This is a genomic window from Dyadobacter koreensis, from assembly GCF_900108855.1.
Lineage (GTDB): Bacteria > Bacteroidota > Bacteroidia > Cytophagales > Spirosomataceae > Dyadobacter > Dyadobacter koreensis.
In genome coordinates this window covers 346,029-807,401 of the sequence record NZ_FNXY01000003.1, presented here as the reverse complement: position 1 = coordinate 807,401, position 461,373 = coordinate 346,029, and the positions used below count along the sequence as shown (strand labels likewise).

The 461,373-nt window shown below is 41.1% G+C and carries 365 protein-coding genes, 1 pseudogene and 1 riboswitch (2 of these 367 running past the window's edge); of the genes and pseudogenes, 199 read left to right on the top strand and 167 right to left on the bottom strand.

The window, feature by feature from the left end; translation table 11 throughout:
* Window positions 1-204: the end of a response regulator gene (locus tag BMY70_RS12015; protein ID WP_090335398.1), read on the top strand. 444 nt of this gene lie to the left of the window's left edge; only the last 204 of its 648 coding nucleotides appear in the window; its start codon lies beyond the left edge, outside the window; it ends in the stop codon at window positions 202-204.
* Window positions 205-207: 3 nt separating this feature from the next.
* Here the strand turns inward: BMY70_RS12015 and BMY70_RS12010 are convergent, their stop codons facing one another.
* Window positions 208-3,372: a sensor histidine kinase gene (locus BMY70_RS12010; RefSeq protein WP_143072088.1), complete on the bottom strand. Its 3,165-nt coding sequence runs from the start codon at window positions 3,370-3,372 to the stop codon at window positions 208-210.
* Between the two features lie 288 nt (window positions 3,373-3,660).
* Here BMY70_RS12010 and BMY70_RS12005 point away from each other — a divergent pair, with 288 nt between their 5' ends.
* The 3 genes from BMY70_RS12005 (at window position 3,661) to BMY70_RS11995 (ending at window position 6,602) form a co-directional block, all read left to right on the top strand.
* On the top strand, window positions 3,661-4,191 hold the full coding sequence (locus BMY70_RS12005; protein ID WP_090335396.1) for an RNA methyltransferase: 531 nt from the start codon (window positions 3,661-3,663) through the stop codon (window positions 4,189-4,191).
* A gap of 150 nt (window positions 4,192-4,341) precedes the next feature.
* Window positions 4,342-4,761 carry a hypothetical protein gene (locus BMY70_RS12000; protein ID WP_090335395.1) on the top strand — a complete coding sequence of 140 codons (420 nt, stop codon included), beginning with the start codon at window positions 4,342-4,344 and terminating at the stop codon, window positions 4,759-4,761.
* Between the two features lie 146 nt (window positions 4,762-4,907).
* The gene (locus BMY70_RS11995; RefSeq protein WP_090335394.1) at window positions 4,908-6,602 is read left to right on the top strand and encodes a lamin tail domain-containing protein; all 1,695 of its coding nucleotides are present in this window, start codon (window positions 4,908-4,910) and stop codon (window positions 6,600-6,602) included.
* Window positions 6,603-6,612: 10 nt separating this feature from the next.
* Here the strand turns inward: BMY70_RS11995 and pgeF are convergent, their stop codons facing one another.
* Complete coding sequence (gene pgeF, locus BMY70_RS11990; RefSeq protein WP_229209578.1) at window positions 6,613-7,386, bottom strand: peptidoglycan editing factor PgeF; 774 nt, start codon at window positions 7,384-7,386, stop codon at window positions 6,613-6,615.
* A 99-nt stretch (window positions 7,387-7,485) separates the two neighbouring features.
* The gene (locus BMY70_RS11985; protein ID WP_090335393.1) at window positions 7,486-8,001 is read right to left on the bottom strand and encodes a DinB family protein; all 516 of its coding nucleotides are present in this window, start codon (window positions 7,999-8,001) and stop codon (window positions 7,486-7,488) included.
* Between the two features lie 170 nt (window positions 8,002-8,171).
* On the opposite strand from BMY70_RS11985, the gene BMY70_RS31290 reads away from it, so the two are divergent.
* Entirely contained in the window at window positions 8,172-8,909 is a 738-nt protein-coding gene (locus tag BMY70_RS31290; RefSeq protein ID WP_229209577.1) for a hypothetical protein, read from the top strand.
* Complete coding sequence (locus tag BMY70_RS31285; RefSeq protein WP_229209576.1) at window positions 8,893-9,399, top strand: hypothetical protein; 507 nt, start codon at window positions 8,893-8,895, stop codon at window positions 9,397-9,399. The genes BMY70_RS31290 and BMY70_RS31285 overlap by 17 nt, the downstream gene beginning before the upstream one ends.
* Before the next feature lie 35 nt (window positions 9,400-9,434).
* Here the strand turns inward: BMY70_RS31285 and BMY70_RS11975 are convergent, their stop codons facing one another.
* A complete protein-coding gene (locus BMY70_RS11975) occupies window positions 9,435-9,623 on the bottom strand; it encodes a hypothetical protein (protein ID WP_090335392.1) in 189 nt (62 codons plus the stop codon).
* Window positions 9,624-9,850: 227 nt separating this feature from the next.
* Here BMY70_RS11975 and BMY70_RS11970 point away from each other — a divergent pair, with 227 nt between their 5' ends.
* Window positions 9,851-11,320, top strand: coding sequence for a gluconokinase (locus BMY70_RS11970; protein WP_090335391.1), 1,470 nt, complete (start codon window positions 9,851-9,853; stop codon window positions 11,318-11,320).
* A 277-nt stretch (window positions 11,321-11,597) separates the two neighbouring features.
* Here the strand turns inward: BMY70_RS11970 and BMY70_RS11965 are convergent, their stop codons facing one another.
* The 3 genes from BMY70_RS11965 to BMY70_RS11955 all read right to left on the bottom strand — a co-directional run bounded on the left by BMY70_RS11965 (window position 11,598) and on the right by BMY70_RS11955 (window position 15,282).
* On the bottom strand, window positions 11,598-12,311 hold the full coding sequence (locus tag BMY70_RS11965) for a DUF4198 domain-containing protein (RefSeq protein WP_090335390.1): 714 nt from the start codon (window positions 12,309-12,311) through the stop codon (window positions 11,598-11,600).
* Window positions 12,312-12,372: 61 nt separating this feature from the next.
* Window positions 12,373-12,798, bottom strand: coding sequence for a DoxX family protein (locus BMY70_RS11960; RefSeq protein WP_090335389.1), 426 nt, complete (start codon window positions 12,796-12,798; stop codon window positions 12,373-12,375).
* A 105-nt stretch (window positions 12,799-12,903) separates the two neighbouring features.
* Window positions 12,904-15,282 carry a TonB-dependent receptor gene (locus BMY70_RS11955; protein ID WP_090335388.1) on the bottom strand — a complete coding sequence of 793 codons (2,379 nt, stop codon included), beginning with the start codon at window positions 15,280-15,282 and terminating at the stop codon, window positions 12,904-12,906.
* Between the two features lie 337 nt (window positions 15,283-15,619).
* Between BMY70_RS11955 and BMY70_RS11950 the strand changes: the two genes are divergently transcribed.
* The gene (locus BMY70_RS11950; protein WP_143072087.1) at window positions 15,620-16,198 is read left to right on the top strand and encodes a hypothetical protein; all 579 of its coding nucleotides are present in this window, start codon (window positions 15,620-15,622) and stop codon (window positions 16,196-16,198) included.
* A gap of 70 nt (window positions 16,199-16,268) precedes the next feature.
* On the opposite strand, the gene BMY70_RS11945 is transcribed toward BMY70_RS11950, so the two are convergent.
* From BMY70_RS11945 to BMY70_RS11930, 4 genes are all read right to left on the bottom strand, one after another.
* A complete protein-coding gene (locus BMY70_RS11945) occupies window positions 16,269-16,676 on the bottom strand; it encodes a c-type cytochrome (protein ID WP_090335386.1) in 408 nt (135 codons plus the stop codon).
* A gap of 67 nt (window positions 16,677-16,743) precedes the next feature.
* Entirely contained in the window at window positions 16,744-17,925 is a 1,182-nt protein-coding gene (locus BMY70_RS11940; protein WP_090335385.1) for a PQQ-dependent sugar dehydrogenase, read from the bottom strand.
* A gap of 146 nt (window positions 17,926-18,071) precedes the next feature.
* Window positions 18,072-19,067, bottom strand: a complete 996-nt coding sequence (locus BMY70_RS11935; protein WP_090335384.1) for an aldo/keto reductase — start codon at window positions 19,065-19,067, stop codon at window positions 18,072-18,074.
* A 166-nt stretch (window positions 19,068-19,233) separates the two neighbouring features.
* Window positions 19,234-21,519 carry a GH92 family glycosyl hydrolase gene (locus BMY70_RS11930; RefSeq protein ID WP_090335383.1) on the bottom strand — a complete coding sequence of 762 codons (2,286 nt, stop codon included), beginning with the start codon at window positions 21,517-21,519 and terminating at the stop codon, window positions 19,234-19,236.
* A gap of 366 nt (window positions 21,520-21,885) precedes the next feature.
* On the opposite strand from BMY70_RS11930, the gene hslU reads away from it, so the two are divergent.
* Window positions 21,886-23,283 carry an ATP-dependent protease ATPase subunit HslU gene (gene hslU, locus BMY70_RS11925; RefSeq protein ID WP_090335382.1) on the top strand — a complete coding sequence of 466 codons (1,398 nt, stop codon included), beginning with the start codon at window positions 21,886-21,888 and terminating at the stop codon, window positions 23,281-23,283.
* 76 nt (window positions 23,284-23,359) lie between these two features.
* On the opposite strand, the gene BMY70_RS11920 is transcribed toward hslU, so the two are convergent.
* The 4 genes from BMY70_RS11920 to fmt form a co-directional block, all read right to left on the bottom strand.
* Window positions 23,360-24,466 (bottom strand): alpha/beta hydrolase, encoded by a 1,107-nt coding sequence (locus BMY70_RS11920; RefSeq protein ID WP_090335381.1) that lies wholly within the window; start codon window positions 24,464-24,466, stop codon window positions 23,360-23,362.
* 234 nt (window positions 24,467-24,700) lie between these two features.
* Complete coding sequence (locus BMY70_RS11915; protein WP_090335380.1) at window positions 24,701-25,210, bottom strand: dihydrofolate reductase; 510 nt, start codon at window positions 25,208-25,210, stop codon at window positions 24,701-24,703.
* A gap of 3 nt (window positions 25,211-25,213) precedes the next feature.
* Complete coding sequence (locus BMY70_RS11910) at window positions 25,214-25,615, bottom strand: hypothetical protein (protein WP_090335379.1); 402 nt, start codon at window positions 25,613-25,615, stop codon at window positions 25,214-25,216.
* Between the two features lie 484 nt (window positions 25,616-26,099).
* Window positions 26,100-27,020 (bottom strand): methionyl-tRNA formyltransferase, encoded by a 921-nt coding sequence (gene fmt / locus BMY70_RS11900; RefSeq protein WP_229209575.1) that lies wholly within the window; start codon window positions 27,018-27,020, stop codon window positions 26,100-26,102.
* 236 nt (window positions 27,021-27,256) lie between these two features.
* Here fmt and greA point away from each other — a divergent pair, with 236 nt between their 5' ends.
* From greA to BMY70_RS11875, 5 genes are all read left to right on the top strand, one after another.
* Window positions 27,257-27,739 carry a transcription elongation factor GreA gene (gene greA, locus BMY70_RS11895; RefSeq protein ID WP_090335377.1) on the top strand — a complete coding sequence of 161 codons (483 nt, stop codon included), beginning with the start codon at window positions 27,257-27,259 and terminating at the stop codon, window positions 27,737-27,739.
* A 133-nt stretch (window positions 27,740-27,872) separates the two neighbouring features.
* Window positions 27,873-28,196, top strand: coding sequence for a hypothetical protein (locus BMY70_RS11890; protein ID WP_090335376.1), 324 nt, complete (start codon window positions 27,873-27,875; stop codon window positions 28,194-28,196).
* Window positions 28,197-28,244: 48 nt separating this feature from the next.
* Window positions 28,245-29,315 carry a M42 family metallopeptidase gene (locus BMY70_RS11885; RefSeq protein ID WP_090335375.1) on the top strand — a complete coding sequence of 357 codons (1,071 nt, stop codon included), beginning with the start codon at window positions 28,245-28,247 and terminating at the stop codon, window positions 29,313-29,315.
* Between the two features lie 57 nt (window positions 29,316-29,372).
* Window positions 29,373-30,425 (top strand): PA0069 family radical SAM protein, encoded by a 1,053-nt coding sequence (locus BMY70_RS11880; RefSeq protein WP_090335517.1) that lies wholly within the window; start codon window positions 29,373-29,375, stop codon window positions 30,423-30,425.
* A 40-nt stretch (window positions 30,426-30,465) separates the two neighbouring features.
* Window positions 30,466-31,731 carry an exo-beta-N-acetylmuramidase NamZ family protein gene (locus BMY70_RS11875; RefSeq protein ID WP_090335374.1) on the top strand — a complete coding sequence of 422 codons (1,266 nt, stop codon included), beginning with the start codon at window positions 30,466-30,468 and terminating at the stop codon, window positions 31,729-31,731.
* A 256-nt stretch (window positions 31,732-31,987) separates the two neighbouring features.
* Here the strand turns inward: BMY70_RS11875 and BMY70_RS11870 are convergent, their stop codons facing one another.
* Together BMY70_RS11870 and BMY70_RS11860 are read right to left on the bottom strand one after the other, a co-directional pair.
* Window positions 31,988-32,488 (bottom strand): hypothetical protein, encoded by a 501-nt coding sequence (locus BMY70_RS11870; RefSeq protein WP_090335373.1) that lies wholly within the window; start codon window positions 32,486-32,488, stop codon window positions 31,988-31,990.
* 636 nt (window positions 32,489-33,124) lie between these two features.
* Window positions 33,125-33,469, bottom strand: coding sequence for a hypothetical protein (locus BMY70_RS11860; RefSeq protein ID WP_143072086.1), 345 nt, complete (start codon window positions 33,467-33,469; stop codon window positions 33,125-33,127).
* 232 nt (window positions 33,470-33,701) lie between these two features.
* Between BMY70_RS11860 and BMY70_RS11855 the strand changes: the two genes are divergently transcribed.
* The 4 genes from BMY70_RS11855 (at window position 33,702) to BMY70_RS11840 (ending at window position 38,467) form a co-directional block, all read left to right on the top strand.
* A complete protein-coding gene (locus BMY70_RS11855; RefSeq protein ID WP_090335370.1) occupies window positions 33,702-35,855 on the top strand; it encodes a TonB-dependent receptor in 2,154 nt (717 codons plus the stop codon).
* 39 nt (window positions 35,856-35,894) lie between these two features.
* A complete protein-coding gene (locus BMY70_RS11850; RefSeq protein ID WP_090335369.1) occupies window positions 35,895-36,548 on the top strand; it encodes a hypothetical protein in 654 nt (217 codons plus the stop codon).
* 83 nt (window positions 36,549-36,631) lie between these two features.
* Complete coding sequence (locus BMY70_RS11845; RefSeq protein WP_229209573.1) at window positions 36,632-37,699, top strand: sensor histidine kinase; 1,068 nt, start codon at window positions 36,632-36,634, stop codon at window positions 37,697-37,699.
* A 12-nt stretch (window positions 37,700-37,711) separates the two neighbouring features.
* Window positions 37,712-38,467: a LytR/AlgR family response regulator transcription factor gene (locus tag BMY70_RS11840; protein WP_090335368.1), complete on the top strand. Its 756-nt coding sequence runs from the start codon at window positions 37,712-37,714 to the stop codon at window positions 38,465-38,467.
* 99 nt (window positions 38,468-38,566) lie between these two features.
* Here BMY70_RS11840 and BMY70_RS11835 read toward each other — a convergent pair whose 3' ends face one another.
* Together BMY70_RS11835 and BMY70_RS11830 are read right to left on the bottom strand one after the other, a co-directional pair.
* Window positions 38,567-38,941 carry a VOC family protein gene (locus BMY70_RS11835; protein ID WP_090335367.1) on the bottom strand — a complete coding sequence of 125 codons (375 nt, stop codon included), beginning with the start codon at window positions 38,939-38,941 and terminating at the stop codon, window positions 38,567-38,569.
* Between the two features lie 155 nt (window positions 38,942-39,096).
* Window positions 39,097-39,912 carry an AraC family transcriptional regulator gene (locus BMY70_RS11830; protein WP_090335366.1) on the bottom strand — a complete coding sequence of 272 codons (816 nt, stop codon included), beginning with the start codon at window positions 39,910-39,912 and terminating at the stop codon, window positions 39,097-39,099.
* A gap of 202 nt (window positions 39,913-40,114) precedes the next feature.
* On the opposite strand from BMY70_RS11830, the gene acnA reads away from it, so the two are divergent.
* From acnA to BMY70_RS11790, 8 genes are all read left to right on the top strand, one after another.
* Window positions 40,115-42,868 (top strand): aconitate hydratase AcnA, encoded by a 2,754-nt coding sequence (gene acnA / locus BMY70_RS11825; protein ID WP_090335365.1) that lies wholly within the window; start codon window positions 40,115-40,117, stop codon window positions 42,866-42,868.
* A gap of 185 nt (window positions 42,869-43,053) precedes the next feature.
* Window positions 43,054-43,728, top strand: coding sequence for a ribose-5-phosphate isomerase RpiA (gene rpiA, locus BMY70_RS11820; RefSeq protein WP_090335364.1), 675 nt, complete (start codon window positions 43,054-43,056; stop codon window positions 43,726-43,728).
* A gap of 186 nt (window positions 43,729-43,914) precedes the next feature.
* The gene (locus BMY70_RS11815; protein WP_229209572.1) at window positions 43,915-44,499 is read left to right on the top strand and encodes an RNA polymerase sigma-70 factor; all 585 of its coding nucleotides are present in this window, start codon (window positions 43,915-43,917) and stop codon (window positions 44,497-44,499) included.
* Between the two features lie 69 nt (window positions 44,500-44,568).
* Complete coding sequence (locus BMY70_RS11810; RefSeq protein WP_090335362.1) at window positions 44,569-45,588, top strand: FecR family protein; 1,020 nt, start codon at window positions 44,569-44,571, stop codon at window positions 45,586-45,588.
* A 185-nt stretch (window positions 45,589-45,773) separates the two neighbouring features.
* Entirely contained in the window at window positions 45,774-49,373 is a 3,600-nt protein-coding gene (locus BMY70_RS11805; protein WP_090335361.1) for a TonB-dependent receptor, read from the top strand.
* Between the two features lie 24 nt (window positions 49,374-49,397).
* Entirely contained in the window at window positions 49,398-51,125 is a 1,728-nt protein-coding gene (locus BMY70_RS11800; RefSeq protein ID WP_090335360.1) for a RagB/SusD family nutrient uptake outer membrane protein, read from the top strand.
* A 118-nt stretch (window positions 51,126-51,243) separates the two neighbouring features.
* Window positions 51,244-52,455 (top strand): metallophosphoesterase family protein, encoded by a 1,212-nt coding sequence (locus BMY70_RS11795; RefSeq protein WP_090335359.1) that lies wholly within the window; start codon window positions 51,244-51,246, stop codon window positions 52,453-52,455.
* Window positions 52,456-52,477: 22 nt separating this feature from the next.
* On the top strand, window positions 52,478-53,284 hold the full coding sequence (locus BMY70_RS11790) for an endonuclease/exonuclease/phosphatase family protein (RefSeq protein WP_090335358.1): 807 nt from the start codon (window positions 52,478-52,480) through the stop codon (window positions 53,282-53,284).
* Window positions 53,285-53,355: 71 nt separating this feature from the next.
* On the opposite strand, the gene BMY70_RS11785 is transcribed toward BMY70_RS11790, so the two are convergent.
* From BMY70_RS11785 to BMY70_RS11765, 5 genes are all read right to left on the bottom strand, one after another.
* A complete protein-coding gene (locus BMY70_RS11785; RefSeq protein ID WP_090335357.1) occupies window positions 53,356-55,308 on the bottom strand; it encodes a M56 family metallopeptidase in 1,953 nt (650 codons plus the stop codon).
* Between the two features lie 12 nt (window positions 55,309-55,320).
* Complete coding sequence (locus BMY70_RS11780; protein WP_090335356.1) at window positions 55,321-55,689, bottom strand: BlaI/MecI/CopY family transcriptional regulator; 369 nt, start codon at window positions 55,687-55,689, stop codon at window positions 55,321-55,323.
* Window positions 55,690-55,790: 101 nt separating this feature from the next.
* Window positions 55,791-56,669, bottom strand: a complete 879-nt coding sequence (locus BMY70_RS11775) for a response regulator (protein ID WP_090335355.1) — start codon at window positions 56,667-56,669, stop codon at window positions 55,791-55,793.
* A 390-nt stretch (window positions 56,670-57,059) separates the two neighbouring features.
* On the bottom strand, window positions 57,060-58,364 hold the full coding sequence (gene eat / locus BMY70_RS11770; RefSeq protein WP_090335354.1) for an ethanolamine permease: 1,305 nt from the start codon (window positions 58,362-58,364) through the stop codon (window positions 57,060-57,062).
* Between the two features lie 78 nt (window positions 58,365-58,442).
* Window positions 58,443-59,228, bottom strand: a complete 786-nt coding sequence (locus BMY70_RS11765) for a PI-PLC domain-containing protein (protein WP_090335353.1) — start codon at window positions 59,226-59,228, stop codon at window positions 58,443-58,445.
* 271 nt (window positions 59,229-59,499) lie between these two features.
* Between BMY70_RS11765 and BMY70_RS11760 the strand changes: the two genes are divergently transcribed.
* A complete protein-coding gene (locus BMY70_RS11760) occupies window positions 59,500-61,197 on the top strand; it encodes an amino acid permease (protein WP_090335352.1) in 1,698 nt (565 codons plus the stop codon).
* 73 nt (window positions 61,198-61,270) lie between these two features.
* On the opposite strand, the gene BMY70_RS11755 is transcribed toward BMY70_RS11760, so the two are convergent.
* Together BMY70_RS11755 and BMY70_RS11750 are read right to left on the bottom strand one after the other, a co-directional pair.
* On the bottom strand, window positions 61,271-61,711 hold the full coding sequence (locus BMY70_RS11755; RefSeq protein ID WP_090335351.1) for a hypothetical protein: 441 nt from the start codon (window positions 61,709-61,711) through the stop codon (window positions 61,271-61,273).
* Window positions 61,712-61,720: 9 nt separating this feature from the next.
* Window positions 61,721-62,149 (bottom strand): hypothetical protein, encoded by a 429-nt coding sequence (locus tag BMY70_RS11750; protein ID WP_090335350.1) that lies wholly within the window; start codon window positions 62,147-62,149, stop codon window positions 61,721-61,723.
* 252 nt (window positions 62,150-62,401) lie between these two features.
* On the opposite strand from BMY70_RS11750, the gene BMY70_RS11745 reads away from it, so the two are divergent.
* Window positions 62,402-63,808 carry a DUF1800 domain-containing protein gene (locus BMY70_RS11745; RefSeq protein WP_090335515.1) on the top strand — a complete coding sequence of 469 codons (1,407 nt, stop codon included), beginning with the start codon at window positions 62,402-62,404 and terminating at the stop codon, window positions 63,806-63,808.
* Window positions 63,809-63,833: 25 nt separating this feature from the next.
* Entirely contained in the window at window positions 63,834-65,048 is a 1,215-nt protein-coding gene (locus BMY70_RS11740) for a DUF1501 domain-containing protein (protein ID WP_090335349.1), read from the top strand.
* Between the two features lie 104 nt (window positions 65,049-65,152).
* Here the strand turns inward: BMY70_RS11740 and BMY70_RS11735 are convergent, their stop codons facing one another.
* Together BMY70_RS11735 and hxpB are read right to left on the bottom strand one after the other, a co-directional pair.
* The gene (locus BMY70_RS11735; RefSeq protein WP_177197007.1) at window positions 65,153-66,493 is read right to left on the bottom strand and encodes a sensor histidine kinase; all 1,341 of its coding nucleotides are present in this window, start codon (window positions 66,491-66,493) and stop codon (window positions 65,153-65,155) included.
* A 79-nt stretch (window positions 66,494-66,572) separates the two neighbouring features.
* The gene (gene hxpB / locus BMY70_RS11730) at window positions 66,573-67,223 is read right to left on the bottom strand and encodes a hexitol phosphatase HxpB (protein WP_090335348.1); all 651 of its coding nucleotides are present in this window, start codon (window positions 67,221-67,223) and stop codon (window positions 66,573-66,575) included.
* A 108-nt stretch (window positions 67,224-67,331) separates the two neighbouring features.
* Window positions 67,332-67,424: riboswitch (TPP riboswitch) on the top strand.
* Window positions 67,425-67,502: 78 nt separating this feature from the next.
* On the opposite strand from hxpB, the gene thiM reads away from it, so the two are divergent.
* From thiM to BMY70_RS11705, 5 genes are all read left to right on the top strand, one after another.
* Window positions 67,503-68,294: a hydroxyethylthiazole kinase gene (gene thiM, locus BMY70_RS11725; protein ID WP_090335347.1), complete on the top strand. Its 792-nt coding sequence runs from the start codon at window positions 67,503-67,505 to the stop codon at window positions 68,292-68,294.
* A 19-nt stretch (window positions 68,295-68,313) separates the two neighbouring features.
* Complete coding sequence (thiE, locus tag BMY70_RS11720; protein WP_177197006.1) at window positions 68,314-68,928, top strand: thiamine phosphate synthase; 615 nt, start codon at window positions 68,314-68,316, stop codon at window positions 68,926-68,928.
* Window positions 68,925-69,749 (top strand): bifunctional hydroxymethylpyrimidine kinase/phosphomethylpyrimidine kinase, encoded by an 825-nt coding sequence (thiD, locus tag BMY70_RS11715; RefSeq protein ID WP_090335345.1) that lies wholly within the window; start codon window positions 68,925-68,927, stop codon window positions 69,747-69,749. The genes thiE and thiD overlap by 4 nt, the downstream gene beginning before the upstream one ends.
* Window positions 69,750-69,773: 24 nt before the next feature.
* Complete coding sequence (gene tenA / locus BMY70_RS11710; protein ID WP_090335344.1) at window positions 69,774-70,424, top strand: thiaminase II; 651 nt, start codon at window positions 69,774-69,776, stop codon at window positions 70,422-70,424.
* A gap of 126 nt (window positions 70,425-70,550) precedes the next feature.
* On the top strand, window positions 70,551-71,051 hold the full coding sequence (locus tag BMY70_RS11705) for a pyridoxamine 5'-phosphate oxidase family protein (protein WP_090335343.1): 501 nt from the start codon (window positions 70,551-70,553) through the stop codon (window positions 71,049-71,051).
* A 149-nt stretch (window positions 71,052-71,200) separates the two neighbouring features.
* Here the strand turns inward: BMY70_RS11705 and BMY70_RS11700 are convergent, their stop codons facing one another.
* The gene (locus BMY70_RS11700; RefSeq protein ID WP_090335342.1) at window positions 71,201-71,740 is read right to left on the bottom strand and encodes a YciE/YciF ferroxidase family protein; all 540 of its coding nucleotides are present in this window, start codon (window positions 71,738-71,740) and stop codon (window positions 71,201-71,203) included.
* Window positions 71,741-72,032: 292 nt separating this feature from the next.
* Between BMY70_RS11700 and BMY70_RS11695 the strand changes: the two genes are divergently transcribed.
* Window positions 72,033-72,950: an LEA type 2 family protein gene (locus BMY70_RS11695; protein WP_090335341.1), complete on the top strand. Its 918-nt coding sequence runs from the start codon at window positions 72,033-72,035 to the stop codon at window positions 72,948-72,950.
* A gap of 80 nt (window positions 72,951-73,030) precedes the next feature.
* On the opposite strand, the gene BMY70_RS11690 is transcribed toward BMY70_RS11695, so the two are convergent.
* Together BMY70_RS11690 and BMY70_RS11685 are read right to left on the bottom strand one after the other, a co-directional pair.
* Window positions 73,031-74,980, bottom strand: a complete 1,950-nt coding sequence (locus BMY70_RS11690; RefSeq protein ID WP_090335340.1) for a glycoside hydrolase family 127 protein — start codon at window positions 74,978-74,980, stop codon at window positions 73,031-73,033.
* Window positions 74,981-75,139: 159 nt separating this feature from the next.
* A complete protein-coding gene (locus BMY70_RS11685) occupies window positions 75,140-76,504 on the bottom strand; it encodes a sigma-54-dependent transcriptional regulator (RefSeq protein ID WP_090335339.1) in 1,365 nt (454 codons plus the stop codon).
* Window positions 76,505-76,996: 492 nt separating this feature from the next.
* Here BMY70_RS11685 and BMY70_RS11680 point away from each other — a divergent pair, with 492 nt between their 5' ends.
* The gene (locus BMY70_RS11680) at window positions 76,997-78,247 is read left to right on the top strand and encodes an efflux RND transporter periplasmic adaptor subunit (RefSeq protein WP_090335513.1); all 1,251 of its coding nucleotides are present in this window, start codon (window positions 76,997-76,999) and stop codon (window positions 78,245-78,247) included.
* 35 nt (window positions 78,248-78,282) lie between these two features.
* On the opposite strand, the gene BMY70_RS31675 is transcribed toward BMY70_RS11680, so the two are convergent.
* Window positions 78,283-78,552 carry a four helix bundle protein gene (locus tag BMY70_RS31675; protein WP_218148619.1) on the bottom strand — a complete coding sequence of 90 codons (270 nt, stop codon included), beginning with the start codon at window positions 78,550-78,552 and terminating at the stop codon, window positions 78,283-78,285.
* A 123-nt stretch (window positions 78,553-78,675) separates the two neighbouring features.
* Between BMY70_RS31675 and BMY70_RS11670 the strand changes: the two genes are divergently transcribed.
* The 10 genes from BMY70_RS11670 to BMY70_RS11625 all read left to right on the top strand — a co-directional run bounded on the left by BMY70_RS11670 (window position 78,676) and on the right by BMY70_RS11625 (window position 96,972).
* Window positions 78,676-79,353: an ABC transporter ATP-binding protein gene (locus tag BMY70_RS11670; protein ID WP_090335338.1), complete on the top strand. Its 678-nt coding sequence runs from the start codon at window positions 78,676-78,678 to the stop codon at window positions 79,351-79,353.
* A gap of 167 nt (window positions 79,354-79,520) precedes the next feature.
* Window positions 79,521-81,881, top strand: a complete 2,361-nt coding sequence (locus BMY70_RS11665) for an ABC transporter permease (protein WP_090335337.1) — start codon at window positions 79,521-79,523, stop codon at window positions 81,879-81,881.
* A 132-nt stretch (window positions 81,882-82,013) separates the two neighbouring features.
* Window positions 82,014-84,422 (top strand): ABC transporter permease, encoded by a 2,409-nt coding sequence (locus BMY70_RS11660; RefSeq protein ID WP_090335336.1) that lies wholly within the window; start codon window positions 82,014-82,016, stop codon window positions 84,420-84,422.
* Between the two features lie 192 nt (window positions 84,423-84,614).
* Complete coding sequence (locus BMY70_RS11655; RefSeq protein WP_090335335.1) at window positions 84,615-86,999, top strand: ABC transporter permease; 2,385 nt, start codon at window positions 84,615-84,617, stop codon at window positions 86,997-86,999.
* 309 nt (window positions 87,000-87,308) lie between these two features.
* Window positions 87,309-89,690 (top strand): ABC transporter permease, encoded by a 2,382-nt coding sequence (locus BMY70_RS11650; protein ID WP_090335334.1) that lies wholly within the window; start codon window positions 87,309-87,311, stop codon window positions 89,688-89,690.
* 12 nt (window positions 89,691-89,702) lie between these two features.
* On the top strand, window positions 89,703-90,296 hold the full coding sequence (locus tag BMY70_RS11645; RefSeq protein ID WP_090335333.1) for a hypothetical protein: 594 nt from the start codon (window positions 89,703-89,705) through the stop codon (window positions 90,294-90,296).
* 12 nt (window positions 90,297-90,308) lie between these two features.
* Entirely contained in the window at window positions 90,309-92,723 is a 2,415-nt protein-coding gene (locus BMY70_RS11640) for an ABC transporter permease (protein ID WP_090335332.1), read from the top strand.
* 14 nt (window positions 92,724-92,737) lie between these two features.
* A complete protein-coding gene (locus BMY70_RS11635; protein ID WP_177197005.1) occupies window positions 92,738-95,110 on the top strand; it encodes an ABC transporter permease in 2,373 nt (790 codons plus the stop codon).
* A gap of 23 nt (window positions 95,111-95,133) precedes the next feature.
* The gene (locus BMY70_RS11630; protein ID WP_090335330.1) at window positions 95,134-95,427 is read left to right on the top strand and encodes a hypothetical protein; all 294 of its coding nucleotides are present in this window, start codon (window positions 95,134-95,136) and stop codon (window positions 95,425-95,427) included.
* A gap of 336 nt (window positions 95,428-95,763) precedes the next feature.
* On the top strand, window positions 95,764-96,972 hold the full coding sequence (locus tag BMY70_RS11625; RefSeq protein WP_090335512.1) for a YncE family protein: 1,209 nt from the start codon (window positions 95,764-95,766) through the stop codon (window positions 96,970-96,972).
* 61 nt (window positions 96,973-97,033) lie between these two features.
* On the opposite strand, the gene BMY70_RS11620 is transcribed toward BMY70_RS11625, so the two are convergent.
* Entirely contained in the window at window positions 97,034-97,963 is a 930-nt protein-coding gene (locus tag BMY70_RS11620; RefSeq protein WP_090335329.1) for a serine hydrolase, read from the bottom strand.
* Window positions 97,964-98,219: 256 nt separating this feature from the next.
* Here BMY70_RS11620 and BMY70_RS11615 point away from each other — a divergent pair, with 256 nt between their 5' ends.
* The 13 genes from BMY70_RS11615 to BMY70_RS11555 all read left to right on the top strand — a co-directional run bounded on the left by BMY70_RS11615 (window position 98,220) and on the right by BMY70_RS11555 (window position 119,955).
* A complete protein-coding gene (locus tag BMY70_RS11615) occupies window positions 98,220-98,789 on the top strand; it encodes an RNA polymerase sigma factor (RefSeq protein WP_090335328.1) in 570 nt (189 codons plus the stop codon).
* Window positions 98,790-100,187: 1,398 nt separating this feature from the next.
* Window positions 100,188-102,653, top strand: coding sequence for a T9SS type A sorting domain-containing protein (locus tag BMY70_RS11610; RefSeq protein ID WP_090335327.1), 2,466 nt, complete (start codon window positions 100,188-100,190; stop codon window positions 102,651-102,653).
* A gap of 215 nt (window positions 102,654-102,868) precedes the next feature.
* On the top strand, window positions 102,869-104,275 hold the full coding sequence (locus BMY70_RS11605; protein WP_310590637.1) for a GH1 family beta-glucosidase: 1,407 nt from the start codon (window positions 102,869-102,871) through the stop codon (window positions 104,273-104,275).
* Window positions 104,276-104,363: 88 nt separating this feature from the next.
* On the top strand, window positions 104,364-104,579 hold the full coding sequence (locus BMY70_RS11600; RefSeq protein WP_090335326.1) for a hypothetical protein: 216 nt from the start codon (window positions 104,364-104,366) through the stop codon (window positions 104,577-104,579).
* A 24-nt stretch (window positions 104,580-104,603) separates the two neighbouring features.
* The gene (locus BMY70_RS11595; RefSeq protein WP_090335325.1) at window positions 104,604-104,963 is read left to right on the top strand and encodes a hypothetical protein; all 360 of its coding nucleotides are present in this window, start codon (window positions 104,604-104,606) and stop codon (window positions 104,961-104,963) included.
* A 223-nt stretch (window positions 104,964-105,186) separates the two neighbouring features.
* Window positions 105,187-106,224: a DUF4097 family beta strand repeat-containing protein gene (locus BMY70_RS11590; protein WP_090335324.1), complete on the top strand. Its 1,038-nt coding sequence runs from the start codon at window positions 105,187-105,189 to the stop codon at window positions 106,222-106,224.
* 208 nt (window positions 106,225-106,432) lie between these two features.
* Window positions 106,433-108,841 carry an ABC transporter permease gene (locus BMY70_RS11585; protein WP_090335323.1) on the top strand — a complete coding sequence of 803 codons (2,409 nt, stop codon included), beginning with the start codon at window positions 106,433-106,435 and terminating at the stop codon, window positions 108,839-108,841.
* 115 nt (window positions 108,842-108,956) lie between these two features.
* Window positions 108,957-111,410: an ABC transporter permease gene (locus tag BMY70_RS11580; protein WP_090335322.1), complete on the top strand. Its 2,454-nt coding sequence runs from the start codon at window positions 108,957-108,959 to the stop codon at window positions 111,408-111,410.
* Window positions 111,411-111,444: 34 nt separating this feature from the next.
* Complete coding sequence (locus BMY70_RS11575) at window positions 111,445-113,871, top strand: ABC transporter permease (RefSeq protein WP_090335321.1); 2,427 nt, start codon at window positions 111,445-111,447, stop codon at window positions 113,869-113,871.
* A 7-nt stretch (window positions 113,872-113,878) separates the two neighbouring features.
* A complete protein-coding gene (locus BMY70_RS11570) occupies window positions 113,879-114,550 on the top strand; it encodes a hypothetical protein (protein ID WP_090335320.1) in 672 nt (223 codons plus the stop codon).
* Window positions 114,551-114,584: 34 nt separating this feature from the next.
* The gene (locus tag BMY70_RS11565; RefSeq protein WP_090335319.1) at window positions 114,585-116,978 is read left to right on the top strand and encodes an ABC transporter permease; all 2,394 of its coding nucleotides are present in this window, start codon (window positions 114,585-114,587) and stop codon (window positions 116,976-116,978) included.
* 60 nt (window positions 116,979-117,038) lie between these two features.
* Window positions 117,039-119,414, top strand: coding sequence for an ABC transporter permease (locus BMY70_RS11560; RefSeq protein WP_090335318.1), 2,376 nt, complete (start codon window positions 117,039-117,041; stop codon window positions 119,412-119,414).
* A gap of 124 nt (window positions 119,415-119,538) precedes the next feature.
* Complete coding sequence (locus tag BMY70_RS11555; RefSeq protein WP_090335317.1) at window positions 119,539-119,955, top strand: pyridoxamine 5'-phosphate oxidase family protein; 417 nt, start codon at window positions 119,539-119,541, stop codon at window positions 119,953-119,955.
* A gap of 469 nt (window positions 119,956-120,424) precedes the next feature.
* On the opposite strand, the gene BMY70_RS11550 is transcribed toward BMY70_RS11555, so the two are convergent.
* Complete coding sequence (locus BMY70_RS11550; RefSeq protein WP_090335316.1) at window positions 120,425-121,705, bottom strand: RagB/SusD family nutrient uptake outer membrane protein; 1,281 nt, start codon at window positions 121,703-121,705, stop codon at window positions 120,425-120,427.
* A gap of 21 nt (window positions 121,706-121,726) precedes the next feature.
* Complete coding sequence (locus BMY70_RS11545; protein ID WP_090335315.1) at window positions 121,727-124,900, bottom strand: SusC/RagA family TonB-linked outer membrane protein; 3,174 nt, start codon at window positions 124,898-124,900, stop codon at window positions 121,727-121,729.
* Between the two features lie 210 nt (window positions 124,901-125,110).
* Here BMY70_RS11545 and BMY70_RS11540 point away from each other — a divergent pair, with 210 nt between their 5' ends.
* Window positions 125,111-125,878 (top strand): DeoR/GlpR family DNA-binding transcription regulator, encoded by a 768-nt coding sequence (locus BMY70_RS11540; protein WP_218148618.1) that lies wholly within the window; start codon window positions 125,111-125,113, stop codon window positions 125,876-125,878.
* Between the two features lie 309 nt (window positions 125,879-126,187).
* On the opposite strand, the gene BMY70_RS11535 is transcribed toward BMY70_RS11540, so the two are convergent.
* Window positions 126,188-128,299, bottom strand: a complete 2,112-nt coding sequence (locus BMY70_RS11535; RefSeq protein ID WP_090335314.1) for an outer membrane protein assembly factor BamB family protein — start codon at window positions 128,297-128,299, stop codon at window positions 126,188-126,190.
* Window positions 128,300-128,555: 256 nt separating this feature from the next.
* Between BMY70_RS11535 and BMY70_RS11530 the strand changes: the two genes are divergently transcribed.
* The 8 genes from BMY70_RS11530 (at window position 128,556) to BMY70_RS31530 (ending at window position 136,522) form a co-directional block, all read left to right on the top strand.
* Window positions 128,556-129,977: an alkaline phosphatase gene (locus tag BMY70_RS11530; RefSeq protein WP_090335313.1), complete on the top strand. Its 1,422-nt coding sequence runs from the start codon at window positions 128,556-128,558 to the stop codon at window positions 129,975-129,977.
* 215 nt (window positions 129,978-130,192) lie between these two features.
* Complete coding sequence (locus tag BMY70_RS11525; protein ID WP_090335312.1) at window positions 130,193-130,855, top strand: ABC transporter ATP-binding protein; 663 nt, start codon at window positions 130,193-130,195, stop codon at window positions 130,853-130,855.
* Between the two features lie 36 nt (window positions 130,856-130,891).
* Window positions 130,892-132,202, top strand: a complete 1,311-nt coding sequence (locus tag BMY70_RS11520) for a TolC family protein (protein ID WP_090335311.1) — start codon at window positions 130,892-130,894, stop codon at window positions 132,200-132,202.
* 198 nt (window positions 132,203-132,400) lie between these two features.
* Window positions 132,401-133,063: a hypothetical protein gene (locus BMY70_RS11515; protein ID WP_090335310.1), complete on the top strand. Its 663-nt coding sequence runs from the start codon at window positions 132,401-132,403 to the stop codon at window positions 133,061-133,063.
* A gap of 9 nt (window positions 133,064-133,072) precedes the next feature.
* Window positions 133,073-133,765 (top strand): outer membrane beta-barrel protein, encoded by a 693-nt coding sequence (locus BMY70_RS11510; protein WP_090335309.1) that lies wholly within the window; start codon window positions 133,073-133,075, stop codon window positions 133,763-133,765.
* Between the two features lie 93 nt (window positions 133,766-133,858).
* Window positions 133,859-134,554: a GDSL-type esterase/lipase family protein gene (locus BMY70_RS11505; protein ID WP_090335509.1), complete on the top strand. Its 696-nt coding sequence runs from the start codon at window positions 133,859-133,861 to the stop codon at window positions 134,552-134,554.
* A gap of 146 nt (window positions 134,555-134,700) precedes the next feature.
* Window positions 134,701-136,044, top strand: a complete 1,344-nt coding sequence (locus BMY70_RS11500) for an FGGY-family carbohydrate kinase (RefSeq protein WP_090335308.1) — start codon at window positions 134,701-134,703, stop codon at window positions 136,042-136,044.
* A gap of 310 nt (window positions 136,045-136,354) precedes the next feature.
* Window positions 136,355-136,522 carry a hypothetical protein gene (locus BMY70_RS31530; protein ID WP_310590636.1) on the top strand — a complete coding sequence of 56 codons (168 nt, stop codon included), beginning with the start codon at window positions 136,355-136,357 and terminating at the stop codon, window positions 136,520-136,522.
* A 155-nt stretch (window positions 136,523-136,677) separates the two neighbouring features.
* Here the strand turns inward: BMY70_RS31530 and recG are convergent, their stop codons facing one another.
* Entirely contained in the window at window positions 136,678-138,798 is a 2,121-nt protein-coding gene (recG, locus tag BMY70_RS11490; protein WP_090335307.1) for an ATP-dependent DNA helicase RecG, read from the bottom strand.
* Between the two features lie 100 nt (window positions 138,799-138,898).
* Between recG and BMY70_RS11485 the strand changes: the two genes are divergently transcribed.
* Window positions 138,899-139,411 (top strand): DUF2911 domain-containing protein, encoded by a 513-nt coding sequence (locus BMY70_RS11485; protein ID WP_090335306.1) that lies wholly within the window; start codon window positions 138,899-138,901, stop codon window positions 139,409-139,411.
* 73 nt (window positions 139,412-139,484) lie between these two features.
* Here BMY70_RS11485 and BMY70_RS11480 read toward each other — a convergent pair whose 3' ends face one another.
* From BMY70_RS11480 to BMY70_RS11455, 6 genes are all read right to left on the bottom strand, one after another.
* Window positions 139,485-139,781 (bottom strand): winged helix-turn-helix domain-containing protein, encoded by a 297-nt coding sequence (locus tag BMY70_RS11480; RefSeq protein ID WP_090335305.1) that lies wholly within the window; start codon window positions 139,779-139,781, stop codon window positions 139,485-139,487.
* A gap of 31 nt (window positions 139,782-139,812) precedes the next feature.
* Complete coding sequence (locus tag BMY70_RS11475; RefSeq protein ID WP_090335304.1) at window positions 139,813-140,937, bottom strand: hypothetical protein; 1,125 nt, start codon at window positions 140,935-140,937, stop codon at window positions 139,813-139,815.
* Between the two features lie 28 nt (window positions 140,938-140,965).
* Window positions 140,966-141,343 (bottom strand): diacylglycerol kinase family protein, encoded by a 378-nt coding sequence (locus BMY70_RS11470; RefSeq protein WP_090335303.1) that lies wholly within the window; start codon window positions 141,341-141,343, stop codon window positions 140,966-140,968.
* Complete coding sequence (locus BMY70_RS11465; protein ID WP_090335302.1) at window positions 141,318-142,004, bottom strand: DUF1361 domain-containing protein; 687 nt, start codon at window positions 142,002-142,004, stop codon at window positions 141,318-141,320. Before BMY70_RS11465 ends, BMY70_RS11470 begins: the two co-directional genes overlap by 26 nt.
* A 180-nt stretch (window positions 142,005-142,184) precedes the next feature.
* Window positions 142,185-143,087 carry an SMP-30/gluconolactonase/LRE family protein gene (locus tag BMY70_RS11460; RefSeq protein ID WP_090335508.1) on the bottom strand — a complete coding sequence of 301 codons (903 nt, stop codon included), beginning with the start codon at window positions 143,085-143,087 and terminating at the stop codon, window positions 142,185-142,187.
* 43 nt (window positions 143,088-143,130) lie between these two features.
* On the bottom strand, window positions 143,131-143,781 hold the full coding sequence (locus BMY70_RS11455; protein ID WP_090335301.1) for a thioredoxin family protein: 651 nt from the start codon (window positions 143,779-143,781) through the stop codon (window positions 143,131-143,133).
* Window positions 143,782-144,118: 337 nt separating this feature from the next.
* On the opposite strand from BMY70_RS11455, the gene rplU reads away from it, so the two are divergent.
* From rplU to BMY70_RS11425, 6 genes are all read left to right on the top strand, one after another.
* A complete protein-coding gene (gene rplU / locus BMY70_RS11450) occupies window positions 144,119-144,430 on the top strand; it encodes a 50S ribosomal protein L21 (protein ID WP_090335300.1) in 312 nt (103 codons plus the stop codon).
* A gap of 85 nt (window positions 144,431-144,515) precedes the next feature.
* Window positions 144,516-144,800 carry a 50S ribosomal protein L27 gene (gene rpmA / locus BMY70_RS11445; protein ID WP_090335299.1) on the top strand — a complete coding sequence of 95 codons (285 nt, stop codon included), beginning with the start codon at window positions 144,516-144,518 and terminating at the stop codon, window positions 144,798-144,800.
* A 159-nt stretch (window positions 144,801-144,959) separates the two neighbouring features.
* Window positions 144,960-145,556: a NifU family protein gene (locus tag BMY70_RS11440; protein WP_177197004.1), complete on the top strand. Its 597-nt coding sequence runs from the start codon at window positions 144,960-144,962 to the stop codon at window positions 145,554-145,556.
* 208 nt (window positions 145,557-145,764) lie between these two features.
* Entirely contained in the window at window positions 145,765-146,841 is a 1,077-nt protein-coding gene (locus BMY70_RS11435) for a hypothetical protein (protein ID WP_090335297.1), read from the top strand.
* Window positions 146,826-147,878, top strand: coding sequence for a ferredoxin--NADP reductase (locus tag BMY70_RS11430; protein ID WP_090335296.1), 1,053 nt, complete (start codon window positions 146,826-146,828; stop codon window positions 147,876-147,878). Before BMY70_RS11435 ends, BMY70_RS11430 begins: the two co-directional genes overlap by 16 nt.
* Before the next feature lie 468 nt (window positions 147,879-148,346).
* Entirely contained in the window at window positions 148,347-149,414 is a 1,068-nt protein-coding gene (locus tag BMY70_RS11425) for a substrate-binding domain-containing protein (protein WP_090335295.1), read from the top strand.
* Window positions 149,415-149,482: 68 nt separating this feature from the next.
* On the opposite strand, the gene BMY70_RS11420 is transcribed toward BMY70_RS11425, so the two are convergent.
* From BMY70_RS11420 to rbfA, 3 genes are all read right to left on the bottom strand, one after another.
* A complete protein-coding gene (locus tag BMY70_RS11420) occupies window positions 149,483-152,104 on the bottom strand; it encodes a M1 family aminopeptidase (protein ID WP_229209571.1) in 2,622 nt (873 codons plus the stop codon).
* Between the two features lie 62 nt (window positions 152,105-152,166).
* Window positions 152,167-153,393, bottom strand: coding sequence for an ABC transporter permease (locus tag BMY70_RS11415; protein WP_090335294.1), 1,227 nt, complete (start codon window positions 153,391-153,393; stop codon window positions 152,167-152,169).
* 18 nt (window positions 153,394-153,411) lie between these two features.
* Window positions 153,412-153,795 carry a 30S ribosome-binding factor RbfA gene (gene rbfA / locus BMY70_RS11410; protein ID WP_090335293.1) on the bottom strand — a complete coding sequence of 128 codons (384 nt, stop codon included), beginning with the start codon at window positions 153,793-153,795 and terminating at the stop codon, window positions 153,412-153,414.
* Between the two features lie 188 nt (window positions 153,796-153,983).
* Here rbfA and BMY70_RS11405 point away from each other — a divergent pair, with 188 nt between their 5' ends.
* On the top strand, window positions 153,984-155,393 hold the full coding sequence (locus BMY70_RS11405) for a hypothetical protein (protein WP_090335292.1): 1,410 nt from the start codon (window positions 153,984-153,986) through the stop codon (window positions 155,391-155,393).
* A gap of 69 nt (window positions 155,394-155,462) precedes the next feature.
* On the opposite strand, the gene rpiB is transcribed toward BMY70_RS11405, so the two are convergent.
* The gene (gene rpiB, locus BMY70_RS11400) at window positions 155,463-155,894 is read right to left on the bottom strand and encodes a ribose 5-phosphate isomerase B (protein ID WP_090335506.1); all 432 of its coding nucleotides are present in this window, start codon (window positions 155,892-155,894) and stop codon (window positions 155,463-155,465) included.
* Between the two features lie 127 nt (window positions 155,895-156,021).
* Here rpiB and BMY70_RS11395 point away from each other — a divergent pair, with 127 nt between their 5' ends.
* The 4 genes from BMY70_RS11395 to BMY70_RS11380 all read left to right on the top strand — a co-directional run bounded on the left by BMY70_RS11395 (window position 156,022) and on the right by BMY70_RS11380 (window position 158,537).
* The gene (locus tag BMY70_RS11395) at window positions 156,022-156,792 is read left to right on the top strand and encodes an LOG family protein (RefSeq protein WP_090335291.1); all 771 of its coding nucleotides are present in this window, start codon (window positions 156,022-156,024) and stop codon (window positions 156,790-156,792) included.
* Window positions 156,792-157,355 carry a Crp/Fnr family transcriptional regulator gene (locus BMY70_RS11390; RefSeq protein ID WP_090335290.1) on the top strand — a complete coding sequence of 188 codons (564 nt, stop codon included), beginning with the start codon at window positions 156,792-156,794 and terminating at the stop codon, window positions 157,353-157,355. Before BMY70_RS11395 ends, BMY70_RS11390 begins: the two co-directional genes overlap by 1 nt.
* A 151-nt stretch (window positions 157,356-157,506) precedes the next feature.
* Window positions 157,507-157,791 carry a hypothetical protein gene (locus BMY70_RS11385; protein WP_143072085.1) on the top strand — a complete coding sequence of 95 codons (285 nt, stop codon included), beginning with the start codon at window positions 157,507-157,509 and terminating at the stop codon, window positions 157,789-157,791.
* 26 nt (window positions 157,792-157,817) lie between these two features.
* The gene (locus tag BMY70_RS11380; RefSeq protein ID WP_090335288.1) at window positions 157,818-158,537 is read left to right on the top strand and encodes a sterol desaturase family protein; all 720 of its coding nucleotides are present in this window, start codon (window positions 157,818-157,820) and stop codon (window positions 158,535-158,537) included.
* 416 nt (window positions 158,538-158,953) lie between these two features.
* Here the strand turns inward: BMY70_RS11380 and BMY70_RS11370 are convergent, their stop codons facing one another.
* Genes BMY70_RS11370 through BMY70_RS11360 form a run of 3 tightly spaced genes read right to left on the bottom strand, consistent with a single transcriptional unit; the run spans window position 158,954 to window position 160,571 of the window.
* Window positions 158,954-159,928: a helix-hairpin-helix domain-containing protein gene (locus BMY70_RS11370; protein ID WP_090335286.1), complete on the bottom strand. Its 975-nt coding sequence runs from the start codon at window positions 159,926-159,928 to the stop codon at window positions 158,954-158,956.
* A 51-nt stretch (window positions 159,929-159,979) separates the two neighbouring features.
* Window positions 159,980-160,381 carry a type II toxin-antitoxin system VapC family toxin gene (vapC, locus tag BMY70_RS31670; RefSeq protein ID WP_090335285.1) on the bottom strand — a complete coding sequence of 134 codons (402 nt, stop codon included), beginning with the start codon at window positions 160,379-160,381 and terminating at the stop codon, window positions 159,980-159,982.
* On the bottom strand, window positions 160,365-160,571 hold the full coding sequence (locus tag BMY70_RS11360; RefSeq protein WP_090335284.1) for a type II toxin-antitoxin system VapB family antitoxin: 207 nt from the start codon (window positions 160,569-160,571) through the stop codon (window positions 160,365-160,367). The genes vapC and BMY70_RS11360 overlap by 17 nt, the downstream gene beginning before the upstream one ends.
* 154 nt (window positions 160,572-160,725) lie before the next feature.
* Here BMY70_RS11360 and BMY70_RS11355 point away from each other — a divergent pair, with 154 nt between their 5' ends.
* The gene (locus BMY70_RS11355) at window positions 160,726-162,210 is read left to right on the top strand and encodes a glycine--tRNA ligase (protein ID WP_090335283.1); all 1,485 of its coding nucleotides are present in this window, start codon (window positions 160,726-160,728) and stop codon (window positions 162,208-162,210) included.
* Window positions 162,211-162,288: 78 nt separating this feature from the next.
* Here the strand turns inward: BMY70_RS11355 and BMY70_RS11350 are convergent, their stop codons facing one another.
* Window positions 162,289-162,480, bottom strand: coding sequence for a cold-shock protein (locus tag BMY70_RS11350; protein WP_090335282.1), 192 nt, complete (start codon window positions 162,478-162,480; stop codon window positions 162,289-162,291).
* A gap of 191 nt (window positions 162,481-162,671) precedes the next feature.
* Between BMY70_RS11350 and guaA the strand changes: the two genes are divergently transcribed.
* Complete coding sequence (gene guaA / locus BMY70_RS11345) at window positions 162,672-164,201, top strand: glutamine-hydrolyzing GMP synthase (protein ID WP_090335281.1); 1,530 nt, start codon at window positions 162,672-162,674, stop codon at window positions 164,199-164,201.
* A gap of 85 nt (window positions 164,202-164,286) precedes the next feature.
* Here guaA and BMY70_RS11340 read toward each other — a convergent pair whose 3' ends face one another.
* Entirely contained in the window at window positions 164,287-164,451 is a 165-nt protein-coding gene (locus tag BMY70_RS11340) for a DUF1328 family protein (RefSeq protein WP_026628251.1), read from the bottom strand.
* Between the two features lie 319 nt (window positions 164,452-164,770).
* Here BMY70_RS11340 and BMY70_RS11335 point away from each other — a divergent pair, with 319 nt between their 5' ends.
* Entirely contained in the window at window positions 164,771-166,627 is a 1,857-nt protein-coding gene (locus BMY70_RS11335) for a M1 family metallopeptidase (protein WP_090335280.1), read from the top strand.
* Between the two features lie 78 nt (window positions 166,628-166,705).
* On the opposite strand, the gene BMY70_RS11330 is transcribed toward BMY70_RS11335, so the two are convergent.
* The 4 genes from BMY70_RS11330 to BMY70_RS11315 all read right to left on the bottom strand — a co-directional run bounded on the left by BMY70_RS11330 (window position 166,706) and on the right by BMY70_RS11315 (window position 171,633).
* On the bottom strand, window positions 166,706-169,279 hold the full coding sequence (locus tag BMY70_RS11330; RefSeq protein ID WP_090335279.1) for a DUF5686 and carboxypeptidase regulatory-like domain-containing protein: 2,574 nt from the start codon (window positions 169,277-169,279) through the stop codon (window positions 166,706-166,708).
* A 49-nt stretch (window positions 169,280-169,328) separates the two neighbouring features.
* Window positions 169,329-170,150 carry an ion transporter gene (locus tag BMY70_RS11325; protein ID WP_229209570.1) on the bottom strand — a complete coding sequence of 274 codons (822 nt, stop codon included), beginning with the start codon at window positions 170,148-170,150 and terminating at the stop codon, window positions 169,329-169,331.
* Between the two features lie 103 nt (window positions 170,151-170,253).
* Entirely contained in the window at window positions 170,254-170,958 is a 705-nt protein-coding gene (locus BMY70_RS11320; RefSeq protein WP_090335277.1) for a DsbA family oxidoreductase, read from the bottom strand.
* Window positions 170,959-171,000: 42 nt separating this feature from the next.
* Window positions 171,001-171,633: an NAD(P)H-dependent oxidoreductase gene (locus BMY70_RS11315; protein WP_090335276.1), complete on the bottom strand. Its 633-nt coding sequence runs from the start codon at window positions 171,631-171,633 to the stop codon at window positions 171,001-171,003.
* 97 nt (window positions 171,634-171,730) lie between these two features.
* Between BMY70_RS11315 and BMY70_RS11310 the strand changes: the two genes are divergently transcribed.
* A complete protein-coding gene (locus BMY70_RS11310) occupies window positions 171,731-172,147 on the top strand; it encodes a winged helix-turn-helix transcriptional regulator (protein ID WP_090335275.1) in 417 nt (138 codons plus the stop codon).
* A gap of 79 nt (window positions 172,148-172,226) precedes the next feature.
* Here BMY70_RS11310 and fbaA read toward each other — a convergent pair whose 3' ends face one another.
* Window positions 172,227-173,306, bottom strand: a complete 1,080-nt coding sequence (gene fbaA, locus BMY70_RS11305; protein ID WP_090335274.1) for a class II fructose-bisphosphate aldolase — start codon at window positions 173,304-173,306, stop codon at window positions 172,227-172,229.
* Between the two features lie 246 nt (window positions 173,307-173,552).
* On the opposite strand from fbaA, the gene BMY70_RS11300 reads away from it, so the two are divergent.
* The 7 genes from BMY70_RS11300 to BMY70_RS11270 all read left to right on the top strand — a co-directional run bounded on the left by BMY70_RS11300 (window position 173,553) and on the right by BMY70_RS11270 (window position 182,476).
* Complete coding sequence (locus tag BMY70_RS11300) at window positions 173,553-173,792, top strand: hypothetical protein (RefSeq protein WP_090335273.1); 240 nt, start codon at window positions 173,553-173,555, stop codon at window positions 173,790-173,792.
* Entirely contained in the window at window positions 173,789-175,009 is a 1,221-nt protein-coding gene (locus BMY70_RS11295; protein WP_090335272.1) for a hemolysin family protein, read from the top strand. Before BMY70_RS11300 ends, BMY70_RS11295 begins: the two co-directional genes overlap by 4 nt.
* A gap of 65 nt (window positions 175,010-175,074) precedes the next feature.
* Window positions 175,075-175,953: a class A beta-lactamase, subclass A2 gene (bla, locus tag BMY70_RS11290; RefSeq protein WP_374754704.1), complete on the top strand. Its 879-nt coding sequence runs from the start codon at window positions 175,075-175,077 to the stop codon at window positions 175,951-175,953.
* Between the two features lie 44 nt (window positions 175,954-175,997).
* Window positions 175,998-176,618, top strand: a complete 621-nt coding sequence (locus BMY70_RS11285) for an ABC transporter ATP-binding protein (protein ID WP_090335270.1) — start codon at window positions 175,998-176,000, stop codon at window positions 176,616-176,618.
* Window positions 176,619-176,638: 20 nt separating this feature from the next.
* Complete coding sequence (locus BMY70_RS11280) at window positions 176,639-180,094, top strand: DUF7948 domain-containing protein (protein ID WP_090335269.1); 3,456 nt, start codon at window positions 176,639-176,641, stop codon at window positions 180,092-180,094.
* 85 nt (window positions 180,095-180,179) lie between these two features.
* Entirely contained in the window at window positions 180,180-180,629 is a 450-nt protein-coding gene (locus BMY70_RS11275) for a DUF4920 domain-containing protein (RefSeq protein WP_090335268.1), read from the top strand.
* Window positions 180,630-180,706: 77 nt separating this feature from the next.
* On the top strand, window positions 180,707-182,476 hold the full coding sequence (locus BMY70_RS11270) for an SGNH/GDSL hydrolase family protein (RefSeq protein ID WP_090335505.1): 1,770 nt from the start codon (window positions 180,707-180,709) through the stop codon (window positions 182,474-182,476).
* A 16-nt stretch (window positions 182,477-182,492) separates the two neighbouring features.
* Here the strand turns inward: BMY70_RS11270 and BMY70_RS11265 are convergent, their stop codons facing one another.
* The 3 genes from BMY70_RS11265 to argS form a co-directional block, all read right to left on the bottom strand.
* On the bottom strand, window positions 182,493-183,386 hold the full coding sequence (locus tag BMY70_RS11265) for a 1,4-dihydroxy-2-naphthoate polyprenyltransferase (RefSeq protein WP_090335267.1): 894 nt from the start codon (window positions 183,384-183,386) through the stop codon (window positions 182,493-182,495).
* Between the two features lie 69 nt (window positions 183,387-183,455).
* Window positions 183,456-184,040 (bottom strand): glutathione peroxidase, encoded by a 585-nt coding sequence (locus BMY70_RS11260; RefSeq protein WP_090335266.1) that lies wholly within the window; start codon window positions 184,038-184,040, stop codon window positions 183,456-183,458.
* A gap of 102 nt (window positions 184,041-184,142) precedes the next feature.
* Complete coding sequence (gene argS, locus BMY70_RS11255; RefSeq protein WP_090335265.1) at window positions 184,143-185,921, bottom strand: arginine--tRNA ligase; 1,779 nt, start codon at window positions 185,919-185,921, stop codon at window positions 184,143-184,145.
* Between the two features lie 165 nt (window positions 185,922-186,086).
* Here argS and BMY70_RS11250 point away from each other — a divergent pair, with 165 nt between their 5' ends.
* Window positions 186,087-187,643 (top strand): hypothetical protein, encoded by a 1,557-nt coding sequence (locus tag BMY70_RS11250; RefSeq protein WP_229209569.1) that lies wholly within the window; start codon window positions 186,087-186,089, stop codon window positions 187,641-187,643.
* An 18-nt stretch (window positions 187,644-187,661) separates the two neighbouring features.
* Here the strand turns inward: BMY70_RS11250 and pyrR are convergent, their stop codons facing one another.
* Window positions 187,662-188,201 (bottom strand): bifunctional pyr operon transcriptional regulator/uracil phosphoribosyltransferase PyrR, encoded by a 540-nt coding sequence (gene pyrR, locus BMY70_RS11245; protein ID WP_090335264.1) that lies wholly within the window; start codon window positions 188,199-188,201, stop codon window positions 187,662-187,664.
* Between the two features lie 257 nt (window positions 188,202-188,458).
* Between pyrR and pth the strand changes: the two genes are divergently transcribed.
* Complete coding sequence (gene pth, locus BMY70_RS11240) at window positions 188,459-189,019, top strand: aminoacyl-tRNA hydrolase (protein ID WP_090335263.1); 561 nt, start codon at window positions 188,459-188,461, stop codon at window positions 189,017-189,019.
* A gap of 648 nt (window positions 189,020-189,667) precedes the next feature.
* Here the strand turns inward: pth and BMY70_RS11235 are convergent.
* A complete protein-coding gene (locus BMY70_RS11235) occupies window positions 189,668-191,074 on the bottom strand; it encodes an OmpA family protein (protein WP_090335262.1) in 1,407 nt (468 codons plus the stop codon).
* Between the two features lie 73 nt (window positions 191,075-191,147).
* On the opposite strand from BMY70_RS11235, the gene BMY70_RS11230 reads away from it, so the two are divergent.
* On the top strand, window positions 191,148-192,038 hold the full coding sequence (locus BMY70_RS11230; protein ID WP_090335261.1) for a DMT family transporter: 891 nt from the start codon (window positions 191,148-191,150) through the stop codon (window positions 192,036-192,038).
* A gap of 53 nt (window positions 192,039-192,091) precedes the next feature.
* On the opposite strand, the gene BMY70_RS11225 is transcribed toward BMY70_RS11230, so the two are convergent.
* From BMY70_RS11225 to BMY70_RS11200, 6 genes are all read right to left on the bottom strand, one after another.
* A complete protein-coding gene (locus tag BMY70_RS11225) occupies window positions 192,092-192,880 on the bottom strand; it encodes a PhzF family protein (RefSeq protein WP_090335260.1) in 789 nt (262 codons plus the stop codon).
* Window positions 192,881-193,122: 242 nt separating this feature from the next.
* Entirely contained in the window at window positions 193,123-194,673 is a 1,551-nt protein-coding gene (gene treA, locus BMY70_RS11220) for an alpha,alpha-trehalase TreA (protein ID WP_090335259.1), read from the bottom strand.
* A 117-nt stretch (window positions 194,674-194,790) separates the two neighbouring features.
* Entirely contained in the window at window positions 194,791-195,615 is an 825-nt protein-coding gene (locus tag BMY70_RS11215; protein WP_229209568.1) for a M20/M25/M40 family metallo-hydrolase, read from the bottom strand.
* A 291-nt stretch (window positions 195,616-195,906) separates the two neighbouring features.
* Window positions 195,907-198,876 (bottom strand): serine hydrolase domain-containing protein, encoded by a 2,970-nt coding sequence (locus BMY70_RS11210; RefSeq protein ID WP_090335257.1) that lies wholly within the window; start codon window positions 198,874-198,876, stop codon window positions 195,907-195,909.
* Between the two features lie 108 nt (window positions 198,877-198,984).
* On the bottom strand, window positions 198,985-200,205 hold the full coding sequence (chrA, locus tag BMY70_RS11205; protein ID WP_090335503.1) for a chromate efflux transporter: 1,221 nt from the start codon (window positions 200,203-200,205) through the stop codon (window positions 198,985-198,987).
* A gap of 39 nt (window positions 200,206-200,244) precedes the next feature.
* Window positions 200,245-201,201 carry an isopenicillin N synthase family dioxygenase gene (locus BMY70_RS11200; RefSeq protein WP_090335256.1) on the bottom strand — a complete coding sequence of 319 codons (957 nt, stop codon included), beginning with the start codon at window positions 201,199-201,201 and terminating at the stop codon, window positions 200,245-200,247.
* 277 nt (window positions 201,202-201,478) lie between these two features.
* Between BMY70_RS11200 and BMY70_RS11195 the strand changes: the two genes are divergently transcribed.
* The 3 genes from BMY70_RS11195 (at window position 201,479) to BMY70_RS31665 (ending at window position 204,379) form a co-directional block, all read left to right on the top strand.
* Window positions 201,479-202,906: an MBOAT family O-acyltransferase gene (locus BMY70_RS11195; protein WP_090335255.1), complete on the top strand. Its 1,428-nt coding sequence runs from the start codon at window positions 201,479-201,481 to the stop codon at window positions 202,904-202,906.
* A 12-nt stretch (window positions 202,907-202,918) separates the two neighbouring features.
* A complete protein-coding gene (locus tag BMY70_RS11190; RefSeq protein WP_143072084.1) occupies window positions 202,919-203,977 on the top strand; it encodes a hypothetical protein in 1,059 nt (352 codons plus the stop codon).
* Between the two features lie 231 nt (window positions 203,978-204,208).
* Complete coding sequence (locus BMY70_RS31665; RefSeq protein WP_090335502.1) at window positions 204,209-204,379, top strand: GxxExxY protein; 171 nt, start codon at window positions 204,209-204,211, stop codon at window positions 204,377-204,379.
* 173 nt (window positions 204,380-204,552) lie between these two features.
* Here the strand turns inward: BMY70_RS31665 and BMY70_RS11180 are convergent, their stop codons facing one another.
* Window positions 204,553-205,416 (bottom strand): sugar phosphate isomerase/epimerase family protein, encoded by an 864-nt coding sequence (locus BMY70_RS11180; RefSeq protein WP_090335253.1) that lies wholly within the window; start codon window positions 205,414-205,416, stop codon window positions 204,553-204,555.
* 515 nt (window positions 205,417-205,931) lie between these two features.
* On the opposite strand from BMY70_RS11180, the gene BMY70_RS11175 reads away from it, so the two are divergent.
* The 3 genes from BMY70_RS11175 to BMY70_RS11165 all read left to right on the top strand — a co-directional run bounded on the left by BMY70_RS11175 (window position 205,932) and on the right by BMY70_RS11165 (window position 212,523).
* Window positions 205,932-209,186 (top strand): SusC/RagA family TonB-linked outer membrane protein, encoded by a 3,255-nt coding sequence (locus BMY70_RS11175; RefSeq protein WP_090335252.1) that lies wholly within the window; start codon window positions 205,932-205,934, stop codon window positions 209,184-209,186.
* An 87-nt stretch (window positions 209,187-209,273) separates the two neighbouring features.
* On the top strand, window positions 209,274-210,953 hold the full coding sequence (locus BMY70_RS11170; protein WP_090335251.1) for a RagB/SusD family nutrient uptake outer membrane protein: 1,680 nt from the start codon (window positions 209,274-209,276) through the stop codon (window positions 210,951-210,953).
* 112 nt (window positions 210,954-211,065) lie between these two features.
* The gene (locus BMY70_RS11165; RefSeq protein WP_090335501.1) at window positions 211,066-212,523 is read left to right on the top strand and encodes an amidohydrolase; all 1,458 of its coding nucleotides are present in this window, start codon (window positions 211,066-211,068) and stop codon (window positions 212,521-212,523) included.
* Window positions 212,524-212,659: 136 nt separating this feature from the next.
* Here the strand turns inward: BMY70_RS11165 and BMY70_RS11160 are convergent, their stop codons facing one another.
* Together BMY70_RS11160 and BMY70_RS11155 are read right to left on the bottom strand one after the other, a co-directional pair.
* Entirely contained in the window at window positions 212,660-214,036 is a 1,377-nt protein-coding gene (locus tag BMY70_RS11160; RefSeq protein WP_090335250.1) for a M16 family metallopeptidase, read from the bottom strand.
* A 38-nt stretch (window positions 214,037-214,074) separates the two neighbouring features.
* A complete protein-coding gene (locus BMY70_RS11155; RefSeq protein WP_090335249.1) occupies window positions 214,075-215,397 on the bottom strand; it encodes a M16 family metallopeptidase in 1,323 nt (440 codons plus the stop codon).
* A gap of 278 nt (window positions 215,398-215,675) precedes the next feature.
* On the opposite strand from BMY70_RS11155, the gene BMY70_RS11150 reads away from it, so the two are divergent.
* Complete coding sequence (locus tag BMY70_RS11150; RefSeq protein WP_143072083.1) at window positions 215,676-217,295, top strand: PorT family protein; 1,620 nt, start codon at window positions 215,676-215,678, stop codon at window positions 217,293-217,295.
* Window positions 217,296-217,353: 58 nt separating this feature from the next.
* On the opposite strand, the gene BMY70_RS11145 is transcribed toward BMY70_RS11150, so the two are convergent.
* Window positions 217,354-219,045, bottom strand: coding sequence for a VRR-NUC domain-containing protein (locus tag BMY70_RS11145; RefSeq protein WP_229209567.1), 1,692 nt, complete (start codon window positions 219,043-219,045; stop codon window positions 217,354-217,356).
* 300 nt (window positions 219,046-219,345) lie between these two features.
* On the opposite strand from BMY70_RS11145, the gene BMY70_RS11140 reads away from it, so the two are divergent.
* Window positions 219,346-220,536, top strand: a complete 1,191-nt coding sequence (locus tag BMY70_RS11140) for a phosphoglycerate kinase (protein WP_090335247.1) — start codon at window positions 219,346-219,348, stop codon at window positions 220,534-220,536.
* A 338-nt stretch (window positions 220,537-220,874) separates the two neighbouring features.
* On the opposite strand, the gene BMY70_RS11135 is transcribed toward BMY70_RS11140, so the two are convergent.
* The 3 genes from BMY70_RS11135 to BMY70_RS11125 form a co-directional block, all read right to left on the bottom strand.
* Window positions 220,875-223,322 (bottom strand): TonB-dependent receptor, encoded by a 2,448-nt coding sequence (locus BMY70_RS11135; protein WP_090335246.1) that lies wholly within the window; start codon window positions 223,320-223,322, stop codon window positions 220,875-220,877.
* 358 nt (window positions 223,323-223,680) lie between these two features.
* Entirely contained in the window at window positions 223,681-223,965 is a 285-nt protein-coding gene (locus BMY70_RS11130) for a helix-turn-helix domain-containing protein (RefSeq protein WP_090335245.1), read from the bottom strand.
* A gap of 151 nt (window positions 223,966-224,116) precedes the next feature.
* Window positions 224,117-225,967, bottom strand: coding sequence for a MutS-related protein (locus tag BMY70_RS11125; RefSeq protein ID WP_090335244.1), 1,851 nt, complete (start codon window positions 225,965-225,967; stop codon window positions 224,117-224,119).
* A 582-nt stretch (window positions 225,968-226,549) separates the two neighbouring features.
* Between BMY70_RS11125 and BMY70_RS11120 the strand changes: the two genes are divergently transcribed.
* The 6 genes from BMY70_RS11120 to BMY70_RS11095 all read left to right on the top strand — a co-directional run bounded on the left by BMY70_RS11120 (window position 226,550) and on the right by BMY70_RS11095 (window position 232,505).
* A complete protein-coding gene (locus BMY70_RS11120; RefSeq protein ID WP_090335243.1) occupies window positions 226,550-226,768 on the top strand; it encodes a hypothetical protein in 219 nt (72 codons plus the stop codon).
* A 90-nt stretch (window positions 226,769-226,858) separates the two neighbouring features.
* Window positions 226,859-227,077, top strand: a complete 219-nt coding sequence (locus BMY70_RS11115) for a hypothetical protein (protein WP_090335242.1) — start codon at window positions 226,859-226,861, stop codon at window positions 227,075-227,077.
* Between the two features lie 93 nt (window positions 227,078-227,170).
* On the top strand, window positions 227,171-228,367 hold the full coding sequence (locus BMY70_RS11110) for an HlyD family secretion protein (RefSeq protein WP_090335241.1): 1,197 nt from the start codon (window positions 227,171-227,173) through the stop codon (window positions 228,365-228,367).
* 6 nt (window positions 228,368-228,373) lie between these two features.
* A complete protein-coding gene (locus BMY70_RS11105) occupies window positions 228,374-230,635 on the top strand; it encodes a peptidase domain-containing ABC transporter (RefSeq protein ID WP_090335240.1) in 2,262 nt (753 codons plus the stop codon).
* A 146-nt stretch (window positions 230,636-230,781) separates the two neighbouring features.
* Window positions 230,782-232,245: a nicotinate phosphoribosyltransferase gene (locus tag BMY70_RS11100; protein WP_090335239.1), complete on the top strand. Its 1,464-nt coding sequence runs from the start codon at window positions 230,782-230,784 to the stop codon at window positions 232,243-232,245.
* A 17-nt stretch (window positions 232,246-232,262) separates the two neighbouring features.
* Window positions 232,263-232,505, top strand: a complete 243-nt coding sequence (locus tag BMY70_RS11095) for a DUF3820 family protein (protein WP_090335238.1) — start codon at window positions 232,263-232,265, stop codon at window positions 232,503-232,505.
* Between the two features lie 158 nt (window positions 232,506-232,663).
* On the opposite strand, the gene BMY70_RS11090 is transcribed toward BMY70_RS11095, so the two are convergent.
* The 6 genes from BMY70_RS11090 to BMY70_RS11060 all read right to left on the bottom strand — a co-directional run bounded on the left by BMY70_RS11090 (window position 232,664) and on the right by BMY70_RS11060 (window position 242,007).
* Window positions 232,664-235,474 carry a M16 family metallopeptidase gene (locus tag BMY70_RS11090; RefSeq protein ID WP_090335237.1) on the bottom strand — a complete coding sequence of 937 codons (2,811 nt, stop codon included), beginning with the start codon at window positions 235,472-235,474 and terminating at the stop codon, window positions 232,664-232,666.
* 180 nt (window positions 235,475-235,654) lie between these two features.
* Window positions 235,655-236,506: a sugar phosphate isomerase/epimerase family protein gene (locus BMY70_RS11085; protein ID WP_090335236.1), complete on the bottom strand. Its 852-nt coding sequence runs from the start codon at window positions 236,504-236,506 to the stop codon at window positions 235,655-235,657.
* 54 nt (window positions 236,507-236,560) lie between these two features.
* Window positions 236,561-237,280, bottom strand: a complete 720-nt coding sequence (locus tag BMY70_RS11080) for a lipocalin family protein (RefSeq protein ID WP_177197003.1) — start codon at window positions 237,278-237,280, stop codon at window positions 236,561-236,563.
* Window positions 237,281-237,447: 167 nt separating this feature from the next.
* Entirely contained in the window at window positions 237,448-238,263 is an 816-nt protein-coding gene (gene lgt / locus BMY70_RS11075) for a prolipoprotein diacylglyceryl transferase (RefSeq protein ID WP_090335234.1), read from the bottom strand.
* 187 nt (window positions 238,264-238,450) lie between these two features.
* Window positions 238,451-238,954, bottom strand: coding sequence for an RNA polymerase sigma factor (locus BMY70_RS11065; protein WP_090335232.1), 504 nt, complete (start codon window positions 238,952-238,954; stop codon window positions 238,451-238,453).
* Window positions 238,955-239,043: 89 nt separating this feature from the next.
* Window positions 239,044-242,007, bottom strand: a complete 2,964-nt coding sequence (locus BMY70_RS11060; protein WP_090335231.1) for a DNA polymerase III subunit alpha — start codon at window positions 242,005-242,007, stop codon at window positions 239,044-239,046.
* A 57-nt stretch (window positions 242,008-242,064) separates the two neighbouring features.
* Between BMY70_RS11060 and BMY70_RS31280 the strand changes: the two are divergent.
* Window positions 242,065-242,289: pseudogene (locus tag BMY70_RS31280) on the top strand (type II toxin-antitoxin system RelE/ParE family toxin).
* Window positions 242,290-242,404: 115 nt separating this feature from the next.
* Here BMY70_RS31280 and dinB read toward each other — a convergent pair.
* Window positions 242,405-243,637, bottom strand: a complete 1,233-nt coding sequence (gene dinB / locus BMY70_RS11050; RefSeq protein WP_090335230.1) for a DNA polymerase IV — start codon at window positions 243,635-243,637, stop codon at window positions 242,405-242,407.
* 135 nt (window positions 243,638-243,772) lie between these two features.
* Here dinB and BMY70_RS11045 point away from each other — a divergent pair, with 135 nt between their 5' ends.
* Complete coding sequence (locus BMY70_RS11045; RefSeq protein ID WP_090335229.1) at window positions 243,773-244,534, top strand: LexA family transcriptional regulator; 762 nt, start codon at window positions 243,773-243,775, stop codon at window positions 244,532-244,534.
* Window positions 244,535-244,618: 84 nt separating this feature from the next.
* Here BMY70_RS11045 and BMY70_RS11040 read toward each other — a convergent pair whose 3' ends face one another.
* Window positions 244,619-246,400, bottom strand: coding sequence for an ABC transporter ATP-binding protein (locus BMY70_RS11040; RefSeq protein ID WP_090335228.1), 1,782 nt, complete (start codon window positions 246,398-246,400; stop codon window positions 244,619-244,621).
* A 44-nt stretch (window positions 246,401-246,444) separates the two neighbouring features.
* On the bottom strand, window positions 246,445-246,627 hold the full coding sequence (locus tag BMY70_RS11035) for a hypothetical protein (protein WP_090335227.1): 183 nt from the start codon (window positions 246,625-246,627) through the stop codon (window positions 246,445-246,447).
* A gap of 135 nt (window positions 246,628-246,762) precedes the next feature.
* On the opposite strand from BMY70_RS11035, the gene nusB reads away from it, so the two are divergent.
* From nusB to coaE, 6 genes are all read left to right on the top strand, one after another.
* A complete protein-coding gene (nusB, locus tag BMY70_RS11030; RefSeq protein WP_090335226.1) occupies window positions 246,763-247,929 on the top strand; it encodes a transcription antitermination factor NusB in 1,167 nt (388 codons plus the stop codon).
* 114 nt (window positions 247,930-248,043) lie between these two features.
* On the top strand, window positions 248,044-248,346 hold the full coding sequence (locus BMY70_RS11025; protein ID WP_090335225.1) for a YtxH domain-containing protein: 303 nt from the start codon (window positions 248,044-248,046) through the stop codon (window positions 248,344-248,346).
* 14 nt (window positions 248,347-248,360) lie between these two features.
* Window positions 248,361-248,804, top strand: coding sequence for a DUF1573 domain-containing protein (locus BMY70_RS11020; protein WP_090335224.1), 444 nt, complete (start codon window positions 248,361-248,363; stop codon window positions 248,802-248,804).
* A 63-nt stretch (window positions 248,805-248,867) separates the two neighbouring features.
* Entirely contained in the window at window positions 248,868-249,167 is a 300-nt protein-coding gene (gene yajC / locus BMY70_RS11015) for a preprotein translocase subunit YajC (protein WP_090335223.1), read from the top strand.
* Window positions 249,168-249,329: 162 nt separating this feature from the next.
* A complete protein-coding gene (locus tag BMY70_RS11010; RefSeq protein ID WP_229209566.1) occupies window positions 249,330-250,022 on the top strand; it encodes a hypothetical protein in 693 nt (230 codons plus the stop codon).
* A 31-nt stretch (window positions 250,023-250,053) separates the two neighbouring features.
* Window positions 250,054-250,650, top strand: coding sequence for a dephospho-CoA kinase (gene coaE, locus BMY70_RS11005; protein WP_090335222.1), 597 nt, complete (start codon window positions 250,054-250,056; stop codon window positions 250,648-250,650).
* A gap of 1 nt (window position 250,651) precedes the next feature.
* Here the strand turns inward: coaE and BMY70_RS11000 are convergent, their stop codons facing one another.
* The 4 genes from BMY70_RS11000 to BMY70_RS30865 are packed head-to-tail and all read right to left on the bottom strand — an operon-like array spanning window position 250,652 to window position 253,593.
* Window positions 250,652-252,418, bottom strand: coding sequence for a DNA polymerase III subunit gamma/tau (locus BMY70_RS11000; protein WP_090335221.1), 1,767 nt, complete (start codon window positions 252,416-252,418; stop codon window positions 250,652-250,654).
* A 35-nt stretch (window positions 252,419-252,453) separates the two neighbouring features.
* The gene (locus BMY70_RS10995) at window positions 252,454-253,308 is read right to left on the bottom strand and encodes a glycoside hydrolase family 16 protein (RefSeq protein ID WP_090335220.1); all 855 of its coding nucleotides are present in this window, start codon (window positions 253,306-253,308) and stop codon (window positions 252,454-252,456) included.
* Window positions 253,309-253,310: 2 nt separating this feature from the next.
* On the bottom strand, window positions 253,311-253,451 hold the full coding sequence (locus BMY70_RS30870) for a hypothetical protein (protein ID WP_177197002.1): 141 nt from the start codon (window positions 253,449-253,451) through the stop codon (window positions 253,311-253,313).
* A gap of 1 nt (window position 253,452) precedes the next feature.
* Window positions 253,453-253,593, bottom strand: a complete 141-nt coding sequence (locus BMY70_RS30865) for a hypothetical protein (protein ID WP_177197001.1) — start codon at window positions 253,591-253,593, stop codon at window positions 253,453-253,455.
* 137 nt (window positions 253,594-253,730) lie between these two features.
* On the opposite strand from BMY70_RS30865, the gene BMY70_RS31465 reads away from it, so the two are divergent.
* The 11 genes from BMY70_RS31465 to BMY70_RS10945 all read left to right on the top strand — a co-directional run bounded on the left by BMY70_RS31465 (window position 253,731) and on the right by BMY70_RS10945 (window position 269,939).
* The gene (locus BMY70_RS31465) at window positions 253,731-253,865 is read left to right on the top strand and encodes a hypothetical protein (RefSeq protein ID WP_262485742.1); all 135 of its coding nucleotides are present in this window, start codon (window positions 253,731-253,733) and stop codon (window positions 253,863-253,865) included.
* 217 nt (window positions 253,866-254,082) lie between these two features.
* A complete protein-coding gene (locus tag BMY70_RS10990; RefSeq protein WP_090335219.1) occupies window positions 254,083-255,084 on the top strand; it encodes a GSCFA domain-containing protein in 1,002 nt (333 codons plus the stop codon).
* Window positions 255,085-255,208: 124 nt separating this feature from the next.
* Window positions 255,209-256,318 (top strand): Mrp/NBP35 family ATP-binding protein, encoded by a 1,110-nt coding sequence (locus tag BMY70_RS10985; RefSeq protein WP_090335218.1) that lies wholly within the window; start codon window positions 255,209-255,211, stop codon window positions 256,316-256,318.
* A 64-nt stretch (window positions 256,319-256,382) separates the two neighbouring features.
* Entirely contained in the window at window positions 256,383-256,640 is a 258-nt protein-coding gene (locus BMY70_RS10980) for a NifU family protein (RefSeq protein WP_090335217.1), read from the top strand.
* Between the two features lie 152 nt (window positions 256,641-256,792).
* The gene (locus tag BMY70_RS10975) at window positions 256,793-258,535 is read left to right on the top strand and encodes a D-alanine--D-alanine ligase family protein (protein WP_090335216.1); all 1,743 of its coding nucleotides are present in this window, start codon (window positions 256,793-256,795) and stop codon (window positions 258,533-258,535) included.
* A gap of 159 nt (window positions 258,536-258,694) precedes the next feature.
* On the top strand, window positions 258,695-261,385 hold the full coding sequence (locus BMY70_RS10970) for an MGH1-like glycoside hydrolase domain-containing protein (protein ID WP_090335215.1): 2,691 nt from the start codon (window positions 258,695-258,697) through the stop codon (window positions 261,383-261,385).
* 152 nt (window positions 261,386-261,537) lie between these two features.
* Window positions 261,538-263,301, top strand: a complete 1,764-nt coding sequence (locus tag BMY70_RS10965; RefSeq protein ID WP_090335214.1) for a phospho-sugar mutase — start codon at window positions 261,538-261,540, stop codon at window positions 263,299-263,301.
* Window positions 263,302-263,522: 221 nt separating this feature from the next.
* Entirely contained in the window at window positions 263,523-266,624 is a 3,102-nt protein-coding gene (locus tag BMY70_RS10960) for a SusC/RagA family TonB-linked outer membrane protein (protein ID WP_090335213.1), read from the top strand.
* 38 nt (window positions 266,625-266,662) lie between these two features.
* Window positions 266,663-268,099, top strand: coding sequence for a SusD/RagB family nutrient-binding outer membrane lipoprotein (locus tag BMY70_RS10955; protein ID WP_090335212.1), 1,437 nt, complete (start codon window positions 266,663-266,665; stop codon window positions 268,097-268,099).
* A 33-nt stretch (window positions 268,100-268,132) separates the two neighbouring features.
* Window positions 268,133-268,615 carry a hypothetical protein gene (locus tag BMY70_RS10950; protein WP_090335211.1) on the top strand — a complete coding sequence of 161 codons (483 nt, stop codon included), beginning with the start codon at window positions 268,133-268,135 and terminating at the stop codon, window positions 268,613-268,615.
* A 187-nt stretch (window positions 268,616-268,802) separates the two neighbouring features.
* Window positions 268,803-269,939, top strand: a complete 1,137-nt coding sequence (locus BMY70_RS10945; protein WP_090335210.1) for a carboxypeptidase-like regulatory domain-containing protein — start codon at window positions 268,803-268,805, stop codon at window positions 269,937-269,939.
* On the opposite strand, the gene BMY70_RS10940 is transcribed toward BMY70_RS10945, so the two are convergent.
* The 6 genes from BMY70_RS10940 to BMY70_RS10915 form a co-directional block, all read right to left on the bottom strand.
* Window positions 269,934-271,466, bottom strand: a complete 1,533-nt coding sequence (locus BMY70_RS10940; RefSeq protein ID WP_177197000.1) for an FG-GAP repeat domain-containing protein — start codon at window positions 271,464-271,466, stop codon at window positions 269,934-269,936. The genes BMY70_RS10945 and BMY70_RS10940 overlap by 6 nt on opposite strands.
* A gap of 75 nt (window positions 271,467-271,541) precedes the next feature.
* Window positions 271,542-273,320: a RagB/SusD family nutrient uptake outer membrane protein gene (locus BMY70_RS10935; protein WP_090335208.1), complete on the bottom strand. Its 1,779-nt coding sequence runs from the start codon at window positions 273,318-273,320 to the stop codon at window positions 271,542-271,544.
* 26 nt (window positions 273,321-273,346) lie between these two features.
* Entirely contained in the window at window positions 273,347-276,916 is a 3,570-nt protein-coding gene (locus BMY70_RS10930; RefSeq protein WP_090335207.1) for a TonB-dependent receptor, read from the bottom strand.
* A 215-nt stretch (window positions 276,917-277,131) separates the two neighbouring features.
* Complete coding sequence (locus BMY70_RS10925) at window positions 277,132-278,238, bottom strand: FecR family protein (protein ID WP_090335206.1); 1,107 nt, start codon at window positions 278,236-278,238, stop codon at window positions 277,132-277,134.
* A gap of 94 nt (window positions 278,239-278,332) precedes the next feature.
* Window positions 278,333-278,926 carry an RNA polymerase sigma factor gene (locus tag BMY70_RS10920; protein WP_090335205.1) on the bottom strand — a complete coding sequence of 198 codons (594 nt, stop codon included), beginning with the start codon at window positions 278,924-278,926 and terminating at the stop codon, window positions 278,333-278,335.
* Between the two features lie 220 nt (window positions 278,927-279,146).
* Entirely contained in the window at window positions 279,147-280,673 is a 1,527-nt protein-coding gene (locus BMY70_RS10915) for an FG-GAP repeat domain-containing protein (RefSeq protein ID WP_090335204.1), read from the bottom strand.
* A gap of 226 nt (window positions 280,674-280,899) precedes the next feature.
* Here BMY70_RS10915 and BMY70_RS10910 point away from each other — a divergent pair, with 226 nt between their 5' ends.
* The 3 genes from BMY70_RS10910 to BMY70_RS10900 all read left to right on the top strand — a co-directional run bounded on the left by BMY70_RS10910 (window position 280,900) and on the right by BMY70_RS10900 (window position 289,645).
* A complete protein-coding gene (locus tag BMY70_RS10910) occupies window positions 280,900-284,157 on the top strand; it encodes a SusC/RagA family TonB-linked outer membrane protein (RefSeq protein ID WP_090335203.1) in 3,258 nt (1,085 codons plus the stop codon).
* 67 nt (window positions 284,158-284,224) lie between these two features.
* Window positions 284,225-285,967: a RagB/SusD family nutrient uptake outer membrane protein gene (locus BMY70_RS10905; protein ID WP_090335202.1), complete on the top strand. Its 1,743-nt coding sequence runs from the start codon at window positions 284,225-284,227 to the stop codon at window positions 285,965-285,967.
* Window positions 285,968-286,060: 93 nt separating this feature from the next.
* Window positions 286,061-289,645, top strand: a complete 3,585-nt coding sequence (locus tag BMY70_RS10900; protein ID WP_090335201.1) for a VCBS repeat-containing protein — start codon at window positions 286,061-286,063, stop codon at window positions 289,643-289,645.
* Window positions 289,646-289,718: 73 nt separating this feature from the next.
* Here the strand turns inward: BMY70_RS10900 and BMY70_RS10895 are convergent, their stop codons facing one another.
* A complete protein-coding gene (locus tag BMY70_RS10895; protein WP_090335200.1) occupies window positions 289,719-290,948 on the bottom strand; it encodes a PepSY-associated TM helix domain-containing protein in 1,230 nt (409 codons plus the stop codon).
* A gap of 31 nt (window positions 290,949-290,979) precedes the next feature.
* Window positions 290,980-293,457 (bottom strand): TonB-dependent receptor, encoded by a 2,478-nt coding sequence (locus BMY70_RS10890; protein WP_090335199.1) that lies wholly within the window; start codon window positions 293,455-293,457, stop codon window positions 290,980-290,982.
* Window positions 293,458-294,106: 649 nt separating this feature from the next.
* Here BMY70_RS10890 and BMY70_RS10885 point away from each other — a divergent pair.
* The gene (locus BMY70_RS10885; RefSeq protein ID WP_090335198.1) at window positions 294,107-294,472 is read left to right on the top strand and encodes a T9SS type A sorting domain-containing protein; all 366 of its coding nucleotides are present in this window, start codon (window positions 294,107-294,109) and stop codon (window positions 294,470-294,472) included.
* Between the two features lie 262 nt (window positions 294,473-294,734).
* Here the strand turns inward: BMY70_RS10885 and BMY70_RS10880 are convergent, their stop codons facing one another.
* From BMY70_RS10880 to BMY70_RS10870, 3 genes are all read right to left on the bottom strand, one after another.
* Window positions 294,735-295,565, bottom strand: a complete 831-nt coding sequence (locus BMY70_RS10880) for a hypothetical protein (RefSeq protein ID WP_218148617.1) — start codon at window positions 295,563-295,565, stop codon at window positions 294,735-294,737.
* Between the two features lie 361 nt (window positions 295,566-295,926).
* The gene (locus BMY70_RS10875) at window positions 295,927-296,964 is read right to left on the bottom strand and encodes a Gfo/Idh/MocA family oxidoreductase (RefSeq protein WP_090335197.1); all 1,038 of its coding nucleotides are present in this window, start codon (window positions 296,962-296,964) and stop codon (window positions 295,927-295,929) included.
* A 306-nt stretch (window positions 296,965-297,270) separates the two neighbouring features.
* Window positions 297,271-297,654, bottom strand: a complete 384-nt coding sequence (locus BMY70_RS10870) for a LytR/AlgR family response regulator transcription factor (RefSeq protein ID WP_090335196.1) — start codon at window positions 297,652-297,654, stop codon at window positions 297,271-297,273.
* Between the two features lie 157 nt (window positions 297,655-297,811).
* Here BMY70_RS10870 and BMY70_RS10865 point away from each other — a divergent pair, with 157 nt between their 5' ends.
* Together BMY70_RS10865 and BMY70_RS10860 are read left to right on the top strand one after the other, a co-directional pair.
* Entirely contained in the window at window positions 297,812-298,474 is a 663-nt protein-coding gene (locus BMY70_RS10865) for a response regulator transcription factor (RefSeq protein ID WP_090335195.1), read from the top strand.
* A gap of 35 nt (window positions 298,475-298,509) precedes the next feature.
* Window positions 298,510-300,342 carry a sensor histidine kinase gene (locus BMY70_RS10860; protein ID WP_090335194.1) on the top strand — a complete coding sequence of 611 codons (1,833 nt, stop codon included), beginning with the start codon at window positions 298,510-298,512 and terminating at the stop codon, window positions 300,340-300,342.
* A 5-nt stretch (window positions 300,343-300,347) separates the two neighbouring features.
* Here BMY70_RS10860 and BMY70_RS10855 read toward each other — a convergent pair whose 3' ends face one another.
* Window positions 300,348-301,301, bottom strand: a complete 954-nt coding sequence (locus tag BMY70_RS10855) for a sugar phosphate isomerase/epimerase family protein (protein ID WP_090335193.1) — start codon at window positions 301,299-301,301, stop codon at window positions 300,348-300,350.
* Window positions 301,302-301,561: 260 nt separating this feature from the next.
* Here BMY70_RS10855 and tsaE point away from each other — a divergent pair, with 260 nt between their 5' ends.
* The 12 genes from tsaE (at window position 301,562) to ppk1 (ending at window position 323,836) form a co-directional block, all read left to right on the top strand.
* Window positions 301,562-302,002 carry a tRNA (adenosine(37)-N6)-threonylcarbamoyltransferase complex ATPase subunit type 1 TsaE gene (gene tsaE, locus BMY70_RS10850; protein ID WP_090335192.1) on the top strand — a complete coding sequence of 147 codons (441 nt, stop codon included), beginning with the start codon at window positions 301,562-301,564 and terminating at the stop codon, window positions 302,000-302,002.
* A 59-nt stretch (window positions 302,003-302,061) separates the two neighbouring features.
* Window positions 302,062-303,288, top strand: coding sequence for an alanine dehydrogenase (locus BMY70_RS10845; protein WP_090335191.1), 1,227 nt, complete (start codon window positions 302,062-302,064; stop codon window positions 303,286-303,288).
* Window positions 303,289-303,442: 154 nt separating this feature from the next.
* Entirely contained in the window at window positions 303,443-303,850 is a 408-nt protein-coding gene (locus BMY70_RS10840) for a hypothetical protein (protein WP_090335190.1), read from the top strand.
* A gap of 325 nt (window positions 303,851-304,175) precedes the next feature.
* A complete protein-coding gene (locus BMY70_RS10835; protein WP_090335189.1) occupies window positions 304,176-307,271 on the top strand; it encodes a SusC/RagA family TonB-linked outer membrane protein in 3,096 nt (1,031 codons plus the stop codon).
* A gap of 8 nt (window positions 307,272-307,279) precedes the next feature.
* Window positions 307,280-308,884: a SusD/RagB family nutrient-binding outer membrane lipoprotein gene (locus tag BMY70_RS10830; protein ID WP_177196999.1), complete on the top strand. Its 1,605-nt coding sequence runs from the start codon at window positions 307,280-307,282 to the stop codon at window positions 308,882-308,884.
* A 132-nt stretch (window positions 308,885-309,016) separates the two neighbouring features.
* Window positions 309,017-312,352 carry a VCBS repeat-containing protein gene (locus BMY70_RS10825; protein ID WP_090335187.1) on the top strand — a complete coding sequence of 1,112 codons (3,336 nt, stop codon included), beginning with the start codon at window positions 309,017-309,019 and terminating at the stop codon, window positions 312,350-312,352.
* Window positions 312,352-313,674, top strand: coding sequence for a vanadium-dependent haloperoxidase (locus BMY70_RS10820; protein WP_090335186.1), 1,323 nt, complete (start codon window positions 312,352-312,354; stop codon window positions 313,672-313,674). Before BMY70_RS10825 ends, BMY70_RS10820 begins: the two co-directional genes overlap by 1 nt.
* 174 nt (window positions 313,675-313,848) lie before the next feature.
* Window positions 313,849-314,598, top strand: a complete 750-nt coding sequence (locus tag BMY70_RS10815; RefSeq protein ID WP_090335185.1) for an outer membrane beta-barrel protein — start codon at window positions 313,849-313,851, stop codon at window positions 314,596-314,598.
* A gap of 196 nt (window positions 314,599-314,794) precedes the next feature.
* A complete protein-coding gene (locus BMY70_RS10810) occupies window positions 314,795-315,673 on the top strand; it encodes a ThuA domain-containing protein (RefSeq protein WP_090335497.1) in 879 nt (292 codons plus the stop codon).
* A gap of 73 nt (window positions 315,674-315,746) precedes the next feature.
* Window positions 315,747-318,917: a PVC-type heme-binding CxxCH protein gene (locus BMY70_RS10805; protein WP_090335184.1), complete on the top strand. Its 3,171-nt coding sequence runs from the start codon at window positions 315,747-315,749 to the stop codon at window positions 318,915-318,917.
* 478 nt (window positions 318,918-319,395) lie between these two features.
* Window positions 319,396-321,351, top strand: coding sequence for a DNA topoisomerase (ATP-hydrolyzing) subunit B (gene gyrB / locus BMY70_RS10800; protein WP_090335183.1), 1,956 nt, complete (start codon window positions 319,396-319,398; stop codon window positions 321,349-321,351).
* A 172-nt stretch (window positions 321,352-321,523) separates the two neighbouring features.
* A complete protein-coding gene (gene ppk1, locus BMY70_RS10795) occupies window positions 321,524-323,836 on the top strand; it encodes a polyphosphate kinase 1 (protein ID WP_090335182.1) in 2,313 nt (770 codons plus the stop codon).
* A gap of 59 nt (window positions 323,837-323,895) precedes the next feature.
* Here ppk1 and BMY70_RS10790 read toward each other — a convergent pair whose 3' ends face one another.
* The 5 genes from BMY70_RS10790 to queG form a co-directional block, all read right to left on the bottom strand.
* Entirely contained in the window at window positions 323,896-326,364 is a 2,469-nt protein-coding gene (locus BMY70_RS10790) for a bifunctional UDP-N-acetylmuramoyl-tripeptide:D-alanyl-D-alanine ligase/alanine racemase (RefSeq protein ID WP_090335181.1), read from the bottom strand.
* Window positions 326,365-326,469: 105 nt separating this feature from the next.
* Entirely contained in the window at window positions 326,470-327,549 is a 1,080-nt protein-coding gene (gene corA / locus BMY70_RS10785) for a magnesium/cobalt transporter CorA (protein ID WP_090335180.1), read from the bottom strand.
* Between the two features lie 58 nt (window positions 327,550-327,607).
* Complete coding sequence (locus tag BMY70_RS10780; RefSeq protein WP_090335179.1) at window positions 327,608-328,462, bottom strand: universal stress protein; 855 nt, start codon at window positions 328,460-328,462, stop codon at window positions 327,608-327,610.
* A gap of 118 nt (window positions 328,463-328,580) precedes the next feature.
* Window positions 328,581-328,994 (bottom strand): DUF1761 domain-containing protein, encoded by a 414-nt coding sequence (locus BMY70_RS10775; protein WP_090335178.1) that lies wholly within the window; start codon window positions 328,992-328,994, stop codon window positions 328,581-328,583.
* Between the two features lie 74 nt (window positions 328,995-329,068).
* Entirely contained in the window at window positions 329,069-330,016 is a 948-nt protein-coding gene (queG, locus tag BMY70_RS10770) for a tRNA epoxyqueuosine(34) reductase QueG (protein ID WP_090335177.1), read from the bottom strand.
* Window positions 330,017-330,127: 111 nt separating this feature from the next.
* Here queG and BMY70_RS10765 point away from each other — a divergent pair, with 111 nt between their 5' ends.
* From BMY70_RS10765 to BMY70_RS10755, 3 genes are all read left to right on the top strand, one after another.
* Entirely contained in the window at window positions 330,128-330,745 is a 618-nt protein-coding gene (locus BMY70_RS10765) for a nucleotide exchange factor GrpE (RefSeq protein WP_090335176.1), read from the top strand.
* A 99-nt stretch (window positions 330,746-330,844) separates the two neighbouring features.
* Window positions 330,845-332,014: a molecular chaperone DnaJ gene (gene dnaJ, locus BMY70_RS10760; RefSeq protein ID WP_090335175.1), complete on the top strand. Its 1,170-nt coding sequence runs from the start codon at window positions 330,845-330,847 to the stop codon at window positions 332,012-332,014.
* A 139-nt stretch (window positions 332,015-332,153) separates the two neighbouring features.
* A complete protein-coding gene (locus BMY70_RS10755; protein WP_090335174.1) occupies window positions 332,154-333,347 on the top strand; it encodes an endonuclease/exonuclease/phosphatase family protein in 1,194 nt (397 codons plus the stop codon).
* A gap of 40 nt (window positions 333,348-333,387) precedes the next feature.
* Here BMY70_RS10755 and BMY70_RS10750 read toward each other — a convergent pair whose 3' ends face one another.
* The 6 genes from BMY70_RS10750 to BMY70_RS10725 all read right to left on the bottom strand — a co-directional run bounded on the left by BMY70_RS10750 (window position 333,388) and on the right by BMY70_RS10725 (window position 340,892).
* Window positions 333,388-333,822 carry a hypothetical protein gene (locus tag BMY70_RS10750; RefSeq protein ID WP_090335173.1) on the bottom strand — a complete coding sequence of 145 codons (435 nt, stop codon included), beginning with the start codon at window positions 333,820-333,822 and terminating at the stop codon, window positions 333,388-333,390.
* Between the two features lie 151 nt (window positions 333,823-333,973).
* Window positions 333,974-334,567, bottom strand: a complete 594-nt coding sequence (locus BMY70_RS10745; RefSeq protein WP_090335172.1) for a Crp/Fnr family transcriptional regulator — start codon at window positions 334,565-334,567, stop codon at window positions 333,974-333,976.
* 163 nt (window positions 334,568-334,730) lie between these two features.
* A complete protein-coding gene (locus BMY70_RS10740) occupies window positions 334,731-337,709 on the bottom strand; it encodes a glycosyltransferase family 117 protein (protein WP_090335171.1) in 2,979 nt (992 codons plus the stop codon).
* Window positions 337,710-337,953: 244 nt separating this feature from the next.
* Window positions 337,954-339,282 carry an ABC transporter permease gene (locus tag BMY70_RS10735; RefSeq protein WP_090335170.1) on the bottom strand — a complete coding sequence of 443 codons (1,329 nt, stop codon included), beginning with the start codon at window positions 339,280-339,282 and terminating at the stop codon, window positions 337,954-337,956.
* Window positions 339,283-339,328: 46 nt separating this feature from the next.
* Window positions 339,329-340,243, bottom strand: coding sequence for an ABC transporter ATP-binding protein (locus BMY70_RS10730; RefSeq protein WP_090335169.1), 915 nt, complete (start codon window positions 340,241-340,243; stop codon window positions 339,329-339,331).
* Window positions 340,244-340,454: 211 nt separating this feature from the next.
* A complete protein-coding gene (locus BMY70_RS10725) occupies window positions 340,455-340,892 on the bottom strand; it encodes a hypothetical protein (protein WP_090335168.1) in 438 nt (145 codons plus the stop codon).
* 204 nt (window positions 340,893-341,096) lie between these two features.
* Here BMY70_RS10725 and BMY70_RS10720 point away from each other — a divergent pair, with 204 nt between their 5' ends.
* The 3 genes from BMY70_RS10720 (at window position 341,097) to BMY70_RS10710 (ending at window position 343,705) form a co-directional block, all read left to right on the top strand.
* On the top strand, window positions 341,097-342,494 hold the full coding sequence (locus BMY70_RS10720) for a dicarboxylate/amino acid:cation symporter (RefSeq protein WP_090335167.1): 1,398 nt from the start codon (window positions 341,097-341,099) through the stop codon (window positions 342,492-342,494).
* Between the two features lie 33 nt (window positions 342,495-342,527).
* Window positions 342,528-342,881, top strand: coding sequence for an ArsC family reductase (locus BMY70_RS10715; RefSeq protein WP_090335166.1), 354 nt, complete (start codon window positions 342,528-342,530; stop codon window positions 342,879-342,881).
* A 143-nt stretch (window positions 342,882-343,024) separates the two neighbouring features.
* A complete protein-coding gene (locus tag BMY70_RS10710) occupies window positions 343,025-343,705 on the top strand; it encodes a response regulator transcription factor (protein ID WP_090335165.1) in 681 nt (226 codons plus the stop codon).
* Between the two features lie 57 nt (window positions 343,706-343,762).
* Here BMY70_RS10710 and BMY70_RS10705 read toward each other — a convergent pair whose 3' ends face one another.
* Together BMY70_RS10705 and BMY70_RS10700 are read right to left on the bottom strand one after the other, a co-directional pair.
* Entirely contained in the window at window positions 343,763-344,401 is a 639-nt protein-coding gene (locus BMY70_RS10705; RefSeq protein ID WP_090335164.1) for a hypothetical protein, read from the bottom strand.
* A 34-nt stretch (window positions 344,402-344,435) separates the two neighbouring features.
* Window positions 344,436-345,656: a THUMP-like domain-containing protein gene (locus BMY70_RS10700; RefSeq protein ID WP_090335163.1), complete on the bottom strand. Its 1,221-nt coding sequence runs from the start codon at window positions 345,654-345,656 to the stop codon at window positions 344,436-344,438.
* A 248-nt stretch (window positions 345,657-345,904) separates the two neighbouring features.
* Between BMY70_RS10700 and acs the strand changes: the two genes are divergently transcribed.
* Window positions 345,905-347,794: an acetate--CoA ligase gene (acs, locus tag BMY70_RS10695; RefSeq protein WP_090335162.1), complete on the top strand. Its 1,890-nt coding sequence runs from the start codon at window positions 345,905-345,907 to the stop codon at window positions 347,792-347,794.
* A 42-nt stretch (window positions 347,795-347,836) separates the two neighbouring features.
* On the opposite strand, the gene BMY70_RS10690 is transcribed toward acs, so the two are convergent.
* The 7 genes from BMY70_RS10690 to BMY70_RS10660 form a co-directional block, all read right to left on the bottom strand.
* Complete coding sequence (locus BMY70_RS10690; RefSeq protein WP_090335161.1) at window positions 347,837-347,974, bottom strand: FeoB-associated Cys-rich membrane protein; 138 nt, start codon at window positions 347,972-347,974, stop codon at window positions 347,837-347,839.
* Window positions 347,975-347,991: 17 nt separating this feature from the next.
* Window positions 347,992-348,528, bottom strand: coding sequence for a YfiT family bacillithiol transferase (locus BMY70_RS10685; RefSeq protein WP_090335496.1), 537 nt, complete (start codon window positions 348,526-348,528; stop codon window positions 347,992-347,994).
* Window positions 348,529-348,590: 62 nt separating this feature from the next.
* Window positions 348,591-349,382 (bottom strand): inositol monophosphatase family protein, encoded by a 792-nt coding sequence (locus BMY70_RS10680; RefSeq protein ID WP_090335160.1) that lies wholly within the window; start codon window positions 349,380-349,382, stop codon window positions 348,591-348,593.
* A gap of 7 nt (window positions 349,383-349,389) precedes the next feature.
* Window positions 349,390-350,601, bottom strand: coding sequence for an Lnb N-terminal periplasmic domain-containing protein (locus BMY70_RS10675; RefSeq protein ID WP_090335495.1), 1,212 nt, complete (start codon window positions 350,599-350,601; stop codon window positions 349,390-349,392).
* A gap of 40 nt (window positions 350,602-350,641) precedes the next feature.
* Window positions 350,642-351,349 (bottom strand): 16S rRNA (cytidine(1402)-2'-O)-methyltransferase, encoded by a 708-nt coding sequence (gene rsmI, locus BMY70_RS10670; protein ID WP_090335159.1) that lies wholly within the window; start codon window positions 351,347-351,349, stop codon window positions 350,642-350,644.
* Window positions 351,350-351,421: 72 nt separating this feature from the next.
* Window positions 351,422-351,664 (bottom strand): 4a-hydroxytetrahydrobiopterin dehydratase, encoded by a 243-nt coding sequence (locus tag BMY70_RS10665; protein WP_090335158.1) that lies wholly within the window; start codon window positions 351,662-351,664, stop codon window positions 351,422-351,424.
* A gap of 27 nt (window positions 351,665-351,691) precedes the next feature.
* Entirely contained in the window at window positions 351,692-352,123 is a 432-nt protein-coding gene (locus tag BMY70_RS10660; RefSeq protein ID WP_143072082.1) for a hypothetical protein, read from the bottom strand.
* A gap of 169 nt (window positions 352,124-352,292) precedes the next feature.
* On the opposite strand from BMY70_RS10660, the gene BMY70_RS10655 reads away from it, so the two are divergent.
* Genes BMY70_RS10655 through BMY70_RS10645 form a run of 3 tightly spaced genes read left to right on the top strand, consistent with a single transcriptional unit; the run spans window position 352,293 to window position 354,211 of the window.
* Entirely contained in the window at window positions 352,293-352,721 is a 429-nt protein-coding gene (locus BMY70_RS10655) for an OsmC family protein (RefSeq protein WP_090335156.1), read from the top strand.
* Window positions 352,722-352,766: 45 nt separating this feature from the next.
* Window positions 352,767-353,588, top strand: coding sequence for a thymidylate synthase (locus tag BMY70_RS10650; protein WP_090335155.1), 822 nt, complete (start codon window positions 352,767-352,769; stop codon window positions 353,586-353,588).
* 11 nt (window positions 353,589-353,599) lie between these two features.
* Entirely contained in the window at window positions 353,600-354,211 is a 612-nt protein-coding gene (locus BMY70_RS10645; protein ID WP_090335154.1) for a trimeric intracellular cation channel family protein, read from the top strand.
* 73 nt (window positions 354,212-354,284) lie between these two features.
* Here the strand turns inward: BMY70_RS10645 and BMY70_RS10640 are convergent, their stop codons facing one another.
* Window positions 354,285-355,181, bottom strand: coding sequence for a DUF2911 domain-containing protein (locus BMY70_RS10640; RefSeq protein ID WP_090335153.1), 897 nt, complete (start codon window positions 355,179-355,181; stop codon window positions 354,285-354,287).
* Between the two features lie 75 nt (window positions 355,182-355,256).
* Here BMY70_RS10640 and BMY70_RS10635 point away from each other — a divergent pair, with 75 nt between their 5' ends.
* On the top strand, window positions 355,257-355,802 hold the full coding sequence (locus tag BMY70_RS10635) for an NUDIX hydrolase (protein ID WP_090335152.1): 546 nt from the start codon (window positions 355,257-355,259) through the stop codon (window positions 355,800-355,802).
* Between the two features lie 69 nt (window positions 355,803-355,871).
* Here BMY70_RS10635 and BMY70_RS10630 read toward each other — a convergent pair whose 3' ends face one another.
* The 5 genes from BMY70_RS10630 to BMY70_RS10610 form a co-directional block, all read right to left on the bottom strand.
* Window positions 355,872-357,539, bottom strand: coding sequence for a S8 family peptidase (locus BMY70_RS10630; RefSeq protein ID WP_090335494.1), 1,668 nt, complete (start codon window positions 357,537-357,539; stop codon window positions 355,872-355,874).
* A 75-nt stretch (window positions 357,540-357,614) separates the two neighbouring features.
* Entirely contained in the window at window positions 357,615-359,204 is a 1,590-nt protein-coding gene (locus BMY70_RS10625) for an FMN-binding glutamate synthase family protein (protein WP_090335493.1), read from the bottom strand.
* 78 nt (window positions 359,205-359,282) lie between these two features.
* On the bottom strand, window positions 359,283-360,527 hold the full coding sequence (locus tag BMY70_RS10620; RefSeq protein WP_090335151.1) for a 3-phosphoshikimate 1-carboxyvinyltransferase: 1,245 nt from the start codon (window positions 360,525-360,527) through the stop codon (window positions 359,283-359,285).
* A gap of 57 nt (window positions 360,528-360,584) precedes the next feature.
* Entirely contained in the window at window positions 360,585-361,199 is a 615-nt protein-coding gene (locus BMY70_RS10615; protein ID WP_090335492.1) for a hypothetical protein, read from the bottom strand.
* Between the two features lie 87 nt (window positions 361,200-361,286).
* A complete protein-coding gene (locus BMY70_RS10610) occupies window positions 361,287-361,913 on the bottom strand; it encodes a DUF502 domain-containing protein (RefSeq protein ID WP_090335491.1) in 627 nt (208 codons plus the stop codon).
* Between the two features lie 270 nt (window positions 361,914-362,183).
* Between BMY70_RS10610 and BMY70_RS10605 the strand changes: the two genes are divergently transcribed.
* From BMY70_RS10605 to BMY70_RS10555, 11 genes are all read left to right on the top strand, one after another.
* Window positions 362,184-363,266 carry an Ldh family oxidoreductase gene (locus tag BMY70_RS10605; RefSeq protein ID WP_090335150.1) on the top strand — a complete coding sequence of 361 codons (1,083 nt, stop codon included), beginning with the start codon at window positions 362,184-362,186 and terminating at the stop codon, window positions 363,264-363,266.
* 74 nt (window positions 363,267-363,340) lie between these two features.
* Window positions 363,341-364,378 carry an endolytic transglycosylase MltG gene (mltG, locus tag BMY70_RS10600; RefSeq protein WP_090335149.1) on the top strand — a complete coding sequence of 346 codons (1,038 nt, stop codon included), beginning with the start codon at window positions 363,341-363,343 and terminating at the stop codon, window positions 364,376-364,378.
* 32 nt (window positions 364,379-364,410) lie between these two features.
* Entirely contained in the window at window positions 364,411-364,827 is a 417-nt protein-coding gene (locus tag BMY70_RS10595; RefSeq protein WP_090335148.1) for an acyl-CoA thioesterase, read from the top strand.
* Between the two features lie 10 nt (window positions 364,828-364,837).
* Complete coding sequence (locus tag BMY70_RS10590) at window positions 364,838-365,761, top strand: YihY/virulence factor BrkB family protein (RefSeq protein ID WP_090335147.1); 924 nt, start codon at window positions 364,838-364,840, stop codon at window positions 365,759-365,761.
* A gap of 124 nt (window positions 365,762-365,885) precedes the next feature.
* Complete coding sequence (locus BMY70_RS10585; protein WP_090335146.1) at window positions 365,886-366,890, top strand: glycosyltransferase; 1,005 nt, start codon at window positions 365,886-365,888, stop codon at window positions 366,888-366,890.
* 20 nt (window positions 366,891-366,910) lie between these two features.
* On the top strand, window positions 366,911-367,537 hold the full coding sequence (locus tag BMY70_RS10580; RefSeq protein ID WP_090335145.1) for an L-threonylcarbamoyladenylate synthase: 627 nt from the start codon (window positions 366,911-366,913) through the stop codon (window positions 367,535-367,537).
* 100 nt (window positions 367,538-367,637) lie between these two features.
* Entirely contained in the window at window positions 367,638-368,297 is a 660-nt protein-coding gene (locus tag BMY70_RS10575; RefSeq protein WP_229209564.1) for a WbqC family protein, read from the top strand.
* A 69-nt stretch (window positions 368,298-368,366) separates the two neighbouring features.
* Window positions 368,367-370,910, top strand: a complete 2,544-nt coding sequence (locus BMY70_RS10570) for an ATP-dependent Clp protease ATP-binding subunit (protein WP_090335143.1) — start codon at window positions 368,367-368,369, stop codon at window positions 370,908-370,910.
* A 302-nt stretch (window positions 370,911-371,212) separates the two neighbouring features.
* A complete protein-coding gene (locus tag BMY70_RS10565; RefSeq protein WP_090335142.1) occupies window positions 371,213-372,448 on the top strand; it encodes an OmpA family protein in 1,236 nt (411 codons plus the stop codon).
* Window positions 372,449-372,606: 158 nt separating this feature from the next.
* Window positions 372,607-374,286 (top strand): carboxylesterase family protein, encoded by a 1,680-nt coding sequence (locus BMY70_RS10560; RefSeq protein WP_090335141.1) that lies wholly within the window; start codon window positions 372,607-372,609, stop codon window positions 374,284-374,286.
* Window positions 374,287-374,318: 32 nt separating this feature from the next.
* Window positions 374,319-375,209 (top strand): sugar phosphate isomerase/epimerase family protein, encoded by an 891-nt coding sequence (locus BMY70_RS10555; RefSeq protein ID WP_090335140.1) that lies wholly within the window; start codon window positions 374,319-374,321, stop codon window positions 375,207-375,209.
* Window positions 375,210-375,293: 84 nt separating this feature from the next.
* Here BMY70_RS10555 and atpH read toward each other — a convergent pair whose 3' ends face one another.
* From atpH to BMY70_RS10525, 5 genes are all read right to left on the bottom strand, one after another.
* Window positions 375,294-375,830, bottom strand: coding sequence for an ATP synthase F1 subunit delta (gene atpH / locus BMY70_RS10550; RefSeq protein ID WP_090335139.1), 537 nt, complete (start codon window positions 375,828-375,830; stop codon window positions 375,294-375,296).
* 51 nt (window positions 375,831-375,881) lie between these two features.
* Complete coding sequence (gene atpF / locus BMY70_RS10545) at window positions 375,882-376,376, bottom strand: F0F1 ATP synthase subunit B (RefSeq protein ID WP_229209563.1); 495 nt, start codon at window positions 376,374-376,376, stop codon at window positions 375,882-375,884.
* Between the two features lie 191 nt (window positions 376,377-376,567).
* Complete coding sequence (gene atpE / locus BMY70_RS10540) at window positions 376,568-376,831, bottom strand: ATP synthase F0 subunit C (RefSeq protein ID WP_090335138.1); 264 nt, start codon at window positions 376,829-376,831, stop codon at window positions 376,568-376,570.
* 47 nt (window positions 376,832-376,878) lie between these two features.
* A complete protein-coding gene (gene atpB / locus BMY70_RS10535) occupies window positions 376,879-377,973 on the bottom strand; it encodes a F0F1 ATP synthase subunit A (RefSeq protein ID WP_090335137.1) in 1,095 nt (364 codons plus the stop codon).
* Between the two features lie 442 nt (window positions 377,974-378,415).
* Window positions 378,416-378,736, bottom strand: a complete 321-nt coding sequence (locus tag BMY70_RS10525; RefSeq protein WP_229209562.1) for an AtpZ/AtpI family protein — start codon at window positions 378,734-378,736, stop codon at window positions 378,416-378,418.
* An 81-nt stretch (window positions 378,737-378,817) separates the two neighbouring features.
* Here BMY70_RS10525 and porW point away from each other — a divergent pair, with 81 nt between their 5' ends.
* The 5 genes from porW to uvrC all read left to right on the top strand — a co-directional run bounded on the left by porW (window position 378,818) and on the right by uvrC (window position 388,813).
* Window positions 378,818-381,022 (top strand): type IX secretion system periplasmic lipoprotein PorW/SprE, encoded by a 2,205-nt coding sequence (gene porW, locus BMY70_RS10520; RefSeq protein ID WP_229209561.1) that lies wholly within the window; start codon window positions 378,818-378,820, stop codon window positions 381,020-381,022.
* Between the two features lie 73 nt (window positions 381,023-381,095).
* Window positions 381,096-383,393 (top strand): penicillin-binding protein 1A, encoded by a 2,298-nt coding sequence (locus BMY70_RS10515; protein ID WP_090335135.1) that lies wholly within the window; start codon window positions 381,096-381,098, stop codon window positions 383,391-383,393.
* 27 nt (window positions 383,394-383,420) lie between these two features.
* Window positions 383,421-385,697: a penicillin-binding protein 1A gene (locus BMY70_RS10510; RefSeq protein ID WP_090335134.1), complete on the top strand. Its 2,277-nt coding sequence runs from the start codon at window positions 383,421-383,423 to the stop codon at window positions 385,695-385,697.
* A 111-nt stretch (window positions 385,698-385,808) separates the two neighbouring features.
* A complete protein-coding gene (locus BMY70_RS10505; protein ID WP_090335133.1) occupies window positions 385,809-386,945 on the top strand; it encodes a glycerate kinase in 1,137 nt (378 codons plus the stop codon).
* A gap of 53 nt (window positions 386,946-386,998) precedes the next feature.
* The gene (gene uvrC, locus BMY70_RS10500; protein WP_090335132.1) at window positions 386,999-388,813 is read left to right on the top strand and encodes an excinuclease ABC subunit UvrC; all 1,815 of its coding nucleotides are present in this window, start codon (window positions 386,999-387,001) and stop codon (window positions 388,811-388,813) included.
* A 63-nt stretch (window positions 388,814-388,876) separates the two neighbouring features.
* Here the strand turns inward: uvrC and BMY70_RS10495 are convergent, their stop codons facing one another.
* Window positions 388,877-390,115: a BaiN/RdsA family NAD(P)/FAD-dependent oxidoreductase gene (locus tag BMY70_RS10495; protein ID WP_177196998.1), complete on the bottom strand. Its 1,239-nt coding sequence runs from the start codon at window positions 390,113-390,115 to the stop codon at window positions 388,877-388,879.
* A 126-nt stretch (window positions 390,116-390,241) separates the two neighbouring features.
* Here BMY70_RS10495 and BMY70_RS10490 point away from each other — a divergent pair, with 126 nt between their 5' ends.
* The 6 genes from BMY70_RS10490 to BMY70_RS10465 all read left to right on the top strand — a co-directional run bounded on the left by BMY70_RS10490 (window position 390,242) and on the right by BMY70_RS10465 (window position 395,707).
* Window positions 390,242-391,294: a saccharopine dehydrogenase C-terminal domain-containing protein gene (locus BMY70_RS10490; protein ID WP_090335131.1), complete on the top strand. Its 1,053-nt coding sequence runs from the start codon at window positions 390,242-390,244 to the stop codon at window positions 391,292-391,294.
* A 21-nt stretch (window positions 391,295-391,315) separates the two neighbouring features.
* Window positions 391,316-392,854 carry an L-piperidine-6-carboxylate dehydrogenase gene (amaB, locus tag BMY70_RS10485; protein ID WP_090335130.1) on the top strand — a complete coding sequence of 513 codons (1,539 nt, stop codon included), beginning with the start codon at window positions 391,316-391,318 and terminating at the stop codon, window positions 392,852-392,854.
* A gap of 66 nt (window positions 392,855-392,920) precedes the next feature.
* On the top strand, window positions 392,921-393,187 hold the full coding sequence (locus BMY70_RS10480; protein WP_090335129.1) for a PqqD family protein: 267 nt from the start codon (window positions 392,921-392,923) through the stop codon (window positions 393,185-393,187).
* 5 nt (window positions 393,188-393,192) lie between these two features.
* A complete protein-coding gene (locus tag BMY70_RS10475) occupies window positions 393,193-393,633 on the top strand; it encodes a lasso peptide biosynthesis B2 protein (RefSeq protein ID WP_090335128.1) in 441 nt (146 codons plus the stop codon).
* Window positions 393,634-393,651: 18 nt separating this feature from the next.
* On the top strand, window positions 393,652-394,581 hold the full coding sequence (locus tag BMY70_RS10470; RefSeq protein WP_090335127.1) for a serine kinase: 930 nt from the start codon (window positions 393,652-393,654) through the stop codon (window positions 394,579-394,581).
* The gene (locus BMY70_RS10465) at window positions 394,571-395,707 is read left to right on the top strand and encodes a nucleotidyltransferase family protein (protein ID WP_090335126.1); all 1,137 of its coding nucleotides are present in this window, start codon (window positions 394,571-394,573) and stop codon (window positions 395,705-395,707) included. The genes BMY70_RS10470 and BMY70_RS10465 overlap by 11 nt, the downstream gene beginning before the upstream one ends.
* On the opposite strand, the gene BMY70_RS10460 is transcribed toward BMY70_RS10465, so the two are convergent.
* The 3 genes from BMY70_RS10460 to rsfS form a co-directional block, all read right to left on the bottom strand.
* Entirely contained in the window at window positions 395,704-396,645 is a 942-nt protein-coding gene (locus tag BMY70_RS10460) for an aldose 1-epimerase (RefSeq protein ID WP_090335125.1), read from the bottom strand. The genes BMY70_RS10465 and BMY70_RS10460 overlap by 4 nt on opposite strands.
* 110 nt (window positions 396,646-396,755) lie before the next feature.
* On the bottom strand, window positions 396,756-398,810 hold the full coding sequence (gene ftsH / locus BMY70_RS10455; RefSeq protein WP_090335124.1) for an ATP-dependent zinc metalloprotease FtsH: 2,055 nt from the start codon (window positions 398,808-398,810) through the stop codon (window positions 396,756-396,758).
* A gap of 72 nt (window positions 398,811-398,882) precedes the next feature.
* A complete protein-coding gene (gene rsfS / locus BMY70_RS10450) occupies window positions 398,883-399,266 on the bottom strand; it encodes a ribosome silencing factor (protein ID WP_090335123.1) in 384 nt (127 codons plus the stop codon).
* 47 nt (window positions 399,267-399,313) lie between these two features.
* Between rsfS and BMY70_RS10445 the strand changes: the two genes are divergently transcribed.
* Entirely contained in the window at window positions 399,314-400,081 is a 768-nt protein-coding gene (locus BMY70_RS10445) for a biotin--[acetyl-CoA-carboxylase] ligase (RefSeq protein ID WP_090335122.1), read from the top strand.
* Here BMY70_RS10445 and BMY70_RS10440 read toward each other — a convergent pair.
* Both BMY70_RS10440 and BMY70_RS10435 read right to left on the bottom strand, forming a co-directional pair.
* On the bottom strand, window positions 400,078-400,425 hold the full coding sequence (locus tag BMY70_RS10440; protein ID WP_090335121.1) for a transmembrane 220 family protein: 348 nt from the start codon (window positions 400,423-400,425) through the stop codon (window positions 400,078-400,080). The genes BMY70_RS10445 and BMY70_RS10440 overlap by 4 nt on opposite strands.
* An 81-nt stretch (window positions 400,426-400,506) precedes the next feature.
* The gene (locus BMY70_RS10435) at window positions 400,507-401,208 is read right to left on the bottom strand and encodes a tetratricopeptide repeat protein (protein ID WP_090335120.1); all 702 of its coding nucleotides are present in this window, start codon (window positions 401,206-401,208) and stop codon (window positions 400,507-400,509) included.
* A gap of 281 nt (window positions 401,209-401,489) precedes the next feature.
* On the opposite strand from BMY70_RS10435, the gene fsa reads away from it, so the two are divergent.
* Window positions 401,490-402,146 (top strand): fructose-6-phosphate aldolase, encoded by a 657-nt coding sequence (fsa, locus tag BMY70_RS10430; RefSeq protein ID WP_090335119.1) that lies wholly within the window; start codon window positions 401,490-401,492, stop codon window positions 402,144-402,146.
* An 84-nt stretch (window positions 402,147-402,230) separates the two neighbouring features.
* Window positions 402,231-402,908, top strand: a complete 678-nt coding sequence (locus BMY70_RS10425) for a cell division ATP-binding protein FtsE (RefSeq protein ID WP_090335118.1) — start codon at window positions 402,231-402,233, stop codon at window positions 402,906-402,908.
* Window positions 402,909-402,987: 79 nt separating this feature from the next.
* Here BMY70_RS10425 and porX read toward each other — a convergent pair whose 3' ends face one another.
* Entirely contained in the window at window positions 402,988-404,553 is a 1,566-nt protein-coding gene (porX, locus tag BMY70_RS10420) for a T9SS response regulator signal transducer PorX (RefSeq protein WP_090335117.1), read from the bottom strand.
* A gap of 160 nt (window positions 404,554-404,713) precedes the next feature.
* Window positions 404,714-405,454 carry a 3-deoxy-manno-octulosonate cytidylyltransferase gene (gene kdsB / locus BMY70_RS10415; RefSeq protein ID WP_090335116.1) on the bottom strand — a complete coding sequence of 247 codons (741 nt, stop codon included), beginning with the start codon at window positions 405,452-405,454 and terminating at the stop codon, window positions 404,714-404,716.
* Between the two features lie 57 nt (window positions 405,455-405,511).
* Here kdsB and BMY70_RS10410 point away from each other — a divergent pair, with 57 nt between their 5' ends.
* From BMY70_RS10410 to BMY70_RS10395, 4 genes are all read left to right on the top strand, one after another.
* On the top strand, window positions 405,512-406,303 hold the full coding sequence (locus BMY70_RS10410) for a DUF4905 domain-containing protein (RefSeq protein WP_177196997.1): 792 nt from the start codon (window positions 405,512-405,514) through the stop codon (window positions 406,301-406,303).
* Window positions 406,304-407,281, top strand: coding sequence for a septal ring lytic transglycosylase RlpA family protein (locus tag BMY70_RS10405; protein WP_090335114.1), 978 nt, complete (start codon window positions 406,304-406,306; stop codon window positions 407,279-407,281).
* Between the two features lie 85 nt (window positions 407,282-407,366).
* On the top strand, window positions 407,367-407,579 hold the full coding sequence (locus BMY70_RS10400; RefSeq protein ID WP_090335113.1) for a hypothetical protein: 213 nt from the start codon (window positions 407,367-407,369) through the stop codon (window positions 407,577-407,579).
* Window positions 407,566-408,384, top strand: coding sequence for a TIGR02757 family protein (locus BMY70_RS10395; RefSeq protein ID WP_090335112.1), 819 nt, complete (start codon window positions 407,566-407,568; stop codon window positions 408,382-408,384). Before BMY70_RS10400 ends, BMY70_RS10395 begins: the two co-directional genes overlap by 14 nt.
* A 126-nt stretch (window positions 408,385-408,510) precedes the next feature.
* On the opposite strand, the gene BMY70_RS10390 is transcribed toward BMY70_RS10395, so the two are convergent.
* The 4 genes from BMY70_RS10390 to BMY70_RS10375 all read right to left on the bottom strand — a co-directional run bounded on the left by BMY70_RS10390 (window position 408,511) and on the right by BMY70_RS10375 (window position 415,622).
* A complete protein-coding gene (locus tag BMY70_RS10390; protein ID WP_090335111.1) occupies window positions 408,511-411,924 on the bottom strand; it encodes a ThuA domain-containing protein in 3,414 nt (1,137 codons plus the stop codon).
* Window positions 411,925-412,092: 168 nt separating this feature from the next.
* The gene (locus tag BMY70_RS10385; protein WP_090335110.1) at window positions 412,093-413,145 is read right to left on the bottom strand and encodes a sugar phosphate isomerase/epimerase family protein; all 1,053 of its coding nucleotides are present in this window, start codon (window positions 413,143-413,145) and stop codon (window positions 412,093-412,095) included.
* 88 nt (window positions 413,146-413,233) lie between these two features.
* Window positions 413,234-414,379: a Gfo/Idh/MocA family protein gene (locus tag BMY70_RS10380; protein ID WP_090335109.1), complete on the bottom strand. Its 1,146-nt coding sequence runs from the start codon at window positions 414,377-414,379 to the stop codon at window positions 413,234-413,236.
* Between the two features lie 112 nt (window positions 414,380-414,491).
* Window positions 414,492-415,622, bottom strand: a complete 1,131-nt coding sequence (locus BMY70_RS10375) for a Gfo/Idh/MocA family protein (RefSeq protein ID WP_090335108.1) — start codon at window positions 415,620-415,622, stop codon at window positions 414,492-414,494.
* A 242-nt stretch (window positions 415,623-415,864) separates the two neighbouring features.
* On the opposite strand from BMY70_RS10375, the gene BMY70_RS10370 reads away from it, so the two are divergent.
* Entirely contained in the window at window positions 415,865-417,118 is a 1,254-nt protein-coding gene (locus BMY70_RS10370; protein WP_090335107.1) for an MFS transporter, read from the top strand.
* Between the two features lie 106 nt (window positions 417,119-417,224).
* On the opposite strand, the gene BMY70_RS10365 is transcribed toward BMY70_RS10370, so the two are convergent.
* Together BMY70_RS10365 and BMY70_RS10360 are read right to left on the bottom strand one after the other, a co-directional pair.
* Window positions 417,225-419,633 carry an endonuclease MutS2 gene (locus BMY70_RS10365; protein WP_090335486.1) on the bottom strand — a complete coding sequence of 803 codons (2,409 nt, stop codon included), beginning with the start codon at window positions 419,631-419,633 and terminating at the stop codon, window positions 417,225-417,227.
* A 57-nt stretch (window positions 419,634-419,690) separates the two neighbouring features.
* Entirely contained in the window at window positions 419,691-420,212 is a 522-nt protein-coding gene (locus tag BMY70_RS10360) for a DUF7935 family protein (RefSeq protein WP_090335106.1), read from the bottom strand.
* Window positions 420,213-420,413: 201 nt separating this feature from the next.
* On the opposite strand from BMY70_RS10360, the gene BMY70_RS10355 reads away from it, so the two are divergent.
* Window positions 420,414-420,764 (top strand): HesB/IscA family protein, encoded by a 351-nt coding sequence (locus BMY70_RS10355; protein ID WP_310590635.1) that lies wholly within the window; start codon window positions 420,414-420,416, stop codon window positions 420,762-420,764.
* 25 nt (window positions 420,765-420,789) lie between these two features.
* On the opposite strand, the gene BMY70_RS10350 is transcribed toward BMY70_RS10355, so the two are convergent.
* Complete coding sequence (locus BMY70_RS10350; protein WP_090335104.1) at window positions 420,790-421,362, bottom strand: NUMOD4 domain-containing protein; 573 nt, start codon at window positions 421,360-421,362, stop codon at window positions 420,790-420,792.
* 143 nt (window positions 421,363-421,505) lie between these two features.
* Between BMY70_RS10350 and BMY70_RS10345 the strand changes: the two genes are divergently transcribed.
* Window positions 421,506-421,865 carry a CoA-binding protein gene (locus BMY70_RS10345; protein WP_090335103.1) on the top strand — a complete coding sequence of 120 codons (360 nt, stop codon included), beginning with the start codon at window positions 421,506-421,508 and terminating at the stop codon, window positions 421,863-421,865.
* Window positions 421,866-421,989: 124 nt separating this feature from the next.
* On the opposite strand, the gene BMY70_RS10340 is transcribed toward BMY70_RS10345, so the two are convergent.
* The 7 genes from BMY70_RS10340 to BMY70_RS10310 all read right to left on the bottom strand — a co-directional run bounded on the left by BMY70_RS10340 (window position 421,990) and on the right by BMY70_RS10310 (window position 427,671).
* Entirely contained in the window at window positions 421,990-422,991 is a 1,002-nt protein-coding gene (locus BMY70_RS10340; protein ID WP_090335102.1) for a 3-oxoacyl-ACP synthase III family protein, read from the bottom strand.
* Between the two features lie 150 nt (window positions 422,992-423,141).
* Complete coding sequence (pssA, locus tag BMY70_RS10335; RefSeq protein ID WP_090335101.1) at window positions 423,142-423,846, bottom strand: CDP-diacylglycerol--serine O-phosphatidyltransferase; 705 nt, start codon at window positions 423,844-423,846, stop codon at window positions 423,142-423,144.
* A gap of 72 nt (window positions 423,847-423,918) precedes the next feature.
* A complete protein-coding gene (locus tag BMY70_RS10330; RefSeq protein ID WP_090335100.1) occupies window positions 423,919-424,557 on the bottom strand; it encodes an MBL fold metallo-hydrolase in 639 nt (212 codons plus the stop codon).
* A 76-nt stretch (window positions 424,558-424,633) separates the two neighbouring features.
* The gene (locus BMY70_RS10325; protein WP_090335099.1) at window positions 424,634-425,332 is read right to left on the bottom strand and encodes a hypothetical protein; all 699 of its coding nucleotides are present in this window, start codon (window positions 425,330-425,332) and stop codon (window positions 424,634-424,636) included.
* Window positions 425,333-425,357: 25 nt separating this feature from the next.
* Window positions 425,358-426,053, bottom strand: coding sequence for a hypothetical protein (locus BMY70_RS10320; protein WP_090335098.1), 696 nt, complete (start codon window positions 426,051-426,053; stop codon window positions 425,358-425,360).
* Between the two features lie 53 nt (window positions 426,054-426,106).
* Complete coding sequence (locus BMY70_RS10315; RefSeq protein WP_090335097.1) at window positions 426,107-426,823, bottom strand: hypothetical protein; 717 nt, start codon at window positions 426,821-426,823, stop codon at window positions 426,107-426,109.
* A gap of 143 nt (window positions 426,824-426,966) precedes the next feature.
* Window positions 426,967-427,671 carry an SAM-dependent methyltransferase gene (locus BMY70_RS10310; protein WP_090335096.1) on the bottom strand — a complete coding sequence of 235 codons (705 nt, stop codon included), beginning with the start codon at window positions 427,669-427,671 and terminating at the stop codon, window positions 426,967-426,969.
* Window positions 427,672-428,019: 348 nt separating this feature from the next.
* On the opposite strand from BMY70_RS10310, the gene BMY70_RS10305 reads away from it, so the two are divergent.
* Window positions 428,020-428,448, top strand: a complete 429-nt coding sequence (locus BMY70_RS10305; protein ID WP_090335095.1) for a hypothetical protein — start codon at window positions 428,020-428,022, stop codon at window positions 428,446-428,448.
* 146 nt (window positions 428,449-428,594) lie between these two features.
* Here the strand turns inward: BMY70_RS10305 and BMY70_RS10300 are convergent, their stop codons facing one another.
* Window positions 428,595-429,365, bottom strand: a complete 771-nt coding sequence (locus BMY70_RS10300) for an alpha/beta fold hydrolase (protein ID WP_090335094.1) — start codon at window positions 429,363-429,365, stop codon at window positions 428,595-428,597.
* 376 nt (window positions 429,366-429,741) lie between these two features.
* Between BMY70_RS10300 and BMY70_RS10295 the strand changes: the two genes are divergently transcribed.
* Together BMY70_RS10295 and BMY70_RS10290 are read left to right on the top strand one after the other, a co-directional pair.
* Window positions 429,742-433,047, top strand: a complete 3,306-nt coding sequence (locus BMY70_RS10295) for a TonB-dependent receptor (RefSeq protein WP_090335093.1) — start codon at window positions 429,742-429,744, stop codon at window positions 433,045-433,047.
* A 417-nt stretch (window positions 433,048-433,464) separates the two neighbouring features.
* Window positions 433,465-436,815: a TonB-dependent receptor gene (locus tag BMY70_RS10290; protein ID WP_090335092.1), complete on the top strand. Its 3,351-nt coding sequence runs from the start codon at window positions 433,465-433,467 to the stop codon at window positions 436,813-436,815.
* Window positions 436,816-436,896: 81 nt separating this feature from the next.
* On the opposite strand, the gene BMY70_RS10285 is transcribed toward BMY70_RS10290, so the two are convergent.
* Together BMY70_RS10285 and BMY70_RS10280 are read right to left on the bottom strand one after the other, a co-directional pair.
* Window positions 436,897-437,796: a glycerophosphodiester phosphodiesterase family protein gene (locus tag BMY70_RS10285; protein WP_090335091.1), complete on the bottom strand. Its 900-nt coding sequence runs from the start codon at window positions 437,794-437,796 to the stop codon at window positions 436,897-436,899.
* 29 nt (window positions 437,797-437,825) lie between these two features.
* Complete coding sequence (locus BMY70_RS10280) at window positions 437,826-438,734, bottom strand: patatin-like phospholipase family protein (RefSeq protein WP_090335090.1); 909 nt, start codon at window positions 438,732-438,734, stop codon at window positions 437,826-437,828.
* Window positions 438,735-439,055: 321 nt separating this feature from the next.
* Here BMY70_RS10280 and BMY70_RS10275 point away from each other — a divergent pair, with 321 nt between their 5' ends.
* On the top strand, window positions 439,056-440,030 hold the full coding sequence (locus BMY70_RS10275) for a polyprenyl synthetase family protein (protein WP_090335089.1): 975 nt from the start codon (window positions 439,056-439,058) through the stop codon (window positions 440,028-440,030).
* A 6-nt stretch (window positions 440,031-440,036) separates the two neighbouring features.
* Here the strand turns inward: BMY70_RS10275 and BMY70_RS10270 are convergent, their stop codons facing one another.
* Window positions 440,037-441,644, bottom strand: coding sequence for a hypothetical protein (locus tag BMY70_RS10270; protein WP_090335088.1), 1,608 nt, complete (start codon window positions 441,642-441,644; stop codon window positions 440,037-440,039).
* 254 nt (window positions 441,645-441,898) lie between these two features.
* On the opposite strand from BMY70_RS10270, the gene BMY70_RS10265 reads away from it, so the two are divergent.
* Window positions 441,899-443,278, top strand: coding sequence for a leucine-rich repeat domain-containing protein (locus BMY70_RS10265; RefSeq protein ID WP_090335087.1), 1,380 nt, complete (start codon window positions 441,899-441,901; stop codon window positions 443,276-443,278).
* Between the two features lie 44 nt (window positions 443,279-443,322).
* Here the strand turns inward: BMY70_RS10265 and BMY70_RS10260 are convergent, their stop codons facing one another.
* Window positions 443,323-445,497, bottom strand: coding sequence for a DUF5916 domain-containing protein (locus tag BMY70_RS10260; protein WP_229209560.1), 2,175 nt, complete (start codon window positions 445,495-445,497; stop codon window positions 443,323-443,325).
* Window positions 445,498-445,534: 37 nt separating this feature from the next.
* A complete protein-coding gene (locus tag BMY70_RS10255; protein WP_090335085.1) occupies window positions 445,535-445,852 on the bottom strand; it encodes a DUF3817 domain-containing protein in 318 nt (105 codons plus the stop codon).
* A gap of 247 nt (window positions 445,853-446,099) precedes the next feature.
* On the opposite strand from BMY70_RS10255, the gene BMY70_RS10250 reads away from it, so the two are divergent.
* Window positions 446,100-448,697 (top strand): TonB-dependent receptor, encoded by a 2,598-nt coding sequence (locus tag BMY70_RS10250; RefSeq protein ID WP_090335084.1) that lies wholly within the window; start codon window positions 446,100-446,102, stop codon window positions 448,695-448,697.
* A 3-nt stretch (window positions 448,698-448,700) separates the two neighbouring features.
* The gene (locus BMY70_RS10245; protein ID WP_090335083.1) at window positions 448,701-449,117 is read left to right on the top strand and encodes a hypothetical protein; all 417 of its coding nucleotides are present in this window, start codon (window positions 448,701-448,703) and stop codon (window positions 449,115-449,117) included.
* Window positions 449,118-449,181: 64 nt separating this feature from the next.
* On the opposite strand, the gene ccsA (BMY70_RS10240) is transcribed toward BMY70_RS10245, so the two are convergent.
* The 5 genes from ccsA (BMY70_RS10240) to BMY70_RS10220 all read right to left on the bottom strand — a co-directional run bounded on the left by ccsA (BMY70_RS10240) (window position 449,182) and on the right by BMY70_RS10220 (window position 453,927).
* A complete protein-coding gene (gene ccsA / locus BMY70_RS10240) occupies window positions 449,182-451,776 on the bottom strand; it encodes a cytochrome c biogenesis protein CcsA (RefSeq protein WP_090335082.1) in 2,595 nt (864 codons plus the stop codon).
* Entirely contained in the window at window positions 451,773-452,207 is a 435-nt protein-coding gene (locus BMY70_RS10235; protein WP_090335081.1) for a cytochrome c maturation protein CcmE domain-containing protein, read from the bottom strand. The genes ccsA (BMY70_RS10240) and BMY70_RS10235 overlap by 4 nt, the downstream gene beginning before the upstream one ends.
* A 5-nt stretch (window positions 452,208-452,212) precedes the next feature.
* Window positions 452,213-452,434 (bottom strand): CcmD family protein, encoded by a 222-nt coding sequence (locus BMY70_RS10230; RefSeq protein ID WP_090335080.1) that lies wholly within the window; start codon window positions 452,432-452,434, stop codon window positions 452,213-452,215.
* Between the two features lie 35 nt (window positions 452,435-452,469).
* On the bottom strand, window positions 452,470-453,168 hold the full coding sequence (gene ccsA / locus BMY70_RS10225; protein WP_090335079.1) for a cytochrome c biogenesis protein CcsA: 699 nt from the start codon (window positions 453,166-453,168) through the stop codon (window positions 452,470-452,472).
* 96 nt (window positions 453,169-453,264) lie between these two features.
* On the bottom strand, window positions 453,265-453,927 hold the full coding sequence (locus BMY70_RS10220) for a heme exporter protein CcmB (RefSeq protein WP_090335078.1): 663 nt from the start codon (window positions 453,925-453,927) through the stop codon (window positions 453,265-453,267).
* Window positions 453,928-454,174: 247 nt separating this feature from the next.
* Here BMY70_RS10220 and BMY70_RS10215 point away from each other — a divergent pair, with 247 nt between their 5' ends.
* Both BMY70_RS10215 and feoB read left to right on the top strand, forming a co-directional pair.
* Window positions 454,175-454,402: a FeoA family protein gene (locus BMY70_RS10215; RefSeq protein ID WP_090335077.1), complete on the top strand. Its 228-nt coding sequence runs from the start codon at window positions 454,175-454,177 to the stop codon at window positions 454,400-454,402.
* Between the two features lie 29 nt (window positions 454,403-454,431).
* The gene (gene feoB / locus BMY70_RS10210; protein WP_090335076.1) at window positions 454,432-456,564 is read left to right on the top strand and encodes a ferrous iron transport protein B; all 2,133 of its coding nucleotides are present in this window, start codon (window positions 454,432-454,434) and stop codon (window positions 456,562-456,564) included.
* A gap of 171 nt (window positions 456,565-456,735) precedes the next feature.
* Here the strand turns inward: feoB and BMY70_RS10205 are convergent, their stop codons facing one another.
* A complete protein-coding gene (locus tag BMY70_RS10205; protein ID WP_090335075.1) occupies window positions 456,736-458,217 on the bottom strand; it encodes an NAD(P)H-hydrate dehydratase in 1,482 nt (493 codons plus the stop codon).
* Between the two features lie 245 nt (window positions 458,218-458,462).
* Between BMY70_RS10205 and rplS the strand changes: the two genes are divergently transcribed.
* Window positions 458,463-458,828, top strand: coding sequence for a 50S ribosomal protein L19 (gene rplS / locus BMY70_RS10200; RefSeq protein WP_090335074.1), 366 nt, complete (start codon window positions 458,463-458,465; stop codon window positions 458,826-458,828).
* A gap of 167 nt (window positions 458,829-458,995) precedes the next feature.
* Window positions 458,996-459,775 (top strand): diaminopimelate epimerase, encoded by a 780-nt coding sequence (gene dapF, locus BMY70_RS10195; protein WP_090335073.1) that lies wholly within the window; start codon window positions 458,996-458,998, stop codon window positions 459,773-459,775.
* A 198-nt stretch (window positions 459,776-459,973) separates the two neighbouring features.
* On the opposite strand, the gene BMY70_RS10190 is transcribed toward dapF, so the two are convergent.
* Together BMY70_RS10190 and BMY70_RS10185 are read right to left on the bottom strand one after the other, a co-directional pair.
* Window positions 459,974-460,279: a rhodanese-like domain-containing protein gene (locus BMY70_RS10190; RefSeq protein WP_090335072.1), complete on the bottom strand. Its 306-nt coding sequence runs from the start codon at window positions 460,277-460,279 to the stop codon at window positions 459,974-459,976.
* 19 nt (window positions 460,280-460,298) lie between these two features.
* A protein-coding gene (locus tag BMY70_RS10185; protein WP_090335071.1) for a DEAD/DEAH box helicase crosses the window boundary here: on the bottom strand, window positions 460,299-461,373 show its 3' portion. Its footprint extends 68 nt past the window's final position; the window shows 1,075 of its 1,143 coding nt (coding positions 69-1,143); its start codon lies off the right edge, out of view — the gene reads right to left on this strand; it ends in the stop codon at window positions 460,299-460,301.

Sequence of the window (461,373 nt, the reverse complement as noted above, 5' to 3'; positions counted from 1 at the left end):
GAGGATCTTTCCAAAAGAGAGCTTGAAGTAATGTATCTTCTTGCCCAGGGGAAATGGACAAAGGAGATAGCGACAATCCTGGATTTGAAAGAGACAACAATTAGCACTTACAAGTCGCGGATTTTTGAGAAAATGGAGGTAAGTAACGTCATTGAAATGTTCAGGAAGCTGGAATTATATAAAACGGAGGAGATGGAAAATTAGAAGTTAATTTTCTTCCGGAAAAATGATATGGACATGAGTTCCGTCAAACTTCTCGACAAAAATTCTTAATCTCAGCATCATAGAAATTTCCTTAACAATTGTTAATCCTAGTCCACCGTAGGATTTAAATAACAGTTTTGATTTTTCGAAAGAGTCCAGTTTGGATTGATTGTTTAGCCATTGCATAATATCGTCAGGCATTCCGGGCCCGGAGTCGGAAATGATCAGGTGTTTGCTGTTCCCCTGAATTTCTGCATGCATTCTTATAAAACCACCGTGGCAAACTTTATTTGCGTTATCCACCAGATTATGGACAATAATACCTAGTAGCTGTGGATTAGTGTTTACTGTTATGCTGCTGTCTATTTCGTTCGAAAATTTGTTTGCATGTTCGCTCAAAACACCTTTAAATATTTCCAGATTCTCTCCGAGTGATTGTTTCAGATTTGTCTCTTCAAATAAAATGCTGCTTCCATATACCTGTGTTTTTACATATCCAATCAGGTTTTCCAGTAAATTGTGCATATGATCGGCAGTGAATTCGATCGTTTTTCCCAGCTCTGATACCGATTCAAATCGCTCGTTTTTGACCATGAGATCAATTCTTCCTGCCGATTTTGATACAAATTTTAAAGGCGTTTTAATATCATGTGACATGGAAGCAATGAGCCGGGTCTGGATATGCATTTGCCTTTGGAGCTCTTGTTCGGACTTCTCCAGAGCTCCAAGCGTATGCTCTAATTTCCTTGTGCGTCTTGCAATTTTTAGTTCCAGCAGGCGATTTTCTTTACGAATGATGCGGAGTCTTATTTTTAAAAACAAATAAATTCCCAGTACGGCCAGCAGCAGGCAAATAAATTGAAACCACAACGTCTCATACCAGGATGGAGGAACAATGATTGTGATTTTTCTTATCGTATAATTTTCAGCTCCAAATCCATTTATTTTTTTCACGAAAAGCGTGTAGTTTCCAACGCTCAGGTCTCCGACTGAAATGGTTGCCTTGTCACCATCCAGATCTATCCAATCTGCATCTCTGGGACTTTTGGTTGTATTTTTTAGCATGGCATAAGAAATGGCGAGATTAGAAAGATCTCCAAAATATGCCGTTGCAAGATGGATTTTTATCTGCTGAGGATCGACCGGAAGGTTTATAGTATCTGTTGAGATTGATGCATTGGCCCCGCGAAGTTGATAACGATCAAAAAGGATTTTTTTCGTAGGTAACTCCTGACCTGTCTCCTCAGGAATAAACCAAACCAAGCCATCAAGCGATGGGAGCGAGACATATTTATTTGCCAGTCTTATCGCGCAGGGCTGACATCCGCCATTAAATTCATTCGTGTAGAATCCTTGCTCCTTGGTGTAACGCAGGTAAAAAACGTCAGGAACTTTCCCCGGTTTTGATAACCTGGCGTAGTCAAGCAGATCTTTTCTCGATGCCTTGAACAGGCCTTTATTTGTGGTGATCCAGAAGAAATTATTGTTGTCGGCAAAAATGCAGTGGGCACCAGCGAGGTATTTATTTTTATCCAGTGGAAACTTGGTCAGGCTGCTGTCTGAGTATAAAAATAATCCGTCCTCATACGTTGAAATCCAGATGTGTTTTTTGCCATTGGTTTGATCGATATATAAACTCCTGACATAAAGTTTGGCGGTACCATCAATGATTTTAGTTTCCTTCGTAAACAAATCAAGCAGGAAGACACCATGATCCGTTCCGACAGCCAACGTCTTGGAATCTTTTTCCAGAATAAAAGTAATCCTTTTCAAATTTTCTTTCACGAACAACCGAGGTTCCGGATTTGGGTCTGACAGGTTGATTTTAAAAAGTCCCGATTCACGGGTACCGATCCAGATCGTACCATCTTCTCCTTCATATATGTGATTGATTTCTGCTCCGACCTTCCATAACCCGATCAGTTTGTTTTCTTTGATACGATAGCAATAAATATTGCCCTGAGATTTACGCCAGACATTTCCTCGTTTATCAGTGAGAATACCGTATCCATCAGCGGAATTTTTTTCATTGTGAATGACTGAAGCTTCTTTATTTATTGCGTCTAACCCAGAAGGATTCTTACTTAAAATGAAACCCCTTGGAGTCAATACGCTACCAGAGTCATAAGCCGTTTGTCCATAAAAAACATTGTCGAGATTACTACCAGTCGTTCTTAGCGTGACAAAATCTTTGCGCTTTAAAACGAATAACCCCTTCGTTACACTACCTAAAAAGAATCTTTGATTTTGGCTGTCAAAATGAACGGACGAAATGTTTTTTTCTTCAAAGTCGAAGTTTTCAAGAACTAACGAGGTATGTAACTGATTTTCAGATGCTTCGTTTATTTGATATAAGTTTTTATTAAAATAAAGGAAAACCTGATTGGAAATATTATTCCAGTAAATCTGAGGCAGTTTTTTTTTGACATTGTAGGTTTTGTCTTTCAGAATATCGCCACGCAATGACAACTTTGCCAATCCTGAACTTGTTATTTTGGTAATGCTTCCTTCACCGGAAAAGCGATAAAGTTTCTTTTCAATCGTAAAGAAGTCCCAATATAGTAAACCCTCTAACGGTAATTCGTATGTTCTTTTCCAATTTGAATAGTATTCAATTTTATGGTGATAGCATATATAAAAGTTGCCGCTCCCAGAACTCACGGGAATAATATAATTTTGAGGATCAGCCCATTCCCTTAAATAGTTGGGGGCTCCGTTAGCCAAAATCGAAGTTTTTTTAGGATTTCGCATAAAGGGAATCCGAAGAATACTGCTGTTAAAATAGTGAGAATCTAAAACAGCTTTCCCGGATTCTATTCTTATAAATTCATAATTTTCAGCAACGGCATAAAATCTCTTTTTATCTCCTGATCCGGAAATATCAGGCTGAAGCATCGAAAACCGATTGTTCGAAATCGTTAAATTGGATTTGTCAAAAAGGTAGAAGGTACGTCCGTCAAACCTCACCAATCCAGTTTCAGTGACGATCCATATAAAACCTTCCGCATCGGCGCTTATGTTTTTCACCGTATTCTGAGGCAACCCGTTATCTTCCGTAAAATGAGAAATAGAAAAGCTGTGGTCATTTTCCAGTTGCGGCTGTCCGAAAGTGAGGGAAACAGACATCAATAGAAAGCTGACAATACTAACGGGTATTAATTTTTTCACGGTGTAGGGCTAAGCATATAATTGTTAGGTATCTTAACCCTAGACGTAGGATAGTTTAACAGGTAACGGAGGAATTTAAAAAAATTCTATTTCGATAATTCAAATTCTACTCTAAATGTAGTAAAAATTTTATAAATCAAATCTAAGTAATTCTAATTTCTGCCAATGATAGGGTTATCTAGCCTCCATGTCGTGCTTTGAACAGAATCTGAATCGAAAAATTGTTGGAAATCTTTTCCCAAATCATCGTACGTTTGTTCGAAACCAATTCTAAAAGACAAAAAGTCAATGCGCAAACTTCTTATTGAGGAAATGAACCGGTTGTCGATAGACGAATTTAAGGAATCGGATAAATTTCCATTCGTTATTGTTCTGGATAATATTAGAAGCCTCAACAACGTCGGATCATTTTTCAGAACGGCAGACGCATTCCGTGCAAGAAAACTGATCTTATGCGGATATACGCAACAGCCACCACATCGCGAAATCACCAAAAGTGCCCTTGGCGCGGAAAATTCTGTCATTTGGGAAAAGGAAGAAAGTACGTTGTCGGCCGTTGAAAAACTTAGAAGTGAAGGTTACAGAATTTTATCAGTTGAGCAGGCCGAAGGAAGTACGTTGCTCCAAAATTTTGAGCCTGCGAAGAATGTTCCTTATGCTTTTGTTTTTGGTAACGAAGTAGAGGGCGTAGCGGATGAGGTAATCGCTGCATCGGATGGTTGTGTTGAGATTCCTCAGTTCGGCACAAAACATTCGTTTAACGTGTCGGTTTCGGCCGGAATCGTATTGTGGGAGTTTGTAAGTAAAAATTTAACATAAAAATAACACAATTTATTTGTTCTTGTGAAATTAATAGACGGTATTTGCAGGTTGAAAGATAAGAACATATTTTAATCAATAAAGGGCTGAAATCAAGAAAATTAGCTGCTTAATTCTTCTTATCTTAATTATTTAAATAATTTTCATCTTATGAAATCCGCAACAAAAAAACTTAGTTCTGAAATCGCAGAAACACTGGTTGTAAAACTTGACTCTGTATCGGCTGATTCAAAAAAAATAAAAAAATCGATTGAAAAAGCGGCAGCCAAACTGGCAAAAAAAGTTTCTAAATTCGTAAAGGATGAGGAAAAAAGAAAAATAAAAGAGGCTAAGAGCGCGGAGAAAAAAGCAAAAGCACCCAAGAAGGAATCAAAAAAAGAGAAGAAACAAGCTGAAAAAAATGATAAACTAGCTTCGCTTGTGGCCTCGGCAGCATCTAAGCCAGCAGCGACTCCTCCTGTAAAAACAGCGGCTCCAAAATCTGCTCCTGCAAAAACGACATCTAAGCCAGCAGCCGCAGCGCCAAAGGCAATTGTTGAAACTCCTGCTACGACGGAAGAAAGCAAATAAAATAATCAAGGCTTTACCAGTTAAAATATTAATTCAACTCTGATCGGGTTGAATTTTTTTGTTTTTTAAGCCACCAAAAGGCAAATCCAGCTAGTTACCAAAATCGATTTCTTCCGTACTATCTCAGATTATTTTGGATAGAACCTATGGTGATTAATTTCTTCAAGGTGTTTCTGATTTTTGTACTGATTTTGCATAAATCATTATGTCTTGGGCAGAATTATAATGATATAATTATCAGTGAAATTATGGCGGACCCTACTCCCGGGATTGCCTTGCCTGATGTAGAGTATATAGAACTCTACAACCGGTCTGATAAGCCGGTACAACTTAAAAATTGGATACTTGTTGTCGGAACCAGGATTTCGACATTTCCTGATTCAATCATCTTGCCAGGCATGTTCATTATTGTTTGTAGTCAGGCAAGTTATAACAGCATGAAAAATTACGGCAAGGTTGTTGGCATCAACGCTCTCTCGCTGCCCAATGAAGCGGCCATAATTTCACTTTTCAGTCCATCAAAAAAAATAATTTTTTCTATCAGTTATAACCTGAAATTGTGGGTTTCTGATAAAAATAGCGGCGGTTATTCCATTGAAATGTCAGATTTGAAAAATCCTTGCATCGAGAACGATAACTGGAAGACTTCGGAAGATTCAAGTGGCGGAACTCCGGGAAAGGAGAATAGTGTGAAAGAAAATAAGCGTGATAATTCACCACCTGAAATAGAACGGATCGACGTTATTTCTCCAACGGAATTACGAATTATAGCTGCTGAAAAACTTGATAGCGTGAATGCTGTTTCGGGAGCCCTGATTGAAGTGGAGGGCAGAGTTATTCTGAACAAAAAGCTGGAACTGCCGACTTTCCGTAATCTTGTTCTAAAGCTGAGTTCGCCTCTGGTCTCTGGAAAAAATTATGCAGTGTCACTAAGAAATCTGGCAGACTGTTCCGGTAATATTTTGCGAAAAATTGATTTTAATATCGAACTTCCAATCAAGGCGGATTCTGGCGATATTGTCTTGAATGAAATACTATTCAATCCACCAGCTAACGGAGTTGATTTTGTTGAAATTTATAATAATTCGGGCAGATTTGTTAGTTTGAATAACTGGTCTATCGGCAATACGAAAAATGGTCTACCCGATATTTTCAGAATCATCACCACGGAGAATGTCATTCTGGCTCCCTACAATTATCTGGCACTGAGTACAGATGTCCGTCAAACTAAGGATAGTTATCCAACGGACAAGGTTAGAAATTTTTTACAAGTTGACGCTCTGCCATCTTTTGCAAATGCCTCCGGAAGCGTGATTCTAAGGAATGATTCCAATACAATTTTTGATCGTTTTGACTATTCGGAAACCATGCATGATCCGTTGATCAGCAATCCCAAGGGCGTTTCACTGGAAAAGGAGAATTTTCTCATATCCTCGCAAATTCCCCAAAACTGGCATTCGGCTGCCTCGGCAACTGGAAATGCGACACCCGGCTATGCAAATTCTCAAATTGAACAGAAAACTGACGAACCTATTTTCACTGTTGAGCCGGAAGCTTTTGTAGCAAATAATAATGGACTTGACGATTTTGCAAAAATTAAGTATCAATTGCAGGTTACAGGTACATATGTAACCATCAGGATTTATGATATTGCTGGCAGGCTAATAAAAAATCTAATTAGAAACCAGCTTATTGGCACATATGGCGAAATCAGTTGGGATGGTACAAATGAAAATGGTATCACCGTGGATACTGGATATTATCTGATTTTAATCGATACGTTTGATGCAAATGGGCAAACAAATCAGTTTAAACTAAAAGTTGTCGCGGTTAAAAAATAAATTTAAGATTTTAGGTGGTTAAGCCGATCGTTGCCAGCAAACGACCTGTTAACCCGTTTTCTTTTCGATAAGAAAAATAATCTTCATTATGAATAACAGTAGAATAGGGGGAAACCTCGATATTATCGGGCTTCAAACCTGCCAAAATAAGCTGGTCACGGTTTGCTGATTTCAGATCTACGAAAAATTTATTCTTTTGATCATCCCATCGTTTGTATACGGATTGAAAATTATCCGCTACATCTTCGCCGACCTCAAATGAACATTCATCGATACATGTTCCAACAAAAGCCAGACAATCGGCCGGATATGTACCATATTCATTTTTTAATCTTTCAGTTGTTTTTAAAACAATTTGCTGAACCGTTCCACGCCATCCCGCATGAATAGCGGCAACGACTTTTTTTACAGGATCATAAATTAAAATGGGTGTACAGTCCGCAATCGTCACAGATAATTGGATATCCGGAATGTTCGTGATTAAAGCATCATATCCCTCAAATCTTCCGGGCTCTGTAACGGACAGAATTTCCGCTTCATGTACCTGATGTGACTTAGCGACCTGAGACAACTTTATACCAAGCGATTCAAAAAAACGCTTGTTATTTTCAGCAACGTGTTCAGGATTATCTTTCGTTGAGCCACCAAGATTCAGGGAATGATAAGGTGAAACGCTGACTCCACCATGGCGTGTGCTCTCTCCTGAAATTAAATTGGGGATGCCGGCAAAAATATCAGGGACACGATACATTGGCTTTTTATCTGAATTTGGCTGATCCTTCACGCTGAAAATTTTAGAAACGATGCTGACTTATGGTGTCAAAAATAAAACAACTCCACCATGATTGAACACGGTGGAGTTGTTTTTATTGTTCTAAAATAGTTAGAATAACATTTCCTGTGGCGGTTTTACACCTTTCATACGGATGTAAACAGTTGTCTGCCCACGGTGATGTGTCTGATGCTCAAATGCTTTTTCAAACGCACTGCCTGTTGTGATATCTTTCCCAAATACTTTTACTGCTTTCGATAAATCTGCATCACTCGCTGATTTCAGAGAATTAATTACAAAATCATAACTTTCCAGAGTAGCTTTGGTGATCGCCGCTTTTGACTGATCGGCCATTTTTTCAACTGATGCCGAAGATGGACTTGCTTTACCGGTTGCCGCAGCGGCGAAGGCGTAATTTGCATCGGCCAAATGGCCCATTTGCTGGGCAAATGAACGGATTTCCGGATTTGGTTTGTAGGCATAACCGTCTTCTGGCATCACATCCAGATAAGCTTTGGTATAGATTTTTGCTCTTTCCCAGTCTGCAGCCATTTTAGCAGTAGTAACCTGAGCGAACAGCGCATGTGTTGTCAGCAACATCATTGCGGAAAGTAATAATTTTCTCATCTTGGACCTGTTTAATGGTGGTTGTGAGTTGAAAATTACAATTTACTATCACCGATTTCAAACTTATGATTACTTATTTATCAATCGGGACCGAAACTTTGAAACCGTCATATCTATAAGGAGTTGACAGGTCAGGATTTAACAGGTATTTAAAAAGAATTTAAGCATACATGAAGGAATCAGCAGAAGAGCGCGCGAAAAAATATTTAGAATTAGGGCATACCGAAGCCGAGAATCACGCGAAAACACAACTCGAACTTTATGAAAAACATGTTCAGGACAAGTCGTCAGTAACCCGGGTAATCTCTGAATTCTTTAAAAGAAATTTAATCGGTTTTGCCTGGCATTATTTGAAAAGCCGTTTTGGGAAAAGGCATCCATACCAGGCTTACCCAAGAAATGGCGACAGCGGTATTTATCCTTTGCAGTCATCGGTTCCCAGCCGTGAAGAAATTTCGATCGCGTTACTTTCCGATTGGGCGAGTGATACAGAGGAATCGGATCAGGTTGCCCATTTGACAGCCCGATATGCGCCTGACTACACGATCCATATGGGTGATATTTATTTTGTAGGAACTCCGAAAGAAGTTGAAGAGAATTTTACAGCACCATACTCGTCCTGGTATTACGGCGCTTCGGGAAGTCTTGCTTTGTCCGGGAATCATGAAATGTACTCAAATGGCAATGCTTATTTTCAACATTTGCTGCCGGCGATGTATGCTCAAGTTGGGGAAACACGAAAAACACAACAGGCAGGTTTTTTCTGTCTGGAAAATGAATATTGGCGAATTATTGGGGTAGATACTGGTTATACCTCGGTAACTCGCCCACTGCTGGAAATTATTTCGCCGCCAGACTGTCATCTCCGGAAAGAACAGCGGGACTGGCTACGTGGCAAAAATTGGTGATCCTACGGATAAAAGAGGACTGGTTTTTATTAGCCACCATCCCTATATTTCTGCTTTTCGGGAAGAATATACGAAACCCGGCGAGCAGATTCGTGAAATACTGGGCGAATCAAACCGGCCGGTAATCTGGTTTTGGGGACATGATCACCGATTGGTTGTTTACAATAAAGCTGTGAACGGAAAAGGGCCGGAAGCATATGGTCGCTGTCTTGGGCACGGCGGTTTGCCGGTAGAATTACAAATGCCTGACAGCGCAGCCGATCTTGAAAAAATTCATCTTTACGACAGGAGAGTCCGTAAGGAGCTTTCAGGTCACCTTTTGGGATATAACGGTTTCGTGATGCTCAAATTGAGCGGTGGAAAATTAGTTGCCGAATACCGGGATCTGGAAGATAGCTGTGTCTTGGAGGAGGAATGGGTCATCAATACGCAAAACGGCCAACTCGATTGGAACATTAAACATGTCCTGCCCGAATTGGCCGTTCGATAATGGTATGTTTTCAGATTACACCAACGTAAAAAATGTCAATGACCGTCTGCTGAATGATCTTTGTAAAATGCAGCAAATGTTACTACCAGACCGATAAGTCCAAGGATAAATACGAAAAGATCCCCAAATACCGCAAGGATAATTACCAAAAATATAAATATGGCGATAGAAACTCCAACGGATGCTCCTTCTGGTTTGCTATGTACGTGTACGTCGTCAGTCATGGTTCAATGGAAATTTTGATAGTATTTTTTTACTGATGCGAAAATAATAAAAAATAACGAATGGTAGTAAGGATTGGGTCAAGAAGCTCCTGATTTTTCAGGATTTATCATTATTGCTCTCAGTTTGAAAAGAGTAACATCAACATTGACGCGAATATTTTATAGTGTGGAATGACATAATATGATACATTTGTCAGATAATAAATTTCAATTCATGCCCCTTCGAAATGTCTTTTATAATCGGTTGTGATATAGGTACTACGAACGTTAAAACTACTGCTTTTGACTCGGATTCAGCAGGAATTCTTACATCTCACAGTGAAGGATATGAAATGCTTCATCCCAATCCGGACTGGAGCGAGCAGGATCCTGATGAGATTTACGAAGCAGTTTGCCGCTCTATTCAAAAAGTCTGTGAAAGCTGTAACGCGCAGGGGAAACCAGTTGGTATCTGTTTCAGTTCGGCAATGCACAGCATTTTATGCATTGATAAAAAAGGCAAAAATCTGTCTAATCTGATCATATGGGCTGATAACCGGAGTGCTGACATAGCCGAAAAGCTGAAAGCATCTGCCGATGGGAAAAAGATGTATCAGAATAATGGTACGCCGATCCACGCAATGACGCCGTCCTGCAAACTGATCTGGCTGAAAAAAAATCAGAAAGATATTTTTGACAGGACTGATAAATTCATTGGTATAAAAGAATATATCGTTTTCAAATTAACGGGTAAGTTTGTCGTGGATTATTCCATTGCTTCTGCAACAGGATTGTTCAATATCGCTGAGAAAAAATGGGATGAATGGACGCTGAAGAAAATCGGTCTTGATGAAACAAAACTTTCTACGGCGGTTTCTCCGTATCACATAGAAAAACTTCCCAAAGAAAATGACTTCAAAGTACCGGCCGGAACACCTCTGATTATGGGCGCAAGTGATGGCTGTCTTGCAAATTTAGGAAGTGGGGCAATTTTAAAGGGAACAATGGCTATCACCATTGGAACCAGCGGTGCAGCACGGATTTGTTCTGATGTACCATACCTGGATGAAGACATGCGTACATTCTGCTACATTCTTGATGAAGATACCTATGTTTTGGGAGGCCCTTCTAATAACGGAGCAGTCGTATTTGAATGGATGAAAAATAATTTTTTCCCAGAAAGTGACTACAACGAAATATTCGAGGCCGCTTCAAAGATTGAGGCTGGTTCAGATGGGCTTTTGTTTTTTCCTTATCTGTTAGGAGAAAGAGCGCCGTTGTGGAATTCAGCGGTTCGCGGAGGATTTTTAGGATTGGACATCCAGCATTCCAAGTCACATTTTGCCAGGGCAGTTATGGAGGGTATACATCTGAATCTTTATAGCATTGGAAAAATCCTGCTTGAAACGCAAAAGGTGAAAAGAATTTTTGCTAACGGAGGTTTTGCACAAAGTCAGGTTTGGGTACAAATGCTGGCAGATATTTTCGGAACTCCGGTTGCGCTGAATGAAACAGTGGATACAGGTACGGTAGGCGCGGCTATGATGGGGCTGAAGGCTCTGGGTTTTGCGAAGGAATTGTCGGATCTTGATTTTTTTACTCCGGTGAGTACCATTTTTGAACCGAGCAAAGAAGTCCATAAACAGTATGAAGAGGTATATAAAAAGTTTTATACCTCTGTTCAGGGCGTTTTAATTCAGGCTGGAATTGACAAGTAACTTTGGCTGACAGGCTTTTAGCTTTCGGTCAATAGGTTGGATAAGATTCGTTGATTACTTTTTTATGTTATAAAAGATTTAAAAAGCGCAAGAAATCTGGCAGGACTGAAAATCAAGAAAAAAAGATCTTACGTAACAAGTATTATTTTCTGAAAAAACACAAATGTGCTCAATAGAACGAAGTTTGATACGGGATTCGAAATTGGGTGAAAAGGTTAAGCGGCCCTTTTTTTAGAAAAATCCGGGCCGCTTATTCATTGATGAAGTTGCTAACTTATTATTTTACGTCTATTAGAAGAGTCGCACAGCGCCATACCGAAGTATAATTTTTCCCATTGTGCTCGCCTTCCTCTTTTTCGCTTTTTGAAGCTTCGATGCTGTATTTCCCTTCCCAGATTGGCGTGAATTCAGCCACTCCCTGTGCGTTGGTACTGATTTCTTTATTCCAGCCACTTGGCGAATGTACAGCTACGCTTAATTTGTCAGATGGTTTTTCTTTGAAAAAACCGATCAACTGGAAAGGCTTATTAACCTTGATCGTTTTACTGACATCGGAATAAAGGCTGATATCATTTGTATTTAATGCCGGATCATTGCCTGCCAGAGATTTTCCAACAGAAACAATTGCACTTGCGTTGAACTGGTATTTTGTTTTTCCACCTAACTCCTCTGCTGTATGACTAACTGTCAAGGTATATACGCCATCTTTTTCTGGTGTAAACTCAGACGTGAAATGGTCTGCCGCAGCTGTTGTCGGAAGTTTTACCTTTTGTTTGTCCGGACCTGTTAACCACAATGCGAATTCCGGTACATCGGAATACCAGTCAGCAATTTTCTCCGGTTTATCGTTAGGTTCGGAGTAAACTATTTTGATCGCTTGTTTTTGTCCGGCTCTACCAACAGTACTTGTTTCGATCCATAATGCATGAGCGGATAGCTGGCTTGTATGAAGAAAAAATGCGATAACGATTAAGAGGATATTACGTTTCATTGTTTTGGAAAATGCGGTGCGCCGCTATTTTAATATGAAAAAAAATAAACAGAAAACCAGGTTAAAACTTTTGTCTGGATGAAATGACTGCATCAAGACTGAATTTGCCCGGACCAACTAAAAGCAAAACGATGTATACTAACAAGTAAGAAAATCCGCCATAGCCTTTACCAAAAACGTCTCCGTCATGCGCCATGAAAGTGATCACGATAGCTGTGACGATCAGTGGCACTGTTGCGGCACGGGTGAAAAGGCCAAGTATTAATAATGCGGAACAGATCATTTCAGCAAAAATCGCCAGAATGAGGGATGTCGCAGGACCTAGTCCCATAAAATCCATAAAGCTATCCTGCTTTTCACCGAAGGAAATATACTTTGCGTAGCCATGGGGAATCATTAAAATACCGAAACCAAGGCGAAGGACAAGCATTGAAATATCGAAAGAGCTTTTTTTGTAGGAAACGTCAAATAGTGATAAAAAACGCATAGCAGTGGGTTTGATCAAAAAATTAAAGTGGGTAGTTAAATAGGAGCTTATGCTGGGAATTATTTCAGGACCGCACCGTCCGTCGACGATACGATCCTGAATTGTTTAAAATTTATAGGCAAGACTTAACCGATAATTTCTTGGTGCTTCGGTCTGCCAGTTATAAGCATTAAGATAGGTGTAATAGCCGCCGCTGTACAGATATTTATCCAGAATGTTAAATACGTTGAGCGTAAGTTTGATTTTGTCTTTTTCCCAGAAGACACCGCCATCCAGCTTGAAATAATCCGGCAGATTTGTTTCGGTGTTTGTCGAACTCCAGTTAGACATGGCTCTGTCTACCAGATAGGTAAAACCTCCGGAAATTCCTGTTCCTTGTAACGCACCTTTCTGCACTTTGTAGCTAAGCCAGCTATTCACGGTATGTTTAGCGAAGCCAGGAATTACGTCGCCTGTTTTATAATCAGTCACGCCTTCGGTCACTTTTGTTATTTCTGAGTCGGTGTAGGCATAATTTGCGGTAAGATTTAAACCTCTGACAATTGTGCCTCTTAAATCGAATTCAATCCCCTGCGCTCTTTTCTGACCTAAAACGATACTTAATCCTGAATTTACGGGAGCATTCGGATCGGAAGTCAATTCGTTATTTTTCAAAATTCGGTAGAAAGAAACGGTGGTGTTCCACGCACCATCTGCCCATTCTTTCTTGATACCGAATTCTGTATTATTCCCTGTTATCGGTTTCACACTTCCTCTTGATAATTTTCCTGATTGGGGAAGAAAAGCCTGATCGTAAAGCGCATAAACAGAAGTTAGCTTATCAATTGAAACACTAAGCCCAATTCGCGGTGTAAAGTGTTTTGCCGTTTCCGGTGAGCCGCCCCATGCCGATTGACTTACATAGGTGTAACGCCCTGCCAAAGTCAGCCGAACTCTGTTATCCATAAAAGCCAGCTCGTCCTGAAGATAGATTCCGGTGTATTTTTGATCCATTGATCCGCCAGCCAACACGGCTCTTGCTTCAAGACTGGTCGTGCGGTCGAACGAAGGAAAGCCGTTGACAGGTTTTCCATAATAAGGAGAGGCAGGATTAAACGCGGCACCTGTGGAATCCAGCGCATGAGACTGCCCCCAGTCTGCGATGTAATCTTTTGATCCAATATCAAGTCCTCCCAAAATGCGGTGTGTTATAGCTCCTGTTGTTATTTTACCATTTACAAAAGCTTGAGCCAAAGTCATTTCGCTTTGTGCATCCCAGATACCTACCGAACGGATCATGGTTCCGTCAGGGTTAACGGTAGACGGCCACATGCTCGAACCTCTTTGCTGATAGTTTAAGTATGCAGCCTGTACAGTTACCTTCCAGTCGTCATTTAATTGATGCTGTAAATTCAAAAACAAACTTTGATCCTTTATTTTAGTTGGTTCCAGTCCCGGAGGCATAGTCGTAAAGTCTCTCGGTAACGTCGCATAACCTTTTGGAGAGAAAATATAATACGAACCTACGTCAGTCATTTTTGCATATTGCATGGTATACTCGGCTGTCAGTTTTGTTTTATCATCGATCTGATAGGAGATAACCGGAGCAACGCTGTAACGATCATTGTACTCATAAGGACGATGCGAATTTTTGTTCTGACCGGCCAGGTTTAAACGGTACAAAAGTTTGCCGCTCTTGTTCAGCTTTCCATCCAGGTCCAGCGTTGTGCGGAATAAACCATAACTTCCCATTGTAAAAGCAGCTTCTCCCTTTGTTTCTCCGGTTGGCTTTTTAGTTACCACATTGTAAAGACCACTCGGATCTCCGTTTGCGAGCATAAATCCTGCCGGGCCTTTCACAAATTCGATGTGATCTACAAAGCTCATATCTTCCGTTAGCGGTCCCCAATAAGAGCTAACGACGTTAAAACCGTTTCTGAATGCCTGAATTTGTGAGCCTCGCATGGTAATATTAGCATACAAATCTCCCCAGTGTTCCAATCTGGCAGCACCGCTGACATTACGGATCAAGCCATCACTCATACTGATAACCTGTTGATCAGACAGTATTTTTGAGGTTACAACCTGAATATTTTGTGGTGTTTCCTGAATCGGTGTCATCAGGCGAAGGCTGGAAGAAACCTCGTTAGTTTTGTACTGACTTGCGTCTTTAATAACGACTTCCGACAATTGATTTGCTGTTTCAGACAGTGTGAAATCAACCGTGGTTGTTTGTCCTTCAATTACTTCAACTTCTTTCTGTAAAGTCTCAAGTCCAACATAGCTAGCCAGAACGGTATATTTTCCCGACTTCACTTTGTTGATCGAAAAGTTTCCGTCCTCGCTGGAAACCGAGCCGATTTTCAGGCCTTTGATTCCAATCGAAACGTGTTGTGCCGGTTTACCATCCGATGATATAATTCGCCCTTTAATACTTCCGGTTTGTGCAAAAGAAATGCTCAACGCTGAAAGCATAAAACACACGATGAAATAAATTCTCTTCATTTTTTATTTAGTTAACTAATTTAATTGTAAAAATTTTTATTCAAATAATTCATTGTTAGGGGTTTATAATTATAATAGGTGTGTCCGGGACGTTTTATAAATCCAGATCAAAAACCTGCCGCGGGAAAGTCGTTAGCAATCGAACGGTGATTTCCATTAACTGTAAATGAATGAGCATGTTGTTATTTAGACTGAATGTAAGTAGTCGCAAAAGTAGAAACGGTTTCTGTAAGGCGCAAGTATTTATTTAGAATGTTTAAAAATAATTAAAGAATGATTTGATTTGCAGAAAAAATTGGCTGATTTTGTACACCTATATATCGGGATAACTAACGTCATGACTTGCAGGAAAATCAGTGAAAAAAATGGTAAGAAATACTTCGGGAAAAATTCTTTCGCAGTTTTCTTGATTATATTTTTGCTCAATCAGGTGGGATATGCCCAGGTTTTTGATTTAAATAATGTTGTTTTATTTAAAACGGGCACTTCTTCCAAAGGTCTTATATGGGGACAGAGTACGAGCACAGAATGTGAAGAACTATTTGGGAAGCCAACATCAAAAGAAAGCTTTTATTCGGAAATGGACGAGGACACTTTGCAACTATATAAATACGGGAAAAATGAACTGTATTTTGATAAAGGCGTTCTTCGGATTTTTGATCTGGTTGACGCTCTGATGAGCATCGGAGATTCGAAAGGGAATACTTTCAAGATAGGAGATATATTGAAAATAAAGAATGGAGTTAAAACTTTCGCTGGTTTCAGAATTAATGACAAGCCTGGAAATAGTCGAAATCTGAATTATCAGGGATCTATTTTTCTTAATTTAAAACGTAAAAATATTGTCATGGATTCAGGAATTGAATTTCTTTTTGATACAAAAAATACGCTTTTCAGCATTGCTTTGTTAGACTAGATAAAATTATAAACAGCAAAAGTCCAGACAAACGTCCAGACTTTTGCTGTTATCAGATTTTAAAAATTCGTTATTTTTCTTTAATCGCTTCAACCATTTTTTCGGTAACTATTTTCTTTTCTGATGAATTGCCCCACGAGTTTGAAATGTAATTCATGACGTCTGCAATTTCATCATTGTCAAGACCCGGCGAAGGCATTTGATTGTCGAATGCAACGCCGTTAACTATAATTTTTCCCTGCAAACCAAACTTGATTGCGTGAATTGCCTTTTCCGGCGTCTTAGTCAGATAGTCGGCTTTTGCAAGCGGTGGGAAAACTTCCGGAACGCCCTCACCAGCACCCATGTGGCAGGTGATACAGTTTTCCGCGTAAATTCCTTTACCTCTGGCAATGCTTTTTTCCAGCTCATCGTCCTGCCGGGGAAAAACAGCTGAGCAAAAAATAGCTCCGGATAGGAGCATTATTATTGATTTCATCGTGAATAATTGCCTTAATGATTGTCAAAAGGCTTTATCCATTTTTGATAAAGCCTTTTGAATTTTGTTATGCTTTTGGACTAATGCGAACGATCTTGCCTGAGTTTTCAAGAACTACATAAATATTTCCATCCGGCCCCTGGCGAACATCGCGAACACGACCGAGTTTTTCGAAGATAATTTCCCGGCTTAAAACTTTGTTTCCTTTTACTTTCAGGTGTTGCAGATAAGCAAATTTTAATGATCCAACGATCAGATCACCGTTCCAATCCTTAAATTTCGGGTTTGTCACGAAAGTCATTCCGCAGGGCGCTATGGATGGACGCCAGTAAATTACCGGTTGTTCCAAGCCTGCGCGGGCAGTATCTTTCGAGATAATGCTGTTGTCATAATCGATACCAAATGTGATCAGTGGCCAGCCATAATTTTTCCCTTTTTCAACGATATTTAATTCATCGCCGCCTTGCGGACCGTGTTCATGTTCCCAGATAACGCCCGTTGTCGGGTGAATTACCATTCCTTGCGGATTGCGATGTCCATAAGACCAGATTTCAGGTCTTGCACCTTCTGTTTTCACAAACGGATTGTCCGTCGGAATTTTTCCATCTTCATGCAGCCGAACTACTTTTCCCTGATCCTTGCTCAGATTTTGAGAGTTTTCTTTCTGGCCGCGTTCTCCAAGAGAGAGGAATACGTATCCTTTTTTATCAAAAACAATACGGCCGCCAAAGTGGACATTGGCCTTGACATTAGGTATTGCCTTGAATAATGGCTGAATATCTGTCAAAGCGTGGTCTTTCAGTTTTGCACGGAAGAGTGCCGTGTTCGCACCGTTGTCATCTCCTTCTTCACCTGCCTGTTTTGGCGAAGAATAACTGATATAGATCCAGCCGTTTTTTGCATAATCAGGATGAAGTGCAACGTCAAGCAAACCGCCTTGTCCTTTGTAATATACTTCCGGTACGCCCGAAATTGGTGTTGGATCCAGAACGCCATTTTTAACCAAACGTAATTTACCGCCGCGCTCGGTTACTAAAAGCTCACCGCCTGGCAAAAATGCAGTCGCCCAGGGCATAGTCAGACCAGAGGCAACGGTATCTACTTTCAGATCAGATTCTGCAAGGCCGGCTTTTTTCTCATCGGCGGCTTTTGGAAAATTATAACCTGTAAGACCTAACGAAGCAAGTAATAGCATACTTCCTAACGCCAGCGGGACATTCTTTTTTAATGATAAAAATTTCTTTTTCATAAGTTCAGGATGAGAGACAATTTTTGGGATGGATAATGATCAAAGATAAGCATATCGGGTTTGTTTTGACGCAAAAAACGGAAGCAGGATAGTTATTAAAATCTTCCGGCTTCCGTTTTCTACTTTCTCAGTATCAAAACTGGCTTTTATTTAATAAGTTCTAGTGCGTCCAGTTCGGTTGAAATAAATTTCAATTCCTCTTTGGTTAAGTCAATATCCATTGCTTTCGCATTTTGTACAGCCTGTTCTGCATCACGTGCACCGACAAGTGCGATCGTTATCCCAGGCTGTTCAACAGTCCATCTGATCACTAACTGACCTAACGTTGCATGTTTTTCATCAGCAATAGGCTTAATTTTATCAAGAAATTCGTTGACGCGTTTCAGGTTTTCATCCTTGTAGAAATAGATATCAGCACGGTGATCGTCTGTGCCAAATTTGTATCCGGGCTTCATTTTGCCGGTTAACAAACCACGTTCCAACGGGCTATAGGCTAAAATAGATTTGTCGTGTTCAAGGCAGTAAGGAACAACTTCCTTTTCGATATCGCGCTTCACCATACTATAAGGAACCTGATCGGAAACCAGATCAATATGGTTGGAAGCTTCGCGCATCAGATTGGCGTCATAATTACAAACGCCCGCATGACGCACTTTTCCTTGTTTAATCAGCTGAGAAACCGCTTCCATCGTTTCTTCAACCGGCGTTGTTTTATCGTGCCAATGAATTTGATAAAGATCAATATAGTCTGTTCCAAGTCGTTTCAGACTATCTTCACATTCTTTGATAACGCTATCCTTTGCAGCATATTTATAAATGTCAATAGCATTTCCGTTGTTGTCTTTACTGTGCATAGCCAGGTCTCCTTTTGCAAGGTCCCAGCGCATTCCGTATTTTGTCAGGATCTGTACTTTGTCGCGGGGAATGTTTTTAATCGCTTCGCCAACAATTTCCTCACTTAAACCTTGTCCGTAAACCGGAGCAGTATCAATCGAAGTTACGCCGACATCGTAAGAAGAGCGAATTGCTTTCACCGCTTCACTGCGTTCTGTACCGCCCCACATCCATCCGCCAGCTGCCCAGGCGCCAAAGGTTACTACTGAAATTTCAAGATCAGAATGTCCAAGTTTTCGATAAAGCATAAAAATTAGGTTTTTGTTTAATATCGTTCTAAAACAACTATTCCACAGTTAGGGTAACACAGAGAACCACAGAGCTAGAAAGAGGTACACAGAGTTTTATTTAAACAATCTCTGTGTACCTCTTCATTTTTTCTGTGGTTCACTGTGTCACCTACCTAACCTAAAACTATTTAGTTAGTGAGAACGGCACAACCTCCGGTTTAACACCCCAAGCTTTTGAAGGCTTGTCTGTCATGTTGAATTGAAGCGTTCCGCCGTTCTGGATATCCTTATGTTCAAGATAAACATTCTGATATGCCTTTCCATTCATTGTCGCTCCGTCCACGTACATATTTGCAGCGCTTGTTTTTGGCGATTCGATTGTAAATTTCTTTCCGTCTTCCAACGTAATTGTAGCTTTCTTAAAAAGCGGAGAGCCAATAACATACTGTGTCGTTCCAGGAGTCACAGGATAGAAACCCAAAGAAGAGAAAACATACCAGGCAGAGGTTTGTCCGTTATCTTCATCGCCGCAGTATCCGTCCGGTGTTGGCTGATATAATTTTTTCATTACCTGACGCAACCAATATTGAGCTTTTGAAGGTGCTCCGGCGTAGTTATACAGATAAATCATATGCTGAATCGGCTGGTTTCCGTGTGCATAATTACCCATATTCATAATCTGCATTTCCCGGATTTCGTGGATTGGGAAACCATAATAGCTGTCGTCAAAGATTGGAGGCATTGTGAAAACAGAATCCAGTTTCTGGACAAAAGCTTCTCTGCCGCCCATCAGACCTACCAGACCTTTCACATCCTGAAACACAGACCATGTATAGTGAATGCTGTTTCCTTCTGTAAAGGCGTCACCCCATTTGAATGGATTGAAAGGTGCCTGGAACTTTCCATCTTCATTTTTTCCACGCATCCATTTTGTCTGCGGATCAAATAGATTACGGTAATTCTGGCTTCTTTTAAGATAAAGATCAATTTCAGTCTGTGGTTTTTTCAATTCTTTGGCCAATTGAGAAATACAAAAATCAGCATAAGCATATTCCAAGGTCCGGGCCGCATTTTCATTAATTTTTACATCATAAGGAACATAACCTAACTTGTTGTAGTAATCATGTCCGAAACGCCCAACAGAGCTTACAGGGCCTGCATTCTCTGTATTTTTAATAATAGCTGCATATAGTTTTTCAATATCATAACCGCGTATACCTTTTACGTAAGAATCCGTGATCAAAGAAGCAGAATTGGAACCGATCATACAGTCGCGGTGACCCGGACTTGCCCATTCCGGTAAAAATCCGCTTTCGTCATAAGCATTTGCTAAACCTTCCATAATATGGGCGTTCAGCGTCGGGTACATCAAAGTAAAGTATGGGAAAACGGCCCGGAACGTATCCCAGAACCCATTATCCGTGAACATATAACCCGGACGAACTTCGCCATTATATGGACTGTAATGTACTACTTTGCCCTTTGCGTCATATTCATAGAACTTTCTTGGAAACAACAGTACGCGGTAAAGACAAGAATAGAATGTGCGGATCTCGTCGATATTATCACCCTCAACGGTGATTCTTGAAAGTTCCTCGTTCCAGATTTTACGACCTTTTTCCTGCGTTTCATCGAACGTGTCTTTTCCAAGTTCGTTAGTAAGGTTCCTTTCAGCCTGCTCGTAGCTTATAAAAGAAGAAGCTACTTTTAATCCGATTTTCTCTCCTGTTTTTGTTTCAAAACGGACCACGGCACCTACGTGATTTGCTTTAATTTCAAGCGTATCTTTTGTGATCTTATACTTGCTCCATGCAGATGAAAACTTGAAAGCTTTGTCAAAAACCAGAACGAAATAATTCTTGAAATTGGCAGGGACACCGCCGCTGTTTTTGGTAGTATAACCAATGATTTTACGTTCCGAAGGAATCACTTTTACATAGGAACCTCTGTCGAAAGCATCCAGCAATACGTAAGAACTGTCTGATTTGGGAAACGTAAAACGAAACTGGGCAGCACGTTCGGTCGGTGCAATTTCAGTAGTCACATCATAGTCAGCCAGATATACTTTGTAATAATTTGGCTTGACAACTTCTGCTTTGTGAGAAAACCAGCTCGCACGGGCGTTTTCTTCAATTTTCAAACTTGTCATCGGCATGATTGAAAATTGACCGTAATCATTGATCCAGGGACTTGGCTGGTGGGTTTGTTTGAAACCTCGGATTTTTTCGGCGTCATACATATAGCTCCATCCGTCTCCCATTTTTCCGGTCTGCGGCATCCAGAAATTCATCCCCCAGGGCAATGCAATGGCAGGGTAGGTGTTTCCGGATGATAAACTGAATTTGGATTGAGTTCCCATCAGTGGATTGACAAAATCAACCAGATTGGTTGTCGTTGGCACCGTTTGGGCAAACACGTGGGCATGTGTCAAAAGGGTAAAAAAGGCGATACAGGAGATAATTTTTTTCATGTCAAGGGATAATCCTTTTTGAGTTTATGGTAGCAGGGAAACAAGTTAATATAAATCGAGGCTAAATCCTTTTAGTGTTCCTTAAAGGATGAATTCACGGGACTATTCCATTGCAGGCTGCTTTTTTCGGACGGCAATTTACTAAAAAGATTTACTCGCGCTTATCGTCAGGAATTATTTCCTGTTGGTATCATTTTTTTAACCTTGGGATGGAAGGACAGATAATTCAAAAAAGATTTTTATAAGCATAGATTTAAACAAGATTGTTTAAGCTTATATCGAATATTTTAGCAAGAAAATGCTTTTTCCTTCGTTCCAAGCAGATATTTCGAAATTTTTAGTTTAAAGTACCTTGATAATTCCATTATGACCGAACACTTAAATCGCCTTACTCCACGACAAATTGTCTTTGAATTGGATCAGTATATAATCGGACAAAATGACGCAAAACGTAATGTTGCCATCGCTTTGCGGAACAGATGGAGGCGGATGAATAGTCCCGAGGATATTCAAAAAGAAATTATTCCCAACAATATCCTGATGATCGGGGCGACCGGTGTTGGTAAAACTGAAATTGCCCGCCGTCTGGCAAAAATCGCAGATGCACCTTTTGTAAAAGTTGAAGCTTCAAAGTTTACAGAGGTTGGTTATGTCGGTCGTGACGTTGAAAGTATGGTACGCGACCTAGTAGAACAAGCCGTTGGTATGGTGCGTACCCAAAAGAAAGAAGAAGTAAAAATCAAGGCTGAACAAGCTGTTGAAGATATTATTCTGGATGCCCTTATTCCTCCGATTCATGGAAGCAGCGCGGTGAAACCTCGTCCTGAAAATGGTGAATCCAATGGAGCGATTCCGGAGGATGACAACGAGTTGAACCAGCGTACACGTGAACGTTTCCGTGAAAAAATCAGAAACGGCGATCTGGATGATCGTAAAATTGAAATTGAAGTTCAGCAAAACCAGTCTCCAAGTGTTGGTATGATCGGCGGTGCCATGGACGATATTTCGATGATGAATATTCAGGAAATGATCGGCAACATGGTTCCCCGTCGTGGTAAAAAACGGAAGGTAACCGTTGCCGAGGCCAAAAAACTTCTGCTGGATGAGGAAGCAGGAAAGCTGATCGATATGGATGAGGTAAAACTGGAAGCCATTCAGAAAGCAGAAAATCTTGGTATTATTTTCATCGATGAGATTGATAAAGTGGCTTCAAGCCGTTCTGGCGGAAGCGGACCTGATGTAAGTCGTGAAGGTGTACAGCGTGATTTGCTTCCGATTGTGGAAGGAAGTGCCGTGAACACAAAACATGGCGTGATCAATACAGATCATATTCTGTTTATCGCTGCCGGAGCATTTCACGTCGCGAAGCCGTCTGATTTGATACCTGAGTTACAAGGACGTTTTCCAATTCGCGTGGAGCTGAATAGTTTGACGGAAAGTGATTTTTATCAAATTCTTAAAACGCCTAAGAACGCACTGACAAAACAATATGAAGCGATGATGGAAGCGGAAGGCGTCGAACTTCAATTTGAAGACGGGGCACTTCGTGAAATGGCGCGTATTGCTTTCGAAGTAAACAGTGAAGTCGAAAATATTGGTGCGCGCCGTTTGCAAACCGTTATGAGCCTGTTGCTGAATGACTTTATGTTTGATATTCCGGACGTAATCGGACCGGATTCTAACATTGTTGTTACCGCGGATCTGGTTAACGAAAAGTTAGCACATTTGATTAAAAACAGAGATTTAAGCCAGTTCATTCTTTAAAATCCTGTTTTAAGAAAAATCCCTAACCCAATGGTTTACGTCAGGTTAGGGATTTTTTGTTTGGAACAGAAGATGGTTATTCTCCTGAGTATAACCATTTTAAAGCTTTTGAAAATTCTTTTCCCCAACATTCTTCGGTATGTTTACCGGTTGGATTCAGGGAAGCTTTTATTTTAACACGGCTGTATCCAAATCCTTGATTTTTTAAGGTTTCCTGCAATTTTTCAATATTAGGAATCATTTCAGAACCTTCCTGTCCGCCACCATATAAGTAAATGCGTGTTTCGAAGGGTTCAAAAAAGTGGATTGCGTCGAAATATATTTTACGTGAGATCCATAAGGAGGGCGAAAAAATCATCAAACGGCCAAAAATATTCGGGTACATAAGTGCAGCATACATACTTAGCAAACCGCCAACCGAACTGCCGCCCATTCCTGTATTCAAACGATCCGGAAGCGTACGGTAAGTTGTATCAATATGCTTCTTAAGCGTTTCAGTAACGAATTTCAGAAACAGATTACCCAGGCCCTTTCCCAGATTAGGATTGTCATAAGGAGAAAATTCCTGAACGCGTTCATCGCCGCCATGGTCTATTGCGACGATTATAACATTGGCCTTATCTTCACCCGCCAAAGCGGCCAGACTTCGGTCAATTTCCCAACTTCCGTAGTGAGAACGGTCACCGAAAAGATTTTGTGCATCGGTCATGTACAAAACCGGATAGCGACGATCAGGTTGCGCGTAATAATCATGCGGCAAAAGCACGTAAACCTTACGCTCTTTTTTCAGCTGCGGGATTTCGAACGTCTCTGATAATATCTCGACGATCGGCATTAAGTCCAGCTTAGTGGACTTATCAAGCTGCCAACGCGTCACAAAATCGTTGATATTTCCTGCATTTTGATTAATATACCGGTTGCCATAAGGTCGTCCATAACGATCAAGTTCTACCTGATCCCAGCCACCTCTTGTATATTTGTATTCAAGTGGAAAAGGAAACCCGAAGTCTGTTGGGAATTGGAAACTGTAACGTCCGGGACCGACCTTCGTCATTTGGTAATGAGGAAGGTCCGGCAACCATTTGCAAAAATTTCCAGTAATAAATATGGGACGATTGTCTGAGTCGGATGTTGTTAACGTTATTGTAAGCGTTTCTTGTAACGTATCTAATTCTTTTAACATTCTTTGCGTAACACGGGGTCGATATGAGGGCGTAAATTTACGACAAAATTGTAACGAGTGGTAACAGAATGAATAGTTTAGCATACATTCTCTATCATTTCTTGACCAAGTTATACTGAATGATAAAATCATGACACTGGCGCATGAATTAATTCAGCTGTAATTCCAGACAATTGGGAATTTGTCTATCTGAAGCTTGGGATTTATGATCAGATACCCGGCTCTATATCAGAATTATACTATGCTGTCAGCTGATTTCCTGCTCAAATCTACGAAATCAAAAGAGAATAGGTGTTTTTCGTCAGCTTCATGATGCGCTCGCTCGGTTTCGTGCCACAATCCAGGATTTTCTATCTGAAAAAAGGTATCGCCTTCGACCCGGGTATGAACTTCTGTGATGTAAATTTTGTCGCAGTTCGCCTGGACCTGACGGTAGATATCACCGCCTCCGATAATAAAAGCCTCTGCTGTTTCAATTTTTTCTGCCTCCTCAATTGCTTCTTGCAAAGAGTGGGTGACAATTGTGCCTTCAAAAGAAAAATCTTTGTCCCGGGTGATGATGATGGATTGCCTCCCCGGAAGCGGTTTTCCAATGGATTCAAAAGTTTTTCTTCCCATGATCATCGGATGGCCCAGGGTGAGTTTTTTGAAACGTTTTAAATCATCTGGTAAACGCCAGATTAATTGGTTATCTAAACCTATAACACCGTTTTCTGAAACGGCAACGATGATTGAAAGAAGCATTTGTTAATTTTTATTATTATGATCAGACGAGCTACCAATTCTTTCGGTGCTCTGCACCTTTGGACTTGTTTTGCAATTGATTTTTCTACAATTATGTCGGTGCTCTGCACCTTGGATTTGTTTTTTTGCAATTGATTTTTCTACAATCATTTCGGTGCTCTGCACCTTTGGACTTGTTTTTGCAATGGATTTTTCTACAATTCTTTCGGTGCTCTGCACCTTTGGATTTGTTTTGCAATTGATTTTTCTACAATTATGTCGGTGCTCTGCACCCTGGATTTGTTTTTTTGCAATTGATTTTTGTACAATCATTTCGGTGCTCTGCACCTTTGGATTTGTTTTTTTGCAATTGATTTTTCTACAATTCTTTCGGTGCTCTGCACCTTTGGATTTGTTTTTTTGCAATTGATTTTTCTACAATTCTTTCGGTGCTCTGCACCTTGGATTTGTTTTTTTGCAATTGATTTTTCTACAATCATTTCGCTGCTCTGCACCTTTGGACTTGTTTTTTGCAATTGATTTTTCTACAATTCTTTCGGTGCTCTGCACCTTTGGATTTGTTTTTTTGCAATTGATTTTTCTACAATTCTTTCGGTGCTCTGCACCTTGGATTTGTTTTTTTGCAATTGATTTTTCTACAATCATTTCGGTGCTCTGCACCTTTGGATTTGTTTTTTGCAATGGATCTTCTACAATTATGTCGGTGCCATGTACCTTGGGTATTGTCGCTATTGAATTTTTGTTTCAAACAGCCGGGTATACTGCTTTTTTAGAACCAACAGTGCAGCGCACCAGAACATTTGTAGAAAAACCAGCTAATCGAATGATTATTAAGGTGCAGCGCACCGTAATATTGTCCGCCTAACTAATATCCAACCCAAACCAATATTTACAATTTCGCCCCTCTCAAAAAATCCCCGATTGCCATTTTCTTTTTCCCCTCCAATTGCAAAACTTCAACAGCAAGCCAAAAATCGCCCGTCCGGAATTGTAAGAGCGTCTTGTTGTCGGTTCTGAATTCTCCTGGTTCTCCGGCACTGGAATCCTCGGTCATACTTGTTTTGAATATTTTGCAGGAAAGTCCGTTCAATGTGGTCCAGGCGGCTGGATATGGCGAAAGACCTCTTACGAAATTATGAATTTTTTCTGCCGGTTTAGTCCAGTCGATCTCACAGGTTTCACGGAAAATTTTTGGCGCAAGCTTAATTTCTTTCGACTCATCCTGAGACTCCTGTGGATAGTTACCTTCCTCAATTGCCCGGACGGTTTTTAAAACCAGCTTTCCGCCGATTTCCATCAATCGCTCATAAACCGAACCGGCATCATCATCAGGCGAGATAGGATCTCTTTCCTGAAAAATAATTTTTCCGGTATCAATTTCTTTTTCAATAAAGAAAGTCGTGACACCCGATTCTGTTTCCCCGTTGATCACCGCCCAGTTGATCGGCGCCGCGCCTCTGTATTGCGGCAAAAGAGAACCATGCAGATTGAAAGTGCCATACTTCGGCATATTCCACACAATTTCAGGCAGCATTCTAAATGCAACCACTACTTGCAAATCTGCATTTAAAGCCTTTAATTGGGCAATAAACTCAGGGTTTTTGAGTTTTTCTGGTTGAAGAACAGGAATTCCCTGTTCTTCTGCGTATATTTTTACGGGGGAAGACATTTGCTTTTGGCCACGGCCGGCAGGTTTATCTGGCACGGTAATTACAGCAATTACATTAGAATTGCTCTCTACCAGACTTCTTAAACTTGGAACAGCAAATTCTGGTGTTCCCATGAAAATGATTCTTAATTTTTCAGGCATGGATTGTATCTGCTTTTGACTATTTGGCTTGTTACCATTTACAAATATTGCTATTTTTGTCGTTCATATTAAAAACAATGGAAAAGATAAAAAGATATCGCTGTCGAAAATCTGAGGTTTTCTAGTCTTCTACTACGGGTTGAAACGAACTCTTGTAGAACGGTCTTGGAACCGTTCTTTTTTTTTTGCCCAGGCACCAATTTTAAACATTGAAAATATTTAAACATAATCAAGAAATGGCTAAAATTTCATACTATACCGAGGAAGGATTAAACAAACTGAAGCAAGAATTAAACGACATGAAAACCAAGGGCCGTACTGCTATTGCTGCCCAGATTGCAGAGGCTCGGGACAAAGGCGATCTAAGTGAAAATGCTGAATATGACGCAGCGAAAGATGCGCAGGGAATGCATGAAATGAAGATTGCGAAGTTGGAGGAAATTATGTCGAATGCTCGTGTTATTGATGAATCGTCGATCGACAATTCGCAGGTTGCGATCCTTTCGAAAGTGAAGATTAAAAACCGTAAAAACGGGATGGAGGTAACGTATACGCTGGTTTCAGAAGAAGAAGCGGATTTAAAAGCAGGAAAAATCTCCATCGGATCTCCAATTGGAAAGGGACTTTTGGGTAAAAAACTGGGAGAAACCGCGGAGATAAAAGTGCCGGCAGGTTTGATGGAATTTGAGGTTTTGGATATCAGCAGATTTAGTGAATAGGATAAAACAGATCGAGGCTGTTTGTTGAAATTACAGATAAGACCGAATAAAAAAATGTTGAATTGCTATATGATTTTTCATAGCGCAATTCAACATTTTTTGTTTAAACTTGGGTTTTACTAAGAAAACTGCGATGAAATTCAAGGGATATTTATTCACATTTTCATTCCTATGGGTGGAGGGAATTGCAATTTTTCCTTTTGTATTTTCAAAAAATAAAAAGCCAGGAAAAGTTCTGATATACCATGAGGTGATCCATCTGCGGCAACAGCTTGAACTTGGTTTGATTCCATTTTACATCTGGTATTTCATCGAATACCTGATCCGGCTGGTTCAGTACCGGAAACATCATCAAGCCTATTTAAATATATCTTTTGAGCGCGAAGCTTATGCAAATGAGCGCGATTTTGAATATCTTGAGAACCGAAAATTCTGGGGATTTCTAAAATATTTATAAAAGAAAAATTCCAGTTACCGAGTGATTACACAATTCAAATAAAATAGTATGACCGAAGAAAGTAAATCGTTTTTATACAAGTATTTAAACAATGCTTCCCCAACAGGATTTGAAGTGACCGGACAACAGATCTGGCTGGATTATATCAAACCTTATATCGATGAACAAATAATTGATGTCTATGGAACGGCAGTGGGTGTCATTGGCGGCGGGCAGGAGTACAAGGTAGTTATTGAAGCACATTCGGATGAGATTTCCTGGTTTGTAAATTATATTTCTGACGACGGATATATTCATGTTCGCCGCAACGGGGGTTCTGACGCAGCGATTGCGCCTTCAATGCGTGTCAACTTGCATACGGCAAAAGGTATAGTAAAAGGTGTTTTTGGCTGGCCCGCAATCCACGTACGTGATACAGCGAAGGATCAGGTTCCAAAAGTGCACGAACTTTTCATCGATGTAGGCGCTGCCAAAAAGGACGAAGTATTGGAAATGGGAATTCATGTTGGCACGGTTGTAACCTTTGTAGACGGTCTGGATGAATTAAACGAAAAATTCTACGTTGGTCGTGCGCTGGACAACCGTATGGGTGGTTTTATGATCGCGGAAGTTGCCCGGATGCTTCGTGAAAATAATGTAAATCTGCCATTTACGCTTTATATCGTGAACGCGGTTCAGGAGGAAATAGGCCTGCGCGGTGCGGAAATGATTTCCCGCAGATTAAAACCTGATCTGGCAATTTGTACGGATGTAACGCATGATACGCAGTCACCTATGTACAACAAAAAAGAACAGGGTGATTTGAAATGCGGAAACGGACCGGTGATCTGTTACGGGCCAGCCGTTCAGAATAATGTGCGTGATTTGTTGATCAATGTTGCCGAGGAAAAGGGTATTCCTTTCCAGCGCCAGGCCGTGAGCCGCTCAACAGGAACGGATACCGATGCCTTTGCTTATTCTACCGAAGGGATTGCATCGGCACTGATTTCTCTTCCTTTAAAATATATGCATACAACGGTTGAAATGGTACATAAAGATGATGTTCAAAACGTGATCCAGCTTATGTATGACGTGCTTCTTTCTCTAAAAGGAAATGAGGATTTCAGGTATATAAAGTAAAAAAATATTGAGTTGTGCATGGAAAAATCTATTCCATGCACAAAAACACTTCATCATATGGACAACAGGGCGAGGGGCAGAGGCGCGGGGATCAACACCGATAATAAATTTCGGAAACAGGAAATTGAATATACTTCGGAAGATTGGATGCAATGGGAAGAGCCTGCAACAAATCCAAAAACACTGTTTATTGAAGAAATTTCAAAGTCAATTCTGAGCAAATCGGATAGTCCTGATCTGCGGCATTTTAATTCAATAAATCCTTACCGGGGTTGCGAGCATGGTTGCATTTACTGCTATGCGCGGAACTCCCACGAGTATTGGGGGTTTTCAGCCGGTCTTGACTTTGAAACAAAGATTGTTGTAAAGAAAAACGCGCCGCAGCTTTTAGAAAAACTTTTAAACTCAAGAAGCTGGGAACCGCAAACTATTTTCTTTTCCGGAAATACGGATTGTTATCAACCTGCAGAGAAAATATACCAGCTTACCAGACAAATGTTGGAAATCTGCTTAAAATATCGGAATCCGGTGAGCATTTTGACAAAAAATGCCCTCATTCTTCGGGATCTTGATATTCTTGAAAAGCTGGCAAAGTTAAATCTTGTTCATGGCGCTGTTTCGATTACCTCGCTGAATGAAGATTTGCGGGGAAAATTAGAACCAAGAACTGTCACAGGAAAACGTCGTCTGCAAGTCATAAAGGCACTTCATGAGGTTGGTGTAGAAATGGGTGTGATGACGGCACCAATTATTCCCGGTTTAAATGATCACGAAATCCCATCAATTATTCAGGGAGCGGCCGAAGCCGGAGCGGTGTGGGCTGGTTATACTGTCGTCAGGCTGAATGGTTCAATCGGAGAGATATTTAATGAGTGGGTGAACCATCACTTTCCCGACAAAGCATCGAAAGTTTTGAATCAGATCAAAGAGTGCCACGGCGGGCAGGTTAATGATTCCCGTTATGGACTTCGCATGAGCGGTGAAGGAAAGTATGCCGAGCATATCCGGCAATTACATGCGCTCGCCTGCCGCAAATATTTTGGTGAGAAAGAGCGAACTGAATTGAATACGTCACTTTTTATAAAAGGTGGACAAATGAAATTGTTCTAAAAATGTTATTTGTCACATCAAATTTCTAAACCCGTTATCTATGAAAAAAAATATTCTGGCTTTAAGTTTTTTTGCCTGTGTCGGCATCATTACCAGCAGTTGTGCCAGTTCGTCAGGAGGTAAAAGTCCTTTTTTGGCGACTGCTGATTCACTTGAAAATAATAGTCAACCAGTGGCCAAAACCATCATAACCGGCGCTGATCAGACTTCCGAATATCTTAAATATTTGAGAGGAAAACGGGTTGCTATGGTCGTAAACCAAACCTCAATTATTGGCAAAACACCGAGTGTTGACAGCCTGCTTGCCTTAGGTATCAACATCGTAAAAATATTTGGTCCTGAACATGGATTCCGTGGAAACGCAAGCAATGGTGCAAAAGTCAGTGATGAAAAAGATCCTAAAACAGGGATTTCGGTGATTTCACTTTATGGAAAATTAAAGAAGCCCAGTAAAGAACACTTAGCGGATGTTGATCTGGTAATATTTGATATTCAGGATGTTGGCTGTCGTTTTTACACCTATATCAATACACTGGATCACGTGATGGAATCGTGTGCTGAAAATAATAAAGAATTAATGATACTTGACCGTCCAAACCCAAATGGTTATGTTGTCGACGGACCGATCCTCGAAAATCATCTTTATTCCGGAATTGGTATGCATAAAATTCCGATCACGCACGGGATGACGATGGGAGAATTTGCACAGATGTTGAATGGTGAAAAATGGCTTCCGGGACAGTTACAATGTAAATTAAAAATCATTAAAGTAGCTAACTACACCCATGATACGCCTTACGATCTTCCTGTTTTTCCATCGCCGAATCTGAATAGTCAGCAGTCTATTGTGCTCTACCCAAGTATATGTCCGTTCGAAGGAACGATTGTGAGCCAGGGTAGAGGGACTTACATGCCTTTTACAGTTTTGGGCGCACCTCTTTTAAAAGGGAAATATGAGTTCTCTTTTACGCCAAAAAGTATTCCGGGGATGAGCGAAACACCCTTGCATCAGAATCAGGAATGTTATGGAGTTGACCTTCGTAAATATGATGTTGCATCTTTGCGGAAGAGCAAACAAATTAATTTGAAATTGCTTATTGAGATGTACAAAGCATACCCTGATAAAGCGAAATTTTTCGATATGTCACAAAGCAAACAAATGGGGAATTTTGATAAACTGGCAGGGACAGAAAATTTGAAAAAGCAAATCATTTCAGGTGTTTCCGAAGAAGAAATAAGAAAAAGTTGGGAACCTGGTTTGACAGATTATAAAAACATGCGCAAAAAATATCTCCTATATCAATAGAAAATATTAGCATTGTATATAACAAAACAACCCTGAGGCATCGTCTCAGGGTTGTTTAATTTTTACTCAACGAGATTAGATATTGTAAAATATATCTATCGGAAGGAATTAAAGTCTTCCGGTTTCATATACGAAAAGAGCGGATCAAATAGATTGATCCGCTCTAAAAAATTCTTAAAAGTTCTGAGAATTAAAACATACGACTGCCTGCCAATCGAGCAAATCTGAAAAGCGGATGTTCCAAAGTTTCAAACAATCAGAATTTTGCAACAAGCACCTTTGGGTCACAGCCCACTGCTGCATTGTTGACAAAGCCAACACTTACATTTGTTATTTTTGTAGATTTTCCTGGTGGTAAATCTTTTTTAATCGTGATTGTTTTAGTCGTCAGTGCCTCCTGAGTATCGGAAAGGTACTTGAATTCAACATCAACACTTTTTGCGGCACGCTTTGTCTTATTTTCAATTTCCAGATTGTGAATTGCAATTCCGCCTACCAAGTGCCATTCATTTTCGATTATCTTGAAGTCTTCCTGAAATTTAGGTTTCTGTATGACCTGAGCGAGTTTTGCAGAATCTTTTTCGTCTAACACGGTGGTGACCGAACCAACCTGTTTCTCTTTCTTCAGGAAATCAAGCTGATTGTAGTAATACAAGATGTAGATAAATGCCAGTACAGGAACAATGGCACTAATCCATTTAAGCCATTCAATTGCTACTTTCTTTAATTTGGAATTTTTACGTTTTCTTGACGGCATTTGTTTGAAATTACGTTGAGAACTGCAAATAAAAGCATCGTTCATAGTAAGAATACTATAAATCGTGAAATTTTACGAAAATTTTTGCAGAATTATTCTCATTCAGCAAGGAAGCCGTTGGTAACCTTGAAAACGAAGTATGTGATACGCTTCTCCGGACTGCTTCCGGAAAAGTTGACAGAAGCAAGTTTTTTAAGTTGTTTTGAAATTAGTTAACCCTACCACCATACATATTCCATGATATTATACAGTATTATAAGCAAAACTAACAATCCAAATAACGAAACAAAAAATCTACTTTTTCCATCGAACACAGATTGATTTTCCTGTGAATCCTTCATGTTTAAAAAATATTGTAGAGGTTATTCTAGAAAGTTAGATTAAATGTATTCTCGTATTTTAATTAAATCAGCGGGTGTATACTATGATCCAGGAATGTGTGTGCCGATGTTCACTAATGGTGACACAAGATTAGGTTTTTCTGCCGGGGGTTACAAACCGTTAACTAAATTAATTCGAGAAAGTGTAGTCGTCTTACAGTTTTGATAAAAACTACTTCAAAGTATTTTTGTAGTAAAAATTTTAATCTGAATAGCGATCAATAATGAGCAGGCATTATTAAAACTAATCCCTGCTTTACGGTTTCGGATTTTTTTTCGTGGTATCCGGATATATGACTCCCCCTGACGTTATGGTCCTTTTTCTTTTTCTTGTATAACTTGTGGTTGAGTCAATGCCAGGTCTGCCGGTGCTGCTTCTGCTGCCGTCAACTGACCCGTTCGTATTAGCATTGCCATTATCATTCAAAATCGGGGCGTTTTCTTTAATTACGGGATCTTTCTGTAAATCCACACGTTTTGACGTGTCCATGACCGTGGTTCTTTTCGAGGTTCTTCTTCGATATGAATCATTACTCTGTGCAAAGGTGAAGAAGGGGAGGGCTAAAAGCGTGGCGGTTAAAAACAATCTGGACTTTTTCATAATTGGTTTCGTTTGAAGTGTTTGACAAGATGAAGTTTTTATTGATAACAAACACTAAAAATATTATTCCATGAGAAGCTTGGTTGATTGCCGGTTTCTTGCCATAAATACAGAAACAGTTCAGCAACTAAATTATCAACTTGATCCACAAATTTTTAGACTTCGGTCAATCGTAATTTTTCTATGTCTGAGCAATCTTCAATTTTGACTATCTCTTAACCAGACGGTCACTATGAAAGCACTATTTATCTCCTTATCTCTACTTTTTACATGTAGTTCTATTTTTGGCCAGACTGTAATAACCGGCAAAATTTCAGATCAAAAAGGCGTAGGAATTTCAGGTGCAAATGTTTTTATCAAAGGTACTTACGATGGAGTTTCGTCAGACGAAAATGGAAATTTCAGATTTGAAACTACCGAAACGGGCAATCAGACAGTGACTTTCCAGGCCTTGGGTTTTAAAGTTCAGGAAAAAGAAACTATCTGTTCGGGTCAGCCCATGACATTTCAAATTACTTTGTCGGAAAGTATCCAGGTGCTTACCGCTGTAACTATCACTGCCGGAGCGATGGAGGCGAGCGACGTGAAAAAAGCTGTTGTTTTGAAACCTGTGGATATTGTGACAACTTCGGGAGCTATGGGTGATATCACAGCTGCTTTGCTGACACTTCCCGGCACTTCCACGGTTGGCAATGATGGCCGCTTATTCGTCAGGGGCGGAGACGCTTCCGAAACTTCGATTTTTATTGATGGATTGCAAGTTGGAAACGCCTATGGTAGCACAGCCACGAATGTGCCTACGAGAAATCGTTTTAGTCCTAATTTGTTCAAAGGCTCTTTTTTCAGTACCGGCGGTTATTCCGCAGAATATGGGCAGGCTCTTTCTTCCGCGCTTGCGTTGAATACGCTGGATATGCCGCTAAGAAATCAGGGTGATCTGAGCATTATGTCGCTGGGAGGCGGGTATACACAAACGCTGGTCGGGAAGAGAAATGCGCTGACAGCTTCGGGGAATTATTATAATCTAGCACCTTATCAGTCGCTGATCAGTCAAAAATTTGACTGGGAAAAAAGTCCGGTAAGCTGGGACACGGAGGTTTCGTTGAAACAAAAATGGGGAAAAGCCGGATTTATCAAGGCATACGCGCATACGGAAGGATCTTTGATGGCAATCTGGCAAGCAGTTCCTGGTGAGGCTGGCAGAGGAAACCGCGTGCAGATCAACAATCGCTATTCCTATGGAAATCTTTCGTTTCGTCAGGTTGAAAAGAATGACTGGTCCTTTTATGGAGGATTAGCCTATTCGCACAATCGGGACGCGGTTAACTTAAATTACGAACCGATTCGCCAGATTAATCAGGTTGGACATGCAAAGCTGGTTGCCGTAAAAGATTTTAGCTCCCAGCTTTCTTTAAAAAACGGAGTAGAATGGTACCTGAAAGCATATTCAGAAGAGTTGGTTGACGATAAACTGAGACGAAATATTTTTGATAATCAATTAATTTATTTTGTAGAAGCCGATTATTATTTCAGCAATAAACTGATTTTTAGAGGTGGACTTCGAAACGGGTATAGTACCATTGCAAAACAATACTGGCTTGATCCCCGCGCATCTCTTGCATATAAAATAAATGACCAGGGACAATTTTCAATTGCTGCCGGCAGATTCCATCAGTTGCCGGATGAGAAGTTAAGAGTTTTGCAAAACAATCTGAAAAATGCCGAAGCCAGTCACTATATCTTTAACTACTTCATTGTCAGTAATAACAGGACTTTACGTGCTGAGGCTTTTTATAAAACTTACGAAAATCTCGCAACATATAGCGGCACAGATCGAGCTCCCGTTAACATCTCACAGGAAGGTTCCGGTTACGCAAGGGGGGCAGATGTTTTTTACCGTGATAAAAAAACTTTCAGAAATACGGACTTCTGGGTTACGTATAGTTTTATCAATAGTAAGCGAAAATATTCTACTTATAAAACGAAAGTACAGCCTTCCTTCGCACCTGAACACAATGGATCGGTCGTGGTGAAACATTTTATAAGCAGCCTAAAATCGCAGCTCGGCACTTCCTGGTCGTGGAATAGCGGTTACACTTTCAATGATCCTAATCTTTCCGGAGAAATGCAAAGTAAAACAAAGGCGTATAGCGATCTCAGTTTCAGTTGGAGTTACTTGCCAAGGCCCAACATGATCTTACACATCGCATGTTCAAATATTCTTGGAAGAAACAACGTGTTCGGTTATACATACGCCAGTCAGCCGGATGAAACAGGAGCATTTTCCAGGATTCCCGAGGGGCAGGGAGCTACAAGAATGCTTTTCGCAGGTTTATTTATCACACTTTCAAAAGACAAAAACGCAAACCAGCTAAATAATCTCTGAAGTCTAATACGAATTGTAACAATCTTACTATCTGAAACTATGAAAAAGTCACTGTTAACAATCACTCTTATTTTTGCTGTGATGGTATCCATTTTCGCGCAGGAAAATCCTTATCATAAAGTAATGATAACCGAAATTAGCAAGTTAGATCAGGCCGATTCGCTTAAAAAATTTCAACAATCTGCCAATGCGTTTTCGCGGATAAGTCAGTTAAATCCAAAGGAATGGCAGCCCTATTACTATGGTGCCCTGGCCTATATTTACCAGGGACTTGACGGTTCTTTGTCACTTGCAAAAAAGGATGAAGCGCTGGCAAAAGCAGCAGAATTAATTAAAAAAGCGGATGCAATTTCGCCAGATAATTCTGAGATCATTACTTTGGAAGGCTTTAAAGTGATGGCAGAAGTAAGCGCAGATCCTGCAAGCAGAGGACAAAGTTTGTCGGGCACGGTGATGAGTAATTTTGGAAAGGCTTTAAAAATAGATCCTGAAAATCCGAGAGCGGCGGTATTAATGGCTCAGATGGAATTTGGTATGGCGAAATTTTTCAACTCTGGTACAGAAAAAGCTTGCGATCTCGTCAAAAAAAGTCAGGTCTCATTTGCTGGTCAAAATCAGAACGCGTTGAAGGCATCGTTGATGCCTTCTTGGGGCAAATTTTTAGCGGATAAATTATCAAAAGTTTGTCAGTAACTGATTATTGATGGACCGGCAAGGCAAAGCAAAAATTGGAATTGCTATTCAAAATCGCATTCTTTGAGAAACTGACGAAACGTATGCCACCTTCTATAAAAGGCTCAAAAAAATTCTGGAATTTTTCTCCCTCTTTTTTTGGAGTTAATTTGATTATAGCTGTCGCCATAACGTTCTCATTCTGTCCGTCCTGCCCGTTTAGTATCGACGGTTGGATACGCTCGATTGATAATTTTGCCACTTCATTCCTCGTTTCATGTGTCCTGAGTTATGGCGGTTTTCTGTTTGAATATCATTTTGACCGGAAAATGCCCTGGATCAAATATCCTGTTCAACGGTTGATATTAGAAAGTTCGGGATACCTGTTGTACGTAATTATTACCAGCCTGATCCTCTCTTTTTTTATCAGATCTTTTTATCGGGGTTCGGTAGATTTTCAAAATATTAACTGGGACGGACTAATATCAGACACAATTCTGCCATTGAAAATCTCAGTCGGAATTTCCTTTGTTCTCATTAGTCGGTCCTTTTTATTGGAATGGAGAAAATCGGCAATTGAAGCCGAGCAATTGAAAACGGAGCAGTATGCCCGGCAATATCAAACTTTAAAGGATCAGCTGAATCCGCATTTTCTTTTTAATTCTCTGAATGTGTTAAGCAATCTGGTTTACGATAATCCCGACACGGCAGCTCAATTTATTCGCCAGCTTTCCAAAATTTACCGTTATGTTCTGGAGGTGCAGCAAGAAAAACTTGTCAGGCTTTCCAGTGAGCTGGAATTTGCAGAAAACTATCTTTCGCTTCAAAAAATACGTTTTGAAGAAGGGTTGATCTATCAAATCCATACCGTTCAGCCAACTGATCTTTACCTGCCGCCGCTTTCGCTTCAAATGCTTTTGGAAAATGCGATTAAACACAACGTAGCGTCCAAAGCAAATCCTCTGATCATTGAAATATCGATCGAAGAAAATCGAATAGTTGTTAAAAATAATTTGCAGTTGAAAAGTAGTTTATCCGAAGAGTCAACTGGAATCGGCCTGTCTAATATTCGAAAAAGATATGAATTGTTAAGCAGCGAACCAATTGAAATAGAAGAATCGCTTTCGTCATTTATCGTGAGATTGCCTTTATTGAATGGTCAAAAACTGTAAAACTTTTTTTAAATGACAACAATACTGATCGTAGAAGATGAAAATCCGGCGGCAAAGAGGCTCATAAAACTGGTAAAAGAAATTTTACCAGACTGCGAAATTTTTGGAAATCTGGATACAATTACCTCTGCCGTTGAATGGCTTAGTAATAACGCTCAGCCCGATTTGATTTTTCTGGACATTCAGCTTGCGGACGGGATAAGTTTTGAGATTTTTGAGCACGTAAAAGTTGAATCACCTATCATCTTCTGTACCGCTTTCGATCAATATGCGATTAAGGCGTTTAAATTGAACAGTATCGACTACTTGCTAAAACCAGTTGATCCGGAAGAGTTGAAAAACGCGATAAAAAAATTTCAGTCGGGAAGAAAGGCGCCTGAAATAACACTTGATCAAATAAAAGTTTTGCTTCAACCCATTCAGAAGGTATACAAAAATCGCTTTCTGGTAAAAGTTGGCGAACGAATTCAAACCATTGCTATCGAAGAAATTGGATATTTTTACAGTGAAGATAAAGTCACTTTTTTAATGACAAGACATGGCAAAAAGTTTATCATAGACTACACGCTTGACGAAGTTGAAGCGATGCTGAACCCGGACGGTTTTTTCAGACTGAACAGAAAATACATCAGTTCGGTTGATGCTATCAGGGAAGTTTTTACTTATTCCAACAGCCGGTTGAAAATCCAGCTTGACCAATGTCTGGATAATGATATTCTGATAAGCCGTGAAAAAATGCAGCCTTTCAAGACCTGGTTAGGACAATGATTTTTATCAGATTTGAAAGAAATGTTTGCAAAAGCAGCTTTCTGATAATGAAACCTCAGAAAAGCTGCCTTGGTCTGCCGTAAGGTGAAGTTCCGAATTTTACTGCGGCGAATACTTCACAATATCAATCCCAATTCCGTTTGGATCTTCAATGGCAAAATGCCGGTCGCCCCAGGGCTCATCGCGAATGTCGATTTTAATTTCAATTCCTTTTTTCTTTATCTCAGCATAAATTTTGTCAACTTCATCCACTTCGATCGTGAGATACATACCTTGTCCCTGAAATGGTTTATGAAAAAATTTCTGCTGCGATGGATGATTTGGAAGCAAAAAGCTAATTTCTGATTCTCGGTTGGGCGTGTGCAAAAGCAGATAAAATTCGTTTTCAAACGTTATCCCAAAGTTCAAAATTTCCGTATAAAAAGCTCTGCTTTCATCCAATTTTTCTGTGATAATACCTGCGTTTAATTTCATCTTGCTACGATTTACAGTGACGGAATTTGGTTGGGTATACGCTACCGTAAATAAACAATTGCATATACCAATGATGAGTAAATGTTTCATTTGCTTGATTTAATGAAACAAATTTTGCATTTTAAAAAAATGCAAAATTGTAAAAAACGGACAAATTATTTCCGAAATGCCTGACCTGGTGTAATGCCGTAAAATGTTTTGAAATCTTTGATGAAATGAGCCTGATCAAAATACCCCATATCCAGAAATAATTTTTCCTGGCGCATTAATTGTGCGGATGGCCGGATGTTTAAAAGGCTTTGAAAACGTATAATTTTGCTGAAAGTTTTGGCAGAATCGCCAATGTAAAACTCGAAAAGCCGGCGAAGTTGACGTGGACTCAGGCCGGTATCAAGATCTTTTTCAATAATTAGAGCCCCTGAACTTTTCATTATAAGATCGATTGCTTGAAAAAGCCTTTTGTCTGCTATCAATTCGTTTTTGTTCAGAATTTTGAGAAAATGCTGGTCCAGACGAGATTTAATATCCAGCGAGTCATCGCCTGGATGAAAATTTTCCCTGATGAAGAGAGAAGTGTCTGGTACAACGCTATCCAGATTTTCAAAACGATCACTTAATTCTGACGCTTTAACTTTAAATAATTGCGGAAATGCGGCAGGTAAAAAGCGTATTCCGAAATAGCTGAACGAATTACCGAGTGGAAATTCGGTGAATTTTTTTGAGAATCCCATCACAAAATTCTCTTGTGGATTGTTGAGTTCAAAGACAATATCAATGCAGCCATCTGCAACAACTGTGTAGTTAAATGGCTCAACAAGCGGCTGATTACTTTTTAATTGCCAATAGCAATAAATAAAATTTTGCAATCCGGCTGCCGGCAAAAATTCCAGATACGCGACGTTTTCAGCCGAATTTTTTAGGGACGGCTGCAAAGGTTTGTAAAGATTTCTAATGTTGGCATCAGGTTTCATAACTACAATTTATGCAAAAATTAAAGGATCACAATTCCTTTTCAATCGTTAAACCCTAGTTTTAACCTTTTTATCGTGTAAATATACATTGACCTTTGAAACGGCTTTTTGTATTTTGCAATGCTGGTAACCGGACCAGAAAACCACAATGGTATAGTTATTGAGTCAATATCTGTTTTGCATTAAATAAACTTTTTTCACCATGCGTCAGGATTATCTGGATATAAAAAGATCACTCAACTTAAAAGACAAGTGCCTCAATTTTTATAGTTTGAGGGCTTTGGAGCAAAAAGGAACGAATATCTCCGCCTTGCCTTTTTGCATACGCGTTTTGCTTGAAAATGTGCTGAGAAATTTTGACGGCAATGTTATTACAAAAAATCATGTAGAAACCTTGATGAACTGGCAGCCTGAGCCAGACGACAAGGAAGTGCCTTTTATGCCTGCCAGAGTTTTGATGCAGGATTTTACCGGCGTTCCTGCGATTGTAGATATTGCATCGTTGCGGGCAGAGATGGAACGACAGGGAAAGGATTCTTCAAGAATTAATCCGTTGATTCCTGTTGATCTGGTCATCGACCACTCCGTTCAAGTCGATTTTTTCGGAAATAAGGAGGCTTATGAAAAAAACGTCGAAAAAGAATATGAGCGAAACAGCGAACGCTACCGGTTTTTAAAATGGGCGCAAAAAGCTTTTGATAATTTTTCGGTAGTGCCTCCGGGAATGGGTATATGCCATCAGGTAAATCTTGAATACCTGTCGAAATGTGTGGTTGAAAGAGATGGACTGGCTTTCCCGGATTCACTCGTAGGCACCGATTCGCATACGCCAATGGTCAATGGTCTTGGAATTGTTGCTTATGGAGTGGGAGGTATTGAGGCTGAAGCTGCGATGCTTGGTCAGCCACAATTTTTTGCGGTTCCCGAAGTGATCGGGTTAAAATTATCCGGAAAACTTCCCGTCGGGACGACAGCCACGGATATGGTTTTGACTATTACCGAATTGCTTAGAAGGACAAAAGTAGTTGGGAAATTTGTTGAGGTTTTTGGAGACGGACTTGCTTCGTTATCCGTTCCTGATCGGGCCACTATCGGCAATATGTCGCCTGAATTTGGCTGTACAATCACATTTTTTCCAATCGATGAAAAAACGATTCAGTATCTTGAAAAAAGCAATCGCCCACGGGAAGTGATTGAACTTACTGAATTATATGCAAAAGAAAATTTGCTGTGGCGGGAAAATGAAGATGCTATAAAATACAGCGATATTGTCGAACTTGATCTGAATTCCATAGTACCGACGATCTCGGGACCAAGCAGGCCGCAGGATAAAATCCTGTTATCTGATGCAAAGGATGTTGTTACGGATATTCTGGAAAAGAAATATTCAAGGAAATATATCCAGTTTGTTGACCGTCCATTAAGTACTTGGGCCGATGAAGGCGGAAATGTTGAACCTGCTCAGGTAGTTGAGAATAATCAGGCAGAAATGCGTACGGCCGAGGTAAATTACAATGGAGAAAAATTTTTGCTGAGCGACGGTCATGTGGTTGTTGCAGCCATAACAAGCTGCACAAATACGTCTAATCCGGATGTAATGATCGGCGCAGGTTTGCTGGCTAAGAAGGCATTGGCGAGAGGATTGAATGTAAAACCCTGGGTGAAAACCAGTTTGGCGCCAGGATCAAAGGTGGTGACCGATTATCTTTTGGAATCCGGATTGCTGGACAGTCTGGAAAAGATGAAATTTAATGTGGTTGGCTATGGCTGTACTTCATGTATCGGTAATTCCGGACCACTGCCAGATCCGATATCCAATGCCGTTGTCGACAACGACCTGATCGTGGCTGCCGCGCTTTCAGGCAACCGAAATTTTGAAGCACGGATTCATCCACAGATCAAAATGAACTTTCTAATGTCGCCCTTGCTCGTAATTGCCTATGCAATAACAGGCAGAATGGATATTGATATGGATGAAGAACCTTTGGGATTGGACGAAAGTGGAGAGCCCGTATATTTAAAAGATGTATGGCCATCTCAGGAAGAAATTGCGGAGGTTGTAGACCATGTTGTCAAAAAGGAATTTTATCAAAAAAGTTACAGCGAAATTTTTGATGGAAACGACCTTTGGAAAAAATTATCGGTGCCTTTGGATAAAGCATATCGCTGGGATCCCGAGTCGACTTATGTAAAGGAAGCTCCGTTTTTTGTAAATATTTCTGCGGAACCTGAAATTATCCAGCCTATCTCCGACGCACGGGTTTTACTTATGCTGGGAGATTCCGTAACAACAGATCATATTTCTCCGGCAGGTTCGTTTAGCAAAATTTCGCCTGCCGGAAAATATCTGCTAAGTCGTGGTATCCCGTATGAAGAGTTTAATTCGTATGGATCCAGAAGAGGAAATGACGAGGTGATGGTACGCGGAACATTTGCCAATGTGAGAATCAAAAACAGGCTGGCTTCGAAAGAAGGAGGATTCACTACTTTTTTTCCAACGGGTGAAGAAATGACGATTTACGATGCTTCGCTGGGATATACATCGAATGCAACGCAGCTGATCGTTATCGCCGGAAAAGAATACGGTAGTGGTTCTTCGCGGGACTGGGCCGCAAAAGGTACTTATTTGCTCGGCATAAAAGCCGTAATAGCAGAAAGTTTCGAACGCATTCACAGGAGTAATTTAGTCGGAATGGGCGTTGTGCCGCTCCAATTTTTCGATGGTGAAAATGCGCAGAGCATAGGTCTCGATGGAACTGAAATATTTACAATCAAAGGGTTCAATGACTCAATTAAACCAAACCAGCAACTGGTAGTTTCTGCGTCGCACGCCGATGGTTCCTTTAAAACATTCAGCGTACGATGCAGGCTGGAAAGTAAAATGGAGATAGATTATTATCGCCACGGAGGCATTCTTCAATATATGCTGAGACAGTTCATAAAAAGTGAAGCATAAAAATTAAGCTTATCAATGCGTATATAGTTAGCAGTTAATATTTTTCGGGAAAAAGTACCCGGGAGTAACTTTCCTGATGTTAGCTTTATATCATTGAGAAGATGGAATTATTATTCTTTATAATAGTTTCATCTTCATTTTTTAATTTCCCATCTTTACGAGCCTCATTTTACGTAAAATTGAAGATGAAAGATTTAGATAACGAAAAAAAACTGGCAGCAAAAGAGGCTGTTAAATATCTGAAGGATAATCAGGTTGTTGGCCTGGGATCAGGTTCGTCGGCGACACACGCCATATTGGAAATTGGAGAATTGGTGAAGAATGGTTTGAAAATTACAGGCGTTTCAACATCTTCCAAATCAGAAGAACTGGCTAAATCGCTGGGAATTCCAACGGTTGATATTTCTTCTGTCAGTTCGATTGATGTAACCATCGACGGAGCTGACGAATTTACTTCGGATCTGAATCTTATAAAAGGAGGCGGAGCTGCGCTGCTCAAAGAGAAGGTTGTGGCTTCGCTTACAAAAGAGGAAATCATCATTGCAGATTCTTCAAAAAAAGTTGAGCTTCTGGGAAAATTCACAATTCCGGTAGAAGTGATCAGGTATGCTTCAAAATATGTAATGAGCCAGATTATTTTGCTTGGTGGCAAAGGAGAAATCCGGCTAACTGAAGGTGAACCCCTTTTGACGGAGGAAGGAAATTATATCATCGACGCTGATTTTGGACTTATTCCCGATCCGGCCTATCTGGCGACAAGACTTAGTGAAATTGCCGGTGTTGTCGAACATGGCCTATTTATAAAACTGGCGGCCAGGGTAATTATGGGGAATAATGATTCCACGATCACTTTTTCGTAAACCTGTGTTTTGGATCTCACAACGCCGATTTACGGTATTTTTATTTTTAAAATATGTATTAAATTAATGTTAAGAAAGTAAAAAAAAGAGAAAAATTACTTAATCTGAAAACTGATGGTCAGCAATAATATTGACCGAACTTTGCGAAAAAAGTGTAGTATATCAAAGGACTCAGGAATTCAGGTTATGAAAACAGTACATTTTTCCTACTCCGACGAACAAATTCTTAGGCTTATTCAGGAAAATAACGACGAGTCAGCTTTTACTATGCTGTATGATCGTTATTTCCGGATGTTATTTAACTATACATACAGCAAAGTAAACGACCAATTTGCGGCTCAGGAGATTGTTCAGGAATTGTTTGTCAGTATCTGGCAGCACAATAACAGGAATACGGTTAATTCTTGCCGCTCTTATTTGTTTTCTGCAGTTAAAAATCTGATCATTTCTTATTATAGAAAGGAATATACCCGAAAGTTTCATTACGACCGTTGGGAAGTGCAAAGTGAAGGTTCTGTAAATCTGACCGATCAGGATATCCTGACCTCAGATCTGCAAAAACGTTATGAGCAAGGGCTGCACCTGCTGCCTCCAAAGTGTAAGGAGGTTTTTATTTTAAGCAGAAAAGGAAATACCAACAAAGAAATTGCGTTGCAATTATCAATTTCCGAAAAAACAGTGGAGCACCATATCACAAAGGCGCTCAGGGTTTTAAAAGAATATTTAAAGGAGCATTTTGCTTACGCGCTCATTCTGATCAATTTTTTATAATATTTTTTTAACCCGACTAAGGGTTGCCTCCTCGGCGCGCGACTTAGGAATTGTAACATTCACTAAGACATGACGCCGGATAATATCTCACCCCAACTTCTTGACAAATATCTTAATAACCAGTGTACTGACGAGGAGCGCCAGCGGGTAGAAAACTGGTTCGCTTCCCTGCGCGGGAAATCGGATTTCCTGGACTCTCTGCCGGAACATGAACAAGCTCAATTACAAAACGAAACATTTTCTAATATTCAGAATCGGTTGAATCTGGGTAATGAGCGGGAAGTGAGGAAATTCCCGTTGGGCTGGATTTCCTGGCTCGCAGCGTCTGTCTTGTTGGTTGTGGGGATTTATTTAACTTATAATTTAAATGGCAAAAAGGAAGTCTCGATTGCAAGACAAATTGAGCGGAAAGGGGCTGAGAATATTGTTGAATATACAAACCAAGAGCCCCGGGTCATCAGACATCAGCTTCCTGACGGCAGTCTGGTTTGGATGCACACAAAATCAGTTATTCGGTATCCCAGAGAATTTGATCAGGATAGAAGGCTCGTGACGTTTAGCGGGGAAGGTTTTTTTGATATCACAAAAGATAAATCCCGTCCTTTTTCTATTCAGAGTGGTGAGATGGTTATCAAGGTCCTGGGCACAAGTTTCAATGTAAAAGCGCCATCCGAACAGAAAGTTTTTCAGATTTCAGTAGTAACAGGCAAAGTAGAAGTGTCAGCGCCTGATAAGGAACAAAAGCAGCAATTGGTAGTATTAAAGCCGAAGCAGGAAGCATTTTTCGAAACAGCTAGCAAACGTCTTGTTTTTGCGGCAATTACACCACAAACAAAAAAGGAAATTTACGAACCAATTACTGTCGTCTTTGATCAAACACCTTTGAATGAGGTTATTGAGCAATTGGAAAAACGTTTTGATGTAAAGATAAGGTTGGCCAACAAGGGGATATCTTCATGCCGGGTCAGTGGAGATTTTGAAAAACAACCTTTGCCAGGCATCATGGAAATGCTTTGTACCACCCTTGAAGCAAATTACACCATGTCCGGGAAAACAATATTGATCCAAGGCCTGCCGTGCAACGAGTGATAAATAAATTGTTAATCCTAACACAAATTTATGAAAGACAACTACCTGATCCCGCCGTGAAAAAATAAAACCGGGAGTGTACCACCACCCCCGGAGCAAGCATATGGCCTATGTTGAATCGTACCACCGAGACAAAAGGCTCATGTATCCAAACAGTGCTTAAACTATCAAGACAAATCAAAATTATGCAAAATTCAGTACGTAACAAGCCCATTAACTGGCAAAAAATAATGCGCATCGGATTGCTACAATGGATATTGGCCGTTTTACTCGCAAGCATTAGTTATGCGGGAGAGCTTTCGGCGCAGTCGGTATTAAGTAAAGACGTTACGCTCCGGATCACTAATGTCAGGCTGAACGAGGCGCTGGAACAGATCCAGGAGAAGACAAATACCAAATTTGTGTATAGCAGCCGTATTTCCCTCCGGGAATTTGTAACCATTGATGTGAAAAATCAAAAGCTTTCCAAGGTCCTGGATCAGCTTCTTATGCCTCGCGGGATCAATTATAAAGTGATTAATGAACAAATTGTCCTGGCGAGAGAGCGGTCGCAAAGGGAAGAAACAGTGATCGAATCTCTTGAAAACAAGTTGCAGGTTTATATGACCAACCGGGAAATTCGCATCAGAGGAACGGTGAAAGCTGCGGCTGATAATGGAACTCTGCCTGGAGTAAGTGTCATTGTAAAAGGTGGAGCCAGCGGTACTACGACTGATAATGATGGTGGTTTTGAACTGACTGTCCCGACAACGGAAAGTGTTTTGGTATTCAGTTTTGTCGGGTACGTATCTCAGGAAGTAACCGTCGGTAGCAGATCTGTCGTGGATGTCACCCTTGCACCAGATACCAAGGCGCTCAATGAGCTTGTTGTAGTGGGTTATGGTGTACAGAAAAAAGTCAACCTGACGGGAGCGGTAAGCCAGATTCAGGCGAAAGATCTTGAAAACAGGCCTTTGAATAACATGTCTCAGATTCTCCAGGGGATGATTCCTAATTTAAACATTACCTTTTCTACCGGCCGGCCGGGTCAGGGAGGAAATTTGAACGTGCGTGGAGAGACATCAATTAACGGAGGTGGGCCACTGGTCTTGATCGATGGTATTCCGGGTGATATTAACCGCATAAATCCAGGTGATGTGGAATCTGTGTCGGTTTTGAAAGATGCCGCGGCGTCTGCAATTTATGGCGCCCGCGGCGCTTTCGGAGTAATTCTTGTTACCACAAAAACGGCGAAAAGCGGTAAGACAAGTATTTCTTACAGTAACAATTTCGGCTGGTCTACGCCAACGGTAAGCACGGATTTTCTTACCAATGGTTACGACTATACAATGCTGAATGATGAAGCTTTTAAGAGAGCGACCGGGAATACCTATACCCGTTATTCGGACGAAGATTATAAAGAGCTGGAAGCCCGTCGATATGATAAAACCGAAAATCCGGCGCGCCCGTGGACAGTGGTGAAGAATGTGAACGGAAAAGATATTTATAATTATTACGGAAGCTACAATTGGTGGGATACCATGTTCACAATGACGGAACCTTCTCAACAGCACAATCTGAACCTATCAGGTGGAACCGAAAAAATCAATTACTTTCTTTCAGGATCTGCTTTCTCAAAAGACGGGATTATGAAGATCAACACGGATAAATTCAACTCATACACCTTACGTACGAAAGTTAACGCGCAGCTGACTCCGTGGCTAAAGGTGAGTAACAATACTCAGTATTTTGATTCAAAATATAAATATCCGGGTATTGAAGGCGGCGCTAATGAAAACTTTGTTGGTGTTACCGTTCATGCGCTCCCTATTTATGCACCAAGAAATCCGGATGGTACTGCTACCTATAACACGCTAAAAAATAACTATTCGATCGGAGATGGACTGTTTGCAAATCTTTTGAAAGGCGTTGCAGGCGGTGAAAAGAAAGCGCACGAACTGACAACGATCAATTCCCTGACCATTGATTTTTCAAAGAGCTGGAATCTGGTAGCGAATCATTCCTATTCCTTTTATATCGCCGATGATTGGTACCGTTCCGCGGTTGCGCAATATTCTATTCAGCCAGGTATATTGACGACTGTTCCAAATTATAACACGGATCAGCTAAAAAAAACCTTTTGGTTTGATCCGACCAATGTGGTTAACGTATTTTCTTCGTTTAATCACAGTTTGGGAAAACATTATTTTGGAGCGACTGCCGGTTTAAATTATGAAACCAAGAAACATCAGCGGCTTTTTGGAGCGCGAAAAAATCTGCTTTCCGAAAGTCTGAATGACCTGGATCTTGGAACAGGCGAACAGCTTGCAACGGGCGATTCTTACCAGTATGAACTGTTCGGGGCATTCTTTCGTATGAATTACGATTACCTCGGAAAATATCTTCTGGAAGTAAATGGCCGGTATGACGGCACCTCCCGGTTTGGCGCGGGTAGACGGTATGGTTTCTTTCCCTCCATTTCAGCAGGATGGCGCGTCAGTGAAGAGAAATTTTTCGAGCCAATCCGCGATGTTGTGAACAATTTGAAAATTCGCGCTTCTTACGGAACGCTGGGAAATCAGTTGCCATCCAACAACAATTCTGCCAGTTTTTATCCATACATATCGATTATGCCAACCGCTCAGTCGAGTTGGATCAATAATGGACAAAAACTTTCCTACGTGAATAGTCCAAATCCGATTTCGCCGAATCTGACCTGGGAGAAAGCAACAACCTCGAACATTGGTCTGGATATCGATTTGTTAAAAAATAGGCTGAACGTAGCATTTGATGGTTATATCCGTAAAACCACCGATATGCTGATTCCTGGAAAAGTTTTTCCGGCAGTTTATGGAGCACCGGTTCCCACACAAAATGCCGGTGATTTGCAAACCAGAGGTTTTGAGCTATCCATAGCCTGGCATGACCAGGTCAAACTTGCCGGAAAAGTGTTGGCATATAACGCATCTTTCATTGTTTCAGATACCAAGTCGAAGATCACCAAGTATGATAACCCAAACAAGATTTTGTCCAGTTATTATGAAGGGCAGACGATTGGTGACATGTGGGGGTATTCTCTTGATGGCTATTTTAAAACAAATGAAGAAGCGCAGGCCTATACAGTCGATCAGTCTTTGGTCAACAAACAGCGCCTGAGCGCACCGGGAGACTGGAGTAAATTACAGGCGGGTGATATCAAATTTATAGATTCTGATGGCAATGGTAAAATCGATCAGGGAGCTAATACGCTTTCGGATCACGGAGATTTGAAAATCATTGGTAACAACAAAGCCCGCTACCGTTACGGACTGAATTTGGGAGCTTCCTGGAATGGCTTCGATTTGTCGACACTGACACAGGGAATTCTTCGCAGAAACTGGTATCCGGGAAATAATGCGGATAAATTCTGGGGACCTTATTCCCGTCCTTATTATTCTTTCATTCCGAAAGATTTTCAAAAAGATGTCTGGACACCAGAAAATCCTAACGCCTATTTTCCTGTGCTCAGAGGATATACCGCGCTCAACGGCGGTGGGGATTTAAATGCTCCTAACGATAAATACGTGCAAAATGTGGGTTATCTGCGCCTGAAAAATGTGGTGATCGGTTATACGTTTCCGGAAACTTTGACAAGAAAAGTAAAAATTCCGAAAGCCAGGATTTATGTGAGCGGAGAGAATTTGCTGACCTACACACCGCTCAGATCAAAATACATTGACCCTGAACAATTTGACGGGGACGCAACCAATGGCCGAACCTATCCGCTGTCCAAAACTTTTTCGGTTGGTCTGAATCTCAATTTCTAACTCAGGAATTAACAATATATAGTTATGAAAAAAATATTAGCAATCATTGCCGTAACCTTCGGCCTGGTTTCCTGCGACCTCGATCAGTTACCTTTGGACGCGATTTCTCCGGAAACATTTTTTAATACAGAAAATGACCTTCTGCTTTATACAAATTCTTTTTACAATGCTTTGCCATCGGCTGAGGACATCTACAACGAAGATGTAGACAATGTTGTAAAAAATAGCCTTCGTGATGAATTGCAGGGTACCCGCGTAGTGCCGACAAGCGGCGGAGGATGGAGTTGGTCTACTTTACGGAATATTAACTATTTTTTGGCCAATTCTGGAAAATGCCCAGACCCGAAAGCGGTGGCGAAATACAACGGCCTTGCCCGTTTCTTCCGCGCATATTTTTATTTTGGTATGGTAAAGCGCTTTGGCGATGTTCCCTGGTATTCACAGCCTATTGAAGAAAAAGATGGTGAATCACTAACGAAAGCCCGGGATACACGTGCGATGGTTATGGATTCTGTAATGGCTGATCTGGATTATGCGATTGCCAATCTTGACGGAACACGACAGGTGAGCACGATCACAAAATGGACGGCGCTTGCCTTGAAATCGCGGATCGGGTTATATGAAGGAACATTCCGTAAATATCACCCTGAATTTAAACTTTCAGGTTCCGATAAATTTCTGGATGCTGCCATTTCTGCTTCGGAAGACTTAATGAAAAACAGTGGCTATACCATTTACAAAGCCACGCCTTCAACGGCCTACCTCAAATTTTTCTCTTCGGATAATGCGATTGCTGACGAGGTAATACTAGCAAGAGATTTCAGCGACGAGTTGCAGGTTTACCACAATCTGAATTACTACACCATGACGGCTTCCTACGGAAAGCCCGGTTTGGAAAAGAAACTTGTCAATAGTTATCTGATGGCTGACGGCTCACGATTTACAGATATTAAAGGGTATGAAACGATGCAGTTTTTCGACGAAGTTCAAAACCGTGACCCACGTTTATCTCAAACCATCCGCACTCCGGGTTATACCCGGATTGGCGAAACCGCGCAGCTCGTTCCTGAGTTTGGCGCGACGGTTACCGGTTATCAGCTGATCAAATTTGTTTCCGCATCCAAATGGGATACTTTCAATAAGGACATCACAGATATGCCGATTTTTCGCTACGCCGAAGTTTTGCTGAACTATGCCGAAGCGAAAGCAGAAAGAGGAATTTTAACGCAGGATGATCTGGATAAATCCATCAAATTAATTCGAGATAGGGTAGGTATGCCAAGTATTAATCTGATTGAGGCCAATAGAAATCCGGATCCTTATCAGGCCCAGCAATATTCACAGTTGAATGGCAGCAATGCCGGTGTGATACTGGAAATTCGGCGGGAAAGGCGGGTGGAACTTGTAATGGAAAATTTCTTCCGCTGGGACGATATCATTCGGTGGAAAGAAGGTCAGCTTTTGACTAAAACATACAAAGGAATGTACTTTCCGGGTGCGGGGAGTTATGACCTGGACAGAAACGGAAAGGTCGATCTGATTATTTATGAGGGAGAAAAACCGGCTGCGACAGGTGCGCAAATCCTCAAACTGGGAAGCGAGATTTTATTGGAAAATGGAAACAAAGGAGGAAGTATCGTGGTAAATGGACATATTAACAAAAAGTTTAATGAGGCCAGGGATTATTTGTATCCAATCCCGACGCAGGAGCTTTTATTAAATCCGAAATTAGTCCAGAATCCCAGCTGGTAATGCCGCCAAAGGAATACCTGAATTTGCCACAGGTTTAATTCAGGTATTCCTGGTAAAGATTTTCGATGTTGCGCACTTTTACTTTATAAAAAACCTGCTATTCCTAAACCTAAATATAATGCTTTCAGACAGACGATCATTTCTGGAAAAAATGTCTCAGATCGGGGCGCTTAGTTTAGTGCCGGGCACTTCGGCTCTGGCGGCAAATCCAGAAGAAAAAAATCATTTTATCGCCGGTCCTTATCTTCAGAATATGGAATCTGACGAGGTCACGATCATGTGGATTACCAGTAAGAATTGTTTCAGTTGGGTGGAATATGGAGAAGGGAATTATGCAATCAACAAAGCCTTTGCTTACAACAATGGCTTAATTGAAGCGAACAACCGCATCCACAAAATCACACTTCCTAATCTGAAACCGGGATTGAACCATAAATACAAAATTGTTTCCACAGAAATAATTGGTTTTAAAGGTTCAAAAGTTGAATTTGGAGAAACAATTTCCAGCGCAATGCTGAGTTTTAAAACACCGGCTGCAAATGAAGAGGAGGTGAAATTCGTTGTATTTAACGATATTCACGACCGGCCGCAGATTATTCCGCAGCTGCTTTATCGTCATGGTTATACAGGAAATATTCGCGACTATGATTTTGTGGTTTTTAACGGCGACTGTTTTGACTGGGTAACCGAGGAGCAGCAATTGATCGATCACCTGATCAAACCGACCACCGATATTTTCTCGAACGAGTTTCCTTTTATTCTTACGCAGGGGAACCATGAATGTCGTGGAGGTTTTTCGCGCCATATCCCGGAGTATTTTGCCTATCCAGAAAACAAATTTTACTATGCTTTCACCCGGGGCCCGGTCAGATTTGTAATATTGGATTCGGGAGAAGACAAAACGGACGATAGTGTGGAGTATGGTGGACTTGCAGCTTTTGACCGCTACCGGGAAAATCAGGCTAAATGGCTTGAAAAAGAGGTGGCAAGTGAAGAATTTAAAAAGGCTGATTTCCGGATAGTACTTATCCATATTTCGCCATACCATTCCGGCGACTGGCATGGAACGCTGCATTGTCAGAAAGTTTTTGGTCCGATCCTGAATAAAGCGAAAATTGACATTCAAATTTCGGGGCACACACACCGTTATATGACTCACGATGCTGATGCGACGCATAATTATCCAATCGTGATTGGTGGCGGGCCTATCGAAGGAAACCGGACGTTAATTAAGGTTCGTGTAACAAAAAAAGAGCTGAATCTTAAAATGATACGTGACGATGGCGAAGTCGTAGGTAAATTTCAAATAGCGAAAAAAGCAAAAAATTAAGGAAGGAGATAAATCGGAGATCATGAAATTAATTATTCAAGTTGTATTTTTTTGTTGCAGTCTGGCTGCTTTTGCGAAACAAAGTGAATCGGAGGCATCTTTTAGTAGAAAAGCTAAAACCCTTAAAGTGATGACCTATAACATCCATCATTGTAATCCTCCTTCTGCGGGAGACAAAATTGATGTGGCTGCAATCGCCAAAGTGATCAATAACGAAAAACCTGATCTGGTGGCGCTACAGGAAGTGGATGTCAACACCGAACGCTCGGGGAAAGGATTGGACCAGGCGAAGGAGCTGGCAAGACTTACCGGAATGAACTACTTTTTTTCCAAAGCGATTGATCACCAGGGTGGAGATTATGGCGTGGCCGTGCTTTCTAGATTTTCAATTTTGGATTCAGTAAGATTTATTTTACCAATTGATCCGGTGGTTAAAGGGGAAACGAGAACAATTGCTGCAATTACCGTGGAAATTTCAAAAGGGAAAAAGATTGTTTTTGCCAGCACGCATCTGGATTTGAAAGAGCAGAACCGCCTGACGCAGGCAGAACTTATTGTTAAACATTTTGAAAAATCGAATCTGCCGATGATTCTCGGAGGTGATTTCAACGCACTGCCAGACAGCAAAGTAATTCAGTATCTCGACAAAAGTTTTACCCGAAGTTGTCAGGAATGTGCATTTACAATCCCTGTGGATGTGCCAGACCGAACCATTGATTTTGTTATGTATAAATCCGATGGGAGCTTTGAAAGTTTGTCAACACGGGTTATCGATGAAAAATATGCCTCTGATCACCTTCCGGTCGTAACGGAATTGAAAGTGAAATAAGAATTGATAAAGTAGAAAAACGGCTGCCGGAATCTCTGGCCGCCGTTTTCTAATATCCTGGCCTGGTAAATCTAAAACATCGGTCTTTCAAAAACCTGCTCTGCCGGTCGCGTTTCGATCCACCAGACTTTGTCAGCTTGTTTGTCATAATATTTTGCAAGATCCCCCTTAAACAAAGCCACTGTCCGGATATCTTGTTTATCGGGTTTCATATTGCTCCCCATACCATTTGCCTGGCGAAAACCGTCCAGAAAGTAAGCTTCATTTTCAAGCTTCGACAAGTCGAAATCATTGATACTTTTCCATTCAATATTATTGCTACTTAATAACGTTTTCGCTGGTGGAGCCATGCTGTACGGATATGTGAAATAGTAATGCCGGATTTTCTCGGCAGAAAACGGTGAATGATATTTGCTTTCGCCTTCGGTGCGAATATTTTTTACCTGAACAGGAATTTTGCTGAACACCTCATTGATATTTTCAAAACCAACTTTTTTGCCGTCCAAATAAAATTCCATTTGCGAAACATACCCGATCATCTCCTTTTTCTGGTCAAAATAAGCGTCTCCGAATTCTGTAATTATTTTTTCGGGTATCAGATAAGGATAATGGTTCCTGAAACCTGCGATGAGATTGTAATCGTGTCTGATATCGGAAAGCTGGGCAGAAATCTCACTGAATACCTCAGATCCGTTGGCCCCTTCCGTGAGGTTCGACATCTTCAAATTATAAGATTTTACTGTGATATTTGTTCCACGTTTTCCGGTGAAGGTTACTGCATAAAAGTAGTTCAGAAAATCCTGTTCAAATGAAACATTGGTTGAGCTCTGATACAATTCCTTGAATATTTCATCTCCGGACGACAGTCGATACATGGTAAAGTCTTGATTTTCAGGATTCAGCGTGTCCTCGTAAAAATAAAATCCTGCGTTGTCAGTTTTCAGCGTCGTTATATATTTTTCACTTAAACCTTTTCTGCCCGGAATTTTTGTGTAAAGATCAATCGGGTAGTTTGCAATTGCTTCTCCGGTTTCTCCATCCAGCATAAGTCCGGCAATCCTCTTATTTTTACCTTTTGTATTATATGTAAATACTGATTCTTTTATTCCGGTAAGTTGTTTGACGGCTTCCAACGAGGCAATTTCCTTTCTGAAAGTAAAAAGCACAAACAGGAGCACCGGTATCACAAAAAGAAATCTTATCAAATGGATTTTTGCCGTTTTCGCTTTATTCATCATCATAATTCGCTGTTTAAGAGAGGAGAAATTGAACTGATTTGCGATCCTGAATTCAGGAACTCCGGACACTTTCAACAGCAAATACTGATATTGCTTCGGGTCAACGCCGTTTTTTAGCACAGTACGGTCTGCAATATATTCCAGATTTTGCCTGACAGAATAGCGGATCAGCCAGGCAAAGGGATTGTACCAATTCAGAGCACAGAGAATCTCAAACCAGATATTGTCTATGCTATGTCTTTCCTTAACATGAATATATTCGTGAAGAATAATTTTTCTCAGATCTTCCTCGCTGTGCAGATCCGGATTGATAAAAACGGAATTACCGAAAGAAAATGGCAGCGCGTCGTTTTTGATTTTGTAAATGTTAACACCTTCCTCGGTGGATAATAATTCAGCCTTGTTTTTGATTTTCAAATAGGCTGCGAAATGTAAAATCAATCGGATAAGCATTACGAGTACGCCGGCAAGCACGGTCATCAAGACTAAATTGGTAAGCGAAAACCTGCTATCCGCGTTGCCCATTTTAACGGGCAGTATATTTTGTAACCCCGAAGCATTTACCACCGGAATCGAAGAAACCAGTTGAGGCGGCATAAAGTCCCGTTTTTGAATCGTTGTGGTGATATCAATACAAGGCAGAAAAAACGATAACATCGAATAGATCAGCAAATACCATCGATTCCAGTTATAAAAGGTGTAAGGGCGGAGTATAAAATAATAGAACAGTGCGACCGCCGAAAGGCTGACAGATAATTTGAGCAGGTAATCAATCCAGGGAGACATCGCTTTTTCAGATTATTGGTTGTCGTTTTTATTTTCGATCAAGTCAATTATTTCCTTCAATTCGCTGGCCGAAATCTTATTTTTTGATACAAAGAAACTAACTAGTTCCTTGTAAGAATTTTCAAAATAATCCTTCACGACATTTCCCATAAATTTCTGTTTGTAAGCTTCTTCAGAGATAGCGGGAGAGTAGATATAGAAACTTCCTATCAGGCGGCTATTCACAAAACCTTTCTTTTCCAGATTCTTAATCGTTGATGCCAATGTGGTGTAGGGCGGTGTGTCACCTTCGAAAGCGGCCATGAAAGATTTAACATTACCTTCACCGGTTTTCCATATTGCCAGCATCGCTTCCTCCTCTTGCTGCGTTAGTTTCTCCATTGTTACGAATTTTTCGTAAGTCTACGAAAAATTCGTAACTAATAATCTATTCTGCTGAAAATTTTTATTTTAGTAATGCGCCGGCCGTTAGTTCTTTCGAATTACATCGATTTGGGCACTGAAATCATGCTGCACCAAAAATGACAAAGTTTTTTAAAATAGGACATAGATTCATTAATATCCTGCGATTTGGTCAAATAAGCGTTGGCATTATGTTCGTAACATGCTTTAATATCTTCTGTCTGATCAGAAGTACTAAAAATAATAATTGGTATAGCGGGTAGACTATGAAACAGAAAAAAATACCGGATAGAATCAAGGAGCCCAAGGCCTTCCTGTCGTGTGGGCAGATATATATCAAAAATTATCAGCTCTGGCGGTTTTGGCAAATTGAACCATTCTTCCGTTAAGAAGTTCAAGGTATCCAGTCTGTTACATGTTCTGATTATATTCAGATCATGCAAATAACTTTTAAAGCCATGATTCATTGTTTTCCATTTTTCATCATCGCACTCGACAACCAAGATACTTTTATCTTTAAAATTGTCGGGGATCAAAACGTCATCGTGCCCAGAAAAACTATTTAAAAAGCAGACATTAATCGCTTCGGCAATTTTTTTATATTCGGCATGAGACAAAGGTTTTGTAATAAAAGCACTTACTCCCTCTTCATAAGCCCCGCGGATCACCTGCTCGTCATTAGATGTTGAGACCATGACGACGGGAATGTTATGTGTTTTGGGGTTAGCCTTCAAGTTGGAGACGGCTTCGATGCCACCCATGCGCTGCATGTTAAGGTCAATTAAAATCAGCGAAGGATTCAGTTTCTCTTCCTGTTTTTCCACCATATCCAGTAATGTCTTTCCATCTCTGATTTCAATAATACTGACGCCGGGAATTACACTTTCAAGTGCCTGTCTTAACAGAAGAAGATCGTCTTCATCGTCATCCACAAGATATATTGTTTTCTTAGTTCCCATACTAGTGTCAGGTTAGGTAATGTGTCGAGGATAATTTGCATAGCCGAATCCGGAAATTCATACCTCTATAATACACATTGTAGTTCGCATACTAAGAGTTGCAACCTGCATTTTTCAGAAAACTTATTAAAGTGATTAGCTATCAAAAGATGAAATTTTTTGATAACTATCAGACACCGAAACGCCGATCTGCATCAGCTTATTTTAGAGGAAGATGGGAGGTTGTTATTAGACTAATGGTCTAATTTAGAAGGTATTATATTATTTAACTAAACTTGTCTTGAATTTAATTTTAATTTGGTTTGTCAGGCAAATTTTATTCTCGGCAAGGCCCTGCCGTGGACTGTAAGCGTTGATTGCGGTTAAAAAATATGTTTATCATGGAAACAATTAATTGAGACTTTTATGTTTTCCTTTCAAAAAAAAGACACCGGTTATCAGGAATAACCCGGCGAAAAACCAAAAGCTTAAAACAAGATTGTACCAGACAATGGCAACCAAGCAAACTATTGATAAGACTAAGGCAATTACCGGAAAATAAGGATATGCCGGAACGATGAAGGGGCGTTCGAGAAGTGGTTCTTTTTTACGTAAAACAAAAAGCGCAGCCATGCTGATAATGTACATTACAACCGCTCCAAGCGCTGCCAGAATAATCACCTGATCCGTTGTTCCAAGGCTTAAAGCGACGCAACCAATAAATCCGCCGGTAAGCAATGCCCAGTGTGGTGTCTGAAAGCGGGAATTTACCTGCCCGAGAAATGAAGGAAGATAACCGCTTCTTGCCAGGGCGAAAATCTGGCGTGAATATCCGATGATCGTACCGTGAAAAGAGGCGATAAGGCCGAAAAGACCAAGGCTCGCAAAAAGTTGTGTCCAGCTGTTATCTCGTCCTAAAACGATACCCAATGCAGCAGGAAGCGGATAATCGATGGTGCTCAATACTTTCCAGTGCGCAATTCCTCCCGTAAAAATCATTACTGCCAGCGCAAGAATAACCAGCGTCAGAATTCCGAGAATATACCCTCTGGAAATAGTACGTTTTGGATCCTCCACTTCTTCCGCAACCATTGCAACTCCCTCAATAGCCAGATAAAACCAAATCGCAAAAGGCAGCGCAGCAAATACTCCCGACCATCCGAACGGCATCGGGTCGGTGACGAAAGTATCATAAGAAAAACTCGGCGCAATAATCCCGACGTAAAGCAATAATTCCCCGACTGCAAGCAACGTGACAACCAGTGAAAATGTTGCAGACTCCTTAATTCCCAGCATGTTAATGCCGATAAAAATAACGTAACACGCAAATGCGGTTTGCAAAACCGTAACAGACGGGTAAAGAAAATGAGTATAACTTCCTAGGGCAAAGGCGATGGCAGGAGGCGCTATGAGAAACTCAACGAGAGTTGCATAACCTGCTATCAACCCGCCCCACCAACCAAATGCGCGGTGTGCATAGGCGAACGGACCTCCTGCCTGCGGAATGGATGTGGTTAATTCTGTAAAACTGAAAATAAAGGTGACATACATAACCGTCACGAGAAGCGTGGCAATCAAAAAACCTATGGTACCGGATACTCCCCAGCCATAGTTCCAACCAAAATATTCACCGGAAATCACCAGTCCAACTGCAATTGCCCAAAGGTGAACGGGCTTCAAAACTTTTTTAAGGGCAACAACCTGGTCTGTCGACATGCAAGAATGAGTTAGGTAGAATTTTGAATAGTACGGGCAAAATCTTTAATCAGTCTATTTGCGGCAGGATTTTATTTATCAGCGTGGTGCGGTTCGCAGATAATCTCCCATTTGAATTACTTTTCCGGTGTCCAGATAATCGACCTGAAGGGCCATCATCGTTTTCCAGGTATTGATATTGTCAGGAGCGTCCCTGAAACGGATTTTTTTCCCAAGTTCATGCGCTTTCTGAATAACTTTCGAAATTGATTTTTTGTCATTTTTAGGCAAAGGACCTTCACCGTTCCAGCCGGTATACTTTTGTAAAGACTGTCCGATAAGTGCTACACGTTCCAGTTGTTCAGGCGTATAATTAATATCCGGGCTTCCTTCAAATTTGATATAATCGGGATATTTGTCGAATAGTTCAGGCGCAGGGATTTGACCTGTGATCACGATTTTCACAGTACAATCCGGCTCTGTCAGATTCTTGAATTTTTCAAGTTCCTTGACCAACAAAGGCATGGTTTCGGAAGCCGGTGTGATCAGATCAAAAACCAATTGCAGATATACGTCATTCTGGACGTAAATCATACCGTTGTTTTTTTCAAGCTGTTGCGAAATGGGCTGAAGATATAATTTTGCCAGTGTTCGGTCTGCGTTTGCATCTACTTCGTGATTAACGGCATACAGTGTTCCGTTTTTTAAAAAAACATCTGTTTCAATAGAGCCGAACTGCTGATCGTAAGCTTCTATAAAAGGCCTTAACTGCCTGCTGTCGTTATGTGAATGTGCCTGCGCTGTGGAATATGAGTCAACAGTTTGCGCCAGCGTGCTATGAATAAAAATGGAAAATACGATGGGCGATATCAGAGCACATTTCATAACGGTTACATCATCAGGGCTAGAAAGTAGTGAGCGTAAATATAAAGGTAAATTGTGATTAAGAGAACAGGAAAATGCCCCAAATTAAAGCATTAATGAAGAATTGGAATGAAATAGGCGTATTTTGATTGAAGGAAATGTAAAAACAAGGAATTATCCCTGGAAATAGGATGATTAAATCAACAAATTTTGGGTATATAACATGATGATATGGGAATATCCTTATTTTCGCTCTCACGAACTAAAAAACTCGCCATAATCTCAATACCGAATGAAAAGAAACGCTTCACTATTTCGTAAAAAAACAGTTGATCAGATCCTGATAGATGCACATGCGAATGAAAGTGGTGGTTTAGCCAAAATATTGGGCGTGCGCGACTTGGTTTCATTGGGAATTGCCGCAATTGTCGGAGCCGGAATTTTCAGTACAATTGGTTTGGCAAGTTTTAATGGCGGCCCCGCGGTATCACTTTTGTTTGTTTTTACGGCTATTGCCTGCGTTTTTACGGCACTTTCTTATGCGCAGTTTGCCAGCACTGTCCCGGTTTCCGGCAGTGCTTATACTTATGCCTACGTAGCTTTCGGTGAATTATTTGCCTGGATTATTGGCTGGGCATTAATTCTCGAATATGCAGTCTCCAATATGGTAGTCGCCATTTCCTGGTCGAAATATTTCGTTAGTATGCTGGAAGGTTTTGGCATTGTTATTCCCGGATATCTGACTATCGATCCCGGCTCAGCTGCTGATGCGTTCGCAAAACTTCAGACCAGTGGTATCGCCTCTTTAAGTGCTGCGGAAAAACTGGCGGCGCATGCCTACGAAATTGCTCCTGTTATAGGCGGTTTTCATTTGATTCTGGATCTTCCGGCCGGGCTGATCACTGCCCTGGTAACAAGTCTGGTATATATCGGGATCCGGGAATCGAGAACAGCGAGTAATATAATGGTGATCCTGAAAATTAGCGTCGTTTTACTCGTAATTTTTGCCGGTGCATTTTACGTTAAACCGGAAAACTGGACACCGTTTGCTCCCAATGGCGTAAAAGGTGTTTTGAGCGGTGTGGCAGCAGTTTTCTTTGCCTTTATCGGCTTCGACTCGATTTCAACGACGGCAGAAGAATGCAAAGATCCGCAGCGCGATATGCCGAAAGCGATGATCTATTGCCTGATGATCTGTACTGTTTTATACGTTTTAATTACATTGGTTTTGACCGGAATGGTCAATTACAAGGAATTGAACGTCAGTGATCCGTTAGCGTTTGTTTTTCAAAATATTGGCCTGGATTTCATGGCCGGGCTTATTTCGGTAAGTTCTGTTATCGCGATCACAAGTGCACTGCTGGTATATCAGCTTGGCCAGCCGAGAATCTGGATGACGATGAGCCGGGATGGTTTATTGTGGAAAAAGTTTTCAAAAATTCACCCGAAATATCATACGCCTTCCTTTGCAACCATTGTTACGGGTCTGGTTGTCGGGATTCCTGCTTTGTTTTTTAAAATGGATTTCTTCGTCGATCTGACCAGTGTCGGCACCTTTTTTGCCTTTATTCTGGTATGCGGCGGGGTATTATACCTTGATCATTCAGGAATATCAGAAAGATCCAAGTTCAAGGTGCCTTACGTAAACGGTAAATTTTTAGTTGGGTTCGGACTTTTGGTTGCCATTTCAGGCCTCGCTTTTTACGGACAAGGTATCATTGACGAATGGAAAGCATTGACAATTGCCGGAATTTTCGAACATAAACTTCTGACAGTCATATTCTGGATTTCCTGGGTTGTATTGTCTGTCATGAGCTTTAAGTACAATTTCTCGATTCTGCCGGTGGCGGGTATTCTTACAAATTTATACCTGATGACCGAACTTGGTGCTTCCAATTGGTTCATATTTGTTATCTGGCTGGCGATCGGGCTTGTGATTTATTTTAGTTATGGATACAGAAAAAGCAAGCTTGCCGGACATGAGGATTGATTAGATCAGGAATAAAACTGAAAATATAATACAAGGCGTTTTCAGTGTTTAAACATTGGCAGCGCCTTTTATTTTACAATTGATCTATTTGAATAGAAACCCTGTAATCTTCAATTTTCGGAGGATTTCCAACGTTGGGATTCGGCTTTACGTCCAGAAGTTTTATATGATATCTCGCACCTCCCAGATTTATCTCAGACTCAGATGGGATCGCTTTTATGCTGTCTTTTAAGGTTAGACAACCAAAACAAAGTTTTAAATCTTCCTTCTTTTTTGAATTTCTTAAATCAATTTCCAGATTGACATTAACCAGGCCACCCCAGATACAATTGACATCTTCCGGGCACCGCCCATCTTCTACTTTCGATAAGGTTAGAAATGTCTGCGACTTCTTATCCAAAAGATTCGGCTGTTGATAAAAAAGAATTTCATTTCCTTCTTTCAATAATATTCTATCCGTTTTACAGGAAGTGATTAGGGAAATAAGGAAAAAGAACAGCACTGATTTGGACATGATTTTCGGTTAATTTTTTTTGATTTCCAGCGATATGTTGTATTCAGCTTTGACTGACTGCATATCTTTCTTCGGAAAAGGACTTACTGATTTTAAAATAAATTGATATTTGTTTCCCGCAAATTCTTCATTAATAGTGTCAGCCACGAAGTTAGAACAGTCGCCAAGACACATTTTGACATGTTTTGTTATTCTTCCTTCCGTTGTGACTCCGTCCAGCGTCAAGTCCACACGCGCGTTTCCTGCAACAAAACATTGAATGCCCTCCGGACAGCGATTGTCGGTCACGTCGAAAAAAGTAAGCGTTGCCCTTGGAATGTCGTTGATTGCGACGGACTCTTTGTAACGAAGAATCCCATCTTCTTTTTTGTCAACAGAAGACTTTTGGCAGGACAGCAACATTGCACCAGCAAAAAGTAGAAAGTAGATTCTCTTCATGGTATTCCGGGTTTTGATATAAGACTCTTAAATGATAATGATGGTTGTAAACTCTGTCCTGATTCTCGTTTCATCCTCAAACAAAGCTCATTAAAACGCTATTTTTTATCTGAATATTATAAAATAAAAAATAGAAACCCTTGTTATTGAAAAAGTTATTTTCTCAGCTTTCAGAATCCGGGTGTAAAGAGTGACATCGTTTCGTTAAACCTTTAGGTGATCGTTCAGTCCAACAGAAAAAAGTATGCTGCTATGAAAGATGCATTGATAAACAGAGACTTACTTCATCTATATCGACGGGCGCGTTTCGGGGGTATACCTGAAAAAGAAATCTCCGTCAGAAGAGCGATAGCGGGGCTTTTTAGAGAAAGTGATTCTTACATGCCAATACAATTGGCACGCGCGCAGCCGGATATATCAATCATGGGAGATAGTGCGATGCCGGCTAATATTGAAGAGGTGAAAAAAGATCGTATGAAGAGAAACCGCGAAGAAATTCGTGAGTTGAATGCTGCCTGGATGGCTAAAATGGCAGCCGGGGAAAATGCATTTCGTGAGCGAATGGCTCTTTTTTGGCACGGACATTTTGCTTGTCGTGTCCAGAATTCAGCCTTTGTCGAAAGTTATCTGAATACGATCAGGAAAAATGCTTTGGGAAGTTTTGGAGATTTGTTGATGGCAGTTTCCAAAGAACCAGCGATGCTTCAATTTCTTAATAATCAGCAAAACAGGAAAAATAAACCGAATGAGAATTTCGCAAGGGAGGTCATGGAATTGTTCACGCTGGGACGAGGACATTATTCCGAAAGCGATATTAAAGAAGGTGCCAGGGCTTTTACCGGGTGGGGATTTGATAGTAAGGGAAATTTCCAATTCAGAGAAAAACTGCATGATGATAAGGAAAAGAGCTTTTTGGGCAAAAAAGGTAATTTTCGAGGGGAGGATGTCATAAAGATTTTGCTTGAACAAAGGCAAACAGCCAGATTTATCACCGCTAAACTTCATAAGGAATTCGTCAGTGAAAATTTGGATGAAAAGCGTATCAGTTCACTGGCCGATGATTTTTACAAATCGGGTTATGATGTCAGTAAGCTCATGCACACGATTTTCAGTGCTGGCTGGTTTTACGAGAACACTTCGGGAAATATGCTGATCAAGTCACCGGTTGAGTTGGTTATTGGTATACAACGGACTTTGGGTGGAGCGGAATTTATTGACAAAGAACCCTTTTTGTATATTCAAAAAGTGCTGGGACAGGTATTGTTTTATCCTCCCAATGTTGCTGGTTGGCCAGGTGGGCGAAACTGGGTCGATAGCTCCGGTTTACTATTCAGAATGCAATTGCCAGATCTGATGGCCGGTGTTGCAGTGCATAAGATCAAAGCCAAGGATAGTGGCGATGTAAACGATCAGAATGTAAAACGGAAAGGTGAAAATGCGCGGATCAATGTGGATTGGGCAAAATGGGCGAATCGGTTTGATAAAATTCAGGATGAGAAGTTACCCGTTATTTTATCTCAGCTGCTCCTCGCTGTCCAACCAAAACCTTCTGTTATGGCCTTAATCATTGATAAAAACAAAGATATTTCTGACCGGACCAATCATATAAAACGACTGACGCTGGCCATCATGGGCTTACCAGAATATCAGATCAGTTGATTTTCATACCAAAAAATTGCCAACAATGAAAAGACGTGATTTTCTTAAAACATCGGTTTTCGCATCGGCCGGGACCATGTTGGTGCCGCATTTTTTAAAGGCACATCAATCGGGAATTGCAAAGGAAGCAAATGGGAAAGTACTCGTAGTCATCCAGTTGTCAGGCGGAAATGATGGCCTGAATACCGTAGTTCCTTATCGAAATGATATTTATTACCGGGAACGTCCGGCATTAGCGATCAAGAAAGAAAAGATTTTGACACTGAACGATGAAATTGGATTAAATCCTGCGCTGGAATCTTTACGCCGGTTATATGATGATGGAAGAGTCAGTATTTTAAATAATGTAGGATACCCAAATCCCGACCGTTCGCATTTTCGGTCGATGGATATCTGGCAAACTGCCAGCAGTGCGGATGAATATTTAACGACCGGATGGCTCGGACGTTATCTTGATTCGAGTTGCGCAGGCTGCGAGATCAAACCGCATCATATGCTGGAAATTGATGATACGCTAAGTCTCGCTATGAAAGGAAAAAGGGCTAACGGACTGTTGATGCTGGACCCTCAAAAACTTTACAGACAAACTCGAAACGGTATGGCCTGGAACCTCGCCAAAACTTTCGCGCATGATGAAGAAGAGCATGACCCTGTCAGTTATCTATATAAAACGCTGGCGGATACCGAGTCGAGCGCCGATTATTTATTTGAAAAAGGTAACGTAAAAGGTCGGCAGATTGAATATCCAAATTCCGAGCTCGGTAAAGGTCTGAAAACCATAGCCGAGCTGATCATTTCCGGCGTTGATACACAAGTGTATTACGTGTCACTTTCAGGGTTTGATACGCATGTGGGACAAAGAAATCAGCAGGACAGGTTGTTAAAACAATATGCCGAGGCCGTAAGTGTTTTCGTTGAAGATTTAAAAAAACATGGGCAGCTTGACAGAACTATGGTGATGACTTTCAGTGAGTTTGGAAGGCGTGTGAAACAAAACGGCAGTAACGGAACCGATCATGGAACTGCGAACAATGTTTTTTTAATCGGAGGAGCGCAAAGAAATTCGGTGATCTACAACGAGGCACCCAATCTTATGGACCTTGATGGCGGTGATATTAAATATTCACTCGATTTTCGAGACTTATACTCCTCGCTGTTAAAAGACTGGCTGGGAGCAGATGATAAAGTTATTTTGGGAAAATCGTTCGCAGGTTTGAAAGATCTGGTGCAGATAAGTTAAGGCGGCTGAATTAAAATGTCTGCCAGTTATTATAAAAACAAAAACCTATCAAAAATTTTTTTGTCCCTCTTTAATTCTCCGCGGGTCTCTGTGTTACCTGAATCTTAAATAACCAAAGAGAAAACGGTCCCTTTACCAACATCGGAACGAACATTCAGCTGTCCGCCATGTTGCTGGAGAATTTGACGGGAAAGGCTTAATCCGATTCCGGAACCTGTTTTTTTGGTTGTATAGAAAGGAATGAAAATATTATCAAGTGCTTCCGGCTCGATACCGTCTCCGTTGTCTTCAACCTCGATAATCGTAAGGCTGTCAGTAACGTAAGCATTAATAGAAATCATTCGATTGGTCTGAACGGAAAAAGATTCCGAAGCATTTTTGATCAGATTGATAAGTACCTGCTGAATCTGGCTGCTGTCTGCTTTGACCGATAAAGTTTCGGGCTTGACGTTTACCTGCCACAAAACTCCAACAGCCGTCAGGTCGGTTTGCATGAGCTGGATTACTTCATGCAGCAATTCCTTCACGTTCAGGCTGGCGAAATTTGGTTTGGGCAAGGTTGTGAAGTCGCGGTATGCGTTAACAAACTGCATCATGCCCTTGCTTCGTTTTTCCAACGTTTGCAGTGCTTCCTTCAGGTCCCCGACAGCCTCCTGGTTGGTGGTACTTTTTTCAATATCCTCATTGACAATCAGCCGCATCGTTCCTACAAGCGACACGATCGGCGTCATCGAATTCATGATCTCATGACGCAAAACCCGCGTAAGATTTTGCCAGGATTCCACTTCCTGCTGTTGTAGTTCGGTCTGGATATTCTGTAAAACCACAATTCGCACCCATTTTCCATGCATTTGAATTGCGGCACCTTGCAAGGCAAGCGGCTGGTCTGAAGGTGTGCGATATAATTCGCGGACCCCTGAATTGAGATCAGCCAGCAATTCGTATAATCGCGGATGTTTATCTTCCAGTTCACTCAAATTATGAAGCCGGTAAATCCCCAACATTCTCAGAGCCGCGCTATTTACAATATTTACCTGCCCCGAACCATCGAATGTGATCAGTCCGGTCCCTATGTGCTGAACGATCGTATTCAGATATTGCAGACTGGCCTCTTTTTCCGCCCGGGCTTGTCTGAAAGCCTGTAGAACCTCGTTGAATTGCTGGTTAAGTTCACGAAAAGTTGGTCCCATTGTATTGTCCGCACGAAAGTTGATCGTAAAATCAGAATACCGTACGGATTCCAGAAAATAAATCAGCTTCCGGTTGACCTTGGTGACGTAATTATATAAAGATGCAGCCTGTACAAATACAATTATTGAGCCAAGAATACAAATCAGACCAACATTTGTATGATAGTTTGCAAGCCAGAACAGACCAATTATTGTCAGGATAATAACAGTTATCCTGACGGCGATCATGATGCTGAAATGGCGTAAACCGGTCATTTTTTGGAAGGTTTGGAAAAGGTTGATTGGGAGGAAATCATTTAGAAGATTTCCTCAAAAGCTAATATCGTATTTATTCTTAAACGCCAACAGCCAGAATATCAAATTCTTCGAGCGATCTGAGTTTATAATGTGCCAGATCAAATTTCGGATCATCATAAACTTCCGGATTCGGAACGCATATCGTGATCATTTTAGCAGCATGCGCGGCACGTAGTCCGGTGAAAGAATCTTCAAAAGCAATGCATTCGTGTACAGGGATTCCAAGCTTGGCAGCAGTTGAAATATAAACAGCCGGATGAGGTTTCGTGTGCTCTTCAAGTTCGCCGGAATGCCAGGTTTGGAAATAATCGATAATTTCAAGTCTTTTTAATACGGCTTCAATCAGCTCCATATGGGAAGCGGAAGCAACTGCAAGTTTAATATTTTCCGCATAAAGATTTTTTACCAGAGCAATCGCTCCGGGCATCGGTTTGGCGTGAGCGATGATATTTCTCGTGGCGATTGTTAATATATCATGTTCAAGTTCGTCACGCTCCGGCGTATTCCAGGGCTGGATTCGGTAACAGAACTCTAGAAACAATTTTATTGATAGGCCTGTGGTTTGGAGTTTTAGATCATGGGTCAGTTTGAAGTTTACTTTTTGCATCACTTCGGTGGCTGCTTCGGTCCAGATCGGTTCTGAATCAATAAGCAATCCATCCATGTCAAATATTGCCGCTTTAATCATTTTTGGAAAAAAGAAATTTTAAAATGTGAGTCAGTAAGAGCGAAGAAAGCAGTTAATAAAATACTTTCTGTTTTTAATAATCATCAAAACTACTACATTCGCAGTTAAGAATGGCTTTAGGGGTGTCCCAATTTGGACTGAGAAATACCCTTTGAACCTGAAACAGTTAATACTGTCGTAGGAAAAAGCGTTGATACAGAATTCTTCTTTCTGTTATCTCTTTTCGGGAACCGCTGCCTGGCGCCAATTCGGTTTGTTTTTTTCCAAATCCCGGCTAAGATGAATTTTAAAATAGCTTCAAATCTTACAGAACTGAGAGCGAAATCGCCTCTTGTGCAAAATATCACAAATTTTGTTGTGATGAATTATACAGCCAACGCACTTCTGGCAATAGGTGCGTCACCGGTTATGGCCCATGCTGCAGAGGAAGTTGAAGACATGGTATCGATTGCCGGAGCGTTGGTTGTGAACATTGGAACACTTTCTCCACAATGGGTGGAAGGAATGAAAAAGGCGATGCTTGCTGCCAGAAAATTGAATAAGCCGATTGTACTGGATCCGGTTGGCGCAGGGGCGACGCCTTATAGAAATTCTGTATTATCAGAACTGCTAACTTCGGCACCGCCAACGCTGATCCGTGGGAATGGCTCAGAAATTCTTGCTTTGGCGGGTGCGAATGTCCAGACGAAAGGGGTCGATAGTACGACAAATTCAACAGACAGTTTACAGGCTGCAAAATTATTAAGCGAGCAATTTGGATGTGTGGTCAGTGTATCCGGCGCGACGGACGTTATCGTCAGCGGTGATAAAGTAGCTTATGTTCAAAATGGCGTTTCTTTGATGACAAGGGTGACGGGAATGGGGTGTTCGGCTTCTGCAATTGCCGGTGCCTTCTGTGCCATTCAGCCGGATGTTTTTCAGGCAGCCGTCTCCGCCGCAGTGACAATGGGAGTTTGTGGCGAAAAAGCATTTGAAAAAGCGCAGTCGCCCGGATCTTTTCAGATTGCATTTTTAGATGCGCTGGCTGAAATTACGGCGGAGGAATTGGAGCTTTTGGCGGTTGTTAAGTGATTGAATTAAAAAAATAAAAATGCAACTATACCTCGTTACGGATGAGTCTGCCTGCCTTGGAAGAGATATGTTCTGGGTTGTTGAAGAGGCTGTAAAAGGCGGCGTCACCATGGTTCAGCTTCGTGAAAAATTTTTAGAGACCAGAGCATTTATTGAAAGAGCCAAACGTATGAAAGATTTACTGGCTCCGTATAATGTCCCGCTGATCATTAATGACCGTGTAGATGTAGTGCTTGCCTGCGATGCCGAAGGTGTCCATGTTGGGCAAAGCGATATACCATATTCTATGCTTAAAGACTTACTGCCTGATGAAAAAATTATCGGTCTTTCAGCAGAAAACAGAAAACATATTTTGGAGGCAGAGACGATGGATTTGACTTATCTCGCTGTCAGTCCTTTGTTTGCAACTCATTCAAAAACAGATCATTCGGAACCCTGGGGGATGGAAGGTTTGAAGTGGGTGAGAGAGCATAGTAAACATCCGCTCGTCGTCATCGGAGGCCTTAATGCAGAAAACACGAAAGACGCAGTGAAAAACGGCGCAGATGGAATTGCAGTAATTTCTGCCATTTGCAGTGCAGAATCACCATATGAGGCGGCGAAATATTTAAAGGCTTTAATTATAAATCAATGAACAGATATCCAACCGTATTGACCATCGCCGGATCTGACAGTGGTGGCGGGGCAGGGATTCAGGCGGATTTAAAAACGATCGCCGCTCTGGGTGCCTTCGGTACGTCGGCGATTACCGCGCTTACTGCTCAGAATACGCAGGGAGTTCGAGGCATTCACGCCGTTCCTCCGTCTTTTTTGAAAAGTCAGTTAGAGGCAGTTTTTGAAGATATTAAGGTTGATGCTGTAAAAATCGGTATGATCAATACGATTGAAGCGGCATATGTCATCGCAGAAATTATTGACCGGTTTCAGCCTGGATTTGTCGTTTTTGATCCCGTTATGGTATCAACAAGTGGGGCCAAGCTAATTCAGGATGAAACTATTGAAGTGCTTTGGGAAGAATTATTTCCGCGCGCCACTTTGATCACGCCGAATCTGGACGAAGCTCAGATTTTGGTTGACCGTGAGATCACAAATGTAAATGAGATGGTTGCGGCGGCGTCCGAAATGATCAGCCGGGGCTGTCAGGGTGTTTTATTGAAGGGAGGTCATCTGGTAGCGCCAAAACTCTTTGACGTGTTTTCCGAAAAAGACAGCCAGCCTGAAATTTTTGAAAGTGATTATATCGAGAGCAGGAATGTCCATGGAACCGGATGCACGCTTTCCTCAGCAATCGCGACGTACGCTGCACTTGGAAATTCATTACCTGAGTCAATTCGATTGGCAAAAAAATATGTAGCAGAGGCGATCGGGGCTGGAAAAAATGTTCAAACGGGATCTGGCTCGGGACCTCTTAATCATTCCTTTTCTCCACAGGTTATGAAAATCATAGCATTGTGATCAAATACATTTTTTAACAAATTCATGAAATTTACAGACCATCTTTGGAACGCTGCTTTACCAGTTTACGATAATATTCTGGCTCATCCATTTAATCAGGAGATGCAGAATGGAACATTGCCGATAGAAAAATTCAAGTTTTACATTTACCAGGATTCACTATATCTTGCTGATTTTGCGAAGGCCTTAGCAACCGCGGGAACCAGAGCCAATAGCAGTCAGCAATTGCTGGATTTCCTGTTATTTGCCCAAAACGCGATAATTGTGGAACGCGTGCTGCACGAAAGTTATTTTCAGGAATATGCTATTGATTTCGAAAGTGGAAAAGCACCAGGTTGTTTTGCCTACACGAATTATCTGTTGACGGCAAGTGCTTTCGAATCATTTGAGGTTGCTGTGGCCGCGCTGCTGCCTTGTTTCTGGATTTATAAAAAAGTTGGCGATCATATTTATGCAAATCAAACGACGCCAAATCCTTATCAAAACTGGATTGACGCTTATGCAGGTGAAGAATTTGCGGTCTCCGTAAACAAAGCACTTGACATTTGTAATACACTGGCGGAGCAGGCTTCCGAGATAACCAGACAGAAAATGACCGAAGCTTACCTGACGGCCTCAAAATTGGAATATATATTTTGGGACAGTGCGTATCGCCTTGAAACCTGGCCGGTATAGTTTCAACCCAGGCCAAACGCATTTGTTTTAAAATATGTCAGAAACAAAGCCTGAGCCTCGTTTGGAACGGTTATTTTAATCCGGTCTGTTAATTACTATTCATAACAGACTAAAATTGAAATAATCATGGAAAAGGATCTTGAAAGTAAAGAAGCGATACAAAAACTGAAATCACTTGTTGAAGATATTCGTTTTTGCATGTATACCACCTGCGAAAATGGTAAAATTGAATCCCGGCCCATGACAACGCTGGACGTTGACAGTGAAGGAAATGCTTGGTTTTTTACAAGCCGTCAAACAGAAATAGGAAGTGAGACGGAAAACGGAGAATCTGTGACGCTGATTTATTCCCATCCTGGTGATAATACCTATCTGAGCGTTTCCGGGACGGCATCGATTGTGCACGATGAGGCAAAAAAAGAAGAATTATGGAGTCCGCTTTCAAAAGCCTGGTTTCCGGAAGGCAAAGATGATCCGAATCTGGTTGTCCTGAAAGTTACCACAGAAGAGGCGGCATATTGGGACAGTCCCTCGTCAAAAATGGTTGTCTTCTTTTCAATGGTTAAGGCAGCTGTCACTGGTCATCAGAGTGATCCCGGAGATCACGGAAAATTAGATCTGGCGTAATATCTCATCTATGTTTTAAGCGATCAAAAAGCCGGCTAAATATTCATTACGCGAATATTTAGCCGGCTTTTTGATATCTATTCAATCGGATTGAACAAAAAAACGCCAGCCGTAAGATTTACGACCGGCGGTTTTTTTCAAAAATTAAATTATTCCTGACCTGCCTCCTCATTTACATAAGATTCCGCAAGGTCTGTTAATTTGTGATCTGTCTCACCTTCCTCGTCAAGTGTAGTCTGAAGAATTGCGGCGACGTCTTCGTGGCCAAGTGTCCTGGCGATATTTCTCAACGTTCCGTACGAAGCGATTTCATAATGCTCAACCTTTTGTGCCGCCATAATCAGTCCGCAATCACGCACCATTGTTCCTTTATCCGTACTTTTTGTGATCTCATCACTCTCTTCCAGTAATCCTTCCATCGCTGCGCATTTTTTCGCCTGTGCTTTTTCTCCGATCAACCCAAAGATTTCTTCCAAACGAGCGGCATGCTCCTCTGTTTCGGTAGTATGCGCCTCAAATGCAGCTTTCAATTCTTCTGATGTAGCGGCTTTTGCCATTTTCGGCAATGCTTTTGCTAAGTGCTTTTCTGCCCAATAAATATCCTTTAACCCGTCCACAAAAAGCTCTGTCAGTTTTTCCTGATCGGCTTCATTGATTGTTTTTGTGGTTTTACTTTTTGCAGTTTTCATAAGCTTAATTGTTTAATAATTAGTTTATTGTAAGTAGTTGAAGTGTTCGATTGTACGGGTTAATATTATAAACATTCATACCAGATGGGCGGAAATTCAATGGAGCTGGTTTTGAAATTTTAATGAAGACATATATCCCCAATTTCATATTTATTTGACCGCAAAGCGCGACAATTTTTAAAAGATCTCGGTTTTATTCGCAGATTTGGTGTTTGGGTCAAGCATGGATTGACATCTTTTTGGAGGGAATAATTTTTGCCCTGCCCGAACCAAAACAACTAGAAAGTTCCTAATGACCAGACGTTCAAAGACACCAACAGGATTATTGATTTTCATCGCGATACTTATTTTGGGAGGACTTGGTTTCTACTTTTATAAATCAAAAAGTGAAAATCCTGTTTCCGGCCTGAATCCCCGGATAGAATTCGCTATTTCGAAAATTAGTCATATCACGGATAATAAAATGGATTTATCACTTAAATTGTTGGTTCATAATCCATTACCAGTTGGAATAACAGCGAAAAATTTCAGGTATACAGTCGATCTGGACGGAGTCAGGATTATCGAGAGTGATTATGCCGATCGTCTGCAAATAAAGTCAGACGACAGCACCGTTGTCGATCTACCAACTCAGATTAATATAAAAAATCTGGCTGATGTTAGCGAGCACAAGGGAAAAGAAGGAACTGATAGCGCAGATTATCATTTGACAGCGGTGCTGAATCTTGAGAAACCATTTCTCGGTAAGGACACGCTGCATTTTGAATTTGACAAAAGACTTCCGTTGATTCGTTTGCCGAAAGTCGAAATGGAGGAATTTGATATGGAGAAATTCAGGTTGACAAAATCGGAACTTTTGATCCGTATGAAACTTATCAATCCAAATGCTTTTTCTGTTGAATTCCAGAATCCATCCTATGTTTTTGACTTGGGAAGCCAGGAAAATCTTGCAGAAGGATCTGTAAAAGGCGTCACAAAGGTGAGAGCAAAAAGTACTGAGATTTATGAGATACCTGTTGAGGTGGATATGGGAAAGACTTTAAAAACAGCGGGGCAGCTTGTTTTTAAAGGAAAAAGTCTTCCATTTAAGATGCGGTTTAAATGCAGAGTTGTTTCAGAAAACGAAATGATGCAAAACAGTGAAATGGATTTAATTATGGAAGGTGAATTAAAAGATCTTGAAAAACTAAAGGAGAACCTAGAGAAATAAAAAGAAAAATCCACAGAGTCTCAAAACCCTGTGGACATAAAATTCTCAAATATTCAAAATTCTATCATCGACTAATTCTGTCATTTATTCTCAAACCAAATCGTCATCTCATTGGCTCCCCGATTTGCCCACGCATAATAAGGAATCAGCGTTGCCGATTTGTCTCCGGTAGATTTCAAAACTGTTAATCCGCCCAGAAAATCTTTTTGATATTCAGCGTTAAAAGTTTGGTCGTTGGTTATTGCAATAGAAAGCGCTTTTCCATTATTGTCGCTACCTTCGGCGCAGTACAAAACAGGGCCACGTTCGATTGCGACTTTGCCGTTGTTATTTTTAATGTTCTGATTAGCTAATACTTTTCTAACCGGCATTTCCAAAGCAACAGTCACAACATCGCCCGATTTCCAGGTACGTGACAATTTCAAATACCCATTTTCAATCGTCGCAGGTATATTTTTGCCATTGACTGTGACCTTAACGGCTTTGGTTTCTTTGTTTTGATAAGTGTACAGATCGCCCGGAATTGCCTGCGCATTTGCCCAGCCCGGAATTCTTATCGAGAGCGGAAACGCGGAAGTTTTGGAAGGAGTTACTGTAATTTTTACATTTCCATCCCACGGATAATTCGTTTTCTGATTAATTTTTACCGATGCCTGATCAAGCTTTAGCTCCGATTCGCTATCCATGAAAAGATTTACAAACAGCTCATTAGCCTTTGTTGCATAAACATATCCGGGAAGTGAAGGTAAAAATCTTGTGACATTAGTTGGGCAGCAGGCGCAGCCAAACCATTCGTGACGGGTAGCGCCGGTTCCTCTTCCAAAATCGTTAATCCCGTTGGAAGCCATCGGATTTACATAGAAAAACTGATTTCCGGAAACGGACATTCCACCCAGAAACCCATTGTAAAGAACACGTTCGAAAACATCCATATACTTGGATTCGCCTGTGTAAAGGAACATTTTATGGTTCCAGATCAGATTGGCGATTGCTGCGCAGGTTTCCGCATAGGCATTATCATTTGGCAAAACATAAGCCGCGTCGAATGCTTCGCCATCTTCTCTTGCGCCAACACCACCGGTTATGTATTGTTTTCTGGTTGTAGCGTCATCCCAAATCTTGTGAACAGCGTTGCTATACGCAGGATTATCTTCAATAGTAAGCATATCAGTGATCGCGGCGTATAGATATTGTGCACGAACAGCATGACCAACTGCCTCAGTTTGCTTCACCACTGGTTTTTGGTCCTGAAAATAAGACGGACCGAGGCGGTGTTCATCTAAAAATAGTGGCCGCTTATCTGATCTTCCCCGCATATCCACAAAGAAATGGGCAAGGTCAAGATATTCTTTTTTATTTGTTGTGCGGTACAATTTAATAAGCGCAATTTCGATTTCTTCATGACCCGGAACGACGATCATCTGTCCTGGTTTCGGTCCGATGGTTTTTACCAGATGATCTGCATTTTTCGTTGCTACATCTAATAACGATTTTTTTCCTGTTGCCAGATAATGGGCAACAGCAGCTTCATAAAGATGCCCCACATTGTAGAGCTCATGGCTGCCATTTTCGAAAGAATAACGTGTAGGACCTGCAATCCAGTCGTAGGATCCGGTCGTGTCTTTGTTAATTGTCCGGATGGTATATAAATATCCATCGGGTTCCTGAGCAGCGGCAAAAAGTGTAATTAAGCTGTCGAGATACTTATCCAGTTTTGGATCGTAGTGATTTTGCAACGAATACGAAGCACCTTCCACAACCTTGAAGACATCAGAATCATCAAATCTTGTACCTTGAAAAACACCTTTTTTCAAACCTCCGGCCACTGCGAAGTTGTCGATTCGCCCTGTTTCTTCGCATTGATGAAAGACATGCGGAAGCATTACATTCCTTCCTGTTTCGAGTCTTTCATGCCAGAATCCCTGACTAAGTTTGACGTTTTTTAACAGTACCGATTGGATTGATTTATTTTGTGCAATACTAATTTGCGTTATCAATAGAAGAAGAATCAGCTGGCAATACTTTATCATTAGATATGGATTGAAATGAGAAGTTCTGGTATCATAACGAAAAAGGGCCAAAAAAATATGCCAGGGAGGCTTTCTCCCATCAGCGATCGGCTTTCAGATCCTCGTGTTTCATATTCCCATTTTCCTTAAAATGTATCATTGCCGTTTAATTCTCGGCGATTACAATCCGTATTTTTCCATTCTTCTATACAAAGCGGCACGGCTTAAACCCAATTCTCGTGCGGCGTCGGTAATGTTGCCGTTGAACCGCTTCAGTGCCTGAACGATCATATTTTTTTCCATATCTTCCAGATCAAAACCTGTTGCCGTGGTGGGCTGTCCGCCTGAATTTTTCAAAAACAGATCGTCGGGCTGCAAGGTTTTTTCCTGTGATAAAATTACTGCTCTTTCGATCGCATGCTGCAATTCACGGATATTTCCCGGCCAGTTATACTGCTGCATTTTTTTAATTAATGCACTGCTGATATCATTCACGGGGCGATTGTATTTTTTTCTAAATTGTTTCAGGTAAAATTCGGCTAGCGGCGCGATATCTTCCGGACGGTCGCGAAGTGGAGGCAGATCCAGTTCAATTGTATTGATCCGGTAAAATAAATCCTGGCGGAAAGTCTTATCGCTTACCATCGTTTCGATATTCATATTCGTAGCGCAGATCAATCGAACATCCAAAGGAATTGACTTATTCGAACCGACGCGTGTTACTTTTCTTTCCTGCAAAACCGTCAACAATTTTGCCTGAAGCGACAGCGTCAGGTTACCAATTTCATCCAAAAATATAGTTCCTCCCTTGGCCTCTTCAAAACGACCGGCGCGGTCTTCTTTGGCGTCGGTAAATGCTCCTTTTACATGTCCGAAAAGTTCGCTTTCGAAAAGCGAATCGCTTAATGCACCTAAATCTACGACCACGAAAGGCTTCTCCGAACGCTGAGAATGTTGGTGTAGATAACGGGCTAATTGTGTTTTTCCGGTGCCATTTTCGCCCAGAATCAAAACGTTGGCATCCGTCGCTGCAACGCGTTCGGAAGTTTTCAATACATGCTGCATAGCATCGCTTTGCCCGATTATGGCATCCGAGGAAGATTTTTCTTTTTTCGTATCCGTTTTTTCTTCTGTCGCAGAAGCCAGTTTTTCCCCTTTTTTCTCTTTTAAAACATCTTCGATCGTTGCAACCAATTTATCATTTTCCCATGGTTTCAAAACAAAATCAGTAGCGCCGGATTTAATTGCACGAATGGCCATTTCAATATCACCATAAGCGGTGATCATGATGACTTTAATATTCGGATTGATATCAAGAATCCTGTCAAGCCAGTGAAACCCTTCGCGGCCACTATTGACGTCCCGTGTGAAATTCATGTCCAGAAGAATCAGGTCATACGTTCCGTTGGTTACCAGAAAAGGAAGTTTTTGCGGATTTTTTTCAATATCAACAAGTTTAGCGTGGCGTTTTAAGAGCAGTTTTGCGGCACTAAGCACGTCGACATCATCGTCTATGATCAGTATTTTGGCTTCTGAGAGGAGCATATAAGTAGGCTTGGCTAAATAAGTATGGCTAATGGTTTTGTTGCAGGACCGCAATGATAATTAAATCATTAAGCAATATTGCCTATTTTTTGTGTAAATTTTAAGTTACGAAGACAGGAATTATAATCTTTCCCGTCGATATTCGACAACGCAAATTATATTTTTGCGGTTAGTCTTCAAATTTTTGAAACGTGTCGAGGTCAGCGCTTTTTTATAAATTTTATAAAATGCTTTATCGTAACTCCCCGGAAGAGCTTTTTTCGCTTGTCCGAAGCCGAACAAAAGTGTCCGATAACGAACAGGTAAGGCAATGCTTCAAGTTTTAATTTTATTGAATATCAATTAGTTGTGTGGTTTCCCTGCTGCTGGCACAAGGATTGGATGTAAAATAGGAAACTAGAAAATTAAGATAAAAAATAGCCTGACAATATAATGGAAGTTAAAACACCAGTTTCCGGAAGCAACGGATCTAATTTCACAGGAGGTTCGACAATGGACAGACAGAAACCAAAGAAATTCTGGAACAGTCGCCGAATTGGCATTATTGCAGGCAGCCTGTTGCTGGTGAGTTTTTTGGTATATCAATTTTTCTTCGCCGATACAAGAAGTAAACTGAATGTCCAGCAGGACAAGCTTACAATTTCAACTGTAAAACAAGGCGAATTTGATGAGTTCATCGTGGTTACCGGTGTTGTTCAACCACTGAAAACCATCCAGCTTGATGCGATCGAGGGTGGTTATGTAACACAGAAACTAATCGAAGGCGGTAACATGGTGAAACAAGGGGACGTCCTTCTCAGGCTTGAAAACCAGAGTTTGAAATTGAGTTTTCTTCAATCTGAAACCGAAGCGAGCCGATTGGTAAATGATCTGCAAAATACACGTCAACGTCTTCGTGTTGAACGTTTTACTTTGCAGAAAAGTTTGAGCGAACTGGATTTTCAAATCGATCAGGCGAAAGATGCACATGACCGTAATATCAAATTGTACAAAGATAAAGTAATCCCTGATGCCGATTTTTTGAAAACAAAAAGGGAATTGGAACGTCTGACGAAACAGCGCGAAATTGAAATTGAATCGCAGAAATATCAGGAGGAAAATGCCAAAATGCAGATCACACAATTGGAAGGAACGCTTTCAAACACCAAGAAAAATGTGGATCTGTGGAGACAAACACTTGATAATCTCGTTGTAAAAGCGCCGGTTTCAGGTATGCTTTCGTCTATGAATGTGGAAGTGGGATCGAACATCAATCAGGGGCAGAATATTGGACAAATTGATGATCTAAACGGTTTTAAAATGCGCGTCAGCGTCGATGAACATTATATTTCCAGGATATTTGCAGGTTTGCAGGGAAGTATGGATTTCAATGGGAAAGCGTATAATCTTAAAATTATCAAAATATATCCTGAGGTATTGAGCGGTAGATTTGAAGTGGATATGGAGTTTGAAAAAGGCGGCGCTCCTGAGTTAATCAAACGTGGACAATCTGCTCCGATCAGACTGCAGCTGGGGCAACCTTCGAAAGCGACTTTATTGCCTGTCGGTGGATTCTTCTCTGAAACTGGTGGAAACTGGGTATATGTGTTAGGCTCAGACGGCAAACGTGCAGCAAAACGTAAAATCACATTAGGACGCAAAAACCCTGAGTATTTTGAAGTACTGGAAGGTTTGCAGCCAGGTGAAAAAGTAATCACAAGTTCGTATGAGAACTTTGGGGATAATGAAGTACTTGAATTTTAATCTAGCTGTTAGCTTTTGATTAAGGTGCTTATAAACTAAAATATCAAGAAGGTCTTTTGAAAGCATAAGTTGATAGTCCAGTTCTGAGGCCGATCCGCTTGCAACAGCGCGAAAGTGAGCGAGTTATTTATTAGATAATTTTCCGCAGCCTTCTGAGATATTGGATTAATTAAAACAGAGCAACGCCGGATTTGACTTGTCAGACCATATTTTTCTTCCTTTGAGGAAGTTTTAGTAAACTGATATATCGCCAATTTAAATAAATGACTCTTTAACCAGACAAGTAGATCTTTATAATCTTTCATCGCCTTAGAAACAGATATATGTAATTAAGAACAAAGACATAATAAACAGTAACAAGCCAACACGTAAGAAATACCCATAACCAAGCTAAAAGCCTAACAGCTAACAGCCAACAGCCAAGAAATATGATCAAAATTGACAACTTACAGAAAATCTTTTCTACCGAGGAAGTAGAAACCACCGCCCTGAATGGGATTGATCTGGAAATCAAAGACGGTGAATTTGTTGCTATCATGGGACCGTCCGGTTGCGGGAAGTCAACACTTTTGAACATTCTCGGCTTGCTGGATAATCCTAGTGACGGTTCGTATGAATTCTACGGCACAGAGGTTGGTAAAATGTCTGAACGCCAACGCGCTCAGATCCGTAAAGGAAATATCGGTTTTGTATTTCAGAGCTTCAATCTAATCGACGAACTAACGGTTTATGAAAACGTCGAGCTTCCGTTGTTATATCTTAAAACACCTCCGGCTGAACGGAAGGAAAAAGTGGAGGCAGCATTGACCCGCATGAATATGATGCACCGCCGCAATCACTTTCCGCAGCAGCTTTCCGGGGGGCAGCAACAACGTACAGCCATTGCACGTGCGGTTGTAGCCACGCCGAAAACAATACTTGCAGATGAGCCGACTGGTAACCTTGACTCCAAAAATGGGGAAGAAGTGATGGCCTTACTCAGCCAGTTGAACGCAGCGGGAACAACGATCATCATGGTTACTCACTCCCCGTACGATGCAGGTTTTGCTCACCGAATTGTCAATTTATTTGATGGTAAGGTGGTTACGGAAAAAATACATGTTTAAATAATCACCGGATATTTCCGGGAGTCTCCGATGTTTTTTTGCGTTTAGTATTTCAAAATCCTTTTTGAAATACTAAACCTCTTTTCAACTATTAGCCAGACAGGGTCACATAGAGGAAAATCAAACTCTGCTGTAAGCATCCATGTCAACTCATAAAATCTTGAACAATGTTCAGACATAACCTTCTTGTCATATACCGGAATTTCAAACGGTTCAAAAGTGTTTTTTTTATCAATTTAACAGGACTTTCCGCCGGACTGGCCTGTTCGTTGCTGATATACCTTTGGGTCAATGATGAATTAAATATTGACAAATTCCACGAAAAAGACAGTCAGCTTTTTCAGGTTATGGAAAATCGCGTACAGGCCCAGGGTATTCTGACTGCGCAGTCGACGTCGGGATCTTTGGCTGAAACGCTGAAAAGCGACATACCTGAGGTTGAATATGCTATATCGTCGAAGCAATTTGTGGCGACTTTATCGGAAGGAACCAACGATTTTAGAAGTAAGGGACGGTATGCGGGAAAGGATATTTTTAATATGTATTCCTATGGTCTCGAACAGGGCGACGCAGACCAGGTTTTAAGTGATAAAAATTCCATTGTCATTTCTGAAAAGCTGGCTCAGAATCTTTTTCATACCACGCAAAATGTTATTGGGAAATCTGTTGGTTTTGAGCATGAAAAGCAATTTACCGTTTCGGGCGTATTTAAAGGTACTCCTAAGAATTCTTCCGAACAATTCGATTTTGTTGTTTCTTATGAACTGTATCAGGATAAATATCCGAACAGCGTCCATTGGGGAAATTCTGGTCCTGATACTTTTGTGTTGTTAAAAAGCGGGACCGATGTTAGCCAGTTCAATAAAAAAATTGCCAATCTGGTTAAAATCAAAACCAATGGCGAAGGCACACACCGAACGCTGTTTGTGCGTCCTTTTTCGAGCGGATATCTGCATGGAAAATATGAAAACGGCTTACCCGCTGGTGGCAGAATAGAATATGTCCGGTTATTTTCAATTATTGCAGTGTTCATTTTAGTGATCGCTTGCATCAATTTTATGAATTTATCCACTGCCAAAGCTTCTGGCAGAATTAAGGAGGTTGGTATCAAAAAAGCGATCGGCGCATACAGGGAAACCCTGATTTATCAATACCTGGGCGAATCCATGCTGATGACTTTCCTTTCTCTGTTTCTGTCTGTTTTAATCGTTTTATTGTTTTTACCTCAATTTAATGAAATAACCGGCAAGGTTCTGATACTTCAATATGATCCTACACTTATTTTCACGCTTCTTGGAGTGGTGATTTTTACGGGCTTACTGTCAGGTAGTTACCCTGCATTATATCTTTCCGGTTTTAATCCGATCTCTGTTTTAAAAGGTAAATTAAATGTTTCGGTGGGTGAGGTTTGGGCAAGAAAAGGTCTCGTTGTCTTTCAATTTACGATCTCTATAATTCTGATCGTTTCGGTAGTGGTTGTATACAAACAGGTTGAATTTGTCCAATCTGAAAATCTTGGATATGATAAAGACAACATTGTCTATTTTGCCAGAGAGGGGAAAATGGGAGACGATTCGAAGATGGAAACGTTTCTATCTGAACTAAGAAATGAACCGGGAATTGTAAATGCATCCAGTATCGGTCATGATATGACGGGGCATAATTCCGGCACTTTTGGAATCTGGTGGGAAGGTAAATCGGAAGATGACAAAACGGAGTTTGAACATGTCGGCGTAAATTATGAAATGATGCAGACTCTGGGAATACAACTGAAAGAAGGTCGTATGTTTTCAAAAGATTTCAGCGCTGACAGTTCCAAGATTATATTTAACGAGGCTGCTGTAAAATTCATGGGATTAAAAGATCCTGTTGGGAAAACGGTCAAACTTTGGGGGGGCGACATGCAGATTATTGGCGTTGCCAAAGACTTCCATTTTGAATCGCTTCATGAAAATGTAAAACCTCTGTTTTTCCGTTTGGCGCAAGATGATACTTATATTATCATGGTAAAAATAGCAGCCGGAAAAGAGAAACCTGTTCTTGCTTCAATGGAGCATCTTTACAAAAAATATAATCCCGGGTTTTCCCTTGATTACAAATTCCTGGATTTGGAATATCAGGCGCAATATGCCGCCGAGCAAAGAGTAGCCTCCCTTTCAAAATATTTTGCAGGTTTGGCAATTCTGATATCATGCCTTGGTTTATTCGGATTGGCAGCCTTTACCGCAGAACGTCGGCTAAAAGAAATTGGGATAAGGAAGGTATTGGGTTCCAGTGTTTTAAGTATTGTTTATCTTTTATCGGGCGATTTAACCAAACTTGTTTTCGCCGCTATTTTAATCGCCTTACCTGTAAGTTATTTTATCACAGATTATTGGCTCGACAGTTTCGCGTTGCATATTCATCTGCAAATCTGGTATTTCTTCGGAGCCGGTTTTGCTGCAATCGTAATTGCATGGCTGACGGTGGGAATGCAGGCAGTGAAGGCAGCAAATATTAATCCGCTGGAATGTTTGAAGAGTGAATAGATGTAGCTTCTGGCTATTAGCTGTAAGCTTTTGGCAATTAGCATAAAAACTATAAAAACCTTTTATTCTTATTTTTTGCGACAAGCTTGTTACCACTTACGCCTAATCGCTAAAAGCATAACTCTTGCAACCATGATTAAAAACTACCTGAAAATCGCATGGAGAAACCTTTGGAAACATAAGGGTTATTCTCTGCTAAATATTCTCGGCCTGGCTACGGGGATAACGGCTTGTATCATCATTATGCTTTTTGTTTTTTATGAAAAAAGCTTCGATGGTATTCATAGCAAAAATATTTACAGGTTGGATGAAGTTCAGAAATTCGAAGGCATGGTTGCGCCGCAAAAAGTCGCTTTGTCCATGTATCCCATGGGGCCAACACTAAAAAAAGATTATCCTGAAATTTTAAATTTTGCCCGGATCAGCACGCTCGGCAAAGTCAAGGTGTGGTATAACGACAAGCGACTTATTTTAAATTCCGGTTATTATGTTGACTCTACCTTTTTGCAAATGTTTGATTTTCAATTGTTGAAAGGAGATAAAAATCTGGTATTGCAAAAACCTAACAGCGTTGTTTTAACAGAAGAAAATGCAGTAAAGATCTTTGGGAACGAAGACGCGATTGGTAAAGATATTACCGTTTATGGAGGCGATACAATCACATTTGTGGTCACAGGTATTCTGGCCAACGTCCCCAAAACTTCACATTTGCAGTTTGATGGATTATTTTCATTAAGCACTTTTGCTAAACCTGACCTAATGAACAATTGGGGTGGGAACTGGATGGTGACCTATCTGGAATTATCAAAAAATGCTGACGTCGCTTCTTTGGAAAAGCGCTTCCCCGACTTTTTGAAAAGAAACATGAAGGAAGGCGGATGGAAGTTCTATGAATTATTCCTGCAACCGCTTAATGAAGTTCATTCCAATTCAACAAGCATCACGCATGATTACCAGAATTATCAGAAATTTGATAAGAATTATACCTATGTTTTCTCAATCATCGCGCTAATCGTACTGCTTATCGCCTGTATCAATTTTATGAATCTTTCGACGGCACGTTCGGCAGGGAGGGCGAAAGAAATTGGTATCAGAAAAGCTAGCGGATCCGGGCGTTTTCAATTGGGAATGCAATTTCTTGGTGAGTCGGTGATGCTGAGTTTTTTTGCATTGCTGATAGCCCTTCCATTTGTCTTTCTATTACTTCCTTACGTGAATGAATTGAGTCAAAGGAAACTGGAATTCTCTATTTTTACTCAGCCGGCCTTACTGCTTTCGTTAGTTTGCGGAGCGATCGTTGTCGGCCTTATTTCCGGTTTATATCCTGCTGCTTATCTTTCTTCCTTCAACGCAGCGACAGTTTTAAAAGGCACAATTCAAACGGCTGGTAAGAAAATGTCGTTCCGGAATATATTGGTTGTAGGACAATTTGCAGGAGCTATATTTCTTATGATAGCAACAGTTCTTACAGTTCGTCAGCTTAACTTTATGCAGAAAGCGAACATAGGTTTTGACCGGGATCAGGTGATTACCATTCCGTTGGGTATGGAAGGAAATAAAAATTATCAGGCCTTGAAAGATGCATTGCTATCGAAATCAAACATCGTTGGCGTTACAGCTTCCCGACAAAAATTAGGCAATAACATGCACCAGACAGGAGTGAAATTCCATGGTGAAGGTCCGGTTCGGGAGATGGCTTCGTCACAGGTTGTTGTCGACCGTGACTATCTGACTTTGTATAAAATCCCATTGGTCGCTGGCCGTAACTTTTCTAAAGAAGGTGACTCGGACAATGGGAAAGCATACATAGTAAATGAGACATTGGCCAAAGAATTGTTGAAAGAAACGCCTGGAAAATCGCTTGATTTTCTTATCGGCAAAAACTTCGGTTTTGGAGGAATGGATTCTGCTGGTGTTTTGATTGGTGTTGCAAAGGATTTTAATTTTAATTCACTCCATCATAAAATAGAAACGCTTTGTATTTTCAATAATAAAGATTGGGGATTTGGCGAAATGTCTATAAAAGTGAATAGTAGCAAAGTCAAAGAAGCGATTGCCGATATCCAGTCTACCTGGAAGGAAATTGCTCCGAACGATGATTTCGAATACGAATTCCTGGATGAACATTTTGAAGAATTATACCGCGCCGATAATACCGTAAGTGAAATCGTGGGAATCCTGGCAGGCCTTGCCATTTTCATTTCCTGTTTAGGCTTGTTCGGCCTTGCATCATTCTCTGTCGAACAAAGAGTTAAAGAAATCGGTGTCAGAAAAGTATTGGGTGCAAGTGTTTCTCAGATTGTCAATTTACTGTCGATGGATTTCGTGAAATTGGTGCTTGTTGCCTTCATTATCGCCGTGCCGCTTGCTTGGTTTGCGATGAATAAATGGCTTGAAGATTATGCATACCGGATCGATATTCCCGTATGGGTTTTTGGTATGACGGGCGTTCTGGCCGTCGCTATAGCACTGATCACAGTAAGTTTCCAGTCGATAAAAGCAGCTTTGAAAAACCCGGTAAAGTCGCTGCGCAGCGAATAGTTGGCATTTTTGCTAGCTGTTAGGGGTTAACGGTTAGCTTTTCAGTTTTGGATGGTGCGGGGGTTTTGCGTTTTTTGAGTTTGGTATCATCAGTTTCTGAAACAGGAACAATCCCCGCCAACCGTTACCTCGCTATCAAAAGACTTGCACGGACCTGACCGCTAAAATCTAACTGCTAACAGCTATTTCTCCATGTTAAAAAACTACCTAAAGATCGCGCTTCGAAACCTTACGCGGAACAAGGCTTTCTCGGTCATTAACATCGCCGGGTTATCGCTCGGCCTGACCTGCTGCATGCTGATCGTTCTGTATACAAAGGACGAAATTAGTTTTGACCGCTTTCAAAAAAATAAAGACCAGCTTTACAGAATCCAGGCGACGCTTTCGGACGAAAATGAGACAAGGACTATTGGCAGTACCAACGCCATTCATGGCCCGGCTTTCAAAGAGGAAATTCCTGAAATCGAAGAAGTGGTTCGTACGCAGAGCAGCTCTTTTGTCAGTAAAAAAGGGAGTGATTTCTTGAATGAAAATATTCTGTTTGCTGATCCGAATTTCTTTACCGTGTTTTCTCTGCCGATGATATCAGGTGATCCTGAAACGGTATTGTCTGATGTTCAGTCTATTGTCATTTCGGAAAATGTCGCGAAGAAATATTTCAAGACCACCGATGCAGTTGGAAAGATATTGAACCTGAAAATTGATAAAGAGTTTGAGCCGTTCATCGTTTCAGGTGTGGCGAAAAATTGTCCGCAAAATTCATCCGTTCAATTTGAATCGGTAATCTCCTTCAAGTTTCAGGAGTCAAGAGGATGGACGGATAAGGAATGGCTTGGGTTTTATATGAACACTTTCGTTTTATTAAATCCAAAATCGAATCCGGCAACCGTTATTCCAAAAATGAACCAGGTTTTCAAAACCAAATCAGCGGAGGAAATAAGCAAGATTAAGCATTTTAAACAAAGAATTAGCTTCGGTCTGCAGCCATTTTTGAGTATCCATCTTGACAAAGAATCAGGTGATTTGAGAAACGGTCTTGATCACGGAAGCAGTCCGATTTATTCCTATGTACTTTCGGGAATTGCAATTTTTATTCTTCTGATTGCCTGCATCAACTTCGTGAATCTAACCGTCGCCAGATCGTTGAAACGTTCCAGGGAAATCGGTATTAGAAAAGTTGTCGGAAGCCAGCGCAAGCAATTGATTTTCCAATTTTTAGGGGAATCTTTTTTGCTGTCACTTATCGCTTTTTCGTTTGCCATTTTATTAACTCAGTTCGTTTTGCCAACTTTTAATGATTTGGCAAACAAACAATTGGCTATTTCATATTTGCTGGATCTAAAACTTGTGTCGGGTTATTTCGGGCTTTTCCTGCTGACCGGTCTGATCGCGGGATTTTATCCGGCACTCGTACTTTCAGGTTTCAGCCCTATACACACTTTATATAATCGATCGAAGCTGACTCAGAAGAATTATCTAACGAGAGGTCTGGTCATTTTTCAGTTTACATTGTCCGTTTGTCTGGTCATCGGAACGCTCGTTATTTATTCACAATTCGAATATTTGACGAATAAAGATTTGGGTTATAATGATAGAAACCTGATGAGTTTTAGTGTGGGGAGAGGAGAGAACAGAAAGGAGATTTTAGAAGCTGTGAAGCACGAACTGTACGGTACGCCCGGTATCAACACAGTCGCAGCGTTTAATGGAAATTACAACGGAACCGGAGCCAAAATTGATAAAGGCGAAATCGGTTTTGGCTACATCGGTGTTGATGATGAATTTTTAAACGTTCTGGAAATTCCAGTTTTAAAAGGACGAAATTTTTCGAAAAGCTATGGTTCTGATCCTGTCCAATCGGTGATTGTGAATGAGTCTTTTGTAAAAGAAGCCGGTTGGAAAGACCCGATCGGGAAGAGTATCAATTTTGAATGGAAAAATCGAACCTGCAAAGTGATCGGTGTTATCCGGGATTATCACTTTGCTTCTTTAAAAGAACAAATAAAACCACTTCTTCTGACACAAGATCCGAACTATGGTCTGGGTACTGTTTATGTTAAAATTAACGAAACTGATATTCCTGAAACAATAAAGAAAGTCGAAAAGATATTCAGAAAATACGTTCCTCTCGCGCCGTTTGAGTATAAATTTGAAGATGCGGCAAATTTGAAACGATACGAAACTGAGGCCAAGTGGAAGGAAATGATCACACTTGCTGCTATTTTATCGATTTTTGTTTCTTGCATCGGCTTGTTTGGTTTGGCAACTTTTAATGCAGAAACGCGCGTAAAAGAAATTGGCATCCGAAAAGTTTTGGGAGCTTCCGTTGCAAGTATAACAGCTTTACTGTCTCTGGATTTTGTTAAACTGATCCTGGTCGCAATCGTGTTTGCCCTGCCAATTTCATATTATGCCGTAAAAAGCTGGCTGCAGAATTTCCCCTATCGGATCGATATGTCGTGGTGGTATTTTGCCTTATCGGCGCTTCTTGCAATCGCAATAGCTATTCTGACTGTTGGATTTCAGAGTATAAAAACGGCGATGATGGATCCGGTGAAGAGTTTGAAGTCTGAGTAATCTTCTTAATAAGATAAAGATTTTAACTTCTTTTAGAATAGGTTCTTTTGAGAAAACAGCTAAGCAGTATGGATTTAGTTAGTGTCATATTTGAAGGGGTTGAAATATTTTTTTAGTACGCTAATGAACAAGGTGTCCGATTTCGGACACCTTGTTTGTTTTTTAAATAGTATAAGTGTCTTATTTTCAGTATTTTATAGTGAATATAAGCTAATGGTATAATAATTTAATATTAAATATTTGGACAAATCCCGGTTTTAAAAAATCGTGACACCAAGTTAACCGTTAACCCTTTGAAAAGCTCTGATCATGTTTAAAAATTACATCAAAATTGCTTTTCGTTCACTTTGGAAAAACCGGCTGTTTACCGGGATTAATCTTCTTGGCCTCTCGCTCGGATTGGCAAGTGCGGTTGTACTGATTTTATTTATTCAAAGAGGATTGACTTTCGATATATTTCATCAGCAGAGCGATCAGATTTATTTTGTCCAGACGGAAGACAAGGAAAGCCGTTATAACCAGACTGTTTATCCAGTTTTAGAGCAATTATTAAAAACTTATCCTGAGATTGAGAAAGGAACCCACGTTCAGGGATGGGGAAATGCATGGATTCACCACAACGGAAAGGATATTCAGGGAAGTACGAAATACGTTGACAGTACCTTTTTTGATATTTTTTCTTTTAAACTGAAATATGGAAACGCTGCAAATGCCTTAAAAAACAGACAATCGATTCTCATAAACAGCGATATAGCCCTTGCTTTATTTGGTGACGAAAATCCGGTGGGACAAATTGTTACGGTAAATGATACTTTGAACTTTACAGTGACAGGAGTACTGGATAATTTGCCTGCCAATTCTTCGATCCAGTTTGAGGTGCTGATGCCCATTACAAATCTGGAATCTGATAAAAATTTTCGGGAAAACGCTGACTGGTATAACACCTTTGCAACTGTTTATCTAAAACTTGACAAGGGCACAGATGTCAATAAACTTGAAGCTCAATTTCCGGGATTTGTTAAAACTCATTTCGCAGAGGGTGCAAAGGAGCGCAAAATTCGTATCGCTCCGATAAGGGATTTTATCCATTACCAGAATCCGTTTTTCAAGAATATGATTTACGGTGCAATGACTATTGCAGGATTCATTCTGTTGATTATCAGTATTAATCTTGTCAACTTAAACACAGCAATTGCTTTCACCCGTGCAAAGGAAATTGCCGTCAGAAAAGTTACCGGTTCAAACTTACGACAGATCTTAATCCAATTCTGGATTGAATCAGGGATTGTTCTTGTGGCAGCGCTGGCCATGTCAGTATTCTTTGCAATAGTTTATCTTATACCTCAGTTCAACGAATTTCGTCAGGGCCGCATGCAGCTGATGCTAAATTGGGAGCAGGACAAAATTACTATTCTTACGCTGTTGCTGATCATTGGAATTATTGCATTTATAGCTGGTACTTATCCGGCGACGTACCTGAACAAACTAGACATCAGAGATACAATCAAAGGGAAATTAACGAGGAAAACAGAATCGAGAAGCTGGACGAGGGAAAGCCTCATTGTAATCCAATTTGCGCTCACGATCATTTTGATTTTGGGTGCTATCAGTGTGCGCATGCAGATCAGTTATATGCGGGATGCTCACCTGGGATTTGATAAAGATAATATCGTTGTTGTCCAGTCAGATTTGCAATATAAAGATGAGAATGCGGCAGTGGGAGAGTTTACTGGTATTCTTGACGATTTAAAGCAAGACCCTCATGTTAAAAGTTTAGCTACCTCAGGTGTGGTCCCTACAAAATACTGGAATAACTATAATGTCTACTTTTCTGAATCTGAGCCTGATAAAGAAATCAGGTTTCGGCAGGCTGGAACCAGTTCGTCATACACCAAAACGTACAACATTAAAATGCTGGAGGGTCGGGATTTTTCCGAGGAACTTGACAAAAATGGAGATAATAATCCCGTCGTGATTAATGAGTCAGCCATGAAGGCACTTGGCTGGAAAACAGCGGTCGGGAAACGTCTCCGCCCGAAAAGCAATCAAAAAGTATACACGATTGTAGGCGTGATGAAGGATTTTAATTATCAGGAATTGAAGGAAAAGATCGAACCGCTTATACATTGGTATGAAGGAAAAACAGCATTGAACAGTTATCTGACAATTAAATTTGATAATAGTAAAAATGCAGCTTCGGTGCTGGCGGCTTTGGAATCAAAAATGCGGAAAATCCCGGCTAAAAAACCTTTCAGGTTTTTTTATTTATCCGAAGAATTAAGCAGGCAGTATAACGATCTGGACGGGATATGGAAAATGGTAAATTTCGTAACAATTCTTTCCATTGTTATTGCACTCGCGGGCATTTTCGGACTTATAACGCTGGCTGCAAACCAACGTTTTAAAGAGGTCGGGATTCGTAAAGTCCTTGGTGCAAGCGTAAGTGGGATCGCCTTGCTGTTGTCCCGTGATTTTATTATTCTCGTGCTGATCGCGATTATAGTCGGGATTCCGCTTGCTTACCGTTTTATCAAAGGTTTTCTTCAAAGTTACCAGTATCATGTGGATCTGGAATGGTACGTTTTTGCGCTGGTTGGTGCTTTTGCACTGTTGCTCACCATACTTACGGTCGGTTTCCAAAGTATCAGAGCGGCGATGATGGATCCGGTAAAATCTCTAAAATCTGAATAAATAATTAAGTCCATGAAAAAATATATAATTCTCCTTCTGGCTGTCGGAAATTCCGTTGCATTCGGACAATCAAAAACAATTCAAAAATGCATTACAAATGACGGAAAGGCACTTTCTATTCACGTTAGCGGAAATGTCGACGGAGAAGACTTCGATTTTGATCACACATTCGATCTTTCTTCGCTGGATAAAATAGCGAGGCTGGTTTTTAAAGATAACATGCTGGACTCAATTGATCGATCAGTCTCAGAAATGCCGGAACAACCAACAATTCCCAAAGCTGCCAGGGCTCCCAAAGCGGCTAGACCTGTAAGAGCACCGAAACCTGCCGCAGTGCCGGAAGCTCAGGTTTTATCAGACGGTTCGGACGAGGAGAATATGGTTGATCAATATGAAAACCGTCGCCCGGCAGAGATACAATCTTTTTCGAAAGAGGTCAAATATAATTCCGAATGCGGCGAATTATTTATGCGGTATAAATATGAGAAAGATGGTGAAGAATATGAATATGAGCGCACCATCAATGCCAAAAATAAGACTGAGAGTGAGCGCATGCACATCATTGAAGAGACAGAAAAAGAGCTGGGTTTGACAATAATCCAATAAGCGCGTCTAACCATGATCAATAATTACTTTAAAATCGCTTTCAGGAATCTCTGGAAAAGCAAAGGATACGCTTCCATCAATATTGTTGGGTTAGCTGTGGCTTTTTGTATCAGTACATTTCTTTTCCTGACTGCTTATTTTCAACTTTCCTTCGACGATTTTCACAAGGATGGCGACCGGATTTTTCAGACCTATATTTTTGCCAATAAGCCTGAAAAAGAAGAAAGAGGCGGCTCTATGCCGATGCCGTTAACCCCCGCGCTGAAAGCAGAATATCCGGAAGTGGAGGCGGCGGCCCGTTTGATGAACGGAAGCAGTCTGGTTGAGTACAATGGGAAATATTTTGACAAACAGGTCATGTTTACGGATCCTGATTTTCTTAAAATATTTACGTTTCCTTTATTAAAAGGTAATTCAGAAGCTGCGCTTAACGAACTGAGCAATATCGTGATCAGTCAAAATATGGCGAAGGCTGTTTTCGGAAATGAAGATCCGATGGGGAAACAGATTCAGCTGGGTTCCGGCGGAGGGAAGCAGTATATTGTAAGCGGTGTTGTCCAAGATTTTCCGGGCAATTCGACAATCCAATATGACGCTTTTATTCGTATAGAAAATAATGAGGGTTACCAACGAGGCAAGGATCAGTGGGATGCAATGTCTCACCAGGTTTATTTGAAATTGAAACCCAATGCAGATCAGGTTTCTTTTGAAAAAAGATTGAAATCGTTCTCCGCCAAATACTTTGCAGATAATATCACGACACTAAAAAAACAAGGTGCAAAACCGGATGAACGCGGTGATATTTTTGCGATCCGACTTCAGAAGCTTAAAAATTTCCATTTTAACAAAGACATTTCCGGAGGAGCATCTTCTTCAATACTGATATATGCACTGATGGGTATAGCCAGTTTCATTTTACTTATTGCCTGCATCAATTTCATCAATTTAAGTGTTGCCCGTTCTTTCACAAGAGCCCGGGAAGTTGGTGTGCGTAAGTCACTCGGTGCGCTGAAAAAACAACTTTTTGTTCAAATCTGGGGTGAGACTTCGATGATTTGTTTTGTTGGTTTTATCGTCGGACTTTTACTTGCTTATTCACTCTTACCACAGTTTAATGCCACGTTCAGATCGAAGTTGACGTTGGAGTACGTTTTCCAGCCGGATACTATGGCATTGATCATCGGCCTCTTTTTACTCGTAACATTCATTGCCGGCGGCTATCCGGCCTGGCAGATGTCCAAGTTTAATGCAGTCGAAGTTTTGAAAGGAAAAATTACGCTTAAACGCCCTGGGATTCTTCGTAATTCTTTAATCGTAACACAGTTTACCTTATCAAGTCTTTTGATTTGCTGTACCATTATCGCTTTGCAACAAGTTGATTTCTTACGGAATCAACCCGTTGGCTTTGATAAGGAACAGGTTATCAGTATTCCCGTTGGTAATAAAGTTGATGGTCAGCAGGTTTTACGACGTATGCGAAACACACTGGATAGCGATCCGTCGATCCTTGAAATTTCCGGGAGCGCGGTTAATCTGGGTGTTGGAAAAGATCACAGCACATCCCGAAGTGTCATTGGGTTTACATTTAAAGACAAAGAGATATCATCCGACTGGGTTTCCGTCGACTATGGATTTGTAAAAACGTTGGGGATTAAATTACTTGATGGCCGAGAATTTGATCCGGCCTATCCGACAGATTCTCTGGACCGCGTGATCATTACCGAAACCATGGCCAAAATGATTGGTGAAAAAGATCCGGTAGGTAAGTATTTTCAGACTGATACCGCAGGTGTCAAATACCAGATTATCGGCCTTGTTCCAGATTTTCACATCTATTCTTTAAAAGCAGATCAAAAACCGATCACTTTGCATCTTTCTCATTCGGAGCCGATTAATTATATTTTTGTCCGAGTAAGTCCGCAAAGTCTGGTTGGGTCAATGGATAAGTTGCAGGCTGTTTGGAAAGAAGTTGCTCCGCAGGCGGATTTCATAGCTACATATATGGACGAAAATACCGACGCCTGGTATAAAGAAGAAGACAGACTCTCACAGGTCTTCAGCCTTGCGTCGGGTGTTGCTATACTATTGTCGTGTCTCGGATTGTTCGCCGTTGCGCTGATGGTAATTGAACAACGGACAAAGGAAATTGGTGTGCGTAAGGTTCTGGGTGCCAGTATCCGAAGTATCGTGTACACCTTGTCAGAAGATTTTGTCAAAATGGTGATTTTATCAATAATTATTGCCACTCCCTTAGCCTGGTTTCTCATGCAGAAATGGCTTGATAATTACACCTACCGGATCGAAATAAGCGGATGGATTTTCATTCTCGTTGGCTGTTTCGCTGTCCTTATTGCTTTGGCAACCGTGAGCTTTCAATCCATAAGAGCGGCGCTGATGAATCCGGTAAAATCTTTAAAATCAGAGTAATTCAGATATGCCAGATGTTTAAAAACTATATCAAAATCGCATTAAGGAATCTTTGGAAACGTAAAGATTATTCATTCATTAATATTGTCGGGCTCGCCATTGGTATGGCCGTATCAATGCTGATATTAATGTTTGTTGTCCACGAATATAGTTTTGACAAGTTTCACAAGAACGGGGACAGAATCTACCGGATTCTTGCCAAAATGAATATGGACGGTCGGCAAATGCAAACGATTAATTTCAATGCAAAACTGGCACCTTTGTTAAAAGAGGCTACTCCGCAGGTAGAAGATTTTGTCAGGGTAAGAACTGCATATAATAAGGTCACGATCAAAGATCCTGAAAAGCCGGCCAACCTGTTTTTTGAACAGAATTTTATTTTTGCGGATGACGCATTTTTTAAGGTTTTTTCCTTCCGTTTCAAATCGCAAAATGGAACCAGTTTTTTGACGAAACCTTATACGATGGTAATTTCCGAGCGGGCCGCTGTCAAATATTTTGGTGACATAAATCCGATTGGAAAAACTTTGCTTTATGAAGGTAAGCACCTGTTTGAGATCACCGGCGTAGCAGAAAATCCGCCGTCAAACTCCACGATAAATTTTGATTTCGTCGCTTCGATTAACACAATTCCTCAAATGGGTGAAAATCAAAGATCCATGTGGGAACAGGCAGGAGCTTTTAATACATTTCTTTTGCTGGACTCTGAAAAATCAGTTCCGCTTGTTGAAAAAAATATTGTCACCGCCGGAAATAAAACAGGAGCTTTTGACAAACAGTCGGTTTACTCTCTCGAAAAATTCTCGAAAATCCATCTCGAAAATGATTTTACAAATGCCGGAAATGTAAAGTTGATCAATATTTTTGCCGGTATCGCTGCTTTGATATTGTGTCTTGCCCTTTTCAATTATATGAACCTGACTACGGCTCGTTCGACACTCCGGGCGAAAGAAGTGGGTGTTAGGAAAGTAGCTGGTGCAGGGAAAAGCAGTTTGGTTAAGCAGTTTTATACCGAATCCATTCTTGTTTGTTGTCTCGCTTTTCTGCTTTCATTTGTTTTAACAGAATTGATGCGTCAGCCGTTTTATGATTTATTAAACCTGAAAATTGATGCATCGTTCCTCATCTCTCTTCCTTTTTTAGGAACACTGGCAGTCGTGCTTCTGCTTTGTGCGTTTATTTCCGGGAGCTATCCAGCATTAGTCTTGTCAGGTTTTGCGCCCACAGAGGTCTTAAAAGGAAGGTTTACAAGTCAGCAAAGAGGTAGCTCTCTTCGAAAATTCTTTATGGTTTTCCAATTTTCAGTTTCGATCGCACTGATCGTATGCAGCTTTATTGTTCAAAAGCAATTAAGCTTCATGCAAAATAAAAAACTGGGGTTTAACAAAGATCAGATTCTTGGGATTACAGTTAGCGGATCGATCGGTAAAAACTATTTTTCTTTAAAGAATGAAATTGAATCTTTGACAGGCGTTGAAGAAGTGGCTATTTCTAATACCGGCCTGTTCAAGGGATACAATATGTTTTTTGAGAAAAACGCTGACACGCAAAAAGACATTAGTGTTGTTTATTCAGAAGTTGACCCAAACTTTATCAAGACTTTTGGCCTGGCCTGGAAGACGAAACCGGAAGGTGTTTCATGGAAAAACGGAGAAGCGGTTTTGTTAAATGAGGTGGCAGTGAAAGAGCTTGGATTAAAAGGGAATCCAATCGGACAAAAAGTTTTTAACAGAAAAATTGCCGGTATTTTGAAAGATTTTCATTTCACAAATGTGCAGGAGGAAGTGAAAGCGACCGGGCTTTTTATAATAAGTGATACCACGAATTTGTTGGCCGCACCCCAATCGTCTGCTGTTCTTTTTGCCAAAATGGATGCGAAATCTAATGTCAGAGATAAAATCGAGTCTATCGAAAATATTTATAAAAAGTACGCCGCCGACAAACCTTTTGAATACTTTTTTCTGGATGACGCATTTAATGAAACATTCAAAACTGAGATAAGGATGTCCAGGATGTTTACGGTATTCACCTCATTCGCCATTTTTATCGCCTGCATGGGTTTGTTCGGATTGGTGACATTTACCGCGGAGACAAGAACAAAAGAGATCGGTATAAGGAAAGTTTTGGGGGCGAGCGTCGCCGGCGTGGTATCCCTAATTTCCAAAGACTTCTTCAAACTCGTCTTTATTTCGATCCTGATTGCTACGCCTGTCGCCTGGTATGCGATGGATAACTGGTTACAGGACTTTGCATACAGGATTGATATCGAATGGTGGATTTTTGCCGCAGCCGGAATTATAATCTTGCTGATAACTTTCCTGACTGTCAGTTTTCAATCTGTCAGGGCGGCACTTGTGAATCCTGTAAAATCACTTAAAGCAGACTAAAAACAATTTAAACATCCAATTATATGAGTCATATAGCTATACCGATCCCAACTATTCCAGGAAGACATGAGATCGAAATTGAGGTAACGGTTAATGGTTTAAAAGAGCAGCTTCATTATCGTGTAGAGCTGTTTTATTGGGACAATTGTTCTAATCCAGCCGGTCACCGTGCTGATTGCATAAGCGAAATGCTGGCTCACCAGGATCCTGACTGGGCTGTATACTACATCGGTGCTCCAAACGACGAATATGTTCCTATCACCTTTGTAAAAAAAGAAAGCAGGCGATTTTTGCAGCATAGCAGGGCAATGGCCTGAAGGGAATTGTAAGAAGGGTGTCATTTTTTGTCAGGAAGTGGTCAGGAGTTGCTTGTCGTAAGCAGACATTCCTGATCACTTTTTATTTGCAGATACTAGTTACAGCTTCTTATGCAAGCTGTAAAGTTTTGCCGTATCTCCAAATTTTTCTGGATGGCAGTGACTGCCCCAGGCAAAAAAATGAAAATCTCTGACAATAAATGTCTATTCCTGACTATAAAAGATCATTTCTGACAAGACCGGGAAATATCAAAGCTCAAAATTTCCTTTAATATTATTGCAACAATGATGCAAGTTCATATATTTGCATCATTGTTGCATTTTAAAAATTTTGGTATGAAAAGGAATTTATTCAAAACTCTATTAGCCGTTTTTATTATTTCCGCTTTCTCTTCCTGCGAAAAGGATGATGAAGAGGTTGTTGCGCCTGTTGAAGAGACAGAATACAAGTTTATCCGTATCCTTGTCAATGATGAGGTAACGAAAGAACTTTCATTGATTGATCCTGTAAAGCTTTCTGTCGAATCTTTCCAGGCACAATATCCAAAAGCGGCTTTGTACCCTACCCAGGCGGGGCGCTTTGGGGCTCTGGTAAGTACCTCCAATAATCTTGTTCAATTATTTGATACCGGTTTTGAAGGACATGGCGATCATGTAGATGTAAAAGGTACTCCGAAATTTGGAGCCTTGATTGGCGATGGGAACAAACCAACACACTTCAAAAGCAAGGGAGATGAAATAATCACGTTTAACGATGGTGACGGAACGTTAAGTATTGCCAAAGAGGCTGATTTTCATGTGAGTGGTGCTAAAATGAAAACGGTAAGTGCCGGAAACATTGCCCATCACGGTGCTATGACAAAATTTGACAATGGCTCTTATGCGATTACGGTAAAAGATGGTTCAGTGGCTGGCACTTTGCCGGAAAGAGTGAAAATTATCGACGGAACAGGTAAAACACTTTTTGAATCTACTGTTCAGACAAAAGGGATTCACGGAAATGCCAGTGATGGTAAAATCTCTCTTTTTGGCTCTTCGAGTGGAATTTTAGCAGTGGAACCAACAGGTAAACAGCATTTGATTGCCCATCCGTCAAGTTTCGGAACAGCCTGGTTCGGATCTATTTATGAAGCAAAAGGAGCTGGTAAATTCATCGGGTATTCTGCATCTGTTGGAGCTTATGTGATTGATCCTGCCACGGATAAGGTAACTCCTGTGATTGAAAGTACAGATATTATTCAGGTAAAGGTTGATTACGCAGGAAACAAATTGATTGCACTGTTACACAGCGGTGAAGTGAAGGTTTATGATCTGAAAACTAACACAGTTCTGAAAAGTGGGAACATTATCCCGGCAACGTCGAAAGATGAAACACAAAAACCTCAGATTGAGGCGACGTCAAAATATCTATATGTGACCCAGCCGAAAAGCGGCGAATTGCTTAAGATCGATATTGCTGATTTTTCAAAAATTAATAAAATTAAAGTTTCAGCTACGCCTTACCGTCTTACAATCTTGGGTATCGAGTCCAGTGAATCACACTGATTTGATACGGTTTTATAGTTTACTTTCCTGGTCGTCAGATTTGACAACCAGGAATTTTATTTTAAAACCACCATTTTTCATAATCCTTAACAGGTTTCCACCTGCTTTTTGGCTCAAAATGATTCCAGATTATCTCCGAAACTTTTCTGATCAGCTCATAACCTTCGTTGCTTCTTTCCCAGCGTTGGTCGAGCTGATTTTTGGTCGTTATGCAGAAAACATAATCGCCATGAGGCGCGTGGACCATAACCACCTCCGACTTTGCCTGATTGACCGCACCACTTTTCGCACTTGTTTTTACGTTCGACGGAATTTGGGACAGCGCTTCTCCATCCCAGAACTGCATCCCCAGATATCGGTACATTCTTTCACTAACGTCGGGACTGATCACTTTTCCTTCGCGGATCATGAGCATTAGTTTTGCCATTTCTTTTGGTGTTGTTTGCCCCCAGCCATATGTTGCCTGCGCCTGCTTACGGTTTGGCGTCCGTGAATTTACCCTCGTATTTTCAAATCCATTCGTTTCAAGCCATTGATTGATAGCTTCACCGCCGCCTGCAAGAGCCTGGAGCCATAAACTCCCGGTGTTGTCACTTTCTGAGATCATGAGATGGATGACTTTTGGCATCGGAATTTTGGTGCTGTCCTTAAAAGATCCCACAACACCATCGTCATATTTTAAAGAATCTCGGTAAGTGAGGACCTGATCGAATTTTAGACCTCCTTGTCTTATCTTTTCAAAAATTCCGACCATAATCGGGATCTTGACCATGCTGGCCGTAGGGAACACTGAATCCGAATTGACGGACGCTATGCGATTATTTTTAAGATGTTTTACATATATGCCAGCGTTTCCCCGGAATCCCTTCATTGCTTCTTCCAGTTTGCTGACAAGTTTTTGATCCATTTTTTCGGATTGAGCTCTGGCAGTTGGAGCAAATGCCTGTGCAGAGAAAAAAATAAATACTGAGATCTTGAAAAGATTTTTCATAAGATTTGATCAGGTTAATAAAATGCGCTATTGAGCAAAGTAACTATAAGTTAGTTAATTTCAACTACTAAGCTCCTGTTCTCAACTGTGGAAATCCTTATAGCTAACGGTTGTACGTAAAAAATTCCACACAGGATATTGGGAAATTTTTACCCATAATTAGCCACTATTTTCAGGGTACAATAATTTTTAGCTATGAAGTAGTTCGAATACGTTGCCTTACTATCCACAAAGATTGTTAACGATACCAGAAAAGATGACAAGGAAATTTACCTATACAGAAAAAGAATTGATTTCTTCTCTTAAAAGTAATAACAGAGATGCGTTTGAGTATTTGTATGATCATTATGCTCCTGCACTTTATGGTATCATCATGAAAATTGTGAAGGATGAAGAAAAGGCGGCGGATGTCATGCAGGATTCTTTTTTGAAGATATGGAAAAATATCGGTGCATATAATGTTGATAAGGGTACTTTATTTACATGGATTTTGAACGTTGCAAGAAATACGGCTATTGACAGGCTCCGTCTGGATGTTAAGCTTTCAAAAGCAGTTAACTGGGAACACGTTCAAGAAGCTGATCTTACCAACGGGGTTATTTTCAATCCGATACCCGCGACAATCGACATCCGCGCAATTGTTCAACGTCTATTGCCAGAGAAAAGTCTTTTGATTGATCTTGTTTATTTTCAGGGCTACACACATGAAGAGGTCTCGGCAAAGCTTAAACTTCCGTTGGGTACAGTTAAATCAAGAATTCGAAAAGCACTTAATGAATTAAGAGAAATTTTCGGCGTGAAAGAGGTGATTCTGGGCGCCGCATAGCTGATACTACCAGACTTCTTTTGTATATAATGGGATGAATTTGTAGAATTAGATTGATTCAAAATCCGGATTTTAAGGCATATTGGTTTAACCCAGTCTGCCTTTTTTTCATTTAAACCATCTTTTCTTGAACTCAGTAATCATTTTGATTTAGAATTTTTTCAAAATTGAAACAGTGAATGTTACTTTAATGTGAATTATTGTTATTATTTTTTATGAGCAGGTTGTCTGGTAGGGAGCTGGAGTTCGCGGGTAAGACTGACTGTAGTGTCGATATCAGGGATAAATTTCATTTTTTTATGTAGAAGCTAAATTTTTCGGTTAAATCATGATTAAAATCATAAAAAAATTATGACTAATATTTAGAGATGATGATTCTACAAATCATCTGATAAACGATATCCTCTATCCAGACACTTCTACAATCAAAAACATTCTCGCTTACAAGATATTACTCCATTAAGGAATATTTTCTCTAACGCTATTCTTGAACCAGTTAAATTATCTTATAGTTTAAATTGATTATTAGGGTTTGGTTAAGGAAGGCTTTTGCAAGGATTGAACAACGTCCGAAAAATCAGAAAACTCTTGGTATGCATTGATTCGCTTGCGTTATCGAGAACGCAAACGAACATACCCGAAATTGACTTTTGACGTATATAGTTTAGGGTCGTTAACTATCTTTATTTTAATCTTTATAACGCAATTGGCTGAAATAAGAATTTATTGAGGCTTTTTTCATTTTAGGCGAAATTGAAATTTGTATTATTTTAAGAGTTAAAAAGTTTTCAACGACGAAATAATATGCCAAGATTAATATTCTAGAAAGCAGATTTCGATTACATAAATAATCTTGGAACTTACAGAATAAATCGGATAACTTCGGCTATGGAATTATAACTTAGTTTGCTTGCTACTTCTTGGAAAAGTTATAATTTCTTATTGTCGCGTGTTTTTTTAACCGTGTAATCTTAAAAACTTCAACATTTAGATTTTCGATGCATTTATTACAAATACTACATAATTCTACATGTAGATCAACTTAATTTACTTTGTAGAACTATTTTAAATAATCTAGTAGAGCTAGTTTTTTAATGTTTGAAATAGAATTTTAATTATAAAATAGGGCTTGAATATTAAATAGAAATTATTTTACATTTGCATCTGTAAATATCTCATTTCCATTGGTCATCAGAGTTTTAGGAGATTCTTGCTAAAACGTTTATTATTCTGTTCTGACGTGATTGTAGAAAACAGTCAAGTTGAAATTTATTTCAATCTGGACTTGTATCGTCTCAATCAGTAATTAGAGATAATAGAACATTTCAATGTTAAGATATCCGAGTGTTTAATTCTAAATTTTAATTTTTCCCTATTTGTTTCAAACTATACAACTACATGAAAACTATTAAGCCGATTGCATTAATGTGCATAGTCATGCTATGTACATCCCTCTTTAACATGGTCACAGCCATGGCCCCCCTGACAACAAATGATTGCGGTTGCACGAACAACGTGTTAACAAATCCCAGCTTTGAAGATAACGACACTTTCAAGGGTTGGACAAAATCCGGTAGCTGGGATTCAAACACAACGTATGATGTTTGCGGATCAAAAGCTGTTGTTCTTAGAAATGCAGGTTCACTTTCTCAGGATGTACAGGTAATGCCTGGAACTGTTGCAAAATTCGCAGTATGGGGAGGTTATCATGCTAAATTCGGACAGACTTTTAATCTGATTTTCCTTGATATTAAAGGAACTGCACTTTTGACAAAATCGGTAGCAGTTGATTGGGACGTAGACAAGGCTCCCAGTAACGGGCCGATACTTAAAAAATATAATCTGGAAGGTACTGCACCTGAAGGAACTGTTACCGTTCGCGTTTCTGCAACATCGGGGGCGGGCGACTGGTTTAAAATAGATGGCGCATGTCTTCAGTTAACCGCACCGGTAGTAAATTGCAATTGTGATGACAACGTTCTGAAAAATGCTGGATTCGAAGATGATCTGACCTCCTGGCAGAAAACTTCTGCAGGTGTGAATACGGACTGGAAAGTTTGTGGCAACAAAGCAGGTGTTGTCAATGGTACTGGAAATCTATATCAGGATATCGCCGTAATACCCGGGACAAAAGTTGACTATTCGGTTTATGGTGGCTATCATAACCCGGCAGGTCAGGTATTCAAACTTTCATTTTACAAAACAGGAAGTAATACCCCGCTTTCAACAAAAAGCGTGGCTGTTGATTGGAATGTTGATGACCGTGCGCCAGGACAGCCTAAATTGAAACAATATTTTTTAAGTGCAGAAGCGCCTGCTAATACAAACTTTGTTCGGATTGAAGCTGCTTCATCAGGTGATTATCTGAAAGTTGATGCTGCTTGCGTACGATTAACCGTTCCTCCGGTTTCATGCTGTACAACGAATATGCTGAGCAACGGAAGTTTTGAGGATTTTACAACGGTTTCAAATAGAAAAGTGCCTACCAACTGGAAATATTCTGAGGGCGCAAACTTCTCATGGGATGGCGGATACCCTGTTTGTGGAAATCAAAACGGATTGTTAACCGGATCAGGCAGTTTTTATCAGGATGTTTTGATTACTGGCGGAAGTACTGCAACGCTTAGTGTCTGGGGAGGATATCACGCGAAAAGTGCACATACTTTCAAGCTTCAATTTGTGATGCCGGACGGAACGGTTAAAGAAGGTGTTTCGAAGTTACTGGATAAATCGGTAGACGATTTTCCAAGAACAAGTAACACAGGGATGACTCAATATACGCTGACAGCTGTTGCTCCGGCCGGTGCAAAATATGTAAGAGTGTTCGGTAGCGCAACAGGCGATTATTTCAAAGTTGATGCCGCTTGTTTAACAATTTCAGTTCCCGTTTGCGAAACTTGTAACGATAACAAATTACTTAACCCTAATTTCGAAACCGGAACAGCTGATTGGACGAAAGTTGTTGGCACTTTCGAAACGTCTGAGGACTATGTAGTTTGTGGAACAAAGTCTGGTAAGCTAGTCGGTAAGTCTACGATTGCACAGGAAAAGGCTGCTGATCCGGGATCTTCTGTAACGTTCTCTATTTATGCCGGAGTTAACGTGGTAAACGGACAAAAGCTTAGGTTGAGATTCTTGAATACTGACCGTGGAGAAATTTCAATTAAAGAAACGCTTGTAACAAAAATTTATAGCGCAGCAACCGTAGGTCTTGCAAAATATACAGTGAGTGAGAGAGCTCCGCAAAATACGAAATATGTATCGGTTGAGCTGGTATCAAATGGCGAAACCTTCATCTTTGATCTGGGTTGTTTATCAATCGTAGGAGGAACACCTCTACCGGTTACACTTACGGAATTTGGAGTTAAAAAAGAGGGAAATTCTGCGTCATTGGTTTGGAAAACTACCATGGAGACTAACTCAAAAGAATTTGAAGTACAGCATAGTCTGAACGGCAAGCAGTGGGAGATTTTGGGTGTTGTAGCTGCCGAGGGCGAAAGTAGTGTCATAAAGACTTACAGCTATACACATACTACTCCATCCAACGGAAGCAACCTTTATCGTCTGAGAATGATTGATAATGACTTGACTTTTGCTTACAGCCGTATTGTAACTGAAAGTTTTGTAACGGAAGAATCGGCAGTGTTATATCCGAATCCAAGTTCGAACTTCATGAAACTGAAATCGGGCGTTGAGAAAATCGCAAGCATCCAGATTTACGATGTAAGAGGAATTAAAGTAAGAGATTTCACCCCGGGCAGCAATGATATCGACATCAGCAGCCTGGATCAGGGAACCTATATCGTAACCTTTAAGCAATTAAGTGGCTTGGTTACCAAGCAAAGAATTCAGGTTGTAAGATAATTGAATAGCGTTATTAGTTTAAATTCCTTCATCTGTTCTGTACAGGTGAAGGATTTTTTTGTTTAAAACCATTTTTTGAGTGACCCTTAAATGAGCCGGATGTAATTTCCAATGTTAAGTTTTTCATAACATTATCAGATTGTTACCTTTTTGGAAATTATTCAGTTTAGTTTTACGTTGCTAACTTCCTGTACAGAATGTAATTAGTGTGAGTTTTGAAAGATTTTAATTTTGACAATTTTGATATCCTGCGTGGCCAGTCTGTTGTTTCTGATATAAAGAGGGATACAATTTCCGCCAGTGACTTTGGAACGGATTTCAGGTGGGGAACAGCGACTGCTGCATTTCAAATTGAAGGCGGTGTCGCAGAAGATGGGCGCGGTCCGTCGATATGGGATACATTTACCAAACAAAAAGGTAAAATCAAAAACGGAGACCATGCCGAAATTGCCTGCGATTTTTACAACCGGTATGAGAGCGATCTTGAGCTGGTGAAGGAGCTTGGATTTAAAGAATTCCGTTTTTCCCTTTCCTGGTCGCGAATTATTCCCGAAGGAACGGGCGGTGTCAACCAAATGGGAATTGATTTTTATAACCGGATTATAGATAAGTGTCTTGATCTGAAAATTGAGCCATGGATCACTTTATACCATTGGGATCTGCCTCAGGCACTGGAAGACCGGGGCGGTTGGAAAAGTCGTGAGATCATCAGCTGGTTTTCTGAATATGTAACACTTTGCGCCGCCGAGTTTGGCGACCGGGTCAAAAACTGGATCGTACTGAACGAGCCGACAGCTGTTGCCGGACTTGGATACACAACGGGAATGCACGCGCCAGGGAAAAAAGGCGTATTCAATTTCCTTCCTGTGGTACATCACCTGGCCTTGTGCAATGCGGAAGGAGGGAGGATTATCCGGGATCACGTGCAGAATGCATACATAGGTACCGCCCTTTCCTGTTCCCACGTAAAGCCATATTCAGATAAACCGAAGGATATCAGAGCAGCTCAGAGAGCAGACGCGATTATGAATCGTTTGTTTCTGGAGCCATCCCTGGGATTAGGATATCCGACAGACGTTTTTCCGTTTTTAAACGGGATCAAAAAATTCATGAGACCAGGCGATAAAGATAAACTGGCTTTTGATTTTGACTTTATTGGTCTGCAAAATTATTTCAGGATCATTGTAAAACACTCCTATTTTGCTCCTGTTTTATGGCTTGAAGAAATTCCTGCAAAAAAAAGAAATGTTCCTTTGACAGCCATGGGTTGGGAAGTTGCGCCGGATGGTATGTATGATATTCTTAAACAATTCAGTGAATATGCTGGCGTCAAAGAAATTATTATCTCTGAAAACGGAGCTGCATTTGAAGATTTACCGGAAGACGGAAAAGTGAAAGATCTCAGGCGGGTTGAGTTTTTTCAGGATTATCTGAAAAGTATTTTAAAAGCCAAAAAAGAAGGCGTGAAAGTAGGAGGGTATCTCGCATGGTCTCTGCTGGATAATTTTGAATGGGCAGAAGGTTATCATCCCAGATTCGGATTGGTTTATGTCAATTATGAAACGCAGGAACGAATAGTCAAAGATTCTGGAAAGTGGTTTGCGTCATTTCTTAAAAACTAGATTTTGCCGAATATTTGAAAATTAAAAGGTTGGTTTCCAACCTTTTTTTGTTTGAATGGGTCTTGTCTGAAAAATTAACTTTCCATTTATGAAAAAGATATTCATTTGCTTTTTCTTTCTGGCTTTTGGAAGTTGTAATGAAAAAGATGAAATACCCGGAGCTGATTGCGTCGGAGAAAAAACAAATGTTGTCTGTTATCATATTTACATGCCTGTCTGTGGTTGTAATGGCCAGACGTATGGAAATGCATGTGAAGCTGGTGCTGACGGCGTTAAACGATATACTGACGGTGCCTGCAAATAGAATAAACCTTAAGCTTTGAAGATTATGAAAATCGGTATCATTTTATTTGGACTATTTGCCTGGATTAGCTGCAACGATGAAAAGGTTGTTCAGAAAGAGGTAGAAATTATCGAAAGTGATGGTCAATGGATTAATATGCTTGCGACAGACGGCTGTGCATGGCATTTTGAAGTTCCATCAGGAGATTCAACACTTTATTATTTGCCAAATGAAAACGGACTAAAAGAGGTTGAAAAGGTATTGGGCAAGATAGAAAGCAGTTACTCATTTACAAAAGTTCATATTCGTTATAGCCTGACAGGAAGGAAGCGGGAAGTGCAATGCGGCTGGGGCGCAACTAATTTATACAATGAGATAGAAGTATATGAAATTAGGAAAAATTAAAAGTAAGGGTTATAGATAGTGCAAAAAAAAGTGTCCAATGTTGGGCACTTTTTTGTTTTTTAATAAAAATTAAATTATTGATAATGTGCATGTTGTAAATTTTGGATAAATATTTGGTTTTAGCAGGATAACGTTAGTGCAGGAAAAACACAAAAAAGAAATCATACGCACGCAACCTCCTTTTATAAATAAACATCCTGTATCAAACGAAACTTATTAGATCATGAAAAAGACACAATTACTACCCCTTTTATTTGCAGTGTTTATCGCCTTCACATCACGCGCGCAGAATTCAGATGAAAAACCATATGTCACCAAAAAATTCACGGCTGCCGTATCAAACCTGGTGGTGGAAACGTCGGGGGGCTCTATTGAAGTGGCTGGAAATCAGGCTAGCGGTGTAAAAGTCGAAATGTATGTGCGTCCAAATAACTGGAATGGGAAAGTCAATCTCAGCAAAGAAGAAATCGAAGACAAACTGGAAGATTTCGATATTTTTATCGGTACCGAGGGCAGCAGCGTAAAAGCAACGGCACAACGTAAAAACAAAGCGGGCTGGGACAAAAACAGCGTTTCGATTTCTTTCAAAGTATATACGCCGCGCAGCATCGCAACGAATCTGCGGACAAGCGGCGGAAGCATCCGGATCTCATCACTTACAGGTGACCAGAATTTCAGAACAAGCGGTGGAAGCTTAAAAGTTTCGGATCTAATTGGTGTGATCAACGGACAAACATCCGGCGGAAGTATTGATGTGGAAAAATGCAAGCAGGACATTACATTACATACATCAGGCGGAAGTATCAAGGCCAGTGAATTAAACGGAAAAATAAACCTTCAGACTTCTGGTGGCAGCCTTTCGTTGAATGGCCTGGATGGTGATATCGTTGCGCATACAAGCGGCGGAAGTATAAAAGGAGATGGAATCAAAGGCGCTCTCGATGCAGGAACTTCGGGAGGTTCTGTTCGGCTTGCAAGTGTTTCGGGAAGTGTGAAAGCGCATACCAGCGGCGGAAGCATGGAGGTTGAAATTACGCAGGTAGGAAAGTTTGTAGATTTATCAACTTCTGCGGGAAGCCTTCGTGTTAATATGCCTATGGATAAAGGAATGGACCTGAATCTTAAAGGAAATAAAGTAACTGTCAGCCTTAAAAACTTCGATGGCCAGGTGGAAAAGGATCGTGTACAGGGAAAAATGAATGGTGGTGGAATCCCGGTAAACTTACATGCAAGCGGCGGTTCAGTAAGCATTAACCAATAAATAATCATCGTAATCCTCTTATTCAGCAAGGCGTTCGTCCTTGAACAAAAGTGTTCGTTATCGGACACTTTTGTTGCTTTATAGCTATTTAATTATTTGATTATCAGTACAATAATTTTTTGGCATAAAATTTACTCCACCTACCTCAGATAAGCAGCCTGAAGGATTCATCTGTCGGAATTCTTTTACTTCTAAAAATTTCTTAGCCATGTTAAAAAATTACTTCACGGTCGCCTGGCGGAACCTTATGCGAAACAGCCTTTATGCATCTTTGAATGTAGCGGGTTTATCGATAGGGCTTGCCTGCGCACTGATCGTTTTTTGGTTTATCCGTTTCCAGACGTCATTCGACCAGTCACACAAAAATATTGACCACATTTATCAAATTACAACCGGATTTCACTCGGACGGAACCGGCTACTCGCGTGGTGTTCCGGCGCCTATGTGGAAAGCAACACAAGCTGAATTTCCTCAGTATAAATCAAGTATGGTCTTCGAGAAATATAATGCATTTCTGGCGGCACTTGACAACAGCGGAAAAGTAGTCAAAAAATTCAAAGAAGAGGGGCCGACACTGGCATTTGTTCAGCCTGAATATTTCTCGATTTTTGATTCCCATTGGCAGATTGGTGACCCCAGACATGCGCTTTCCAAACCCAACACTATTGTGCTGAGTGAGAAAATGGCGCAAAAATATTTTGGAAAAGAAAATCCGATCGGGAAAAGTATTCGTCTGGAAAATGAGCTTAACCTGGAAGTGACTGGTATTGTAGATAATGCTCCTGAAAATACTGATTTACCCTATGCGTTTTTTGTCTCGTTTCAAACGCTGGCAGCCAATCCAAAATTTGACTATGGAGGAAGCGGGCTGGATAACTGGTCCGGGGTAAATTCAAACACCTATTGCTTCCTTTTATTACCTGAAAACGCGGATATAAAAAGCGTTCAGAAACAAATGCTGGCGCTGAACAAGAAATACCACGGTAATGACTATAAGTTTTACTCGCATCCGCTGACTGCGTATTCAGAAATGCACCATTCGGAAACTTACGACGGTGCTATGCCGATGAAATGGATCTGGATTATGAGTGTGATCGGCGCTTTCCTGATTGTGACGGCTTGTTTTAATTTTATAAATATGGCAACGGCACAGGCATTAAGACGGTCTAAAGAAATTGGCGTTCGGAAAGCAGTAGGGGGTACGAAAAGCCAGGTTTTTATCCAGTTCATGACTGAGACTGCACTAATCACATTTGCCGCGCTGGTAATCGGTTTTTTACTTGCACTTCTTGTCGTGCCTAATATCAATAACTGGCTGGATCAGCCGGGAACCTGGCCTGTAAACATTCATTGGGGAGATTCATTATTATGGACTTTCATGGCGGCACTTTTTGTAGTCGTCGTTCTTTTAGCCGGCTCGTATCCGGGAGGAATTCTCGCTGGTTTCAGGCCGGTACTTGCTTTAAAAGGGAGCGTCTCAACACGACAGATCGGCGGGATTTCTTTGCGTCGCGGACTGATTATTTTTCAATTTGTTCTCATCCAGCTTTTGGTTATCTGTACGCTTGTTGTAAATAATCAGGTTGATTTTATGCTTTCAAAATCAGTTGGTTACGAGACAAAAGGTGTCGCGGAAGTTCAGATTCCCACACCCGCGAAAATAAATCAAAGCACATTCCGTCAGAGATTGTTAGAGATTCCAGGAATTTCTGATGCCTCTTTTTGCCTTTTTCTGCCGACAACAAATTCAAATAATAACAGCAATGTCCGGTTTGATACCCGCCAGAAAGACGAATTATGGAGCATGAATACGAAAAACGCGGATGATAATTATGTAGAAACGTTTGGTCTGCAATATGTTGCAGGGAAAAATATTCCTAAAAGCGATACAATCCGCGGATTTCTGATCAATGAAAAAGCTGTTGAGCGGTTGGGTTTAAAGGATCCAAACCAGGCAATTGGCAAGAATCTTAAAATCTGGGGCGTTACCGCACCGATATACGGAGTGCTGAAAAACTGGAACAATACATCTTTCAAGAGCGATATTAATCCGATTGCGATTTTCAGTTACAAGGACTACAATTACAGATGCGCTATCAAATTAAATACTGCAAATCTCAACAAAACCATGAAAAGCGTAGAGAAATTATGGAACGAATACTTCCCGGATTATCTCTATGAACAATCTTTTCTGGATGAAAGTATAGCCAAAAGTTATGCATTGGAAAACATGATGCTGAAACTCATCAGGATTTTTTCTTTCATCGCAATCTTCATCGGCTGTCTGGGATTGTATGGTCTGGTGAAATTCATGGCTTCACAAAAAACGAAGGAAATTGGCGTTCGCAAAGTTTTGGGAGCAAGCATTATCAATATTATCGGCCTGTTTGGTAAAGAAATTTCCTTACTGATCGGGGTAGCGTTTGTCATCGCCGCGCCACTAGGCTGGTATGTGATGCAGGGATGGCTCGAAGATTACGAGTATAGAATTCCGATAGATGCGAAAATTATGATCCTTGCCGTCACGATCACGTTCATCGTGGCCGCAATCACAGCTGGTTATGAATCGATAAAAGCAGCGCTTGTAAATCCGGTAAAATCCCTGAAATCAGAATAGAGCCCCGTCTGACGGTTTTTTTCCGCCGGACTGCTAATACGAGTATTTCGAAAACCTGAATGATCGGAAAAAATTTCATCCGCAAAATTTACTTAGCCAGAAAACCTTCAAGAATATGTTTAAAAATTATCTGAAAATCGCCTGGCGGAATCTGCTTTCAAGCAAGCTCTTTTCCGCGATCAATGTATTTGGTTTGTCTGTGGGGATGACGTGCTGCATGCTGCTTTTACTTTACATTCTCAGCGAAACGTCGTTTGATAAACATCAGGAACACGTCAACGATTTGTACCTTTTACGGAGTGAAAATGTTCAATCCAACGGTGAGAAAATGGATAATCCCAGAGCTCCCGCGCCATATGCACAGGCCGTCAAGGCAGAGTTTCCGGAAGTTGTTCAGGTAACCAGACTCTGGCAGAATTTTCTTGAAAATAAAACCTTGCTTAAAACTTCCCAGCCGGGAAAACAGGAAAGGTCGTTTTATGAAACAAAAGGTATTCACGTCGATTCTACTTTTTTCGATGTATTTACTTACAAGTTTATTGAAGGAGATGCAAAAACTGCATTGAACGACCCGCATTCCGTAGTTTTGTCAGAAGAAGTTGCCGGTAAATTATTTGGCAACGAATCGGCTCTGAATAAAACAATCAGAATCGGCGGAAGATCTGGTAATAACGAGGATTTTAAAGTGACTGGTGTGTTTCATAACGAAGGCGCACGTTCGCATATAGACGCGAATTATTTCGTTTCAATCCATTCAGGTTGGGTTGGTGACTATCTGAGACAATCCGATATTGATTTTACCAACAACAATATGTTCTATACCTATCTGCGGCTGAAACCCGGAACCAGCGCAGAAAAATTCAGTGCTAAACTGCCTTCATTCATTGAAAAATATGCCCGGAAAGATTTAAAAATTGCCGGTTTTGACAAAAAACTATATCTATTGCCGGTAAAAGACATTCACCTTTTCAGTCAGATCGACAGGATTGTCGGACCTACAACAAGCACGACGTATCTTTACGTACTGGCTTCCATTGCGCTGTTCACATTGCTGATCGCCTGTATAAATTTTATGAATCTTTCCACAGCTCGTTCGGCCAAAAGAGCCGCAGAGGTTGGGATCCGTAAGGTAATGGGAGCGGGAAAAGGTGGATTGATTGGCCAGTTCCTCGCCGAATCAATGGTTTTAACTTTCCTGGCATTGATCCTGGCAATTATTTCGGTTCTGGTATTGCTGCCCTTTTTCAATCAGCTGTCAGACAAATCGCTTCAAATTTCCGAATTATTCAAATCCGAAATTGTATTTTCTTTCGTCGCACTGGCGCTGATAACAGGCCTTCTTTCAGGGAGTTATCCTGCGTTTTATTTATCTGTGTTTAATCCTCTGGATGTAATAAAAGGCAAATTTGTCAATTCTGTGTCCGCAACAGCACTCCGCAGAGGTTTGGTCGTGTTTCAATTTGTTATTTCAATTGGTCTTGTGGTAGCGACAATGGTCATTCAGGGACAAATAAATTTCATGAGAGATCAGCCGTTAGGTTTTGCAAAAGACCAGCAGATTGTTATTCCCTTACGAAGCGCAGAAGCCAGAAAAGCCTATACGGCTTTGCGAAATGAGATGCTGCAAAACAGCCGGATTTCTGCGGCTTCCGGCACTTCATACTATCCCGGAATTCTTAATCCAAGCGATATGTCGGTATTTTTGCCCGGACAAAGTGTCAATGATGACGGGCTTATAAAAACTAATGGCGTCGCTGCCGACTTTATGCAAACAATGGATTTCAAGCTGGCCGCGGGGAGAATGTTTTCTGCGGATTTCCCCGCAGATACCAATCTCAAAATTGTCGTGAATGAAGCCGCGCTTCGCAAATTTGGTATTCCATTGGAAAAATCGGTTGGGCAAAAGCTTAATTTTAATATGAATGAAAATACAATCGGTTCGTTGGAGATCATTGGTGTTGTCAAAGATTTCCATTTTGAGGATCTGCACAAGGTCATACAGCCGTACGCGTTTTTTCTGAATAAAGATAATTTTAATTATATGGTTGCGCATGTCAACACCAGGGACGTTAGCAGCGTTTTACCATTTATGGAAGCCAAATGGAAAGCGCTGGTACCCGACGAACCGTTTTCATATACTTTTCTCAACGATGATTTCCAGAGCAATTATTCCGCAGATGCAAGAACATCGCGGATTGTAAATTCTTTTACCATCGTTTCCATCTTGATCTCCTGCCTTGGACTGTTCGGTCTGGCAGCTTTTGCAGCCCAGCAAAGAATCAAGGAGATAGGGGTGAGGAAGGTTCTTGGCGCTTCTGTTGCCAGTATCGTCGCTTTGCTTTCCGGAGATTTTATGAAACTGGTATTGGTTTCTCTCATCATCGCAACGCCACTAACCTGGTATGTTATGTCAAAATGGTTGCAGGATTTTGCTTACAGCATAACCATAGAATGGTGGATGTTTCTGATTGCCGGAGTTCTGGCGATAGCCATCGCATTGTTAACCGTTAGTTCGCAAGCAATAAAAGCCGCGCTGACTAATCCGGTAAAATCATTAAAATCGGAATGAAGAAATGTATTTTCCCTACTTAACCTAACAGATCATGATCAGGAATTATTTGAAAATTGCTTTCCGGAATTTGTTTCGGAACAAAGTATACAGCACTATCAATATTGCCGGCCTGGCAATGGGCATTGCGGCGTTTTTATTAATTCTTGAGTATGTAAGTTTTGAGAAAAGCGTCAACCAGTTTCATAAGGATTTGCCTGATATGTACAGGATTATAAATCTGGATATAAAAGGAAATACCTGGGGGCAAGTTGAACCGGGTTGGGCAAAAAGAGTGCAACAGAACTTTAATGAGATAAAATCGTACTGTCGTTTCAGTGATGATATCGCAAAAGGTATTGTTAAAAAAGAGGGCAGAACGCCGGAGATTTTTCGTGAAAACAATATTGGGTACGCCGACGGAAATTTTTTCGAGTTTTTTACTTTTAATGTTGTCAAAGGAAATAAAACAGCATTTAATGAGCCTAAAATTGTTTTTATTTCAACCAGGTCAGCCGACAAATATTTTGGCAAAGAAGATCCGATCGGTAAAGTTTTGACGCTTTCCAACCAGTTTGGAACTTTGTCATATTCCGTGGAAGGTGTTTTTGAATCTCCTGAAAATTCAGATATAAAACCTGACATGATTTTTTCACTCAAAACACTTGAAAATCCGGCAAACTTAAACGGCAATGACTGGGCAGATCCTGATAATCTTCAATCGCAGTATATCAATACATTTTTTCTTTTAAACAAAGGTGTAGATATCAGAGGACTGGAAAATAAATTGACCAAATATCGGGAGGCGGAGAAAAAGGATAAGGATGGTGTAAAATTTCGATTACAAGCTTTCTCGAATTTACATTTATCGGATAAGCTAAACGATCCTTACCAAACCACCGGTAATGTGCAATATGTTTACACACTCGGAGGAATTGCATTTTTGATCCTGCTTATTGCCTGGTTTAATTATATAAATCTTTCAACCGCTAATTCTTTGAAAAGGGCAAGTGAAGTTGGCGTTAGGAAAGTCATCGGCGCGACGCCCGGAAATTTAATTTTACAATTTTTAGGAGAATCTGGTCTTGTCACTTTACTAAGTTTCGGATTTGCTTTGCTGCTTGTCTATCTTCTTCAACCCTTGTTTAATCAGCTGATCGGAAAAGAACTTTCGCTGGAAACGCTCGGCTCATCCTATATCTGGGCGATTGGTTTGGGGATTTTTCTGGTCGGATCTATTCTTTCAGGAATTTATACTGCCTATGCCTTATCAAAATTCAATCCTGTAAAAATTCTTAAAGGTAAACTGACAAAAACTTCCCAGGGCGCTTTTCTGAGGAAGTCGCTGGTGGTTTCGCAGTTCAGTATTTCTGTGGCTTTGATGCTGGTCACAATCATCATTTATAGCCAGCTGCGTTTTATGCAGAATCAAAATCTTGGTGTGAAAACAAGCCGTTTAATGGTTATTCGCGGACCGGAAGTTGGGAGAGACAGCACTTTTAAAACTAGAAAAACAGCATTCTGGAATGACCTAAATGGTCAGAGTTATGTTAAGGATTATTGCTTATCCGGCAGTGTTCCTGGAAATTGGTATAATTTTTCAACATCAGGTTTTACACAGCCAAAATCAAAGCCTGGTGATGAGCTGAAAACCTATTCATTCGCTATAATCGGCGACCGTTATATTGGTGTTTATGACCTGAAATTAAAAGCCGGACGGAATTTTACACCGCAGGAAACGGGTGTGGAATGGAATAAAAATGACAAGGTTATTTTAAATGAAAAAGCTGTAAAACAACTGGGGTTTGAGTCTGCGGAGGAAGCAGTTAATACCAAAATAAAATGGGATGAGCGCTATCTGGAAGTTGTCGGAGTTCTAAAAGATTACCATCATACCGGCTTGCAAAAGGCAATTGATCCGATGATTTTCTATCCGCAAAACAGTAGTGAGTACATTACGGTAAACCTGACCACGGATCAGATGCAGGATAAAATTGCGAAACTGGAAACGATCTATAAAAATTACTTCACAGAAAATCCATTCGAATACTTTTTCGTTGATGAAAACTTCAATAAACAATATACTTCCGAAAGACAGTATAGCCGGATTTTCACCACAGCGTCGATCTGGGCGATTGTGATTGCTTGTCTTGGATTGTTTGGCCTTGCTACTTTCACAGTTGAAAATCGTAATAAAGAAATTGGTATCAGAAAAGTGCTCGGAGCTTCAGTCGCCAGTATCGTCGGATTGTTGTCAAAGGATTTTTTACTATTGGTAATCATTGCTATACTAATTGCAAGTCCGGTCAGTTACTATTTTATGAAAATATGGTTAAGCGATTTTGCATATCGCATCGATATTTCCTGGTGGATTTTCGCTGTTGCAGGAAGTATTTCGATCATGATCGCTCTGTTCACGATTATGTTTCAAGGTATCAAGGCAGCGTTGGTAAATCCTGTTAAATCTCTTAAATCTGAATAATCCTGTCATGAAAAATCGCCCTTTTGTTAAGTACATCGCATTAAATTTTTTCCTGTTTTCCTGCTTCACTGTTCATGCTCAAACCGTGATCGAGCCGGATTTAGCGAAACTTTTTAAATCTGGTTCTATAAAAACATACAATAGAACAGCCACTTTGACCGAGTCGGGAGAAAGGAAAAATGTTATCCATCTGGATGAAAAACCGGATTCAGGTGTCGCATGGCTGGATGGAGTTGCGTTTTCTGAAGGGACAATTGAATTTGATTTGAAAGGCAGAAATGTGATGCAGAAAAGTTTTGTCGGTTTTGCTTTTCACGGTCATGATGACAAGACTTATGACGCCGTTTATTTCCGGCCATTTAATTTTAAATCGACCGATACGGAGCGAAAAAATCATTCAGTCCAATACATTTCATTGCCGGCAAATGACTGGCCGAAACTAAGAAAAGAATATCCGAATCAGTATGAGAAACCGGTAAATCCAGTACCGGAACCTGATGAGTGGTTTCATGTGAAAATTGTGATTGAGGAAAAGGAAGTGAAAGTTTTTGTCGAACATAGCGACAAGCCTAGTTTGGTTGTTCAGCAGTTGAGTAATCAGGGAAATGGAAAAGTTGGATTTTGGGTTGGAGACCAGGCGAGTGGTGACTTTGCTGATCTCAAAATCAGAAAAAAATAATAATGTCTTGAAACTTCAAATGAATTAGAAAGTCATGCTGAAAAATTATTTTAAAATCGCTTATCGAAACTTGCAGCGCAGCAAGGCTTATACTTTCATAAATATATGCGGATTGGCGTTGGGAATAACCTGCGCTATTCTGATTTTCATGCTCGTTCGGTATCATTTGAGTTTTGATAATTTTCACGCGAAAAGCGACAGGATTTACCGCCTGATTACAGAATTTCACGAGGAAACAATTGTTCAGGAAAATGGCGTCCCTTCGCCATTGGGAAAAGCTTTTCGTAACGACTTCGCGTTCGCGGAAAAAACAGCCAGGGTTGTATCGTATGACCGACAATTAATTTCGCTGCCGAATTCAAAGGATAATCTCAAATTTGAAGAAAAAGAAGGTTTGGCCTATGCCGAGCCGGAGTTTTTTGACATTATGAATTTTCCTCTTTTGGAAGGAGATAAAAATACCGTTTTGAAGAACCCGAATTCAGCAATCATTACCGAAAAACTTGCGGTTAAATATTTTGGAAAGGCAGGCGCGATCGGGCAAACGATCCGGATCAACAATAGTACAAATTACAAGATAACCGGAATTTTGCAAGATCTGCCCGTAAATACAGACCGTTGCCAGCAAATTTACCTTTCTTATGAAAATCTGAAGGACGAAAACGCGTGGCTCGCTGGAGATAATAGCTGGGGAGGAGTATATTCCGGGTCGCAAAGTTTTGTTTTATTAAAAGAAGGAATCTCCCAGGAGATTGTTGAGAAAGCGCTTCCGGCTATTTCCAAAAAATATTATAGTCCCAAAGATGCAGTTACTTTTCAGTTTAAACTGCAACCATTATCAGACATTCATTTTAATTCGGAGCTGGGAGGTTATATGGAAAAGAAAAATCTGTGGGCGCTGGCGTTCATTGGTATTTTCTTAATTGTGACCGCCTGTTTAAACTTCATTAATCTCGCAACTGCCCAGGCCCTGAGCAGATCAAAGGAAATCGGGGTGAGAAAGGTTTTAGGTAGCCGGAAATCGCAGCTTTTCTGGCAATTTATTGCCGAAACGGCGATTATCACAGGCTTTGCTGTGGGCGCCGCCCTGATTCTGTGTTACGCGATTCTGCCTTATGTTAATACGCTGTTTGAGTCGCAACTGACTATTTCTATTCTATCAGATATTTCCTTGTTAGCATTTTTGGCTGGCCTGGCGTTAATAGCAATATTCTGTTCTGGTTCATATCCTGGTTTGATCCTGGCAGGTTTTCAGCCAATAGCGGCTTTGAAAGGAAAGCTTTCACAAAAAAATGTAGGAGGTTTTACACTGAGAAGAGGACTGGTGGTGGCGCAGTTTGCCATATCACAAATCCTGATTATTGGGACAATAGTCATCGCAAACCAGATGCATTTTTCTCAAAAAACGGATCTCGGCTTCAAGAAAGATGCAGTTGTTATGTTGCCGGTTCCAGACAAAGATCTTTCTAAAATGAGCACGTTGAGATCGAGGATTTCGCAGAATTCCGGTGTTGGAAACAACACTTTCTGTTTTGAGGCTCCGGCTGCAAACTCCAACCGGACGGTTAAAATGAGATTCGATTCTCGCTCCGAGGACGAACTTTTTTCCATCAATATGAAATTTGCGGATGATCAATATATTAATTCTTTTGGCCTGAAAATTATCGCTGGTCGCAACATTGCGCGGTCAGATACTGCCCGTGAATTTGTGGTTAATGAAATGTTGGTAAAAAAACTTAACCTGAAATCTCCGCAAGATATTATCGGTAAAAAACTGAGCGTAAATGGAGGGCAAAGTTCAGCTCTTATCGTTGGTGTGGTCGAGGACTTCCATCATTATTCTCTCCGACAAAGCATTATGCCTATTTGTATTGTCTCAGATTATACAAATTACCAGAATTTTGCAGTTAACATTGACGCTAGGAATATGAAATCCACACTGGAGTCTATCGAAAAATTGTGGAGTGAAGTTTTCCCGCAATACGTTTACAAATACGAATTTCTTGATGACCGTATCGCTGAGTTTTATCAGACAGATAACCTTATGCTGCAATTGATTCAGGCTTTTGCTGCCATCGCGATTTTTATTGGCTGTCTGGGATTATATGGTTTGATATCATTCATGACCACACAAAAGACGAAAGAAATAGGCGTAAGGAAAGTGCTGGGAGCAAGCGTTGCAAACATTGTCTGGATTTTTGGGAAGGAATTTGTACGGCTGTTGCTCGTTGCATTTATTGTCGCGGGACCTTTAGCATGGTGGGTGATGAATAGCTGGCTGCAGGATTTTCAGTATAAAGCCGAATTCGGTGCGGGTGTTTTTCTTCTTTCGTTAACCACTACCCTTATCATCGCAGCAGTGACCGTGGGCTACAAGTCAGTTTCGGCTGCTTTGAAAGATCCTGTGAAATCCTTGAAATCGGAGTGAAAAGGCAAGGTAAAAACTGCCTGTTAAGTTTTTGCCATTTTCTAAACTAATTAATACGTCATGTTCCGGAATTACTTCGTTACAGCTTTCCGATATCTCTGGAAACAAAAAGGCTTTTCCGTCATCAATCTGATTGGGTTAACGGTTGGTTTAAGTGTGTGTTATTTTGCTTTGACTTTTGTGTCTTTCGAACTGAGCCATGACCGGTACCACGAAAAATCAGAGCGAATCTATCGGTTGGTGACCGACGTAAAAACGCCCAATGGAATCGATTATTTGAGTACCACGGCACCGATGGCGTCGGCGATGGAGGCCGCTTTTCCGGAAGTTCAGGCAGCGACAAGAATTTTTCTCGATCACCTGATCATTCAGAAAGACCAGGAGCAATATGCGGATGAAAAAATAGCGTATGCGGATTCTTCACTCTTTTCAGTGTTCAGTTTCCCCCTGATAAGCGGAAACCCCGATAATATCCTGAAAGCTCCATACTCAATCGTTTTGTCAGAAACGAGCGCACGGAAATATTTCGGTGATGAAAACCCTGTGGGTGGAATTCTTCTGGTTAACGGAAAAGAGCGTGCGCAAGTTACAGGTGTCATGAAAGATATCCCTCATAATTCTCATTTCCGGGTTGATATGCTGCTTTCCATGTCGACGTTAGGAGAAGAGTGGATGCGGAATTCAAAACGGTTTTTCTTTTACACCTATCTGTTGTTACCAGAAAACTACGACGCCTCAAAACTTTCCGCCAAATTACCGGATTTTGTAAAAACGCATATCGATCAAAAGCTGGGTGAATATTCCCTTGCTATTGAACCGTTGAAAAGTGTCTATCTGAATGCGAAACCAAGAGGTTCAAAGGCCGGAACCTCCGTTACCGGGAATCGGAGCCATGTTTATATCTTCTCATTTGTTGCTGCGTTTGTTCTATTTATCGCCTGTTTCAATTTTATTAATTTGACAACGGCACTTTCGATTCAAAGGGTAAAAGAAATCGGTGTTCGAAAGGTGCTGGGGACTACGAGAAAACTGCTTATTTTTCAGTTTCTGGTCGAGTCAGTATCTCTGACCTTGATAGCATTTTTTGCTTCCATTCTGGTGTGCAGTCTGCTGATTCCGCTTTTCAACGATCTTACCGGCAAGATTATTAACGCAGGGATTTTTGAAAATATTAATTATTTATTTGTCCTTTTTTCTGCTGCTGTTTTCATCGGATTACTTTCCGGAATTTATCCAGCATTCTTTCTTTCTCGCTTTCAGCCAGTCAGCTCACTTAAAGGAGGATTTGTTTCTGCAACTCAGGGAGTGAACTTTAGAAAAGTGCTGGTTACGGCTCAATTTTCGATCTCAATCATCCTGATTGTTGCAACAATCGTTGTATACAGGCAGCTTCACTTTATGCAAAATCAGGCACTCGGATTCAAAAAGGATCATAACCTGGTGATTGATTTTCAGTATGACGACAATATTATAAGCCATCAGGAATCTGTTAAAGACAAGCTGACAAAAATTCCCGGCGTTACGATGGCGAGTATTTCTTCCAGTATTCCCGGACGACCCAACCATCTTTTTCCTACGCAGATAGAAAACGTTGCAAACGAAATGCAGGAATTTCAATCCGATACCTATTTTGTGGATTACGATTTTATAAAACAATATGGAATTTCTGTGCTTGCCGGACGAATGTTTTCAAAAGATTTTGGTAACGACTTAAAAGAGGCAATTCTCATCAACGAGACGGCGGTAAAAAGTTTGGGATTTTCAAATCCAAAAGATGTTATAGGAAAACGATTTTCCCAGCTGAACGTAAATGGATTTGTAATAGGGGTGATAAAAGATTTCCATTTCCGCTCGTTTCAGGAAAAAGTTCAGCCAATGACATTACGTGTAGCACCAGGATTTTTCACTTTTTTGACACTAAATATTTCCGGAGAAAATACTCCTGAAAGCATAGCAAATCTCGAAAGAGCCTGGAAATCATTGATACCTGACATGCCGCTGATATACTTTTTTGCGGATGAGGCTTACGATAACCAGTATCGGGACGAGCAGCGTTTTGGGAAACTTTTCATCTGTTTTGCCTCGTTTGCAATAATCATCTCCTGCCTTGGGTTGTTAGGTTTATCTGCATTCAGCATCACGCAGCGTACAAAGGAAATCGGTATCAGAAAAGTTGTTGGTGCTTCCACGGTCAGTATTGTCGGCTTGCTTTCGGTGGACTTCATAAAACTGGTTCTCTTAGCAATTTTGATCGCTGTGCCAGTAGCCTGGTACGCGATGGATCAGTGGCTCCGGGATTTCGCGTATCGCATTGCGATTCCCTTGTGGAGTTTTGCCTTAGCTGGTGTGATAGCGGTTTTTATTGCTCTGGGCACAGTAAGTTTTCAGGCGATAAAAGCGGCTTTGAAGAATCCTGTTAAATCTTTACGTTCCTGATCTTTGCGTTTTGTGGTTTATTAAATTCTGTGATACAGTGTTTGTGTAAATATTTCCACCGTTTAAGTTACGCAGATCTAGGCATTGTTTTGTTGTAAGTCTTCAATAAACGACAAACTGAATTATGGCAGATAAAACATTGAAAGACGTTAGCAAGATCATGAAGGATATAGACCTTTGTATGCTGACCACAACGACCGCACACGGTGCATTAGGATCTCGTCCGATGAGTAATAACGGGCAAGTAGAATATGATGGGAATTCCTATTTTTTTACCTGGAAAGGATCCCGGATGATAAAAGATATTGAGAAAGATAATAAGGTCAGCCTGACATTTCAGGGCAAAAAAGATATTTTCATTTCTGTTTCAGGAAAAGCAGATATCACGACCGATCGGGCAGAAATGGAACAGCATTGGATAAAGGAACTTGAACAATGGTTTGAAAAGGGCTTGGACACACCAGGTGTAACGATGATCAAAGTCAAAGCAGACAGGATCAAATACTGGCAGGAAATGGAAGAAGGAGACGTGAAACTATAGGGTATCACTTTTAAAATGATGTGGATACAATAGACAACCTGGTCTGCTGTGTCCACATTTTTGTTGTGGGGAACTTGGATATTATGTGGATTTGATCCGATGCGAAACCGAACACTAAATGTTCAAAATCGCACAGTTTTCAATAAGTATGTATTTTAATAACTTGTAAATCAGTAATTTATTTATTGGCATTGGTTTTTTAGATTTAGAAGTCCATTAGATTTCATTTATGAATCATACTGGATAGGTTGCTAGGTAATCCAGTCGTGGTCCGGATAATTATCGGGACCACGATTTCCACCAAAAACAACCTGTTATTTATTAGCCATGAAAATAAAATTACCTGAGGTATAACGGTCAAGCGAAATTAGTTAAACCTTCTTAAATCAAAACGGCGTATGCCAAAATCAAAAAGGCAGAAGTGGAAGTAAAATTCCTGCTTCTGCCTTTTTGATTTAACTATTAATCTTTAATTGGCCGGATCTGCCGGAGTACTTGTATTATTCTGACGTTCGTTCGTCGGATAAGGATACCAGTCGCGGTTGCGTTCCGTTGCCGGACGCCCGAAACGGCGGCTGTCGTCAAGTTTCAAACCAGACATGTATAATTCAATTGCACGGTTTTTATAGATTTCGGTAAGTACAGAAGTTGCATCTTTCACTCCCGAGTAAGCCGGCAGCGAAGCGCCAATTCCCCAGACATCAGTCGTTTTTGTACGTACCTTATCAAGTTCAGTAACAGCCGCGTCAATTGTTCCCTTTCTTGCCAGCACTTCCGCTTTGATCAAAGTAACCTCACCCGGAAGATAAACCGGAATTTGTGCAGTATTGGATGTAAAAAAGCCAGTTCCGAGGTTTCTTGCAGGAGTAGCAGTTTGCGTGTAGAAAGTCACACGTTTATCGCCTGCTTCCGGTTTTAGTGCATCCGGCAAGCCCAAAGCAGTATTGACGGGTTCTGTCACGTTTCTGTTTCCAAAAGAGTTGAAGAAAACCGGATTTTGACTTACGTCGTCGAAATTAAACGCTGACTTTTTTGTCAGGTCAACCTTGTTAGCTGCTGCAAGCGCTTTGTCATAATCGCCCAGCATCAAACTGTAACGGGCAATTAAGGCCTGAATTGTATTTGGCATATCGATACTGTTCACAACACGTGTAGTGAAATCAGCCGACGGTGCTGTTGCAGTAATTGCTGTTGCCGCCGTTTCAAGCGTTGCGATGGCTTCTTTTAAAACTTCTTCACGCGTGTTGAAAGCAATGTTTGCGGCAGTTCCGATTGGTGCCTGCTGCCAGAACTCGCCTAACGCGCCCAGAGAAAGTGCTCGAAAAATAGAAGCATAAGCTGTTAATCCGCTTTTTAAGGCTGGATCAGCTGCTACATTAATATTTTTGAGAATAATGTCGGCATTGGATTTCGTCAGATGGCTCTGCGCCCACAAATTTGAAACGATTGCATTATTTCCCTGAACATTCCCAGATCCTTTTCCTAAAAGATCAAGATCTGTGTTTCCTGCATTTAAGACGAGAAGTTCTTTCGTAGTTAAACCGTTTGCAGAAATCATTGAATATGTCACGCCTGCGCCACCGACTGAGTAGCGGTATTGCAATCCGTTTGCGAGCGAGATTAGTCCATAAACATCTGTGATGACCTGCGTCTCGCTGGCAGAACTTGGGTTGAGATATTCTTTTTGTTCACACGACGAAACCGTCAGCATCCATGCTGCAAGAGTCGAATATATTAGTGTTTTTTTCATGTCAAGAATTTATAGAGTAGGTTAGAAACTGGCCGATATTTTCACCTGATAAGTACGTGGAATCGGTACATTACCAAAATCCACACCACGTAATAAATCACTGTTTCCACCTGCATTTGTCTCAGGATCAAAACCATCATAATTATCCCAAGAGATCAGGTTACGGCCCGAAAGTGCAATATTGATGTTACGAACATTCTTAATCACGTTTGGAAGCGTATATGACAAGCTAATCTCGCGAAGTTTCACAAAAGAAGCGTCATCGATTCTCCATTCCTCAGTATTATAAATCGAGTAAACATAGCCACGCTGCAATTCTCCTGTCAATTCCCTCTCAGCATAATCACCGATACCAACGCCCTGACGGGTCCGGCGGTCGGCATTAAATACATCCATACCCTGAACCGCGTCAAGCAGGAACCGGAAGCCGAAACGTTTGTAAGTAAGATTGCTTACGAAGGAACCCGTCCATTTTGGATTCGGATTTCCAATGACTTTTCTGACCGTCGTGTTTGTGGAAAATTGTCCGTCCGCGCCTTTTGGAGAAGGAGTATATGCCAATGGATCCGTGGCGGACTGAACACCTTTCTGCGACTGAGGCAATCCCTGCGCCGTTAAAAATTGAGTTCCGTCTTCGTTACGAGCGAAGAAAGTGCCGTAAAATACGCTCGCGGCTTGTCCCTGAACCAGGAAGGAAGGTGCACCTGTTACTGAATTTAATGCAACCAACGGACTTCCGAGCTGTGTGATCTTATTGCGGTTTTGGCTGTAAATCACACTGACATCCCAGGTCAGGTCCTTCGTTTGGATTGGAGTATAACCCAGGCTCACTTCGTACCCCTTATTCTGCATTTCTCCAACGTTATTGATAATGCTCGTTCCGCCGGATGACGGAGCCAAAACGCGGTTTACAACGAGATCCGTGATTTTCTGAGTGTAAGCTGTGAGCCCCAGCGTCAGTTTATTTTTCAGGAATGTAAAATCAATACCTCCTTCATTTTCCGTCATAAATTCAGGTCTTACGCGTTCGTTGGCCAGCGTTGCACTTGGCAAAATAGTATTCTGACCCAGGAATGGTACGGAGTTAAATTGCCAGAAACGGTCATAAGTTCCAATACCGGTCATGTTCCCTGATTTCCCCCACGAATAACGGAGTTTGGCAGAATTGACCACTTTGCCGATTCCATTCTTATCCCAGAAACCCAGGTCAGAAGGGATAAAGCTTGCACTGAATTTAGGATAAACCTGGTTGGCTTCGGAAGAAGAAAACTTGGAAGAACGGTCGCTTCTTACCGCTCCGGTGATGAATGCAAGGTTTTTGTAGCCAAAAGTTGCCTGCCCGAAAACCCCGAATAAATCCCACTGATCCAGTCCGTATGTAGCTTTTACCGTTGTACTTGCAGCACCATTTACCGTTTCAAAAGATGGCGCAAGATTTTGTCCGTTGGAAGCCGAGATATCTGTTTTGCTGTTTTGATAACTGGTTCCCGCTGCTACATTCAGCTTAAAATCTGGCGAAAGATCGCGCTCGTAAGAAATGTTGATGTCGTTGTTATATAAAAAAGTATTAGCATTCACATTCGCTGCAAAACCTTTTGGATAACGTTCAGCGGGTAAGCCAGAAGACGTTCCATACGGATAAGGAGGAATAAGGTTTTTTCCCAGCTGTGAAAATGCATCGATACCAAAAACCCAGTCAATGTTCAGGCCTTTCAACGGTGTTAAATTCAATTGAATATCGTTTACCGTTCTGTTCACAGCTTGTGTGAATTTCATTTCTTCCACGGTAGTCAACGGGTTCACGCGTGTAGGTTCTACACCCAACAAATTACCTTGGGCATCACGTTTTGTGATGTCGTAAATATTATTTGTGATGTTAATGGAGTTGATCGGACTGTAAAAGACGTTTCCGTTTGGTTTTTCGTTGGAAAAACTGTTGTTGTAAGTAATCCCTGCCGAAAGCTTTGCCCAGCTTGCCAGTCTTTGCTCCAAACGAACACGAAGTCCGTAACGTTGAAAATCAGTTCCTTCGACAATACCCTGATTTTTCATGTAAGAAAGAGATGCATAATACTGCGTTTTCTCATTTCCGCCGCTGATTGAAAGCGCATTATCGGTTCCGTATCCTGTTCTGAAAATCTCGTCCTGATAGTCGTAGCGGCTTACATCCACGAGATTTGTTGCAAGATTGGCGGTTACACCATCGCGGGTAACAGGCGTCGTTGTAACACCCGGATTAGCAGAAATCTGAGCAGGTGTCAACCCGGTTATTGTACCAAGACGCAAAGCTGCGAATCCAAATTGCTTTCCGTATGTGCTGATCTTCAATTTCTTGCGAAGTTCGTTAACATTCACACTTGTCGAGAAATTAATCTGCGGAGCACCGCTCTTTCCGCGTTTGGTTGTGATCAAAACTACACCATTTGAAGCACGTGAACCGTATTGGGCCGCCGCTGCCGCACCGTTTATGATGTTCATCGATTCGATATCAGCCGGATTTATATCCGACATTCGGTTGCTCCCAACGACCGCAGAACCCACCTGATCGGAAAGCGCATATTGCGAGACGTTTATGGAAGCATTACTTAAAATCACGCCGTCGATAACATACAAAGGATCAGAATTTCCCTGCAAAGATTTGATACCACGTAAGCGGATAGTCATCCCGCCGGAGGGATCTCCCGAGTTTTGGGTGATCTGCGCACCTGGAACTTTACCTTGCAAGGCAGAAAATAGATTTGCAGACCCCGAATTGGTTAATTCTTTTGAGCTGATGGAGTTGATCGCGTTACCCAGTTGTCTTCTGGTTGTTTTAATCGTGGATCCTGTAACGACGACTTCATCCAGCTGGGCGATCGCTTCTTTGACAGTCACATCGACGACCACGGAAGTTTGGTTACCCAAAGTTACAGCCTGGCTTACCGGAGCATAACCTATGGATGAAAAGTCCAGGGAATAGTTTCCTGGTTTCAAGTCAGAATTTAACGAGTAGGAACCCTCAACATCTGTGACGGTTCCCACCATGGTTCCCTTAAGTAACACAGAAACTCCCGGCACTCCCTGGCCGCTGCCATCCGATACCTTTCCTTTTATGGAATAGGATTGTGCGAAAACTTCGGCGGTCAGAAGCATTACCACTACCAGCGCGGCCACAGACCGGAGGACGTGTATAGATAAATAAATCTTTTTTCTCATAAAGGATTTTTTAGAGGATGACAGAAAAAGCTCATAAAAACGCAATGGTATCGACAAATATCTGCATATGGTTTTCAAATATCAATAGCGTTGTTAAAGTTTTTTCAATAATATTTCCAGAAAATGCCGTATATAATTTTTAAAAATTACTTTTGTTTGAAATATAAAACTGCTATTCCTAACTATTGTAGAATTTATTCTGAATTAACGATGATTCAAACTTCGACTTCGATCATGAAGAAAGAGCGTCAGATGCTCATTATGAAGGAAATAAACTTGCATAATCGTGCACTGTCTTCGGATTTGAGCAACACGCTGAATGTATCAGAGGATACGATACGACGAGATCTGAATGAGCTGGCGGAAGCCGGGAAACTTGTGAAAGTTCATGGAGGCGCATTGTCAAAATCCTATCAGTTTAACTATTCAATTGTCGATGCATATGCTCCTGAGGCTAAGCAAACTATCGCGCAAAAAGCGGCACAATTGATCAAAAACGACATGTTTGTAGTTATTGGAGGTGGAACAACTGTGAGTGAGTTGATTCGCCATATCCCTCTCGATACTACCGCTACATTTTTCACAGTCAGTTTATTAACGGCTTTACAGCTTTGCGATCATTCGAAAGCAACTGTTATTTTCATTGGTGGAACAATCGCAAAGACCTCACAAATTAGTTCAGGAGGAGAGGTGATCAGTCGATTTGCGGATATTCATGCGGATTTGTGCGTGTTAGGTGCTAACGGAATAAGTTTCAATGAAGGAATTACGGATTCAGATATGGAAACGGTGCAGGTCAAACGGGCGATGATGAAAGCGTCGAAGGAGACAGCGATACTAACTATTTCGGAAAAGCTTGATTCCGTTCAGCGATTACGGGTCTGTAGTCTTGATGAAATAAATTATTTGATAACGGAGCTTGATCCCGATAATGTAGAATTAAAGGCGTACAAAAGGGAAAGATTGACGATTGTATAGTGTGATTTAATTACCGAATATAAACCGATAGTTGCCAAAGAATTCGATACCCCGTCGAGGCTCGGCTATGGTATATAATGCGATCGTTCTACGATAACGTCGTCCCATCAGGATTATTTCCAAACAAAATAGTAAGCCTTTGCTACGTTACGTTCCGGCTTCTGATAATACCCGAATCGATTTGGAATTATTTAATTGAAATAATCCAGAAAGTATGGCGACTTGTAGTATGTACGATAATCTCAATCACGATAAATCCCGCACATGGTGATACAATACTTTTAGGGCCTGAATCAATAAACTGATAATTCAAGGCAGCGCAAACGCTACATAACTATCTCCTTTTTTCGTCCCTAGTTTTGTTCCGCCACAGGCTATAACCACATACTGTTTTCCGTTAACTTCATAGGTACTTGGAGTGGCAAAACCTGCCGCGGGCAATTCTGTCTCCCATAAAAGTTTTCCTGTTTTCTTATCAAATGCGCGGAACATTCCGTCCTTTGTGGCGGCGATAAACAGAATTCCGCCTGCTGTTACGACTGGCCCTCCATAATTTTCCGTGCCGGTTGCTGCAATGCCCTTCGCTGTTAATTCTTTGAATTCTCCCAGTGTTTTTTGCCAGACCTGTTTTCCGGTATTGAGGTCGATTGCGGTCAACGTTCCCCACGGAGGACTAATTGCCGGATACCCTTTGCTATCGAGAAATTTGTTGTAACCATTGAATTTGTAAGGCATAACCGGTGACTTTTTACCTTTTGTGGTCGCTGCGACTTCCACTTTTTCATCCCCGAAAAGAAAGTTAACGAGTGCTTGTTTTTCCTCGCCGGAAATGCTGGTAAATCCCGGCATCATTCCTTTGCCGCTTGTAATTAATTTTGAAACATACGAGCGGTCCCGTCTCTGTCCGATATCTACGAGTGATGGATAACCGCTTTTGGGATTGCCTTTCCGTTCCGGACCGTGACATACAATACAATTTAAGGTATAGATGCGTTGCCCGGCACTCAAATGTGAAAGTTCGTCCTCTTTTGGCGTTGGGCTTAGGCTCGCAATCCAGGGCATTTCATTCGCATTGACATACATAATTCCGTCCTGATCCACAGCTGCGCCGCCCCATTCGGCTCCTCCGTCAAAGCCTGGAAGTATCAGCGTTGGTATCTCTCCGAACGGTTGGTAAAGTCCTTTTTTTGCTTTTCGCAGAATGGAAAGCAGTGAATCCCGATTTTCTGAATACGGATTAATGTCAGCGTCCGTAACCGTTTGTCTTGCATAAGGAGCTGGCCACGTTGGTACTGGCTGCGTCGGCCAGGCGTGCTCTCCGGCGAGATCACTTTTAGGAACAGGAATTTCTTTAATAGGAAAAATAGGCGAACCTGTTACGCGATCAAAAATATAGACATAGCCAAGTTTGGTGACCTGCGCGACGACGTCAATAGTTTTGTTATCTTTTTTTATCGTCACAAGATTCGGAGGTGCGGGAATGTCTCTGTCCCAAAGATCATGATGTACAAACTGAAAATGCCAGATACGTTTGCCGGTTTTCGCATTTAAGGCAACTAAGCTATTGGCGAATAAATTCTGTCCAGCGCGGTTTCCACCGTAAAAATCAAACCCGGCGGAACCTGTCGGGACGTAAATAATACCGCGTTTTTTGTCTACAGCCATACCGGCCCAGTTGTTCGCAGCGCCGACTTCTGTATTTTTGTAAACATCTTTTGGCCAGGTGCTATACCCAAATTCACCCGGATGCGGAATGGTATGAAATGCCCACGCAAGCTCCCCGGTGATGACATTAAATGCCTGAACATTTCCCGGAGCCGCATCGGGACCTTCTGAAAGCCGCAGCGGCATGACAATCAGATCGCCATAAAGTGCTCCAGGCGTGTTAGAAATTACAAATTTATCCTGCGCCGTCGGGCCCAATCCTTTTTTCAAACTCACGCGCCCATCTTCTCCAAAAGATTTTACAGGTTGTCCGGTAAGTGCATCGAGCGCATAGAGCCATGCGTCATAAGCATACATGATCCTTGATTCGTTGGCACTGCTCCAATAAGTGACGCCACGATTTGTATTTAATCCTCCACCTTTTCCAGCTTTAAATCTCCATTTCTCTTTGCCAGTTGCCGCGTCAAGGGCAAAAACCTGATTTGTTGCGGTAACGCCATACAACGTACCGTTTACAATGATCGGGTTGCATTGTACCTGTCCGGAATCAAGAGAATGAAATTCCCAGGCTTTGGTCAGCTGCCTAACATTGGTGGTATTGATCTGATTTAGAGAAGAATAGTGGTTTCTGTCAGCGCCCCCTAGGTATTCAGGCCATTCTACATCGGAAGTTTTTTTCCTATCAGTTAGTGTGATTTTTGCAGAAATGGAAAATGCCGCGAGGAAAGCAATTGCAGGAATAAATATTTTTTTCATCGAAGAGTTCAGGTGATAAGTCAGAAGTGAAGTTAAATCAAATGTCTCAATTATTGTAGAATTCAAATAAATAATTGGGTGATGAATAAGTTTGAAATAAAATACATTTCCACTATTATTTTTACAATTTGATAATAATAAGTGCTGAAATTTAACGGAAACACCAAATTGAGCTCATCCTCAAATAACATCTGAATCTGTATTTTGTTCCTTCGAGAAGACCGCAAAATCCGGTTAAAACAGATCAGAAATTGAAATGAAAAGAAGAGATTTTTTTAGAAATTCCTCGCTCACAGTTGTGGCAGGTTCGTTATTTTCGCCATTTGGAGCTTTTGCAGGAACAGAGAGTTCCGGCATCGTCAGAAAAAGCGGTACTACAGCTAAAAATATAATTTTCATGGTTAGCGACGGTATGAGTACCGGTACGCTTAACATGGCAAGTCTATTATTGCAAAGAAAGGAAGGCCGTCAAAGTCATTGGATGCAGCTGTATATTGATAACAAAGCAAAACGGGCTTTGATGGATACTGCTTCTGCCAACTCCTTTGTGACCGATTCAGCCGCTTCGAGTTCTGCATGGGGCGGGGGAGTTCGGGTCAATAATGGCTCACTGAATGCAAACCCGGATGGAAGTTTCAATAAACCTATATTACAGAAATTTAAAGAAGCCGGAAAATCCGTGGGTTGTGTGACTTCCGTGCCGATTACACATGCGACGCCCGCAGGATTTTGTATCAACAATAAATCTCGCGGAGATCAAAATGATATTGCACTACAATATTTGCCTTTGAAATTTGATGTGATGATGGGTGGCGGACAAGATTATTTCGACCCTGCCAAACGGAAAGATAAGGATGACGTTTACAAGAAATTTGACGAAGCGGGATATGTTACTGTAAAAAACAAAAAGGAATTATTTAACCTTCCGGCTTCCGAAACGAAACCTTTACTTGGTGTTTTTGCAGATAATGGCCTGCCATTTTCGGTTGATCATCAGAGCAATGCAACGTTACGTGATCAGGTTCCGACATTGGCTGAAATGACAAAACATGCAATTGAAAGATTAAAGAAAAATAAAAAGGGTTTTGTGATGCAGGTTGAAGGTGGAAAAGTGGATTGGGCCGCCCATTCCAACGATTCTGCGGGTTTGCTTTATGATCAGATCGCTTTTGATGATGCTATTAAAGTTGCAATCGATTTCGCTGAGCAGGATAAGGAAACGCTTGTCATTATCACAACGGATCACGGAAATGCGAATCCCGGACTGTTTTCAGGTTCGATGACCGAGAAAAATTTTGATTATATGCATCATTTCAAACACAGCAATGACTGGGTTTTGAATGGTATTAATAAAAACTCGACGGCGTCACAAGTGATTGAACGACTGGAAGAAGCGCAGGGATATGCAATCAAAAAAGCCGAAGCAGAAAGTTTATTAAAACACTATACTGTTTTAAATGAAGAAGGACTTTACAATCCGAAGAAACTTCCTTTCAAAGAATTAGGTCAAATTCAGACGGCTTACACTTCCATCGGCTGGGCAGGCATGGATCACTCAGGCGATTATGTTGAACTCGCGATGTTCGGGCCGGGCAGTGAGCTGTTGAAACCTTTCGTTAAAAATACAGACCTGCACAATTTTATGCTTGACGTAACTGAGGTCAGGCAGAGGCTCTGAAATTAAGGTTGCCTTAAAATTCCGGACCGTCCGAAACCGTACACTTTTGTACGATTTCGGACGGTTTTATTTTGGATTAATATGTAACTATTTGATTTACAGTAATAAATATTTCTGGCAAGGCTTTTTGAAAACTAAATAAACAAAAGAGGTTTAGAAACACAGTTCAAATGTCTTTATTCTTGTGAATCAAAAATCTCAAACCAAAATTCATAATGATCAAATTAGAGAAAATATCAAAGTATTATCCAGCTGGTTTCGGTAAAACATATGTGCTGCGCCATATTGATTTGAATATTAAGGAAGGAGAATTTGTCTCGATCATGGGGCCCTCGGGTTCAGGAAAATCGACATTACTTCATATCCTGGGATTGCTGGAAGAGCCTTCCGAGGGAGAATATTTGTTTCTGGATGAGCCGGTTCAAAAGTTAACAGAAAAAAAACGTACGGAATTGCACCGTCATCATATCGGATTTGTATTTCAGGCGTATCACCTGATCGACGAACTCACGGTTTATGAAAACATAGAAACACCGCTGCTTTACAAAGGGGTTTCGGGTTCTGAGCGAAAAAGCCGGGTGGCTGAGTTGCTTGACCGTTTCAATATGGTGGCTAAAAAAGACCTTTTTCCGCATCAGCTTTCCGGCGGACAGCAGCAATTGGTGGGTGTCGCAAGGGCCATTGTCCATAATCCAAAAGTGATTTTCGCTGACGAACCAACGGGAAATCTGCATTCGGAGCAAGCTGTCGAAATTATGGAATTATTTCAAAAACTTAATCAGGAGGATAAAGTAACGATTGTTCAGGTAACGCATTCGGAGGCCAACGCTACATACGGAAATCGTGTGGTGAGGCTGAAAGATGGCTGGCTTGCATAATTCAGTCAACTCTCCTCAATAATTCATCTATTAGTCATGAAACAATTATTATTATTGCTTTGTCTGCTTCCCGGATTATCGCAGGCGCAAAAAGTGTTGACACTGGCTGAATGTGTCGATCTTTTGTCAAAAAATAATTTGACATACCGGGCAGGGAATCTTCAGGCGGAGGCAGCTCAGGCTCAGTTGCGACAAACAAAGTCGCAGATTTTTCCTCAGATTAACATTGGAGCGAATCATAGTCTGAATCTGGGCCGGAGTATTGACCAGTATACCAATGCGTATATAGATGAGCTTTACAACTATAATTCCATTGGTGCGGGTTTTCAAATGCCTATTTTTCAGGGATTTAAAATCCAGAATCAGATTCGTCAGAATCAGCTATTGAAAGAATCTGCAATGGAGAACCGTACTGCCGTTTTAAATGCTCAAACGATTCTTCTTTTGCAGGGATATGTAAATGTTCTGGCGACAAAGTCACTATACGAGTCTTATGTTCAGCAAGTTGAATCATCATTGCAGCAGGTCGACAGGGTTGAAAAGCAACTGAATGCAGGCGTAGCAGCGCAAAGTACTTTGTTTGAAATTAAAGCTCAGCTGGCAAACGACAAGTTTGATATGGTGACGGCTTTGAATAATTATAAAACTGCTCGTTTGGCATTGTTTCAGCGTATGAATATCGAGCCGGATGATTCAATTGACTTTGCAGCTCTGGATCCAATTGACATGCCGGCTGATTCGAAAAATGCAGAAGCTGTTTATCAGGATGCTTTGAAACAATTTCCGGAAATCAAAGCTGCCGAATTAAGCCGGAAAAGTTTTACTTATCTGGTGAAATCAATTAAGGCAGACAATTACCCCTCACTTACACTTGGGGCAAACATTGGTGCTTTTTACGCCTCTACAAACAGAAATCTCGATTATTTCAATCAGCTGAATGCGACAAGAAACGGCTCATTGAGTCTTGGATTGAATATCCCGATCATGGGCCGTTGGGTTACACGCCCCCGGATTGAACTTGCAAAAGTACAGGAGCGGCAGTCCCAAAATCAGTTCGATATTGCAAAACAGTTGCTGCGTCAATCCGTTGAACTGGCAGTCCTGGATGTGAATAGCACAGCCGACCGCTTCGCTGCGGCGCAGGGGCAATCGGAATCTTTAACGGCAAGTTTCTCGGTTGTTGAAAGTAAACTGAACGCTGGTACTGCCAATATTTTTGAATATGCACTGGCCAAAGCAAATCTTGGAAAAGCGCAAGCAAACGCAATCCAGGCACGATATGAGTACATGATGAAACAACGGTTACTGCAATTTTATCGTCAGGGTACTTGGATAGGGATTTATTAAAAAGAAGAAAATTATCAGCATGGATTGTGTGAATTAATCCTCATAAAAAGTTAGTTAGGTGAATTTTGGTACTGGTAGTATTTAGAGGCGGCATCATGTTCGCCTCTTTTCAATTATATTATTTGTTAAAAAAACTAAATAGTTACATCGGTTACATAATGTTAATTATCTTGTCCTTTGAACCAATTATTCAGCGTCATGAAAAAAACTCTTCTATTCGGAATTGTCAGTTTGCTCTGGCTGTCACTTCCCGTCAAAGCGCAGCTTGAAAAAGGTACGAAATACGTCGCGGCAACGATTAATTTCCGTGGAACGCATCAGGCTATTGATTACACACCGAGTGTAAGTGCTAACAACAGCAAGTATGACGCATTTAATTTAAATCCCTCCTTTCAGTATGGGAAATTTGTAAAAGAGAACAGAATGATAGGAATTGGCTTTGGTACAAGCATGGCTTTTTCAAAAAACCAAAGTTCCTACGCTGGCCAGGATTTTGTTTATAAAGGCAACAATATTGCCTACAACCTGTCGCCCTATATCAGACATTACAAATCGCTCAGTCCAAAGTGGGCAATCTTTTTAAATTCATCGTTGAGTCTTTCCTATATACATTTGAGATACTCGAGCAACGACGAGGTAACAAAAACCGACGGCTATGCCGCCGGCGTATACCTGACACCAGGTATTTCTTACTGGATAACGCCAAGATTTGCTTTGGAAACCGATCTGAATTTTTTGTCATTGTCTGCAGGTTATAATCACATGCCAACATCTAAAAATGTGTTTTTCAACTCGATCGTGACTACAAATTTAACCAGCTATTTTGCTGTAAGAGCGTCCTGGTATCTTCAAAAAAACTAAAATCCTGTTATGAAAAATACGTATTTCATTATAGCACTGCTCATTTTGAGCTCATCTCAAATTGTACTGGCGCAATTGGAGGGCCAGAAATTCATCTCCGGAACCGCGTCTGTTAATTTTAGTAACACTAATTCCGATTTACAAGAATCTTCAAACAATTATGGCTATAATTTTGACATTGGTCTGGGAAAATTTAAGACCGACACAAGAGCTTCAGGCTGGAAAATTAGTACGTCATTGGCTGGTAGTAAGCAAAATTTCCTTACCTATGTTAATGGGAATCCAATAAATACAGAGAAAAATGGTATTAATGGTTTTGGGATAGGCGTGGGGCATTTTTGGCAATTTTACAAACATTTTAACGAGAAGGCCGGAATTTATGCAGGGCCTGAGATTAATGCTCGTTATAATAATTCCAAGACTTATCAGACTACCAGCGATGGTTCGGCTTTGGGGGAGAACAAAATAAATACGTTGACTCTTTCTGCCGGCTTAAGTGCGGGATTATATTACAAACTGTCGCAAAAATGGTGGGTTACGGCTAATATCGCCTTATCGGATTTCGTTAGCGTAGATTATTCCCATCTGAAATCCAGTGTTGAAAGCAGTAACAATACAACCGCGCAAAAAACACTTAATTATCAATTTTCTCCGTCATTCCGGTTTCCGGTTGTAGGTTTTGGCGTTCGCCGCTTTTTATAACAATCCCAAGTGCCCTAAATAAATAATTGAGCAGCGAGTATTAGAAAAACGATAGAAATGCCTTTTCGGGATATCTATCGTTTTTTTTATTCAATGAAGAAGTATTTTTTTCTCCTGGGTGTGTTGTTTGTTTCTTCATGCCATAAACCAAATTTTTCATCTATTGCTCCGCCCTGGACACCAGACTATCCTGTCGACCGCTCTGAAAGTGCTATCCAAAAATTTGAAAAAAGTGATGCTGAAAAGATGCCCGCACCGGGAGGAATTGTCTTTGCGGGAAGTTCAACATTTACCAAATGGACGAATGCGGATAAAGATCTCGCTCCGCTTCCGATAATTAACCGCGGTTTTGGAGGCTCAACTCTGCCGGAGGTGATCCATTATGCGGATCAAACCATCCTTAAATACCATCCCAAAACGGTTGTCATTTATTGTGAAAATGATATGTTTGGCAACAAACCCAAATCGCCGGAACAGGTACGTGATGCTTATGTGGCGCTCACGAAAATAATCCGGGATAAAGAGCCGGATGCTAAAATTTATGGTGTTTCCTTAAAACCTTCCCCCTCTCGCTGGGATAAACGTCGAGATGTTGAAAAGGCGAATAAGCTGATTCAGGACTTTATCAAAAGCGATCGTCGTCATGAATATATTGATATCTGGCCGGTCATGATCAAGAATGGAAGACCTGATGGAACGATATTTTTGAAAGACAGTTTACACATGAACGAAGAGGGGTATCGCCGTTGGGTAACAGTTTTGAAACCGATTCTTGAAAAGTCGGAGTAAAAAATGTCTTGCTATGCTTTTAGGCTTTTCGTTGAATAAGTAAGATTTTAAAAAGTCCGGTTAGGGGTGTACCTTTTAAAGTAAAGTCAGTATATTAACCGAAAAATAGATTTCCGTAGATTAAAAGTGATAGCGCATTCAAAATAATGAAAGTAACGGCGGTTTTTGATATTGGCAGGACCAATAAAAAGTATGTACTTTTTGATGAAAAGTATCAGATTATAGAAGAAGTTGCAGAATCACTGCCAGAAACGACGGATGAGGATGGATTCCCAACTGAAAATATTGAACTTCTTACCAAGTGGGTTCAGGAGCGTTGGAATGATCTTAAAAATAATCCTAAATATCAGATTCAGGCGGTAAATGCTGCTGCTTATGGTGCTAGTCTGGTTCATTTGGATGCGAGCAATAAACCGGTGACTCCGTTATATTCTTATTTGAAACCGCTTCCCGAGTCGTTATTAAATCAATTTTACAGCAAACACGGCGATCCGACCAGAATTAGCCTCCAGACTGGTTCTCCGCCAATGGGTATGTTGAATTCGGGTATGCAGCTTTACTGGCTGAAACATACTAAGCCGGAAGTCTATGCTAAAATCGTTTCTTCTTTGCATTTGCCACAATATATTTTGTTCCTGTTAACGGGAAGAAAAGCGAGTGATTATACTTCAATTGGTTGTCATACAGCACTTTGGAGTTTTGAAATGTGGGATTATCATGAATGGGTTAAAGATGAAGCCATTCAGAAAAAACTGCCGCCGGTGCTTGCATCGTCATCTTTCATTTATCGTGATGGTGAAAAAGCGATTCAGTCTGGGTTTGGTTTGCATGATAGTTCTTCTGCGTTGGTGCCATACCGGATGGCTGTGAAAAAGCCATTTGTGTTGTTATCAACAGGAACCTGGTGTATCAATTTTAATCCGTTTTATTCTAAACCGTTAACATCTCAGCAGCTCGACAGGGATTGTATGAACTACCTGACGCCGGAAGGAAGCGGGGTGACCACTTCCCGTCTTTTTATGGGGAGGGAGCATGATTTTCAGGTCAAACGAATCGCTGAATATTTTCATGTCGATGGTGACTTTTACAAGAAAGTAGCATTTAACGAAGAAATTTTAAAGGCAGATACACCCAAATTTTACGCAGCCTGCATGACAGGAAACGGACCTTTCCCGGAAGCTAATACAAAGGAATGGCAGGTTAGTGCTTTCGCAACGCCGGAAGCAGCGTATCATCATTTGTTAAAGGGACTTACAGATATGCTGACCGTATCTTTGAACCTGATCGGTATTAACGAGGTGCAGGCGATTTATATTGACGGTGGATTTTCAAAAAATGAGATCTTTACCAGGCTTGTAGCGCGTAACTTCCCTGAGCATAAAGTATACGCAACTGATTTGCCTTATGCAACTTCTCTTGGTGCGGCACTTCATGTTACACGTCCTCAATCGTTTGAATTTATTAATGAGATTCGGGAAGTTGTTGCGTAGGAAAATATTTATTTTCTCTCTAAGCCTCAAAAGTTGATAGCTTTTGGGGCTTTTTTATTTATCTAATTTGCTTCTCACATTTAATCGGCGCTTAGAATAAAGTCTATGGCCGGGTGAATTATGATCGTGCATTACTTATCAATGGATTAATCGTGTCAACTTAAAATGATTTGGTCGATGGTAAATCTGCCAGATGATTGAAAGGATTCAGCATAAAGGATTTAATTTGTTTTTCGAAGATGATAATTCTTCCAAGCTCTCAGCAATGCTTACGATTTGGATTTTCTGATTATCACCAAACGCCACCGACATGTTAGAAAGAGGAATGAGTCCCTCACACCCAGGTGTGATTTTAAGTGGTTTGATTCAAGAATTGAGGAAAGAGACAGGTGATGCTTATACTATAACTGAAATTGCAGAAGGGTTAGGTGTAAATAGAAAAACACTGTCTCAAATTCTGAATAAAAATCAGGTATAAGTCCGGAGATGGCTGTCAAGCTTTCGGAAGCATTTGGGACAAGATGAATTTACAGAAGAATTACGATCTATGGCATGCGGAACAAAAGGCGAGCAGAGGTGCCGTGAAACATTTTTCGAAGAGTAATTTTACGAATTTACAATCTGCTTAATCCATCAACTAATCCGACTCCAGTTCGTTTCTTCCTTCCGCATGTTATTAATATGATTCCGGATAGGAGCGTTTTCCGGCGTAAGCAAATCCGGATCTGTATTGAGGATACCTTCTGCGGAAATTCTGGCGGCTTTTAAAATTTCTCCATCCTGCGCCAGATTTGCAATTAACAAATCCATTAGGCCGCTTTGCTGTGTACCTGAAATATCTCCCGGTCCCCGAAGCTGCAAATCTACTTCAGCAATTTCAAAACCATCATTTGTTCTGCACATGGTTTCCAGCCTTAGTTTGGTTTCCTTACTGATCTTGTAATCCGTTATTAAAATACAGTACGATTGTTCTGCTCCACGGCCGACACGCCCACGCAGCTGATGAAGCTGGGATAACCCGAAACGCTCAGCATTTTCAACAACCATTACGGAAGCATTCGGGACGTTTACGCCCACTTCGATAACTGTGGTCGCCACCATTATTTTTGTTTCACCTTTTACAAAACGAGCCATTTCAAAATCTTTGTCTTTCGGCTTCATTTTTCCGTGTAAGATGCTCAATGGAACATCGGGAAAAGCACGGGAAACGCTTTCATAACCATCCATAAGATCCTTCAAATCTAGTTTTTCAGATTCCTCGATCAGCGGATAAACCATATATACCTGCCTCCCTTTAGCAATTTCATCTTTCAAAAAACCAAAAACGGAAAGGCGATGTGCGTCATAGCGATGAACGGTTTTAATTGGTTTTCTTCCTGCCGGCAATTCATTGATCGCTGAAATATCCAGGTCTCCGTAAAGTGTCATAGCGAGCGTTCTTGGTATAGGTGTCGCAGTCATAACCAGCATATGCGGATTGGTCGACTTATTTTTCGCCCACAATTTACTGCGCTGTGCAACGCCAAATCTGTGCTGTTCATCAATGACGCACAAACCCAGATTTTTAAACTGGACAATATCTTCTATCAATGCGTGCGTTCCCACAATGATCTGCATAGAACCATCGAGAAGTTGCTCGTGGATTAATTCCCGGTCTTTCTTTTTCGTCGAACCGGTCAGTTTCCCAATATTTATACCTAACAGATCAGCAAATTGTTTCAGTCCCTGATAATGCTGGTCTGTTAAAATTTCTGTTGGCGCCATAAGGCAGGCCTGAGCATCATTATCCAGTGCAAGAAGCATTGTGATAAAAGCAACAATTGTTTTTCCGGAACCCACATCTCCCTGCAACAAACGGTTCATTTGCTTCCCCGTTTTCAGATCTTCCCGGATTTCATGAAGAACGCGGACTTGTGCTCCTGTTAATTCGAAGGGCAAATGATTATCATAAAACTCCCGAAGTAACGTTGTTTTGGTAAAAACGAGTCCGGGAAATTCCGTCTTATGAAGGAGCTTGTTTTTGATCAGCCTGAACTGATTGTAAAACAGTTCTTCAAATTTAAGTCGTCTCTGCGACTGGTGAAGCCAGGCTTGGCTTTGCGGATTATGTAGATTCCAGAGCGCGTCTGCTTTCGTAACCATCCGGTATTTCTGGACCAGATTTTCAGGCAACGTTTCACGAATATGCGGTCTGGCGATTTCCAGCAGGCTGGTTATCATTTTACTGATCGCCTTACAATCAACAAATTTCCTGCGAAGCTTTTCGGTGAGTGGATAAACGGGTTGCCAGTATCCGCCTTTTTCATTGTCCGGCGTCAGCAGTTCGATCTCCGGGTGCGTAATACTCCATTTCGATCCGAACGCTACTGGTTTTCCATACACGATATATTCGCCGTTTGGGCGAAGATATTTTTCGAAATAGTTAATACTTTGAAACCACACCAGTTCGATCGTTCCGGTACCATCCGTGAATTGCCCGACCAGACGTTTTTTCCCTCCTTCACCCACAATTGTCCATTCTCTGAGCCTGCCTTTGATTTGAGCCGCAGGCATAAGTTCCGTTAACTGGCTGATCCGGTGAAAGATGGTTCTGTCTTCGTGCCGAAATGGATAATGCTGAAGTAAATCGCCATAGGTAAAGATTCCCAACTCCTGGTTGAGCAATGCCGCTCTTTGCGGGCCAACGCCTTTGAGGAAATCGATTTTGGTATCGAAAAAATTGGTACGTACTGGTATGTGTGCTTCGGAACTCATTTTTCAAAAGTACGAAATTTGAACTAAATGACTTGATTAACAACTTTTGAATTACGTATTTCGTTAGTCAAAACAAACAACCATCATCTTAACCAAATTTATGAAAGCAACATTTTTCACTTTATTTTTAGCCTTAGTAGGTTTTACATTCGCATCAGCACAAAAAGCACCTGACAGTCCAAGAATTACGGCAGAAAGCAAAAACGTTTCTGTGGCTTATGGACAGCCTTCAAAACGCGGACGTGTTTTATTTGGAAAAGAAGGATCAGAAGGTTTAGAGAAATATGGTAAGGTTTGGAGAATCGGAGCGAACAACGCGACCGAGATCACTTTTAAAAAAGACGGAACTTTTGCAGGAAAACCTGTTAAAGCCGGAACTTACACATTATTTGCAATTCCAACTGAAAAGGAGTGGACACTTATCCTGAACAGCGAATTGAAACAATGGGGAGCTTATAAGTACGAAGAAATTAAAGGAAAAGATGTTCTGAAAGTAACAGTTCCTGCGAAGACTTATGCAACTTCTAAGGAAGCACTGACTTTCACAGTTGCAGATACCAAACTTGATTTTCAATGGGATAAAGCTGGATTCTCGGTTCCTATGAAGTTCTGAGTAACGGCCTATATGAAAAAAAGCAGAGCCTTAAAGCTCTGCTTTTTTTATGGATAAACTTTTAAGCGATCACTCACATATTCGAGCGAATCATATTTTCCAGCACTTGCAAATGGTCTGTAAACGCCTTTTGGCCTGCTTCGGTTGCTTTGTATGTTGTGTTTGGTTTTCGCCCTAAAAACTGTTTTTGAACCAGAATATATTCCGTTTCTTCCAATGCCTTGAGATGTGAGGCAAGATTGCCGTCCGTGAGTTGTAATAATTCTTTCAGTTCATTGAAACTTACGGCGTCATTTACGACCAGGACAGACATAAGTCCCAGACGGATTTTGCTTTCAAAAACTTTATTAAATTTCTCTAACCATTCCATTCTGCCTGCAAGTTATGAAGTCATTTTTAAACTACTTATTGACTTCCATAAAAAGTAGCGCGTCGCGATTTCTCAGCCATACAGCCTGATCGCGCTGATTGTTGGCCTGTGCAGTGATTATTGTAGATGCCAGACCGGTTCCGAGAGAAACCCAGAAAAACTTTTTTAAGGAATCCCGGTTTCCTGTTATCAACGAAGCAATGGATCCTCCGGAGCCCGCAAGGGAAATTACCAATGCGATATTTCTCTTTTTTCTGGAACTGACATACAACTGCATCCCGCCGGGCGAAATCATGAATTCTCGTTTTATAGCTTTCTGACCTTTATAGAGAATGTTGTCTTTAATATAACTGTTGCTGCCTTGAAGGTAAATCGTTTCTTTATCATACCATTTTCTAGCGGTGCTGTCAATAGGAATAGCAGTCGGTGCGGAAATTTGTGCCTGGCAAAATGTTGCTGTCAAAAGAAAAAGTGCTATCGCAGCAATTCCGCCTTTTCGGGATGATTTGTCAATCATTTCTCCTTCCCGGTCATACTTGTTGTACATGGCAAAACCATAGACAATATGTAATATGCCAAAACCAATTGCCCAGAAAAGCAGCGAAAATCCTGTGAAAAACAGTGCCAGGCTTCCAATAATAATTTCAAAAATGCCCATGTAGAAAACTTCCGGCCAGGTATGACGGCTTGCATTGACTAACGCCAAGCCATAAAAAATTAAAGTTGCTGGCAAAACAAGCCAGATGTATCCATAAGACAACATGGCAAGACAAAATATTCCTCCGGTAGCCAAAGGAATAATCATACTGACAACTAGTCGGCGGGAATTTTTATTCCAAACCTGAAATCCTTTTTTCTGGCTTTTTCGGATCGTCAGAAAAATGCCAAAGGTTAGTGAAAGGAATAAAACAAGAATTCCGTCAAGAAGCAGGAAACGTATGACCTCGCTTTGGCTGAGTGCATCTGAATTGTCATAAGAAAAACTCTCAGTGAACCAGTCTGTTTTTAAACGGACATATGCCACCGCTGCGCCTATCAAAGCAAAAACGCCTGCGAATACGCCGCTTAATCCGCTCAGTGATAAAAATTTATTAGACCGCTCCATCAAGTCGCGGATTTCATTCAACGTATGTAAAGATTCCTGATTTGATGACATGTTGAAATCGGGTTCGGACAATAAAATATTAATTCAGATATTCCAGGACCTTGGGCAAAAAGATAAATCCGGCTACGATAACTGCTGAAATCGCCAAAATCAAAACACCGGCAGCCGCAACATCTTTTACAATTTTGATTGAAGGGTGATAATCTGTAGTCACCGTGTCAGCTAATTTTTCGATGGCAGTGTTAAATGCTTCTGCTGACCAGACCAGCGCAATTTGAATTACGATAATGCACCACTCAATTGTTGAAATCTCGAACCAGATGCCAGCGATTAAAATCAGTGCTGCGGCAATTAAATGAATCTTAGCGTTGTTTTCCTGCCGAAACAGGTCGTACATGCCAACGCCGGCATAACGAAAACTTTTAAGCGCTTTACGAATATTTATGGGTTGACTCATTTCTTTTAAGTTCTGCGAAAATATGGAACGCAAAGTACAACAACATCAGCACGAACGAAAACGTGAAGGTATGTTTTATGGCGAATGGGTCTTTCATACTATATAAAATACCACGGGCCAACGCCATTGGCTGTGCAATAATGTCCCAACTATTCCACCGGCCATATCGTCCCAAAAAGACTCCGAAGCCACTTAAAAACATAGATGCAGCGATAAACAGCCAAGCTACCTGTTGATTCCATCGATGGGTCAGTAGCCGATAAACTATTCTGATAGAATACAATCCGGTAAGAAATCCGGAAACGGCAAAAGTGAAGATCATCAACGCATCAAACCAGATCATATGCTCGGGCGTCGCTCGTAAATGCAGCAAATCAGTAACGATATAGGGTGCGTTCGGGAAAAATAGTAACCATATGCTCAAATGAATTGCCAGCAGCCAGTTTGGTTGAGAATGTGATAGTTGTCTTTGCCAGACCCATTTGATGTAAAACAGAGGTATCCAGGCAAGAAATAAATTCCATGGAAGAAAGATAAATCCAAGGTGCCTGGTGGTGAGTATTCTGAAAAATAACAGGATCAAAGATGATGCGGATACCAGCGCGAGAAGCGCAATCTTATGGTTTCCTTTGAAATAGCGGAGTAATGTTTCGGTGTTCATATTTCTATAAAGTACTTTGAGTTGCAAAGTAAATATATAAGTGTTAACTTATTCAAGTCTTAACGATTTATTTTTTAGCGGTAAGCCAGTAATTTTTTCTTGAAGTGGATATAAAGCTTAAACGCAATAAGCCTGACAAGAATATTTTCCTGTCAGGCTTATAATATGAAAGCGAAATCATTATTTCTTAGCTGTAAATCCTTCCATCATCTGCCATTCTCTTCCCGCTGTTTGAGCTTTGAAAGTTTCGAGGCAACCGCGGTCTTGTAATGTGATGTAGCATGTTTTCCCATTTTTCCCGCCAAAACATATATTGGAAACCTTTTTGCCAATAGTAGTAATTGTGTGAAGTACTTTACCTTCCGGGGATAAAACGGCAACTTCGCCTTTTCCGTGGCGGGCTATGTATAAGTTTCCAAGAATGTCGCAGCGCATACCGTCCATTCCTCCATCGGCGAAGTTGTGTATCAGACGTTTGTTTGATAATGTCCCGTCCGCTGCCAGATCAAATGCCCACACATTGCGTTGAACGCTTTCATTAACATATAAAGTTTTTTCGTCCGGACTGATATCAATACCGTTTGTCGTTCCCATCTTTTCAGCAACAAGTCTGGTTTTCCCCTGCGGGGAGACATGCCAGATTTGTCCGGTTCCTTCTTTCCAGTTTGGATCGGAACAAAAGATATTTCCGCTCTTGGTGATAGCAAGGTCGTTCGGTTGGTTCATACGTGGCTCGTTCGCAAAAACAGTCACGTTTTTTGTGATCAGATCCACTTTCAAAACATTATGACCAGTAAAGTCAGCAACGAAAAATGTATTTTTATCAGCAAAACGGATTCCGTTTCCAGTGCTACCTTTGGGTAATGTCACAAAGAAACCTGATTTCCCTTTTTTATTCATTTGGGCAATCGTACCGTCCCTTGCGAAATTTACAGCATAAACATTTCCTTCAGAATCAACCGCAGGACCTTCGCAGTTGGCTGTAAATTCTCCCTCAGCCGAGAACTTTTTACTTGTTTGGGCAATAGAAATTGTGCTTAAAAATAGCAGGGTAATGAATAGAGAATATGCAAACTTTTTCATGGGCAGAAACTGAGTAATATGGAGGATTGTAGCAAAAGGGAAGTTAATTTTTCCATTTAATGGCGCATCCAATAGGCTTTGTGGACATCGTCACGACAGGTTTTCCGGAAATAAGATTACTTACAGCCTCATCTACGTAAAACTTGCTTGCGCCAGCCGGATCCTGTGGATTATCGTCTAACATACCCATATATCGGACAGTAAATTTACCGTTGCTTTTTGAAAGGACATAGACCTGCGGCGTGCGTGCTGCTCCGAAAGCTTTGGCAGTCGCCTGGGATTCGTCGGCCAGATATGGATAATTATATCCTTTTGAAGAAGCACGTTCTTTCATTTTGTCAAAAGAATCATCTACATGAGTGCCTGGATCGCTCGGATTGATGGCAATAACCGGAAATCCCTGAGATGAATATTTGTTGTTAAGTGCTATAATTCTGTCTTCATAAGCTTTCGCAAAAGGGCAATGATTACTGGTGAAAACCACAATTATTCCTTTTGAAGAATTAAAATCAGAAAGCGATATCATTCTTCCATCAACATTCTTCAAGCTAAAATTCCCGACAGCATCACCAATCTGATAACCTCCGGATTGCTGAATTTCGATTAGATTTTCCGTGAGTTTATGCTCATAAGTCGATGCGACCGAACCAACGCCAGTGACGGCAACAAGAGAAATCCACAAAATGAGTTTCATCTTAATATATTTAGTATTCATTCAATGCTCATGACGTTAGATAATATAAAAGTAACCGAATGAAATGTTAAGTTTTGTTAATGCCCGTTTAAGTATATCTTCATACCAGAATACCTGCCATTATCGCTAGATTTACTGTTACATAGAAGTACTTCTAGAACGTACGAATTTACCTAATTATTCGTGTTTACAATGCGCAAGTAATCTAAATCATCTTCGGAAGTAAATTATTTCTTCAAAACGATAAGGAAATTTAATTTAAAGCATTGTGATTCTGTGGATATCTGCATATCTTTGCACCTCGTTTTTGAATATCAGTTTATCATAAATTATTATCATGTACGCAATCGTAGAAATCGCAGGTCAGCAATTTAAAGTTGAAAAGGGTCGCGAAATCTTCACGCATAGGCTTGAAGGTGACGTGAACGCTGCTCTTGTGTTTGACAAAGTCCTACTCGTTGATAACGAAGGCACAGTACAAGTAGGTGTTCCTACAGTAGCAGGTGCTTCTGTAAAAGTTACGGTGCTTGAACACCTTAAAGGTGAAAAAGTGATCGTCTTCAAAAAGAAGAGACGTAAGGGTTACAAAGTTAAGAATGGTCACCGTCAGTATTTGACTAAGATCAGCATTGACGAAATCGTAGCTTAATTAAAGGCGGTATTCCGCTGCGGCTGAGATTTTAACGAATTGAAGCTTATTCACAATCATCGAAAAAACAAAAAAGTAAGATATCATGGCACATAAGAAAGGTGTAGGTAGCTCTAGGAACGGACGTGAATCAGAAAGCAAGCGTCTGGGTGTTAAATTATTCGGCGGTCAGCACGCGAAAGCAGGAAATATTCTTGTTCGTCAGCGCGGAACGAAACATAATCCAGGTAATAACGTAGGTATTGGTCGTGACCATACTTTGTTTGCTTTGGTTGAAGGACACGTTGTTTTCCGTAAAACACGTCTTAACAAATCTTTCGTTCATATCGAACCTATCGCTGCTGCAGTTGAAGTTGCTGCTGAAGCATAGTCAGAAGATTGTCGGTTAATTCCGTAAGATTTAGAAAACCCGCCGGATTTATCCGGCGGGTTTTTGTTTTTATTTGGACCGGTTTAAACCAAAATATAAAAACCAGTGTTGTAAGCAAGGATCGAAAGAATAGTCCTATACCAGATATTATTGAATACCATGTTAAAACGTCCCGTATTTGTATATACAGAATTAAGCCCGAATCCAAATTCTATGAAGTTCGTTCTGAATTTCGAGTTGGTACCTGAAGGGCTTTCATTTGATTATCCTTCATTGGAGTCGACTTTGGAAGAAGGAAGCGGTTCTCCGTTGGCGGGAGATCTATTCCAGTTTCCTCACGTAAGGAGAGTTTTTATTGCCAGTAATTTCATTACGATTTCAAAGAGCGAAGATGTTGCCTGGGAAGAAGTTTTGCGTGACACCAAGCAGTTTATAAAAATATATTTTGAAGAAAATCATCCTGTATTTTTTGAAAAAACCATCGAAAAAAATACTTTGATCGTTGATTCAAGAGATTCTGACACAATTCAGAAAATTAAAGCTGCGCTTGATCAATATGTTCGTCCGGCTGTTGAGTCTGACGGTGGTGCGATCAACTTCCATTCTTTCAACGAAGATACAGGAACAGTCAAGGTTTTGCTGCAGGGATCTTGCAGTGGCTGCCCATCGTCCACTTTGACTCTGAAAGCAGGAATTGAAAATCTGTTGACTCGCATGGTGCCTGACGTTAAGGAAGTTGTTGCAGAAGGAGTTTAATTATCGCGGTCGGCTTTCAGCAGCCGGTTTTCGGTAATTTCACTGAGTGATATCTGGATATCGAAATAGCAATTGGCATTTGGCCAGGAGTATCAATGATATATTTTTTTGCCGACAGCAGATCGCTGATGGCCGAAAGCTATAAAGAAAGCCTTGCCAAAACCGGCAGGGTTTTCTTTTTTTGCGACAATTCGCTAGCTTTCCACCGATGACCGATACGATAAAACATTTTATTGATAAAATTGAAAGTCTCCAGTCGCAGGGAGACAAATATTTTCCGGAAGGTATATTTCCAGCCTTTCGTGATAACAGTATAATTGGTTATAACCGTCCGGATACGACGATATTTTTTTCCGCCATTATTGCTTTTACATTACAGTCAATTTCAGATGAAGCGGATACTGAAACGGTTATAAAAATCAGAAATATCTGTTCGAAAGTAATTCAGAATTATCCTGCTTTCCAGAATAAGGATGGTTTGACAACATATAATTTCTGGAAAACCAAACCTTCAAAACACTTTCCAAACGGCCACATTTTTCGTCATTTTGAACATTTCCGGATTCCTGACGATGTGGATGATACTGCTTTCGTATATCTTACCAGTGATCCGGAAGAGGCAGAAATAAAGTGGTTGCATGAAAAACTCAAATTGCATGCAAATGGCACTAAACACTGGATCAGGAATACATACCCGGAATACCGGCGTTTAAAAGCATATTCTACGTGGTTTGGGAAAAATATGTATATCGAATTCGATGTCTGTGTATTGAGTAATTTGCTATATTTTGTTTTTAACAGCAAGTTACTCCTCAACGAGCATGACAATGCCAGTTTGAGTTATATCAAATCTGTTATCGAAACCAATCGGTATCTCGATGTGCCTTTTCGATGTGCGCATCAGTATCCAAGAACGCCGCTGATTATTTATCACGTAAGCCGGCTGATTGCTGCTTTCAATCCCGAATTATTGAAACCAGTCAGAGAAAAGCTGATTAATGATACAAAAGAGTTATTAGGAAAAACACAAAGTCCCATGGACCGCGTTCTTCTTTCAACTTCTCTGATTCGTCTGGGGGTGCAAACAGAACGGATAGCAGTGGAACGGTACACCCAAAATGATTTCAACGGATTCTATTTTTTTATCGCAGGCTTGTTGACGGCTTACGAAAATAAGTTACTTTACAATATTTCCAGTCATCCGATATTTCATATGCATTGGCTTTGCGAGGCGCATAATTGGACTTTATTGGCGGAATACGAAACCTTATGGACGAGATTATAGACACAACTATTCTACTTCGCGTTCGTCAGATCGTAGTAGAAACAAGTGAGGTTAAAACTTTCTTTTTTGAAAAAATCGATGGCGAAACGTTGCACTATGAAGCGGGGCAGTTTCTTACTTTTCTGATTGAGGTAAATGGGCGTGAAGTAAGACGTTCATATTCGATGAGTTCGGCCCCGGCTGTGGACGAGTATCCGTCTATTACGGTAAAACGTGTTCCCAACGGTGAAATTTCCCGTTTCTGGATCGATTTTGTGCATGAAGGAGACATCTTTACAGCCCTGCCGCCGGCTGGCCGTTTTACACTTGAAAAATCTGATGAGCCAAGGGATGTAGTTTTAATAGGAGCAGGGAGTGGGATCACGCCTCTGTTCTCTATTTTGAAACAAACACTTTCGGCGGACACAAAAAGTCAGGTTACGTTGCTTTACGCAAATCGGAATGAGAAGACGACTCTTTTCATGGATCAGATTTCCTATTGGCAAAGAAGGTATCCTGACAGACTTCAAGTAATGCATATCCACAGCCAGCCTTCTGATGAATGGAACGGCATACGGGGGAGAATTAATAATACGCGGCTTGAACAAATGGTCAGCAACGCTCTTGTTCATGACAGGAATAAGGTGAAATTTTTTATTTGCGGGCCTTTTGAGCTAATGCGCTCGGCAGAGATTACGCTTCACTTTATGCACTTTCAAAGGGATCAAATCCGCCGGGAAAATTTCGTGATAAGAAATCCGCAGCCGGAGAAGAGAGAGGAGCTTCCACATGATGTGCGTTTAATTTTCAAAGGCATCACGTACGAGTTGCACGTTCCAGGCGATAAAACGATTCTCCAGGCAGCACTTGATTCCGGTATTTATCTGCCTTACAGTTGTAAAGGCGGAAGTTGTGCAACTTGTGCCGCAATTTGCCGATCGGGAAATGTATATATGACTATTAACGATGTGCTGACTGACGGAGACCTGGCACAGGGATGGATTTTGACCTGCACTGCTTATCCGGAAGATGAAAATGTGTTGATCGAAATTATATAAACTAACAAAAAACGTGCAGAAGTTAACTTCTGCACGTCCGGTTCAAGAGTCTAGAACTAGTAGGTAATTTTTATAAGGGTTTAGGAATAATGTAATACATTTAGAACCTGCGTTATTGAAAGAACGGCTGTTATTTCAATAAGACGAATTTTCTACTTATATTCTTATCTAATGCAAAATTACTTGTAATCTATTACCAAGCAAGTAATTTTTAAGAAAAGTGTTCGAACACGCACCATATTTTTTGTCATGTGTTCGAACACATCAGGTTTTAAGGTATAACTGTTTAGATTTGTAAATCTAATGCACATTTCTTTAAAATCTAAAAAATATTAAATAATGTGTTGAAATTTTATTGTTTTACCTGAAAACAGGCCATAGAATAAGATTTTGAAGTATATGATTGTAATTGTATTATTTTTATATGAATGAAAATCGGGCATATTCCCGTTCGTTAGCATTGACACAGTGAAAAAAAAGATTGTTCGAATAAAAGATATAGCTGAAAGGGCAGAAACATCCAAAGGAACGGTAGACAGGGTTTTACATAACCGTGGAAGGGTTGCTGAAGATGTTCGTGAGAGAGTATTGAAGATCATCAAGGAGATGAACTATGAGCCAAATTTTCTGGCTCAGTCTTTAAAGACACAGCGAACTTACAGTTTTATTGCATTAGTACCGGATCCGAAAACAGATCCTTATTGGGAAGCGCCGGAACGTGGAATAGCGAAAGCGGAAAAGGATTTAAGACAATACGGGATTTCAATAACCCGCTATACATTTGATCCTCATGATGTGAATTCTTTCATTGAAAAAGCAAAACTGGCAAGTAAAGAACATTCCGACGGACTTCTTGTTGCTCCTCTTTTTTATAAGGAGGTATTGCCATTTTTTAAAGAATGGGAAGAATTAAGGATTCCTTATGTGCTGTTTAACACACAGATATCAAACATCAGTCCTCTTTGTTATATTGGACAGGATTCTTATCAGAGTGGATTTCTGGCCGCCAAGATTTTAAGTTTTGGTTTGCCGGAAAAATGTTCCATGCTGGTTTTGCATATCGATGAAGATTTGCCAAATTCGGCACACCTGATCACAAAAGAAAAAGGCTTCAAAGATTATTTCGTCAAGAAAGATCTGACAGATAAATACAAGGTAATTGGTGCAGAACTGGATTTTGCTGAAAATGAGCGCTTTGATCAAAACATGGATAATTTGCTCGAAAAAGAAGCGAATTTAAGAGCAATTTATGTGACAAATTCGAAAGCCTTCGCGGTTGCCCAATATCTCGAGAAAAGAAAAATCGATCATATAAAATTGATCGGATACGATCTGATTCCTCAAAATCTTAACTATTTAAAACTCGGGTTTATTGATTTTCTGATTAATCAAAATCCATTAGGACAAGGTTATTGGGGGATTTATCAGCTAGCCAATCATCTGGTGTTTAAAAAGGATATTCCGCCAATAAAGTTTTTGCCGCTGGATATTATAACTCAGGAAAACCTGGAATACTATCTTGATCCGGAACAGTAATATGGAAATAAACAAAAAAGAGGAATCTGGTTTCAGATTCCTCTTTTTTGTTTAGCTTTTTCTTTAAATCAGAATTCGCCAAACTGCGTATACATTTCTTTCAGTTTGGGCTCGGTTTCTTTTGCACGGATATCTTTTCTGATTGCTGGTACGCCTTGAATATCGGTCAGCAATCCAAGTGCCTGATAAGCTCCGAAACGAACGAAATAGGATGGGCTATTTCTTGCCATACCTTCCAGTACAGGGATACTTTTTCGCTGAACATCCTGTTTCGATTTAATCAGGTATTTGCCGAAAACCTGTAAGAAGTTATATTTCTCGCTAGGTTTCATGCGCTTCATTTTTTCCAGGAACCAGTCATATCGTTCCGGTTGTGCCAGTCCGGCGTAGTAATTCCCAACAGAAGCTACAATGGCATCATTCGGTGAATCTTCAAATTGGGCTGCCACATCGTTTGCATCAGAAGGCTGCCCGACAAGATATTTATCCAGCGCAACAGAAACGACCTGATAAGAACTGTCGCTTAGTGCTTCGCGGAAAACCGGATCATTGTTATTGTCTCCAAAAGAGGCAAGGGTTATGATTGCCTCTGCTCTTACCTGTGGATGGCGGTCCGTACGTGCCCGGCTCTGAATTATCTTTTCAATGTCCGCAAAACCTTCACCATCATACTCGGCAAAGTTTGAAATTGCCATTTGCCTTAATTTCCAGAAAGGATCGGTCATTGCTTTTACCAACACATTTCTAACAGTGGAATCCTGTAATTTTCCTTCCAATGCTGCAAGTGCTTCATATTTTGGTAAAAACTGCTCCGAATGATTGTATTGATAAACCAGTTCCGGGCGATCTTTATCCTGTTCGATATTAGCCAGAAGCTGCGATTCGGCATCAAAAATGACAAGGTCCGGTTTCTTTGCTGCTGGAAATTCAATTGTTTGATTCACTTTGTCGATCACGACGTCGTAGCGGTTTTTCTTTCCTCCGGTCCAGACATCCACTTTCAGGGGCAATCTGTAAACCGTAGTTGCCAAAGTATCCTGAGCCTGGGTAATTTTTAGCTGAACTTTGTTGGTAGCGGTGGAATAATCCTGTTTAATTTTTATAAGCGGATGACCCGGACGCAAAAACCATTGGTCAAAAAACCAGTTTAAATCTTCTCCCGTTACTTTTTCGAAAGACATACGCAGATCACTGATTTCAGCCGTTCCAAGTGCGTGGGATTTTAAGTAATGTTGTAAAGATTTAAAAAACGCGTCATCACCAACATATTTACGCAGCATATGTAAAATACGTCCTCCTTTTGCATAAGAATGGCTGTCAAACATATTTTCCGCATCTTTATAAAAATAACGGATCATAGGTACCTGTTTGGTTTCAGCTTCCGTCAGGTACTGTTTTAATTCCTGTAAATTTTGCCAGTCGGCCTCGTTTTTACCGATGTAATACTCGCTCCAAAGATATTCTGAATAATTTGCAAATGATTCATTTAATGGGAGTTGTCCCCATTCTTCTGCCGTAACATAATCTCCAAACCAGTGATGCGCCAGTTCATGCGCAATTACCGCATCAGAATTTCCATCCAGGATTGAGCGGGCATCCGTTTGAACACCTTCTTCATGAACAGTGGCTGTTGTATTTTCCATTGCGCCCGCCACGAAATCCCTAACGACGATTTGCGCATATTTTTCCCATGGATATTCAATTCCAAAAATATTGGAAAAGAATGCCATCATTTCAGGAGTTCTTCCGAAAATCGCATGTGCATCTCCGCCGTATTTTGGTTCAACATAATAGCTAAGTTCAAGCCCGTTAGGCATCATATCCGTAGCAATCGCATAGTCGCCGACAGCGAGCATGGTCAGGTATGGTGCGTGAGGTATAGTCTGCTTCCAGTGATCAGTGCGTTGGCCGCTTTGATCTGGTTCCTGAGAAATAAGCAATCCATTTGACAATGTTTTGTAGGTGCTGTCAACAGTAATATAGACATCCTGAGTGAATTTTACATTCGGAGAATCGATGGTGGGAAACCAGCAGGAGCTCCCGGAAGTTTCGCCCTGTGTCCAGATCTGCTTAGGCTTACCTTCTTCCTGTCCGTCTGCATTGATAAAATACAACCCCTTGTCATTTGGGTTATCATCCTGCTGATCTCTTGGCAGATCGTTAGGTTTGGCAACGTAGTCGATTTTTACATAAAGTGTGTCCTTTGCCGAGTAGTCCTTTCCAAGCTTGATCGTAATTTTTCGTTTATCGTAGGTATAATCCAGCTTTTTAGATATATGCTTAGTCAAATCCTTTGGCGCTGCTGAACCAAAATCCTGAAAACTATCAAGCTGTGAAATCCCTTTTATGTCAAAGCCTTTCGCATCCAGTTCAATAGTATTCTGGGAGTAAAAATGGGGTTTGAAAGAAATTACCGCGGAACCATGAACCTGCTGACGGAGCCAGTCGAATTCAACATCAAGCCGGGTATGAATAAGATCGTGCTTTAAAGTCCGGGTTGGCCGATAAGGGCCTTGTTTGGAAATTACGCCAGGATTTCTTCTGTAGAGCGTATCTTTTTCAATAAAATGATCTTTGGCATCTACGCTAAAAGCGGCAAACAAAAATGCTATTCCAAAAAATTTGCAGAAACCGTTACGCATTGATACGTCAATTCTCTTTCCGGTCATTTCTGCTTGTGGTTTGGACATAAATTTGAATTTAGTCAAGTGTTTTGTATTAAGTCGAATTTATTTATTTACCGGCTGTTCTGTCAGGCAACATAAGTCTGGCCTGATAAAGCTGCCCGGCGAGCCGGTATGTACGACACGGCCAGGGTTATGATAACGATGATGACACCAGTAAAGAATATATCCTGCCAGATTAATTTCACAGGATATGCATCTACCAGCGCTGTTGTCATTCCCATAGACACAAATCCATAACTCATTTGGAGCCAACAAATCAAGACTCCGAAGATAATCCCAACAATCGCACCAGAAAGTGCGACAATGGCTCCTTCTGCAAGAAATATTTTTCTGATCAGCGAAGGAGTTGCGCCGAGCGCGTACAGCATCGATACATCCTTTTTCTTTTCAATTGCTAACATACTCAGCGAGAAGAATATATTGATTGCCGCTACTAAAATAATAAATGAAAGGGTAACAGATACAAACAATTTCTCAACGCGTATGGCGCGAAGCAGATCTGCATTCATAGCATCCCGGTCTCGAACAGTAAATTTATCACCAAGTTTCGCCTCAATTTCTTTCGCAACCTGCTTCTCAGTAAAACCCGGAGCCGTTTTTACTTCCAGCGAAGAGCGCTGTCCATTGTATTGTAAAAGTGCATCAACGACTGGGAGCGGAGCTATAACATAATCGTCATATCTGCTTTCAATAAAAAAAACACCACCCGGACGAATAACCGTCTGGTTAAAAGCTTCCGTTGAAGTAAGGTTCAAAGTTTTAGTTCCAGTTCTCGGATACCACAGTTCAAGTGGCGTCAAAATATCTTCGAGCGAAATCGTAAGCGCATTTCTTACGCCTTCCGAAATCACAGCAAAAGGTGTTCCGTTGCCGCCGTAAAGGTTAAGAGAGCCTTCAATTAAAGCCGTATCTAACTGGCCGCGCCTGGAAAATGTACTGTCAACGCCTTTCAGTTTAACGATCGTCTGTTGGTTTCCGTAACGGGCCAGGGCATTGTCTTCAATAACTTGTGTGATTAATTCTACGCCCTCAACCGACTTAACAACTTTCAATAAAGAATCCGAAACCTGAAAACGTTTACCTTGCGAAGGCGTGACCGTTACGTCGGCATCGAAAGTTTTGAACATTTTTCGGTTCAGATCTTCCATACCGTTGAAAACGGAAAGCACAACAACCATTGCCATGGTACCAACTGCGACGCCGGCCATGGCAATACGTGCGATCACACTGATGAAACTACGTTTGTTACGGGAAAAAAAATAGCGAATGGCAATTCTGTACGAAAGATTCATTGTCAGTTACGCTTGGGATCAGTTCGTTTCTTCTTCGTCGTCTGGTTGTGCAGGAGGGATTACCAAATCTGCAAAAAGAAGATCCATTTTGGCTGCGTACTCGGCAGTATCATCGATATAAAATTGTAAATGAGGAACAATACGCAGCTGATGACGAACACGTTCTGCCAGTTTTTGTCTGATGAATTTTGTATTTTCCTTAATTGTTTCCAGTAAAAAACTCTTATTTTTATCAGGTAAAAAGCTCAGGTATGCACGTGCAATTCCCAGATCCGGGGAAACCCGTACAGCCGTGATCGTAACGAACGAGCCGTTTACCAAATGTTTTGCATCTTGTTGAAAAATTTCTCCTAAATCCTTCTGGATTTGTCTCCCTACCTTTTGTTGTCTCTTCGATTCCATCTTTTTCTGATTGCGGACTTTGGATGTCTGGTTACTTCAAATAAAATTCTCAAACCTTCCGCTATCCTCCTTAACTTCTGCTATCTACTATATTTAGTACAAATATCCATACTTATTTTGTTTTTGTAGACCCCTCGGTTGTAATTTCGTGAAAGTATTCATGTCGTCCTATCTAACCATCCAGTTTCTTGCTTAGTTTTTTTCGGGTTAATGCGGCTTATCAGATGATCAGTTTAGTAGTTTTTTTTCTACTGCTGAGGCTGCCGTTCTTTTTTGGAGGAATACCATTGTTAATACCGGAACTGAGCTGGATGCTGGTAGGAGAGCAAATGAACCACGGTTTTATGCTTTACCGGGACGTTTGGGATAACGTTAGTCCGTTTTCAGGACTTACATACTGGCTGATCGATTCGGTTTTTGGACGGGCGCAATGGGTTTATCAGCTCATCGCAGCCGGACTTGGGGTTATTCAGATCCTGTATTTTAATTATGTAATTTATTCCCGTGAAGTTTTTCCCGAACGCACTTATATTCCTGGTGCCTTATATGCTATTTTCCTCAATATCTCCTTTGATCTTGGCACGCTTTCGCCAATGCTCATGGCGAATACATTTTTGCTTTTTGCTTTTGGATTAATTGTTAAAATTCTTGTTCGCAGGGAAGCCACCAATCAGGTTTTTGAAATGGGCTTATACATTGGCATAGCGACGCTGTTCTATTTGCCGGCCTCACTATTCATGGTATGGGCATTTCTTGCATTGCTTTTTTATACCGGTGCTACGATCCGTCATCATCTGTTAGGGCTTTTTGGTTCGCTTTTTCCTTTGCTTATGGTTTTGTTATTCTTTTATATGAATGACGGAATCGAAAGTCTGAACCGGAATTTACTTACATCTGTTTTTCAGGTAAAACAATATAACCTTACCGATTTTTCGTCGCTTCTGGCATCTTTGCTTTTGCCGCTGGGTTTTGGGATTTTAGGTTTTATGCGAATTTTCACGACGTTGCGTTTCGTAAATTATCAAACCAGAATTCAACAGGTGATGGCACTATGGTTCATCGTTTCTGTTTTTACGATTCCCCTGATGCAATATCTGGCACCGATGCAGTTCGTTATTTTCATTCCGCCGGCTGCTTTTTTTGCAACTCATTATTTTCAAAGTTTCAAACGTAAAAGTTTCGGAGATGAGTTTCAGTTTATGTTGATGACTGCGATTATTGTTTTTATTCAGTATCAGGGAACAAGGGGAATTTTACCTGGAATTTCGATGGGAAAGCTTGAAAACCTTCGGGCAAAATCAGCAGCTTTGCCGGCAGATATAAAAAATAAGAGAATTCTGGTTTTGGGGCAGCATGCCGGAGAATACATGGAAAATTATTCAGCGACGCCTTATCTGAACTGGGACTTGTCAAGTTATGACTTGAAAAATCTGGATAATTTTGATAGCGTGATTCACGTCTACGATAATTTCCGGAAAGATCCGCCGGATTACGTGATCGATAAAGTCAATATAATGCCGAAGCTTTTGTCCCGCGTTCCTGCTCTCCAAAGCCAATATAAGCTGAGTCCATGGAAGGGGATTTATCAGAAAATATAACGGAAGTCAATAAAAAAGACCGGTCACTTTAATGACCGGTCTTTTTTATTATCACAATGATGTTATATCTCAGCAAGCAATTTTATTCACGCGTGCCTGATGCCTTCCACCTTCAAATTCAGTATTTAAAAAAGCCTTGATGCTCGCGATTGCGGTTTCAAGGGTTATAAAACGCACAGGAATGCATATCACGTTGGCGTCATTATGCTGACGTGCCAAAGCAGCAAGTTCAAGATCCCATACCAAAGCAGCGCGAATTCCCTGGTGTTTATTGGCGGTGATGCACACACCCTGACCACTCCCGCATAGAAGTATTCCCTTTTCGAATTCCTTATTTTCAACGCCACTGGCAACCGGATGCGCAAAATCAGCGTAGTCAGCCGAATCTGCGCTGTACGTTCCAAAATCTTTTACTTCATAACCGTTATTGGTAAGCCAGGTGGTAATTGGGTCTTTGTAAGGGAAACCGGCATGGTCGGAACCGATGGCAATTTTTTTCATTACTTTTTTGTTAATTGTGTCCAGGTGAATAACAATTTCGTCTTTGGAATTGTTAAATTTTCCAGATTTATTTAGACTGGAAAACAAAGGTAACAGCAAATCAATGAACTAAAATAATTTTGAGAATATGAATGATGAATTAAAGAATGAAAATTCGAAGTTAATAGATGTTTCTCTTCTTAATGCAGCAGTACCGGAAGATGAAAAACAAATAAAAGCGGCTTTTGAAGATCGGAATTGGAGTGAAATTAAAAGTGCAGATTCCTGGGTTATATTTAAAGTAATGGCAGAGTTTGTCGAAGGTTTCGATAAACTGGCGAAAATCGGTCCGTGTGTTACTATTTTTGGTTCTGCCCGGACAAAACCTGACAATCCTTATTACAAAATAACGGAAGATATTGCAGCGAAACTGGTAAGACACGGTTATGGAGTAGTCACCGGTGGTGGGCCGGGGATTATGGAAGCTGGTAACAAAGGAGCTCACGAACAAGGTGGGAAATCGGTCGGTTTAAATATAAAATTACCCTTCGAGCAGCATAGCAATCCTTATATCGACCACGATAAAAATATCAATTTTGACTTTTTCTTTGTGCGGAAGGTAATGTTTGTGAAATATTCACAAGGATTTATCGTAATGCCTGGCGGATTCGGAACACTGGATGAACTTTTTGAAGCGATGACCTTAATTCAGACAAAAAAAATAGGACGTTTTCCCATTGTTTTGGTTGGAAGCAGTTATTGGTCAGGTTTGCTGGACTGGATTAAAGGTACGATGCTTACCGAAGCAAATATCAATCCGGAAGATCTAAAACTGATCAGCGTAGTTGATACGCCGGACGAGGCGGTTCATGTGATCGACGAATTTTATTCCAAATATTTGCTGAAGCCAAACTTCTGATGAATTATTTCATCGATTATCTCAATCAGATTGTTCCGTTGCCGGAAAAGAGTGCGTCGGCAATTAATGAGATAACTGTTCGCAGAAAACTTTCCTTGCACACGTCCCTGCTTAGAAACGGGGATGTATGCAGGGAATTTCATTTTATCGAGAAAGGTATCGCACGCGTTTTTTATTATAAAGACGGTAAGGAAGTGACTGCTTGGTTCGCCGCCGAAAACCAGATTGTAAGCGCAATCGACAGCTTGTTCACCGGGCAACCGTCGTTATATAACATTGAAATTTTGGAAGATTCGACAGTCTGGAGTCTTCAATACAACAAAATTGAGCCCGTTTTTCAAGGTCATCCGATTGTAGAAAGACTTGGACGATTACTGATCACAAAAAACTATCTTCTTCTTGACGAGCGCATGAAGCTATTTGCGTTTTGTACTGCTGAGGAGCGTTATGAACGTTTGCTGCTTCAAATTCCTGATATTCTACAGAGAGTGAAACTTGGCCAGATTGCTTCCTATCTGGGAATCTCACAGGAGCATCTGAGCCGTATTCGGGGGAGGAAGTAGGGGTTGGCTGTTTAGCATTAGCCAGTTAGAGGATGAAAGCTGACCTATACTTTTTTAACTAAAAAAAACCGATTTTGATAATTATCAAAGGAATCGGTGATTACAATCCGGAAGTTTGAGTTGTAAATCTATCAACTTAAATCTTCTGCTTATGGATACTTCTCTTAGAATGTTCCTGCATATCATCTGCCTTACTGCCGCAACCTTGCTTGTGTATGCTGCGACACTATTCATCTCAAATCTTTTATTTCCGGAAACTGGCTGCATATCCTTGAAGGGTATTTTCTGGGCAATAATCTACCTTGCTTTTTTCATAACGACCGGTGCTCAAATTATTTCTGGCAGGAACGTTACAGGCAAAAGGATACTTAAAAACCTGCTCATCTGTGCTGTCGCTCCAAATGCCCTGATAGTGATTTTATCTGTTTTTAATTAATCAAACCTTACTTAAAAACTGAAAACATGCTAACGATCATCTTCATAGTATTCGGATTTTGTTTCATACTGGAACGATTGATTCCCGGTTGGCAATTGCCGGAAGTGCCGACCTGGACAATCCGGGTTTTGGCTATAAATTTTGTCCAGCTCGGTGTTGTTACGCTGGCGGGTGTCACGTGGGAAAAATGGTTTTCCTCGGTAAGTATCTTTCACTTATCCAATCACGTTAATGACATTGCAGGTGGAGTTATTGCCTATTTTATCGCCACTTTCATTTTCTATTGGTGGCATAGATGGCGTCATACCATCGATTTTCTGTGGACACATTTTCATCAGATCCATCATAGCCCGCAACGTCTGGAAGTGATCACTTCGTTTTACAAACATCCGTTGGAAATGACCGTCAATTCTTTGATCGGGAGCTTACTGGTCTATACATTTTTGGGCTTAAATGTTGAGGCAGGCGGTTTCTATACGCTATGTACTGCCCTCGGCGAATTTTTTTATCATACTAACGTGAAAACTCCTCAGTGGATCGGATACGTTTTTCAGCGCCCGGAGATGCACAGGATTCACCACGAATATGAAAAACATACCAATAATTATGGTGATATTGTCTGGTGGGATATGCTTTTTGGTACGTATCAAAATCCGAAAGAATTTATAAGTTCCTGTGGATTTGATAATGAAAAAGAGCAGCGTTTAACAGATATGTTAAAATTTAAAGATGTCCATAAAGAATAAATTCACACACCTAATCCTGGGAAAATGAATAACCGTGTTCGGATTTGTCTACTTCTTAGTAACCTCGCTTACTTATTTGTTTCAAGTATTGGCGTTAAATTAACGCTGCCTAACTTTTTCTTCTTACCTGTATGTCTGATCGAATGCTCTGTGGAGGGGCAAATTTTCAGTTTTTTACTTTTGACTACGTGGTGCTGTCTTTGGTTTCTGTTTTTTAGAAACAAAGCAGCGTTTTTACCGGTTGTAATCTGTCAAATTATTTTACTGGTTCATGTTGTCCTGCTCACATATCATGCAGTTCTTGCACGCGGTGCGGCTGTTTTACTTTCGATACTTCTGGTTCCACATTATATCTTTCTGATCAGTTATCTTTTTATTGGCTACCAATATTATGTCAATAGCTATAAACCCACCTTTCAAAACTCCAAATAAGGCCTAATCTTCTCTATCAATTTTTCATCCAACACCCGTACTTTTCTCAGATCATCAACGGATTTATAAGGGCCATGCTGGGTTCTGTAATTGATGATCACTGTATTTATTTTCTTATTTCGTAGATAAGAATGTTGTCCTAAGTCATCCATGGTGGCTGTGTTAATATTGATTTTCTTAACATCACTCTGAATTTTTGCATATTTGGTCAGCTCGGTTAATGCAAGAGAGTCCAGTCCGAAAATTTCTGAAAACTGGCTTGTGGAATGAAACCCGCCGAGTCCGTCCCGGAATTTTAGAATGCGTGCCGATAGTTTGCTACCGATGCCTCTTAGTTTTATAAGTTGAGTAGTATCTGTCGTATTAATGTCAAAAGGAGCGACAGCGTTTCTAGAAAAATTTTTTACTTCTTTTGGTAAGGAATTGTTTGTGTAAGTTTTATCAGGATATTTTGAAGTATTATGTTTTGCTCTGATTTCGGGAAGTTGAATATAAGATTCCAGTTTTTTGTAAACATCAGAAGGGAAGTCATAAATGTTCAACAAGTCTTCTTTCTTTCTGAATTTGCCGCCTTTTGATCTGTATTTGCCAATCCGTTTGGCAATAAAGGCTGGTATACCCAGTTCCTGAAGTTCTTCAACGGAGGCTATGTTGGGATCAAAATCAAACAACCGTATGGGCCGGTCTGGACTTTTAGGATATAACTTTTTTGAATAATTATTTTCCCGTTCAGCTGCACCGGCTGCTGCATCTTTTTGTAGTTGAGAAGTGATGCTGTCCAGTTTTTGCGTATTTACAGGCTCAGAGGAAACAGGAAAATGAGGTAATATCCAGCGCCGGAAGATAAAAGGTGTCCATATAAAAAGGAGACAAAACAGTATTAAAACAAAACCAGCGCGTGCCTGCTTTCTGGAAATGCCAAAATAATCTTCAAGCTGATCTAGTATTCGTCGGAACATGAGTCAAAAGTTTAGGACATAAATTGTAGTCCGGCTTTTGACGTTAAGAAGTTAAATTGGTTTCCAAATTTTTAGTGGACAGGTCGTCGCGATTTTATCAAAATCTACGTCGTTGTGACATAGTTCGATATCAAAATGGATACAATAATGAGCAATTAAGCAATCGTTCGGTTTGCGAATTGTGATTCCTTGTTGTCGTAAAAGTCTATATAATTGGGCTGAGCCGGTATATAATTCGAATGTGGGGGCGGGTAGTGAGGGTAAATTCTTGAAATGGCTTTCAATAGAATAATATTTTGAGTCAATTTTGACTCCTTGAAGTACTTCTTGTACAATCACTCCAATTGTACAAACCTGATCGTATTCCAGTGAAGAATGAAGGAAATTCGTTCTAAAATCTTCGGTGCCATTAAAATAGGCGATCCAGACAGACGTGTCAAATATTCTGTACATCTTGTGTTCTCATGTCATCCAAATTTCCTTCCCATTCCACTTTTCCACGTAACGACATTAACTGCTTGCGATGAGTTGCTGAAATGAATTCTTTTAAAGCAGATTCAATGATCTGTTTTTTTGTTTTGATCTGGGTAAGTTTCATTGCTTCTGCCATTAAGGAATCATCAATTTCGACATTTGTTCTCATAATTTTTAATTTTGAATACACACAAATATACAAATTTTATACACATGGTTATTCTTTGCCATCAAATTCCCTAATTTTGCCAACTGATTGTAAAAACCTGTAAAATTTACAGTCTGAAAACCTTACGTTTATTAATCAATTGTCTGAATCACTAATGAGCCAATCACCTGCTACCTCTTTACAAGACATTGTAGGGCATGCCAAAGAATACGGATTTGTGTTCCCTTCTTCCGAAATATATGATGGATTGCAAGCTGTTTATGACTACGGTCAGAATGGTGTGGAATTGAAAAATAACCTGAAAGCCGTGTGGTGGAAGGCCATGACGCAGCTTAATGATAATATCGTTGGTATTGATGCTTCCATTTTTATGCATCCGCTTACCTGGAAGGCGTCAGGTCACGTGGACGGTTTCAGCGATCCGATGATTGATAATAAAGATTCAAAAAAACGTTACCGGGCCGATCAGCTCTTGGAAGCAAAAGCGGAACAGTATGAGGCCGATGGCCAGCCGGAAAAGGCGCAGGCTTTGCTTGCAGAAATGGGACGTCTGCTGAGTGCAGAAAATCTTGAAGCAGTTCGTGAATTAATTATCGCAGAAAATATAAAATGTGCCGTTTCAGGTACAGCCAACTGGACAGAAGTTCGTCAGTTTAATCTGATGTTCAGTACGCAGGTAGGTTCGGTAGCAGAGGATTCAAGTTTGATATATCTTCGTCCCGAAACTGCGCAGGGGATTTTTGTCAACTTCCTGAATGTACAGAAAAGCGGAAGGATGAAAGTTCCTTTTGGTATTGCACAGATCGGAAAAGCCTTCCGTAACGAGATCGTAGCGCGTCAGTTTACTTTCCGTATGCGTGAATTTGAACAGATGGAAATGCAATTTTTCATTCGCCCTGGCACTGAGATGGATTGGTATAACAAATGGAAAGAAGCGCGTATGAAATTTCATGTTGCAATCGGTTTGCCTGCGGAAAGCCTGAAATTCCACGACCACGAAAAGCTGGCGCATTACGCAAACGCAGCAGTTGATATCGAATACAAGTTTCCTTTCGGATTCCGTGAAATGGAAGGAATTCACTCACGTACGGATTTTGACCTTCGTAATCACCAGGAACTGTCTAAGAAAAAGCTCCAGTATTTCGACGCGGATCTTGACGAAAACGGTAAACCTTATGGAAATTATATCCCTTACGTTGTTGAAACTTCGGTAGGTGCTGACCGCCTTTTTCTTGCAACTTTCTGCAATGCTTACACAAAGGAGACGGTAGGAGAGGGAGACTCTGAGAAAGAACGGACTTATCTAAAACTGCATCCGGCATTAGCTCCATTCAAAGTGGCAGTTTTGCCCTTGGTGAAAAAAGATGGTTTGGCTGAAAAAGCTCAGGCCATCACAAATTCTTTGAAATCTGCATTCCGTACAACTTACGACGACGGCGCGGCAATTGGAAAACGCTACACCCGCCAGGATTTGATCGGGACGCCTTTCTGTGTTGTTGTCGATTATCAGACTATGGAAGACGACACCGTTACAATCCGTCACCGCGATTCAATGAAGCAGGAGCGTGTTGCGATCAGCGCATTGAAAGAGAAAATCGGGTACGAGGTTTCGATTGAAAGAATTCTTGAAGCAATCTGATAAATTACAGATTGTTCATAAAAGCAAAAGAGGGTTTTCGATATCGAAAACCCTCTTTTGCTTGATATTAAGTCCTGATTATGCAAGCTTAACATTAACGGCATTTAGTCCTTTACGACCTTCCTGAAGATCATAAGTAACTTCGTCGTTTTCGCGAACTTCGTCTACAAGACCTGAGATATGTACGAAATAATCTTGTCCTGTTTCTGCGTCTTTAACAAACCCGTAACCTTTTTCGTCGTTAAAGAATTTAATTGTTCCTTGATTCATAAAAATATTATATTGAAATTATTTTAAACAAATATAATAAGAAGAGTAACTTATTTACAAGAGGTAATAATAAAATAATCAAGTAATTTCTTTGCTAAGCCATAGTGAAGGAGAATATTTCAACAGTTTTTTTGATATTTTTCTTTGTGTCATTGTAAAACTGTACCTTTGCGGTTTATATCGCATTTTCTATGACTGAACAGATTCTTATTCTAGATTTTGGCTCACAATACACGCAATTAATTGCGCGTCGGGTTCGGGAACTCAATGTTTATTGTGAAATCCATCCATACAATAACTTCCCGGAGCTCACTCCGAATATCAAAGGCGTCATCCTCTCAGGCAGCCCCTGTTCTGTTAGGGACGAAGACGCTCCTTATGTAGATCTTGAAAAGTTCAGGAAAATTGTTCCCGTTTTGGGCGTTTGCTACGGAGCTCAGCTTATGGCTCAGTTGCTTGGCGGTGAGGTAAAGGCATCTCAACATCGTGAATATGGAAGAGCTCGTTTGGAAATAGATGATGAAGATTCGTCGCTGCTTGCCGGGCTGTCTGCAACTTCGCAGGTTTGGATGTCACATGGTGACACGATCGTAACAATTCCTGACAATTTCAATATCATCGCTTCAACAGAATCTGTCAAAGTTGCTGCTTATAAAATTGCTGATGAACTTACTTATGGAATCCAGTTTCACCCGGAAGTAACGCACTCAACGGAAGGCAAACAGTTGATGTATAATTTTGTTGCGAAAATTTGCGGTTGCAAACAAGACTGGACTTCCGAGTCTTTTGTTGAGCAAACTATTGCCAGTCTTCGTACGAAATTAGGTAATGACCGAGTGGTTATGGCCCTTTCCGGTGGTGTTGACTCGACCGTTGCTGCAACGCTGGTTCATCAGGCGATAGGAGCGAATTTGTTCTGTATTTTTGTAGATAACGGATTATTGAGAAAAGACGAGTATCAGCAGGTGCTTGACTCTTATCTCCATATGGGTTTAAATATTAAAGGAGTAGATGCAAAAGATCTTTTCTACGGTGCTTTGGAAGGATTGACAGATCCGGAAGCAAAAAGAAAGGCGATCGGAAAAGCATTTATTGACGTTTTTGATCAGGAATCACACTTAATTGAGGATGTGAAATGGCTTGGCCAGGGAACGATATATCCTGATGTTATTGAATCGGTTTCTGTAAAAGGGCCATCAGCAACGATCAAATCACATCACAATGTGGGTGGTCTGCCAGATTTTATGAAACTTAAAGTGGTTGAACCGCTGAATACGTTATTCAAAGATGAGGTACGTGCAGTTGGTAAAACGTTGGGAATCGATCCTACAATTTTAGGTCGCCATCCGTTCCCCGGACCTGGTCTGGCAATCCGTATTTTGGGTGATATCACACCTGAAAAAGTAGCGATCCTGCAAGAAGTTGATGCGATTTTCATCGGCGGATTGAGAAAATGGAATCTTTACCACGAAGTTTGGCAGGCGGGTGTTATGCTATTACCAGTGAAAAGTGTTGGCGTAATGGGAGATGAGCGTACGTACGAAAGCGTTGTTGCTTTAAGAGCTGTAACGTCAATCGATGGTATGACCGCAGACTGGGCACATTTACCTTACGATTTCCTGGCAGAAGTTTCGAACGATATTATCAACAGAGTAAAAGGTGTTAACCGCGTTGTGTATGACATTTCTTCAAAACCGCCAGCTACTATCGAGTGGGAATAACATTATTTGATTTGCATATATAAAAGAAAAGCGGGCCGTTTAGCTCGCTTTTCTTTTTATAACGCTTTTCTGATATATAGCTGCGTCAGGATCGCCCGACCCCACGGCTTATTAAACTTAACACGAATAACACTAAGAACACAAAGAAAAGTATTTTAGCAATTCCTGCAGCCCCTGCTGCAATTCCACCAAATCCAAGTACTCCGGCAATGATGGCTACGATTAGAAATATTACTGTCCATCTAAGCATAATTGACAAATAGTTAGTTGATTAAAAAGTATAATGGAATTATTACTAATTATATGCCAGAAAATTCTGAAGATAAATACGACGTTCAGATGCCTGAGAGGGCAATTATTGAGGTAAAACGTAGATTTTATGTAGAGATTGCTTCCCAAATTATTCAAAAATGGAATAAATAGTTACAATGATAAGATGCCGGAACAACGGAATTGACTTATTCGTAGTTGATATAGGAATTTAGGATTGATTTTCCAGGCCGATATGGTCAACTGGTTAGTTTGCTGTAATTTGCGTACTATTTCATATGAATTTTTAGTTTTTACGAATGAATAAATTGCTTTTTGTTATTCTGGCTGCTCTAAGTTGTACAGCCGCATATTCGCAGTCTGATCGTTGGCAGCAACGTGCTAAATATCAAATGAATGTCGATTTTGACGTGGCGACCCACCAGTACAAAGGCATCCAGAAACTGGTTTACACCAACAATTCTCCAGACACACTTACCAAGGTTTTTTACCATCTCTATTTAAACGCATTTCAGCCAGGAAGCCAAATGGACGTTCGTTCAAGAACAATCAGTGACCCGGACCCGCGTGTAAAAGATCGTATCTCGAAGCTTTCTCCAAGTGAAATTGGTTACGAAAAAATTCTATCATTAAAGCATAATGGAAAACCGTTGAAGTATGAGGTGGTCGGGACAATTTTGGAAGTAACGTTAAACGAAAAAATTCTACCTAAAACACAGCATACTTTCGATCTGGAATTTGAAGCGCAGATACCCGTTCAAATCCGCCGGAATGGGCGTAATAACAGCGAGGGAATTGATTATTCCGTCGCGCAGTGGTATCCTAAAATGTGTGAATATGACTACGAAGGATGGCATGCAAATCCGTATATCGGTCGTGAATTTTATGGCATCTGGGGAGATTTTGACGTGAAAATTACACTGGATGCTTCGTATGTTGTTGCTGCGACCGGTTATTTACAAAACGCTGACAAAATTGGTTATGGCTACACTAACAAAGACGTAAAACATAAAGCGGGAGAAAAGTTAACCTGGCATTTCATTGCGCCGGAAGTTCACGATTTTATGTGGGCTGCCGACCGTGACTACAAACACGATGTAGTTAAAGTGGATGAAAACCTGGATCTTCATTTTTTCTACCAAACGGATACGCTGGCAAATGTCTGGAAAGAAATGGAGCCGTTGGCTGCTCAGGCGTTTAAGATTATGAACCAGAAATTTGGTCGTTATCCGTACAAACAGTATTCAATAATTCAGGGTGGCGATGGGGGAATGGAATATCCTATGGCCACGCTTATCACGGGGCATCAAAATCTCGGAGGTCTGGTAAGCGTTGCTGTTCATGAATCGATTCACAGCTGGTTTCAAATGATTTTAGGAACCAATGAATCCAAATATTCATGGATGGACGAAGGTTTTACGACCTATGCTCAAAACATTGTGTTGTCAGAATTGTTCCAGTCAAAATCTGACCCGCAGCGCGCTACGACAAACAGTTATAGAAATCTCGTAAAATCCGGCCTGGAAGAACCTTTGACGACACATGCTGATCACTACAATACGAATCGCGCGTACAGCATTGCCAGTTATTCGAAAGGTGCCGTATTTCTCAATCAGCTTGGTTATATCATAGGAAAAGATAAGCTCGAATCGGGTATGAAACGTTATTTCAATGAATGGAAATATAAACATCCAAATCCAACGGATTTAAAACGGATTATGGAAAAGGAATCTGGTTTGGAACTGGATTGGTACTGGGAGGATTTCGTTGGAACGACAAAAACCATCGATTATGGCATTAAAGAGGTTGTACAAAATGGTGGAAAAACGGATGTGGTGATTGAGAGAATCGGGCAGATGCCGATGCCTTTGGATATTGTCGTAAGTTATAAAGATGGAACGCAGGAAAATTTTTATGTTCCACTGGAAATGATGCGCGGAGAAAAAACAGAGAAGTTATATTCAAAAACAACATTATTATCTGACTGGGGCTGGACTTACCCGGAATATACTTTTACGATCGACCGTCCATCAACCGATGTCGACCGGATTGTTATTGATCCAAGTCAGCGAATGGCAGATATTAATCTGGAAAACAATACGTACCCTTCTTTGCCAAAAGTGGCGCCAAGATTTAAGGGAGAAAAGGTTAGATAAGAACGATGGCTTTCGGCTGTCAGCTTTCGGCATTCATCAAAATTCTATTGGAAGCCGATAGCGGACAGCCGATATTTTTTATCTTAAATCTGCTATACTGAATGTCGTACCCAAACGAAACTCGATTTTATTTATCTTGTAGCTGTCGAACTGCGCAACGGTTTCTATTCGGAAAAAGCGTAAAATATGATCTAAGCCGTAGACCAGTTCTCCGTAATGGCGCGACGTTGGAGAGAAAAGATAATGCACCTGAACAGTTTCCTTCAATCCACGTAAACGAAAAACAGGAAATTGTGTGATCAGAAAGCGTTGCATGGACCATAAGGCGTGTCCTTCAACAAACCATTGTTGTGTGCTATGTTCATAATAAGGCAGACTTCGGAACTGAGTCAGCGGATCACCCAGTCGGAAGAATGATTCATTTCCCATAAAGTGTCGGAAATCCGGAAAATACATTTCCTTTTTGCTTAAAAATCCTCCGCCCTTTACTGAATAACTAACCGTGTTTCTTGGGCCAAGGTCGATGGACTGCCGGATTCCACCTTGTAAAAAATCATAATCTACATCGCCGGCAAATCTCAATCCGGTTTTGTAAAGAATACTAAATGCTGGTTTTTTACTTCTCAAATATCGCTTTTCCCCATTTCTGACCAAATATCTACGCCAGGGACGAATATCTGCACTGATTTGAAATACTAACGCGTCGTGATCCGGAAAACCAGTGCTTTCAAGTTCGTCGTTGAGCGGCCTGTTTGGGTGGAAACTTCTTTTAGGCCAGTCGATGAACGACTTTATATTTTCCATATCAAATACTTCCTGGCGCTGCTCATATTCAAGACTGGTATTGAAACTTAAAACGTCCGAAATATTTCGGATGGAATACTCAGTTTTCAGAAATTTGGACTGATATAATTTCGCACGGTTTCTTTCAAAAATTAATGTTGAGACCGTATTTCCGAACGGAGTAATTGGGTTGTCGCGGTTATTCTGATTTACCATTTCACCAGCGGTAATCAAAAAATTTGAATTTTTGTTGCCAACGTTTGCTTGGATATTTCCGTTAAATTTATCTCTCCCGAAGGTATATCGGGCATAAGGGCGAATTGTAAAATAGCTCGATTTTCCCCAGCGTTTCTGGTATTCGGCGGCAAGGTTTAGCGCGTATCCTTCAACGGTGTTATAGTAAAATGCAAGAAAAGGACTTTCAATCCTGAGAAAATTTCGATTTTTGAATGAATAGGTGTTTCCAACCAGAATGTGCTGAATTTTGAAGTTCGTAGAATCGGGGCGGCTGTTGATTTTTTGAGCCTCTTTAATTACCCTGATACTATCCTGCATGGCATAACTCTGTTCCTCGGAGTTTGTAAGGGGGATCGGGCGAAGGTTTGCCCAATAAGTGGTATCCCTTTTATTCGCCATCGTATCAACTACTATCGAATCTTCACGGACAATTCTGGTGTCTTCGCCTTTATTTTTCCTTTCTTTTTTTAGGCCCTTATCGTATTCTTTTGTGAATTTTCTCAGGTTTTTGGTCGAAAATGCTTTTTGATCCTTAATCATCTTTTCCAGATTTTTCTTGCGGACATTTTCAGAAACTTCGGCATCGACTTTCGGGTCTTTCACAACAATTTCTTCTTTCAATCCGGGATCAACATCCATTTTTTGATAGGTTAGCGAAACCAGATATTTAAATTCTCCTGCAAAACCAAGATAACTTCCTTTAATCCTGAATTGCTGATTTACGGGAAGCCATACGTCCTGAATTGGATTGAAAATCTGTTTGGCTGATATGTCAAGTCCGCTTGTTGTCGTTTCCAGGTCATAACTGTGGATAGCCCAACGTTCGTCTATAATGTATAAACTGCCACGAAAAATACCTTCTCCATAGGCCCGTGGTATCACCTTGATTTTGTTGATAATTTGTCCGCGGTCTTCGAAATAACCTTCGTACTCGAACTTGTAATATGAAAACGATTTTGGAGAAAGGGGAGAAATTGTCCCTGCAATTTCAGGACTGTACAAACTGGCTAAAATATATTCATTAGGCGAAGGGATACTGTTATCCAGACTATTTCGGGTAGAAATGATGTGCTGTTTGAAGTTATTCGGACGGCGATACTGAATTTCCGCAACACTTTCATTGATGATGGCTTTTCCTTCCTGAACGCCTTCTTTTTTTAGCCTGCGCTCGACCAGATAAGGTATTTTTGTCGGAAGTGCGGTGCTTCTCGAATAAACTTTCGCAGTATAGGCCCGGACCTGCAGCTGATGAAAACGTGCTTTGGCAATCGCTTTCCGCATTATCGTATAGGCTGGGTCTTCACGTTTATTATCTACTTTAACTTCATTTAAATTCAGCGCCTGTTCTTCCAGAACTATATTCAATTCCTGAAATTCGTTACCAACGACAACCGATTTAGTCAATGTTTTAAAACCGAGGTATTGAAAAATAATTTCGTAAGTTCCTGCAGGTAAAGCAAATTCATACAAACCTTCATCATTCGCGATTGTTCCATCGCCGCTCGCTTTGACAACGATTCCGGCATAGGGCAGGGCGTCTCCCGTTTTATTTGAAATGCGGCCCTTTATTCCTCCTGCCTTTGAAGTAGAAATAACAAAAAACAGCAAAAATGAGCAAAGGAGAAAGCGCATAAAGTTTGGTTCAGGATATCAGTTTTTAAGTCACTACGCAAATTCCCGGTTATTCCTTAAGAGAATGTCCGCAGTTGCTGCAAAAGTTGGCATTAGATGGCATTCGTTTCCCACAAGAAAGACATTCGATCAGGTCGGCTGTTTTAGGAACCGGCAACGACCTTGACATTTCAACAGTCACAATCCCGGTCGGTACAGCGATGATCGCATATCCCATAATCATCACAACAGATGAAATAATCTGTCCAAGGGATGTCTGAGGTGTCAAATCTCCATACCCAACCGTGGTGATTGTTACGATTGCCCAATAAATACTTTGTGGAATACTGGTAAAGCCATTTTCTTCTCCTTCTACTACATACATAATCGTGCCTATGATCAAAACCAGGGCTACGATGAACAACATGAAAACTGTAATTTTCTGTAAACTGGCAGCAAGTGCGCTTTTCAGAACCTGAGCGTGATGGACAAAACTGCTTAATTTTAGGATCCTGAAAACTCTGAGCAGGCGCAAAATCCGGATGGTTATCAGATAATGGCCGGACGGCATAAAATAGGTAAGATAAAATGGAAGGATTGAAAATAAATCAATGATTCCATAAAAACTCAGCAGGTATTTTAGCGGTTTAGGATGGCTGTAAATCCGGAGGAAATATTCAATCGTAAAAACGATTGTAAAAAATGATTCAAGATAAAAAAACTCTGGTTCGTAATTATTCCGGATTTTGGGAACACTTTCCAGGCAAACGATTAAAATACTTGTCAGGATGAAATAGAGCAGAAAAACGTCGAATAGTCGTCCTTTTCTCGTATTTGCTCCGAAAATTATGATGAAAAGTTTCCCCCGTAACGAATTACGATCTATGGCCATGACCTGCATTTGATATGTAAGCCGGCAATGTAAGAAAAGCCCGGGGATTGCACAAAATGCAATGACCCGGGCCTCGTTTTTTTATAATGTCAGAAAGTCAATTTTAACAAACCCCATCGGTCGTGCAACTATCGCCTTCTGCATAAGTCTGAATCGGAGCCGGATTTTCTTTTTCCCATTCCTGAAAAGATTTTTGCAAAGCGCCGAGGAAAGTTTCGGTTTGCTGTGCGCCTGAAACGGCATATTTTCGGTCCAGAACAAAAAACGGAACACCCCTCGCACCAACTTGCTGAGCTTCGTAAATATCCTTCCGGACATCGTCCGCAAACTGATTGCTGTCTAACACACTTTTAACTTCACCAGCATCAAGACCAATTTTTACGCCAAGATCAATTAAAGTATTATGGTCAGCAGTGTTCTTTCCTTCGGTGAAGTATGCGTGAAATAACTGTTCTTCGGCGGCATCCCCTTTTCTATTTTTCTTGGCAAACTGAATAAAACGGTGGCTGTCAAAGGAATTTGCGAGAACAGCTTTTTCCATATGATAATCCAGTCCGACTTCTGCCGCCACATTGGTTACGTTGTCTAGCATTTGCGTGGCGTGATCCGTGGTTATGCCCTTTGCTTCAACCAAATAATCGACGATATTTTTATTCGGATCCGTCTCCATATCAGGATTTAACTGAAAACTTTTCCACTCCACTTCAATCCTTTCTTTTTGGGGAAACTGTTCCAGGGCTTTTTCAAATTTGCGTTTTCCGATGTAACACCATGGACACATTACATCACTCCATATTTCAACTTTCATTGTTTTTATTGTTTAGTTGGTGAGCCAGGTTTATGATCTTAATTAAATAGTCACAAAAAGCTCTTTATGAGATCTTCTTACTTTTTTAGCCTTAGCCAGAACGTCGTTTTCGGTGTCCCGATAGCCTAGCGTCATCATTACAACACTGCGAAGGCCTTTTTCGTTTAGTCCCAAAATTTCATCCATACCGTCCGCATCAAAACCTTCCATGGGTGTAGCGTCAATTTGTTCAGAAGCTGCTGCCACTACTGCATGACCAAGGGCGATATATGCCTGACGAGCCGCCCACTGGGCATTCGCTTCGTCCGTATGACTGGATATTCTATTGATTAATGATGTTTTCAAACCGTTCAGTGAGTCTGATGAAATCCCGCGTGTTTCTGCGATAAGATTTATGAAGTTTTCAACTTGCTCAGCTGTGATCTTTGTCCAGGAGGCAAAAACGATCAGATGAGAGGATTCGGCAATTTGCGGCTGCATGTAGGCCACTTTTTGAATTTTTTTCTTAATTTCCTGATCTTCAATAACGAAAACCGTGTAGGGCTGAAGACCGCCAGAAGAAGGAGAAAGCTGGATCGCCTCTAAAATTACATCCAGTTTTTCAGACGGAATTTTGTTTCCATTCATTCTTTTGGCAGCATAACGCCAGTTCAAAGTTTCTATGAGGTTATTCATTGTAGTTTCTTTTTAAATTAATTATGCAAACTTAAATAAATAAACTATACATTTGTAAGTACTATACAATAGGATAGTAATAAAAATGGAATAACACATGGAAGCGAAGCACGAATTTTTGGAGGAAAGATTAAATCATAGCGACTGTGCACGGAGCCTTTTGCCGGTCCGCGATGCGCTGGATGCACTGAACGGAAAGTGGAAACTTCAGATTATTATTTCACTGATGTTTGGAAACAAACGTTTTACGCAGATCGCCAAGGAAATTCCAAACATTACAGACAAGATGTTGTCAAAGGAATTACGGGATCTGGAAGCACATCAATTGGTAAAACGGACTGTTTTTGATTCGATACCCGTTGTGGTAGAATATACTTTGACCGAACACGGACATTCGCTAAGAGATCTGATCGATGTGCTGAGAATCTGGGGGATCAAACACAGAAATAAGGTAATGGGAAAATTGGAAGTAGGTGAGCCTTTGGAGGTGGAAGCGGAGATATCTGCACACTGAGATATAAAAAAAGTGAGATTTCGATTGTGTTTGACACTTTCGAAGCCTCACTTTTTTCGTTGTGGCGGATTGCAATAAATTATGCCAACCGGTTGATACAGTTCAGGTCTTCGAAAGCAACTTTCAAACGAGCGATCATGCTTTCTTCGCCTTTACGTAACCAAACACGTGGATCGTAATATTTTTTGTTAGGAGAATCAGCGCTTTCAGGGTTTCCTAACTGAGACTGAAGATATCCTTCCTTGTCCTTGTAATATTTAAGAATTCCTTCCCAAGTTGACCACTGAACGTCTGTATCGATGTTCATTTTGATCGCACCATACTCGATTGCTTCACGGATTTCTTCACGGGAAGAACCTGATCCGCCATGGAATACGAAGTTTACAGGAAGGTCGCCTGTTCCGAATTTCTCTTTGATAAAGTTCTGGGAATTAAGAAGAATTTTCGGCTCCAATTTCACATTACCTGGTTTGTAAACACCATGTACGTTTCCGAAAGCAGCAGCAATCGTGAAGTTAGGCGAGATTTTGCTCAATTCTTCGTAAGCATAAGCAACTTCGTCTGGCTGAGTGTAAAGTTTAGAGCTGTCAACATCGCTGTTATCCACGCCGTCTTCTTCGCCACCTGTAACGCCTAATTCAATTTCAAGTGTCATTCCGATTTTAGCCATACGCTCGAAATATTTGCTGCAGATCTCGATGTTTTCTTCGATCGGTTCTTCAGACAAATCCAGCATGTGTGAGCTGTACAATGGCTTGCCGTATTGTTCGAAATGACGTTCGCCAGCTTCCAGGAGACCGTCTATCCAGGGAAGAAGTTTTTTCGCGCAATGGTCTGTATGTAAAATTACAGGAACGCCATACGCTTCAGACATAAGGTGTACGTGCTGAGCGCCTGAGATGCTTCCTGCAATAGCAGCTTTCTGATCTGTATTTGAAAGGCTCTTTCCTGCGTAAAAAATTCCGCCACCATTCGAAAATTGAATAATAACAGGACTGTTTACAGCCGCAGCTGTTTCTAAAACTGCATTCACTGAGTTAGTGCCTACAACGTTAACAGCCGGAAGGGCATAATTATTTTCGTTGGCATGACGGAAAATTTCGCTAACTCCTTCGCCTGTAATTACACCGGCAGGAAAGCGTTTTGTGGTTTCGCTCATAGTAAAATAAGATATTTTATCAAGAATAAATTTTACAATTCGGGTATTGCGGCCCGATTGTACAGGAATTGCCGCAAGTTAACTATTTTACAGAAAATGGGCGAGATATGTAAAGGATATTATAAGTGATGAAGACGATTTCTGTGAGCAATCATTTTGACTCATTCTGTGTATATTTGAAAAAAGAATAGATTTGAAGAACAGAATGATAACATTCTGCCGTTTTAGTTACAAAATTAATATTGCATGTCTCCAAAATTAACCCGAACCATTCTTCTTGCCGGCACCGTCGGTTTTTTAATTGTATGGGTTCTGGAATTTCGCCGCACCACTTTATTTGATAGTTACTGGCTCCTTTTATTAAGTATTACCTGTCTTTTATTTTTTCAATTCAGCCGGTTGAAATCCTCTCTGGAATTGAAGAAAAAACTGGAAGATGAAGAAAGGGGAAAAAGTGTAAAAGTCACCAAAACTGTAAAGAAATGAATGTTCTGCCAGTCGGTTTTGCTGTTTTCTTTTTCATTCTTGCCGGATATTACGGAGCGGTTCGGGCTGTATTGCTCGACGTTTCTATTGACCGCTATTCATTAAGGCACGAAAACGCTGCCGAAATATATCAGACGCTTTACTGGCGCAGGTTATTGCGTATGATCCGCCTTGCCGTAGTGGCACTGGGCTGTTTTTATGCTGTCGCGTTTGTCTTTCCAATTCTACATGATTACCTGGGCCTGGCGGAAGGTTTTACGTTTGGCGTTCTATTTATATTTCTTGCAGTTTTATGGATTCTTTGTTATACGACATGGGTTCGGATCGGCCATAGTTTTCCAAAAATCCTGAATTTAAAAGCATTTCCTGTCCGTTTTGCAGAGTGGGTAATGACACCACTGTATTGGCTTGTTGAGCCTTTTGTAAAGGAACATGCCTTATCATACTATTTGCGGGACGAGGCAGTTTCTGCCGACGATCCCGACTTTGACGATCACAGTATTGAAGAAAGAATGTTCATCAATGCACTTGATTTCAAAGATTTAAGGATCCGTGATTGTATGATTCCGCGAACGGAAATTTCGGCTGTAAATGTCAATGACACGATTGAAGACTTAAAAAAGACGTTTTTGACAAGTGGACATTCGAAAATTATTGTTTACCGGGACTCGGTTGATGATATCCTTGGCTATTGTCATGCACTGTCACTTTTTCGCAAGCCAAAAGAAATCAGCAGTATTGTAACCCCGATTTTGATTGTTCCTGAAGCTATGCCTGCCAGCGACCTGATGCTTCGTTTTCTGGAAGAAAGAAGAAGTCTTGCTCTGGTAGTTGACGAATTTGGAGGAACTTCCGGGCTTGTAAGTGTGGAGGACGTGGTAGAACAGATTTTTGGGGAAATTCAGGATGAATACGATTCAACGGAAGACTGGACGGAGCGAAAAGTGGACGATCATACCTACATTCTGAGTGCACGTCATGAGGTAGATTATCTGAACGAAAAATACGGCTGGGAACTTCCTGAGGGTGATTACGATACGCTGGCCGGGATGCTGATTCAAATGCACGGTGATTTGCCAGAAGTTAATGATGAAATAGAAATGCCGCCTTATTCGTTTCAAATTATTTCTATGCAGGATACACGAATTGAGTTGGTGAAACTTACAAGAATAAGAACTGGAAGCGTTCAAACAGGTAGTGAAGCGAATGAAATTTAACCTATAAACCCTTATAAATTACTCCAATGAATTCCCGTATTCAGCTCAAAGTATTTCCGTTGTTCATGATCGCTCTGTTTTTGCTGACTAACAACAATGTAAATGCACAAAAACAGCATGAGATTTTTCGTCAAAAGATCGAAAAAATTCTTCCTCAGGCGAAAGGAACTGTTGGTGTTGCCATTATGGGTTTGGAAGATCGGGAGACTTTTTTATTCAACGAAGGATTGAAATATCCTATGCAGAGCGTATACAAGTTTCCGCTTGCGATGGCCGTTTTAAACCAGGTAGATAAAGGGAAATTGTCATTGAACCAAAAAATTCATATTACCTCAAAAGATCTTCTGCCTAATACGTGGAGCCCGATCAGAGAAAAATATCCGAAAGGAAATGTTGATCTGAAATTATCGGAAATTCTGGCTTATACCGTTTCTCAAAGTGATAATAATGGCTGTGATATTTTATTTCGTTTGATCGGCGGTACAAAAAAAGTAGATGCTTATATTCATAGCCTTGGCATAAAAAGCATAGCAATAGCGGCTACGGAAGAGGAAATGCATAAAGATTGGAATGCTCAGTTTGCAAACTGGTGCAAGCCAAGAGCAATGCTGCGTTTGCTTGAAATTTTTTATAAAGGCAAAGCGCTGTCAAAAACGAGCAACGATTTCCTTTGGAAGGTCATGACGGAGACAACTTCCGGCCCAAACAAAATCAAAGGTTTGTTACCGAAAAGTGCAAGCGTTGCCCATAAGACCGGTTTGTCGGATACGAAAGATGGGGTTTTAGCCGCAACCAATGATGCCGGCATCATGACGCTTCCGAATGGGGAACATGTAGCGATCGTAGTTTTTGTATCAAATACACCTGTTGATGAGAAAACGCGCGATGGCGTGATTGCCCAGATTTCGAAAGCAGCCTGGGATTATTATTTAGCAAAAAAATAGCGGTTGAATTTTTTATTGTTTAACCGGCAATCACTGAATAAATTGTGCAAATCAAAGTAGAGAATATAGGTAAAAAATTCATTCAGGAATGGATAATCCGCCGGGCAAGTTTTGTGTTGGAAGGAGGGCAGAAATATGTTTTTGTCGGGCCAAACGGGAGTGGGAAATCTACACTGCTGCAATTGATCACCGGTATGACACCGGCAACGGAAGGCACAATACAATACACGACCAAAGCGGGGAAAAATATTGATGTTGAGGAATGGTACAAACATCTGGTCATCGCTGCACCTTATCTTGAATTAATTGAAGAATTTACGCTGAGAGAACTGGTCGATTTTCATAAACAGTTCAAACCGCTTAAAAATAATATTTCCAGCTCCGATTTTGAAGATTACATCCAACTGTCTCATGCACGCGGAAAAGTGATCCGTCATTTTTCGTCAGGGATGAAGCAGCGCGTCAAACTTGGACTTGCCTTTATGTCTGATGTGCCAATTATTTTTCTTGATGAACCGACAACAAATTTGGATGTAACCGGAATAAACTGGTATCTTGACAACGTTACAAAAGCAACTGAAAACCAACTGGTTTTGTTAGGTTCGAATGTAAAACAGGAATATGATTTTTGCGAAAATATCATTTCGGTTTCTGCGTTCAAATAGAAACGGATCAATGTCGGATTATGGCAAAAACTATACAATATCTTTTGATTTTGGTACTGGTTTTTTTTGGAGCGATTGCAGAATCGTCCGGCGCCGGAATGTATTTTATTCAAAACAAAGGTCAGTGGGATTCGGATATCTTGTTCCGAACTGAGATACCCGGAGGATTTTTGTTCCTGAAAAATAAGTCGCTGCTTTATTCACTTTATGATGCTTCTCAGGTTTCATCTGTCCACACGAAATCCATCCCCGCTTCTCCAAATGCGAAATTTGCGCCTGCTAAACCTAAAATAATCAATGCGCATGGCGTGGAAGTTCAGTTTGAAAATTGCAATACCCAAATTAAGTATACCACAAAATATCCCGTCAAAACTCGTTTTAATTATTTCCTTGCTGGTACAGAATCGGTTCGTGCGGGAGATGTCGGAGCCTTTCAGGAAGTTGTCTACGAAGGTATATATAAGGGAATTGATCTTCGGATCTACATTTATGATAACACGTTAAAATATGAATTTATCGTTCACCCACAGGCCGATCCGTCTCAGATCAAATTAAAATATGAGGGAGCAAGCAGTGTGTCGGTAAATGAGGCAGGGCAGACAATAGTAAAAACTTCCGTTGGTCAGTTTAAGGAAGCACAGCCTTATTCTTTTCAGCTTGTTAATAAAAAAACGCTGGATATCGCTTCAAATGTTGTTCTGACAGAAAATAATCGTATTCAGTTTTCTTTTCCAAAAGGGTATACCCAATCTGAAACATTAACCATTGACCCGGAATTGATCTTTTCAACTTATTCGGGCTCTACTGCGGATAACTGGGGGCATACTGCGACCTATGACGCAGAAGGAAATTTATATTCCGGCGGAACTGTTTTTGGAGTCGGTTTTCCGGCGACGGTAGGTTCTTACCAAGTAAGATTTTCTGCACTTGTAGACGTAGGAATTTTAAAATTCAGTCCGGATGGCAGTGAACTTTTGTACGCTACATATCTTGGAGGAAACAATACAGACGTACCGAATAGTCTGATCGTTAACAGTAAAAATGAATTGCTGATTTTCGGAACGACTTCGTCATCGAATTTTCCAACCAGCGCAACTGCTTTTCAAAAAATATTTGCAGGCGGGATCTCAACCGAACCCATTGGTGGCCTCGAGCTCTTTAATGGCAGTGATATTTTTGTTTCAAAATTAAGTGCGGACGGGAAACAACTGCTTGCTTCAACTTATATTGGTGGAAGTGGAAACGACGGGATCAGCAGCGTGGGACCTGTACAGGTTCGAAATTATGGAGACAGCTTTCGTGGTGAAATAGAGCTGGATAACCAGGATAATGTTTTTGTCGTTTCTTCAACGAATTCAGAAAATTTCCCAGTCCAAAGCGCAGATCACACTAAACTTTCCGGAATTCAGGACGGCGTACTTATCAAACTTTCCTCTGATTTGAATTCACTGCTTTGGAGTACTTATGTCGGCGGAAACGGGTTCGACGCCGCGTTTTCGATAAAGCCTGCGAAAAATGGTGATGCTTATGTTACCGGTATTACGCAGAGTTCTAATCTTGCAACAAGCAGTGCTTCATATCAGGCAAAAATAAATGGTACGGAAGACGCGTTTGTAGCGGTTTATTCAAACGGGAAGTTAAAAGCTGCTACGTATTTAGGTACAGCTGCGGCTGATGGTGCTTATTTACTCGACCTCGATCCGAATGAAAATGTTTTCATTTATGGTCTGACAATGGGCGAGTATCCGGTAACCAAAGGTTTGTATAGCAATGCAAAAAGTAATCAGTTTATCCATGCGCTGGATCATAATTTGTCTAAATCTATCTTCTCTACAACGATCGGATCGGGCAGGGGAACGCCGGATATTTCTCCGACAGCCTTCTTAGTTAGTGAATGCGGAAATATTTATATCGCCGGTTGGGGAGGCGACGTGAATATTCAAACTTCTTATAATACAGCCAGCAGCACTTCCGGACTACCTGTTACAGAGGATGCTATTCAGCCAGTAACGACAGGAAATAATTTTTATATCGCGATTTTGGAAGAAGGAGCGCGGTCGCTTTTATATGCTACATATTTTGGTAGTGACAACCGCCAGGCGGAAGGTGACCACGTAGATGGCGGGACGAGCCGGTTTGATAAAAACGGTGTGATTTATCACGCAACCTGTTCATGTGGAGGAAGTAATTTTCCTGTCACGCCGCAGGCCTGGTCAAAAACGAATAAAAGTTCGAACTGTAATAATGCGGCTTTCAAAATCGATATTGATCTGTTAAAAGCAGATTTTGACGTTTATCAGGGACAAACTAAAAATGTGCTGCAAGGTTGTGCTCCCCTTACGCTGGATTTTTTTAATGCAAGTGAGGGTGGTGTCGAGTATTTCTGGGAAATAAATGGAAACGGGATTTCCCGGGAAGAGGATGGTGGCAGCTACACATTTTCAGAAGCCGGCGAGTACAAAGTTACCTTAAAAGCATACAATAAGTTGAGTTGCAAGCGAATGGATATGGCTGAGAAAACGATCAGAGTAGAAAGTGTCAATGCCAAAATAATCAGCGATACGATCGTATGTGAGAATAAGACGATCAGTCTTTTCGCCAGTGGAGGTACGAAATATAAATGGTCGCCTGCCACAGGTTTGGACAATTCGGCTATTGCAAATCCCAAAGCGACGATTGATAAGACGACTGAATATACCGTAGAAATCAGTACTGAAAGTGGTTGTGCTGTTACTAAAAAAGTTAATGTGACAGTTGAGGAAAGTAAAGATTTTGTAGCGATGCAAAACGTAACGTCGTGCGCTGGCACAACTGTGACGTTAACTGTGTCCGGAGAGGCCGCACAATATAACTGGACCGGTGATTCCACACTGAGCGAAACCAGCGGGAAATCGGTTACGGTAAGTCCGGCTCAAACGACTACTTACACAATTGAAGGTATCTATGGAAATGGCTGTCGACCGAAAAGACAGATAACAGTGACCATCGACAATGCGCATGAACCTGCGTTCGAAATTGTCAGATCAGGTGGAGAATGCAATAAACCTGTCAAATATTCCATGTTAAATAAAACATCCAATGCCGAACGCTATGAATGGAATCTTGGAACGGTAAATGGTCTGACTACAACTAATATCGAAGATTACAGTTATGAAACACCAGGAAAATATATCGTGACGCTCACTTCCTATAATTCTGCTGGTTGTGCGCTAACTACTTCCAAAGAGGTAAGTGCCGAACCGCCGCTGGTTATTGCGAACGTGATAACGCCAAATGGAGATGGGAAAAATGACCACTTTGTGATTCCCGTTTCAGGTTCGAATCTGGAAATTTATAACCGTTGGGGAAAAAGCGTTTTCAAATCAACAAATTATAAAGATGATTGGGGTAAGGGTGTGACAAACGGGACTTACTTTTACGTTGTTGACACGCCCGGCGGAAATCATTGTAAAGGGTGGCTGGAAGTTTTAGAGTAATTGAATGTCAGTGAATTATATATTGGATTAAAATAATTAGCTTTAAATATTATTCAAAAATGTGCCAATTTTATTTCTGTAAACTATGAAAAAGTTAATCATATTTATCTTCGCAGTAGTCATTTCTTCATCGTCCTATGCGCAGACCAATGCTCATTTTGGGAAAGAAATTAACGATAAAAAGGCAATCGAAGCCAAGGCTCTACCAGAGAAGATGGCTGGCAAAGAAGAGCTGGCAACGAAAGTTACGGGAACAGTGGAATCTGTTTGTCAGGTGAAAGGTTGCTGGATGAAAGTGAAAATGGATAATGGAGAAACGATGCGTGTGATGTTCAGAGATTATGCATTTTTCGTCCCAAAAGATATTGCTGGTAAGACAGTTGTGTTTGAAGGTGATGCACAATTGAAGACTGTTCCTGTTGAACATTTGCAGCATTATGCAAAAGACGCGGGCAAAAGCGATGAGGAAATTGCTAAAATAACAGAGCCTAAAAAAGAAATGACATTTATTGCAGACGGGGTTTTGGTAAAATAAGCAGCTTCAATGGCGCTTGATAAGTAAGGAATACACCAATGGACACTTTTGTGGTAGTACACAAGTGTCCATTTTTTATGAAATCCAGATTAATATTTTTTACTCTCCTGATTATTAATGTTACACTTTCTCAGGCCCAAACTACACAATTCACGTGGTGGAATCCGGCAAGCAGCAAAGTCCCGGTTATTGAAGGGCAGGCGTGGCCGGACGAAATAAAAAGCCGTTATGACCGCTTACCCGGAAGAGCCGAGAAGTTGGTAAGAGAGCAGGTATGGAACCTATCGAAGCAATCGGCCGGATTGATGATCCGGTTCAGGGCGAATTCCGGCGAAATTAAAGTAAGATATCAGGTCGGGGGAAAGCTGGCACTTCCGCATATGCCTTCAACAGGCGTAAGCGGTGTGGACCTATATGCCATTTCAAATGATGGTGAATGGCGCTGGTGCGCTGGCAAGTATGTTTTTGGAGATACTGTCGCTTACAATTTTAAGAATCTCGAACCTGTCGATCAGAATCATAAACTTGGAAGGGAATATCGCTTGTTTCTGCCACTGTATAATAATGTAAAATGGCTGGAAATCGGTGTTCCTGACGGGGCAAGGTTTGAAGCATTACCAGTTCGTCCGGACAAACCTATTGTAATTTACGGAACCTCAATTGCTCAGGGTGCTTGCGCATCACGTCCTGGGATGGCCTGGACTTCTATTTTAGCAAGAAAATTGGATGATCCTTTAATCAATCTGGGCTTTTCTGGAAATGGCCGTCTTGAAAAAGAGGTGGTTGACCTGGTCTCTGAGATCGATGCTAAAATATTTGTTCTGGACTGTCTGCCGAATCTTGTTGCAAGTGTGAATATTAGCCTGGCTGAGGTCAAGGCCAGAATTTTAAATGCCATTCATAATTTAAGACAAAAACACAGTTCCATTCCCATCTTGATGGCAGAACATGACGGGTATACTGACGAAGCGATTAATCCGGTCAGCCGTAAAAATTATCAGGAAGTTAATGCTGTAATGAAGGAAGCCTTCGCGCAGCTGAAAGCAGAGGGTGTTAAAGAGATATACTTGATCTCTAAGGAAGATTTCCAGCAGGATATTGAAACGACGGTTGACGGGACACATCCGACTGATTTGGGTATGATGCGGTATGCAGATGCTTATGAGCGACACATCCGGACCATTTTGCATGAGCCAATAGGCGTTCTCTCCACGACCAGACCGTGTACGCAACTTCGTGAGCTGCCAAATTATGATTGGGAAATACGTCACAGGGATATCTTAAATTCCAATAAATTAGAGAAACCAAAAGTAGTTGTTATTGGGAATTCTATTACACATTTTTGGGGAGGCTTACCAAAGGGCCCGCGAGCAACGGGGGAGGAATCATGGAATGAAACCTTTGGAACAACCGGCGTTCGCAATATGGGTTATGGCTGGGACCGAATTGAAAATGTTTTATGGCGTGTATATCATGGCGAACTGGATGGATATACTGCTCAAAAGATCTTCGTAAATATTGGTACGAACAATCTTCAATCGAACAAGGATGAAGAAATTCTGGAAGGCTGGAAATTACTGATTGAGGCAATTAAATACAGGCAGCCAGACGTGGATTTGATGATGGTCGGGATTTATCCGAGAAGGCAGCAGGAAGAGCGTGTGAAAAAATTGAATGCTGAATTAAAAAAGCTGACAAAATCTATGAACGTAAACTTTGTTGATCCGGGACTGTCGCTAGCCAACAAAGATGGAAAAATCGACGAAACGCTGTTTTCTGATGGTTTGCATCCGAACGCAAAAGGATATACCATTTTGGGAAAAGCATATGAACCGTTTGTGAAATAAACGGCTCACTGATTGCTTATAATATTACGCCGATACCAAAAAGGATAACAAACAGCAAAGTTGAAAGTGCCATTTGTTTTAGATAAGGATCAAGCTCGCTGGCTTTCTTTAAACGGGAAACGGCAAGCCCATTTTTGATGAAAAAAGGGAAACTTAATAAAAAAATCAGGCTGGTGTAACTTGAAAAATTCTGTATCGTGTAAAGCAAAACGCAGGACATTCCGATCAAAAGTATAGCCCAGTGGTAAAATATTGCTTTTTCTCTGCCTAATCTTACAGGAATGGAATTCTTACCAGTGGCTCTGTCCGATTCAATATCACGGATGTTATTGATATTTAGCACGGCTACGGCAAATAATCCGCAGCTTGTTGCGGGCAGTAATAAATCCCAGTTCCAGATATGTGTATGAAGGTAACTACTACCCAAAACACCAACCCATCCAAAAAATATTAGAACCGACAAATCTCCCAGTCCAACATATCCATATGGCCGTTTTCCGGCTGTATAGGTAATCGCGGCGATGATGCAGGCGATACCGATTCCAAGAAATACCCAAAACGTATTTGCAGGGGCATCTTTAAGGGCAATGTAAAGCAACGAAAGTCCGGAAATTAATGACAGAACGGAGAAAAGAATAATGGCTCTCAACATTGTTGAAGCCGGAATACTTCCCGAATGAACTGCTCTACGCGGGCCTTCCCGAAGCTCGGTATCTTTGCCGTTTACGGCATCACCATAATCATTGGCGAAGTTGGAAAGTATTTGTAAAAGCGTTGTTGTCAGTACACTTAACAAAGCAACGGGCCAGCTGAACCGACCCGTTGATGAGGCTAAAAAACAGCCCATTAATATACAGGAAAGCGCCAGAGGTAATGTACGTGGTCGGGCAGCTTCTATCCAAGATTTCATTTTACTATTACTTAATATTAAGCCCGGGCACTTTGTTCAACCCAGGCAATTATTTTTGCATCGGAAATTTTATATACCAACAGCGGTTAAAAATTCAGGATCTGTCGGCAAAATTTTTGAAGCGAAAAAATTAGTAAGCTCACCTTTTTCATTTACTACATATTTGCAGAAATTCCACGTCGGAGCTTTATCATTCCATCCGTTTAATTCTTTGGTAGTAAGCCATTTGTATATCGGAGCCTGATCGTCGCCTACTACTGAAACTTTTTCAAACATTGGGAAAGAAACACCGTAGGTTTTTGAGCAGAACGTAGCGATTTCTTCGCTGGTACCAGGTTCTTGTCCGCCAAAATTGTTAGCAGGAAAACCTAACACAACCACTTTGTCGCCATGTTCTTTATTGAATTTTTCCCAGTCAGCATACTGTTTTGTGTAACCGCATTTTGAAGCAACATTCAGGATAACTACTTTTTTGCCTTTGTATTTGCTCAAATCAACTGTTTTTTCACCAACAAGAGATTTAACTTTAAAATCGTACAGTGTCTGTTTTGCGATGGTATGCCCGTCTGGTTTCTGAGCGATTTCACTTTTGTCAGCAAAAATACCGGCAATCAGCGATGTAATCATAATAAAAACTGATTTTAACAAGTCCATAAGAAATCGTTTTGGTTAAGCAATAGGTGGAAAATATGAGATACGAAAATTAATCTTCAAGCGATTGAATTTCACATATAAAATTAATGTAAAAAAATGCTTTTACATTCTTTCCGGTACATTTATTCCTAACAACCCTAAACCTCTGTAAATTGTTTCTGCAACCACTTTTGAGAGTGCCACACGGAAGCTCACGGCAACCGGATCAGAATCGGCAAAAATGGAAACTTCTGCATAAAACTGGTTGTAAACTTTGGCCAGTTCATACATATAAAACGAAATCACAGATGGGGCAAATTCATTACCTGCTGCCTGAACGCGAATAGGGAATTGAGATAATGTGAAAATAAGTTCTCTCTCAACCTGATGCAATTCGTAAGTAGCCGGTGGCAATTTTACCTCAATTCCGGATTGTTCCGCTTTTCGCATAATGGATCGCACACGCGTGTAGGTATACTGAATGAACGGTCCTGTATGTCCCTGGAAATCAATCGATTCCTCCGGATTAAACAACATTCGTTTCTTCGGATCAACTTTTAACAGGAAATATTTTAAAGCGCCAAGTGCGAGTGTATGGTAAAGCTGCGTTGCCTCCTCACTTTCAAAATCATCAATTTTTCCAAGTTCCTGTGTTCTCGCTGCGGCCGTATCGATCATTTGTCTAACCAGATCGTCGGCGTCTACAACAGTTCCTTCGCGTGACTTCATTTTGCCTGAGGGCAGGTCAACCATTCCGTAGCTGATATGGTAGCAGCCTTCGGCATACGGACGGCCCAGACGTTTTAAAATCGCAAAAAGTACGTTAAAGTGGTAATCCTGCTCATTTCCTACCACCCATAAATAGCGGTCATTGTGGAAATCTCCATATTTAAGCTCGGTGGTTCCGAGATCCTGCGTGATATACACAGAGGTTCCATCACCACGGAGTACCAGTTTCTCATCCAGCCCTTCTGCCGTCAGGTCTATCCATACAGAATTATCTTCTTTTTTAAAGAAAACGCCTTTCTGTAAACCTTCTTCAATGATATCTTTTCCCAGCAAATAAGTGTTGGATTCGTAATAGGTTTTATCGAAGCTTACACCGATCTGGTTATATGTCTGATTGAAACCTGCGTATACCCAGTTGTTCATTTTTTGCCAAAGTGCGACTGTTTCAGAGTCACCCTGTTCCCAAAGCAAAAGCAATTTTTGGGCTTCAAGAATCCATGGCGCTTTTTTCGCCGCTTCTTCCGGCGTTAAGCCTGTTGCAACCAGTTCAGCAATCTGCTTTTTATATTCAATGTCAAATTTTACATAATATTTACCAGCCAGGTGATCGCCTTTGATTCCCGAAGATTCAGGTGTTTCACCATTACCCAATTCGCGGTAAGCCAGCATGGATTTGCATATATGAATGCCTCTGTCGTTGACCAGACAAGTTTTTACAACATCAAATCCGTTTGCTTTCAATATTCTTGAAAGCGAATCTCCCAGGAAATTATTACGTAAATGACCCAGGTGAAGCGGCTTGTTGGTATTTGGTGAAGAGAATTCGACCATCACAGATTTACCGCTCGCAGGAGAAGTCCCGAAATCGGCATCAGAAGAAATACCTCCAAATAAATCCAGCCAGGTCGTGTCTTTAAGACTTATATTCAAAAATCCCTGAACAACATTGCAGCGATCGACCACTGAAGAGTTTGCTTCAAGATCCGCTCCGATAAGCTGCCCGATTTCTGCCGGAGCGCGTCGTGTAGCTTTGGTTAATGCGAACGTAACAAATGTATAAAATCCTTCAAATTCCTTTTTGGTTGGTTGCAGCAGGATGTCATCAACAGTGATGTCAAAGTTTTTGTGGATCGCTTTTTGAATGTCTGCTTTCAGTATTGCTTCAATCGTCATGAATATTGTTTTTATAAAATTTCGGAAGTGTTAAGCAAAAATTAAATAACATTCCTCTAAGTTTTTATTTGATTAAAAATATTTTTACATTAATGACTATGTTATTCTTTTTGATGCAAAATTAGGGTAAATATTGAACAGACTTACACCCCGCCCAAAGAAGTTATGAAGAACCGTTTACTATTTGTGATACAAAGTTGTCTGATCATACAATTTTGCCTCGTTGGGCCTTCCAGGGTTCATGCACAACTAGAACAATCTGATCGTCTTGAAATTCCTACAAATTCGTCGCGCTCCGAATTGTTTGAAGTATTTACGTTGGGCAACGACGGGCTTCTGGCACTGGTCCGCGGCGATGCAAGTTTTGGCAACAGAAATGAAAGCTGGGAATTTACACGGTACGACACGTCGCTAAACCCTGTTTGGCGCATGAACTACAAACTGGATTATCGCTATATCCCGGTTATGGCTTACCAGGGTGAACATTTCGGATACTGGTTGTTTGCGCAGCCGGATACGGATCATTTTCTTTTCTTGCAAATGAATTTTAGTGACGGAGCGATCGAGAGCTATAAAGGAAATTTGCTTTCCGGCATCGATGTGCAACAGTTTAAGGTAATCGGAAGCAAAGCAATCGTGGCAGGATATCACCGGTCGCGGCCGGTCGTTGTGGTTCACTCTTTTTTCGATCAATCCTCAAAAGTGTTACCCGGACTTTATGAAAAAAATACAGAGTTGAATAATGTTGATATCAACGAGCAAGATGGCATAATCAACGTAATTACTTACGCATATCGAAAGAAAAACTGTGTTTTTGAAATAAAGACATATTCTTATGAAGGTAAATTTTTGAAGAAAACAGCGTTAAGTGATCCCCGGAACAGTTTGATTTCTGGTCAGATCGTTCCCTTGAATGCTGACGACTCATACTTGATAGGGAATTATTCAATTGGCTGTACTCCTTACTCGCAGGGACTTTATATTACACATATAAGTGATAATGAACCTGAAAAACCTGAATTTATCGAGTTTTCCGAATTGCAGAATTTTTTCAATTATATGAAACCCAAACGTCGTCAGCGCATGATGGAGCGGATTGGAAAAAGAAAAAGTCTGGGGAAGGAAAATCGGTTTAGATATCGCCTGCTGGTTCACGAACTGATCCAGACAGAGGATGAGATTGTGCTGGTTGCCGAAGTTTATTATCCAAATCAACGCGCCGGATCTCCTATGATGGTAACGAACGGAGTTTCGCGGCCATATTATGCCCGTTCGCTGGAGGGGTACCGCTATACACACGCCATTGTTTGTGGATTTGATCGGAATGGGAAATTTAAATGGGACAACTGTATCCCGATAAAAGATCTGACCAGCTTTGAGCTTCAGGAAATGGTGCAGCTTACCCCTGTAAATGACTATTTTATTCTAGCATATCCGCAGGAGGGAACAATCCATACGGAAGTGATCAACAGAAGTAAAGTTGTTGTTGAAAATGAAAAATTCAAGATCAGCGCAAAGTCTGAGTCAGACAAGGTAATCAATAACGAAAATGCCTATCTGGCGCCTTGGTATGGTCAATACTTTCTTGCTTACGGAATGCAGCGCGTCGGCCCTTCATCGATTGGTCAGGGCAGAGATGTTTTTTATATCAATAAGCTTACTTACAAAACCGAAAGTATTAACAAGGCGGAAAATCGTGAGGGAATGAGCGTGCCGAGATAAACACTGAATTTATGGAAATCAATCCACCATCCAGATATGGTCGGCTTCGAAACCTTGTTCTTTCCATTCAACAAGGACACGCTGACTTTCCAGTGTATTAACTTTCATGCCGACATAATCCGGCTCGATCGGCAATTCCCTGTTGTAGCGACGATCGATTAAAACCATCAGCTCAACCATTTTCGGGCGGCCAAAGGCGGTCATTGCATCCAGCGCGGCACGAACCATACGGCCACTCGCTAAGACGTCGTCGATAAGGATAACACGTTTTCCCTCGATTAAAAAAGGAACATTGGTTTTATTTGGTAATAAAGGGGAGTCGCGGCGGCGAAAATCGTCACGATAGAAAGTTGCGTCAAGATGGCCTAGTGGAATATTTTTTCCTGTACGTTCACGCAATTCGGCCACAACCCGTTCAGCAAAGAAAATACCACGTGGTTGCAAACCCATGATCACGGTATTGTCAAAATCCTGGTGATTTTCAATAACTTCCTGACATAACCGGCTGGTCATGATCTCTAATAGGGGGCTGCTTAAAATAAGTCGTTTAATAGACATGGTATTATTTTGCTGAATTTTAGCCTAAATTAAGCTGACATTTATGAAATCTAAAACTTTTCCCCCTAATAAGTGAATTCTTCGCAGAAAGAAAAACACCGTCTGATAACTAATTTTATGAATAGAAAGCTTTAATTTAACTTTGAACCATAATTTAACAATCTTGTGTTTGACTAAACCAATGTTGAATACCGGCATTGATTTTTCACTTAGGCGAGTCGAAGGTAACGGCCGTTTAACAATTCAATTATGTAGTAATGAAATACCTGATCGCGGGACTTGGAAACATTGGCCCTGAGTATGCTTTTACGAGGCACAATATCGGCTTCATGGTTCTGGACAGACTTGCAGCTCAAAATGATTTTAAATTCTCTTTTGAAAAACTCGCGTTTGTAGCGGAGTGGAAGCATAAAGGGCGTCAGTTTTATTTTATCAAACCGACCACCTTCATGAATTTAAGTGGAAAAGCGATCCGATACTATATGGATCAGTATAAAATACCGAAAGAAAACTTACTGGTGATTGTAGATGAATTGCAGCTCCCGTTTGGCACTTTGCGAATTAAACCAAAGGGAAGCCATGGCGGACACAATGGATTGAGGAATATTGAGGAAATATTGGGTACAGCTGAGTATCCGAGGCTACGGTTCGGGATAGGAAATAATTTTCCTCGAGGAAGGCAAGTAGATTATGTATTAAAACCATTTTCCAAAGAAGAAATGTCAGAAATACAAATATTTTTGGATACAGCTGGTGATATGGTTATTTCATTTTGTACTTTGGGAATACAATATGCGATGAATAATTACAACCAATGATTGTATTTTTTAAAGAATATATAAATATTTCAAGATTGGTATTTATTTGGTTATTCTTTTATTTTTAAAATTTTATTTTTATTTGATCGTGATAATCAGATATTAATTGTAAATTATACTAAATTTATTTCACTTTATTCCAAACAATATTCTGTTTAAAGGTTTTTAGATTATTTGTAATATCAAAATTTATGATGACATTTGTATATCGAAAAGACGCAATAAGAATTGAATAAATCCATGAAGCTGAATTAAATATATATTATATTTGTATTCATATCAGGAGTAAATATTTGAGCAAGTTTTTTGTGCAACGGATAGACGAGAGGCACAATTATTTTCGACTGATCTAAAATTGAATATTAATCGTAGATTGAATAAATAATTTTCAATTTTGTAAAACGAAAAAATTGAAGTATTATTGACGCCAATGTGACTTTGTGAAATAATAGCCGTCCAATGTTTGCATTATAACAGAGGACTTGATATAAAAGAAATAATTTTGACCTGAATGGCCTGACAACTGATATCGGCAAAAGTTAACTTTAAAAAGTTGTTTACTATCAGTCTGTAATTCAGTCAAATAAAGATAAGAAAAGGTTAAGGGTTTAGGAATAGTCAGTATAAAGCCGTCTTCATGAGATGGCTTTATCTTTTTATAGGCTCAGCCCAAACTTCAACCCGGCGGTTTAATTTTCTTAATTCTTCGGATAAGTTTTTTTGTGCCGGTCTGGTTGATCCATATCCTACGCCTTCGATTCTGTCGGCTGTGATACCACTTTCCAACAAATACTGTTTTACAACCGAAACTCTTTGAGTTGATAAAACAAGATTTTTATCGAAATCGCCGATATTATCTGTGTGTCCTTTAAGCATAATTTTTAAATCGGTCCTGGTCTTGAAATACGAAATAATGTAGTCAAGCTGTGATTTTGCGTGGCTTTCCAACGTTTCATTACTTTGATTGAACAGGAGCGTAACTAACGGACTGTCAAACTTTTCAGGTTCCAGACTAATCAGCGATTTGACTTCCGTTGCTCGTGCAGCCGTTCGGACCGGTATACTTTTCGTTTGATACCCCGGCGCGTTAACTGAAATTTTATATGATTCGTGCGGTGTCAGCAGGAATGTATATCCGCCATTTTTTACGTTGCTTTTTGCTACCAGTGAATCGTCGGCCGACTTTCTTACAGATACTTCTGCATTTTCGACAGATTTTAAATTTGTTCCTTCAAATACTTTTCCGGTCACCTGAACAAGCCTGGTGCTGATCGTAGGAGTTTTTTGCTCCACCGTTTTTGGTTCTTCTTTTACAGGTTCCAGTTCGGCCACAGATTCTTTGGGTGCTCTGCTGATTGTCTGGAAACTCCTGCGAATAAATACAGGCGTCATCACCCGATCGTATACCCTTATCAAAGCAACGGAGCCGGCGCTTGCTTCATGATTAGCAACCAGATCGTCCTGGAATAAATTTAAAACCTGGTCGTTATCCAGAACGCCCTCTGTTCCCGGGTCTTTAAATTCCACTTTTGACAAGCCATTCACATACATCTTTATAGCCTTGGTTTCAAAATCCCTTGAATAAACATAGTGGATATATTTATTGGCTCTGACAGGTGCTTTTTCACCTATTGCAAAATCGTAAAAGTTTAGCTTGCCGTCGTAGATATAACTTCCGTAATCGCTTTTTCGATTTTTGAAATCAAGCACGCGTTTCCAGCTGTCCAGTTCAGTCAGTTTAAAATAAATTTCAACCGTGAACGATTTATTAAGAAATCCATTTGCTTCCTTATTATCAAACTGCAATCCCGAATTTTTTTCAAACTGATAAACCGTTCGGATAATTTCCGGAACACCATTTTCTCCGCTTCCAGGCACTTTTTCCTTAATGAACTGACCTGCCTGTCCTAGTTTATGTAGAGACGGGCCGCCCTTTTCAATCGGCAACAGGCCGTTATTGAAATCGTAAGTCCACTGGTTTTGTGAAAAAACTGAATAATAGGAGTGGCCAAGAAGAAAAATAAATAGCCACCGTGCATTTTTTTTACTAATCATCTTCAAAAATATAAAAAAGAGATGTCGAAGCCGAAACGGTTCTTGTATTTTTGAAACATAATCAACTTTTAAGGTGAAAAATATTTTAATTGGTCTTGTATTCTCTATCCTCTGGGCTTCTGCCTCGGTCGCGACCAAATTTGGTGTCCAGTCAGCATCTCCTTTGATATTAGCAAACGTTCGTTTTTTTATTGCTGGTATATTGCTGCTTGGTTTTTCTTACATTTTTGGCAAAGATGAGTCCTACAAATTGCCAAACCGCGCGGAGTTCATGCAGCTTGGGTTGTTTGGTTTTTTAAATACTACGCTCTATCTCGGTCTGTATGTCCTGGCGATGAAATATACTGCCGCTGGTATTGGTAGTCTTGCCGTTTCTGTGAATCCGCTGATTATCGTTTTATTGTCGGCTTGGTGGCTAAGCCGCCGCCCCGCGATGGGCGAATGGTTAGGAATTATTTTAGGAATGTCAGGCGTGGCCATTGCAACATATCCGTTATTGGACGGAGCAACGACAAAAATTGAAGGCGTTATTATTTTGCTGATAAGCATGATCGCTGTTTCGGCAGCGAGTGTTTACTATGCCACAATCAAATGGAAGTTGCCAAATTTACTGATCAATGGCTGGCAGGTTATGCTTGGCGGCATTTTCCTGCTTCCTTTTACATTTATTTTCGGAGACTTTTCTGCCACTGCCTGGGATTTTCAATTTTGGGGATCTGTTTTATGGTTAAGTCTGGCTGTATCAATAATCGGATTAATCTGCTGGTTTTATCTTCTTAGCATCGATACAGTCCGTGCTTCATTATGGCTTTTTCTTTGCCCGTTATTTGGCTTTTTCTTCGCCTGGTGGTTAATGGATGAACCAGTCACTTTGTATACCGTTGCCGGGACACTATTTGTTATTTTCGGGCTGTATTTCGGGCAAAAGGCGAAACTGGCAGGTAAGTTGAATATAAAAAAATAATCATTCGCCGGTCGCTCGACGGCAAATGATTATCTTCTTGTATAACTTCTAGGTTAATCTGTTTCGATTTGTCCGCTTAAATAAAGACGGGCCTGACCTCCGATATTAACGCGGTCGCCATCTAAATCACATTTCAGGAAGCCTCCGCGTTTTGATAACTGTTTTGCTCTTAGGTCAGTTTTTTCCAGTTTTTCTGCCCAATAAGGAATCAGTGTCGTATGCGCTGAACCTGTCACAGGATCCTCGTCAACGCCTGATTGTGGCGCGAAAAATCTTGAAACAAAATCTACTTCATCTCCCGGAGCAGTGATAATAATACCTCTTGCCGGTATGGTCGAAAGAACTATGATGTCAAAATCCAGGTCGCGCACTTCGGCTTCCGTGTCAAGGACCACCATGTAATCTGTTTTTCCTTTATAAACTTCGAGAATGGCGGCGTCTCTCAACCCTTCCATCAAGGCAGGAGGAGGAACAGCAATATGATACTGATCAACCGGGAAATTTAGCGTCAACCAGTTGTCTTTGCAGAGAACCGTCAGTTCACCGCTCAGCGATTCAAATTTAATCAGGTCACCTTCATAACCCTGAATATTAAAAATCACATACGCAGAAGCTAGTGTTGCATGTCCACAAAGTTCGACTTCTAAAAATGGAGTGAACCAGCGAATATGAAAGCCAGCTTCAGTAGGAATATAAAACGCAGTCTCTGCCAGATTGTTTTCTGCTGCAATATTCTGTAACGTTTCATCCGGCAGCCAATTTTCCAGCGGAACAACGGCAGCTGGATTCCCTGAAAAAAGCTGATTCGTAAAAGCGTCAATTTGATATATATTCAGTTTCATCGATTTTGGGCCAGGTGTTAATTTAATCCAAGGTATTAATTTTTTTTTCTATAAAACGTAGTCGTGAATGGAATTTTTCAAGAATTTTATTAGAATCTGATAAATATTCTACTTTTGATTCCGCCCGAAGACAACCTTGAACGGTCAAAAGCTATATTCCTGACATATGTTTGAAAAGCTCCGTATGTTTCAAAGTGCTTGTGAAAACGAAGATTTTGCTGAATTGTTTTCTATTAAAGAATTTATCGCCTTCTATTTTTCATACGAAGGTAAACTCCGTTTGTCCAGCCAAACCCTTCCTGGATATCATATTCTCCACCACCTGCTTCCAGATTGGTATCTGATACGTTATATTTCTCCATCATCTTGCCTGTTCGTTTAAACTCTTTTTCATTTAATGAAAGCCATTCATCGCTCAGCTCGTTGGCGGTTTTATGAAAATTATAATTCCTAAGCCCTTTGTAGGTAATCCACTGCAAAGGAGCCCAGCCATTTGGAGCGTCCCATTGCTGTCCGGTCTTAACACCAGTTGTCAATAATCCGCCAGAACGCATGAAATTTAAACGAATGTATTTTCGCACATAATGAGACTGCTGTTTTCTGGCTAGTTTAAAATACAAAGGGAATGTTCCGGCCAGCGTCACAGATTTTGTAAAATCCTTTTTGACAAAATTGTAGTCCATGTAATAATTACGGCTGTCATCCCAGAAATAATTTTCTACTGCTTCACACCGTTGCCTGGCTTTATTTTCATAAAGTTGAAAACACTCATACTCTTCATTTAAAAGATATGCTTCCGCCAGTGTCTTTTCCAAATGATGCATCAGACAATTTAAGTCAACAGGAAGGATATCTGTTGTTTCAATCGAAGAAAAATCATTTTCATCTGCAAACCACCGACTGCTAAAATCCCAGCCGGACTCAGCCGCGGCACGAATATGGCGGTATACACGATCTGCTGAAATCTGATGATGATCCACCGCATCTGCCGCCAGTTCAACGTCTTCCTTATAGGCCTCTGGTCTTGGAGTGGATTTATCGTCCCAATAGCGGTTAAGAACAACACCATTGGGTAAATGAACCACGCGACGGTATGCTGTAAAATCTTCTCCTGACGAGTTTCCGGCGTCCATCCAATAATCATATTCCCGCTGCATTTGCGGGAGATATTTTTTCAGGATTTTCTTTCCTTCCATTTCGCTGTACAGGCGGACCATCAATGAAAAAAATGGCGGTTGTGAGCGGCTTAAATAATAAGTTCTGTTGGCCGTGGGGACATGTCCGAACGTATTTATAAGATAGGCGAAATTGTTGATCATGTTTTCAATCAGATCGATCCGGCCGCACTCTTTCAAACCAAGCATCGTGAAATAGCTATCCCAGTAATAAATCTCCCGAAACCTTCCTCCGGGCACCACATAGGAATGGGGCAACGGAATTAATGATCCTCCGCGCTCCTGATTTTCCGGCTGCCGGGTCAAATATGGCCACAGTTTACGGATGTGCTGCTCGGTTGTCAGCTCAGGATCAGGAATATATTCAGCCTTTATCTCCTCGGGAATTCTGAAATGACTATGAACGAAAGTATCCAGGTTAAATTCTGGTTCGTTTTTTTCGTGATGATATTTTTCTATGATAAAAACAGGATCTTCAAGCGGGATACAGTCCGCAAAAGTTTTTGAGTCTTTGAAGATATGGCTGTTTTGGACGTCATTAAAAAAGCTGCCGAATAGCTCTTCAGGAGATGTCAGGGCTTGACCAAATGTAACTGAGGGGGCAATGAATCCGAACAAATCTTATGGAATTTAAAGTTCACATTTTATTTAAATCAACTGCTGACAGCATCTAGTAAATATACTATTTTACCATCAAAGTAATCGGATCGAATTCTATATCTAAACTTTTTATAATCAGTTTTTTACCTCGGTAAATGATAACTTTGGCAACTTCATGGCACTTTCAATAATCTGGATTTCGATATTCAGAATTCCGGCTTCGGCTTTGAAGTTAATTTTTTCAACATCATCTGTTGGCTTGTGGTAATCATCATGCCCGCCGGTATGGAAAAACAATACCGGAATACGTTTTGCGTAAAACGATCCATGGTCTGATCCACCACTGCCTGCCGCGTCTGTGAAAAACTTTATCCCGCTTTTAACCGGTTTGAAAACTTCCGGCCACTGACTGCTTGTGCCATACCCGCCTATACCTACACCCCGGTCTGGGTTATATCTGCCAATCATGTCCATATTACACATAAAACTGATTTTGTTCAGTGGTAATGTGGGATTGTTTACAAAATGTTTCGATCCTAAAAGTCCCAATTCCTCAGCACCAAAAGCGATGAAGAGAAAATTATAAGGTTCTTTGCTGTTATTTTCCGAAAAATAACGTGCCAGTTCCAATAAACCTGCAACGCCGGACGCATTGTCGTCTGCACCGTTGTGTATTTTCCCCTCAGGATGGTCATCTTTTGAACTTCCCTGCTTTCCCAATCCGAGATGATCGAAATGTGCGCCGATAACAATTGTGAATTCAGCATCGTTATCCAGAAATCCGATTATATTTTGCGTTTTGCGTAAACTGTCCGGAACGGCAACGCGTCTGACTTTCGCAACGAATTCCTGTCTGAAACCATCCGTCCCCATTGGTTGCAGTTTGTATTTTTTTAACTCATTCTCCACATACTTTGCTGCTTTTGCATTCTCCTTGCTTCCTGTTCCGCGGCCTTTCATTTTATCGGAAGCTAGTTTGGATATATGTTTTGAAATAATTTCAGGTGACGGTGAAATCGACTGTGCTGAGACTTTGGTAATAAAAATTAGTAGGAGTACAGGAAAAAGGTATTTCATTAGAATTGGAAAAAATGTCCGGCAATGTTGTCGGAATATTAGCTTTAAAACAAATTTATTAAATGGGAAATTTTTCAGACCGTTCGGCGATTTACAATACGGAGTAAAGGTTATGTCAGGATGTATATATTCAATGCCAATTTTCCAATCTACAATGCTGACGTGATAATAATCTTATTTAATTTTTCTCAGCTCTTCATATACAACATCCATAATCGCTGTACGGATATTAAGAGTTGAAATTTTAGGATTTTCCCTGGTCGGATAAACACGATTTGACAGGAATACATAATTTAAATTCACCGAAGGATCAGCCCAGACCATAATACCTGTGAAACCGGTATGCCCAAAACTCATAGGATGTGCATATTTTGGAGCATTGCCAGAATATTTAAACGTAGGCTTATCAAATCCTAAACCACGACGACTTCCCATTTCAGGATATTGATATCGGGTAAACTCGAATAAAGCATCTTTGCTCAATAACTGCTTTCCACCATAATAACCGTTTTGCAGATACATTTGCCAAACTTTCATAACGTCGTTTGCGTCGCCGAAAAGCCCTGCGTGGCCGCTTAATCCGCCAAGCATTGCAGCTGCCTCATCGTGAACCTGACCATGAATTAAGGTTTGACGGAAAAAAGTATCGCGCTCGGAAGGAACGATCTGATCCAGGTTATAGAAACGTTTCGGATTAAAAGTCAGAGAAGTTGCCCCAAGTTTTTTATAGAAATTATTTTTAAGGTAATCTTCAAATTCTACACCTGTCAAACTTTTCACGATCTGAGGATAGAGAATAAATGATAAGTCGCTGTACACATAACCTTCCTCCGGATTCAGAGGAGAATCAGCAATTTCCTTGTAGAGTTTTTTGCTGTAATTCTTCCGGATGAAAAGACTGTCACCAACGACGGACGTAGGATATTTGGATGACTGCTTGGTGCTGAAAACTTTATCTTTCAACGTTCCGTCCGGATTTTTCACCTCCTTCCAAAACATAATGTATGATTTCAGGCGCGCGCTGTGAGTTAAAACGCGGCGCCAGGTTAAATCTGCCTTGTTTGATTTTTTGAAATCAGGCAGATAATCTTTCATTGTAGCATCCAGATCGAATTTTTTCTGATCGTATAAACTCATCAATGCCAAAGTCGAGGCAGTGATTTTAGTGACAGAAGCAAGGTCATACAAATCCGTAAGCTTTACTGTTGCCGGGCCTTCGTAGGTATGTTTTCCATATGCTTTACGAAAAAATACTTTTCCATCTTTTGCCAGCTGAACAACGCAACCCGGGGTCGCCTTGGCGGTGATGGCGAGATTTGCAATGGAGTCAATTTTAAAAGTTATCAATTTTGAATCCAGACCAAGTTCTTCCGGAATTGTGTATTTCAAACGTTGCAATGCCGGTGTTTGAATACCAAGTGCATAAGGAAATTGTGCGTTGACGGTAACCGGAAGTTTTCCTAAAGCAGGAATTGCTCCAAAGATCAGCTGGGCGGATAGGTCCTGCGTATAAGGGGTAAGCTGATATGCCATGACAAGCGCCTTGGCAGTTTCCGGTTTTGTGATTTTATTCAAAACATAAGGATTTCCGAACACAGAGACGACCGCTTTTTTTGTCGCCATAAGTTCCTGCAGCATAGTGTTCATTTGTTCTGTTAAGCCATAATTTGCACGCGGAGAAATACTGCTCAGATGCAATCCAACCAATAACAAATTGTAGTCTTTCAGCTTTGCACGAACATCTTCCATTTGTTGTAGAGTCGCTTTGGCGGGCACAACGAAATGGTCAACTTTTGTATACAATCCAAGGGTATTCTGGAAAGTTGTAATTGAATCTGCCCCTAAGGATACTGAGGCAATTTTTAATGTATCCAGCTCTTTTAAAGGAAGGATGTTACCTTCATTTTTTAAAATAGTCAATGCTTTTTCAGTCAGCAACCGGTTGGTCAGTTCAGCGGATTTCGGATTCAGGTCTTCGTATAAATTTGTAAGATCGACAGGCTTGTAATGATTCAATCCAACCCATGCTTTTGCTTCTAAAACCTTTTTGCAGCGAAAATCGATCTCAGCCTGGCTAATTCGTCCCTCAGCTATACTTTTCTTGATCTCTGCTACGGCCTTGGAAACGTCCTCGGTAAATTCAAGAATATCCATTCCTGCTTCCAGCCCCATTGCATCCGCTTTTCCGTCTGCAAAGTATTTAGTTACGCCTTTCATATTCATCGCATCCGAATAGATCAGCCCCTGGTACCCTAATTTTGTACGAAGAAGATCTGTAACAATTGGCTTTGAAAGTGTGGATGGCAGATTAGGTGTGTTATCCAATGCAGGAATACTTAAATGCGCGATCATCATACCAGACAAACCGTTGTTCATCAGTACTTTGAAAGGGTATAGTTCCAGTGTGTCAAGCCGGGTAAGATTATGATTGATCAACGGAAGGTCGTAGTGGGAATCAACGCCGGTATCGCCATGTCCCGGAAAATGTTTTGCACTGGTTAACAATCCGTTATCCTGCATTCCTTTCATATAGGCAACCGCTTTTTCAGCCACTTTATATTTATTTTCGCCAAAAGACCGGAAGCTTATAACGGGATTGTTCGGATTGTTATTGATGTCGGCAACCGGTGCAAAATTGATATGCATTCCCAGACGTTTGGCTTGCTGAGCCAATTGTTTTCCCATTTGATAAATCAACTCATCATTTCCCTGAATCGCTCCCAGAGTCATTTGATAAGGATACCGAACCGTGCTGTCGATGCGCATTGCCAAACCAAATTCCGCATCCATCGCAACCAAAAGTGGTACTTTCGATATAGATTGATAATAATTTGTGAGTTTTGCCTGAGGAACTGGTCCGCCCTGAAAAAACACTACGCCGCCAATTTTGTTTTCTTTAATCAATTTTTCAATGACAGCCGGATTGCTCGTTTTTGGATCAATCAACGCTCGCTTTACGTCCGAAACCGCCGCCACCATTATCAATTGTGAAATTCTTTCGTCCGGAGTAAGAGTTGCGAAAACAGAATCAACCCATTGACGATTTTTATTTAAAAACTGAGGAGGCGTAGTAGTTTGTGCCTTAACGGCCTGAATCGTAAATAATAAAAATTGAAATACGAAGAAAATTCTAGCTTTTTTCATGAATTGGGACAGAAATAGTATCAAGTATCCAAAGTTTGGAAAACAAACGGACTTAAACAACGCTTACGTTTTTTAGATCAGCTTATCGGACATGTAAATGTAAAAAGATCAGGCAAAAGCAAGCCCCAGAAGAAGCCCCGCCAATATCAACAGATAAGAGGGGATTTTTGTAAAGAAAAGTACAAGTAATGTGCCCGCAACGGTAAGGACGGGTTGCCAGCTTATAGCCATTGGTTCAAACATGGACACAGCCGCAGCGATCGTTAGTCCGCAGCTTGTCGCGTGAATCCCGTCGAGAGAAGCGCGGATTCCACGGTATTTTTTCAATTGGTCCCAGATAGGGTAGGCAAAAAATATGAAAAATGTCCCGGGGAGAAATATCCCGGCAGTTGCGACAAAACCACCAATAATTTGGCCGGTAATGCCGAATTGCTGCATTGATAAACTGCCAACGTACGTTGCAACTGAAAAAACGGGGCCTGGAACTACTTGTGTTAAAGCCATCCCGGAAAGAAATTCCTGGTCGGTCAGATAATGCTTAAATTCTACAAATTCGTTGTAGAGAATAGGGATAAGAACCTGCCCGCCTCCAAAAACCAGACTTCCGTTACGATAAAAATTTTCGAAGAGTCGAACGGGCAACGATTTTGTGACTGTACCGATACCTGCCGCGACGACCAAAACGGAGATCCAGAAAATAAGTGGCCTCCAGGTGATCCGGATCGGGCCGCGCTCCATTTTTTCATGTTTTCTAAAATTCAGGGAAGCGGCGACTCCTCCTGAAATAATCAGCAGGGGAGTCATATAAGGTGATGGGAATAAGTAGGCCAGGATCGTTGAAATAATCAAAAACGACCAGCCCTGCACATTTCGGATAACCTTTCTGGCGATCGCGTAACCTCCATGCATCAGAAATGCAACAGCCATTGGGCCAACAAATTTGGTAAAGGATAACGAGATTTCTTTTTGTTGCAAAAGATGGATGCCAATGGCTGCCAAAGTCATTAGAATCATTGCCGGCAGCGACCACACCAATAACGAAAGATAGGCGAGCGGCTGTCCGCCTATTTTCAGACCAATTGCCGTAACTGTTTGCGTTGAACTTGGTCCGGGCAAAACCTGGCAAAGCGCCTGAAGTTCCAGTAATTCTTCCTCGGTAATGTATCTCCTTTTTTTGACAAGGCGCTCGATCATCATCATAAGATGCACCTGTGGACCTCCAAATGCCGTAAACGAGAGCAAGAGAATGTCCAGAAGATAAATGATGTATCGAAATCGCCGAATCGGATGGTTCAAGAGTTTGGTAATAAAGTTGAGGGTTTGCGGCATATACTTCAAAATATGCCGCATTGTGACAGAACAGCGGTTTTATTTTTTCAATCCCAGTTCACGCAAACGTTCGTCCAGAAATTCTCCGGCGGTCATGTTGACATACATTTTAGGATATTCGCTGCTCACGCAACTTTCCAGACTTGTCAGATTCATGTCTGCCCGCGGGTGCATGAAAAAAGGAATGGAAAAACGGGAAGTGCCCATTTTTTCACGCGGCGGATTAACCACCCGGTGAATCGTAGATTTCAATTTGTGGTTAGTCAGCCTGTCAAGCATATCACCAACGTTCACGACGATCTGGTCTGGAAGAGCCGTAATTGCGATCCATTTTCCGTCGCGTCGCAAAACTTCAAGACCCTCCGCGCTGGCGCCCATCAGGAGTGTAATCAGGTTTATATCGCCGTGAGCCGCCGCTCTTACTGCGCCGTCCGGAACGAGATCAGGATTTTCGATAGGAAAATAGTGTAACGCGCGAAGAATGCTGTCGCCATTTTTTACTTTATCTTCAAAATAATCCTCGGACAGCCCAAGATAAATTGCAATTGCCCGAAGAAGCGTTCTACCGGCGTTTTCAAAAGTTTTGTAAACCTCAACGGTATATTCCTCAAATTCTGGAAGCTCTGTCGGGAATACATTTTTTGCCATATCTCCAAGTGGTTCAGGCTGGCCAACGTGGTAAAATTCCTTTAAATCAGCGACTTTAAAACCTTTTGCAGTTTCCTTGCCTTTTCCAATATACCCGCGTTGTCCGAACAGTTCAGGAAATTCATATTTCTTTTTTTCGGCTTCCGGAAAGGAAAAGAAACGCTGCACGATATCATAGAGTTTTATCCTCAGTTCATCGCTAAGCCCATGATTTTTAATGGCAACAAATCCTATATTGGTAAAAGCAGAGCCAAGATCTGCTACAAATTTTGCTTTTTTTTGCGCATCACCTGATGTGAAATCTGACAGGTCAAGCGACGGTACTTCATCTAATAATGCAGGTTCCATAATTCTTTTTTATGCAAAGTATAAAACAATCTGTTGTTCATGCAACTAATTTTCTCGAACGTCCAGTCAAGTCTGGCCTAATAGATACATAGTATCTTAAAATTTATTTTGTGTTGGTTATACAGATTTTAATACGGTTAATCGAAATTATGCTATTTGAAAACAAACGAAATTCGATTATTTAAGAGATAGCTCTATATTTACGTCCTGATTTAATCACGGTTTGGCAATATTTAATCGAATCCGGATTGAATATCAACGTATACTTCAAAAGCAAATGCTCTTTAATTCATTACATTTTTTACTGTTTTTTATTTTTGTAACAACTTTTTATTATACCCTTCCTTACAAATTCCGGTGGGTGCTTTTACTTGCAGCGAGCGCCTATTTCTACGCTTCTTTTATTCCGGTTTATCTTGTAATTCTGGGTGTCGTTATTGTTATCGATTATTTTGCAGGAATCTGGATTGAAAATTCGCAAGGTCGAAAGAGGCTCTTTTTGCTGATTTTAAGTTTGATAGCTAATGTCGGTTTTCTAGCCTTTTTTAAATATTTCGACTTTCTCAACAACAACATCACTTACGCACTGCAACTGATAGGCCAGAAAAATGAAATGCCACCTTTAAGAGAAATGTTTCCGTCGCTTATACTTCCGATCGGCCTTTCATTTCATACATTTCAGTCAATGAGCTATACGATTGAAGTTTATCGCGGAAATCAGAAAGCGGAATATAACTTCGGGATTTATTCCTTATACGTACTTTTTTACCCACAACTTGTGGCAGGGCCGATTGAGAGGCCGCAAAATGTGTTATGGCAGTTTCGAGAAAAATTTGCTTATGATTGGGAAAATGTCAGAACAGGTCTCACGCTTATAGCCTGGGGGATGTTTAAAAAAGTTGTGATTGCTGACAGACTTGCTCTGGTAACGGACGCTGCCTATGGCGATGTGCAGAACCAAAGTCCGGCAGCGTTATTGATAGCAACTTTTTTCTATTGTTTTCAGATTTATTGTGACTTCTCCGGATACTCCGATATCGCCATCGGCACAGCGAGGGTTATGGGTTTCAAGCTCATGACAAACTTTAATGCGCCATACTTTGCCGAGTCTATTTCTGAATTCTGGAAGCGGTGGCACATCTCACTTTCTACCTGGTTTCGTGATTACGTTTATATCCCTCTCGGCGGAAACAGAAGGTCGAAAAGCAGGGTTTATTTCAACACACTCACAGTCTTTTTACTAAGTGGTTTGTGGCATGGAGCAGACTGGAAGTTTATAATATGGGGCTGTATTCATGGTATTTATTTAATTCTAGCGCAGATTTTGAATACCCACGCCATTTTTCGTCCTGGGCACTCAGGAAAAGGCGGCTCGCTTCCCGTAAGGATATTTCATATGATCTGGACGTTCTCACTTGTTGCGCTTGCCTGGATTTTCTTCCGTGCAAACAGCGTTTCAGAAGCGATTGAAATTATCGAAAAAATCTTCACTTTTTCAGATTATGGAATTCCGGAAATAGCGATGAATAACGGAGAATTTATTTTCTCGTTGGGCCTTTTGTTCCTGCTGGTGATCAAAGATAAGTATTTTGCAAAGTACATTCCGGATACCGGAATGTTCTGGGTTTTGTTCACACTGACTTGTTTCTGCTGTTATCTGTTCGGTGTTTTCACCAGCAACCAGTTTATTTACTTTCAATTTTAGGCTATGGGATATATGAATAGTTTAATCCGATACGTCGCACTTACAGTATCAGGGATTATCTTCGTAATTAGTTTATCACCTGCTTTACAAAGGAAAATTGTTGCAAAAGGGTGGATTCCTGATCAATACCGATTCGGGGATTTGTACAATACTTCGAATCTCAGAAAATTCAAGGAACTTGATTATAATGAGAATGCCACGCTTTTGCCATCAGACAAGCCGGAAACAAAATCAAAAAATGTTGATTTATATACGATCGGCGATAGTTTCACGCCAATGGACACAAGCTTTTACGCCGGCCGTAAAAACTTCCACATTTGGCTGGGCGCTTATATCGATACCGTGAAACTTGATCCGGCGAAAAAGTCAATTCTGGTCATTGAAGTAATCGAAAGAACAATTCAGGAGCGTTTGCGGGATGATTATAAAGCACTATACTTTGATAAAGGATTTCAGATAGAAGGAAAAATGAAACCTAAGGCTCCGGAAGAAGCTGCCTCAGAGCCTTCATTCTGGTGGGATAAATTTGGAGACGAGATTAATCAGCGCATCGAATTTTTGCTATTTAATTTTGATCCGTTTCTCAAATTAAAAGAGCTGAAATCGAATATCATGTTATCCTGGTTCGATCGCACACATACAGGGGCGATTATTTCCAGAAATCATGAATATTTGTTTTACAATATTGAAGCGGATAGAAAAATCGGACTTTCTCCATTCTATAATATCACACCGGGATCGGTTGATACGGTTGTAAATAATATGAACAACATTAGGGATTATTATAAACGAGCCGGTTTTGATGAAGTTTATTTCTGTTTCGTTCCCAATAAAGTGACCGTTTGTGAAAATGATCGCTTCCCATATAACAACCAGATTTCAAGAATAGAAAATCATCCAAAGCTTCAAACTCCAATTCTTTCAATACAAGATACGATTCGCAGCCACCCGGACTGGTACCATCTGGGAGACGGGCATTGGACTATCAAAGGCCAGCGTTACTGGTTAAAAACAGTTAACGATTTAGTACGCAAGTGCGACGAACATATCACCAGTAGAGAGCCATTGTAAAATGAAGAAAAGATAAAATATCTCACCATAAAAACCGCTGCAAGTCTAAATCATTTAAAACTTAGGTGAAACCAAAATGTTTTAAATGGAAGCGATATGGTCACAATGAAGTATCCCGATGATTTGTAATATTAAATTGCAGGCGCCTGTGATGTGCACTCACACCTTGGTCCCGGGTTCTTAGAAAGTGTACATCAAAAACGTTTTGCGCGTTAACTTTGTTTAAGACAAATCCTGTTTTCTTCAGAAACTACCATCGATGTTTTATACAAAAGCTTTCATCTGGACACAGCTTTACGTGCGGATTTTCTTATCGGACATTTTCTGGTAATCAAAATAAAAGCAATAGATTCAATCCTGCTCATACATTGGCGGAACTTCTCAACTATACGAAATTATTGAAAATGCCGGAAGGGCTTTTATAAATATCAATTGGGTATTAAGCCAATCGTAAACGAATTTACCGCAATTTGGTCTGAACACGTTTTATCTACCACCTAAGGCATATTTAGTTTTACCTAAGTTTTTTCTTCAATTATTTAGCTCTTCCTATATGTCTTAGGTGGTAGTAATTATTATTCCTTCAGGCTTTTGATGTAAGCGATGGTTTGTGGAACTTGTTTCATGAATGACGGACTTTCATCTTCTATGAAATAATGTTTGATGCCTGCTTTTTTTGCGGCCCTTAATACACCCGGGATATCAATTTGGCCTGTTCCAAGTGCGACATCATTCTCAACGGGCGTTCCGCCAGATAAATCTCCTTTAACTCCTTTTCTTAAATCTTTCAGGTGCATCAATTTCCATCGATTCCCATATTTATTCAGCAATTTTACCGGATCCTGGCCAGGAAAGGCTGTCCACAACACATCCATCTCAAAAGAAACGTATTCGGGATTTGTATTTTTGACGATGTAATCGAATAATGTTCCGTCTTCGTACGGTACAAATTCGTAGCCATGATTGTGATAACAAAGTGTGATACCGTTTTCTTTCAAAATCTTTCCTGCTTTATTAAAATCAGCGACTGCTTTTTTGGCAGTTTCAAGATTGAAATTACCTTTTTCATGAGGAATCCAGGCGACCATCACAAAGTTGGCACCAAGGATTTTTGCATTGTCGATCGTTTCCTGAGGATTATTTACCAAAGATTCATAGCCTGCCCCGATTGATGGCATTTTAATATTTCTTTTGTCTAGTTGCTTTCTCAATTCCTCCGTCGTCATTCCTTTTTGTGGTCCGCCTTCGAGCTCTGTTATACCAAAGGCCTGGATGGAGTCGAGCGTGGCTTCAATACCTTTTGGGAAACTTGAACGGAAAGTATATGCCTGCGCACCGATCGGTTTGGTATACAGGGGTTTTCCTGACTGCGCGTAGACACTTCCCTGGAAAAGTGCTGCGGCGATTATGATTTTAGAAAAATGGGAGATTTTAAGCATATGGTTAATAGCTAAGCAGATCAATGGTTACGAATTCTGTACTGCGTATTAAAAGTATTTTCCGACTTGAAATTACTGCTTTGCCAAATAATGAGACAATGGGTATTTGCCTGATCAGTTTGTTCTGTGTGGTCCTGAAGTGATGCACAGGTGTTTAATTCTTAGAAATTTTGTCTCCTAAATCGGTTTATCAATCGACGATTTGTAGAATAATTTATCGTTCCTATGAAAAAAAATTCGAACGATGTAAAATTTTAATCTTCTGAGAATTGTGGATTGACGATAATTAATTGAATATAAGAAAGACGGCTGGACGTGTTGTATATCAATTCGGAAATATAAAATAGGATAGAAGGTATATTGCTTAATTTGGCTATTAAAATATTGTAAATAACCGTGTTAAGGCAAATTAAATATGGCTTAATTAAAAATTTTAAGAAATTTGTATTGTTTAATTCTTTGTATAAATTGAGTCCCAAAGTACAGTAACATTTCTACCTAACTAATTATTTTGAATGAAGAAAATTTTACTCCTGAGCATGCTATGCGCATGCTCTTGCTCATCATTGCTATGGGCCCAGGACAGGCAAGTGACCGGTGTTGTAACATCTGCCGATGATGAGTCGCCACTCCCTGGTGTGAACATCCTCGTTGGCGGAACAAATGTCGGTACGACCACGGACATGGACGGAACTTATAAAATCACCGCTCCGAGCAAGGGAAAACTTGTTTTTAGTTTTGTTGGTATGCTTCCTCAGGAAGTAACACTGGGCAGCTCTTCAGTTATTGACGTAAAACTGGTTTCTGACGCACGCATGTTAAGCGAAATTGTCGTTACTGGTAGTGGCGTTGCAACAAGCAAAGCAAAACTAGGGATTGCTGTGGAAAGTGTTTCAGGTAAAAATCTGCCTCAAACGCCAACTGCCTCTATCGACCAGGCACTTATCGGTAAAATTCCGGGAGCGCAGATTTCATCCGTCAGTGGTAATCCGGGCGACCCGGTCAACATAGTTCTGCGTGGTATCAATACGGTACAGGGAGGAACGAAGCCATTGATTATGGTTGATGGCGTGCAAATTGCTTCCACGGATATTAACTCGCTGGATTTGAGTAATGTAGAACGCGTGGAAGTCGTCCAAGGCGCGGCTTCTGCTGCTATATATGGTGCTCAGGGAGCGAACGGGGTAATCCAGATTTTTACCAAAAAAGGGAAAAAAGGTGCGCTTGCGATCAATTATTCAACAAGTTATTCCGCTAATACTTTCCTTAATAATGGTGATGTCCATAAAGCGAGACTGCATCCTTATCTGACTGATGCAAATAATAATATTGTTGATGCACAGGGGAATATTCTGACCTATAATGAAGTTGGGTCAATTGAAGGTATTTCCTATACCTACGGTGGTGCGGCTCGTCTTGCTCTTTTAAACAGTCAAAACATTGCAAATAAACCTTACAATGCCAATTTAAAATACTATGATCACTTCAAACAGGTTTTTAAAACAGGAAGTACTTTCAACAACAGTTTGAGTATTTCGGGTGGATCCGATAAAAGTGATTTTTCAATCGCTGCTGCGAATAACCATACCGTTAGCCCGGTTATGAAAAACGGCTCGGTTGACAGAAGCAATTTAACTGTCAACCTGGGGACTGAATTGTTCAAAGGTTTCAAGATCAGATCAACGACGCAATTGGTATATACCAAAAATGACCTGGTTCCTGGTTTGGGTGCCGCGGGTGGGGAGAATTATGGGAAAGGGAATACGCTTGGCACGAACAGTGGAGTTTTTTCCTTTCTTAATACGTCGCCATTCTTTGACCTGACAGCAAAAATGTCAGATGGGAATTATCCTGGTTATCAGACCGCTGATTTTTTGAGTATCAATGCGGGTAATCCGTATTACCGTCAGCAGTATGCAAGCAGCATTGATCATAAAATCGATGTCATTCAGAATTTTGATGCGAATTATACCGTCAATAAATTTCTTGAACTTAACGCAAAATATGGCATCAACTACCGGACGGAAAATTCCAGATGGACTTATAAAAACCAGTCAGAGAATTTAAACTCAATTTATTACGATAATTACGTAAGCACTTTTGCACCAGACTTTAATGGTGAAATTGTAGATTGGCAGTATAGCACAACCTTCCAGAATTTCCTGGCTACGGCCTATATCAGAACAGATTTTGAGAAAGATTTCAATATTAAATTGCCTATTCAAACAAGTACGCAGGTCTCTTTTGACTATCGTAACAAGATGTATAAAGAATATGATACCTACGGTGTCGGACTTTCTTTGGCTCCGCCAACGAATATTTCTTCAACATCGTCTCAGGCTGTTAGCCGGGATTACAAGGAGCCGTTTGTAACGTATGGGTATCTGATCAATCAGAAAATTGACTTTGGCGATTATGGTGGGATTACGGCAGGTTTCAGAAGCGACTGGTCGTCAGCATTTGGCGGAGGATCCAAACCGTTTACTTTTCCCCACTTTGACGGCCATATCCTGCCATTTTCGATCCTGAAAAATTCTACTTTAACAGATGCAGTTCCATATTTTAAATTGAGAGCGGCTTATGGAGAAGCAGGTATTCAGCCTGGTGCTTTTGACAGATATCCGGTTTTGGGCCAGCAAAATCTTGGTGATGCGTTGGTGTACACAATTCCGACGACTACAAATAATGCAGACCTTCAGGTTGAAGTGTCGAAAGAATTTGAAGTCGGTACGGATTTTACGATTAATACAAATCAAAGCGGTTCCTGGTTTAATGATATCAACGGTTCATTCACCTACTGGAAACGTAAAAGTGCCAATGTGATCTACACTGTGAGTGTGGCGCCTTCAAACGGTTCAACGGGGCAGCTGACCAACGCGATCGATATGTCTTCGAACGGGGTTCAGTTTTCGTTAAATCTTCCGGTTTACAGTTCAAAAAATTTTAAGTGGGATTTTACGACAAACTTCGGCCATCAGGTATCAAAAATTGATGCTGTGGAAGGCGGTGCGGATATTATCCTGACTTCCAATGCGGGCTCAACTTCGCTGGTATTGACGGGTGGACAGCAAATAGGTCAGATTTTTGGTTATAAAGCTTTACCAAGTCTTGATTTTACACGTAAAAACGGAGAACGGTATATCAGCGAAGGGAATGAAGGCCTTTATGAGTTGGTGGATGGTCGTGTGGTAAGAAAAGCAGATTATCAAATTCAGTTCACGGATGAAACATATCCGCTGGCAAACCCCAATCCGAAGTTCAACGCTTCGTTCATCAACAATTTTAATTTCAAGGATTTTCTGACCTTAAATTTCCAGTTTGACTGGGTTTACAAAAGCCATTTGTACAATCAGACAAAAGAATGGATGTATCGTGATGGTATCCATGGCGATTTTGAGACACCGGTTACGATCGATGGGAAAACGGGTGCATTTTCTTCATACTATGGCAGTGCTTATTATGCACTTTGGGGAAGTCCAAGTGGTGCCGGAAACAACGCGACCAAAGATTATTATCTCGAAGATGCTTCTTTCATGCGTTTACGAAATGTTTCTCTGGGTTTCGATTTGGCTAAACTGATAAATATTCCACGTTTGAGCAGATGTCAGCTGGTGTTCACAGGAAGAAATATCCTGACGTTTACGAAGTACACAGGGTATGATCCTGAGGTTAGTTCTGGTTCTCCAAACTCGTCTTTTGACAGAGGCGTGGATCACAGTACTTTACCGAATACAAAATCTTATCAGGTTGGGTTGAATATTGGATTTTAGTTAGTCTGACGGCTAGTTATTTGATACTAAATCAGAGGTCAGATAAAGACAACTTCCCTCTTTTTGTAAACAATAAAATTTCAAAATATGAAAATCAGCAATAAAAATATATTGATTCAAACAGTTTTTACAGCCTCTCTGGTTCTTATGAACTTTGGTTGTAAAGACAAGCTGGACGTTGGAAATCCCAATGCCCCTACGATCGATGCGAACGTAAATACAGAAACGGGATTAATTTCTCTGGCGCAAGGGGGTGTTTATATCAACGGTTTCCAAGAAGGCGACGACTGGTTGGGAAATAGTTATTTTTCGCTTCCATGGGGGTATAATGAACTTCTTGCTGACAATGTTTCTGCCGATGCTTCCAATAATCAGGTTGCTACAATCGGAGTTCCGGATTATGTAATTTTTGACGATGGTACGAAAGAAACAAACAAGGCGCCGTCCATCAGTATTCTCAGAACTTACAACACGCGTGCTGCAACCGGTGCAGGAAATAATGCGACGTATTATCAGTGGCTGAATATGTATGCAATGAATAACGCCTGCAATACTGTTTTAAGCCTCGTTGACAATATTCCGTTTTCAGGGGACGCGGCGTCGAAAATTGCTACGGTTAAAGCCTGGTGTTACTGGTGGAAAGGTTATGCTTACGGATCGATCGGATCGATGTATTATTCCGGATTGATATTGGACGAAGTCGGCGCGAAAAGTAGTAATTATGTACTTCACGATGCTATTTTGGCCAAGTCGGATGAGTATTATAATCTGGCGGCGACGACGATCAGCGGCATTACAAGCGAAGGCGATTATGAAGCGATTTTGGGTAAACTGATCCCGGAATTCACCCAGGTTGGAAACGGTGGAGTGCCAACAAAGGAAATGTGGATCAGAAATATCAATACCATGCTTGCGCGTAATCTTTTGGTCAACAAATTATCGCCTTTTGTCAACGGGAATCCGGCAGCAACAATCACGAAATCTTCCACGTCTGTTATGACAGCCGCGGACTGGAATACTGTTTTAACGCTTAGTTCAAAAGGAATTCAAAAGGGTGATGTTGTTTTCACCGGAAGAAGTACGGCAAACAATTATTTCTTTTCGGCAACCGGCGGAACGGCAGCTTCTTTGACAACGGGTGTGAATACCAGTTCGACATTCAAGATCAGCGAGCGGTTTGTTCAGAATTTTAAAGCCGATGATAAGCGTTTTACGAATAATTTCAGTACTGCAACAACATACAAAAACAACTTTATTTTCACGACACGTTATAACATCATTGACGGTGGTGCCGGTGCGGCCGGGGTATATGTTTACGGAAGTAAATCAGTTGGTGCTTATGAACTTTATATTGCCGGAAGTTATGAAGAAAACACACTTATGATGGCTGAGGCAAACATCCGTCTGGGCAATATCGCAGTAGGGCTTGGGCAGATTGACTTGGTTAGGACTTATCTCGGAGCGGGACTGGCTCCCGTTGCAGGAACGGGTTTAACACTTGCAGGAGCAATGACGGAGCTTGTTAAAGAAAGAAGAGTTGCGTTGATTTACCGCGGATTATCTTTTTATGACAACAGAAGATGGGGAAGAACCTACGACATAACAAACGGTGGCGGAAGTTATGGAAATACGGTTGTGACATCCGCGGGAGTGGTTAATAAAAATGCGACGATCAATTATAATTTCCTGGATTATTGGGATGTTCCGGCTGATGAATCCGTGTTGAATCCTTCGACGGGAGCGGCAACGATGAATCCGAATTTTTAATTCTGAAATAAAGAGTAAGATATTTCATTTTACGAAATTGCAGGAAGGCGGGAAACTGCCTTCCTGTCTCATTTACAATGCCATTGTTTTATCTGAACCAAAACTGTTACATATGAATAAAAATACGATCGGATTTTTTGCACTGCTGAGCCTTTGTGCCTTGCAGACTACTGCGCAAGCGGTACTTTCCAAAGATAAAAAAGAAGTTATCGCTAATCTGGAGAAGAAAAAAGATCATTATGGCGATGTCTCCAAACAGATATGGGATTTTGCTGAGGTAGGCTATAAGGAAGTGAAAAGTACAGCTATTTTAATAAACGAGCTGAAAAAAGAGGGCTTTACAATGGAAGAGGGCGTTGCCGGAATCCCGACAGCATTTGTCGCAACGTACGGTAAGGGAAAGCCGGTAATCAGCATTCTGGCGGAATATGACGCGCTGCCCGGAATGGCACAGGAAGCGGTTCCGGAAAAAAAAGTTATTTCAGGACAAAAAGCAGGTCACGCTTGTGGTCATCATCTTTTTGGTACAGGTTCGGTTGCGGCGGCAATCGCTGTTAAAGACTGGCTTAAACAAAATGGAAATACGGGCACAATTAAACTAATGGGCTGTCCTGCCGAAGAGGGAGGTTCAGGTAAAGTTTATATGGTGCGCGAAGGTGTTTTCAAAGATTCCGACGTCGTTTTGCACTGGCATCCGGGTGATCGGAATTCTGCAAATCCGGCTTCCGCGTTGGCGAATATTTCTGCAAAGTTCCGTTTTCACGGCGTCTCCGCGCACGCGGCAGGGGCGCCTGAGAGAGGTCGGTCTGGGTTGGACGGAGTGGAAGCGATGGATTATATGGTCAATATGATGCGCGAGCATGTTCCTCAGGATACGCGAATCCATTATGTGATCACCCGCGGAGGTGAAGCTCCTAATGTGGTTCCGGCTTTTGCAGAGGTTTACTACTATGCGCGCCATCATAACCGTGATGTATTAAGAGGGATTTGGGACAGGATTATGGAAGCTGCAAAAGGTGCAGCCATGGGAACTGGTACCAAACTGGAAGTGGAAATAATCGGCGGTACCTACGACCTCCTGCCGATCGAATCACTTGCCAAAGTCATGCACACAAATCTTGATGCAGTTGGCGGATTAAAATATTCTCAAGAAGAAATCGCTTTTGCTGAGAAAATTATAAGCACACTTCCCGCTTCGACAGAAACAAAACCTAAGTACACGGATGCTGAACAAGTAGCTCCATTTTCGACAAAACTGGAGAGTATGGGCGGTTCAACCGATGTGGGAGATGTGAGCTGGGCTGTCCCAACTGTTGGCCTGGCTACGGCGACCTGGGTTCCGGGAACTCCCGCTCATAGCTGGCAGGCAGTCGCCGCCGGTGGTACAGAGATCGGTAAAAAAGGAATGATGGTCGCTTCTAAAACATTGGCGTTGACAGCAATTGACTTGTTTAAAGATCCGGCGCTGATCGAAAAAGCAAAAACAGATTGGCAGAAAGCAAGAGGTGCGGATTTTAAATACAACGCCTTATTGGGAGAACGGAAACCGGCACTTGATTATCGGAATTGATCATAAGATACCTCAGCTTTCGGCGATCGGCTTTCAGGAGCTCTCCGAAAGCTGAGATATTTAAATTAATAAACTTCGGTTGTCAGCTTCTAGACTTGCAAATCGAGCAAGCCGAATGCCGAAAGCAGAATAAAAATCAATAACCGTCTGCTTTAATTTGCTTTTCCGTTATCTCACCATACTTTTTAACCTGTTCTTTTATTTCAGCAGCTTTACCAACCAGGACAAATTGCAACTTGTCTTTCGGGAAATATTGTTCGATGATACTCTTGGCCTGAGCTGTCGTCAGACCATCTACTTTTGCCTGAAAAGTATTAATGAAGTTTTCATCAAAATTGTAAAGAAACATATCTGTCAATAATCCTGCAAGCGCACCGGAAGACTCGTAGTTGGGCGGAAAGTCACCTTTTACGTATGATTTCGCAGATCTCAGAATAGATTCATCAATTCCTGTTTTGTGTAAACTGTCAAGAACGCTCAGAGCCATATCAATAGCAGGGATTGTCGAGGAGTTTTTTGTAAATGTGCTCACTACAAAAGTTCCTGCCATTTTATAGCGGCTGAAACGGCTGACTGCTCCATAAGTAAGCCCTGAATTAACACGGAGCGCATCATTGAGCCAGGACGTAAAGCGGCCACCCAAAACGGTGTTTATAACCAAAACCGGGATATAATCAGGAGAACTGTATGGTATTCCTTTTCCTCCAATGAAGAAAGTCGTTTCCCGTGCGTCATCTTTATTAACCAGCAGTACGCGGCTTTTTTCGAAATTCAGTTCAGGTACCACCCGCTTTATCATTCTGGCTTCTGCTGTTTTCCAGTTTCCAAAAAGAGATATAATCCGCTTTTTCATATCGGCTGTTTTAAAATCGCCAACTACTGCAATCGCACCTTTTCCTGATGTATAGTTAGTCTCGTAAAATTTCCTCACGTCTTGAGCAGAGGTTTTTTCAACGGTTGCTTTTGTGCCGGTCGTCGGTGTTGCGTAGGGATGTTTGTCGAAAATGAAGCTGTTGAAATAATTGCCAATCACGCTGCGTGGGCTTTCCTTTGCCTGAGATAATTCCAATAATGTGCGTTGTTTGTGTTTGTCAAATTCCGCCGCGTCAAAAACGGGATGCATGATCACCTGCTGTAAGACATCGAATAATTTATCCTGATCTTTTACAGCGAAAGACGAACGGATACTCGCGCCTTCTTTACCGGCAGATGTAGATAAATCGGCGCCAACAAAATCGGTAATCTCTTCAATTTGAGATTTTGTATATTTCTGCGTTCCGAAAACCAGCGCATCAGCAGTAAGATTTGCAAGGCCATACTGATCTCCGTCATTAATTGATCCGGCATCGAAAACAGCAGAAACATTGATCAGCGGAACCTCGTGCTGCTCCATCAGATAAATTGTAAGCCCATTTTTCAGCTTAAATTTTTCATATTTGGGCACTTTGAAATTATCCTGCGCCGAAGCGGAAAATGTTATAAATGCGAGAACTGCGAATAATATATTTTTCATACTTGATCTTTAAAAATCTTGGTTTAAGACAAGAAAGTTTAGGCTTTCTTTTCCGGTAATAAATAACCAACCGTCCTGTTTCTTTCCGTGAAATATTTGGCAGCGACGCGTTTTATATCCTCAATAGTCACTTTCTCGTATAATTTTGGCGCGTCATACATTTTTTTAAAATCGCCGAAAAAGACTTCATACGTTCCCATGCTATTCGCCTTTCCATTAATGGTTTCCATACTGCGGTAAAACTCCATAAGTTTCTGGTTTTTTACTTTTTGAAGCTCATTCGCCGTCACTCCATTTTTTATAACACTGTCAATTTGTTCCAGAATCGACTTTTCAAGGTCATTAGCAGAAATACTATCCCCGGCGATTGCATATACATTGAACAGCCCCGGATCAAAATCTTCGCTCATAAAAGTGTAAACCTGGGATGCGATTGTCGTATCCATAACCAATGACTTTACCAGACGCGACGAATTTCCGGATGTTAACAAGCTGCTGAACAGATCCAGTGCATAATAATCTTCATGGCCGGTTTGCGGCGTGTGATAAGACAACAGAACATTGGGTGTCGTAATATCTTTATACGTTGTCACCCGACGTTCGCCATTTTGTTCGGGTTCTACTGTGCGTAATTTCGGGGGCAGGCCTCTTGCCTCAATCGGCGCCATATACTGATCCGCCAGCTTGCGAACCTGATCGACCGTCACATCGCCGACCACTACCACTGTAGCATTATTTGGAGAATAATATGTTTTGAAATAATTTTCAAGATCGCTTTGTGTCCAGCTTTTGATATCCGATTCAAAACCTATAACCGGAAACATATAGGGGTGTTCCTGATAAGCAACCGATTGTACAAGCTCACCTAACAGGCGGTAATTACTATTTTCCAGACCGGTGCTTCTTTCCGACAATACCACACCACGCTCACTTTCCACCATTTTCGGATCGATAGTCAGGTCCGAAATTCTGTCAGATTCCAGTTTGAAAATTGTTTCTAAGGCGTCTTTCTGAAACCAGTCCGTATATACTGTTACGTTTTCAGTAGTATATGCATTGTTCGAACCGCCGTTGGCTTCCATCAGCCGGTCAAATTGTTTCGGGCCGTAATTTTTCGATCCGTTAAACATCATATGCTCGAAGAAATGAGACAATCCGGTGATACCGTGAACCTCGTTTCTGGAACCCACTTTCCAGAACAGATACATATTTGCGTTCGGTATCGAATGATCTTCCAGTACCAGGAATTTCATACCATTGCCCAGTGTAAATGTTTTTACATCTTCGGGTTTACTTTGAGCATTGGCCATACCAATGCCAGCCATCATTGCTGCTCCGAACAATAGTTTACGTAGCCTCATATCAAAATATAAAATTTGTTTTTGTAATAATAGTCAAAAAACCGAAACGTGAACAGGCAATTTGATGAGTGGTAAGAATTGGGAGGTTTTGATACTGTTTTTCGGTATTGCGATATAAGTCACTCATATTTAATTTCTTAGGTTTTTTATCCGGTTAATAAGTTGCTGAAAAATAAAGTGAACGTGGTTTGTTACTATCCGGGTATTTTGACGTCATTACTGTTAATATACTGAGCCACAAATATTTTATACATCCACTCAATTCTTATTTTTTACTTATGAAAAAACTATTTTTACTTAAAATGTTTTCCCTCGCTTTTTGTTTGCTTGTGCATTCACTTGCTTTGGGGCAAAATGTTGCCAATTTAAATTGTCCGAATCCAGCTGGCGGGTGTGATACAATTGGCATTGAGCAAAAAATAAGTCCATGGCGGGTTGGTGGGTTTATTGGTCCTGCTGTGGCTTTCTGCGGTAAATGGTCAAGCACGTTTAATTCCGATAAGTACCGGGATAAATCTTTGTTCAACGGAATCGGTTTCCATGCAGGTTTAAATGCGGATTACTTCTTTAATGTCAAAAAGAAGAAGCAGCTGAAATTTGGTGTCGGTGCTGTTGCAGGCTTGCAAATGTTCTTCTTGCGAAACGATCTTGATACTTTCCTTGATCAGATTATTGCAGAATCGGGTTCGAACAGGGCGGTTATCAGGAAAGGTTCGTCAGAAGATCATTATCTGGCAGTGGGGCCGGTTCTGAGTTATGCTTTCGGAAAGAAACCAAGATCACCTTTTATTGAAGCATCGGTTCGTGGCGGTCTTTTTAGGACAACGCCTGCCGCTATTTTTGTGTATGACGAGGCTACTTCGAATAATATTTACTCAGTAACGGCGACCGACAAACGGTATCACGCAGGGCTTTTGGCTACCCTCGGACTTTTCTTTCCGAGCAAAAAAGGACTTTGGTCGTGGGGAGTGGAGGCAGCAGGTTTTAGAACAAAAGTGAACTATATTTTTCCCGGGGCCACAATTTACAGCTATCAGCGTAAACATGGTGGTTTTACAGCCGGCCTCGCCTTTCGTCGTAATTTTGTACGTGATGTTCCTGTTCCGAAAGCTCCGACTCCGCCACTCATCTGCGAAGCGCCTGATCTTGAATTGATGATTAACGGCAAGTCGGTCAAGGGGATGATCTTCAGTACACTGGATTCTTCGAAAGCGGATAGTATCAACATCAGCTGGAAAAGCCGTACGATTTTAGACAGCACAAAAAGTGAAACTTTCACAGCACGTCTGCATCAGTTGAATGGCGGAATGGATAATGTAATCGCGCAGGTTGTTTGCCAAAAAGAGACAAAAATGGCTTGGCCGGCAGCATATTTAAATCCTGTAACCGGCCGTCCGGTGGAAGGGCAGTATTATGTAACTGTACAGAGCCAGCAGATTTCTACCTGTGCGTCTTGTATCAGCGAGCCAAGTACAACGGGTTTTGCAGTTCAAAGTCCGGATACGGTTAAGGTTAAAGTGCCGAGCTGCTTCAAACAGTGCTTCCTGGAAGTTTATGCGTATAAAAAGGTTAAAGTCAAACGTGTTAAATATGGAAAATCGCCTACTTCCTGCGTAGGCTGTATATGCCCTGTGGATACCGTTTCAAAAACAATTTCTCAGTACCATTTGTTAGGAACTGTTAAAAGAGATGACTGTGATGCGTCGAAACTTGACTTGAACAGCGAAATCTCGAACATCAAAATTCCAAGCTGGGCTACTACCGTTTATACTTCAGTTGAAACAGTTGTCGCGGGTGAATGCGAAGGTTTACCGCAAGGGAAAAACAAGATCAATTATTCAGCACCTGTGAAAAAAGGCAAAGCAGGAATATTTAAAAGAGCCTATCAGAAAAAGTGACGGTTTCTGAGGGTAAATAAATTTTAAAAAGGGCTTCGCAAAAATTGCGAAGCCCTTTTTAAAATTCTTCCTTAATCCATTTTACCCGCACAATCCTGCTTTTTATACCGTGATTGGCAAAAAAATGAAGCCAATGGAGTTGTCTGGATGAGAGGTGATCTGTTGGTGATTTTATTTCGATAAACGAATACTCGTTTTCATCCCAAACCAGCAAATCAGGGAATCCCCGGGTATTTTCACGAAGGTTATAAGCCATCTCGAGCAGCACAGCATGAATTTGTTCAGGCGTTAACAGAGAAATTAGACGAAGTACGGTTTCAAGCATATCCGGATACCAGCTGACGAGCACATTCGTTATCCCGAACTTTTCCTGAAATGTCCTCTCTGCAATATCAGAAATTGCTTCCCTTGAATCAGCATCTTTCATCCGCGCCAGAAGCTGATCCGATCTTTTATAATAAAAATCAGGCAGGAAGAAATCTGACGGAACCCTCTGCAACGGATTATGTATTGCTTTCACGTTTGTGTCATAAATAATATCCCAGAACAAAAGACCGAACAAAGCACGCCAAGGCTCGTTTTCACTGAAAACGGCTTCTGAACCTAACGCTTTATAATAGTCAATCGCGCCTCGTTCAACTCTGAAACGATAGGAAATCGGAATGTCGATACTGCTGGCGTCTTTTAAAGCTTGAGTAGTTCGTTTTACCGCGCGCTTCTTTTTATTGACTATTCTTTCGTGAAAATCCTGAGAAAAATAGCGTTCATCAGCATTTTGCGGACTTTCGGCAATTTCTTCGCAGAGTGCCAGAGCCTCTTCGATTTCACCAAGATTATATAAAAGTCTTACACGCCTTTCGCGAGCCGGAGCGTCGTTCGTCAGCTGATATATCGTGAGTGCCTGAGACAGCATTTTTTTTCGTTCCAGCCAGGCACTAACGCGAAGGATAAAAAGGTGGTAGGAGGGAATTGCCTTCTTACTCAGATTTCCGGATATGCCGGTTTGCCAGTTCATAAACCAGTCGAAAATCTCTTCCGGTGGTGCCGCATTTTTCAGCACGTCAAAAGTTTCCTTCATCAACGAAATCATCAGCGTATCGTCGACATCTTTGCGCGTGTCGAACTGGATCGCCAGATGCTCTTCGTCAAAAGATTGAAACCGAACATGTCCCAAATCCCGGACTACGAATTCTGTCATATCGGCATAACGGTTACCGAAAAACAAAAATTTCATCATCATTACTTCCGCTTCAAAACTGACTTTTACGATCGGCTCAGTTTCCTGAATGATTTCACAGATTATTTTAAATTCATATTCGTGTAAAAGCCAGCGAATCAAATCAGCCTTCCGGATTGATTTGGAGGGCATAATTTCCGGTTCCAGGATTTTTGTAAACGAAAGATGTTCCGGTTTTGTAAATAATTCCATCACTTCTTCAAACCGATCCTCATGCAGTTCACAGAGTGCCTGAATAAATTGTTTGTCGTGCAGCTCGTTCAGCGCTGCCGGAATATCAGTTATCTCAGAATACGAAAGATTATTAACCCGAAAAAAAGATTTGCTTCTGTTACTGAACCTGATAAAAAGGCATTGGGCGTCCTCCGAAAGCGAATTGTAGTCATTCAGAAATGAAAGTTCATTCTCGTTTAGTAAGGGTTCGTACATTTTGCGTACGAAGTCAAGCACATAACCAAAGTAATCGTGGTAATATTTTGGTGGAAGATCCTTTGGAAATTCGTTAATCTGCACAGTTGTTAATGAAGTATGTTAAGGCTGATTACCAGCAAAGTTTATCCAAATATAACGAGACAATTACGCAAATATTTGTCTGTTCACATCTTTTGTGCCAAGATTAAAATTAAATTCATGCATTTAGCAAAATAGACTATTCCATGGCACACCTTTTATGGTATTTGAGCTGTTTTTTGGAAAAATAGATAGTATAAATAGGACTTTGACAATACAAACATTGCCCATTTTTGATTAACGTAGTATTTTATATAGAATTGAATTACATTTGTTTCCAATGGAAAATAACTTTTAGAGCCCATGACAACATTAGATTCGTACAATTTTTCCGGCAAAAAAGCCTTGGTTCGCGTTGATTTTAACGTACCGCTTAATGACAAGTTTGAGATCACGGATGATACCCGTATCCGTGCGACCATACCTACTATCAGCAAGATTCTTAATGAAGGAGGATCTGTAATTTTGATGTCCCACCTTGGGCGTCCGAAAGATGGGCCAACGGAAAAATATTCTTTGAAACATTTGGTTAACCCTCTTTCTTTAATTTTAGGTAAAACAGTAAAGTTTGCTGACGATTGTATCGGAGCAAGCGCAACCGAGCTGGCCGCAGCATTACAGCCTGGTGAAGTTTTGCTTTTGGAGAACCTTCGTTTTTACAAAGAAGAAGAAAAAGGAAATGAAGAATTTGCTGAGAAATTGTCTAAACTGGGAGATGTTTGGGTGATGGACGCATTCGGAACGGCTCACCGTGCGCACGCTTCTACGGCAGTTATCGGTAAGTTTTTCGCTGACAAAGTCTGTGGTTATGTAATGCAGGCTGAATTGGATAATGCTGAAAGATTGCTTGAACACTCGGAGCGCCCTTTCACTGCGATCATGGGCGGAGCAAAAATTTCTGATAAAATTCTAATCATCGAGCGTCTGCTGGATAAAGTTGATAACTTGATCATCGGCGGCGGGATGTCATATACTTTTACAAAAGCATTAGGTGGAAATATAGGAAAATCATTACTTGAGGCAGATAAATTGGAGTTGACACTTGAATTGCTTGAAAAGGCGAAACAAAAAGGTGTAAATCTTGTATTGCCAATCGATACTGTCATTGCAGATAAATTCAGTAACGACGCAGATCGCCAGACGGTACCAGCAGCCGAAATTCCAGCTGAGTGGGAAGGTTTGGACATTGGACCTAAAACAATCGAATTGTTCAAAGGGATCATTGCATCTTCGAAAACAGTTCTTTGGAACGGCCCAATGGGTGTTTTTGAATTCCCTAATTTTGCTATTGGTACAAACGCAATTGCTGAGGCAGTTGTTGCTGCCACAGAAGAAAACGATGCTTTTTCACTAATTGGTGGTGGAGATTCTGCTTCTGCTGTGAACAATGCAGGTTATGGAGACCGCGTGAGCTATGTATCAACAGGTGGCGGTGCATTGCTTGAATATATGGAAGGTAAAGTTTTGCCAGGCGTTGCTGCTTTGGAAAGCTAATATTGGAGCAGTTGTCCTTCGGCCGTCAGCTATCAAGCATAAACCGGTTAGATACTTTGGCAATAACCGTATTAGTTTAACAACTGGCTGATTGTAGAAATTAAGAATTGAGAACTGGACACTTGGTGTCCGGTTCTCAATTTTTTTTGTTTCAATGGACAGATTTGAGTTCTATTTTAGATTATGCTGTCATTATCTGCAATCTGAATGCTAATAGCCGGCAGCCGGCAGCCGAAAACAAAAAAAGAAATCCATTCCTCAATTGAAGAATGGATTATCTGTATTATTAACCTAACTAATTTATAAATAAAGTCACAACCTGACCTGTATTTTTCTTTTTAACTTCCGCTTTTCACACGAGACTGGATGTCATCAGAACCCGTGTTGCGTTGTCTTGTTTTAACATTCTGGTTCCCGAAACGATAGGTAAACGTGATGCGCGCCTGGCGACTTGGCCATGTACTTTTTACTCTCAAATCGATGTCTTCAAACTTCGTTGTACCTCTGAATTTGTTTGTCCAGAAAGGATCCTGAACGCTCAGACGGATCGTTGCTTTTTTATCCATCAGTGATTTTTGCAAACCAAGATTAATAGCGCCTTGCGTTTTGGAAGATAGAAGTCCATAAATAGCCGGACTGTTATACCATCCTGAAATTTCTGCGGTCCAGTTCTTAGGTAGCGTAAAGGTGTTATTTACGAATGCGTTGTAAGTAAAAATTTTCATATCAAATGGCGCATTCCGGTAAAACGTCTGGTAGTGGTTATAGGCGGCCGATATATTTGTCTGGATATTCCACCATTTTTTAACAGGAATTGGCGCTGAGATTGTAAGGCTTATATAATTTTGATTATCAAGATTTTCTGTTGTTACGTAGGTTTGGTTTTTTTCAGGAACCAACATTGGAACCTCGTCGGCAATCATGTCTTTTACCCTGCTGTAAGCTAATGTCGTATTTAAAAAGCTTTTGTAAACGTGCACCAGCTGAAAGGAATGTGTATACTGCGGACGAAGATTTGGGTTGCCTTTCTGAAACGTGTAAGGGTCCAAATAATATTCGAACGGGTTAAGCGACTGATAATTTGGACGGTCGATCCGGTAGCTGTATGACAGATTCAAAACATTGCTGCTATCCAGATTTCTTGACACGAAAACACTAGGGAAAATATTCAGATAATTGCGGTCTCTAATGCTGTTCAGGGTTACAGAATTTCCAATTGCATGTGTATGTTCGGCACGTAACCCAAGTTGGAATTTCGTTTTTGAATTAAACTGACCGTTGTAATTGGCATATCCGGCGTTGATATTTTCAGTGTATTTAAACTGGTTGGTACGTGAGGGATCCAGTTGCCATACATCTCCGAAAGTTTCAAAAATCATATTGTTGTCAGATTTAACATAACTTGATTTCAAACCTGCTTCGAATTTTCCCTTACCGATTGGCTGCATATAATCCAGTTTTGCTACACCGATATTGATTAAAGCAGGCATATTGTTGCGAACGATATCAGGATTTCCTGTCGGCGTTCCGTCCGGGTTAAAGTATCTGGTATCCAGGAAATTATATCCTTTGCTGTCATATTGTACATAATCCACATCAAATGTCAACTCTTTGCCTTTGTCGTTAAACTGGTGTTTAAGGTTAACATTGGCGCTGATGTTATTCATGTGATTATTGGCATTCATATCAGTATGATAGGTTTGACGAAGGCTCAGATCGTCATTTAATATCTCAGCATCTGTTGCACGAATCGGATTTTTCCACGCATTGTAAAATCCTGAAAACAAGACACCGATCGTGGTTTTATCTGTTGCGAAATAGTCCATACCTACACGATAATTATAATTTCTCGCTCGCCAGTCACTCTTCGAGTCCATGTTAAAAGTTGTCGTCTTACCTTCATAAGGAATTGCGCGGTAAATTACTTGCCTGTTAAAACCTTCTCCTTCAAAAGCGCTGGCGGTACCAAAAAGACTTACTTTTCCTTTTCTGTTATTCAATGCAAGCGAGCCGTTTCCGCGACCGTAACCAGGTGAAGCAATGCCGCCGCCGATTGAGAAATTACCATTTGTTCCGAAATTCTTATTCTTCTTGAACTTGATATTGATGATTCCTGAATTTCCCGCTGCGTCGTATTTTGCAGATGGATTGGTAATCAGCTCGATCTTTTCAATATTGTCGCTCGGTGTGTTTCGTAATAAATTCACGAGTTCAGCCTGCGTCAGATAGGTTTGTTTGCCATCGATTTGCACAATGACACCATCTTTTCCGCGAAGTTGCAGCCTGTCGTTTTGTTGATCCACAGTTACACCCGGTGAGCGTTCAAGAACTTCAAGTGCCGTAGCTCCGGCGGAGACAATGCTGTTTTCAACATTAATGACTGTCCGGTCGATTTCCTGCTCTATAAATGGTTTTTTCGCAGTGACAGTTACTTCATTGAGAGATTTAGACTCGGGCTGAAGGATGAAGGAAGGAAGACTAACAATTTTGTCGGAGACAGAAAAAATTTTGCTGTACGATTTCTGATAGCCAACCATCGATACCAACGTCAGGTAATCTCCTGCATCAACCTGATCGAAAAGAAATTTTCCATTTTCGTCAGCAGCAAGTCCTTTGGAAAGGGTAGAGTCTTTCGCTTTAAGCAGCAAGACATTGACAAAAGGAAAGGGTTGTGATTTTTCATCCAGGATAGCTCCGGACACTTTTCCTTTTGTTGCAGGAGTTTGAGCGAGCACAAAGCTACCGCTCAGTAGCAATGCTACCGTTAGATTAATAAAGAATTTCATGGCTAATAGATTTTTATTTTCAAGCGATATCAGTCTTGGCTTCCCGAAATTGATCTTCTGTCTGCCTTGCGAAATATCGACTACATTGCAAAGATAAGTACTTGGTATAACATAGAACCTTAGATTACATAAATGGTTGTTTTGTTATATGAACGGAAATCCAAGCGACTGACTTTTTTTGATAGATACAAATAGAAGCAGGAATGTTGCATGAAGAAAGAAAAAAAGTTTAAATGGTAGGAAAAGCAGGATGAAACGAGCAGAAATGGTATCAAATTGAATTTAAACAAAAAAGCAGGAAGCTTTCCGATTAGAAAATTTCCTGCTTTTTAAATACCAACCACTTATCTATAAATCATCAATTTTTCATCAATTCTCCGTTTGGAACAGTAGAGGTATTTAGTTTTAAAAGGTCTTCACTTGTACTATTTATGAGGGTTATCACATCGATATCTAAAATAGCAGCAATCTGGATAAGTCTCTCCAAGGTGATTCTTGTGTAAGCAAGTTCAATCTTGCTGTATGCGTTTTGAGAAATTCCGAGTTTCATTGCCAAATATTCCTGGGTATAATCTCTATATTCTCTTACTTTCCTAATATTTGCTGCCACCGTTTTTATTCTCGTTTCCACCGCAACATTCATAGAGTATCAAAGGTTAATTAAAACATCATCACGTATTCATCATTATATACGGATTTTATGTACTGTTCGGATTACTTTGTCTCGTGAAAAATGAAAAATCAGCGTATTCCGGATACTATCAAGTAAAAAGAGTTTGATTAAAACCACTCCATCATTTGCAAGTAAGGTCTGAAATAATTTTGATACCACTTCTTTTCATCAGCTCACTTGCATTGAAATCAGTGCAGATTCCTTTTTTGAGCGTATAATTAAAGGAGATTATGCCGTCTGTTATGTCGCTGTTAAAACTAAAATTGGCAACGGCGGAATTGTTGGAAGTCAGGTGGGCCAATTCCAGATCGTGTGTGGATATAATACCAAAGGCGTTAAGTTCGCTTAATTGTTTTATCAGTGAAGCACCTCCTTTGTAACGGTCCTGCGAATTTGTTCCTTTAAACATTTCGTCCAGAAGAAAAAATATCGGTTTTCCGCTGCCTATTAAATTAAGCAATTGTTCAATCCTCTTTAACTCTGCGTAGAAAGAGGAAATCCCTTCCTCGAGATTATCCTGGGTACGCATACTGGTAAAAATTTCCATGTAAGATACACGGGCAGATCTGGCACAGCAGGGAGCGCCCATCAGTGCCAGAACCAGATTTGATCCGACCGTTCTTAAAAACGTGCTTTTTCCCGCCATGTTGGAACCCGTGATCATCGCAATTTCTCCTCGACCTGACAAATTAAAATCATTACAAATTCTCTTTTCAATTGTGATCAGCGGATGCCCCATCGTTCTAAAGTCGATGATGTAAGGCTCATCAACTATTTCGGGAAACGTATAAGATGGATTGGAATAGGAGAATCCGGCCAGGCTGGTGAGTACTTCAAATTCGCTGACCGCTGATGCCCAATCTCGCACTTGACTGCTGTTTTTGTTTTTCCAGGTCTCTGTCCGGAGAATCCAGTGAATATCCAGTAGCCATAGAATGTTAAAAATGCTATAAAAATCATTTTTTCCAAGTGATTTCTTCGTCCCTCTGTTTTGAAACACATCAAGTATAGATCTTAGCCTTTTGATTTCAGTCGCTGCCGAATAATTATTTATGCTAAAAGCAGACTGGATCCTTTGTAAATATTCAGAATCAAACTTTTCGTTTTCGATTTGGATAATCAGTGCATGATATCCGTTCAAAACTTGAACATTCCGGTGTGTATTATCAATAATGTCTTCGGCAATTTGATTGACTGTTTTTAAAAAACGGGAATTGATAAATAAAGTTACAAATAGCGGGATTACGAATTTTGCCGAAAAATCTTCTATAAAATAGGCCAAACCATAAATGAAGTAGCCAGTAGAAATGCTTGATAGAATTGCCAGCACAATACTGATCACACGATACCGTAATTTTCTTGGTAATAGTTCAGCGGGTTTTTCAATCCATTGTAAAAGTTTATTATAGTCGCTTTTCGAATTTTGGTAAGGAAGCCCGGCTGCCTGAAAATCTTGTCTCCAATCCAACTTGGGTGTGAGCTCCCTGACTGCCTGCTGCCTTTCCAGAATGATTGGCTTGCTGGCGGGCCGAGAAAGCCAGCTGGCCAGAAGGTGGCGGCCAGACTCCGTCGTCGCTCGATTGATCAGTTGAAAAAGTGAATGATTTCCAAATACATCAAAATCCGAAGAATACGCATGGTCTCGCGACGCGAAAACTTCACCATTCGGAAGGTTCTCAAATTTGTTGACTAATTTCGATAACTCCGTCATGTTTATATCTTTCAAGAAACTGGCTTTCTGTCTCTGTCTAAAAAGTCGGTTGTATCGGTTTATCAACAAACCAAAACTGACAAGACAAAACGGGATCACAAAAAATAGGGGCAACAGCAATCTCTCATTTGCGAGGAAAATAATAACAACGATAGAACAAACAAATGCGGCCAGCCTGAATGTGGAAAGCCGGTTTATTGATTCGCTGAGGCGAACGACGGTAGAGTCAAGCTCACGAACTTTAATTTTGTAGATATCCATATAATTATTCAGTGTTGAATTCAAAGGGCAGGATTAACTTAATGAAGTTGCGCAATATAGGCAATGTAACCAAATGGCAGCTTTCTAATAACTATGATTTCACCTTTGCCATGGTGACGGTATTAATTGTTTCTGCATTTAACAGACCGGCAGAGCTTATGAGAATAATCTTGTAATGTATAAATTAAGTAATATTTGTGGCGAGTGTTGACCTAGTTTCTCCGTTTGTAGAAAAACTCACCAGTTTAATTTATTAGAATTTATACTACAATATCTGCTTTACTCTGTTGGGGAGTATTTCGTATAAAACTTACTTCTTTTTCGATTTTGATTTTTTGTCGGCTTTGCTCATTTCCATTTCATAGTATATAATGACCATGCGCGTTTACGTTTTAATGCGCTCCGCAGATCATTCAAAATATTCTTTTTAGTTGTAAAGCATTCTTTGTAGTTGTTTGATTACTAAGGTGTTATGTGGATTTGGCATGAAGCTTTAACTACACTCACTGAACACGAAGTTCAAACAGGGAGCGCTGAAAACCTGAAAAAGAGTAAGCGATTGTTAACTAAATTTTTAAGATTATGAAATTTCAGGAATTGAATGCCGCAGAAATGAATGAAATCAATGGAGGTCTTTTAGGATTGGGAAACAGCAATGATTCTGCATCGTCAGGTGGATTGTTTGGAGCGCTGGGACTTAATTTCAGCAATGAATCAGTCGATAACGATGGATCGTCAGACAAAACAAATTTCGGTTTGGGTCTTGATTTAGGTGGGATTTTTAACTCGATCACACAATAAGATCGGATAGAGGTCCAACCAAAATTATAACAGGGATAGCTGAAAACCTGCAAACGAGTAAGCAAATTTTTCATTAAACATCTAGAAATTATGAAACTTCAGGAATTAAATTTCGCAGAAATGAATGAAATAAATGGTGGATTATTAGGGCTTGGCAACAGCAATGATTCAAGTTCTTCAGGCGGATTGTTTGGAGCACTGGGATTAAATTTTAGCCATGAATCAGTAGACGATGATGGATCATCAGAAAAAACCAACTTTGGTTTAGGTCTGGATCTGGGTGGAATTTTTAATTCTATTACCAACTAAAAAGATGCTTTTGGTTAGACAGATAAGAGGGGTGGCTTAGTCACCCCCTCTTTGTTTCATCACCAGGCGAAAAATGTCATAAACCCGAACGGTATGGACAATAACAAAATCTTCCCACCAGAAATTCTTGAATACACAGCAGACTATCACTTTCACCAGCATAATACGCGATCTCAACTGGTTTATCAGCTGTTGCTGCTGATTATTGTCGCTGCATTTGTTTCCTTGTTTATCATCACAGTCGATGTCAGCGTTCGGAGCACCGGGATTATCCGGTCGGTAAATGACAAAAATGAAATTAAAGCACTTGTTGGCGGAAGGGTTGATTCAGTTTTTATTTCCGAAAATCAGCGTGTAAAACAAGGACAAACTTTGCTGACGATCCAGGCAGAAATCCTGACTGAACAGAATCAGTTGACCCTCGCCCAGCAAACGGACTACGAAAATCAGGTTAAAGATCTTCAAAAACTGTTGCATTTGAGCCGTACAAACAACTGGAGCAAAAAGCCAGGACTTCAAAGCGGACTATATAAACAGGATTTCGCGCTGTTTTGGCAAAAAATAACAGAGGCGAAAACGACTTTGTTTACGGTTGAAAAAGATTTCGCGAGAAGTGTGAAGCTGCATGACGTTAAAGCAATTTCGGAAGCGGAATATGACCGCGCGGTTTTATTGCACAGTAATGCAAAAAGCAAGATAAAGACGATTATGGAAGAGGAGGAGGCTCGTTGGGAATCGGAACTGACGCAGCTTAATATGAAAGTTCGTGAGTTAAATTCCAAAAATGAACAGTATTTAAGAGAAAAAGACTTTTACACAATCAAGGCGCCTATAAGTGGCACTGTACAGCAATTGAAGGGTTTACAGGCTGGCAGTTCTGTATCTCCAAATGAATTTTTAGCCGAAATTTCACCAGATGCCTCAATGGTTGCCGAGATGTACGTATTGCCGAAAGATATCGGTTTGCTGCATAAAGGGACGGTAACCAGATTACAGGTTGATGCTTATAATTACAATCAGTGGGGGCTGGTGACGGGAAAAGTGATCTCCATATCAAATGATGTTTATACCAATGGAAGCCAGCAGCCATTTTTCAAAGTCCGCTGCCAGCTTGATAAGGATGCCCTCACTTTAAGAAACGGATATGTTGGAAAATTGAAAAAAGGAATGACGCTCCAGGCGAGATTTCTTGTTACGGAACGTACGCTCTTTCAGCTCCTTTATGATAAAGCGGATGATTGGCTTAATCCGAATCTGATTGCGACCGAAGACACGCCACCTCAAAAATAATACGTTATGGACCAACCTAAATCCCATAACTTATGGGCTAAACTAAACGGCTTCAAGAACAGCCTTGCTGGAAAAATACCTTATTTCTCAACGAAAAGTAAACTTGGGCATGTTGCTATAAAACAGCATGACTTGACAGATTGCGGTGCCACCTGCCTCGCTTCGGTGGCGGCATATTATAATCTGACAGTACCGGTTGCAAGAATCCGCCAATATGCGTCAACGGATAAAAAAGGGACAAATGTGCTTGGGCTTATCGAAGCTGCCAATAAACTGGGGTTTAACTCAAAAGGGGTAAAAGCAACATTTGAGCAGCTTCCACACGTGCCGGTTCCGGTTATCGCACACGTGATTATCAAAAACGTGCTGCATCACTACGTGGTAGTTTACAAGGTAACAGACACTACGGTCGAGGTCATGGATCCAGCGTATGGCGAGATAATGGCGCTGACTTATGACCAGTTTAAAAGTATATGGACAGGAGTTTTAATACTGGTTCAGCCGGGAGATACATTTATGGAAGGGAATGAGACGATTTCCGTTTCCAAAAGATTCTGGTTTCTGTTACAACCTCATAAATCTGTTTTATTACAGGTTCTCACCGGCGCAATTGTTTACACTTTGCTGGGACTTTCAACGTCTATCTTCCTGCAAAAGATTGTAGATAATGTTCTTCCCGAAGGTAACAGAAATCTTCTGAACCTGATGGGGATTATCATGATCGCACTGCTATTTTTCCGGGTTGTGATCAATCACTCCAAATCACTTCTAACAATTAAAACCGGTCAGCAGATTGACGCGAGGCTTATTTTGGGTTATTATAAGCATTTACTGCGATTGCCGCAGCAATTTTTTGATAATATGCGGGTCGGGGAGATTATTTCCAGAATTAACGATGCTGTCAAAATCCGGGTGTTTATCAATGATGTGCTAATAGGGTTTTCGGTAAACTTTTTTATCCTGATTTTCTCGTTTGTACTGATGTTTACTTACTACTGGAAATTGGCACTGATTATGCTTGGCGTCGTTCCGTTGTATGCGGTTATCTATTATTTCTCCAATAAAGTTAACAAAACCACGCAGCGCAAATTAATGGAAAGTTCTGCCGAGCTGGAATCGCAGCTGGTAGAATCTATTAATTCTGTGAGCACGATCAAGCGATTTGGCCTGGAAGACTTTACCAATTTAAAAACAGAAACAAAGTTTGTCGGAATGCTTCGTTCGGTTTATGAATCGAATACCAATTCTTTATGGATAGGCGATTTCAGCGGTTTTGTTTCAAGTGCCTTTACAATTATTCTACTTTGGGCCGGCTCGCTTTTCGTCCTTGAAAATATCATTACTCCTGGCGAACTGCTTTCATTTTATGCGATCATCGGATATTTTACAGGACCAGTTTCGAGTTTGATCGGAATGAATAAAACCATTCAGGATGCTTCGATTGCGGCGGATCGTCTTTTTGAAATCATGGATATTGAAAGGGAGTCGCTGGAAAATAAGGCTGAACTTACGCCGGATATGATTGGCGACATTTATTTCAGGAATGTTCATTTTCGATATGGATCCCGCGTAACGGTTTTCGAGGGGCTGGATCTGATGATTCCAAAAGGAAAAATTACTGCAATTGTCGGCGAAAGCGGCTCGGGAAAAACAACTTTACTTTCTCTGTTGCAAAATATTTATCCTATTGAATCCGGAAATATTCAGTTAGGTGGATTTGATCTGAAATATTTGACGAACGATAGTTTGAGAAAATTGGTAAGCGCAGTACCGCAGGACGTCCATCTTTTTGCAGGAAATGTGATCAATAACATTGCGGTTGGAGAGTTTGAACCTGATATGAAAAAAATCGTTTCAATTTGTCAGGAACTTGATATTATCAAATTTATTGAAAATCTTCCAAACGGGTTTAATACCTATATCGGTGAAAACGGAACAAGTCTCTCAGGTGGTCAACGCCAGCGACTCGCTATTGCCCGGGCACTTTACCGCGATCCGGAAATCCTTATCCTTGATGAAGCGACGTCATCTCTGGATTCGAAATCGGAAGGCCATATTCAACTGGCAGTCCAGTCATTACGCAAGAAAAATAAAACAATTATTCTGATTGCACATCGATTAAGCACGGTTATGAACGCCGATAAAATCGTTGTTCTGGAAAAAGGAAAACTTGTGGAAGAAGGAAATCATAAAAAGCTCATTTCAAAAAAGGGCAGATATTTTGATATGTGGAAACAACAATTTCCATCTTTGGAAAGTGTGAATTAGCTGTCGTTTCTTGCTTCGATATTAATCTATGAACGCTTTTACGATAATGAAGAGAGGCCGGTTTTTAAAACTTGGCTTCTTTTTTCCGTTTTAAAACCAGTATTTTTTAGTAATTAGGCTTATGTTTTAATAAAACAAAAGCAAGAATGATCAACAGACTCTATGATACCTCGTTAAGTTTATTAACGGATTTATACCAGCTTACAATGGCTTATGGCTACTGGAAATCAGGAAAGGCAGAGCAAGAAGCAGTATTTAATCTGTATTTTAGAAAACACCCTTTTCAGGGAGGCTTTACAATTGCCTGCGGGTTAAGCAGTGTAATTGATTATCTGAATGAATACCGGATTGACGAAGAAGATCTTGAATATATCGGATCGTTGACGGGCAGTGATGGCAAAGCACTTTTCGAGAAGGAATTTTTGGATTATCTGCGTGATATGGAATTCAAATGTAGTGTCGATGCAATTCCTGAAGGCACGGTGGTTTTCCCAAATCAGCCTTTACTGAGAATTCAGGGACCTGTTTTGCAATGTCAGTTACTTGAAACACCGCTTTTAAATCTCATCAACTTCCAGTCCTTAATCGCGACAAAAGCAGCAAGAATGCGTTTAGTGGCGAATGAAGATGCCCTTTTAGAATTTGGGTTAAGGCGGGCGCAAGGCCCGGATGGCGGAATGACAGCCAGCCGTGCGGCTTATATCGGCGGCTTTGATGCAACTTCGAACGTTCTTGCAGGGAAACTTTATGGGATTCCCGTAAAAGGCACACATGCGCACAGTTGGGTAATGTCGTTTGAAAGCGAACTTGAATCGTTTGAAACTTACGCCTTGCATATGCCCAATAATGTTACCTTACTTGTCGATACTTACGATTCAATTCAGGGAGTTGAAAATGCAATTATTGTGGGAAAACAGCTCCGTGAACGAGGATATGAGTTGGGCGGTATCCGGCTGGATTCCGGAGATCTCGCGTATTTAAGTATAGAAGCGAGAAAATTGCTTGACGATGCAGGATTTGAAAAAACTAATATTGTTGCCAGTAATGATCTGGACGAATATATTATGGACAGTTTAAAAATCCAGGGTGCGAAAATTAACGTTTGGGGAATCGGTACCAAATTGGTAACCGCGTTTGATCAGCCGGCGCTAGGAGGTGTTTTCAAACTGGCGGCGATTAAAAATGAGGCGGGCGAGTGGGATTATAAATTGAAACTTTCCGAACAGGCAATTAAAGTTTCAACTCCCGGAATTCAACAAGTAAGGCGTTTCAAAGATTCAAAAGGGTTTATTTCCGACATGATCTTTAATATCGAAACTCCCCTTATCGGGAAATCTACTATGGTTGATCCTTATGATTTTACGAAGACAAGGTCATTTTCCGAAACAATCCAGTTCGAAGATCTGCTGGTACCAATTTTTGCCAAAGGAGTTTTGATTTATCATCTGCCTTCAATTCACGAAACAAAAGAACGCGTCGAACAGCAATTGGCACATTTTCATAAGGGGATAAAGAGATTTGTTAATCCACATACCTATCCGGTTGGTCTGGAAAAAGAGTTATTCGATATGAAAACAGAGTTGATCGTAAAGTTAAGAGCTGGGAAGTGATATTAAATTCAAGACAAATGAGCGATGAAATTCCACAACCGAATACTGAAATTTTAAAAGAACTGATCGTGTATCGAATGCCTTTCGGAAAATATAAGGACTGGTTGATCACAGACCTGCCAGTTTCCTACCTGGAATGGTTTGAACGCGAAGGTTTTCCGGCAGGCAAACTTGGTATGCTTTTGAGCACCATGTACGAGATCCGGCTAAATGATCTCATGTTTTTGATTGATGGCTTGAAAAAGATTTACAGGAGGTAAACATGTTTTAGTCAGAATGACTAATTCAAGCGTATGCTGTTTGCAGAGAGACAGATTCTTAAGCGAAATACGGGTGAAGATTTTAATCTTCGCCCGTATTTAAAAAAAACTCAAAATACTGAATGATCAGCCGATGGCCTCGCTCCCAGAACGAAGTACTATTTCTTCTCCGGCATTAAAACCACTTTGATGAAATTCTCATCATTAAAATATTTATCTGCAGCCGCCTTCGTACTGGCTACTGTGATGGACTTTAACAACTTATCTTCCTGAAGAACTTCTTCAAGGTCGTCGTCCAGGAACACAGTTTCATCAAGATAGTTGATCCAGAAGCTGTTTGTTTTCAGCGCAACTTCTGTTTTACGTCTTGTTTCTGCTACAAATTTTTCGATGTCTTTCTGATCGGCGCCATTTTGCTTTATTTTTTTCATTTCAGCAATGCTGCGAGCAACAAGTTTATCGACATTTTCAGGAGCGCATCCGAAACTGATTAAAAAACTGTAATGTCCGGAAGGGTATTTATCTACGTCTTGCGAAACTCTGACGCCATACACTCCGCTTTCTTCCTCACGAAGTGCTTCGATTAATTTGATCTGCAAAACCTCCTGCAAAGCTTCAATCTGGATATTGTTTTCAGGATTATAATCGTACTCGCCGCTAGTCACCAAAGTTACCTTACTCTTGGGTTCCAAACCTTTGTAAATTGTCTTTTCTATTTGTCCTTTTGGTGGAAAAATATTCGGGTGTTTATATGTATCATCTCGTTCCGTGGAAGGCAGGCTACCGATATATTTTTCCAGCAAAGGTTTGATAGCATCAAGTTTAAAAGCACCGACAAATGTGAAAACGAAGTCAGAAGCATCGGCAAAACGGTTTTTATAAATTTCTACCGCACGATCCAGACTTACTTTGTCGATACTTTCCGGAGTAAGCGGGCGTCGTTCCGGATTGTTGCTGGTTAATACAGCGTTTAAAGAATCAGAATAAACCTTGTCCGGTGTTAATGTCTTGCGCATATTTTCCAGGTAAGATTTTTGATTGCTAAGCATCCCGCTTACAACCTCCTTATCCTTACGCGGTTCTGTAAAATAGGCATACAAGAGCTGCAAAGTTGTTTCCAGATCTTTCGGACTCGTACTGCCTTCAACACCTTCTTTCAATTCAGTCACAAAAGGACTTCCACTCACCGTTTTTCCGGCCAGGAATTTTTGAAGCTGTGTTTGATTATAAGGCCCTACTCCGCCAGACTGAATCATATAACTTGTAAAAATCCCGGTTTCCCGCTCTCCTGGAAACAAAGAAAATCCTCCTTTTCCAGTCGCCTGAATCAAAATTTCATCATTTTTGAAATCGGTCGGTTTTAGTAAGACTTTGACACCGTTTGATAACGTGAGTTCTGTTACGCCCAGCTTTTCATTTGTTTTTTCACTGGTTATTTTTCCTGCCTTGGGTTCAGTTGCAAGTAGCGGAGAATCCAGCACGTCGTCCACATAGGCAGTAACGTTTTTTCCTGTTTCTGCCAACATGGTACGGATTCTGGCTTCTGTCGGAAGTGCATCTTTTGACTTCTCGGGGCCCATAATCACTACTGCGCGGTTTTTATCCGTGATGTATTTTTTAGCTAATCCGTTTACTTCTTCCAATTTGACACCATCAATGTGTTTTTGAAGAAACGCATAATAGGCTTCAATTCCCATGTAAGGTTTTTGATGCAAAAAGTGCTCCAAATACTGTCCGACATAATTTGCCGATTTGGTTTTATCTTTTTCCTTAAATGCCTGTTCAATTGAATTCATAAAATCCTTCTTGGCACGGTCAAGTTCAGGTGCTGTAAATCCGAATTTTTGAACCCGGGCATTTTCTTCCAACAAAGCGGTTAAAGCTGTTTCTATCGAGGAAGGGTCTTTGGCCAGCGCGATCGAAGTATACGAATCAAGGTTACCAAGGAAATCACCGTAGTTGCTGGAACCATATAGGAAAGGAGGGTTCGCTTTTTGGGTAAGTTCCTGCATTCGCTGACCCATCATTGCGTTATATAATCCCTGAGCAATATTGTTACGAACATCCTGCAGCGATTTTTCTTTCGAATTAGGTTGTTTATAGATCAGCTGGATTACGTTTTGCGGATACTCAGGATCCGTCACAATCGCAACGTTCGTGTTTCCATCCAGTGGAATCGAATATTCAACACGTTTCTTTGGATTTGCCGTCACCGGAATTTTCCCGAATTTATCAGCGATCATTGCCTCTACTTTCGCAACGTCAAAATCGCCGACAGCGACAACAGCCATAAGATCCGGCCGATACCAGTCTTTATAAAATGACTTGATCGTTTCTGGTTTAAAAGATTTCAGGATACTGTCTTTTCCGATCGGCAGGCGCTCGGCATACCGGGAATTGTTCAGGATCATTTTCAAATATTTGTCACGCATACGCTGCTGAGCACCGCGACCCATGCGGGATTCTTCCAAAACAACACCTCTTTCCTTTTCGATTTCAGCCGGATCCAGCAACGCGCCATGTGCCCAGTCGTCTAAAACCTGAATTCCTTTTTCCAGTAGTCCGGCCGAATCAGTCGGGATCGGAAGCATATATACGGTTTCGTCAAAGCCAGTATATGCATTCAAGTCAGCACCAAAACGAACTCCGGTTTTTTGAAGAAAATTAACCAGCTCATTTTTAGGGAAATTTGTTGTGCCGTTAAAATTCATGTGCTCCATAAAGTGAGCCAATCCCTGCTGTGCGTCAGTTTCCAGAACAGAACCTGCTTTAACGATCAGTCTCAGCTCAGCCCTATTTTTTGGTTCCGCATTTTTCTTGATGTAATAAGTTATACCATTTTTAAGCTTTCCTGTTTTTACGGAGGGATCTAGCGGAACTTTTTGCGTACTTAGCCCTTGTGCGGAGGTTGATAGTGACACCGTCGACCACATACCAAAAGCGCACAAAATCATGAGGGATTTTTTCATTTTACTTATATAAAGTTGATAAAATGTATGAAAAACGAAAGGTATTGTTATTAACTACTATTGCAAAGAGAGGTTAATAAAATATTTTAGTCGTAAAAGTGCTGAGAATAAAATAGCAGGTATGAAAAAGGACTTTTGGGAGCGAACGTGCAATCGCCCGCCCCTAAGTAAATTAGATCGTTAATGATATTTCTCAACCATTTGTTTCATAAAGGCAAGGCTGCCTTTCGCAAGATCTTCGGCGCTGTATTTTGACGTACGCCACAAGGAAGTTGGACCAATAAGTTCTTTAATTTCGGAGGAAAAGTTTTCCAGGATTAATGCACCTGAATAATTTATTTCAGCCAGCCCCTTAAATAATTCATCCCAATGTACATTTCCCTCTCCCAACATTCCGCGGTCACTTTCCGTCATATGAACATGAAGTAGCTTGTCGCCAGCCTGAATAACAGGGTCGTAGAAATTTGATTCCTCGATATTCATATGGAACGTATCAAGATGCAAGCCGAGATTTTCCGCACCGGATTTCTTGATTAACGTAAGCGTTTCGCTTGCAGCGGTGCAGATATAACTTTCATAACGGTTGACAGGCTCAATTCCGATTTTGATTCCGAGAGTTTTAGCATATGCGGCAACTTCCGTCCAGACCTGGCACATTATAACTTCCTCCTCTTTTGTCCTTGGCAGGCCCGTGAAAACGCCGATTCCCGAATGTAAAACACCGCCTAGAAATCCTACTTCAAGCTCGGATGTTTTATCCAGAGCGGCTTTTATCAGCGTCGTAGCTTCAAGCGGATGAAAAGGGATATGACAATTTTTAGGTAAATTTATCGTACACAACGCTTCGATATTATGCTCTTTCAATTGTCTTTTGACGGTAGCCGCATCAAAATCCATGGAGACAGGAAGTAGAATTTCGAGTATATCAAATCCTGTTTCTGCGGTTTTTTTTATGGCGTGAAGCCCTGCATCCGGCGTCCAGACTGGTGGAATCCAGGATAGAATAGAAGCTCCGAATTTTGGATTTAACATAGGTAGTTGAGATTTATATTTCTTTATACTTTGAAAATTTCATACCCGGCCTTTTCACGGACAATTTATTTTCTTAAATGTAAGTCCCTTTTTAAAATTTAGTTTTGAGCGGTTTGTGAATTTCATTTTCCCGTTGCTTTCTTCAACTTCGCCAAATCCCTCAATCAGGTCACTCCCTTTTTTTATCATGATAATTTCACGGACAGATTTTTGGCCTTCTGATGAAAATGTGTAATCAGCTAACAATGTATCCCCGATTATTTTTCCGCTTACAATTCCATTGTTACGGTCTTTTTCAAAAAACTGATAACTAAGATCTCCTGTAATAATCCCATTTGCCGTGTTTATGTGAAGGAAAGCGGTGTCTTTTTTTGTAGTGTAAGTGTAACAATCATAATTTTCAAAGTCGCTGACCAGTTTATCGGGCGCTGATGTCTTTTTATAGGTCACCTCTTTTCCGTTGGCCTTCACAATCATAACGCTGTCATTTACTGAGATAATTTTTAATGTGTCGTTGAATTTTTCAGCATTAGTTGACTGCTTACTTTTTCCCGAAAGAATCAGGCGGTCACCAAATTTTTCCCACTTTTCATAAGCCTTATTGTCAAGATTGATCGAAGTTGCAGTGCCTTCGTCTTTGAGTGTAAAGCCATGCTGGTGTTGCGGCTGATCTTCCATCGGGGTGGTCCAGCTGCCCGAAATTGAACCGGATTCTTTGGTGCATGAAACAAACAAGACGTTTAAGAAAATAATACCTAAAAATATCTTTTTCATGAATTTGCTGATGAATTGGTAAGACAAACTAGCAGAGCTAACCATTAACGTACCAAGTTATCATTCCATTTTGAAGATGTATTATTTTATCCGGATTTTTATTTTGGGCTCTTGAAGCTGACGTTTGTGTCCGGACCAGTATAAATCCGGAACAATTTCCTGATTGTCTAGGATTTATGGATTTTAAAATCCGGTTTTTTGAAAATGAGGATCAGGCCTGCAAAAACGAACGGAATGCTCAGGATTTGTCCCATATTAAAAGGCAGACTGGCTTCAAAAGCTTCCTGATCTATTTTCAGGAATTCATCAAAAAAGCGGAAACTGAAAAGCAGTATCAGGAATATGCCAAGTAGAAATCCGTCGGGTAATTTATCTGCTTTTCGTTTCCAGACCGAAAAAGTCAGGACGAAAAGCAAAAGGCAGAAAAGCGATTCATAAAGCTGTGCAGGATGCCTTGGAACGTGGTCAGCAGACGAAAATATAAAGGCCCAGGGTATGTCAGTCGGGACACCGATCATTTCAGAATTCATCAAATTGCCAAAGCGAATACATGCGCCGACTAATGAAGCAACGATCGTTACCCGGTCTAAAATTTGAAGATAATTCTCGTGGTACTTCTTTGAATAAAAATAAATCGACAGAAAAACACCGATGCCTCCTCCGTGACTGGCAAGTCCGGCTAATCCTGTAAATTCAAATTGAGGAGAAAAACGAATGGGAAGAATTTCGACGGGATGTTGCAGATAATAAAGTGGATCATAAAAAATAACATGACCAAGCCTCGCGCCGACTAACGTTCCTACGATAATATAGGTCGCGAGTTTATCAAGACGCTCAAACGATTTGCCTTCTTTCTTGTAAATATACAGCATCACCTGATATCCCAAAAATATTCCCAGCGCCCAGCATAAGCCATACCATTTTGGGATTTCCAGTCCGGGAAAAACGTTTGACCTGACGTTCCAGAGTATAAAAGACAACATTTAAATTTGGCAGTTTTGGCAAAATGCCAGGATAAAAGAAAAAATCGCAGCGTTTCTGATCATACGTTCTGTGACAAAATGATTGGCCCGGCGATTATGGCTGTCAATAATATGCAGTATTTCTTTTTCAAAGTTTTCATCGGAGCTATTTAGCTTTTTAAATTTTGCCCAGCCGTTTTGAAGATGATCAGAGCCCATTGCAATTGGTTTTAAAAGTTTCTTTTAGTTTGGTCTTTATCCGGTTCATCCGCGTGCTGATGTTAGTCGCGGTCAACTTCAAGGTTTCCGCTATTTCTTTATTGCTGTAACCTTCGAAATGCAAAATCATGATGGCTTTGTCCGTTGCTTCCAATCGATTAACAACAAATAGCAACTGCTGAATGTCATCGTCCGCGCAAACAAATGAGGTTTCGCCATTTAAATGAGAGTCCAAAAGCGGTTCGTTAGTTTTATTTTTCCTTTCCGTTTTAACTTTTGCGATAACAGTATTTAAGGCTATACTATAAATCCAGGTACTGATCTTTGAGTCACCTCTGAAAGTAGGGAAGGATTTCCAAAGTTGTAAAATGATATCCTGTCGGGCGTCTTTTATGTCTTCATCATCGCTATAATACAGTCGGCAGATACTGTTAATAATGCCCTGATTCTCTTTGACGACCTGTACAAAATCCGTTGTATTTATAGAACCCATCACACCTGATTTGTTTACCTGACCATTAGTAGAAGATTAAGATACAAATGTCACACGGGATATAAAAAATAATTCTTGTCCGCTGATTTTTACCGCAAAGCCAAATCCATCCGCACAATTTCAGTCACTTCGATACTTAAAAAACCGAACTCATCAATTACTTTTCCGTATATTTTGTAAACGCCTTTGTTTGAAAAATTATACTTTGCTGCAACATCAGGAAAATGCACAGTGTCAATAAATTGTCCTTCCTGATCCAGAAAAGTGCCAAACTGCATTCTGTCCCCTTTCGAAGTCCTCGTGTTTTTTACTGCAACCAAATAGCCATACTGAATCACTTCCTGATTGATATACTGATGCAAATCTTTTGACATCACACTTCTCGACATTGGATTTTTTACCAGATCAAACGGGCTGCAAAGCGGAAAACCCAATAATTCAATCTGATCATATGCTTCGTCGGTAGGAGAGGTTTCAAATGCAGGCAGGTCAAAATCTTTAATTTCAATCTGGAACAATTGCTTTTGAGGGACTTTATTTGTCGCCTTGTACATACGAAAATGAGCTTTCCATAGAAGTGTTTTCTTGTCAATTTTTGTAAAACGAAAAGCGTTGATACGGATCAGGATCGTAAGTTGCTCAATTGAAACAGCAACGCGATCAAGAAAATTATTTAACGAAGTAAACGGTCCTTCCGCCTGTCGCGCTTCCAGAATTTTGGCAATCGTTTTCTCTTCAATTTCATTCAGCGACTGCATGCCCAGATAAATATCTTTTCCTTCAATGATTGCCTGGGCATAGCTATGATTTACGCAGGGAGCAAGGACATTTGCACCCATCATGCGCGCCTCGTGGACATATAATTCAGGTGCGTAAAAACCGCCGCCATTATTCAAAACGGAAACCATAAACTCCAGCGGATAGTATGCTTTTAAAAACAAAGTCTGGTAACTTTCCACAGCGTAGGAAGCTGAATGGCCTTTTGCGAACGCATAACCGGCAAAACTTGCAATCTGCCCCCAGATTTCTTCCGTTATTTTTGGGTCATACTTTCTGTCTTTGCAATTTTTGAAAAATTTTGCTTTGACATGTTCGAATTCATCGCGACCACGGAATTTTCCGCTCATGCCTCTTCTTATCACATCGGCTTCGCCCAACGTCAGACCTGCAAAATAATGCGCAACTTTGATCACATCTTCCTGATAAACCATGATCCCGTAGGTTTCAGGCATAAGATCAAGCAAAACAGGATGCGCCTCTTTTGCCCGGTCATTGTCCTGGTGCCGTAAAATGTATTCACGCATCATGCCGCTTTTTGCAACACCAGGACGAATAATCGAACTGGCGGCTACCAATCCAAGATAGTTGTCAACTTCCAGCTTTTTCAATAGCATACGCATCGCCGGGGATTCGACATAAAAACAGCCGATGCATTGCGCCTGCTTGATCAAATTATTTATTTTCGGATCCAGCTTGAATTTTTTGACATCATCAATATCAATTTCAGGCGCTTCCGGACGGTTATATTTTATGATTTCCAGCGTTTCTTTAATTTTTGCCAGGCCGCGTTGACTAAGGATATCGTATTTATTCAGGCCGACATCTTCGGCGATGACCATGTCAAACTGCGTCGTTGGAAAACCTTTCGGAGGAAGATCCGTCGCTGAAAAATAATGGATCGGACGTTCGGAAATTAAAATTCCGCCAGCGTGAATACTGAGGTGATTCGGCTGATTATTTTCCTGAAAATATCCGGCATATTTAATCACAAGTGCCGATAGTTGATCCAGTTTTTTAGGGTCATATTTTCCGTTGCTGAGTGCCTCGATTTCATAATTAGGCAACCCAAATACTTTACCCAACTCCCGCACGGCAGCGCTATGCTGAAAAGTGCTGTAAGTTCCTAAAAGTGCGGCCTGACCTTTGGAGCCAAATTTCTTAAAGATGTAGTCGGTAATATCCTCCCGATCTTTCCATGAAAAATCAATGTCAAAATCAGGAGGATTCTTTCTATGGATGTTGATGAAGCGTTCAAAATAGAGGTCAAGTTCGATCGGATCGACATTGGTGATGCTCAACAGATAGGCTACTATACTATTAGCGCCACTTCCCCGGCCAACATAGTAGTATCCTTTCTGTTTTGCATAACTGACAATGTCGTGATTTACTAAAAAAAACGGGATAAAATTCTGTTTCTGGATCAGTTCCAGCTCCATCGAAATCCTGTCAAAAATTAGATCATTGACTTCCGTTCCATAACGATATCCCAGTGCATTGTAAGTTAGTGAACGTAGTTTTTGATAATCATCTGCTTCACTTTCTCCATAAATTTTCAGGTTCTGATGTTGCCTGTGATCGCCAAACGAGAAATTTATTTGGCACTGTTCCATCAATTTTTCGGTATTGTAGACAATGGAATCAAAGTTTTTGAAATGATATTTAAGTGTTGCTGATGGCAACATCTGCTCCGTTTCTTCTCCTGTCCCGAAAGTTGAGATCTTGCTCAGTAATGTATTTTCATCAATCGATCTGAGAAGCCTGTGTGCGCTGAAATCTTTCTTGTGACGAAAACTCACCGGGTGTAGAATAACGAACTTATCTTCCCGGTTTGCCAAAGGCGAAAACCGGACGCGGTTTAAATCTTTAATTGTTATCCCAATATATTCTTCAGCTGAAAAATCAGTTTTTCCTGTTTTGATTAATTGCTCAAAAGAATAAATGAAAGCAACGTCTTCAAGTTTCGGAGCCTGGTCGGGAAAGTCCAGTTTTTCATGCGAATGTTTTGATAAAAAGGCATTTAAATTTTGAAATCCATTATTGTTTTTTGCCAAACCAATAAATTGCTGCCGCAATCCGTTTCGAAAATCGATACCGACAACCGGATTTACGTCATACTTGGCAGCGGTGCGGATAAAGTTCAGACATCCGGAAGTATTGTTAATATCCGTAAGAGCAATCGTGTTATAATTATTCAGCACACACAGTTTGAGCAATTCTTCTTCCGGAATCATTCCGTAGCGAAGGCTGAAATAAGAGTGGCAGTTGAGTAACATGGTTGTGGGGAAATTAAACTTTATACTTGCTTTTGACGTTACTAACGCCAGTTGAAAATGATAATTAGTTTTTCTTCAAAAGACACTGAGAAAATATGGTTTGGAGAAGGGTAGGCAAGCCTCTCCCGGAAATTCAGTCTGTCGGGAGAAGAAAACTCAGGATGTTGAACAACTCACAGAATTTAAACGACCTCCGTATTCCGCCTTCAAAATCGCCTTGAAAAACTGTCAGGTAATTTGAAGGATTTTTACAGTATCAGAATAAATGATCACAACATCTAAATTCTGGCTTGGTTTGTAGGATAATTTCGATTTGGGAAAAGAGCAGCATTTGATAGTCAACGAACTAAAAAGCATAGAAACTTCGCATATCAATAAGGCTCAGCCGTAATTCTCGCTACGCATTCCTATGCGCCGGAATAATTGGCGGCTCACCATTAAATGGATTTCCCATGCTTGAAATATTGGCAATCCCGAGTGTGGTCCCCCAGCTGATGATCGAATTTCCTCTCTCGTCGGTTCCGTATCTGTTCCTTAAAAAGTCCATGGCCTGGTATAAGTTTAGTTTTTCTTCTGAGTCGTCAAATATGTTGATTTGGTAATTTCCCCCTGCAAGATCGCTGAATGTAACACCTACAAGCCTGACCATCATCCGGCGATTATGCAATTGCTCAAATAGTTTTTCAACTTGCGGTATGAGAAGATGATCTGCCGAAGTATATGGGATTTTCAGTTGCTTGGAAAATGTGTTAAAATCTGAATAGCGAATTTTGACGGATATACAAGATGTTAGCTTTTCTCCATTTCTGAGCTGATAGGCAAGGTTTTCTGCCATAGCCCGTATCATTTCTCGCATCCTCTTTACATCTCCTGTATCCTTTCCGAAAGTCCGTTCATTGGAAATTGACTTGCGCTCATGAAATGGAATAATCGGCGTTTCATCTATTCCATTGGCACGATTCCATAAAACAACACCGTTTTTTCCTAACACCTTTGCCATCATTTCGACGGGCATTTCTTGTATCGTTCTTACATGTTTTATGCCGAGATTATACAAAATCTGGCTTGTTTTTTCGCCAACCATGGGAATCTTTTTAACCAGCATTGGTGCTAAAAAATTTTTCTCCGTTCCAAATTCGATCTTTCGTTCATTATCCGGTTTGGCTGTTCCGGTTGCTACTTTGGACACCAGTTTATTAGCAGAAAGTCCAAAGGAAATCGGCAGTCCCGCTTCTTTTTTGATTCGCTTGCGCAGTTCTTGTGCCATCTTGTAAGATGATCCTTGAAATCTGTCCATACCTGATAAATCAGCATAAAACTCGTCGATACTTGCTTTCTCGAAAACGGGAACAGCCTCCCGAATAATTTCAGTAACCTCTTTTGAATGCTTGGAATAAACACCTCCCTCACCGCGTATGACCGTAGCTTCCGGGCAAAGATTTCTGGCCATTTTCATAGGCATTCCTGAGTGCACACCGAAAGATCTTGTTTCATAGCTGCATGCAGCAACGACACCCCTGTCACCAATTCCTCCTACAAGAATCGGTTTTCCTTCAAGACGGCTGTCAAGCTTGCGTTCAACAGATACAAAGAATGTATCGAGATCCATATGCAGGATAGTTCGCTCCATGGCTACTTGGAATTTTTACTAGTTAATGGATTATTTCCAAAATTATGGATTTAATCCTGAATAAGCAATGGAAATATTCCAAAAAATTTCTATCTTTGATAAGATTTATGGTTAACCACATGTTTATCAGGACATATGCCTATCGAAGAAGAAAGCAGACGTTTTAAACAAATACGCGAAGAATTAAATCTGACGCAAGCCGCTTTCGCAGAGCAGCTTGGGATCAATGTTACGACGGCTGATATTGAGCGCGGGCGTACGCGGATTCCTGGTCAGGTCGTAAAGGAACTTTTAAAACGCCATCATATTAACCCGCTCTGGTTGTTTGGCGAGAGCACGCAAAAGTATCTGCGTATCGGAGAGCCTGTGATGAGCCCGAAAATTGTCACTGTCGATAATAGTGGAAAAGAAAACATACTGTTGGTCAGTGCCAAAGCTGCTGCCGGATATCCGCATAATATTGGCGATGCCAACTGGTTTGAAAGTTTGCCTGCTTTCAGTATCCCTTTGCCTGAATTTCGCAATGCCTCTTTCAGGGGATTTCAGGTCGATGGTGATAGTATGACGCCGGTTTTACAATCGGACGAATGGATTGTTGGGAAAGCAGTGGAAGGGTGGGATACGATCAAGAGCAACCGCATGTATGTGGTGGTGACTTCTGATAGTATTCTGGTTAAAAAAATTCAAAAGAACGATCAAACAACGCTCGTTAATCTGATTTCGTTGAATCAGGAATATAATCCAATTCTTCTTGAGCGAAGTGAGGTTCGGGAGCTTTGGCAGGTTCATAGTAAACTCACTTTTGATATGGAAACCGATTCAGCCACGGTCAGTTTGCAAAATCTGCATCAGGAAATGAAGGAGTTGAAAGAGGAGGTGAGAAAGCTTGTGAAGTAAGGTTTAAGCGTTATCAAAACGGGCCGGTTAGATTTTCTCGCCGGCCCGTTTTGATAAAATGATATCTTGTAATTTTGAAATATCTCAAACTTCTTCAGCCATCAGCTGCTTCTCATACAACTCTTTGTAGGCACCATTTTTACCCATAAGCTCAGTATGTGTACCTTGCTCAACGATCCTGCCTTCATCAAGAACAACGATTTTATCGGCCAGTTTTGCAGACGAAACGCGGTGTGAAATAATCACAGAAGTACGTTCGTCCATAATTCTTTTCAGGTTTGTCAGGATTATATTTTCTGTATTTGTGTCAACCGCCGATAGACAGTCGTCCAGTATCAGAATTTTAGGATCGCGGGCAATAGCACGGGCGATAGAAAGTCTTTGTTTTTGCCCACCGGACAATGTAATTCCACGTTCTCCCAATCGTGTATCGAAACCATCCGGGAAATCCTGAATGTTACGAAGCAGATCAGCATCTTTCACGGCAAGTTCAATTCTTTCCTGAGGCATATCGACACTTCCGAAACGGACATTGTTGGCAATAGAATCAGAAAACAAAAAGACATCCTGTGGAACGTAGCCTAGTTGGCGCCGATATTCATTGACATTATAATCTTTTAGAGGGATTCCGTCGACCAGTATTTCGCCTTCTGTCGGATCGTAAAGGCGGCAAAGTAAATGAGCCAGCGTACTTTTCCCGGAACCTGTTGTTCCTAAAATCGCGATACTTTCACCATGGCTTATTTCCAGATTGAAATTTTCAATTGCCTGAATTCCGGAATCAGGATAAATAAAACCAACGTTTTTAAAGGTAATGATTCCGTCCAACGGCTTCTCAATATTCTTGTCGGAAACCAGCGTGTTTTTCACTTCCAGAAATTCATTAATACGATTTTGAGAAGAAGCCGCACGTTGAATCTGGCTGGTCGTCCACCCCAGCGCCATCACGGGCCAGGTAAGCATATTCACATAAAGAATAAATTCAGTAATATTTCCGGGCGTAAGATTTCCGTTCATAATCTCCTTGCCTCCAACAAAAATGACCAGAATATTACTGATCCCGATCAGCAAAACAATCACAGGATAAAAGAAAGCGTCAACTTTTGCCAGACGCAATGATTTGTGTTTGAAATCTTCTGCTTCGGTTTTAAAATTGGTAAAAGAGTGTTTTTCCTGAACAAACGATTTTATTACGCGAATACCTGAAAATGCTTCCTGAACATATGTGGAAAGTGCTGACAGCTGCTTCTGGATTTCCTGAGAGCGCTTCATCATAATGCTGTTCACGATATAAATACTGACAGAAAGCAATGGCAGCGGCAAAAGAACGTAGAGGGTCAGCTTTGCATTAACCGTTACCATGTAAGAAATGACCAGGATAAAAAGTACGATCAGGTTAATCCCATACATCATGGCAGGGCCGACATACATCCGGACATTACTTACGTCTTCGGAAATTCTTGCCATCAGATCTCCGGTGTTATGTGTCCGGAAAAAGCTCGTTGGTAATGTCTGGTAGTGATTGTACACATCATTCTTTAACTCGTATTCTATATGGCGCGACATGACAATAATCGTTTGCCTGACCAGAAACAGAAATATACCTTTTAAAAGTGCCATCGCCAGAATCAACAGACCATATAGCAAAATGGTAAAGGCAAATGTGTCGTATAGCTCGGATTGTAAAGCTGACCCGGCAAATAAATAATAGACGTCAAGCGTTTCGCCTACCAAATCGAGGGCATAACGAACCAGCTGCGCCGGAATAATTCCAAAAAGATTAGAAATTATGGTAAAAATTGTTCCTAAAATAAGATACCATTTATACTTCAAGAGGTACTTATTGAGGTACTTAAGTGCTTTCACGTGTCGTTCTGGTTGATTTGGTCTTTACGTTAATCTTCAGTGTTTTATTTGGCTGTTGCCTGTTTCACACCAAATCGATTATCCGCAATGAAGAAATTGCTAAAAATTAATAAATCTCGGCCAATGCCATTACTCTGACTTTTCCCGGATTTGTATGTGTTTAAATACCAACAGTCAAATGTTTTAAAACGTTGCAAAAATAAAAAGCCTGGATTTGATTTTTCCATTTCTAAACAAAATAGTCTAATTTTGCGGTCGATTTTAAATATAAACGCGGGGTATTGTCAAATTAAAAACCTTGCTTAACACGCAGATACGTTCTTTGGTTTACTGTACCTTTTATCCAATTAGTATTCCGGCTTATGCTGAATAGAAGATTATTACGAACAAAAGCTGTTCAAGCTCTTTATGCGCGCAAATTAACTGCAGATGCCAACAGATTACTCGCTCTGGATCAGATCGAAGAAGCTTTTGCTCCTGATTTAAATTCGATGGAATTTCAGGATAAGCAAAAATTGACAAACAACAAACATCTGGCAGGCGCAGCGTTAGATGAACTTATCAAAAGCGGCGAACTAAAGGAAAATGAAGAATTCAATTCGGATGTAATAAAAGTTGCCAACAGCGCTTATAAAGCATACAAGAGACAGACTGAGGCGGATGGCGAAAAGATGGTTCGCCGGGTTTTAAATGAAACGGAATCTATCTACGTCGATTTTATCCGGGTATTGTCTATGTTACTCGAACTGGCTTACCAGGCAAAACTGGATCGTGAACGTAAATATGATGATCCGGAAGCGCCATTTTCTAAAAATGGAGGTCTGAATACAAACCGCGTCATCATGGTTCTTCAGGAAGACAAAACGCTGGCGGAAGAAATAATCAGAAATGGCATCAACTGGAGTAATGACATGAACATGATACGTAAAACCTATCGTGAAGCATTACGCAAGGATGCAACCTATGAGGAATACTGCAATAAAACGGAACATACACCGGAAGAAGATCAGCTACTTGTTCAATATATTTTACGTCAGGTAATCCTAAAACATGAAGTACCGCTGGAATTTCTTGAACAACGGGATTTATATTGGGTTGACCATAGCGAGTTGATTCGTGGTTTGGCAATCAAAACCCTTAAATCAGGCGACAGCGCTGAAACTTTCGCTTTATCTCCTTTGACAAAAGACTGGGAAGAAGACCGTTTCTTTGTCGAAGAATTATTCAAACTTGTGATTGAAGAAAGCGATCAGTATGATGCTTATCTTGACGAACAGTTGAAAAACTGGGAGCTCGACCGTATCGCGCTGGTGGATATGATCATTTTAAAAACTGCACTTGCAGAATTGATCCACTTCCCAGGAATTCCGGTGAAAGTGACGATCAACGAATTTATTGAAATTGCAAAAAGGTACAGCACGCCTAAAAGCGGCAAATTTATAAACGGGGTACTTGATGTACTTTCCGTGAAATTGGCTGCGCAGGGCATAATCAGAAAGAGCGGACGCGGATTGATCGATAATAAATAGGCATAGAATTTTTAGGTTGAAGGGTAGAGGGGTAACCCGAAAATTTGTTTATTGTAAAATAATTTAACAGCTAACCACCAACAATTGCGGCTAAACCGCTAAAATTACAAAGCCATGAGTAAATCCAGCCGTAGTTTAATAGCATTTTTGACAGGGATTGTCACAGGAGCAGCCTTAGGTATACTTTACGCTCCGGATAAAGGTAATGTGCTTCGTACTCAGCTTACGTACCGGTTATCCAAATACCGTGAAAAATTGCAAGCTGTGATCGAAGATCTGATCGAAGGAAAAAACCAGCCAGACAGCTATGCAAGGGCTGAAGGCGAACGCGTGGTAAATGATGCGCGCGAAAAAGCAGAAAAACTTCTTGAAGATGTTGATCGCCTGATGGCGCAGATAAAAGGTCAGACAAACTGATTCTAATATAACGTATGAAAAAACTTGCTGCATTCGCATTTCTTTCGGGAATTGCATTGATGCTTTTAAATTGTTCAGGGTCTGAAAAGAAAAGTGAATCAAAAACGGGAGATATGAAACTTCCCGTTTTTGCTTTGACAGACAGTTCTTCTTATGATTTTGGTACGATTCAGGAGGGAGAAGTTGTGGAGCACACATTTAATTTCAAAAATGATGGTCCATACCCGCTGATTTTGAATAACATAACTTCATCGTGTGGATGTACAACGCCGGAATGGCCCCGTGAACCGATCGCTCCGAATGCTGCTTCGAGCATTAAAGTTCGATTCAACAGTAAAGGAAAATCTGGCCCGCAGGTTAAAACGGTGACAGTTTATGCCAACACGGATCCGGCTTATTCGGAATTGCGTTTGAAAGGAATTGTTAATTCAGCGCCCAAACCAGAGGCGGCGAAATAAGTATTTACTTATTTTTCGACTATACCAGATCTCAATTAATTATCTAATAACCCTAATTTAATAATGACACTTTCAATTTTGTTACAAGCAGCAGGCGGCTCACAGGCCATGATTTATCAGGTCGTAATGTGGGTAGGGATTATCGGAGTATTTTATTTCTTCATGATCCGTCCTCAGCAAAAGAAACAGAAGGAGCAGAAAGAGCTTCTTAACAGCATAAAAAAAGGTGACCAAGTGGTAACGATCGGCGGAATTCACGCAAGAGTTTATAATGTTGAGGAAACTTTGGTAACCCTTGAACTTGACAAAGGAGTAAAATTAACTGTTGACAAAGCGGCAATTGCGCGTACTGTTGCAGAATAATAAATAACAGAAGATCGTTATCTATTCGGGATAATAGTTTAGAGTGGTGTCAGGGATGGCCTTTATAGATAATATTAAGGTTTTAACATCAAACCTGACACCGCTTTTTTTGTATTACGTATCAACGGTATATTGAAAAATATACAATTTTAATTACAAGCTGTGAGTAACATTCCATCAGGTCGGAATAAAATAAAAACATTTATCGGGTGTCTTCTGGCAGCTACATTTTTCTGGTTGATGAATGTGCTGAATAAGGAGGATTACTCTATCCGGCTAAGTTATCCATTAACTGTTGAATATGACGCAGCCGCGTTTGTTCCTTTGCAGCCTTTGCCAAAGCGTATTTCCGTAAATGTAACAGGTGATGGCTGGAATCTACTGAGAAAATCCTGGCTTAACTTCAATGCGCTTCCGGTGGTCTACAAAGTTTTGAATCCTACCAAAGCAAGTTTTATAAATTCAACCTCATTGACGGACCAGATCACTGAGCTTTTTCCTGATGTAAAAGTAAACTACGTTGTTTCCGATACTTTTGAATTAAGCTTTGAAAGAAAGATCAGGAAAATCATTCCAATCAGGATTGACAGCTCAGCAATTGACATCCGTGAAGGTTATGTCATTTCGAGTATTATTAATATCTCACCCTCACTGATCTCAATTGACGGCCCGATCTCTCTTGTAAGAGATTATCCGGATACTATCAAAATAGTTATCCCCACAAAAAAAATACAAAACAATTTCGACGAAAGTTTGCCTATTCCGTTGCCCAACACGCCACTGGTTGAGGTTAGCCACCGGGATGTGTACATAAGTTTCGAAGTAGCACAATTGCTTGGGGAAGTCAAACAATAAAAGTTGATCACCTGATTGTTAATAATTTATAATGAAAATTGGTGTGACAGGTGGTATTGGTTCGGGTAAAAGTATCGTTTGCAAGGTGTTTGCTTGTCTGAATATTCCTGTTTATGATGCGGACACGCGGGCGAAATGGCTGACAAATCATGATCCTGAAATACGTCGGGCTATCCAGGAATTACTGGGACCTGATTCTTATACTGAAAGCGGAGTATATAACCGTTCTTATGTTTCTTCCTTGGTTTTCAAAAATCCTGATCTGCTAAAAAAACTTAACGAAATTATTCATCCTGCTGTTGGTAAAGATACAGATGATTGGATGGGAAAACATTCAGACGCGCCCTATGTCATAAAAGAGGCGGCGATTATGAATAAGGCAGGAGCTAACAATAATCTGGATTTCGTCATTGTCGTAAAAGCGCCCGTGGATCTGCGTTTGAAACGCATCAAAGTCCGCGACGAAACCCGGTCTGAGGATGAGATTCGAGCTATTATCGAACGACAGGTTTCAGATGAAGAACGTGATTCAATTGCTGATTTTACGATTGATAACGATGAGAATGCTGCGCTGATCCCCCAGGTTTTGAAATTGCACCAGTTGTTTTTGGAAAAAAGTACAGAATAGTTTAAAAGTCAACATCCAGGCCGAGCGCTTGCTTGAGCTGCAATAAATAAGGGTTTTTTTCTGCCAGATAATTGAATTTTTCCGCAGGGGTATAGGGCAGGCGCTGAACCTCGTGAGGCGCGACACGCGGATTGATTTCCAGTCTGGGTGCATTAAACCGGCTCTTCAAAAAGCCCAGTAATTCATAACGCATTCCCTGAATTGCGTCCATTTGCGGGTCATTATCCAGGGCAATCTGAATTGTAAAATCGACAAGTTCGATTGCTCGGTTTAAAGCAATTCCTTCAGTTGTTGAATCTTTTGTTTTTCTCCTGTTTTCGGCGAATTCATGCCAAACCTGTTGCAAATTTTCTAAAGTAAGTTCAAGCGTGGCGACAGGTGCTGTGGGAGCTACCTGTACTTCATTTTTTACAGCTGCCTGTTCTGTTCCCTTTGCATTTTGTTGCGCAATAGATGGCGGAACAAGTTGCGTTGTACTTCTTAATTTAGAAGCAGGCCTTGCCGCTACCGGAGCGATCTGTTGTACTCCAATCGGAACATTTTGCGGTGTGGATTCCTTTGACGGAGTTTCCAGAACCGGCGCTTTTTGTTCAGTTAAGACAGGCTGTTGTTGAGGCTCAACTTTTTTTTTTGCCGTTTCATCAACGGCTGCAAGAGAATTAAGTTGAAGAATATTGGGCAGATTTGCAAGTTTCATGAGACATAACTCCACATGCAATCGCTGATTTTTTGCAGCTTTATAATTGATATCGCACTGACTGGCAACACTTAATGCGGAAAGCAAAAAGCTCATATCCGCGTCCCGGGACTGATCAATATATTTCCGCTCGGCAGATTCTGAAACCTGCAAAAGAGAAACTGTCGCGGGATCTTTACAAACCAGAAGATTTCGGAAATGTTCAAGCAAGCCGACAATAAATAAATGCCCGTCGAAACCTTTTCTTAATATTTCATCAAACAAGACCAACGACCGCGCAACACTGGCAGCGGTCAAAGCATCCGTGATTTTAAAGTAATAATCGTAATCCAGAATATGCAGGTTTTCCAGAACGGCTGCATAAGTCAGATGATTATCTGTTGAAAAAGTAACATTCAGATCGAACATCGAAAGCGCATCCCGCAAACCTCCATCAGCTTTCTGGCCGATCAGTTCGAGTGCTTCTTTTTCTGTTTCAATACCTTCTTTTTTTGCAATATCAGCAAGGTGATAAGCAATGTCTTTTGGCTGGATACGGTTGAAATCAAAAATCTGGCAACGGGATAAAATCGTCGGCAGGATCTTATGTTTTTCAGTTGTCGCCAAAATGAAAATCGCATATCCAGGCGGTTCTTCCAATGTTTTCAAGAAAGCATTAAAAGCAGCCTGTGAAAGCATGTGAACCTCATCAATAATATAAATTTTGTATTTTCCAGTCTGCGGCGGATAGCGAACCTGATCGATCAGGTTACGAATATCTTCAACAGAGTTATTGGAAGCAGCATCCAGTTCGTGGATGTTGAAAGACGCGTTATTCTGAAAACTGATACAGGATTCACATTCGCCGCACGCTTCTACGTCGTCTCCAAGATTCTGACAGTTAATTGTTTTTGCAAGAATACGGGCACAAGTCGTTTTCCCGACACCACGCGGACCGCAAAACAGGAAAGCCTGCGCGAGGTGATTGGTACGAATTGCATTTTTAAGCGTAGTCGTGATATGTGATTGGCCAACTACCGAGTCGAAAGTGACTGGTCGATACTTTCTGGCCGAAACAACGAAATGATCCATGGGTGCAAGTTAGCTCCGTACGACGGAATTTCAAATTACTTTTTCTCGACCAACGGATAAACCCGGACATAATCGACCTCCATTTTTTGAGGGAAAATGCTGTCGTCCACACCTTTCTGTCCTCCCCAGTCCCCGCCAACAGCCATATTTAAAATGATATGAAAAGTTCTATCAAAAGGCCATTGCTCCCAGGCGTAGCCCGATTCTTTGTTAAACCTAAAATATTCATTTCCGTCAATGCCGATCGAGATATAAGCTGGCGTCCACGCGCAGGTATATACATGAAACTGCTCGGAGGCCTTAGTAAGCAGGGTGTCCCCGCCTTTGTTTGTTTTCAAAACGTGGTTAAATGCTTTGGTGTGTATGTTGCCGTGGATATGATTCTGGTCAAAACCGACGTGTTCCATAATATCAATTTCACCATTATCCGGCCAGCCTTTATTGCCATAATTTTGTTGGGAAAAAAGCATCCAGATTGCAGGCCAGGTTCCACGGCCCTTCGGAAGTTTGGCACGGATCTCAAATTTTCCATAAAGAAAATCGCCTTTTCCTTTTGTTACCAATCTGGCTGAACTGTAATTCTGCTTACCTGAATTTTCTTTTCTGGCTTCAATAATCAGATTGCCATTTTCAACGCGGGCATTTTCTGATTTGTCAGTGTAGTTTTCCAGTTCATGATTCCCCCATCCATCGCCGCCCAAATCGCAACTCCATTTTTTGACATCAGGTTTTCCGGAATAATTAAATTCATCCTGCCAGATTGGTGTTGAGTCAAACTCGTATTTAACCTGCGAAGATTGTGTGGGCGGAGTTTGGGATTGAGAGCAATTGGCGAAACCAATTAGGCAGATAGAAAGGAGAAATAATTTTCCAGAAAAAGATTTTTGCATAATTAGACTTTGCTTTGAGTGCGTCTGTTTGTTAGTCCGGGTAAATCCATCTTTTTTAAAACAGCAATGACTTCGTCCAGTTTCTTTTGAACAATTCGTTCTCCGGTAAGTTTCTTTACAGACTCGCTTTTCTTAGTTTTCATATCATTCCTGATTAGCATTTGGCCTTTTTGGTAATTTTGAAAGATCTATTCCTTTTAGTAATTCATTCATTTCCTTTAATTTCTTATTAACGATTTGCTCGCCGGATAATTTGACCGGAATATTTCTTTTAATTTTTGCCATGCTTACTTAAAAGATGTTAAGATAAAATTAAATATTGAAATGATATTCAGATAAATAGCTCCTGTGGAGCTTCCTGTTCATAGCAAGGTAATTTAGGATTTATTTTTCTGGCTCCATCGGAGCCGCCTAAAATTTCCATGAAACTCCTAAGGAGTCAGGGAAGTGGCTGGAAATTAATATTTTTCTATAAACAGGATGCTCCGAAGGAGCGCGTTGAGGTTGTAAAACAAAATCTTCGTAAGCAAACTTACCTATTCATTCAATTGCTATAAATTCAGCAATGTATTCGTAGCTGATAGTGGCATTCTCTTCCGCAAAGCCAACATTCAGATATTCTCGCATTCACCAATTGAATCATTATTTTTCAATCGTGTGTATATTTTCCAAATTTAACGTTTATATATCAATTATTTAAATCCTCTTCCTCAGGTTGTTTGTGCCGGACTGATCAAATATTATTAATTTTGCTCGCCCCATAATACTGACTAAATGAAGCAATTAAAACTTACCACAGAACTCAACGTTACACCTTCAGAATGGAAAATAAATCATCAATCCAAGATAATAACCATTGGCTCCTGTTTTGCTGATGTATTAGGAAATCAGCTTTCTGATTATAAATTTCAGGTTTTGAATAATCCTTTCGGAACCGTTTTTAATCCATTGGCTGTCGCCAAATTGCTCGATTTATCGTTAGACGTAAAACCACCTCATCCGGCGCTGTATCACCAGAATACTGATAAGATCTGGCTTCATCATGATTTTCACTCTTCGTTATGGTCCCACAACCGGGTTGATCTTGAAGAGAAGCTTAAAGAGAAACAGCATCAGGTAAATTACTTTTTGAGAAATGCAGATGTACTTGTTATTACCCTCGGAACTGCGTTTGCTTATCGTCACCGCGCGACAAATGTATTGGTTGGGAATTGTCATAAGGTGCCTGCCGATCAGTTCGTTAAAGAATTATTGCATCTCGACCAGATCAATATTGGCCTGGAACATCTGCTGTTTAAGCTACAATCGATTAAAAGAGATTTAAGGATTATACTGACTGTAAGTCCTGTTAGACATACAAAGGATACATTAATACTAAATCAGGTAAGTAAATCAACCTTGCGTTTGGTTTGCCATCGCCTGTCGGAGAAATTTCGTCAGGTTGAATATTTTCCCTCTTACGAAATTATGGTCGATGAGCTGCGGGATTATCGGTACTACAAACCTGATCTTATTCACCCAAACAGTGTGGCAGAAGATTATATCTTTCGTACTTTTGCAGACGCGTTTATAGACAAGCCAGCATTGGACTTCATGAGGGAGTGGGATGGTGTTCAAAAAATGTTGAACCACAATCCACAGCATGGTCTTACTGCCAGCCAGCTTGCGTTGCTGCACACACTTCGAAAGAGGCTGGGCGAGTTAGCAGGCAATGTAGATTTATCCGGGGAATTAATAGAAATAAACCGAAGAATTGATGAATTTCCTGCCCGTTGACAAACTCATTAGCGAGAAATCGTGTTCAATTATATCAGGCGAAATAAATTAGAAATAGACGATTTCAGCTCAATCTGAAATCACATCCGGTACGGCTCGGAAATTTCCGAACGAAATAACTACAATGGGCGAATTTACAATAAATAAAGAAAAAGTATTACAGGCTTTGAGCACTGTTCAGGAGCCGGATCTTAAACAGGATCTGGTAACGCTGAATATGATTCAGGATATTGAGATTGGTGTTAATCAGGTAAGATTTACGGTTGTTTTGACGACACCCGCTTGCCCTTTGAAAGAATTAATCCGTAGAATGTGCGTCGAGGCGATACATGAACATCTTAGTCCGGACGTGGAAGTGATCATCAATTTAACTGCAAATGTAACCAGTATCAGACCACTGGGAGCGGCGTTGATTCCGGGTGTGAAAAATGTGATTGCTATTTCGTCAGGTAAAGGCGGGGTAGGGAAATCGACCGTTACTGCCAACCTTGCAATGGCCCTGCACCGTTCTGGAGCATCTGTAGGAATTATTGATGCCGATATTTCTGGTCCATCGATCCCATTAATGTTTGGTGCAGAAAATATGCAGCCGACCATTACGCCAAAAAATGGGAAAAATTATATCAATCCGATCCGTCAGTATGGGATAAAAATGATTTCCATAGGATTTTTGACGCCAGCAGATAGTGCAGTAGTTTGGCGCGGACCTATGGCTTCTCAGGCTTTGAAACAATTCTTTGGTGATACAGACTGGGGTGATCTAGATTATCTTTTGATCGATCTTCCTCCTGGGACAAGTGATATTCACCTGACCTTGGTGCAGACTGTGCCTGTAACTGGGGCAATTATCGTTACCACACCTCAAAAAGTAGCACTGGCTGATGCCGTAAAAGGAATGTCGATGTTCAGACAGCCTCAGATCAATGTTCCTATTCTGGGCGTGATCGAAAATATGGCATGGTTTACACCGGAAGAGCTTCCGGAAAGTAAATATCATATTTTCGGACAAGGCGGCGGACAATCGTTAGCTGACAAATTTGATGTACCTTTGTTGGGTCAAATACCTTTGGTTCAGGGCATTCGTGAAGCTGGGGATGGAGGAAGACCTGCCGTTATGGATGTAAATCCGATTGTAAATGAAGCTTTCCGCAATGCAGCAGAAGGATTGGCACAGCAAGTTGCTATTAGAAACGCAACTAAAGAAAAGACTCAAATGGTAGAAATTCAGGCTTAAATACGAGTCTTGATTTGACTTTATCAATAAATTCTTGCATATTACCGAATAGACTTTTTAAATAATGGATTCAAGAGAAAAAACATTAGAATTAATTGAGCAGGCGTTGGAAACTGTCCGTCCGTATTTACATGCAGATGGCGGTGACGTGAAGTTGGTGGAATTAACTGACGATCTTACGGTAAGACTTGAATTACAGGGCTCATGCCAGAGCTGCCCGATGAGTGCAATGACTTTCCGTGCCGGTCTTGAAGAATCGATCCGTAAGGCGGTTCCGCATATCAACCGTGTTGTCGCATCTAACGTGCCTTCATTAGCATAAAAGTCCGTTATTGATAACGGATGAATTCGATATGGCCCCTGATCGGTTTAAATTGAAATAAATCTTTCCTATGCATCATAGGTTGCAATTGATTCATTTTAAATACTGCTTATATTGCAGGTACGTTTTAAATGCATTAATCAGGCAATAATATGCGCATAGGAGTTTTTTTTGGAGGACCCTCCCGCGAAAGGGAAATTTCATTTGCGGGCGGGAAAACCGCTTTCGAATACTTGGATAAATCACTTTTTGAGCCGGTTCCCATTTTTGTCGACAGCTTCGGTCGATTTATAAAGCTTGAACATTCTTTGATGTATGCAAAGGAAATCAGAGATTTTTATCCGGCAAAAAGTAATCAGACTGGTAATTTCAATACTTATATAGAGTCGTTTCCAAATTTGGCAAAAGAGCCGGTTTCGCCAGAGATCGGTTTACTTTTATCACCTGACCAGTTCAAAGATCATTTTGAATTTGCATTTCTAGCCATGCATGGTCCCGACTGTGAGGATGGCGCAATTCAGGGTTTGCTGGAATGGTTTAAAATTCCTTATAGCGGCCCAGGTTTGATGGGTTCAGCTGTTGGAATCGATAAAATTCTTCAAAATGAAATGATCGCGCTGGTTAATAATCAGCAAAAGAAAAGCTGGACACTTCGCTACGAGCAATGGATTCCGCGTGAATATTCAATTCTTTTTACCGTTCTTAAAAAACATCTCGGCCTTCCACTGGTTATTAAAGCACCTCATCAGGGTTCATCGATTGGTGTGGCCATTGTGAAAGAAGATTCTCTGGAGGCCTTTGTCTCTGCGATCAACCAATGTTTTTTTCAGGTTGAACTGGAAAGTAAAACCTGGAAAGCACTAGATGCTGCCGGCAAGCATGAGTATGTGCAGCGTATAGCCAACCTTGACGAAGGAATTGGATTTCCGCTTGTCGTAAATGGAGATACAACTATTTATCACCCGGCTGATTTACTGGAAATGCTTGATAATATGTTTGTTGTCAAGGATGATATCATTGTTTTGAGCAGTGCAAATGCCGAAGATCAGGTTTTGCTTGAAGAATTTATTGAAGGTCAGGAATTCTCCTGCGGTTGTATTCAGTTTGATAACGGAAAACCGCTGGCTTTGCCTCCAAGTGAGGTGATCAAGATGGTTGATGTCTTTGATTTTAATGCAAAATATAAGCCGGGAGCAAGTCGCAAGCGAATTCCGGTTGATACGTCTCTTGAAAAAAATCAGGAAATCCAGAAAGTTATCGCAGAAGTTTTTCAACAACTTGGTATCACGGTTTGCGTACGTATCGATGGTTTCTTAACCCCCGACGGAACAATTCTTCTTCACGATCCGAACACAATTCCGGGAATGTCGCCCACTTCTTTCATTTTTAAACAAATGGCTGAAATTGGACTGACTGTTACGCAGGCTTTAACTTATTTTATCCGACAGTCCATAAGAGAAAGAATTCGGCTTGGGAAAGATACCTGGAATTTAAGACATTTGCTGGAAGGTTTGGATGCGAAAATAACCGCAGCCAGAACAGTTGATAAACCGATCAAGGGAATTTTGTTTGATGCATCCGACGAACATTATGCGTTGGCAAGGCAGTATTATGGGCGTTTGAATGCGGAGGGGATTTTCAAACCTGTTCCTGTTTTCCACGCTACGGACGGAAAATACTATCAGTTGCCGAACCCGTTTATGTTCAAGGAATATATTGTTGATGTCGAGGGTTTAATAACGCAGGGCAGGCATCCTCTGTTAACAGAGACAGCACAGAAAGCAAAGTCCATAACCAATTTTTTTGCCGGTGAAATTGATGATCAGGTTCAGGTTTTTAACGACATCGAATCCATCGAAATAATTCAGGATTGGGTTGTTGTCAAAATCGACTAAGAATATATTTCCCATTTTTAAGGACAAAAAAGAGCTTGATTCAAGCTCTTTTTTAGTAAATTTCATTTTCTACACAATTTCAACGTTGTAAAAAGACGTATTTTTAGGATTTTGTGAATTTTTAATTGAATTTTTTGACCCCGATAATTTGACTTACCAATGGCACACGGCGCAGAGAAAGTACGGTTAAGCCTTCAAAAAGAGAACAAAGGTTGGAAAAAATGGGGGCCATATCTGTCTGAGCGTCAGTGGGGAACTGTACGTGAGGATTACAGCGGAAATGGCGATGCCTGGAATTATATAACCCACGAGATGGCTTTATCCAAGACATACCGTTGGGGAGAAGATGGTATCGGAGGGTTTTCTGATAACAAACAACACATCTGTCTTTCCTTTGCCTTTTGGAACCATCGCGATAAATTTTTAAAGGAAAGGATTTTTGGATTGACGAACCGCGAGTCAAATCACGGAGAAGATGTGAAGGAAATGTATTATTATCTTGATAGTACTCCGACGCATTCCTATACCAAAATGCTTTATAAATATCCTCAGCAGCAGTTTCCTTATGACAAGCTTCGGCAGGAAAACGGCAAGCGCGGAAAACAGGATCCGGAGTATGAAATCATGGATACCGGTGTGTTCGATAACAATGAATATTTTGATATTTTTATCGAGCACGCAAAAGCTGATGAAGAGGATATCATGATGAAAGTTACGATCCATAACCGTGGCCCGAAGGATGCTCCGATTACTGTTTTGCCGACGATCATGTTTAGAAATACGTGGTCGTGGGGGTATGAGGCGTTTAATTACAAGCCGATGATGAACGGGATATCCAACCGTCTGATCGAGGTGACACATCGGAAGCATGGGAAATATAACTTGTATCTGGATGGCGCAGATGAGCTTTTATTTTGCGAGAATGAATCGAATCTGAAAAAGCTTTACGGAACGGCAAATAATACTGCTTATCCGAAAGACGGAATAAACGATTACATCGTTAGCGGTGGCAAGTCGACGACCGTGAACCCGAATAACATCGGAACAAAAGCATCCGGAAAATTTACGCGAACGGTCAAAGCAGGTGAGAGTATTACCCTGCGAATGCGCTATGTGAATCATTCTATTTCGGAACCTTTCGGAGGGTTTGAAGATCTTTTCAGTAAGAGAATTCGTGAAGCGGATGAATTCTATGACGATATCCAGAAAGATGTAGCAGACGCCGATCTTCGTTCGATCCAGCGCCAAGCCTATGCAGGAATGTTGTGGAGCAAACAATTTTACTATTACAATGTTTACGAATGGCTGAAAGGCGATCCGGCGCAGCCGGAACCTAACCAAGGTCGAAAGTGGGGGAGGAATTCCGGATGGAAACATTTGTATTCAGCCAACATTATTTCGATGCCGGATAAATGGGAATATCCCTGGTTTGCTGCCTGGGATCTTGCTTTTCATTGTGTTCCGCTTGCGAGAGTTGATGCTGATTTTGCCAAACGGCAGCTCGAAATCCTGCTCCGGGAATATTATATGCACCCAAATGGTCAGATTCCAGCCTACGAATGGAATTTTTCGGATGTAAATCCGCCGGTTCATGGCTGGGCGACATGGAAAGTATATGAGATCGACCGTGAGCAGAATAACGGCGTTGGTGATATTGAATTCCTTGAAAAAATATTCCATAAGCTTCTTCTCAATTTTACCTGGTGGGTGAATCAGAAAGACGATACCGGAAATAATATTTTCAGCGGCGGTTTCCTTGGTCTTGATAATATCGGTGTATTCGACAGATCGACTCCGATGCCTTTTGGTGGGAAATTGCAGCAGGCCGATGCAACAGGATGGATGGCGATGTATACGTTGAATATGCTTCGAATTTCAGTTGAAATCGCCTTGGCGCATCCCGTATATCAGGATATGGCGTCCAAGTTTTTTGAACATTTCCTGCATATTGCCGGTGCGATGGAATCGATCGGAGGTAAAAATTCGTCGATCAGTCTGTGGGATGAGGAAGACCAGTTTTACTACGACGTCATCCATATTCCGAACGGGCAAAGTATACTATTGAAAGTTCGCTCGATTGTAGGATTGATACCACTGTTTGCTGTTGAAATTCTTGATCCTCAGAATCTTGATAAAATGCCGATTTTCAAACGTCGTGTAGAGTGGGTACTGGCAAACAGGCCTGATCTTGCGCGCCTGATATCTCGTTGGTTTGAATCTGGAAAAGGAGAAAACAGATTATTGTCAATTCTGCGCGGTCACCGGATGAAAATGATCATGAAACGGATGTTGGATGAAAACGAATTTCTGTCTGATTTCGGTGTTCGTGCGCTTTCAAAATATCATAAGGAGAACCCATATAAATTCTATATCAACGGCGAGGTATTACAGGTCGATTACACACCTGCGGAAGCGTTGACAGATATTATGGGAGGAAATTCTAACTGGCGGGGGCCGATCTGGTTCCCGTTGAACTATCTGATCTTTGATTCGCTGATGAAATTCCACGCGTATTATGGTGAGGATTTCCAGATCGAATATCCGACAAATTCAGGAAATTTGGTTACGATTAAGGACGCAGCGATGGCAATTGCGAATCGACTGATCGATATCTTCAAAAAAGATGCAGACGGAAGACGTGCTTTCAACGGAGATGACGAAAAAAGTCAGACCGATCCGAATTTCAGTGATCACATTTTATTCTATGAATACTTCCATGGAGATAACGGAAGGGGTTGCGGTGCAAGTCACCAGACAGGCTGGACAGGCTTAGTTGCAGAACTTATTTTGAAAACTTCGCAGGAAAAAATGAAAGAATTAGCAAAAGAAGAAATACCGCTAAGTAAATAATGCCAGCATTTTTTACTTTTATGAAATAATTACTCAACCGAGAACGATATTTTTAGTCTTTTTACTATCAAAATCAGTAGTAACGGTTTTGATCGTAAAAAGACTTATTTTTAAAAATTAACTGTTTCAGAAAACCATCTTTTAATTTGATTATGACCTCACAATTAGATCCTAATGTTTTGGCCAAAGTGAATACGTGGCTTAACGGCGATTACGATATCGATACAAAACAATCGATTCAGCAATTGATTGACGAAGAGAATGATACTGAACTTACTGATGCATTTTATAAGGATCTTGAATTTGGAACAGGTGGTTTACGTGGATTAATTGGTGTGGGTTCAAACCGAATGAACCGTTACACAGTAGGGACGGCTACGCAGGGTTTGGCAAATTATTTGAACAAAGCATTTCCAAATGAGGAAATCAAAGTTGCTATCGCTTATGACAGCCGTATCAAGTCGGATGAATTTTCGCAGATCATTGCGGATATATTTTCCGCAAGTGGGATCACAGTGTATCTCTTTGAAGCCCTGCGCCCTACTCCGGAATTGTCATTTGCAATTCGTCAGCTGCATTGCCATAGCGGTGTGGTCGTAACGGCATCTCACAACCCCAAAGAATACAATGGATATAAGGCATATTGGAACGACGGCTCTCAGGTTGTTGCGCCACATGACGCTAATATAATCGATGAAGTAAATGCCATTAAGTCAATTGATGATATCAAATTTGATGGCGATGCTTCGAAAATCATAAAGATAGGAGCGGATATTGATGAAAAATATCTGGATCATATTTTATCACTTTCAATCTCGAAAGACGCTATCGAACGTCAGAAAGATTTGAAAATCGTTTACACACCTTTGCACGGAACCGGAGTTACGCTTGTGCCGCCATTATTGAAAAAAATGGGTTTTGAGTCTGTAACGGTTATTGAAGAGCAGGCAGAGCCGAATGGTAACGGACAGTTCCCTACCGTTGTCTACCCAAATCCGGAAGAAAGTGAAGCAATGTCCAAAGCCGTTGAGAAGGCGAAGGAAATTGATGCTGACCTTGTTTTAGGAACAGATCCTGATGCGGATAGGGTAGGTATTGCTGCAAAAAACCATCACGGAGAAATTCAACTTTTGAATGGTAACCAGACGGCCAGTGTCCTGATCTATTATTTATTGAATGCATGGAAAGATGCAGGTAAATTGACAGGAACTCAGTTCGTCTGCAAGACAATCGTAACGACGGATCTTATTGATAAGATGGCAGAGTCTTTCGATGTGAAATGTTACAACACACTGACCGGTTTTAAATATATCGCTCAGGTTATCCGTGAAAAAGAAGGCATTGAGCAGTTTATAGGAGGTGGCGAGGAAAGTTACGGTTACCTCATTGGTGATGCTGTTCGTGATAAAGACGCCATTGCTTCTTGTGCGATGATCGCTGAGCTGACGGCCTACGCGAAAGACAAAGGTTTGAGCCTTTTTGATATGTTGATTGAAATTTACAAGAAATTCGGATTCTATTACGAAGGACTTATTTCACTGACTAAAAAAGGTAAGACAGGTGCCGAAGAAATCCAGCAAATGATGGCTGACTTCCGTGCTAATCCACCAAAAACGTTAGCCGGTTCGGACGTTATCCGTATGGACGACTACAAGGCGTTGACCACAACTGATTTCACGGCAGGCACAACCACTTCGATTCCTTCCGGTGAAATGGGAATTGAGTCATCAAACGTGCTTCAATTCTTTACCGTGGATGGTACTAAATTTACCTGCCGTCCGTCAGGAACTGAACCAAAGATTAAATTCTATGTAGGTGTTCGTGCTGAACTGGAAGGCAAGGAAGAATTTGACAGTGTTTATGCAGGACTGAAAGATAAGGTGAAAGCGATTGGCGAAGAGTTGGGACTGAAATAATATCAAAAATAGATTGTGGAAAAGAGCTGTCAGGTTTGGCAGCTCTTTTTTTGTGCCTAGCCTCAGGTGGCAATTATTTGTGAATTGGAAGAAAACTTAACCCGGCATCTAAATAAAATAGTGATAGTTACTTTATTTATACTTCATAAATAAATTGTTATATTTATTAACAATAAATATTTTTCTTCCTGCCATAGTTATCAAAAACCTAACTACGATTTATGATGAAAAAAATACTTCACAACAAATTCCTTATTCTTCCCCTCGTTCTTTTTTTATGTATTGGCAAAGTTATGGCTCAATCCGTTACGGTTTCGGGAAAAGTTACCGATGATACCGGATCGGATATTCCCGGAGCAAACGTCAATGTAAAAGGTACCTCTCAGGGAACTACCACGAACGAAAAAGGCGAATATTTGCTGTCAGTGAATTCAGGCAGTACTTTGGTTTTTAGTTTTATAGGTTTTAAAAGAATTGAAGTCAACGTTGGAAATCAGAAAGTTATTAATGTAAAGCTGGAATCAGAAGCTTCTGAGTTGAACGAGGTTGTCGTTACTGCGCTTGGCCAGACACAAGAACGGAGGGCAATCGGGTATTCCGTTCAATCCGTCAAGTCGGAAGAAATTAGAAATTCTGGAAATCCCAATGTGGTAGGCGCACTTCAGGGAAAAATTGCCGGTGCGATCATTACAGGATCAGGTGGAGCACCGGGTGCAGGGGTAAATATCGTGCTTCGCGGTGTAACTTCTCTTAGCGGAGGTGCTGACAATCAGCCATTGTTCGTAATTGATGGTATTATCATCAGTAATTCCACCAATGCCGGAAATCCGCTCCCGAGCGCAGGAAGTAATTCCCCGGGAGCTTCGGAACAATTTGCCAATACTAACCGGGCGGCTGATATAAATCCGGACGATATCGAAAGTGTTTCAGTTTTGAAAGGTCCGGCAGCCACGGCACTTTACGGACTTCGGGCATCAAACGGAGCCATTATCATTACAACAAAAAGGGGGAAGTCCGGGAAATTAAATGTGTCGGTTTCTTCTTCCGCAGGTGTTGATGTCTTAGGCAAATCACCGGATATCCAGACAACGTTTTTACAAGGAAGATTAGGTGAATTTATTCCGCTGGGACCCGGTCGTACGCCTTATCAATCGTTTGGGCCAATCATCGATCCTCTGAACACGACGGATAAAATCTACGATAATTTCCGTGATTTTTACCGCACTGGTATCAGAAATAATAATAATGTGACGCTTACGAAAGGAAGTGAAAAGGGAAATATTTACGTATCGCTGGGGAATAATACGCAGAGCGGGATTGTGCCAAATACTAATTTCTACCGATTTTCAGGAAAAGTTGCCGGTGCTTATAACATTACCAAAAACTTCAATGTTTCTGCCTCCTTTAACTACGTCCGCTCTGGTGGAAAACGTCCTCCTGCTGGCGATAAATCGATATTCAGCGCCTTGGGTTACTGGCCTAACACCTATGATGTTAATGATTATCTGAATCCGGATGGAACACAGAAGAATATCCTGCCTGGTTTTACAGATAATCCAAGATATCTGGTGGAAAAGAGTCCCCGCGTGGATAAGATCAACCGATATATTTCAGACGTTACGCTGAACTATAAAATCACCGACTGGCTTTCTGCGAAATACCAGCTGACTTATGATACGTATCACGAAACCCGACACCGTCAGGTTGATAGTACGTTTGACGTAGGGATTCAGGTTAAAGGTTTTTTGATCAATGAAAAGCTGAATTTTCTCGAACTGAATTCCAATCTTTACCTGACCGCACAAAAGAATTTTAATGAAAACTGGACGGGATCGCTGATGGTTGGAAATGCTGTCGTTGACAGCAAGCGGCCGGATAGTTATTACGTTCGCGGGGAAAACTGGAACGCCCCTTTTACGAATGATATATCCAGCTACCAGAATCAGCAGCAAAGATTTTATTCCCCGGCTCAATTCAGGATAGTCAGCTTTTTTGCTGACGCGAAACTTAGCTATAAAGAGATTTTGTACCTGAATGCAACCGTCAGAAATGACATTGTTTCAGTTTTGCCAAAAGCCAACCGGTCCTTCGTTTACCCATCATTTAATGCCGGATATGTTTTTACGGAACATCTTGAGAAAAGTAATTTTCTATCCTATGGAAAACTTCGTGCTTCCTGGGCACAAGTAGGAAAAGCAACCACACCCTATCTGATTGGCAGCTATTATGATATCACGGACAATTTTCCATACGGAAATACAACACCAGGGTATAATCGAAGATTAACTGCTGCAGATCAGGATCTGAAACCAGAGCGTACAACTTCGATCGAAGTAGGAACGGAACTGCGATTCTTCAAAAACAGGCTTATGGTTGATGCAACTTATTTCACAATGGATAGCAAAAACCAGATCGTCCAGGCGCCTGTTTCCAATGTTTCCGGCTTTTCAACTTATTATACAAATATTGGTTTGATCAGAAATAAGGGCGTCGAATTGTTGGTTACTGTGAAGCCGGTCCAGGCAAAAAATTTCTCTTGGGATGTTGCCGTAAACTGGGCAAAACTGTCTGGGAAAGTTATTGAAATGCCGGATGCTTTGCAGGAAATTTCTTATTACGATAATACTGTCGGATCCTTGAAAGTTCGGGAAGGAAGTAAAATCGGCGATTTGTGGGGGTATGACTATAAACGGGCACCGGACGGTCAGATGTTGATAAATCCGACAACAGGTTTTCCTGAGACCAGTACCACGCTCACGCAATATGGTAACGCGCAGCCAGACTGGATTGGAGGACTAACTAACACATTCAACTACAAAGGGCTTTCCCTTTCCGTGTTAATGGAGTGGAGGCAGGGAGGCGATGTGATCGATTTGGGAGAAAGAAATGCGCTGCGTAGCGGATCTATAAAGCTGACGGAGCGGCGTAATGAGCAGGTTATATTTAATGGAGTTGTACAGCAAAGCGATGGCTCATTCACTCCAAATACCAAAGTAGTCTATCTGGACGATTCTTTTTATAATCCGTCAACTTCAACGCGGTTCAATGGATGGTCGCATCTCAATATCCAGGATGCGTCCTGGTTCCGGATAAGGACTATTGCGCTGAATTATTCTTTATCTAAAAAACTTTTAGGAAATTCTCTGTTTAAAGGTGGTGTAAGGTTTAGCCTGACTGGTACGAATCTTTTCCTGAGCACGCCTTTCAGAGGATATGATCCGGAGGCGCTCACGTTCGGCTCTGGGACAAATCTCATCGGTTTTGTTGGTAGAAATAACCCATCTACACGGAGTTATCAGTTTGGTGTAAATCTTAATTTCTAAACGGGATCGACAATCGGGTCGTCTCAAAATCATTGATTATGAATAGAATAAGAAAAATATATATACTGTTCGCCGGACTTCTTCCCGTATTTTTCGGCTGCGATAATTATCTGGACGTCAACGTCGATCCTACTTTAAAACCGGATGCGACGGTTCAGGAATTATTGCCGACTGCACAGTTTTATTCCAGCGAAGCCAGTTATCAGCAAGCTTACTTTGCTTGCCAGTATGCGCAGCAGATCAGCAGCAATCTTGGTACAAACGGAACAGATACCTATGCGGAATCCGAAAATCCTACTGGTTGGTCGAATCTTTATTTATATGTGATTCCTCAACTTAATACCATTATCCGAAAAGGGCAGGCGGAAGACATTTCAGGTTATGTGGGTATAGCGAAAACTTTGCTCGCTTATAATATTGGCCTTGCGACAGTAAATTGGGAAAATGTGCCTTTTTCAAAAGCAGACCAGGAACCAAAGGATTTCCAGCCATCGTACGACACGCAGCAGGAAATTTACACGACAATTCAGCGCCTGCTGGATGAAGGGATTGTGGAACTGGCTAAAAATTCGGGAATGAAACCTGGCACGGACGATCTGATTTACGGAGGCGATTTAACAAAATGGACCAAACTGGCTTATTCGTTGAAAGCGCGGTACCTTCTTCATCTCTCGAATAAAAACCCAAAACAGACGGCTGAAAATGTGTTGGCAGCGGTACAAAAGGGAATGACAGGTAATTCGGATGACTTTCAAATGCCTTACAATACCAAAAATTTGAGCCCGTGGTATAGCCGTGTTGCTTTGGCAAACAGCACCGGAAATTTGTCGGTCACCTACGGAAGTACTTTTGTGGATCTTATGAACGGAAAAGTTCAGACAATCGTGGACCCTCGACTTACAAAAGTAGTGACTTTAAAAACCGGACAGACAGCATATAATGGCGTATTTCCCGGGTCTAACCTGGGTTCGACAGTTGATTTTACGATTAGCTCCTGGCATTCGTCCATCACATCACCGATATTAATGATGACCTATGCTGAGGTAAAAGCAATTGAGGCAGAAGCCAGATTTTTAGCTAACGATGGTACATTTTCTTCGAAAGGTTCTACCGAGGAGGCTTATGCGGCATATATGGCAATCGCCCGTTCGAATATGACCAAGCTTGGCGTAGCTGAGGCAGATATTACGGCGTATCTGGCAGCAGCAAGTGTAAACGTTGGGGCAAATCAACTGACTTTGTTAAATATCCTTCGGGAAAAATATAAGGCCATGTTTTTGATCGGTGATATCTGGACGGATCTGAGAAAATATGATTACTGGGATTTTCCTCTCCCACAGAATATAAATCCTGACTTGCAGGGCCGGAGAATTCAGCGGATGAAATATCCGTCGTCTGAATTAACACGAAATACGGCCAATGCCGAAGCAAACCAGAAAACCCCTGCAACTCCAATGTGGTTGAGTTCGAAATAATTTTTACTTGTTGACTTTCAAAATCGAATAGGTATGAAAAAAAATATCAATATTAGTTTTCTGGCTTTGGCGCTCTTTTTCAGTATTTTACTTACAAGTTGTTATGACGAGCCAGACCTGATCAGCGAAATTTCAACCAGCGTTGGTAAGGTCGCACAGGTTTCCGTCGTTTGGCTGGGAACAACCAGAACGGTGTCGTCAAGTAGTGCGGTTGTTACCGGTTTAACAGTTGACGCGGGAGCTTCTACCAATTTCAACATCGAGTTTACCTCCGAAATTCCGGTAAAAGAATTCAAAATTTATTATGCAGCAACCTCCACCGGAGCACAAACATTAGTCACAACGATTCCAGCCGGAACTCAGAAATACGATCAGGTGCTTCGGAATTATGTACTGGCAGTTCCTGTAAAAGCGCAGGATACCAAGGGAACAACCCGGGTTTTCTTCGCTGAAATTATTGGAGAAAATGGCTTGGCGTCGATTCAGAAATCGGCAACTCTAACGACAAATAAATAAAATTAAAGTTTTGGAGCATACGTAGTTCCTGATAACTGCGTTTTTAATTCCAACCGGAGCACTAATTTCCGGTTGGAATTTTCTTTTGCAACAGACGCGTAACATTATTAGTATCAGGATGAAGATTCCAAACTCCTCATTTATCTTTGGGTCTGAAAGCCTTTAACCCCCAGTTATCCGTTTTATAATGTTTCGCAATCCATCGTCTTTTATTAAATCTTTTTTATTCGTTGTCTTTTTCTTCTGCGTTACGCTTACCTCCGTTGCGCAGCAGGGAGGAGCTGTGGTACTAACCGGAAAAGTAACAGATGGGAAAACAGGAAAACCGCTGCCATTTGCCAATGTTTTCGTAAACAATTCAACGATAGGTACGAATGCTGATGAAAATGGCAATTACAAATTAATGGGCCTGACGATCGGCAGCATTGAAATGGCCGTTTCTTTTCTGGGCTATGAAACGATAAAACAAACTTTAAGATTCGAACAGCCGGGAATCAAGACGGTGCAATTCAAACTGATCGAGGGAATGCAGCTGACCGGTGTCACGATTTATTCCAAAAAGAATAAAAAACGTGAAAAACATCTGGCAATCATTACCAGAGAATTGCTTGGAAAAACGCCGTTTGCAAAACAATGCCGAATATTAAATCCCGAAGTTCTAAGGATTTCTCTGGATGATAACCGGCATTTAAGTGCGCAAACCACCGCCCCGTTGATTATCGAAAATAACGCGTTGGGTTATAAAATCCACCAGGATCTGGATGATTTTGATTATTTTGAAGGCAGAGTTTTGTATGGCGGAAGCACCCGTTTTGAATTGCTTAAACCAAAGGACGAAGAGCAGAAGAAAATGTGGCGTGAAAATCAAAAAATTGCCTACGCAGGTTCGTTGAAACATTTACTGGCGAGCATGGTTGCAGACAGTTTATGGGAAGAAGGTTTCAAGGTATATCAGGAAATTCCGGATTCGATGCGCCTGTTCAGATCGGTCAGAAGTGTAAACGGCTATAACACGATCGCAAATAATATCCATAACCGGATAGAACCTATTTTAGGCAATCGATTGATCAAACCGGGAGAATTGATGACGGAACGACTGGTTGTTTCTAAAATGATGCTGGAGGTATTTTATACCAAAAAGAAAGGAAGTTCTCCCTATTCTGATATGCCTTATGCTTACACGCAGATTAAATTTCCCCAAGGATATTGTGTGATCACACCTGAGGGTTGGGTGGTAATGCCGATGGGTTTTGAAATCGCTGGCTATCTGGGAAACGACCGTTACTCGACGTTGCTTCCGGCTGATTGGAAACGAGATTTATAACGTTTGATTATTGACCAAAACGATAAAGGGCAGATGTACATTCCAGTCGGGTTTGAAATTCTCCTGATTTAAAAAACCTTTGGAATAATTTCCCAGAACAATATCAATATCTCCATCGCCATCAATATCTTCGGCATCCATACAAATCCACCGGCCTGACTTGCTAATCGGCGGTGCGTGCGGGATGAAATTCGGAAACTGAGTTTTACTGTTCTGCTCAAAATAGATAAAACTTCCGGATGCGTTATTCTGAAAATCTGCGAAGAATGCGATCGTGGCGAAATCGATGTCTCCGTCCTGATCAAAATCTTTTGCGATCACTTTCGTTGCGCCGTGAATAGGGTAGAAATAAACCTGCTCGAATTTCGGATTTCCTTTTATCAAATCTCCTTTGTCGATAAATATGTAGAGCCCGTGGTAGGGTTTCAGAATTCTGGAATAATCGCTGTTGTCGCCTGCTGTGTAGATGATGTCCAGTTTTCCGTCCCTGTTAACATCTACCAGTTGAAAACTGCTCGAACCATAAACGGGTGGAAACCTCAATACATTTTGGGTATTAAATCCTCCTTTTTTATCATTTAAAAATAGCCATATTCCTTCATCAGCGTGAGCGAACAAAGCCATAATATCTGGCCAGCCGTCGCCGTTAAAATCGCCTGTTATTGCCTTAGTAGCACCTGCAACTTCCCGGACGGGAACTTTCTCAAAAGTTTTATTTGGTAATTTCCTGACAAGATAAAGTCCGCCTCTGTTATGTCCGAAGCCACAGACGACATAGTCTGTAATACCATCCTGGTTAAAATCAGCACTTGCTGTTGAGATCGGGCGAATAAAACCGGAAGAAATGATCTCATCTGTGCCATTTTCATTCATTTGAACTATGCCACCGCTCGGAGAATCATAGGCTTTCATTTCACCGATCAGCGTTATGACCTGATTGTTTTCTGCAAAAGAAATGTCCACAGCGGGAGAAGAAATTTTATTTGAAAGAGAAGGTTTTAAACTCTGATCCCATTTTATTAAATCAGGATTTTCGGCACTGCTTGTGTATATCGTGTGTCGTGATTTATTAACAGCAACCAACGTAGTCGTCGCCAGTTTTGAGGTATCCGTTTCTGGCGTCTTCAAGCAGAAACCTCCCCAATCCTGAACCGGTGGAACGGGTGCTTTGATTTGCAGAACTTCCAAGGGAGCAAGCGAGTCATAATAGGCGACAATTTTTAGCCAGTCGCTGTGCGATATAACCGATCTTTCATTTTGGAAATATTTATTTCCCTGCCATACTTCCAAGCCTAGTTGTTTCGCCATCGCTGGTAAAACCTGATTTTTCCAGGTATCCTTATCAAGCAACTCGGGTTCGACTGGCAGGTGGCAGCTGCTGCAATATTTTTCTGACAGTTTTTCACCTTCCAGCATTTCTCCGGTTAATTCACGTGCTCCCTTCTCACTTTTGGAATCGCAGCCTATTAATAAAATACCAGAGAAGAGGAGTATCAGACAGGATAAAAGCAGTAATCTCAGGCGCATTGGGAGCAATATTTTTTCAAGTTTAAACAAAAAGAGGCAGTCGTGAAACCGCCTCTTCATGCTGATTAAAGTTTGTTACTGATATCCCGGATTTTGTTTCAAAGATGATACACCATTTCTGGTACTCAAATCGATCTGAGTTTGTGGGATCGGAAAATATTCATTTCTATTTTTTATGAATTTTCCACCACTCACATCCGGCGTGATTTTACTTTCGAAAGCTACATAAGCATTCAACGCTTGTTCCGCAATTCCCCAACGTGACAGGTCAAAGAAGCGATGGCCTTCCATGGCGAGCTCAACCTTACGTTCAAAATAAATTGCTTTCAAAGCGCCATCTTTGCCTTTGGCAGCAAAAGATCCTGCTGGATATTCTGCGATTTTATAATTACTTGCCGGCGTTGTTGTGTAACCTCCCATTGGTTTTGTAGGATCAGCATAGGTATAAACCCAACTTTCAGGCTTTGCTGCGCGAGCACGAACTTTATTCACATATTCCTGTGCTTTTTCCAAACTTCCGGATTGTGCTTCTGCCTCTGCAGCCATCAGCAGGACGTCAGCAAAACGGATAATTTGTACGTTGATCGCTGTTCCGGGAGCCCATGAATGCTGATCAGAATATTTATCCTGCGTAGCCTGATAGTACATGTTTTTCTTTGGAGAATACGGGCCTGCGTATCCCTGATCACGAATCCAGGCTTGTCCAGGGTGATTTCCCCAGTCAAGGAACGGGATTCCGCGACGGCCAACTGTCCAGTCAATACGTGGATCCAAAGGCGCCGCAGCATCAGGAGTAAAAGCTGCGTCAGACTTTACGCCCATGTCATTTTTCAACGTAGTATTATTATAAGAGTCTATCAATGGAAGTCCGTTTGCATCTGTCTGGAATGAATTTGCAAGGTCAAGACTTGGCTGATAAAAACCGCAGCAACGGAAAGGAGAATTGTATGGGAAATTCAACATACCGCCTGTATTCGCGTTGTCAATGGTATTTGTTCCGTCATTCGCCGCCATTTGAACTGCAAAAACTGATTCGGCGAGATTTTTCTGAGCTGCGTCAAAGTTGTCCTGATACTTGGGCAGCAGGTCATATTTTAAACCATTGCTTGTTACGCCAGAACTGATTACCTGGTCGAAAACTGTTTTTGCATCAGCGAATTTTTTCTCGTACAGGTAAGTTTTACCCAGATATGCTGCCGCGGCCCACTTATTTACGCGTCCAACGTCCGTCTGAGTCGCTGGAAGATTGTCCATAGCGAATTTGAAATCAGCTTCGATGTTCGGCCAAATGTCTGTATCATTTGTTACCATCGCAGGATCGACAGTGGTTTCGTCAACCCAGGGTACCATGTTAAACATCTTTTTCAGTTCAAAATAATAATGTCCGCGCAAGAAACGTGCCTGGGCGGTAAAACTTACTTTCTCAGCATCTGTAATGCCAGAAGTTACGAGCGGCACGAACTTCAAAACGGTGTTTGCCCGGTTAATTCCTTCGTAAACAGCTTTCCATTTACTATTGAAAAATCCATTGCTAGGTCCGTGACTGTAAATCATGATCGAGTTGATACCCGGCTGGTCTGCTCCGTCACTGCCTTTTTTTGCATCGCCACCGGCAATACTTCCATAAATCCAGTTGTCAGCCGCTGCGTCCCAGGCGCTAGCCGCACCGACTCCGTTGCCGTCCAGGGCTGCGTACGCACCTACGAGAAGGCCATCTACTCCCGCTTTTGTACTTAATTGAGCATCACTCAGGGCTCCTAATGCCGGTTTGTCAAGGAAGCTGTCCTGGCAGGCATAGGAAAGTAATCCGAAAGCAACTACTAATGCTATTTTGGAAAATCTTAATTTTTTCATCTTTATTCTGTTTAAGGATACAGTAATTAGAATGTCAGATTTAAACCGATCAGGAATTGGCGTGTGTTTGGATAAACACCTTCATCAAGACCAAAGGCAGTAGAACCATCAACCTGGCTTTGTCCAACTTCCGGATCCGGACCTGAATATTTGGTGATCGTGAACAGATTTGCTGTCTGAACATAAACACGAAGTTTTTCAATTTTCAGGCTTTGTGTTAAACTCTTAGGCAAGGTGTAACCCAGCTGAGCATTTTTAGCGCGCAGATAAGATCCGTTTTCCACGTAATAAGAATTTGGAACGTTGGTCGTGCTGAAAGAACCTGTGTTTTCCTGGATAGGTGCCGTAGCATTCATGTTTGTCGGAGTCCACGAATCATATAAAGCTGTATTGCTTTTTGCTCCCTGGAAATTCGTATAGAAGTCGTTCCACCATTTCAGGTTGTTCCAGATTTCGTTGCCTTGTACACCATAGAAGAAAATACCAAAATCAAAGTTTTTGTAATTCGCTCCGATGTTCAAACCGTAACTGAATTTAGGACTTGGATTACCAAGGAAAGTGCGGTCATCAGAAGTGATGATTCCATCGCCATTGATATCTGCATAGCGGAAGCGACCCACTTTAACTTCGTTTTGATAAACTGCATCAGCGTTTCCTGATCTTTCGATAGCGCTGGCGTTGGCCTGGTCAATTTCCTGCTGAGTATTCCAGAATCCATCGATCTGATATCCGAAGAACTGGCCGATCGAGTTCCCGACCGCATTACGAATAATGTTACTACCATTAAACCTGCGACTTTCCTGATCAAAATAGGTAGCTCCGTCCGTAATCTTCTTGATCTCGTTGTTGTATGTGGTTAACGTAACTGTCGCATTCAGTTTGAAATCTTTTGTGATATTCTTTTCAGCATAAACCGACATGTCAATTCCCTTATTTGCCATTTTCCCAATATTTACAGCAGGTGCAGTACCTTGTCCAACTGTACCTGCCAGTTCAGGAGAGAACAACAGGTCATTGATATTTTTTTGGTAGTAGTCAATAGTCAGGTCAACTGCACCGTTGAATAATGTTGCATCGATACCAATGTTTGAGTTGATGTTACTTTCCCATTTAGCATTAGGGTTTCCAACCCGAGTTCTCTGAAACCCTTGTACCGTGCTGTTTCCTGTTCCACGGATGTCATAAAATGAATTGCTTCGGTTAAGTCCGTATGTTGTAAAGGCATTGGCCGGGTTAACATTGAACTGGTTACCCATAATACCGTAGCCCCCGCGGATCTTAAGATCTGAGATCCAGTCAACCCCTTTCATGAAAGCTTCTTCTTTTACTCTCCATCCGGCACTTACGGCAGGGAACCAGCCAAACTGGTTTGTGAAACGGGAAGATCCGTCACGACGGATTGTACCGCTCAACAAATAACGATCCTTGAAATTGTAGTCGATCCGCCCGATATAAGAAAACAATGCGTCAGAATATTTAGCACTGTAATTTGTTGGTGTTCCTGAACCTGTTGACAGAATTGTATAATTCGGGTCAAAAGAAAAGTAGCTTTGAGAGGTACCGCCGACTTCGCGACCGGTGCTTGTGTAGGCTTCTGTTCCAGCTAATAACTTAATCGAATGTTTGTCATTGAACGTATGCTCATAAGACAAAGTATTTGTCCATGTCCAGTTGAAACCCGTATTTGTGTATTCGGTGTAAGCGTTAGTCGTTACGTTTTCAGCATTTTCCCACTCAGGATAAGCGAATGAATTTCCTCTTTCTGAATAATAGTTACCGCCAAAGCTCGAACGGACAACAAAGTCTTTAAGAAAATCAACTTCGGCGAACATATTTCCAAACACACTGTTGTTCAATCCAACGTTGTTCCGTGCGCGGTCACGAATAGCGACCGGATTTTTAGCATTACCCAAACCACTTCCAAATGAACCTGCATAATTGCCTTGAACATCATACACCGGAATGATCGGTTGCATACGGTAAGCCATACCTATCGCACCGCCTTCTTCAAGAATTGTAGATCTTGGATTGTTTACCAATGCCAATGCAATGTTTTCGCCAACACGGATATGCTTACTGACATTGTATTGACTATTTGCGCGAACCGTATATCTTTTAAGATATGTGTTCATCAGGTTTCCCTGCTGGTTAAAATGGTTAAACGAGAACATATAACTTCCACCTGTTCCACCTCCGCTCACTGACAGGTTGTGGCTTTGCATCGGAGCATTTTTAAATATTTCGTGAAACCAGTCTGTACCTTGTTTGTTTGCTTTTACGATTCTGTAAAAAGAATCCATATCAGCTTTGTCTGTATAGTTCGGATTAACATAATATTTGGAAAGGTCAACTGAGCCTTCACTCATACCAGTCGGAACGATATAATCTGGTAAAACCGGTGTTGCTCCACTTCCGTATTGTGGATCGTTGATTGCAACACCTGAATTTTTTAGCGCAAGAAATTTAAGATCAGCCATTCCCTGAGAGGATAGCGCGTCATAAACATTTCCTTTCTGAACAGTTTGCGATCCATAATACATGTCATAGCTAACTTTCACTTTTCCTGTACCACGTTTTGTCGTGATAACGACAACACCATTCGAGGCACGAGAACCATAAATAGACGCAGAACCCGCATCTTTCAAAACCTGCATGGTAGCAACGTCATTCGGATTGAGGTTGTTGATATCCTGCGTTGGTACTCCATCCACAACGTAAAGCGGAGTATTGTTACCAAATGAATTGATACCACGGATACGAACCTGCGGAGCCTGACCTGGCTGACCAGAAGTTAGAACTGTCACACCTGAAGCACGTCCCTGCAACTGATTTGAAAGGTTTGAGTTAGCCTGTTCTGTAAGTTCAGCAACTTTTACAACTGAAACTGCACCAGTCAAATCCTTCTTTTTAGCGGTTCCATAACCAACGACAACCACTTCGCTCAGTAATTTTTCATCTGTTGTAAGTGTAACGTTTGCAGTGGTTTGACTTGCTGAAACTTCAACATCTTTTGAACTGAAACCAACAAAACTGAATGTCAGAGTTACGTTTCCATCCGGGGCGTCAATCTTATATGATCCTTCGCCATCCGTGTTTGTTCCACGTGAGCTGCCTTTCACAATCACGGAAACGCCCGGCAGACCAGCTCCGCTGCCATCAGTAACCACACCGGAAATTGATCTTTCAAGAGCCTGACTTTTGAATTTTTGAGGTGAAAGGTCTTCTGTCTGTAATTTGATACGTTTCAGAATAATCTGTTTCCCTGAAACCTCATAAGATAAGTTTAGGGGGCTTAAAATAACTTTCAAAGCTTCACCCAGCTGCTGCTGCTGAAGATTTACGGAGATTTTCCGCTCTGCTTTGATCAGGCTGGAACTATACAAAAATTTTACTTTTACCTGTTCCTCTATCGTATTCAGCACCTTACGCACGTCTTGATTTTGCATTTGAAGCGTCACGCGGTTGTTTAGAATTTCCTGGGCTTCGCTCACACGGGCCATGGAAATAGTCGACAGAAGTGCTGCAATGATGAGTTGAGTACAACTGAATCTCATAATGATCTGCCAATGAGCATAGTTAGGATACAATTTTTTCATAACTTTACTTACGTTTTGTTTAATTGGAAAAATGGACAAAACAAATCCTCCATCCGCTTAGGAACGGATGTAAATACAACTGGGGATTTAACTGATCGGGTTGGTGATGGTGCAAACATCATCAACCTTTTTTTTATTACTAATTAGGTCATAATGAAAAGGTTGTTTAGAAAGGTTGATCGATAATTGGTGAATTATAACTGTACATTAATTTTCTACTCCTGATGACAGCCTCTGCCGGAAATAACTACACGTGCATCAACAACCTCAAAAGTTGCTTCAATGCCTTTACATATTAAATCGATTTTGTCGTAAAGATTTTCATTGGAAAAAGATGCTGTTAACAGACAACTGCCCAGCAATTCTTCGTCATATACTATATCGATTCCATATGTTTGTTCAAGATTGTCGAAAATCTGGGAAACTGAAATGTCCTGGAATTTTAGCATCGGGGCCGGAAGAACTGCCGATGCAATAATTTCGGGAGACTCTACCAGCGACTTTTTTATCCGGACCTCATTTCGGGAAAACAGTATCTTTTGATTTGGGGTTATGATTACCCCGCCAAGCTCGGAGTTTGACTGATTTAATTTGGCACTTTCATCCGTTCTTGTAAAAACGGATACTTTTCCAGTCTTGACAGTAACCTCAACCTCCTTATCACAGTCGAAGGCCTTAACGATAAAACTTGTGCCGAGTACCTTTGTTATCAGTTCGTTGGCATAAACAAAAAATGGCCGGTCAGGATTTTTGGTCACATTAAAAAAAGCTTCACCTGAAAGATAAACCTCTCTTTTTTTACCCTTTTCGAAATCTTCATTGTAGCTGATACTCGTATGTGGACGAAGAACGACGGTACTTGAATCCGGAAGCCTTACCGTGATGGAATTTGAAGAATTGTTAATTTTTTCAATTAACGGAGTGCTGACAGACGATATCAAATTCTGGTAGGTTATTAAACCATCGTCCTGGCCGGATTTAATAAGCCAGCCAAGTAATAAAATCAACATCGCTGCCGAGACAACTGAAATTGCTAGCCAGTGTGAAAGAATTTTGGAAGAGAAAGAAGTCTTATTATTTTTCAGTTCATGAATCGCCGATAGAATATTTTCTACTTTTTCGTCAGACGGGAAGTCGGTTTGCAGGTCCTTCTGAAGTTCAAGTAAAATGGATCTGGCGTTAGATATCATTTCTGATTTCTCAGGAAACCGGACCAGGACGTCCTGCCAGAAGGAATCACTTTCAGGCGTAGGTTCATACACCCATTTCCTGAATTTGTTATCTTCTAAAAAGTCAGTTACCTCGTAATAGTAGTAACTCATGTTGATAGAACTATTCTGTGAAAAAATAAAACTTGACTTCTACTTAGTAAGAGGAGCAAGGCCTTATTTTTAACTCACATGAACAGAAATATTTTTAAAAAAATAAAAATAAGCTGGTAAAAAATAGGGAAATAGTTAGTTGGCGAAGTTTCAAAACTGCACGTTGGATCAGATTTCGGACCGATTGTTCGTTGATGGTCAGTATTTGTGCTATTTCTTCGTAACTAAAATCCTGATAGAATTTCAACATGAGTACTTCGTACTGGCGTACAGGCAAATTTTTCAGCCATGCGTCCAATTCGTCTTTTTGTCTTTTAGAACTTTCGGCTTCAATAATTTCATATTCCTTTGGAAATGTCACCGGATGGATGCGGTCATCGTCAAAGTCCCATCGCTGGTTAATGGGATAATTACCTGTTTGAGATTTATGAATCCGCCGGCGGAGTGAGCGGAATAAATAAAATTTCGGTGATTCAACATCAGCAAGTTTTGTCCTGCTTTGCCAAAGATCAATGAACAGGTCCTGAATCATATCTTCCACAGCTTCCTCGTCGTTCAGGAGCTTTTTCCCATATCCATAAAGAATACGGACATATTTTTGATAAAGTAGTGTAAAAGCGTTTTCATCACCGTGTTTGAAGGCTTTCCATAAGACTTTATCCTCTGTATGTGTAGAATTTAAAATCAAGTAGTTAAGATTTTTAGTTTTTCAAAAGTATCAAAAAATATAGGAATAGAACAATTCTCATTTCGCTACTTTGCAGATATTATCATTTTTGTATCATATATTGATAAATTAATATAAGTTACAAAATTTAAATATAAAATATGAAATTACGATGAATTTATTTTTTAATAGTTTTAAGTAGTTGGGTGTTATCTTGGATAAGTGATAAAAAAGGTTTTTTTTATTGTTGACCTTTCACACGGTTTTCAAGAACGACGAAGGGAGTATGAATATCCCAGTCGGCTTTGAAATCCTCATGATTCAGGAAACCTTTTGAAAAGTTTCCAAGCACTACGTCCTTATCACCATCACCATCATAATCATCAACATCCATACAAATCCACCTCCCGTTTTTTTCAATCGGGATATAAAATGGCTGCAATAAATACCTTCCTTTAACAGGAATGGAAGTATTTTGAAAAAGGACAAATTTTTGCTCCGGTTTATTTTTTAAATCCGCGAAAAATGAAATCGTGGCGATGTCCATATCTCCGTCAAGATCAAAGTCGGCTGCCATCGCTTTTGTACATCCGTTTAACGGATAAAATTCCGGCTGCGAGAAACGCAAATTTCCGATGTTCAGAAATACATACAGACCATGGTATGGTTTCAGTATTCTGGAATAATCACTATTGTCCCCTGCCGTGTAGATGATGTCAATTTTCCCGTCATTATTCATATCGGCCAGCTGGAAACTGCTCGATCCGTAAACTGGCGGAAAGCGAACCAGATTTTTTGTTATAAATCCTCCGTTCCTGTCATTTAGAAATAGCCATATACCTTCGTCGCCATGCGCGAAGAGTGCTATGATGTCGGGCCATCCATCACCGTTATAATCTCCGGTCTCAGTTTGTGTCGCTCCGGGAACTTCCCGGATTGCAATTTTTTGAAACGTTTTATCGGGAAGTTGTTTTTCCCAAAACAGACCGCCCTTTGTATGACCGAAACTGCAGACAATATAGTCGATCAGGCCATCTTTATTCAAATCTGCAGGCCTTGTCTGTATCGGACGTATATAGATGTCGGATAATTTCCTAGCGGTGACTTTATGGCCAGATTCTTTTAATAGCATTATTTCTCCGATTGTGTAGTCCATCGCACGCATTCCGCCCATACTGGTAATAATCCTTTTTTCATCGTTAAACGAGAGATCAACGGCCGCAGATTTTAAAGGCATGAGGCGAGCTTTGTCGAACACTTTATCCCACTTATCCAGACCGGGATTGTTCATAGAACTCGTGTAAATATGCTGATTATCAGTGCTAATGGTTGTCATAAGTGTTGTTGAGATTTCAGTTGAATCGTATGGAGGCTTTTTCAACATAAAAACTGACCAGCTTTTTTTAGCCACAAGAGCCGACCTTTTTTGAACCAGGCTGTCTGGCGCCAGTGTAGCATAATAAGCTCTCAATTTTGCCCAGTCCTGGTTTGAAATAACTGACTGTTTTGTATGCAGATAAACATTCCCTTCCAGAACTTCAATACCCAGCTGGTTGGCCATCGCAGGCATGACATCGTCGCTCCAGGTTTTCTTATCGAGCAGTGATGGCGATGGAGCCAGGTGACAGTTTGAACAATACTTTACCGCAAGCTTTTCGCCATGCCGTATGTTTTGATCGTTGCGGTCAAAATTACAGCTCTCGAGGTGACATAAGAGTATTAATAACAAAGAGTTACAAAAAAACTTCAATAAAGAAATGTATTTCATCTGGTGTATCTAATTTTCTGTAAAATCCGCGTCAGCTGGCTCTATTGACCACTTAAAAATTTGTAACTGAAAGTTAATTGTAACTTTTTAATACTAAAAGGTGACACTATTTTAGCTTATGATAATACTATTTTTTCAATGAATAAAAATATTTATTACAATAACACAAATATTTGGATGAATAATAATACATTTGATCCGATATTAATTAACCTAACTAAATTTTATGAAACAAATCTACACGAGCTCCGTCCGGAGTTTAGTCTGCTGTTTCTTTTTATGCTTCTCGACTATGGTCACCATGGCTCAGGAACGAAAAATAAGCGGCCGTATTACTGACATTGCCGGCTCGGGTATTCCGGGGGCAACAGTAGTTATCAAAGGGACCCAGATGGGAACCAATACCAACAGTGAAGGCCAGTATACTTTAAATGTACGATCAGCAACTGACATACTGGTCGTCAGTTTCGTGGGCTATGCTACCAAGGAAGTGACTGTTGGAAATCAAAGCGTTGTTGATATTAAAATGGACGACGATGTGTCCGCTCTGGAAGAAGTGATCGTTACGGGTTACACGGTTGACAGCCGTAGAGAAACCACTGGTGCGGTTGCAACCGTAAAGTCGAAGGATTTGACCGCAGCTCCTTCCGGAAACGTTGAACAGCAACTTCAGGGACGGGTTGCCGGGGTTACTGTTATCACGAATGGTCAGCCGGGTACAACCAGCCAGATCCGTGTTCGCGGTTTTGGTGCATTTGGCGGTAATGAGCCGTTATATATTGTTGATGGAATGCCGACGGGTTCAACTGATTTCTTGAATCCTGATGATATTGAATCTACTACGGTTCTTAAAGATGCTGCGGCGGCTTCTATTTATGGAGCTCGTGCAGCCAACGGTGTTATTGTTTACACAACAAAAAAAGGCACTAAAAAAGCGCGTAAATTGAGCGTTACCTACGACGGGATGCTTGGCTTTACTACGCCTGGAAAGGGACAGAGTATGTTGAACCCGCAGGAACAGGCTGACTGGACCTGGCAGGCAGAGCGTAACAATGCATTTCAAACAGGAGATGCTCCCAATTTTTCAAACATAGCAAGCGGCCAGTATGGTAGCGGAAATACGCCAGTGCTTCCTGATTATATCAACGTTGGAGGAAGAACCGGCGTAATAGGCACCCTGGATCTTGCAGCTGAAAAATTGAAATATAACGTTGATCCATCGCGGGGACCAATTTATCAGGTTGTAAAAGCTAATAAACAAGGTACTGACTGGTATGATGCGATTACCCGCGTAGCGCCGATACAAAGGCACTCTCTGGGTTTTTCGGGTGGTTCTGAAACCAGCCGCTATTATGCAGGATTCAGCATCCAGGATCAGAAGGGTATACTTTTGAACAATAGTTTTAAAAGATATGCTTTCCGTGTAAATACAGAATTTGACGTGTTGAAAAACCTAAGAATTGGTCAGAATGCCCAGTTTACCTACCTGCAGGTTTTAGGACAGGGCGGTGGAGCAGGTGGCCAGGGTGTAGCTGCTGACGAAAACGATATTCTTTCAGCTTTCCGGATGCCTTCAATCATTCCGGTTTATGACGAATTTGGCGGATATGCGGGAACAGCAGCAAAAGGTTTTAACAATCCGCGTAACCCAGTAGCTGCACGGGATGGTCAGGCTAATAACCGCGGATTTGGCGGACAGGGTTTTGGTAACCTTTACGCTGAACTGGATATTATCTCAGGTTTGACTTTCCGTACGAGTGTCGGTGCTCAGTATACAAGTTACAGCAACAGAGGATATAGCCGGTTGCAGTATGAAAACTCTGAAAATAACTCAGCCTTTGGATTCAATGAGGGAGCCGGACATCGTTTGGCCTGGACATTGACCAATACTTTGAATTATAAGAAACAACTCGGTTTGCATACAATTGATGTGATCGTTGGGCAGGAAGCGTTGAACACAGGTGCTGGAAAAAATCAGTCATCGTCAGGTTTGAATCCTTTCTCGACGAATATCAATTATATCAATATGACAAACGTGGGCTCAAAAGTCGTTAACAGCGATTATTACAAGGGGGTTAACTTCTACTCGCTTTTTGCCCGTGCTAACTATACTTTCAATGACAAATATATTGTCACAGGTGTTGTGCGCAGAGATGGTTCTTCAAGATTTGGTGCCAATAATCGTTATGGTGTCTTCCCTGCTTTTTCAGCAGCATGGCGTATGTCTTCCGAAGAGTTTATGAAATCAATTCCTTTTATTACAGAGCTGAAAATCCGTGGAGGTTATGGTTTGATGGGGAATTCGAACAACGTGGATCCGAACAATCAGTACAGTTTATACGGCGCAAACATTGCTGAATCTGCTTACGATTTGAATGGTACAAATAACAGTGCGATGGAAGGTTATTACCGGACGCGTATTGGTAATGTTGACGCAAAATGGGAAACCAGTATCACCAAAAACATTGGTATTGACGGAACATTTTTCAAAGGGAAATTTGATGTGATCGTTGATCTTTGGCAAAAAGACACCAAGGATTTATTATTCCAGGTGCCGGTAACTGCAACCGCAGGATACAGAGCGTCAGCTCCTTCTGTCAACGTTGCAAAAATGTCAAACAAAGGGATTGACTTACAGATCATCAATCGTGGAAAATTAAATAAGGACCTGGGGTATGAACTTAATTTTACAGCCGGTGTGCTTAAAAATAATATAGAATCCCTGGCACCGGATATTGACTATATTTCTTCGGCTGCCGCAAACCCGGGTTTCCGGGGAATCAATCCGATCAGAAATCAGGTGGGTCAATCTATATCTTCCTTTTTCGGATATCAGGTGGTGGGACTTTTTGCTGATAAGGCAGAAGTTGATGGCGCAGCCACACAGGATGGTGCCGCTCCGGGGCGCTTCCGTTATGCGGATTTAAATAACGACGGAATTATTGACTCAGAAGACAGAACGTATCTTGGCAGTCCGGTACCAAAGTTCACCGGAGGTATCAATATCTCACTGACTTATAAAGGTTTTGACCTGGCAACTTACATGTACACTTCTCTTGGAAACAAGATATTTAACGTTTCTAAATGGTTTACAGATTTCTACCCATCATTTACCGGAGCGGCTGTAAGTTCAAGAGTTAAAGATTCCTGGCTACCAGACAGAAGAGATACACAAACGCCTATATTTGAATCTGCTTCTAATTTCAGTACTAACACCCAGTCGAATTCTTTCTATGTAGAGAACGGTTCATTCTTCCGCATGCAGAATATTACAATTGGTTACACACTTCCAAGTAGAATGTTGAGCAAGTTAAAAATGCAGAAACTCAGATTCTATGCTTCTACAAACAACTTGTTCACAGTTACAAAATATCAGGGTCTTGATCCGGGTGTTGGAGGTAACGCAGATACAAACTTCGGGATTGATGTTGGTAACTATCCTATCACAAGAAGTTATACGTTTGGTGTTAATCTTGGATTTTGATAAAACTGAATCAGGAAAATATTTCAAAAGTTGATATCAAATAGTTGAAATCAAAAAAATTATCAAAATGAAAAAAACTAGATCAAAGGGATTATTGCTGATTATATGTGCAATAATGCTGATAGGGTATTCTTGTAAGGAAAGTTTTCTGGAAGTGCCGGCCACCGGGCAATTGGATGAAGCACAGCTTTCAGACAAAAAAGGTTTGGAAGGAGTGTTGGTCTCTGTATATGGTCAGCTTAATGGCCGCGCAAACCGTATGGCCAGCGCAAGTAACTGGGTTTGGGGAAGTATTCGCGGCGGTGATGCGAACAAAGGGACGGATCCTGGCGATTTTAGTGATATTAATCCGATTCAACGCTTCCAGTATATTACCACGCAGGGTGTTATCGCTGATAAATATACTGGTCTTTACGAAGGAGTTGCACGTGCAAATTTGGTTATGCGATTAATAGGTGTAGCCAAGGAAGACGTAACTGATGCAGATAAAGCACGGATTTCTGCTGAAGCCAGATTTCTGAGGGGTCACTATTATTTCGAATTAAAAAGAGGCTTTAATAACACCCCATATGTAGATGAAACTGTTGATTACGGAACAGGTATTGAAAAGGTGTCGAACAATAAGGATCTATGGCCATTTATCGAGGCTGATATGAAGTTCGCCTATGATAATCTGCCAGAAACGCAGGCAGCAGCTGGTCGTGTTAATAAGTGGGGCGCCGCAGCCTACCTGGCGAAAGTTTATATGTACCAGAAGAAATTTGCAGAAGCTAAGGTGCTATACGATCTGATCATCGCCAATGGTCAAACCACGAATGGTAAGAAATATGCGCTTGTTCCAAGATTTCAGGATGCTTTCAAAGCAAGTAATGACAACAATTCGGAATCAGTTTTTGCCATTCAGGCGGCGGCTAACACGGGTAGCGTCAACAATGCGAACCCGGAATTTGACCTTAACTGGCCTTATAACACTGGTCCAAATGGTCCGGGTAACTGTTGTAGTTTTTTTGCTCCTAGTTTTGAGCTAGGCAACTCTTTCCGGACAGATGCAACTGGTTTACCACTATTGGATGGAACTTACAATAGCGCGGCTAATGAATTGAAAACAGATATGGGTCTGAAATCTTCGGATGCTTTCACACCAGATGCAGGCCCGGTAGATCCACGTCTTGATCACTCAATAGGACGTAGAGGAATTCCTTATCTTGACTGGATCGATCACCCAGGGAATGACTGGATCCGTAACCAGCCAAATGCAGGTCCGTATACAACCAAAAAATATGCATATTACAGAACTGATATCGGTAGTTTGCAGGATAACAGTTCATGGACTCCGGGTTATACAGCTATAAATGTAAATATTATTCGCTACGCTGACGTACTTCTAATGGCAGCCGAAGCTGAGGTGGAGGTCGGATCTTTGGAAAAAGCCAGAGAATATGTGAATTTGGTTCGCGCCCGCGCAGCTAATCCTGCCAGTTTTGTAAAACGCGCATCTGGTGAGAACGCAGCTAATTACGTGATCGATACCTACAAAACTGCTTGGGCGAGCAAAGATGCTGCCCGTACAGCCGTACGTTTCGAAAGAAAATTAGAGCTTTCAGGGGAAGGTCACCGGTTTTTTGACTTAGTAAGATGGGGAACAGCGGCTGCTGAAATTAACGCATATCTCGCTTATGAAAGTAAGAAATTGAGCGGTGCTCTTGGCGGTTCGACATTTACGGCAAACAAGAACGAATATCTTCCCCTTCCACAAGATCAGGTTGACCTTGTTGGTAAAGATATTCTGATCCAGAATCCGGGATATTAATCAAAAGGCATAAAAAAATAGAAAGGAGATGGTGTAAAATACCATCTCCTTTTGTCGATTTTCAGCTTTTAACAAACTGTAAACTCTCTTGAAATGTTTGGCAGATATTTACTTTTTTCTGTTTTCGCGGCTTCCCTGTTTTTTTCCTGCAAAAAAGAATTAAAAACATTTACACAACTCGATCCTGATGAAACGGGTATCACATTTTCCAATCGAATCGCAGAAAATGATACGATGAACATTCTCGCCTTTGAATATGTATACAATGGCGGCGGAGTGGCACTTGGAGATTTTAATAACGACAACCTTCCGGATATTTATTTTACCGGAAATTCAGTAGATAATAAACTTTACCTGAACAAAGGAGCAGGGGACGACGGTGGTCTGAGATTTGAAGATATTACCAAAAAAGCTGGCGTCGCTGCTGAAAATAAGTGGTCGTCGGGCGTAGCACTCATCGATATTAATAATGACGGACTTTTGGATATCTATGTATGTTCGACGGTGCGCAAAGTTGCGAAAGAAAGGGAAAATTTGCTGTATGTGAACCAGGGAATTGGAACGGATAAAATTCCGGTATTCAAAGAAATGGGAAAAGAATATGGTATTGCTGACACAACGCATACCACGAATGCAGCATTTCTGGACTATGACAATGATGGAGATTTGGATTTGTTTTTAGTTGTCAATGAAATGGACGACAACAACTTTCCCAACAAGTTTCACGAAAAAATAATTGATGGTTCCTCTAAAAGAACGGACAAGCTGTATAGAAATGACTGGGATAAAACACTCGGACATCCTGTTTTTACAAACGTTTCAAGAGAAGCTGGGATTCTTATTGAAGGTTACGGTTTGGGAGTAAATGTTACCGATGTCAATCAGGACGGATGGAAGGATATTTATGTCACCAATGACTATCTGACCAATGATCTTTTATATATAAATAACGGAAAAGACGCAGCCGGAAGACACCTTGGTTTTACAAACCTGGCAGATGCGGCTTTCAAACACACTTCCCATTCTGCAATGGGAAACGATATTGCAGATATCAACAACGACGGTTTACCGGATATTGTAGCGCTGGATATGATGCCTGCAACGAATTTCAGGAAAAAGATGATGACGCCTGCCAGCAGTTATGTTACCTATCAAAATTACGAACTCTATCATTATCAGTATCAGGTCGCAAGGAACACACTTCAGCTGAATCTTGGTAAAGCGAATAAGTTCAGCAAAAATCCTGTTTTCAGTGAAATCGGATTGTTAAGCGGTATCGCGGAGACAGATTGGAGCTGGACGCCCATGGTTACCGATTTTGATAATGATGGATTACGGGATATCATCATAACAAACGGATTTCCCCGGGACATAACGGATATGGATTTTATTGCTTACCGGAACGAGGTAGGTAATGTGATGACCAAAATGATGATGCTGGATTATATTCCGTCGGTTAAAATCAAAAATTTCGCTTACAAAAACAAAGACGGTTTAAATTTCGAAGATGTAACGGACGCCTGGGGAATTGATCTTCCGAGTTTTTCAAACGGCGCGGCTTATGCGGATCTGGATAATGACGGAGATCTGGATTATGTCGTCAATAATATTAATGACTCGGCTGCTGTTTATCGAAATAATTCTATACAATTAAAGCCTTTGGAAAGTAATTTTCTGCGCATTAAATTCAAGGGAGAAGGATATAACCGAAATGGAATAGGCGCTGTTGCAGAAATCAGTTATGCAGGAAACAAAAAACAATATGCTGAAAACTCACCTTATCGCGGATATTTGTCGACGATTGAGCCTGTTACGCATTTTGGACTAGGCAAAACGAACAACATTGAAAAATTGGTAATAACATGGCCTGGCGGCAAATCCCAGATTTTGAAAAACATTAAAGCGAATCAGATACTGACGGTTTTTGAGAAAGATGCAAAGGTAACCGTTGAACCTTTGAAGCTAATTGAAAGTGCGGAAATGCGTGATGTCACTGATTTGCTGGATGTAAATTATAAACATGAAGAGCAGGATAATATCGATTTCAATGTTCAAAAGTTATTACCTCACAAGCTTTCACAATACGGACCTGCGCTGGCTGTGGGTGATGTAAATGGAGATAAACTGGATGACGTTTTTATCGGCGGCGCCATGTTTCATAAAGGAAGATTTTTGATCCAGCAGTCCAGCGGGAAGTTTGTTAGTACTGATTTGTTGCCGGGAATGGATGGCCCTTCAAAAAATGCGGAAGATATGGGAGTCCTGCTTTTTGATGCCGATAGTGATGGTGATCTTGATTTATATATTGTCAGCGGGAGTTATGAAATGCAAGCCAACAGCGAGGCGTTGCAAGACCGGTTATACCTGAATGACGGGAAAGGGAAGTTTTCGCAAAATACAAGCGCACTACCAAGATTCTTGAAAAGCGGATCTTGCGTAAAGGCTGCGGATTATGACCGGGACGGTGATCTGGATATTTTTGTTGGTGGACGTGTTGAGCCTGGTGCATACCCCAAACCGGTTTCCAGTTATCTGCTTCGGAACGATTCCTCAGGCGGGCAAATCAAATTTACAGATGTTACCAAATCGGTTATACCGGAATTAGTAAATATCGGGCTTGTCTGTGATGTATTGTGGACGGATTTTGATAACGACGGCTGGCTGGATTTGCTCGCGGCCGGAGAGTGGATGCCTCTGACTTTTTTCAGAAATAATAAGGGAAGTTTAAAGAAACATGTATCCGGTCTGGAAAGCCAAAAAGGGCTTTGGAGCAGCCTTGTGGCAGGGGATTTTGACAATGACGGCGATATGGATTACATCGCAGGGAACCTTGGGTTGAATTCGCTGAACCGGGCAAGCGACGACCGGCCGATTGGGATGTACGCGAAGGATATTAACAAGGATGGGTTTTTTGATGCAATCCCGACTGTTTTCTACAGAGCAAAAGATGACTCATATAAGGAGTTTCCCTACAACACACGGGACGAACTTGGGAAACAAATTATTCAGGTCCGGCAGCGTTTTCAGGAATATGGGAAATTTTCGGAAGCTGGAATTAATGATATCTTCAAACCTGAGGAGTTGAAAGATGCATTGAAATTAAAAGCAAACTGGTTGAAAAGCAGTTTTATACAAAATCTCGGAGACGGGAGCTTTAAGATTCAGGCATTACCGGTAGAGGCTCAATTTGCCCCTCTTTTCGGAATGGTGGCAGATGATATTGATGGCGATGGAAATCTGGACGTAGTCTTATGCGGTAATGATTTTGGTTCAGATGTGTCTGTTGGAAGATATGACGCATTTAACGGGTTACTTTTAAAAGGAAACGGGAAGGGTGGTTTCAGTTCATTAACCGGTGAAAAGAGTGGTTATATGGTTACGGGTAATGCGAAAGCAATGGTAAAAATTGCTGATGCGGGCAAGCATGTGATGACAATCACGTCCCAAAACAGAGATTCTCTGAGATTTCATCAAACCCGCTCTCCGATCAAATCCGTTCCGTTGCTGACAAATGAAATTACAGCGGTTCTTAAATTGAAAAACGGGAAAACCCGTCGTGAGGAAATGAATTATGGTTCTTCATTTTTATCGCAATCCACACATCAGCTTTCTCTGCCTGATTATGTTTTAAGCGCAGAAGTTTTTGACGCGAAAGGTAAAGGCCGAAAAGTGAAGTAGAAAAAATTTAAGGCTTATTAAAAAAAAACGAGCGATCAAATCAATGACTGCTCGTTTTGTTTTACCAACAGAATCAAATATTCGATACTGTTTTACGATTTGTAAATTGTGGCTTCCGCTTCGTTTCCGAAGAAAATTTTTTACCGGAAATTCTGGCGGCTGATTTTTTACTTTTATTTCGCTTACCCCACCAAATGTAGAAGCCTGTGACTGGCAGAGTGGCACAAAAAAGGCTTGCGAAGAAGGCCAGAATTTTGGTTGTCATTCCGTAGATTCCTCCGGTATGAATGTCGTAATTCGTATTGCGCCATTTCATTCCCAGCGATTTATCCTCCTGTGAAATCTGGCCATACTGCTCGCCTGTAACGTTATTGTAAAAATAATAATTAGACTCGCGCCAGCCTGAGCCTCTTTTTATTTCCATAAATAATAAATATGGAGCGGTTGGTTTTTCAGGTATGGAAATGGTTAACATTGAAAAATTCACCTTTTTTTTAAGTGCGTCCTCAAAAACTTTCGCTGGTATATGGTCAGAAGGTGGGATTTTTGAACTTACGGCCGGCTGTTCGGCAATGAATTTTGGGCGCTGTTTGGATCCCAAAATCCGGTAAATCCCGTCTTCCCACCAGTCAAATGACCAAACGAGTCCGGTAATAACAATAACCGCAGCAAGTGGCAATACGTAGAATCCACCAACATTGTGAGCGTCATAATTGACTCTCCGCCATTTTGCATTCCAGTTTATACCAAACCTTTGTTTCCAGCCACTTCGGGTTTTCGGTATCCAGAGTACAAAACCAGTTACCAATAAAACGAGAAATACCAAACAAGAACTTCCCACAATCAGGCTGCCTGTTTCATAAGGAAGCAGCAGATTCTGGTGGATTCTGCGAACGATGTTAAAAAATTCAAATTTTCTGTCGACTTTTCCCAGTACTGCTCCGGTATATGGATCTACATAAACTTCTTCGTAATACTGAACCTGCTGAAAATAAGTCCAAACATTTTTAGCTTTTTTATCTGCTTCGGAAGCAGTGAAAAGATATGCGCGATGCCGGTCGTTCGTGACCTCAACCGAGTTGATTTTTTTCTTTTCACCCAGTGCCATTTGGGCAGCGGCCGTCAAAGTCGATATTGATTTTACACTTTTACCCGGAGCTTCAATGTAAACCAGTTCCTTGTGGAAGAGATCAAAAATTTCTTGTTCGAAAACGAAAATACATCCGGTCAATGATACGATAAAAACGATAATTCCTGACGCCAAACCGAGCCACAAATGCAGTACTGCTGATAATTTTTTCATGGTGAAAGTCGTAGTGAATGATCAGGTTCAGTTAAAACGAGTATCCAAGTCCGATCAGGAAATTGCGTGGAGCTCCCGGGAACAACCTGTTATAATCAAATCCACCAACCCAGTGCGTCTTATTTGTGACATTATTCAGGTTAAAAGATATTCTGAATTTGTCGACGTTATAGAAAATTGCTGCATCTAATAAGGTATAACCAGGCAACTTCAAATTGTTTTTGGTATCATTTGTCGTACGTTCCGTCACGAAATTACTTCCAACTCCAACCGCCAAACCGCTGAGTGCTTTTTGCGGAAGTTTGTATTTCGCCCAGAAACCCCCTTGCTGACGCGGCGCATTCGGGAATATTTTTCCAACTTCCGCTTCGTTGGTACTTTTCGTGATTTCGGCTTTATTGAAAGCAATATTGGCAGTGACGCTCAACTCCGGCGTTATTTGTCCATAAGCATCCAGTTCAAGCCCGGTCGCACGTTGTTGACCAATCTGACGCAAAAGATTTAAATTGTCAGCTGCACCTGCGTTGACAAGGACGTTGTTTTGTTCAATACGATAAATTGCCAGGTTTACAGCAAGGCGTTTTTTGAAATATTCCATTTTTGCACCGCCCTCAACCATATTGCTGATTAAAGGATCAAACGGGCCGCCATAAATTTCAGGCGCACCGATTGTTCCCGCAGATTGTGGTTGATATCCTTCTGTGTAAGTTCCATATAAACTAATCCATTGCAATGGCGTATAAACCAAACCAACTCGCGGGATCAGCGCCTTTTGTTTTACTTTTTTCTCCGTTTTAAGTGTGTAGTTCAAAAGATCATTATAATGTTCCATGCGAAGTCCGATCAACCCATTCCATTTTCCAAATTTGAATTGCTCCTGGACATAAACTCCATCCGCATAATATCTCGAAGGCGTAACGGTCGAACTGATGTTATAATATCTCGAAATATCGGTGATGTTATAATCAGGGTTTTCAAGATCGAAAAAAGGGACATTTGGAACCGGCATATTATCCTTGATCAGATATAATGCTTTATTTTTTGGATCATAAGCCGCCGGTGTACCGCTTTTGGTTAATACAACACCGTTATTGGCTGCGTTGATAAATCCGCCTGCATTATAATTTGAGCCGCCAAGGGCAGTATGGAACAAAATATGGTCATAGCCAACCAGTAACTTATGTTCGATTTTTCCTGTATTGAAAGCAGAGATAAAATAAGCACTGACATTGTCTGTATAATTTCTGGTCTGTCTTCTGATCGTCTGCATTTGCATCAATGTCGGAATCGATTTCCCATCCGCATCCATCCCATAACTATTGGAAGTCCTGTGCTCCATCAAATCTTCATTGTACATAAACTTCATATAAGAAGCATTGAACGATAGCCAGTCCGTCAGTTTTCTTGTCAGGGAAAGTGTCGAATACATATTTAGTTCCTTGATGTAGTCGCTCTTTTTTCCCAGAGCAAAAGAGATCGGCGTGGAATTAAGTTTCGTTCCGGCCGTCGCTCCAAAAATCGGTTGTCCGCGGTCCAGTTTTCCAACGGAGCTCATAAAGACAAGGTCAATATTGATCTGCGTTTTGTCGTCAGGGATAAACGAAATCGATGGAGCAACGACCACATCCTGACCTCCCTGAAGGACACGGAAAGATTCTGCATTCTGATAAGCGAAGTTCAATCGGTAAAGAAGTGTCTTCGACTCGTTCATAGGACCTGTGAAATCCGTAGCGAGGCGATACGTGTTCCAGCTTCCCGTTGTAAAGTTTATCGATTTGCGGTTTTCGTCCAACGGTTTTTTTGTTACAATATTAATCGTTCCACCCGGATCTGTGTTTGCAAACAAAGCCGAAGCCGGACCTTTGATTACTTCTACACGTTCGACATGCGGGATCAACGACTGGTTCCAGCCGCTGCTGCTTACACGCAAACCATTTACCATGGTGTTGCTTGCACGAAAACCACGTAAGACAAAATCGTTATTGTTATAGGAAAATTGGTTGACGCCGCTGATGTTTTTTACCACGTCACTATTTTTAAAAGCCTGTCTGTCAAGCATCACTTCCTTGGTTACGTAACTGATCGCCTGTGGAACATATCTTAGAGGAGTCTCCGTTTTCGTGCCGGAAAAAGCGTAAGAGTTCTTATACGTTTGCTCTTTTCTGCCGGTAACCTCAACCGCCTGAAGCTGGGTAGCTGATGCGTAAATTGTCAGGTCCAGCGTTACAGGTGTTTCTCCTCCGATCGTAACCTCCGTTTCAATCTGATCAAAGCCGACCGCTTTAACGACAAGTGTATGTCTTCCCTGAGGAATGTTCTTAATGGCATAATTGCCGGCCTCATCCGAAACAGATCCAATCGGTGAATGTTTGATCAAAAGTGTTACGAAAGGTGCTGGTTCATTTAGAGCGGTCTTGATTTTTCCTTGCAGACTTATATTGTTTTGCTGGGCTGACGCACCGTAATAACATAAAAGTAAAAGGAATGCGAGTGAGTATTTTAGAATCATTAGGGTGAGTGGGACTATTAATAGAAAATGTTTAACTTATTAAGACTAATAATAAATAATTAGTCAAAAGTAGCTTATTTGTATTTAGAATAAATAATTATGAACATTTTTTTCAGAAAAACTGGTTCTTGAAAAAAAGTCGACTTACCGTGAATGTGTTGTGCTGAGCGAATTTTGTGGTGCTAATAATTTTTCCTCTGAATATTTTTAGAGAAAAAAAACTCCCTCGAGCCAGCTGCATAATAGTGTATTCTGAAGATATAATGTCACTAATAAACATGTGGTGATTTATGGCATTTTCTACCTCGTTTTCATTACAAGTCTATAAGATTACTATTTATTGGAATAATACAATGGAATGGCTGTCATCTGGTAAAAGTGCTATTGTCAAATTTTAAACTACTTGTTGTACTTTTATTATAAGTATAGGATAATTCTAATATTAACATAGGACTGTGATATGAACTTTTCAATATGAAATCTTTCTTATTGACTTGTATTAAGAATGTTACATACCTTTGACACATCGAAAGCAACAAAAAAAGCGCTTTTCGAAAATTAGCTTAGAATTACGATTTGAATTTAACAATATCTGTAAAGTACAATTCTTAACAGAAAGTTTAAACAACATAAAAACATTAGAGACATCATGAAAAAAACAATCTTAGCAATCGCAGTTTTGGTGGGAGTATCAACTGCAAGTTTCTCATTCGCTGGTGAAAAAGTTAACAACACTGGCGCTGCTGCAATCGAATTGGTTTCTGCTGATAACCTTACTTTCAGACTGAAACTTGACAGTGTTAAAGAAAAATCTTCTGTTACGATTAAAGACGAAAACGGATCAGTGCTTTACAGCTCTGCTATTCCTAAGTCTGAAAATTATTCAAAAGTATTTGACCTGTCTAACCTTTTGGATGGTAACTACACTTTCATTGTAAACAATGGAACTGAAATCACTGAAAAACCTTTCGTAATTGCTACTGAAACAAAACGTTTGGTAACTGCGGTTAAATAATTCAAAGCTGATCTGATCAGCTCAGGGTTTATGAACAACAAAAAAGAGGATAGCTTGCTATCCTCTTTTTTGTTGTTGGAAGAAAAAACCCAAAAAATTAGTGATCTCAAGAAAATATGAAAAAGCCGGCTCAAATGAATTGAATAAGCTTTTGCCCTCACAAGTTCGAGTTTGTTTCACTGGAATTTTCAGTTCCTCCTCATCAAATGAAACTCAATTCGAACGATTCTTCCCTGTTGTTCAAAGATTTTATATATAAAGTTTATAATTTGATCATCACACCAAAGTTGACATTTCCTTGCGCAAAGAAAAAATGTTGTGCAGCGCGGTCTTCAATGAAATGGGTAGTTAAAATATCAGGCATGTTGATATATCCGCCTTTCATTTCGCCTTGGATAAAGAAGTTCTTGAAGAATGTGACGTTTAATCCGGCCACTAAATTCATCCCGTAACCTGCCACATGCCATTGATCGTTTCGATCATAATTAAGCAGCGTCACATCCGATTTTGGATAAAGCAATCCGGCGCCAATGCCTTCGATGACATTGATATCAATATTCCTGATCTTCAAAGTATGCTGATCAAAAAGATTGTCCATTCTGCGAAGTTCCAGATTGAGATAGTTCAGCCCGTTGGTATGTTCAAACCGTAAAAAATCTCCTGTCAGTTTTATAGACTCATTATTGTAAATTCCATCATAATCAGTGCCTGAACCTGCGATTTCTCCGTTTATTTTTACCGTCTGGTCTTGTTGCATAACATACTTCATGTGGTCGAAACCAAAAGAGATACTATACTTCGAGTTAATAAAATATCCAATTCGGAAATTATACTGAGGAATTGTAATTTTCGAAGGATTGAAATAGCGCAAAGAGAATCCGGTTTGCCGGTCTTTGGCAATCACGCTTTTTAATGTAAAGTTATAATCGCTCCCTTTAAAACGAATATCTGAATGCGTGAACCGGCTCTGGTTCCAGCCCCATGATACGAACACTTTTCCTTTGTTGTTATGCGCTTTTAAAAAGTCATAAGTCTGGGGATAGGCAATAACTGCCTGAATAGCAAATATGCTAACAAGTAACAATTTTCTCATGTTATGATAGAAGAGGTATCAATCAAACACATATAAGGACTTGGATTTCCTGATATATGTCTTAAATTTAAACTAGTCCGGCGATCGGATTTTCAACAATAGTTCCTTGTTGAAAATCCAATTTATGAACCTGCGCAAATTTAGATAATATTGTACTAAATGGATTGTAATGGGAGGTTACTTTTTTGTGAAAAATTAGAAAAAGTACTATTTTTAATTTTATTTTAATCTTGTATTTAAGGTTTGTAGAAACAGATTTTAAAACAAAAATGATGTATAATAGAAAATCGCCGAAGGGAACTTAATTCCTCCGGCGACTTATAAAATTTATTTCTGAATTTGGGACAAATTCAGAATGCTCTTAATATGTCATAACTTTTTTCTCCTGACTGCTCTGGAATGCAAGATCAATCACACGGCAAGTTCTCAGAATCTCTTCCGGTTTTACGGCTAATTCAGCACCTTCGACGATGGCTTCATAAACATTATCATAGAAAGGCATATAATCTCCTGCTTCGCTTTCTACAATACCGGTGAATTCCGGACTCGACAGTTTTCCCCAGCGATCTTCCGGCTCAACGCCCCAGGGCTGCTGATTTGGTAAAATATTTTTGCGTAAAGTTTCTTCCTGAACATCCAGACCGCCTTTGATAAACGAACCATTCGTTCCATGAATCGTATAGCGAAGGAAATTGTCGTATACCATCAGGCTTGATTTCAGGATCACCAACTTGTCAGGATAAGACAAACGAATGTCAAAATAGTCATCAATTTCACTGCCAGGTCTAACCGAACTGACCGTTGCAGTAACGGTTTCCGGTGTCCCAAATAAAACCAAAGCCTGATCAAGCAAGTGCGGACCGAGATTATATAAATTTCCACCCACGTCGACCTTTTTCTCTTTCCATGATTCCGTAGGAACAACCGGACGGAAACGGTCATAACGGCATTCATATTCAACAACGTCACCGAGTTTGCCTTCTGCAAGCAGTTTTTTGATCGTTAGAAAATCGGAATCCCAGCGACGGTTCTGGTAAGCAGTCAGGATCAAACCTTTTTCCTTTGCCAGTTCTACAAGCTGTTTTGCTTCCTCCTCAGTCGCGGCGAATGGCTTTTCGATTACAACGTGTTTCCCGTTTTCAAGCGCGTCCATGGCATACCGGAAATGTGTATCATTGGGCGTGCAAATGAAGACAACGTCAATCGCTTCGTCTGCTAAAAGTTCGTCAATGGATCGTGCATTTTCGATGGTTGGGTCGAATTCCTGCGCTTCATTTTTACTTCTTTCAACGGCAGTTTTTAATTTAAACCTGGGGTTTATCGAAAGAAACGGCGAGTGAAAATAGCGTCCGGAAAGCCCAAAACCAATAAGGCCGACGTTAAGAATTTTTGAAGACATATGTTAAGGAATAGATAAATGATAAATTAAAGACGGCCTGAGATCAAGGCCGGAGTCAAGTTTGCAAAGTTAACTTTTACCCATAGAGAGTCAAGAAATATTAGCAATAACCATATTTTTAGAAATTTTTTAAGTTCTGGTTACTTTATGAAAGACGATAAATTTATAATTTCCCACCAATATCAGGAAGGAATTTTTCAGATCAATACAAAAAACGCCAGCCATTTCTGGCCGGCGTTTTTTGTATGCATAGTTTGCTGACTTCTGTATTGACGAAATTTATAAGGAGAGTTTTACGATTTTATTTTAAGTACAATTTACGTTCATTACAGTTGAGCGAACGCGCTTGATATGCCTGCGCGCCACACGGATTTTTTTCTGATTTCTAAGTAACACGACAAATGAATCATTCTCGTAAAAACAGTCCACAATTAATGACAAATTTACAAGGTAAGATCTGTGCAGTCTTAAAAATTGCGACGATGGATTAAGTAAGTCGTCGAAGGCCTGCAATGTTTTTGAACTTACCCAATTTGTTCCGTTCAGTGCATGGATGATTGAATAGTTGCGGGCTGCTTCGATGTGTTCCACATTTTCAATAGGCAAGTATTCGAGTTTTCCTTTATTTCGTAGCGGTATTTTTTTAGAGATGTCAATCATTCTTGCGAAACTTGAAGTTTTCGGGTGCATAGCCGTTGAAGTTTTAAGTGCCTGAATTAGTCAGAGGGTTTTACTGTCCACAATGTTACAGTACGGTAAAGATTTTGCAAACCCCCACTTTTAGGGGATTGTATTCTATTTTAAGTTTTGTACTATTGCCAGTGCAACTAATCAGCTACGATCCTCCATGCCCATTCGTATACTCATTGCCGAAGATCATACATTAGTCGCGCAGGGCTATGAAAAATTGTTTGAAGGCAGAGAAGATATTGTCGTGGCAGGTTTTGCAGAAACGTATCATGAGGTAATCTTCAAGCTTCAGGCAAGTAATGCAGAGGTGTTGCTCCTCGATTTGAGTATGCCGCAAACGAGAAACAGCCATTCGCTCCGGCTGACAGGTTTTGAAATTCTCGAATTTATTAAAAGTCACTCGATTAATATTCGCAAACTTATCGTTTCCAGTCACCGTGATTGTGAGCTTATCAAAAAAGCTGTCGCACTTGGGGCGGATGGTTATGTTTTGAAAAGTGCAGGCTATCAGGAACTTATCCTGGCAATCAAGACAATAAGAAATGGCGGGAAATATTTTCAGAAAGAAGTGGAAATGATTTTGGACGAGAAAAGGAGGGACGAGAACCGCTTTACAGAGGATGGTGTTTTGCTGACTCCACGGGAAAAGGATATTTTACGATTGCTGGCAGATGGCTTATCTACGGAGGATATGATGGAAGTTCTGTCTTTAAAAAAAGATACTGTAAACGAATACCGGCAAAATCTGATCAGAAAATTCAATGCCCGCAATGCAGCACATTTGGTGAGACTGGCCTATGAAATGAATTTTTTGAATTAATTCTTGTATCTTTAAGTAACTCATCCTTTACTTGAATGATACGATTTTTTACAGTAATCGCATTGCTTGTTTCTATTTCGAAATCTAAAAGTCAACAGGTTGTTGATGTGAGCCACGATTTTAAATACATCCTATTTTCCAATCAAGTTGAATATCTCCCGGACTCATCTAACACGCTGAAATTTTCTGAAATATCCCGAAGTCAGAAATGGAAGACTTTTCAGGGAAGTAACCCCAATTTTGGGGAAAACTCATATCCTCACTGGCTTCGTTTTTCAGTGAAAAATAATTCAGATCATGTCAGCCGATTGACGTTGCTGACAAAAGGGCTGGATTCTCTTCAGGTATATCTTACCGTCAGAGACTCGCTTGTAAAAACTTTTCCTGTTAACGGCAGTCATATTCCGCTCCGCAAGCGAGAATATCCGGGCCCTTATCTGACATCGACCTTTGATACGGCGCCGGGACTACAATATACCGTTTGGATCAGGATCAGAAATTTGAATTACAGGCTGACCGCTTCCCCCTTTACTTTATATGAAGAATCGGAGGCGAAGCAATTCTTGCAGCGAAAAAACTTTTTTCAGAGCTTTTATATCGGCGGCATGGGTATCATGCTGTTGTTCAGCGTCGTATTGGTAGGGCTTTTTCGGGACTGGCTTTATGCCTATTATCTTGGCTGTGTGCTTTGCTCGCTGTCGATTATGCTGTTGTACAATGATTACACTTTTCTGCTTTTCGATCGATTGCCGCATGTGGTTATTACAAAAGATATGTATGCGGTCATTGCGGCTCTGGTTCCGTCATTATATGTATTGTTTGCCGAAAAGTATCTGATGATCTCGCCGTTTAAGCAAACCAGGCTGGCAATCATAGCGAAAGTTATCGTTGTTATTCAGATGTTTATGCTCGCTTTTTTTATTACAATCGGGATTCCATTGTTTGACGTTAGAGGTTTGTTTTATCCATTTATGATGGCTCTGAGTATAATTTCTCTTGTATATGTTTACCAGAGTCTGAAAAAAGGGTACGTGCCTGCCTGGCTTTTTCTGTTGGGCACGGCGCCGGTTTCTATTGCCGTGATGCTGGAAACGGGTTCAGATCTGCATAGTATTCCGGTTCAGGATATTCATGAAACGTATTATTATGCCACACTTTTTGAGATGTTCGCGCTGACCTGCGGGCTTGCCTATCGCTTCAAACTTGATTTTGATGAACGACGGGTTTTGCAAAAGGAAATTTTATTGACCCAGATAAAGTCGCAGGAAAAGGAACGCGTCATGATTGCTGCCGATCTGCATGATATTATCGGATCTCAGATTTCTGCTGTCAAGTTAAACCTTGAATATTTACAGAATAAATATTTTGTCGGATCGAACACGAACTGGTGGGGGCCGGTCTATAATCTGGTCGGCATACTGAGTGAGAATATCAGTTCAATTGCCGAAAGGATGCGAAATTCTTCGCTTGAAAAAATGGGACTTCCGGCTGTGCTGGAACAAATGTTCGGACATCTTCCCAAGCCACAGTTTCGTTTTGATTTCGCCGGAATGGATAAAAGTATTCCAGCAGATACTGAGCGGGCATTATACATAGTAATTATTGAAGCACTGAACAATTCGGTGAAACATGCGCAGGCAACTTTAATCAACGTACAATTAGTAAGGGAAGAAAATTTACTGACCGTTATCATAGAAGACAACGGTCAGGGATTTGCCATGGAAAATGTTTTGCGCGGCGAGGGATTGAAAAATATGAGGGCCAGGATTGACAATTATCTTCAGGGACAATTTATTATTGATTCGCAGCCCGGCAAAGGCACTGTGATCATCATCAAAATAAAGATCGTTGAAGCTGAAGGCATCTGATCAGGTCATGCTTGCTGCCATAACTCTTTAACCTTTTGCAGATCCCGTTTCATTGCATCAAAAACTACTTTTGGGGCAACGGTAATTTTATCAGCACCCTGGTCAGCTCCTCCCAGCGGGTATTCCAAATGCAGACATATCGGTGCTTGAATGTTGTGGTCTTTCAATAATTTGAAATAGGTTTTAAAATCAACCATCCCTTCACCAAGCGGCATACTTTTCGGGGTCCATTTTCCGCTGCTTTTATCCCACATAAAATCTTTCAGTACAATTGTCTTAATATTTGGTTCGATGAGGTTGAAGCCGGTTTGCCAGGAAAGCCCGCCTTCGAGCGTTGCATGGCGGATGTCATACTGAGCGCCCATGTAGCTGAGATCTGCTTTTTGTAAAATCTCCCAAATTTCAAAAAGCGAGGCGCCAACCATTCTTCCTGCATGATTTTGATAACATCCCGTTATACCAAGTTTTTTATTTAATTGACTCAAACCGGCGATTTTTTCTCGGTATTCATTTAATGACTGCGGGATTGTTTTCTGCTCATTATATCTATACCAATTCATGCGGTAATATTTAATCCCCTGTTTCGCGGCCGTTTCAAGTACTTTTTGATCCAAAGGATTTTGAGCATCTTCCACGGCCGTCGCCATCAGGAGCGGCGAAAATCCTACCTTTTTCATCGCTTCAACGGCCATTGGCAAATCATTTTCTACACGTTCCGGTAAAACATGACCCTTCGGACGAACAGTCAGATCGATGCCGTCAAATCCAATTTCCTTTGCTGCTTCCGCCATATCCTTATAATTGAGAAATTGCAGATGTTTGGAAAAAATATTGATTTTCGGAACTTCGGCATTTGAAGGTGATTTTTGAGAAAATGTTTGGTTTGACAGCAGCGGCAGGATGCTTCCGGCAAGCGCGGTATTGATCAGGAATTTTCTGCGGGAAAGTTCTTGTGACATATCTATGGGGTTTAGGTAGCGAAAACGAAAGGAACGTTTTTATATCTTTTGACGAAAATCCGGTGATGTAACCCGCAATTATAGTTATTATTTTGAGATTTTATCGGGTGAAAACTGACGTAGGTTTGACTGGTTAAATCCGAGAATTTTTAAACTTGGGAAACATACGACCGATTATTGGTGATGTATAGGAAATCGGAACGAAGATTTGTCTTTCAAAAATTGTGATTACTGTATTTTAATTGTAGTATTTTTGTAACATGAATACATTGCCTGCTACAATCCGTTTACAAGAATTATCCGAGTTAGATACTGTTGCCGCTTCTTTGCTACGTATCGGGGAACATGTCCCTGTTTGGTTATTCAACGGTTCTATGGGAGTCGGTAAAACTACATTGATCAAGAAACTATGTGAAAAGCTGGGCGTAAAGTCGATTGTACAAAGTCCGACTTTTTCCATCGTAAACGAATACATCACAGAAAAAGGCCTTCCCGTTTATCATTTTGATTTTTACCGTATCAAAACTGAATTTGAAGCACTGGACATTGGTGTCGAGGAATATTTTGATTCCGGGGGATTTTGTTTTGTCGAATGGCCAGAAAAAATCGAATCACTGTGGCCATATCCTCACCTGCTGATCAATCTGAGTATAGACGAACACGGAGGCCGGATTTTAGAAATCCAGGAGAAAAATAATTAACTGCATCGGATTATAAAACACTACTCATCTAAATTTGTAATTTAATTTTTACCCATTCCATGGCACAGCCTCAAATCACTGGTTTTGAAGAATTGGCGAAACAGTCGGCACTGTATCCGCAGGAGTCATTATTGGCTACCCGAAAAAACCAGAATTCTTTACTCATTGGTTTGCCCCGAGAAGTTTCTTTGCAGGAAAACAGAATTGCTCTTACACCGGATGCAGTCAGTATTCTGGTGAGAAACGGTCACGAGGTTTGGGTTGAAAAAAATGCCGGAAAGGGAGCTAATTTTTCAGATCACGATTACAGCGAAGCAGGTGCAAAAATCGTTCAAAGTCCCAAAGAAGTATATCAGGCCAATCTGGTATTGAAAGTGGAGCCCTTGGTGGAGGAAGAATTTGACTATTTAAAAGCCGGAACAACGCTGATTTCCGCGCTTAATCTGCCGACACTGGAGAAGAAATATTTCGAACGGCTTAATAATGCGAAAATAACAGGGATCGGATATGAGCTGATCGGTGATCAGGTAGGAGGGAAACCCATTATCCGGGCAATGGGTGAAATTGCCGGAAGTACCGTTTTATTGATTGCGGCAGAATATCTCTCAAACCCAAGCGGGGGAAGAGGAATAATTTTAGGTGGAATTACCGGTGTGCCTCCAAGCAAGATTGTGATTTTAGGCGCTGGCACCGTAGCTGAATATGCAACACGCGCAGCGATCGGCTTTGGCGCTGATGTCAAAATTTTTGATAAACATATTTACCGTCTGCAAAGGTTAAAGTATTCGATCGGTCAAAATCTTTATACATCGATTATCGATTCAGATACCCTGGCAGAGGCGATCAGCCGGGCTGATGTGGTGATTGGAACGATGCGTGCTGAAAATGGGATGAGTCCGATGGTGGTTACCAAAGAAATGGTTTCGCAAATGAAGCCAGGTTCCGTTATTATTGACGTAAGCATCGATCAGGGAGGTTCTTTTGAAACGTCAAGAATGACAACACATAAACACCCGACTTTCAAATTTAATGATGTCATTCATTATTGTGTGCCCAATATTCCGTCACGTGTGGCAAACACGGCAAGTACTGCTTTGAGCAATGTATTTTTACCTTTTTTATTACAAACCGGAACAATTGGCGGTATCGAGGAAATGATTTATGCCAATCGTTGGTTTATGAAAGGGGTGTATTGCCACAAAGGGACATTGACAAACTCACACATTGCAAGAAGTTTCAACATGCGCTATAAAGATCTGACTTTATTACTGGCAGCGAGAATGTGATTCTGTCTGTCAGCGGGGCGACCCCGGCTGTAAGCAAGCTATGGTCGACTGTCAATGATTAAACTTTAAGGTATAACCGTTAGCGAAATTAAAAACAAAATAAAGGTTGAAAGCCAATGCCGCAAGCTGAAAGCCGACTGCCGATAGCCAAATTATGATTAACAACAGTAATGAAAATTCCCTGATGGACGACGCCAACTCACCTGAGTTGAACCGTAAACTGATGGGGCAGGTTTCCCAGGATTTTGTCCGGGTGGCTGACCAATTGAAGGATGCATCTTACCAGATCAGAAAACGTGGATTTTCAGAAAATCCGATATTTGTAATTACCAACGAGGACGTAGATCTGGGAGTTTTGCTGATCGGCTCTACCGAACTGACCAACCGTTATAATTATCGCGCGTCCTATATGAACGAATTTGTGGAGCGTAAACTCATCGGAGAGGAGTCCGTTTTGCTTTTCAAAGAAAATTATAAAAATCCGGATGAATATTGCTGCCTGTTTGCATTAATCGGTGATTTCTCTGGTTTTATTTTTGTTCCTTATCCGGAGGATAATTGATTGTGAGCAGAATTTTTTTTAAAAAGTTTAACAATTTTTTCTAATGGCCTTCTTAATTTGATTTAGAGGGCCATTTTTTTTGTATCCTCAATTACAGTTACTTATAAATAATACTGGATTTGCTAAATCGTTTTATAAACCAATTTTTATTTTGTAGTTAAATGAAACATCTTATTAAAATATTATAATAAGGCTTCTTACGAGTATTTAAAATTATTTAATTATTAAAAAAAATAGGATATTTGTAGAATTACCTGAATTGTACAATAAACTTTTGCAATTCTTAACAGCAACCTATGTATAATATTTAACTAATGGAGAATTTATGAAAGAAAAATTACTCAGGACCTCTCTAAGAATCTTTATTCTTTTGGGTTTATCCTTTACGCTATCGCCAGTTCTCGCACAGGACAGAACGGTGAAAGGTAAGGTGTTAGATGAAAACGACTCGGGATTGCCAGGTGCATCAGTAACAATTAAAGGCAGTACTGCCGGAACAAACGCTGATGCAAACGGAGATTTTACACTGTCAGGTGTTAGTAGTACTTCTGTACTTGTTATCTCTTCTATCGGTTATGTAAAACAGGAAATTCCTGTTGGAAACCAGACAGATTTTTCTGTGAAGATGGTAGCTGATGTAGCAAATTTACAAGAAGTTGTCGTTACTGCACTTGGTATTTCAAAGGACGCCAGAAAGTTAGGTTATGCGGTCACAACTATCGGCGGAGACCTGATGACGAAGGCTCGTGAAACGAATATTGCCAACTCACTCGCAGGTCGGGTTGCCGGTTTGAATGTTAAAGGAACAAGTGGAGGACCAGGTGGAACTGCGAAGATCCTTATGCGTGGTATGCCTAGTATGAACTCAGGCGGATCGCCATTGGTGGTTATAAACGGAGTACCAATGGATAATACGCAAAGGGGATCTGCCGGCGAATGGGGTGGTGCTGATGGCGGTGATGGTATTGGTAACCTTAACCCTGATGACGTTGAAACGATGACTGTGCTTAAAGGGCAGGCTGCTTCGGCTCTTTTTGGTGCACGCGCATCGAACGGTGTTATTTTGATCAAAACAAAAGCAGGTAAAAAGGGTGACTTTTCTATTGATTACAACCTGAACTACTCAGCTGATACACCAAGAGATATGACTGATTTTCAATATGAATACGGTCAGGGTATTGGCGGGCAAAAGCCTACAACGGCTGCTGCTGCACAGGTTTCAGCAAGAAGAAGCTGGGGAGCGAGACTGGACGGATCGCAAGTTATCCAGTTTGACGGTAACCAGTATGCTTATTCTGCTCAGAAAGATAACGTAAAGAATTTTTACAGAACCGGATCTAACTTTACTAACAGTTTATCTGTAACTAAAGGTGGAGAAAACGGATCTTTCCGTCTTTCTGTTGCTAATCTGGATACAAAATCGATTATTGAAAACAGTGGTTTGAAAAGAAAAACTTTCAACCTGACTGCCGATCAGAATATTACTAAAAAGTTGAGCGTGAACGTTATGGCTAACTACGTTATTGAAAACGTAAAAAATAAGCCAATCCTTAGTGACGGTCCTATGAACGCCAACAATGGTATGTTCCTTGCATCCAATATCGATCAGAGAATTCTTGCGCCTGGATTTGATCCTGTTACTGGAAAAGAAATTGTTTTCAGTGATGACGAATATGTGACTAACCCTTATTTTGTTACAAGCCAATTCGTTAACGATGTAGATCGTAAAAGAATTATCTCTGCTCTATCTACAAAGTATCAGTTCACAAACTGGTTGTATGCGCAGGCGCGCGTGGGTTATGATAACGCGAATGATCGTATTTTCAAGGTTACTCCATGGGGAACTGGTTTTTCTAATGGCGGAAGAGGCGGTCTTGACGAGTTGTCAAATGCACAGCGTACTGAATTAAACGTAGATGGATTGATCGGTTTCAACAAAACATTCAACAACGACGAGTTCACTGTTGACGCGATTGCGGGAGCCAATTTAAGAAGAAACCGTTACGAAAAAGTTCAGATCGGTGGTTCTCCTTTTGTACTTCCTTATCTATACAGTTTCAATAACGTAGTGAATTTCAACAGAGATTATGCTGTTTCAAACACCGAAGTTCAGTCAGCTTATTACAGTGTTGATTTGGGTTACAAAGGAATACTGAATTTGACAACTACCGGTCGCTACGACACTTATTCAACTTTACCAAGTTCAGCACGTAGTATATTCACGCCTTCCGTAACGGGATCATTTATATTCAATGATATCGTCAACGTTCCGAATTTAAGCTTTGGTAAATTAAGAGCATCCTATGCACGTACAAGTGGTGAGCCATCGACTGCCTACGGAACTGCAATTTACTATGGTGTTGGAAATGCGTTCAATACTGTTCCAACGGGTAATTTCAGCGATCAGCTTCCTAATTTATTCCTTAAACCATTTACAAAAAGTGAAGTTGAAGTTGGTTTGGACCTGAAATTCTTTGGAAACCGTCTTGGTCTTGATCTTGCATATTACAGCCAGAAAACTGAGAATGAAATCATGCCAGCGAATTATAGTGCTGCGACTGGTTATGTAAGAGGTGTAGTAGGTTCAGGTTCTGTGCAAAACCGCGGACTTGAAGTTTTATTGACAGGTACTCCTGTAAAAACGTCGAAATTCGACTGGAATATCTCGTTTAACCTCACTTCGGTTAAGAATAAAATCCTTCAGACTGACGCTGATAATAACCCTATTACATTGGGTCAGAACAGAGCTACGCTGGGTAATGCAACGACTGCATTTGTTGTTGGCGAAGCAGGTCCTCAAATCAGAGCGTATGATTACAAATATGCAGCAAATGGTGAGATTATTGTAGATCAGTCAGGTTTGCCTGTTAGAGGAGATCTTATTAATCTCGGAACAGTTTTGCCAACATTATATGGTGGTATAAACAATGAATTTAATCTTGGCGCTTTGAATTTCTCATTCCTTGTTGACTATAACTTCGGGAACAAGATTCTTTCAGCAACTGAAAACTACGCGTACAGAAGAGGGTTGCATAAAGAAACGCTTGTAGGCCGTGATGGTATCACAACCGGGGTTTCGGAAAGTGGTGCTGCCAATACAGTTCAGGCTTCCGCTGAGGATTATTACACAGCTTTGGCTAATAACGTTACAAAAATCAGTGTTGTTGATGGAGATTATATCAAGCTTCGTCAGCTTACGCTTGGTTACACGATTCCTGCCCGCCTTATTGAAAAGTGGCCTTTGGTACGTGCAGTTAATATTTCGTTGGTATCACGTAATCTTTTTTACTTCATGAAAAAGACGACGAACATCGATCCGGAAGCAACCTTTGGTGCCAACCTGACTTACTCAGGTATTGAGGGAACCAGCTTGCCATCGACACGTAATTATGGTATCAATGTGAACTTTAAGTTTAAATGAGACGAACTATGAAAAAGAAACTTTTAATATTATTGCTTCTGACAGGCATGATACCAATGTCATGTACTGATGATTTCGACGAACTGAATACCGACCCTACAAAGGCATCTGGTACTTCATTTGATCCAAATTTACTGTTGCCAAGCGTCCAATGGAGATATGTGAACGCGACTGCCGGATATAATGGCGGTATTCTTTTCCAAAGCATGTGGGTGCAGATCCTTGCATCGACAACTTCGGGAGCTGCGAACTATTATTCAAACGCAGATAAATACGTGATTTCAAGTAATACCAATTCCTATTTGGCCAGTGCCTGGAACACGGATTACAGTGCAGCAAGTTTCGCATATGAAATGGAGCAGCTTACAAAAGACAAGCCTGCCCTTTCAAATTTAATGAATACGGCGATTATTATGCAGGTTCAGTCACTTGCGACTATATCTGACATTTATGGAGATTTGCCTTATACTGATGCTTTAAAAGCAAAAGATGCTATAACACTTCCGGCTTACGATACGCAGGAAAGTGTTTACAAGTCTTTGTTAACTCGTTTGGACGCTGCTATTACAGGTCTAGATGCCTCAAAGCCTTTGGTAACGAATGATGCCTTTGCAAACTATAAAGGAGATGTTGCCAAATGGAAAAAATATGGTTATTCACTGATGTTGAAGATGGCAATGCGCCTGGTTAAAGTGGATCTTGCTACGGCAAAGACATATGCTGAAAAGGCTGCTGCAGGTGGAACTTTCACAAGTGTGAGTGATGATGCCTACGTAGTATCGGACGACGCAAATGGTTATACCAACGGAAATGGAGCAGCGCTATCAACGCCTGCGGACGTTTATCAGGTAAGATGGAGTAAAACGATGATCGACTTTTTGAAGTCAACCAATGACCCTAGATTAGGTGTTGTTGCAGAAGTTCCTGTTGCTGGTTTAGCTGGTAGTCAAAATGTTGCGGCAGGAAGCTCTGATCCTGCAATTCAAATGGGATTGCCAAACGGTTATGACCTCAATGGTGGCGCAACAGATATCTCGCGCTCGCCTGGGTACAACGGAGCTTCCGGCTCTGGCGCAGACATAACTCCGATTGGAAAATATTCTCGTCCGACAGGTGTCTACAGAAGCAGAAGTGCTCCTCTTTTTGTTCAAACTTATGCTGAAACTGAGTTGTTGCTTGCGGAGGCTGTGACCCGCGGATTCTCAGTTGGTACGACAACAGCAGCTGTTCATTATGCTAATGGTGTGTCGGCTGGTATCCAGTCACTGGCTCGCTACGGTGCGACTGCAACGATCAGCGCGGCCGTTGCTGATGCATATGCTGCTGCCCATCCCCTGGTTGCTGCGGACGCATTGAAACAAATCAATGAGCAATACTGGGCGGTAAACGGAACACTCTTTAACTTCGTTGAGGCTTGGAATAACTGGAAAAGATCAGGTTATCCTGTGCTTACCCCTGTAAATTATGTAGGTAATTTTTCAGGAGGAGTAATCCCGAGAAGACAGGTATACCCAACGACAGAGGCTACTTTAAATGCTGCGAATTATAATGCAGCAGTTGGGAGGATTTCCGGTGGTGATATATGGTCTGCCAGAAACTGGTGGGATAAATAATAAATGAAAATGGAGCGGAGAACTTTTACTCTGCTCCATTTTTCTTAACAATCAGTGCTAACTTCAACAGATTGTTGAAGTTTTTTTAGTTTTTATGATATATCTTTCGTTACATTTTTTACTCCCTTATTCATGTTGACGAATAGAAAATACAGTGTTTATAAATTCCTGGCATTACTGCTCGGAGCACATTTTTCCTCTGTCCAGGCTCAGCAGCCACTCTTTCAATTATTGGCTCCCAAGCAAACGAATATTGATTTTAGAAACGACATCAATGAGGATGAAAGTCTGAATGTGATGGCGTATGAGTATTTTTATAACGGTGGCGGGGTTGCTGTCGGAGATCTTAACAATGACGGATTTGATGACCTTTTTTTTACATCAAATTTGAAATCCAACAAACTTTATCTCAACATGACCGGCGAAAAAGGTTCGCCAATAAAATTTAAAGATATTACCGGTTCAGCCGGAAAGGGATTGGAAGGACGCAAAGGTGGCTGGAAAACTGGTGTTACGATGGCGGATGTAAATGGCGACGGCTTGCTCGATATTTATATATGTTACTCAGGAAAAGTTGATGATGAAACTAGGAAAAATCAACTGTTCATCAATCAGGGTATCCAAAACGGAATGGTAAAATTTGTTGAACAGGCGAAAGAATACGGACTGGATAATATCAGTTACAGCACACAGGCAACTTTTTTTGACTACGACAACGACGGCGATCTGGACATGTTCCTGCTGAATCATAGCGTCAAAAAAATTGATAATATGGAATTGGCCAAGTTCAGGAAGGAAACGGATGAACTGGCGGGAAATAAGCTTTTTGAAAACAAGAATAACAAATTCGTTGAGGTAACTAAAAAAGCGGGAATTTATCAGTATCCGCTAACCTTCGGTTTGGGCGTGGCCATAGCGGACATCAATCTGGATGGTTTGCAGGATATCTACGTCACAAACGATTATAACGAGCCGGATTATTTATACATCAACAATGGGGATGGAACATTTCGGGAGGAAACGGAAATGTGTTTTCGGCACCTGGCCCAGTTTTCCATGGGGCTTGATATTGCGGATTTTAATAACGACGGATTACCGGATATCATGTCTCTCGATATGTTACCGGAAGATAACAAGCGTCAGAAACTGCTGCAATTACAGGAAAATTATGAGTCCTTTGAGCTCATGATGAAACAGAACCTGAACCGTCAGTATATGCGGAATATGCTTCAATTGAATAATGGAGATGGTACATTCAGTGAGATTGCACAGTTTTCAGGGGTGTCCAACACGGATTGGAGCTGGTGCCCGCTTCTGGCTGATTTTGATAATGACGGTTATAAAGATCTGTTCGTAAGCAATGGTTACTTACGAGATTACACGAATAAAGATTTCTTAAAATACTGGGGGGATTACAAGATTCGCCAGGCGGTGAATAAGGAGCCGTTTTTGCTGATGGACCTCATTAAAGCAATGCCATCAACGAAACTTGCCAACTATATTTTCAAGAATAATAAAGATCTGACGTTTGCAAAAATGCAGGATGTCTGGGGATTGAATAACCCTTCGGTTTCCAGCGGTGCAGTTTATGCCGATCTGGATAATGACGGTGATCTGGATCTTGTGGTCAGCAATATTAACGAACCCGCTTTTGTCTATCAAAATATGGGCAGGGAACAGTCAAAAGGAAGTTTTTTACAAATAAAATTAAGGCAGCCCGATGGAAACAAAAACGCAGTAGGGGCAAAGGTTTTTCTTTTTTCAAAAGGCCAGCAACAATATCAGGAAGTAAACCCAAACCGCGGATATTTGTCTTGTTTGCCCTTAAAACTTCACTTTGGGCTGGACCAGGATAAGCAGGTTGATACAGTGAAAATTGTATGGCCGGATCAAAGGGAGCAATGGCTTACCAATGTTTCCGCTAATCAATTACTGGTTATTGAAAAGCCGGCGGGGAAATTAAAAAATGCAAAAACTGGCATCGAAAAAGTTCGGACAATTTTGAGCAAAGCTGGCAGCCCCATATCGTATCAGCATGAAGGTTTCAATGAAAATGACTTCAAGCGGCAACCTTTAATGCTTTCTATGTATTCTCAAACCGGACCGGTTGTTGCCGGAGGCGATGTGAACAAAGATGGTCTGGAAGATATTTATGTTAGCGGTGACCAGAATAAGCAGGGAAAGATCTGGTTGCAGGATTCCAAAGGCGCTTTCGCAGAAATGCCTGATTTTTCCATAGGGGATGAAAATGTTTCTGCTAATTCTGCTGCCTTGTTCTTCGACGCAAACGGTGATGGTTTCGATGATTTATATATTGCAAAAGGTGGTTATTCTCTTTTTGAACCGAACACGTTTTCTTTACAGGATGAGATTTACCTGAGCGATGGAAAAGGTAAATTAAACCTGGCGGTTTTGTCAACTCCCAACATGAAAGCCAGCAGTAAATCCTGCGTTCGGGCCTGCGATTATGATGGCGATGGTGATCTGGATCTGTTTGTCGGCGGCCGTATAATTCCCGGGAGGTATCCTGAAACTCCAACCTCATTTTTGCTTACAAACAATGGAAAAGGAGAATTTACGGTCACGCCCGCTCCGTTTTCAAAAGTCGGTATGGTTACGGACGCGCAATGGGCAGATATGGATAACGACGGGAGAAAAGATTTGATCCTTTGCGGGGAGTTTATGCCTGTGAAGGTGTATGCAAATACCATAGAGGGTTTTATTGATCAGACACTTAAATACTTTCCGGAGGAAGAATCAGGTTTGTGGTCATCACTTTTGGTTGAAGATTTGGATGGAGATGGAAGGAAGGACATTGTTGCTGGAAATATGGGGACGAATTCACAGATTAAAGTTTCACATAACGAACCAGGAGAGCTTTATTTTGCCGACTTTGATAATAATGGCTCGATCGATCCTTTCTTTAATTTTTACGTTCAGGGAAAATCCTATCCGTTTGTCAGCCGGGACGAGTTGAATGATCAAATTTATCCGATGCGGAAGAAATTTGCTTATTACAAGGATTATGCAGACGCAAGAATGACCGATATTTTCGCACCTGAAGTTCTGGATAAGGCAGGGAAACTTGTTTTCAACGAAGCCCGCTCGGTCTGTTTTATGAACCGAAACGGGAAATTCGAAAAGCAGATCTTACCTGTTCAGGCGCAGTTTGCTCCGGTTACATCTATTACATACCAAGATTTTGATCACGACGGTAAAAGGGATTTGATTCTTCTTGGCAATAAGTCGGATAATCGCTTAAAACTGGGAAGTATGGATGCGAATTATGGTTGTTATTTAAAAGGAGACGGTAAGGGGCATTTCGAATATATTGGTCAGCCACGTTCAGGACTTTCAGTGGACGGAGACGTGAAATCGGTCGTTGAAATCAAGATAAAAAAAGAACCTTTCCTCGTAATTGGAGCTTTCAACAAGCCGCTTCAGTTTTATCAATTAGAAAAAAAGTAATGAAAAAACTCCTTCTGTTAAGTTTGTTTCTAAGTCATTTTGTAACTGCTCAAAATTCAAAAAAAGAGCTGGATCGTTTTTTACAACCTGCCATTTTTTCCCTGACAATGGTCATGATCCATGACGTTGCCAATCCACCTGCCGCCAGTCGATTTTACACCTATTGCCTGTTGGGTGCTCAGGAGATTGTAGCCCAGAATAATAAAACAATTGTTTCGCCATCTGCCTACATTAAAGAACTTGGGAAAATTGACATTGAAATAAAAACGGCTTACGACTACAAGATTGCAGCTTTATATTGTATTCTGGAAACAGGGCGAATTATTCTGCCATCGGGCTATATGCTTGAAGAAGATCAGAAAAAGCTCCTTGCAGATTTGAAAAAGGAAGGTTATACCGACCAGACAATTGGACAATCCATCGCTGTGGCGGAAGAAGTTGCAAAAAAAATGATCAATTTTTCGAGTAAAGACAATTATTCAAAACTGAGCACACGTCTTCGGTACCGGCCATTGAAAGGTGAGGCCTATTGGTTTCCTACGCCTCCGGGCTATATCGAGGGAATTGAGCCGCATTGGAAAACAATCCGCCCGATGGTGATTGATTCCTGCGGACAGTTCAAACCAAAGCCACCGGTTGTTTTTAGTAAAGACAGCACCAGCGATTTTTATAAATTGGCTTATGAAGTTTACGAAGCCGGGAACAAATTGAATGAGGGAACACGCTTCATCGCTTCCTACTGGGATTGTAATCCGTTTGCGATAAATACGTCTGGTCATATGGCAATTGGATTTAAAAAAATAAGTCCGGGCGGTCACTGGATGAATATCACGAGCATTGCCACGGCAAAAGCAAAAGTAGATCTCGATCACGGAATTATGATTCACTCCATTGTGGCAGCAACTTTGATGGATGCATTTATTAGTTGTTGGGACGAAAAATACCGAAGCAGCCGGGTTCGTCCGGAAACCGTGATTAACCGGTACATCGATCCGCGCTGGCAGCCACTTTTGCAAACACCACCATTCCCCGAATATACGAGCGGGCATAGTGTTATTTCCACTGCGGTCGCCGAAACGCTTACGTATTTCCTGGGAGATAAATTTTCTTTTACCGACAATACAGAAGTGATTTTCGACTTACCGACGAGAGATTTTCAGTCCTTCCGTCAGGCAGCTGAAGAAGCTGCGATTTCCCGGTTATATGGAGGAATTCATTACCGTGACGCTATTGAAAATGGACAGGAACAGGGGAGGAGAGTTGGTGAATTTATTGTTGAGAAAGTGAAAACAGCTGGTGTGAAACCAATTCTTTCGAAATAAATTTAATCCAGGAGGGTATTTTTTGAAATAACTTCTCAGAAAGAATCGAATCGTCGACGACAATTCAGCCTAACTTTATCGTCGTAAACTATAAGTTGTATCTTTGAGATCATTTCGACAATAAACCACTTTTAAGTCGAGGAGATTTGAAATACAATTGAGTTTTTGAGATCAATGAATAAAATTTTAGCTGTTATCATCTTTTTGGTATTTCTTGCTTCAGGCCCTTTAAAAGCGCAGGATACTACCGGTGTTTTAAAAGCAGATTCGACATTTAGTATTGTTGATTCAACGATGGTTTCAGAAGAACGAATTGATATTGTTAAAAAACAAATTCAACCTGTTTTTAATCGAAAATGGGCCTTTGGATTGAGCGGAGGATATAGTTACCGTTTACCGAATAAGGGTGCTCGTACCAATACTCCATATTCAAAATATCTTAGAAACCTGAAATCCGGCTATTCGATCGGGGCTGACATTTATCGGTTTATTCTGCCACAGGTAGCTTTGGGTATGAAATACAATCTTTTCAAAAGTCAGGGAGATTTCGATAAAAGAAATTCCGATGACATTACCGTTCAGTTTGTCGGTCCTTCAGTTCTTTACCAGCATCCTTTTAAAAATAATACGACATCAGTTTTAGCAAGTTTTGCTATGGGATATCAGTCGTATGTAAATAAAGGAATGTCGGACAGTAAAGATTTTACGAACCGAGGCAACGCAATGGGCTGGGCTGTTTCCGTTGGTTTGGAACAAAAGCTCGGCAATCATTTCGCTTTGAATATTTCAGGAGCTTGTTATCTGGGAACGTCCTATAAATTCAGAAGAAAAATGGGTGGCGTTACGGAAACGATTAAGCTCTCCCAGGAAAAATTTGAAGATTTATCAAGAGTAGAATTAACACTCGGTCTTAAATTTTTCTAACGCAGTATTCGTTTTGTTTATGAAAAAGTAAGGGAAAAGTAGGACAATTTAGTCTTACTTTGGAAACCTTGGGAAGGAATGTTAAAAACAATCTTTCAATCGGTAGATTGATCCGTTTTGCGACTTACCAAGCTAAGCCTTTTAAAATTTTCTTTCATAAGATTTCCATTGGAAAACAATGGATGCAAATCGAAAAATGATGTTAAGACCTAACCTGTTACTATTCCTTTGTGCGGTATTCTGCTGCATATTTACTTCAAAAACAAATGTTTTTGCCCAAGACTCTAAGTCGAAAAAACCGTTGGTAGTTTTCGTTACCGGCGATCACGAGTATAGCGGTGAAGAAACTCTTCCACTTATTGCTGCTGAACTTGAAAAAAACTATGGCATGCGTACCACCGTTTTAAAAGCTTCTCCTGACCATAACTCCGAGAAGAATATTCCTGGCCTGGAGTCTTTGAAAGATGCGGACCTGGCCGTTTTTTATCTTCGCTGGCGACAGCTGCCAAAGGAGCAATTGGCTCATATTGATGCTTATCTGAAATCTGGGAAACCGGTTATGGGCTTTCGGACAACCACACATGCTTTCAATTATCCAAAAGGTGATGAGAACGAAAAATGGAATGCTTTCGGAGAATTTGCATTGAATTCACCTCCGGGCTGGGGTGGAAAAGCTGCTCATACGCATTATGGACATAAAAGCAGTACCGATGTTACGGTCATTCCCGAGCAGGCCAAAAATCCGGTACTTACCGGCGTCTCACCAAAATTCCACGTGCGTTCCTGGCTATACCGCGTTCTTCCTGACTATCCAACAAAAGGGTCAACCTGGTTACTAATGGGTAAGTCTGTTGATCCGGACAAACAGGATGTTGAAAATCCGGTTGCCTGGACGGGTACCAATTCTTTCGGCGGAAAAGTTTTTATGACAACCATGGGGCATCCGGACGACTTCAAACTGGAACCTTTCCAGCGTCTTGTTATCAATGCAATTCACTGGGAATTAGGTCAGAAAGTGCCTAAAACCTGGAAAGGGAAGATCGATATCCAGGTTCCTTACAGAGAGGCGAAATGACCTTACAAGAAAGAACTGTTGCAATTGAATGAGAGTGCGTTCCTACACCATGGATAAATTATCATAAATTAAAATGACTAAACCCGTAAAAAAAAGCGTCAATGGATTATTCATTGTATTTGGATTGATCGTCATTGCTTTTAGTGCTTTTCAGTTCAGCGAATCTGATTCGCTGAAAATCAAAAAAAACGCCCGTATTATTCTGCTCGGTGGAAACCTTGGGTCAAGGATGATGAACTACGGGCATTTTGAAACAGAAATGCAGGTTCGTTATCCGGATAGTTTGCTTTACATCCGGAATATGTGCGACGGCGGAGACACACCAGGATTTCGCCCTCACGCCAGCAGAAATTTACCCTGGGCGTTTCCCGGAGCCGAAAAATTTCAGACTGAATATGCAAAAAATTCTAATAGCGAAGGGCACTTTGAATCGCCGGACGAATGGCTGACCCGGCTGAAAACGGATGTGATCGTTGCCTTTTTTGGATACAGCGAATCTTTTCAGGGCAAAGAAGGATTGGCAAATTATAAGGCGGAACTTGACGCATTTATCAAACACACTTTAAGTCAAAATTACAACGGTGCAACGCCTCCTCAACTAGCCATTGTATCTCCGATTGCTTTTGAAGATCTGTCAGCAAAATTTGATATTCCAAATGGCAAAAAGGAAAATGAAAATTTGTCGCTATATACCAAAGCGATGAAAGAAGTCGCAGATCTGAACAAGGTACTTTTCGTAGATGCTTTCACGCCGTCGCAAAAATGGTATGCTGAAAGTAAGGAAGATTTGACGATCGATGGTTCGCAATTAAATGAAGAAGGTTATAAAAAGCTGGCTTTGTTGCTTTCTGATAATGTTTTTGGAAAAGCGCTGCCGAAAGCGGAAGCAAATAGAAAGCTGGTACACGACGCTGTACTTGAAAAAAACTGGATGTGGCATAATGATTATAAAATCCCAAACGGGGTACACGTTTATGGCCGTCGGTACAATCCATTTGGACAGGACAATTATCCTGCCGAAATCAATAAAATCCGCGAGTTGACTGCCATTCGTGATCAGGCGATCTGGCTGGCTGCCTCGAAAGGTGAAAAAATGGATCTTGCGGCCGCGGATAAAAACACAACACCTTTGCCAGAGGTGAAAACAAATTATAATCCGGAGAAAAACGGAAGTCTTGAATATCTTTATGGAGAAGACGCGCTGAAAAAATTGAAAGTCCCGGAAGGCTATAAAATCGAGCTTTTTGCGTCAGAAGAGCAGTTTCCGGATTTAGCCAAACCAATGCAGATGTCTTTTGATAACAAAGGCAGACTTTGGGTTTCGACCATGCCAAGTTATCCGCATTACAAACCGGGCGACTCAAAACCGGATGACAAAATCATCATTTTTGAAGATACTAACGGAGATGGGAAGGCAGATAAACAAACGGTTTTCGCTGATGGCTTGCATCTTCCGTTGGGTTTTGAAATTGCCAAAGAAGGAGTTTACGTATCACAGGGCACGAATCTTAAAATTCTCATTGATACGGATGGTGATGGAAAAGCAGATAAGAGTGAAATTCTGTTAAGCGGATTTGATGACCATGATACGCACCATAACAGTCACGCGTTTACGGTTGATCCATCCGGTGCCATTTATTCCGGAGAGGGCGTTTTTCTTCATACAGATGTTGAAACTTCCTATGGAACGGTACGCGCTACAAACGGAGGCTTTTACAGATATGCACCGCAGCTCAAAAAATTGGAACGGACGGCGCAACTTTCAATTCCAAATCCGTGGGGAATTGCTTTTGACGATTGGGGGCAGCCATTTTTTGCAGAAACTTCGAGTCCTGATGTACGTTGGATGATGCCAGGATCTGTATTGCCAAGGTATGGCGAGTACACGCATAAATCAGCGCAGCTGGTAGAGGATGCGCACCGTGTCCGCCCGACGTCCGGTTTAGAATTCGTATCAAGCCGTCATTTCCCCGATGATATCCAGGGTGATTTTCTGATCAACAATACGATCGGTTTTTTGGGTATGAAAGAGCATACGCTCAAAGATGACGGGACGGGTTATTCCAGCAAACATCGCGCGGATCTTGTTGTCAGTGAAGACAGAAATTTCCGTCCTGTCGATATGGAATTTGCACCTGACGGCTCTCTTTATCTGATTGACTGGCATAATATCCTTATTGGTCACATGCAGCATAACGCGCGTGATCCTTTGAGAGATCATTCGCACGGTAGAGTTTACAGAATTACCTATCCGTCGAGACCGTTAGTAAAACCAGCGAAGATTGACGGTGCAAGTATTGAGGAATTATTGGAGAATTTGAAACTTCCCGAATATAGAACACGATATAGAACGCGCCGTGAACTGCGTGGCCGTGATGTAAACCAGGTCTTATCAAAACTGAATTCATGGGTTGCTAAATTAGACAAAAATCATCCTCGTTATGAACATCATATGCTGGAAGGTCTGTGGGTGAGCTGGGGTATGGATAAAGTTGATCAAAAACTTCTTAAACAAGTTCTTAATGCAAAGGATTACCATGCGAGGGCGGCAGCTGTAAATGTGGTCCGCTATACCGGACACCAGGTTCCTGACCAGGCGGCGCTATTAATGCAGGCTGCGAAAGATGAAAACAGCCGGGTGCGACTTGCTGCGATTGTAGCGGCATCATGGATCGGAAAAGAAAAAGGTTTGCCAATTCTTGCGGAGGCCAGAAAAAAGCCGCTTGACGAATGGTCTATTCATGCCTATGAAACTGCTGTTGCGCATTTAAATGGGGTTCCTGTCAAGAAGGAAAAAGAGGTTGTGGCCAAATCATTATTAAAAGGCAAGGAACTGGAATTATTCAATGCAGGAAAGGTGATCTATGGCAAGGAAGGTTACTGCACCACATGCCACCAGGCCGATGGTAAGGGTTTGACGGCATCTGGATTTCCACCTCTTACGGCAAATAAGTGGGTGTTGGGTAGTGAAGATCGATTGATAAAACTTGCGCTGAAAGGTCTTCTTGGGCCGATCGAAGTGAGTGGTAAAAAGTATCCGGGGCAAGTGCCGATGACTCCGTTTGGCGGTTTGCTAAATGACGAAGAAATGGCGGCTGTATTGACCTACGTTAGAAATTCATTTGGAAATCAAGGCTCTGCTATTCTGCCGGAGCGGGTTAAGAAAGTGAGAGCGGCGACGGAAAGCAAACAAGATTTTTATTCTCCCGATCAATTGCTGAAAGAACATCCGATGGAAAAATAGAAATATAAGATTTATACAAAAACGCGGCTTCCTGATTACCTCAGAGAGCCGCGTTTTTATTTGATAGCCATGCTGTGAGGTAATCTGCTGTTGGCTATGTAATCAAACGGAATTGATTTTGTCTTTTTTCTGACAGGATTCTAAAAACTAAGGTTCTATTTGTCAAATTGTTGGAAAATAATAATAAATATAGATCTTATTTTAATCCTTTTCTTATGAAAAACTGAGAAACCTCGCAGTTGCCTTTGGCTGACGCATTTAAATTGTTTTACAATCCTGAACCTAAACCTTTAAAATTTGTCAGGGAAATGCCCGCATTTCTGATCCGTATACTCATCTAAAAAAAATAATTAAAAAAGGGGTAAAGTACATAAATGTATCTTGTGGTAGAGTAGGAAAAGAGGCAAAAAAAGCGTATCTTTGTATGTTTAAAAAGCCCCTGAATGGGCACTTTTTATCGTAGAGTAAAACAAACTATATGGCAAACGAAACAGCGATTGAAGTAAATAATTATTCAGCCGATAACATCCAGGTTCTTGAAGGTTTAGAAGCCGTACGTAAGCGTCCGGCCATGTATATTGGTGATACCGGTTTTAAAGGAGTTCACCATTTGATTTGGGAAGTAGTTGACAACTCCATTGACGAAGCAATGGCAGGCTACTGTGACACCATCAACGTTACGATAGAAGAAGATAATTCCATTACAGTGCAGGATAATGGCCGGGGTATTCCAACCGGTCTTATGGCGAAAGAAAAAAAATCGGCACTTGAAGTTGTTTTGACCGTACTTCACGCAGGTGGTAAGTTTGATAAAGACACATATAAGGTTTCGGGTGGTTTGCACGGTGTTGGGGTTTCCTGCGTTAATGCGCTTTCAATACACTTGCGTGTAGAAATTCATAGAGAAGGTAAAATATTTGAACAGGAATACAGTGAAGGAAAACCTTTATATCCTGTTCGCGTGATCGGTGATTCGGAAAAAACGGGTACGTTTATCCATTTTAAACCGGATGCGACGATTTTTACCGTAACAGAATATAAATACGAAACTGTTGCAACGCGTCTTCGTGAATTATCCTTTTTAAATAAAGGTATCCGTATCACCTTGCAGGATAAGCGTGAGCTAGACGAAAACGGTGTTCCGCGCGGAGAAGAATTTCATTCAGAAATTGGTCTGAATGAGTTTGTACTTTATCTTGAAGGAACACGTCAGGCATTGATTCCTGAACCTATCTACATGGAAAATACCAAAGGAACAGTTCCGGTGGAGATTGCCATGATGTACAATACTTCTTACGGGGAAAATGTTTTTTCTTACGTAAACAACATCAATACGATTGAAGGCGGTACACACGTTCAGGGTTTCCGCTCTGCTTTGACAAGAACGCTAAAAAACTATGCGGATAAGTCAGGTGTGTTGGCTAAGGAAAAAATAGAGATCAGCGGAGACGATTTTCGTGAAGGTCTTACGGCTGTAATTTCCGTTAAAGTGGCTGAGCCTCAGTTTGAAGGCCAGACAAAAACAAAACTTGGTAACTCGGAAGTGGTAAGTGTTGTAAGTCAGGTAGTTGCAGAAATGCTTGATACCTATCTTGCTGAACATCCGAAGGAAGCGAGAACCATCATTGATAAAGTTATTCTTGCTGCAAAGGCTCGTATCGCTGCTAAAAAAGCACGTGAAATGGTTCAGCGCAAGAACGTGATGTCAGGAACCGGTCTGCCCGGAAAACTCTCTGACTGCTCAGAAACAGATCCTGAGGTTTGCGAATTGTACCTTGTCGAAGGAGACTCTGCCGGTGGAACGGCAAAGCAAGGACGTAACCGCGCATTCCAGGCTATTTTGCCATTGAGAGGTAAAATTCTTAATGTTGAAAAAGCACAGGAATACAGAATTTACGAAAATGAAGAGATCAAAAATATGTTCACCGCAATGGGTGTGCAGATCGGAAAGGATGGTGATGAACGGGCGTTGAATATCGACAAGCTTCGTTACCACAAAATCGTGATCATGACGGATGCGGATATTGACGGTAGTCACATCCGTACCCTGATCCTGACTTTCTTCTTCCGTTACATGAAGATATTGATCGACAACGGTTACATCTACATCGCACAGCCTCCGCTTTATCTTGTTAAAAAAGGAAAAGAGGAAAGATATTGCTGGACAGAACAACAACGCGAGGAAGCTGTCAGGGCGATCGGTAATGGCCGTGAAGACCTGGTGAACATTCAGCGTTATAAAGGTTTGGGTGAAATGAATGCCGAACAATTGTGGAGCACGACGATGAACCCGGAAGGAAGAAGTTTAAAACAAGTATCGGTGGAGTCGGCAGCAGAGGCGGATCACTTATTTTCTATGTTAATGGGAGATGAAGTGGGGCCGCGGCGCGATTTTATTGAGAAGAATGCAAAATACGCTCGTGTAGACGTGTAACAGTCAGCTCTCGTCGCGAGTTATGAAAAACGGATGGCTGACTTATGTTCAGTCGTCCGTTTTTTTTGAAAAAGAATTAACAAAAACTTCATCTTACTGAAAACAATACATAATTAGATTCGTTGCATTTTGTGACACACTAATAGCGCGAATTGCTTAATTTTATTACATTATGCCTGACCATACCGACCCCATAATCAATAGCGAAAAAAGAGGGCGACTTTCAAGTTTGTTTTCATTTTTCAAAAACCCAAAAGAGACAACCATGGATGAAACAAAACTTGTAAGTCCGACTGAAAAGGTAAACTCTTTGGTTCAGCAGAGCGATTTTATCAGTCGTGATCTAAGCTGGTTGAAATTCAATGACCGGGTTTTGGATCAGGCACAAAATGAAGAACGAAATTTATTTGACAGACTAAAATTTCTGGCAATCACATCATCAAATCTTGATGAGTTTTTGTCCATTCGCTTAGGTAGTTTATATAACTATCTTGATTACGGAAAAGAACGGGTGGACTATTCCGGGTTAAGGGAAATACCGTTCCGGAAGATGCTTATGAAAGAACTGCACGAATTTGTTCGTTTGCAGAATGAATGTTATACCGACCATCTCCAGCCGCTTTTCGCTCAACACGGTTTTCGTGTGATCGGGATGGAAGATGTTGTTGGGGATGAAACTGCCGATATTGAGGAATATTTTGAGCGGACGGTTTACCCTATGCTTACCCCTATGCTTTTTGATTACACGCATGCGTTTCCCGTTTTGCTCGCAAAAGTTCTGGTATTGGGCGTAATTACGCAGGTAAAAGGCACAACTTCCGAGGAAGATCGCAAACTGTCGTTTGTTCAGCTTCCACTCAATCTTCCCCGGTTCTATGTTATTGAACGTGAAGAAGAGATCCTTTTCCTGCCAATTGAAAAGATTGTCAGAGCACATATTTACAAGTTATATCGCAACGTCGACATTGTTTCCACGAATTTGTTCCGGATAATCAGAAACGGCGATTTTTCTCTGGAAGAAAGCGATGACATGGAATCTGATTTCATCGACGAGATTAAACAAAAAATTAAAAACCGTCGTTTAGGTCGCGTCGTCAGTGTAGCTATCGAACCTGACACTAATCCTGACCTTTTGAACCTGATAAAGAAAAGGTGGGAAATTGACGATTATAATGTCTTTAGAGCGCAGGGGCTAATCGATTATACCTGCCTGTGGTCGATCGTAAAACATCCTGAATTTAAAGATCAGATTCCTCCGATTCATCCTCCTGTTCCTCCGTTAGGTCTTGAAAGAGAGCGTATTCCGGATGTTTTTGAGGCGATGAAGGAAAGGGACATTCTTTTGCACCATCCATATAATAATTTTGAGCCGGTACTTCAATTATTGGAACAGGCTGCTGATGATCCAAAAGTATTATCGATCAAACTAACGATTTATCGTCTGGCCAAAAATTCCCGCGTAACAGATGCTTTGCTGCGTGCTGCTGAAAACGGGAAACACGTGGCCGTTTTATTTGAAGTTAAAGCGCGTTTTGATGAAGAAAATAATATCCGTGAAGCACAGCGTTTGCAAAAAGCTGGCTGTTTTGTGATTTATGGAATCGGTCAGTTGAAAACGCATACGAAATTGTTGCTTATCGTTCGTAATGAAGGAAACCGAGTTTTGCGTTATGCGCATTTATCGAGCGGAAACTATAATGAGGATACTTCGAGGTTGTATACCGATACAGGACTTTTAACCACGAACGAAGAATATACCCAGGATATTTCTGAGTTCTTTAATGTTATCACAGGTCATTCAAGCCCGACCGAATATCAAAACCTGATTACGGCGCCGCGATACATGCGGAATAAGTTAATTGAGTTGATTCGCAATGAAGCTGAAAATGCAAAAGCTGGATTGCCTTGCGGAATTTGTATCAAAATAAATTCTCTGGAAGATCGGGAAACAATTCAGGAGCTCTATATAGCATCACAGGCAGGTGTGCCAGTTCGGTTGATCGTTCGCGGCATGTGTTGTCTGCGTCCGAGAAGAAAAGGTTTGAGTGAGAATATTTCAGTTCGTTCACTGGTAGGAGATTTTCTGGAACATTCAAGAATTTTTTATTTTCATCAAAATGGAGAACCATTAGTTTATGGAGGTAGTGCTGACGCGATGGTTCGTAGTTTTGACCGCCGTATAGAATCTCTTTTCAAACTGGTTGATACACGTGTAAAACAGGAAGCGATTCACATCTTGTATTTCAGTTTGCTTGACAATGTCAATGCTTACGAGATGCAGGAAGACGGTACTTATGTTAAATGCAAAGAGCCAGACGAAGAGCCGTTAAACGTTCACAAAGCATTTTTTGATGTAACGCTGGAAGATGTTTTAAAAGTAAAACTTTTTGTTCCGGACCAGAAACCAGCTGATACGGTAGAAGAGGATCTGGCGAGACAACAGCAGTCCGCAGAAGCACAATCTGAACAGCAAATTGTTGAATAACTTATAGGAATAACTTAAAAAAGCCGCTTGAAGATGAATCTAAGCGGCTTTTTCAGTTATTATTCTTTAAAAAATACGCGTTTGACCCTTTCTCCGATTCCTGTAAGTAATTCATATGGTATGGTTCCGATACGTTTTGCCAAATCTGTGATTGGCACCTCGCTTCCAAAGATAATTACCTCATCACCTTCTTCAACTTCGGCATTCGTTACATCAATCATCGTCATATCCATACATACATTCCCGATTGTAGGACACAAAGTTCCGTTGACATAAACCTGTCCGACACCATTTCCCAGGCCACGGTCATATCCGTCTGCATAACCAATCGCCAACGTTGCAATAGCAGAATCGTGATCGACAATACCTCTTCGACTGTAACCTACAGTCTCTCCGGCCGACAAATATTTTATCTGAGAAACAACTGTTTTCAACGTTCCGACAGATTGTAAAAAGTGTTGCTGCTGCCCGGTCGCTTCGACGCCGTAGAGTCCGATTCCCAGACGAACCATATCCAGTCTGAACTCCGGAAAACGAACAATTCCTGCGGAGTTTAAGATGTGTTTGGTTACTGGATAACCCAAAGTTTCCTCGATTCTGACTGCACCTTTGATAAATCTACCATATTGAAGGTGAGAGAAATTATTATGGATTCCATCGTCGGCACCAACTAAATGACTAAAAATTGTAGATACTTTTATGGATGGATTGACGGTAAGCTGTTCGCATAACCATTCATAATCATCTTCAACAAATCCAAGTCTGTGCATGCCCGTATCCAGTTTCAGGTGGACTGCGGGAATTTCCGAATTGTTTTTAAGCTTGATATACTCAATCCAGTCTGTCAGCATACGCCTGCTGTAAATTTCAGGTTCCAGCTGATATTGCAAAAGCGTATCAAAGGTTGGCGCAGTTGAATTCATGACCATAATTGGCAAAGTGATTCCGCTTTGGCGTAGTGAAACTCCTTCGTCTGCATAGGCGACGCCGAGATAGTCTACGCGGTGGTATTGTAATAAACTTGCCACTTCCGAACTGCCGCTTCCATACGCGAACGCTTTAACCATGACCATAATCTTGGTTTCTGAACCGATCTTTGTCCGGTAAAAATTAAGGTTATGAGTCAATGCGTCCAAATTAATTTCAAGCACAGTCCCGTGTACTTTTTGCTGAAGGCGATGGACGATTTTTTCAAAAGAAAATGTCCGGGCTCCTTTGACCAAAACCAGACTGTTGGTAAGGGAATTAAATGGGAACTCCTTTAAAAATGCTTCGGTGTCTTCATAAAAATTAGTTTCTGCGATATTGAATTGCTTAAGCTGGCGGCTCAGTTCAGGTCCGATACCTACCAGTCTGTTGATTTTTTTTTCAAACAGCAATTGTGCTATAATTCCATAAAGTTCGGTAGGCGCCTGGCCGGATTGCAGAACGTCGGAAAGAATAACGGTCCGGTGACTGCGCTGTTCCTGTTGCGACAAAAAGTTCAGCGCCATGGTTAGCCCTTGCAGGTCATTGTTATAGGTGTCGTCAATAACGTAACAATTGTTTATACCTTCCTTCAATTCCAAGCGCATCGAAACAGGTCGTAACGTCAATATTCTTTCCTGAATAACAGAAGCAGTCAGGCCAAAATCGAGCAGAAACAGGATACAATGTGTCAGGTTTTCAAGGGAAGCATTATCGCGGAAACCGGTTTCTAATTGCAGATTTCCAAAAATGCCGTTAAGCTTAATTATTGTTTTATTTTGATATGCTTCATAAGAAACATTCACGTCTGCGTCTGAGTGGCTCCCCCAGCTTATTGTTTTGAGAAAGGGATTAACCGGACGCAGAATCAGTTTAATTTCTTCGTCGACCTCTGTGTAATCCTTACAATATATCAATGTCTTTACCTTTGTAAAAAGACGAAGTTTTTCTGTGATTTTCTGCTTGCGGCTACGAAATCCGTCATCATGTGCTGAGCCGATATTTGTAAATATCCCAATGGTCGGGCGTATCACAGTCTGTAGATATTCCATTTCATGGGCGCGGGAGACTCCGGCTTCGAATATGGCAAGGGTATGTTCTTTCTTTAAATTCCAGACAGAAAGAGGAACACCGATTTGAGAATTATAACTTTTAGGACTTGCAACAACACGTTGACCAGGTGCGGTTAATTGCGCCAGCCATTCTTTAACAATGGTTTTTCCATTACTGCCAACAATTCCCAAAACAGGGAGTGAGAAGTGACTGCGGTGCTCGGCGACGATTTTTTGCAATGCACGAATGCTGGAAAAAACAGTCCATACCGTCGCATCTTTCCATGAATTAATTTCCGCCCGTAAAGTTTCGTTCAGAGAGTTTTCTTCCACCACAAACTCTCTGACACCTTTTTGATATAGCGTTTTAATGAATTGATGACCGTCATGGCGTTCACCTCTGATAGCGAAAAATATACTTTTTTCAGGGAAAGTAAGTTGACGGCTATCGGTAAGCAGATAATCCGCCTTGGTTTGTATGGATGCGGTTGTATTTTCGGTCAGAATCATTCCAATGAAATTTGCAAAGCGCAAAGGTATTAAAGAATGATGTTTTTGTATGGTATTTTCGTATAAACTAAAACGATCGGAAAATGAGGCTGGAATTATAACATTCTACATCCACTTTTTTGCCTTGAAATATAAAATCATTCCTACCGTAACAATCGCCATGACGCCCCAGGTATAATAATATCCATATGGATTTTTCAACTCGGGCATGTTCTCAAAGTTCATTCCATACACTCCCACAATGAAAGTCAGAGGCATGAAAATAGCAGAAAAGATAGTAAGTGTTTTCATAACAGCATTCATCCGGTTACTTATGGTCGACAGATGAACGTCAGCCAGACTAGCCAGAAGTTCCCGATAAGAATCTACCGTATCAAGTGCCTGCATGGTGTGATCATATAAATCACGGTAATAGGGAACGACTTCTTTACTGATTAGAGAATTATCCTCCCGAATTAGTTGATTGATCATATCACGAAGCGGCCAGATAGCCCGCCTTACGAAAGTAAGCTCTCTCTTTAACGCATACAGGTCGTTCAGGGACTCTCTTTTAGAACCACTGATGATACTTTCTTCGACCAGATCGAGCTTTTCTCCAAATTTTTCCAGCACCAGAAAGTAATTATCCACAATCACGTCCATGAGTGCGAAAACGAGATAATCAGTGCCATTCCGACGAGTTTTTCCGACAGAGGCGTTTAAGCGTTCGATAACCGGATTGAAAATATCATCCGAACGTTCCTCCTGAAATGAAATAAGATAATCCTTGCCGGTAACGAAACTTACATGTTCAGAAGAAATTTCCAAAGGCTCTTCTGAATCTACGTGAAGCATTTTTAAAGTTAAAAATATATACCCGGTATCATAAACTTCCAGTTTGGGTTTATGTTCGGTATTAACGATATCTTCTAAAATTAATGGATGAAGATGATAGAGAGTGCCAATTTTTCCAACGAGAGCCGTTTCATGAATTCCATCAACATCCAGCCAGGTAATATGTGGTTCTAAACTTGGATTTGCCGCACATTCTGCAAGACTTGTGACAGCTTCATTTTTATAGAATTTCTCACTATACTGAATCTTTCGAATCTTGGTTTTTAACTCATTATCTGGCCCGATGTAAGTTAAAGTACCCGGTGAGGTTAATAAATTCTCCCGTTTTGGGCGATGCTTCCGTTTCGACATTCTAAATATACTGAGACGATATTACCTGGATGGATTTATGGTTTTGATCTTCACTGAATTATTCGCGAAGATGATAAATTAACAAAGGAACATGGGTGTCCACGACCAGTTTTTTTGTTACACTCGGATTGATAAGAAATTCTTCAATAAAAGAACGTTCTCTGGTTGACATAATTAAAAGATCAGCATTGACTTCATCACAATAATCCTCAATGCCATCCAGAACACTGTCAGCCTTTCTGTAAACCACTTCGTCTTCGCCGATAATAAATTCCCCTTTAATGTCAGCCAGGTATTGATTGTCTGGCTGGATATCCGGCTGGGAATCAGCATTTACTTTCAGAAGGGTTAACTTACTCCCCAGATGGTTCATCAGAATAAAAACTTCGCGCAGAATATCATTTTCAGCATATTCAAACTGCGTGGCATATACTACTTTACTGAATCTCTTTGGTTCAGCTTGTGGCGGAATAATCATAACCGGACAGGGCGAATGAAGCGCAATATGAGTTGCCGAGCTACCGATCAATTTGTCAAGAAAACCACCAGTTCCGGTTCTTCCGGTCACTATTAAATCCGGCTTGTATTCTTTTACAGCATCTTCAACTGCGGCTTGAATACCTCCAACCGACCAGACAGCTTCTGCCTTATAACCCTCTGCGGTGATTGCTGAGACATATCCATCCAGCTGGTGGCGGAAATTGGCTTCAAGATCATCACCTATGTAAGAATAATCCGGCGATCCGATTCCTGGCAGAACACTACCTGGCATTACACTTACGTCCGGAATATAAGGCTGGTACGCATGTAAAATAAAAAGCTGAGTATTTTCTTTATCCGCTAAAATTTTTGCTGCGGCCAATGCACGTTCTGCATTTTCAGAAAAGTCGATGGGAATAAGTATCCGGTTCATAATAATCAGATTTCGTAGGGGGTATATTAGTTAAGTCTAATATACCAGAATAGTTCTTATAACGTATTATGAAATCGTAAAGAATGATGCCAGGACTGTATGATACTCGTCATGAAATTTATTCATATTTACGCCAGACGCCTAAGATAAAGCCCGTTATACTGTAAACCACCACACTTACGCCACCGTCGATCAGTGAGAGCTCGAGCGGTCGCATAGAAAACATGTCTTTAACTACAGTTTCGAATAAAACAAAAACAGTCCCGAAAAGCAGACCGATCAGAAAACCGATATATCCTGATTTGATTGGAATCTTTGTGAATACCCAGGCCATTGTGTAAGCCATGAAGGACGTAGAGACAATGCTGGACAAATAAGGAACCGGACTCATTGCGGATGGCATTGGTTGCTTGCCCAGACCATTTAATGCAGTCCATTCCTCAGAAAAAATATAATACCATAAGGCAGGAATGATTTGTCCAATTACCACACAAACCAACACTGCCCAAAGATTGACGGATTGTTTTCTCATATCAGAGTGTTTTATTCAGTCATCAAACAGGAATATGAAGCCACTGATAATCGGTTGATGTATCAGGGGTCTTCTTATTGTAACGGTTTAAGAAAGTCAATATTTCTTTTTAATCCGTCATACTTCGTTCGCTTGAGCGGCGAGCGCCTGAATAGTTCACGAAAAATTTCTTCTGTGATTTCCTCCCAGTCATTTTTTTTGAAAGCTCCTAATTCCTGAGACAGAGAGAACTCCGGAATTTTTGTAGGCTGGGAAAAACGGTTCCAAGGGCAGACATCCTGGCAAATATCGCAGCCGAAAATCCAGTTATTAAATTTTCCCTTAACGTCTTCGGGAATGGCGTCCTTTAATTCTATGGTATAATAACTGATGCATTTGCTGCCGTCCACTACATAGGGTTCAGTAATAGCGTCGGTTGGGCAGGCGTCAATACAGCGTGTGCAGGTTCCGCAATAATCTTTTATAGCACCATCGTAAGCAAGTTTCAGATCACAGATAATTTCACCGATAAAGAAAAAACTGCCCATATCGCGATTGAGTAAATTGGAATGACGGCCAACCCAGCCCAGGCCGCTCTTTGCTGCCCATACTTTATCCATAACCGGCGCAGAGTCGACAAAAATTCGACCATTTACCTCGCCAATTTCTTCCTGAATTGCTTCCAGCAGAAGTTGAAGTTTTTCTTTCAGCACAAAATGATAATCTTTTCCATAAGCATATTTGGAAAGTTTAAGATCATCCGCTCCCTCCGGAAGTCTTTCGGAGGGATAATAATTTAATAAAACAGAAATAACACACTCGGCACCTTCGACAAGTTTTCTAGGATCGAGACGTTTATCGAAATGGTTGGCCATATAAGACATTGCGCCATGATTATTCCGGTTCAGCCAGTTTTCAAGCCTCGGTGCCTCTTCTTCCAGAAATTCAGCTTTGGAAATCCCGCAAAAATCGAAACCAATTTCGGCTGCTTTCGATTTAATAAACTGGCTTCTTTCCGCGCGTACAAGATCTTCTGTTGTCATTCTGCAAAGTTACGAAATGCAGTCGGAATGTCATCTTGTCAGTTTTTTTGGGCTGGCAAAGTAATTTAGTATACTGCGGTACATGAAAATTCATGCAAGTGCAGGAAAACTATGCCGAAAAATACAGAAGACAACATAGAAAAGGACATGGAAAACCAAATAAATGAGGATGCCAATTCAGTAAATACTGACAATGTGGAAAACGAAGAAAAAAAAGTTGCAGAAAATGGCCTCCCAATGGACAATGCCGGTGAAGTAATCGGAGAGATTGAAGAAGTTGATCCGGCAGAAGCTCATAAAACAGAAGTTGCAGAACTGAAAGATAAATATCTTCGTCTGTATGCTGATTTTGAAAATTTCCGCAGACGCACTGCCAAGGAAAAGCTTGAAATGATTTCGGGTGCAAGCGCTGATGTTATTAAGGCTGTGTTGCCAATCGTCGATGATTTTGAGCGCGCAAAAGTTTCATTTGATTCTTCAACTGAAATTGAGGCTTTGAAAGAAGGTGTTGATTTGATCTATACGAAATTATACAAAACACTGGAATCGAAAGGCTTGAAACCGATGCAATCAAAAGGTGAAGTTTTTGATGCAGAACTACACGAATCCATTGCCCAGTTTCCGGCCCCTACGGAAGACCTTAAAGGCAAGGTTATCGACGAAATTGAAAAAGGATATTTTTTGAATGAAAAAGTGATTCGTTACGCCAAAGTAATTGTAGGCGCGTAATCATATCATCTAATAATGGTAATGTATGCTGTAACGGACATCCATTATTGAATTTTTACTGCGGTAAAGACTGCATGCATTACACATTGAAATATTAAAATGGCAAAGAAAAGAGATTTTTACGAGATTCTTGGCGTGGATCGTGGCGCTTCTGCTGACGATATCAAGAAGGCTTACCGCAAACTGGCGATTAAGTTTCACCCTGACAAAAACCCTGACGATCCGACAGCGGAAGATAAATTTAAGGAAGCTGCGGAAGCTTACAGTATCCTGAGCGACGAAAGCAAACGTCAGCGTTATGATCAGTTTGGGCACGCAGGTGTGGGTGGTGCAGGTGGAGGAGCTGGTGCCGGTGGATTCGGCGGTGGTTTTTCAATGGACGACATTTTCTCACAGTTCGGTGATATTTTCGGTGGCGGCGAAAGTCCTTTCGGAGATATTTTTGGAAGAGGTGGCGGAGGCGGCGGCCGAAGAGTGCGTCGTGGTTCTGATTTAAGAATTAAGCTGAAACTTAATCTTGAAGAAGTAGCTAACGGTGTTGAGAAAAAAATAAAAGTTAAACGTCATGTCAGCTGTAATACCTGCGGAGGAAACGGCGCAAAAAATGGCACGGCACTAACAACCTGTACAGGATGTAACGGAACCGGTCAGGTACGTAAGGTGGTAAGCACAATGTTGGGCCAGATGGTTTCTACTACAACTTGCCCGACTTGTAACGGTGATGGCAAAATAATCAGCGAACGTTGTGATGCTTGCGCCGGAGAAGGACGCTTGTTACAGGACGATCTGATTACGTTGAATATTCCTGGCGGTGTTGCAGAAGGTATGCAGCTTTCCATGTCAGGCAAGGGAAATGTACCTTCAAGAGGCGGCGTTGCCGGAGATCTTTTGATCGTGATCGAAGAAGAAGAAGATCCAAATCTGAAACGTGATGGAAATAATGTTGTTTTTGACATGCACATGAGCTTCATCGACGCAGCGCTGGGAACATCTACGGAAATTCCAACAATTGATGGAAAGGCAAGAATAACGATTGATCCGGGTACGCAGGCAGGAAAAATTCTCCGTCTGAAAGGAAAAGGTATCAAGGATTTGAATGGATATGGAAAAGGTGACCAGCTGGTTCATATCAGTGTCTGGACTCCTCAGCAGCTTTCTTCGGATGAGCGCGAAACACTTGAATCACTTCGCAATTCTCCAAATTTCCAGCCAAAACCTGGAAAGAATGAAAAGGGATTTTTCGATAAAATGAAAGATTTCTTTCATTGATCTTTTTGAATTACAGATATAGTAACGGGCCGGCTCAGCAATGATTCCGGCTCGTTTATTTTTAATATAAATGTAACGTCAAAAAGGCACGTTAGTCGCTTTACGGATTTACCTTTGTTTCCAGATTTAAATTAAAAATATGACTCACAATATAATAAAAGCAGCTGCGATTAGTTTTGCAATGCTTTGTCCAGCAATGCAGACCGAAGCACAGAAGAAACCGACCGAATTAACCTTTGCGACGTACAATGTTAGTATGGAAGCCGAAAATTATGTAAAAAAGGGTACGGCTGGAATTTCTGAAAAAGTTTTAATTGATGAGCTGGCATCCGGAAATAATGCACAAATTAAAAATATTGCCAAGATTATTCAGACTGTCAGGCCGGATGTGATCTTGCTAAACGAATTTGATTATATCAAAAATCCGAAAGACGGTGTTGTGCAATTTATCAAAGGATATCTGGAAAAAGGGCAGGACGGCGCCAAAGGAATCGAATATCCGTATTATTATTATGGAACTGTAAATACAGGTCAGCCTAGTCCTTATGATCTCGATAACGACGGCGTGGCAAGCAAAACCGGCGCTGATGCCTGGGGTTTTGGTTTATATCCCGGACAATATGCAATGGTGTTAATTTCCAGGTATCCGATTGATTTGGCTAGTGTGCGTACATTCCAGAATTTCAAATGGAAAGACATGCCGGGTGCGTTGAAAACGCTTAAGGCTGACGGCACAGACTGGTATACGCAGCAAGCCTGGGCTGAATTTCCATTGTCTTCAAAATCACATTGGGACGTTCCGGTCAAGGTGGGCGATAAAACAATTCATTTCCTGGCCAGTCATCCAACACCGCCTTCTTTCGATGGGGCAGAAGATCGCAACGGCAAGAGAAATCACGATGAAATTCGATTCTGGAAAGATTACATCAGCGATTCTGGAAACGAATATATTTATGACGACAAAGGTAAAAAAGGTGGGTTGCCTAACAATTCTTCTTTTGTAATTCTTGGAGATCAGAACGCGTCGCCTGTGGAAGGAAATGCTGTAGCTGAGGGAATCAAGTCACTTTTGGCAAGCCCAAAAGTCAATAGCGATACTGCTCCTGAGAGTAAAGGTGGAGCAGCGCATTCACCCAATAATCCGTTTGGAAAAAATCATACTGCATTCTGGCGCATGAGAGCGGATTATGTGCTGCCGTCACGTAAAGGTTTTAAGGTAACGTCCAGCGGTGTTTTCTGGCCGGCAAAAGGGGAGCCGATGGCTGAACTGGTTGAGAAAAGAGAGTCAAGTTCTGATCACCGGCTGGTCTGGGTTAAAGTGATATTAGAGTAGGTCATTCCATAAAAAAAGAGAAGCGTCAGCTTCTCTTTTTTTATGGAATGACCAGAACCGAATCCTCCCTTATTTCGAGATTATAGATGTGATCGGGGTCTTCATCATTTTTACCACTGAATTTTCCGAATGTAGTAATCCATTTCTTTCGCGAGCCAAGGGCAACTAATCGGTAAATACCGTTGGCGGCGGGATTCTTGTTTATATCATATGTTAATCTAACAGCCAGATTTTCAGGGATATTAGTAAGAAAGACAGAATCAATAGCTTTGCTTGTCAAAATATCCCCATTTTCAATAAAAACAGTTAAGCGATTTATTTTATCAGTTGATTTGTTGATAACCAAATACTGGATGTTAGAACTTGCTGATTCAGATTCGCTGCATGAGAGCAGCATAAGTGACAAAAATGTAATTGATATGGAATAATAATAAAGATTAGATAAATAGTTAGCTTTCTGTTTAAGGCCTATCATAACTTTGGAAGTAAGATTTCAATCAGACTCAAAGCTAGCAACAAGTATCAAAATTGTAAACTAGAATTTCTTCTATATCTTAATTAGCTTAACCTTTCAGGTCAAAGTTTTATTAAATATTTTTTTATTTATACAAAACTTTTTGGTGTGCTCACATCATTACTTTCAAGCGTTTTTCAGATTCTACTTTTTTTCTCACTCTCAGAAAGGTCGCCAAATTCATTCGCAAATAACTGGCTATATGCTGATCCGGAATGAAAGTTTGAACATCTCTGTATTCTCGTTCAAACTTTTGGTACAATTCCTCTTCAGTCAGCATGTAGAGCGCCTGCATACGTTTTTCAAGTCGGATAAGCCTTCTTTCCATAATCTCCTGATATACCTTTTCCATATCAGGATAATGTAGAATAAGTGATCTGAAGTTCTTCTTTGAAATACTATACAAAACGACATTTGTACAGGTTTCTACATAATCGATCGAAGGCTGATCGTAAATGAAGTTAGAAGAAGTCATGATACAATCGCCGACAGTATCAAAACCATTAGTCCATTCCTGCCCGATACGACTGTAATAGTTTCGGGTAATTCCTTCACCAATGAAATACACCATTTCCTGTGGCTTGTCAGGAGAAATCAAAATTGTTTTGTCAGAATGTTCAGATGTGATGAGTTTTGAGAGAACAGCTTCATACGTTCGCTCACTGATAATGTTGTAGTTACAGAGCAAAGAGAATATTTTGTGCATAGGTCGGTATGAAAATTAAGCTTTTCCAGAAATACCGATTACTGATTCTCATACCGTTGAACTTAAAATTAGTAATTTTTGCAGACAAAAAATATAAAAACTTACGATTATAACAAAAGAGGGCCGATAAACGGCCCTCTTTTGTTATTTAAAGATGATTATCTCATTGTCCGCTGCCTCCGTACATATTGAAAGCGGCGAGATGTTTCTGGAAAATTGCTTCATATTTCTTTGCCGCAACTTCCTGTTTCGCTTCACGGCATTCATGAACGATCGTCTGCAAAATATAGAGATCAACCTGACTATCGCGACGTTTCGTTGTCGGATTCTCTTTCGACCACGTCAGGTTTTCATCTGAACGTGAAGCCATCGTTTCAGCAATTTCAAGCGCTTTTTTAGTCTCACCCAAATCGAATAATGTTCCTATGAAATTAGAAGAAATTTGGTCGTACGGTATGCTCTTGTCAGGCATTACCGACAGCGCCTTATTCATCGCTTTCTTCGCTTCTTCAACTTTCCCATCTGCAATCAGCTGACCGGTTAAACGAAGGAAAGCGATACGTGCAGTGAAAATTGGAGAACCAAGATATGTATTGTCGTAATATGTATTCGGGTTATCAAGATCTCTCCAGAACATTTTGTTCATCAGGTTATCATACATAACCGTTGAGTTTACATATCCATCTGTCGCACCGGGCACTTTCACAGGGAGCAGACGATAGGCATAACCTTCAAGCTGCATATATTCTTTCAGGTTAAGATAACTTGAACCTCCCAATGTTGACGAGAAATAGATCGGACGTTTCCAATCATTTGTCGCGATCATATCCAGCATCATCAGATCAGATTTGTAAAGATCCCCTTTGCCAACCGTCCAGCTGATCGAATCGCTCAGATAAGGAAGAAGATCACTCTTGATGATGTTCATTTTTTTAATTGCTTCTGTGTCTACCGGTAGGAACAAAACAGACGAAGGAAGTATCGAGGTCATATCTCCGCTTGTCAACGGAACCTGGATCGCTTTGTTTTCCTGCTTGACAAGTCCCATATATTCCTTTAAATTAATTCCATCTTTTACACTAGGAATTTCATAAAAAGGAACGATATCATTTTTACCAAACGCATAATTATTTTTATCAAGCGAAATTGGAAGTGCTTCGGATAGATAAGTCTTACGTTTCATCTGATCGATGTACCAGTCGGTACCTAAAAGACTGAGGTTACATACACGCACATCAGTTCTAAAACCTTCCACTTCCTGAACATACCAGAGTGGGAATGTATCATTATCTCCACCTGTGAAAAGAATGGCGTTCGGAGCGCAGGAATTAAGTAGGTTTTTTGCAAAATCAACAGAGTGGTAACGGTGATTTCTGTTGTGATTATCCCAACCTTTCGCCCCCATGATAACAGGAACGATTAAGCTTAGACCCGTTGCAACGCCTGCACGTGTCGTTGCGCTTTTTACAAATTTATTCAATCCATCCGCCAGAGCAATCACGCCGAATCCGATCCACATACAGAAAATGTAAAACGATCCAACATAAATATAATCACGTTCACGAGGTTCTGTTGGCGGTGAGTTGAGGTATATTACCAGGGCAACTCCGGTAAGGAAAAACAATAACCCAAGAACCAGAAGATCTCGTTGGCGACGGAAATACATGACAACGATTCCGAAAAGTCCCAGTATGAAAGGCAGCATGAAGAAGTTATCATGCGCTTTATTGTTTTCAATGATTGACGGGAATTTCTTAAATGCATCCCACGGAAGCAGATTTCCGGCACCTTCCTCATCGCTTTCGCGGCCTACAAAGTTCCAAAGGAAATAACGCCAGTACATATGCCCGATCTGGTAGGAGAACATAAATTGCAGGTTATTGCCCATCGTCGGCTTCTGACCTTCGGCTAAGCCTGTCATTTGTTGATAAAGTTGCGGATGGCCTCCCTGTGTGCTATACATACGAGGTAAAAGCATACTGCTTCCCGGTTCGTATTCGTACTCGGGACGGTAATCATAAATCGTATATTTTCCATCCTGTTTACGGTACATCGGCGCTCCACGCTTTTGGTTGATCGGGCGGGAAACGAATGAAGGGCCAAACAATAACGGACGGCTTCCGTACTGTTCTCTTTTCAGATAAGATACGAAACTAAGTACGTCGTTTGGATTATTTTCATTGATTGGCGGATTGTATTCAGCGCGTACCAGAACCATCAGATAACATGCGTAACCAACCAAAATAAATGCAAGCGAAAGAAGCCCTGTGTTCAGAAGTACTTTTGCTTTTTTCTGAGAATAAATAATTCCCCAGATTAATGAACCAAGGAAAAGAATGATAAAGAATATTACACCGGATTTGAATGGAAGTCCCAGCGTATTGACAAAAAATATCTCAAATTTTCCGGCCATGCTGGGCAGACCAGGAATAATGCCTGAATTGATAATTGCCAGTATCACCAGACCGCCGACAAAGGCAACGATACCACCTGAGACTGTTGGTTTCGGGTATTTTTTGAAATAATAAACAAGCGCAAGAGCAGGTATCGTAACAAGGTTAAGCAAATGGACGCCAATTGATAAACCTACAAGATATGCTGTGAAAATCAACCAGCGGTTTTCAGCAGCAGGGTCTTCGATACGTTCCCATTTGAAAACAGCCCAGATTACAATCGCTGTAAAGAATGACGACATCCCATAAACTTCCGCTTCAACAGCAGAAAACCAGAATGAATCAGACCAGGTATATGCCAAAGCACCGACAACTCCGGAACCCATTAAAAGGATTATATCGCCTTGTGTCAGTTCCTCGTCATTTTTGCCGATCAGTTTGCGGGATAATAAAGTGATGGTCCAGAAAAGAAAAAGAATGGTAAATGCACTGCTCAAAACCGAAACCATATTGACCCAATAGGCAACGTTTGTGAGATCGCCGAAGGCAAACATCGAAAATAATCTTCCGATTAAAAGAAAAAACGGAGCTCCCGGAGGGTGGGGTACCTGTAATTTAAATGCGCAGGCAATAAATTCGCCGCAATCCCAAAAGCTGGCCGTTCGTTCAACGGTGAGGGCGTATGTCAGAAATGCAATTGCGAAAACAATCCAACCCGTAAGGTTGTTGGAACGGTTGAAACGGGTCATTATAATAGTTTATGGTTATAAGTTTACAGGTAAGTCCCGGAAGTGAAAGCGGATAAACATGGCCACAGTACTCCAAAAAATAACTGCATATTTAATCGGTGCCTCAAAATTAGCAAAATAACCTCAACGGCAAGGGTTAGGTGGTCTTAAAAAGTGTTAAACGAAGTGCCTCCGACAAATTTGGCTGTAAAAAATATAGCCGGGAAGTGTCGGAGGCACGTGAAAAGGAAAAATTATAATATTATTAAACTTTGTAAAATATCCATTTCGCAAGTTCCTTGTACGTTACTTTTTTACCATACATCAAAATTCCGACGCGATAAATTCTGGATGCTATCCAGATCGTACCGATGAATCCCAGAACAAGCAGTACCATCGAAAGGGCGATCTGCCAGGCCGGAACGCCGAACGGAATCCTCACCATCATGATTATGGGTGAAGTGAACGGAATCATGGATGTCCAGAACGCCAGGTTTCCATCAGGATCACGCAGCACAAACTGAGCAAAAACGAAAGAGAAAATAATTGGCAGCGTGATCGGAAGCATAAATTGCTGGGTATCCGCATCATTATCGACGGCGGCTCCGACCGCTCCGAAAAGCGCGCTGTAAAAAAGATATCCTCCCAAATAATAAAACAGGAAACATCCAATAATCAGGGGGATATTAAGGCTGTTCACCGCTCCAAGCACCTCCGCAACCGGATTGTCCACGTTACCGCCCGGCATGTTGGAAGCCGGCATGCCTTTTTGCATTTTACCCATTTCCTGTTGAATCTGCTGGGAATCTTTTGGCATTTTCGAACTGAGAACTGTCGTAGCCAGCGCCGTCAACGAGACAGTAAGGAAAATCCAGAGCACAAATTGGGTGAGGCCAACCAGCGCCACGCCGATAATTTTGCCCATCATCAATTGATAAGGCTTTACCGAAGAAATGATCACTTCCACGATCCGGCTTGTTTTTTCTTCCGTTACGCCGCGCATTACCTGCGTACCGTAAATGAAAACAGACATATAGATTAAAAATGCACAGATACCACCGATGATTGTTGCTGCACCTGAACTGCTCGTTTTTTCACCTTCTTCGCTCAGGCTGATAGTCTCAGAACTGACATTTACCCGGGAATCTTCCAGGATTTTATGCGTTATTCCAGCCTCTGAGAGTTTAATATTTTCAATCTGTTTTTCAATTACTTTTTCAATTTCTGATTTCAGCTCCATACTTACATTCTTCGGAGCATATATGCGGACGCTTTTAGGTGATGCGATCACATTTGCAGGAATGTATACCAGCGCGTTGGCCTGACTGTCTTTAAACTGTGCCTTGGCAGAATCAATAGAACCTTTGACATAGGAAAATTTCAAAGATTCTGAATCTTTGAATTCGTCGGTGAACAGTCCGCTTTCGTCAACGACCTGCACGGTTTTGCTGTCGACCGAACTGATTGCCATCCAAATAACCAGGGCATAGCCTCCCACAAAAAGGACGGGAGCCAGAATTGTCATGATCAAAAAGGACTTTTTCTTGACCCTGACCATGTATTCCCGTTGAATAACCAGTAATATATTCCGCATTTTTTTAGATTTTTAAAGAGTACTTGAGGTAGCAGACAAACGAAGATTACGCTTCCGGAATTTCATTTACCGCACGCATGAAAATATCGCTCATCGTAGGAATATTCTCGCCGAATGCACGGATCTCCACTTGTGGTAAAAGATCGGTTAAGAGCTCGTTTGCAGTTACAGTGGCAGGTAGGTGAATATTAGTTCGTAGAAAATCGTTTTCCAGCACTATCGTTTTTTCAAGCTGATACTTTTGGTCAAAACCATTAAGAAGCCCGCGGTATTCAACAAAAAATGTATTGGTCTTAAATTGCTCCTTAATCAGCATTTTCGGACCATCAAGGACTTTTTTCGCTCTGTGGATCAAGGCGATATTGTCGCAAAGTTCCTCAACAGTTTCCATCCTGTGTGTTGAAAAAATAATCGTGCTGCCTTTTTGTTTCAATTCGAGAATTTCGTCCCGGATCAGATTGGCATTGATCGGGTCGAAACCTGAAAACGGTTCATCAAGAATAATGAGGTCGGGTTCATGTAAAACCGTCGAAACAAACTGAACCTTTTGCTGCATACCTTTCGAAAGGTCTGAAACACTTTTGTCCCACCATGTTTTGATATCGAATTTTACAAACCAGATTTTCAACTTCTCCATGGCCTCATTTTTAGTAAGGCCTTTTAATTGCGCGAGATAAAGGAGCTGTTCACCAACTTTCATCTTTTTGTATAACCCCCGTTCTTCAGGGAGATAACCGATTTTTGATATGTGTTTTGGCCCCAACGGTTCGCCATCAAAAAAAACTTTGCCGGAATCCGGGCCTGTGATTTGGTTGATGATCCTGATGAGGGAGGTCTTTCCCGCCCCGTTCGGTCCGAGGAGCCCGAATATGCAGCCTTTTGGAATATTGATACTAACATCATCCAGAGCACGATGATTTGAGTAATCCTTCGTAATGTTTTGTACTTCAATAATATTCATTCTTGTATAGGGTAATGACTTTAATTGCGAATTATTCGCAATTTATGATGAAGATAGTCAGACTATTTTAATCTGCGTTCCAAAGATGCAAAGTATCGCAGCGTTTACAAAAATGGAGACTGACAAATGCGCAATTATGCGGATTAGTGGTAAAAAAGAAAGAGTAAGCAGTTTTTCTGCTTACTCTTTCTTTTTGAAACTGTTATTTTATTTACAAGATATATTTATCTCTTATCTGGAATAAAACCCAGAACCCAAGCACGCCACCAATCAGAACGGATAGCAAAGCGAGTTGGATAAGGCTGGATAATAAACTCAGGATTAAAGCGTAATACATGAGGTTCCATCCTGCTTTTTTTCGGGCACGGAGCGGAGAAAAGGCCATCAGGTAAATGATCGCGATAATTGCCGCAATAAGCAAGCCGATGTACATCATAAATCCGCTGCCGTAAGCAACAACACCAATTCCAATGGCAGCGGTTCCAATCCCGAAGGCAGCCAGAAGCCCGAACAGCATGAAGACCGCAGCAACAAGAATGAAATAGGGTCCATATTTGACAAGAAATTCTTTAACGTCGTCTGGGAATGGAGGGAATTTGCCTAAAAAAATTGGTTCTAATTCGTTTTCGAGAATAAGTCTGGGACCCATTATAGTTGAAGTTTGTGAAGTTGAGAAACAATTGATTATTTTTAGAAAGCTAAAAAAAATAATACAAATATTCAATTAAATCGTCCAATGTATAGAATTTATTTCGTGAAAGGTTGAATTTGTAGACAACTTTAATGCATGCGTTTATCCGAATTTAGCTAAGTTTACCATTCCAAACTGTTACGTCATCTCCAAAATTCTTTTATGAAGAACAAAATTACTATTGTAAATCTGGCTCTTATCACGATTGCTGCGCTTGCCACAGTACTCAACGCCTACCAAATCATTTCTATTTCCACAGACGTATTAGTAGGACTTCGCTGGGCTGCAATCGCAGGGCTCATCGTTTTTGCAATTATTAAAAGAAATTTAACGACATCCATTCTTATTTCAATGGTGGTCGGAACGGAAATCGGGTATGATTTTCCGGAAATAGGAACAGGTCTTCATTTTTTGAGACAGATTTTCCTTCAAATGATCAAAACTGTTATTGCTCCGCTTCTTTTTGCAACATTGGTAACCGGTATCGCAGGCCATTCTGATCTTAAGCAGGTTGGTCGTATGGGATGGAAATCATTAGTGTATTTTGAAGTTGTGACAACGTTTGCACTTTTAATTGGGTTGTTTTTCGCTAACTGGTTCAAGCCTGGCGCGGGGATTATACCTCCCGCAAACCTGAATGCCGCATTGCCGAAAGTGGCTGATCAAACCTGGCAGGACATCATTACGCACTCATTTCCTGAAAACATAGCGAAGTCAATCTATCATGGCGAAGTTCTTCAGGTCGTTGTCTTTAGTGTTCTTTTTGGTATCAGTCTTGCTTTAATTCCAGCCGTCAAAAAAGAAAAATTTGTTGCCGGCATCGAAACCTTGGCAGAAGTGATGTTCAAATTCACAAAGATCATCATGCTTTTTGCGCCGATTGGCGTAGGTGCTGCTATTGCGGAAACCGTAGGGCATATGGGAATTGATGTTTTGAAAAATCTTGCGTTGATGCTTGCGACACTTTATTGCGCGCTTGCCGCATTTATTTTATTGATTTTTGTTCCGATCATGCTTTTTGCCCGTATCCCGATTATCAAGTTTGTTAAGAATATTTTTGAGCCTGTTTCTATTGCTTTCGCAACGACCAGCTCAGAATCTGCTTTACCTAAGGCCATGGAAAAAATGGAAAAATTTGGTGTTCCGCGTCAGATCGTTTCTTTTGTAATGCCGACGGGTTACAGTTTTAATCTGGATGGTTCGACACTTTATCTTTCGCTTGCAACGGTTTTTGTGGCCCAGGCAACCGGAACGGATATGTCAATCGGGCAGCAGCTTTCGATGGTGTTTTTATTAATGCTGACCAGTAAAGGCGTTGCCGGTATCCCGCGCGCGACTCTTGTTATCTTACTTGGAGCGATTGCAAATTTTGGAATGCCTGAGTGGCCGGTTTTATTGTTGATGGGTATCGATGAACTGATGGACATGGCGAGAACTTCCACAAACGTAACCGGAAACTGTCTTGCAACAGCCGTAATTGCCCGTTGGGAAGGGGAACTTGACGACGAGAAAATGCATTTGTCTGATAAGGTAGTAGAAGAAGAAGTAATTGCCGCATAATTAATATTAAATGGCCCCGGCCAAGATTGTCATATGTTTACCGTATACGGAATTCCAAATTGCAACACAGTAAAAAAAGCGAGGACATGGCTGGATGAAAAAGGTATTCCCTACACTTTTCATGACTACAAAAAGAAAGGGATAAGCGCCGAAAAAATTACAGACTGGTTCAAATATTATCCATGGGAAAAGCTGGTCAACAAGGCTGGAACCACCTGGAAGCAATTATCTGATGAAGAAAAAACGGCCGTTGTGGATGAAAAATCGGCAACGGATTTAATGATCGAAAAAAATTCTGTTATTAAAAGACCGCTTATTGAAGATGCTTCGGGAAAAGCAGTTGCACTTGGTTTTTCAGAAAAGGAATATGAAGAAACCTTTTTGTAAATAACTCAATATTAACATTTTTTGCCTGGCGGGCAGCATTATTGCTGCCCGCTAATTTTTTGCCAGAAAATTTTTAGTCGCCAGAAATGTTAGTATAATTTGTACTATATTTCTCAACCATAATCATCGTAACCTAACCAACCATGCTGCTCAAAGGATCTTTTGAAAGCCTCGTGGCTGAGCGTGTGAAAGCAATTGATGACATAGCCGACAGACTTCCGGTTATAGTTATAATTTCTAAAATCAGCGATTTTTCTGTTGTCTATATGTCGCCCAGGGGATTGAAATTACTGGAAATGACTCTGGAAGAATTGCAGGAAATAAAGGCTGAATATCAATATCGTTTTTTCAACATTGAAGACTCTGATGATTATTGGCCAAAGTTCAGAAAGATGCTGATGAACAATGATATGGATCAAAGTGTGGCCTATTTGCAACAGGTCAAACATGCAAACCGGGATGACTGGGCTTGGTATATCAGCTCGACCCGCATCTTTTTGAAGGATGAAAATGGAGCTCCATATCTAATTATTACAACTGCTACGGCAATTGACGACATGAAACATATGCCACTAAAAGCAGAGCGTTTGTTGCGAGAAAATAATTTTCTAAGAAATAACTACCAGAAGTTTTCCAGATTGGGTAAGAGGGAAAAGGAAATTTTAAAGCTTGTCGCTTTGGGTCAAAGCTCTCCGGAAATCGGTGATTCCCTTCATATTGCTTCTGCAACGGTTGACGCACATCGCAAAAATATCAAAAGAAAACTTGGAATAAGTTCTTCGTACGATTTTTCCGAGTATGCCCGGGCATTTGATTTAATATAAGTTTATAAAAAAGGTGAGCTCGTTTCCAGACTCACCTTCGATTGATATCAGAACGATTTATTTTACACGGCTTTTTGCAGCTTCTAACGTTTTCTGTTTATTCTGTAAGTCAACAAGAGAATTTTCAGCTTCCAGTTTTTTCTTTTCCAGTTCCGCGCGCATCTCGGTTAATTTCTTTTCTGTTTTTTCTATTTCTTTGGCAGTGTTGTCGTTATCCTTCGTTTGTTTCTGGTAACTTTTTTCAGAACTTGTGAAAATTTCATCGGCAACACGTGCTTCTTCGCGGACGCCTGCGTAATCAGAAAAGTCTCTTAAAATACTTTCTGCATTTTTATATATGTCGTCAGAAGCATTGGTAACATATTGTCCGTTCACATAAAGTGCCAGGAAAACCTGAGAAAGATCCTTGCCTGAATTAATCTGACTGGTAAGCTGAACTGGCGCATTTGATACGGATGGAATGGACGCTTTCTCGATGCTGTAAACGCCACGTTTACTTTTTACCTTCCCAAACTTGTCAAGATAACTTTCCCAGTATTTGCTGAGATATTTTTCTGCGATATTCTGATTAAGATTTAATCCGAAATATTCCTGCTTGTCAATGGTTTGTTTGCCGGGAGAAATGGTTTGGGCATTTAACGAGAGTGTGGTCAATAGTAAGGCAGCCGCCAATATTGAGCGAATTTGAGATTTCATTTTCTAAAAATTTAAGTCAAAAATTGAATAGACATTATAGTTTTTTTGTCACAACTACTGCCTTTCTCTGATCAAAAAGCGTTGTAGCAAAGAGGTAAAAATCACCACCTTCCTTAAGACGCCACTTTTTTCTCAGGTCATCAATTTTTGCAGGAAAATTTCTTATCGTCAGGTTTGCTTTGTTACCGGCAATGTGGCTGTTAATTTCCTTTGCATCCGGTTTACAAACGCCATTGACCTGAAAAACCCGTCCTGGAAAATTTTCGACGCGTTTTTCAGATGTATATAAATGACTATGAACTGCCAGTTTTTTCACGCCGAAAGCGATTCCGAGATATTTGAATGCGCCGGCTTTGAGAACAGCAGGATGCGGTTCATATAAATAGGACAGCGGTCCACTGAATTCGATTTCTGCTTCACGTTCCTGTTTTCTGGTGAAAGAAACACTATGAATTACGGTTCCGGAAGAATCTATAATTTGCGCTTTAATTAAGAAATCTTCGTCCGAAACGCCTTTGTCTATTATAAAAAGCAGCTCTTTACATTCTTGCTCATAACCCATCACGTGGATCTCTTTTACTGATTTTAACTCATTGGCAGCTAAATCTATATCAAGAAGCGGGGAAGTCTTTAGAAGGATTTTGGATGTATGCTCAAATAGCATAGGCAAGTGGAATTTTACGTCAGGAGCGCAATCTGATAATAAAACTACTTTCTGGCGATTGGCATCCCGTCGCGCAGGATCTGCATAAATCCAGTCAAAATTACCATCTGAATTAGAAAGCGAAGCGATTGAATCCTGATTATGTACCGTAATGTTTTTTGCATCTAGTAAATCAAAATTATAAAGCGCTGTTTTTGCGACTTCTTCCTGTTGTTCGTAGTAATGGGTTTCGTCAAAATTTTTGCTAAGATAAAAAGAATCGACGCCCATTCCTCCGGTAATATCAACCAGTGTCCTGCCAGAAATAATTGATGATTTGTACTTCGCAGTTGCCTCCGAAGAACATTGTTCAACCGAAAGGGCCGGAGGGAAAATCAGCTTTTCAAAGGCTGACCATTCCGGTAATTTTTTTAATGCTTTTTGACGTGAAAGAATCTGAGCAGCTAATTTTTTAACATCCAGCTCTTTAAACTGAGTTGATTTTAATACCAGTTTGGTTACGTCTTCGTCCTTGTATTTTTGTATAAAATCAAGTTCGGCTTCGTTAAAACCAATATTTGGTATGTTATCTTTTGATGAAATTTCGCTCATTGTTGCCTGTTATTAACAGGTATGAAATCCTGTTTTAGGAACCGAAAGTACTCTTTTTTTATTTATAAAAATTCCTCATAAGCTTGACTTTGCCTAGATTGCTTTGAATCAGAGGGATATATGTAAATTATTGGTTTATTTAAATATTTCAGTTGAATGATTCAGTTTTGTTTTAAGTTGGACGAACCAAATGAAAATTATAAATTGTCGGTTATTATAGCAATTTCCTAAGTTAACCTTTTTTAATCATGAGAATTAAAACCTTTGAAGAGTATCAGGTTGCCTACCAGCAAAGTGTGGACGATCCCGAAGGTTATTGGGCCGAAGTTGGCCAGCAGTTTCAGTGGCGCAAGCCATGGAAAAAAGTTTTAAGCGGAGACTACTCCGAAGCAAGCATAAAATGGTTTGAAGGCGGTGAGCTGAACATAACTGAAAATGCCCTCGACCGGCACCTTGCTGAAAAAGGAGATCAGCCTGCAATTATTTGGGAGCCGAATGATCCGGATGATCAGGCAGTCACCATAACTTATCACGTTTTATACGATCGTGTTTGTCGTTTTGCCAATGTTTTAAAGAAACATGGTGTAAAAAAAGGCGACAGAATATGTATTTATCTTCCCATGGTGCCGGAGCTTACTATTGCGGTCCTTGCCTGTGCGCGTGTTGGAGCTGTTCATTCAGTTGTTTTTGGTGGTTTTTCTGCCAAATCCATTGCCGATCGTATTAATGATGCTGAATGTAAAATGGTTATCACCTCAGACGGCGCATACCGTGGTCCGAAAGTGATACCGATGAAAGAAACGGTGGATAATGCATTGGATCTTTGCAAAACGGTTAAAAATGTAATCGTAATGACGCGTACACGCACACCTGTTTCAATGTTGAAAGGACGGGATTTGTGGTGGGAAGAAGAAGAAAAAACAGTGGATTCCGTCTGCCCGGCTGAGCCTATGGATGCGGAGGATACACTTTTCATATTATATACTTCCGGTTCGACAGGAAAGCCAAAAGGTGTTGTGCATACCATCGGGGGATATATGGTTTTCGCAACTTATACTTTCGCGAACGTTTTTCAATATGAACCGGGAGAAATCCACTTCTGTACGGCAGATATCGGCTGGATTACCGGACATAGCTATATTGTTTACGGACCACTTTGTTATGGCGCAACTTCACTGATTTTCGAGGGTGTCCCGACTTATCCGGATGCCGGCCGTTTCTGGCAGATCGTTGCAAAACATAAAGTCAATATTTTATACACAGCTCCGACTGCAATTCGTTCACTGATGAGTTTTGGTCTTTCTTTTGTAAAAGATAACGATTTGTCCTCTTTGAAAAAGCTCGGTTCGGTTGGTGAGCCGATCAACGAAGAAGCGTGGCAATGGTTTAAACATAACATTGGTAAAGGAGTTTGTCCTCTGGTGGATACCTGGTGGCAGACTGAAACCGGCGGGATTATGATATCATCGCTGGCGGGAGTGACACCTGAAAAACCTACGTATGCAACCTTGCCCTTACCGGGAATTCAGCCCGTTTTGGTTGATGAAAAAGGCGAAATCATAGAAGGTAATAACGTAAGTGGAAATCTCTGTATCAAGTTTCCCTGGCCAGGAATTATCCGAACAACTTACGGAGACCACGAACGTTGTAAACAAACTTATTTTTCTACTTACCCTGGTATGTATTTTACCGGTGACGGATGTTTGCGTGACGAAGATGGAAATTACAGAATCACAGGTCGAGTGGATGATGTAATGAATGTTTCCGGACATCGGATTGGTACTGCGGAAGTTGAAAATGCTATCAATATGCACCTCGGTGTTGTTGAATCAGCCGTTGTAGGTTATCCGCATGATATCAAAGGACAAGGAATTTACGCTTACATCATCACGGAAAATAAACCTGACGATCCTGAAATGATGCGTAAGGATATCGCTGCGACTGTATCCCGGTTGATCGGGCCGATTGCAAAACCGGATAAAATCCAGTTCGTAGCCGGTTTACCAAAAACACGCTCAGGCAAAATTATGCGTCGTATTTTGAGAAAAGTGGCAGAAGGAGAAATGGGAAGTTTAGGAGATACATCAACGCTTCTTGATCCAAATGTAGTGGAAGAAATAAAAGCAGGCGCCCTGTAAAAATAGAAACGGCAGATTGGTTTTGATCAATCTGCCATTTTTTTAAGCAATTTTTTTATCTGTACTACATCCGCATCCTTTGCCACATCCTCCGCTGCTATCAAACGACTTCCAGATTTTCCTTCCTATAAACCCTGCGGCAGCAAGGAAAAGCATAAAAATAATAAGTTGCTGTATCATGTTTCTAAAACAGATTTTTACGACCAATTGTTCCGCGCTGCCAGCTGAAAAGCATGCTGGTAATGATGTTCACTGTGCCAGGCATAGTTTGCAATAACTGCGTCCAGACGGTTAACGCTTTGATTGGCAGGATGAATATAAGTCCGCGCAAGGTCAGCGTCATTCAAAGAGTTTAACAGCAGAACCCAGCGTAAGTGGATATACCGGATCAGTTGCAATGACAGTTCAACCGGTGCTTCTTTTGCATCTGGTAGTTCCGCCCAAAGTGCCTCGTCATAAGGCTTTATTGTTGGATTATCTTCTGTTAATGCCAGACGAAATCTCGTGTAAGCATTCATGTGACTATCCGCAACATGATGAACAAGCTGACGAACCGTCCATCCATCTGGGCGGTATGGTGTATTGTATTTATCATTATCCCAACCGCCCAAAAGATTAATAAATTTTGAAGGGAGGGCGCTGATAATCTGGATGTTGGTTTTTATTTCTGCTGGTGTGTAGCTCTCCTTTGGTGTAAATCTGCCGATTGGAAAACGTAATTGTTCAAGTTCCATGATGAATGTCATTATGAGATTATTGAGAGCAGCAAAAGGATGCTCTTGATTTAAAATGCAACTCAGAAATTCTCTTTTATTGTAGCGACAAGCTCCGCATGTCCACCTGACGCAGCGATAATATCACCACCAAAAAGATAATTGTCTCCTCCGTTAAAATCGGTTACTGTTCCACCGGCTTCCTTTATCAAAAGAACACCGGCTGCCATATCCCAGGAATTAAGATTATACTCATAAAACCCGTCGAAACGTCCCGCCGCAACATAGGCAAGATCCACAGCGGCCGCGCCCATTCTTCTGATACCATGCGTTTTTTGCATAAGTAATTCGAGAATGTACATGTAGCGTTTTTGTTTTTCAAATTTATAGTACGGGAAACCTGTGGCTATTAAACTTTCCTGCAAAGAAGGCACTTTCGATACGTGCATTCTTACGCCGTTACACCAGGCTCCGCCATCTTTCCAGCCATAAAATATTTCATCCAGACTTGGTTCATGAATAACGCCTGCGAGTAATTGTTTGCCTCTGGCAAGTCCGACACTTACGCAATAAACCGGAATTCCGTGAATAAAATTAGTAGTGCCGTCTAATGGGTCGATAATCCAGTTTAAAGCTTCGGGATCCGGTTCCATACCGGTTGTTCCTTCCTCGGTGATAAAACTGGCTTCGGGCAGTAATTGGCTTAAACCTGCAACTAGCAGCTTTTCGGCTTCCTTATCAACATAGGAAACCAGATTATTCAATTCTTTGTATTCAATTTTTTCTCGGGAAAAAGATTTGGCTTCGCGCTGAATGAATGCAGAGGCCTGTTTTACAATTTCAATGGTTTGTCTTGTGAGCAATTCCAGATCCATGCGTATACTATCCTTTTTGCGGGATTTTAGAAAGTGAATTATTCATGTAATAAATCCTGATGATGATAATCGCCAAAATCGGGATCACTACGAAATTATGTTTTACCAGATTGGCAGTAGCAGCCATAACCAGAATGGCATAAAAAATCAGCACAAACTGAAACCATGCAGGTTTTTTATTCTCTGAAATATACCATATCAACGGCAGCCACAGCGGGAACGCCCAAAGTATGTCGTAATTCCAGGTGGTGACTCCGTGGTTGGTTCCAAACCAAAGCAGCAGAATAAGCCAGCCTACCAAGCCAACAATAGTAAAAAGAATTTTATCGAATGTAAAGTTGACCTGTTCTTTTTTTGTCTGGTAATAGGTATAAGCTAAAACCAGAACTGCTAGTGTCCAGAAGAAAACCATCGGCGTCAGCCATTCCTTTTCGGCAACGGGAGTTGCCACAAAAAGATCCCTCGTAGAAGAAACCAACGGAAGATACCGGCCACCCACTTTAATTTTAGAATCGTCGAAAGCACTGCTTAGATTATCAGGTAAAAATGTCGCTTGTGCAGGTGTTGCTATGTCATCTGAAGGTGCACCGATCGCCAGGTCCATTCCAAAATCAGACCAGGGTTTTTGCTTGAAGGCATACCGGTCGATCCATTGACGGAAACTGAGCGTGTCTTTGGTATATCCGGGAAATTGTAAACTATCGCCCACCGCGGCTTTCAAAACGTCAACCATGCGGGTGGAGCAGTTGTCATAGAAAAACTTGTATTGATATTTTCTATTCTGCGGCAGATAATTCGTTTCCAGAACATTGTATAATTTTTGTTTCTGACTTGGAGAAAGATTTAAGACCTGTTCTTTAATTGACCGGTTTTCCTCCTGCCAGTATGGAGCTTGTTGTGTTAGAGGCGCCACGGAAAGCGTGTAAGGCAAAGTTCCACGCAAAAACTTGACATAAAAATTACCTTCCTTAAAACTGAAAGTTCCATAATTATAAGCATTATCCAGCCCCGTCACCGGATCGTAAATCCATAACACACTATGGCCGAAACCGGAATATAATTCTTGTCCGGGCCCAATTGTAACCAGACTAACTTTGGCCTGAGGACTTAGCGTAGCAAATTGAGCAAACGATTTTTGACTCGTAAAAACGATCGAGAGAATAAGAGCGAAGCTAAAAGCTGTTTTTCTTACCAGCGATGAGGCGAAACGTACATGCATCCGATTCGAATTTTTAGAAGAGGGTTTTAGATAAGTCATATTAATTCTCGTCACTGTATTCGGAAGATTTTTTCTTTTCATCAGGTTTTCCACCCACGATGATCACAATCTCGCCTTTCACCGTTTTTTCTGAAAAATAGGCAATGATTTCCTGAACTGTTCCTCTAACGTTTTCCTCATAAATTTTCGTAAGTTCACGGGAAACACAAGCCTGTCTGTCCGGTCCGAAATATTCCGAGAACTGCTGCAATGCTTTTAATAAACGGTGCGGCGATTCGTAGAAAATCATCGTCCTGTCTTCATTCACCAGATTTTGCAGACGTGTTTGTCTACCTTTTTTATGCGGCAAAAATCCTTCGAAAGTAAATCGGTCACTCGGTAATCCTGAGTTCACTAAGGCCGGAACAAAGGCAGTCGGGCCGGGCAGACATTCAATGGTGATACCATATTTAATACACTCTCTTACCAATAAAAAGCCCGGATCCGAAACCGCAGGCGTTCCCGCATCAGAAACCAGTGCCATCGTTTCTCCTTTCAACATTCGTTCGATAATGCGTGTGATACTCTGATGTTCGTTATGAATATGATAACTGTGCATAGGTTTGCTGATGCCCAGATGTTTTAGCAGGGAACCTGAAGTTCTGGTATCTTCTGCCAGTACGACATCGACACTTTTTAAAACATTGATTGCACGAAGGGTAATATCTTCAAGATTGCCGATTGGCGTAGGTACTATGTAAAGTTTCATTTAATATTTTTGTTATATCGTTTGATGGCCAGAATGGGCTTCATCCCGGCAATCAGGGATCAGTACAACAGACTAAGCCATATCCGCATAAATTGCGTCAATTGAGTCAGCCAGATGTTTGTCTTTGTCCGTTACCTTGTCGCCCGCATCGTGTGTTGAAAGTTCAAATTCAACTTTATTATACGCATTCGACCACCAGGGATGATGATCCAAACGATCTGCAACAGCGGCTACTTTCGTCATGAAAGCAAAGGCAGACTTAAAATCCTTAAAAACGAAAGTACGTTTTAATTTGTCATCTTCTTCTTTCCACATGGTTTGAGTAGTTTATTTATTGAGTTTTTATTTTTTAGAAACCCGGTATTCGACATGCTGATCTGGGAAATTTGCCTTAACGCATTTTGTAGTTTCGATGATATATAACTTTCTTCCGTTAAAATAACCGTTCCCGGTCATACGCGTTGCACCGCAATCATCTTCACCCGTTCCTCGATCATATGTAAAATTCAAACCGCTGAGATCAATATTGAAATAATGCGCAAAAGGCGTGATCTCTGTAACAGTATATTTCGTTTCCGAATTTTTCTCTACTTTAAGTGATACAGCCACCGAATCTGATAGAGATTTATTTAAAGTTTTATAACCTTCATAAGATCCTGCTAAGTCATTATTTATAAGATTGTTATCATCTTCCGGTGTTGCCTGATCTTTATCACTTTTACAGTTAAAACAGAAAAGTAAAACGAAAAGCACGATAATATTTGTTCTATGCATGAGTAGTAAAATCATTAAGTGAACGAATATACTAGCTTAAATTCTGATTTTAAATTTTTGATGGAAATAGCCGTTTCGGTACCGATCGAGTATATTTGAACTTTTAAGTTGTTATATCCGTCAGATCTTTATAATCTGAATAAGCAGCAGAGAATCAATTAAAATAAATATGAAAGTAGAACTGGTTCGCGTAAATGACGCATTTCATTTTGAAGGCACAGGATCGTCAGAAGTAAAGGTGCATACCGATGGATCTCCAGAAATCGGAGGTCATAACCTGGGCGTAAGGCCAATGGAGTTATTACTCATGGGATTGGCAAGCTGCAGCGCGATTGATGTAGTATTGATTCTAAAAAAACAAAAGCAGGATATTACTGATTTTCGTGTGACGGCAGAAGGCGACCGCGAGCAGGAGGAAGATACGAAAAGAAGTCCGTTCCGGAATATTCATCTGATTTTCAAATTCGCAGGAAACGATCTGGACGAGAAAAAAATTGACCGGGCGATTGCTTTATCTATGGAAAAATACTGCTCTGCAACAGCACAGCTTGAACCATTGGCCAAAATCACCCATAGCGTTGAAATCGCTACTGTGTAAAAAAAGATAAAATCACGGGAATTAATTTCCGAACAATATTAAAGTATGCAGCAATACCACGATTTACTTCGTCATATTCTTGAAAACGGCGTTCGTAAAACCGACCGCACCGGAACGGGCACGATCAGTGTGTTTGGTTACCAGATGCGTTTCAATTTAAAAGATGGATTTCCGCTTGTTACCACTAAGAAAGTTCATACCAAATCAATTATTTATGAGCTGTTATGGTTTTTGAAAGGCGATACCAATATCAAATATCTCAAAGATCACGGTGTTTCGATCTGGGATGAATGGGCAGACGAGCAAGGAGATCTTGGTCCCGTTTACGGAAAACAATGGAGAAGCTGGGAAGGTGCAAACGGAAAGTCTTTTGATCAGTTAAAAGAAATTCTTTCCCTGTTGAAGAACAGTCCGGATTCCCGTAGAATTATTGTTTCTGCCTGGAATCCGTCGGAGCTTTCGCAGATGAAACTTCAACCCTGTCATGCGTTATTCCAGTTTTATGTTGCTCCTCCGGATTTGGATGCGGGAGAAACAAAAGGAAAGTTATCTTGTCAGTTATATCAAAGAAGTGCCGATGTTTTTTTGGGTGTACCGTTTAACATCGCAAGTTATGCGCTACTGACGATGATGATCGCACAGGAATGCGACCTGGATCTGGGTGACTTTGTCTGGACAGGTGGCGACACTCATATTTATGTCAATCATTTGGAACAGGTGGAATTGCAATTGAGCCGGGAACTTCGTCCATTGCCACAAATGGTAATAAATCCGGAAGTTAAGAGTGTATTTGATTTTGAATTTGAGGATTTCTCTTTAGAAAACTACAATCCATGGCCAGGTATCAAAGCGCCGGTTGCCGTTTAACGGATTAGGAAATGAGTATCCAGTATATTTTAGAGATCGTCGGGACTTTTGCTTTTGCAATTTCCGGCGCTCTTTCTGTCAAAGACCAGCAGCATCAGGACTGGTTTGGCGCCAGTTTCACGGCATTTCTATGTTCCATCGGAGGCGGAACGATGCGTGACGTGTTATTAGGAAGTTATCCCTTGGTATGGATTAGCGATATTACAATTCTTTATGCCATATTGGCAGGAATTATTACCACTTTTATTTTTTACAAATATTTAATCGGACTTCGCAGAACGCTTTTTCTTTTTGATACCTGCGGAATCGCATTGTTCACGATTGTAGGAACTGAAAAGGCACTTCATCTTGGCGTAAGACCAGAAATTGCAGCTATTATGGGGGTTTTTACAGCAATCATGGGCGGCGTTGTCCGGGATATGATGAATAACGAAATCCCGATAATTTACAGAAAGGAAGTCTATGCGACGGCTTGTCTGGCCGGTGCAGTGTGTTATCTCGTGCTGGATAAAGTAGGCGCGGAGCGCAATACAGCATTTATTTCAGCTTCTCTGGTTATTATTGTGATCAGAATTTTAGCAGTCCGTAACCAATGGACGGTTCCGAAATTTTTTCGTTCCTGATTTTGTTGATAGGTACATACAAAGAATGCTCGATTCCGAAAGGAAACGAGCATTCTTTGTATGTACCTAAAAATTATTTTTTCTTCTTTTTTCCTTTGGCTGCCGGCGTAGCAGGAAGTTTTGCCTGCATATCAGCTATAGCTTTTTCAATCTGAGTTTTATAAAAATTGTAGGCGCCATCTGGTGCCGCTGCTCCGATAGTCAGCGCTTTTTGAGCCAACGGCACAGCGGCCGCTGTTCTTCCCAAACGGTCAAGAATTTGCGCTTTTGTCCAAAGATTTGACCAAGTTTCTTTTAAGCCGATTGCTTTGTCTGTCAAAGCCAGTGCCTTTGGCAGATCCTGATTTTTAGATAATAAATAACCAGCTGCACTTTGAAGTGTCTGAAGATCTTCCGGTTTGTCCTGAACTGCTCTGTCTAATGAAGCCAAAGTAAGTTGATGTGTGGAAACAGAAATTTTCACAGGCACTTTTATAGCCGCCCAATCGATATTCAAGGTCGCTGAACTATCTGACAAATTGGAAAAATTAATTTCAAAAGATTCCTTAAACTCACCCTGCAAAGGGGAAACATCGATGCGCGCTACGTCTTCGCTTTCCTTGTAAGTTTCTGAACTGCTGTTTACGTCTTTGTTCAGTATAACAACCCATTTAGCCTTACCAGGAATAGAATAAAGCACATATTTACCTGCTGATACTTTTTTATCTCCGAATGTAAAGTCTGTTGAAGATTCCAGTGTTGTTGCCTGATTAGCTCCTGTGCGCCAAATTTTTCCCGTCGGGGCAAGTGGAGAATTTTCTTCAAAAACACTCCTTCCTTTGATACCCGGGCGAGAATATTTAACAGTAAAATCAGTGATTCCAATTGCCTGAACGATACTGGCGCCAGGGCTCGCCTGAGGCGTACGCTGTGCAACGGAAGCTGTTGCGACGAGAACTGCAAACGAGAAGGATAATAAATACTTTTTCATTTTAATAATGCTGTTTGTTTATTGAACTGTTAAACTTGTGGTGAAATTAGAATGAAATAATCAGATAGCCTATTAATGAAACGAAGCAATTTATTTTCTTTACTAAATGCCTATACGCCGGTAAATTCAGAAGAACAGGAAATGTATCTGGAAATCAAAAAATTTGTAAATGAGCATCCGGATTGTTTTGAAAGAACCTTGCAAATTGGTCATGTAACAGCATCCGGCTGGATAGTTTCACCAGACAGAGATCAGGTTTTGCTTATGCATCACCGTAAACTGGATCGCTGGTTTCAGCCTGGTGGCCATTGTGACGGAGAGCCCGACGTGCTGCATGTGGCTTCAAAAGAAGTGGAGGAGGAGACAGGCATTTCTGATTTTCGGTTAGCTAAGGAAGGAATTTTTGATGTGGACGTCCATTTAATTCCGGCAAATTTAAAAGATCCTGCACATTACCACTATGACATCCGTTTCGTTTTTGAGGCAGATCCAAAAGATGGACTTGTTATCAATGCTGAGTCAAAAGACGTTCGCTGGATTCCTATTAGTGAAGTTGAAACACATAACAACTCAGAATCTCTGATGCGGATGGTGCGGAAAACGCTTTCTGGTGAAAATTAAATCTCACTTGCACACCCGAAAGGACGTGTAGGTCATAGAATATGACTGAAATCTGACAACTTTGTAAATTTATTGCTTAATAAACTTCAAAGTCCGGCTTCTGTTTAACGCATCGATTTTAATCAAATATAAACCAGGTGCCAAATTGTTCGTTTGAACTGGAAGCGTCTTACTTAAAATTATCTGATTCGAAGACAGCGTCTTTCCACTTTGAGAAACAATACTGACTGTCGATTTTTTTCCAAGCAACCCAATCGGGAAAGATAAGGTTAGATCCTGCTGCACCGGATTTGGAGAAAGTATAACATCTTCGAGCGCGTCAGGTTCTGTTCCTAAAACAATACCGTTTTTGATAATTTCCTCGGCAAGCGCAGCATTTGGCACGCCATAGCCCAGGAAATTGTCAGGAGTGGAGGCAAGGTGTCCGGATTTTTTCAACGCCTGGATAAGTTCTTGCGCTGTAAGATTCGGGAAGGCCTGCCATAGAATGGTTGCCAATCCAGCGATTAATGGAGAAGAATAAGATGTTCCATTCCCACTTGTAACATTTCCTGATCCGGTGCTGCTCCCCAAGACAGTTCCTGATCCCACCGCAGAAATATCAGGCTTTTGCTGCCCGATTGCATTTGGGCCAACAGAACTGAACGCTGCGTAACTTTTGTCGAGCGTTGTAGCACCAACACTTAAAACCGAATCGACGTCAGCAGGCGCAGTAATATATTTCCAGGCCTTGTTACCCTCGTTCCCGGCAGAGTTGACGACGAGCATTCCTGTTCGTGTAGCGAATCTTGCAGCACGGGAAATAATGGTTGTTTTTCCGTCGAGATTCTGGTAAGTATAGTTGTAAGCGGAGGTATTAAATTCCCCTTCAAAAGTATTATAACCCAACGACGAATTAATTACATCAACACCGATACTATCAGCGCGTTCAGCAGCAAGAAGCCATGTTACTTCCTCGTACGGTGTTTCCATCAAAACATTTTCTGTTCTGTATAAAACAAAATTTGCTTTGAACGCAGCGCCTATAATGGTGCCAGGCTGATCGGCGGCGATGATTGAAAGCACATGCAAACCGTGGGAATCATCATCATACACATTACTATTCCGACTTATGAAATCATGCGTGTCGAGAACCCTGTTTTCGTTAAAAAGCGGTTTTAAGAAATCCAGCTCATTGGCCCGGTTAAACCCTGCATCAAAAACGGCCACAAGCATATTCTCTCCCTGAAAACCTTCCTGATGCAAATGATCCGTACCCATCAGTGCCAGTTGCTCGCGCATACGTCCATAATCGAGTTCAGCCGCAGTTTCGGAAACCGTCTCCGTTGCTGACATTCTTAATCCGGGAGAAGGTGTTGTTAAATTCGCAAGCGCGTGATTCTGCTCGATTCCTTTATAAAAAGAAAGATTTTTAATTGCGGCCAACTGACTGGCAGAAGCTTCAACCAGCGTGCCATTAAACCATTTGGAAGAATAAATAACCGTCGCCCCGGTTTGCTTCACAGCCGCTACATATGCAGGGTTTACAGGAAAGTCATTTTCAGAGACAGCAATATTCTGTTTGTTGCGCCTTGTAATGGCTTTCGTAGAAAGAAACTCTGCCGGCCTGTTGACAGAGTAAGGAGATGACGCTTTATCTTTATATAAAACTAGATATCTGGGGTTGGTTTGAGCCTGACTGAAATTTGTCAGCAACACAAATAAGAGAGAAACAACCAGTAGAAGTTTAATATTCATTTTCCATAGCTTTTTGTTGAGAATCACCATCTTTCATTAAAACATACGTTTAAATGAAAGAAAGTGTTGCCCAATTTAAGCAATAGTTTCCACCGGAGCATTTTTTCCACCCAAATTAGAACAATCAAGCAGCTCCTGAATATTGTTGTAGGCGACCGGTGTTTTCAGATAACCATAGTTATCCGCCAGCGCAAGCGTTCTGTTATTATCACCCATCGAAATATCGATGTCGTTCATACCAAACTGGCACGGGTGTTCATAACCGGCCGCGTTTGTAATTTCAATAATTTCTTTGGCAAGCGTTTTCATATAATTATGGAAGCGTTCACTTTTCAGCGCAGGGTCAATTCCCGATTCCAACCATTTGTTATTGGTTGCAATTCCGGTGGGGCAACGGTTTGTATGACACGTCTGTGCCTGAATACAACCAATGGACATCATCGCTTCCCGTGCCACGTTGATCACATCTGCTCCCATGCAAAAGGCCATAACAGCCTGTGCAGGAAGACCTAGCTTTCCGGAAGCAATGAAAGTTATCTTGTCTGTTAGATTTCTTTTCTGGAATATTTTATAAATGGTGCTGAAACCGTACACCCAAGGCAATGCGACGTGGTCTGCAAAAGATGGCGGTGCGGCCCCTGTGCCTCCTTCGCCTCCGTCAACGGTTATGAAATCAGGACCTTTACCTGTTTCTACCATCAGGTCCGCGAGCTGTTCCCACATATCCGTTTTCCCGATTGCGGCTTTTATTCCAATTGGAAGTCCGGTTGCTTCGGCCATTTCTTCAATAAAATTTACCATGCTTTTTACATCAGAAAAAGCACTGTGGTAAGGGGGAGAAACGACATCTTTTCCAATCGGGACGCCACGAATTTCTGAAATTTCGGCGGTGATCTTGCTGCCTGGTAAAACTCCGCCTTTTCCAGGTTTTGCTCCCTGGGAAAGTTTCAATTCGATCATGCGGACAAATGGATTATCCTTCGTCATTTTGACAAGTTTTTCCATGACAAAGTTTCCATCATGATCGCGTACCCCGAAATAGGAAGTGCCCATATTGAAAACAACATCTGCACCAAATTTATGGTAAGGTGAAAGTCCGCCTTCGCCGGTGTTATGATAATTTCCGAACTGTACAGAACCTTTGTTCAGCGATTCGATGGCTCTGGCCGATAAAGATCCATAACTCATCGCACTGATATTGATAACAGAATGAGGCCGGTAAGGACGTCTGCGTTTGTGATATGCACCGATAACTTTCGCGCAAGGAATGGTATAATGATCAGGATTTTTTCCGTTGACTGCGTGATGCGGATGATCCAGCGGAAGCTTGTAAGGAAGCATGGCAGGTTTGATAAAAACAAAACCTGCTTCATTCATATCCTGATCCGACCCAAAACCCTGGTAATTGTTTTCTTTTTTAGATGAAGCGTAAATCCATGAACGCTGGCGGCGGTTAAACGGCAATTCTTCGCGGTTATTGGCGACAATATATTGGCGCAATTCCGGTCCGATCTGTTCGATCATATAGCGAAAATGGCCAAGAACAGGGAAGTTGTGCTGGATCGTATGCTTTTTTTGAAGAATATCGCGAAGAGCAAAAATCAAGATGGCAACGACAATGTATACCCAGATCGGGATGGAAGAAAGGAAGGTTAAGGCAGTCATCGTGAAAATAGTGTTGTGGATGAAAGGTGCGGGGCCGTCAGCAAACACATTGGTGCAGCCAGACGACCCCTTTTAAGTTCAGGATAGCTGCATTTCTTCCCAGGTTGTTACAGTTGCAAGATCTTTCCAATACCCCGGATACGATTTGACAACAACGCCTGGTTCTTCAATAATAATATCCCGAACCATGCCCACAGGCGCGAACGCAAGCGCCATACGGTGGTCATCGTAGGTGAAAATCGATGGCGTTGAACCCGGCTCCCAATCAGATTTACGGACAACTACATACTTATGGTCTTTCTCAACCTCGTTAAGTTCGGCACCCAGTTTTTTCAATTCTTCCTGAAGAGCAAAAACGCGGTCTGTTTCCTTTATTTTCAAACTTTCAATTCCTGTCAAAGTCAGGTGAATATTTTTTACTGCACAACATACCGCAACCGTCTGAGCAAGATCCGGACAATTGGTAAAATCCCACTCGATCGAGTCAGCAGCAGGAATTTTTCTTAATAAAACACCGTGGTCGGTATAAGAGCTGTCAACGCCAAGCTGAGCCATAATGTCAACAATGGCACTGTCGCCCTGCAATGAATTTTGTTTAAGTCCTAAAAGCTCAACTTCCGCATCGTCTGCCAATGCGACGATGCAGTACCAGTAACTCGCACCAGACCAGTCAGACTCGATGGCATAGGGCTGAGGCTGGTAAGTGCCTGGTTCAACTTTCAAAATATTTGCTACCCAGTCTGCTGAATATTTAATACCAAAATGTTCCATTTGTTTCAATGTCATTTCAATATACGGACGCGATCCAACTTCACCCGCAAGATTAATTGTCAAACCTTCGGGCAGAGACGGGGCGATCAGAAGCAAAGCAGAAATATATTGGCTGCTGACGTCGCCGCGAATCGTTAATTCACTTTTTCCTGAATAATTAAATCCATTTAATTGCATCGGGGGATAACCTTCCACATTCTGGTATTCAATTTCAGCACCCAAAACACGCAAGGCATCAACCAAAATCCCAATCGGTCTTTCGCACATGCGCGGTGTTCCCGTCATCAATTTATGCTGATTTGATACGGTAAAATATGCCGTAAGAAAACGCATAGTAGTTCCTGCATCAATTACATCCGCCACTGAATCTTCTGATTGCAGTAAACGAAGCATTGTTTGAGAATCACGCGCTTCGGAAATATTGGTAAGGTCACATTGAAAATCAGTCAATGCATTAATAATCAAAGCACGGTTGCATTCACTTTTTGATGCGGCCAATTTGATTTCGGCACGAATTGCTTGTTGGGGTGGATGTACTAAAATGGATTTCACAGTATCAATTATTTCAGAATTATATCAGCGCCAAAAGTACTTATTGACTTCGAAAATTTAATAAGTTTCTAATACCTTCAACTTATTCTTCCCATTTATTTTCAGGGACGAAAAAGTCATTTTATAACAGAAAAGTCCGGCAACAACAAACGCTCCTCCAACAACAAATGTTGAGGCATCGGTTGTATAGCGCTTGTTATCAACACCTTTGTTAAAAAAATCTGCACCGATGTAGATCAGCCCTGCCAACGGTAATAACGGAGCAGCCTGTGAAACGAAAGGAATTCGTCTGCTTGTTTTAATAAGCTTAATTTCAGTCAAAGGAATCTCCTGATAGGTCATTTGATTCAAAGCGTCGTTAATAACAGCTATTGCGAAGGAAGAATCGCTGATTGTGGCAATGGTTTCGTTGAATTTTATAGTCTCGTTTTTCATCCTGAATTTGATATTGTCACCAGGAAAAAAACGATAACGGTGAAATCCGCCGATTGTTGGGGACGCGTCTAAAACGAGATATTTCTGGCCAGGAGCGCCTACAACACGGTTATTATTGCCTTGTTTGAGAAAAAGTTCTTCACTTGTAAGTGCTTTTCTTGGGTCGTAATTGTCCTGAGCCCATGCCGGAATACTCCCTAAAATAAATAAAACTAATAATGTCAGAACTTGTCTCATAAAGAAAATAGAAAGGTCCAAAGATAGGGAATCATTCTTTAAACGGGTAATTCGATTGCATTGTTGTTCCTGAAATTTTAACCGAAATCATCCCTCTTCGGTAATTTCTTCATGTGGCGGAACTTTGACAGAAACTCCTCCGGATACGAGCATTTTCATAACGTCAGTTGTGGTTGCTTCCAGTTTGGTCACATTCACGGAAGGTACTATAAAAAGCTCGCCAGAGAGCGAATAAGACAAAGGCATATACACGGCAACATGATCGTGAATGTGTAAATGACTCAGATCATTTTGAGTAATAAAACCGATTTTCTTGATACCGGTATCCTTATACATCGTTACCAAAACCGGCTGATTAAATTTCTTTTTATCGCCTACGAAAGCAAGCACGAGGTCTTTGATCGAATAATAAATCAGGCTGACGAGCGGTATCCTCCGCATGATACTCTCCGTGATCTGAAAAAAAGATTGGGGAATGATCGTGGAAAATATAAAGCCAAGCATGATGATACCCGACAAAATGATCAGAACGCCCAAGCCAGGCAGGTATACCGTTTGATTGTTCGATATTGGGATATTGATTGGAATAATGTTATCCAGAAACTCCACGCCGGTCCAGATAATAATGCCTGTGACATAAAGCGGCGCAACCAGAACCAGGCCACGAATAAAGTAGCTTAGTATGCGTTTGAGGAAAGTATTTTTTAATTCCATTAAAAATTTATCAAAGTAAACTGTATTATTTTTCGAAAACCAAATCTCCCCGATACCTGTTGAAACTACGGTTTTTGGCCGTTTAAAGTTCAAAAAAGGGCCATTCATATGATCGTTTTTTAATCTCGTTTCTCAGGTAAAATCCGGTAAGAAGTCCGGAAGTATTGTAAGCTGGTTGTTGAATGCAGATATTTGCAACCTCAAATACCGCAAAGTTTCACCTTTTGTGGCTTTTTGACCAGTTTATAGCAATTCATTTAGTAAACGTATATGTATCAGGCTGATTACTTAAAGCATTTCACTGAGGAGGTTTTTCTGGCAATAGGGTGTTCGCCTGATGAGGCAGCTTTGGCTTCCACGGTTTTAATTAGTGCTGATCTCAGAGGAGTTGATTCTCACGGTATTGCCCGCTTAGCCGGGTATGTCCGTTTGTATGATAACGGAAGACTGAACCCTACGCCGGACGTGAAGGTGGTTTATGAAACGCCAAGTACCGCGGTGGTGGACGGAGACCGGGGTTTAGGACTGGTCGTTGCGCCAAAGGCGATGGAAGTGGCAATGGAGAAAGCTGAGAAGGTAGGTTCCGGCTGGGTTTCTGTAAGGAATTCAAACCATTTCGGGATCGCGGGTTATCATGCCATGCTTGCTTTGCAAAAAGATATGATTGGCTGGACGATGACCAACGCGGCTCCTTTGGTCGCACCGACATTTTCTCTGGATAAATTATTAGGTACAAATCCTGTTGCCGTTGCAGTTCCTGCGTTGGAAGAGCCTGCATTTGTTGCGGATTTTGCTTCTACCGCCGTTGCTTATGGGAAATTTGAAATCTTGCAAAGAAAAGGTTTACCTGCTCCGCTGGGCTGGGCGCAAGATGCCGATGGAAATCCTACGACTGATTCCAATGCTGTTAAAAGTGGGGGAGGTTTGCTGCCGCTGGGTTCGGACCGTGAACATGGCAGTCATAAGGGATATGGACTTGGTGCGATCGTGGATATTTTCTCTGGCGTACTTTCCGGAGCAAATTTTGGTCCCTGGGTTCCGCCTTTTGCTACCGCAGGGTTTATGTCTGCGAACGAAGGCGTCGGTTTGGGAACCGGACATTTTTTAGGAGCTATGCGCGTGGATGGTTTCCGTCCGGCCGACGATTTCAAAAAAGATATGGATAAATGGATCCGCGCTTTCCGTAGTGCCCGCGCCGTGGAAGGAAAACAGGTCATAATTCCGGGAGATCCGGAACGAGAAATGGAAGCTTTACGTAGCGTTGAAGGTATTTCGTTGTTAGAACCTGTTCAGGATTCATTGGCTGAATTAGGGAAACGGTTCAATATTTCATTTGAAAAAAGAATTGATTAAAAATTCACATATAAACTGTTGGCAACGAATTGTTGTTGAAACGTTTAGAAACTAAAAAAACTTCACAGTATAATATGTCGCGCAATTTTAAGGTAGGATTGTTTTTAGTTATTGCAATTCTTACAACCACTTTTACATTTTATTTCTGGCAGATATTCAAAACGCCAAACCTTCAGGTTGATAAAAAGGAAAGTTTCGCCTTGCTTATTCCGGAAGGGGCAACCTATCAGACCGTTCTGGATTCGCTTGACAAACATCAGGTGATCAATGATAATATTTCGTTCCGTTTCTTAGCGAAGCTTTTGAAATATTCTGAAAAAGTAAAACCGGGGCGTTATGTAATTAAACCGGAGACGAGTAATTATAAAGCAATCAAAAAGCTTATTTCAGGTGATCAGGATGCGGTTAAATTAACTTTTAACAACATACGCTTGAAAGAAGATCTAATCAAAAGAATTGGCAGTCGCTTTGAATTTGGTGAAACGAAATTTCGTGAGGCATTAAATGATCCTAAAGTTTGCCAGAAGTATGGACTGGATACGCTAACGATCGTTTCCATGTTTTTGCCGAATACGTATGACATTTTCTGGACAACAGGAACAGAGAAATTCCTTGACCGCATGCATAGCGAGTATAAAAAATACTGGAATGCAGAACGTGTCGAAAAAGCAAAATCTATTGGTCTGACGCCCGTTCAGGTTTCAATTCTTGCATCCATTGTAGAAGAGGAGCAGGCCCGCAAAGTAGATGAAAGACCAATGGTTGCCGGTTTGTATATCAATCGTTTAAATGCTTTGATGCCGTTGCAGGCTGATCCGACGATTAAATATGCATTGCAGGATTTTGCGATCAAAAGAATCTTGAATGAGCAGCTGCGGGTGAAATCTCCTTATAATACCTATGTAAACATCGGATTACCTCCGGGACCGATCCGTGTGGCTGATTTCAAATCTCTGGATGCTGTACTCAATTACGACAAACACGATTATTTATACATGTGCGCAAAAGCGGATCTCTCGGGATACCACGCCTTTGCTAAAACTTATCCTGACCATTTGAACAACGCCAGAATGTATCAGGCCGAATTGAACAGACTGAAAATCATGAAGTAATTTTCAGGTTGACGTCTACTAAAATTTTAAGAATGTTTACCTACGAAGTAAGAGGAATCAGAGTGAGATATGCGGACACGGACCAGATGGGTTACGTGTATTATGGAAATTACGCAAGATATTACGAAATCGGCCGAGTCGAAGCTTTACGTAGCGTTGGATTCAGTTATAAAGAAATGGAGGATGCGGGCGTGATGATGCCGGTTTATGAGAACCGCTCCAGATATATCAAACCTGCGCGTTATGACGATGAACTTACGATTAAGGTCATTATTCAGAAAATACCCGGAATAAGAGTCGTTTTTGAATATGAAATCCGGAATCAGGATGGTATTTTACTGAATGTAGGAGAAACAACACTGGTGTTTCAAAAACGTGACACTGCGAAATTATGCGTTGCACCGGCACCGCTGTTACTTAAATTAAATCCATATTTTCAAACATTGTAATTCAAATACCATGCTTGAAAAACTGTTGAAAAGCCGTCAGGTAAAATTATTGGTTGTGTGGCTGCAAAGAAACCTGCTTTTTCGCGGAACGGTGTCAATTTATGACATACTGATTAATATTAAACGCAACAATCATAAATACGATATAGACCAGCGCGCCTCTGCTGTAGCTTTCAGTCTTACGCTTGCCTGCTTTCCGGCTATTATCTTTCTGTTTACGCTTGTACCTTATATACCCATTGAAAACCTGGACGATCAGATTATGGGTGTGTTAAAAGAACTGATGCCTCGTGGGATTTTTCAGGATGCACAGCAAACTATTTCAGATATTCTCAGCCGTCCCAGAAGCAGCGTTCTTTCGTTTGGATTTATTTTTGCGATGATCGCTTCGACCAACGGGATGATGTCGCTGATGCGATCTTTCGATATGGTGTATGAGGATGCAGAAACCAGAGGCTTTTTGAAGCAAAGAGGCGTTGCGACATTACTGACAATGGTTTTGGTAGCTGTGATGATTTTGCTGATTGTCTTGCTTATTGTCGGGGATGTTGTGAAAGGAATAATTTCCGAGTGGGAAATCATCAGGTATAGCTGGATCGTATCTTCTCTAAATTTCAGCAGGTATATAGTCAGTTTTGGAGCATTGATGTTAGCAATTTCCATTATTTATCGTTTTGCCCCTTCGAGAATTAACAGATACGCTTTTTTTAATCTGGGCTCCGTTATTGCTTCGGTCCTGATCCTCGTTGCCACATATCTATTCTCTTTTTATCTTTCCAGATTCAGTTCGTATAACAAACTTTATGGGTCTATCGGAACAATGATCGCGCTGATGATTTGGTTTTATCTATTGGCCCTGTTATTAATTTTTGGTTTTGAAGTCAATGCCGGTATTGCTTCCGCAAGAAAAAAAAACCGCTCGAAGACCAGATAAATTACCGGAAACTAAGTACCCGTCGATATACTTTTTAATCCATTTTTATTTCGTGACTTTTGATGAAATGAAACGTCTACAAAGTCATAAGGATTAAGGTTGAAGGTGAACAAACGGGTAAAAAATGAGAGAGATTGAGAAACCTTTGGTGACTGTGGTTTTAACCGCTTACAATCATGAAAAATACATTGGTGAAACGCTAAGCTCCGTCTTCGTACAGACGTATCCCAATATTCAGGTTATCGTAATAGATAATGCAAGTATAGACGGAACAATATCGGTAGTTGAAAATGTGCTTCCTGACGGATCCGATTTCCTTCTGGTAAGAAACCTTACAAACCTTGGTTTATGTCGGGCCTTTAATCAGGGACTTGCTCTGGCAAAAGGTAAATATATTATAGATCTTGCCGCTGATGACGTGATGCTTCCCAAACGCATCGAACTTCAGGTAGAAGCTTTTGAAAAACTGGAAGATGAATACGGGGTGGTTTTTACGAATGCCCGTTACATCGAAGCGGATGGAAAACTCCTGAATTTTCATTATCCGGTCAATTATAAAGAGAAAGCTAAAAAGACAATTCCGTCGGGCGACGTGTATAAAAGCGTGCTGGAAAATTATTTTATCTGCACCCCAACCATGATGATGCGCACAAAAATGCTGACTGATATGGGTGGTTATGATGAATCATTATTTTTCGAAGATTTTGATTTTTGGGTGAGATCTTCTGTTCATTACAAATATTTTTATCTGGACGAAGTGCTTACGTTGAAAAGAAATGTTCCGGATTCTTTGAGCAAACAGGTTTACAAAAAGGGTAATCGTTTGCTGGAAACATGCTATATTGTTTGTAACAAAGCATATGATTTGAACCGCGACCAGGAGGAATTTGATCTGTTGGCTGCCCGAATTCGTACATTTATTAGAAAGTGTTTTTATGCGGAAGAATTTGAACTTGCAGTTCGGTTCAGAAGGCTGCTCAACTATATTCAAAATCCCGGTTTTGCTACGGAGATGATTGTAGCACTGTGTCGTTTACATCTTCCGATCAATGGTTTATACAGGTTTTATCTCAATAATTTACAAAAAAAAGGAGCGCGGCCGGAAGGATTTAGCCTTTTGAATTGTTAGTTCAGAAAATAGTACAAACTATGCCAGCTGAATTAATTCGAATATACCCTGAAAATCCTGATGAAAGAAGAATTCGTCAGGTCGTTGACTGTCTTCGCGAAGGAGGACTGGTGATTTACCCGACAGATACTGTTTACGGTTTGGGATGTGATATTTTCAATACCAGGGCTGTTGAAAAAATCGCTCGTATTAAAGGCATCAAACCACAAAAAAATGATTTTTCATTTATCTGTTACGATTTGAGCCATATTGCAGATTACGCAAGAGTTGGAAATTCTGCCTTTAAATTAATGAAAAAAGTGCTTCCGGGGCCTTATACCTTCATTCTGGATGCTAATAATCAAGTTCCCAAATTATTAAATACGAATAAGAAAACAGTTGGTATTCGTGTTCCTGATAATTTGATCCCCCGTTTGATCGTTAAAGAACTTGGAAACCCTATTGTAACAACCTCCATAAAAGATGATGACGAGATCATCGAATATTCAACAGACCCCGAATTGATTTTTGAAAAATTTCAGCATCAGGTGGATATTGTGGTCGATGGGGGATACGGGGGAAATATTGGATCGACAATCGTGCTTGCGATCAATGACCAGTTTGAAATTGTCAGGGAAGGCCTGGGTGATACCAGTCTGTTTGTTTAATTTTTTGTGATTATTTTAGTTACGATAGCATTAAACAATTGACGTTAAATAATTATTATCATTTTTTTGATAATATCATCCGCCTTTCTCATATTTGGTAGTGTCAGAATTTATTATAGATAATCAACCTGAAAAAATAGTAAGGTTTGAATTACAGTATCTTCCTTGTCTTGAATATTTTGCTTGTATTTTAAGTAACGATTTGATTTGGATAGATATTGATGAGAGATATGTGAAGCAGACTTACCGGAATCGTTGCGATGTGATGACAACAAATAAAGTTGATACATTAACCGTTCCGGTTCAGTCCTACGCGAATAACTCCTTAACAAAAGATATAAAAATAGATTATAGTCAGCACTGGATCAGGCGTCACTGGGGATGTTTCCGATCTGCTTATGGCAAATCTCCTTATTTCGAATTTTACGCGGACGAACTCGAGGCAGTTTATTTGAAAAAACCAGAATTTCTTGTTGACCTAAATTATGATTTATTGACAATTTGTCTTAGATTGTTGGGCATAAGAAAAGAGATTATGTACAATTTGTCAGTGCCATTTCAGGGCGATAAGGCCATAATTGATGAGTTATCAGCGATTAATGATAAAAAGAATAAAAATATAAATAAATATTATCAGCCAATTGCATACTATCAGACCTTTGGGAATGATTTTGTAAGTAATTTAAGTATTGTCGATTTATTATTTAATATGGGGCCCGAGGCGAGAAGTATTTTGCTGAGATCTTGTAAGCAACAATAAATCTGCTACTTTGAACAAAGATTAAAAAAGTAGCGTTTAGAATATTAAGACACATTTTTATTGCTACACATGGAAGCAAAATTTTCAAATAGAGTAAAAGAAGTAATCTCTCTGAGTCGGGAAGAAGCTTTGCGACTTGGCCACGATTATATCGGTGCCGAACATCTGTTACTTGGAATGATTCGTGAGGGTGATGGTGTTGCTATTGGTTTACTTAAAAAGCTGGGCGTATCCCTTGATGATGTTCGACAGACGATCGAACAGGCTACTAAGGGTGCGGCAACTAATAATGTTAAAAATCTGCAGAACATCCCTCTCACCAGGCAGTCTGAGAAGGTGTTGAAAATTACATATCTGGAGGCAAAAATTTTCAAAAGCCCCTTGATCGGAACTGAACATTTGCTTCTGTCTATTTTACGTGACGAAGATAATGTTGGCACCCAGATCCTACATAAATTTAATGTTAACTACGAAGTCATTAAAGAGATGTTAGAATATCAATCATCAGGAACAAAACCCCATATGGGTCCGGAAACCGAAGACGGTGACGATGAAGCGAGAGGCGGCATGTTTGGCGGTGGAGGCGGAGGCGCAGCTTCCGGAAAAGAATCTAAAGGTGCAGAAAAGTCTCGTACTCCTGTACTGGATAACTTCGGGCGTGATCTTACGAAAATGGCTGAGGTTGGAAAACTTGATCCTATCGTCGGACGTGAAAAAGAAATTGAGCGTGTAGCGCAAATTCTTAGCCGTCGGAAAAAGAATAACCCAATTCTTATCGGTGAGCCCGGTGTAGGTAAAACTGCTATCGCCGAAGGTCTTGCGCTAAGAATTGTGCAGAAAAAAGTATCCCGTGTTCTTTTCGGTAAGAGAGTTGTTACACTTGATCTTGCGTCGCTTGTAGCAGGTACTAAATACCGTGGACAGTTTGAGGAAAGAATGAAAGCGGTAATGAATGAGTTGGAAAAATCTCCGGATGTTATCCTTTTCATTGATGAGCTTCATACAATTGTTGGTGCCGGTGGTGCTTCTGGTTCGCTGGATGCTTCAAATATGTTTAAACCTGCACTTTCACGCGGAGAAATCCAGTGTATCGGTGCAACGACACTTGATGAGTATCGTCAGTACATAGAGAAGGACGGAGCACTTGCCCGTCGTTTCCAGATGGTAATGGTTGATGCTACTTCGATCGAAGAAACAATTCAGATCCTTGAAAACATTAAGGATAAATATGAAGATCATCACCACGTAAGTTATACGCCGGAATCGATCAGTACCGCTGTGAAATTGTCAGAGCGATATATCACTGACCGTTTCCTTCCGGACAAAGCGATTGACGTTTTGGATGAAGTGGGCGCAAGAGTTCATATCAGCAACATCACTGTTCCTGAGGATATCCTTCATTTGGAAGAACAAATTGAGAATATCAAACAGGAAAAAAACCGGGTTGTCAAAAGCCAGAAATACGAAGAGGCAGCTCAGTTACGTGATCGTGAAAAGAAATTGATCGATCAGCTTGACCGCGCCAAACTTGCCTGGGAAGAAGAAACCAAGCAAAAAAGATATACCGTTACTGAGCATAATGTAGCAGAGGTTGTTGCAATGATGACCGGAATTCCTGTGACTAACGTCTCGATGGATGAAGGTAAGAAATTGCTTAACATGGCCGATGAGCTTAAAGCAAAGGTAATTGGACAGAACCCACCGATTGAGAAATTGGTAAAGGCCATTCAACGTACACGTGTAGGTTTGAAAGATCCTAAGAAGCCGATCGGTTCCTTTATTTTCCTTGGGCCAACAGGTGTGGGTAAAACAGAATTAGCTAAGGTTCTTGCCACTTATTTATTTGATAAAGACGATGCCCTTGTGCGTATTGACATGAGTGAGTACATGGAGAAATTCAGCGTATCTCGTTTGGTTGGAGCACCTCCGGGTTACGTTGGTTACGAAGAAGGTGGTCAGTTGACTGAAAAAATTCGTCGTAAACCTTATAGCGTTGTCTTGTTAGATGAGATCGAAAAGGCGCACCCTGATGTATTTAATATTTTGTTGCAGGTTCTTGACGATGGTATTCTTACAGATGGTCTGGGTCGTCGTGTAGATTTCCGTAATACTATTATCATCATGACTTCAAACATTGGAGCACGTGATTTGAAAGATTTCGGGACTGGTATCGGTTTCTCCACAAGAGCGAAAGCAGATAATCAGGATGAGATTATGAAAGGCACGATTCAAAGTGCCCTACGTAAAGCATTTTCTCCTGAGTTCCTTAACCGTCTGGACGATGTGATCGTGTTTAATTCACTTCAACGTGAAGACCTTCACCGCATCATTGACATATCACTTGGCAAATTGTTTAGCCGCGTGAAAGGTTTGGGTTACGAAATTGAATTAACCGTAGAAGCAAAGGATTTCTTATCTGAAAAAGGATACGATCCACAATATGGTGCTCGTCCTTTAAACAGAGCGATCCAGAAATACCTCGAAGACCCTGTTGCAGAAGAAATTCTCAAAGGAGATTTGAGAGAAGGAGATGTTCTGGTAGCAACGCACGTAGAAAACAGCGAAGAGTTGACTATCACTGTTAGAAAAAAAGAAGAAGAAGTACCAAACTGATGAATTAAAACTTGATTCATTATCGATAAAAGACTAGGAGGCAGATCTTTGAGATTCTGCCTCTTTGTTTTTTAAGCAACTTATTTTTTATAATTTATGACGGTTAATTTTATAAGGCTCGAATTAACTTGATAAGAAATAGTATTACTTCTATATTATTGCCAGTGTTTAAAATCTTTCTTATTAATTTTAATCGCTGATCAATAATCATAATATGATTAGAATGTTATTAATTTGCATATCCTCCAGATAAAATATAAAGATTAATTTGAGAACTAAAAAAGAAAAGAATACCGACCATTATGGCTGTCAATTTACTGGAGTTAACAAAGGGGTACATAACAAAAGAAGTAGGTCTTAGTATATCAATATTGACCGAAGAGAGTGCAAGTGATGTTCAGACCGCTTTGCTAGGAGCCCTTCCCGGTCTAATAGGAGGAACAATGAATACTGCCTCCACATCCGGAGGTGTATATGAGTTGATCGGTCTGATGAATCTGAACAACGAGAATTATGTATTAAATAATCTTCCTGAAATTCTTGGGGATCCTATCAAATCAAAGGACTTTATAGCCAACGGTCTTTCCATGCTTCCAATGCTTCTGGATCTTGATCTGAAAACCGTGATTGAATCCATAGCGGCGTCAAGTAAGTTGAAAGCAAATTCTGTCTCTAAAATATTGAGTATTTCCGCTCCGATTGTACTAAGTGTAATTGGTAAACAGGTTAAGGAAAAATCCATAGAGCCGGTAAAACTGACAACATTGCTCGTTGGCCAAAAAGAGTATATAATCAAATATCTGCCAAAAGATCTTTCCACAATTTGGGATTTTAAAGGATTGGAAGATTTAAATAAAAGTCTTCAGAAAAATCCTTTAAGTGAACATCAGCTGGAAAATAAACCGGTATCAGGGACAACAAAAATTGTATATCTGATTCTGGCTTTACTGCTCGTTGGAGCCGCGGTCTGGGGTTATAAAAAACTGAATAAGGAAGAAGAAACGATTGTCGTCGAGGATTTTCCTGTTGATAGCAGCGGTGTTAAGGGTAAACCAAGCGGCGTTGCGGAAAGAAATCCTGGGCAACTGGTTACGAAACAACTTCCAAAAGACATTGTTTTGGAAATACCCGAAAACGGAACTGAGGCAAAGCTTATTAAGTTCATTCAGGATTCAAGTGTGGTGGTAGATAAAAATTACTGGATCGATTTTGATAGAATAACGTTCGAGCCTAATCTGGCTGAACTGGACGATGATTCCGAGGCTCAGATTGAAAATATCGCAAAGATTATGCGTGCATATCCAATGGTGAATATTAAGATTGGAGGCTACACTGATAACACGGGCGATGCTACAACGAACTTAATGTTATCTAAAAGCCGTGCGGACGCCGTGAAAAAGGGTATTGCTAAGAACGATATTAAAATAACACGAATCCAATCCGAAGGTTACGGAATTGAACATCCGATTGCGACAAATGATACTGAGGAGGGGAGAACGCAAAACCGCAGAATTGCAATTAATGTAACCCGCAAGTAGTGAGGACAATATTCAGAGAGGTCAAATCTTAGATTTGACCTCTTTTTTTGTTTACCAAATTATAATCTTTAAGAAATAGGCTGATCTATTTTATAAAAGCCAAGGAGAACTTTATGATTTAGATTATATTTAAACTTTGTAAGTTTTAATATATAGATATGACAAAAAAACTCCAGGTTAGGATCTTTGGCTTACTGATCATTAATTTGATGACGCTGACGATCTTAAGAGCTCAAAAATTGTCAGAAGGTCCGCAAGTCCTAACTATCTTCTCATCTGCCGACGATACTGAACAACCATACGGGTTATATATTCCTAAAAACTATGATCCTGCTAAAAAATACCCTTTGGTGATGATGCTTCACGGCGCAGGATCAAACCATCGACTGGCGCTAAAACGGGTTTTCGGTAAAAGTAATCTCGATGATGAAACGGATGTTGAGGCAACGCGCTATTTTTCTCAATGGGATGATGTTGACTTTATTGTTGCCTCTCCGTATGCCAGGGGAACAGCAGGGTATCAGGGTATACCGGAGCAGGATGTCTATGATGTGCTGGCTGATGTAAAAAAGCGATTCAATATTGACGAAGATAGAACTTATTTGACCGGTCTGTCAATGGGAGGTGGAGGAACATTATGGATTGGGCTGACCCGTCCGGACATATGGGCGGCGATCGCTCCGGTTTGCCCGGCACCTCCTGCCGGTACTATCGATTTGGCAGCTAACGCAATCAACTTTCCGGTTCATTTTTTTCATGGAGATAAAGATCCTGTTGTTCCCGTTCAGTGGACGAGAGACTGGGTTGAGAAAATGCAGAACATTGGTGTCGAAGTAACTTACAAAGAGTTTGTTGATGTAAAACACGATAGCTGGGTGAGCGCGTATGATGCGGAATTTATTTTCGGGTGGTTTAATCAGGTCAGAAATAAATACCCGAACGAGGTAAAGTTTTCGAGCAAATTTTATAAATATAATAAAGCGTATTGGGTGCAGCTGGATGGGATAACAAGCGGTGTACTTGCCGATATAGATGCTAGCTTTAAAAAAACGAATACCATTGATATCAAAACAAACAATCTTTACGCCTTTACTTTAAATTTAAAGGGACATTCCAAATTTAATGCGGCGCAATCATTAAATATTTCGGTCGACGGAACGAGTTTGACAGGGAAAGCGGATAGTACATTTTCATTTTATAAAACAGGTAATGCCTGGAAAATAGGCAAGGGGCCTGCTTCTGGCAATATAGTCAAAAAGAAGGGGGCAGAAGGCCCAATCTTTGATGCATTTTCATCCCGTCATGTTTATGTATACGGTACCGCTGATAATCCTTCACCGGAGGAATTGAAGAAGCGCGTGGATGTAGCCAATGAAGCTGCCAATTGGTCAGCTTATCGTGGACCGTTTTTAGGGCGAATAATGTTTTTTCCAAGAGTTTTAGCAGACAAAGAAGTCAGGCCGAGCGACTTCGAAAGTTCGAACCTGATTCTGTTTGGAACCAAAGACAACAATTCGGTGATCAACAAGTATGCAGACAAACTTCCAGTCCATCTGAATTCTGCTAATACTGATTATGGTCTACTATATATTTTTCCAATTGAAAATCATTATGTGACGGTTAGCTCGGGGTTGCCCTGGTGGTCGGGAGCTGTGGATCAGGGACTTCCTTTTGTTCCGGTTGCGCAAAGAAGTTTGCCGGAATTTAAAGACATTTTATTTTTTAAAGGTTCGTCAAAAAATATCATAGTAGACGGGTATTTTTCCCAGGACTGGAAAATTCCTTCGACAGTGCTTGCACCCTTAAATAGCTCGGGTGCTGTAACAATAAATAAGTAGTTGTTTTAATTAATCCCTAGTCTCCACTTCAAATGGACTTTAACCAAAAAATCTCGCGGAAATCATTTCTTCGCACTAGTGCACTGGCACTTTCTATCCCTTTGCTTTCACGCATTCCTGCGATGTCAAAAGCACCTTCAAAAATTGGTCTGCAGCTTTATACGCTTAGAGACGCATTGAGCAAAGATCTGGAAGGAACGCTTAAACAGGTAGCTAAAATTGGGTATAAGGAAGTTGAAACGTTTGGTTATTCTGACGGTAAATTTTTTGGTAAAACTCCGAAGGAATTTAAATCATTATTAAGCGGACTTGGCCTTAGTGCTGTGAGTGGTCACTATGGTGCCGGAATTTCAGCACCGGACAAAAAAGGAACTTTGTCGAACGACTGGAAACGTGCCGTTGACGACTCAGCAGAACTTGGACAAAAATACATGATGTGCGCTTACCTGACGCCTGACGAACGCAAATCGATCGACGATTATAAAAAGTATGCGGTGTTATTTAATAAGTCGGGAGAAATCTGTAAGGCTGCCGGAATTCAGTTTGGTTACCATAACCACGACTTTGAGTTTCAAAAACTGGACGGAGAGCTACCTTATGATATTATCACAAAGGATACGGATGCAGCTTTGGTAAAATTAGAATTGGATTTGTATTGGGCTGTAAGGGCTGGATTAGATCCTGTGGAGCTATTCAAGCAACACCCCGGCCGTTTTCCTTTGTGGCACGTAAAAGACATGGAGAAAAGCGAAGATAAGGCCTTTGCAGAAGTCGGTACAGGTTCCATTGACTTTGCTAAGATATTTGCTGCCAGAAAAACGGCTGGTATGACTCACTTCTTTGTTGAGCAGGATGTTTGCAAAAAGCCTCCTTTGGAATCAATTGCGATCAGTTATGGTAATCTTGTGAAGTGGAAAGTGTAAAACTTACAGAACTTTGGTAGTTACAAAAAGAAGACCCGGCCGCATAGCAGCCGGGTCTTTCCACATTATGCAGATAAAAAAATCTTAATTAGCAAGTTGTAATTTCAGCTCGTTTAAACGGCTGCGAAGAGAAGCGTCGATTTGACGATCATTTACACGAAGTAAATAGCCTCCGATCAAAGCCGGATCTACTTTCTCTTCCAGCTCCACTGTTTTACCAGTAGCGTCTGCAACAATTTTATTAAATTGCTTGCGAAGATCTTCTGTTAACGGAGTCGTTGTGATTACAGTTGCTTTTTGAATACCACGGTATTCATCGTAAGTTTTTATGAATTCATCGGCAATCGCATCAAGGATCGATTCCCGGTTTTTTCTTGTAATGATCTCAAAGATTGAGTACGAAACCGGATTTACTTTATCATGAAAAATTGCTTTCAAAATAGCCAGTTTCTTCTCGTGACGAACCACAGGACTTTTCAGTGCCAGCATCAGGCCACGATTTTTATCAGCAGTATCCTTGAATAATTTCATATCCTCAAATACAGCCTCCACTACGTTTTTTTCTTTTGCCAGTTCGATAAGTGATTTCGCGTATCTGGCAGCAACTATACCTACTGACATAGGGAATTAATTAATTTTTGAATGAATGAAAATCACAGCTTCGCTAACTAATTAGTTCATGCGGGCTGAGGAAGCAAGGTCTGAGATCAGTTTTTCCTGCGATTCTTTGTCTTTCAATTCGCGGTGCAATACCTGCTCAGCGATTTCAAGCGATAAAGTAGCAACTTCCTTACGCATTTTAGCGATTGCAGCATGTTGTTCGTTACGGATCGTGTCACGAGCGCTGTCAATCATTTTCTGTCCTTCCACAGCAGCTCTGTCTTTCGACTCGGCGATCATGCGGTCAGAAGCATCTTTTGCGTCACGAAGAATTCTGTCGCGAACTGCGTTAGCTTCGGCAACAAGCTTCTCATTATCCGATTTCAACTTAACCATTTCAGCTTTTGTTCTTTCAGCAAGATCAAGAGCACCCTGGATTTCGTTTTCGCGATCTTTTAAGCCTTTAATGATTGGTTTCCAGGCAAATTTCGCAAGGATAAAAACAACCAGTAAAAATACCACCAGCATCCAGAAAATAAGACCTGGGTTTGGAGTAAGCAATGACATAATATCTGAGTTTTGTGAGTTGTAAAATCTTTAAATGCGAAGTAGATTTTGTTAAATGAATATACTCCCTGCACTCTCTTTTTTGTTAAAATCCGTGGAAGCCTATTGCTTCCACGGTAAGTTTTTTTTGCCAATTCTCTACGCCTAATGCGAAAGAGGTCAAGCATGAGACGTGAATCTCAAATTCGTTACTAAAGCTTGAACGAGATAAGCAGACAGATAACCGCTGCGAATAGCGCCACCGCTTCGATAAGAGCAGCAATGATAAGCATTGCAGTTTGGATAGCACCAGCAGCTTCTGGCTGACGAGCGATACCTTCCATTGCAGAACCACCAATTTTACCGATACCAAGACCAGCACCGATAGCAGCAAGACCAGCACCGATAGCAGCACCGAAAACAGCTAGACCTGCACCACCTTGTTCTGTAGCCTGAAGCAAAATTTGAAGCAACATAATTGTGTTTGTTTTAAAATATAATTAATAAAAAAAGAGATTAAAAATCAATGTCCGTGATCGGCATGGCCGTGCTCTTCAATAGCACTTCCGATGTACATAGACGATAACAGGGTAAAAATAAATGCCTGGATAAACGCCACCATGATTTCGATGAAGTTAAGGAACAAGGCAAATAGTGAGATCACCGGAGCGATAAACATGCTCTGGAAAATAAAGATTAGTCCGAAAAGACTTAAAAGGATAATGTGACCAGCTGTCATGTTAGCAAAAAGACGAACCATAAGAGAGAACGGCTTCATAAATACACCAACAACCTCAACAGGTATCATGATCAGCAACAAAGGAGCCGGAACGCCCGGAGGGCTCACAAGGTGTTTGTAATAATTTTTGTTTGCATTGATGTGAACAATGATGAAAGTGATCACAGCAAGTGTCATGGTGATAGCAATGTTACCTGTTACGTTTGCGGCACCTGGAAGAAGACCTAAAATGTTGTTGACAAGAATAAAGAAAAACAAAGTCAGCAAATAAGGAAGGTATTTTTCATAGTTAGGTCCAACGTTAGGTTTTACCACGTCGTCACGGATGAAAAGAATAACGATTTCCATTGCAGACTGAAATCCTTTTGGAGCTTTGCCCACATTGCGTTGGTAAGCTTTACCAATACTTGTGAAGATAAGAACCAGAATGATCGCGCTGAGCATCATGGATGCAACGTTTTTCGTGATTGAGAAATCGTAGATTTTACGAGCTTCATCAACAGGTTCGATCGTTTCAGAATCTCCATGTACTAAATGATAACCATTGTATTCATGGTGCTCATTGTGGAAATTACTGGAAGAGAACACTTCTATACCACGATCTTCCGAGTATAAAATAACAGGTAAAGGGATCGCAACACCGTGCGAAAACTCCCATTCATGAGAATCCGCAATGTGGTGCATGATCATCTGGCCGATATTGAATTTTTCCTCTGACTCTTCCAGATTATGTTCAATTTCGTGCTCGGCTTTATTAACACCTTCAGCAACCTTATTCTGGTCATCATGACCTGATTCCTGGGCCGAAGCCGGAAGGGTAAAAAAGCAAGTTGCCGCAACAAGGGCAGTGGTTATAAACAGTCGTAAAGGCGTATACATAAATGCTTGAAATACTATGCTTTGTCAATCGCGGCGCAAGTTACAATACAAACCATATATTTCAAAGCATGTATAGAATAAATAGAGAGCAAAAAAGTTGATAACAAATGTAAATGAATCAGTTAGCCCTGAATATAAAAATATTCCAATAAAAATAATGCTCAGAATAAGTCGTCCAACGATGGTTGAAAGGTAAAAGGTCACAAATTTTTCCCGGTTGTTTCTTAGTCCGTATTCCATGAGGCGATGAATCAGAAAAGACAGCATTACAAAGAACACAAGGATGTACCATATATAAGGATGTATCCAGGTTGGGTTAACAAAACGCTGGACTAAAAATAATGCAATTGCTAAAATTGTTGAGGCAATAATGCTTCGGAACATGTGTGGGTTGGGTCTTTATTTAATTATGTAATAAATAGTATAAATTTGGTGACAAATCTCATTTGGCCTTTGGCATACTCCGGATGAGCAGGTACAGTGAAGCAGCTATGGAAGTCAGCGAAAATACAAGCGTCCATACCGGAGTTTTATTCATTTGCCATTCGTCCAGTTTGTAGCCGCCATAAGTGAAAACAAGAATTGTCCCAAGCATTTGCATGGCCATACCTGAATAGCGCATAAAATTTGAGGGCGTATTTCCCCTCCTTCCCTTATCCGTATAAGGCTTGGAATTGCCTTTTTGTAAGTCGTTATTATCTTCTTCCATTCCTGCTATTGTAGAATTTATAAGTAAAGTTGCTTCAAATTTTGCAAATGGCATTATCTTCGATACGTTATTAAGCAAAATACCGTTTTAGTTTTGCTAAAAGAATAGAAAAAATCACCCCAAAAAGTCTTTTTTGTGACTCATACACTTACCCGTTCCTTAAATATTTTATCCATTTGTTTCCTGTTGGGAGGTGCGATATTTGGCTGTTCGCAATACAGCTCACGCCCTGCTGCCGTTAACTTTCACAATGTTTCTTCACATTACAATGCATATTTTATCGCAGAGCAGGATATGCAGGAGGCGGAGTTCACGATGCGTGCATCTTACAAGGAAGATTATAACCAGCTAATTCCCATTCTGTTACCAATTGATTCCATACTGGCATTACCAGTAAAACCTCAGTTACTGGATGCAATTAAAAAAGCTTCAATTGTAGCCGAAAAACATCAGAATAGTAAATGGGTGGATAATAGTTACGTAATTCTGGGGAAATCTCGTCTGTATCTGGGTCAGTGGGCCGATGGTTTGGAAGCTTTACGTTATGTATATGCAAATGGGAAAGATGAAAGCGACAAAAATCAGGCATTGATCGTTTTGATGCGCGCTTACATTAGCCGGAAAGACTTTTCTAATGCGCTCGGTGTGGCTGAATATCTGAGCCAGCAGCCTTTGACCAAAGATGCAACAAAAGATTTTTATTTGACGAAAGCTTATTTGCATCAGCAAAACGGGGAGTACCTTACGTCTGTGGCAATTCTTGAAGAGACATTTCCATTATTGAGCAAATCAATTGAAACAGCAAGACTGCATTTTGCATCCGCACAGATGTATGATCGCCTTGGCCAGTATGCTTTGGCAAATAAACATTATAAGAGTGTTACAAAAAACCAGCCTGATTATGATCTCGGTTTTTATTCATCCATGAATTCGCTGCAAAATCAGGTTATCATTGATCCCAAGACAGATATTTCCAGTGTTGGTTTTGACAGAATGCTGCGTGATCGTAAGAATAACGATCTGCGCGACAGGATCTACTTTACGATGGGTTTGTTGGCCGAACATAAAAAACAATTGCCGGAAGCTGTCGGATATTTACAAAAATCCGCCTCACTTGCGTCCGGTACAAATAATGTTCAGAAGGCTTATACGTATTTGCAACTGGCTCGGATTCATTACGATGCGATGGAAAAGTATGAGCTTGCCAAAGCTTATTATGACAGTGCATTAATTATTCTTCCGAAAGATGCAGCGGAGTACCGTATCGTATCAGATCGTAAAATGGCTCTGGATAATTTCGTAGCGCAGCAAACGATTGTGAAAATGGAAGACAGTCTTCAGATTTTAGCGAAGATGAACCCGAAAGCATTGGATGATAAAATTGATGCAGTAATTGAACAACAGGAAAAACAAAGACTGGAAGAAGAAAAGAAACGGAAGGAAATTATCACCAATGCAATGAATCAGGCAAACATGAACGGATCCATTCCTTCGCTCGCCAATTCAAACGATCGTCGATGGGAATTGTACGATCCCGCTATGATCAACCAGGGTAAAATCGAATTCCGGAGAATTTGGGGTAGTCGAGTTTTAGAAGACGATTGGAGGAGGAGTTCGAAACAAAATAAAGCATTGGCGGCTACCAACGCACTTGATACAGTTTCGGTAGGTGGCGCCGCGCCGGTTGAAATGGCGATGACGAGAGAAAATCCGATTTGGCAGGCAAAACACGAAGCGCTTAAAAAAAATATTCCGCTTACCGATTCCAGTTTTGCATCGTCGCAAAAACGCAAGGAAGACGCTCTTTACAATCTTGGGAAAATTTACCGTTTCGATTTGAAGGAATCGGATCGTGCCATTGCCGCCTTTAACCGCGTTTTAGGAGAATATCCGCAAACTCAATACCGGGAAGAAATTTTTTACCTGATGTATCTTACCCTTGCTGAGGATGATAAAAACCGTGATGTTTGGAAAGGTAAGTTACTGTCTGAATTTCCTAATTCTACTTATGCGAGGCTCATCAATAAGTCTGCAAGTGATGGAAGCGCCGGCGATAGAAACAACCCGGTGAAAGCATATGAAAGCGCCTATAAGTTATATGCGGATGGAAATTACACGAAAGCGCTTGAAGATATCGAGGGTGACCTGCCTGCTTACAAAGGAAGTATGCTGGAAGATAAATTTGCCTTGCTTCGTGTTTTTCTCGTGGGGAAAGTCCGCGGGAGAGAAGCCTACCTGCAAGCGATCAATGAATTTGTTCGTTTGTATCCAAACAGTCAGTACTTGCCGCGTCTGAAAGAAATGCAGGAATTGCGCGAAATTTCAGTAGGAAAAAGATAATTCATGGAAATTGTATCTTTGTCGATCTGAATGATACGTTTTCATACGATTCACCAATAAAATACCCCCAAATATGATTGAATTGCAGCCAGGGAAATACCGTCGCAGCATTGTCCGTGTTTATCGGTTTGCAGCAATTGGCCTGGGTCTTTTTATATTTTACATCGTCGCTGTAAGTCTTAATATTTTCTGGCTTTTCGGAGGCATGCCTGATCTTAAAACCCTTGAAAACCCTAAAAGTGAACTTGCCTCCGAGTTGATATCCGAAGATGGGAAATCACTAGGGAAATATTTCTTTGAAAACCGTACACCAATTGAGTTTGATCAGATTTCTCCTAACCTGATTGAAGCGCTTGTTGCCACAGAAGACGCTCGTTTTGTAAATCATTCGGGTATAGATCCGCGCAGTCTGGCACGTGTATTCAAGGGTGTTGTTTCTGGAAATTCAAGTTCAGGTGGTGGTAGTACATTGACACAGCAGGTTGCAAAAAACCTTTTTGAAACCCGTTCAGAGAAATATGAAGGATTATTGGGTAAAATTCCTTTGGTAAGAACCGTGATCGCGAAAACAAAGGAATGGATTCTTTCTGTGGTTTTGGAAAGGAAATATACCAAGCGGGAGATCATGATGATGTATCTTAATACCGTTTCGTTTGGTAACAATACCTATGGAATCAAGGTAGCTTCTAAAACTTATTTTGATAAAGATGCCTGGGACCTTTCAGTAAGCGAAGCAGCACTGTTGGTCGGAATGCTTCAAAATCCTACTTTATATAATCCGTTAAGATTTCCAACAAATGCTTTAAACCGAAGAAATACGGTTTTAGCACAAATGGTAAAATACAATTATTTGCCTGTTGACAAATTTGAAATTCTGAAAGACAAATCTCTGGGAATGAAATTCAACGTCGACGGGCACAATACTGGTCTGGCGCCTTATTTCCGTGAATCTATGCGTGGGTATCTAAAAGCTTGGGTAAAAAGATATAATGAAGAGAATGGAATGGATCTTGATTTATATACCAGCGGGCTTCGGATTTATACAACCATAGATTCGCGCATGCAGCGTTACCAGGAGGACGCGCTGAACGAGCATATGCGGACGCAGCAGAAATTGTTTGACGCACACTGGAAAGACAGAAATCCCTGGGCGACTCCGGACGGGAAAGAAATTCCCGGATTTATAGAAAAAGCTGTTCGGGCACTTCCTTATTTTAACGTTTTGAAGAAGGAAGTAGGCGAAAAAGAAGCTTGGAAAGTAATGCGCAGACCTTACAAAATGAAGGTTTTTTCTTACGACGGAGAAAAGGAAATGGTAATGAGCCCGATCGATTCGTTGCGTTACTACAAGCGTTTTTTACATGCCGGAATGATGTCGATGGATCCGCGAAACGGGCAGATCAAAGCCTGGGTAGGCGGCGTTAATTTCAAATACTTCAAATATGATCATGTAAAACAGGGAGCCCGTCAGCCCGGGTCGACGTTTAAGCCATTCGTTTATCTTTCCGCGCTGGATAAAAGTTTTCTGACTCCATGCAGCCGGATTGTGGATGCTCCGGTACATTTTGGTTTGTCAGATGGTGTGCCAGGTGGCTGGACTCCGCACAACTCGGGGAACAAATTCTCCTATCGTCCACTTTCTTTAAGGCAAGCACTTGGGAAATCAGTGAACTCTGTTAGCGCAAATATCATCAAAATGGTGAAACCTAACACAGTGGTAGAGTATGCGCATAAACTTGGCATAACAAGTAAGTTAAATCCCAAGCCGTCACTTTGTCTGGGGATCAGTTCAGTAACTGTTTTCGAAATGGTTAATGCATATTGCGCATTTGCCAATGGCGGCCACAGAACCGAAGCAATGACAATTTTGAGAATCGAAGACCGTTATGGTAATGTTTTGCAGCAGTTTTACCAAAAGCAAAACCAGGAATTGAGTGAGAATATGGCATATAGTATGTTGTATTTGATGCGGGGAGCTGTGGAAGACGGCGGTGGCACGGCGAGCCGGTTAAGAACGTACGGGGTGACAGAAGGAAACGAGATCGCTGCGAAAACGGGAACTTCTCAAAATTATTCAGATGGCTGGTTTATGGGTATGACACAGCATCTGGTATCCGGAATCTGGGTTGGTGGCGAGGATATGTCGATACATTTCCGGACCATGCAGCTGGGGCAAGGCGGGCACGTCGCGATGCCGGCATGGGGTTTGTATATGAAAAAGGTATATGACGACCCAACTTTGGTCCAATACAGGAAAGGGCCCTTTAATAAACCTGAAAATTTTGTTCTGGACTGTGGAGGTGTCGCTTCGGACAGCGCCGATACCTACGTTCCACCCTCACGCTCTGACGACGAAGGAGCTTTGTTTTAATTTGATAACCAAGGAAATTTTTTATTTATGATTGAACTGCAGCCAGGAAAATACCGCCGCAGCATTATCCGCGTGTGGTTGGGTGCCGCAATAGGCCTGGGGCTATTTATACTTTATATCGTTGCCGTAAGTTTTAATTTCTTCTGGCTGTTTGGCGGAATGCCGGATCTGATAACCCTTGAAAATCCCAAGAGCGAACTTGCGTCAGAATTGCTTTCGGAAGACGGGAAGAGTCTCGGAAAATATTTTTTTGAGAACCGGACGCCGGTTGAATTTGACCAGATTTCCAAAAATGTGACGGATGCTCTGATAGCGACAGAAGATGCACGTTTTATTAACCATTCAGGAATTGACCCGCGTAGTATGCTTCGTGTGGCCAAAGGGATTTTGCTGGCAAATTCGAGTTCAGGAGGAGGAAGTACTCTAACACAGCAGGTAGCGAAAAATTTATTTGAAACCCGTTCGGAGAAATATGAAGGATTTCTGGGTAAAATTCCGTTCGTCAGGACTGTGATCGCTAAAACCAAGGAGTGGATCCTGTCAGTGACTTTGGAGCGAAAATATACCAAAACGGAGATTATGATGATGTATCTCAATACAGTCTCGTTTGGCAATAATTCCTTTGGAATAAAAACGGCTTCGAAGACCTATTTTGGAAAAGAGCCGAGTGACCTGGAAGTGAACGAAGCTGCGCTTCTGGTAGGTATGCTCCAAAATCCAACTCTTTATAATCCATTACGATTTCCCACCAATGCACTTAACCGGAGAAACACGGTTTTGGCTCAAATGGAAAAATATAATTATTTATCTGAGGATCAGTTCGAAAATTATAAAGAAAAACCATTAGATCTGAAATTTACCGTGGATGGGCATAATACCGGGCCGGCTCCCTATTTCCGTGAATCAATGCGTGGATATATGAGAGCATGGGTTAAGCGGTATAATGAAGATAACGGGACTGATTACGATTTGTATACAAGTGGTCTGCGGATATACACCACAATTGATTCCCGCTTGCAGCAATATCAGGAAGAGGCACTAAATGAACACATGCGCCAGCAGCAGAAGCTGTTCGATGCACACTGGAAAGGCAGAAATCCATGGGCTGATGAAAGTGGAAAGGAAATACCGGGTTTTATCGAAAAAGCAGTTAGGGCATTACCTTATTTCAATATCCTGAAGAGAGAAGTAGGTGAAGAAGAAGCGTGGAAAGTGATGCGCAGACCTTATAAAATGAAGGTTTTTTCATATGATGGAGAAAAGGAAATGACCATGAGTCCTATGGATTCGATACGGTATTATAAAAGATTTTTACATGCAGGCATGATGTCGATGGATCCAAGGAGCGGAGAAATCAAGGCATGGGTTGGCGGCGTCAATTTTAAGTATTTCAAATACGATCACGTAAAGCAGGGAGCACGCCAGCCTGGATCTACATTCAAGCCATTTGTGTATGTTGCCGCTCTTGACAAAAATTTTCTTACACCCTGTGACAAGATCGTCGATGCGCCCGTCCCGGAAAATGAATACAACCCGACTAATTCCAATGGCAAATATTCAGAGCAAGCTTTAACTTTGAGACAGGCTCTGGGAAAATCTGTAAACTCTGTAAGTGCAGCAATCATTCAAATGGTCAAGCCTGAAACAGTTGTTGAATATGCACATAAACTCGGGGTTACCAGTAAACTGGATCCATACCCGTCACTGGCCCTGGGTGTAAGTTCAGTATCTGTCTATGAAATGGTAAACGCATACTCTGCTTTTGCGAACGGGGGTTACAAAACCGAACCAATGACAATTTTGCGGATTGAAGACCGTCATGGCAATGTCTTACAGGATTTTCATCAAAAACAAATCCAGGAGCTGAGTGCCACAGTGGCATATAATATGCTCTATCTGATGCGTGGAGCTGTGGAAGATCCGGGAGGGACTGCCGGCCGGCTGCATTCATATGGTATAACAAGTGGCAATGAAATTGCAGCAAAAACCGGAACGACAAATAACCAATCAGATAGCTGGTTTATGGGGATGACGCAAAATCTTGTATCAGGTATATGGGTTGGTGGTGAGGATATGACAATACATTTCAGAACAATTGATCTTGGGCAAGGTGGGCGCGCGGCAATGCCTGCCTGGGGAATTTATATGAAAAAAGTATATAATGATCAGACACTTCTTCAATATCGCAAAGGTCCTTTTATCAAGCCGGAAAACTATGTTCTGGATTGTGGAAGTGTGAAATCGGATAGTACGGATACCTACATTCCGCCGTCCAGATCGGATGATGAAGGAGTATTGTTTTAAACAAAAAAATAACATGGAAATCTTCTGTTCTGTGATTCAGCGAATTTTCAGAACAGGAGATTTTATTTAATATCTTTATTACGGATTTTTTAACCGGTAAAAATTGTCGCTGTGTATATTCTCGTCGCGCCTGATAAATTTCGTGGTTCCCTGGAAGCCTCAGAAGTATGCCAATCCATCGCTGAGGGCATAAAGCTGGCTTATCCTGATGCCGAAATAGCGACAATTCCGCTTGCTGACGGAGGAGAAGGAACTACCAGAATTTTAACAGAGCAGTCGAAAGGCAAATTCGTGACCGCGATTGTACATGATCCTTTGGGTAGATATATTGAGGCTGAATATGGTCTTTCAGGCGATGGTAAGACGGCATTCATTGAAATGGCAGCAGCATCGGGTCTTGGTCTTTTAAAGCCATGGGAGCAAAATCCATTGCTTACGAATACAATAGGAACAGGTGAATTAATTCTTCACGCAATCGACGCCGGAGTAAAAGAGATAATTCTTGGGATTGGCGGAAGTGCAACTACCGATGCCGGAATGGGTATGGCTTTTGCACTCGGTTACGAGTTTTTGGGTGAAGATATGGAGGCAATTATACCGAGCGGGGAAAACCTCACCCATATAAAATTTATCAGGACCGAGAAAGTAAGCCAAAAGTTGAAGGCTATCAGGTTTGTAGTAGCCTGTGACGTTACAAATCCGCTTTATGGCGAATCGGGAGCTGCTTTCGTTTATGGACCGCAAAAAGGAGCTACCAAAACAATGGTTTCGCAATTGGACAACGGTCTTAAAAACATAGCGCGAGTAGCTGCTGAAACCTTCGGGTATGACATCTGTGAAAAACCCGGAACCGGAGCTGCCGGCGGTTTGGGGGCGGGTGCAATTTGGTTTCTGAATGCAGAACTTCTGCAGGGTGTGAGTATTGTTATGGATCAGACTAATATTGAAAATCATATCAAAAAAGCTGACCTCGTTATAACCGGTGAGGGAAAAGTAGATGAACAAACATTAAACGGTAAAGTTGTAAAAGGGTTAGCGGGTCTTTGTCAAAAACACAGTGTTCCGTTGGCAGTCGTTTGCGGCACTTTAATGATTACTTCTAACGAAGCGAAACAGGCCGGTATAACCTATGCAGTTTCAGTTCTTAATCGGCCGATGACCTTGCAGCAGGCAGAAAATGAAGCGTATTCACTGGTTCAGGACGCAACTTTTCAATTGGTCCGGTTGTTTTTTCATAAAGGTCAATAATGACCTGGTAATACATTATTTAGCATTCGCCTAAAAACAAAGTACTGAAATACATGCCCGAATTTAATTACAAAGACGAGCTTTCTAAAATTCCTTTTGATCCAGGTGTCTACCGGTATTTCGACGAAACCGGAGAGGTCATTTATGTCGGAAAAGCCAAAAGTCTTAGAAACAGGGTTTCCAGTTATTTCCTGAAATCAAACCAGCATGACCGTAAAACCAAACGCCTTGTCAGTCAGATTCGACGGATAGAATATACCATTGTTCATACAGAATGGGATGCTTTGTTGCTTGAAAATCAATTGATAAAGCAGTTTCAGCCAAAGTTTAATATTCTTTTAAAAGACGATAAAACATATCCGTTCATTTGTATTACCGACGAACGTTTTCCGAGAGTTTATGTCACCCGCGAGCTGGATAAAAAGAGAGGGACTTTCTATGGCCCTTTCGCTAATCTTCGCTCCATGCACACGTTGCTTGATATGTTCAAGTCACTTTACACGATCCGTTCCTGCCATTTACATTTGTCAAAAGAAAATGTCGAGGCCGGGAAATTCAAAGTTTGTCTGGAATATCATATCGGGAATTGTAAGGGGCCCTGCGAGGGATTCCAGGACGAGGCAGATTATAATGTGGAAATCGAGCAGATTCATCACATGCTCAAAGGAAATCTTACGCTTCCCCAGCAATATTTCAAAGAAAAAATGCTTTCCGCGGCAGAGCAAATGGCTTTTGAACAAGCGCATTCATGGAAAACAAAAATCGAACATTTGTCGAATTTCCAGAGCAAGGCTACGGTTATTAATCCGAAAATTGGAAATGTCGATGTACTGACGATCGTATCCGATGAAGAATCTGCCTATCTGAATTTTATGAAAATTACAGAAGGTTATATGATCGCGACGCAAACGTTTGAGGTTAAGAAGAAACTGGACGAAACAGATGAGGACTTGCTGGCTATGATGATCGTGGAAATGCGCGAAAAATATGGAACAGCTGCAAAGGAGTTGATCACCAACTTGAAACCGGATCTGGAAATGAAACTTGATCTTATCATACCTCAAATAGGTGACAAGAAAAAATTGTTGGATATGTCCATGAAAAATGTGATGTATTTCCGCCGTGAAAAGGCCGAACGGAGAGAGGTGGAAAATTCGGCGAGTTCGTCAAAAAAAGACCGCGTTCTGATCAAGCTTAAGGCTGATCTACAATTGAAGGCACTTCCGAGACATATCGAATGTTTTGATAACTCCAACATTCAGGGAACGAATCCGGTTGCTTCAATGGTGTGTTTCAAAGAAGGAAAAGCTTCAAAAAAGGATTACCGGCACTTTAATATCAAGACGGTTATCGGACCGAATGATTTTGCGTCTATGAATGAAATTGTCGGCCGGCGTTATTTGAGATTAATCGCAGAAAACGAGCAGCTTCCGGATCTTATCGTAATTGATGGTGGAAAAGGTCAGTTAAGTGCGGCTTGCGATGCGTTGAAAGATTTAGGAATTTACGGACAAGTTCCCATTATCGGAATCGCAAAACGCCTGGAAGAAATTTATTTTCCGGAAGATTCTTTACCGTTGTATATCGACAAAAGATCGGAATCATTAAAATTAATTCAGCAGATACGTGATGAAGCCCACCGGTTCGCCATCACTTTCCATCGTGACAAACGGAGTAAGGGAAGTCTCGTAAGTGAGCTTGAAGGCGTGGAGGGTGTTGGAAAAGTTACAGCGACAAAACTTTTAAAACATTTCGGTTCAGTAAGAGCGATCCGGGAAAGTTCTTTGGAAACCTTGACGCCGCTGATCGGTTTGGACAGGGCAAAAAAAGTCAGGTATTATTTTGACAAAATGGCGCACCAGGATTAACATCAGAAACTTGTAATAACAAATTCCATTTAATTCCAGCCAGAGAAGAGGCTGGAATTTTTGTTAATAGCCAGTAGTTCGCCCAACTTCTTTACCGACAACAAATCCTGTCGTCCAGGCATTTTGAAAGTTAAATCCTCCTGTGATACCATCGACATCCAAAACTTCGCCGGCAAAAAATAATCCCGGCACTTTTTTACTTTCAAGTGTCTCCTGATTGATATCAGAAAGGGCGATTCCGCCGCATGTCACGAATTCTTCTTTGTATGTACTTTTACCTTTCACATCGAATTGACTATTTGTCAATAGTTCTGCCATCCGGTTCAAGACCTTGTTCGTCGCTTCTGACCAGCGCAAATTTTCACTGATTTCAGCTTTTTCTGTAAATGCTTTCCACAACCGTGATGGTAATCCAAATCGTGTATGCGAATTGATCTGCTGCTTGGGAGTGTTGACCTTCTCCGCGATCAGGAATTCTCTTACCTGCTGTTCATTTAAATCGGGCAACCAGTTGACCTTGAAAGTAAAATGGTAATCCAGTGCCGCAAGATCCCTTGCTCCCCAGGCTGATAATTTAAGTATTGCCGGCCCGCTAAAGCCCCAGTGTGTCAACATGACAGGCCCGCGCCACTCATGTTTTGTGCCAATAATTTTGACATAAGCATCTTGAACGGCAACACCCGACAAAGAGAGTAAGTATCCATCCGGTACATTAAAGGTAAAAAGTGACGGGAACGGTTCTATGATCGTATGCGCATGTTCACTTATCCAGGCAAATCCGCTCGTTTTGGGATTTCCTCCGGTGGCAATTACCAGTTTATCAGCAGAAATGGATTCATCTGAGTCAAGATGCAATGAAAATTTCGGTACGTTTTCCTGCTCAGTCCATGCGAATTTTTTCACGCCAATGCTGGTTTGGACGTCAATATTCAGATTTCTGGCAGCTCTTGACAGACTTTCTATAATCGTATTGGAAGAATCTGTAATAGGAAACATTCTGCCATCTGCTTCCGTTTTGAGTTTTACCCCTCGCTTTTCGAACCAATCCACCGTATCCTGCGCATCAAATTTTGTCAGCAGTTTTCGCAGAAATTTTTCGCCTCGGGGATAATTTTTTATAAAAAAACGCAAATCGGATGGTTTGTGTGTAACATTACAGCGTCCTCCTCCGGAAATCCGCACTTTGTTCAAGACTGTTTTATTTTTTTCCAGAATGGTAATCCGGGCATCCGGATATGTTTCTGCGGCAGTTATGGCAGCCATAAAGCCAGAAGCACCGCCGCCTATAATCACAATTTGCATATTAGTAATCGTTGAAAAGCCCACAAAAATGGATAGTAACTTTTATAAAACAGCGATTTCTTTTCCTATCTTTCAAAAGAGATACTTAATCTGTAAATTTTACACTTCATCACAAATGACCGGATTATGGAAAATATAATTGTAATAGGTTTGGGAAAAGTAGGCTCACTGGTCGCGACTTTGCTGAGCAAGCGGTTCAAGGTTACGGGAGTTGACAAAATTAAGCCTCCGGTGCCGATTGCTTTTTCATTTCAATCAGGTGATATTTCTCAAAATGAGTTTTTAGAAACTATTCTTTCCAATGCGGATGCTGTGGTTTCCTGCATGCCTTATAATCTAAATTTACGGATTGCACAGGTTGCTCACAAGAAGGGCATACACTATTTTGATCTCACAGAAGATGTTGGTACTACCGCTGCGATTCGTGAAATGGCAAAAGAAAGCAAGGGTATCATGGCCCCTCAATGCGGACTGGCACCTGGATTTATTGGAATTGTTGGCGCAGATCTTGCCAAACGTTTCACAAAAATCCGTGATATAGAGTTACGTGTTGGTGCCTTACCCCGGTATCCGAATGGTCTTATGGGCTATTCTTTCACATGGTCTCCGGCAGGTGTGGTCAATGAATACATTAACGATGCCGAAGTTATCCATAATGGAGTGAGAAAAATGGTGCCATCTCTGGAGGGGATCGAAATGATCAATATTGAAGGCCAGGAGTTTGAGGCTTTTAGCACTTCCGGGGGCCTGGGTACGATGTGTGAAACTTTTGAAGGTAAGCTTGACACGCTCAATTATAAAACCATCCGGTATCCGGGACATTGCGGTCTGATGCGGTTTTTGCTATATGAATTGATATTGAAAGAAAAACGGGAGCTGATTGAGCAGATTTTGACAGAAGCAAAACCGCCTGTACAACAGGATGTTGTTTATGTATATGCAGTTGTCGAGGGCTGGAAAGGAAATACGCTTGAAAGAGAGGAGTTTTATCGGGCCTATCATCCGATTGAAATTGACGGCCAGCATTGGCGTGCGATCTCCTGGACCACAGCGGCATCGATTGTGTCTGTTGTTGAAATGGTTGCAGATGGAACCCTGCCAGACAAAGGATTTATCAAACAGGAAGATATCGAACTGGACTTGTTTCTGGAAACAAGCAATGGAAAGTTGTTCTACTGACAAAATTATTAGCAGAGAATTATGAATAATATTAAACAGGTGCTCGATTCACTGGGTATCGATGCTGAAAATTCTGGAATTAGCACGGGCCGCAATTCCTGGCCTGGTTCGGGCGAGATGATTGAATCATATTCTCCGGTTGATGGCAGTATGATTGCTAAAGTCAGTTCAGCCGATAAATGTGACTACGACAAGGTTATTGAAGTCTCAAGGGAGGCGTTCAAAGTTTGGCGAATGGTGCCTGCTCCTAAACGGGGCGATATTGTTCGACAAATGGGAGATCAGCTTCGAAACAAGAAGCAGGCGCTCGGAATTTTGGTCAGTTATGAAATGGGTAAAAGCTTGCAGGAAGGTTTGGGAGAAGTGCAGGAAATGATTGATATATGCGATTTTGCTGTCGGATTATCCCGCCAGTTATATGGCCTGAGCATGCACAGTGAGCGGGTGCAGCACCGGATGTATGAACAATGGCATCCTTTGGGAATTGTCGGAATTATTTCAGCATTCAATTTTCCGGTTGCTGTCTGGTCTTGGAATGCGATGATTGCCTGGGTATGCGGTGATGTTAGTGTGTGGAAACCTTCGGAAAAAACACCGCTTACCGCAATTGCATGTCAGCATATCATAAGGACTGTTTTAATTGAAAATAATTTGCCCGAGGGGATTTCCTCCGTTGTGGCCGGAGGAAAGGAAGTGGGTCAATTTTTGGCAGAGGATAGCCGGATTGCTTTGTTATCTGCAACCGGCAGTACCAGGATGGGTAAAGCAGTAGGGGAGTCTGTTGCAAAACGTTTAGGTAAAAGCCTGCTTGAACTTGGCGGAAACAATGCGATCATTGTCTCAAATTCGGCAGACCTGAGTATTGCGATTCCGGGAATTGTCTTCGGTGCAGTTGGAACAGCAGGTCAGCGATGCACTTCAACACGTAGAGTAATTGTTCACGAGGAGATATATGAGGATCTGAAAAATGCACTTGTTAAAGCATATGGACAATTAAAAATCGGAAATCCTTTGGAAGATCATATTCATATGGGACCTCTTATTGATAAAATGGCTGTTGAAAATTACGAAACTGCTATTGGAAAAATTAGAAAAGAAGGTGGGAGATTTGTTGTTGCTCCCAAAGTCCTGTCCGGAGGAATTTATAATTCGGGTTGTTATGTAGCACCTTGCATCGCGGAGGTAGACAATAATTATGCGATCGTACAAACGGAGACTTTTGCACCTATCCTTTATCTGATAAAATATAAATATCTTGAAGAAGCGATTGAAATTCAAAATGCCGTTCCGCAGGGATTGTCTTCTTCCATTTTTACGTTAAATATTCGTGAGGCTGAAATGTTTTTGTCACAAACCGGATCGGACTGTGGAATTGCTAACGTCAATATCGGAACCTCTGGAGCAGAGATAGGAGGTGCCTTTGGAGGAGAAAAAGAAACCGGCGGTGGACGAGAGTCAGGTTCTGACGCATGGAAAAATTACATGAGAAGGCAAACATCTACGATAAATTATAGCTCTTCACTTCCTTTGGCTCAGGGAATAAAATTTGAGCTTGAATAATTATTATTTCTAACTTTGTAGTTAACTTAGCTGATATACGCACTTATTTAGGATAAGAAGTTTTTTATGAAATATAAATTGACATCACAGCAGATCGCTTCTAACGTTGGCGGAGAAATCGTTATTCTCAATCATAATAAAGGAGAATATTATGGTCTTGATGAAGTTGGCGCTTTAGTTTGGAACTCTTTGGAGGAAGAACCACAGACGTTGGATTCACTTTGCAGCGCTGTTTTAGAAGATTATGATATCGATAAACAGACATGTCTGGAAGATATTGAACTGTTACTTAAAGATCTTATTTCTGAAAAACTGGTTGAACTAACCGAATAATCCGGGTGAAAAGGATTACCAATTATTGGTCGAAATGGAGATTACTCTCAAAAAGTACAAAAATTAACTTTTTGTACGCCTCCGTTACGCTTGTGATCATCAAAACGGGATTGACCGTATTACCTTTTCACATCTTCCGCAAATTGTTTTACAGGATCAGCAGATCCGATAAAAAGGATAATTTGACAGCGGGCGAGATAAATGAGATTGTTTATGCCATCAATACTTCGGCGACTGTTTTACCTTTTGAATTACTTTGTTTGCCGCGGGCACTGGCTGCTAAATATTTGCTTAGAAACGTGCCTTCTTTGAGTCTGGAAATTGGAATCGAAGTTAATGCGAATAAAGACTTTGAGGCACATGCCTGGGTTGAAAAGAATGGAGATGTTATTATAGGCGACTGGTCCGAATCTGTTTTTTACCAACGTTTATGGGTTTGGGAATGAATTTTATTGATCACACACATGCCATTTTATAAAGCCTACGGATTAAATATCTCTTCTGAAATTGAGCTGCCGGAACTTAGTGTCGCAGAAAAAACTGCCAATATTGATCTTTTTATCTCTGTCGGGACTATTGATGTACCGAAATTAAGAAAAACACCTATTCATCGCAGAGGTATTCAGGCATATCAGGGTGTTGATGATGCAGGTAATCTTATTTTACACTGGGATCAGATCGCTGCCTTTAAAGCGGTAGAGGGAAATCAATTGGTAATTTCCCCCTTAACGCAGGATAGTAATCTGCTAAGCCTTTTTACTATCAGTGAAGCGCTGGCAATGATTTTGTTTCAAAGAGGATATTTTCTGCTGCACGCAAGTGCTGTAAAAGTGGGAAATGAGGCATGGTGCTTTATGGGTATTCCTGGTGCTGGCAAATCGACCACCGCAGCTGCGTTTGTGAAATCGGGTTGTTCTTTATTGAGTGATGATCTGACTGTGATACGATTCGATGAAGATGGAAAGGCTTTTATAATCCCGGGATATCCGCAATTGAAAATTTGGGATAACTCAGTTGACGGCCTCAACTATGACAGGGCTGCTTTACAGCCAGTGAGTGAAGGTGTGAATAAATTTTCATTCCGGCCGAAAGGTGAGTTTAGCCTCGATCCGGTTGCTCTTGGTAGTATTTTTGTTATAAATAAGGCAAAAAACCGCCCTGAACAACAAAAGCTCAGCGCTTCGGAAATACCCATTGAAACCTTAAAAAACTTTCCGTTACCTACGTCCTTTCTAAAGGGAAAATATTTGCAGGATCATTTTCGGCAAAGTTTTCTTTGCGCTAAATCAGCGGATATGTGGCGTAAGAGAAGGCCCAACGGATTTGAATTATTGGAAAAATGGGTAAACGGAAGTATCGCTTCAAAATCAGACATATTTTTGCATGCCTTATAATAAACTCTCTTCGCAGTTACACTTTTTAACGAGGGCTAGCCTTGGAGGAGAAGTTGAAAAACAGGTATACCCCGATTTTAAAGAAGATCTGGACTGGGATTCTATTTACGAACTTTCTCAGTGGCATCAGACCGGCGCTTTGGTGTACCAACATTTTGACGAGATTGGACAAAATACAGGAAATACTGGTTGTTTCGAAAAATTAAAGGAACAAAGCCTGAATCAGGCAGTGTTCAATATGGTCTTTCTAAAAAAGTCGATAGAAATTGCCAATGATCTCGCAGCTAATCATGTGAATTCTTTTTTAATGAAAGGTGCGCTTTGGGCATGGTTGCTATACGAAAGTCCGGGTCTGCGCGAATTTGGTGATATCGATTTCTTTCTTCAAAAAGAAAATATTAGCGAGGGACTCAAAATCCTGGCCCGCCATAATTTTGAACCAGACGTTTACAGAAAATATCTTTTGGAAACAGATAAGGTTGCAAGACTGTATTTTAAAACGGATTACCAGTTACCCCTGACCCCCATTGGCTCTCAGATGGTACAGTCTCTGGAAATTCAATGGAACACTTCCTATCCTAGGTATCACTATTCGTTTGACTGGAATGAGCTGACTGGTAAGATGATGTCCGTCAATGTTGCAAATACGGTTTTGAAAGTCCCGGCAGTGGAAAACCAGCTCCTGATGATGGTCATCCATCATGGCGGGATTGAGCAGTGGGACAAGTTGAAATATATGGCTGATTTTGTCCGTATTCTTCAGAGGTTTGGAAAGGAGATGGATTGGGCTTATATAGTTTCCAAAACGAAACAGAAAGGATTTCTTAAAATATTGCTTGAATCCCTGGGGATGGTGAAGATCCTGACAGGTGATAATTATCTAACATATTGCGGCCATGGCATTGATGACCGATACCCATCACCGGTGTTTTACAACAAAGTTATTTTTCACTGGGAAAATACAAGGGTCAAACCCGTCACAAAATCCTGGCGGATTTTTTACTTCAATATAATTTACAGGGATAGGCTACGTGACAAGCTTTCTATTTTGTTTAGCCACATAGCCTATCTTTTGGAATGGAGATTAATTATTCCTAAGGCCCGCTGGTATCGAAAGCAGCCTTAAATCAGCTTTATATTTATTGTTCCCGAGACTGAACTACCAGCTGGAAGTGTTGTCAGACCTTCACCATTATTGAAAGAATTAACATTTGCAGTCAAAGGCTCAATTCCCACGCAATCACGCGCAGGTGGAGTGTAAACGACCAGGTGATTAAATTTTCCTTCACCAGTCTCCTGCTCAATTTGAAGGGTGACATGTTGGTTTTCTGAGATCAGCTGCGTGACGGCTTTATCTCCATCAATATTTACAATAAATGCATTATCCAGCGCTTTTTTAAACAGCGGCATCGGGCCCTCTATCGGAAAAGGTGCAGTTTCAATCGGGCTCATCCGATTATCAAAAACGACAATGGTATCCGACGGGATGTTAATCTTCCAGGCATCAACCATTTCATTCCCTATCTGAAAATAAGGGTGCCAGCCAAACATAGTAGGGCAGGGTTCTGCCCCTATATTTTTAGCTTCGTATGTGAGCGAAAATATTCCGTCTGCGCTCAATTTATATTTTACTGTGAAGTCCACGGAAAATGGATAACCTTCTGGTTCTCTGATCTCATAAGATAATTTGATATAAGCATGATCGGCTGCCATAACCTGCTCAACTAATTGAAAGCGATTTTTCCGAACTAATCCATGAATTGCATTATCGCCGTTATTGAGCGCAAGCTGATAATGTTTGCCAAGAAATTTGTATTTACCATCGGGGATACGGCTTGCAAACGGAAAAAGGAGTTCGCTGGCACTTTGCGTATCTTCTGCAAGGGCGTTTGGCGTGGCAGGAGTTTTCAGAAGAGAGAAAAGTGTAACCCCTTTTCTTAGGGATAGCTGGCGAACAATTCCGCCGAGTTCCGGAACTACTACAAACCGATTTGAAGTCGCCGTTTCCTGTATGACATATTCTGTCAGTTCTCCGTATTGCTGTTTTTGTATTTCAAATGCCATAGGTATAAGTTTAGGTTTGACGTTGTAGCTAGTCGCAAAAGTACTCTAAAAATAAAAACCGGACAGTTTTACTGCCCGGTTTTATAAATAATTATCTGTTTTTCGAGAAATTAAACTGCCGAAGAGTCTTTATCTTCTGCAACCATTTCGCCTTTTTCTTTCTCAGTTTGCTTAACTGCTTCCTCATGGATTGCAGCTTCCTCATTGGAACGACGATTAATGTATGCCTGGTAGCTTGTTTCCTTTTCGTAAGGACGTTTGCCGATCAGTTTTTCCAAATCACTCTGAAACAAGATTTCTTTTTCCAGCAGTTCTTTCGCTAATATTTCCAAAGCATCGCGTTTCTCAATAAGCATATTTTTTACAAACTGGTATGCCTGATCGATCAGTTTGCGAACCTCTTCATCAATAGCCTGAGATGTTGACTCTGAATATGGCTTCGTGAAAGAATAATCACTTTGCTTTGAATCGTAGTAAGAAACATTTCCAATACGGTCATTCATACCATACATAGTAACCATGCTGTACGCAACTTTCGTCACACGTTCAAGGTCACTCAATGCACCCGTCGAAATCTTACCGAAAATTACATCTTCAGCAGCACGTCCCCCTAATGTCATACACATTTCGTCAAACAACTGCTCTGTACGATACAAATACTGTTCTCTTGGCAAATACTGTGCATAACCCAAAGCAGCAACACCACGAGGTACAATTGATACCTTAACCAATGGATCTGCATGTTCAAGGAACCAGCCTGCTACTGCGTGACCTGCTTCGTGATAAGCAACAATTTGTTTTTCCTCAGGAGATATCAATTTGTTTTTCTTTTCCAAACCACCGATTACACGATCCATCGCATCCTGGAAATCCTGCATCGTTACTTCCTCTCTGTCACGACGCGCTGCGATAAGGGCAGCCTCATTACAAACATTTGCAATTTCAGCACCTGCAAAACCAGGAGTTTGAGAAGATAATTTTTGAATATCAACGTCAACCGAAAGTTTCAAAGGTTTCAAGTGGACTTTAAAAATAGCCTCGCGACCAATAACGTCTGGCTTGTCAATTGAAATCTGTCTGTCGAAACGTCCCGGACGAAGCAAAGCCGGATCCAAAACATCCGGACGGTTGGTAGCCGCTACGATAATGATACCTGAATCGGTAGCAAAACCATCCATCTCAACAAGCAGCGAGTTCAGTGTATTTTCGCGTTCGTCATTTGAGCCTGGCATAGCGCCACGTCCACGTGAACGACCCACAGCGTCAATCTCATCGATAAAGATGATACAAGGTGCTTTCTCTTTTGCTTGTTTGAAAAGGTCACGGACACGAGCCGCACCAACTCCTACAAACATTTCGACGAAGTCAGAGCCTGAAAGTGAAAAGAAAGGAACACCTGCTTCACCAGCAACCGCTTTTGCAAGCAAAGTTTTACCGGTACCAGGAGGGCCTACAAGGAGCGCACCTTTTGGAATTTTGGCGCCCAGTTTCTTGAACTTGTCAGGAAATTGAAGATACTCTACAATTTCTTTGATCTCTTCTTTTGCTTCATCAAGGCCGGCAACATCGTTAAAAGTAATTTTAACTTTATTTTCTGCATCGAATAATGTAGCTCTCGAACGGCCGATATTAAATATCTGACCACCCGGCCCTACACCACCGGACATTCGGCCGAGTATGAAATACATCACCAGGATCATTATGATGAAAAAGCCCCATGTTCCCAGGAAACTTGTCCAATCGTTCCTCGTATCTACAACAAGCTCGATTTTGTCATCATCAGGCACACCTTCCTGAATTTTATCAAGATCCTTTTTGAAAGTCTCCGCCGAAGTTACCTGAAACTGGTAATGAGAAACCGGTTCTCCGCCGAAATAATTGCCACCATTTTCAGATGTAAGGACCTTATATTTGTCAAGCTTGAGCGCTTCTGGCTTCAATGTTACCTCTACTGACTTGTCATTTACTATCGTAACACGAGAAACTTCCTTGTCAGCCACCATTTTCTCAAAACGTTTTTGAGTCGTTTCGCGAATCGTCGATGTCCTGTTAAGGTAAGTTATCCCCAAGATAGTAGCAATCAAAGCAGCTATGATCCATCCCTGATATCCCTTTTGAGGACTTTTAGGATTTAGTGGACCTCTTTTGTTATCGTTTTCAGACATTCTTTATAATAATTAAGAGGAAATTTAATAAACAACATTTCGCATGCGATGAATGTTCATCTGCTACGATATTTACAGGACGGAATCTTCAAAGTGCGTTACAACCGCATCTCCCCAAAGCTCTTCCAAATCATAGTGTTTGCGACGTTCTTTATTAAAAATGTGAGCCACTACATCCACATAATCAATCAATATCCACTCTCCATTGGCTTTTCCTTCTTTCTGCCACGGGTCGGTTTTAGATATTTTGTAAACTTCGTCTTCCACCGAATTGGCCAAAGCATCTATTTGAGTATCGGAATTCCCCGAGCAAATTACAAAAAAATCTGTTATTGAATTTTTTACTTTCCTAAGATCAAGGATTGTGATATCCTCACCTTTCTTTTCTGACATCCCTTTAGCAATAAGCTCGGATAGATCTTTTGATGATAGTTCTTTATTTTTGCGTTGTTTCATGCGTAGTTGATTCCCATTTCTATAAACCCTAAAGTAAAGTAAAAAAATTGTACAAGTCTATATACGATACCTTAATTATAGGTAAAAAAGTTATTTATCTGCCAAGTTGTCATTCAACAAACGACATAGCGGCTGAATTAGTGCGTAGCGGATCTGGAATGGAGGGTGCGATTGTCATTACTGACGAACAAACAAAAGGTCGTGGACAAAGAGGGACAACCTGGGTATCGCCACCTCGGATGAACCTCACAATGTCGGTTATTCTGGCCCCTGTGTCAGTGCCAATACCGGATCAGTTTCTGATAAGTCAAGCTGTTGCATTGGGAATATCAGACTATCTGAGTACTTATTCGGATAAAGTTAAGATAAAGTGGCCAAATGATATTTATCTCGACAACAAAAAAATATGTGGCACGCTTATCGAAAACTCTATACAAGGTAACATAATTTCCAGTTCCGTTGCAGGTATGGGTATCAACATAAATCAGACAGACTTTGAAGGTTCCCGTGCAACTTCTTTGGCGAAAATGACTGGACGCGAGTTTGTTAAAGCTGAGGAATTTTCTAAACTTGTCCGTCACCTGGACACGTGGTATCTGAAACTGAAATCAGGAAACCATAACGAAGGGATCAGACGTGAGTATTTGAATCGGCTTTTAGGTTACAATCAGTTACGCCATTTTCGTTACAAGAATGAAATTGTCTCAGGAACGGTGACAGGCGTAACGGATTATGGAATGTTGTGTATCCGGTTTACAAATCAGATTGACATACAGGAAGTTGATCTGAAAGAAATCGAATGGATATGGGATTAATCTTCAATTTTTGGAATTCCCCATTTTCCTAATATTACCATGGCGACGCAGCAAATCAATAAACCAAGTGACTCACGGGCTTCTTCAATATTAATACTTCTCATTTGAGCTTCTCCGAAAAAGATCCCCTCAAATTGTGGCGGCCACTGAAATATGGCTGCGACAAGATAGCCCGCTGCAAGCACATAGAAAACCCAGGACGGCCATAGATTATTAACGCTCATATAACAGGCAAGGGCGGCAGCACTGTAAGTAAAAATCCAAACGGTTGAGTCGGGATCATTAAACTGAAAATATGCAAAAAGCATGAATAGCAGTCCAAATACGATCTTGAAGAATTTCATGTTTTTTCAGGATTAGTGGGTTGATGTTAAATATAAAGCTGATTTAAGTTTTTTATTACTATTTCAACCATATAATTTTCGTCATTTGCAAAACTGACTAAGCGCAGCTGTTGCATCCCCATAACCAAGATTTTCTGCCTGTTTAAGACTTGTGCAGCCAAGATCTTTTTCTCCCTCATTGTACTGAGAAAGTCCCAGTCCGTAAAAAGCCTTTCCATACTGAGAATCTAGTTTGATGGTCTGACGGAAAGCCAAGGTAGCCTTTTTAAAATCGTTAACCCGGTAGTAAGTATTTCCCAGATTGTACCAGGCTTGCTTGTTATCCTGATTTAGTTGGGTAGCTTTTTCAAAATCCAGAATCGCCGGCTCTGCCTTGTCCAGCAAAACATAAAGCTGACCTCTGTTCAGGAATACGTCGGAAGTATCCGGCGCGAGGCTGGCGGCGTGGTTGTAATCAGTAAGTGCAGAATCAAGATGATTATCGGCAGTATATAAAAGTGCGCGGTTGAAATACGGACGGTAAGAATTTGGTTGAAGCTTGATGGCCTGATTGAAATCCATCAGAGCGCTTGCGTACTCCTTCATCTCATAATAAGCGACACCACGGGTATTCAAAGCTTCGGCGTTGGAAGTATTTTTTTCAATGGCTTTGTTGAGGTATTCGATCGCTTCTTTGTTTTTGCCTTCGCGCATCAAATCTTTTCCTTTTTGTAAGAAAGCATCACTCGATTGGGAACAGGAATTAAGAAAAAGTAAAAAAAATAAAAAAAATATACGGCACATAATCACGCGTTTAGAGTTGTTTCGCACAAAAGTAAGACGAAAGATGAAACGAATGATTTCTTTTTGTCAAATAAATGTCTTTATCTTTGCACCGGCAAATCGGAACTACCAGCTCCTTCCGAATCCCCCAGGTCCTGACGGAAGCAAGGGTAGGTGGTTGATGCGGTGAGATTCTCGGTTTGCCTTTTTTTATGCCCTTTCCATTCCATTCCACATCTTTTTTTTGCTTTTAGTCAGGGTTTTCTACTTTTGTGGAACAATTAAACTATTCAATTCTTGATATGAAATTTTTTATTGATACTGCTAATCTGAAAGAAATTAAAGAAGCTCAGGCTTTAGGCGTACTTGATGGTGTTACTACGAATCCGTCGCTTATGGCAAAAGAAGGAATTACAGGTAAGGATAATATCATGAGACACTACAAAGCGATCTGTGATATTGTGGACGGAGATGTAAGTGCGGAAGTAATTTCGTTGGATCTGGAAGGAATGATCCGTGAAGGAGAAGAGTTGATCGAGATTGATGATAAAATTGTTGTAAAGATCCCTATGACAAAAGAAGGGGTTAAAGCTTTGAAATATTTTTCGCTTAAAGGCGTTCGTACAAACTGTACACTAATTTTTTCAGCGGGTCAGGCCTTATTGGCAGCGAAAGCAGGTGCAACATATGTTTCTCCTTTTGTAGGCCGTCTGGATGATATTTCTACGGATGGTATTGGTTTGATCGAACAAATTCTGACGATCTACCGTAATTATGGCTTCGAGACACAGGTTCTCGCTGCCTCGGTTCGTCACCCGATGCACATTATCCAGTGCGCGGAAGTTGGTGCCGACGTGATGACAGGACCTTTGAGTGCGATGGAAGCGTTGTTGAAACATCCGCTTACCGATATCGGCCTTGAAAAATTCCTCGCTGATTACAACAAAGGAAACGCTTAATAAGAAATAGAACCATATGAGAGGTTAGATGTTTAGGGAAACTAAATGTCTAACCTCTTTTCTCAAAATCTGATTATTTCATTTATGACTGAATCAACAGAGCCTATTGTAAGATTGGAACGGGCAGATATCTATCAGGGTGACCGGCCTGTTTTAAATGATGTCCATTTTGAGATAAAAAATGGTGAGTTTGTTTACCTGATCGGCCGTACCGGCAGTGGAAAAAGTTCTCTGATGAAAACGCTTTACGGAGATCTGTGGCTGCATACAGGATCTGCAAAAGTGGTAGGTTATGAACTGCATAATATAAAAAGGGCCGATATCCCTTTTTTACGCCGCAGGATCGGAATCGTTTTTCAGGATTTTCAGTTATTGTCAGATCGTTCGGTAGAAGATAATTTGTCTTTTGTTTTAAGAGCGACAGGCTGGGATCAGCAATCAAAAATATCCAAACGGATTGCTGAAGTATTGATGCAGGTTGGACTGGGAACTTCTCAAAAAAGAATGCCGCATCAGCTTTCCGGCGGTGAGCAGCAGCGTGTAGTAATTGCCCGCGCTATGCTAAATGAGCCGAGAATTCTGATTGCAGATGAGCCTACGGGAAATCTTGACCCGGAAGTGGGAGACCAGATCATGCAGGTTTTCAGAACTATTAATAATGCAGGGACAGCAATTTTAATGGCAACTCACAATTATGAATTCCTTAAAAAATTCCCAGCCCGTACGATCAAGTGTGAAAACGGAACGGTTTCAGAAGGATAAGAACAATATTGAAACAATATAAAAAAACAGGTTGAAGAATAATTCTCCAACCTGTTTTTTTATAGGACAATTCTAAAAACTATTTCGCCGTCAGATCAATGAACGGGATAATAACTTCTTCTAATGAAACTCCTCCGTGCTGAAAAGTATCACGATATAAGTTCACATATTGATTGTAATTATTTGGGTAAGCAAAGAAGTAATCCTCTTTGGTAAATACATAAGAAGTCGAAACGTGTGGTTTTGGCAGGAAAATACGTTCCGGTTTACGGCATACCATCAGGTGGTTATCGTCAAATCCCAGATTTTTCCCGTGTTTGTAACGTAAGTTCGTATTTGTTTCACGATATCCGATAATTTTAACAGGTTTCTGAACCCTGATCATTCCATGGTCAGTAGTTAAGATTAACCTGCATTTTTTCTCAGCCACTTTTCTGATAAAATCTAAAAGAGGAGAGTGCATTAACCAGGATTTGGTGATCGAGCGGTATGCTGATTCGTCAGGTGCCAATTCCTTGATCATCTGAACATCCGTGCGCGCGTGAGAAAGCATATCGACGAAATTGTAAACTATTACATTCAGCTGATTATTCAACAAGTTGTTAAAATTATCAATCAACGATTTTCCCTGATTTGTATTCAGGATCTTGTTATATGAAGATTTGATATTCAAGTGATTTGTCTCCAGTTGCTTTTGAAGAAAATCAAACTCATGGTTATTTAAACCTTCCTCTCCATCCGGCGTGTTTTCATCGCTGACCCACCATTGCGGATGCTTACGCTCCATCTCACTTGGCATCATACCAGAGAAAATAGCGTTACGTGCATATCCCGTAGTAGTTGGCAAAATTGAATAATAAGAAGTTTCTTCTTCTACATTGAAATATTCCTGGATGATCGGCTGAATAACTTTCCACTGGTCATAACGGAAATTATCTATCAGTAAAAAGAAAACAGGCTCAGTTGATTGTTTCAGATAAGGGAATACTTTCTGTTTCATCAATTGATGTGACAGAATCGGGCGATCCGCTTTTGGATCGTTAAGCCAGCCTTCATATTCCTGTTCTATAAATTTGCAAAAGTTAGCATTTGCATCACTTTTCTGCATACTGAACACTTCTGACATACCCTGGTCGTCAGAATTTTCAAGCTCTAACTCCCAATAAATAAGTTTTTTATATATATCAGCCCACTCCTCATGTCCGATTCGATCCTGATATTGCATCGCAAGATTTCTGAACTCCTGCTGATAGCTTAACGTTGTTTTTTCAGTAACTAGCCGTTTGTTATCCAGGATTTTTTTTACCGAAAGTAAAATTTGGTTTGGATTCAGTGGCTTGATCAGATAATCATCGATTTTAGAACCGATGGCATCTTCCATGATATGCTCTTCCTCACTTTTGGTGATCATCACAACCGGAAGCATTGGCTGCATTTGTTTTATTTGTGCGAGGGTTTCGAGACCGGTCATACCCGGCATCATTTCATCTAAGAAAACAATATCAAACCGGTCATTTTCAATGCGGTCAAGGGCATCTGCTCCACTGTTAACAGGTGTAACATTATACCCCTTATTGGTCAAAAACATGATATGTGGTTTAAGAAGATCTATTTCATCATCAGCCCAAAGGATGTTATATTGCATAGGTTAGTTTTTCAATTAGTAATGGTTAAAACAAAGAAAATTAACGTGCCAAAGTATGATCTGGTATCAAAAAAACAGGCTTTTAACATAAATTAAGACTAAAAAGGCAATTCTCATTGAACCTTGTATTTAAGAATTTGCTATTTTCTGTCGGCCTGAATCAGGACAAAAATCTGCGTGTCACGCGTTCAAGATCGTCGGGTGTATCCACACCATGCGAATCGTCGGAGGTAACTACCGCCTTAATGGAATATCCGTTTTCAAGCCACCGGAGCTGCTCCAGCGCTTCTGCTTTTTCAAGCGAGGAAACTTCCAGTTTTGTTATTTCTGCGAGTACATCTACGCGATAAGCATAGATACCAATATGTTTGTAATAGGTGTGTTTCTCAAGCCAGTTTCCCGTTTCGACGCCACGTAAATAGGGGATCGTCTGCCTGCTGAAATATAAAACTTCCCGTCGCTTATTCAACACAGCTTTGGGAACATTGACATTGAAAAGAATATCTTCTGAGTCGATAATCTTTACGAGTGTCGCCAGTTCGATTGAACCGTCAAGTTCTTCTGCCAGGTTATTTATAGGTTCCGGACTGATAAAAGGTTCATCGCCCTGAATATTAATAACATAGTCAAATTTCCCTTCCGTTTTTGTCAAAGCCTCATAACATCTGTCTGTCCCGCTTTGATGCACCGAAGATGTCATAATAGCTTTCCCTCCAAAACTTTCGACGTGATCATAAATTCTTTCGTCGTCAGTTGCTACGATAACCTGATTGAGTTGTGTAGCTTTGGAAGATTGTTCATATACACGCTGAATCATTGATTTGCCCCCGATGTCGACCAACGCTTTGGCAGGAAAACGGGTTGATGCATAGCGCGCTGGTATTATACCTAGTATTTGCACGTGTTTATAGTTTGAATGATATTATTTCAAATTTTGTTTCAAAATAAAGCTAAAAATTTGCAAAAAGTTTTTTCACATACGTTTTCACAAAATATCTGGCGGATACTTCCTCACCCTGATCCGGATATCAACGAATGGGCTATCGAATTGCGGGAAAGTTCGGAAAAGAAAGTGTCATTTGCGATAATAGACTTGTCAATTCCCAAATTACGCTGGCAAGTTACGCCAGAAGGCGCAGATTGGTGGACTTCGCTTACAGCAATTTCAAACCAGCAACTGTTTTTGCACAACTACCGGTTTCCGGATATACCGCAGCCAACCGATCTGTTAGCTGTTTCTTCGAAGGATGGAAATTTGTTATGGGCGCTGCCTAACTACGTATTAGTGCGGACGTTAGAGGGACAGGAGGTTGAGGTCGCGACACAGCGAGGGGATAAGTTTCAGTACGCGATTTGTGATGCTGACACAGCTCGTTTATCGCAACCTTCGGATGAGATGAAACAAGTTTCATCTGAAATAATTTTAAAACAACCTGTTCGTTACAAGGAAAAGAATATTTATTTCGACAGGCTGATGTCTTTTTTATCGGAAACTGTGGGTATTTCCAAACCCATTTGTATCGATTATTTGGATGAAAGACCCTATATGATGTTTTCTTATTATATTTACGAGCAGGAAAAGATAGCACAATATCTTCTTATCGTGACAGATAAAAAGGACATCGTATTTCATGAGCAACTTTCTGAGGGGCGTGATGGTGTAGGCCAGTCGACCATGTTGCTGAAAAATGGTGTTTTGGTATATCTTAAAAATAATAATGAATTTTCGAGTTTAACATTTTCTGACTGAATGAAATACATAGTATACCTAGCCATTTTGGCAGGTTTTTTAACAGGAGCGGTGAATGCCCGTGCGAATGGTGTTAGTGCAGTGGATTCAATAGGGTTTGAAAAAGTGGGAGGTAAGATTTTTGTTTTACATAAGGTCAATCAAGGTCAGACAATGTTTGCTGTCGTAAGACAGTATGGTACAACCATTCAGGCACTTCGTGACGCAAATCCGGGGATCAGTGACGCAGTTCAATCGGGGCAAACGTTGCGTGTGCCTTATTCGCCACGTGTGAGCAAGAAAGAAGCTAAAAAGGAGGAACCGAAAAAAGAGGAGGCGAAATCTGTCGTGAAGGATTCAAAGCCATTGCCACCACCTCCGGCGACAACAACTACGCCGACTGCGGATACCAAAATTTCCGTAGCTCCCAATGGAATCCACAAAGTTGAGGCTGGACAAACTCTTTACCGTGTCGCTGTAAAATATGGTGTATTGATGGCTGATATCCGTAAATGGAATAATCTTAAAGACGACAATTTAACAGAAGGGCAGGAATTGATAGTCAGCGAAAAAGGTGCTGAAAAAGCAAAACCTGTGGTAGTCGCGGAGCCAAAAAAAGTAGTGACTAATGTTGTGAAAGATTCAGTTCGTGCGAAAGCGGCTGTTCCTGAAAAGGTTATGAAGCCGGTTGAAGAAGTGGCACCTCCAAAGGTTGTGACGGGTAAGCGTAAATCTGAATCGGGTTTGGCAGAGGTGATTGAAACAGACGAAAGTACCAGCAAGTTTCTCGCATTGCACCGCAACGCTCCAATTGGTGCTTTGGTGGAAGTTTTGAATGAATACAATCAGGAAAAAATTATAGTACGCGTCATCGGCAGAATTCCGGAAACCAGCGTCAATGATGATATCATTATAAAATTATCTTCACGCGCTTTCGAAAAAGTTTCACCGAACAGCAAGCGTTTCAGAGCAGTAATTAGTTATCTGGAAAGTAATTAAAAAGAAAGGAAATTTAAATGGGATAGGATTGGTTTAATAATCACACATCTCTCATCACAAATTAAAATTCTGAAAAATACACGTAATGAAGCATTCACCCGAGTTCAGATCAAAAAGAGAAGAGGAAAGAGCAGCGTTGAAAAAAACAACCGGATATAAACTTTGGAGCGTATTATTTACGCTTATGTATCCGTTCATTGCGGTTTTTACATTTGTTTTTTCTTGTATCGTTATGTTCTTTTCCGGGATTTCGAAAGCTTTGGCTTACGTGTTAGGAAAAAGTCATGCTGAACATTGAAGTTGAGTTAACGCCTATATCACAATCCATTGCCGATTTACTGGAATTAAAAGCGGAGGAATATAATCAGCCGGGTTTTATTTCACACGATCCAATAAGTATACCGCACCGTTTTTCAAAAAAACAAGATATAGAAATTATGGGTTTCTGGGCGGCTGTGCTGGCCTGGGGGCAGCGGAAGACGATTATCAGCAAATGCCTCGAATTATCCCAGTTGATGGATAACGCTCCTTATGACTTTGTAAAAAATCATCAGGACAGCGATCTTGAAAAATTTCTTAGCTTTAAACATCGTACATTCAATGCAACGGATACGTTGTATTTTCTACATTTTTTTCAAAATTTTTACAAACAACATGACTCGCTGGAATATGCTTTTAGCAGTCACATGTCAGAATCTGATATCACGATTGAAAATGGATTGATTGGTTTTTATGACCTTTTCAGCGATTCCGAAAATTTCCCAGCAAGGACAAGAAAGCATATCGCAACGCCAGTCAGGAAATCGTCGTGCAAGCGGTTAAATATGTTTTTGAGATGGATGGTGAGAAAAGATAACAAGGGTGTTGATTTTGGTATTTGGGATACAATAAAATCTTCGCAATTAGTTTGTCCCTGTGATGTTCATGTGGACAGGATCGCCAGAAAATTAGGATTGATTCAAAGACCGGTAACCGATTGGCGAACGGCTACTGAACTCACGGCTTCTCTAAGGATGTTAAATCCGGGCGACCCGGTTTTATACGATTTCGCATTGTTTGGTCTGGGAATTGAAGGATTCGCGAAGGAAGAGTTTCTGATCTAAGAAATTTAGATTTGAAAGCATAAGAGACTATATTATCTCCTATCATATCTGTCGACAAGCATGTGTAGTGATAAAAAAATCCCTGTCAGTTTCGCTGACAGGGATTTTTTACTGAAATCTTAAAAACTACATTGCGCTTTCCTTAAATTCAATTGAATCAATGGCAAAAAGCGGCTTTCCGTTTGCTTGTGGGTTTTTATATACAAAAACAACTTTGTGTTTCTTGTTATCTGCCGGAGCCGTAGTTGTCAGATTAAGTGTACCGGAAGTTTCAACCTTTGCTTCTCCGATCTTCAATCCCGAAGGAGAGTCTAGTCGTGCTTCCAAAGTTCCGCCCGCCGTTTGTTCAGTACTAATTACAGCTACTGACAAAGCAGAAATTCCAGACAAATCGATATCGTCAAATGTAATAAAACTGCCGTTTGCAGATCCTAAAACTACTTCCGGACCGGCAGGTGTTTTGAATTTTACAAAGCCCTTACCTTCATCTAATGTATTAGCCTGAATTTTTGCAGGACGCAATGCCACTGTTTTCGATCCTGTCAACGGTCCCATGGTACCATTTCCTTTGTCCGTATAAGTGGCTGTGAAGATATACGAGCCATCCTTTTTCTTAGCTTCTGTCACATAAGAACTTTTCAAAGGTTTTTTCTCGACAACCTGTTTTTTGGAGAGCGACAAAATGTATTTAACCATTTCCTCAACTTCTTCTGGCTTATGCTGCGGATGGGCTGCCATCGCCTGCTCACCCCAGACTCCACCACCACCTTTGATGACTTTGTCGGTCAGCGTCTTCAAAGAATTTCTTTCTTTTTCATACCTTCTGGCAACCTCGATATAAGCAGGACCTATGGATTTTTTGTCAACCGAATGGCAGGCTTTGCAATCGCTTAGTTCAATCAGACGTCTTCCGGTATCAAATCCAGTATTTGCCTGATGTCCCTGCGCAAGAACAGTTTTGTCGTAACCTTCCAGATAATTGATTGTCAGCGTTACTTCTTCTTCGGGAATTGACTTTTTCACCAGACTTCCGTCTTCTTTGTCCATAACGGCAACTTCATAATTAACTGGCTTGTCATTCCAGTAAAAGGTTTTATTTCCCTTGATCGCCACATCAACCTGAGGAATGGCATTACCAGCTTTTATCGTTACTTCCGAAGTGTTGCTGTTTCCCGCGCTGTCTGTAACTTTTAATAGTGCAGTGTACTCACCGGCTTTTGTGTAGGTGAAGGTAGGATTTGCTAATGTGCTTTTTCCTAATCCTTTGCCAAATGACCATTCATATTTGATCGGATCTCCATCGTAGTCGATAGATCCTTTTGATGAAAATGCAACTTTTAACGGAACTGCACCGGTAGTGTTTGTTGCTTTTGCAGCCGCTACCGGAACGCGATTTCCAGCGTTGTAGGTAATATGTGATAGACTTGCTTCATCGTTTTGCGCAAACCAGTTAGGACCATATTCCAGTGTATATAATGAACCATCATTTGCAAACTGCATATCAATCGGGTGACTGAATTTCCCCTTTGGCATAAAACGCTCAATATTTACCAGGTTACCTTCTTTGTCCATGGTCACTACGTTAATGTAATCACGGATCCAGTCGTATGCAAAGAACTTTCCATTGTAGTAGTTCGGGAATTTACTTTTGCTGTCCTGGTAGTCGTTGGAATAAAAAACTGGCCCTGCCATGGCATTACGTCCACCTTTTCCTACGATAGGGCCGAAGTCAGGTGAGTCTGCATATGGATAATAAATAAAAGCGGGTTGTGCCGGAGGTAACTTTTTGATACCAGTATTATGCGGAGAATCATTAATTGGCGCCGCAGGATCGAAAGGTTTGCCGGAAGTGCTGTCTGCAAAATTGAACTCGATGTATGGCTTGTTATCTGCTATAAATAGAGGATAACCAAAATAACCTGCTTTTCTTGCCTGGTTTACTTCATCATATCCGCGAGGTCCGCGTTTCGGATTATCGTTTGAAGCATCTGGTCCAACATCACCCCAGTATACATAGCCCGTGTGCTGATCGACTGAAATACGATAAGGATTCCGCGTTCCCATCACATAAATTTCAGGTCGGGTTCGACGGTCGTCATCGTTTTCTGTTCCAACCGGGAAAAGATTTCCTTCTGGTATGTCATAAAGATTTGTTCCGCCTGGCATATTCGCACGACGATCGCCATACCGAGGTTTGATACGGAGAATTTTTCCTCTCAAAGAATTGGTATTGGAAGAAGAATGACGACCATCCCAGCCTTCACGCCCCGGCCGCCCATCAATAGGGCCGTATCCGTCAGACTGGAAAGGATTCACGTCGTCGCCTGTCGATAAATAAAGATTGCCTTTTGCATCCCAGGCGATTGAACCTCCGGTGTGACAGCAATCTGTCCTCTTTACAGGTACCCGTAACAAATTTTCTTCGGTCGACAAAAGTAACGTGTCCTTAATGTCGTCATACTTGAAACGAGACAAATGTTGTGCGGTATCTGCTTCACTTGAAGGTGGAGAATAATATAGATAAACTAATTTATTGGTCTTGAAATTCGGGTCAATATTCAAACCCATCAGGCCGTATTCCTGTTTGATATAAACTGGAATTTCAGCGGCAATTTTCATCTTTCCAGTTTTAGGATTGTAAAGCTTTAGCTTTCCTTTTCTTTCCGCAACCAACACACGCTGATCATCCAGAACAACTAATTCCGTAGGTTCATCCAGTTTGCTAACCAACACTTTTTTCGTAAAACGGTTTTCCTCAGGACGTGCTTTCGAATAGTCAAGGGAAGTAGCCATGACATAATTTAAGCCTCCTGTCAGGTGTTTTAAAAATACAGGATTTACAAAAGTCGCGTCTTCGTGACCGAAATTGGTATAAAATGCTTTTCCCCCATCATATTCATGGAACCATGACATCGGGTGTTTGTCACCCATTTTACCATCTTTATATGACTTCTCGTCAATGTTTACAAGAACGGTAACCTGGGGATTGAAGGTTTTGAAATCATAAAATTCGTCCTTGATTTTCCAGCGATCCGGAAAACCTTCCATAGAAGGATGATTTTTATTGACTACATAAGCTTCGCCTTCCTGTACATTCGGATTTCCCGGGTGGCTTGCAAAATAAGCACCGGCGAGTTTGTTGTACCATTGCCAGTCGTATTCTGTATCTGTCGCTGCGTGAATTCCGAGATACCCCCCGCCTGCCTGAATGTAATGTTCAAAGGCTTCCTGCTGATCGTCATTGAGAATATTTCCGGTTGTATTCAGAAATAGTACAGCACTGTATTTTCTAAGATTTTTTTCGGTAAAGACGGAAGAATTTTCCGTAGTATCGACACTGAAACCGTTTTCTTTTCCCAGTTTAATAAGGGCTGTCTGCCCCGCCGGAATGGACGCATGTCGAAAACCAGCCGTTTTGGAAAAAACCAGGATTCGTTTTTCGGGCGTAACTTTTTGAGCAATGGTGGCAACTGAAACGCACCATGCCAGGCAAAGCGCGCTCAGGTATTTCATAATTTTTGAAAAAGAAGGATACTTCATTATTGGTTGTTTGGGTTTCAGTATTAGATCAGAAATTTGATTGTAAACTGGTCATCTTACTTTTATTACTATGTTTTCCCGAAAGGGTACAAGTTATTGTATAAAAAAACCTATCAGTCATAAGAACGATAGGTTTTTATTATACTTGTTATAACGACAATTATTTATTCAGAGCCCTAGAATTCTGCGGTTAAAGGCTTCGTCAGCACCTGTCCCGGCGAAATCATCGAATGCTTTAGTTGTAACATCAATAATGTGGTTTGCAATAAATGGAGCGCCTTCTGCCGCGCCTTGTTCCGGTGATTTGATACAGCATTCCCACTCTAAAACTGCCCAGCTTCCGTAATCATACTGAGAAAGTTTCGAGAAAATACTTGGGAAATCAACCTGTCCGTCTCCTAATGAGCGGAAGCGGCCGGCGCGGTCTGCCCATCCTGCGAAACCACTGTATACACCTTGTTTTCCTGTTGGATTAAATTCTGCGTCTTTTACGTGGAACGCTTTGATGCGGTCGTGGTAAAGATCGATGAATTGAAGATAATCAAGTTGCTGTAATACGAAGTGACTTGGGTCGTAGTTGATATTAGCTCTTGAATGTCCGTCAAGATAATCGACGAACATTTCGAAAGTAGCACCGTCAAACAGATCTTCGCCAGGGTGAAGTTCATAACAAACGTCAACGCCATTCTCGTCGTAAACATCCAGAATCGGTTTCCAGCGCGCAGCAAGTTCTTTAAACGCAGTCTCAACCAGACCAGCCGGACGTTGAGGCCAAGGGTAAAGGAAGGGCCAAGCTAACGCCCCAGAGAATGTTGCACTGGCTGTAAGGCCAAGATTCTTACTCGCAACGGCAGTATATTTCAATTGTTGAACAGCCCACTCCGCTCTTGCTTTTGGATTTTTACGTACTTCCGGAATAGCAAATCCATCATACATTTCATCATAAACGGGATGAGAAGCTACAAGCTGTCCGATGATATGAGAAGCAAGTTCAGTAATTTCAAGACCTTTATCTTTCAGCTTACCTTTCAATTCATCCGCGTACGTCTGAGATTCTGCGGCAAGTTTTACATCAATAATCCTTGGGTCCCAAATCGGCAACTGAACGCCTTTGTAGCCAAGATCGGCCATGTACGTTGTTAAACCATCAAGCGTATTAAACGGAGCTTCGTCACCCAGAAACTGGGCAAGAAAAATACCTGGTCCTTTTATAGTTTTCATAGTTCTTTGTTAATGTTGAATGGTAGAATGAGTGAATGATAGAATGAGCTAGTCCTATTCACTCATTCTATCATTCACTCGCTCAAAATTAGACAGTCACCCAAGCCTGTTTCTTATTGCTTTCCAGGATTCTTTCGCAGATTAATAGCTCGCGGTATCCGTCTGCAAAGGTAGGGAAGGTTGGGTTTTCCGGTTGTTTGCCTTCTGCGATAGCAGCGTAAACTTCCTTGAACATTTGTTTTGATGTATCCGGGAAACCTTCGTTGTGCCCGCCAGGGAAAGTGATCAACGAGCGAACATCATCATTTACAAGTGATGGATCGCGCATTAATATTTCGTTGCTCTTGTCGCGGTTACCAATCCACATTTCGTTTGGAGCTTCGGAGGTCCAGTTGAAAGTTTTCTTAGAGCCTGAAATTTCCAGAGTCATACGGTTTTTACGTCCGGCAGAAACCTGCGAAACAGTTATCACACCTTTGCTTCCGTTGTCAAAACGAAGAAGAACGTTGGCGTGATCTTCTGTTGTAATCGGTACATCGGCGTAGTCTTCCGGCTGAAGCATTTTTCCTGAATAGGTTTCCACCGCTTTTAAAGGCTTCTTACGTGTCTTGTGGATTGTATTAAAATCTGCAAGAACTTCTACTGTTTTCAAGCCTGTAATATATTCCAGGATATCCATCAAATGGGAACCGATATCAGCGATTGCACGAGAATCACCTGATTTGTCCGGTTCAAGACGCCAGTTATAATCTGTCTCATAAAACAACCAGTCCTGAAGGTAAGAACCGATGAAAGAATAAATTTCACCAAGCTCTCCACGTTCACGCATCGATTTCATCTGACGTGCCAATGGATAATAACGCAGATTGAAGTGGACTGCGTTAACAAGACCTGTTTTCGCAGCAAGCTCCACAAGTTCTTCCGCCTCCGCTAGATCTTTTGCCAATGGTTTTTCACAAATTACGTGTTTGCCAGCAAGCAAAGCCGCTTTTGATTGAGAGTAGTGAAGGAAGTTAGGTGTACAAATGTGGATTGCCTGAATATCGTCCTGCTTCAACAATTCATCAAATGTGTAAGACCGGGAGATTCCCAATGCATCCGCTTTTTCTTTTGCTGCCTCGGCAGTTACTTCACAAAGAGCAGCTACTTCAACATTAGGAAGGCGTCTTAGCGCTTCGATATGGGCAGGGCCAATAAAACCGGTACCGACTACACCAACTTTTATTTTAGTCATAAACAAGGTAAAAGGATTGTGAAAAATATTTTAAAGGTATGGGAGTATGCGTAATATTTACAAAGAAGACCGGAACAGGTTCCGATCCTCAAAATATAGATTCTTTCAGGATCTACTCAAAAGTGGTCCACTTCGTGTCAGATTTATCAGAAGCAATTACCGTCTGCACGAACTTCATACCGCGTAAACCGTCCTGAGCAGTCGGGAAATCATAAACCGGATCAGCTTTGCGCCCTTCCCAGTGTGCACGAACGTGAATAGCGAAATTTCGGTAAAGATTGGCAAATGCTTCAAAATAACCTTCCGGGTGCCCGGCAGGAATCCGGGTATGAACCTGAGCTGCTTTAGACAAATTTCCAACGCCGGTACGAATCAACCGAACTCCCTGCTGGGTTTTGTGAATCAATGTATTCGGTTCCATTTGTTTCCATTGCAAACCGCCCGTTTCACCATAAACACGGATATTCAGGTCATTTTCTTCTCCGTTCGCAATCTGGCTATTTTGAAGAATACCTTTTGCACCGTTGTCGAAACGAAGCAAAACGTTAGCGTCATCATCCAGTTGGCGTCCTTCAACAAAAATGGTAAGGTCAGCACAAAGCTGTGTAATTCTCAGCCCTGTGATATATTCAGCAAGATTCTCAGCATGCGTTCCAATGTCACCCAAGCCTCCGCCTGCACCTGACTTGCTAGGATCAGTTCTCCATGCGGCCTGCTTGTTGCCGGTAACCTCAACCAATGTAGAAAGCCAGCCCTGCGGATACTCGACAATCACCTTGCGAACTTTTCCAATAGCTCCGGAAGCAATCATATCTTTTGCTTCTTTCACCATAGGATACCCTGTATAATTGTGTGTCAGGCAGAATACAAGACCGGTTTTTTCAACCAGTTCAACAATTTCTTCCGCTTCCTCAACAGTTAGTGTTATGGGTTTATCACAAACAACGTGAAAACCATTTTCAAGAGCCAGCTTTGTAGGGGCCGCATGAACATGATTTGGAGTAACGATTGCTACAAAATCCATGCGTTCGCCTTCGGGAAGCTGTTTTTCTTTGAGGATCATCTCCTCGAAATTTCCATAAACGCGGTCTTCGGGTAAATAAAGTGCTCTTCCGGTTTCTTTCGATTTCTCGGGAGACGAGCTAAAAGCACCGCAAACCAGTTCAATTTCTCCGTCCATGATAGCGGCACGACGGTGAACACCGCCAATAAAAGCGTCGAGTGTTCCACCCACCATACCCATCCTTATCTTTCGTGACATTCCTCTGGGTTTAAAGTTTCTAAAAATATTTTACTGTAATAAGAGTAGTATCATTGACTCTTACTTCTTACAAAGATATATTTAACATAGAAAAAATGTGCCTTAAAATGAAGATTGAATAGTAGAATTAGCAATTATTTGTTTTTTTTGTGAAAATCTTAAACAAAATCCATAGTCCGTCGTATTCCTTTTATTTCACTTAAATATTATAACCTTTAGCTCACATGTCTCAAACCGTTAACCCATCCCGGCTGTTTCTGGCCAGTTGTCTTGCCATCATTACTACGGCTTTTTCGTTTAGTATCAGGGCGGGTATTCTCCCTCAGTTGGGAACAGAATTTGGACTATCAGCCGAGCAGTTAGGCTTTATAAATTCAATGTTCTTTTTTGGATTCCCGATTTCAATGGTAATCGGCGGAATCGTTTATCACTCCGTTGGACCTAAAATAATTATGCAGGTGGCGGTAGTAGCTCATACGCTGGGTATTTTGCTTACGATTTACGCTGGCGGTTATGCCGGCTTGCTGATTTCAACATTCTTTATCGGTTTTGGAAACGGATGTACAGAAGCAGCGTGTAATCCAATGATTGCTGATATGTATACCAGCAACAAACTGAACAAAATGTTGGGACGCTTTCATATGTGGTTTCCCGGCGGAATCGTGATCGGTAGTTTGATTTCGAAATTCATGACGAGTGCAGGTTTTTCATGGCAAACTCAGATATGGGTTCTGATGCTTCCGACAGTGGTTTATGCATTCCTGTTTTTTGGTCAGGCTTTCCCTAAACCAAAAGTAGAAGGAGTAACATCAATCGCAAAAAATTTCCAGGCGATGTTAACTCCGTTATACATTTTCATATTCTGCTGCATGGCGATGACAGCTATTACGGAGTTCGGGCCTAACCAGTGGGTGACTGTTGTTTTGAGCAGCAGTGGAGCGGATGCGATGTTGGTTCTGGCATTGACATTTGGTGTGATGACATTAGGAAGACTCTTTACAGGACCCGTTGTAGCGCAGCTGGGACAGACAGGCGTTTTGTTTGGGGGTTCTATTCTGGCAGCAATTGGAATTTATATGTTCAGTACCGTAACAGGTCCGATCGCTTACCTGGCAGCTGTAATCTTCGGTCTGGGAGTATGTTTCAACTGGCCGATTATGATTGGTTTCGTTGCGCAGCGAGTGCCCTTAAGCGGTGCGTTGGGTATGTCAATTATCGGTGGAGTAGGGATGTTGTCAACTTCAATTTTCCAGCCTTTCATTGGATCATGGATTGACGAAGCTCACGCAGAAAATGCTGCGAAGGGTCTTACGGGGTCTGCTCTGGAGCTTGCAGCAGGTCAATCGACTTTGTCTACCATGTTAACATTTCCCCTGATATTAATTGTAGCATTCATCGTGTTATGGGCCTGGAAAGGAAACCCAAAATCCGGCGGACATGTGGATGAAGCTCAACTGGCACAACAGCCTCAGCTATAATTCTTAGGTTACACAGAAGAAAATGAGTATAAAAGGAGGGGCACAGAGAAATTTCAACTCTGTGCCCCTCCTTTTTTCTCTTTGAAACTTTGTGTAACCCAAGAAATTATTTCAGCTTAACAATTGTAACTCCCGCTCCGCCACGGTCCGGATGTTCATCCTGCATATTGGCGACGTGTGAATAGCCTCTTAAATGGTTACGTACCAAAGTTCTTAAAATCCCGTCTCCCTTGCCGTGCACGACGCGCAATTCGTCATAACCAAGCATAATTGCATTATCCATAAAAGAATCCAGAACGCCCAACGCCTCTTCTCCACGTTTTCCGCGTATGTCCAGGTTGAAGCTGAAATTCATCATCCGTTCATTGAGGTCAACACCTTTTGATGAAGTTTTCAATTTCTTTTCACCGGTTGCCGCCTTGTATGTTTTGTTTGAAACTTTTTCAAGGCGGTTAAGCTTGATATTCGATTTCAGATCTCCAATTCGTATTTCTGCATCTTTTCCTTTTAAAGCCAGTACTTCGCCAATGGCAGTTTGTCCGGCAATTCTGACATAACTTCCAACCGTTATCGCGCCGTCTTCCGGTTCGAAAACATTATCCTCGGAAGGCAGCTCTTCAACTTCTTCGAGCGCCAGATTCTTTTTGCCAAATTTCTCCAGCTCAGTCCTGACCGTTTTCGTTTTCTCTTTCTCTGCTTTGTTTTCCTTGATCTCGCGAATCGTATTTTCAATCAGCTGGTTTGCGTCGGCAAGCAGATTTTTTGCCTTCTGTTTGGCTTCGTTTACAAGTTTTTTCTCGTTGTTTTCAAGATTTGATTTTAGCTTGGTATACTCTGAAAGCTGTTGAGTAAGTTTTCTTTCTTTGATGCCAACTTCAATATTTTTCTCGGCAAAGACTTTCCGCTCAATATCGAGTTCTTTCAAAAGCTTTTCAAAACTAACCTGTTGTTTTCCCAGTTTATCTTTTGCACGATTAATTACTGTATTTGGCAAACCGATTTTGGATGCAATTTCAAAAGCAAATGAACTTCCGGGCCTTCCAATTTCCAGCTGATAAATTGGTTCGAGATGCTCTCCGTCAAATCGCATCGCACCATTAACCAACCCCTCCGTTTTATCTGCCAGGACCTTCAAATTTGTGTAGTGCGTATTGATGACGCCATAAGCGCCCGACTTCGTCAGATCTTCCAGAATAGCTTCTGCAATGGCACCGCCAAGCCCGGGTTCGGTTCCTGTTCCAAATTCATCAATTAAAAACAACGTCCGCTTGTTGGCCAGCGTCAGAAAATAACGCATGTTAGTGAGGTGAGAGCTGTATGTACTCAAATCATTTTCCAGCGACTGTTCATCACCAATATCAATGAAAATATTTTGGAAAAAACCGATTGCTGAACCATCAGCCACCGGTACCAGAAGTCCGCATTGATGCATATACTGGATCAATCCTACCGTTTTTAGCGATACAGATTTTCCTCCTGCATTTGGTCCTGAAACGATTAATATGCGATTTTTGTCCTGCAACTCAATATTGAGCGGAACAACTTTCTTTCCTTGTTTTTGAAAAGATAAATGAAGCAACGGATGCCGTGCATCTTTCCAGTCTATGAATTGCTTGTTGACAAAAGTCGGATTAGTTGCATTCATTTGAATGGCAATTTTAGCTTTTGCACGAAGGAAATCCATAAGTCCCAGAAATGCATATGCTTTCTGCAAATCAGGAACGAAAGTGCGCAGTTGATCTGTCAGATGCATCAGAATACGATTGATCTCGCGTCGCTCCTCATATTCAAGCTCACGGATTTCGTTGTTTGATTCAAAAACATCCGTCGGTTCTATAAAAACAGTTTGTCCTGTAGATGATTCATCATGAATAAAACCTTTCAGTTTGCGTTTGTGCTCTGCAGCCAAAGGAATTACCATACGGCCATTACGAACCGTTAAGGAAACGTCTTCGCTGATCCATCCGCTGTTTTTCGCTGAACGCAGCATGTTGTCAAGTTTTTTCCTGATACCTGCCTGTTCTGAAATTAGTTTTCTCCTGATACGTGCCAGTTCGGGAGAAGCCGTATCGCGTATTTGTCCACGGTCGTCAATAATCTTATCGATCGCATCCGTTATCGCCCGATCGATACGTACGGTTTTTGCAAATTCACTTAATAATGGAAACGATTCGGGCTCCTGATTTTCGAAAAAACGGAGGCAAAGACGGATCGTTTGCAGAGAAGCCTTGAGATCTGAAAATTCTTCCAGTGTCAACAGCATTCCTTCGATCGCTGCACGCTTCAAAAACGGAGTTGCGTCCAGATAATTCTGCGATGGAAAATCCTCCCCGATTTCCATTACCTTTTTCATTTCGGCGGTCTGGCTGACAAGCTTTTCAACCATTCCGAAATTGTCGGAAAAGCGTATTTTTTCAACATAGCTACGGCCCAGGGGACTTATACAAGCCTCTTTTAAAAGCTCGCGCAGTTTGTCAAAACCTAACTTTTGTTCAATTGTATTGGGGTATAACATTTCTTGTATTTCAAATTTGAAGCCGATAGCAGCCACAGGCTACCTGTCCGGATTACATTATTTAAATACGCCCTGTATCTCCTGTTTCAGAAACGTAAGCGCGTGCGTTGTTGGTTGAATTTCTTTTCCGATAACCTGTGCGAAAATCTTTTTTGCAAGTTCAGAGGCGGGAGATTCAGATTCCACTTCTGCGGCAGCCTGGTTGACCACAGAAACAATTTCATTCATGGCATTGACAATATGCGACCAGGCTTCGTTGCTGATATAAATTTGCTGAGCAAGATTGTGGTTGAATTCCTCACGTATCTCATTTAAAAGAATATGCTGTAATTCAAGTGAATTCGATGCGGCCGGTACTACCCTTAGCAACAAATTATTGGGTGTAATTCGTTCTAGGAAAAGGCACATACGCTCGTATGCCTGCAAGCGGAGCGGTAATGTAATCTCTGTATTTTTATTGTGCAGGTCAAATCTCTGTTTTTCAAAAACTTTTTCAGCAACTTTGGTGATCGTCATGTAAACACCATATGTGACAATGGCACCTACTGTGATGATACTGAGCAAAAAATAAAATTCCATAGCTTGGTACAAGGTAATTTGGTAGCGGATAAGACGCAAAATTACAAGATAAACGAAAATTAGAAGGAAGAAAGTGAATTAAATCCGAATTCAAACAGGCGATTTGCTGTTAGAGTCTAGCAAACCTCTATATCAGCTGTTTTAAAAGGGGATAAAGGTCTGCCTACGTTAATTTTTGTCTTTTAATACAGATAATACAGATTGTTACCAATACAATCGGGAATTTTTGAAGAAATATTACTATTGAGTGAATTCATGGAGAATCCGATTCAGATTACAGACAAGGCAAAGCTTGAAATTGTGACAACATTAGAAGCCAATAAAATTCCTGACACCTACGGACTTCGGGTGGGTTTACGCGGAGGCGGGTGCAGCGGAACATTTTTACTTGGCTTTGATACAGCCTCGGATGCCGACCAGGTTTATAAGATTGACGGTATAAAAGTGATCATTGACAAACGACATTTGATGTATGTACTCGGCGTTTTGGTCGATTATGAAGAGGGTATGAACGGGAGCGGTTATACGGTTTCTTCTCTGGAGAAGAAATGAAAAATCGCTTGAAAATTATTATACTCTAGTCTTCAATGGTTACATGTTTCCAGTTCTCTCCTGAACGAATCCTGTTCAACTGGGTATGTGTAATACCAAACTGCTTTGCGATCATTTTCAAGCGGTTATTGTCATTTTTCAGCAACTTTTTGATAATTCTTACTTTGCTCTCAGTCAGTTTATAGTTTTTAGTTCTACGTGGAATAACGCGGTTGATAAAAGCAGGATTTTCACGATTGTGATCGATCATTTCTGTCTTCGTTACCCACCTTAAATTCTCGTAATAGTTGTTTTGTTTCTCAAAATCGCTATGAATAACGAACCCGTGATCATCGCTTGCTTTATCTACAAAATGTTCAGCAACCAATTTATGTACGTAGCGATTGATCGTTTTGCCACCTGCTGCACGAATATTCAAAGAACGATATCCCTGGATAACTGACCCTTTGATAATGGCACCATCTTTCGGATTGTTTTGAAAACTCTTTAATCTTCCATAATTAGACACTTCATAGTGAGGGGCATTTTCGATTTCGTCGAATTTAATCTTAGCCCATTTCTCATTCCAAAAACTCCGGCTTATCGTTGGCTCATTCATTGTTTGACATTCGATTATTGAATTGGAAACTTTTTAAAATATTGTTAAGGTCAAGTAATACTATACTGTTGAAGACTTAATACTAGTAACGAACGTTTTAAAAACAAAAGTTTTATATACTTCTTTATACATTAAAGCTTACAATGAAACAAACACTTATCATCGGCGCATCTGAAAATCCAACCAGATATTCTTTTCTGGCAGCCCAAAAATTAAAAGCAAAGGGATATTCCGTTTTACTACTTGGCCGTAGAAAGGGGTCTGTAGCGGGGCAGGAAATCCATATTCAGCCTTTACCATGGGAAAATATTGACACTGTTACTTTATATATCAATCCGGGTATTCAAACTGCTTATTATGATTATATCATTTCTCTGAATCCAAAACGCGTTATTTTCAATCCTGGTACAGAAAACCGCGAGTTTGAAGATATTTTGGTCGCTAAAAATATCGTACCAGTCAGAGCGTGTACTTTAGTCATGCTTACAACGGGGCAATACTGATAAAAAAAAGTAGAGTTTAAGCGGAGAAATATATTGTTCATGCAACGAATTTCTCCGCTGCATATTTACTTTTCTCGTTCCTGAATTTGATTTAAATCCTGTTTTTACAGTCAATACACCGTTTTTACCATTTGATCAATGCTGATGCCCAGGTAAATCCGCTTCCAAATGCTGCAAGACACACCAGATCACCTTCTTTGATTCTCCCTTCTTCCCAGGCTTCTGCAAGCGCGATTGGAATGGATGCTGCAGTGGTGTTTCCGAAACGCTGAATATTGTTGATTACCTGTTCCTCAGAAAGCCCCATCTGTTGCCTTACATACTCACTGATGCGAATGTTTGCCTGGTGTGGGACCAAGACGTTTACATCTGACGACTGAAATCCGTTTGCATCAAGCGCCTCATTGATTACTTCTCCAAACCGAACAATGGCATGCTTAAAAACCGTGTTGCCATTCATATGCACGTTGAATCCGCCGTCGTCAATCATTTCTGTTGTTGCGGTTCGTCCCGGACGGCTGCTGCCAGGTTCTTTTACAAAAAGGTCCTCAGCGAACCTGCCGTCTGCGTGTAAATGCGTTGACAGAATTCGATGGCTTGCGTCGGTAGTTGCCTGCAGGACCGCAGCGCCGGCTCCATCACCGAAAATCACAGCGGTGTTTCTACCTGCCGTGCTCTTATCAATCCAGGAAGACTGAATTTCCGAACCGACGACAAGCGCCGTTTTGTACATTCCTGATTTTATGAACTGATCTGCGATCGAGAGCGCATATACAAATCCGGAACACTGCTGACGGATGTCGATCACAGGTATACCGTCCATGCCCAATTCCCTTTGCATCAAAAAAGCAGAGCCCGGGAAAAAATAGTCAGGTGTTATTGTTGCATATACGATCACATCAACCTGGTCCGGCGCAATGTCAGCCCTTTCCAGCGCTTGCCTGGACGCAGCGGCTGCCATGCTGTAATTTGTATCTTTTCCGTATTCAAAATAACGGCGCTCTTTTATACCTGTTCTTTCCTGAATCCATTCGTCGGATGTGTCCATCCATTTCGTCAGATCGTTATTCGTAATAATGTTGTCAGGAACATAGTAGCCAAGGCCGGTAATACGTGAAAATGTCATGCGGAAATTAATTTGTGTACTAAGAGCGATTCCGTTGAATAAGGCTATGGTAGCCAACAAACGGATACTTACTCACTATTTGTCAGTTACTTAAATACCCGTATAATTTAATTCAACGCAAATTTGCAACAAAAAGTCTTTGTTACCAATTCATGCACTTTTTTTCGTGAGATTAGCTGCAACCGATAAAATGATATAGATAACCAAAATCAACGGAATGGCTAGAATTTTAAAAAAGGCAAGAAGTAAAACAGTCAGGAAAAGAAATGAATAGCGGAACTCATTTCCCTGCCAGCCGAAAGATTTAAATTTTAGCGCGATAAGTTTTATTTCGGCAATAAGAAGATAACACATCACAACGGTCAGGAGCAATAAATTATTTGTGTTGACAATGAGTGTTTTCCAGTATTCGTCCTGAGTCAGCACTATAACAGGCAAAGAGGCGATAAGCAAAGCATTCGCAGGTGTCGGAACGCCAATGAAAGAATCGCTCTGGCGTGGATCGTTATTAAATTTAGCCAAGCGTATGGCAGAAAAAATCGCGATCAAAAAGGCCGGATATGCTTTCCAGATTCCCATCAGATCAGGAATGCTTTGCATTAATAACTGGTAAATAATGATAGAAGGTAAAAGGCCGAAGGTCACCATATCAGCCAGGGAATCCAGGTCGCGGCCGATGGGTGAACTTACTTTTAGAAGTCGCGCAGCAAAACCGTCAAAGAAATCGAAAATAAGAGCAATTCCTATTAGCCCGCAAGATATAATGATGTTATTATGAAACGCCTCCACGACGCCTATACATCCGCAAAGCAGATTCAGGCAGGTAAGGACGTTTGGTATGTGTCGAAGCAACATTTTTAATTTTCAGTACAGGGTGAAGCTGCGGGCAAAAAAACGACAAATTAACTTTTGGAAGTTCCGGGAAAATTACTTCAAAAATGGGTTGTTTTTCTTTTCAAATCCAATTGTTGTCGGCTGCATATGCCCCGCGTAAACAGTGTAACCATCGCCCAGCGTAAAAAGTTTGGTCCTGATGCTATCAATTAATGTATCAAAATCACCCCCCGGAAGATCTGTCCGTCCAATACTTTGTCTGAAAAGAACATCACCGCCGATCACAAACTGTTGTTCATCGTTTACAAACGCGACGTGACCGGGTGCATGACCAGGTACGAAAAGCAGGCGAAGGGAGGAATTTCCAAAGCTTACTACGTCGCCTTCATCAAAATAAGAATCAATTTCCGGTTCGTCAAAACCTGAAAATCCATAATTCGACGCATAGGTTTTTACAGCTTTCAGCAATTGCTCATCAATTTTATGAAGCGAAAACGGAATATTATATTTTGCTTTTACCGCAGCTACACCAAGTACATGGTCAATATGCGCGTGCGTATTGATGATACGGACAGGTTTAAGCGAATTGGTTTCTATAAAATCGTAAAGTTGTTTGTACTCGGCTTTGTCATAACATCCCGGATCGATAATGACGGCTTCGTTGGTTTCATCATACAACAAATACGTATTTTCGGAGAAGGGATTAAAGACAAAAGATTTAATCTGTATCATTATTTGAAAGGTAAAAATAGGGAAAGGCCCTGGCGATATGCCCGTGCTAAGTTACAAAACGGAACGGAAAATGCGCCTAGTATGCCTGTTTTTCACTAACGGCCGCGTAAATGCGGTCAAAGAAGAGCAGGATTTGTCCCTTATAGGTAGTTTCTGTTCCAACACACAGCCAAATTTCACCGGCCGCGTTGGGTTTTACTTCCACTGCAAGATTGGCATTATCCCTTACAATACTTCGATAAGCGATAGAATCTATTTTGTTCCCCACATTGCCCAAGACCAACATTTCAGTTCCGCTTTTTCCGATTGCACCCTTTAAAACGGATGTGTCATAAAATCCGGCGGATAATATTTTTTTGGGCTCCTCCGTAGTCGCACCTGCCTTAATGTAGGTAATTCTTCCCGAGCTGCCGATGGTATCCGGATAGCTCGTTGTTAAATTTATTCTATAAGCTACCTTGTAGGTTAGGGTAGGATCGAGACCTGTTATTTTTCGTTTGATAAACCAGAAAAGGCTGTCACCAGTATTTGTGCCTGCCACCCGCAGGCCACGTAAAGTACTATCGGTTCTAAAAGGAATATCGGCAAGACTGACATTAAACTTTACCGCGGAATCTTGTCCTGATTTGTAATAAGCATAATCGCCTGTCCAGTCATCTGTGCCTTCCTGAAACGTACTGTCAAAAAATGTTATGGGCAGCGGATCTGTAGCGTTTTTACACGCAACAAAATAAATAGCCATGATCAAACTTGCTGATGCGATCCACTTTTTCATGCTTTGCAATCTACTTTTAAATTGGTTATTGCTCTCTGACGGTAACTTTTATCATATCATAATAAAGAACGGTTCTTCCTTTAAAACGAGTATCTTCCCCGATGCAAACCCAGATTTTTCCATCGCTGCCGGGCTTTACGGAAATATTTTTTGAACTGCTGTTTCGGTTGACAATCTGGTAGACAGCTCTGGCTGAATTATTCACCACGTCGCCGATGATTGACATTTCGGCTCCGTCCTGATTCCATAATCCTTTTTTTATCGAAATGTTATAGTATCCGTTTGACAATTCTTTTGTTGGCTCGGCAGCAGAAGCGCCGGCTTTCAGGCTGATATTTTTTCCGGTGGCACCTGGAAGATCCGGATAGTTCGTTGCAAGATTTATATCAAAGGAAACATTGTAGGTTTTTTCCGGATTAAGGCCGGCGATTTCCTTTTTTAAAAACAGAAAAATGCTGTCGCCAACATTTGTACCTTCCAGACGCAGGCTCCATCTTAAAGAATCGATGTCACTTGGCAATGAGTCGCGCTCCATCGCAAACGCAACTTTTGTAGTATCCGCACGATTGTATAAAGCATAATCGCCTGTCCATCCTTCAACGCCGGTCTGAAATTCCGAGGTCATTGTCCTGACAGGATCGACATTATTTCTTTCTTCACTGTTGCAAGCAGACAGGCTTAATAATAAGACTAGTTTTGCCCACGTCAAATATTTCTTCATCAAATTAATTTTCTTTGAGTAGACAAAACTAGTCGAATTATGGAGACGACTGACTAATTAATTACCTTTTCAGTAATTGTAGTTCTGATTTTGTCGTAATAAAGTCTTGTCAAACCTTCATATCCCGAATCGGTGCCCACACAAAGCCAGATTTCTCCGTTCGCATCGGCTTTCACTTCAACAGGTTTAGCTGCGTTGTCACGCTGAACGATTTTGTAATCTTCCTTATCCAGGCCATTTGAGATATTGCCTAGTACGAAAAGATCTTTTCCTTCCTGCGACTGCGATCCTTTGTCGAGATTGAAATGATAAAATCCATCTTCCAGCTTTTTAGCAGGCTCGATGGTTGATGCGCCCGCTTTCAGATATACAGAACTTCCGGGCGAACCACCTGCGCCAATTCCGCCGGCAGGATACTTTGTTCCCAGTTCAACGTTGAAAACGACGGTATAAGTCTGATTCGCTTTCAAACCATTTACTTTTCTTTTCAGAAACATAAACATATCGTCGCTTCGGTTGTGGCTTTGCAGCATGAACGCCGTCCGTTTTTTATCAAGAGGCTCAGGAAGCGATGTTCTGCCCGATCTGAATTCGATAATTGACGTGTCGGTTGCTGTGCTGTATTCTGCCAGATCAGCGGTCCAGTTGTTGTTATTTTGTTCAAAATCAGAATCAATAACAATTCCTGAACGAATTATTTCCTCATTGTCATTACAGGCGGACATACTCACTGCCAAGGCCAGGCCTCCTAAAATCATCCACTTTTTCATAGCTCAAATTGCATTTTAATAAATAAAAATTAACTAACTGTCGCTAGTCAAGATTCAGAATGCAGACTGTTGGTTGGAAAAATGTCGGAAGTTTTTTGTTTGCTTTTTCTTTAACGCTGAGGCTAAGCGGGTTTGTATAAAAATTAACCGATCAGGAATATGGTTGGCTGCTTATGCAGGTCCGGCTTGTTTTTTCGCCAGTATTTTACCGGATGCGTTTCTATAAATTGTTCATCCGATGTGATATTTGCAGCGATACATAACAAAGTATCGATTTGGCAGGAGTCCAGTAAAGCATCCAAAAATGAATTGTTTCGGAATGGTGTTTCCATAAAAATCTGCGTCTGATTTTTTTCTAGAACATCAAATTCCAGCTGCTTCACTGCTTTCTTCCTTTCCGTTTTATCAATCGGCAAATAGCCGTGAAATACAAAAGATTGTCCGCTCATACCGGACGCCATAAGTGCCAGCAATATAGACGAAGGGCCAACCAGCGGGACAACCCTGATACCAACCTGATGCGCAAAGTCGACTGCGACCGAGCCAGGATCAGCCACACCAGGACAGCCGGCTTCAGAAATAATCCCAGCATTTTGTGTCAGACTTCTTATCTGTTCTCTTGTTTCTCCGCGCGGTGTGTCCTTTGTGAGTTCAAAAAAAGTAATGTTATCGATCACTTTTCCGAGTTTTAAACTGCTGATAAACCGGCGGGCTGTACGAATATTTTCAACGAAAAAAATATCAACATTTGCGATGACATCTTTGATCTGGGGGCTTAATACGTTATCGCTCGTTCCTTCTGCCAGAACGGTCGGGATTAAATATAAAGTTATTTCTGACTTACTCATTTTCTGAATTTTTGATTCCTGCCTGAATAATTGTCCATACAGTGAATCTGTAAATAAAACGCAAAGCTATAAAACGCCGCTTTACTTTTTGCTATTCTAACTGTTTTGCTCTCATATGGACACGAGACCTGGCAGATACCGAAACTTGCTTATTAGTTTTTTCTTCCTGCACGGTTGTAAATTGATTAGGATCGTTTAAGAACTGCGCTGCTGTGATCAATCGGGTATCTATAAAAATAACGTGATTGCTTTGACTTTTAACGGTTTATCGAAAAAATATGGGTTTGTTTTTTTAATCAGATTCCAACCAATTGAAAGGAAACAGCATCTGTTAAGAAAAAGAAACCTATGAAACGATTATTTTATATCCCTCTGTTTTTAATAATTGCCTTTGCATGCTCAGAGGATAAAGACGCAGTACAGGCAGATTCATTTATCCCAAATTCTGATACAAAATGGCTTCTGACAGAAACGGAACAAACCGTTAACGGGAAAAAAGTCTGGACGACTGTTAATACATTACAGCCTGAGTATATTATTTTCAGGTATGACGGAGTTATTTTAAACGGCGACGGAAAAGCAAATTGCTGTTCTCCCAAAAGTTTGCTAATCAACAATAAAAACTTTGAAATTAAACCGCAGGCTGAGATTTCATATAGCGCCGATTGTGCGGGAGTCTTCTGTGCACCATGTCCGGTTTGGGATGTTGAAATGAATGGTAATGAAATGATTATCGCGCAATGCCAGAATCCAAGAAATAAATATATCAGGCAGTAAGTAGTTTAAGCGAGGACATTTCAAATAAAATCAAAGTATCGAAACGTTTCAATTTGAGCTGCGACGAATCGATACTTTGATTTTTTCGTTATTAATGACAGAGATCCTTCTGTTGCCGGTGTTAGTTTTGAGATGGATGTTATTTGTTAACTATTCAGGTAGTTCAACAAATGTTCAACAAAAACTTTTGGCTGCTCTGCCTGAACCCAGTGCCCCGCATTTTCGATAGTATCCAATTGCGCATTAGGGAAAATTTTCAAAATATTATCCCAATCTTCGTCCAGTATGTAATCCGATTTTGCTCCACGGATGAAAAGTGTCGAAGTTTCGACGGGTTTCGAAGCTGTAATTTCCGCCCCGACTTTTCCCATATCGGAAGTTAACACAGGCAAATTAAACCGCCAGTCGAAACCGCCTTCCTCTTTTCTGTAAAGATTTTTTAGCAGGAATTGTCTGACAGCAAGGATTGGCTCATACTTGCTCAAAAAGTCATCAGCCTGCTGGCGGGTTTCAATTTCTTCAACCGGCAAGGCGTTTAAACCTTTCAGAAGTTTAGTATGGTGAATCGGGTATTGCTTTGGCGCGATATCCACAACCACCAGCTTTTCTAAAGTATCCGGATTATTGACAGCATATTCCATCACCGTTTTTCCGCCCATCGAATGTCCGAGCAAAATCGGATTGTCAAGATTTTGCTGACTTAAAAATTCTTTCAAATCTGCCGCAAGGGTAGGGAAGTCCAGCGAGCCTTCGTGCGGAGAGCGGCCGTGATGTCTCTGATCAACCAGATAAACAATAAAGCCTTGCTCCGAAATTGTCTTACCGATTGTAAGCCAATTGTCTAAAAAACCGAAAACTCCGTGAAGTATCACAAGCGGTTTTCCGGTTTCTCCTATTTTTTTATAATTAAGCTGCATTTTTTTTCAAAAATTAAAAAAATCTATTTTTTAAGAATTTTGGGCAAGGTTGCACATTCAAAGACATTTAATATAGTAACCGAATGTGACATTTTCTTCCTTATTCAATTGACATTGCAAAGATCGTCAGGATTTCTTGGACAGAAAAAAATAAATGGCCAGAAATGTTAACAATATCTTAATATTGAAAATGTTTTAATTTTTAGTTGTTAACGTGCATGTTTTCAACAAATCAGGCAGTTGCGGGAATAAGTATAGTATTTTAGTAGGATTACAAATATTGTTTTAGAACTAAAAAAACTTTTATTTTACGGCTAATATCAGCTATCACTTTTTAGTGAACCTACTAATAAATCTCATCAAATCCCCCAATTCCATGAACAGGAAAAGTTTACTTTTCCGAGCAGCAAGTCTTATGCTGTTCGTATTCTCATTGTCTTTCCTAAACGGAAAAGTACAAGCGCAGGTTACTTCGTCTACAATTAATGGGCAGGTAACCGATTCCAAAGGTGAGACTCTCCCGGGTGCTACGGTAGTAGCAATTCACGTTCCTTCAGGTACAAAATATGGAACCTCAACAAATGAAAATGGCCGTTTTAATTTTCCTGTGGTACGTATAGGAGGACCATATACAGTTTCTGTCTCATTCGTGGGTTTTAATCAACAATCAAAGGATAACATATCGGCGGATTTGGGATCGACAGCTGTTGTTAATTTTAAATTGACTGATGAAGGTACTCAGTTAAGCGAAGTAGTGGTTAGTACTGGTCGCGGAGATGTTTTCAATAACGAAAGGACCGGTGCTGCCACCAATATTAACGCAAGACAATTGACGACACTTCCTAGCATCAGCCGGAGTTTGACAGACTTTACGCGACTAACTCCCCAAGCAAATGGAACAAATTTTGGAGGGCGCGATGGACGTTTAAATAGCGTACGGGTCGATGGAGCAGTTCTTAACAATGGATTTGGTTTAACCAGTGACTTATTACCTGGTGGCGAAGCTCAACCAATATCTCTGGACGCGATCCAGGAAGTTCAGGTTAACATAGCACCATATGATGTTCGCCAGACTGGTTTTACAGGTGCAGGTGTAAATGCAGTTACACGAAGTGGTACCAACGAATTAACAGGATCTGTATATGGTTTTTACCGCGATCAAAGTTTTAATGGCAAAAAAGTGGATGGCAGAGAGCTTAGCGTTGCAGAGTCATCTAACAAAATATTTGGAGCTCGATTGGGCGGGGCTATTGTTAAAAATAAATTGTTTTTCTTCGGGAATTTTGAACGAGAAAAATATGTGTATCCAGGAAATATCTGGGTCGCCAACCGCGGAAATAACGCTGGTCAACCAGGTGTTGCAAGAACAACCGTTGAGGATCTTGAAGCTGTAAGTTCGCTGTTAAAAAGTAGGTACGGATATGATCCTGGAGCCTATGAAAATTATGCTAACAAATATACCAACGAGAGTACCAAATTTCTTGCTCGTTTAGATTGGAACATCAATGATAAGAATAAATTCACTATTCGGTATAATCAGGTTGTAGGGACAAGTGATCAGGCAACTAATGGAAACTCTGGTCCAAACCCTCGTTCAGGCGTAAACCGGATCAGTAATGAATCAATGGCATTTGAAAATGCTAACTATGCTCAGAAAAATATCGTAAGGTCCTTAACTGCTGAATTAAACACAAGTTTCAGTTCGAAATTATCAAATCAGTTTTTAGCAACTTATTCATATATAGAGTCTACACGGTCGACTCCCGGATCGCTTTTCCCATTCGTTGATATTTGGGAAGGTGGTAAAAACTATATGAGTTTTGGTACTGAATTGTTTTCTTATAATAACGGTGTTAAAAATAACAACTATACGTTTCTGGACAATGTAACTTACCAGGCAGGAAAACATACTTTGACTGGTGGTGCCAGCTTTGAGATAATGAAGTTTTCGAATAGTTATGTACGTCTTGGAACTTCTTATTACCGCTTTAATTCGGTACAGGACTTTTTGAATGACAGAGCTCCTTCTGCATATGGGGTAACGTATCCTTTGCAAAGCGACACATGGGCAAATATCAATTTTGGAATGGCTGGGCTTTATGCTCAGGACAAATTTGCAGTAACTGATCGATTGAATCTTACATTAGGTCTTCGTGCAGATCTTCCAATTTTTATGGATGATCCATTGTATAATCCAGCAATAGATAACCTGAAATTGTTGGATAAGGATGGCAACGAAACCTCCTATTCAACGAAGACGTGGCCTAAATCAAGAGTATTGCTTTCTCCGCGCTTAGGTGTTAATTATGATGTTTTTGGGGATGGTTCATTGCAGCTTCGTGGAGGTACTGGTATTTTTACAGGACTTATACCTTTTGTATACTTTACTAACCAGCCTTCTAATTCTGGTGTTCTTCAAAATACGTTGGAGCCTGTCAACGCGGCTACGCTTGCAGAGATTAAAAACTTTAACGCAGATCCTTTGTATTGGGTAAATGCCCTTCCAAACCGTTTCCCAAAAACGGCCGGAACTACGGCTCCGGGAACAGTGGCACTAATTGACAAAGATTTCAAAATGCCTCAGGTATGGAGATCAAATATCGGGGCAGATTACAAGATACCGGGAACTCCACTGGTAGCAAGTTTTGATTTCCTTTATACAAAAGATATTCAGGCTACCTACCAGTTTAATTCCAACCGTAAACCGGCAACTGCAACAATGGACTACGCAGGTGACGACCGCGATTTCTGGGGTGGAGCTGCAAACGCAACTTACAACACAAGCACAGGAGCAATCGTGCCAGTTTTGAGCAATACAAATAAGGGGCGCTCGATGGCTATAACAGCGGGTCTTTCCCTTCCTGCAAGAAAAGGATTTTACGGGTCTTTGTTCTATAATTATACAAATGCCAGGGATATTAGTGGAAATCCTGGTTCTGCTGCAAACTCTGCATGGTCTAACAATTACTCAATCAACGATCCAAACGAACAATTGCTTGGGCAATCACAATTTGGTATTCCTCACCGTGTGGTTGGTAACGTTTCGTATAGAATTGCCTATGCAAATCACTTGGCAACAACGGTGTCTCTTTTTTACCAGGGACAAAACGCAGGTCGTTTTGCTTTCACAACAAATGGTGATTTAAACCGCGACGGTGTCTCTCTTGATCTGCTTTATATCCCTGAAAGTGCTTCGGAATTAAACTTTGATCCGATCAGAAATTCTGCGGGAGAAGTATTGTTCTCGGCTGATCAGCAGCGTGAGGCATTTGATAAGATCGTCAACGAGACAAAAGAGCTTAAAAATGCCAAAGGCGGCTATATCGAGCGGAATGCCGGATTACTTCCTTGGCTGAATCGCTTTGACTTTAAATTGGTACAAGATATTTTTACGAATATCGGTAAAAAACAAAATAGCCTTCAGATCAGTCTTGACATCATGAATGTCGGGAATTTGTTAAATTCTGCATGGGGGGTGAGACAAGAACTTGATGCGGGATCGCAATTTAATTATGCGCTTCTTGATGTAGCCAGCGTCACATCTGCAGGTGTTCCTACCTTTAAGATGCTGACTGTAAGTGGTGCTGAAAATTCTGTAAAATTGCCTACGACTCTCTATAGAAACACATTTAATGCGGCGAACACTTGGAATATGCAGCTTGGTCTTCGTTATAGTTTCTAGTTTGATCTGATATATTTGAAACCCATGCTGAAAGGCATGGGTTTTTTTATATTTGGCTGAATAACACAAACGCTGTCTCCTAAATTCTTCCAGGCTTGAAGTTTAAGATTCTAAGAAATCTTTCAAAAATCTAATTCACAAATATGGGAGCCTTTCAATTTTAATTTTCCGTTGTTTCTTTCAATTTATTTTGAAAACAAAATTAACACAGATAAAACATATTTGGCTATTTATATAATTATTAAAATTTTATTCGTCATTATTTAAATAATTCGAGAGGTTGTATACGTAAGTATACTATTTTGGTATTAAATTTGACATTGTTTTTGAAGTAAAAAAACTTTTATTTTACGGAAATATTCATTCACAGAAACTGAATGATGCATCTAACTCCATTACCAAAATCCCCGAAAATTTATGAATTTGAAAAGTCTACTTTTCAGGACGGCGTGTTGCACGCTGTTCGCAATTTTATTGTCCCTTGTGAGCGGACAGGTACAAGCTCAGGTAACATCGTCGGCTATTAGCGGACAAATAACGGACAGCAAAGGCGAAACTCTTCCAGGTGCTACCGTGGTTGCGATACACGTTCCCTCGGGATCGCGTTACGGCTCGATCACGAACGAAAAGGGACTTTATACCATTCCCGCTGTTCGCGTTGGTGGTCCGTACAACGTAACTGTAACCTTTATCGGGTTCAGTGACCAAACAAAGGAAAATATCTACGCAAACCTTGGAACTGTTGCAAACGTTGATTTCGTATTGAAAGATGGCGGAACACAGCTGGAAGAAGTGGTTGTAACAGGTTCAGGAAGTGACATTTTTAGCTCAGACAGAACCGGAGCCGCTACAACTTTTAATAAGGGATTGATCACAAGCTTACCCACTCTTGGCCGTACTTTGAACGATATTACAAAGTATAACGCTTACAGCAATGGCAGATCTTTTGGTGGGCAGGATAGTCGTTATAACAACTTTACAATTGACGGATCTGTTTTCAATAACGGATTTGGTTTGGGAAGTGAAGCAGCGGCTGGTGGTCGTACCGGTTCTTCAGCAATTTCTCTGGATGCAATTGAGGAGGTTCAGATCAACATTGCTCCTTATGATGTGCGTCAATCTGGCTTTGCAGGTGCTGGTATTAATGCCGTTACGCGTTCAGGTACGAATGAGTTGTCTGGTTCGGTATTTCACTTTTTCAAGAACAAAAGTCTTGCAGGTGATAAAGCGGATGGGAACAAACTTACTATCAACGAATTCAATGAAAAAACAACAGGTTTCCGTCTTGGAGGCCCATTGGTAAAAAACAAACTTTTCTTCTTTGTTAACGGAGAATTTGTTAAACGTTCAAGTCCCGCACTCGATTATCAATTGAACCGTGGACAGCAAGGCAATAACGTTTCACGTACCACAGCCGCAGATCTTGAAGATCTTGGTTCTTTCATGAAGGATAAATTTGGTTACGACATCGGAGCTTTGGACGGTTTCAACAACGAAAACAAGAGTAACAAATTTTTGGGCCGTATCGACTGGAACATCAACGACAGCCATAAACTGACGGTACGTTATTCACACCACGATTCTCAATCTGATGTTTTGATCAGCCAGAGCAATAGTAGTAATACTGCCGGTTTTGGTAACCGTACAAACTCGCTTCTGGCAATTTCTCCTCAGAATACAGGTTATATTATCCAAGACAATACCCGTTCTGCTGTTGTTGAATTAAACTCAAATTTTGGTGGCAAGTTTTCTAACGTTTTGATTGGAACTTATAACAAACAGATCGAAGACAGAAAATACAAGGCGGCTATCTTCCCGACAATTGAAATTCAGAAAGATGGATCCACGTACACTTCGATTGGCTCGGATCCTTTTACACCGAACAACCGTCTGGATTACGCAACATTAAATATTACGGATAACCTTACATATTATGCCGGAAGACATACTTTGACTTTGGGTGCTTCATACGAACACTTCAAATCGAATAACTTGTTCTTTCCAACTTCAAACGGAGTTTATGTTTATAAATCTATCGAAGATTTTAAAACAGCAGCACAGGCATTTATCGATAATCCAACTGCTACAACTTCACCAGTTGAAGCAGTTCGTTTTAATTATCGTTATTCATTACTTCCTGGTGGTGCTGCTCCCTGGCAGGTTTTTAAAACACAAACAGCAAGTCTTTATGTTCAGGACGAATACCAGGCTACGAAAAACCTTAAAATTACAGCCGGTGTTCGTGCTGACTATATTACGATTCCTAACACGTCGAAACAATATTATAATGCAGATGTTGCAGCTTTAACTTTTAAAGATAACAACGGTGCAGATTATAAAGTTAATACTGGTAATGTCCCAAAAGGTCGTGTTTATTTCTCACCAAGAATCGGTTTCAACTGGGACGTAACGGGCGACAGAATGACTCAGATTCGTGGAGGTACAGGGCTTTTCTTGTCAAGAATTCCTTATGTTTTGATTTCAAATCAGTTGGGTAACAATGGTGTGAATTCCGCGACGATCGTTGGAAATAATACAACAGCTTTCCCATTCACAACGGATCCAACCCGATTTATTCCTGCCACGACCGCGTCACTTTCCGGCTATCAGGTGAATGCGTCTGATGAAGATTTGAAATTTCCTCAGGTTTGGAAAAGCAATATCGGAATTGACCGTCAGATTGGCTGGGGTATTGTAGCGACTGTTGAAGGTATCCTGAACAAAAATTATAATGCGCTTCGCTATATTGATGTAAACCTTAAAGATGCGACAGGAGATTTTACGGGTCCTGATACACGTGATCGTTTTCCTGCTTCGGGTGTAACCGGAACTGCTGCAATAAATTCAGCTAGATTAATTAATACAAAGGTTTCCAACGTATATGTTTTGACCAACACGGATAAGGGATATTCTTATTCATTGACTGGAAAACTGGAAAAACCTGCAACGAATGGTCTTGGTGGAATGTTGGGTTATACCTATGGAAAGGCGAGAGATATAGCTTCTGTATCAAGTACAGTTGAAGGTAATGTTCCTGGTATCAATGGCTTGAATCACTTGGGTATGTCATATTCAGGGAATGATTTGCGTCACCGTTTTGTAGGTTATGTTTCTTATCGTAAAGAATATGGTGGAACATTTGGCGGTGCGACGATGATCACTCTGGGTGGCGTTTCAGCTAGCGGTTCTAAATTGTCCTACATCAGTTCTTCTGATTTCAACGGTGACGGACAAAATAATGACCTTTTACGCGTCCCGAATAGTGCATCTGAGTTGACTTTCGCAACGCTGACAACTACTGTAAATGGAAAAACTTACACTTTCTCTCCTGAGGAACAAACAGCTGCTTTCCAGAACTATATTGACAACAACCCTTATCTTTCGAAAAGAAAAGGCCAGTATACAGAACGTAACGGTGGTGCTTATCCATGGCTGACGCGTTTCGACTTAACTGTTGAGCAAGATTTTTACGTAAAAGTTGGATCAAAAGGCAAGAAGAACATCATTCGTTTAAGAGCTGACGTGTTCAATATTGGAAACATGATAAATAACAAGTGGGGTGTTGCTAACGCAGCTACGGCATCAAATGGTACTTTAGTAAGTCCGTTAAACTTTGCCAGTGTATCAGCTGCCGGGCTTCCATCATACAGAATGGGAACACAAAATATTGACGGCGTTCCTATTTTGGTTAGAGATTCTTTTGTGAAGTCTCAAACGATCAATGACGTTTGGCAAGCGCAAATCGGTATCCGTTATATCTTTAACTAATACCAGATCTGAATTTCAGAAATATAAAAAAATCGCCGTGTCGGATTTCTTGACACGGCGATTTTTTTATATCAGATAATATTATTTCTGAAATAGAGAATGCACAAATATCGGCTGATCGGTACAAATAATATCTGCACCGCTTTCCCAGATCTTGTTATACATCGGAGCTGAAATTTCAGTGTTTAGCGTGTCGATATTTCCGTTAGTGCCCAAAGATGTTAGAATTTTCATGGAATGTACCTTCAGATAAAAGGACTCGGGCTGCAATTCTTTTGGCGTCAGTGCAACAATATTTTCGAGCGGAAGTCCTGATTTTTCTACATTCGTAATATGATCCCAGCTGTTAAAACCAACTGCAAGCATCAGGCTGGGTTCCAGTTCATATACTTTTTTAGCTTCGTCCAGCGAGTAACAGATTACAATGGATTTGTGAATAGCATTATTGTCTTTCAACATTTTAATCGTTTTTACAATATCCGTTTCCGGCTTTTTATCAACGACTAAAATCAGGCTCTTGTCTTTACTCCAATCCAGCACTTCCTTAAATGAAGGAATTTTATTTTTTGTAAGCAATCCTTTGTCATCTTTCAGACGCAGGTTTTTTACATCTTTCCACTGTTGCTGATTTAGTAATCCTGTACCGTTTGTGCGAATTCCCAGTTCATTGTCATGTGAAATAACGAGTTGGCTGTCGGCTGTCATTCTGATGTCAAATTCCAGCAAGACACAAGGTACATTCTGGTAAGTATTTTCAAAAGTTGCAATACAGTTTCCGGGATATCCGTCCTCGATCCCGCCCTGGTGCGCCATAATCATGGGCACGAACCGGTTGGACGGTTTAAGATGTGCTTTCAAACTTCCTGTCTTGCTGAAATTGCAGTTATAGGTAACAGACGTGAATTGGCGGGATGGAACACAGGATGTTAAAAATAACAGCAATAAGAGAGGGTAAGGGTTTTTTGAACGTTGTGCTAACATTAGCTAATTTTTTTTAATCAGGTTTTTGATCATTCTTTTACTTCTGCCACTTTATTCAGCGTCTCGACCGCGACCCGGTAACCTTCTATTATCAATCTGGAAATATCTTCTGAATTAAAGTGCTGCATATCCAGAACCAGCGGTGAAGCGGGGCGGATGACGGTAAGTTTCATCGGGACACCCCGTAAAACAGAGCGATCCACATAAGACTCGGCCCAGATAATATTGCTGTTGGCATATTCATTAACAGTAATATCCCGAACCCGTTCCACGAGCGTTATCAGGTTTCTGGGGTTCATTCCCTCAGGCTGGTACAAATGCGGCGAATGGCACGCAATAACCACAATCTCCGTAGCCCCGTCAGCAATTGCCTGGCGAATGGGAGCTACTTCCCGAAGCCCGCCGTCCAGATACATTGAATGTCCGATCTCAATCGCGGGCATCAACATCGGAATTGACGAGCTTGCCCGAACAAAATCAAGAAAATGCGGTTCCTGCGGTGTTACATATTTTATTTCTCCGCTCTGAACATTTACTGCACCGACTTTGATTTTAACCGGCGTATGTTTCAAATGCTTGTCTTTGACATTTTTGCGTATCAGCAGGTGGAGTGGTGCAGGATCGACTAAGCCGTCAAATCTGCTCATTAATGTGTTCATCCCTAACATAACGCGCGATCGGAGCGTAGAAATATCCTGGGGCTGGGTTATATTCTTGACCCAGAATTCCAGCAGCTTCCTTCCTGCAACCGCCCAGGTAATTTTACCTTCCTCGTCCAACTGACGCCCGGTTTCATTCGCTAAAAATGTAGCATTAAGTGCTCCAACTGAAATTCCATAAACCATATCAGGTTCAAATCCATTTTCCAGAACTGATTGGATTGCTCCAACCTGAAAAGCGCCTTTCATGGATCCGCCTCCAAGCACGAGTGCTTTCATAAATATTTGCTTTCGGCTGTCGGCGTTCGGCTTTCAGCTATTGATTAATATGATGCGTTTAGTTTTTTATACCGATAGACTTTCATTTCAACCGGCCGTATACATAACGGTTTTTCCTCGTTATTCTACTCAATTCATAGATTTTAGAATTTCGTGATTTCAATTTTAAACATTTTCATTCTAAAATAGGTATAAAGAGAAGATTTTATTCCAAATTTGAAGATTAAAGTGCAGAAGTTGATAAATCCATTTTTTTTGAACTAAACTGTCGCGTATCGCCTTTCAATACTTGGAGGTAAAGTAAGACTTCCTATAATTTATATGACCCTTTCAATAAAGGATATTCAAGCTCCTATTGCGGATGAAATGAAGGCCTTCGAGCACAAGTTTCGCCAGTTTATGAAAAGTGATGTAATGCTGCTCGACCAGATCATGAATTACATCGTACGCCGTAAAGGGAAACAGCTAAGGCCAATGTTCGTTTTTTTGTCAGCCGGAGTTTGCGGACCTATTACAGAATCCACCTACCGTGGTGCTTCTTTCATCGAACTTTTACATACGGCCACGCTTGTTCACGACGATGTCGTTGATGATTCCAACTACCGGCGCGGATTTTTCTCTGTTAACGCATTATGGAAAAATAAAATTGCGGTCCTTGTTGGTGATTATTTGTTATCACGCGGACTTTTACTTTCGGTCGAGCATAACGAATTTGAATTATTGAAAATCGTTTCAACTGCTATGCGGGAGATTAGCGAAGGAGAATTACTTCAGATTGAGAAAGCGCGCAGACTCGATATCAACGAGGAAGTTTACTATGAAATTATCCGGCAAAAAACAGCTTCCCTGATTGCCTCATGTTGCTCAGTGGGAGCCTGTTCGGTTGGATCTGACTCGGAGACAATTAAAAAGATGCACGCTTTTGGAGAAAAAGTTGGGATCGCTTTTCAGATAAAAGATGACCTTTTTGATTATGGAGAGGATGAAATTGGTAAACCGCTGGGAATTGATATTAAGGAAAAGAAAATGACCCTTCCTTTAATTTACGCGCTGAACAAAGCTTCATGGCTGGAAAAACGTAAAATGATAAACATAATCCGCAATGAAAGCCATAAGCCTAAAAAGGTTCTCGAGGTAATTTCTTTCGTCAAAGATTCCGGCGGGTTGAAATATGCCCAGCAGGTAATGGAGCGCTACGTAGAGGAAGCGCGTGCACTGCTTCATGATTTTGAGGAATCATCGCACCGTACCGCATTGGAACATTTGGTTCAATACACCATCGAACGCAGTAAATAGCCTAATTTATTTGCTGCGTTCATCCGAATTTTTTTGATACAGGACTTCCGTGTTAGTCTTGTAAACTTCATGATAATTTTCTTTCACAAAATTATTAATCTCAGGAAAATGGATGAGTTTGCAATCTTCGTTTGTGAGCAGTCCACCCGGAAGTGAGAGATCTAAAAACCACCTGGGATGGTTTTTTTCAAGATCAGAAAGGTATCGGTCGCGGTAATATTTTCCAAGATCGGATTTGTAACTTGTCTGAAAATCAAAATGAACATCTCTGGTGCCCATGACCAGTCTTGCTGCATGATTATAGTAAGATCCCCAACCCCAAACGGCCATCCTGTCGCCCGGAACTCGGCCTGCATAGAGCTTTTCGACTAACTTTTGATTGATGATATCGGATAAATATTGTTTCTCATTTTCAACCATTCGGGTCGCACTTTTAGCATTGATGAAAAATACAAATGCAATCGCCAGGCTCGCCAGCGGAACAAGCAGCTTACTTGGTTTCCATTCATATTTTATCAAAAGCCAGACCATATAGCTATATAGCGGAACGACCAGAAGCAGAGTATAGTGCAGGAAGTATCTTCCGGGTTTGATGATACAATAAATCGTCACGATGATGGTAAGGATAAAACCTGCATGATATAGCAAATCAATAGATGTCAGACTTTTCCTGATAACGATCAGAAAGATCCCCGGGATCAGGAATCCCAGAAGTAATAAGGGAAGTAAAGACCGTATGCTGGATTTTAGAAAGGTTGTGACTAATTCGGCTGTGATCATATTCACAGTGGTATATCTGAGATTACCAATAATATAAGATTGAACGAAATCGTAAAAACCACCGTAGAGCCAGATTATTAATAATGCCAGCAAATGGGTAAAAATAAAGCTGGCCAAAAATAACATACCGTCTCTTCGATTTTTTTTGACAAAAAACAGCAGGATGAAGCATGCAGCAGCGAGATATATAAAGATGGGAGTTACCTGCAATTTTACGTAAAAGGCGGATGCACAGGCAATGCCGGCAATGATGAGGTGATACCTTTTGACTTCATATCCGAATGAAATAAGAATCAGCGCGCTTAACATGATGGACAGAAAAAGCATCGGAAAGTTTTCGCTGGATGCGTGAATAAGGTCCGGAAAGTAGAAGAATCCGATGGTCAGGATTAACGGGATAATTACAATGCGGGCAAACGCTGAATTCGAAACTCTTTTAAAAGTTAGAAACAGGATGAAGACAGTAGGAATTTGAAAAACCAACGTATAAATTATTCTCAATTCTCCATACGAAGACCAATCTGCAAGTTTTATTAAAATAATAGACGGTAAAAAGTTTAATGGGCCAGAGGTTGTCGGGTCCACAGAAATCCAGGCACGTGGATCAAGGGCTAGTGTTCTTCCGCCACTCAGCATGATGCTTTCATCAATGTTAAGCATACCCGAATCGAAAGTCGCCATTTTAATCAGGACTAAGAAGATAGAAGCAGGCCCAAGGAAAAAACCGTCACTTTTCTTGAATGGAGTCTGTTCGGCCCCAGAGGCTTTAAAAAGTGTAATAATGCATAGCAGACTGAGCGCTGCATTCCCGGTCAGGTAATGTATCAAATTCATTTGTGTTGGGTAAAGTGGGCAATCCGGATCAGTGGATGTGATTTTGACATGGCAGTACACACAACTGTTTCTGATTAACTAACGCAAAAAAATAGTTTTCTGAGGTTTCAAATTTATTCTGAGGTTGATTTTTTGCACGAAAGGAAATGATGAAAGCGGGGAGCCTCTATTTTATATAAAGGAAAATTATATAAAATAATTTTTATGACTAAGTTTTTAGTTATATTTGAAATCTCATTTAAATTATAACCGTCATGAAAATAATACTAGCATTTTTCTTCACCTTACTGGCCGGCGGAGCAGTCGGCCAGGCCAGGATTATGACGAGAGACGAGGCTGAAAATAAGAAATTTCATCCGGATATGCAGCCCGTTTCCTATTCCACCGAGGGTGACGCAATTTCTGTTCAGAGGCTGCAATTTTTTCTAAAAGAATCTCTTGGCACTGTCATTTCGGAGCAGGCGGATCCTGGAATTGGTGTATTTGCTCAGGTTTTTGTGAATGCAGGAGGAGGAATTGATTATTTGATCTTTGATGCAGAACAAATTAAAGGTTATGATAAGGACTCGTTGAATAAAATAATCAAGGAAAAATTTGTTGCCGTTACAAATAGTTGGCAGCTTAGCGTTGCGCCTGAAAAGCCCTTTCAGCTCGCAACTTTCAACTTTTTCGGAAAAAAGCTGGCTTATCGAAAAGTCCGGCATACAGACAGCTCTGTGGTTGACGTTCCGTACGCGCAGGCATTTGCCGACTCTTTGAAAGTAAAAAGGATCTTTTTCAACGATCTGGAATTGACGAATGTGCCGGAAGTTATTTATCGCTTTCCCAATACAGAAGAATTGTATTTAAATTCAAACAGGCTCGTTGACGTAAATATTGATTTTAGTCGCTTCCCAAAGTTGAAACAGCTGCATTTGCAAAACAATGAGATCACGAACGACGGTTTGATTTTATCTCAAAATAATTCGCTCAATACGTTAAATCTCAGAGATAACAAGCTTACGGACATTCCAATAGCGGTCAGAAATTGTAAAGAGCTGTCGAGTTTGTGGTTGGGTGGAAATTCTTTATCGGCGTTATCGAACCGGAGCTTCAGAAAATTGAAACAGATTAAAGACCTCAATTTTTACAAATCAGGGCTCGCTGTTTTGCCAAAAGGAATCAGAAAGATGAAAAATCTGGAAGTTCTGGATTTGTATTATAATCAATTTGAAAAGTTGCCAAACTCCCTGACCAAGCTGAAAAAATTAACGCATCTGGCGATTTCCTACAATCAGCTGAAAACGCTGCCGCCAAAGATGAACCGTTTGAAAAATGTACATACTTTATATGCGCATCATAATCGTTTAAGCGCTTTGCCGGAAAGTGTGTCCCGGATGAACAAGGTGAATATTTTGGATCTCGGTTTTAACTGGTTTACAAATTTTCCTGCGGAAGTGGCCTCGCTGAAAGGCTTGAAAGAATTAGATATTTCATCCAATAATTTCGCTGCGTTTCCCGAGAAATTATTGGATATCAAAGAACTTGATAAAGTTTACCTGCAAGGAAATCCGTTTGTAAGTGAAGATATAAATACCAGATACAAGCGGCAGTTAGGGGTGTTAAAGGAAAAAAAGGTGGAGGTGTTTTATTGATTAAAAGAAGCGCCAAACCGGCTAATCCGGTTTGGCGCCTTAAGTTACAGATTCCACCAATACGTAAATTTGAGAACGACCGCCCTGCTTTTTACCATAAAGTTCTCTGGTAAATAATTATCAGTATACACAATGTACAAATCAGACGCCGGTTTGTAACGCCACTGTAATCTTGAATTCAGATTGATATTATCTGCCTGATTATTGTACTGCATGAATGTTGTAAAATATAGATTGTTACGGAACGTCACATCGACACGCGGGCCAACCAGCCAAAGTTGTGTGCGGTTCCAGGGTGCAGTCAAATGAATGTCGTTATAATTCCCTGCAAGGGCAATCGCGACATACGGTTGCACACGGTAACCGAGTTCTGTCCTTAAATTGGTTCGGGTACCATTGTTGTAATATCCTCCAAAAAGTCCGGCAAACGTATAGGTGAAATGTTTTTGCGGACCCGATATAATTTCAAATCCGGCCGATGTCCAGTTATGTTCAGTGCCCGTCGCCAATCTTTCCTTACCTAAATTCGTAGGATCAAAGGGGCGAAGCAGCCGGGTATAGTTGCTTGTCACATAAGCAGAAATCGTTGCACGGGTGATGAAATTCAGGTTATAAGAAAATGTCAGTTCACGGTCGCTGAGCGACATTTGTTTGTCCCAGTAAATATTGCTCACGAATTTTGGCCCATGGCTGATAATTTTTGGATTCTTTATGAAAAACAAATAACCAACAGTCGGGCTGATTTTGTAATAACCATTTCTCGTAGCGTTGGGGACATAACCGACTTCGGCGTTATAGTTAGCTCCTACATATTCATGCTGCCACTGCCAGAAAAAATTCGCTTTGCTGAACTTCAGATCTGCCGCATGAACGAAATCATCACTCGATTTCCCAGGCGTAAACGATTTCAAGAACATCACCTTTCCAGTCCATAAATTATTGACGCTGGCAAGGTTATATTCTGCCCCGATGTTTCTGTTATATTGATAAGTGTTCTGATTTTTTTCCAGCGAATAATTAACCGCATCCCGGTTTATAAAGATAAATCGCACATTGGAGCGGGCGAAAACCTGTCTCTGCAAAGCAAAAACGGCGTAGTTATTTTTAGGGATAGTATCCTGCGAGCCGGTCTGGACATCCAGAACTCCGATACGCCAATTCTTATTCAGCTTTCCGCTCATCCGTGCCCCAAATTGTATTGGGACGCCCAAACCAATGCGGCGGGAGAAAAATGGACGAATGGTAGCGTACCCGAAGTTGGCAAACAAATCAGCGTTTTCCAGAAAAAACTGTCTTCGTTCGGGAAAAAACAATTCAAAACGGTTCAGATTTGTTTGCTGAACATCGACATCAACCTGCGAAAAGTCCGGGTTTACCGTAAGGTCCAGATTCATCGAGGGAGACAAACCGATTTTAACATCACCTCCAATGTTTGTTTTGTATTTATTGGATTGCCCGTTTTGAAAATCCTTTGTCAACCGAGTGGCAGCATAAGGAATGACGGAAATATTGGGCCCCGGGCTTGGTGGCGGCTGATCCCATACCAGCACGCCGGTATAGGCCAGTGCCGCGGACGGGAATTGTCTGGGAACAGGAGCCCAGGCAGACTTCTCAGAAATCGTCAAATCCTGGCGGCTGAAATTGATACCCCAGCGTGATATGCCCGACTTGTACCGAATACTTTTAAATGGAATAGAGGCTTCCCAAACCCACTTATCCGGATCATTTGTGACCTCACTTACCCAGCGGTTATCCCAGCTAAGATCGACAGTTCCTCCGTCGCCCATCTGGCCGTCCCACGGAGCGCCGGCAGCATTTGCTCCGAACGAAAATCCATTCGTACGGTCATCAAAGGTGTCCATGAAAAGCAGAAAGTTGTCATTTTTTCCAAAATTGAAATCACGTTTCAATGATTCAACGATAATTGAATTTTTGACAGTCTTGTAATTCACAACCAGAATATACATGTTGTTGGCGTCATACGACATTTTTACCGTCGTCTGTGCGCGCGAATAACTGGTATCCATGGGAGTGACCATGAAAAAATTGGTGGCCGTTTCAGCCGATTCCCAGGCAGCGTCGTCCGGATTTCCGTCTACCCTAATCGGGGACGGCGCGGGATGAATGTGATATTGAAATTTTTCATTAGGTTTTTGGGCCAGACAGTTTCCGATTAGAAAAAAGCATAGCAGGAATTTAATTAAGGATTTAGGTAGCACTTCTTCGTTATGGGTAGGAATATGATTGATTAAAAATTTACATGGAATTTTGGTTGGGTTCTTTAAAGATTTTGGCATCAGCATAGAAGGTGCCGAATGGAATGATAGAGGCAAAAAGACCAAAAAAGAATTTTTTCCAGCCCCAGCTGTATTCAAACACGACCTGGATCAAGAGTACAAGATATAGAATAAACAACACGCCGTGCGCCATACCTACAAAACGAACAGCCTGCGGATAACCGGCCCAATATTTTAATGGCATCGCAATACCCAGGAGAATCAATAATGAGGTACCTTCAAGAAATGCAACAAAACGTAATCTGCCCAGAGCAGTTTTGAGTAAATTGGCTAACATGAATTTAAGGAAGTAAATTAAAATGCATCTTTCAATTGTAAAGATAACATTTAAGCGGTTTCAGGAAGTGGTTGAGGAGTATAAATGCCTCAGTCTGGGGGAAAAAAGAATGGATTCTGTGAAATAGGATAAACTTTCTTGTGAATAATGTAAAATTTTTTTCCTGAAATTTAAATCAAAGGTTAAACTTGCGAAATAATTATTTAACGGCACCGGCATTTCATCATTTTAACTAATCTCATACACTGTGAGTAAATTATATTTTTCCTTCTTCTTGGTTTTAATTGTCTCTCAGGCAATTGCCCAGAAATACAAAGTTGCAGGAATTATCAAAGACGAAGAAGGAAAAGGAATAGGAGGTGTTTTGGTCAGGGAATCGGGAACCAGCTCCAGCGCGACCACAAACCAGTACGGGATATATGAAATGCGTGTCCATTATGGAAATGCAACGCTGATTGTGACCGCAGACGGTTATTATAAAGTTACGAGAGACATCAATGGTATCGGTACTCAGAATTTTATTCTGAGCTCTGTTTCAAAAGCCAGGCAAAAAGGTATTGTCGGTTCACGCAATCTTAATGCTACCGAGGCTGATTTATCTTCACCGGTCGATGTTATTGACGTTAAGAAAATAGCAAGTCTGAACGGGCAGTTTGATCTTCCTCAATTGCTTCAATATGTTTCCGGCTCATTTAATTCAAACAGGCAGCTTGGTGCCGACGGTACCGATCTGATCGACGCCGCTTCGATTCATGGTATGGGGCCTGACCAGATGTTGGTACTCGTTAACGGAAAAAGACGACATCAGTCATCCCTGATCAACTTGTCCGGGACACGTGGAAGAGGAAATAATGGTTTTGACTTTAGTACCATTCCTGTTTCATCCATTGACCGGGTTGAAATTTTGCGCGATGGGGCTGTGGCTCAATATGGTTCTGACGCGGTTTCAGGTGTTATCAATATCGTTTTGAAGGATCATACGGATGGTTTTTCAGCGAATGCAAATGCAGGAATTCGGATGGCAAAATATAACCGGGATTCGAGCAGCTGGGATGGATTGAATTATAACGGAAATATCAATTATGGGACAAAAATTGCTAAATCGGGTTTTTTTAACGTAACAGCAGATTATAATTTTCAGGATCATACCAATCGGGCTGATACGCAGACGGACTCGATACTCAGAAGAAAATTCGGCGATCCGAAAATTTATAACGGAAGTTTGAGTTACAACACGGTGATTCCCGTTTATAAAAATACCGGAATATACAGTTTTGGAACGGCCAGTTATCGTCAGGGTGAAACGTATAGCTGGACGCGAGGCGCGAGGGATTCTACTAATTTTATCAAGTTGTATCCCAATGGTTTTGATCCGCTTGTTTCCCGTGTCGTTGATGACCGCTCAATAACTTTAGGCGCCCGGACGGCTTGGAATGGGTTTAATATCAATTTGAGCCATACGTATGGTTTCAATAAATTTAGTTATGACGTCAAAAATACGCTGAATAAATCGTTTGGAATGGATACCACGCGATCTTCCTACGAAGCGGGTGGTTTTCAGACTTCTCAAAATGTTACGAATCTTGACGTGACAACCTTTTACAAGGACATTCTGGACGGAGTTCATCTGGCGTTTGGTGCTGAATATCGAATGGATAGTTATAAAATCAACGTTGGAAATCCACTTTCTTGGAGAACTTACAATCCGTTAAAATTTGGAGGTGCGCAAGGCTTCAAGGGATATGGAGAAACGGAAGCTATCGATCAGAAGAGGAATAATGCTGCGGGTTATGTAGATATAGAAGCAAAATTTGATGAAAGTTTATCGGTAAATGCTGCCGGCCGTTTCGATTATTACAGCGATCTTGGAAGTGCCGTAAGCGGGAAAGCTGGTTTGCGGTATAAAATTACGGATGCGCTGAGTATTCGTGGTGCTTACGGACTTGGTTTCAGAGCTCCGTCTTTGGCTCAGCAACATTATAGTTATGATATCCTCATTCCTTCGAAGGCAAACCTGGAATATCCTCAGTCCAATGTCATTACGAGATCGGGAAGTGAGATTAGCAAAGCGCTGGCTGCACCGGATCTTAAAATGGAAACCACGCACAACGGGAGCGCCGGGATCGTTTTTGCACCGGATAATAATTTTTCAGTTTCGGTGGACGGTTATTATGTCAGAGTTCAGGATCGTGTTATTTTGACCGGTCCAATCGACTCCAATGACAAACAGGTGGGAGCGTTGCTGAAAAGGCTGAATGTTGCTCAGGTACGTTTCTTTACGAATGCTTTGACGACCTCAACTGCTGGTGTTGACCTTAGTTTAAAATATACAGCTGACCTGGGAACAGGGAAATTGAATACGATCCTTTCTGCTAATTACAATACGATGAGTATTGATACTATTAAAACGAATGAAAGGCTGGCAAACAAACAGGCAAATTATCTGGATAAGCGCGAACGCTATTTTATACTGGCCTCAGCACCGCCGATGAAAATAAACCTTACGCTTGATTACATCGCTGGCCCGCTGACATTCATGGTTCGGGGTACTTATTTCGATGAAATTCAGCTGATCAACCGGAATTTTGGCGGAATTGACAAAAGTGGAAAAGCTTATACGGAAAAGGACTATATTGATATATACAAATCTATGATCCAGGCTGATGCCAGTTTGAGTTTGAAAGTGAATGAAAAAATTTCATTTACTATTGGCGGCAGTAATTTATTAAACGCATATCCGACGATGTCAAAGCCTGGCAGGACAGAATCGGGAGGGGCCTGGGACTCGGTTCAGGCGGGGAACAATGGTTCGTTCTTCTTCACCAGAATCTTTTACAAATTTTGATTTATGAAGGTCTGTTACATACTTGTTTTTATGTTGTTCTCGCGAATCAGTTATTCTCAGCCGTGTTCGCTCTTGACAGATACTTTCCGCGAAGCTGATAAACTACGAAGCGAGAAGGATGAATTTCAGCGGTTTCGTTTTAGTGAAAAACAGCTGGACCAGGTTCAATTGTTACCAGGACTGGATAAAGGAATTAACAATATCAGAACATTACAAAAGGTTTTAGACCAGGATTTTGATTCTTATTCAAAAAACTTATTCTGGCAGTTGGATGAAAAACTGGCCACCCATCGATTGGATGAAGTAAAAAAGGAATGCCCTGAAACAAGTTTCAAGGTTTACGAAGACGAAATCATTTTTTATAAATCGAAATACAGAGCTTTTGATCCTGAAAAAGATAAAGTTGTGACACCCAATTAATTAATATTCAGGACAAAAAAATAACCAGTCGATATCGGCTGGTTATTTTTTTTGGCTTAATTGCTTAGACAGCAGCAGGTTTTCTATTCTTCTTAGGTTTTAAAACACCCGCATTTTCTTTGTCACGCATTTTGATAAAATCTTTAAAACGGCGAATCGTTGCCATTATGAAGCCGATAACCAATACGAAAGTACCCAGCCATAGAATATTGATTAACGGCTTTTCGGTTGCTTTCATTACGATGAAATCGCGTTGTGTCGTGTTTACCGCAAATGTGAATTTTCCTGTCGACGGATCAATTTCCTGGAACTGGACACGGAAACCAAGATCTTTATTTACCTCCGGCTTACGCGCTACTAAACGATCACGGATTACGAAAGAAGGAGTAATTACAAACTCCTGATCTTTGTCAAGAACACGAATCATCGCCTTTACAGCAGCATCGCCCTCACCAAGTTTGATACCTTCGACTTCTTCTGTACGCACTACATTGTCCAGAATCGCTACGTAGTCGTTTACAAAAAATGTATCACGCATGCTGATCGTAAAATTTTCCGTTGGGCTCCAAACAGGTTCTGCCGTCGGATTTGTTACCATAGAGACATACGTATACAAGTCCTTGTCTACTTCACGCTGAATATCCGGAGAAGAAACCAGGCCCATTCTCGGGTTGATCTGTGCACGAGGGAACAGGTTGAAAACACGGCCGGACGGCTCGCGGTACTCAATTTCGTAATAGAAGTTTTCAGGGAAAATTTCTATTGTGTCACCTTTAGAATTGTATTTTTTATCATTAACAACAATATCTCGAAGTGCAACGGCATGGAAATCGTTTTCTATCATATCCACCCAGCTCTTCGGGATATACCCCGGAATATGACGTGGCTCAACCCGCACATCACGCCAGGTCAGCATATAGTCACCCATTTTTTCAGGCTTGTTCAGCCAGAGCGTAATGTTTTCTTTATTTTCCTTATTATCATTGTTTGTAAATTCCGCGCTGCGGGAAATCATCAGACCGGAATTATTGATCGAGACAACCTTGGTATAAGCAGACGAAAACAGAATTCCCAAAAGCATTAAGGCAACCCCGATATGCGTTACGGCACCACCCGACAAGCTGTAATTTCCTTTTACAATCTGGAATAAAATGGCTCCATTGGAAACAATCGCGAAAATCGAAGTGGTCAGAAGAACAATATATTGAATTTCTTTAACGCCCTGATACGTGATAACCGCCGCACTGATCAGCAATGCTACAAGCAATGGATTGTACAGAACCTGCAATTTGTCTTTACCCACACGTTTCCACCAGAAATACTGGCCAATACCCGTAAGAACGATAATCAGTGAGAAGAACCAAAGCTGAAACTTGTTATAGTGAGCAACCTGATCGGCAGGAAGCGCCATATTTAAAACACCGCCAAAAGCTTCCGCAATTTTGTTATAAACCGGAATGGAAGTCGTAGCCAGGATCTGGAAACCGGACAAACAAAGTAAAGTAGCTCCGATAAAAATCCAGAATTCCTGAGAATAAGTAGAAACTTCTTCTTCATCAGAAGGCAGTTCTTTCCAGCGATATACCAGCAAGGCAATCGATACAATGGTAAACGTCAGAAGATAAATCAGCAACTGACCGGACAATCCTAAATCAGTGAACGAGTGAACAGAAGCATTTCCCAAAACCCCGCTGCGGGTCATGAACGTAGAATAAAGGATCAGGATAAATGTTGCAATCGCCAAAATGAAAGACGTTTTAAGTGCCGTTGCATTTCTTCTTGCAATGATCATTGTGTGAATCGCAGCAATCAGAATTAACCATGGAACGATAGACGAGTTTTCAACAGGATCCCAGTTCCAGTAGCTACCAAAGTTTAGCGTTTCGTAAGCCCAGTAAGCACCCATCAGGATACCAATACCCAAAATCATTGCTGAGAACAAAGCCCACGGCAACGCCGGACGGACCCATTCATGTATTTTTTTAGTCCACAAACCTGCGATTGCGAAAGAAAATGGAATCAATGTCGTTGCAAAACCGAGAAACAATGTTGGGGGATGAATAACCATCCAGTAGTTTTGTAAAAGTGGATTCAAGCCATTACCATCTTTGGCGATAAAGTTTGGATCCATTTTGTAAACCGGAAGGTCCGGCATTACTTCCTTCATCAAAAGGAAAGGCGTAGATCCGATTTTTAGATCCAGACCAGGAATCACTACACCCAGGATCATGGAAGTCAAAAATGCCTGAACCAAGGCGAAAATTGTCATTACGGGCGCTTCCCATGAACGGTTTGAGAATATCAGTACCGATCCCAGAACGACATTCCAGAAAATCCACAAAAGAAAACTTCCTTCCTGATCCTGCCAAAAACTGGAAATCGTATAACCTGTCGGCAAGGAAAGCGAAGAATTTTTCCAGGCATAATGGTATTCGAAATAATGATTTCCAATAATCCAGTATAACGAGAAAACAATGCCGATAACAGCCATGGCGTGAATCGAGAATACAACTCTGGCGTATTTTTTCCAGGATGTAACTTCGTTCAGCGGAGTTCCGGCAAGTCCTGCTTTAAAATACGCAAATACTGCCAGCAGGGCAGAAGCAAATGCGATGATAGTGAGCAGGTGGCCTGCACTTCCAATGGTAGTATGAATCATGATTTAGATGCGGTTGCTTCGGTAGTTTCCATTTTGCCGTTTTCGTATTTCGAAGGACATTTCATCAGAATTTTTTCTGCTGCAAACGTACCATTCTCCATTTTTCCAACAACCACAACCTGTTCTGATTTGTCAAAGTCCTGAGGTTTGGTGCTTCTGTACACGACCTTCTGAACCATATTTTTATTGTCGATCAAAGAAAATTCGAAATAATTCGGATCGATCTCCGGGTGGTATTGCATATCCACGATCTGTCCGGCAGAATTTTTTGGTAATTTTCCTACGACATGAATACTTTCCGTGTCGCCATCTTCGGCCATTTCTTTTGCTTTTCCAAAATCAACGTAGGTACTCGCATCGCCAGCAGTTGAAACGATAATTCCAATAGCCACTGCAATTATTATAAGACCTAATAACTGGATCTTTTTCATACTATTTACTTGATATTTAATTCTTTTTCTATTTTACTAACCTTCGAATCCACGCGAAACATATTGATCGCAATACCTGCAAGCACAATAGCAACCACAGCAACAACCACCCATATCTTTCCGTCGGCTCTCAGTTTGTCAGCCATTTCTACCTGGTCGGCAGCCTGGGCAAAAAGGAGTTGCGGCAGGGATACAAGCGTTAGTAAAAGGAGAATTATTTTTTTCATGATGATATAATCTTAACGAAATTAAACTTTGTTTGTTATTGATGCACTTTGGCGGCGGTGTCAGCATTGGCAACACGTTCGCGCAAAAACCGGTTAATTCTTTTCACTCGCACTCTCAGCTCGATCAGCCACACACCCATAAGGGTCCAGCCGATAATCGCAGGATAAAATACTTTTCGCATCTCATTGTTCATATCATAAGAGCTGAACGCGGGATTTCCACCGTTTCCGGGATGAAGAGAGTCTGTCAAACGAGGCAGAATGTATATCAGCGGGATGAAAACAGCAAAAGCCAAAATGTTGTAAACCGAAGATATTCTTGCCTTACGCTGCTCATCTTCGAACGAACTTCTGAGAAGCATATAGGCCAGGTACATCAACATACCGACCGCGGCTCCGTTCAATTTAGGATCGTTTGGCCATGGATCTCCCCAGGTGTAATTCGCCCAGACAGAGCCGGTTAAACAACCTAAAATTCCGAAGAACAAGCCTCCTTTTGCAAATTCACTGGCTTTGTCATCATGATCCAGCAAGCCGCTCCGTAAATATTTGAAAGAGAAAACCATGGATGTGAAAAGCATGATCGTCATCGACATCCATAAGGCAACGTGGAAATAAGTATTCCGGATACTTTCGTTCAGAATGGGCTGATGGGGAACCGGGCCCATAAATCCCACGATTATGACGTAGAATAAAATGAATATACAAAGAATTTTCCACCAATATTTCTTCATAATATATTGATAATTAGGGTACTGTTTTTGGGAAAAAGCTGGCTGAGTTATAACAAAAATTAGTTAAATCTCATTCCGGTAATTGAAAAATTATATTTAACTCCTCCACAAAAAAGGGAAAAGCAGGTAACTCAATGTAATAACAATTAAATCGATTGATAATAGTGTGGTGATTTCGTCAATACTGACACTCCAGTCGAGCCCGTCCATTGCATTTTTCGCCAAACGAATTGTCATTAAAAGCATTGGCAGAATGATCGGAAAACTTAGAACTGCCATCAGCGTTGCGTTGTTTTCTGCTTTTGATGCGATTCCGGCTACCAACGTAAGTACCGAAGCAAAACCAATTGCGGAAAGCAAAATACAGATAAGGTACAGTCCAACATCCTGAACCGGATTTCCCATCACAAACGCATAAAAGCCAAAACCAATCCCGGCAAGCAGCAGCATGACCAATGAATTGTAAATAATTTTTGAAACAATAATGGCCTGTGGACTGCATAGATTGTAATAGTAAATCAGACGCCCATATCGTTCCTGTGAAAAACTTTTTGCAATTGCATTCACTGCGGTAAACAGAATAATGATCCAGAAAAGCGTATTCCAAACGATAGGAGTCAGCTGGCCGCGGCGAAGGTTAAAGCTTAGATAACAAACAAAAACGGTAGATACCACGTACAGTAACATACCACTCAAAGCGTATTTTTGTCGCCATTCCAGCGTCACTTCTTTCCAGATGAGGGTTTTTATCTCGTTCAATACTTTTTGCTATCGGCAGTCAGCAACCAGCTTTCGGCGCGGTGATTATTTTCCGTTACTCTTGCTTCCTGACATTCGTCTTTTCGCGATGCAAAAGTACGACACAAAACCCGAGCGTAATAATAAAAATGGGATGTTTTTGCATGATTTATAGCAGGGTTTTGTTAAATGATCGAGTTAACTGTTTGAATTCCGGGCGGAGAATGCTTAATTTGCACTTACGTATATTTAATCTAAATAAGCTAATATGTCGGTTCGTACAGTTTCGCAGCTCCAAAAAGGGGAGAAGGCGGTTATCAGATCATTCTCTGATCGGCTGATGTCTTTGAAATTATTGGAAATGGGATGTGTGCCAGGTTGTGAGGTGCGTCTGGATGCGGTTGCTCCCTTGGGTGACCCAATTTGTATAAATGTCGGTGGTTGTTATTCCTTATCATTACGATTAAATGAAGCGTCAACTATCGAAATTGAGTAATTCGTTTTTCGTTCTTTTTTGCTTTTACATTGAAACAAGAAAATATAAAAATTGCCCTCGTAGGAAACCCGAATGCCGGGAAATCAACTTTATTTAATGCGCTAACAGGCTTACGACAAAAAACGGGAAACTTCCCGGGTGTGACTGTTGAGAAAAAATCAGGTTCTTTCAAATTGGCCGGGGAAGATGGTAAACCGGATAGGGATGTAACCGTTGTGGATTTGCCTGGTACATACAGTGTCTATCCAAAATCTGCGGATGAAAGTGTCGTGATGGATATCCTTGCAAATCCAAAACATCCTGACTATCCTGACGCAGTAATTGTTGTTGTTGACGCTTCCAATCTTCAGAGAAATCTCCTTCTTTTTACCGAAATAAACGATCTGGGCCTGCCGACGATTCTGGCATTAAATATGCTGGATGTTGCTGCAAGTATGAAGTTGACTGTGAATGCGGTTCAACTGGCGATGCAGCTAAATGTTCCGGTCGTGAAAATTAATGCCAGAACTGGTGAGGGAGTTCCTGTTTTGCAGCAAGCAGTCAGCACATTGTTAGATAAAAAGGAAAAACCTGCCCTTAAATATTTTTATGTTCCAAAAGGGAATGAGCCCGCGCTTATCGAAGAGGTAAAGGAATTGCATCAGCTTGATAATGACTATGTTGCTTTGCAATATGTTTGTCAGCATGATAATTTTTCATTTCTGGCTCAACCTGTGAGAGCCAAACTTGATACCTTGATTGAAAAATACGAATTTGATGAAACTGGCTTTCTTGCTGACGAAACCATTGCCCGTTATAAAACGATTAGACCGATTGTTGACAAATCAGTAAAGTCGGAAGGTGCTACGGAGCAGCCGCTCTGGACGCGCAAACTGGATAAGGTTTTGCTGCACCCTTTCTGGGGGTACGTGACATTTGCAGTGATTTTAATGGTTATTTTTCAGGCAATTTTTGCCTGGGCATCTTATCCGATGGACTGGATTGATGAAAATACCGCAGCTTTGATTTCCTGGACAAAAGAAATACTTCCGGCAGGTGTTCTGAACGATCTGATTACGGATGGGATCATGACCGGAATCGGTGGGGTAATTATTTTTATTCCGCAGATTGCTATTCTTTTCGGACTTGTTTCTATACTTGAAGAATCCGGTTATATGGCAAGGGTCATGGTGATCATGGATAAGGTGATGCGGAAATTCGGACTAAACGGACGGAGTGTTGTTCCTCTTATTTCGGGTGTTGCCTGCGCAGTTCCGGCCATCATGACAACCCGAAGCATCAGCAGCCGCCACGAAAGACTTTTGACAATTTTAGTAACGCCGATCATGAGTTGTTCCGCGCGTCTTCCAATTTACAGTATCCTAATTGCGTTGATTATTCCTTCAACTAAGGTGTTGGGTATTTTTAATATGCAGGGACTGGTTCTGTTTGGACTTTACTTTCTTGGATTGGCTGGTGCATTGGTTTCTGCCTGGTTGTTATCTTTGGTCATTAAGAGAACGGAGCCGGGATATTTCATGCTTGAAATGCCGACCTATAAACTTCCACGTTGGGGCCATGTTGGTTTTATGATGTATGACAGTGTAAAATCATTCGTACTTCAAGCTGGTCAGGTTATCTTAGCAATCTCTATCATTCTTTGGGTCTTATCATCCTACGGTCCGGGTGACAGTATGCAGGCAGCAGAAGAAAAAGTGATTACTGCAATGCCTTCTGCACCGGCAGAGGAACTTGGAGCAGCAGTGGCTTCGGCTCGTCTGGAAAGTTCATACGCAGGAAGTTTCGGAAGATTTATTGAGCCTGCGATACGTCCGTTGGGTTATGACTGGAAAATTGGAATTGCTTTGCTTGCTTCCTTTGCTGCGAGAGAAGTTTTCGTAGGTACCATGGCGACAATTTACAGTATCAGTGGTGATTCCGAAGATGTACTGACTGTTAAACAGCGACTGGTTCAGGAAAAAAATGACAAGGGCGGCCCGATGTATACTCCGGCCGTTTGTTATTCTTTATTAATATTTTATGTTTTCGCGATGATGTGTATGAGTACAATCGCCGTTGTTTATCGCGAAACACATGGCTGGAAATGGCCGCTTATTCAATTAGCTTATCTGATGGTTTTGGCTTATGTTTCAGCGTTTGCGGTGTATCAGATAATGAGTTGATCTTCTGAAATTCTCTTTTTGTTCAATACTATATCACCCGTCTGATGGAGGAAAAAGCCATCAGACGGGTAGTTCGAACCGGTCCGACGGCTTTTTCTGCCGTCGGATCGGTAATAAATCAAAAATTCTTTGGTAATAGTTTGAATTTCAAAGAGCGGTAACGCACAAAAACTACCAACCCAGGTTTTCAATAATATCCGACGCGATCATTGCAGTTTTTGTTTTCCTCTCAGCCGCACGATCACCAGCTAGTCCGTGTTGATAAACTCCGAAAATGGCCGCGTCCTCAGGCGTATATTTTTGCGCCAGCAATGCAGTTAATATTCCTGTCAGGACGTCTCCACTGCCGCCCGTTGCCATCCCGGCATTTCCAGTCGAATTAAAATGGACATCTCCGTTTGTTAAAATTACAGCAGTGTAGGCACCTTTCAGGATGATAACTACATTGTGTTTTTTTGCAAAATTTCTTGCCAATTCCAGTCTTTCAAATTCATTTGCACTATCTCCTGCAAGCCTCTGGAATTCCTTCGGGTGTGGAGACAAAATCGTTTTTTCGGGTAATTTATCAATGAGGTCAGGATGTTTTGACAAAATATTTAACCCGTCTGCATCAACAATCAATGGAGTGCTTATTTGCTCTAACAGCTCATCTAAAACCCGGACCGTAAGCGGCTCCTGACCGATACCAGGCCCAATACCAATGGCTGAGTAGGAGCTCAATTCTGGGAGTTCTGTAATATTACGCTGGTTAGGATCGATGGAAAGCATCGCTTCGGGAAGTGAAATCTGCAAAATTTCGTAACCGCATTCAGGAACATGCACAGTTAGCAAGCCCGCTCCGGAACGAAGGCAGGCTCTGGATGAAAGTACTGCCGCTCCCATTTTTCCATAACGCCCTGCAAGAATGAGAGCGTGCCCAAATGTACCTTTGTGTGAAAATTTCCCCCTTTTTTTAGTAAGCGCTTCGCCCGCAGGTTTGTCTGTATAATAGTAAGGAGAAAGCGTTTCTTCAATGAACCTTTTGTCCAGCCCAATATCGACTACGTGCCAGTCGCCGGTAAATTCTGCATTTTGCGGCATCATGAAAGCAAGCTTTGGAAGCTGGAACGTAACCGTATGATCCGGTTTCACAATCGTATCGGATTTTTCATTTGGTTTATCTACATACAAACCACTTGCAATGTCAATCGAAATAATTATACCGGTTGCGCCATTAACATGCTCTATCACGTCTCCGAGCAAGCCGGCGACAGGTCGTGAGAGTCCGGAGCCTAATAAAGCATCAATAATAATCTGGTCGCTGTGCAGTTCAGGCATTGCGTGCGATTCATATATGGATTGAACCTGTAAATTTCCTGCGAGGCGTTCAAGATTTTGTTTGAAATCATCACTTTCCTTATCCGTGTATTCAATGACAAAAACGCGGACTTGAAAACCTTTGGCATGTAAAAGTCTCGCAATAGCCAATCCGTCTCCTCCATTGTTCCCTTTTCCACAAAAAATGGAAACCGATTTGCTGACGTCAAAACAGTTAATAAACCAATTTACAAACGCTTGCGAAGCTCGCTCCATCAGATCTGCTGAAGAAATAGGTTCGTTTTTTATCGTGTATGCGTCCAGTGCGCGAATCTGTCCTGCGTTTAATATTTTCATAACCGATTATTCAAATTGCGATGTCAAATTTTAAGTACGGATAACAGAGGCGTTCACTAATATTATTCCACCACATATTTTGTTACTTGTTTACAACATAAAATTATCGTAACTCTTTCAGATATTAATAATTAATCTTAGCTTTGCACTCGTTTTCGCAATAGCTGTTTTGAATGAAGGGGCGTCACCTCATCCGCTGGGAATTAGCTGCGATTATTTTAATCAATATAATATAACGCATCGTCATGAGCGAATTAATTAAACTCGTAGAAGCTACGATTGAAAATCGTACATCCGAGTATCCTGTTTTCAAAGCAGGCGACACGATCAACGTACACGTAAAGATCAGAGAAGGTAACAAAGAACGTATCCAGCAATTTCAGGGTACCGTTATGCAACGCCGTAACCTGAGCTCTAGTGGAGAAACTTTCACTGTACGTAAAATATCTAACGGAATTGCCGTAGAACGTGTTTTCCCAATTCTTTCACCATCTATCGCGAAAATCGAATTGATTCGTCGTGGTAAGGTGCGTCGTGCTCGTTTGTTCTTCTTACGTGGCCGTCAGGGTAAAGCCGCTCGTATCAAGGAGCTAAAAGTAGCGAAGGCATAAGATATTTCTTCGGACGAAATTAAAAACCCTGCAAGAGAATCTTTTCTTTGCAGGGTTTTGTTGTTTTAGTTGAAAGCGGCCGCCGCGCGGTCGAGATCAACTTCACTTTCTTACAGATTTCAGAATAACTAAAAAAGATTGCCGAAAGCCGATCGCCGACAGCCAAAATGAAAATTCCTTTTTTTAAATATCAGGGTACCGGAAATGACTTTGTGATGATTGATAATCGTACAGGTTTTTTTCCATCTTCACAGGAATTAATTGAAAAACTTTGTCACCGTCGTTTTGGTATAGGATCTGACGGACTTATTCTTCTGGAAAATGCGGAAGGCTATGATTTTCGGATGGTTTATTTCAATGCAGATGGACGCGAAGGTAGCATGTGCGGAAATGGCGGCCGCTGTGCGGTACGTTTCGCGCATGATCTTGGGCTGTTTGATACGACTACTTCGTTCATCGCCGTGGATGGACCTCATGAAGGATTTGCATCCGAGGACATCATCCGTCTGAAGATGAGTCCGGTTAATGGCGTTGAACGTCATGAGGAATATGATTTCATGAATACTGGTTCTCCTCATTATGTCACGTATGTGGACAATATCGAGGAAGCGGCGGTTGTGGAAATTGGTAAGGATGTACGCTACGGTCCGGTGTTTGGACCTATGGGTGGAACAAATGTTAACTTTATTCAGCTTTTAGGAGAAAATCATATCAGTGTCCGAACGTATGAACGTGGGGTAGAAGATGAAACATATTCCTGCGGTACCGGTGTAACGGCTTGTGTTTTATCCGCACATTTGCGTGAAGGATGGAATGGCCCGGTGAAAGTGGAAACTCTGGGAGGAACTTTACAGGTTGACTACACTGAAAAATCTGATTCCAAATTTGATGATGTCTTTTTAATCGGACCCGCAGTGCGGGTTTTTGAAGGAAGCGCTAATATTTAACAGGCTGGGAAGGATTTGCAATCGGTGTTTTCATAGTTCAGCATTTACAAAGCCAGACTATTCCATATCACAGAAAGATTTGTTGAATTTCAATTCTTGTAACAGAATGTTAGATTTCAACCTCAGCCGTTAAGCATTTTATTCTCGCGTTGCAAACACGAAACCAGAAAGGTACCAATTGCGAATTGGCACCAGCTTCTATTCAGATTCGAGAATTCCTCCGTGTAAATGAAAGATTTTCTTGTCACCCCACTCTGGAACTCTGCAGAAATCTAATGCGGCGACTTTACTTCGGACGCCGTTTGTACAAAGCACAATAATATTTTTAAAATCAGACAGCAAATTCCTCTGCTGTCTGATTTCTGCAAGGGGAATATTAATTCCACCTTCATTGAATTCTTCAAATTCCCAGGTTTCCCGGACATCAACGACAATGCAATCCGATTGCTGACGAAGCTCATTCAACTGAGAAAGGTTGATATCGGAATATGTATTTTTGTACATAAGTCAATTCAACTTAATATTATCTTCCGTTCGAATAAGGATGATCCTTAACCACCGGGATATTTTTAGCGATCAATTTATGAATATCTCTCAGATATGCTTTTTCGTCCAGGTCACAGAAAGAAAAAGCAATTCCTTTTGCTCCTGCACGGCCTGTACGACCGATACGGTGGACATACGTTTCAGGAATATTCGGGATTTCGTAGTTGATTACATGCGTAAGATCGTCAACATCAATTCCTCTCGCAGCAATATCCGTGGCAACCAAAACGCGTGTCGTCTGGCTTTTGAAATTTTTCAAAGCGTTCTGGCGAGCATTCTGTGATTTGTTACCATGAATCGCCTCCGAAGTAACGCCTGCTTTACGCAAAACTTTCACAACTTTATCCGCACCATGTTTTGTTCTGGTAAAAACAAGCGCTGTCGCAATCGAATCATCTTTCAGGATATGTAAAAGCAAACTGTTTTTGTCTGATTTATCGACAAAATAAACCGATTGTTTAATTGTATCCGCTGTTGAAGAAACAGGAGTTACTTCAACCTTGGCAGGATTGGAAAGAATTGTATCAGCCAATGTCATAATGACCGGCGGCATCGTCGCTGAGAAAAATAGAGACTGACGTTTTGCTGGCAACAGGCGTAAAATTTTCTTCACATCATGCACAAACCCCATGTCCAGCATGCGATCTGCTTCATCCAGAACAAAAATTTCCAGTTGTTTCAAATGAACAAATCCCTGGTTGATCAAATCTAAAAGGCGGCCGGGAGTTGCAATCAGCACATCCACGCCTTTACGAAGTGCATCTGTTTGTGGTTTTTGACCAACGCCACCGAAAATAACGGTATGAGTTATGTTTGTAAAACGTCCATAAGCGGAAAAACTCTCGCCGATCTGGATCGCCAATTCACGAGTTGGTGTTAAAATAAGGGCCCGTATCGGACCTTTATCGTGCCTCGTCTTTTGTTTTTCCTCTAATATTTGAAGCATAGGAATCGCAAACGCTGCGGTTTTTCCTGTGCCTGTCTGCGCACAACCCAATAAATCTCTATGCTGTAATATAATAGGAATCGCTTTTGCCTGGATCGGGGTGGGA

Bases quoted from the DNA above. Each gene is read 5' to 3' on its own strand.
- BMY70_RS11225 (WP_090335260.1), bottom strand. From the start codon at position 192,880: ATGAAACTGAATATATATCAAATTGACGCTTTTACGAATCAGCTTTTT.
- BMY70_RS10725 (WP_090335168.1), bottom strand. From the start codon at position 340,892: ATGGGTCCCAGACTTATTCTCGAAAACGAATTAGAACCAATTTTTTTA.
- BMY70_RS10205 (WP_090335075.1), bottom strand. From the start codon at position 458,217: ATGAAAATATTAAACGCAGGACAGATTCGCGCACTGGACGCATACACG.
- BMY70_RS11200 (WP_090335256.1), bottom strand. From the start codon at position 201,201: ATGGAACCTGCATTATTAGATGAAGTACCGTCGCTTGACCTGTCAGAT.
- BMY70_RS11555 (WP_090335317.1), top strand. From the start codon at position 119,539: ATGGCAGATAAAACATTGAAAGACGTTAGCAAGATCATGAAGGATATA.
- BMY70_RS11520 (WP_090335311.1), top strand. From the start codon at position 130,892: ATGAAACAATTATTATTATTGCTTTGTCTGCTTCCCGGATTATCGCAG.
- BMY70_RS11875 (WP_090335374.1), top strand. From the start codon at position 30,466: ATGAAAAAAAATATTCTGGCTTTAAGTTTTTTTGCCTGTGTCGGCATC.
- BMY70_RS10350 (WP_090335104.1), bottom strand. From the start codon at position 421,362: ATGAATGAGCCAACGATAAGCCGGAGTTTTTGGAATGAGAAATGGGCT.
- BMY70_RS11630 (WP_090335330.1), top strand. From the start codon at position 95,134: ATGAGTCATATAGCTATACCGATCCCAACTATTCCAGGAAGACATGAG.
- BMY70_RS11595 (WP_090335325.1), top strand. From the start codon at position 104,604: ATGAAAATCGGTATCATTTTATTTGGACTATTTGCCTGGATTAGCTGC.
- BMY70_RS11215 (WP_229209568.1), bottom strand. From the start codon at position 195,615: ATGAAAGGCCGCGGAACAGGAAGCAAGGAGAATGCAAAAGCAGCAAAG.
- BMY70_RS10930 (WP_090335207.1), bottom strand. From the start codon at position 276,916: ATGAAAAAATTGTATCCTAACTATGCTCATTGGCAGATCATTATGAGA.
- ppk1 (WP_090335182.1), top strand. From the start codon at position 321,524: ATGCCTGACCATACCGACCCCATAATCAATAGCGAAAAAAGAGGGCGA.
- rsfS (WP_090335123.1), bottom strand. From the start codon at position 399,266: ATGAAACAACGCAAAAATAAAGAACTATCATCAAAAGATCTATCCGAG.
- BMY70_RS11740 (WP_090335349.1), top strand. From the start codon at position 63,834: ATGAAAAGACGTGATTTTCTTAAAACATCGGTTTTCGCATCGGCCGGG.
- BMY70_RS11420 (WP_229209571.1), bottom strand. From the start codon at position 152,104: ATGTCCAAACCACAAGCAGAAATGACCGGAAAGAGAATTGACGTATCA.
- BMY70_RS10755 (WP_090335174.1), top strand. From the start codon at position 332,154: ATGACTCACAATATAATAAAAGCAGCTGCGATTAGTTTTGCAATGCTT.
- porX (WP_090335117.1), bottom strand. From the start codon at position 404,553: ATGCAATATAACATCCTTTGGGCTGATGATGAAATAGATCTTCTTAAA.
- BMY70_RS11650 (WP_090335334.1), top strand. From the start codon at position 87,309: ATGTTTAAAAATTACATCAAAATTGCTTTTCGTTCACTTTGGAAAAAC.
- pssA (WP_090335101.1), bottom strand. From the start codon at position 423,846: ATGTTGCTTCGACACATACCAAACGTCCTTACCTGCCTGAATCTGCTT.
- BMY70_RS11460 (WP_090335508.1), bottom strand. From the start codon at position 143,087: ATGAAAAAGTTTGCATATTCTCTATTCATTACCCTGCTATTTTTAAGC.
- BMY70_RS31530 (WP_310590636.1), top strand. From the start codon at position 136,355: ATGTTAGAAAGAGGAATGAGTCCCTCACACCCAGGTGTGATTTTAAGT.
- guaA (WP_090335281.1), top strand. From the start codon at position 162,672: ATGACTGAACAGATTCTTATTCTAGATTTTGGCTCACAATACACGCAA.
- BMY70_RS10300 (WP_090335094.1), bottom strand. From the start codon at position 429,365: ATGCAGCTTAATTATAAAAAAATAGGAGAAACCGGAAAACCGCTTGTG.
- rplS (WP_090335074.1), top strand. From the start codon at position 458,463: ATGAGCGAATTAATTAAACTCGTAGAAGCTACGATTGAAAATCGTACA.
- BMY70_RS10650 (WP_090335155.1), top strand. From the start codon at position 352,767: ATGCAGCAATACCACGATTTACTTCGTCATATTCTTGAAAACGGCGTT.
- BMY70_RS10775 (WP_090335178.1), bottom strand. From the start codon at position 328,994: ATGAGAAAACAATCCGTCAATCTTTGGGCAGTGTTGGTTTGTGTGGTA.
- BMY70_RS11965 (WP_090335390.1), bottom strand. From the start codon at position 12,311: ATGAAACGTAATATCCTCTTAATCGTTATCGCATTTTTTCTTCATACA.
- BMY70_RS10270 (WP_090335088.1), bottom strand. From the start codon at position 441,644: ATGAATTTGATACATTACCTGACCGGGAATGCAGCGCTCAGTCTGCTA.
- BMY70_RS10400 (WP_090335113.1), top strand. From the start codon at position 407,367: ATGAAGCATTCACCCGAGTTCAGATCAAAAAGAGAAGAGGAAAGAGCA.
- BMY70_RS11540 (WP_218148618.1), top strand. From the start codon at position 125,111: ATGATTCAAACTTCGACTTCGATCATGAAGAAAGAGCGTCAGATGCTC.
- BMY70_RS11180 (WP_090335253.1), bottom strand. From the start codon at position 205,416: ATGCTTAAAATCTCCCATTTTTCTAAAATCATAATCGCCGCAGCACTT.
- BMY70_RS11485 (WP_090335306.1), top strand. From the start codon at position 138,899: ATGAAAGCAACATTTTTCACTTTATTTTTAGCCTTAGTAGGTTTTACA.
- BMY70_RS11065 (WP_090335232.1), bottom strand. From the start codon at position 238,954: ATGGGTTCTATAAATACAACGGATTTTGTACAGGTCGTCAAAGAGAAT.
- recG (WP_090335307.1), bottom strand. From the start codon at position 138,798: ATGAGTTCCGAAGCACACATACCAGTACGTACCAATTTTTTCGATACC.
- BMY70_RS10995 (WP_090335220.1), bottom strand. From the start codon at position 253,308: ATGCAAAAATCTTTTTCTGGAAAATTATTTCTCCTTTCTATCTGCCTA.
- BMY70_RS30865 (WP_177197001.1), bottom strand. From the start codon at position 253,593: ATGGCAAAAATTAAAAGAAATATTCCGGTCAAATTATCCGGCGAGCAA.
- BMY70_RS10720 (WP_090335167.1), top strand. From the start codon at position 341,097: ATGAAGAACAAAATTACTATTGTAAATCTGGCTCTTATCACGATTGCT.
- BMY70_RS11235 (WP_090335262.1), bottom strand. From the start codon at position 191,074: ATGATTAGTAAAAAAAATGCACGGTGGCTATTTATTTTTCTTCTTGGC.
- BMY70_RS10440 (WP_090335121.1), bottom strand. From the start codon at position 400,425: ATGAAATTCTTCAAGATCGTATTTGGACTGCTATTCATGCTTTTTGCA.
- BMY70_RS10820 (WP_090335186.1), top strand. From the start codon at position 312,352: ATGAAAAAACTCCTTCTGTTAAGTTTGTTTCTAAGTCATTTTGTAACT.
- BMY70_RS11930 (WP_090335383.1), bottom strand. From the start codon at position 21,519: ATGAAAAAAATTATCTCCTGTATCGCCTTTTTTACCCTTTTGACACAT.
- BMY70_RS11780 (WP_090335356.1), bottom strand. From the start codon at position 55,689: ATGGAGAAACTAACGCAGCAAGAGGAGGAAGCGATGCTGGCAATATGG.
- BMY70_RS10460 (WP_090335125.1), bottom strand. From the start codon at position 396,645: ATGGCATTTGAAATACAAAAACAGCAATACGGAGAACTGACAGAATAT.
- BMY70_RS10345 (WP_090335103.1), top strand. From the start codon at position 421,506: ATGAAACAAACACTTATCATCGGCGCATCTGAAAATCCAACCAGATAT.
- BMY70_RS11570 (WP_090335320.1), top strand. From the start codon at position 113,879: ATGAAAAATCGCCCTTTTGTTAAGTACATCGCATTAAATTTTTTCCTG.
- BMY70_RS11585 (WP_090335323.1), top strand. From the start codon at position 106,433: ATGTTAAAAAATTACTTCACGGTCGCCTGGCGGAACCTTATGCGAAAC.
- BMY70_RS11765 (WP_090335353.1), bottom strand. From the start codon at position 59,228: ATGAAATGTGCTCTGATATCGCCCATCGTATTTTCCATTTTTATTCAT.
- BMY70_RS10690 (WP_090335161.1), bottom strand. From the start codon at position 347,974: ATGATACAGCAACTTATTATTTTTATGCTTTTCCTTGCTGCCGCAGGG.
- nusB (WP_090335226.1), top strand. From the start codon at position 246,763: ATGCTGAATAGAAGATTATTACGAACAAAAGCTGTTCAAGCTCTTTAT.
- atpH (WP_090335139.1), bottom strand. From the start codon at position 375,830: ATGTCAGTAGGTATAGTTGCTGCCAGATACGCGAAATCACTTATCGAA.
- BMY70_RS10875 (WP_090335197.1), bottom strand. From the start codon at position 296,964: ATGTCTTCAAAAATTCTTAACGTCGGCCTTATTGGTTTTGGGCTTTCC.
- BMY70_RS11105 (WP_090335240.1), top strand. From the start codon at position 228,374: ATGGACCAACCTAAATCCCATAACTTATGGGCTAAACTAAACGGCTTC.
- BMY70_RS10745 (WP_090335172.1), bottom strand. From the start codon at position 334,567: ATGCACAAAATATTCTCTTTGCTCTGTAACTACAACATTATCAGTGAG.
- BMY70_RS11775 (WP_090335355.1), bottom strand. From the start codon at position 56,669: ATGGGAACTAAGAAAACAATATATCTTGTGGATGACGATGAAGACGAT.
- BMY70_RS10955 (WP_090335212.1), top strand. From the start codon at position 266,663: ATGAATAGAATAAGAAAAATATATATACTGTTCGCCGGACTTCTTCCC.
- BMY70_RS10735 (WP_090335170.1), bottom strand. From the start codon at position 339,282: ATGCGGAATATATTACTGGTTATTCAACGGGAATACATGGTCAGGGTC.
- BMY70_RS11810 (WP_090335362.1), top strand. From the start codon at position 44,569: ATGACGCCGGATAATATCTCACCCCAACTTCTTGACAAATATCTTAAT.
- pth (WP_090335263.1), top strand. From the start codon at position 188,459: ATGAAATACCTGATCGCGGGACTTGGAAACATTGGCCCTGAGTATGCT.
- BMY70_RS11210 (WP_090335257.1), bottom strand. From the start codon at position 198,876: ATGAAAAAAGCTAGAATTTTCTTCGTATTTCAATTTTTATTATTTACG.
- BMY70_RS31290 (WP_229209577.1), top strand. From the start codon at position 8,172: ATGAAGGAATCAGCAGAAGAGCGCGCGAAAAAATATTTAGAATTAGGG.
- BMY70_RS10950 (WP_090335211.1), top strand. From the start codon at position 268,133: ATGAAAAAAAATATCAATATTAGTTTTCTGGCTTTGGCGCTCTTTTTC.
- BMY70_RS10845 (WP_090335191.1), top strand. From the start codon at position 302,062: ATGGCACAGCCTCAAATCACTGGTTTTGAAGAATTGGCGAAACAGTCG.
- BMY70_RS10675 (WP_090335495.1), bottom strand. From the start codon at position 350,601: ATGCATGTACGTTTCGCCTCATCGCTGGTAAGAAAAACAGCTTTTAGC.
- BMY70_RS11975 (WP_090335392.1), bottom strand. From the start codon at position 9,623: ATGACTGACGACGTACACGTACATAGCAAACCAGAAGGAGCATCCGTT.
- BMY70_RS11835 (WP_090335367.1), bottom strand. From the start codon at position 38,941: ATGAAATTAAACGCAGGTATTATCACAGAAAAATTGGATGAAAGCAGA.
- BMY70_RS10375 (WP_090335108.1), bottom strand. From the start codon at position 415,622: ATGGGTATGGTGGGTGGAACACTCGACGCTTTTATTGGCGGTGTTCAC.
- rplU (WP_090335300.1), top strand. From the start codon at position 144,119: ATGTACGCAATCGTAGAAATCGCAGGTCAGCAATTTAAAGTTGAAAAG.
- dapF (WP_090335073.1), top strand. From the start codon at position 458,996: ATGAAAATTCCTTTTTTTAAATATCAGGGTACCGGAAATGACTTTGTG.
- BMY70_RS11755 (WP_090335351.1), bottom strand. From the start codon at position 61,711: ATGTCCAAATCAGTGCTGTTCTTTTTCCTTATTTCCCTAATCACTTCC.
- tenA (WP_090335344.1), top strand. From the start codon at position 69,774: ATGAAATTTACAGACCATCTTTGGAACGCTGCTTTACCAGTTTACGAT.
- BMY70_RS11560 (WP_090335318.1), top strand. From the start codon at position 117,039: ATGTTCCGGAATTACTTCGTTACAGCTTTCCGATATCTCTGGAAACAA.
- BMY70_RS10190 (WP_090335072.1), bottom strand. From the start codon at position 460,279: ATGTACAAAAATACATATTCCGATATCAACCTTTCTCAGTTGAATGAG.
- ccsA (WP_090335079.1), bottom strand. From the start codon at position 453,168: ATGAAGAAATATTGGTGGAAAATTCTTTGTATATTCATTTTATTCTAC.
- atpF (WP_229209563.1), bottom strand. From the start codon at position 376,376: ATGTCATTGCTTACTCCAAACCCAGGTCTTATTTTCTGGATGCTGGTG.
- BMY70_RS10285 (WP_090335091.1), bottom strand. From the start codon at position 437,796: ATGTTAGCACAACGTTCAAAAAACCCTTACCCTCTCTTATTGCTGTTA.
- BMY70_RS11530 (WP_090335313.1), top strand. From the start codon at position 128,556: ATGAAAAGAAGAGATTTTTTTAGAAATTCCTCGCTCACAGTTGTGGCA.
- BMY70_RS11580 (WP_090335322.1), top strand. From the start codon at position 108,957: ATGTTTAAAAATTATCTGAAAATCGCCTGGCGGAATCTGCTTTCAAGC.
- BMY70_RS10340 (WP_090335102.1), bottom strand. From the start codon at position 422,991: ATGACATTTTCACGTATTACCGGCCTTGGCTACTATGTTCCTGACAAC.
- BMY70_RS10935 (WP_090335208.1), bottom strand. From the start codon at position 273,320: ATGAAAAAATTAAGATTTTCCAAAATAGCATTAGTAGTTGCTTTCGGA.
- BMY70_RS11575 (WP_090335321.1), top strand. From the start codon at position 111,445: ATGATCAGGAATTATTTGAAAATTGCTTTCCGGAATTTGTTTCGGAAC.
- queG (WP_090335177.1), bottom strand. From the start codon at position 330,016: ATGACAACAGAAGATCTTGTACGCGCGGAAAGAAGCCAGTTTATTAAA.
- BMY70_RS10315 (WP_090335097.1), bottom strand. From the start codon at position 426,823: ATGAAAAAGTGGATGATTTTAGGAGGCCTGGCCTTGGCAGTGAGTATG.
- BMY70_RS11155 (WP_090335249.1), bottom strand. From the start codon at position 215,397: ATGAGGCTACGTAAACTATTGTTCGGAGCAGCAATGATGGCTGGCATT.
- BMY70_RS10655 (WP_090335156.1), top strand. From the start codon at position 352,293: ATGAAAGTAGAACTGGTTCGCGTAAATGACGCATTTCATTTTGAAGGC.
- BMY70_RS11955 (WP_090335388.1), bottom strand. From the start codon at position 15,282: ATGAAGAGAATTTATTTCATCGTGTGTTTTATGCTTTCAGCGTTGAGC.
- BMY70_RS10835 (WP_090335189.1), top strand. From the start codon at position 304,176: ATGAAAGAAAAATTACTCAGGACCTCTCTAAGAATCTTTATTCTTTTG.
- mltG (WP_090335149.1), top strand. From the start codon at position 363,341: ATGTCGCGCAATTTTAAGGTAGGATTGTTTTTAGTTATTGCAATTCTT.
- BMY70_RS11020 (WP_090335224.1), top strand. From the start codon at position 248,361: ATGAAAAAACTTGCTGCATTCGCATTTCTTTCGGGAATTGCATTGATG.
- BMY70_RS11795 (WP_090335359.1), top strand. From the start codon at position 51,244: ATGCTTTCAGACAGACGATCATTTCTGGAAAAAATGTCTCAGATCGGG.
- BMY70_RS10805 (WP_090335184.1), top strand. From the start codon at position 315,747: ATGACTAAACCCGTAAAAAAAAGCGTCAATGGATTATTCATTGTATTT.
- BMY70_RS10945 (WP_090335210.1), top strand. From the start codon at position 268,803: ATGTTTCGCAATCCATCGTCTTTTATTAAATCTTTTTTATTCGTTGTC.
- lgt (WP_090335234.1), bottom strand. From the start codon at position 238,263: ATGTTGTCTTTTATACTCTGGAACGTCAGGTCAAACGTTTTTCCCGGA.
- BMY70_RS11645 (WP_090335333.1), top strand. From the start codon at position 89,703: ATGAAAAAATATATAATTCTCCTTCTGGCTGTCGGAAATTCCGTTGCA.
- BMY70_RS11700 (WP_090335342.1), bottom strand. From the start codon at position 71,740: ATGAAAACTGCAAAAAGTAAAACCACAAAAACAATCAATGAAGCCGAT.
- BMY70_RS10870 (WP_090335196.1), bottom strand. From the start codon at position 297,654: ATGCACCCGAAAACTTCAAGTTTCGCAAGAATGATTGACATCTCTAAA.
- BMY70_RS10660 (WP_143072082.1), bottom strand. From the start codon at position 352,123: ATGCATAGAACAAATATTATCGTGCTTTTCGTTTTACTTTTCTGTTTT.
- BMY70_RS11850 (WP_090335369.1), top strand. From the start codon at position 35,895: ATGAAAAAGTCACTGTTAACAATCACTCTTATTTTTGCTGTGATGGTA.
- BMY70_RS11945 (WP_090335386.1), bottom strand. From the start codon at position 16,676: ATGAAATCAATAATAATGCTCCTATCCGGAGCTATTTTTTGCTCAGCT.
- BMY70_RS10855 (WP_090335193.1), bottom strand. From the start codon at position 301,301: ATGTCACAAGAACTTTCCCGCAGAAAATTCCTGATCAATACCGCGCTT.
- BMY70_RS11430 (WP_090335296.1), top strand. From the start codon at position 146,826: ATGGACGAGATTATAGACACAACTATTCTACTTCGCGTTCGTCAGATC.
- BMY70_RS11465 (WP_090335302.1), bottom strand. From the start codon at position 142,004: ATGAACACCGAAACATTACTCCGCTATTTCAAAGGAAACCATAAGATT.
- BMY70_RS11855 (WP_090335370.1), top strand. From the start codon at position 33,702: ATGAAAGCACTATTTATCTCCTTATCTCTACTTTTTACATGTAGTTCT.
- BMY70_RS11680 (WP_090335513.1), top strand. From the start codon at position 76,997: ATGGACAGACAGAAACCAAAGAAATTCTGGAACAGTCGCCGAATTGGC.
- BMY70_RS11480 (WP_090335305.1), bottom strand. From the start codon at position 139,781: ATGGAATGGTTAGAGAAATTTAATAAAGTTTTTGAAAGCAAAATCCGT.
- fbaA (WP_090335274.1), bottom strand. From the start codon at position 173,306: ATGAGCGAAACCACAAAACGCTTTCCTGCCGGTGTAATTACAGGCGAA.
- BMY70_RS10680 (WP_090335160.1), bottom strand. From the start codon at position 349,382: ATGGATCTGGAATTGCTCACAAGACAAACCATTGAAATTGTAAAACAG.
- BMY70_RS11880 (WP_090335517.1), top strand. From the start codon at position 29,373: ATGGACAACAGGGCGAGGGGCAGAGGCGCGGGGATCAACACCGATAAT.
- BMY70_RS10940 (WP_177197000.1), bottom strand. From the start codon at position 271,466: ATGCGCCTGAGATTACTGCTTTTATCCTGTCTGATACTCCTCTTCTCT.
- chrA (WP_090335503.1), bottom strand. From the start codon at position 200,205: ATGCCGCAAACCCTCAACTTTATTACCAAACTCTTGAACCATCCGATT.
- BMY70_RS11315 (WP_090335276.1), bottom strand. From the start codon at position 171,633: ATGAATAACCTCATAGAAACTTTGAACTGGCGTTATGCTGCCAAAAGA.
- BMY70_RS10360 (WP_090335106.1), bottom strand. From the start codon at position 420,212: ATGGAATTTTATTTTTTGCTCAGTATCATCACAGTAGGTGCCATTGTC.
- BMY70_RS10985 (WP_090335218.1), top strand. From the start codon at position 255,209: ATGGGCGAATTTACAATAAATAAAGAAAAAGTATTACAGGCTTTGAGC.
- BMY70_RS11800 (WP_090335360.1), top strand. From the start codon at position 49,398: ATGAAAAAAATATTAGCAATCATTGCCGTAACCTTCGGCCTGGTTTCC.
- BMY70_RS10630 (WP_090335494.1), bottom strand. From the start codon at position 357,539: ATGAATATTAAACTTCTACTGGTTGTTTCTCTCTTATTTGTGTTGCTG.
- BMY70_RS11270 (WP_090335505.1), top strand. From the start codon at position 180,707: ATGAAATCCAGATTAATATTTTTTACTCTCCTGATTATTAATGTTACA.
- BMY70_RS10625 (WP_090335493.1), bottom strand. From the start codon at position 359,204: ATGACTGCCTTAACCTTCCTTTCTTCCATCCCGATCTGGGTATACATT.
- gyrB (WP_090335183.1), top strand. From the start codon at position 319,396: ATGGCAAACGAAACAGCGATTGAAGTAAATAATTATTCAGCCGATAAC.
- BMY70_RS10960 (WP_090335213.1), top strand. From the start codon at position 263,523: ATGATGAAAAAAATACTTCACAACAAATTCCTTATTCTTCCCCTCGTT.
- BMY70_RS11830 (WP_090335366.1), bottom strand. From the start codon at position 39,912: ATGAAACCTGATGCCAACATTAGAAATCTTTACAAACCTTTGCAGCCG.
- BMY70_RS11915 (WP_090335380.1), bottom strand. From the start codon at position 25,210: ATGCTTCTTTCAATCATCGTTGCCGTTTCAGAAAACGGTGTTATAGGT.
- fsa (WP_090335119.1), top strand. From the start codon at position 401,490: ATGAAATTTTTTATTGATACTGCTAATCTGAAAGAAATTAAAGAAGCT.
- BMY70_RS10705 (WP_090335164.1), bottom strand. From the start codon at position 344,401: ATGAAATCTCAAATTCGCTCAATATTGGCGGCTGCCTTACTATTGACC.
- BMY70_RS11695 (WP_090335341.1), top strand. From the start codon at position 72,033: ATGACCAGACGTTCAAAGACACCAACAGGATTATTGATTTTCATCGCG.
- acs (WP_090335162.1), top strand. From the start codon at position 345,905: ATGAGAATTAAAACCTTTGAAGAGTATCAGGTTGCCTACCAGCAAAGT.
- BMY70_RS11525 (WP_090335312.1), top strand. From the start codon at position 130,193: ATGATCAAATTAGAGAAAATATCAAAGTATTATCCAGCTGGTTTCGGT.
- BMY70_RS10230 (WP_090335080.1), bottom strand. From the start codon at position 452,434: ATGAAAAAAATAATTCTCCTTTTACTAACGCTTGTATCCCTGCCGCAA.
- BMY70_RS11330 (WP_090335279.1), bottom strand. From the start codon at position 169,279: ATGCGCTTTCTCCTTTGCTCATTTTTGCTGTTTTTTGTTATTTCTACT.
- BMY70_RS10975 (WP_090335216.1), top strand. From the start codon at position 256,793: ATGCGCATAGGAGTTTTTTTTGGAGGACCCTCCCGCGAAAGGGAAATT.
- uvrC (WP_090335132.1), top strand. From the start codon at position 386,999: ATGCCCGAATTTAATTACAAAGACGAGCTTTCTAAAATTCCTTTTGAT.
- BMY70_RS10570 (WP_090335143.1), top strand. From the start codon at position 368,367: ATGGAAGCAAAATTTTCAAATAGAGTAAAAGAAGTAATCTCTCTGAGT.
- BMY70_RS11085 (WP_090335236.1), bottom strand. From the start codon at position 236,506: ATGTTAAATCCAAAATTCGGAGCTTCTATTCTATCCTGGATTCCACCA.
- BMY70_RS11115 (WP_090335242.1), top strand. From the start codon at position 226,859: ATGAAACTTCAGGAATTAAATTTCGCAGAAATGAATGAAATAAATGGT.
- greA (WP_090335377.1), top strand. From the start codon at position 27,257: ATGGCTAAAATTTCATACTATACCGAGGAAGGATTAAACAAACTGAAG.
- BMY70_RS11640 (WP_090335332.1), top strand. From the start codon at position 90,309: ATGATCAATAATTACTTTAAAATCGCTTTCAGGAATCTCTGGAAAAGC.
- BMY70_RS10730 (WP_090335169.1), bottom strand. From the start codon at position 340,243: ATGAATATTATTGAAGTACAAAACATTACGAAGGATTACTCAAATCAT.
- BMY70_RS11985 (WP_090335393.1), bottom strand. From the start codon at position 8,001: ATGAGAAAATTATTACTTTCCGCAATGATGTTGCTGACAACACATGCG.
- BMY70_RS31675 (WP_218148619.1), bottom strand. From the start codon at position 78,552: ATGAAAGATTATAAAGATCTACTTGTCTGGTTAAAGAGTCATTTATTT.
- BMY70_RS11565 (WP_090335319.1), top strand. From the start codon at position 114,585: ATGCTGAAAAATTATTTTAAAATCGCTTATCGAAACTTGCAGCGCAGC.
- BMY70_RS10425 (WP_090335118.1), top strand. From the start codon at position 402,231: ATGACTGAATCAACAGAGCCTATTGTAAGATTGGAACGGGCAGATATC.
- BMY70_RS10790 (WP_090335181.1), bottom strand. From the start codon at position 326,364: ATGATTCTGACCGAAAATACAACCGCATCCATACAAACCAAGGCGGAT.
- BMY70_RS11130 (WP_090335245.1), bottom strand. From the start codon at position 223,965: ATGAATGTTGCGGTGGAAACGAGAATAAAAACGGTGGCAGCAAATATT.
- BMY70_RS10470 (WP_090335127.1), top strand. From the start codon at position 393,652: ATGCCATTTTATAAAGCCTACGGATTAAATATCTCTTCTGAAATTGAG.
- dnaJ (WP_090335175.1), top strand. From the start codon at position 330,845: ATGGCAAAGAAAAGAGATTTTTACGAGATTCTTGGCGTGGATCGTGGC.
- BMY70_RS11090 (WP_090335237.1), bottom strand. From the start codon at position 235,474: ATGAAAAAATCCCTCATGATTTTGTGCGCTTTTGGTATGTGGTCGACG.
- atpE (WP_090335138.1), bottom strand. From the start codon at position 376,831: ATGTTGCTTCAAATTTTGCTTCAGGCTACAGAACAAGGTGGTGCAGGT.
- BMY70_RS10890 (WP_090335199.1), bottom strand. From the start codon at position 293,457: ATGATTCTAAAATACTCACTCGCATTCCTTTTACTTTTATGTTATTAC.
- BMY70_RS11845 (WP_229209573.1), top strand. From the start codon at position 36,632: ATGCCACCTTCTATAAAAGGCTCAAAAAAATTCTGGAATTTTTCTCCC.
- BMY70_RS11025 (WP_090335225.1), top strand. From the start codon at position 248,044: ATGAGTAAATCCAGCCGTAGTTTAATAGCATTTTTGACAGGGATTGTC.
- BMY70_RS11035 (WP_090335227.1), bottom strand. From the start codon at position 246,627: ATGGAAAAATCAAATCCAGGCTTTTTATTTTTGCAACGTTTTAAAACA.
- hslU (WP_090335382.1), top strand. From the start codon at position 21,886: ATGACCGAACACTTAAATCGCCTTACTCCACGACAAATTGTCTTTGAA.
- BMY70_RS10465 (WP_090335126.1), top strand. From the start codon at position 394,571: ATGCCTTATAATAAACTCTCTTCGCAGTTACACTTTTTAACGAGGGCT.
- BMY70_RS10915 (WP_090335204.1), bottom strand. From the start codon at position 280,673: ATGAAATACATTTCTTTATTGAAGTTTTTTTGTAACTCTTTGTTATTA.
- BMY70_RS10275 (WP_090335089.1), top strand. From the start codon at position 439,056: ATGACCCTTTCAATAAAGGATATTCAAGCTCCTATTGCGGATGAAATG.
- BMY70_RS11175 (WP_090335252.1), top strand. From the start codon at position 205,932: ATGAAGAAAATTTTACTCCTGAGCATGCTATGCGCATGCTCTTGCTCA.
- BMY70_RS11265 (WP_090335267.1), bottom strand. From the start codon at position 183,386: ATGAAATCTTGGATAGAAGCTGCCCGACCACGTACATTACCTCTGGCG.
- BMY70_RS10560 (WP_090335141.1), top strand. From the start codon at position 372,607: ATGACAAAAAAACTCCAGGTTAGGATCTTTGGCTTACTGATCATTAAT.
- BMY70_RS11995 (WP_090335394.1), top strand. From the start codon at position 4,908: ATGGTGATTAATTTCTTCAAGGTGTTTCTGATTTTTGTACTGATTTTG.
- BMY70_RS10590 (WP_090335147.1), top strand. From the start codon at position 364,838: ATGCTTGAAAAACTGTTGAAAAGCCGTCAGGTAAAATTATTGGTTGTG.
- BMY70_RS11510 (WP_090335309.1), top strand. From the start codon at position 133,073: ATGAAAAATACGTATTTCATTATAGCACTGCTCATTTTGAGCTCATCT.
- BMY70_RS10305 (WP_090335095.1), top strand. From the start codon at position 428,020: ATGAAACGATTATTTTATATCCCTCTGTTTTTAATAATTGCCTTTGCA.
- BMY70_RS10330 (WP_090335100.1), bottom strand. From the start codon at position 424,557: ATGATACAGATTAAATCTTTTGTCTTTAATCCCTTCTCCGAAAATACG.
- amaB (WP_090335130.1), top strand. From the start codon at position 391,316: ATGAATAATATTAAACAGGTGCTCGATTCACTGGGTATCGATGCTGAA.
- BMY70_RS11545 (WP_090335315.1), bottom strand. From the start codon at position 124,900: ATGAGAAAAAAGATTTATTTATCTATACACGTCCTCCGGTCTGTGGCC.
- BMY70_RS10610 (WP_090335491.1), bottom strand. From the start codon at position 361,913: ATGGAATTAAAAAATACTTTCCTCAAACGCATACTAAGCTACTTTATT.
- corA (WP_090335180.1), bottom strand. From the start codon at position 327,549: ATGTCGAAACGGAAGCATCGCCCAAAACGGGAGAATTTATTAACCTCA.
- rpiB (WP_090335506.1), bottom strand. From the start codon at position 155,894: ATGAAAAAAATTGCCATCGGTTCCGACCATGCCGGTTTCCCTTACAAA.
- BMY70_RS10750 (WP_090335173.1), bottom strand. From the start codon at position 333,822: ATGATAGGCCTTAAACAGAAAGCTAACTATTTATCTAATCTTTATTAT.
- BMY70_RS10635 (WP_090335152.1), top strand. From the start codon at position 355,257: ATGAAACGAAGCAATTTATTTTCTTTACTAAATGCCTATACGCCGGTA.
- BMY70_RS11750 (WP_090335350.1), bottom strand. From the start codon at position 62,149: ATGAAGAGAATCTACTTTCTACTTTTTGCTGGTGCAATGTTGCTGTCC.
- BMY70_RS11660 (WP_090335336.1), top strand. From the start codon at position 82,014: ATGATTAAAAACTACCTGAAAATCGCATGGAGAAACCTTTGGAAACAT.
- BMY70_RS11060 (WP_090335231.1), bottom strand. From the start codon at position 242,007: ATGTTACTCAACTGCCACTCTTATTTCAGCCTTCGCTACGGAATGATT.
- BMY70_RS10255 (WP_090335085.1), bottom strand. From the start codon at position 445,852: ATGTTAGCCAATTTACTCAAAACTGCTCTGGGCAGATTACGTTTTGTT.
- BMY70_RS10885 (WP_090335198.1), top strand. From the start codon at position 294,107: ATGAAAAAAACAATCTTAGCAATCGCAGTTTTGGTGGGAGTATCAACT.
- BMY70_RS10860 (WP_090335194.1), top strand. From the start codon at position 298,510: ATGATACGATTTTTTACAGTAATCGCATTGCTTGTTTCTATTTCGAAA.
- BMY70_RS11535 (WP_090335314.1), bottom strand. From the start codon at position 128,299: ATGAAAAAAATATTTATTCCTGCAATTGCTTTCCTCGCGGCATTTTCC.
- BMY70_RS12005 (WP_090335396.1), top strand. From the start codon at position 3,661: ATGCGCAAACTTCTTATTGAGGAAATGAACCGGTTGTCGATAGACGAA.
- eat (WP_090335354.1), bottom strand. From the start codon at position 58,364: ATGTCGACAGACCAGGTTGTTGCCCTTAAAAAAGTTTTGAAGCCCGTT.
- BMY70_RS11705 (WP_090335343.1), top strand. From the start codon at position 70,551: ATGGAAAAGGATCTTGAAAGTAAAGAAGCGATACAAAAACTGAAATCA.
- BMY70_RS10320 (WP_090335098.1), bottom strand. From the start codon at position 426,053: ATGAAGAAATATTTGACGTGGGCAAAACTAGTCTTATTATTAAGCCTG.
- BMY70_RS11150 (WP_143072083.1), top strand. From the start codon at position 215,676: ATGAAAAAACTATTTTTACTTAAAATGTTTTCCCTCGCTTTTTGTTTG.
- thiD (WP_090335345.1), top strand. From the start codon at position 68,925: ATGAACAGATATCCAACCGTATTGACCATCGCCGGATCTGACAGTGGT.
- BMY70_RS11335 (WP_090335280.1), top strand. From the start codon at position 164,771: ATGAATAAATTGCTTTTTGTTATTCTGGCTGCTCTAAGTTGTACAGCC.
- BMY70_RS10405 (WP_090335114.1), top strand. From the start codon at position 406,304: ATGAAATACATAGTATACCTAGCCATTTTGGCAGGTTTTTTAACAGGA.
- BMY70_RS10585 (WP_090335146.1), top strand. From the start codon at position 365,886: ATGAGAGAGATTGAGAAACCTTTGGTGACTGTGGTTTTAACCGCTTAC.
- BMY70_RS11785 (WP_090335357.1), bottom strand. From the start codon at position 55,308: ATGTCTCCCTGGATTGATTACCTGCTCAAATTATCTGTCAGCCTTTCG.
- BMY70_RS10780 (WP_090335179.1), bottom strand. From the start codon at position 328,462: ATGAACCGGATACTTATTCCCATCGACTTTTCTGAAAATGCAGAACGT.
- BMY70_RS11890 (WP_090335376.1), top strand. From the start codon at position 27,873: ATGAAATTCAAGGGATATTTATTCACATTTTCATTCCTATGGGTGGAG.
- BMY70_RS11370 (WP_090335286.1), bottom strand. From the start codon at position 159,928: ATGTTCCGACGAATACTAGATCAGCTTGAAGATTATTTTGGCATTTCC.
- BMY70_RS11760 (WP_090335352.1), top strand. From the start codon at position 59,500: ATGAAAAGAAACGCTTCACTATTTCGTAAAAAAACAGTTGATCAGATC.
- BMY70_RS11815 (WP_229209572.1), top strand. From the start codon at position 43,915: ATGAAAACAGTACATTTTTCCTACTCCGACGAACAAATTCTTAGGCTT.
- BMY70_RS10580 (WP_090335145.1), top strand. From the start codon at position 366,911: ATGCCAGCTGAATTAATTCGAATATACCCTGAAAATCCTGATGAAAGA.
- ftsH (WP_090335124.1), bottom strand. From the start codon at position 398,810: ATGTCTGAAAACGATAACAAAAGAGGTCCACTAAATCCTAAAAGTCCT.
- BMY70_RS11045 (WP_090335229.1), top strand. From the start codon at position 243,773: ATGCCTATCGAAGAAGAAAGCAGACGTTTTAAACAAATACGCGAAGAA.
- BMY70_RS11275 (WP_090335268.1), top strand. From the start codon at position 180,180: ATGAAAAAGTTAATCATATTTATCTTCGCAGTAGTCATTTCTTCATCG.
- BMY70_RS11135 (WP_090335246.1), bottom strand. From the start codon at position 223,322: ATGAAATTCTTTATTAATCTAACGGTAGCATTGCTACTGAGCGGTAGC.
- BMY70_RS11920 (WP_090335381.1), bottom strand. From the start codon at position 24,466: ATGTTAAAAGAATTAGATACGTTACAAGAAACGCTTACAATAACGTTA.
- BMY70_RS11960 (WP_090335389.1), bottom strand. From the start codon at position 12,798: ATGCGTTTTTTATCACTATTTGACGTTTCCTACAAAAAAAGCTCTTTC.
- BMY70_RS11685 (WP_090335339.1), bottom strand. From the start codon at position 76,504: ATGCTCCTCTCAGAAGCCAAAATACTGATCATAGACGATGATGTCGAC.
- BMY70_RS11140 (WP_090335247.1), top strand. From the start codon at position 219,346: ATGACAACATTAGATTCGTACAATTTTTCCGGCAAAAAAGCCTTGGTT.
- coaE (WP_090335222.1), top strand. From the start codon at position 250,054: ATGAAAATTGGTGTGACAGGTGGTATTGGTTCGGGTAAAAGTATCGTT.
- BMY70_RS10525 (WP_229209562.1), bottom strand. From the start codon at position 378,736: ATGCCATTTGCAAAATTTGAAGCAACTTTACTTATAAATTCTACAATA.
- thiM (WP_090335347.1), top strand. From the start codon at position 67,503: ATGAATTTTAAAATAGCTTCAAATCTTACAGAACTGAGAGCGAAATCG.
- BMY70_RS10370 (WP_090335107.1), top strand. From the start codon at position 415,865: ATGTCTCAAACCGTTAACCCATCCCGGCTGTTTCTGGCCAGTTGTCTT.
- BMY70_RS10365 (WP_090335486.1), bottom strand. From the start codon at position 419,633: ATGTTATACCCCAATACAATTGAACAAAAGTTAGGTTTTGACAAACTG.
- BMY70_RS10825 (WP_090335187.1), top strand. From the start codon at position 309,017: ATGTTGACGAATAGAAAATACAGTGTTTATAAATTCCTGGCATTACTG.
- BMY70_RS10385 (WP_090335110.1), bottom strand. From the start codon at position 413,145: ATGAAAACTATAAAAGGACCAGGTATTTTTCTTGCCCAGTTTCTGGGT.
- BMY70_RS10910 (WP_090335203.1), top strand. From the start codon at position 280,900: ATGAAACAAATCTACACGAGCTCCGTCCGGAGTTTAGTCTGCTGTTTC.
- atpB (WP_090335137.1), bottom strand. From the start codon at position 377,973: ATGTATACGCCTTTACGACTGTTTATAACCACTGCCCTTGTTGCGGCA.
- BMY70_RS11970 (WP_090335391.1), top strand. From the start codon at position 9,851: ATGTCTTTTATAATCGGTTGTGATATAGGTACTACGAACGTTAAAACT.
- BMY70_RS11805 (WP_090335361.1), top strand. From the start codon at position 45,774: ATGCAAAATTCAGTACGTAACAAGCCCATTAACTGGCAAAAAATAATG.
- BMY70_RS11300 (WP_090335273.1), top strand. From the start codon at position 173,553: ATGTCTCCAAAATTAACCCGAACCATTCTTCTTGCCGGCACCGTCGGT.
- BMY70_RS11325 (WP_229209570.1), bottom strand. From the start codon at position 170,150: ATGGCCATAGATCGTAATTCGTTACGGGGGAAACTTTTCATCATAATT.
- BMY70_RS11095 (WP_090335238.1), top strand. From the start codon at position 232,263: ATGAGCGATGAAATTCCACAACCGAATACTGAAATTTTAAAAGAACTG.
- BMY70_RS11455 (WP_090335301.1), bottom strand. From the start codon at position 143,781: ATGAAACTCATTTTGTGGATTTCTCTTGTTGCCGTCACTGGCGTTGGT.
- BMY70_RS11390 (WP_090335290.1), top strand. From the start codon at position 156,792: ATGAATTATTTCATCGATTATCTCAATCAGATTGTTCCGTTGCCGGAA.
- BMY70_RS11295 (WP_090335272.1), top strand. From the start codon at position 173,789: ATGAATGTTCTGCCAGTCGGTTTTGCTGTTTTCTTTTTCATTCTTGCC.
- BMY70_RS11280 (WP_090335269.1), top strand. From the start codon at position 176,639: ATGGCAAAAACTATACAATATCTTTTGATTTTGGTACTGGTTTTTTTT.
- BMY70_RS11310 (WP_090335275.1), top strand. From the start codon at position 171,731: ATGGAAGCGAAGCACGAATTTTTGGAGGAAAGATTAAATCATAGCGAC.
- BMY70_RS11415 (WP_090335294.1), bottom strand. From the start codon at position 153,393: ATGAATCTTTCGTACAGAATTGCCATTCGCTATTTTTTTTCCCGTAAC.
- BMY70_RS10715 (WP_090335166.1), top strand. From the start codon at position 342,528: ATGTTTACCGTATACGGAATTCCAAATTGCAACACAGTAAAAAAAGCG.
- pyrR (WP_090335264.1), bottom strand. From the start codon at position 188,201: ATGTCTATTAAACGACTTATTTTAAGCAGCCCCCTATTAGAGATCATG.
- BMY70_RS10710 (WP_090335165.1), top strand. From the start codon at position 343,025: ATGCTGCTCAAAGGATCTTTTGAAAGCCTCGTGGCTGAGCGTGTGAAA.
- rpmA (WP_090335299.1), top strand. From the start codon at position 144,516: ATGGCACATAAGAAAGGTGTAGGTAGCTCTAGGAACGGACGTGAATCA.
- BMY70_RS10865 (WP_090335195.1), top strand. From the start codon at position 297,812: ATGCCCATTCGTATACTCATTGCCGAAGATCATACATTAGTCGCGCAG.
- BMY70_RS11250 (WP_229209569.1), top strand. From the start codon at position 186,087: ATGAAGAACCGTTTACTATTTGTGATACAAAGTTGTCTGATCATACAA.
- BMY70_RS10595 (WP_090335148.1), top strand. From the start codon at position 364,411: ATGTTTACCTACGAAGTAAGAGGAATCAGAGTGAGATATGCGGACACG.
- BMY70_RS10765 (WP_090335176.1), top strand. From the start codon at position 330,128: ATGCCGAAAAATACAGAAGACAACATAGAAAAGGACATGGAAAACCAA.
- BMY70_RS10290 (WP_090335092.1), top strand. From the start codon at position 433,465: ATGAATTTGAAAAGTCTACTTTTCAGGACGGCGTGTTGCACGCTGTTC.
- BMY70_RS11590 (WP_090335324.1), top strand. From the start codon at position 105,187: ATGAAAAAGACACAATTACTACCCCTTTTATTTGCAGTGTTTATCGCC.
- BMY70_RS10895 (WP_090335200.1), bottom strand. From the start codon at position 290,948: ATGAAAAAATTATCAGCAGTACTGCATTTGTGGCTCGGTTTGGCGTCA.
- yajC (WP_090335223.1), top strand. From the start codon at position 248,868: ATGACACTTTCAATTTTGTTACAAGCAGCAGGCGGCTCACAGGCCATG.
- BMY70_RS11385 (WP_143072085.1), top strand. From the start codon at position 157,507: ATGGATACTTCTCTTAGAATGTTCCTGCATATCATCTGCCTTACTGCC.
- BMY70_RS10990 (WP_090335219.1), top strand. From the start codon at position 254,083: ATGAAGCAATTAAAACTTACCACAGAACTCAACGTTACACCTTCAGAA.
- BMY70_RS30870 (WP_177197002.1), bottom strand. From the start codon at position 253,451: ATGAAAACTAAGAAAAGCGAGTCTGTAAAGAAACTTACCGGAGAACGA.
- dinB (WP_090335230.1), bottom strand. From the start codon at position 243,637: ATGGAGCGAACTATCCTGCATATGGATCTCGATACATTCTTTGTATCT.
- BMY70_RS10435 (WP_090335120.1), bottom strand. From the start codon at position 401,208: ATGTGCCGTATATTTTTTTTATTTTTTTTACTTTTTCTTAATTCCTGT.
- rbfA (WP_090335293.1), bottom strand. From the start codon at position 153,795: ATGGAATCGAAGAGACAACAAAAGGTAGGGAGACAAATCCAGAAGGAT.
- BMY70_RS10515 (WP_090335135.1), top strand. From the start codon at position 381,096: ATGATTGAATTGCAGCCAGGGAAATACCGTCGCAGCATTGTCCGTGTT.
- BMY70_RS11355 (WP_090335283.1), top strand. From the start codon at position 160,726: ATGAGCCAATCACCTGCTACCTCTTTACAAGACATTGTAGGGCATGCC.
- BMY70_RS11665 (WP_090335337.1), top strand. From the start codon at position 79,521: ATGTTCAGACATAACCTTCTTGTCATATACCGGAATTTCAAACGGTTC.
- BMY70_RS11475 (WP_090335304.1), bottom strand. From the start codon at position 140,937: ATGTCATCAAATCAGGAATCTTTACATACGTTGAATGAAATCCGCGAC.
- BMY70_RS11350 (WP_090335282.1), bottom strand. From the start codon at position 162,480: ATGAATCAAGGAACAATTAAATTCTTTAACGACGAAAAAGGTTACGGG.
- BMY70_RS10395 (WP_090335112.1), top strand. From the start codon at position 407,566: ATGCTGAACATTGAAGTTGAGTTAACGCCTATATCACAATCCATTGCC.
- BMY70_RS10965 (WP_090335214.1), top strand. From the start codon at position 261,538: ATGACCTCACAATTAGATCCTAATGTTTTGGCCAAAGTGAATACGTGG.
- vapC (WP_090335285.1), bottom strand. From the start codon at position 160,381: ATGTACAGAATATTTGACACGTCTGTCTGGATCGCCTATTTTAATGGC.
- thiE (WP_177197006.1), top strand. From the start codon at position 68,314: ATGCAACTATACCTCGTTACGGATGAGTCTGCCTGCCTTGGAAGAGAT.
- BMY70_RS10245 (WP_090335083.1), top strand. From the start codon at position 448,701: ATGAAGGTCTGTTACATACTTGTTTTTATGTTGTTCTCGCGAATCAGT.
- BMY70_RS10740 (WP_090335171.1), bottom strand. From the start codon at position 337,709: ATGACCCGTTTCAACCGTTCCAACAACCTTACGGGTTGGATTGTTTTC.
- BMY70_RS11110 (WP_090335241.1), top strand. From the start codon at position 227,171: ATGGACAATAACAAAATCTTCCCACCAGAAATTCTTGAATACACAGCA.
- BMY70_RS11840 (WP_090335368.1), top strand. From the start codon at position 37,712: ATGACAACAATACTGATCGTAGAAGATGAAAATCCGGCGGCAAAGAGG.
- rsmI (WP_090335159.1), bottom strand. From the start codon at position 351,349: ATGAAACTTTACATAGTACCTACGCCAATCGGCAATCTTGAAGATATT.
- BMY70_RS10605 (WP_090335150.1), top strand. From the start codon at position 362,184: ATGTATCAGGCTGATTACTTAAAGCATTTCACTGAGGAGGTTTTTCTG.
- BMY70_RS11380 (WP_090335288.1), top strand. From the start codon at position 157,818: ATGCTAACGATCATCTTCATAGTATTCGGATTTTGTTTCATACTGGAA.
- BMY70_RS10815 (WP_090335185.1), top strand. From the start codon at position 313,849: ATGAATAAAATTTTAGCTGTTATCATCTTTTTGGTATTTCTTGCTTCA.
- hxpB (WP_090335348.1), bottom strand. From the start codon at position 67,223: ATGATTAAAGCGGCAATATTTGACATGGATGGATTGCTTATTGATTCA.
- BMY70_RS11745 (WP_090335515.1), top strand. From the start codon at position 62,402: ATGAAAGATGCATTGATAAACAGAGACTTACTTCATCTATATCGACGG.
- BMY70_RS10380 (WP_090335109.1), bottom strand. From the start codon at position 414,379: ATGACTAAAATAAAAGTTGGTGTAGTCGGTACCGGTTTTATTGGCCCT.
- BMY70_RS11870 (WP_090335373.1), bottom strand. From the start codon at position 32,488: ATGCCGTCAAGAAAACGTAAAAATTCCAAATTAAAGAAAGTAGCAATT.
- BMY70_RS11125 (WP_090335244.1), bottom strand. From the start codon at position 225,967: ATGGATATCTACAAAATTAAAGTTCGTGAGCTTGACTCTACCGTCGTT.
- BMY70_RS11440 (WP_177197004.1), top strand. From the start codon at position 144,960: ATGTTAAAACGTCCCGTATTTGTATATACAGAATTAAGCCCGAATCCA.
- BMY70_RS11195 (WP_090335255.1), top strand. From the start codon at position 201,479: ATGCTCTTTAATTCATTACATTTTTTACTGTTTTTTATTTTTGTAACA.
- BMY70_RS11000 (WP_090335221.1), bottom strand. From the start codon at position 252,418: ATGGATCATTTCGTTGTTTCGGCCAGAAAGTATCGACCAGTCACTTTC.
- BMY70_RS10970 (WP_090335215.1), top strand. From the start codon at position 258,695: ATGGCACACGGCGCAGAGAAAGTACGGTTAAGCCTTCAAAAAGAGAAC.
- BMY70_RS10810 (WP_090335497.1), top strand. From the start codon at position 314,795: ATGATGTTAAGACCTAACCTGTTACTATTCCTTTGTGCGGTATTCTGC.
- ccsA (WP_090335082.1), bottom strand. From the start codon at position 451,776: ATGATTCATACTACCATTGGAAGTGCAGGCCACCTGCTCACTATCATC.
- BMY70_RS11635 (WP_177197005.1), top strand. From the start codon at position 92,738: ATGTTTAAAAACTATATCAAAATCGCATTAAGGAATCTTTGGAAACGT.
- fmt (WP_229209575.1), bottom strand. From the start codon at position 27,020: ATGCCTGAAAAATTAAGAATCATTTTCATGGGAACACCAGAATTTGCT.
- BMY70_RS11500 (WP_090335308.1), top strand. From the start codon at position 134,701: ATGAAAGTAACGGCGGTTTTTGATATTGGCAGGACCAATAAAAAGTAT.
- BMY70_RS10880 (WP_218148617.1), bottom strand. From the start codon at position 295,565: ATGAGAAAATTGTTACTTGTTAGCATATTTGCTATTCAGGCAGTTATT.
- rpiA (WP_090335364.1), top strand. From the start codon at position 43,054: ATGAAAGATTTAGATAACGAAAAAAAACTGGCAGCAAAAGAGGCTGTT.
- BMY70_RS11320 (WP_090335277.1), bottom strand. From the start codon at position 170,958: ATGAAAGTTGAAATATGGAGTGATGTAATGTGTCCATGGTGTTACATC.
- BMY70_RS10510 (WP_090335134.1), top strand. From the start codon at position 383,421: ATGATTGAACTGCAGCCAGGAAAATACCGCCGCAGCATTATCCGCGTG.
- BMY70_RS10265 (WP_090335087.1), top strand. From the start codon at position 441,899: ATGAAAATAATACTAGCATTTTTCTTCACCTTACTGGCCGGCGGAGCA.
- BMY70_RS11620 (WP_090335329.1), bottom strand. From the start codon at position 97,963: ATGAAAAATCTTTTCAAGATCTCAGTATTTATTTTTTTCTCTGCACAG.
- BMY70_RS10390 (WP_090335111.1), bottom strand. From the start codon at position 411,924: ATGAAGTATCCTTCTTTTTCAAAAATTATGAAATACCTGAGCGCGCTT.
- BMY70_RS10830 (WP_177196999.1), top strand. From the start codon at position 307,280: ATGAAAAAGAAACTTTTAATATTATTGCTTCTGACAGGCATGATACCA.
- BMY70_RS10685 (WP_090335496.1), bottom strand. From the start codon at position 348,528: ATGGAACTTGAACAATTACGTTTTCCAATCGGCAGATTTACACCAAAG.
- BMY70_RS10490 (WP_090335131.1), top strand. From the start codon at position 390,242: ATGGAAAATATAATTGTAATAGGTTTGGGAAAAGTAGGCTCACTGGTC.
- BMY70_RS11165 (WP_090335501.1), top strand. From the start codon at position 211,066: ATGAATAAAAATACGATCGGATTTTTTGCACTGCTGAGCCTTTGTGCC.
- BMY70_RS10905 (WP_090335202.1), top strand. From the start codon at position 284,225: ATGAAAAAAACTAGATCAAAGGGATTATTGCTGATTATATGTGCAATA.
- argS (WP_090335265.1), bottom strand. From the start codon at position 185,921: ATGACGATTGAAGCAATACTGAAAGCAGACATTCAAAAAGCGATCCAC.
- BMY70_RS11860 (WP_143072086.1), bottom strand. From the start codon at position 33,469: ATGAAAAAGTCCAGATTGTTTTTAACCGCCACGCTTTTAGCCCTCCCC.
- BMY70_RS11625 (WP_090335512.1), top strand. From the start codon at position 95,764: ATGAAAAGGAATTTATTCAAAACTCTATTAGCCGTTTTTATTATTTCC.
- BMY70_RS11160 (WP_090335250.1), bottom strand. From the start codon at position 214,036: ATGAAAAATATATTATTCGCAGTTCTCGCATTTATAACATTTTCCGCT.
- BMY70_RS11360 (WP_090335284.1), bottom strand. From the start codon at position 160,571: ATGAGAACAAATGTCGAAATTGATGATTCCTTAATGGCAGAAGCAATG.
- BMY70_RS10215 (WP_090335077.1), top strand. From the start codon at position 454,175: ATGTCGGTTCGTACAGTTTCGCAGCTCCAAAAAGGGGAGAAGGCGGTT.
- BMY70_RS11515 (WP_090335310.1), top strand. From the start codon at position 132,401: ATGAAAAAAACTCTTCTATTCGGAATTGTCAGTTTGCTCTGGCTGTCA.
- BMY70_RS11935 (WP_090335384.1), bottom strand. From the start codon at position 19,067: ATGCTTTATCGAAAACTTGGACATTCTGATCTTGAAATTTCAGTAGTA.
- BMY70_RS11615 (WP_090335328.1), top strand. From the start codon at position 98,220: ATGACAAGGAAATTTACCTATACAGAAAAAGAATTGATTTCTTCTCTT.
- BMY70_RS11670 (WP_090335338.1), top strand. From the start codon at position 78,676: ATGATCAAAATTGACAACTTACAGAAAATCTTTTCTACCGAGGAAGTA.
- BMY70_RS11435 (WP_090335297.1), top strand. From the start codon at position 145,765: ATGACCGATACGATAAAACATTTTATTGATAAAATTGAAAGTCTCCAG.
- BMY70_RS10665 (WP_090335158.1), bottom strand. From the start codon at position 351,664: ATGTGGAAAGAAGAAGATGACAAATTAAAACGTACTTTCGTTTTTAAG.
- BMY70_RS10555 (WP_090335140.1), top strand. From the start codon at position 374,319: ATGGACTTTAACCAAAAAATCTCGCGGAAATCATTTCTTCGCACTAGT.
- BMY70_RS11395 (WP_090335291.1), top strand. From the start codon at position 156,022: ATGAATGATGAATTAAAGAATGAAAATTCGAAGTTAATAGATGTTTCT.
- BMY70_RS10565 (WP_090335142.1), top strand. From the start codon at position 371,213: ATGGCTGTCAATTTACTGGAGTTAACAAAGGGGTACATAACAAAAGAA.
- BMY70_RS11080 (WP_177197003.1), bottom strand. From the start codon at position 237,280: ATGAAAAAGATATTTTTAGGTATTATTTTCTTAAACGTCTTGTTTGTT.
- BMY70_RS10925 (WP_090335206.1), bottom strand. From the start codon at position 278,238: ATGAGTTACTACTATTACGAGGTAACTGACTTTTTAGAAGATAACAAA.
- BMY70_RS11790 (WP_090335358.1), top strand. From the start codon at position 52,478: ATGAAATTAATTATTCAAGTTGTATTTTTTTGTTGCAGTCTGGCTGCT.
- BMY70_RS11950 (WP_143072087.1), top strand. From the start codon at position 15,620: ATGACTTGCAGGAAAATCAGTGAAAAAAATGGTAAGAAATACTTCGGG.
- BMY70_RS11260 (WP_090335266.1), bottom strand. From the start codon at position 184,040: ATGGACTTGTTAAAATCAGTTTTTATTATGATTACATCGCTGATTGCC.
- BMY70_RS11100 (WP_090335239.1), top strand. From the start codon at position 230,782: ATGATCAACAGACTCTATGATACCTCGTTAAGTTTATTAACGGATTTA.
- BMY70_RS10980 (WP_090335217.1), top strand. From the start codon at position 256,383: ATGGATTCAAGAGAAAAAACATTAGAATTAATTGAGCAGGCGTTGGAA.
- BMY70_RS11600 (WP_090335326.1), top strand. From the start codon at position 104,364: ATGAAAAAGATATTCATTTGCTTTTTCTTTCTGGCTTTTGGAAGTTGT.
- BMY70_RS10495 (WP_177196998.1), bottom strand. From the start codon at position 390,115: ATGCAAATTGTGATTATAGGCGGCGGTGCTTCTGGCTTTATGGCTGCC.
- BMY70_RS11735 (WP_177197007.1), bottom strand. From the start codon at position 66,493: ATGACCGGTTTACGCCATTTCAGCATCATGATCGCCGTCAGGATAACT.
- BMY70_RS11170 (WP_090335251.1), top strand. From the start codon at position 209,274: ATGAAAATCAGCAATAAAAATATATTGATTCAAACAGTTTTTACAGCC.
- BMY70_RS11690 (WP_090335340.1), bottom strand. From the start codon at position 74,980: ATGATAAAGTATTGCCAGCTGATTCTTCTTCTATTGATAACGCAAATT.
- BMY70_RS10295 (WP_090335093.1), top strand. From the start codon at position 429,742: ATGAACAGGAAAAGTTTACTTTTCCGAGCAGCAAGTCTTATGCTGTTC.
- BMY70_RS10615 (WP_090335492.1), bottom strand. From the start codon at position 361,199: ATGAGACAAGTTCTGACATTATTAGTTTTATTTATTTTAGGGAGTATT.
- BMY70_RS11505 (WP_090335509.1), top strand. From the start codon at position 133,859: ATGAAGAAGTATTTTTTTCTCCTGGGTGTGTTGTTTGTTTCTTCATGC.
- BMY70_RS10900 (WP_090335201.1), top strand. From the start codon at position 286,061: ATGTTTGGCAGATATTTACTTTTTTCTGTTTTCGCGGCTTCCCTGTTT.
- BMY70_RS11550 (WP_090335316.1), bottom strand. From the start codon at position 121,705: ATGAAAAAAACACTAATATATTCGACTCTTGCAGCATGGATGCTGACG.
- BMY70_RS11120 (WP_090335243.1), top strand. From the start codon at position 226,550: ATGAAATTTCAGGAATTGAATGCCGCAGAAATGAATGAAATCAATGGA.
- BMY70_RS10640 (WP_090335153.1), bottom strand. From the start codon at position 355,181: ATGAAAAAGTATTTATTATCCTTCTCGTTTGCAGTTCTCGTCGCAACA.
- BMY70_RS11885 (WP_090335375.1), top strand. From the start codon at position 28,245: ATGACCGAAGAAAGTAAATCGTTTTTATACAAGTATTTAAACAATGCT.
- BMY70_RS11340 (WP_026628251.1), bottom strand. From the start codon at position 164,451: ATGCTTAGATGGACAGTAATATTTCTAATCGTAGCCATCATTGCCGGA.
- BMY70_RS10235 (WP_090335081.1), bottom strand. From the start codon at position 452,207: ATGAAAAAGATCCAGTTATTAGGTCTTATAATAATTGCAGTGGCTATT.
- BMY70_RS12000 (WP_090335395.1), top strand. From the start codon at position 4,342: ATGAAATCCGCAACAAAAAAACTTAGTTCTGAAATCGCAGAAACACTG.
- BMY70_RS10840 (WP_090335190.1), top strand. From the start codon at position 303,443: ATGATTAACAACAGTAATGAAAATTCCCTGATGGACGACGCCAACTCA.
- BMY70_RS10280 (WP_090335090.1), bottom strand. From the start codon at position 438,734: ATGAAAGCACTCGTGCTTGGAGGCGGATCCATGAAAGGCGCTTTTCAG.
- BMY70_RS10310 (WP_090335096.1), bottom strand. From the start codon at position 427,671: ATGAGTAAGTCAGAAATAACTTTATATTTAATCCCGACCGTTCTGGCA.
- BMY70_RS11940 (WP_090335385.1), bottom strand. From the start codon at position 17,925: ATGAAAAAGAAATTTTTATCATTAAAAAAGAATGTCCCGCTGGCGTTA.
- BMY70_RS10480 (WP_090335129.1), top strand. From the start codon at position 392,921: ATGAAATATAAATTGACATCACAGCAGATCGCTTCTAACGTTGGCGGA.
- BMY70_RS10325 (WP_090335099.1), bottom strand. From the start codon at position 425,332: ATGAAAAAGTGGATCGCATCAGCAAGTTTGATCATGGCTATTTATTTT.
- acnA (WP_090335365.1), top strand. From the start codon at position 40,115: ATGCGTCAGGATTATCTGGATATAAAAAGATCACTCAACTTAAAAGAC.
- BMY70_RS11655 (WP_090335335.1), top strand. From the start codon at position 84,615: ATGTTAAAAAACTACCTAAAGATCGCGCTTCGAAACCTTACGCGGAAC.
- BMY70_RS10645 (WP_090335154.1), top strand. From the start codon at position 353,600: ATGAGTATCCAGTATATTTTAGAGATCGTCGGGACTTTTGCTTTTGCA.
- tsaE (WP_090335192.1), top strand. From the start codon at position 301,562: ATGAATACATTGCCTGCTACAATCCGTTTACAAGAATTATCCGAGTTA.
- BMY70_RS11610 (WP_090335327.1), top strand. From the start codon at position 100,188: ATGAAAACTATTAAGCCGATTGCATTAATGTGCATAGTCATGCTATGT.
- BMY70_RS10700 (WP_090335163.1), bottom strand. From the start codon at position 345,656: ATGAGCGAAATTTCATCAAAAGATAACATACCAAATATTGGTTTTAAC.
- bla (WP_374754704.1), top strand. From the start codon at position 175,075: ATGATCGCTCTGTTTTTGCTGACTAACAACAATGTAAATGCACAAAAA.
- BMY70_RS31465 (WP_262485742.1), top strand. From the start codon at position 253,731: ATGAAACTCCTAAGGAGTCAGGGAAGTGGCTGGAAATTAATATTTTTC.
- BMY70_RS11470 (WP_090335303.1), bottom strand. From the start codon at position 141,343: ATGAGTCAACCCATAAATATTCGTAAAGCGCTTAAAAGTTTTCGTTAT.
- BMY70_RS11190 (WP_143072084.1), top strand. From the start codon at position 202,919: ATGAATAGTTTAATCCGATACGTCGCACTTACAGTATCAGGGATTATC.